Source organism: Phycisphaera sp., from assembly GCA_025916675.1.
Classification (GTDB): domain Bacteria; phylum Planctomycetota; class Phycisphaerae; order Phycisphaerales; family UBA1924; genus JAHCJI01.
This window is the reverse complement of record CP098402.1, coordinates 2,420,156-2,881,528: the sequence shown is the minus strand read 5'-3', so window position 1 is coordinate 2,881,528 and position 461,373 is coordinate 2,420,156. Positions and strand designations below refer to the sequence as shown.

The following is a 461,373-nucleotide window of genomic DNA, read 5'->3' as shown; positions in this document are numbered from 1 at the left end:
GCGTGGGGTGCAGGATGACCTCGGCGCCCATCGCCGCCAGCGTGCGCGTGGTCTCGGGGAACCACATGTCGTAGCAGATGCTCACGCCGAAGCGGCCGACCTCGGGCACGTCGAACACGCAGAACTCGGTGCCCCACTCCACACCTGTCTCGTAGGGCATGAAGGGGAACATCTTGCGATACCGCGCGATGACCTCGCCCGCGGGGTTGATCACCGGTGTGGTGTTGTAGATGCCCGTGTCGGTCTTCTCGTAGAGCGAACCCGGCAGCAGCCAGATGCCGTGGCGGGCGGCCAGCTTCTGGTAGTGCTGCTCGACGTCGCCTGGCAATGGCGTGGCGTGGCCCGTCCACCCGCCGAAGGTGGCCAGCTCGCTCACGATGACCATCTGCACCCACGGGTACAGGTGCATGACCATCTCGATGCGGTCGGAGATGTGGTCGAGGTTCGAGCGACGGCCCGAGACGTTCAATTGCAGGCCAGCGATGGCATAGGGGCGCATAAGTTCGTTCGCCTTTCGTACAAAGCACCATAGGGGCCGAAGTTACGAGGGTCAGGGATACGGGGAATCACGCGCGGCCGGGGCCTATTTCGATCCCGAGCCGTTCGCGTGCTGTTCGATGCTCTTGCACAAGATGTCGAGCCCGCGGTCCAGTTGCTCGTCGGTGATCACCAGCGGCGTCAGTACTCGGATGCAGTTGCCCGCCACGCCCGCGGCGATGACCAGCAGGCCCTTGCTCCGGCAGTCGTCGATGACCGCCTTGACCATCGCGGCGGAAGGCTTGGCGGAATCACCGTCCTCGCACAATTCGATGGCCTTCATGGCGCCAAGCCCACGGATCTCGGTGACGGCCTTGACCTTGCCGGCCAGTTCGCTGAATCGGCGGTGGATGGTGTCGCCGATGCGCGTGGCCCGTGCGTTCAGGTCGAGCTCTTCCATCCGCTTGATCGTCGCGAGCGCCGCGGCGCACGCCACGGGGTTGCCGCCGTAGGTGCCCCCCAGCGTGCCGGGGTTCACCTTGTCCATCACGCTGGCCTTGCCGATGACGCACGCGATGGGCAGCCCGCCGCCCATGGCCTTGGCCCAGGGCGAAAGATCGGGCTTCACGCCGCTGTGCTCGTACCCCGCCCACCTGCCCGTGCGGCAGAAGCCCGACTGGACCTCATCAAAGATGAGCACGATGCCGTGCTCGTCGCAGATTCGACGTAAGCCTTCTAAGTACGCCTTGGGCGCGACGTTGAAGCCGCCCTCGCCCTGGACGACCTCGATGATGATGGCCGCGACCTGCGTGGGCGACACGGTGTCGACGAAGGCACGCTCCAGGCGCACCAGCTCGCGCTCGACCACCGCTGCTTCGTGAATCGCCTCGCCCGGCAGCGCCTTGGGAAAGGGCAACCGGTAGACCTCGGGCGCGTACGGGCCGCAGCCTTCTTTCAGGCGCGTCTTGCTGGTCAGCGTGGCGGCCAGTAGCGTCCGGCCGTGGAAGGCACCCGCAAAACAGATCACGCCCGCGCGGCCGGTGGCCTGGCGGGCGATCTTGATGGCGTTCTCGACCGCCTCGGCCCCGGTGCTGATGAGCATGGCCTTCGTGCTATCGCTCGCGTCCTCGTGATGCGGGAAGAGGTCGACGAGCTTCTCGCACAGGGCCACGTAGGGCTCGTAGGTCGCCACGTGGATGCACGCGTGCTGGAGCGTGCCAACCTGCTGGCGGACGGCCTCGACCACTGCCGGGTCGGAATGGCCCACGCCCATCACGCCGATGCCGCTGGCAAAGTCGATGAACTCGTTGCCATCGGCGTCGGTGATGATGGCACCATCGGCGCTGGCGGCGGTCATGGGGCTAAGCATGCCCACGCCCGAGCAGACCACCTTCTGGCGGCGGGCGACGAGGGCGGCCGAGGCGGCCTGGGCGGTATCTGTCGAGGCGGTAGCTGGCACTGAGGAACTCCTGACACAGCGGGATTCGGGCTGGAAACAGAGTGTATGCGCGACCGGACGCGCCTAGTTTCTAAGAACGGACTCGGGAGAGCAGGGAGGATGCCCATGCGTGGTCTGCGGTTCGCGTTCTTCGTGCTGGCGATTGGCGTGCTGCCGGGGTGCGGCTTGTTTGGCGGCATGCCCGGCGACCGCGGCCCGAGCCCGAACTACTTCTCCGTCTCGTCGGAGGTCGAGCCGATCTGGCAGGGCTGGCGGGACGACTCCATCCCACACTTGCGGCTGCGGCTGTGGCTCATCGACGCCGCCGAGGAGGCGTCTGTTGGCAATACCTACGACCCGGCCGTCAAGATCTTGGTTCTCAAAGGCGATCTCCGCGACGGCTTGGTACCGGACCTCGAACAGGTCGATTCTGGCGGCTACCCCTCCCCGCAGGCCTGCGGCCTGCTGATCCAACGCGAGGACGATCAGAACAGGCCGGGCCTCCAGGTCGATTGCCTGCTGTTCGAGGGCGCCCACGACATCGTCCCGGCTGCACAGAACTACTACTGCATTTTCTACGGTGATCGCGGTACGCAACCCGTCCTCTGGAGCGAGGCCGACGGCTTCCGGCCCATCGGTCGCACCGATCTGAGGGGCTGGAATTCCATCGCGGTCATCCCCGGCCGGGCGATCGTGGTCCGCACGCGCGAAGGGCTGGTCGCCCTCGATTGGGACGGCAACCCGATGCCCGACCCCGGCTGGGCCCCGGGCCTGGATGTTGGCGCGGTGTACCCGGTGCTCGGTGATACGGCCGTGCTCTTCCCATATGACGGCAGCGACAACCCGCCCATGAAGGAGGGCGCGTACCTCTGGCGCCCCGGCCCATCGGGCGGCGATGGCCCCCACCGCGTGGTGCCCTTCCAGGACGGTTGGGTCGATGGTCCGGGCAACGCCTACTTCGGCTTCGAGAGCAACCGCGATCGCATCTACAGCCTCGAGTGGCCGGCGGACGAAGAGCCCACGGGCCGTCGCGTGCTGGACGTACCCGGCGTGTTCCGAACGGCGTCGGCCATGTCGCCGGATGGCCGCTTCGTCATATCGGGTGATCCGGGCTTCAAGGTGCCTCGCAACGACGCGCGCGTCCACGAGGTCCACGAAAACGGCAAACGCCTCTGGCGACGTGTCGGAGATCCGCGGCGCGGCCTGCAACCCGTGTGGCTGCACAAGCGTTTCGGTGCACCGGCTTCGGTCGAGATCGTTCGTCGGCCGTAGCGGGTTCCGGGCGTAGCCCGGTCGGTAGCCCGCTGAAAAACAGCCCCGCCCGAGGCCACAATGAAATCTGACTCACGACAAGCCCCCGCCCGATGACGCGGGGTACGGTCCGTGGCACGTCCGGAACCGTGCATCTCGTGACCGTACATCTCGTGGAGGATTCGTGATGACCACCAGCCGCACCCGCTCGTTCGCTCGCACCATCGCCGGCCGCCCCATCTACCGCCGCCGCCGCGCGACCACGGCCGCGTCGCTCCTGCTGGCCGCCATCGCCTTCCAGAGCGGCTGCGGCACGATCTTCTACCCCGAGCGCCGCGGCCAGGACGGCGGCGACCTGGACATCGGCGTAGTGCTGCTCAACGGCGTGGGCCTGCTGTTCTTCCTCATCCCCGGCATCATCGCCTACGCGGTCGACTTCAGCACCGGCGCGATCTACCTGCCGCCCGAGGAGGAGGGGCTGCTCGACACCGACGGCTCGTCGCGGGCCCCCGACCTGCAGATCCCAACCAGCGAACTGACCGCCGAGCGGCTGGCGACCGAGCTGAGCGAGAAGACCGGCAAGGACATCTCCGAAGCCGACGTGCTGGCGGCGCATCCGCAGCTTCGTTGAAGCTGAATTAAGCCAAGGCCATGATCGTGATTACGGCCAGAGCTGCCGCGAGCGCGAGCAGGAGCCCGAGGCCGAACACGGCGTACAACCGTTGCCGTTTGCGGCAACGTGCGCACAAGGTGGCCATCTCGAAGCGATCGAACAGTCCGGTCGTATGGACCTGGATCTGCCGCGTCACGTGGTCAACCGTGCGACCGCAAGCCGAGCATTCGAAGCGAGATGGCGTGTCGTTTTCCACCTACACCAACCCCCACGACACATACTTCAAGCTCGTGTACTCCTCCATCACATACTTCCCACCCTCGCGGCCGAAGCCCGAGTGCTTCACGCCGCCGAATGGGGCTTGCGCGGTCGAGGGTGCCGCGTCGTTGGCGCCGACGATGCCGTACTCCAGGGCCTCTGCGACCCGCATCAGCCGGGTGGCGTTGCTGGTGAAGAAGTAGCTCGCGAGCCCGAAGGGCGTGTTGTTGGCTGCGTCGATGGCCTCCTGGTCCTTTTCAAACTTTGCCACGGGGGCGACGGGGCCGAAGGTCTCCTCGCTGGCGCACTTCATGTCGGGCTTCATGCCGTCGATGACGGTGGGGGCGTAGAAGCGGTCGGCCAGGCCGTCGAGCTTCACCATCTCGCCGCCCACCTTGATCGTCGCGCCTTTGCTCTTGGCGTCTTCCACGTGCTCCTGGACTTTCTGGATGGCCTTGTCATTGATGAGCGGACCGAGGTCCACGCCCTCCTGCGTGCCGCGGCCCACCTTGAGCTTCTCGACGGCCTTGGCGAAGCGATCCATGAACGTCTCGTAGATGCCGCTCTCGACGTAAAAGCGATTGGCGCAGATGCACGTCTGCCCGGCGTTGCGGAACTTGCACGCGACCGCCGCGCTCACGGCGCGGTCGAGGTCGGCATCATCGAACACAATGAACGGCGCGTGCCCGCCGAGCTCCATCGAGAGCCTCAACAAGTTCTCGCTGGCCTGCTTCATCAGCACCTGGCCCACCGGCGTCGAGCCGGTAAAACTCAGCTTGCGCACGCGGCTGTTTTCGAACATGGGCCCGGCGACCGCCTTGCTATCGCCCGTGACGATGTTCACCGTGCCCGCGGGCAGCCCGGCCTCGATCGCCAGCTCGCCGATGGCGATCGCGCTGAGCGGGGTCAACTCGGCGGGCTTGACCACCACCGTGCATCCGGCCGCCAGGGCGGGCCCGATCTTCCGCGTGATCATCGCGGCGGGGAAGTTCCACGGTGTAATAATCGCGCACACGCCCACGGGCTGGCGCATCACGAGGATGCGCTTGTCGTTGCTGTTGGCGGGGATGGTCTCGCCATACATCCGCGGCGCCTCGCCGGCGGCCCACTCCAGGAACGACGCGGCGTAGTTGATCTCGCCCTTCGCCTCGCTCAGCGGCTTGCCCTGCTCGGCGGTCATGATCGCCGCCAGCCGGTCGGCGTCGCGCAGCATCAGCTCGCCCAGCTTGCGCACCAGCTTGCCGCGCTCGGCGGCGGGCCGCTTGGCCCACGGGCCGAACGCCTCGTGCGCCGCGTCGATGGCGCGCTTCGACTCAGCTTCACCCACACTGGGGATGGTGGCGACGATCTCATCGGTCGCCGGATCGGTAACATCGAGCGTGGTGCCGTCGTCGGCCTTGATCCACGAGCCGTTGATCAGGTTGTCGGTCTTGAGGTTGTCCTTGGAGTCCACAGTGATATCCCTTTGATTATGTCCTGAGATTCCCGAAGATGGAGCATCCTACGGACCGCCGCGCGTGGGTTTGGCGCTCGGTCAGTAAGAATGAGCCGAGATTCATGGGGCCTTCACCCTGCGGTCACCGCCGGGGTCGAAGATACTTTCATGACCACAACCAACAAGAAACTTGAAGGCAAGACCATTGCAATCCTCTCCACCGACGGGTTCGAGCAGAGCGAACTCGAACAACCCCTAACCGCCCTCCAGGAGGCCGGTGCGGAGGTCCACATTGTCACGCCCGATGGCAAGGACATCCGAGGCTGGAACGACGGAGACTGGGGCGACACCGTCAACGCCGATCGTTCGATCACCGACGCTCGGGCCGACAACTACGATGCCTTGGTCCTGCCCGGCGGCGTGATGAACCCAGACAAGCTGCGGACGCGGGAAGACGCGACGACGTTCGTGCGTGAGTTCTTCAAGGCCGGCAAGCCCGTGAGCGCCATCTGCCACGCGCCCTGGATCCTCATCGATTGTGGCGTTCTTGACGGCCGCGAGGTGACCAGTTGGCCGTCGCTGAAGAACGACCTGAAGAACGCCGGTGCCCGCTGGGTCGACAAGGAAGTCGTATGCGATCAGGCGCTAACGACAAGCCGCTCGCCCGCCGACCTGCCCGCGTTCATCGACAAGACCATCGAGGAGATCCGTGAGGGCAAGCACGCCGGCCAGAAGACCGCATGAGTCCCAATCTATCCACTTCCAACACCCACACAGGAGATCCACAATGAACCAAGACACCATGCAAGGTAACTGGAAGCAGCTTAAGGGCAAAGCCAAGGAGCGCTGGGGCAAGCTGACCGACGACGAGCTCGACCAGATCGAGGGCAAGCGCGACCAGCTCGCCGGCAAGATCCAGGAGAAGTACGGCAAGTCCCGAGAAGAGGCTGAGAACGAAGTCGACGAGTTCAAGAAGTCCTGCAACTGCTGATCGCGGGCTGATCGTCGGTTTCTGACCGACTCCGAGGGAGAAGGAGCGGGTTCACGAAGAGGTGTGCCCGCTTATTCTTTTGTCAGTTGTACGGTATTGCCCGGATTCGCCTATCTTTTCATCCATCCATGCGGATGAATGGATATACTCCCGCATGACCGCGAACGATCCCCTGTTTGCCAGCCCCTTCGCTCGGGCCATGGCCAGCCGCGTGCTGGTGCTCGACGGCGCCATGGGCACCAGCCTGTACAGCCGCGACCTGACGGTCGAGGGCGACTACTGCGGCTGCGAGAACTGCACCGACATCCTGGTCGACAGCCGACCCGACGTGGTCGAGGAGATCCACAAGGAGTTCCTCGAGGTTGGGGCCGACTGCGTCGAGACCAACAGCTTCGGTGCCAACACGCTGGTGCTGGGCGAGTTCGACCTGTCCGAGAAGGCGTTCGAGTTCAGCCGCAAGTCGGCCGAGATCGCCCGGTCTGCCGCCGATGCCTATTCGACCAAGGACAAGCCCCGCTTCGTCATGGGCTCGATGGGCCCGGGCACCAAGCTCATCACGCTGGGCAATACGACCTGGCAGGCGATGCTCGACAGCTACACCCAGCAGGCGCTGGGCCTGATCGAGGGCGGCGTCGACGCGTTCCTGATCGAGACCTGCCAGGACCTCTTGCAGGTCAAGTGCGCCGTCAACGCCTGCCTGCGCGCGCTCGAGCAGAAAGGCAAGTCGGTCTCCGACGTCCCCATCTGCGTCAGCGTCACCATCGAGCAGACCGGCACCATGCTCATGGGCACCAGCATCGAGGCCGCGGCCCACGCCCTGCGGCGCTACCCCATCCTCAGCCTGGGCCTCAACTGCGCCACCGGCCCGACGGAGATGGCCGAATACATCGGCTGGCTCGGTAAGTACTGGGACCGCCACGTCTCGGTAGCCCCCAACGCGGGCCTGCCCGTGCTGGTCGAGGGCCGCACCGAGTACCCGCTCAAGCCCGGCCCCTTCGCCGAGGCCCAGCAGCGATTCATTGAGCAGAGCGGCGTGGGCCTGGTGGGCGGCTGCTGTGGCACCACGCCCGAGCACATCAAGCAATTGGCTGAGATGGTGAATGGTCGCGAGGCCGAGCGCACCGAGCGGGCGACTATGCCCGCCAGTTGCACCAGCCTCTACCAGCCCGTCGAGTACCGCCAGGACAATTCGTTCCTCATCGTGGGCGAGCGGTGCAACGCCTCGGGCAGCCGCAAGTTCAAGCGCCTGCTCGAAGAGGAAGACTGGGACGGCATCGTCGCCCTGGCCAAGAACCAGGTGCGCGAGGGCAGCCACGTGCTGGACGTCAACGTCGACTACGCCGGCCGCGACAACGCCGCCGACATGCGCGAGGTGGTCCAGCGGCTCGTCCGCCAGGTCGACGCCCCGCTCATGATCGATAGCACCCAGGTGGCCACCATCGAGGCCGGCCTGCAGTGCGCGGGCGGCAAGTGCATCATCAACAGCGCCAACTTCGAGGACGGCGAGGAGAAGTTCGACGCCATCTGTGCCATGGCCAAGACCTACGGCGCCGCCCTGGTCATCGGCACCATCGACGAAGACCCCGAGGCCGCCATGGCCCGCACCGCCGACCGCAAGTTCGCCATCGCCGAGCGGTCCATCAAGCGAGCGACCGAGGTCCACGGGCTCGATGAGACCGACATCTTCATCGATCCGCTGGTGCTGCCGATCTCGACGGGCATGGACGACGATCGCCGCAGCGCGCTCGCCCTTATCGAGGGCACCAAGCGGATCGCCGAGGCGTTCCCCAACGTGCAGATCACCTGCGGCCTGAGCAACGTGAGCTTCGGGCTCAAGCCCGCCGCGCGGCAGGTGCTCAACAGCGTGTTCCTCGACGAGCTGGTCAAGGCCGGCATGACCAGCGCTATTGTGCATGCCAGCAAGATCCTGCCGCTGGCGAAGATCAACGACGACCAGAAGCGTGTGGCGATGCACCTGGTCTACGACAAGCGCGACACGAGCATCGGCGGCACCGGCCTGCCCGCCGAAGACGAGCAGAAGACCGAGGAGGTCGCCCTTGCCTGAGACCAAGCCCTACGACAAGAGCTACGACCCCCTCCAGGCCTTCATCGAACTCTTCAAGGACGTCGACAGCGTCGGTGCCACAGTTGAAGAGAAGAAGGACCTCACCCTTGAAGAGCGCCTGCGCGCCCACATCATCGACGGCGAGAAGGAAAATCTTCATGACACCCTCGAAGAGGCGATGCAGAAGTACAAGCCCCTCGAGATCGTCAACGACCACCTGCTCGACGGCATGAAGACCGTCGGCGAGCTCTTCGGCAGCGGCCAGATGCAACTCCCCTTCGTGCTGCAATCGGCCGAGGTCATGAAGATGGCCGTCGCGCATCTCGAGCCCCACATGGAGAAGATCGAGGGCGAGGGCAAGGGCTCCATCGTGCTGGCGACCGTGAAGGGCGACGTCCACGACATCGGCAAGAACCTCGTCGACATCATCCTCTCCAACAACGGCTACACCGTCCACAACATCGGCATCAAGCAGACCCTGCCGCAGATCCTGGAGGCATGGAAGGAAACCAAGGCCGACGCCATCGGCCTGAGCGGCCTGCTGGTCAAGTCCGTCACCGTGATGGAAGAGAACCTCAAGGAATTGAACGCCCAGGACATCGACGTGCCCATCATCCTCGGCGGTGCCGCCCTCACGCGGCACTACTGCGAGAGCCACCTGCGCGACCTCTACGCCGGCAAGGTCTTCTACGGCAAGGATGCGTTCGAGGGCCTGCGCACCATGGACATGCTCAAGGGCGGCAAGACCGACGTGCTCGACGGCGAGATTAGCGAACGTTTGACCAAGCGCTCCGACGCCCAGAAGGTCGTCGCTGAAGCGCGTGCCAAGAAAGCCGAGCGGCAGGATGACTTCGCCGCTTCAAAAGACAGCGGGGCTGCCACCGCCGAGCGTGTGCGCAGCGCCGTGGCCACCGACATCGACGTGCCCGAGGCCCCCTTCTGGGGCTCGCGCGTGGTCGAGACCATCAAGCTCGACGAGATCTACCCCTTCATCAACAAGACCGCCCTCTATCGCGGCCAGTGGCAGTTCAAGAAGGGCTCGATGAGCCCCGAGGAATACGAGCGATTCCTCGACGACAAGGTCCATCCGGTCTTCGATCGGCTTACCGCACAGCTCCGCGACGAGAACGTTCTGCACCCCCGCGTGGCCTACGGCTACTGGCCCGTGCAGAGCGACGGTGACGACCTCATCGTGTTCGACGCCGACGATCACGACAAGGAGATCGAGCGCTTCCGCTTCCCGCGCCAGGACGGCAAGAAGAACCTCTGCATCGCCGACTTCTTCAAGAGTGTCGACAGCGGTCACAAGGACGTGCTGGGGCTCACGTGCGTCACGATGGGTGAACAGGTCACCGAATTTGCTAACAAGCTCCGCGCCGACAACGACTACAAGGAGTACCTCTTCGTCCACGGCATGGGCGTTGAGAGCGCCGAGGCGCTCGCCGAACTCTGGCACAAGCGCATCCGGGCCGAGCTGGGCATCGGCGGCGAGGATTCTCCAAAGATCCCCGACCTCTTCCGCCAGAAGTATCGAGGCAGCCGATACAGCCCGGGCTACCCCGCCTGCCCCGACATGAGCGACCAGGGCATCATCTGGCGCTTGCTGCAGCCCGAACGCATCGGCTGCGAGCTCACCGAGAACTGGCAGATCGATCCCGAGCAGAGCACCAGCGCGTTCGTGGTCCACCATCCGCAGGCAAAGTACTTCAATGTCTGATTCAAGAGTCCCTCCGGGGCAGCTTCCCTAGAAACCCAAGAATCTCATCCCCTACGGGGAACCTCCCCCGTGGGCTGTCATAATAACTGGACAGAGATCGGCTCCGATCTCCGGCAGGCATCGCCATGGGGGCGTCATGACGCACGGGCCTGATAGCCAGGGGCGCACCAGCGGGAAGCAAGATCCCACGGTAATTGTCTCGCTCGATCCGTGGGAGCACGAGCCGGATACTCAAGCCGATAGCACGGATGACCTTACGGGTCTCAACGCGGGCTCGTACGAACTGCTCGAGTTCATCGGCGGCGGGGCGATGGGCCGCGTCTACCGCGCGCGGAAGCGAGGCCGCCAACGCCAGCGCGCCATCAAGGTCCTCCGCCCGACCGATGGCCAGGCCGAGGCGCTGATCCATGAGGCCATCGATCACCCCAACGTAGTCGCGGTGGAAGACTTCGGGACGCTCACTGACCGCCAGGGCCGGGAGCGGCCGTACATCGTGATGGAACTGCTGAGCCGTGGTGCCGCCCTCGACTACTGGATCGCCGAGCATAAGCCCGCCCTCGACGAGCGCCTGCGGCTTATCGAAGAGGCCGCCCGGGGCGTGGCCTATGCGCACTCGCTTGGCGTGCTCCACCACGACCTCAAGCCCGCGAATATCTTGGTTGATCGCTTCGGCACGGCCAAGGTTGCCGACTTCGGGCTGGCGCAGCTCCGCATCGAAGCGGGACATACTCCAAGCGGTGGCACTCGGGCGTATCAAAGCCCCGAGCAGTGCTCCCTATCGGCGACCGATCTCGATGCGCGCAGCGATGTGTACGCGCTCGGGGCCACGCTCTTCAGCTCGCTCACCGATGGTGCCGTTCCAGTACCGATGCCGGCAATCCCAACGCGTGAGGAAACCCGCCGCATCAAGCTTGAGAGCGATCCTATGCTCTCATTGCTGCCAGCGGATACTCCCTTGGCGCTGGTGTCCTTGCTCCGCAAGGCCCTGGCGGCCCAGCGGGAGGACCGGCACGAGAGCGCCCACGCCTTCGCGAACGCGATTGCGCAAGTGCGTGCCGAGGGGCGTACGCCGGTGGGTCGCGGCAAAGCCGTGCTCGCCGGCTGGTGCCGAACAAGGCCTAGATTGGTGGCGTGGGTACTGGGCATGGTCATCGGCCTGGTGCTCGCGTTCGCGTTCTCGTTCCCGCTGCGCATGTTCCGCCCGCTAGAGAACTGGTATCTCGCGCAGCTCCCAGCACTCGACGCCGAAACGGTCAACGACTTCGAGGAAGTCCGCATCGTGCGCATGCCGCCGCCCTTCGAGATGGTCGCTCTGGCAACCGAACTCGGTGTCAAGGGTGTCCAAGCGTCCCCGGCCCGAACATGGCGACCCATGCACGGCCAGTTCGTCGATGCGATGTCGCAAGCGGGCGCGCGTGTCGTGGCCTTCGATCTGTACTTCCCCCAGGCGTGGCCCGAACTCGATGCCCCCTTCGCCGCCGCGATCGAACGCAGCACCGAGCGTGGCACGCCGGTGGTCATCGGGGCCAATTCTTGGATCGTCGACGCCGCCGATCGCCCGGTCATGCCCGAGGCCTTTGGGCAGGCAGGAGCGCGCTGGGGCTCGCTGCTGCTCGATCTGGCGGGGCCGTTGCCGCTCATCCCGTTGGTCGCCCAGCCTCCGGAGGGCGAGGGGTTGCCGAGCTTCGTGCTGGCGACGAACGCCGCGGCCTTACAGCCACAGGCGCAGTTCTCGGCATGGACCACCGCTGACGGCGTGCGCATGCGGTTCTGGCAGCCGGTCGGCGATACCGGACAACGTCGCCGCATCGGCGTCGATGTACTGTGGCCAGCCGCAATTCAGCAATCGGTGAGCCGTGTGCCCAAGGCCGCCCGCCGGGGCCGGGGCGAAGACTGGAACATGGCATACACGCAGCGGGCGGTGTTCGGCATCGACGCTCTAGACAAAGCGACGCTCGACTACGCCCAGTTGCTGCGCGATCCTCCCCAGGAACGATCGCGAAAGGTCGGGCAACGAACGTTGGTCGTGCTCGATCCCACGCATGACAGCCGGATTGACGTCGGGCTCGAACGCGATGTGTTCGGTGGGGAAGTTCTGGCTGGCGCGGTCCAAGTGCTCATGGCCAATCGTACATTCCGGAAGATACCCAAACTGATGACCTTGTTGGTGTGCATCCCCATCGTGGCGCTTGGTGCGGGCGTTGGCGTGAGTGTGCGCACGACTGGCCATCGGCCCGGGATTCGGTGGGGGTTGCGCGCCGTGCGTTTGGCCCTGTTGTGCCTGGTCATCGCGGCCGTTGCTGCGGGCACCTTGTTGCTGTATACCTACTTCGGCCTGATGACACTCCCGGCACTCTGGCTGTTAGCCGTGGTAATCTCGTGTCTGACGGCCTCGTATCTGAGTGCTCGGTTTGCCGGTGGGCGACGGCTCAGCTTCCGAGAAGCCTCGGGGCGCGGCTGGCCGTATGCTGCCGGCAGTTCCCCTGGTACCACACCCTGACACGCGCGAAATGGACCGAGGTCTGCCCCGCGGCCCCTTGACGCGGACGACCCATCAACGGGCAATAATGCCACTTCGAGAGAAAGGTGGTCCCATGCGTTGTATGACCAAGCGATCCATCGGCAGACAGATCATGCCGGCAATGGCGGCGGCCTTAGTGGCCCTGACCTTCCTCCCCTCGCCGGCGACCCGAGCCGAGCCAGCGCAGGCACCAGCGCCAGTCTACGGCATGTCCGTGACGCCCCTCAAATGGACCGTACGGAACGCCGACGGTAGCGAGCGCACCGTCGAGGGCGTGGTCGCGCGCGGCGTGTCGATGCGTTCCAACGTGGACGGCTCGATCCGCCCGATTCGCATGGTGCTCATGCCCGTCAGCGACGAGGGCGGCCGAGGGCAAGGCAACGCCGGCGAGTTGAAGTACGGCTTGTTCACTAGTCGCACAAGGGCCGGTGAGTACGTCGGCCTCGAACTGCACGCCGGCGCCGCACTGGTCGACCTGGCCCCACAGGCCGGCGCAGACCATCCAATCGTGGCCGAAGCCGCCGAACTCGGCAGCGACTCGCGCTCGGGCCAGTCCGGCGAAGGCGATAGCCCCCGCGACATACGGCTCGGCTTTTTCCCGTTCTGGCCCATGATCATCACCCATGCCCTGGTGGCTGGTGCCGAGGGCACACGGTTGCTCGTCGTGAGTACCCCCAAGGAAGGCCAAACCAGTTCCACCACACTCGTGTCGCTGGTCGAGGGCAGGTCGGCCGTGATCGATTGGAAAGATAACCCGGATGACGGCGTGAACCTCGGTGCCCGCGAGCGCTTGTGCATTACCAACACCGGTGATCGCCACAAGAGCGCGCAAGCCAACAATGACCAAGTGCGCGTTATGGCCGACACGCTCGAAGCCCTCAAGGCTGGCTGGGCCGCCGCCTTCCCAGACGAACGCAAGTAAACGCCGCAGTGCCCGCCAGCCACCGCCCCTACCCGCCACCACGAACGCCGTGGATCATGGCCATGCACTGGTCGCGATTGATCTTCATGCACTGGTCGGTGCCGGTTGAATCGCTCCGCCCCCACGTCCCACCCATGCTCGACATCGACACGTCCGATGGCCACGCCTGGCTCGGCATTGTCCCCTTCACCATGACCGGCGTGCGCGCCCGGTTCACGCCCGCGCTGCCCGGGCCTGGGGCCTTCCACGAGCTCAACGTTCGCACGTACGTGACGCATGAAGACAAGCCGGGCGTGTGGTTCTTCAGCCTCGACGCCGCCAGCCGCCTGGCCGTCGAGGCGGCACGCTTCGGCTTCAACCTGGCCTACTTCAAGGCCCGCATGTCGCTCACCGAGCATGATGGCAGTGTGGAATACGCCAGCGAGCGCGTCGATGCTCGCGGCCAAGCCGCCTCGCTGCGATGCTCGTATCGGGGCGAGGGTGCGCCATCACGAACCACACCGGGCTCGCTCGAAGACTTCCTGACCAGCCGCTACCGCTTGTTCGCCAGCGAGCTGCCCCCACGCGAGCCAAGGCGTCTGTGGGTCGGTGAGATCGACCACGAACCCTGGCAGCTCGCGCCCGCGTCGTGCGATGTTCGGCACAACTCCATGGCGGCGCCGCTGGGCATCGACACGCCAGCCGACAAGGCCTTGCTGCACATGGCCGAACCGATCACGGTCCGGGCGTGGCGTCCCCGCCGAGTGCTCTGATCACGGTGCCCGTGGCAGCGCCGCCGGTGCGGGCCGCCCGCGCGAGAGGTCGAACACCGCATGGAACCGCCGGCTCGTGCCCTCGCGACGCAGCTTGTAGCTCATCACCGATCCGGGCCGCACCTCGATGGTCCACACGGTGTCGCCGGTTCCCTCGCCGAGGCGTTCGGTGAACGCATCGGCGTAGAAGTCCTGGGCCATTTCCGTTCCGGGCCCGCGTGTGCCGCCGCCGTAGCCGCTCGGCGGGCTCGTGCCATCGGCGTCCGGCTCGTGCGTGTGCTTGAGCCTCAGCGTGCCATCGACCCGCGAAACCGTGAGTGTCGCCCACGCTTGCCCATTGATCAGCAACGGCATCACGATCGCCTCTTCGGTGCAGTCGGCAACGTGCAACGACAGCGGCTTGTCGCGAAAGGTCGAGCTCTTCGTGCTGTCAACCACGACCCGGCCCGGGTAGGCCTTGCCACACATGGCGCTCAGGTTCTCCCAATAGGTGTCCTGGGGCATCACCTTGGGCTTGCCCGAACACCCAGCACCGAGCATCAGGATCATCCCGCCGATCACAAGAACGTTCAACCGAACCATGGCGCATCCCATGTCTCATTCCTCTCTACCACGGCGATATCAGTATCCGAGGGTTGCCGCGCCAAGCCGTCGCACCTGCTCGCGCCTTGGGTCGATGCCCGTCGGCTGGAAATCAAAACCGATCGCTGTGTCGCCCGTGATGTCGTTGTACGTCAGCCGCCCGGTCAAGATCAGGTGCGGCATCTCGCGACCGACGCGGAACGTCGCGCTCTGGAATTGTCCGGCCCTCTCGTTGTACACGCCCACCGCCCCCAACGAGTACCGATCGCCCAGTTGGTAGTCCAGGCCCGCGTTGACGTATGTGTCCTCGCTATAGCCCAAGCGCCGCAACTCGGTGAACAGCCGCATGTCGGGCCACTGCTCGATTTCGATGCCGAACACGCCCTCGGCGGCCCGATTGGCCTCGAGGTCATAGATGAACTGCCCGGTGATGCCCAACACGTCGGTTGGCCGCCACGCGGCTTCCAGGTCGAGCGAGTCGCCAAACTGGCTGCGCTCGGGGTACGCGTCGAAGAACCGTGGCGTGCGATCCTCATCGGGCCGGTCCTCGCCGGCAAACACCAGGTGGGTTCCAAGCTTCAGCACGTCGACCGATTCGTAACTACCGAGCGACCCGCGCATGGTCTGGAATGTCTGATCAACGCCGAATCGGATGGCCGGCCCCCGCGCAAAAGTCTCGACGTACTCGTCGTACACCGGGATCGCGCCCTGGGCCACGGTCGAATCGCCGTACCACAGCGTCGCGTTGGGCTCGATCACGTGCCGCACGCGGTACAGGTCCAGCACCGGCACGTCCACGTTGTCGTACACGCGGGTGAGCTGGGTCGAGAACCGCGTGCCCACGGCGCCGCTGGCCACCAGCGAGTCGGCATCCTCGCCGCTCACGGCGCTGAAGCCGTCAAAGTCGGTGTCGTACCCGGTCAATCGACCGGTCACGAACGGCTGCACGCGCACCACGCCGATCTCGAACTGGCTGCTGATCTCGTGTTGCGTGTCGAAGCGGAAGATCGACGACTCGGTGAGCCCTTGCGCCCGGAGCCGATCGCCGGGGCTCTGGCCCGGGTCGATACCCAACGCCGCCTGCGCGCGAGACGTCCTGACGAATCCGAGTTCGGCCGCGGTGGGCTCGGTAAAACTCAACCGGAGCTGCCCGACCCGGCTGTCGCTGCGGTAGGTCAGCAGCCCCGGGCTCGAATCGCTCAGCAGGTCGTCGCCCGGTCGCGCATAGCGAAGCTCTGGCAGGCGCTCGGTGATGTACCCGCGCGAGCGGAGCTGATAGTCGCTCACCAGGAAATCGTTGAGTTGCACGTTCGCGCCCAGCATCAGCATGCTGCTCTCGTCGATACGCTGCACGCTCGCCCCGGTCATCGGCTCGCGTTCGTTGAATGTCATCGCCGGGAAGAACGCGCCAACCACGTTCTCATCGCCGAACCAAGACGCCTCGGCCCGCAGCGTCCACCGATCGTCGAGCCTGCCCAGGTGCTCGAGCATCGCCAGGGTGCGGTTCTCGCCGTCGCGGTCGATGCGTGCCCCCGTGGGCAACAGGTCGCGGCCCGTGTCGTTGAACAGGTTGTAGACGAACAGGCTGCCATCGCCGCCCGCGCGATCCTGCCAGCTCAACTCGCCACCCAACCCTGCCCCGCGCTGGAAGTACGCGTCGATGAGTAAGTCCAGGTCCACGCCCGCCGGCTGATTGGCACCAGTCAGCGCGAACCCGTCCCAGGCCGTTCGAACCACCTCGCCGTGCCGATCGCTCGTCTCGAAGCCGATGTTGCGCAGCGGGATCTGCGACGGATCGCCCACGTAGATCGGCCAGTACAGGAACGGCACGCCCGCCGCACGCACGGTGATGTTGCGTGCGTCCGCGATCATCCGGGTCCCGCCGTCGGCGGCGTCCTCGGATCGCAGCGTGAGCGTGCTGGCACCGAGCGCCAGATGGGGGCGGAAGAAGCCGGTTGTGGTCAGCCGGGCATCCGTGGCGGTCACTTCCTTGAGCGAACGCTGGCGGATCTCCCCCGCCCGAACATAGATCGGCACCGGCGAGCCCGCCGGCTCGGCCCGGAATATCGCGTCGAGCAGCAGCGCCCGATCGCCCGCCAGGTCGTAGTACACTCGCGGTGAGCGCACCCGATAGCGGTCGATCCCGCCCCGCTGGCCCGCGCGGTCACGCTCGATATCGGCCACAACCTCGCCCTCGAGGTACACGCCCATCACGTCGCCCGCGTCCAGCCGCGGCGCGCCCACCAGGTCGGCCTTGTGGAACAGCACCGCATCTTGAGCCGTCAGCTGCGCCCGCCGCCCGCCAGCGATGTCGGTAAACATGATCGCCACGGGCCCGCGCAGCACCACGGCGTAGGGCGGGCTGCCATCGCTGCCATCGCTACCGTCGCCCAGCCGCACCTGTTCGATGCCAGCGGCCGAAAAACTCACCCGCCCGCGCACGGGCAGGATCGGCTCGCGCACGTCCAGCGCACCCAGCCGCTCGCGCGCCAATTGCAACACGCCACGCAGCGCCGCGTCCTCGGCGGCCAGCATCTCGCCGCTCACCTCGGGCAGCGCGATCCCCACGACCTGGCGTAACCGATCGGTGAACACGCCCTGGGCCATCGCCACCGCCCGCCCCGTCTCGCCCGAGCCGGCGGGGGGCGCTTGTTCGAGAACGATCGACGACAGGTCAACCTTGGCCCCCGGTGCCAGGGATCCCTCGATCGGGATGATCGGCCCGGCCACCCCGCTTCCGGGCGCTCCGGTGGGCATGTTCGCATCCTCTAAGAGGATATAAAACTGCTGCCCACCGTCGGGCAAACCCTGCACCCACGCGTGCAATCGCCGGGCCCGCAACTCGAGCGTGCCCAGGACCATCCGCACGTCGCCCTCGAGCACCAGCCGCCGCGTGGGGGCCACGCCGGTCGTCAGGGACGCCTCGTTCCACGCCCACGCCCGTTGCCCGGCCACCTCGATGGTGTCTAGCCCCTGCGCCGCTGGCAGCCGCACGGGCCCGAACCCCTCGCCGGTGATGGCCAGGGGGTCAATCCCAACAGGATCGTCCTGACCCAGCACGCCGTTCGCGAGCCCAGCAATCACCACGAGGGCGGCGAGAGTCCTGGTTCGGCGGCCGGTTCGGTGCATGGGCCGAGTCTAGGAGCAGGCCGCCCGAGAGAGTGCCAAGCCGCAGGGGGCGATCAGCACCCCGCCGAGAACGCGTTCTGGAACGCGAGAAAATCGAAGATGGTCAGCACGCCGTCGCCGTCGAAGTCGGCAACCAGGTTGTTCACATCGAAGGCGTTCTGGAATTCGAGCAGATCGAACAGGTCCAGCGAGCCATCGAGGTTCAGATCGGCCTCACACACCGCGGGCTCGACACGCACCGACACACCCCCGATGTTATCGCCACACGTGCTGTCCGCGATCCCCAGCAGGATAATTTCACCTCCGTAGATGCGGAAGATCATCCGTCTCGGGCGAAGCAGTGCCAGCGCAGGGTTCTCGGCGACCTCACCAATGATCGGGGTTCGGGCGATCGCCAATCTATCTGGTCGCGACACGGTGTGCGCGGTAGCCCATCCCGTCGAGCAGTCGTAACCACTGCCGTCGCATCCGCTCACCGATCCGCCCCACGCGTTCCAGGCATTGAACGCGCCGGCAACGGGCAGCGTCGTGTACAGGCCCGCGAGCAGATCGAGCGGCAATCCATCCACCGCCGGGGGCACCCAACACTGGGCTACAGCGTCGAGGTTGTACACGTCCTGCGCCCGCAGCGCCGATGGAGCCAGGCCGAGCAAGGCTGCGCAACACCACACTGCGAAAAATCGAACGTGCATAGGTCCGCCTCTCCGCTCCTGGGCGAGCACTCGCCAACGACTCGAATCATACTCGAACTGGCTCGCGGCCACAACCCGAGCAAAGAGCAATCATTAACACGCATGCCGAGGCGACCCAAATTCTCTGGACTGCCCATGCTGCACCTCATTCCCCCGCTAGCGGCACGTCCTCAACCACCATTTCGACCTCGTGCCGTTCCAACTCGTGCAGCACGATGACGTCGACGGTCAGCGGCCGCTTGACCTGCGGTGACAACCCCAAGTTGAGATCCCCGATCGACACGATGAACTCATCGCGCGTCTCGGTCTCCTGCACCCGCTGCACCATGTGGACGATCTGCCCGTTCGCATCACGAATGGCGATCGCCGGCACCAGCGGCGTGTCTTCGAACGCATCGGGATCATCAGCATCCTGTTCCAAATGATCACGCTCGATGAAGTACTCCAATGCCACCCGCGTATACGCACGCCCAGATGATTCAACGTCCTCCACCGAGCGCACCAGGAACCGCACGCCCGGCACGATCTCCTGGTGCTCGGCCATGGCCTCCAGCGGCAGGCTGACGATCTCCATCTTCGCCGCATGTACGACGTCCAGACTCACGACCATCCGATCGATCCGGGCCGGCTGCGTATCGACTTTTGCGTGCGCCGTAAACCCACCGGAGGTCATCTGCATGACCTGGATCTGCTGCGGCGAGAGGTGCGGCGGGGGTTGGAGCAGCGCGTGTGGGTTGTTCAGCAGCACCTGAGAGAATCGATGGCGACGCTGCGTCACGCTCCCAAGATGTCGTTGCCGCGTGCCCTCGAACGCAACCTCGCGATCATCTCCCACGAGCGACACGATCTCGGCCCAGAGCACGGCCGTCGTGCCAACGAAACCACCATCTTCCTCCGCCGGCGATTTGGAGCCCTCGATCCGCGCCAGCGGCGTCGCCGAGCCGTTCACCGTGATGGATCGTGTAGCTTGAGTCCCACCTTGCTCGGCGTTCTGCACGTTGATCGTCGCCGAGATCGTGCGAAACTCGACACGCACGCCCAGCACGTCCACCGGCGGCGGGAAGCCCCCACCCCCCGATTGCGAAGCAACCGCCGAAGACACTGCCAGAACCACTCCCGCGACCAACACCAATCCACGCATGGCAACCTCCAGAGAGCAGGGTGTGCGAACACCCCACCATACCATGAAAGTCGGTATTCTCCAAGCCTATTTTCCATCCGGAGCAGCGCTCGTGACACGAACGTGACTTGCCAACCGAGCCGCGGCAGGGCCCATACACTGACGTGCGCTACTGCCTGCCCAAGCCCCGCGAGACTTCCATGTTCAAGATCGACCTCCACACCCACATGCTCCCCCCAACAGTGCCCGATTTTGCCGCCAAGTTTGGCTACGGCGATTGGGTCAACCTCACGCCCATCCCCGCCGATGACCCCGGCGACTTCGCCGGCGGGGCGCGGATGTCGATCAACGGGAACTTCTTCCGCGACGTCAAGCCCAACTGCCTGCACGCCGACGCCCGGCTGCGCGACATGGAACTGCACAACGTCCAGGTGCAGGTCGTCTCGACGGTGCCGGTGATGTTCAATTACTGGGCCAAGGCGGAGCACGCCCTCGAGGCCGCCGTGCTGCTCAACGACGACCTGGCCGACCGCTGCCGCGCGCACCCCGACCGCTTCATCGCCCTGGGCACGCTGCCGATGCAGGATCCAAAGCTGGCGGTGAAGGAACTCGAACGCTGCATGAAGGACCTGGGCATGGCCGGCATCCAGATCGGCAGCCACATCGAGCGCCCGGGCGAGGCCGACTGGAACCTGTGGGAGCCCGCCCTCTTCGACGTCTTCGAGGCCTGCCAGGACCTGGGCGCGAGCATCCTCGTCCACCCGTGGGACATGATGGGCCGCGACCAGATGGGCAAGTACTGGCTGCCGTGGCTAGTGGGCATGCCCGCCGAGACGGCCCGGGCGGTGTGCGCGCTCATCTTCGGCGGCGTGTTCGAGCGGCTGCCGGATTTACGAGTGTGCTTCGCCCACGGCGGGGGGTCGTTCCCCTACACCATCGGCCGCATCGAGCACGGCTACAACAGCCGCCCGGACATCGTCGCCGTCGACAGCGAGCACAACCCCTGGAGTTATCTTGCCGACTACGGCCGCCCGGCCCGCTTCTGGGTCGATTCGGCGGTCTACAGCCGCAACGCCCTGCGCTACCTCATCGCCATGATGGACGAGCGCCGCGTCGCGCTGGGCAGCGACTACCCCTTCCCGCTCGGCGAGGCCAGGCCCGGCGCGATGATCGACTCGATGTACGACCTCACCGACAAGACCAAACGCCAGCTCATGAGCGGCTCGGCCCTCGAGTTCCTGGGGATGGAGGCCGACGCCTTCCCCGACCTCATCGAAGAACGCGAGGCCGCCCGCGAGCGGGCCGCGACCTTCCCCGCCGAGTCCGCCCAAACCGGAAGCGAGGCGGGCAAGTGAGGGACCTAGACGCGAACACCCTGTTCGAGGAAGCCGCGAAGCTCGACGCCGCCGACCCATTGAAAGGCGAGCGCGCCAGCTTCGCGATCCCGAAAGACCCCGCCGACAACGACCTGGCCTACTTCACCGGCAACTCCCTTGGCCTCATGCCCCTGAGCGCCCGGGCCGCCGTCGAGCAGGAACTCGACGACTGGGCCAAGCTCGCCGTCGACGGCCACCTGAACGCGAAGAACCCCTGGTTCGGCTATCACGAGCGCTTCCGCGAGAGCGGGGCCCGCCTCGTCGGCGCGAAACCCGGCGAGGTCGTGATGATGAACGGCCTGACCGCCAACCTGCACTTCATGCTGGCGAGCTTCTACCAGCCCAAGGGCGGCCGCACGAAGATCGTGGTGGAAGACGCCCTCTTCCCCAGCGACGACTACGCCGTCGAGAGCCACGTCCAGCATCGAGGGCTGGACGCCAGCGAGAACATAATCCGCCTGCGCCCACGCAACGGCGAGGAAACGCTCCGCACCGACGACATCATCGAGGCCATCAAGCAAGCCGGCGATACGCTCGCCCTGGTCATGCTCGCCGGCGTGCAATACCGCACCGGCCAGTGGTTCGACATGCCCGCCATTACCGAGGCTGGCCATCGCGCGGGCGCACTCGTCGGCTGGGATTGCGCCCACGCCGCCGGCAATGCGCCTCTGCAATTGCACGATTGCAACGCAGACTTCGCCGTCTGGTGCAGCTACAAATACCTCAACTCGGGCCCTGGCGCCATCGCCGGCTGCTTCGTCCACGAACGCCATGGCAACAACCCAAGCCTCCCCCGCCTGGCCGGCTGGTGGGGCAACGACCCGAACACACGATTCAAGATGGAATCCGGATTCGTCCCGAGAAAGGGCGCCGACGGCTGGCAGCTCTCCAACCCGCCCATCCTTGCGATGGCACCGCTTGCCGCCTCGCTTGAGATCTTCGACCGCGTGGGCATGCCCGCCCTTCGTGAGAAGAGCCTGAAGCTCACCGCCTTCCTCGAACGGGCCGTCCTGAGCGTCGCGCCCGCCGCACGCATCATCACGCCCACCGATCCCAACCAGCGCGGCTGCCAGCTCAGCATCTCGTTCGGTGATCGCGCCAAGGCAATCCGCGATACGCTCCAAGAGCACGGCGTGGTCGCCGACTTCCGCGAGCCCGACGTCGTCCGCCTCGCTCCCGTGCCGCTCTACAACACCTTCGCCGACGTCGCACGCGCGGCCACGACCATAGCCCAGTCCACCGCGCCCGCGAACGCCTGACTACTCTGAAACCAGATAGAACCGGCCGACATCAACGATCTGCCGCGACGTGGGCTGATCCCGCCCGTCGAGCAGCACGAGGCCGAACCGGCCCTCCATCGTGCCCCAGCTCGTGCGGATCGGGCTGTAGCTCGCGTACTCGAATTGCTCGCCCGGCCGCAGCGTGGGCTGCTGGCCGACGAGCCCTTCCCCCTGCGCGATTTGCTCGGTCCCGTGCGCATCGACGATGCGCCAATACCGGTCGACCAACTGCACCATCGGCGCACCGGTCTCGGCCTGGTAGTCGATCGTGATGTGATACGCGAACACGTGCATCGGCTGCCGCGGATCGCTGCGCGATGGCAGATACTCCGGGCGAACCCGCACGCGCACCGAAGCCTCGCCCGCGTCTGTCTTGACAGGCGTGATCGTGTCCGACCCGTGCTGGCCGGGATCGGCGCTGCTCGTGAGTCCTATGGCGTGTGGGTCCATGGCGTCGTTCCCCCGGGGCCGCGCCCCGATCGTGCTAACACCAATACCCTAGCGCCGTTTTACCGTCGCGGCGGGCGGCCCTCGGCGCGACTCCGCGCGCGCAGGCGCGCTTCGGCGCTCAGCCGCCTGTCCGAAGCGCCGCGCCGCGGCGCTTCGGCCTCGCTGCCCTTCGCGCGCACCGCCTTGGGCTTCTTCCCTCGGCCGTTCTTGCGTGGCCGTCCCTCACTCGGCTCTTCTGGCGCCACGATGTCTCCCTCCCCGGGCAATCCCTCAACATCCGGGATCGTCGGTGCCTCGACCTCTCGCGCCGCCGGCTCCGCCCCGGGCAACTCCAGCACGCCCGCGAAGCGCTCCAAGCTCCCGCGGACGCCCGCCATCTCTCGTGCCAGTTCGGCACCCGCTACGCGCAGCAGCGTCGACATGGGCTTGGGCAGACCGCCCTCGCTCTCACGCAGTTCCAGCAGTTCGACCCACGGCGCCAAGGCACTCGCAAGCGACGAGAGCTGCTCGACAGCCCGCTCGGCGGCCTCTCGCTGGCTCGCACACTCAAGCACCGCGGCCTCCGCGCGCTCCACAAGCGACCCAAGCGAACGCTCGGCCGACGCCACGCGCGTCTCGATCCGCTCGATTGGCACGCTGGCCAGCCGCTTGCACTCACGCTCCACACCAGCCAAGCGGTCCCGCAACCCCAGAGCGACCTCGTCTCGGTCGATCCCTTCGGCGATCTCGCTGCCGCCCCAGTCCTCGACGCGCTCTTCCATGTCCGCCAGCCGCTCTTCCAGGCTCGGCATGGCCGATACCAAGGCCGTCATTGCTTGCTCAACGCGGCCGAGCGCATCATCCATGGCAGGGTCGGGCTTCGGTTCGGTGTCTTCTGGCTCGGCCCCGGCTTCGTCTTCGCTGTCCTCGCCCGTGGCAATGAACCTCGCGAAGTTGCCAAGCAGCCCACGGGTCAGGATGTCGACCTCTTCGGGGTCGCCATCGATGGCCACCCCGACCTTGCCGTCCTCGGGCTCGGTGCAGTCGCACTCGCCGCACACGCCCTCGCACCCAATCCGTAATTCGTGTTCAGTGTCGATTCTGGTCATGGCTTGCTCCGGTCTACTCGGACCTCTCCCAAAGCCCATCGACCGTTCCCAAACCCCGATTCAGTCCAATATCCCCGCAGCCGGAAAAATCCGCGCAGACCTCCCAGCCCGCATTCCTATCATGTGAGAATGCCAGTAACCACCACAGAAACCGAACAAGATACCTCCGCTACCCCCTCCCAGCGCCTCAGGGCCGCTATGGACAAGGGCTGCGTCATGGCTCCGGGCGCCTTCAACGGCCTGACAGCCCGCGCCGTCGCCCGCCAGGGGTTTGAGGCCGCCTACGTCTCGGGCGCCGCCACCAGCGCAGCCGCGGGCGTGCCCGATGTTGGCCTGCTCACCCTCGACCGCTTCGCCGCCGTTGTCCGTGAGGTCGTCGACGGCTCGCGACTCGCCCCCGGCGGCCCGGCCCTGCCCGTCATCGCCGACGCCGACACCGGCTTCGGCGAGGAAGAAATGACCCGCCGCACCGTGATCGAGTACCAGCGCGCCGGCGCGGCCGGCTTGCATCTCGAAGACCAGGTCTTCCCCAAGCGTTGCGGCCACCTCGACGGCAAGACGCTCATCCCCACCGACCAAGCCGCCAGCAAGATCGAGTGGGCCGCCCGCGCCGCCAAAGACACAAGCGACCCCAATTTCATCATCTGCGCGCGTACCGACGCTCGCGGTGTCAATGACATCGACGATGCCATCGCCCGCGCCACCCAATACGCCAAGGCCGGCGCCAGCATGATCTTCCCAGAGGGCCTCAAGGATGAGAGTGAGTTCGAGCAATTCGCCAAAGCCATGCAGGGCGCCCAAGTCGGAGACACCGGCAAGCCCCCCTACATGCTCGCCAACATGACCGAGTTCGGCAAGACCCCCATCATCCCCCGCGACCGCTTCGCCGAGATCGGCTACCACATCGTGATCTTCCCGGTCTCGACCCTGCGCATCGCGATGAAAGCCGTCGACGACATGCTCGCCAACCTCGCCGCCAACGGCAGCGTCGAGCGTTCGCTGGGCAACATGCAGACCCGCGCCGAGCTCTACGACCTTCTGGGCTACACGCCAGGCGAGCCTTGGAGCTTCCGGTAAGAGTACCGACAACACCCCAACGAGCCCCTCGCTCACGCGAGGGGCTCGTCATCCACGATTCAACGACCGCCTAGTGCTCCGCCCACCACCGCTCGAGCAACGACTCCGCCGCCCCCGCATACACAACCCTCAACAAGTCTTCGGGTAACGCAAACCCCTTGAGCGCCGGCGAACTCATCGCGTCAAACTTCTCCGGCTCCACCATCATCAAGTCCGGGTCCGCGATCGGGCTCGGCCCAGCATACTCCCGCTCAAACATCGTCCGCAGCGCCCAATATCGGCTCGCGTACAAGTCGAACGCCTCGGCCTCACCACTCGCCTGATGCGCGCCAAACCGGTTGTTCGCGTCGTCGCTCGCCTCGAAATGGTCGTCCAGCGTCACGATGTCCGACCCAAACAAGATGCGCCCGCGCCACTTTTCAAGGAATGCCAGGAACGCGTCCCGCGGGTGCTTGCTCAGCTCGCGCACCATCCATTTCGTTGCCGATGTGTCGAGATGGATGTTGTCATGCCGTGTCAGCAACCCATCGAGAAATCCCAAGTCTTCGGGCCACCCGCCCATGTGCGCCACCAGCCACGGCACCGGGAAGTCATCGGCCATCCGCTCCAGCGGCTCGTAGTGCTCGGCCTTCGCACCATACTTGCTCGCGTCGGCGTACTTCGTGGCAAACCACGTGTCCGGGTCGGCGATGTGCGCCTGGAACATGTACCCAATCGACATCGCCTCGCTCGCCAGCTCCCGCCGCAGCGGGCTGTCGATTCGGATGATGTCCGCGTCCTGCACCGGATCAAGAAAATCCCGCAGCCGCGGTGCCGCCCAGAACTTCAGCATCCGCGAGCCGAACTCGCTATGGAACCGCCGCATGTTCTCGAAGAACCCCTCCCGCATCGCCCGCCGCCGATCGTCGGACATGTACTCGGGGATCGCCACGAACCGGATCCTGTCGCCCAAGATCTCCCGCATCGCCGCCGCCTGGGCGATCTGCGTCTGCGAGTACACCCGCGCCACGCTGAAAGCCTCCATCGCCTTGCGATACACCGGGGCCGCCTTCACGCCGTTGATGTGCGCGTGGCTGTCGATGATCGGCACCGCCGGCGGCCCGAACCGCCCGGCCTCGGCCAGATAGTCCAAGCCCAGCAAGTTTGCAGGAGTCCGGCGATGTACAGTCTGGGATGCCTCAGGCGGATTCATCCACCACTGTAAACCCCAGCACCCCCGCCGATGATGAAAGCCGCGCGAATCCTGGGGATCGCCCGCGCATCGTCCTGGCCCACGACTGGCTCGTCGGCCTCCGCGGCGGCGAGCGCGTGCTCCACCATATCGCCCGCGTCGCCCAGAGCCTCGGCCACGTCGAAGCCATCCTCACCATGTTTGACGATGGGCAGCCGCTCACGCCCGAGCTCGACGCCCTCCCCCGCCAGGTCTCAACTCTCGGCAACCTGCCCGGCTCGCTCAGGGCCCGTCGCTGGATGCTCCCGCTCTACCCCGCCGCCGTCGGCCAGCTCACCTACCGCCTGCTGGGCATGCACCAGCGCCGCCCGATCGACCTGCTCGTCTCCACCAGCTCGGCCGCCATCAAGGGCCTGTGCCCGCCCGCCGGCGTGCCGCACGTCTGCTATTGCCACAGCCCCGCGCGATACCTCTGGTCCCAGGCCGACCAATACGGCCCGCTCCAACGCCTCGGCCTCCGCGCCTTCGGCAGGCCCCTGCGCGCATGGGACCGCTCCACCGCCGCCCACGCCACAGCCTTCATCGCCAACTCCACACACGTCGCCAAACTCATTGAGCACGCCTACGGCCGTGACGCCACCGTCATCCATCCCCCCGCACGCACCGCGTTCTTTACCCCGGGCAGCGAACCCCGCGGCGACCACTGGCTGGCGGTGGGGGCCATCGAGCCCTACAAACGCTTCGATACCGCTATCGAAGCCGCCAAGCTCGCCGGAACACAACTCCGCATCGTTGGCGATGGCAGCGTACGTGCCGACCTCGAACGCAACGCCCCGAGCAACGTCACCTTCACCGGCCGCCTGACCGACGAGCAACTCCGCCACGAGATGCGCACCGCCGCCGTCCTGCTCTTTCCCCAGGTCGAAGACTTCGGCATCACCGCCGTCGAGGCCCAGGCCTGCGGCCTCCCCGTCGCCGCAAGGAACGAAGGTGGCGCACTCGACATCGTGCAAGACGGCATCACCGGCGCTCTGTGCGATGGCTCACCCAAGGCGCTCGCCGAAGCCGCCAATCGCGCGATCGCATGCGATTCAAGCGATTGTGTCGAGAACGCCCAACGCTTCAGCGAAGACCGCTTCGAGGCCGCTATAGGTGCCGTACTCCGCGGGCACCTCGAGCGTCCAGCAGCCGCGCCGGCACCCCAACCGCCCGCGTCCGAGGCGGCACCGCCCCGGTAACCACGGCCCCCGCGCCCACGATCGCGCCATCGCCAACCCCAACGCCCGGCAGCACCACCGCGCCCGCACCGATCAGGCACCCCACGCCAACATCCACGTTGCCGCACAACACGGCCCCGGGCGCGACATGGCTCCCACGCCCCACCCGCGCATCGTGCTCGACGACGGCCGCGCTGTTCACGATCGCGTGGTCTTCCACAACCGCGTCGGCGTTCACCACCGCTCCGGGGCCAACGAACGCCCCCAGCCCGATCTCCACGCGCTCGCTCAGGATCGCGGCGGGATGCAACACCATCGCCGCCTGGCCATGCAGCGAGCCAAGAACCCGCATCCGCGTGCCAACATCACCGATGCAAACAATCCAGGGCTCGCGCGCTCGATCGAGCCCGCCGAGCCACTCCAGTGCCGGCACCTTCGCCTCGGGATCGTCATCGACAAACCCCGCCACGTTGAAACCCGCCGCGCGGGCGGCATCAGCCACGACCTTCGCGTGCCCGCCGCCGCCAACAAGAACGAGTGAACCGCTCACGCCGAGACTATCGGCATTACTCGCACCCAACGTCAAACGCGTTCTGGAAGGCCAGGAAGTCGAAGAGCGTCAGTTCCCCATCGCCATCGAAGTCGGCGATGGGGTCGCCGGCGTCAAAGGCGTTGAAGAACAGTAGGAAATCGAAGATGGTCAGCACGCCGTCGCCGTCGAGGTCCGGGCGGCAATCGCCACACTGGTTGAACAGGATCGAAACGCCACGGACGCCGCTGTTGGCCACGGCAAGGTCGCGATCGCCGTCGCCATCGAAGTCCCCGATCGCAACGGATTGGGGACCGTTGGGCGTGTCGTAGCGCACCGCGGATGCGAATGTCCCGTCGCCGTTGCCAAACAGGATGGAAATGCTCTGGCCAGAAACATTCGCCACGGCGAGGTCGAGAACCCCGTCTTCATCCAGATCACCGATCGCAATCGACTGGGGAAGGTCGCCCACGTCGTAGCGGGCCCCCGATGGGAACCTCCCGTTGCCGTTGTTCAGCAGGATCGAGACATCGTCGCTGCTCGCGTTCGCCAGGGCCAGATCGGCATCGCCGTCGCCATCGAAGTCTCCGATCGCGATGGATTGGGCAAGATCGCCCGCGCTGAAGCGGGCCTCACGCGCGAACGTCCCGTCACCGTTGCCCAGCAGCACCGAGGCGCTGTCGCTGCCCGCGTTCGCCAAAGCCAGGTCGAGATTGCCGTCCCCATCCAGGTCCGAGATCGCAACGGACCAGGGGCTGACGCCCGTTCTGTAAGTAACCTGGGTTGCGAACGTTCCGTCGCCATTGCCGAGCAGGATCGAGACATCGGCAGTGCCCGCGTTCGCCACCGCAAGGTCATTGTCGCCGTCGCCATCAAAATCACCGATCGCCACGGACTGGGGCCGTGCCCCTACAACATAACGGACCTCGCGTGCGAACGCCCCGTCGCCGTTGCCCAGCAGAACGGAGGCGTCATCGCTGCCCGTATTGGCGAAGACCAGATCGCTATTGCCATCGCCATCGAGATCTCCCACGGCAACAGCGTGCGGAATGCCGCCCACGCCATACCGAACCTCGTGGGCGAACGTCCCCGGGCCAGTGCCGAGCAAGACCGAGGCATCGTCGCTATCCGCGTTCGCCACGACCAGGTCCACGATTCCATCGCCATCAAAATCGCCGACCGCAACCGAATAGGGGCGGTCGCCCGCGCCGTAGCGGCGATCGGTTGGGAAGGTGCCGTCGCCGTTGGCGAACAGGACGGAAACGCCGCTGCTGACACGATTCGCCACGACGAGGTCCGCATCGTCATCGCCGTCGAGGTCGCCGATCGCCACGAAGATGGGTGAATTGCCCGTCACGTATCGAACCTGATCGGCGAACGTCCCATCGCCGTTGCCAAGCAGGATCGAAACGTCATCGCTGCCCGCGTTTGCCGTGACCAGATCGGCAGCGCCATCATCATCGAGATCGCCGATCAGCACAGACGCGGGGGCATCTCCCGCGTGGTAGCGGTCCCCCACGACAAACGTCCCATCGCCATTGCCCAGCAGGATCGAAACGTCATCGCTTCCAGGATTCGCGACAGCCAGATCGGCATCGCCATCGCCGTCAAGGTCGCCGATCGAAACGGACTCGGGACGAGTGCCCGTGTCGTAGCGGACTTCGCGCTCGAACGTCCCATCGCCGTTGCCTAGCACAATCGAAACGAAGTCGTCGCGGTTGTACGCGACGGCGAGGTCGGCATCGCCATCGTTATCCAGGTCGCCGATCGAGATGGAAATGGGGTCGTTGCCGACCAGCAGCCTGAGCGGAGCGGCGAACGTCCCATCGCCATTGCCCAGCAGGATCAGAACGTTGTCGATGCTGGAGATCGTCAACGCGAGATCGTCGGTGCCGTTCCCATCGAGGTCCGCAATCGCGAGTGAACTCGGCCTGCCGATAGTGCCGTAGCGGAGCGCTGGTGCGAACGTCCCATCGCCGTTGCCCAGCAAGATCAAGACTTCGATGCTGAAGACGTTGGCAACGGCAAGGTCGCCATTGCCATCGTTATCGAAGTCGCCAATCGCAATCGCGGTGGGTCTCTCGCCCGCAGCGTACCGGACCTCCGGTGCGAACGTCCCGTCGCCGTTGCCCAGCAAGACCGATACGTCGTCGGTGCCCGAGTTCGCGACGGCCAAGTCGCGATCGCCATCACCATCAAGATCGCCGATCGCCACGGACCGGGGGGCACTCCCAACGGTCACGAGTACACGCTCGGGGAACTGGCCGCAGTCCGCCAGGGCGGTGCCGGGCAGCAGCAGACCCCCCAAGACCGCTGCCAGAAATCCTCTCTGCCTCCAGCACGCCCGTGCCGCGTAACCCATCTTTTGCCCCTTCCTTTCTCCGTGTGCGCGCCCTTCCCGCATCTTCAATGATACTGCAACAAGCCAGTTATTGGTTTAGGTGTTATCCCTGCGAAGGCCGTCATGACCGTGAACAGGGCGATGTCGCGAACACGACCCGACCCAATCAATGAACCTGATTGGCCTCTGTTCCACAACGGCGTGCTCAATCCCCGTCGTTACGCACACCCCGCCGCGAACGCGTTCTGGAACGCCAGGAAGTCGAACAACGTCAGCTCGCCGTCGCCGTCGAAGTCGGCGATCAGGTCGCCCATGTCGAATGCGTTCTGGAACGCGAGGAAGTCGAACAATGTCAGCTCGCCATCGCCATCCAGATCGGCCCGGCACACGTCCTCGATGCGCTCGATCAGCGCCGCGCCCTCGGTGAAGCGCAGCGAGCCCACCAGGAAGCTGGGCGAGAGGACGATGTCGGTGACGTTGAAGAACGCCACGTCATCGGCCCCGATGCCCGCGTCGAAGGTCGCCGAGAAGCGTACGGTGATGCCCACCAGCGTCTCCTCGCCCTCGATGGTCTCACCCAGCACCTGGAACGGGTGCGTGCCATCGGGGTTCTCGACCTCGCCGGTCAAAAAGTCCGACGAGCCGGGCGAGAGCGACTCGAGCGCGTCCGCCAGCGGCGTCGGGTCTGGGAACAGCGAGCCCAGCACGATGCCGCTGCCCTGGACCATCCCAGAGACCTCGTAGCGGTACCGGTTGGCCGGCGAGATCGTGTCGGGAGCGCTGTCGCGCGAGACGCTGCCCCCATCCTCCAACTCCACGCCGGCCAGGTCGATCGAGACCGACTCCTGGGCCATCGCCACGCAGCCCAGCCCAAGAACCGCCGTGATACCAATCCGTGCGTTCATCTCTTGCTCTCCCTTTGAGAAGTCGTACCCCTACAGCCTACCCCAAGCCGGCCCATTCGCCAACGCTACTTGCCCCAAACCGCCCCCATATCCTCGTCCAGTGCTCACCGCCCTCATCCTCGCTGTAGCCGCCTATTTCATTGGGGGAATCCCGTTTGGCTATCTCATCGCCCGGTCCAAGGGCGTGAACATCCTCAAGGAAGGCTCGGGCAACATCGGGGCCACCAACGTCAAGCGGGTCGTCGGGCGAGGCCCGGGCAACCTTTGCTTCGCTCTCGACGTCGCCAAGGGCCTGCTGCCGACGCTCACCGCGGGGCTCATCCTCGGCACTCTGGGCAACCTCGACGCCCCGCCCACCACCGTCTGGGTGTGGCTGCTGACCCCCGTGGCGACGGTCCTGGGCCACATGTTCAGCCCCTGGCTCGGCTTCAAGGGCGGAAAGGGCGTGGCCACGGGCCTCGGGGCGCTCCTGGGCGTGTTCTGGGTGCTCACCCTCGCGGTGGTCGGCGGGCTGCTGGTGTGGCTCGTTGTGCTGAAGCTCTCCCGCTACGTCGGCCTGGCCTCGGTCTGCGCCGCCGTCAGCGTGCCGCTCTGGGCGGCGTTGCTCCCGATAACGATCGAGGGTCACCTCTCGAATTCGGCCGTTCCCATGCTGGCCATGTCCGGGCTGCTGGCCTTGCTCGTGGTGGCCCGCCACGCGGGCAACCTCCGGCGCATCCTCGCGGGTACCGAGCCCAAGATCAGGTCGAAGGCCGAGAAGGCCGCCGCCAAGGCCCAGTAACGCCATCCGATATGCGAATCCGCGCGGGCCGTAGCGGCTAGGCCGGTGCATAACCCGTTTCGGGCGCGAACAGACGGCCAAGTGCGCAAAGCTAGAACATCGCTAAGTCGATGACATAGCAATGCTTACGATCACCGAAACCCAAACAACCAACGACCCTACCCCGACCGCAACGCCCGCGGAGGCGCCCCCGGTTCAGGCTGGGTCCCTCCGGCTCAATCTGGGTGGCTCCAGTGATGCCGCCGAGCAGGTGCAAAGCGCCCTGTTCCACGCCCAGCGCCGGCTCGACAACCTCCGCGACCTGATCGATCGCTTCGATCTCGACGACGACGACGGCCCCCGCGCCGCCTGATCGGTCGATCCAACCAGATTCCCAAGCCGGGCCCGGCGCATCTCTTGTTGCGCGCGGGCCCGTGATGTTTGGGTACTCCCCGAGTCTCAACCCCTCAAGGCACCCACGGCTTCTTTAGGCCCGCACGCTACACTATCGCGGGTGCTGGTGGCCCTGCTGCAATGTTGCGCCCATCGAGAGCCGAACACGCCCGCCGCGAGGTTGCGCCATGCAGAATAACTTCGGTCTGAAAGACATGATCATCATCGCCCTGATCCTGGGGCTGTTCGTCAGCGTGTGGATCTCGATCTACCAGGACGACCGCCGCTGGGGCAAGACCCAGGAGGCCAATGCCCGCCTTGGGGATCTCGAGCAGCAGATCGTCCGCCTCGAAGAGCAGATTCTCAGGCGGCCCGTGGTCGTGACCCAGCAGCCCGGCACCACGCCCTCGGGCGGTCCGGGCCAGCAGCCAGCCACCACCCGCGCCAGCACGGATTGGGCCCGCGAGGGCGTCGCGGTGACCACCAGCGAGCCGTGGGGATTCACGACCGACCCGGCCAACGATCCCGATGTCGTCACCGGCGGCGAGTTCCACGAGATCTACGAGGGGCAGCCGCCGAAGCTGACGCCCTTTACCTACGCCGACGTGTACGGCCGCCGCGTGTGCGACATGATCTGCGAGAGCCTGGGCTGGTACGACCCGGAGACCCTCGAGATGCGCGGCCGGCTCGCCGACGCGTGGCAGTACGACCCCAACGGCATGTGGCTGCGAGCCAGGATCCGCGATGAGGCCCGCTACAGCGACGGCCAGCCGGTGCTGGCCGAGGACGTCAGGTGGACGTACCACGACCTGCTGTTCAATATGCAGATCGAGGCCGAGCGCTTCCGCAGCGTGTATAACGCTATTGAGAAGGTCGAGGTCATCGGCGACCCCGCGACCAGCCGCGTGGTCGAGTTCACCTTCAAGAAGCCCCGCTTCGACAACCTCGATCAGGCCTTCGGATTCAAGGTGCTGCCCAAGCACGTCTACCAGCCGTGGGTCGAGACGCCCACGCGGTACAACCAGAGCACCAACCTGACGGTCGGCTCTGGCCCCTTCCGGTTCGTCACGGTCGACCCGGGGAACCAGTGGACGCCCGGCCAGGACATCGTGCTGGTCCGCAACGAGCAGTATTGGGGGCCACGCCCCAGGCTCGACAGCTACCGCATCTCGGTGATTAAGGACTACACGACGAAGCTGATCGCCTTCAACAATGGGCAGGGTGACATGATGCGACCGAACTCGAAGCAGTTCGTCGCCCAGCGTTCCGACTCGAGATTCCTCGAGCACAGCGAGGCCCGCAAGTGGTTCAACATGCGTGGCGGTTACTCGTTCATCGGCTGGCAGTGCGGCCCCCGCAACGGCGGTAAGCTCACGCCATTCCACGACAAGCGCGTGCGGCAGGCCATGACCCTGCTCATCGATCGCGACCGCATCCGTCGCGATATTTCCAAGAATGTCACCCGCGTGGCAACCGGGCCGTTCCTCAGTTCTACGCCGCAGGCCAACCCCGATATCGAAGCCTGGCCCGTTGATGCCGACCGAGCGGTCGCCTTGCTGGCCGAGGCGGGCTGGCAGGACCGCGACGGCGACGGCCTGCTCGAAGACGAGGACGGCAACCCGTTTACTTTCGAGTTCACCTTTGCAAAGGGGAACGAAAGCACTGAACAGATGGTCAACTTCATCAAGGACGAACTCGCGCGGGTTGGCATCAACCTGCAGGTGCGTCAGATCGACTGGTCCGTGCTGGCCGACATCCTCAACCGCCGCGACTTCGACGCCATCACCTTTGCGTGGTCGGCCTCGACACCCGAAAACGATCCCTACCAGATCTGGCACTCGGACAACGCCGATAACCAAGGCGACAACTTCATCCAATGGCGCAGCGAAGAGGCCGATCGCCTCATCGAGAAGGGCCGCACGACCCTCGACTTCGACGAGCGCATGAAGGTCTGGCACGAGCTGCACTCGGTGTACCACGAGGAGCAGCCCTACACCTTTATGAGCGAGATCCCGTGGGTGCGTCTTGTCAAGAAGCGTGCTGGCAATGTCCAGGAATACGCCTCGGGCTTGGAGTACGCGGAGTTCTGGGTCGGTCGAGAGAGCCAGCCCTCGCAGAACTGACCTCGACCTTCTCCGACCCCAACCCGACTCTTCGGCACCAGAGCGCCACCGCCCATGACTACGTACATCATCCGACGCCTGCTGCTCATGATTCCGACGCTGATCGGCATGACGCTGCTGATCTTCATGCTGGTGGCCATGAGCCCCGGTGGTGTCGGCGCGGCCCTGCAGAGCGGCGCCGGTGGCGGGCAGATGGATTCGGGCAGTGTCGCCCAGCAGCGCGCCTACCTCGAAGACCGCTACGGTCTCGACGCGCCGTACGTCGTGCAGTACGTCAAGTGGCTGGGCCGGGTGAGCCCCGTCAAGTTCGGCGCGCGCGAGCAGTTCACGCCCAGCGGCGAAAGGTTCAGCCCGCCACGAACCGTGACCGAGCCCCCCCTCTGGGAGTGGTTCGGCGACGAATTGCCAACCGCCGAGCCGGCGGCCGCCCTGGTCGTGCCGGGCGAGGTGGAACTCCAGACCCAGATGTACCGGCAGGCGAGCGCCGACTACGCCCAGGTCCGCGCCGCGTACCTTGGCGCTCGCACGAGATTCGAGATCGCCATCGGCGACATCGCGAAGGTGCTGGAGCGAGAAGACGCGGTGAAGGATCGAGGAGAGATCAAGCCCGGCCCCGCTCGCTCAATCGGCAAGGACGCGTTCGAGAACGCCGACGATCTTCTGTGGGCCACCGCTCAGACCCGCGCCGCCGAGATGATGCGCGACTACCAGCGGCTGCTGGACGCCACCACCAGGTCGCAGGCGATGTTCGACGCCAAGATGTTCCGCCAGGCCGGTGTGCCGATCATCCCGGGGGCGGTGTCGCTGGCCGCTCCCGATCTGGGCATGAGCTTCGCCAAGTCGCGCCCGGTGTCGCAGCTCATCGCCGAGGCGCTACCGGTCACGCTACTGCTGAACCTGATCGCGGTCCCGATCATCTACTTCGTGGCCATCCCCTCGGGTGTGCTGGCCGCCAGCCGGCAGGGCTCGCTCATCGACGTGGGGCTCGGCGCGTTCTACGTCGCGCTCTGGTCGATCCCCATCGTGTGGGCCGGCGTGCTGGCGGTCGGCTTCCTGGCCAGCAAGGACTACCTGGGTGCGTTCCCCGTCACCGGGCTGCACTCGTCCGAGGCCGAGTCGATGTCGATGCTGCCGCAGACGGTGGACGGCCGCTGGCAGCGCGGGTTCATCCTCGACACGCTCTGGCACCTGGTCTTGCCCGTGGCGTGCCTGGTGTACACGGGCTTCGCCGTATTGAGCAAGCAGACCCGCGCCGCGATGCTCGAGAACTTCAACGCCGACTACGTCCGCACGGCCAAGGCCAAGGGCGTGTCGCGCAAGGACGTGGTCTTCCGCCACGTGTTCCGCAACAGCCTGCTGCCGGTCATCACCATGTTCGTGTCGATCTTCCCGGCCATGCTGGGCGGGTCGGTCGTGATCGAGAGCATCTTCAGCGTGCAGGGCATGGGCCACCTGATCATCGAGGCCATCACGCTGCGTGACCGCGAACTGCTGCTGGCCAACGCGCTCATCGTGGGCCTGGTCAACATGCTCGCCTTGCTGCTGGCCGACATCCTGTACGCCATGGCCGACCCACGGATCTCATACGACTGATGAGCCAAGACACCGACAACAACCCGCAGACCGCCGATCAGCTCACCGCCGTGACGGGCGTGCAACTCATGCAGGGCATCGGCCATCGCCCGGCCGAGGGCTTCTGGCTCGAGGCCTGGCGCAGCGTGTTCAAGCGTCCGGGGGCGGTGCTTGGCATCATCTGGGTCAGCATCATCGCGTTCTTTGCCGTCTTCGCGCCGCTGGTGGCCAACGGCCATCCCATCCTGCTCGTCGAGCAGGGCGGCGTGAACCCATTGGGCAAGCTGCTGGGCGGGCTCGACGAGGCCGTCGGCACGTTCGACGGCGCGCGGCTGGTGATCTTCATGCTGCTCTGGTCGGTCGCGTGGATCATGGCACCGCAACGCCTGCATCCGGCGTTGAAGCTCGGGACCGGCGCGATCGTGGCGATCGTGTTCGGGCTCTTCGTGATCGCCCAGTTCCTTAGCGCCTCGACCGGGAACGAGACCAGCGGCCTGGCAGGCTTCCTGCTCGGCCCCCCCGAAGATGGCGTCGGCTCCAGCCGCACATTCCAGATCATCATCGACCTGGCCATCGCCGCCGGCCTGGTGTGGGCCGCTGGAACGTTCGAGTTGTCCCGCCGGGTTCGCATCGCCACCGTGCCGGTGATCGTGCTGTTTGGCCTGGGCTCGCTGCTCGGCGTTGCGGCTCGGGTCGACGCCGACACGCCGGTGCTCTCGCCCATGCTCGAGTACCTGACCGTGGTCGACCTCACCCTGCTCCTGGGCGCCGTTGTCGCGTTGGCGTTGCTGGTGCCCAAGTGGGCGGGCATGGCCGGCGGGCGCGGCGATCGGGCCAAGGTCCTGCTGACCGTGTCGCTCCAGGCCGGGCTGGCGATGCTGCTGCACACGATCGTCAGCGGCCAGGCCGCCAAGCGTGATGCCGGATGGCTGCGCGGCTTCGAGCAGCAGCCCTACTTCGAGGTCATCGCGGCTCTGGGCATCGCGGCGATCGTGGGGCTGATCTTCGTCCCGCTCCACCCGCTGACCAGGCTCACCAATCGGGCGGGCGTCTCGCTGCTGGTCACGCTGGTGATGTTCGGCATCATCGCCGCACGCTGGTCGACGCCGCTGCCCGACTTCCGCTACGTTGCCAACGTGGCCCAGGGTGAGACCAGCGCGATCTTCACCGTCGTCCCGTGGTCGCCCAACCAGAGCGGCACGGCCGTCGACATGCTCAAGCCGGCCAGCAACGTGTACTCCCAGGTCTTCAAGGGGCTCGAGGAGGTCGCGCTGAACGAACGAGCGCGCGACACCGGCATGCCCGTTGCCCAGATGCCCCTCGACGCCGAGGTGCTCGCCGCGATCGAGGCGCAGCTGGGGTTCGCGTCCGACTCGCTGCCCTCCAAGCCGGCCGAAGCCTTCGCCGCCGTGCAGGCGGCCGCCGACGCCGATCCCACGATGACCGTGGCCGACGCCGCGGCGGTGCTCGAAGCCCGCCCCGGCCCCGCGTATTCGCTGGGCACCGACTCCAAGGGCCGGGACATGCTCAGCCAGCTCCTGCACGCCAGCCGCCTGTCGATCTCCATCGGCCTGGTGAGCACGACCATCGCCGTGGTCATCGGCGTGACCGTCGGAGCGCTCATGGGCTACTTCGGCGGCTGGGTCGACATGCTGCTCTACCGCGTGGTCGAGATCTTCATGGCCATCCCGTTGCTGTTCCTGCTGATCGTCGCCGCGGCCGTCCTGCCGCGCAATACGTACGTCATGATGGCCATCATCGGTTGTGTGACGTGGACGGGCAGCGCCAGGTACATCCGCGCCGAGTTCTATAAGCTCCGGGGGCAAGACTTCGTGCAGTCGGCCCGGGCCGTGGGCCTGCCGCTGCGGAGCGTGCTGTTCAAGCACATGCTGCCCAACGGCGTCACGCCGGTGCTGGTCGACGCGTCGTTCGCCATCGCGGCGGCCATCCTGGCCGAGGCCGTGCTGAGCTACCTGGGGCTGGGCAAGCCGGGCCAGGCCAGCTGGGGCGGTTTGCTCAGCGACGCGACCAACGAGGTGGGCAAGTTCATGTGGTGGCTGGCGATCTTCCCGGGCTTTGCCATCTTCCTGACCGTGCTGAGCTACAACCTCATCGGCGAGGCCCTGCGCGACGCCATCGATCCCAAGCTGAAGAAGGCCCGGGTGTGACGCGCACCCCGCCCGAGCACCCCCCGCCCGCAGCGCCCACGACCGAGGGAGTCCCGATTTGACCGAAGCGACCACAACGAAGCGCACCAAAGACGGCGACGTTGATCCCAACGCCCAGCCGCTGGCGCAGGTGCGAGACCTGGCCGTCTCCTTCGACAACGGTACCGGCCCGCGCATCCAGGCCGTCGACGGCGTCCGCATGACCATCTACCCGCGTCAGACGCTGGCCGTCGTGGGCGAGAGCGGCTGCGGCAAGAGCGTGACGGCGATGAGCTCGATGCAGCTCGTGCCCCGCCCGCCAGGCCGTTTCGACCGCGGGCAGATCCTCTTCCGCACCGACGACGGCAACACCATCGATCTCTTGCGGCTAAGCGAGAAGGAGATGCGCGACATCCGCGGCAACGACATCGCCATGATCTTCCAGGAGCCCATGACGAGCCTCAACCCGGTCTACACCGTGGGCGACCAGATCATGGAGGCCATCCTGCTGCACCAGAGCGTGAGCGCGAGCAAGGCGCGCGACATCGCCCTCGAGGCCATGCGTTCGGTGGGCATCCCCGAGGTCGAGAAGCGCATCAAGGCGTACCCCCACCAGTTCTCGGGGGGCATGCGCCAGCGCGTGATGATCGCCATGGCGCTCGCCTGCCGCCCGCGTCTGCTGCTGGCCGACGAGCCCACCACCGCGCTCGACGTGACCATCCAGGCCCAGATCCTCGAACTGCTCGGCTCGCTCAAGGACGAGATGGACATGGCCGTCATGCTCATCACACACGATCTGGGCGTGGTCGCCGAGAACGCCGACGTGGTATGCGTCATGTACGCCGGCCGTGTGGTCGAGTACGGCACCGTCTTCAGCGTGTTCGACAAGCCCATGCACCCCTACACGCGCGGCTTGCTGGCCAGCATCCCCAAGATTGGCCACCGCCTCGACCGGCTCGTGACGATCAAGGAAGTCGTTGAGGACGAGGCGCAGTTCAAGAAGCTGCCCGGCGCCGACGAGGGCGTCCGCCCCTGGTGGCCCTGGCACAAGCCGCCGGCCGACCTGGCCGCCAAGGACGAGCCCGCGGGCGACTACTACCTGCAAGAGGTCGATACCGGCCACTGGGTGGGTGTGTGGCGCACCAAGGCCGTGAGCGACCATGAGAGCCGCCCACCCGACCTGAACTACCGCGCGAAGCGCGGGGAACCCGCGGCCGTCTAGCGCCACCGTCACCGCACAAGCGAGGCTCCATGCCCGCCATCATGATCCTGGCCGACGAAGACTTCGCCTCGCGCGAGCGCGACTTGCTCGCCAGGCTCGAGGTGGGGCTGGTGGCCGATGGCTTCCGCGTGCTGCACGCCGTGCCCGATTCGCTGCCCGAACTGCTCGACGGCCGCGTGTTCTCGCAGGCCATCGGCTACGTGCCGCACGGTCCATTGCCGCCGCTCTCGCGTCGCGCGAGGGATCTGGCCCGCAGCGCACTCGAAGCCGGGCCCAGCGAGGGCATCGCGCTCGTCCATGTGTTCGGCGACCAGGCCTGGCCGCTGGGCTTCGAGGTCGCGGGCATGCTGGGCGCCGGGCTCGTGCTCGAGGTCTTCAACGCCCACCTGGCCGACGCCCTGGGCGGGGCCCACCTCGACAGCGTCGACGACAAGGTGATCGCCAGCGTGCCCGGGGCCGCCCTCGAGCGGCGCTGCCTCCGCAAGCTCGACAGCCGCCACCTGCGCCTGGTGCGGTGGGGCGTCCACACCGAAGACGCCCGGCCGGCCGACAAGCCCATGGCCGGTGGCGATCGTCCGGCGGTCTTGCTCGCAGGCACCGGCCATGACCGCGCGAACTGGACGCACGCGCTCGAGGCCCTGTCCCGCGTTCGTCTCGACGGCGACGAGCCGCCGCTCATCTTCGCCGACGCCGACGCGGCCCACGACGCCCACCTGCGCTCGGTGGTCGAGCGGCTGGCGCTGGCCGAGCACGTCAGCTTCGTTGCCAGCGTCGAGGCCCACCGCGACCCAGTGCTGCGGGTCGACGCCCTGCTGCTGCCCGACGCCCTGCGCGAGCACCGCAGCCTCGTGCTCGACGCCCACGCCAACGGCATCCTCGTGATCGCCGTGACCGATCCGGTCATCGACGAACTGGGGACCGACTATGGGGTCACCCAACTCGACCCGGGCGACCCGGAGCGCTGGGCCGAGGAACTCCGCCGCGTGTTCGAGGACAAACGCCTGGCCGACGAACGCCGGTCTGCGGGGTTCGCCGCCGTCGAGCGTTTTCATGCGGGCAACGCCCACGTGGCCGCCGTCCAGACCCTGTATGAGGGGATGCTGGCGGGCAAGTCCGGATAATTCCGGCCCTGACGATCGCCCGGGCGGGTACTTGAGAGAAATTCTGCCGAATGCGCATAAAGGCTTGCAACAGGCTGGTTTATGCAGTTGAATAGACCAGTGCAGGGAGATCGACCTTGCCGCCCGGAGGGTGGCGAAGACGGAGGAGTCCGAAGATATGAAGAACACGATTGCTATCGCATCGATGGCCCTCGGCGCGGCGGCCCCCTCGGCCCTGGCCCAGGGGCTCCACCCCGTGAGCGACGTCCGCACGGTCGAGGCGATCACGGCGGCCACAGAGTCCGAGACCGTCACCAGCATCGTTGTCGAGGTGCCCACGCTCGACCGCCTGGATCCCTTCCAGCGGTTCGTGATCGACCCGAACGAGCGGCAGAACGACCCGGCCCGCTTCGAGATCCGCGTGGACGGCACCATCCGCAACTACCAGAACGTGACCAACGGCTTCGTCCGCGCCCAGCGGTACGTGGCCGACCGGCTCGAAGAGGCCCGCATCGCGTGGCTGCGTGAGAACGCCGCCGTGACCTCGCACGCCGGTGAAAGGGTCGGCAGCGAGCAGACCGCCATCACGCCGCGCGCCACGATCACGATGCCCGAGGGTGCCAGCGGTGGCGGCGGCTTCCGCGTGCAGGCCCCGCAGGCCGACCGTTCCAATCTGGTCGCCGCCTTGGAGCGGATGAATGCCCACCGGGCCACCGTCCGCGCCGCGGCCGCGCCGGCTGAAGAGACCGAAGAAGTGGCCGAGACCACCGTCGCGTCGGCCAACTGACCGAATCCGCACCGCACCCGGTCGCGTAGAGAGCCGAGAAACGTTCTCCTTCTTTGCCTGGGGGGTCCTGCTATGTGGCGGGGCCCCCTCTTTGTTTGGGTGCGATAATCCCCCGATGTCGCGTCCGCTGTTCGATCCAAGCAAGATGGCCGCCAAGCCGCGCGAGCCCGAGGCGTCAAAGCCGGCCAATACCGTCGAGGCGCCCATGCGTGTGCGCGAACTGGCGGCGCTGGTCGACGGTGCCATCCGCCGCGGCGTGGCCAGCCCCCTGCGTGTGGTGGGCGAGGTCAGCGGCTTGCGCGATCGCACCCACCTCTACTTCGATCTCAAGGACGGCGAGGCGGTCGTCGCCTGCGTGCTGTTCGCCAACGTCGTGCGCAAGCATCGCGTGGTCCTGCGCGACGGGCTCGAGGTGGTCGTCACCGGCTCGCTGGAGTTCTACGCCAAGGCGGGCAAGCTCTCGCTCATCGGCACCAACGCCCAGCCGGTGGGGGCGGGCGCGCTCGACCTGGCCTTCCGCCAGCTCTGCGAGGAATTGCGGGGGCTGGGCTGGTTCGATGACGTCCGCAAGCGGCCCTTGCCCACGTTCCCACGACGCGTGGCGGTGCTGACCAGCCGCAGTTCGGCGGCGTTGCAGGACGTGCTCGACACGATTCGCCGGCGATGCCCGGCGGTCGAGGTTGCCTTGGTCGACGCCCGCGTGCAGGGCGAGGCGGCCGCCGCCGAGTTGCGCGCCAAGCTGGGGGCACTCTCCCGCCAGCACAGGGCCCTGGGCATCGACGCGGTCATCATCACCCGCGGCGGCGGATCGGCCGAGGACTTGTGGGCCTTCAACGACCGGGCGCTGGCCGAGGCGATCCTCAAGTGCCCCGTACCGGTCGTGGCCGCCATCGGGCACGAAACCGATACGACCATCGCCGAGCTGGTGGCCGACGTGCGGGCCGCCACGCCAACCCAGGCGGCCATGCGATTGACGCCCGACAGCGACACCCTGCTCGAACAGGTCGACATCGCCGGCACCCGGTTGCGCGGCGCGCTCCTGAGGCGGACGGCCGACGGCGCACGCGCGATCGAGGCGTTGTCGCGCCGCCGGCCCATCGCCAACCCAATGACGATCACCGCCGATGCGCGCGGACGGCTGGATCGCGCCGCCGACCGCCTGGCCGACCGCGCTCGCGCGAAGCTGCACCACGCCACGCTGCGGCTCGAACGGTTGAGCGCCCGGCTCGAGGCCCACAAGCCAGCCGCTGAGTTGGCCCGCCGCGCGCAACGGCTCGACCACGCCGCCGAGAGACTCGCCCGCGCGATGGACCAACGCATGGAATCCGAGTCGCGACGGATCGAGTCGAACGAGCGTCAACTGAGGGCGGTGGGGCCGCAGGGCGTACTGGCTCGGGGGTATTCCTATACCACCCTGGCCGACGGCCGGCTCGTGCGTTCGGCCTCGGCGGTGTCGCCGGGCGACGAGTTGCACACCACGCTGGCCGACGGGCGGGTACGCTCGACCGTCGCCGGGCAGGCACCCAAGAAGAAATCTACGCCGCCCAAACCGGCCCCCAAGGACGACCCCGCGCCGCAGATGGACCTGTTCGGCGAGTCGACGCCCGGCTCGAAAGGTTGACGATCATGGCCGAGAAGAAGCCCAAGCAAGAACAAGCCGAGCCCACCTTCGAGGAGGCGCTAACCGAGGTCGAGGCCATCATCGAGCGCATCGAGACCGGCCAGAGCGGGCTGGAGCGATCCATCGGCGAGTACGAGAAGGGCGTGCGGCTACTGGCGCGCTGTCGGGGACTGCTGAAGGACGCCGAGCAGCGCATCGAGGACGTCACCGGCAAGCTCGAGGCCGAGGCGAAGACGCCGAAGACCGATTGACCCGGTGGCCCGATATCGCCGATAGCCCCCGGGAGCCCCAGAATCGTGCATGACTTCGTGATCATCTTGCCCAGGGTGGCCACCCTGCTGTTCGTGTTCGCCTTCGGGGCGTGCGTGGGGTCGCTCATCAACGTGCTGGCCTACCGCCTGCCGCGGGGCATCGGCGTGGTCACCCCGCCCTCGCGCTGCCCGGCCTGCTCGACGAGGCTCCGCTGGAAGGACAACATCCCGATCTTCGGGTGGCTGTTCGTGCGCGGCAAGTGCCGGTATTGCAAGGCGCCGATCTCACCCGAGTATCCGTTGGTTGAGTTGCTCGTGGCCAGCCTGTTCGCGGTGTTCTTCATCGCCTGGTACCTGATCCCCGCATACTCGGGCACGAGCGCGAGCTTCGAGGTGCTGGGGCTCGACCTGAGCACGATGCGGCACGACTGGGCCGAGGTCGACCGCCACAACGGCGTGCCCCGGCATTCGGCCCCCATGTTCGCGATCGTCTTGTTCTTGCTCGGCTCGCTCTTCGCGATGATGCTGACCGACCTGAAGACCACCATGATCCCGCTGGTGCTGCCGTGGTTCGCCACCCTCGCCGGCGTGCTCATCCACACCGGGTACGGTGTGTTCCTGAGCGTGAAGGGGTTGGAGTACCCCATGCCCAGCCGCGACATGTCCTGGAATTGGCCCATCCCTACGTACGGCTGGGCGAGCGTGGGCATTGGCATCGGCGGTGTGGCCGGCGTGGGCCTGTCGCTGCTGATGCTGAAGTTCAAGGTCATCGGTCGCAGCTTCGCCGACGCGTTGCAGTGGGAAGAGGAACACCGCAAGGCCAAGGGGCTGCCGCCCATCGAGGGCGAGGAGATCGACGACTCGGAGACAGGCCAGTGGCGGCCCAAGAAGGGATGGCTCCGCGGGCCGGCGGTTATCGCGATCACCGTTCTGGTGTGCGCGATCGCGGGCGGGTTCATCGCGCACCTGCTGGGCTACGCGTCGGGCATCGGTGTGATCATCGGTATGGCGGCGGGGCCAATCGTGGCCGGCATCCCGCTGCGGATGTTCCTTCCGGCCCCAAAGTCCACCAGCGACAAGCAAGACCCAAGCGACGCCGAGGTCTGGATCGCCTACCCCCACGCCCGGCGTGAGATGGTCAAGGAGATGGCCTTCCTGGCCGGCCCGGCGGTGCTGGCCTGGGGCGGGTTCATGCTCACCAGCACCTTCTCAGGCCCCTGCCCGCTGTGGCTCGACGCCCTGGGCGGCTCGCTGCTGGGCTACCTGGTCGGCGGCGGGGTGGTGTGGGCGGTCCGGCTGTTCGGCAGCCTGGGCTTCGGCAAGGAGGCCATGGGCCTGGGCGACGTCCACCTGATGGCCGCCGTGGGCGCGTGCCTGGGCTGGGTCGATTCGGTGCTGGCCTTCTTCGGGGCCGCCTTCGTTGGTATCTTGCTGACCCTCTACAGCATCTCGCTCAGCCGCGGGGTGGGCCGGGCCATGCCCTACGGCCCCTCGCTGGCAATCGCGACGGTGCTGGTGTTGCTGGCCAAGCCGGCGATCGAGCTGTGGCTCAGCCGGTTGACTGGGCAGGTTGTGAATCTGCCGTAGTCCCACGAATCGCTTGTTGTTTGCTGGCGTTAACCGGTTTTTGGCCGCAATCTCAGACTTTTGGGCCCGCACGCCGATAAGGTGGGTATCGCCGGTGGTGCCCACGGAGGGCTCGCCGCTGGTCGCTTCTGTTCATTCGCATCGGCGTTGGAGGATCCAAGGCATGCCCATGTGCGTTTCGCTTCCCAATTCGATTACTCGTGTCCTGCTCGTTGCCGTGCTGCTTGGCGTGGGCCTGACCACCATCGGCTGCGCGAGCAACGGGCCGCGTCCCGACGACCCGCTGGTGATGGAGAACCAGGAACTGCGGCGTCTGAACGAAAACCTCCAGATCGCCCTCGACGACGCCGAGGCCCGCTACCGGGCGCTCGACGAGCAGAACCGGCAGCTCGCCGGCCAGCTCGCGGCGCAGCCCGAGCCGCTGGGCGACACCGGCTTCGAGGGCCTGGGCGCGGGCGTCAGCCGCCGGGCGGGCGAGGTCGTGGTCGACATCGCCGGCGAGGTGCTGTTCGACTCGGGCTCGGTGACGGTCAAGCCCGCCGCTCGCGGCGTGCTCGACGGCGTAGTTCGGGTCATCAAGCAGCGGTATCCCGGTGCCGAGATCCGCGTTGCCGGGTACACCGACAACGACCCCATCAAGAAGAGCGACTGGAAGACCAACGAGCGGCTGAGCGCCGAGCGCGCTATGGCCGTCGAGAGCTACCTTGTGTCCAAGGGCATCAGCAACGATGTCGTCCACTCGGCCGCGTATGGCCCGGCCAAGGCCAAGAGCAGCAAGCGCGAGAGCCGCCGCGTCGAGATCATCATTCTCGAGTAGGTTTCGAGTCGATACTCGCGCATCGAAACAAGAAACCAGCCCCTCCGGCGTCATCGCCGGAGGGGCTGGTGTTGTTCTCGACGGGTATCGAATGATCAGGCGTTCGAGATCTTCTCGGCGTCGCAGTCCTTAAAGGCCTGCTTGGCGATGTCCTTGTGGTCGGAATCTTCGCACTGGACACCAACGAGCACGGAGCCCTTCTCGACGGCATCCTCGTAGAACTTGACTTCGTGCTCGGGGATGGCGGCACCAATCGCGCCGCCAATGACGCTGCCGGTAGCAGCACCCGCCCCCGCGCCGGCGAGAGCAGCAACCAGCGGCCCGGCGACGAGCAAGCCGGCACCACCTGTGGCGACCGCACCCACGGCGGTCAGGCCGGCCGCGAGCGCGACGACCGCACCACCGGCGCCAGCACCGATGGCCACGCCCTCGGGCAACTTCGAGTGGGAGTTAACCGCGAAGGCTTCCTTTTTGAAGTTCTCCCCGGCCATGATGCTGATTTCGTTCTCGGGGATGCCCCGGACTTCGAGCGTCTGGACGGCGGCGGCGGCTTCGGCGGGCGTGTTGAACAGGCCGGTGATGACGGTACTCATGGCAATTCTCCTTTGTTGCACCCATCGGGCGGTGCGGAAGCACGCCAATGGCAATGGGACATATCAAGGAGAATACAGCGTGATTTTGTAACTACGATGAACCGGGCATGAAAGCGTGCTTAGCCTGCTGCCGATGCGTCATCTTGCCATGTAGCGGCCGACAAGACCAGAGTTCGCATCTGCGACACTCCGGTGCTCAGGCGCATTTGGAGCCTTGGACGCACAATCGGACACGACCAGGCATCGGGCTCGATACGCGCGAGCTTGGTCCAGTCCTTCTCGGTGACGAGCAACGCGTCCATGCCATCGGCGGCGCGACGGAGGCGCTCGATGGTGGCGGGCGCGTAGGGGTCGTGATCGCGCAGCTCGATCGTGTGAGCGGGCGGGCCGAACGCGGCGGCGGCCTGGTCGATGAACGCCTGCGGCTTGCCGATAGCGCAGGCCAGCGCGTAGCGGCGGCCTCTGAGCCAATCCAACGGCTCGACGCGATCCATGACGAGCAATTCGCTCCACGCGTGCTCGGCGTGGGCAACGACCAGATGGGGGAACTGGCGCCGAAGCTCGGCCTCGATCCGCGAGAGGTCGGAGGGCGTGGCGCGGTCTGCATGGGTGAGCACCACCGCCTGGGCGCGCGCGAGGCTGGACACCGGTTCGCGCAGCCAGCCGGCGGGGAGCAGTCGCTGGGCGAAGGCGTCCTGCGTCGCGTCGATCAGGACGATGTCGAGCTGGCGCACCAAGCGCCGGTGCTGGAAGCCGTCGTCGAGCACAACCACATCAACGTTCTCGCCCTCGGGCGTGGCGAACAACTGCAAGAGCTGCTGCACGCGGTTCGGCCCAACGGCCAGCGGCACGTCGGGCAACGCCGTGCGGTGGAGTTCGGCCTCGTCGCTCAGGCCGTTGTTTGAGGCATAGCCGCGAAGCGCGATCGTGGGATGGTGGCCGGCTTCGATGAGCCAGTTGCACACCATCTGCACGGCCGGGGTCTTGCCCGTGCCGCCCACGCTCAGGTTGCCCACGCAGATGACCGGGCGATCGAGCGTCACGCTCAAGCCGCTGAAGGAGAACGGCTTGGCCCGCTTGCCCGCGTCGAAGCTGGCGTTGCGATCGCGCACGATGCGCGCGTAGACGCGCTCGGCCAGCGGCGCAAGGGGGCGCAGGGCGGCGGGCATCGGCCCGCGCTCACCGGGCATCGTGATCCTTTCGCTCGGCCAGCAACTGCTGGCGGAGCCGGGTGCCCATCGACCGGCTCAGACGCCGTCGCTGGAGGCGCGCGATGCGGAGGTTGTTGGCGATATCGATGAACGCCATCAGGATCACGAAGCCCACCAGCACCATGGCGACCGCCCAGATGAGCGCGAACTGGCGGGTATTCTGCGGCGAGACCACCGAGAACGCGACGACGAGCACCGGCGCGGTGATCAGGATGAGCCAGCCGTTGGCCGTGCGGATGCGCCGCCGGCTTTCGGGCATGTCGGCCCCGCGCATGGCCAGCAGGTGGGCGGCGACCGTGACCAGCGTGATCATCGCCAGAGGCGCCGAGACCCAGATGGGCACCAGGCCGTTCATGGGCGCGCCCCCCAAGCGGTGGTGAGGGCGAGCCAGCCTGGCAGGCGCTGCGTCGGCAGGCCGACGACGGTGTCGGGGTCCCCTTGAACGGTAATGGGCCAGCCGTCGGCCAAACGCTCGGTCAGGTTGTACCCGCCGGCCTTGCCCCGCCAGCCGCCGGTAATGAGGTAGCGGTCGATGGCGTCTTCGGAGACGTTGCCGAACGTCACGAGCGCCACGTCGGCCAGCAGCAGGCGGTTGGCGTGTGGATGGTGCGGGTCGATGAGTGCGACCCCGGTCACGACGCGTTGCGTCTGGCCGACCATCGACCTGAGCGTGGACCGAGCGTGCGCGTCGGTCGCTGGCTTTCCGATGATGCGGCCGTCGAGCTCGCACGCGGTGTCGGCACCCATGACCACGCCGGTCGCGCCCTCGGGCAGCACCTCGATGGCGGCGAAGGCCTTGAGGTACGCCATCGCGACGGTCCAGGTGAGGGCGGTCGCGCCATGGGGCGGGGTGAGCTGGCCGTCGTCGACGTTCGAGGGCACAACGGTGAAGTCGGCGCCCAGCTCGGTCAGGATCTCCCGCCGCCGAGGGCTTCCGCTGGCCAGAAGGAGGCGCACCGGGGGCCAAGCCGACGCCTGCGGGTCAGCCGCTATCCTGCCTCCATGCGAGCTCACCTGGTCCAACTGGACATCGTATGGGAGGACCGCGAGGCCAACTTCGCCAATGTTGGGCGGCTGCTGGATGGTGCGGACGTGCGCCAGGGCGACCTGGTGCTGCTGCCCGAGATGTTCGATAGCGGGTTTTCCCTTAATACCGACACCACCGCCGACGACGGCACCACCCAGGCTTGGCTGGCAAGGCTGGCCGACGATCTCGGGGCCGTGGTGATGGGCGGCCGGACGGTTGGAGGCTGTGCCAACGGCGGCTGCGGTAAGGCGACCAACCACGCCACGGTCTTTGCCCCCGGCGTTGGCGGCGGCGAGCCCCAACTGCTGTGCGATTACACCAAGATCCATCCCTTCACCTATGGCCGCGAGGGCGAGAAGTTCGTCGGCGGGCGGCATGTTGAGACCTTCCGCTGGGAGACCGGCGGCGAGTCGTTGACGGTGTGCCCGACCATCTGCTACGACGTCCGCTTCCCCGAGCTCTACCGGCTGGGCCTCCAGAAGGGCGCCGAGGCGTTCACCTGCATCGCCAACTTCCCCGCCGCCCGCCAGAGCCACTGGCGGACGCTGGCCATCGCCCGCGCCATCGAGAACCAGGCCTTCATGCTGGCCGTCAACCGCCGCGGCAACGACCCCTACCTGGCCTACGCCGGCGGCACCATCGCCGTGGACGCCAAGGGCGAGGTCATCGGCGAGCTTGGCGATGAGGAGGCCGTGCTGACGGTGGAACTCGACGTGCCGGCGTTCCGCAAATGGCGCACGGAGTTTCCGGCCTGGAAGGATGGGCGTTTAATGGACAGCGCTGGGGGCTAGCCCTTGGGTCTCACCGCATGCCGCGTATTCGCCGACCGCGTGATCAGCGCGATCTGGCTTGGCAGGTCGTGGGCGATGCGGGTCGTTACGTCGCCCTCGATCTTGCGGGCCAGCAGGGGGCGGCGGCTCTCGCCCATGATGAGGGTGTCGCAGCCGTAGGTGACGGTGTGGTCGAGGATCTCGTGCACCACGTCGTTGCTGGTGACGTAGATTGGGACGCAGGGCACGCCGTGCTCGCGGGCGAGCAGGATGGTGGTGCCCAGGGCTTCCTGGGCCTCGTGGTCGTCGTCGATGTTGGGCCGGCGCTGGGGGCCCATGTCGGCCACGCGGAACGTGCGCACGAAGATCACGAACAGCACCGCGCCGCGGCTGCGGGCCAGGTCGACGGCGAACTCGGACTGGTACCGGCCGCGGGCCGCCAGCATGATGCGCGGCTTGCTGGAGTCCAGCGCGATGGGGTCGCGGCGGACTTCGGCCAGCCATCCGGCGATGGGCGTTTCGAGCGGCTTGGGGTCGCGGCTGCGCTTGGCTTGCACGAGGGCGCGCATCGTGAGCACGATGGCCACCAGCCCGCCGCTGAAGGCCAGGCTCTCGGGCTGGGTGACGGCGATGGTGATGGTGACGGCCAGCAGGATGCCGCCGAAAACCCACATGAAGACGCGCACGACGCGGGGGATGTCGAGCTTGCGATTGACCGCTCCGCACAGCACGTTGGTGCTGATGGCCCCGCACACGCCCAGCACGTAGAGCTTGGCCAGCACCTGCACGTCCTGCTCGACCAGGATGACGCCCGTGGGGATGAGCACGGCCACGATGAGCCCGACCCAGGGCACGCCGGGGTAGTTGAGTTTGGTCAGCGCGCGGGGGAGCTCGCGGTCCTGGGCCATGGCGAACATCACGCTGACCATGGCCATCACGGCAGTATTCGCAGCGCTCAGCAGCAGCAGGCCGAAAGTGACACCCGCGATCTTTCCCAGGATGAAGGCGGCGGTGTCATTCCCCGTGATGCGCTGGCCGCTCTCGATGGCGATGCGCTTCATGGCCGTGTCGCGATACTCGATGACAGCCTCGAGCTGGTCGGCCTCTTCCTGCGTGAACTCACCAGCTTCGACCGCCTGCACCACTTGGTTGTGCGTCATCGAGAGCTTGTCGCCGTAGGTGATCTCATCGGGCGCGTGCGTGTGCAGCGTGGTGCTCATGCCCGCCAGGGCGATGCCGAAGAGCATGTTGAGCACCACGACCTCGAGGCTCACCGGCCAGATGGTGCGGCGGGCCGTCTTGCCGATGGGCTTCTTCATGATGCCCGTCATGTTGGCGACGGCCTCGAGGCCTGCCAGCGCGAGGCAGATCTTGGCGAAGCTGACCCAGGCGTCGAACGGGCCGACCTGGGTGAAGTACTCGAAGCTGATGGTCTTCAGCCCGTCGACGAACAGCGGGATTGCCAGGACGGCGAGGATCGCCGAGACCAGCATGGCAAGCATCGCGACGACGAGCGCGAACTGGCCCGAGCGTTTCGAGCCCAGCCAGTTGATCGCGCCGATGAACACCAGCGTGCCAACGGCGAGCGGCAGGGTGAGGTATCTGGGCACGCCGAAGTAGTGGAAGGCCTCGATGACGCTGATGGCCGCCGTCATGATGTACCCGCTCATGAGCAGCGTGGCGCCGATGACGCTCAGCACGGGTTTGACGTCGCGGGCGGCCGAATAAACACCGCCACCATCGGGATAGCAGCGGCAGATGTGGGTGTAGATCCAACTGACGGCCAGCATGAGCACGCCGATGGCGGCGAGGTAGACCACGCTGGCGTGGCCCGTATAGAGGAATGCCAGGCCCAGCACGTAGAGGCGGCTGGTGCCCCAGTCCCCGTAGAGCAACGGGCCGGCATGGATGGCCCCGAGGTCTCGAGGGCGGGATGTACCAATGACCATGGGTGGCCCTTACCAAGCCCCCGGGGTCGGTGGGCATCGGGCCCTACCGACGGGGTCGCAACAGTAGCGGCCTTATCGGCCTGGATTCGGGGTGGCCGGCGAGGGGAAATGCCGAACCGGGCGCGAACTTTTGGTGAAATGGTGCGAATCGGATGCCCGGTGGGATCCGATCTGCGTCCGCGTCGCCAAGCCGGCTGGGCCGGTGGGTGCCGGGCGTCGATAACGCTTGCGGAAGGCCGTGCGGGCCAGCCCCACGGCCTTTCGTGTGATTTGTCCGTGGGCGGTTGGGTCGCTATGTTCCCCTCCCGTTTCGGGGGCGACCGCGAGGCCGAGCGGGCCGTACCCGCGTGTCCCAAAGAACCGTCCTGATTGAGGCAGCCCTAGACGATGTCCGAACCAAGCCCGACACCCGCGAGAAACCCCTCCGAAGCCTCGGCTTCGGGCACGGGCGCGATGTCGGGGACCGGTGCGCTGTCGGGCAGCCGGACTGCCGCGATGCAGGCGATGGACCGCTCGGGCATCACGCCACTGAGCAACGTATCGACGCCCGCAGACCCCGACGCGGCGATGGCCGAGGTGGCCAAGGGCGGGTCGAACGTCGATACCGCGCTGGGGCGTCTGGTCGTCGACTATGGGCTCGCGACGCGCGAAGAAGTCGATCTCTGCAAGGACCGCATGCGCGAGGCCGGGGTGGCTGCCGGTGAAGAAGCCGGCCAGCGCTCGCTGGCGATCGAGCTGGTCGACCAGGATTTCGTCACCAAGCGGCAGATCGCACGGCTGAAGGCCATCCTCGACGCCGAGCGCAGCGGGCAGAAGATCCCCGGCTATCGGTTGCTGGGCAAGCTCGGCGCCGGCGCGATGGCCACGGTGTACAAGGGCCGCCAGCTCAACCTCGACCGGCTGGTGGCCATCAAGGTGCTGCCCCGCAAGTTCAGCCAGAACCCGCAATTCATCGAGCGTTTCTACGCCGAGGGCCGTGCGGCGGCGCAGCTGAACCACCCGCACATCGTGCAGGCGTACGACGTGGGCAAGGCCGGCGAGTACCACTACTTCGTGATGGAGTACGTCAACGGTCGCACCGTGTACGACGACATCGTCAAGCATAAGCGGTATGGAGAGGCCGAGGCGATCGAACTCGTCCGCCAGGTGGCCGCAGCGCTCGGGCACGCGCACGAGCGAGGCATCATCCACCGAGACGTGAAGCCCAAGAACATCATGATCACCAACGAGGGCGTGGTGAAGCTGGCCGACATGGGCCTGGCCCGCGCCGTCAGCGACAAGGAAGCCGCCGAGGCCGAGGCGGGTAAGGCCTTCGGCACGCCTTTCTACATCAGCCCCGAGCAGATCCGTGGCGAGACCAACGTCGGGCCCGAGGCCGACATCTACTCGCTGGGCGTAACGCTCTACCACATGGTCACCGGGGGCGTGCCCTTCGACGGCAAGAACCCCACCAGCGTGATGCACAAGCACCTGAAGGCCGACGCGGTGCCGCCCGATCAGGCCAATCCGAAGCTGAGCGGCGGCATCAGCGAGGTCATCGAGATGATGCTGGCCAAGCGTCGCGAGCAGCGGTATCGCTCGGTGAAGGACCTGCTGAACGACCTGGATGCTGTCACGGCCGGCAAGGCCCCGCCGCTGGCCCACCGGGGGCTGGACGAGGCCGATCTTGCCTCATTGAGCCACCTCGAGACGGCCAGCGTGGCCGCCCCGGCAGAGATGCAGCCCGAGGCACCGATCTCCCAGGGCGGCGATTTTCGCACACCGCTGCTGATCGCCGTGGGCGTGCTGCTGGCCATCAGCTTTGTCTTCAATCTGATCCAACTCGCGTGATTTTGCCGGCAGATTGGGCATTTGTACGCATCTTGGAACACCCGATCTCGCTCGGTGGTTTGCAATTTGTGGGGAGTACCCCCGACAAATTGGCTTGCTCGGCGGCTGGAGATCTGTTATTCTCTACGGCGTGGCAAGAAGCATGAGCCGCCCGAGTTGAGCGGCCATCACCATCAACCGATGTCTGGTTTGGGCTTTGTCCCGGCTGGTTGGCCCGGTCGCACGAAAGCCGTGGTGGGGTTGACGCCCCGTCGTGAGCGTTTGGTTGCCTCTCACCGCTGTGGTGGGGGCGGCAGAATCCAGATGATGTTGCCGGTGTGTACCGGCGTGACCAATCGGCCGGCCTGACGCTGGCACCCCCGAAGGAGAACACCCATCCGAGGACGAAGGTTTTACCGCGACGCCGGCCCCGTGCAACGCACCCGGGTCAACCACATGATCCGCATCAGCCCCATCCGGTTGATCGGGGCCGAGGGCGAGCAGGTTGGCGTGGTCGACACGCGCGAAGCGATGCAGATGGCCCAGGAGGCCGGGCTCGACCTTGTCGAGATCGTGCCCGACACGCGGCCACCGGTCTGCAAGATCATGGACTACGGCAAGTACAAGTACGAGCAGTCCAAGCGCAAGGACAACAAGACCACGGGCCAGCAGGAAATCAAGGAAGTGCGCCTCGGTCGGTCGGTGAAGATCGACCCCCACGACGTGCAGATCCGCGTGAACCAGGCGCGGCGATTCCTGATGCAGGGCCACAAGGTGCAGATCACCCAGCGCTTCCGCGGCCGCGAGATGGTCCACAAGGAACTGGGCATCGAGCGCCTGGCCGAGATCGTCGACCAGCTCGCCGACATCGCCAAGGTCGAGATGGCCCCGCGCTGGGTCATGCGTCAGGCCAGCATCGTGCTTGCGCCCGACAAGAACAAGGTCGAGGCCGCCAAGCGGCAGAAGGCCAAGGACGAGGCCGCCGAGGCGAAGTCCGACGCCGAGCTTGACGCCCAGATCGCCAAGCTCGACGCCGCCGACACGGGTGTCGATGACGACGACGACGTGGAGACGACCAGCGAGAGCGAGGACGACAAGAAGGCCAAGCCCACCCGCAAGGTGTCCAACCCCGTCGAGGACGAGATCAGCGCCCTTTTAGGCGAGTGATCGCGGGCCGAAACGGCCGCGCTCATACCACCGGCTGCTCTTCAACACGGTCTTTCCCAGCCCCAAGCGCTTGCGCGGGGCTTTTTTTGTGTGCGGTCGGAGAGATGCAAACTCGTGCTTGGGGCACGGCTTTGGGTATGGAAAGATCGGCCTTCAGGCGCGGCCTTCCATCGCTCTTACCAGCAGCGACCGCACCCGGGCGTGCCGGTACTCCTCGTCGGTAAAGATCGACGCGGCCGGCCGAGCGCGGGGGGCCGCGATGTCCCGGCGCGCTTCTTGTGGGTCGATCCGGGGCGATTGTCGCTGGGGTTGTTCCTGGGCGGGAGAGCCCTCGGTTGGCGGCACGGGCTCGGTGGCCGCTGGCACCGGGATCGACTGCGGATCGACGCGCTCCGGTGGGACGGGGCCGTCCTGGGCGAGCGAGAGACCGAACACGAGCAGCAGCCAGTTCATCAGAACATGATCCTCATACGCACGAGCAGCGGCGGGTCGCCCTCTTCGAGGGCGTCGATCTTCTCGCCCTGGGCCGTCCATTCATAGATCGCGTTGATCAGGGCCTGGTCGATGTCCGAGCGGCCCGAGCCCCGGCCGTCGGGGATGCGGGCCCGCGAGACACGGCCGGTGTGGTCGAAGAACATCTCGACGAGCGGGCTGGGCGGGCGCCCCATCGCGCGTTGCAGGTCGGTCAGGTGCAGTCGGGTGGTGTTGATCTTCAGGCCCTCGCCCGCGACGACCTTGCCCAGGTCGGTCCGGCGGACGTCGGTGGGCAAGCTCACGGCGTCGGCGGCGCGGGTGTCCTTCTGGCCCGGGCTGCCGTCCTGTTCGTCGTCCTCGGCGGGCTTGGGTTCCTGGGATGGCTCGGAGGCCGGCTGGGGCGGCGTCTGGGCGGCGGGTGCGGGCTCGGGCTCGGCCCGCTTCTCCGCCTCGGCCTGGGCGCGGACTAGTTCGGCGCGGAACGCCTCGAGCATCATCCTGGCGTCGGCCAGTGTCTGGGTTGTCGCGCTGGTCGCCCCGGGCCCGGGTCAACTCGCTCTGGTTCACCGTCGCGGGCGAGGCCACGTGGGGCTCGGGCGTCTCGAAGCCAAGCCAGTTGGGCGTGACGGCCTCGCTCTTTTCGATGCCCAGCTTGATGGGGATTTCCAGCGGGGTGGCCCGCTCGGCGGCGTCGGCGATCCGGGCCGGATCGGCCCCGCCCCGCAGCAGCGCCAGAGCCACCAGCAGGTGGACAACCACGCTCGCGGGCACGGCGACGGCCCAGCGGGCAACGGTGCTGATTCCAGTTGGGGTGGTGCCGGCCATGGCGGTGGATGCTACGAGCGTGCGGGGCTTAGGGGTCGGTGGACGGGACGGCTGCGGGGGCGGCCTCGGCAGGCTTCCCGACCAGCTCGACCGCTTCGTACCCCTGGGTGCGCAGGGCGTCCAGAACCCGCAGCAGGGCCCCCGAAACGCCCTTCTCGTCCACTTCCAGGCGGATCGTTGGCGTTGAGCCCGGGTCTTGCGGCTCGATGGCCCGGTCAATGGCCGCCAGCAGGGCCACACGCGTGGTTTCCGCCAGGGGCTGGCCGGCGACGGCTGCCTCGCCCACGGGCTGGCCATCGACGAAGACCATGCCCTGGCTATCGACGGCCACGATGATGGCCTGTGGGGCCTCGCCTTGGCCGCCCGAGCCCAGGGTGGGCAGGTCCAGGTCCATCACGCTCACGCGGGTGAGCAGCACGAGGGAGAACACGAAGAAGGTCAGCAGCAGGAACACCACGTCGATGAGCGGGGCCATCTCGACGCGGGGCTCGGGGCTGGTACGCCTGACCTTCAGCACGGGCGGATGGTAGAGGGAAGCCGCCGGCGCGTTGACGGCCGGGTGCGGTGGGCCTTCGATCCTGTGCCGGTTCGGCTCATAGGCACCAGAGAAAGGGGGCGGCGATGACGGTACGGATGGAATTGTCGCGCATCCTGATCCGCGAGTTGACCGATTACCAGGTTATCGAGCTGCGGGAGGTGGCCGACAACGGCACGCCCGAGGAAGACCTGCGGACCTTCCCCATCGTCATCGGGCTGCCCGAGGCCCAGGCCATCGAGCGGCGGTTGAGTGGCGTGCCCGTGAAGCGGCCGCAGACGCACGACCTGCTGGCCAACATCATGGACGGGCTGAGCGCCTCGCTCGAGTCGGTCGCGATCACGGATCTGGCCGAGTCGACGTTCTACGCGGTGCTGAGCATCCGCGATGGCGACGGCGAGGTCGTCGAGGTCGACGCCCGGCCCAGCGACGCGATCGCGCTCGGGATCGGGCTGAGCGTGCCGATCTACGTGGCCGAGCATGTGCTGGCACAAGCGACCAGCGACAACCCGCTGGAGAGCCAGTTCGAGGACGACGACGACGAGGACGAGGGCTATGACGAGGGAGAGGGGCCGCCCTTCTGATGCCGCCCGAACCGCCGCCAGTAGCGACCACCAATTCCATCCCCGAGCGAGCGTACCGCAGCGAGGGCGTGCCGGGCATCGGCGGTGTGCTCAAGCAGCGCGAGGACGATTTTCTCGTAGACGAGTTGCCGCTCTACCAACCCAGTGGCCAGGGCGAGCACCTGATGCTGTTCGTCGAGAAGCGGGGGCTGTCGTCGTCGTACATGGTCGGCCTGCTCGCTCGGCACTTCGGCGTGCGCGACGGCGACATCGGGTACGCGGGGCTCAAGGACAAGCTGGCCATCACGCGGCAGCACGTGACCGTGCACGTGCCGGGCAAGACGCCCGAGGACTTCCCGAGCTTGCAGGACGAGCGCGTGAGCATCCTGTGGGCCGACCTGCACGATCGCAAGATGCGGCGCGGGCACCTGGCGGGCAACGGGTTTTCCATCCGCGTGCGGCAGGTGAACCCTCAGGGGGTGCTGCAGGCGCACCGCGTGCTGGGCATCCTGGAAGCTAAGGGCATGGCCAACCGGGTTGGCGAGCAGCGTTTCGGGCAGTGGGGCACGAACCACCTGATCGGGCGGGCGTTGGTGCGGGGAGAGGCCCAAGAAGCCTGTGACCTGCTGCTGGGCCCGACGCCCCATGCCCACATCGACGATGCGCGGGTCGCGTACGCCGAGGGCGATTTTGCCGAGGCGCTGCATGCGACGCCGCTGTCGGCCCAGGGCGAGCGGCGCGTGCTCGACGCGCTGGTGCAGGGGCAGAGCCCGAAGCGGGCCATCCAGAGGCTCGGGCGCACCGAGACCGGCTTTATGGTGAGCGCACTCCAAAGCGCGATGTTCAATGCCGTGCTGCACGAGCGCATGCGGGCCGGCACGCTCGACACGCTGATGGAAGGTGACGTGGCGGTGGTACACGGCTCGACACGCACGACCTTCGTGGTGAGCGCCGAGGAGGCTGGGTCTCCTGAGATGGCCGAGCGGCTGGCCAAGATCGAGGTGAGCCCGACCGGGCCGATGTGGGGGCCGTCGATGCGATGGGCGAGGGGCGAAACGGCCGAGGCCGAGAAGGCCGTGCTCGAGCGTTTCGGCATCACGCTCGAAGACCTCGAACGCTTCGCCAAGAAGAACCGCGGCGCTATGGACGGCGACCGCCGGCCGCTGCGCGTGCCGCTGCGGTATCCGCAGGTCGAGGGCGGGGCCGATGCGCACGGCACCTACGTGCGGTGCGGGTTCGAGTTGCCCAAGGGCAGCTACGCCACCGAGGCGATGGCCGAGGTGATGAAGCCCGACCGGGTGCCGGCGACGTGAGCGGAATGCCGGGCATCGAGAAGCCCGAGGCGGTGCGCGTGGTGTGCCTCGATTGGGGTGGCGTGCTGCTGCGGATCTGCAACGGGTGGGAAGAGGCGTGCGTGGCGGCGGGGTTGCCGTTGCCCGAGGTGCCCGTGAGCGCCGAGATCCGAGCGCGGCGGCGAGCACTGGCCGAGGCGTACCAGCTTGGGAATCTGTCGTGCGAGGCGTACTACCCGGCGGTGGCGGAATTGTCGCCGGGGTACAGCGCCTTGGACATCGAGCGGTTGCACGATGCCTGGTTGTTGCATGAGTACGACGGGGCGGTGGCATTGGCCGAGGAATTGGCGGGGCACGCGCGCGTCACCAGCGCTCTGCTGAGCAACACCAATGTGAGGCACTGGACGCGGCGTGAGCAATTCACAGCGGCGGGCATGCTCGAACACCAGCTCGCCAGCCACGAGCATCGGCTGGCCAAGCCCGACACTGGGTTCTATCGGGCGCTCGAGGCGGCGGTGGGCGCGACCGGCGAGCAGATCGTGTTCTTCGATGACCTGGAAACGAACGTGCGTGCGGCGCGGTCGCTGGGGTGGCAGGCGGTGCGGGTTGATCCGGCGAGTGACACGGTGGCGCAGGTGCGTGGGGCGCTCGGGGATGTGTTGAAAAAGTACAAAAAAGGAACCCCGCGCTTGCGCTTGGGGCTCGGATGAGTCGCTCGTTATGTGTGGTCTTTACGGGAAGATGCCGCGGGTCTTGTAGACCTTGCCGATGTGGTCGAGGGCGGCCAGGTAGCTGGCGGTTCGCATGTCGCACTCGTAGCGCTGGCGGGCCAGCAGGGTGCGGCGGGCCGACATGCACATGACCTTGTTCAGCTCGCGGTCGACGGTCTCGACGTCCCAGATCTGGCAGGCCTTGTTCTGGACCCACTCGAAGTAGGACACCGTCACGCCGCCGGCGTTGCACAGGATGGCGGGCAGCACCTCGATGCCGCGGCGCTGCAGCACGCGGTCGGCCGCGGGGGTACACGGGGCGTTGGCACCCTCGGCCACCACGCGGCACTGGAGCATCTCGGCCTCGCGCGGGCCGATCATCTGCTCGAGGGCGGCGGGGATGAACGCGTCGACGGGGGTGCTGTAGAAGTCTTCCTTCGAGACGGCGTCGGCACCCTTGCCGCCCTTACCGCTGTCGGTGGCGGCCTTGGTCTTCTCGAAGCCGGCGATGCCGTAGTGCTCGTAGCTGTACTCGGTCAGGGCGTGGGCGTCGATGCCGGTCTCGCAGCGGAGGGCGCCCGAGTGGTCCATGACGGCGATGAGCGTGGCGCCCATGTCTTGCAGGATGCGGGCGGCCCACGAGCCCACGTTGCCGAAGCCCAGGATGCTGAAGCGCAGCCCCTCGATGGGGATCTTGATCTGGGGCAGGATCTCGGCCATCACGTCGGCCACGCCTTGGCCGGTGGCCTTCTCGCGGCCGACCGACCCACCCACCTCGACGGGCTTGCCGGTGACGACGCGCAGGCCGTCGTAGGCGGTCTTGCTGTTGGACATCTGGAACGTGTCGGCGATCCAGGCCATGTGCTGGGCCGTGGTGCCCACGTCCGGGGCGGGGATGTCGTAGTCGGGCCCGATGTCGTTCATGATGGCGCTGGTGAAGCGGCGGGTGATGCGCTCCATCTCGTCGGCGCTGTGCTTGCGGGGGTCGACCTTCACGCCGCCCTTGCCGCCGCCCAGGGGCAGGCGTGCCAGCGAGCATTTCATGGTCATGAGCAGGGCGAGCGCCTTCACGTCGTCCAGGTGGACGTCGGGGTGGAATCGCAGGCCGCCCTTGAAGGGGCCCAGGGCGTTGTTGTGCTGGACGCGGTAGCCCTTGAATAGGTGGTGGTGCCCATCGTCCAGGCGGACGGGGAAGTGCACCATGATCTCGTTCTTGGGCTGGGCCAGAATGATCTTGACGCGGTGCTGGAGGTCCAGCATGTCGGCGGCGTGCAGCATGCTGCCGACCGTTTGGGTGTAGAGGTTGTTGGGATCCTTGGGGAACCCAAGCTCATCGAAGACCGGGTTGCGGTTGTCTTCGTCGAGGGAGGGCCCCCCCGCCGAGCCTTGGGTCTGCGTCGCGATCGTTGTCATTGCTACGGCTGCCTCACAGTGAATGCGGCGGTTCCATCCGGTGCGGGGTCCGCCAACCCCGACCGGCCGCCGGAGTCCCTCCGGGCGGCCCGTCAACTATGTCTGGCCTACGAGTCCGAACCTACGAGCGAGCGGCCCATCCGTTCGCCTGCGTCCTCGTGCTTTCTGCCCTGGGTATCGGTCTTTTTGGGCCCGGATTGGGCCCGAAATTCCCAAGGCCCCAGCCACCGCTCGCCATCGGCCCAACGGTGTTCCCATCGGCCGGTTCTCCGCGTGCAGCGTTGAGCCCTAAGGCTAGCCGGAATGGAAGGAAAAAGCGCTCCGAGTGGTGGGCATTATCGGAGGCCTATTCACCGTCCGAGCCCGATTTTCTGGGCGGCTATCCTGCCGTGAGCCGAACGGGAGTGCGGGCCACCCCATATGGTGAGTGCCTAGTATCGAGTTCCCGTTCCGCCGGTCCGGATTCGTGCCTTAGGCGTTGTGGTGGCGCCCCGGAACCAAGAACGATTCTTCAGCCGCCTTCGGGCGGGTCGGCTTGTGAGGCGTGCCCGCGGGGCATGACAAGCCGGCACGGCGGCGTGTCGATTGGCATCGGGTGGCCCGGCGGCCCCGACTCCAGCGAGCACGACCGATCTGAGAGACACAACTTTATGGTGGATGAAACCCTGATCGCATCGCTCGGCCTCGAAGACACCGAGGCGGAAGCGATGGTTCGTGAAGCGCTGGGCGAGGCTGTGGCCCAAGGCGACATGAACGACCTGCTGGATACCCAGATTGCCGACCTCGAACCCGGCAAGATCATCAAGGGCAAGATTATCGGTTATGCCGGTGACGATGTCGTGGTGGAAGTCGGGCTCAAGAGCGAGGGCCTGGTGCCCAAGGACGAGTTCGACGAAGAGCCCAAAATCGGCGAGACCGTCGACGTGCTGCTGCGGAGCCTGGAGGGCTCCAGCGGCGTGGTTGAGGTGTCCAAGCGCCAGGCCGATCGCCAGATCGCCTGGAACCGCATCGTCGACAACACCAAGGAAGACGACATCGTCGAGGGCAAGGTCGTCAAGCAGATCAAGGGCGGCCTGCTGGTCGACATCGGCGTGCCGGTGTTCCTGCCGGCCAGCCAGGTCGACGTGCGACGCCCGCACGACGTGCGCGACTTCGTGGGCCGCTCGGTCCGCGCGATGGTGCTCAAGATCGACACCGAGCGCCGCAACATCGTCATTAGCCGTCGACGGTTGATCGAGAAGGAGCGCGACAGCGCCAAGAAGCGCCTGCTGGAGACCCTGGAAGAGGGCCAGATCGTCAAGGGCCAGGTCAAGAACCTGGCCGACTTCGGCGCGTTCATCGATCTGGGCGGCATCGACGGCCTGCTGCACATCACCGACATGAGCTGGAGCCGGGTGAACCACCCCAGCGAGATGCTCAAGGTCGACGACGAGGTCGAGGTCAAGGTCCTCTCCATCGACATGCAGAAGGAGAAGATCGCCCTGGGCCTCAAGCAGAAGGACCCCAGCCCGTGGGAGGCCATCGAGGCCAAGTACCCCGTGGGCAGCCGTATCCGCGGCGAGGTGGTCAACATCATGTCCTACGGCGCCTTTGTGCGTCTGGAAGATGGCATCGAGGGCCTGGTCCACATCTCCGAGATGAGCTGGACGCGTCGCGTGAACCACCCCAGCGAGGTGGTCAACGCGGGCGACGAGGTCGACGTTGTCGTTTTGGACATCGACAAGAACAAGCAGGAAATCAGCCTCGGCATGAAGCAGACCGAGGTGAACCCCTGGGAGCTGGTGGCCGAGAAGTATCCTCCCGGCACCATCATCGAGGGCTCGGTGCGGAACCTGGCCAACTACGGCGCGTTCATCGAGATCGAGCCGGGCATCGATGGTCTGCTGCACGTCAGCGACATGAGCTGGACCAAGAAGGTCACCCACCCCAACGAGATCGTCACCAAGGGCGACAACGTGAAGTGCGTGGTGCTCGACGTCGACCAGGAGAAGCAGCGCATCAGCCTGGGCGTCAAGCAGCTCACCGAGGATCCCTGGCTCAACGCCATCCCCGGTGCCTACCAGCCCGGCATGGTCGTGCGAGGCAAGGTCACCAAGATCACCAACTTCGGCGTGTTCGTCGAGCTCGAGGACGATCTCGAGGGCCTGCTGCATATCTCCGAGCTGGCCGACCACAAGGTCGAAGACCCCCAGGAGGTGGTCAAGGCCAACGACGAGGTCGACGTGAAGATCCTGCGTGTGGACATCAGCGATCGCAAGATCGGCCTGAGCCTGAAGCGTGCCCAGTGGGGCGATGCGGGCGACGGCTCCTACACCGCCGACCCGGGCCCAACCCGAGGCGGCATGGACGACCACGACGCGATGGGCACCAACAAGATCGAGCTCTGATCTTGTAGGTTCCAAATCAACGCAACGAGGCCCGGGCGCAAGCCCGGGCTTTTTGTTTGCGCATGAGATTGCGAGCCCCCGGAGCCCAGGCTTGCGCCAGGGCCTCGTTGGGCTCACATAAGGGCGATGAAGCTGAGCACCGTAAGGAGCATGATCCGCTTGCCGCTGTCGGAGACCTTCAAGACGTTCTTCATTTTCTACCCTCTCTGATGTTGTCGCCGGCCCGCACCCGGGACGGCTCGTTAGTACACCTTCAACCCCGGTGCCAAAGCCGAAAGTGGGTGATAACCACGAAATCCCTGGGTTCTGGGACCGTGTCGGAGCGTATCGGACGTGGGTGTGGTGGCCCTACGCAACGCTGTCGTGCATCATGTTGCCGAGAGGCGACGCCGCAACGAACGAGGCTCGTCCGGGAATATACTTGCATGTGCATCGATTGGTCTCTGTTGGAGTCCTCTATGCCAGCACCACCCACGCAAGACGATCAGCAACTCGCGGCCACCTTCACGGGCTGCCTGGCGTCGGCCATCCGCCAGGCCGATCGGCTCGTTGCGGGCGTGTTCGACGAGCGGCTGCGGGAGGTCGGCCTGCGGGGCACGCAGATAGCGTTGCTCGGCACCCTGGCCAAGCTGGGCCAGCCCAGCCAGCGAGAACTGGCCGAGGCAACGCACACCGACACGAGCACGCTGAGCCGGAACCTTGATCGATTGGTCGAGCGGGGCTTGGCCGAGTGCGCGGACTGCGAAGCCGATAAGCGAGTGCGTCGCTACACGCTCACCGCCGACGGCAGGCAGTTGCTTCAAGACGCCGTACCGCACTGGGAGGCAGCGCAGCGTGAGGTGTCCGAGCGGTTGGGCGCGGATGTGTGCGGGGTGCTGCAGAAGCTCGCCGACGCGCTGGCGAAGGACTGAGCCTTACGGGCAACCCATGTCGAAGGCGTTCTGGAACGCCAGGAAATCAAAAATCGTGAGCTCACCGTCGCCATCGAAGTCGGCGATGGGGTCGCCGGCGTCGAACAGGTTCTGGAACATGAGGAAATCGAAGATGGTCAGGGCGCCGTCCATGTCGAGGTCGGCGGCGCAGTCGAGGGCGACGGTGCCGTAGAGCTCGAAGGCCCACTCCTTGGGCGTGGGGTTGAAGACGGTCATCGGCACCCAGTCTTCGAGAGCGTCGCCGCTCTCGAAGACCGAGAAGTTCCACTGTGCCGTGGCGTCGCCGTTGGTCCATTCGGGGTGCAGCGGTGCGTTCACTGGCTTGCCGGCCCCGGGCGCGCAGTGGGTGCGGAAGCCCAGGAAGTAGCGGCCCGTATCGAGTTGCACGTTGACGGTCATCGAGTTGCGGTAGATGGTGCCGAAGCTGGCGCTGGTCAGCCCGCTCGGCTCGACCTCGATGGCGGCGTCGGCCTCGCCCACGATGAGCGCGCCCGGCGCTCCGGAGCGCTCGTCGTACTCGTAGATGTACCAGTCCCCGCCCAGGATTACAGGCGGGTCGATCCACACCGAGTAGAACACGATCTCGGTGATCGTGGTGGTGGTGGGCGCGCCGATGGCAAAGTCATCGGCGGCGATGCGCAGCGAGTCGGGCATGCGCACGGCGCTCGAGGCGAAGCCGGTGGCCTCCAGTGCGGCGTCGCCCTCGTGGTTGATCCAGATCTCATCCTGGGCAAGGGCGGCGGCGGGGATGCTCAGGGCGGCGGCGAGTGCGGCGGTCTTCATAGCAATGCATACATCCCGCTGCATGGCTTCGTTGCGGCGGTCAGTAGAACCCTACCGGCCGTGCTTTTTTGCGGGCTGTCCGGCCCCTGGACGTATACTTGAGGACGGATTCGGAGAGAGACTTTACTGGCCGCCCGGCCCGCATTCGGGCCTATGGAGACGACCATGACCACCGCGAACACCAGCATCACCGGCACTGGCCTGGATAGCAACGGGCAAACCACCGTCGACCCGGCCGCCGTCACGATCTCGGGCATCGTGCTCGACCAGATGTATGGGCCCGATAACCCCGCGACCTCGCTGCAGAACTACGACCGCGACATCAGCGAGCCGGGGCAGTATCCGTACACGCGCGGGCTGTACCCCCAGGGCTACCGCAGCCGGCTGTGGACGATGCGGCAGTTCGCGGGCTTCGGCAGTGCCGACGACACCAACCAGCGGTTCAAGTACCTGCTCAACGCGGGCGCGACGACCAAGACCAAGGCCAACACCGGGCTCTCGACCGCCTTCGACCTGCCGACGCTGATGGGCCGCGACAGCGATGACGCGCTGAGCGTCGGCGAGGTGGGCAAGTGCGGCGTGGCGATCGACACCATCGAGGACATGCACCGGCTGTACGCCGACATCCCCATCGATCAGGTGACCATCAGCCAGACCATCAACGGGCCGGCGGCGGTGATCTGGGCGATGTACCTGGCGATGGCCAAGCAGCGCGGGTTCGATATCGCGGATCTTGGCGGAACCTTGCAGAACGACATCCTCAAGGAGTTCCACGCCCAGAACGAGTTCATTTATCCGCCCGAGCCCTCGGTCAAACTCGTCGTCGACACCATCGAGTTCCAGGCCAAGCACATGCCCAAGTGGAACTCGGTGAGCATCAGCGGCTACCACATCCGCGAGGCGGGCAGCACGGGCCCTCAGGAACTGGCCTTCACCCTGCGTGACGGCATGGAATACGTCGAGGCGTGCTTGCTGCGAGGGCTCGACATCGACAGCTTCGGCCCGCGGCTCAGTTTCTTCTTCAACAGCCACAACGAGTTCTTCGAGGAGGTCTGCAAGCTGCGGGCGGCGCGGCGCATCTGGGCCCGCATGATGCGAGAGCGGTACGGCGCCAAGAGCGATCGTTCGTGGTACATGAAGACGCACGTGCAGACGGCCGGGTGCAGCCTCACCGAGCAGCAGCCGCTGAACAACATCGTGCGCGTGGCCTACCAGGCCATGGCCGGCGTGCTGGGCGGCTGCCAGAGCCTGCACACCGACAGCATGGACGAGACGCTGGGCCTGCCCACCGAGCAGGCCGTGACGGTCGCGCTCCGCACGCAGCAGATCCTGGCCCACGAGACCGGCGTGACGCGCACGGTCGACCCCTTGGGAGGCAGCTACTTCGTCGAGGCGCTGACCGACGAGGTCGAGGAGCAGGCGCTCAATTACATCGGCGAGATCGACGCCATGGGCGGCGGTGTGTGGAAGGGCTGTGAGGACGCCAAGCCCACCGGCGGCAAGCCAATTGGTGGGTACGGGGGCGTGGTCGAGGGCATCCACCAGGGCTACTTCCGCCGCAAGATCGCCGAGGCGAGTTATCGCTTCAGTGAAGAGTGCGAGGCGCACGACCGCATCATCGTGGGCGTGAACGAGTACAAGGACGACAGCGAGGGCCGGCCCATCGACATCCTGCAGATCGGCCCCGAGGTCGAGACCACCCAGCTCGACCGCCTAAGCGACTTCAAGAGCCGCCGCAACGCCGACGAGACGAAGAAGGCCCTCGACGCCATCCGCACGGCCTGCCAGCAGGGCGAGAACGTGATGCCGCACCTGATCGAGGGCGCGCTCGCGAACGCGACGCTCGGGGAGATGGTGCAGGCGATGGCGGATATTTATGGGAGGTATGCGGGGGGGCCGGAGTGGTAGGGCCTGCCTTTCGCGTAGCTTGAGTGCTGACGTTGAACCAGACGCCATTGCAAGAAGTTGAAGATCAACTCCAGCGGTGCGGCATTACTGATGCAGACTGTGTCCTCGTGTCTTATAGTCCTCAGTCATTTGGGGATTATGAAGTGAGATGCAGGATCGGATCTCGACTGCTGTTGGATGTAGTGCGAGATCGATCGATTCACTATTTCAAACTTGGAAGCCCCAAGACTCCAAGTCACATGTTCATAATCGAGGACTGGGTAGCATGGGCTGCACGGCGTCGGCTATCCGGGGTAGTTGATGAGCCGCTGACATTGTCAAAGGGGATCGAGTGGATCGCGCGGCATCGGAATGAATTGGAGGCCGCATTGAGCCGGTCCCGAGTGAAGGCTACGAACTCTGAAGTCACGCAGAACGAGTCCGAGCGGCAGAGAACTTGGCTGAAGCGGCTGACTGATGATGTATGAGTGATCCTTGTATGAGCTAGTTGCCCGGCGACTCATCCACCCCCAACCGCCGCTCCACCTCTTCCACTCCCGCCAACTCCCCCTCCGTCCCCGCCACCACCGTCGCCACCATCGCGTCGCCGGTGACGTTGCAGGTGGTGCGGCACATGTCCAGCAGGCGGTCGACGCCCAGGATGGCGGCGATGCCCTCGAGGGGGACGCCCACGCTCTGGAGCACGATGACCAGCATGATGACGCCCGCGCCCGGCACGCCCGCGGTGCCGATGGAGGCAAGCGTGGCGGTGCCGACGATGGCGAGCTGGTCGCCGATGCCGAGATTCATGCTGTAGAGCTGGGCGATGAAGACGGCGGCCACGCCCTGGTAGAGGGCGGTGCCGTCCATGTTGATGGTGGCGCCCAGGGGCAGCACGAAGCTGGAGACCTCGTCGTTGACGCCCAGCCGCTTCTCGACGCACTCCATCGTGACCGGCAGCGTCGCGCTGCTGCTGGCACTACTGAACGCCAGGAGCTGCGCGGGGGCGATGGCCTTGTAGAACCGGGCCGGGCCGACGCCGGTGAAGACCTTGAGGACGATCGGATAGACCACGAACACCATGAGCGCGAGCCCGCCCACCACGCACAGGCTGTAGACCGCGAGCGCACCGAGAACCTCGAGCCCGAGATCGGCGATCACCTTGACGATCAAGGCGAACACGGCGATGGGGGCGGTGAGCATCAAGAGCTCGACGAGCTTGATGACCGCCTTGGTCATGCCGTCGCAGAAGTCGACGACGGGCTTGGCCTCCGATGGCAGGATCAGGCTCAAACCAATGCCGATGAGCAGGGCGAGCATCACGATCTGCAGCATGTTCCCCTCGGCGATGGCGGCGAAGGGGTTGGCGGCGATGAGGTCGACGATGCGCTCCCACGCGCTCATGCCCTCGGCAGCCGCGGCGCGCGCGACCCCGCCCTGGGCCGCGTCCTGGTAGTCGCTGAGCAGGCGATCGCGGGTCTCTTGCGGCACAAATGAGCCCGGGCGGGCGAGGTTGGCGATCACCAGGCCCAGCGAGATCGCCACGGCCGTAGTGACGAGGTAGATCGCGATGGTCTTGCCGCCGATGCGGCTGAGCTTGGTCAGGTTGTTCAGCGTGCTGACGCCCACGATGAGGCTGAACAGCACGATGGGCACGGCGATGAAGCGCAGGCTGCGCATGAAGAGGTCGCCCACGAAGAGGTTGGCGTTGCGGATGAAGCGGGCGGTGTGGGCGAGGACGTTCGCATCCTCGTTGGCGGGCTTCATGTCCAGGCCGATGGCGTTGGCCTCGGCTTCGGTCAGGCTGAGGGGCTTGCGGTCGGCCAGGTCCGGGCGATCGGCGTTCTCGGCCAATGCGCGGATGGTGTCCTGGTTGGGGATGGCTTCGAGCGATTCGCTGCCCAGACCGGTGACGGGCACCATGGCCGACGCGTCCTTGTCGAGGAATGCGGGCACGTGGTCGACGCCCATCGACGTCCACGTGCCGCTGGTCCAGCCCAGGTTGATGATGAGGCCCACGACGATGCCGGCTACGAGGCCGATGATGATCTGCCAGTGGAGGGCCAGGCCCTTGCGGCGTGGTTTGGCTGGGGCGGCGTCGGCCATGGGAACCTCCTGCGAGTGCGTTCTTATCCGCGATGGACTTCCGCGTTGGGCTAGTGATTCCCGCAACACTATGCGGCCGCGTTCGCGAATCGTTACCCCCGCCCATACCATTGTGCGTGGCGAGGAACCAGCAGGTCAGCAGTCGTCGATTCAAGAACTATCTCGCCAAGGAGCGCGAGAAGCGGGCGGAGCCCAAGGAGGCCTCGGCCGACCCGCTGGCCAAGAAGGGCAAACGCACCCGCGGCTTCGGCACGCTGGCCCGCGAATTCTGGAAGCTGTGCCGCGGCCACCACGGCATGGTCGCGGCGGCGCTGGTCAGCCTGACCATCGCCACGGGCCTTGGTCTGCTGCTGCCGCTGTCGACCAAGATCGCGCTGGATTACATCCTGAGCACCGAACCCGGATTGATGGGGTTGGCCGAGTATCTGCCCGAGCTGCGACGTGAGCGGGCGATGGAGTCCTTGGGCTCTATGGGCGAGGCGGAGCTCAGGGGCCTGCGCTGGCGGGCGTTGCTGATCCTCAGCGGGGCGATGATGGTCGTCTCGGTGCTGGCCGTCGGCTTTGGCATCTGGGGCCGCTGGCAGATGACGCGCATGACCAAGCGCGTGCAGGCGATGCTGCGGCGGCGGGTGTTCGAGCACGCCGCGAGACTGCCCCTGCACCGCGTGCACGCCATGCGCAGCGGCGGAGTGTCGAGCATCCTGAGGGAAGACGCCGGCGCGGCGGCCGAATTGTTGTTTGGGATGATCTACAACCCCTGGCGCGCGGTGGTCACGCTGCTGGGCGCGCTCGTGGCGATGGCCGTCGTCGACTGGCGGATGCTTGCCGGGGCGTTGCTCATCCTGCCCGTGGTGTGGGTGACGCACCGCGCGTGGATCGCCCGCATCCGGCCGATCTATCGGCACGTGCGTAAGACCAGGAGCGACATCGACGCCCACGCGACCGAGGCGTTCGGCGGGGCGCGAGTCGTCCGTGGGTTCCATCGCGAGCAGCAGGAGGCGTCTCGGTTCACCGGCGGTGTCCACCTGATGGCCAGGCAGGAATTGCTGGCCTGGTGGTGGAGCCGGACGGTCGAGCTGGTGTGGGCGGTGATGATCCCCGCGGCGAGCGCGGGCGTGCTGCTCTACGGCGGGGCGGCCGTGCTGGGCGGCACGATGACCATCGGCGACGTGATGATGTTCTCGGTGTACCTGCTGTACTTGCTGGGTCCGATCGAAGCACTGGCGGCGAGCGCGACGCAGATCCAGAACGCGCTATCGGGCCTGGACCGCTCGCTCGACCTGCTCGAAGAGCCCCGCGAGTTCGCCGAGACCCGCGATCGCGCGGCCAGCATGCCCGCCCACGTCCACGGCCGCATCGCGCTCGAGAGCGTGTGGTTCGCGTACCCGGCCAGCAAGAAGGCCAAGGACGAGAACGCCGAGCCCGAGTACGTGCTCAAGGACATCAACCTGGACATCCCCGCCGGCTCGACGATCGCGCTCGTCGGGCGGAGTGGCTCTGGCAAGACGACGCTGTGCAACCTCGTGGCCCGGTTCTACGACCCAACCAAGGGCCGCGTGCTGCTCGATGGTGTCGATCTGCGCGACATCGACGTGGACCGCTACCGGGCGCTGCTGGGCGTGGTCGAGCAGGACGTGTTCCTCTTCGACGGCTCGATCATGGACAACATCGCGTATGCCCGTCGCTGGGCGACGGAAGACCAGGTGCGCGAGGCCGCGCGCATCGCGAGCGCCGACGAGTTCATCGACGAGCTGGCCGAAGGCTACGGCACCATCGTCGGCGAGCGGGGCGTGCGCCTCAGCGGCGGGCAGAAGCAACGCATCGCCATCGCCCGGGCGGTGCTGGCCGACCCCAAGGTTCTGATCTTGGACGAGGCGACCAGCAACCTGGACACCCACAGCGAGCGACTGATCCAGCGCGCTCTGGCCCAGCTCACCAGCGAGCGCACGACGTTCGTGATCGCCCACCGCCTGAGCACCATCCGCCACGCCGACGCCATCGTCGTGCTGCACAAGGGCCAGCTCACCGAGGTCGGCACGCACGAGGAGTTGCTGGCGCGGGGTGGGGCGTACGCGGGGCTGGTGCAGGCGCAGGTGGAGGACCTCGAAGAGGACGCCGTCGCGGGGTCATAGCACGCCGATGCCCCCGTCACCGGCTAGGCTGCCCGCATGGACCTGCTGGCCAGCGCCCTCGCCCTCGCCGCGATCGGGACCGGCGTCGCCGCCGTGGTCGTGTCGCGCGGGCTCTGGCGAGCGATGTCTTCGATCACGTTGCTCGTGAACGGGCTGATGATCTGGTCGATGGTCGCGATCCGTCTGGCCCACGCCTATCCCGGCGACCCCCGCCGTTTCGACGGATGGGAACGCGTCGCGGCGTGGTCGGCCCTCGGCAACCTCCTGGGCATGCTCTGGGCCTTCGCGATCGTGGTCGTGGCGGTGGGCTGCATGGTGCAATCGCGCAGCGACCCCGACGCGGTCATCGGCCCACCAACGCGCGGCGGCTGGATGCTCGAAGACGTGCTGCGGCTGGTCCTCGCGCACGCGCTGCTGGCCCTGGGGCAGGGCTTCTTCACGCTCGTGTGGGTTGTGCCGCGGCTGCCGTGGAGCTGAACGGGTTGATCGTCGAGCGGTCGCTACGCCGCGGCCCCGTGCACGCGCGCATCCTCGCGCACCGTCCCCAGCCGCACCTGGTGCATCGCCGGCTTGCCCTCGCGCGTCGAGGTCCGCGCCCGCACCAGGTAGTCGACCCGCCCCGCGCCGACGGGCACGGCGTCGTCGACGAAGCGTCGCTCGCCGGTGGTGGTGAGGTACTCGAAGGGGCCCCGCCCCCCCACCTGGCCTCCGACGCGCCGCTCGACGGTGTAGGTCACGTGCTCGACGCCCTTGGGGTGGGGGCAGCGGAAGGCGACCTCCAACCCGCCGTCGGGCAGGAGCCTCGTCGTGAATCGCGTGGCCGTGCCGGGGGCCGGGGCCGCCCCGCGCGTCGCCGGGCGGCAGATCTTCGCCGCCGCGTACACCGCCCCAGGCTCGCCGCTGGCCCGGGCGTAGCCGCGGATCTGGGCCACCTGGCCGCTGGCGTTGGCCCGCATGGCCCGGGCCAGCAACCGGTACCGCTGGCCCAGCGCCGCCAGCTCGGCCTCGGCCCGGCGGTACTCGGCCAGGGCGTCGGCGGCTTCGCCCGCGAGCCCCTCCAGCTCGGCCACGCCCTGGACCCGCAGCCCGATCTGCTCGGCCACGCCCGGCTGGGCCCACCCGGCGGCGTGGATCCGCACCCAGTCGATGGCCCGTGGCAGTTCCTTGGGGATGGTCGGCACGTGCGGGGTGGTGTCGGCAGAGGTCGGATCGGTCGGCATGGCTGGTGTCCTGTTCGCCCGCGAGCTGGCCCGGGTGCTGGCCCGCGCGGGCGTGCCCAACAGGAACATCGAGCCGGGGGCGGCTTCGCTTGAGACGAAGGCGGCCGGGCTCGCCGAGAACGTGGCCCAACAGCCCTGGCGGGCCGCAACGCCGGGCTGGAACCCGGGAAGTGGGGGCGGAGAAGCGGCTTCGCTGGGGGGAAAAGCGGAAAGTTCCCCCAGCAGCGCCGCGTTGCTCGCCAGGATTGCGCGGTGTCTGGCGGGATTCGGGGCGTCGCTGGCGGGTTCGTGGGGGTTTTCGGTCCGTCGTTGCGCCGCCGTGACCAGATCGGGGGCCGGTTTGCCGCGTCTGTCGGTATACTGGCGGGCACCGACCCGAGAGGACCCCCGAGAGGATCCCGCCATGCCCACGACCATCCGACTCGCCCCCGCCCTGCTCGCCCTCGCTGCCGCGCCCGCGTGGGCGATGGCCCAGCACTGCGATATCGCCGGCACCCTGGGCGTCGAGCGGCGCGTGGCCGCGGGCGATGGGCCCAACGCCGTGGTCGCCGCCGACTTCAATGGCGACGGGCTCCAAGACCTGGCCAGCTCGGACGCCATCGGCGACCGGATCAGCGTGCTGCTGGCCACCGCCCCGGCCCGCTTCGCGCTGCCGCTGGTGCTGGGGGCGGGCAACTTCCCCGCCGGCCTGATCGCGGCCGACCTCGACGGCGACGGCCACGCCGACCTGGCGGCGTGCAACATCTCCGGCCGCGACGTCACGGTGTACCTGGGCAACGGCGACGGCTCGTTCGGCCCCGAGCGGCGCTTCTCGGCCGGCCGCGGGCCGGTGGGTTTGGCCGCGGCCGACGTCGACGGCGACGGCGGGGTCGACCTGGTCATCGCCAACCGCGATCACGACAACGTTTCGGTGCTGATCGCCGACGGCGAGGGCGGGTACCGGCCGCAGGTGACGTTCCCCGTGGGCCAGCGGCCCGAGGGGATGGACTCGGGCGACCTCAACGGCGACGGGCGGGGCGACGTGGTGGTGGCCAACAGCCTCGACGGCGACGTGTCGGTGCTGCTGGGCACGGCCGAGGGCGAGCTTGCGAGCGCCGGCCGCGTGGCGGTGGGCGAGAGCCCCTTCCGCGTGCGCCTGGCGGATGTCGATGGCGACGGCCACCAGGACCTGCTCGCCCCCGTGCGCGGGCTGGACGCCATCGCGGTCGCCTTCGGGCGCGGCGACGGCACGTTCACCATTGCCCAGAACTTTGGCGGCGGCGGGCTTGGCCCGTGGAGCGCGTCGGCGGCCGACCTTGATGGCGACGGCCGCGTGGACCTCGTCGTGGCGAACACCGACAGCGACACCATCGGCCTGCTGCGGAACGTCGGCGACCGGCGGTTCTCCGAGCCGGTGGTGATGTCTACTGGCTCGACGCCCCGCTGGGCCCTGGCCGAGGACCTCACCGGCGACGGCCGGGCCGAGGTGATCACCGCCAACCGCGCCAGCGATGACCTGAGCGTCTTCATCAACCGCTGCACGCCCTGCGCCGCCGACCTGGACGGCGACGGCGAGTTGAGTATCTTCGACTTCCTGGCGTTCCAGAACCTCTTCGACCGCCACTCGCCCGTGGCCGATTTCGACAACGACGGCGCGCTGACCATCTTCGATTTCCTGGTGTTCCAGAACGCGTTCGACGCGGGCTGCTGAGGCGTGCCTACCCCGATGCTCTGGGTGGCCGCCATCGCGACTCTGGTCTCCTGCGGCGTGGGCGTCTCCGCCGGCTGGCGGTCGCGGTGGCGGGCCATGGCGGTGGCGGGGCTGGTGATGGCCGCCCTGGCGGGTGTGCCGGTGGCGACGTTGTGGGGCTGCATCGCCTCGGGCCAGTGGGGGCCGTGGTTCAGCCTGTTCCCGGTCTATGCGATCGGGCTCTTCGCGGCGATAGCCGTCGCGCTGGGCATGCTCGCGACCGCGATCGCGGCGCGCGGGCGCGAGCAAGCGGCGCCCCAACGGCCAGCTCGCGCGGCGATCGTGATGCAGATGCTCGTGCTGCTGGCACAACTGGGCGTGGTGCTCTGGATGTTGGGGGAGCACGTGCCGAACGTGTGAGCGGGACTACTCCGCCGCCTCCGCCGCCATGTCCTCATCGAGGTTGTGGTACACCTTCTGCACGTCCTCGTTGTCCTCAATGGCGTCGATGAGGTTCATGAGCTTGACGGCTTCTTCCTCGGTGGGCTTGGCGATGACGTTGGGGATCTTGTCGATGCCGCCCTCGCTCACCTCGATCTCGGCCCTCTCCAAGGCCTGCCGCACCGCGTGGTAGCCGGTGCGCTCGGTCGAGATGACCCAGAAGCCCTCTTCGTCTGGATTGCCGTCGCCGTCGGCCTCGGGCGCTTCGATGTCCTCGGCGCCCGCTTCCAGGGCGGCCTCCATCAGTTGCTCTTCGGTCGCCTTGCTCGCTTCAATGAAGATGCGGCCCTTGGTCTCGAACATGAACGCGACGCTGCCGGTGTTGCCCAGTGTGCCGCCGGCCTTGCTGAAGATGTAGCGCAGGTCGTTGACGGTGCGGGTGCGGTTGTCGGTCAGGGTGTCGACGATGATCGCCACGCCGCCGGGGCCGTAGCCCTCGTAGGTGATCTCGGCGAAGCCCTCGCCCTCGGCCGCGCCGCTGCCCTTGTCCACCGCCCGCTGGATGGTGTCCTTGGGCATGTTGGCGTAGCGGGCCTCGTCGATGGCGTAGCGCAGGGCCAGGTTGGTCTCGGGGTCGCCGCCGCCCGCGCGGGCGGCGGCCATGATGGCCTTGGAGCACTTGCTCCAGATCGTGCCGCGCTTCTTGTCCTGCCGCGCCTTGCGGTGCCTGATGTTCGCCCACTTGCTATGTCCGGCCACGTGCTGCTCCCTGGCTGCGCCAATGTCTCTCGTGGCCGTTGCGAATCGCGGCCGATCTCGTGGTGATTCTAGTGTCGCGTGGGGTCAGATTCGTGCCAGCCGGCACGCCGCCGCCTCCAGCCTCAGATAGAAGCCCTTGGCGTCGTCGGGCGGGCAGCAGCGGGTGATGAGGTCGGCCGCGTCGGTGGCGGGGGTCTCGGTCGAGATGATGCCCCGCTCGACCAGCACGCCCCGGAGCCGGTCGTCGATGGGCACGTGGGGTTCGCCGAACACCAGCAGCGACACCCGGTCGGCCACGAACGTGGGCAGCCCCTCGATGGCTTCGAGGTAGGGCCGGCCCTCGTGGGCGCCGGCCCGGGCGACGCGGTCGATGCTGACGGCGTCTTCGGTATCGAACACGTGGTAGAGCGTGTCGGTGATGGTCTGGGCCCGCTCGGTGGCGTACACGTCGGTCAGGCCGATGGTGTCCTCGATCTCGCTGACCAGGGCGACGCGCAGCTCGTTGATGTCGACGAACTGCTCGGCCAGCCGGCGCGCGGCGCTCACGGCCGCGGGCACGCCCGCTTCCCAGACAAGCATCGAAAAGACCAACTCGGCGGTGGGCATGTCGATGGCACCGGGCAGAAGCGCGGCCGGATCCGGCGCGGGTGCCACGGGGACGCTCTCCAGCCACGTCTCGAGCTTGCGCTGCGTGTCGGCGACGGGGTGGTTCATGGCTGGGTGCCCTCGCCGGGCTCATCCTCGGGCCTGGCATCGGCCTCGCCCGATTCCGCTTCCTTCGCGTCCATCTCCTCGCGCACCTTGGCCAGGGTCGCGAGCACCTCGGCCTGCTTCTTGAGCCCGTCGTCCTCGACGAAGCGGAACTCGGGCATGGTGCGCGTGCGGATGGTGTCGGCCACGTCCCGGCGGATGTGCCTGGCGGCGCTCTGCAAGCCGTGGACGGTCAGCTTCTGGTGCTCGGCGGGCAGCACACTGACGCCGATGGTCGCCAGCTTGCCGTCGTTGGTGACCTCAACCTTAGTGACGGTGATGAGCCCGCGGACGCGAGGGTCTTGCAGGCCTCGGGCCAGCCGCTGCTGCACGCCGCGGAGGAGCGAGGAGGACAGGCGGTCGTTCTGGATGCTCATGCTTGGCCGCCTTCTTCATGGTGTGAGAAGTGTTCGAGCATCTCGGTGGCAAGCGACTCGGCGTCTGGCTCGTGGGGCGGCACGTCCTCCTCACGCGAGGGCACGACGATCTCGCGGCGGACGCTGCCGATCTGCCCGTCGCGGAGCTCCTTGAGCCGGTTCCACAGCCTGTCGAGCCGCTCGTGGGCGCGGGGGCCATCGGTGGCGACCAGGGCGGCCCCCATCACGGCGACCTGGTGGTTGTCGTGGCCCCCGACTTCGGCCACGCTGATGCGCAGCTCGTGGCTGAGCTTGTCACGCACCGAGCGCACCACGGCCCGCTTGTCCTTGAGGGATTCGGCCCCGGGCACGAGCAGCTCGAATTGGAGGACGCCGATGACCATGATTTACGCCACCAACCCGGTCAAAGGGTGCGCTTCACCTCGACCTGCTTGTAGCACTCGAGGATGTCGCCTTCCTTGATGTCGTCGTAGCCGTCGATCTTCATGCCGCACTCCATGTTGGCGCGGACTTCCTTCGCGTCGTCCTTGAAGCGCTTGAGCTGGCTCAGCTTGCGATCGTTCTCGATGACGATGTCGCTGCGGGTGACGCGGATGAGCGCGTCGCGCTGAACCACGCCGTCGGTGACGTAGCAGCCCGCGATCGTGCCGACCTTCGAGACCTTGAACACCGCACGCACCTCGGCGTGGCCCAGGACCTCCTGGCGGAGCTCGGGGTCGAGCAGGCCCTCGGCGGCCTTGTGCATGTCCTCGGTGATGTGGTAGATCACGTCGTACGTGCGGATCTGCACGCCCTTGCTCTCGGCCACCTTGCGGGCCTTGCCCGAGGGGATGACGTTGAAGCCCACGATGACGGCCTTGGACGCCTCGGCCAGCAGCACGTCGCTCTCGGTGACGCCGCCGACGGCCGCGTGGATGACGCGGACCTTGATCTCCTCGGTCGACACGCCCTCGATCTCGGCCTTGAGCACATCCACCGAGCCCTGCACGTCGGCCTTGAGCACGACGACGATCTCCTTGAGCTCGGCTTCGGCCATCTGGCTGAACATCCGGTCGAGGGTCATCGCCGGCTGGGCCAGCTGCTCCTCGCGCTCGCGGGCGCGGCGCTGCTCGGCGGCGTTCTGGGCCTCCTTCAGGCTCGTGGCGATGAAGAACTTGTCGCCCGCGTCGGGCAGCACGTCGATGCCGGTGACCTGCAGCGGCATGGGCGGGTGCGCCTCCTTGAGGCGCTGGCCCTTGTCGTCGGTGATGTCGCGTACGCGGCCGAACGCCCGGCCGGCAACGATGAAGTCGCCCACCTTGAGGGCGCCGTCCTGCAGCAGCACGTTCATCACCGCACCGCGGCCGGGCTCCATCTGGGCCTCGACCACCGTGCCGCGGGCCGCCCCGCCGAAGTCGCTCTTGAGTTCGAGGATCTGGGCCTGCAGGTCCAAAGTCTCGAGCAGCGTGTCGATGCCCTCGCCGGTGTGGGCGCTGGTGCGCACGACCTCGACGTCGCCGCCCCAGTCGACGGGGTTCAGGTCGTTCTGGGCGAGCTGGCCCAGGATCTCCTGGATCTTGGCATCGGTCGCGGCCGGCCGATCGATCTTGTTGAGCGCCACCACGATGGGCACGCCCGACGCCTTGGCGTGGCTGATCGATTCGATGGTCTGGGGCATCACGCCGTCGTCCGCCGCCACCACCAGCACCACGATGTCCGTCACGTTGGCACCGCGCGAGCGCATGGCGGTGAATGCCTTGTGGCCCGGCGTATCGATGAACACGACCTGCTTGGCTTCCTGGTCGTCGCCCACGCGAACCGGCACGCGGAAGGCGCTGGTGGCCTGGGTGATGCCGCCGGCCTCGCCGGCCGCCACCTTGGCGTTGCGGATCTTGTCGAGCAGGCTGGTCTTGCCGTGGTCGACATGGCCCAGGATGGTGACCACCGGGCCGCGCGGGCGCTCGTCGACGTTCGTTCGTTCGTCGAACTGGGCGGCGACGGCCTCTTCGGCGCTCTTGGCGGCGGTGACTTCGAGCTCGATGTCGAAGTCCATCATGATCTCTTGGGCCTTCTCGACCTCGATGCCACCGTTGATCTGGGCCATGATGCCCTGCATGAACAGCTTCTTGACGATCTCGGCACCCTTGACGCCCGTGGCCGCCGACAGGTCCTTGATCGTGAACGGCGCGGTGATCTTCACCGTGCCGCCGGCCTCGGCCGCGCTTTGCGGGCGGTTCTGCTGACCCGCGCCGCGGGCCAGATCCTGGCGCCGCTTGCGCAGGTAGCCGCCGGCCTGTTGCAGCTTGGCCTCACGCTCGATGAGGTCCTGCTCGCGCCACATGCCGCTGCCGCCCTGCTGGGGCTCGTTGCGGCCGCGCCGCCGCGAGCTCGGGCCGCCGCGCCGACCGCCACCGTCGCTGGGGGGCATCGGACCGCCGGGGCCACCCGGACCGCCGAATCCGCCGCCACCGCCGGGGCCACCACCACCGCGTGGCCCGCCGCGCCCGCGTGGGCGCGTATCGACCTGCTCGGGCGCTTCGACGCGCACGATCTTCGGGCCGCTGAGCTTCACCGGCGTCTTCTCGTGCTGGTCGATCATCGGGCCAGCGGGCTTGACCACCGTCGGCCGGGTCGGCACGTTCTGCGGCGCGGGCGAGGCCGGCTTCTGGGCGGGCGCGCTCGCGGCGGCTTGCTGGCCACCGTCGCTGTCGGTGCCTTTTTGCACTGGAGCCGATCCGGTGTCCGCCTCCGGGCTTGCCACCGGTGCGACAGGCTCGGCGGCGGGTGCTGTTGGTCCGGCCTGGGGCTCGGTCGTTGCCTCTGGCTTGTCGAGCACCTCGGTCTTCGCGGCCGGCTGGGCGGGCTTGTCCTCGGGCGCGCCGTCCTTCGGTGGTTCGCTCGGGCTGGCCGCGTCGGACGCCGGACGTGCGGCGCGCTTGGGCGGCTCGGCTACGGCGGTGCCGGTCGAGGCCTCGGGCGCATCGGCCTTCTCGGCGCTGACCTTCTTGGCGGCCTTCTTGCGGGCGCGGGGCTTGGCGCGAACCTTCTCCAGGTCGACACGGTTGGACGTCTCTACAGCGGTGTGCGCGGGCGCTTCGCCCTCGCTAAACCACTCGCGCACCGTCGCCTCGAGCCCAACCGAGATGGTGGACATGTGGTTCTTGATGACACTCTCGGGGATGCCCTCGTCGCGGCACTTCTGTACCACGGCCTTGGAGGCAACCCCCAGCTCTTTCGCAACCTCGAACACACGCTTAGCCAAACGTCACTCCATGCGCCCGAGCCCCACACAATCCACCGGGGGCCCCCAAGGGGCACTCTTCTTTCTGTCACTCAGCCGCCGAGGATCTCCGCGGCACGGCTATCGCCGTTGCTGTCGTTCTCTTCGCCCTGGGGCTGCTCCGGAGTGCCCTTTTCTTCAGAGCTCTCGGGAGCCTCGGTCCCCTCGGACGAAGCCTCACCACCACTACCCATGCTGCCGCCATCACCGCCGGCCGACCCGTCACTATCGGGGGCCGAATCGGAGGCCGATGGCGTGTCGGCAGCGCTGCCGCCGCCGCCACCCAGGATGGCCGCCGCCGCGCTGTCTGCGTCGGGCGCGCCCTCGGGGCCCAGCAGGTCCTCGCCCGCGGCGATCCGGGCCTGCTCTTCGAGGCGGCGTTTCTCGGCCTCTTCCTTCTCCCGGGCCTGCTCCTCGGCCACCACCTTCGCGCGTTCGCTGGCCAGCTCGACGGCCTTGGCGGCCAATTCGGGGCTCAGCTCCAGCTCGGTGGCCAGCATCTCGGCGCCGATCTCCTCGACGTCGAACACGCTGATCATGCCCAGGGCCGCCAGGCGGTCGACCATCTTCTCGTCGATCTCGTCGATCTGCTGGAGCGTGGTCGACATGATCTCCAGGTTCTTGGTGAACTCCTCGGGAGTAAGGATGTCCACGTCCCAGCCGGTCAGCTTGGCGGCCAGCCGCACGTTCTGCCCGCGCTTGCCGATGGCCAGGCTCAGCTGGTCGTCACGCACCACCACGGTGGCGCGGCCGAGCTCGAAGCACAGGCTGATCTCGGCAACCTCGGCGGGCTTGAGCGCGTTCTGGATCAGGATCTGGCTGGACTCATTCCAGCGCACGATATCGATCTTCTCGCCGTTGAGCTCATCGACGATGTTCTTGATGCGGCTGCCCCGCACGCCCACGCAGGCGCCCACGGCGTCCACGCGGCTGTCGATGGAACTCACCGCGATCTTCGTGCGCTGGCCCGGCTCGCGCGCCATGGCCTTCACCTCGATGATGCGCTCCATCACCTCGGGCACCTCGACCTCGAACAGACGGCGGATGAAGTCCTGGTGGGCGCGGCTGACGATGACGCGCGTGGCCGAACCGTCGCGCTTCACGTCGAGGATCATCGCACGAACGCGATCGCCCGGGCTGAACTGCTCGCCGGGGATCTGCTCCTGCCGGGGCATCTCGCTCTCGCCCGCGTCGAGCGAGACCACCAGCCGCCCGCCGCGCTCGTAGCGCTGGGCGGTGCCGGTCACGATCTGGCCCACGCGGGTGTGGTAGCGGTCGTACAGGCTGGTCTGCTCGTCCTCGCGGAACTTCTGGATCATGACCTGCTTGAAGGTCTGGGCGGCGATGCGGCCCAGGTCCTGCGGGTTGAGCTCCACGGGCTCGCCGTGCCGCGTCAGGGCGATCTCGCCGCTGAGCTGGTCGACCGAGCAATCAAACTCTTCCAGGTCGAGCGAGCCGAAGTGCTTGCGCGCCGCGCTCACCATGGCTTGCTCGAGATCGGCAACCAGCACCGAACGCTCGACCTTGCGGTCGCGTGCGATCGAGTCGAGGATCCTGAGCATTTCTGGGCCGTTCAACGTCCGCTTCCTCCGACGCCCTGTGGGGCGTCCCATGTCCATATTGCCAGCTTGTCGAAACCGATGCGTGTCGAGACCAATCCAGCGGCGGAAATCCGCCAACAACAACCCGGGCCATAAGACGCCCAATGCGCTCATGACCCGGCCACAAACCGCTCGCCGCGGGTGCCGAAACACCCTCCGATGAACGTACAGGATGTGCCGAACACTCACATCATCGGCAGCAACCCTTCCATGCCCGGCTCAGCCCAGCACCCCCGCTCTCGCCGACAACGGGCGGTTGCGAGGGGCCGAAATGAGTCCTGGCGTGGCTCATAGCAAGGGCATCGTAGCGAACGGGGCCCATCCGAGTCAACTAAAACTGGGGAGATGGCCCCGGTCATGGGGCCCTACTCGCGGTCGGTCCGCGTCACCGGCCGGTCGATGCGCACGGCCCGTTTGTTGCGGTGCTGGCCGATGTGGGCCAGGAACTTGCGCTCGCCCTCGACGGACAGGACCATGGGCTTGGTGGCGGGGGTCTCGGTCATGATGAGGTCGCCCACGGCCATGGTCGCCAGATCGCGCAGACTGATAGTGGTGCGGGCCAGGATGCCCGAGACCGACACACCAGCCGCGGCCAGCGACTCGCTCAGGCGGCTCTCCAGACCAGCCGACCGGCTTCCTTGGCCCTGGGAGAACCACGTCTGGGCGCTCACGGCGTCCATCACGGGCTCGATCGCATTGTAAGGAATGCACAAGCTCATGGTGCCCGCGCGGTTGGACATCTTGAGCTCGAATCCCACGACGACCACCACCTCGTTGGGCGGCACGATCTGCACGAGCTGGGGGTTGCTCTCGGTGGCTTTGATATCGAAGGTCATCGGCGCCACGCCGGCCCAGGCCTCGCTCATGGCCTCGAGCCCGCGATTGGTGACGTTACTGATCAGCCGGCTCTCAATAAGAGTCATCGGACGCTGGGGGATGAACAGGTCCTGGCTGGTGCCGCCCAGCAGCCGGTCGATGATCGGGTAGATGATCAGCGGGCTGAGCTCCATGCAGATCTGGCCGGCCAGCGCCTCGCTCTCGATCAGGTTGAAGCTGGTGGGATTGGGCAGTGCGCTGATGAACTCGCCGTAGGTCATCTGCTCGCAGGTGGCGACCTTGACCTCGACGATGGTCCTGAGAAAGCCCGATAACGATGCCCCGAAATTCCGGGCGAACTGCTCGTGCAGGGTCTGCAGCGCCCGCATTTGGTCCTTGCTGACGCGTTCGGGCCGCTTGAAGTCGTAGTTGCGGACCTCGATCTCATCGAAGTCGCGGTGGTAGCGGCTGAAGATCTGGGCCTGGGGCGCCTCCTCCTCGACCTGGTCGGTGTTCACCGCCGCGAGGAGGGCATCGACCTCGTTTTGGTCCAGAACGTCCATGGAGGGTCTCGGAGCCGGGGCGTGGGGCGGGGCCACACCCGCGCAGCGGTTGCATCGGCCCCCCAGCGGGTGGGGCTTGAGGAACCCGCTCGCAAGAGGCGGGCCAAATCTAGAACGAGAATCGGGAACACGCTAAGCCCAGCGAGGATTACACTGGGCACTCCAGAGATGATGGAAACCGGCGGCCCGCGAGGCCGCGGAGGGCTCGCATGCGGAATCTCACGGTCGTTGGCGTTGTTGCGATACTGATCGGGCTCATGATCCCAAATGCTCTTGCCCAGCCCATGGGGTTCGGGGGGGATGACTCGGTCGCGATGTCGGCCAAGGCGTGGTGGGCCCCGAGGCAAGCCGACGAGGGCGCGCTGGTGGCGATGGTGGCCGTCACCATGGACCACCCCAGCGGGCTCCATAGCTGGCCCAGCGCTGATCAGGATGTGCTGCCCGAAGATGTTGCAGCGTTCGCCATCCGTACCGAGGTCTCGGTGACAACCGGCGGCGCGGTGCTGTCGATCGGTGAGATCCAATGGCCGTCGCCCAAGCCCTACCCCGTGCCCGACCCGACCGGCATGGGCGACCCGATCGAGGTGCCCGTGTATTCGGGCGCCGCGGTGGTGTTCGTGCCCGTGCTGATCGACCGCGAGGCCGCCTCCGAAGCCCGCACGCTCGAAATGGTTGTGAGCTATCAGGCGTGCAACGAGACCGTGTGCTTCCCGCCCGAAGATGCCGACGTGGTGGCCAGCCTGCCCGCGTTTGGCTCGGGCGAAGCGCCCGCCGAGGCCTCGGCGATCGAATCATCGACCATCGACAACGCCATCGCCCTGGCGGTGATGAGCGGTTCCGAAGTTGTCGACGGCGCCGAGGTCGAGCCCGAATCAACCGAGATGCCCGCCGGCGATGCCGAGGCCGCCTCGCCCCCTGGTTCGGCCGACACGCAGAACAAGTTCCTGGGCATCATCGCCGTGCCCAGTCCCGAATCGGCCGGCGGCATCGTGGGCATCATGCTGATGGGCATCCTGGGCGGCTTCGTGCTGAACCTGACGCCCTGCGTGCTGCCGGTGATCCCGATCAAGGTTATGACGCTCTCGCAGCACGCCGGCTCGCCCGGCAAGACGCTGATGCTGGGCGTCTGGATGGCGTTGGGTGTTGTTGCGTTCTGGGTCGGGCTGGGCGTGCCCGCGGCGTTCTTGAGCAAGGCCGTTGGCGCGATCTTTGGTATCTGGTGGTTCACGTTTGGCGTGGGCGTGATCATCGCCATCATGTCGATCGGGCTGATGGGCCTGTTCACCATGCAACTGCCTCAGTCGGTGTACAAGGTGAACCCGAAGGCCGACTCGCCTTGGGGTTCGTTCGTGTTTGGTGTGATGACCGGCGTGCTTGGGCTGCCGTGCTTCGGTCTGGTGGCTGGGGCATTGCTGGCAGCCGCGGCCGCGTTCCCATCGCACGTGACGATGCTGATCTTCGGCTCGCTCGGCGTGGGCATGGCGCTGCCCTACCTCATCCTGTCGCTGAATCCGAAGTGGGTTGCCGTCATCCCGCGGACCGGGCCCGCCAGCGAACTGGTCAAGCAGGTGATGGGGCTGCTGCTCCTCGGAGCGGCCGGGTACTTCATCGCGTCGGGCCTTCAAGCGCTCATCCTCGACATGCCGTGGATCGGCCGCCAACTCCACTGGTGGGCGGCGGCGGTGTTCGTCGCGATCGCATGCCTCTGGCTTGCTGTACGAACCATGCAGATTACCAAGAGCCTGCCAAAGCGAGGGGTGTTCGGCGTGCTCGGCCTCGTGGTGGCCGTTGGTGTTGTCCTGTTCGCGCTCGATGTGACCGGCAGCGCCAAGGAAGATTACATCGAGCGAGAGGCACGCATCGCCGAGGCCAGGGGCGAGGGCGGGGCGGATGCGATCCTGACGAGCACCTGGGTCGATTACTCGCCCGACCTGCTGGCCCGCGCTCGCGAAGAAGGATTCGTGGTGGTGGTCGACTTCACTGCCGACTGGTGCATCAATTGCAAAGCGCTCGAGAAGCAGGTCCTCGGCGTTGAGCCCGTCCATTCGAGGCTGCGCGACGACGACGTGGTGATGATGAAGGCCGACCTGACCAGCACGCGCCTGCCCGGGTGGGACCTGATGCGTGAGCTGAACCAGAAGGCTCCGCCGGTGCTGGCGATCTACGGCCCCGGCATCGACGGAACGACTCCCTGGATGAGTAACGCGTACGACACGGGCACGGTCATGAACGCCATCGCGCTGGGCAAGGGCGAGCAAGATGCTCAGGAAGTCGCCAAAGCAAACTGACCCCCCTCTTACCCCCCCACGAGTTTTACTCCAGAAGTGAGGCACAACGTAAAACGTCCCGCGCCGGCTGGCAGCCGGCGCGGGAGGAATTTGTGTATGGGCTGTTGGTGCGTTTAGGCGTCGCAGCCGATGGTGAATCGAGACTGGTAGAGCAGGTAGTCGAACACGGTCAACACGCCGTCACGATCGAAGTCGGCACTCAAATCACCCGAAGTAAACGCGTCTTGGTACGCGATAAAATCGAAGATGGTGAGCTTGCCGTCGCCGTCGAAGTCGGCATCGCAGATGGGAAGCGTGCTCCCACCGAAGATGACCAACGCGTAGTGCGCATCGATGCCGGGTGTGGCCAGGTTGGCGTCTTCGTTGATCTCGCGAGCGAGGACCTCGACCTTCCACGTACCGGGCGTCGCACCGGTCAGGAACACATTTTCGACGGTGTCGATCGAGTTGGGCCGGCCGCCTGGGAGCGAAACCAGGCCCGCATCGAGCCCGACGTTGCCGTGGTAGACCTCTCCGGTGGGAGACATGACACGCAGGTCGAGGTTGTTGATGCGGTGGACGCGGGCGGCCGGGTTGCCCGCGGGGTCGAGATAGGCCAGCGTCACGCGAAGCCGCCTGGCGTGTGATGGTATGTTCACGCTGTACTCGGCCCGATCGCCGGCGCGCAGCAGCGTGCGCGATTGGTCGACGATGAACAGGCTGTGTCGCGAATCGAGCAGGTTCGACACGTCGGGCGGGCCCCAGCCCTGCTCCGCCCGGGAGATCTCGTCGGAGATCGGCCAGGGGCGAGCGCTGTTGATTATCATCGCTTTGGCGGTCATGGCGCTGGGGCGATTCTCGAACACGTCACCAGTGGGATCGATGGCGTTGTTGAACACGCCCTCGGCCCAGAGCTGGTAGAGGATGCCGAAGTGACCGGCCACGATAGGCGTCGAGGCGCTCGTGCCGTTGAAGACTGTGTACTCGCTCGGTCCGGCGCTGCTGGTCGTCTCGATGCTGTCGTAGAAGTGTGACAGGTCGGGCTTCACGCGACCGTCGGCGGCTGGGCCCGTGCTTGCGGACCAATGGAAGTCGTCCGAGCGTGGCACGGTGCTCTCGTGGTTGATGCCGCCTACGGAGACGATGTTCTTGGCCCACGCCTGGGGGCGCGAGTCGCGCGTGCCCGAGTTCGATTGGCTCTGTGTAATGAGGATGTCGTTGAGGAAGGCGATGTCGTCCATCTGGGCCGAGATGGTGGTGTAGTCGGTCTCGCGTGGGTCGCCCCAGCTGTTGGTCTGGAAGACAGCGCGGTATGGGCCGTCCTCGTCGACCAGCTCGGCGGTGTGGTCGTAGCGTGTGGGGGATTCGCCCAAAAAGCCCAACTCGGGATAGCTGGCGAAGATGCCCTGGGCCTGGGGCAGCATGCCGGTGTACGTCGCGTCGGCGGCTCCGTCGCCGAACACGATGCCATATACCGAGGTGCCATGGGAGGTCACCGGGCTGTTGGCACCATGGATGATGGGGGGGCGCGCCTGGAAGTCGCGGTGTGTCAGGCGCAGGCCACCGTCGAGCACCTCGCCGCGCACGCCCTCGCCCGAGAAGCCCAGATCGTGAAGCCTGTCGCCGCCGCTGAACATGCGGACCAGGTCCATGTCGTCCTCGGGCGCGCCCTTGGCGTCGATGAACAGGACTTCGGGCCGATGGGCGATCGCCGCGAGCTGGGCCAGGTCCAGTGTGGCCTCGATGCGGTAGCCCTTTGGCTCAGAGCCATGCACGACGCCGCCCACTTGGGCGATCTTTTGCGCGACGGCGTTCTGGTTCGCGGGCCCACGTTCGAGCATCTGGATGGAATATCGCGTCGGGCTGTCGAAGCTCGCGCCCAGCACGATGGCCTGGAGCAGCGGCTCGTCGAGCTTGTACGCGGGGTGATAGGGGCCGACCCACCGCACCGCTGTCATCGCGCGCACGGTGGCGGCGGTGCGTTCGTCCATGCGCACGATGTAGGCGTTGTGGGGCAGGAAGCGGCCCAGACGCGCGCCGGTTCTGGTCATCGCGTCTCGTGAGGCATCGGTGGCGTGATCGGCAAGTTGGACGATGTACACGCCCGGTTGCGCGCCGGCCCGCAATTCCGCGGGGATGGCAGGAATCGTGTCGAGGGGGTCGAACGCGGCGTATCGCAGTTGCAGGGTTGTGTACGGGTCGGGAGAGAACGACAATTCGCTGGCTGCGGCGGGCAGGCCGGCCAGCGCGAGCACGGTGGCGAGGCAGGCCAACCGTGCCCGTTTGAGGGGTGAGGGAGAGACCATCTTGGGAGGGTTCCTCGTGCGGCGGTGGCCTTGGGTGTCCGATCCCATGGCCATGGCCGTCAGGGTTTGCGACGAGGGGGGGCGGCGTCGCGACGGGAATGGAGAGGTTAACGAGAATCGACCTCTCATGCAAGCCGAACTTTCGGAATTCTCAAGCAATCATGGGCACTTTTGGGTGCGCATGGGACAGAATTGGGTGAACTCCGCCGATGTTAAGGTAGGATATTTGGGGTATTTTAGTTGTGCTCATCCCGCGATGATCAGGATGACCCTGACTCGTCATCGAGCCGTGCCCGAGCCGCGGCGACTGCTTCATGAACCCTTGCTGGTGCCGTGCCAGCGATTGCCGAGCGTTTGCCGAGCGTGGCTTCGAGGGTGAGGGCCTCGTAGGCGTCGGCGTCGATCGCGGGGTGGACGGCCTTCAGGGTTTCGAGGGGCAGGTCTTCGAGCGGCTTGTTGGCATCGAGGCCGACGCGGACGGCCTTGCCAGCAACCTCGTGGGCTTCGCGGAAGGGAATGCCCTTGGCAACGAGGTAGTCGGCCAGTTCTGTGGCGTTGGCATAGCCGGCTGCGGCGCGCGCGCGGCAGCGGTCGAGGTCGAAGGTGGTGGTGTCGATCACCAGCGTCGCGACGCGCAGGCACATGCTCAGTTCGCTGGCGGCGTCGAAGAGGGCGGCCTTGTCTTCCTGGTTGTCCTTGTTGTACGCCAGGGGCTGGGCTTTCAGGAGGATGAGCAACTGGTTGTGCGCGCTCGCGATGCGGCCGGACTTGCCCCGGATCAGTTCGAGAGCGTCTGGGTTCTTCTTCTGCGGCATGAGCGACGAGCCGGTGGTGACCTTGTCGCTGAGCCTCACGAGCGCGAACTCGGCGCTGTTGTAGATGATCATGTCTTCGGCCAAGCGCGAGAGGTGGATGGCGCACGCACCGAAGACGGCAAGCGTTTCGAGCGCGAAGTCGCGGTCGCTGGCGGCGTCGAGGCTGTTGGTGCTGGGGCGCGCAAAGCCGAGGTTGCGCGCCAGGCGGTGGCGGTCGATGTCGTAGGCGGTTCCCGCGAGCGCCCCGCAGCCCAGCGGGCACTCGTTCACACGGTCGAGGGCGTCGGCGAGGCGCGCGCTGTCGCGGGCGAGCATGGCCTCGTAGGCCAGCGCCCAGTGGCCGATGGTGACGGGCTGGGCGGGCTGGAGGTGGGTGTAGGCGGGCATTGGGTCGGCCGAGTGCTTGGAAGCGATGTCGATGAGCGCGCGGCGGAGGTCGGCCAGTTCGGCGCGGCGAAGGTTGATGCACTCGCGCGTCCACAGACGGAAGTCGGTGGAGACCAGGTCGTTTCGGCTGCGGCCGGTGTGGAGCTTCTTGCCCAGGTCGCCCAGGCGTTGGACCAGTTCGTGTTCCACCCAGGTGTGGACGTCTTCCAAGCCGGACTCGACCGGTGCGCCCGGGAGGGAGGCGGCGTGCGCCGCTACCTCGCGCAAGCCGGCGGTGATGCGCTGGCACTCGTCCTCGCTCAGCACGCCGACGGCCTGGATCTCCTGGGCCCAGGCGATGGACGCGGTGATGTCGTGCTGGACCATCTGCCAGTCGATGGGCAGCGAGTCGTTGAAGCGCTTGAAGAGTTCGTCGGGCGGCTCGTCGAAGCGGCCGCCCCACATGGCCGCGGGCTTCTGTTCCGTCATGGGATGATCCGGGCGGGAGCCTCGGGCTCGTGGGCGTCGCGTTGGAGGCGCAGGGCCTCGACGCGCTGGGGCAGGGTCCATAGGCGGATGAACCCGCCGGCGTGCTTCTGGTCGTACAGCGGCGTGTCGCTGAAGGAGGCCAGGCCCGGGTCGTAGAGCGCGGCGTCGCACTTGCGCTGCTCGACGGTGGCGTGGCCCTTGAACAGTCGGACGGCGACCTCGCCGGTGAGGCGCGAGGCCATCGACTCGGCGGCGGCGCTCAGGGCCTGGCGCAGGGGGGTGAACCACTTGCCGGCGTAGACCAGCTCGCCGAAGGTGGTGGCCATGTGCTCGCGATAGCGTCGCACGTCGCGGTCGAAGGCGAGCTCTTCGAGGGAACGCAGGGCGTTGACGAGCACGGTGCCGGCGGGGGTTTCGTAGAGCCCGCGGCTCTTGATGCCCACGACGCGGTCTTCGATGATGTCGACGCGGCCCACGCCGTGGCGGCCGGCGATCTCGTTGAGCGTCTCGATGAGCGTGACGCCGTCGGTGGGCTTGCCGTCCAGCGCGATGGGGCGGCCGTCTTCGAAGGTGAGGCGGACGACCTCGGGCTGGTCGGGCGTGTCCTCGATGTTGCGGCTCATCATCCACACGTCGGTCGGCGGCGCGTTCCAGGGTTCTTCGATGGGCCCGCCCTCATGGGAGATGTGCCAGAGGTTGCGGTCTCGGCTGAAGATCTTTGTGGCGCTGGCGGTGCTCTTGATGTCGCGCTCGGCGAGATAGTCGAGCAGGTCTTCTCGGGAGTGCATGTCCCAGATGCGCCAGGGGGCGATGATCTCCATGTGCGGCGCGAGGGCGGCAAAGCCGGCCTCGAAGCGGATCTGGTCGTTGCCCTTGCCGGTGCAGCCGTGGCAGACCGCGTCTGCGCCGACTTCCAGGGCGTACTCGACCTGGGCCTTGGCGATGACCGGGCGGGCGATGGCGGTGCCCAGCAGGTAGGTGGTTTCGTATTGGCAGCCGGCGATGAGCGTGGGGAAGACGTAGTCCTCGACGAATTCCTGCTTGAGTTCGGCGACCTTGCAGCTTGCGGCACCGGTGTTGTGGGCCTTCTCGATGACGCCCTCGAGCTCTTCGGCGCCTTGCCCCACGTTGGCGACGATGCAGTGGACCTCGAAGCCGTAATTCTCGACTAGCCAGGGCACGATGGCCGAGGTATCGAGGCCGCCGGAATAGGCAAGGACGACCTTGCGCTGGGTCATGGGGTGGCTCCGTTCGTGTTCTTGCCGTTGCTCAGCAGCATGGTGAGCAACGCGTTCTGTGCGTGCATGCGATTCTCGGCCTGCTCGTAGACGAGCGAGCCGGGGCCGTCGATGACGGCGTCGTCGACCTCGACACCTCGGAAGGCGGGCAGGCAGTGCATGAAGGAGGGTTGCTTGCCGCCGACGGCCGCACGGAGCATGGACTCCTTGGTCACGCGGTATCGCTGGAACGCCTCGACGCGCTCGTCGCGCTCGCTCTCGCTGCCCATCGAGACCCAGGTGTCGGTGTAGACCACGTCGTGGCCGGCGATCGCGTCGGGATCGGTCGCGAGGTTGACGGCGCCGCCCGATCCTTCGGCGCGCTGCCGGGCACGGGCCAGGATCTCGTGGTCGGGCTCGTAGGCGCTTGGGGCGACGATGGTGACGATGGCACCCATTGCGGCCATGGTGAGCATGAGCGAATTGCAGACGTTGTTGCCGTCGCCGATGTAGGCAATCTTCACACCCTTGAGGCGGCCGTAGACGGTCCGGATGGTGAGCGCGTCGGCCAGCGCCTGGCATGGGTGTTCGAGGTCGCTCAGGGCGTTGACGATCGGGACTCTCGAGTGGCGGTCCATCTGTTCGAGCACGGTGTGGCGGCGCACGCGGGCGACGATGGCGTCGGCGTAGCGCTCGAGGGTCATCGTGAAGTCCTTGATTGACTCGCGGTCGCCGATTGGCGAGCCCGATTGGTCGAGGTAGGTCACGTTGGCGCCCAGGCGGCTGAGGCCGATGTCGAAGCTGATGCGGGTGCGCAGGGAGGGCTTCTCGAAAACCAGGGCGATGGCCTTGTTCTCGAGCGTGCGCGGGGGCGTGGGCCAGTCGTGGCGAATCCGGCGTGCGAGGTCGAGGACGACCTGGATTTCGGGCGCGTCGAGTTGGGCGGAGGAGAGGAGGCTGCGCGGCACCCCCGCCGAAGCGGGCTTGACGATGGTGTCAGGCATTCCCAGCTCCCAGCGAGGCCGGCTTGCCATCGCGGATGATGGTGCCGCCGGGGGCGTTGGGCTCGCGCCACCATGGCGCGTCGGCATCGGTCCACGAAGCGATGCGCACCGGTGCGTGCAGGCGGGCGGCCATGTCGACGGCGGCGCGGACCTTGACGATCATGCCCCCGGCGATGATGCCGCTGTCGATGAGGCGTTCGATCTCGGGGCGATCGAGTTCTTCGATGAGTCCACCGTTGGCGTCGAGCACGCCGGGCGTGTCGGTCAGCAGCACGAGTTGGCTGGCACCGAGCGCGCCGGCCACGCCCGCGGCGGCATCGTCGGCATTGACGTTGAGCGGGCGGCCGTCCTCGTCGGCACCAACGCACGACACGACCGGAAGCACGCCCGCGCTGAGCAGGGCGAGCAGCCCATCGACATCGTGGGCGTCCTCGTCGGGGTCGACCACGCCCACCCGGCCCAGGTCGACACCGTCAACGGGGCGATGCAGTTGGGCACGGACGCCCGCGCCGGCGAGGGTGAGTCCCGTGCAATGGATGTCGCGTGAGATCAGGGCACCGACGAGGGCGTGGTTGACGACGCCGCCGACCGTGGCGACGACCTCGTTCATGGTGGCTTCGTCGGTGATGCGCAAGCCCTGTACACGGCGGACCTCTATGCCTAGCCGTTCGAGCCGGGCGTCGATGGCCGCGCCGCCACCGTGGACGATCACGAGGCGTTCGTGGGCGGCTAGGCGGGCGAGCGCGTCGATGATGGGCTCGCGCGAGACGGCCGCGTCTACACCGCGGCCCCCGAGCTTGACGACGACGGCGTTCATGCGACCCCCTCGGCGGGCGTGCCCGCCACGCCGGGCATGAGGCCCGCGCGTTCATCGAGACCAAGACGGATGTTGACGGCCTGGAGTGCCTGGCCCGAAGCGCCCTTGAGCAGGTTGTCGAGGGTGCAACTCAGCATGGCGTGGTTCGCTTCTTCGTCGTATGTGAAGGCGATGTCGGCAAAGTTTGTGCGCTCGACGGCGGCAACGCTGGACCAGGTGCCCTTGGGCAGCAACCGCACGAAGGGGCTCAGGCCGTAGGCGGCCCCGAGTGCATCGCGGATGTCGTTCTCGGTGACGCCTGGCTTCAGATCGACGTGGACCAGCGCGAGCATGCCGCGGGCGAAGGGGGCCACGCTGGGCGTGAACAGCACGCGGGTGCGGGCGTGCTCGGCGATTTCCGGTTGGTGGCGGTGGGCGAACACGCCGTAGGGCCGGAGGCTGACCTCGCCGAAGATGTTGCGCGGCGAGGGCGTGCGGCCCGCGCCGGTGATGCCGCTGACGGCGTCGATGAACGGCGTGCGTCCCTCGGCGAGGAGTCCGGCCTCGACGAGCGGGCAGAGCGGCAGCAGGCTGGCGGTGGGGTAGCAACCGGGGCACGACAAGAGGTTGGCCGTGGTAATGGCATCTCGGTTGCGCTCGGGTAGCGCGTAGACGGCCTTGTCGAGCAAATCGGGTGTTGGGTGCTCGAAGCCGTAGTGCTTGGGGTAGAGATGGGCTGGCATTCGGAAGGCGCCCGAGAGGTCGGCCACGATGGCGCATGGGCCGAGCAGGGCCGGCGCGAGGGTGGCGCTGGCCTCGTGCGGCGTGCAGAGGAACGTGACCTGGGGCGAGCATGCGAGGATCGCCTCGGGGCTGCCTGGGGCGAAAGTCGCGTCGGTGCGCCCCCGCAGTTCTGGGAAGACCTCTTCGACCCGCTTGCCCACGTTGCTGCCGCCCGGCGAGGCGAAGACGCCGGCCAAGTCGAGCGTTGGGTGGGCGAGTACCAGGCGGATGAGTTCCCGCCCGGTATATCCCGTGGCACCAGCGATGGCGACGGAGGTACTCACGCTCGGCTGGCTCGGTTTTGGTGCGGGTTCGGCTGGGTGTTGGGCATTACCCTAAAGCGTATTGGGGCTGGGTGCCAACAGCAAATCGGGCTCGGCCGGATCGGCTAGGCTGAGCGGGCCCAGTGGAGGTATCGCCATGAGTCACTCGGAAAAATTCCTGGCCATCGTCAACGACGCGAAGAGCCGGATCAAGGAATGCACGGTCGACCAGGCGTGGCAGATGCGCGAGGCCGGGGAGGACGTCCAGTTCGTCGACGTGCGGGAGGAGAGCGAGTACGCGAACGGCCGGCTGCCGTATGCGATGCACCTAGGCAAGGGCGTGATCGAGCGCGACGCCGAGGCGAAGCTGCCCGACACCGACGCGACCATCATCCTCTATTGCGGGGGCGGGTACCGCTCGGCCCTGGCGGCGGACAACCTCAAGAAGATGGGCTACACCAACGTGATTTCGATGGACGGCGGGTATCGCGGGTGGAACGAGGCCGGCCTACCGACCGAGAAGCCCTGAGAGAGCTAGCGGCCATCCCGGGCGACGCGGGGTTCGTGCAAGGCCGATGGCGTGGCTTGCCACACGGTGGGGGCGTACGACCGGGCCTGCGGCGGGCCGTCGGCCCGATCGGGTGAGGAGCAGCCGCCCAGGGCGCAGGCGATCAGGGCCAGGCTGGCCCCGACGGCGATCGGTCTTGCGGGTCGTGCGGTCTGTCGCGGTTGGATAGCCATGTTCATAAAGCAGGAGCGAGATTCACTTGCGGCGCGCGCGAAGAAGCGTGGGCGGCACCTTGGGGTCGCACTTTCCTAACTTCCCTTCCTCGCGGCAGGCTGGCTCGTGCGAGGGCCGATCATCGGGCGAATGGGGATCGCGGCATCGGCGTAATCGGTAGTTTTTGCCCGTTTTGGTGGTTCGGGGCAGGCCGGGCGGGCGTTGACCGGCGTTGGGCCGGCCGTACCATCCGGGCCGGAGCGGTTTCGGTCGGCATCCAAGGGAATGTCCCTTGGGGACAAACCCGATGCTTTCCGCGCCCTCGGCGATAGGATCCACTCCATGATTCGCACATCATTCAGTACGGTTGCCTGCCCGAAGTGGTCTCTTGAGCGTGTGGCACGCACGGCAGCCGAGCTCGGCTTCGATGGTGTGGAACTCCGCACCTTCGGCTACGACTCGCGGAAGTTCGTGTGCGACCCGCTGATGACCAGCGCGAAGAAGGTCGCGGGCACGTTCGGCGACCTTGGCGTGGACGTGTGCGGCCTGGCGACGTCGATCTCGCTCGACCAGCCGGTGCGGCCGCACGTTGTGGGCCGGACGTTCCTTTTCGATCAGGAGCGCGTGACGCGGCAGGCGACTCGGCTTGTGGACTACGCCTCGATGGTGGGTGCCACGAGCGTGCGGGTGTTCGGGTTCGAGGTGCCCGAGGGCGAGAAGCGGATCACGAGCCTGAGGCTGATTGCCGGACGATTGGCTGCCATCGCGGATCATGCGCGGCATCGCGGCGTGACGATCGTGCTTGAGAATGGCGGCAGCTTCCGCACCGCCGAGGACCTGCGCGAGATCGTCGACATGGTCGACAGCCCGCTGCTGGCCGCGTGCTACAACAACGCCGTTGGGTTGGCGGCCGGCGATGACTACGCCAAGGCGATCCGCACGCTCGGGCGCCGGCTGAGGATCGCCCGGCTCAAGGACATGGGCGAGGGCGGCTGCGTGCCGCTGGGCACGGGCAACAGCCAGGCCAGGGCGTTCGTCGATGCGCTCGTGTCGTACGGGCACTTCGACGGCTGGCTGAACTACGAATGGGACGCGGCCTGGGACGAGTCGCTCGCCCCGGCCGAGACGGTGCTGCCCGAGGCGATTCGCACGATCTACGGCTGGCTTGGTGCGACGGGCAGCAAGAAGGCCGCCGCGCCGCAGGCGGCCGGGGCGGTCTGACGCCACGAACACGAGCGACCGCACGAGGCTGGTGCTGGAGCGTTGCCGGGAGCTTGGCTTTGCTCTGGCCGGTGTTGCTCCGGTTGGGCCCTTGCGCCACGAAGCCGAGATGCGGGAATGGCTCGCGAAGGGCAAGCACGGGTCGATGGAGTACCTGGCTCGGCACGCGGACCTGAAGGCCGATCCGTCCCACATGCTCGAGGGCGCGAGAGCCGCCATCATGGTGGCCGACCTGTACGCCACGCGGAACGGCGATGCCGATGACCCGCCGGATGGGCACGGCCGGGTCGCGCGGTATGCATACGGCGGTGATTATCACAAGGTGATGAAGAAGCGGCTGCACACGCTGTGCGACGAGATTGGTGAACTGTGGCCTGGAGCGCGCACGCGGGCGTTTGTCGACACCGCGCCCGTGCATGAGCGGGAACTTGCGCTCGCTGCGGGGCTCGGTTGGGTCGGCAAGCACACGCTGCTGATTCATCCGAAGATTGGGAGCTGGATGCTGCTGGGCGGCGTGCTGACGACGCTGGAACTCGAGCTGTGCAGCGGCGAAGAGGTCGATCATTGCGGCACCTGCACGCGGTGTATTGACGCGTGCCCGACCGATGCGATCACGCCCTACAGCGTGGACGCGAGCCGGTGTATCAGTTACTTGACGATCGAGCGGCGCGAACCGATCCCAGCCGAGCTTGAGCGAGGGATGGGTGAGTGGATCTTCGGTTGCGACGTGTGCCAGGAGGTGTGCCCGCACAACTCGCCAAGGTCGGGCGATGTGGGCGAAGCGAACACCGAGTACGCGGGGGAACGGGCGTCGTTCGATCTGGTCGATGTCATGCGGTGGGACGAGGACGCCCGGCGGGCGGCGTTCGCGAAGAGTGCCATGAAGCGTGCAAAGCTTGGCATGATGAAGCGCAACGCGGTGATCGCGGCGGGGAACGCGATCGAGCGGTTGGGGCGCACGCACGGGCAGTCCGTTCGGTTGCTGGTGGCGTTGAGAGCCTTGGCCGGCGATCATGGTGAGGAAGGGGAACTCCAGCGGTTGGCAGGCGAGGTCGTGGCGCGGCATCGTTCTACGATGGACGGATGAGCACGAGCAAGAGGCCGGTGGTCGTGATTGTGGGCGGAGGGTTCGCCGGGCTCGCGTGCGCGCGAGCGCTCGGGCGGGCCGAGGCCGACGTGGTGTTGGTCGATCGGCGGAATCACCACTTGTTCCAACCCCTGCTCTACCAGGTGGCGACGGCGGCGCTCTCACCGGCGAACATCGCGGCACCGATCCGGCGGATCATGCGCAAGCAGGGCAACTGCACGGTGGTGATGGGGGAGGCCGAGTCGGTCGACGCTAACGCGAAGTCGATCCGAATCGGCGGGCACGAGCTGCCGTTCGATTCCCTGGTGCTGGCGTGCGGCATGAGGCACAACTACTTCGGGCACGACGAGTGGTCGGGCGTTGCGCCCGGGCTGAAGTCGGTGGACGATGCGCTGGAGATCCGCCACCGAGTGCTGTTGGCCTTCGAGGCGGCCGAGGTCGAGTCCGATGATGACGCGCGTCGGGCGGAATTGACATTCGTGGTCATCGGGGCGGGACCCACGGGTGTGGAACTCGCGGGCGCGATCGCCGAGATCGCCACGCAATCGATCCCGCGGGACTTCCGGCGTGTGGACACGCGGACGGCCATGGTCGTGCTGGTCGAGGGGGCCGATCGCGTGCTGCCGACGTTCCACGAGGAATTGTCCGAGCGTGCGAAGCGGGACCTGGAGAAGCTGGGTGTTGAGGTGGTTCTGGGCGGGATGGCGTCGGTGGTCGATGAGGATGGCGTGACTATTGGAACGGGCGAAGACGCGCGGCGTATCGGCAGCCGTTGCGTGCTGTGGGCTGCGGGGCTGAAGGCCGAGTCGGTGGTTGGGACGCTTAACGTGCCCAAGGACAACATGGGGCGCGTGGAAGTTGAGCAAGACTTGTCGGTGCCCGGGTATCGAGACGTGTACGTCGTTGGTGACCTGATGGCGTACGCGGACCCGAAGACCGGTGAGATAGTGCCGGGGGTGGCGCAGACGGCGATGCAGGCCGGTCGGTTCGTGGGGCGCCTGATCGCGGCGGAACTCGCCGGCCATTCACGTGATGAGCTGGGCGCGTTCCATTATCGGGACAAGGGCTCGATGGCGACCATCGGCCGGGCGCGGGCCGTGGCGGAGATCGGCTCGTACCGCTTTGGTGGTTTTGCCGCGTGGGTGCTGTGGTCGGTGGTCCACGTTTCGTTCCTGATCGGCTTCCGGAGTAAGCTGTTCGCGATCCTGGAATGGTCGTGGCTGTACATCTTCTGGAGCCGCGGGGCGCGGCTGATCACCGGCCGGCGCGCGCAGCCCGACCCGGCGGACCGGGTGGATGCGGCGGGCTGACACGGGACTGGTAAGGAATCAGGGCCCCAGCGGCTTGGGCGTGGGCTCGCTGGTGGGTTCGAGGGTGAAGGTGCGCTCGATGTCCTTGGCCTTCTCGGCCTGGTAGCGCAGAGTGAAGGTGCTTCCTTTGTCGCCCCTGACGAGGTAGCGGAAGATGGTCTCGCCCATGCCGCCGATGCCCCCGTTGAGCTGGATGCGCTCGGGCTCGAAGCGGATCTCGTTCATCTGCTTGTCGTTGAAGTCGCGCACGCGGCCGGCGGTGACGATGTTGGCGCCTTCGCCCTCGAAGTGCAGCAGATCGTTGCGGCCGATGTTGTTGCGGCGGGCGACGCTGAGGCGCGTGGGGATGTGGCGCTCGTTGCGGATGGCCACGTCCACCTGCCAGAGGCCGGGCGAGCGTTCCTCGATATCAACGCGGCCGAAGCGCAGCAGCGGCATCTGGCGCGCGTGGTACATGGTGAAGGCGAAGTTGCGGTGGGCCTCTTCTTCGAGCAGGAACGTGGGCGTCTGGCGCGAGCCCCAGCGGTTGGTTCCGCCGACAAGGATGGGGCCGTACTCGGGGTGGTCGTACTCGGTGTAGTCGGTGAACTCGGTGCCGAAGACCATGTGATCTCGCCAGAGCCATTGCTGGTCTTCGCTCTCGCGGGCGGCCTCGCCCTGGTAGCGCTTGTTGTTGGTCCACAACTCGTTGGTGAAGCTGACGATGCCCAGGGTTTCGGCCAGCCAGTTCACCTGGCCGCCGTGGACGCCGTAGAGGTCTTCCCAGATGACCATGTCGCGGTAGTAGGGCAGCATCTGGGCGCCGGTTGCGGCGATGTGGTCGTACACGCGGCTGTCGGAGCGGTCGTAGAAGCTGCCGCGGCTCTGGTCGCCCGGCCCGCGCAGGATCATGCCGCCCGAGTTGTGGTAGCTCTGGCCGGCGGCGATGTTGGGGCGGGTGAGGATGAACTTGCCCACGCCGTGGGTCTCGGGCGCGCTGAAGGGGTGGGGGCCCGCGCCGAACTGGGCGTAGTTGGGCTGCCAGTCGCCCGGCCAGTTGCGGTTCATGTCGTCGGCGAAGGGGGTGTCTTCGTTGATTCGGCCGTCGCCGTCGTTGTCGATGCCTTCGGAGCCCAGGTACTCCCAGTCGCCGAGTTCGAAGGGGCCGACGCGCTCGAAGCGGCGCGGGTCGGTCTCGCTGCGCTTGAATGGCCCGCCCTCGCGCTTGCGCCACATCTGGGTGATGGAGCCGTCGCCGTCGAGGTCGTCGTAGCCGTCCTCGTCGGCCTGGCCGTCGCGGTCGTTGTCGACGGGGCGCTGGTTGTGGCGGCTGGAACTCGGGGTGTTCGCTTCGGCGAACCACCATGCGCGGCCGTCGGGGTTGGTGACGGGCACGAAGTAGAAGCTCGCGCCGTCGAGCAGTTCGGTCAGGTTCTCGTTCTTGCCGTGGCTCTCAACCAGCATCCACAGCGAGTAGAGCACGGTCTCGGCGGCCTGGATCTCGTTGCCGTGGATGTTGCCGTCGATGTACATGGCCGGCTTGGTCGTGTCCTTGCCGGTCTCGGGGTTGTTGGCGATGGCCAGCCAGACGTCGCGGCCTTGCAGGCTCTTGCCCAGGCTCTTGAGGGTGACCAGGTCGGGGTGGGCCGCCTCGATCTGCTTGAGCAGGTCGACGATCTGGTCGTAGTCGTAATAGCGGTTCCAGGCGATGTCGACCTTGAAGTCGGGGTTGTACCGCTGGCTGCCGTCCTGGGCGGCGGGCGTGTCTTGCGCGAGCGCGGGTGTTGCACAGAGGGCGGCGATGGTCAGGAGTGTCTTGAGGTTCTTATAGAGTTTCATTGGTTGCCTCCCTCGGCCAGTTCGATCTCGATGTCGGTCGTGCCGAACTCTTCGGTGCGGAGCTGGGCGTTCAGCGTGGATCCGTCGTCGGCCAGCACGAGCCACTCGGCCCGCATGGTCTCGCCCGGTGCGATGCTGTCGGTGCGGTTGATGGTCGAGCCGGCGATGAGGGTGTCCTGCGGAACGTCGAGGGCGAGGACGTACGGGGTGAGTCGGCGGGCCTTGGCGCCCAGAGCCGTGCGGGTGGGCAGCTCGCCGTCGTTGCGGACGGTCATGCTCACGCGCCACACGCCGCCCTCGACCTTCTCGACCACGGGATCCTCGATGACCACGCGGGGCAGCATCGCGAGCAACTGCTCGATGAACTCGCCCTGGGCCTCGATGATGCCCTCGTGGGCGTCTTGCGGGGCGTTCATCTTGAATCCCGGCACGAAGCCGCCGATCTCGACCGGCCCCAGTTGCGGGTGGTCGTAGGGCTGCCAGTCGACGTAGCCCTCGCCCACACGGTCGGCGTAGGCGAGCCACTTCGCGTCGTCGGAGGCCTTGCCGGTCTTGCGCGGTGCTCGCGTGGGTCGCTGCGGCTTCGATTCTTCTTGCTCGGCCATCGGGTCGGGCGCGCCCTGGGCGATGGTCATGACGCGTTGCTGCGTCTCGGCGGGTAGGGCCTGGAAGGCTTCCATGCGGGCTTCCTGCTCCTGCGGGCTCATGCTCTGGATCTCGGACATCGCGCCCTGGATGGCGTCCTGCGTGAGTACGAGCTTGAAGTCGCCGATCATGACAAAGGGCGGCTCGTCGGGTTTGGGCTCTTCGGCGGGCTGCTCTTCCTGCTCATCGGCACCCTCGTCTGTTTCGCCCTCTTCTTTCGGTGGCTCGGGGCGCTGCCAGGGGTTGGTGGCGATCGTCACCAGCCCGAGGTGGGCGTACGCCCAGCCGGCGAAGGAGCCGTCGAGGCTTTCCTTCTCCGCCTGCTTGAGCTTGGTGGATTCCTTGTACTGCTCGCTCAGGCGGTCCATCAGCTCCTTGTCGGCGCGCTCCAGGCCCTTGGGCACGCGGCCGGTGTGGTCGTAGCCGTTGGCGGCGGGCACGTTGATGATGGTGTCGTGCGGGCCGTAGACGATCGTGGCCATGATGTTGGGCTTGCCCAACAGCCAGGTGGCCAGCGCTTTGCTCTCGGGCTCGCTCAGCGGATACGCGCCGTTGCCGTTGGCGTACTCGGGCCAGCGATAGGGGAAGTTCTTGTTGAGGTCGACGCCGCCGGCGCCGTCCTCGCCCATTGCTCCGTCGCCGTCCTGGTCGCTGGCCTCGGGCAGCATGGCGTGGGTGGCGACCTCGCCCTTGCTCGCGTCGGCGCGACGCATCAGGCGCGGCTGGTCGGGGTCGACCACGTGGGTGAGCGTGATGCCGTACTTGGGCGAGGGCTCGGTGGTGCGCATCATGGTGATGTGCCCGTCCCCGTTGAGGTCCTGCGGGCCGTCCTCGTCGAGGCGGCCGTCGCGGTCGGCGTCTTCTTTGGTGAGCGTGCCGCCGGGGACGGCGTGGCCCGAGTCGTCGCGGTCTTGGGCGTCGCGGTTGACGCGGGGGATCACGTAGACGGTCGCGTGCTCCAGGTCGGCCTCGCGTTCGAGGTGGCCCACGAGCTCTCGGGCGATCGCCGGCCCGCTGGTGTGCCGCCCGTCGATGCCCGCGACAATGAGCAGCCCGGGCTTGGTGTCGGGGTCGCCCTGGCCCTGGCTGACGCGGTAGACGTAGATCGGCCGGTCGCTCGCGGTGCGGCCGATGCGGGAACGATCGACGATGAGCGCCCCCGAGCGGCCGCTCACGGCGACGAAGCTCGACGCCGTGGGGCTCTCGGTCAGGATCGTGCGCGGCGGCTGGCCGGCTTGGGGTGGGTGCTGGTTGCCGGCGGGGTTGCTCGTGCTGGCGCAGGCGGCGAGCCCGGCCAGCATCAGGAGCGAGGCTCCGCCGGCGAGAGAGAGACGCGGCATTGATGGGAACGGCTTCATGGGTGACCATACCCCCTTGGCCCGACCGGGGTTACGCGGTTATTGGGCGGTGGTGGGCCTTGGGGGGCTCTACACTGGGGCCATGTACGCCGCTTTGCTGGCCCGAAAGTACCTGACGACCAAGGCCATCCCGCTGCTGGCGGCGATGGCGGTGACCCTGAGCGTGGCGACCGAGCTCATCGTGTGGTCGGTCATGGGTGGGTTCCTCACGATGCTCGTCAACGAGGGCCGCAAGACCGACGGCGACCTGCGCATCACCTGGGAGCACGTGGGCTTTGGGCACTATGAGGACTTGGTCGGGCGGCTGGAGGCCGATCCGGCGGTCGAGCACGCCTCGCCTCTCATCGAAACGCTGGCGATCCTGGGCTTGCCCGACGATCGGCCTGTGAGCGTGCAGCTTCTGGGCGTGGAGCCGGCCAGCTACGCCCGGGCGACGGTGTACGAAGATAGCCTGTACTGGCGGCCAATCGAGCCGCACACGGGCCCCGTGCCGCTCAACGCTGACGGCCAGCCGGAGCTGCTCGACCCGAGGGGCGAGCCGGCGAACCGAGCCGATCTCGAACGCTGGCTGGCCGAAGGACGGACGCTGCGCACGCCCGACGGCGACGCGGCGATGGTGACGGGTATCGCCGCGACGAGTTGGAACTGGCGCGTGAACCCCGGAAACTTTTACGTACCTCGCTTCAGCAGTCAGCGGCTTGCTAATGGCGGGGTTCGTATCGATCGCTCGTTCCTTCCGGAGATGAGTGTCCGCCTCACCGTGCTGCCACTGGGCCAGGAGGGTGCCGGCGCGCTCGACCTACGCACGATCGAGTTCCCTATCGCCAACGAGTTGGCCACCGGCAACTACGCGTACGACTCACACTTCGCCTTGGTGCCCCTCGATGCGCTGCAAGACCTGCTGCAAATGGGCGCGGCGCGCAGGATCGACCCGACGAGCAATCCGTACGCGGTCGAGATCGGTCCCGATGGCGTCGAGCGCCCGGTGAAGCCGACCATCATCGGCGAGAGCCCGGCGCGGGTGACCGACATCCTGGTGCGCGCCGCGCCGGGCGTGAGCACCGAGGCACTCGAGGCCGCCGCCAACGCGGTGTACGCCGAGTTCGAGCAGGCCCACCGAGGCGAGGTCCCCACGCCGCGGACGATCGGCATCCAGACGTACGAGCAGAGCAACGCGATGTTCATCGGGGCGGTGCAGAAGGAGACAACCTTAGTTCTGTTCATCTTCGGTGTTGTCAGTCTGACCAGCGTGTTCCTGGTTCTGGCGATCTTCTGGGCGATGGTCAGCGAGAAGACGCGCGACATCGGCGTGCTCCGTGCGATCGGCGCCAGCGGCACCGGCGTGGCGGCGGTGTGGGTGGGCTACGGCCTGGCCATCGGCATCGTGGGCAGCGCGCTCGGCGCGGGGCTCGCGGCCCTGGTTGTCACGAACATCAACCCCATCCACGAGTGGCTGGGCAAGGCCCTGGGCGTGCAGGTGTGGGACCCCAACGTCTACTACTTCACGACGATCCCCACGGACCTGGACGCAAGGAAGTTCGTCATCATCGTCGCGGGGGGCATCATCGCGAGCGTCGTCGGTGCGCTGGTTCCCGCGGCCAGAGCTGCCTGGATGGACCCGGTGAAGGCGCTGCGGTTCGATTAGATCGGGGCGACCATGGCAACCCAATACGATTACGAGCCCATCGACGGCGTGTGCTTCTGGTGCGAGCCGATGCCGGCGGCCCGGTTGTCCGCGTTGCTGAAGGACGTGGTTGCCTTCTTGCATAATGTCGATCCGCACGCGGAGTTGACGCGATTCCACGATTGGCTGCAGCACGACGGCTTGCACTTTTTCGTCGGGTCGGTGGTTTTCGCGCGGCTATTCAGCGATGTTTCCTCGCCGCGAGACCTGCTGGTCGCGACGCCCGAGGACGATTTGGTGTACTGCGGCGTCGAGGATCGTTCTCGTCGGTGGTATCTGCGATTCCGAGTCGAGTGGGATGATGCGGGCTTCGAATTGTCTGGTGATTTCGCGCTGGTGCTCGTTGATGCCCTGGCCGAGGGGTTCGCCACGCGGTTCGCCGATCGCGGGCTGTATCGCGAGCCGGCGGCCGAGTACTTCCGACGCATCACGGTGTAGCCGCACGGGCCCGCCGCCGAGACGATAAAGAACAAAGGGTCGACCAACGCCGACCCTTGCCCTTCTCCCGACTCTTCGAACTACCATTCCTACAAAGCTCTACCCATCGCGCCGGGAGGGCTCCGCCCGACCAAGCGAGGCCATCACGCCGCCTCGGCCACCGCCTGGCCGTTGCCGCCGATGGTGAATCGCACGGTGATGGGCGCGGTGCCGGCGGTGATGGTCCCGCCCTTCTTGGCGCGCACGACGTAGCTGGCACGTTCGGTGCCCGCGGGGATGGTCGTGTCGACGAAGCGCTTCTCGTCGGCGAAGCCGAGGTCCTGGTAGGTGCCCTGGCTGCCGCCGGCGGGCGTGATGGCGCGCTGGACGATATATGTTGTGCCGGTCGAGACGCGGCCGTCCCAGGCCAGCTCGAGGGCGCCGTCGTTCAAGAGGTCGAAGCTCAGGTTGCTCGCCTCGACGGGCGGGATGGGCGCGGGATCCTTCGGCTCGGGGATCTGGGCGATGCCGTAGAGGCTGGGGTCGTTCTCCAGCTCGGCGGTGGTGCGGATGCTCTTGATGAGCTCGGCCCCGAGATTGTGCATCGCGGTGAGCGCCTGGTTCTGCGCGCTCGTGGCGGCCTTCGCTTGCGAGCGCAGGCTCTGGGCTTGGTCGTACGCCGCGCGCGCCGCGTTCGTGAGCGCCGTCAGCTCGGCGGTGCGTTCGATCGACAGGTTGAGCTGGGCGGCGTTGGCCTCCCAGATGGGGGCTCGCTGCTCAAAGAACGCGAGCTCTTCGGACTTCTTCACAGGGATCACCATTGGAAACTCCTTGCGCGAGTTCCGTCCCGCGCCTTGAAAGAATCTCGGGCGGCGACCGTGCCGCCCCACAGGAGCAATGTCGGGAAGTCAAGAACGCGACTTCACTCCGATTGGAGAAAAATTTTGCTTGTGGGGTGTGGTGGCACCGAGTGGGCGGATCATGCCGGGCAGGAGTGCCCTTCCGAGCGTGCGATGCCGGGTCAAAACCGGCAGGGCGGCACGCTCCCTATTGGAGAGCAAGAACGCTAAGGCCCGAAAACTGTGGTCACGGCCGTGGTCCGAACAAACGGCGGCCACTGGGCACTACGATGGCCCCGGGGCCACGAGCCTCGTGGGCAGGGGAACCATGGCGACACTCCGCGTACCAGTCAAGCCGGCGATGCTCCAGTGGGCGCTCGACCGCGCTCGCAAGGAGCCGGCCGACCTCGAGCACCGATTCGGTAAGCTCGCTGAGTGGCTGGCCGGCGACGCCCAGCCCACGCTCAAGCAGCTCGAGGGCTTCGCCCGGGCGACGCACGCGCCGCTGGGATACTTCTTCCTGGGCACACCGCCGGAAGAACCGGTGCCCATCCCCGACTTCCGCACGGTGGCGGGGAAAGGAGTGCGAAGGCCCTCGCCCGAGCTCTTGGACACGATCCACGATTGCCAGCGCCGCCAGGAGTGGTACCAGCGGTACGCGCGCAGCAGCGGGCTGGAGCCCGTCGCGTTCGCGGGCACGGCGGCCTTGACCGACGACCCGGCCGCCATCGCCGGCCGCATGCGTGACCTGCTGCGGTTCAGCGTCGCCGAGCGGGCCAGCTTCCCGACGTGGGAGATGGCCCTCAGGCAGTTCCGCCAGCAGGCCCAGGACGCGGGCGTGCTGGTCATGGCCAGCGGCATCGTCGCCAGCAACACCCAGCGGCCGCTGAACCCCGACGAGTTCCGCGGCTTCGCGCTGGCCGACGACCTCGCGCCGCTGGTCTTCGTGAACGGCAAGGACACCAAGAGCGCGCAGATGTTCACGCTGGCCCACGAGCTGGCCCACCTGTGGCTGGGCCAGAGCGCCCTGTCCGACGCGGGCCCACGCGCCATGCCGACCCAAAGGACCGAAGCATGGTGCAACGCCGTGGCCGCCGAGCTTCTGGTTCCCTTGAACGAGATCGCGGCGGCGTTCGACCCTTCGAACGATCTGGAACGCGAGACGCAACGGATGGCCAGGAAGTTCAAGGTCAGCACGCTGGTCATCCTTCGCCGGCTGCTCGACGCGGGCCTGCTGAACCGCGACGCGTTCGAGGGGGCGTACGACGCCGAGATCGGCCGATTGCGACGCGTTGGCTCGTCCAGCGGCGGGGACTTCTACCGCACCACGCTGGCCCGCGTGGGCGAGCGGTTCGCCCGGGCCGTGGCCGTGAGCACGCTGGAGGGGCGCTCGACGTTCACCGAGGCGTTCGGGCTTCTGGGCTTCAACAACATGAAGACCTTCCGCGAGCTGAGCGCCCAGGTCGGGGTCGAGTTCTGATGGCCTACCTGCTGGACGCCAACGTGTTCATCGAGGCCGCCAACCTCTACTACCAGCCCAGCTTCTGCCCCGCGTATTGGGATTGGCTCGTGGACGCCCATCGAGCGGGCCGCGTGCACAGCATCGAGCGCATCGCGAGCGAGATGGCCACCGGCGAGGATGATCTGAGCGTGTGGGCCGACGGGCTCGACGACGGCTTCTTTCTCAAGGACACCGCCGAGGTCCTGGCGGCCTACGCGACGGTCGCCGAGTGGACCGACGCCCACCCCGTCTACAGCCAGGCGGCCAAGAACACCTTCCTGGACACGGCCGACTCGTTCCTCGTGGCCCACGCCCTTGCCGGCAAGCACACGCTGGTGACCCGCGAACGCCCGGCCAACTCCAAGCATTCGGTCAAGATCCCCGACGCGTGCCAGGGTGTGGGCGCGGCGTGGCTGAGCCCCTTCCAGATGCTCCGGGCCGAGCGTCCGAGGTTCGTGCTGGGCTGAGTCCTCTGGCCGGGCCGGCGCGGCACCGCCCACGACGCAACGGCCTTCTATCCTGCGTGTCATGATCCGCAAGAAAACCGTCTTCATCCTCGGCGCCGGCGCGAGCTGCGAGTACGGCTTCCCGCTCGGCTCGCAGCTTCGCAGTGCGATCATCGCGCTTGCGTTGGATGAGCGATGTCCGGACGACGCGACGGAGGCGCTTCGCGATGTATGGAACGCGCTCTGGTCGGATCGAGACGACCTGCTCCAAGTCTACTACAGCGACAAGCGGCTGAAAGACTTCGGCAAGAGCTTCATGCGGAGCGGGACGTACTCGATAGATACCTTCCTGAAGCATCGCCCAGAGCAACGTCCGATCGGTGCGGCGTTGATTGGACTGATCATCAGCCATTGCGAGCGTCAGGACTTGCTGTTCCGTCAGCCGCGGCTCTACAACTGGCTGGCCGACCGGATGGGGCCAACCGCAGAGGATCCTACGGAAAGGAAGGTCACTTTTGTGACCTTCAATTATGACCGATCGCTTGAGTGTTTCATGATGCTCTCGACGCGTGAGCTTGCGAACGACCCTGCCAAGGCAAACGCGGAGCTTGACCCAGGCCAGATCATCCATATGCACGGCTCGGTCGGTGATATGCCACACATTGGACCCGGCTACAAGCCCGGCGATCCCGTTCAGGCGTACGAGCGGTGGAATGAGTTGGACTCTAACGTTAGATACGGCGAGCACGACATCGCCCGCTGGCAGAAGACCCTCCGGCTCGTGGGCGAGCGAGCTTCCGAGGAAGCAAATAAAATGCATCAGCAAGCTCGCCACGCGATTGCGCAGGCACAGGTGGTTTGCTTTTTAGGCTTCGGGTTTGATAAGGAGAACATGAAACTGCTGAGTTTTCCATACAGACCGGGATATCTGCACGATCCGCGTTTCATTTACCAGGGCAAGCAAGTCTCCGAAAACCCGGTTGCCATTGGCACGGCACTCGGGCTCACCGCGTCGCGACGGAAGGAGGTCGCTCGCATGCTCTTTGCGCGGTCTTTCTACGACAGTGCCGCCGAACTGCTTCGGTTTGACCTCCAACGCACCTGCGGCGAACTCCTCGACGACAACATCCAGACCCTCGACGCCGAGTGGGACCTGCCCAAGGCCTGACGCGGCCCGGCCATCCCGAGGGCTCGCGTCCGCGCCCTGCCCGGACCGGGAAACCGCCCGCGACCCGGCCCCGCCCACCCCAAAAGGCCCGGATAACGGGACCATTCTGCTCTCGACTACAGCCATTTTGTTCTCGACTGGCTCCACGCGACGCTCGACTGGTGCCAGATTGCTCTCGACTGGCACCACTCGGCTCTCGGCTGGTGCCAGGCTGCTCTCGACTGGGACTATGTTGTCCTCGACTGGTGCCACCGGGCTCTCGCATGGCCGCACCCGGCCCCCGCGTGGGGCCAGTTCGGGCCCGGCAGGGCACCGCGATAGACGAGGAGTCCCGCTCATGGCTTCGGAGGGCCGATTCTGTCGGTTCGGGCCGCTCGGGGCCCTCGCGGCGGGGGAGGGTGGCCCGCGTGCCGCCGGCATCCCGGCCGGGCGACCGCACGCCCCGTCTGGCGTCGTCGTCGCCGGCCCGAGCGGCCCGATCGTGGCCGGGCCCGCCCCGGGGGGGGCGGCGGTGCGGGCGATGGCCGCCGGGCTCGGGGCACGGCGTGCCCGCCCGGAGCGGGCCGGCGGCGTGCGGTCAGCGGCCGGCGGTGTCGCGCACGGCACGAGCGATCGTGGCGGTGGCTTGATCCGCATCGACCGGGCTGTCGAGCCACACCGTCCAGACGTGCGCACCGTCCGCGGCCCGGATGATCTCGACGAGCACGCGCCACGTGCCGTCCTGGTTGACGAACCTCGGATGCACGAGGTAGGCCGCGTCGAGTTCTCGCGCGACGGCCTCCAGGCCCGGCGCGCCGGCGTGCTGTTGGGTCGTCGATGGGCCGATGATCGCCAGTTCGGGGCTGGTGGTCAGCTCGGCGACGAGCAGCTCGGCGATGGGGCCGGCCTCTCGAGACAGCGACGGCGCGTCGGGATGGGCGAACGGCATGATGCCGACGGTGACGGTGTCCGGTGACGGCGTAGCGACCCTCGCGATGGACACAACCACGAGCGCGAGCAGCGCGGCGCTCGCGGCCAGGGCGAGGGTCATCTTCTTGCGATCGGGTCGGCTCGTGGGCGATGGCGCGGGTACTTCGCGAGGGGTCGTGGTCGGGGCATCACCACAGTTGGAGGGAGGGGTGACGTGTGCCAGCAGCCGGTAGCCGCGCTTGGGGAGCGTCTCGATGAACTCCGGCCTGCGGGCCGAGTCGCCGAGTGCCGAGCGGATGAGCCGCATGCAGTGGTGCACGCCCTGGTCGTACTCGACGAGCGCATCGGGCCACAGGCGGTCGCGGATGGTCTCGTGGGTGACCAGTGAGCCAGGATTCTCGGCCAGCAGCAACAGCAGCCCAGCCGGCTGGGGCGCGAGCGTTCGCGCAACCTTGCCGTTGTCGTGCGGGGCGAGCTCGCCGGTCCGCGGGTCGAACCAGAACTCGCCGATGCGGTAGGCGTGGGCGCGCGGGGCGTCGGGCATGGGGGAGATTATGCCGTCAGCCCGTCGCGCCGCGCGAGCGCAAGAGGGCGGCGATGCCGTCGTGGCCGCCCCGCTCGGCCAGGTGCAGCGGCGTCTGGCCCTCGGCCGAGAATTTGCGTCCAACACGATTCGGGTTCGCGCCGTGGTCGAGCATCAGTTCCGCAAGGTCGGCGTGGCCACGCTGGGCGGCCAGGTGCAGGGCGGTCGTGCCCAGGTAGTGCTGGCGCTCGACCAACGCGCCCGCGTCGAGCAGTAGTACGGCGATAGCCACCATCTTGGGCGATCCGCGGCCTATGGATGGGTACCACAGCAACGGATAGTCGTGGGCCCCGCGTTCGTTGACGGATTGCGGATCGGCTTTCAGTCTGGCGCGAACGGTGGCTTCGTCTCCGCGCATGACGGCGGTGGGGAGGTCGTAGGGTGCGCCAAGATCAAGCAGGTATTCCACAATCTCGACGTTGCCCATGTGTGCGCCCGCCTCGACGGCGGCCTCGTTGGTCGTCGCCACCGAATGCACGAAGCGCGGGTCCTCGGCCACGCGTTCCTTCAGCGCCGCCAGGTTGCCGTGCGCCGCGCCGACGAAGTCGCGTCGGATGGGGAGTGGTAGGTCCGCGAAGGCCGGCGGTGCGTAGGGCGCGCCGCTGGCGTCGAGGGCCCGCCGGCCGGCGGTGTGCTCGCGGGGGATCCGGGCGTGGTCGAGCAGCATCGCGGCGGCGGCCTCGTGGCCGAGCCGTTCGGCCAGGTCGATGGCGCGGTGGCCCTGCGGCGTGGTCGCGTCGATTGGGGCGTCCTTGCGCACCAGCATCTCGATGATCTCGGTGCTGCCGCGTGCGGCGGCGGCGTGCAGCGGTGTCCATCCATCGGGGCCGACCTGGCTCGCGTCGGCCCCGTTGCCCAGCAGCGTGGCGGCGGTCAGCTCCGCGGTGGCCAGGGCGGGGTGGTCGAGCGCGGCGCGCAGGGGAGAGACGCCGCCGTCGGCCCGCCGGTTGGGCAGGCCGCAGTAGCGATAGACGCGCCACATGTCCGATCCCGCCCCGCCCAAGGCCGCCGCGAACATGGCCGTGCCGCCGATGGGGTGCGTCTCGTTCACGCGGCTCTGGTCGGCCGCGGCGAGCTCGTCGACGCGATCCCAATCGAGCAGGGCCGCCGACTCGTGCAGGTCGGGCTCGTGGCCGTGCTGCCGCAGCACCTCGCACACGCGTGGATGCCGGCACACCAGGGCGAGCGTGAACAGGCCGCGGCCCTTGTCGTCGCGGGTCGAGATCAGCTGGGGCTGGAGTGTCAGTTCCCGATCGACCGTCGAGTGGTCGCCACGCGTGACGGCGTCGATGAGGCGTTGGGCCCGCGGGCCAACGCGGCGCGAAGAAGTGAGGGGAAGGCCCGCGCTGGCTGCGCCAGCGGTGCCTGCCAGTGCGAGTGATCCGGCGATGAAGCCGCGGCGGGTTGTGGTGGTGGTGGTGGTGGTGTTTGCTGCGGGCATTTGGACTTCCCTCCTGGGCTCGTGGTCCCAACATGGCTCGATGATGTTGTACCACATCCGCCCGCCAGAAGCCCTGGGAAGGGTCTGAGTCCGTTCTGAGATTTGTCTGGCGGTTGTTGGCACTCGCTCTGGGGTGTTCTGTGGGTCACTATGATCCCGAGCAGACATGCCGAGTCCTATGTGATGCCAACGGTGAGAAAGAATGCCATGACCCCTACGCATGCGATCCGTGTTGCAGCAACCACGGTACTGCCGATCGTACTGTCGATCGGATCGGCGACCGCTCTGGCCAACGGCGAGCGGCTGTACTTCGAGGTCAGCAACGATCTGAGCCCGAGCCAGCCGACGGCGGTGGTGACGCTGTGGACCGAGTTTGATCCGGCCGACTACTGCTTTGGTGCAACGCTGACCGAAGTGCGGGCCACCGATGGGCTCTGGATAGCCCCCGAACTCGATCCCTCGATGATCGCGCCGGGGACGCACCCGGGGGATGTATCGGCCGATGGCCTGCGCGTGGAGGGCATCATCGCCGGGCAGTACCATCTGCCCTACCACATCTACGGCGATCCGACGAACCCGATCGCCCTTTGGCGGGCCGAGATCACCATTGCCGACTTCACGTCGCGAGAGATCGGGCTGTCGACGCTGACCAGCCGCTACGACGTGTATCCGGATCGCATGTCCCGCACTGGCCGCTCGGCTCTCGCCGATCTCACCGAGGCGTCGACGACGATCGTCATCGTGCCTTCGCCGGGGGCGTTGATCGGGTTCGCGACGTTGTTGGTTGTTCCGCTCGGGCGCCGCCGTTAGCAGCCCGCGCTGAACTCGTTTTGGAATGCCAGGAAGTCGAAGAACGAGAGCACACCGCTGCCATCGAAGTCGGCGGCCAGATCGCCCGCATCGAACAGGTTTAGGAACTCGAGGAAGTCGAAGATCGTCAGGAGGCCATCGCCGTCCAGGTCGGCGCGGCAGGGGTTAGCCGTGGGTGGGCCGCCGAAGATCACATAGCCCGCGCCGGCGTTGATGGCCGAGCCTGGGTTGTGCTGGAGGGCGCCGATCAGGATGTCGGGCACACCGTCGGCGTTGAGGTCGCACCCGCCGCCCACTGCCAGGCCGGATCGATCTTGGTCGTCCTCGCCAAGGCACGCGAAGCCGTCGTCGGCACCGAAGTCCCGGAAGGCGACCTCGACGCGGGATCGGTCGGCCTGGCCCAGGCAGGCCCAACTCGTGCCCGCGTTGTACCCCGAGATGTCGGCACCCGCCCCGCCAACGATGGCGTCGGCCAATCCGTCGCCATTGATATCGCCCACGCCCGCGCACGCGGCGATGGCGTCGCCGGGTATGCCCGCAAACGCGAAGCCGTTGCTGCCGTCCAGATCAGCGGGCGTGAACCGTTCGGGCAGGGAAGGGCCGCCGAAGACGGTGTAGGCCTGCCCCGCGATCTGGGCGGTGAACAGGAAGTCCTCGTAGCCGTCGCCGTCGATGTCACCAATGCCGTCCATGCCCGAGCCAACGCCGATGAAGGAATCCTGGCCCTCGATGAGGGTCTGGTTTTCGTTGGTTTCGGTCAGGTCGTAGGCCCCTTCCCAAATGGCGTCCGTCTGGCCCTTGAGGATGGCGATGGCTCCCGCATAGCTGCGGCCCGGGAAGGCCGCGACGCTGCTCCCGACGGCGATCTCGTCGGCACCATCGCCGTTGATGTCGCCGAGCGAGGCGACGGTGCGGCCCATTTGCTGCCCCGCTCCACCGATGAGCGTGAAACCGTTGTCACCGTCCAGGTCGTCGCGGGTCATGCTCGCGGGGAAGGGCTCGCCCTCGGGACGACCAAAGAGCACGTAGCCCTCGCCCGATCCAGCCCGACCGAATCCACTTGCGCCAGCTGCGCCGACGAGCAGGTCGCCGAGCCCGTCACCATTAAAGTCGCCACCAGCAACCGAACCGCCGAATCGGTAGTCCGCGCCCGAGCCGTAGAACGCCGCGCCGTTGGAGCCGTCTAAGGACGAGAGTTCGACCACCGCCGGTGGCCCGCCCTCGGCGCCGAACACCATGTAGGCCGCGCCAGCGAACCTATAGGCACCCGGTGCGCCGATGGCCAAGTCGTCGTACCCGTCGCCATTGATGTCGCCCACGCTGGACAGGCTGGTGCCGGCGTAGTCACCGGCTTCCACACCGTTGATGACGAAGCCATTGGTGCCGTCAATGAGCGACAGGTCGATGGCGGCCTCGAACAGTTCTTCCTTGCCATAGATCACATAGACCGAGCCGGCCTCGACGCGCCCGCCCGGGGCGGCGCCGTTGGCGGCGATGGCCATATCGTCGATGCCGTCGCCGTTCATATCGCCCGCCGAGCAGATGGCCCGGCCGGCGAACTCACCCGGGCTGATGCCCAGGATCTTGAAGCCGTTGGTGCCGTCGAGCGAGCCGAGATCCAGCTCGGCGGGGAAGCCCTGGGCCAGGGCGGCCGTGCCGGGGGCCAGACCGGCGAGAACGATCAGTGCTTTGTTCGACTTCGAAGTGGTACGCATCGCGATGTTCCTCCCGGGGGCGGGGCCCAACGCTCGGAGGGCCAGCCACGGACCAGTGTACAGCACTCTGGGCAGATTCCCAAGGCCATTCGTCCCTCGGGGAGAGAAAGTGGCAAGGTTTGCGGACTTTCGATCAGCCCCGCCGGAACGCGGCTGGGGGCCTTACGCTGGCGTATGGACGACTCTCTCGCCACGGATGGCACCATGACCGACGAACTGCCCACCCAACCCATCCAGCCCCACGAAGACCAGCCGGACCCCCTCCTGGCCGACCTGACCGACGCCCAGCAGCGGGCCGTGCTGGCCACCGAGGGCCCGGTGCTGGTGCTGGCGGCCGCGGGCAGCGGGAAGACCCGGGTGATCACCCGGCGCATCGGGCACCTGGTGCGGCTGGGCGTGCCGCCGTGGTCGATCCTGGCGTTGACCTTTACCAACAAGGCCGCCGCCGAGATGCGCGAGCGGGTGGGCGTGCTGCTGGGGGGGCAGGACGGCTCCGACTCGCGTCGCACGCGGGGGCTGACCGTCGCCACGTTCCACAGCCTGTGTGCGCGATTGCTGCGGCGCTACGCCGACGACGAGGCGCTGCCGCACCTCAAGCCCGACTTCACCATCTACGACACGTCCGACCAGGTCGCCCTCATGAAGCGGACCATCAAGGACCTGGGGATGGACAGCAGCAACTGGGCGCCCAGGAGCGTGCTCAACGCCATCAGCGGGGCCAAGAACGAGCTGCAGGACGCCGACGCGTACGCGGCGAACGCGATGGATTTTTATACCAAGCAGGTGGCGCGGATCTATGGCGCGTACCAGCAGGCGATGCGTTCCGCCGGCGCGGTCGACTTCGATGACCTATTGCTGCTGACCGCGAAGTTGTTACGCAAGAGCGAGCAGGCCCGAGCGGAGCTCCGCGAGCGGTGGCAGTACCTGCTCATCGACGAGTACCAGGACACCAACCGCGCCCAATTCGAGATCGCCGCGTTGCTTGCTGGAGAGGCCGGGCAGGACGGCCGCGGCGACAAGGGGCCCAACTTCTGCGTCGTGGGCGATCCCGATCAGAGCATCTACGGCTGGCGCGGGGCGGACATCAGCAACATCCTCGAGTTCGAGCAGCAGTACCCCGCATGCGAGGTGATCCCCCTTGGCGAGAATTTTCGTTCCACCGCGCCGATCCTCAAGGCCGCCGACACGCTGATCACGAAAAACAAACGCCGCAAGCACAAGGACCTGTTCACCAGCACCGGGGGCGGCGAGCCAGTCGAGGCCGTGCTGTGCCAGGACGAGCGGCACGAGGCCGAGCTGGTCGCCGACTGGCTGAAGGCGCGGGCCGAGGACGGGCTGGAATGGCGCGACATGGCGGTGTTCTACCGCACGAACGCGCTCAGCCGCGTGATCGAGGACGCCATGCGTTCGCACGCGGTGCCGTACCGCATCGCGCGGGGGACGGCGTTCTATGACAGAGAAGAAATCAAGAACACGATCGCGTACCTGCGCGTCGTCGCGAACCCGGCGGACAACATCTCACTCCTGAGGATCGTCAACACGCCCACGCGCGGCATCGGCAAGACCAGCCTGAATAAGCTCGACGCCGCGGCGGGGATGGCGGGCGTGCCGCTGTTCGATCTCTTGCGCGAGCCCGAGAAGCACGCCGAGGTGACCTCAAGATCGGCCAACTCCTGCAAGGACTTCGTGAAGATGGTCGAGGGCTGGACCGGCCACGGCAGCTTCATGGGGGCCGAGGTCAGCACGACGCTGGCCGATCTGGTGGCCCGCGTCATCGACGACAGCGGCCTTCGCTCCATGTACCAGAGCCGAGCGAAATCGGGCGGTGAGGAGGACGAGAGCCGGCTGGACAACCTCGACCAGCTCATCACCGGCGCGGCCGAGTTCGAGCGAGAGTACGACCCGGCGGGTGACCCGTTCGCGTTCACCGACGCCGAGAGCGCGAGCGCCGGGAAGGACGCCGAGGAGCCGCCCTTGCTGGCGATGCTGCGCGCCTGGCTCGAGACCGTGGCGCTCGTGAGCGACCAGGACGCCGTCGACGCGGCGGGCGGGGCGGTCACGCTCATGACCCTGCACGCCAGCAAGGGCCTGGAATTCCCCGCCGTCGCGATGATCGGCCTCGAAGAGGGCACCCTGCCGCACAGCCGGGCCCGCGAGAGCGAGGCCGAGCTGGAAGAGGAACGCCGCCTCGCGTTCGTGGGCATCACCCGCGCCATGAAGCGGCTCATCATCACGAGCGCCCGCGTGCGCGCGGTGCGGGGCGTGCCCGAGCGGACGATCCCCAGCCGCTTCCTCAGCGAGATCGGCGATCAGGACGCCGAGCACGTGAGCTTCAGCGACCGCGCCGACGGGTTCAGTGATTACAGCAGCGGCGGGAGCGACGACTTCGACCCCTGGGGCGACGACGAGCAGCAAGCTGCCTCTTTGCGTGTCGGCTCGCGCGTGCGGCATCCGCAGTTTGGCGTGGGGAAGGTGCTGAGTTGCGGCGCGGGGCCTGGCGCCCGGGCGCGCGTGGAGTTTACGGGGATTGGGGTGAAGACACTGATTTTGGAGTATGCGCGGTTGACGCGCGTGGATTGATGGAAAACGACCGTGAATAGGTATGTCGAAGTTGCCCTGATCGCGGTAGTAATATTTCTGGTCGTGGCTGTACGAAGCTGGCTCGAAGATGATTTTCTGCACTTGCGAACGCTTCGCGAGTGGTTCAGCCGACGGCCTCGTTCACGCCGGGATGAATGACTCAGCACGAGATTCTTAAGCCTGCGGCGTACCTTACACCATCGCCCGCAGCGTGCTCGGACTCTCCGCCTGCCCCGTCCGCGCACTCAGCAACACGGCCGCCGCCATCGGCCCAAGATGCACCGTGTCCAGCGGCGCCGTCGCGCGGCCATCCAGTAAAGGCGACATGAACCCCACCAGCGCGTCGAGGGCGGCGCGGTCCTGGTCGGCGGCCTTCGATCGCGCACGCCGCTCGGTGCTGTCAATGGTCTTGCCCGCGGGATCGATCCAGCGGTGGCCGTCGTCACCAAGCTCGAGCCGGCCCTTCTCGCCCAGCAGCGTGGCGCGGCGTTGCCAGCCGCCCGCGCGGTCGCTGAGCATGATGGCGGCCGAGCTGCCGTTCTCGAAGCGGGCGTGGGCGGTCAGGTCTCCGGTGAGCGCGCCCAAGGATAGATTTGCCGAAGGCTTCGTCGGCCCGTTGAGCGAGGCCTCCACGCGCTCGGCCTCGCCCAGCATGCTCACCAGCAGGTCGAGCGCGTCGACCAGCAGCGCGCCAGTTGCGCCCTGGCCGGCCATGGTCGGGTCTCGGAAGCCCGCGAACATCGCGCTGCGGACCTCGCCGAAGGCGACCAGCGTTTCCTCGGCCTCTTGCGCCGCCGGGCTGTGGCGCAGCAGCGGCCCAAAGCGGACGGCATCGGTGGGCACGCGGCCCTGGTTGGGTGCGTGCCACGGCTCGGCGGCGTCGCTCGGCGGCATGGGCAGCGGCGAGAGCGTCGCAACACGCCGGCCCTCGGCAGCGGCGCGGGCAACGGCCTGGGGCAACGCGTCGCCGTAGCCCTCGCACGCGGTGGCCAGCAGCACGGCCTTCGCGTCGGTGTTCAAGAGGTCGAGCAGGTCGCCGGCGAAGGTCGCGTCAAGCGAGTCGGCCAGCGTCGTGCCGTGGGCCCGCACGGGCGAGGCCGCGGCCACGATGCTCGCGCCGAGTTCCTCGGCCAGCGCGCTCAGCAGCGGCGCTTGCTCGGGCGTGGCCCATATGGCGAGGGTGGGGTCCAAGGTCGGTCGCTCCGGCGGTGCGCGTATAGTAGGGGGTACGAGTAGTGCGGCCGGACGGTCGCGGGCGAGAAGAGCGATCTTCTTGTTCGAGGAAAGTCCGAGCACGGCAGGGCAACGGTGGTGGGTAACGCCCACCCGTCGGAACTCGTGAAGGTCGCGAGCCGGCGAGGGAAAGTGCCACAGAAAACACACCGCCGATGGCGTTCGTTCGCGAGCGCACAGGTAAGGTTGAAATGGTGCGGTAAGAGCGCACCGCCCGGTTGGCGACAATCGGGGCACGGCAAACCCCACCGCGTGCAAGGTCATACAGCCGCCGCGATGAGACTCACGAGAGTGGGGGCCATCGACGCCCGGCCCGGGCGGCAGGCGGCGGGTGGACCGCTCAGGCGCAAGCCTGGATCGCGTCGGCAACGGCGTGGCCAGAGAAATGGCCGTCATCTGCCTTGGAGGGCCGTTCGCGCCAAGGCAGAGACAGAACTCGGCTTACAGGCCGCACGCGACCACATGACGGCCCCGGGGGAAGCTCCGGGGCCGTCGCCTTTTGGCTGCGCCAGTTTCGGTTAGTTGGTGCGTCGAGTCTTGGACCGAATGACGTTGTCGCCTATTCCATCTTTGTCGACAAAGTTTTCAATGTATGTCCGGATAGCTGAACGACCCTTTGGTCCAAGTTCGATAGGTCCGAACTCGATGACACCTGCTACCACGATGAGCAAATCGTCATAGCTATCCAACTTTCGAATCTGCTGAGGTGTGATGGGGAAAAACGCAAAGGTGTTATAGATCACGCCGTATGACCGTGCATCTACATCGGCCAATGTAGAGGTGCCTGACAATGTGATGGTCTCTACACTTCCGTCCAGGCGAAGTGAATTGAGCGGCGTGGATGAGGATGAGAGAACTGACACATGGATCGAGTGCTCGGGCACATCTCCGTCAGCTTTCTCTCTTACGAGCTTCATGCCTCGAATGCCATGGGTGGTTGCTGCGCCGAGGATGATCGGGACTTCGTCCGTTTGAGTCTGTCGGTACTCGTCTACAAATGACGTGGATGTTCCAATACCAGAGGCGTACGGGTTGCATGCAGCCAAACAACACGTGAAAGCTAATGTAAGACCGCCACACAGCATGACCTTGGACAGTGTTGAGATGAACATTGAGGTCGGCCTTCCTGTTAGGCAAAGGTTGTGTTGGCGAGCATAGCCCAGTGCAGCCCTCGAACGCCGACCGATCGCCCACGCCCGCCCCCACGGGCCGCACGCCCACCCGAATCGGGCGAACGCCCGCCCCGACGGGCCGCTCGCCCCGCCCAACGGACCGCGTGCCCCGCTCCACGGGACGCGTGCCCCGTTCAACGGGGCACGCGGTCCGCACCGCGGGGCACGCGGCCAGCCGCCTTGGGCGTTCGCCCGGGCGGGGTTGGCGAGGGGAAACCAGCGCGGGGCATGCGGTTCATCCGCCTGGGCGATGGCGTGTGCGGGGCTTCCAGTCTCTCGGGGCGGGTGGATCGTGGCCAATCCCTACGATCGGCCGATGAACGCGACCCCGAATCCCGCCCCCATCCTGCTCATCGGCGCCGGCCTGGCCGGCTCGCTGCTGGCCGTCCTGCTCGCCAAACAGGGCTTCGAAGTCGTCGTGGCCGAGCGGCGGGGCGACCCCAGGGCCAAGGGGTACGTCGGCGGCCGGTCGATCAACCTGGCGCTGTCGGTCCGGGGCATCACGGCTCTCAAGGATGCGGGCATCGCCGACCAGGTGCTGGAGGGCGCGTTGCCCATGCCCGGCCGCATCATGCACCCCGAGAGCCTGACCAACGCGACGGGCGAGGGCACGGTCTTCCAGCCCTACAGCCAGGACCCCGCCGATGCGATCCTGAGCGTGTCGCGTGGTGGGTTGAATATTGCCTTATTGGATGCTGCCGAGCAGACGCCGGGCGTGACGCTGCTGTTCGACCACCGCTGCACGGGGCTCGACCTCGACAGCGCCAAGGCGACCTTCGACACAACGAGCGGCGAGGTCGAGTTGCAAGGCCGAATCATCATCGGCGCCGACGGCGCCTTCAGCGCCGTCCGGCACGCCATGCAGATGACCGACCGCTTCGACTACAGCCAGCACTACCTCGACGCGGGCTACAAGGAGTTGCACATCCCCGCGCCGGTCGATCTGCCCGACTTGCCCGGTGGCGTTGCCGAGAAGCACAACGGGTATGCGATGGACCCCAAGGGCCTGCACATCTGGGCCGGCCGTGGCGGGGGCGCATCGATGATGATCGCCCTGCCCAACCCCGATCGCTCGTTCACCTGCACGCTGTTCTGGCCGTTCGCCGACCCCACGGGCGGCGGGCACGGCTTCCGCGCGGTCGAGGCGCTCGACGACGCCGGCGTGCGCGCGTTCTTCAACGAGCATTACCCCGACACGCGCTGGCTCATGCCCACGCTCGAGGCCGACTTTCGCGACAACCCCACGAGCAGCCTCGTCACCGTGCGCTGCGAGCCCTGGCGGCGGGGCAAGAGCCTCATCCTGGGCGACGCCGCCCACGCCATCGTCCCCTTCTTCGGCCAGGGCATGAACGTGGCGTTCGAGGATTGCCGCATCCTCGCCGAGATGATCGAGGAAGCCGGCGGCAACATCGAGAGCGTCTTGGACCCATTCTGGAAAGCGCGCGTCGACAACGCCAACGCCATCGCCGACATGGCCATCGCCAACTTCACCGAGATGCGCGAGAAGGTCGCCGACGCGGCCTTTCTGTATCACAAGAAGGTCGAGCAGGCGATCCACGCCGCGCTCGGGCAAGACATGCCCGAGCGAGCCACGCCCCTGTACAACCTGGTGAGCTTTACGAACGTGCCCTACGCCGAAGCGCAGCAGCGCGGGCGTGCGTTGGATGTGGCTGTGTCGCAAGTCGTCGAACGTGTACCACCCGAGTCGCTGCGAGAGCTCAACAATGAACAATGGCGCGCGCGTGTCGCCGAGCAAGCCCGGCGAGTGCTCGGCGCTCAGCCAGCCTGATCGATGCTCCTCATCGACACATCCAACGTCCTCCACGTCACCGGCGTGCTGCCCGGCCACCTGGCCGGGCTCGACGTACCCGGGCTCGCGCGGCTGATCTCCACCAGCCGCTACAGCAGGCGGCGGGCGGTGCTGGTGTCCGATGGTGTCGGCCCAAGGGCGGCGGCGGGCGCGAGCGAAGACCAAGACGGCGGCGGAGCGCCGCAACCGGTGAACACCGCGCCCTCGGGCCGGGAGATCGCCGGGCTCGATGTCGTGTACTCGGGGGCCGACCGCGAGGCCGACGACGTGATCGAGCTGCTGATTGCCCGCGACAGCGCGCCGCGCCGGCTGCTGGTGGTTTCGACCGACCGCCGCCTCGTGCGCGCGGCCAGGCGGCGACGCGCGCGCAGCCTGACCAGCGAGGACTTCCTTCGCCAGATCGCCGGCGACAGCGAACGCAAGCCCAAGCCCGAGTTGCCAGGCTTCGCCGCCCAGGTGCCGCTCAATAGCTACGCCGTGGGGTATTGGATGTCGCTCTTTGGTTACGGCGACGAGCCTGGCGAGGAGCGCACGCCCGGCATCGGCCCCGTGGCCGACATCTCCGAGGCGGCCAGGCGCGGGCTTGATGACGATCGCGCCCGTAGGCGAGCCAAGAGCCCCCACGCCCACGAGGGGCTCAAGATCCCCAAGGACCTGCTGGGAGCCAACGGCTCGCCCCGCACGACCAGGGCTCCGAATGTTCCATCGCCCCCAAGGGAAACCGAGGTGCCCACTCCCGATCTGCCATCTGGCCCTCTGCCATCTGGCGATCTCCCCCAAGACGTCCTCGACCTCATCAAAGATTCCGGCCTGAACCTCGACCCGGCCGATCTGGACATGACTAAGTGGCTTCCAAAAGACGACAACTCGCCGCCCTCGCCCTGATCGTGACAATGCTGGCGGGCTGTCAGACCTCCGAACGCTACCAGGGCGAGAGCCGGACCGTGGCCACCTGGAGGGGGCGGACGCTGAGCGTCGAATTGCCCGACGCCGTCACCGTGCCTGGTGCCCACTACGCCGCCGTCGAGGCCCTGCTAGCCCGCGGCTACGCGATAGAGGCCGATGAGGCGACCCGCGACCGGGGCTATCTGGCCGCCAAGGGGCCCGATGGGACGGCCCTGGGCGGCTACAAGCGGGTGGTGGTTCGTACCGGCCTGACCCCTTCGGCCGTGGGGCTTGGCATCACCCTCGAACCCGCCGGCGACGAGGTGACGGCCCGGGCCATCCTGGACGACGTGCTGGTCCGCCTGGGGCTCTGAGGGGCCATCCGCTGCAAGTGTTTTGTTTTCAGGGCGTTAGGATGCGATGGAAGCCGGTGGTCCTCGGCCCCAAAGTTGACTTGGACAGGCCGGCAGACTTGGATTAGCCAAGAGGAACGCCATGCCAATGCCCGCCATCTCGACCCTTCCCCTGGCACTCATCGGGCCCCTCGGCCCGGTTGAGATCGGGGCCATCCTGATCGTGGCGGTGCTGCTCTTCGGCCGCCGCCTGCCCGACGTGGGCCGCAATGTGGGCCGGTCCATCATCGAGTTCAAGCGGGGTGTCAAGGGCATCACCGACGAGATCGAGGAGGAGTCGCGCAAGCCCGACGCCCGCGAGCGTGAAGGCGAACGCAGCGTGGCCGCCCCGGAACTCGAGGCCCCCAAGGGCACGGCCTACCGCGGCGACGCCTTCCACGACGTTCCCCCCGCCGGCGACGTCGGACGACCCGACGCCGTGCCCGCCCGCCCGGCCGACCCGCCCTCGGGCGAGGGCCAGCCCCGGACGACCTGAGCGGCCCGCACCGGCGGCCCAGCCCCGCTATCATCCCGACCCACCCCCGGGCCAGCCCGGCGGTCGGATCTCCAGGCGAGGTAGCTCAGCTGGTCTAGAGCGCTGGATTCATAACCCGGAGGTCGAGGGTTCGAGTCCCTCCCTCGCCATTGCCCGGCCGGTTGCGAAAGCAGCCGGCTTTGTGGTTTTCAGGGGACGCTGGTCAGAGACGCCAGCTGCTTCGGGCCGCTTGCCGCCGTCGGGCGCGTGTTGCGACATCCGAGCGGTCTCTCACCTGCTCCCACTTGATAACCCACGTCGGCCTCGATCCTCGATCGACAGCCAACCCTCGGCCCGAGTCTCTCGGCACGGGAAGGAGACCGCCGTCGTGGTTCACGCGTGGTTGTCTCTGCAACGCGCGCACAACCACTGAGTTTGTGGTCTCCACCCTGACGCAATAGCAGCCAAAACACAGACTCGCGGGTCATGTGTGCGCGCACCACACGGGTGGTTGGCATAGACACCAGAGGGAGGCCGACGCGGTCGCCCCTTCGCCGACAATTCCCAGGGTGCCCCATGGACAGGACGCGAAATCCAGAGAGCATGACCACAGACGAGCGCCGCGACGAGGTGGCCAGCATCCTCTCGCAGGGCTTGATTCGTTCGGTTCGCCTCGCACGATCGCGGACCACCAGTTCCTTCAATAACGGTTCAGAAGCAAGCGGTGCATGCCTTGACCTTGCGGAAGATTCCGGCCTCAGTGTGGCTCCGCGGCCCGGTGGTGAAGGGCCGAGTCTCTGAACGGCGCTGAAGGAGGAGCCCGCGATGGCAACCGCTTTGGATGAACAACTCGCGTCACTCGATGCGATGACAACGGGCGACCTACTCGATCGATTCGTGGAGTTGCACGGCTATCGGAGCCGCACGCGGCATCGGCACTATCTGATCCGAAAGATCGCCTGGCGCATGCAGGCCAAGGCTGAGGGCGACCTGTCCGAGCGTGCGAGGCGCCGGGCAGCCGAGTTGGCCGACGATGCCGAGGTACGAGTGATGGCTCCCAAGACCGTCATCCACCCGCCGCAGACAGGCTCGATCGTGACGCACGAGCGTGCCTTCCGGCCCGGCAGCGATCCCGACCCGAGGATACCGGAGCCAGGATCAGTCATCGTGCGCGAGTACAAGAGCCGCACGATCCGAGTGCTGGTGCTGCCCGAGGGTCAGGGATTCGAGTACGACGGCGACCGCTTCCGCACGCTAACCGCCGTGGCAAAGCACGTAACTGGAAGCCACATCAACGGCTTCCGATTCTTCCGCCTCGGAGGCAAGCCATGAGAACTTCTCGTCAGAAGAGCGACGCGGGGGCTGGCAAGCCAAGGCCAGGGGTGCGATGCGCCATCTACACCCGAAAGAGCAGCGAGGAGGGGTTAGACCAGGAATTCAACTCGCTCGACGCCCAGCGGGAGAGCGCCGAGGCGTTCGTTGCCAGCCAGAAGGCCGAGGGCTGGACGTGTCTGCCCGACCGCTACGACGATGGCGGATTCTCTGGTGGCAGCATGGAGCGGCCGGCGCTCGACCGGCTTCTCCGAGATGTGGAAGCGGGCAAGATCGATTGTGTCGTGGTGTACAAGGTCGATCGCCTAAGCCGATCTCTCATGGACTTCAGCCGGATCGTGGAAACGTTTGATCGCAATGGCGTCTCGTTCGTTTCGGTGACGCAGCAGTTCAACACCACCAGCTCGATGGGACGACTGACGCTGAACATCCTGCTGTCCTTCGCCCAGTTCGAGCGTGAGATCATCGGAGAGCGCATCCGCGACAAGATCGCGGCCCAGAAGCGCAGGGGTAAGTGGGCGGGTGGCGTGCCGGTTCTGGGCTACGACGTCGATCGGTCCGGTCCAAGCCCGCGGCTAGTGATCAACGCAAAGGAGGCGGCCAGAGTCCGCGAGATCTTCAAGTTGTACTTGGCCAAGGAGTCTTTGCTCACGGTGGCCAGCGAGCTCGCCCATCGCCAGTGGCCCAACAAGCGACGCATCACAAAGAAAGGCAAACACCTCGGCGGCCGACCCTTCGACAAGGCCACGTTGTATGTACTGCTGACCAACCCCGTGTTCGTTGGCAAGATTTGCCACAAGGGGGATGTGTACGACGGCGAGCACGAGCCCATCATCGACCGCGAGGTGTTCGATCGGGTTCAGGCCTTGCTGAAGCACAACGGCCGAACCGGAGGGGTCGAGGTGCGCAACAAGTATGGTGCGCTGCTCCGAGGCCTGCTTCGGTGCAAGTGCTGCGATCACTCGATGTCCCACACCTTTACCGGCGGCCGCAACGGAAAGTCGTACCGCTACTACCGCTGCGTTCGGGCCATGAAGCGTGGGGCGGGCTCATGTCCTTCCGGGACATTGCCGGCAGCAGAAATCGAGCGGGTCGTCATCGACGAGATCCGTGGGTTAGCCAACGACCGGGATCTGCTTGTGCGAGTGCTGGCCGATGCCCAAACCGCGGTGGGGGCTGACATTGAAGCGGCCAAAGCCGAACGTGATGGGCTGAGACGGGAGCTCTCCCAGCACGATCGCGAGCTTCGACGGCTGGCCTCCGACGGCGCCGCCACCACGGAGGTCTCCGCACGCATTGCAGAACTCCACGAGCGTCTGAGCGATGCCCAGAACCGATTGCCCGCGGTCGAAGAGCGGCTCGCCGAGCTCGGGCGAGAGAGCATCGGCCCGGAGGAGGCATCGGCGGCATTCGCCGACTTCGAACTACTTTGGCAGAATCTGATCCCTCGCGAGCAGGCCCGGCTGCTGCGACTGCTGATCAGCGTGGTGGAGTACGACGCCGAGGCCCAGAGCGTCTCGGTAACGTTCCGCCCAACGAGCATCCGTGCCCTCATCGACCGCATACTCGGAGACGCGGCATGACCACGGTGACCCGCCAGATCCACTTCGCCGTCAAGGGGCACCGCAAGCGGGCCGTCGTCGGCTCATCGCTTGAGCCAGATCATGATCCGGGGAGTACCCCTCTGGCCAGTGGCGGGGCCCCAGACGCCCCGGTTGGCCGAGTGCCGCGGGTGTCACGCCTCATGGCCCTTGCGATCCGCTATGACGGTCTTCTCCGCGACGGTGTAGTCGACAACCTGACCGAGCTGGCCCATCTCGCTCGAGTTACGCAACCGCGGATGACGCAGATCATGAATCTGCTGCACCTAGCGCCTGATATCCAGGAAGAGGTCCTGTTTCTGCCGGTCGTGGCGGAGGGACGGGATCCGGTCACCGAGCGACACACGAGGGCGATCACTCAGGTGACGGACTGGTCACGTCAGAGAGCGATGTGGAGAAAATGCCTAACTACGAGTTCGACGTAGCAGCGATCACTCGACGCCATGCTCCGTCGAGAGTTCTGCTTGTCTCAAGACCAGCCGCGTGGCGTCCTCGCTCAGGTCGGGCGGGTAGCCGTACTTGGCCAGCAGCCGACGCACGCTGCGGCGCAGGCCGGCGCGGACGCTCTCGCGCTGGGTCCAGTCGAGCTTGGGCATCTTCTTGACCATCTCGGAAAGCTCGCGGGCCATCAGGCGCAGGTCGTCGATCTTCATGACCTGCTTGGCGCTGCCGTTCTCGGCCAGGGCGTCGTAGAAGGCGATCTCTTCCTCGCTGTAGCTGGTCTTGCGGTCCTGCTCGCTCAGCTCGCGGATGGCCTGGGCCATGTCCAGCAGCCGCGCGATCATCTCGGCGGTGGTGATGGCCTTGTTGGTGTACTTGAGCATCGCGTCTTCGAGCGCCTCGCGGAACTTCTTGCTGCGGACGAGGTTGGTCCGCTCGGTGATGCGGATCTGGTCGTTCAATAGCTTGCGCAGGGTCTCGAGCGCCAGGTTCTTTTGCTCGAGCGCGGCCACGCGCTTGAGGAACTCGTCGCCCAGGATGTCCAGCCGGGCCGAGTCGAGCCCGGCGGCCTCGAACAGGTCGATGACCTCGCCCGCGTCGACCGTGCCGCCCAGGACCTGCCGCACGGCCGCGTCGATATCCCGCTGCGCGGCGCGGTTGTCGCCCGCGTCGTCAGACAATCGCTTGCGGATCATCGCAACGAGGCGCTGGAAGAACGCCAGGTGGTCGGCGATGGGCTTGGCCTCGGGCCTCGGCACGGCGAGCGCGAACGCCTTCGACAACTCTTTGACGAGCTGTCGGAAGCGTTTCCAGCCGCTCTGGCCTTCCACTTCTCGCTGGCCGAGGATGTAGTCGATCGCGTTGACGTACACCGTCAGCACGTTCTGTGGGTTCGCCTTGAGCGCTGCCGAATAGTCGAAGCCGTGCCAGAAGGCCTTGAGCTTCTCGTGAGCGCTGAGCATGGCGGGCACGGCCTCGTCCTGCACGCTGGCGACGGCCTCACCGGTGCCGCCGGCCTGGGTGTACGTCGCCAGGGCGTCGGCCAACTGGTCGGCCAGGCCGAGCATGTCGACGATCAGGCCGCCTGGCTTGTCGCCGTACACGCGGTTGACGCGGGCGATGGCCTGCATCAGGTTGTGCCCGGCCAGGGGCTTGTCGAGGTACATGGTGTGGGCGGGCGGGCAGTCGAAGCCGGTGAGCCACATGTCGCACACGATGGCCAGGCGGAAGTCGCTCTCGGGGTTCTTGAAGCGTTCGGCGAGTTCCTTGCGCTGCGGCTTGGTGCGCACGTGCCGCGCCATATGCTCGGGGTCGTCCGGCCCGCCGGTGATGACGACCTTCATGTGGCCCGCGTCGTCCTCGGCCTCGTCCCACTCGGGCTTGAGCTTCGCGATGGCCTCGTAGAGCCGGGCGGCGATGTCGCGGCTCATGGTGACGACCATGGCCTTGCCCTCCATCGCCTCGCGCCGCTTCTCCCAATGCTCGACGATGAAGGCGGCCAGGCGCTCGACACGGTCGGGCGCGCCGACCATGCGCTCCAGCGGGATGCGCACGCTCGTCTCGGCGTCGGCTCCCTCCCTGTCCGCCGCCGCGGCCGCGTCGATCTCCGCCTCGGCCCGCGCGGCCGCCTCGGCGTCGATGGTGAGCTTGACGATGCGCGACTCGTAGTAGAGCGGTTTTGTTGCCCCGTCCTCGACGGCCTGGCGGATGTCGTAGACGTCGGCGTACTCGCCAAAGACGTTCGTGGTGTTCTTGTCGTCCTTGGTCAGCGGCGTGCCGGTGAAGCCCACGAAGGTGGCGTTGGGCAGCGCCTCGCGCATCCACCGGGCCCCGCCCTCGACGAAGCCGTACTGGCTGCGGTGGGCCTCGTCGGCCATGACGACGAGGTTTGAGCGCTCGCTGATCTCGCCGTGCGCTTCGGCGAACTTCTGGATGGTGGTGAAGACCACGCCGCCCGCGGCCCGGTCGAGCAGGGCGGCGAGTTCGTCGCGGCTCTCGGCCTTGACCGGGTCTTGCCGCAGCAGCGCCCGGCCCATGGCGAAGGTGCCAAAGAGCTGGTCGTCCAGGTCGTTGCGGTCGGTGACCATGACGATGGTCGGGTTCTTGAGGGCCGGGTTGCGGACGAGGGCGCCGGCGAGCATGAGCATGGTGAGGCTCTTGCCGCTGCCCTGGGTGTGCCAGATGACGCCGCCCCTTCCGTCGCCTTCGGCTCCGGGGTCTTTCAACGCGTCGATGACGCTCTGGCGGACCTTGCGGACGGCCCGGAACTGGTGGTAGCCGGCGACCTTCTTGGCGATGTCGCCGCGCTGGTCTTCCTCGAACACGACGCACGAGCGCAGGTAGTCCAGGAACGCGGCGGGCTCGAAGAGCTCTTCGATGATCGCTTGCAGGGTTGGTTGCCCATCTCGCCCCGGGTTTGTTCCTCTCCAGGGCATGAACCGTTGCGGCCCGGCCGTGAGCGAGCCCGCCCGCGTGAGCAGCCCGTCGCTGGCCACCAGCAGCACGTTGGGCGTGAACAGGTCGGGGGCAACGGTGGCGTACCGCTTCATCTGCGCGATGGCCGAGTCGAGGGTGGCTTGTTCGTTCGCGGGGTCCTTGAGCTCGATGATGGCGACGGGCAGGCCGTTGAGGAACAGCACGAGGTCGGGGCGGATGTGGCGGCCATCCGGGCCTTGCACCGTGAGCTGGCGGACGACGAGCCAATCGTTGTTGGTTGGGTCGTCGAAGTCGACGAGCCGCGCCCGCCCGCCGCGCGTTTCCTTTGTCTTCGCGTCCTTGTACGCCACCTCAACGCCGTCGACGAGCAGGCCGTGCATCCAGCGGTTGTTCTGGATCGGTGTGGGGTGGGGCGGCCGCGTGAGCGCGCGGGCCACGGTGGCGATGGTGTCGGGGGGGAGGTGGGGGTTGAGCTTGGCGAGGGCGGCGGTGAGGCGCTGGGGGAGGATGCAGTCGGCGAGGGTGGGGCGTTCGTTGGCGTCGTCGAGCTCGGGGCCAGCGATCATTCGGATCTCTCGGATGCCGAAATGCACCGCAGCAATATCTTCGACCAATTTCTCGGTTGGGGTTGTTGCAGTCAAGGAGCATCCTCGGTGCTGTTGGTTGAGGACTGGCCTTTTTCGCCAGTTCCTTGCTTGTCCGCCAAGTAGTCGTTCACCGCAGTTTTGTATGCTTCAACGTCCATATGGAACAGAACCCTACTCGGCTGTAGTGTGACCGTTCCGATGTCGATGAGCTCATTCTCTTCATCTAGCCACGTGTTGAACTCCGAATGATCCTCATAGTAAACTCTTGCTCCAGGCGACCGCGAAGCGCTATCCCTGTGCATTCGATAAATAAAAGCAGCGATCGTATCGGCGGCTTGCGCCGCCAAAGTAGCTTGCCGCAAGTCGAGTCGCCTGCCGTGGCCGTCGCGGCCGTGCGAGGCCATACCAAAGTTGTTCCGAAGCTCGCAAAGCCCCTGGATGGTTTGTAGCAGGCCTCGTAGAGTCTTCTCAATCGACTCCCTGGGCTTTGCCGGGTTTGGATACTCGGCAGGGAGCAGTGAGAGTCGGTTGGTTGTCTCCTTGAGTAAGCGTGGGCAATCCCAATTAGGGTCGGCCGGCTGACCGATGTCAGCGAGAATTGTCTTGCACACAGACTCTACGAGTGTCTTTGACAAATCGAAGGCGAAGTCCGGCACGCTGACGATGGATTGCTCAATTGCAGCTAGCTGTTGTTCGATCGGCTCGACGAATGGACCATCGGCGAAAGCATGTCGTGCTCCATGCATCTGAAATGACTGTGCGGTTAATCGATCAGCCATGCGACTCTCCGACTCTCACTTGCCCAGTCAGAAGTCTGGGCAGCAAATAGTCTCGCATGTCCGCAAGCTTCGATGACTCAACTTCCAGAGCGTGTAAGAGCTCCAAGAGGGGCGTGACCACTTGGCCGAAGGACAATAGTACCGAGGGCTCCGGCGCCACGACATCGATACCCTCGAAAGTGGACCGAGTTACCGTCTCAAACACAGAGCCATGCGTGCGTTGTTGCAGGCGGTCTACAGCGGTTTGCAGCAACAAGTAGATGTAGCCGAAGCTTTTGCCGTCGGGTGGAAGCAGCCCATAGCACGATTGGTTGAATGCCATACTCCGCCCGGCCATCGCGAGACGGCCAACGGTTCCGCGGGCCGAGATGATTGTCGCGCCCTTCGGGACGATTCTCACGGTGCTATTTGCGACTCCGTCGTCCGTGATTGATTCGCCAGTATGGATGACCCACGGTTGACCTTCGGCTGGTGCATCCTTGACGGAATACCAAGGTACCTCGCCACCCCAGTACGATGCCACGGACCGCTTGGGCGTGCCGCCACTCACGATCTGGCACGCCTCGGCCAACGACTTCAACTCCCACCCCTCCGGCACCGGCCCGATGGCCGAATCGACCAGGCGGGTCGGCAGGGCGTCGAAGGCGGGCTGGGGCATGGAGGGGAATGAGGCGGCGCCGGCGGCCTTGGCTTTCACGGGCTCGAAGTCCACAAACCACGCCCGGAAGATCGCCCGCGCCAGCCGCTCGAGCGCCAGCGCCGTTCGCCGGTTCTGCTCGATCTTGTCGTCCAGTGCCTCAAGCACGCTAGCGATGGCGACCTGCTCGTCTAGCCGAGGGCACGCGAACTCAAACGCCTCGATGCGAGTTGGGGCTGTGTGGAGAATCTTTGAACCGGACGCAGTCGCACACAGTTCAGCATTAAAGGTGTAGGACTTGAAAACATGAAAGAGGAATCGTCTATCGATGAGCCCCGGCTCTTTGACCGCTACTTTGCCCAGACGCTGATTGTGCAGGTATATATTGCCGTCGTCAGGTATCGTCGCCGGTACTCCAAGGATCTCTCCGCCTTGTGTTTGACAGGTCATGATCAGGACAATGTCGCCGGCTTCGAGTCTGTACTCATCCGGATACGCTCCCCGGTACTCCTTTATCGCAGTCTCTCCAAATCTGAATCCGCCGTCGTATCTGAAATTGCCGACCGCAACAACGATCGGTCGTCCAGTGAGCTCGTCGGAAAAGTACTCGCTCTTGAACGGCCACCCGTGTTTGATTGAGACCAAGTCCCCGAGGCGCCGTATTGTCCACTCTCCCGTGGTCATTCCAACCCTCGTCTGACGAAGTATGCACATAACCTAGAGTACCGCGCGGCATGGGTCTCGTCGGCAAGTTGTTGAAAGCGGGCTAGTTCCTTTTGAGCAAAGGCGTGTGCGGACATGCGAAGAGTGTTCATCTCCAGCGGTTCGATCGGAAGACGTTTGAACACTTCAGACACATGAGGTCCAAGGTAGTCGATGATCCATTCTTCATCGTCATCCTGGGTGAGCAGGGCGCGGCAATCCTCCGCAGCCCGTCGACTTATTTCGTTCAGCAGTTCATCCTGACCAATGAAGTGGCTTGTGCCGTCGATAATGGCGTCCAGCATAGAAACAGCATTCTCGCAGACAACAATACGTGGATACCTCGCAATCTTGTTCTCAAGATAGTGGGCTGTCGCTAGACTCGGGCCATAAAAATTGGACTCGCTTAGCTCAATGCCAACACCTACGTCGATACCTCCTCGGACTGGGATGCCACTGGCTAAAGATTGCAGCATTGTCAGGCAACAGCCAAACAACACTCCAAATACGGGAAGCACAGTGCGTTCACGTTTAGAGGTTTGCAGCGGGGCGTATACAAGAAATGTATCCGAGAATTGCTGGGTGCGCAGCCTCGTGTCGCGGACGCGGTAATAGAAATCCTGCTGTTCTACCGGCAGTGTCGAGATTAGTTCTTTCGGAATCGTAGGCTTGTTGAACTCGTTCGCATAGTGAGTGAGCTGGTGCCGATAGTGCCAGATGATGTCTGCCGTTTTGTAGATAGCGTCCTTCATGGAGTCTGTGAGGACGTCATCCAAAGGCATAACGGACCAATCCGTGAGATGGTGTTTTTGACCTAATAGGTCGAGCAGGCAGACGATGTGATCACACACCTCGACTGTGTGCAATGGCGTCGCGGGAATGTTAGGTGTAGTGTTAGACTCCATTGGCTAGGTCTCTTTCGAGGCGCCGACGTGCGTAAGCCGTTCTCGGATCACCCCCGTCAACCGCTCCCCCTCCGCAAAGCACGCCTCAAGCTCCGCCACCAGCCGCGGGTACTTCACCTCGAACGGCTCGCTGTCCTCCTCCTGCTCTTCGGCCCCCACGTACCGCCCCGGCGTGAGCACGGAGCCGTGCTCGTCGATGTCGGGGATGGTGGCTTTCTTGCAGAAGCCGGGGATGTCGGCATACTTCCATTCGCCGTGCGTCTTGGCCTTCCACCACTTGGGCGCCGGCTCGCCGCGCCATTGGCGGAAGGTGTAGGCGATGCGGCCCAGGTCGCTGTCGTGGTTGGGGTCGCCCAGGCCGTCGGCCAGCATCGTCTCGCCCTCGTCGCCGCCGGTGAGGACTCGAAGGGTGCGCGTCTGCATCGCGCCCAGCTTGCGGGCGTCGATGAACAGCGTCTCGCCCGTGCGATCCCGCCCGCCATTCGGCAGGTTCTTGCCCGTCTTGTCCCGCGTCAGGAACCACAGGCACACCGGGATGCCCGTGGTGTAGAAGAGCTGCGCCGGCAGCGCCACGATGGCGTCGACCAGGTCGGCCTCGACGATGTTCCGCCGGATCTCGCCCTCGCCGCCGCTGTTGCTGGAGAGCGAGCCGTTGGCCATGACGAAGCCGGCCACGCCGCCGCCCTTGCCGTTGGGCGGGGCCATGTGGTGGATGAAGTGCTGGATCCACGCGTAGTTGGCGTTGCCCTTGGGCGGCGTGCCGTACTGCCAGCGGGCGTCGCCCTCTAGCAACTGGCCCGACCAATCGGAAACATTGAATGGCGGGTTGGCCAGGATGTAGTCGGCCTTGAGGTCCGGGTGGGCGTTGCGCAGGAACGTGTCGCTGGGTTGCTTGCCCAGGTTGGCCTCGATGCCGTGGATGGCCAGGTTCATGTGGGCCAGCCGCCACGTCGTGGGGTTGCTCTCCTGCCCGTAGATCGAGATGTCGTCGCGGTCGCCGTGGACCTCGACGAAGCGCTCGGACTGCACGAACATGCCGCCCGAGCCGCAGCACGGGTCGTACACCCGGCCGCTATACGGCTCGAGCATCTCGACCAGCAGCCGCACTACGCACCGCGGCGTGTAGAACTCGCCGCCCAGCTTGCCCTCGGCCTGGGCGAACTTGCCAAGGAAGTACTCGTAGACGCGGCCGAGCGTGTCGCGGGCCTTGGCCCGCTCGCCCTTGAAGCCGATGTCGGCGATCAGGTCGATCAGGGCCTTCATCTTCTCGGGCGCGATGCCGCGGCGGGCGTAGTCGCGGGGGAGCTTACTCTTCAATGCGGGGTTGTCGCGCTCGACGGCGAGGATGGCGTCGTCGATCAGCGTGGCGATGTCGGCCCGCGTGGCCTGGTTCTGGAGGTTGGGCCAGCGGGCCTCGGGCGGCACCCAGAACACCCGCTCGGCGGTGTACTCGTCGCGGCTTTCGAGCAGCCCTTCGAGTTGCTCCCCCTTGATGCCGTCCTTCTCAAGCTCGGCCCTGAGCTCGTCGCGGCGCGACTCGAACGAGTCGCTGATGTACTTCAGGAACAGCAGGCCGAGCACGACGTGCTTGTATTCCGCCGCGTCGACCTGGCCGCGCAGGGCGTCGGCGGCCTTCCAGAGGGTGTCGGCGTAGTCGAGGTCGGTGCTCGGGGATGGTTTGGTGCTCATGCGTTGGCATTGTTGCGGGGTGGCGGCCTTCGGGCAGGCCCCGCTTCCAGCAATTGGCGGCTTGTCGCTGGGTCAGAGGTCTTCTTACCCCGAGATCGGGTAGCGGATTGGACAGGGGCGACGCAAGCCTTGGGTCGCCGGTAATGGCCAGGTCCCCTTGCTCGCGGAGTCGTCATCCGATCTTGGCGGTGGTCTACAACCGACATGTTGCGAAGCGCAATGCCTCTTGGCTCACGGGGTATCATCGAATGCTGCGATGGATGGCAGTGGCGAAGGGGTGTGTTCTTGAGCGACGGGTGACATCACGGAGATCTCGATGGCGGCTGCCTTTGATCCTGAGCGAACCGTAAGCCAGTGCGACATCAACCTGCTGTGCTCCTTCCTCAAGCAGTGCAGCGAAGTGGATCTGAGCTCCGCCGATCTCCTGGGTGTGAGTACTCCAAAACATTTCTTCATAGTGGTCGAGCGGATGCCCGCCCGGCGCAGGGTCGAGGTCGAGGTCGTCCTCAGGCAGATCCATGACATCGCAGGCCGAAACAACCTCACCGCGGTCATCGAGGAAGTGCAGAGCCACCCGGTCGAAGAGCAAAAGCAATTCGATCGCTTGAAGTCCAGCCAGAGCAAGGCCCTGTGGCTGTACCTCAAGAGCCCGTCGCGGTTCCAAGAGGTCGCGATGTTTGTGCACGCCGACGCTCTCGCCCAGCAACAGTACTGGCACAAGGCCACGGGTCTGCCAACGTGTGCCGTCAAGATTGACGATGCCCTTAAAGAGAGCTTGGGCGAGAGATTGGCAGCACACTTCCGTAAGACACAACTCCGCGGTCGCTATTGTGTTGTCAATCACTTGCATCGTCAAGGCATCGAGTACTTCTTTGCGTATCTGGACGACTATGCAGAAACCCATCTGATCTATCCCGAGGATGCACGGCTGCCTGAACCGCTCCATGCGCGAATGGCGTTCCAGATCGTGTTCAGTCTGGAGCCCCAGAAGGGCGTGTTGGAGATATGGTCCCACGGCGGAGCACAACTCCTCACTGATTTGCATGGCATCTTCTGTGAGACGGTGTACCACAAGCAGATCCGGTATCGCGAGGTGGCGCGGCCGACCTACGCCCTCGATCATCTGCTCCAAGATTCCCAGCCTCTGAAGTTCAATCCTGCGCATGGCGTTCAGCGTGCTCGGATTCGACGAGTCCGGATTCGGACTCGTGGCCGCAGCGGATACATCGAGTTGTCTGCCGATTCGCGCGATCACGACCTGTCGATCATTCGAGCTTACCAGAAGCTGCAAGAGGTTGGGTTGTGTGGCGTGCGGTCGCGTGTGGCCCGCGTGACTTTCGAGCTGAAGTTTGCACCCGGTTTCAAGAGGCGGGCCCGAACGATGAGCTTCGACGTCAGCAGTCCCAACGGTTGCACGCTCAAGAGCAAGCCAGACGAAGACCGCGAGATCGGCGAGTGGTGCCTCAGGGAGTGGGGGGTTAGCCAATGACTTTCGACGAGCTATTCGCCGTGCTGTTATCGTCGATGGGTGAGCCGACGGCGTTCTTTGACTACCACGAGGTGGAGGACTGGCCAGAGGATGGCGCGGAAACTATGGCCTCGTTGGGCTTGCTCGTGGCAGGGACCACGGTGGAGGTCACCTGCCCCGAATGCGACGACTGGCACGTCGAGCCGGTCGAGGTCTTCGAGGACGAGGGTGGCCACCGACGGCTGTTCATCGCTTGCCCGCAATTCCTTCGCGTCGAGATCACCGAGAACATGACCAAGGGATGGCGACCAAACCCCGAGGGGCTGGCGCAAGCGGTCGCCCGAGCGCTCAATCCCAAGGGGCGGGCGAAGTCTGTGGTCGAACAGCGGTATTGGCGAGTGGGGACGTTGAAGGTCTCCGGCCAGAATCGCAACTTGGTCCTTGCTGTTGGGCTAGAGGCCGAGGACGGCCGAGCGATCGCCAACCACTTAGGACCGGGAGGACGGGCCATCGTGCTGGTTCCCGACACCGTGCCGGACGAGCGGATCTGGCCTGGCGCGATCCCGGCCGTCTTGACGCTCGCGGAAGTGGCCCGCGTCGAAGATGGCCAGATGGTGCTGGATGCGGAGGCGATCTTGGCAGCCGTGGACGAAGCCGACCAGGCGGCCGAGGCACGCAGTTTTGTTCCGACGGACCCCGCGATGCGTAAGCAGGTGATCGAGCAAGCGGTCCACTCGGTCGTGAAGAACGAGCTCACCGATGAGGTCTTCTTGCGGGCCTATCGCGAGACTGGCTCCTATCGCAAGGCGGGAACGTTGCTCACCGAGGCGCTGAAACGCCCGATCTCCAAGGACCGTGTCCGTCGGGCGGTTCTACGAAACGGCGGCCCAGACGAAGTCATGCGTTCGGAGGACTCCGCGTCCGTCTCCAGGCGTGTCGCGTCGAGTCCCCGCGACAGGGCCACAAAGTTTCATCAAGTCTCATAAATCTTTATAGGACAACGCATTAGTGAGTAAGACGACGGGCCCATCGGCCCGTCGTCTTGTCGTTGTCGCGGCGACACCGCGGGCCTCGTCCGAGGTCGGCCAGCTCGAAACCGGCCAGCTACGGACGCCCCTGCATCCCGCGGCATCGTGCCACGGCCAGATGCCCATGGCGTGGCGGCGTGGCTGGTTGGTGAGCCCGCGGTCGACCTCGGAGGAATCCGATGGTCGACCCCGACCTGCTGGTTGGCGATCCCCGCATCCGTGCTCTCATCAAGTCCAAGGCAAGGGTCATGTGCTGCCGTCACGCTCTCTGTAACGCCGACGAGGACGACCTCGTCCAGCTTGCCCTGATCCAGCTCTTCACGAACGCCCACCGGTACGACCCAGGCCGGGGCACGATCGAGGCGTTCGCCATCAAGATCTCTACCAACTGCTTCCGCATGGAACTCCGGTCCAGACGGGCGCTCAAACGCGGGGGCTGGCAGAAGCCGGCCTCGATCGATGAGGAACTCGACCGCCAGACCGGGTTCACGCTGGCTACAGGCTTGTCTGAGGCCGATGGCCGGCGCCGGCGGGAGCTGTGGAGCCGATCGGATCTGAAGTCATCGGATCTGGCCGAAGATCTTGGCCTGGCACTGGACCGGCTTACCGCCTCTGACCGCGAGCTGATCGAGCACGTCGCGGCGCACGGCTCGACTGCGACGGCCCGAGAGTGGTCGCGACGGACTGGGAAGTCGGTGGCTCGCCACGCGATCGACCGCGAACGCAAGCGGATCTCGAGGCAGTTGGAGGACCTCGACCTCGGGTAGCGCGCACCCTAGCAGCACATGGCATAGGTCAACGGTGGGGGAGCACCCCGCCGGAGGGCCCGTGCCATGGACAAGACGATCACCCGCTTCGAGTTTGGCCAGGGCACCGACCTGGCCGAGATCGAGAGCACGCTGCACCTCGCCGTGCTGGCCGTTGAGGGCTTGCACGGCGAGGCCCGCGTGCGGCTGGAGGTCCGCTATCGCATCGATACGCCGACCACATCGGTGCTGCTCGATTGCCAGACCGGCTCGGGTCGTGCGGTCGCCCGCGTCTTTGCTGCGTTCCTGACCCGGGAGCTTGGAGCCGAAGGCTACAGGGTCCGCCGACTGTCTTGCTCGCGGCCCGAAGGCGGTTGCGGCAAGCCGCGATGCGCCTCGTGCCCGCGGAGCGGTGGTGGGGGTGTGCGGTGACGCCCTGCTGCTGCCGTCCGGCAACCCTCAGCCTCTCCTTCCTGATCCGCGAGCCCGCGGCGGTGTACCACGCCAAGGCCCGCGAGCACCTCAGCTCGCACGCGCTGGGTGACTTTCGGCGGTGCCCGCTGCTGTACCGCCGCAAGCGGCAGGGGCTGGTCAACGAACCGGACCGGTCGGCGTATGTCGTCGGGCGTGCGGCGCACGTGCTGACGCTCGAGGGCCGTGAGCGGTACAGGACCGAGTACGCGATGGGTGGGCCGGTGAACCCGAAGACGGGCGAGCCGTTCGGGCGCACGACCAAGGCGTTCCAGAAGTGGGCGGCCGGCTGCGGCAAGGCGGTGCTGGGCGATTCCGACGCGGCCATCGTCGAGCGGATGGCCGGCGCGGTGAAGGACCACATCTTCGCCCGCGAGCTGCTGGCCGACGGGGTCGCCGAGGGTGTGGTGCGGGTCGAGTACGACGGGCACGCGTGCCAGGGGCGGCTGGATTGGATCAACCCGGTCGAGGGTCGCGGCATCGTTGACCTCAAGACCTGCCAGGACCTGGACGGCTTCGAGGCCCAGGTCCGCGACTTCGGCTACGCGCACCAACTGGCCTTCTACCGCGAGCTGGTGCGTCAGGCGTGCGGTCACGCATTACCCGTGCATCTGATCGCCGTTGAGAAGCGCGAGCCGTTCCGCTGTGGGGTGTGGCGGGTCGACGACGCGCTGCTGGACGCGGCGCGCAAGGACAACGAGCGGGCCATGGCCGAACTCAAGCGATGCCGCGGGCGAGACGCGTGGCCCACCGGGTACGAGTCGCTGCGGCTGCTGACCACCCCAACCAACTGAAATACACCAAGGAGACAGACCATGGGACTTCTGGAATCCATCGAAACCGGCCGCACGCGGATGCCGCGTCGCGTGCTGGTGTACGGCACGCACGGGATCGGCAAGAGCACGTTCGGGGCGATGGCCGAGGACCCGGTGTTCATCCAGACCGAGGACGGCCTGGCGGACATCGACGCGCCGCGCTTCCCGCTGGCCACCGACCTCGAACAGGTGATCGGCGCTCTCGGTGAGCTCTACACCGAAGAACACACCTACAAGACCATCGTCATCGACAGCCTCGACTGGCTCGAGCGGCTGATCCACGCGAAGGTCTGCCTCGACCGGCAGGTGCAGTCCATCGAGGACATCGGCTACGGCAAGGGTTACGTGTTCGCCCTCGAACCCTGGCGCGAGGTGCTCGCCGGGCTGGACGCCCTGCGGCGCGAGCGTGGCATGCAGGTCGTGCTCATCGCGCACGCGGCCATCGAGAAGTTCTCCAACCCCGAGACCGAGAGCTACGACCGCTACGGCCCGCGCCTGAACCGCCACGCGTCGGCGCTGATCCAGGAGTGGTGCGACGAGGTGCTGTTCGCCACGTACCGCGTCCACACAAAGACCACGAAGGAGGGCTTCGACCGCACGCGTGTGCAGGCCATCGGCCAGGGCGAACGGGTGCTCAAGACCACCGAGCGGCCGAGCCACCTGGCGAAGAACCGGCTGAACCTGCCCGACGAGATCCCGCTCGACGAGCGCATCTACCGGGCGTACGCGCGCGGCGAGACGCCCGACATCGATACCGACGAACAAAACGAGACCGAACCCAACGCCGACTGACACAAGCACTTGCGATCCGGTTGGCCGGTGCGCACCGATGCGTTCGGGCACGCACCGGCGTCCGACCGCACGCAATACAGAGGACACGACCATGGCAGACCTGAACGGATTCGACGCAACGCAAGTGGAGCCCGCCGGCGACTTCGCGCCCCTGCCCGCCGGGCAGTACCTGTGTGCCGCCAGCGACTCGCAGATGAAGCCGACCAAGAAGGGCGACGGGAAGTACCTCCAGGTCGAGCTGGAGGTGCTCGAGGGCGAGCACAAGGGGCGCAAGCTGTGGGACCGCTTCGTGCTCGAGCACCCCAACGACCGGACGGTGGCGATCGCGCGGTCGTCGCTGGCCAGCCTGTGTACTGCGGTCGGCGTGACGCGTCCCCGCGACTCGGCCGAGCTGCACAGTGTTCCGGTGCTCGTCAGGGTCGCGTGCACGAAGCGCAACGACACCGGCGAGATCACCAACACCATCAAGGGCTACGCCAAGCGCGTCGGCTCGCAGCCTACCAGCCCCACAAACTGCACCACCAACACTTCCACCGGGGGCGGCGTGCCGTGGCGCAAGTGAGTCGGACCAGTGAGGTGAGCCGGACCATCGAGCTAAGCCTGCCCTACCCGCCGAGCGTGAACCACTACTGGCGGCGGGCGGGTTCGCGCACGATCGTGAGCGCTCAGGGCCGGCGCTTCCGGTCGGCGGTGGCGCGGACACTGGCGGTGCGGCGCGTGCGGGCGTTCGATGGCCGCGTCGCGGTGCGCGTCGTGGTGCACCCGCCCGACCGTCGCCGGCGCGACCTGGACAACGTGCTCAAGGCGCTGCTCGACGCGCTGGCCCAGCCCGGTGGGGCGTACCGCGACGACGAGCAGATCGATGGGCTGGAGGTCCTGCGCGGCGAGGTTGTCAAGGGCGGGCTGGTCGTCGTCACCGTGGAGGCCATGGGCTGATGGAGCTGCGCCCCTACCAGCGCGAGGCGATCGACGCGGCGTACGCGTTCCTCACGGATCGCGATGGGAATCCGTGCGTCGTGATCCCCACGGGCGGCGGCAAAACGCCCGTGATCGCGACGATCTGCCGCGACGTGGCGGAGGGGTGGAGCGGCCGCGTGCTGATCCTGGCCCACCAGAAGGAGCTGCTCGGGCAGGCAGCGGACAAGCTGCACGAGGTCTCGCCGGGTTTGCCCATGGGCATCTACTCGGCGGGGCTCAAGCAACGCGAGCTCGGCGCGCCGGTGACCATCGCGGGCATCCAGAGCGTGCACGGCCGCGCGTGTGAGCTGGTCGCCGAGGGCGGGCCGATCGATCTCGTCCTGATCGACGAGGCGCACATGGTGCCGCACGCCGACGAGGGGATGTACCGTCGGTTCCTCAATGACCTGAAGACCAACTGCCCGCACGCGCGGGTGGTGGGCCTGACCGCGACGCCGTACCGCTTGAAGGGTGGGCCCTTGTGCGGCGACGGCCACGTGCTCAGCGACGTGTGCTACGAGATCGGAGTAGCCGAGCTGATCCGCGATGGGTACCTCTCGCCGCTGCGCACTCGCGCCGGCGCGACGCGGGCGGACGTTAGCTCGTTGCACGTCCGCGGCGGGGAGTTCATCGCGGGCGAGACCGAGGCGATGATGGATGAGGCCTCGCTGGTCGATGGGGCCTGCGCCGAGATCGCCGATCAGACGCGGGACCGGGCAGCGACGCTGATCTTCGCGAGTGGCGTGCGGCACGGGCGACACGTGGCCCGCGTGCTGGCCGAGCGGCACGGCATCGAGTGCGGCTTCGTGTGCTCGAAGACGCCGCCAGCAGAGCGTGACGAGTTGATCGGGCGGTTTCGATCGGGTGATCTGCGCTACCTCGCCAACGTGAACATGCTGACCACGGGTTTCGACGCCCCGCACGTCGATTGCGTCGCCTTGCTGCGGCCGACGATGAGCTGCGGGCTGTACTACCAGATGGTCGGGCGGGGGTTTCGCCTGTCGCCGGGCAAGGCCGACTGCCTGGTGCTCGACTTCGCGGGCAACGTGCTGCGGCACGGCCCGGTCGATGCGCTGTCGGCCAAGCGTCCCGGGCAGAGCGGTGGCCCGCCTCCGGCGAAAGAGTGCCCCGCGTGCAACGAGCTGGTCGCCACCGGATGCCGGGAGTGCCCCGAGTGCGGCCACGCCTTCCCGGAGCCCGAGCGGACACAGCATGGGATCGAGGCGAGCGACGCGGGCATTCTGACCGGGCAGGCGAGCGAGCACGAGCACGAGGTACAGTCGGTGAGCTATAGGGTACACCACAGCCGCCGCAAGCCCGATGCCCCGCCGACGATGCGGGTCGACTACCACGTGTCGCTTACGGAGACCGTCAGCGAGTGGATCGCCATCGGCCACGGCGGCTACGCACGATCGAAGGCGGTCGACTGGTGGCTTCTGCGCTCGCACGAGCCCGCGCCCGGCGACGCCGAAGGGGCCGTCGAGCTAGCCAACGCAGGTGCCCTGGCCGAGCCGAGCCGCATCACCGTGCGCCGCGTGGCTGGCGAGAAGTTCGACCGCATCGTCGCCAGCGAGCTTGGCCCCAAGCCCGCGCGGCTGGACGACCCGGACGTAGCGCCCGAACTCGTGCTCGCGATCCCTGACGATGAGATCCCGTTCTGATGGCCGCGACGCTCCCAACCCCGCTCGAAGCGGCCATCGCGTACACGCGTCGCGGCTGGCGCGTGGTGCCGATCTCCGCCAGCGCGAAGGCGCCAACGCTCAAGCGATGGCCGGCGCTTCGACTGGACGAGCACGAACTCGCGTCGAAGTTCCAAGGCGAGTGCAACATCGGCCTGATCCTCGGCGAGCCCAGCGGCTGGCTGGTGGACGTCGACCTGGACTGCGACGAGGCGGTCGAGCTGGCGGACCAGTACCTGCCTGCGACGAACGCGGTGACGGGGCGCGAGGGGCGGCCGGGCTCGCACCGGTGGTACGTCGCCGAGGGCGCGACCACCGCGAAGCACACCGATGCTGGTGGGGACATGATCATCGAGCTGCGGTCGGCCGGATGCCAGACGGTGGTCGGCCCCAGTGTGCATCCGAGCGGCGAGCGGTACGACGTGCTCGAGGGCGAGCCGGTCACGGTGCCCGCTGCGATGCTTGCCGCGTGCGTGGGTGCTCTGGCCAACGCGGTGCGCGAGCGGCGTAGCAACATCGAGACACCTCGGAGCGCTCCCACCACCACCACACCCCACGACGACGCCGAGCGTCGCGCGGCCGCGTACCTCGACGCCATGCCCCCCGCCATCGCCGGCAGCGGTGGCCACAACCAGACCTACGCGGCGGCCACCGCCCTCGTCCACGGCTTCGCGCTGGCACCCGATGTCGCACTGCACCTGCTCACCACACGGTACAACCCGCGGTGCGAGCCGTCGTGGACCGAGCGGGAGCTCCAACACAAGATCGATGACGCGACGAGCAAGCCGCACGAGCGCCCACGTGGGTGGCTGCTGGAGGCGAAGCGCGACGAGCTGCATACTGCGGTTGACTTGTCTGCGCTCACGGCAACGCCGCGTCATATCGTCCACGCCGATCCCGGACCGATCCCCGAGCACCTGCTCGATGTACCCGGCTTCGTCGGCGAGGTCGTGCGGTTCAACCTCGAGACCGCCAAGCGGCCCCAGCCGGTGCTGGCGCTTGCTGGGGCGCTGTGCCTGCAGGCCGTGCTGGCCGCACGCAAGGTGCGCGACGCCCTGGGCAACCGCACGAACCTCTACGCCGTGGGCGTGGCCGACTCGGGCGCGGGCAAGGACCACGCCCGCAAGGTGAACAAGGCGATCCTCTTCGAGGCGGGCGCCATCGACCTGGAGGGCAACGAGGACCTGGCCTCGGACGCGGGGCTGTTCAGCGCCGTCGAGGCCCAGCCCGCGGTGCTCTTCCAGATGGACGAGTTCGGCCGCTTTCTGCGGACCATCGGCGACCCCAAGCGGGCCCCGCACCTGTACAACGTGCTGACGGCGCTGATGAAGCTCTACTCGAGCGCCGACACGGTGTACCGCGGCAAGGCCTACGCCGACCCCAAGCGCAACAAGGTCATCGACCAGCCGTGCGTGATCGTCTACGGCACGACGGTCTTCGAGCACTTCTACCAGTCGCTGACCACCGAGAGCCTGGCCGACGGCTTCGCGGCCCGTCTGCTGGTCTTCGAGACCGACGAGCGGCCGGCGCGCCGCTGGGCCACGCAGCGCGACGCGCCCGCGTCGGTGGTCCAGGCGGCCCAGTGGTGGCACGAGCACATCCCCGGCGGGAACCTGGCCCGCGAGCACCCACAGCCGCGCCTGATCGAAACGACGAGGGAAGCCCGAGCGATCTTCGACGCGCTGGCCGCGACGGTCGACGCCCGCATGGAGGGCGCCCCGGGCAGCGTGTCGGCCGCGTGGGCCCGGGCCGAGGAGAAGGCCTGCCGGCTGGCCCTGTTGCACGCGTGCTCGGCCAACCGCGAGCACGCGGTGATCGACGCGCCGGCGGCTCGGTGGGCGTGCGGCCTGAGCGAGCACCTGACGCTGCGGCTTTTGCACGTCGCGGGGCAGTGGGTGTCCGAGGGCGTCTTCGACGCGAGGCAGAAGCGGGTGCTGCGCGTCGTGCGCGAGATGGGCGGAGAGCTCGGCCGCAGCGAGCTGTGCCGCCGCACGCAGGCCCTGACCCAGCGCGAGCGGCAGGAGGTCATCGACAACCTGCTGGAGACCGGGCAGCTTGTCGAGCGGGCCGAGCCCACCAAGGGCAGAAGGAAGGTGGTCTATGCCCTTCCATAAGCAGCGCCAGGGGCTTCCTTCACATCTTTCACTTCTTTCTCTGGGTGTTACAGAGAGAAGGGAAGCGGGGGGAGAAGGTGCGCAGAGGAACAGGGTTGAAGAAAGTGAAAGAAGTATCTCTCTCTTTCATATCTCTAGGGACTCTCCCCTCTTTCCCGCGTCCGCCCGTCGTGCCCGCGTGCGGGCGAGGGCGCCCCGAGGCGGCAACGCCCGCCCTCGGCCGAGCAACGCGACACAAGCCAACGTGGGGCCAACGGTGGGCAACGAAACGAACACACGGCGCAAGGCGCCAAGGAGTGTGGACAATGACGAATGTGGCAAGCGGATCGAAGGTGGGGCTGGCGATCGAGATGCGGAAGCTGGCGGACATCGTGCCCTATGAGAGGAACCCGCGCGTCAACGACCAGGCGGTTGCGGCGGTGGCCGAGAGCATCACGCGGTTCGGCTTCCGCCAGCCGATCGTGGTGGACGCTGAGGGCGTGATCGTGTGCGGGCACACGCGGTGGAAGGCGGCGCAGTCGCTGGGGCTCGAGGAGGCGCCGGTGCACGTCGCGGCGGATCTCGCGCCCGAGCAGGCGCGTGCCTACCGCATCGCCGACAACCGCACCGCGGAACTGAGCGAGTGGAACCTCGAACTGCTGCCCATCGAGCTGGCCGGCCTGCAGGACCTGGACCTGGATTGGAACCTGCTGGGCTTCGCCGGGCGTGAGCTCCAGAAGCTGCTCGAGCCCGAGGTGGCCGAGGGTGAGGGCGAAGCCGACAGCGTCCCCGAGCCGCCCGACGAGGCGATCACCCAGCCCGGCGACCTGTGGATCCTTGGCGAGCACCGGCTGCTGTGCGGCGACTCATCGAACGCCCAGCACGTGCAACGCCTGCTGGATGGTGAGCCCGTGCAACTGGTCAACACCGACCCGCCCTACAACGTCGCCGTCCAGCCGCGCAGCAAGAACGCGTTCGTCACTGGCCAGACCAACTTCGCACCCCAGAAGCAGGGCAAGACCAAGCGAGGCCGCGGCCTGGACGCCAAGGGCAAGGCCGGGCCCACCAGCGGCACGACAGCCAAGCTCCGCGCCAAGGACCGTCCGCTTGCCAACGACTTCGTGAGCGACGAAGAGTTCGATCGGCTGCTCATGGCATGGTTCCAGAACGCATCGGATGCGCTCGAGCCCGGTCGCGCGTTCTACATCTGGGGCGGCTATGCCAACATCGCGAACTATCCCAGCGCGCTCGAAGCCTCGGGGCTCAAGTTCGCCCAGCAGATCATCTGGCACAAGATGCACCCGGTGATCAGCCGCAAGGATTTCATGGGCGACCACGAGTGGTGCTTCTACGGCTGGCGCGAGGGCGCGGCCCACGTCTTCCTCGGGCCGAACAACGTCCCCGACGTGTGGCAGGTCAAGAAGGTCAACCCCCAGAGCATGGTGCACCTGACCGAGAAGCCCGCCGAGCTGGCCGTCCGCGCGATGCAGTACTCGTCCAGGCCTGGCGAGCGCGTGCTGGACCTCTTCGGCGGCTCGGGCTCGACGCTCATCGCCGCCGAGCAGACGCAGCGCCGGGCGCTGCTGATGGAGCTGGACCCGCTGTACTGCGACGTCATCGTGACGCGGTGGGAGCAGTTCACAGGTGGGAAGGCGCAACGAGAGAACGCCCCGGCGTTGGCCGAGGCGTGAGGGGGTGGGGAGTGATGCCGTTACGCTTTGGCTTTGAACCGTCCGCGCTCGACCTTCACGAACCGGGCGTCCTTGCCCTTGGTCTGGATCTCACGCGTCATCGCGGCGTACAGCGTCGCGTGCGGCGTCTTGCCGCTGGTCTGCCAGCCCGCGGCGATCACGTGCTCGGCGATCGTCTTGGCCGCCAGGGGCTCGCTCGCGCGCGCGAGCACCTTCGCCGCGAGGTCGAGGCCGCTGGGCTGCTTGCCCTTGCGGGGCTTGGGCTTGGCCGGCTTCTTGGTCGCGGCGGTGACGGCGTTGGGCGCGGGCTTCCTCGTGGCCGTCTTCTTGGCTGCCGGCTTGGGCGGCGTCTTCTTTGTCGTGGCCCTCTTGGCGGGGCGCTTGGTCGTGGTCTTCTTCGTGCTCTTCGTCGTGGTCATGGTCGTGTCCTCCGGCGTGGCCCCATGCCACGCGTTGGGACACATGACGCCCTCGCATCTCGCGCGAGGCAAGGCGAGCCGCCGATCAATCGCACGGCGCAGGGGGAAGCGATGACGCGCGGGCCGCCTACCCCCCCTGTTGGGTACTAGTCAGCCCCTATGAGAAACGAAGGTTGCCCGTGGTTCGCAATTCGTGTGCGAGTGGGCCGCGGAATCTTGATATCGCCTAGCCAGGAAGCCCCCGTGACATGCCCGACCTGCTCACCACCTCGCAGCTCGCCGATCGCCTGGGGCTGGCCGCGTCGACGGTGCGCAAGTACGCCCAGGACGGCATGCCGCCGGCCGGCCACATGCCAGATGGATCGCGGCTGTGGGATGAATACGCGTGCCGGGCGTGGTTGGCCGAGCACGTCCTGGACACCGGGCACGGCGGACGCCGCGAGGGCGCCGGCCGCAAGCCGGGAAGCTCAACCGCCAAGCCTTGGCACGCACGGCCAACGGGAGCCCCCAGCATGACCCAGCAGGAGTACAACAAGGCTCGGGCGATCAAGGAGACCGCCATCGCCAACATGAAGGTGATCGAGCTGCGGAAGATGCAGGGGGAGCTGCTGCCCGTCGACGAGGTGCGGTCGAACTGGAACGAGGCCCTCGGCGTCGTGTGCCAGGCCCTGGACGAGCTGCCGCGGGCCGTCGCGGAGCGTGTGGCGACGGAGCTAGGGCTGGACAAGAAGGGATGGGACGCCGTGAGAAAGGTGGTTGAGGAGCAGGTGGGCGCGGCGAGGGCCAGGATCAACCGGGAAGCCCAGCGATAAATCTGGCCGAGGCGGTCACAATACTGTTGTGAAGCTTGGCGTTATCAGGTATGTTGGACGCAATGCGGGTTGTTGTATTGATCGGCGAGGAGGTCCACGTCGTCGCCGACGAATCAATCGGCACGCTGCTGATCGAAGCAACCAAGCCTGTCCCGGCCTTTACCCCGGATCCTGATCGAACATGACGATGTGGCTCTCTGGCTGCGGGGCGTACCTTCGCCCACGCGGGGCATCAAGTAGTAACAACGGGCCGCCGGCTCTCCATGTCTCAATGCTCGGGCACCAGGCCCTCGTCCATCGTTCCGGCCGGCCGCACCTCGATGGTCGCGTGCTCGATGCCGAACCGCTCGGCGATAGCGGCCTGGACGTGTTCGCGTACGGCCTGGGCGTCCTGAAGGGACGCGTTGGTCCGCATCTCGACGCGAACCTCCAGCGAGACGTGCTGCTCGTCGATTGGCCAGACGTGCAGGTGGGCCACCCCCTGCACGCCGCGGACATCCGCGATCGTCCGTGCCATCTCCTCGATCGACAGACCTTCGGGCACGCTCTGCATCAGAATCCGGATGCACCGCTTCATCGGCGACCACGACATCCACACGATGTAGACCGAGATTCCGATGGTCGCGACGATATCGGTCCAGTACCAATCAAACAGGATGATCAGGGTGCCGGTGATGATGACCGCCACCGAGGCGAGCGCGTCGGCGACGTTGTGAAGAAACGCGGCCTTGATGTTTACGCTGCCCTTGGACATCGAGTAGGTGAGCACAGCGGTTGCGACATCGACGACCAACGCGATTCCCGCGACAATCACCACCATCCAGCCGTCGATCTCCGGTCGATCAAACGTGCGGGTGATCGCCTCGATGAGCAGGTAGCCCGCGATGACCATGATGGACGTGAGGTTGATCAGTCCGCCCACCACTTCGGCACGACCGTAGCCGAAGGTGCGCTGCGCATCAGCGGGACGCTTCGAGATCTTGCGCGCGACGAGCGCGAGCAGGAGGCCCGCCGCGTCGCTGAAATTGTGCAGGGCATCGGCGACCAGGGACAAGCTGCCCGACAGCACGCCCCCGACGACCTGGGCCGCCGTCAGCAAGAGGTTGATGGCGACGGCCCAGGCGAGCGGGCGGGTTCCGAGATCGGATCCGTGGTGGTGGTCGTGGTTGCTCACGAATGTTTACTGAAGCGGTACGGCGGCGGCCTGTCGCTCGCCGCTGGCGGTCTCGACCTCGATCCACAGGCTTGCCCCATCGATGTTCTCCGGGGCCTCGGTCTGCCCGTGGAAGTGGTCGTCGTGGGCGTCTGCCTTCGACTTCAGCGCGCCCGTCCCAGCCTCGTCCCCAACCCAGAACCGCACGGCGGCGGGAACCGGTCCGGACTCGACTTCGAGGTCGAGGTGCACCTCGGACGATGACGCGATGTCGCCGGACACCGAGACCACCAGCGTCGTACCGGCGATCGTCACGCTGCCGAGCGACCGCATCTCGCCGTGGTCGTGTGCCTCGTGGTCGCCCTCGTCGTGGTCGGGCCCCTCGTGGTCGTCGCCGTCATGATCGTGGCCGGCGTGGTCGTCGCCCTCGTGGTCGTCACCGTCGTGATCGTGACCGTCGTCCGCGGAGTGGTTCTCGGCGGACGGCTCCGAAGACTCCCCGCAGCCCGGCAACGAGAGCGACAGGGCGATGGCCACGCCCGCGGCGGAGAAGATCTTGATGAGGTCGTTCATGGTCAGGACTCCTTTTTGGTGATGGTCTTGGGGCGGCGGAAAACGCCGACAAGACGGGACAACACGGATGGGCGATTCGCGGAACGACGCTCGGGCTTGTGCCCGAAAACGAGCGAGTACCCCGCCGGGACAACGATGAGATTTAAGAACGTCGAGGTCAGCAGGCCCCCGAGGGTGACGATGGCGAGGGGCGCGAGCAGTTCGCTACCGGGTTCACCCGCAGCCAGCGCCAGCGGGACAAGCCCAAGCGCCGCCGAGATCGCGGTCATCAGGATCGGCACGAGCCGTTCCATCGACCCTTGGACGATGGCCTCGCCGAGTGAGACGCCCTCGGTCTCCATGAGATGATTGTAATGGTTGATGAGCAGGATGCCGTTGCGCACGGCGATCCCAAAGAGGGTGATGAAGCCGACCATGCTGGCGATCGAGATGACCGGTGGAATGTAGGCGCCGCCGATGCCAACGAGTGCGAGTGTGTTGGCGATCGGCCCGCCGCCCTCAGTGATGTAGATCGCTGCGATGCCGCCGATGAGCGCCAGGGGCATGTTGAGCATGACGAGCACCGCCGCCCGCATCGATCCGGTTGAGATATGGAGCAGCATGAGCATGATGAGTACGACCGCCACGCCCACGACAAGAATTGTGCGCGAGGCCGATTGCTGCGCCTCGAACTGCCCTCCGTAGGACACGGTCATTCCGGCCTGTTGGACGATAGGATCGACACGCTCCTGTACTTGGGCCACCAGGTCGCCCAGGTTAGAGCCCTCGGCCACGTTGAGAGACACCACCGCTTTCCGCTGCGCGTTCTCGCGGGTGATGAGGTTGCTCGATCGCTCGGGACCGATGTCGGCGACGTCGCTCAGGCGAACGGTCGCCCCGCCCCGGCCGCGGAGCAGCAGGTCGCGGACCTGCCGGATGGATTCACGCCCCTCGGGTGCGAGCCGGACGACGAGGTCGTACTGACGCACCCCCTGGTTCACGGTGTCCACGACCTCGCCGTAGAGGGCCTCGCGGACCTGCTCGGCGGCGTCGGCTGGGCTGAGGCCGACCGCCGCGAGCTCGGCGTGCCGGTAGCGGATGGGAAGTGAGGTGATCAGGACCTCGCGGTTGGCGTTGACATCGCGAGCGCCAGGAAGACCTTGGAGTTCGGCCTCGATAGCCTTGGCGACATCACGAAGCTCGGTCAGGTTTTCGCCAAAGACGTTGATGGCGATCGCCGCGGGCGTACCCGAAAGCACGTGGCTGAGCCGGTGCTCGATGGGCTGGCCGACCATCGTCGTGATGCCGGGGACGGCCCCGAGAATGCGATCGATCTGCTCGCGCACCTCGAGTCGGTCGCTCCCCGCATCGACGGTGACCTCGATCTCGGAGTTGCTCACCGGCTCGGCGTGCTCGTCACGCTCGGCCCGGCCAGTACGACGCGAGACCGAGCGCACGCCATCGATCTCAACGAGTTGCTTCTCTACCTCGGTGGCCAGCCGATCGCTCTCGACGATCGATGTGCCGGGAGGAGCAAGCAGGAAGACCGTAAACGTGCCCTCGTTGAATGATGGAAGGAACGAGCTGCCGAACGTGCTGGCCAGCAACATCGCCGCGACCGTGGCCAGCCCCGCGGTTCCCAGCACCCATAGGCGCAGACGGATCGCCGCCCGAAGCGCGGGCTCGTAGCCACGCTTGAGCAGCCGAACGAGGAAGCCGTCGCGGTCCTCGTGCTTCCCGCCCAATCGGCCCCTCAGCAGGAACCGGCACATCGCGGGAACCACGGTGAGGGCCACGACGAGCGAGGCAAGAATCGAGATCATGTAGGTGAGTGCCAGGGGCTGGAAGAACCGGCCTTCGAGCCCCTGCAGGAACAGCAGGGGCACGAACACCATCACGATGATGACCGTTGCAAAGACCATCGCGGGTCGGATCTCGTTGCTGGCGTCAAAGATGATTTCCGTGAACGGGCGCCGGCCCGCCTCTGGCAAGGCCCGGTTCTGTTTCAGGCGGCGGAAAACGTTCTCCACATCGATGATCGCGTCGTCGACGAGCACGCCGATCGCGACGGTGAGTCCGCCAAGCGTCATGACATTGAGCCCGAGGTTCAGCGCATCCATCATCAGCAGGCCAACGGCCAGCGAGATGGGGATCGCCGTGAGCGTGATGAGCGTGGTCCGCAGGTTCATCAGGAACAGGACCAACACGACGAGCACGATGACGATCGCCTCGAGCAGCACCTTGGTTACGTTGTGGACCGCCCGGTCGATGAAGTGCGACTGGCGGACGACATCGCGGTTGAGCACCACGCCCTCGGGCAGCGTGGGCTCGATCTGATCGAAGAGTGCATCGAGTTGGTCGGTCAGGGCGAGCGTGTTCGTGCCCGGCGACTTCTGGATGGACAGCACGACAGCGGGCTGGCCGCCTTCGGAAGCGGTACCCCGCTTGATCGCCGGCCCGAGGATGACCTCGGCGACCTGGCCGATCGTCACGGGCACGCCCTCGTGGTACTTGATGATCGTGTTGGCGATGTCCTCCGGGCGCGTCACCCGGCTCTGCTGGCGGATGGGGATCTCGAAGTTGTCGACGTGTACCAGGTAACCACCGCTGGCGGTGCTATGCGCGCCGCCCGCGGCCTCCACGACATCCGTGATGGTCAGGTCGTAGAGCCTCAGCCGTTCCTGATCGACATTGACTTGGTATTCGGGCAGTTCGCCGCCGATGGCGACGGCCTGCGCAACGCCTGGCACGGCGAGGATCTTGTTGCGCAGCTCGAACTCGCCGTAGGCGCGGAGCTGCATGGGGCTGACCGACCCATCGGGCGACGACAGGGAGATCAGCATGATCTCGCCGGCAATGGACGTGATGGGCGTGATGAACGGCTCGACCTCGTCGGGGAGGTTTTCCCGAGCGGTCACGAGCCGCTCAGAGACGAGCTGGCGAGCGTCGTAGAGATCAGTGCCCCACTCAAGATCCACCCAGACGATGCCCAGCCCGATGGCACTCGCGCTGCGGACTCGGCGGACACCCGTCATGCCATTGACGGCGGTCTCAATGGGGAAGGTGACGTACTGCTCGACCTCGTCGGCGGCGAGCCCGCCGGACTCGGCCATGATCGTGACGGTCGGCGCGTTGAGCTCGGGGAACACATCGACGCTCATCTTCGGCAGGCGATAGCCGGCATAGCCAACGATCATGACCGCCGCGATGAGCACGAGCGTGGAGTAACGGAGTGAGAACCGGATGACGGCCTTCAGCATGGCTCAGTGCTCCTCTTCGTGGAACGTGCCATCGGAGTGGAAGTGGCCACCCTTCTGGATCGATCCGCTCGTCGCGAGCATGAGTTGGAAAGCACCATCGAGCACGATCTCGTCGCCGTCACGCAGACCGCTGAGCAAGGCGACCCAGCGCCCGTCGTCAAGGCCGAGGTCGGCCTCCATGCGGATCGCCTCGTTCGGGTTGCTGGGATTGCGTCGGAAGATTACGGGGGAGAGCCCGTCTCGCTGCACCGCGGCGAGCGGGATGGCGAGTTCGGGCGAAGCCGTCGCGTCCGTCACGATTTCCAGTTGAGCCGAGATGCCGGGCCGGGCCCAGGGTCTGAGTTCGTCGGGGACGACGAACAGTTCGAGCGTGCGGTCGTTCGGGTCGCCGGCCAGCCCGAGCGAGATGGTGCCATCCATGGTCTCGGTCAGGGGTACGGCGCGTCCGGCGGCGGTTGGCGTTGGCGGCACAATCCGGGCGGTGAGCCCATCTCGCAGCACGCCCAGATCGCTCTGCAGCCCGGACGCCTGGAAACGGAGCCGGTCGGGCTGCACGACGGTGACGACGGGTGTCTTCTCGTCGGCCCACGAGCCGTTGGTCAGGCCCAACATTTCTACGACGCCGGCTTCGGATGCGATCACCTCGATCGCGGCGATCGCGGCCCACACCGGCTCGGTCCCGTGAGGCGTTTCGACGGTCTGGGCGAGTACGTCCCTGGAACGAGAGACGACCGAGGAGGCCGCATCAAGCAGATAATCCAGGCGTGACCGAGCCGCGCGGAGGTCGGCAATCGTTTGCTGCCGATCCGCTCCGAGTTCCGCCTTCTTCTCCATCACGCTGGCCAGGTCGGCGCGGGTGCTGGCCAGCGACGCACGGGCCTGGGCGAGTTCGTCGACGCGGCCGCCGCCGGCCTCGCGCACCGATTGCAACTGATCGACCCGCTCGTTCCAGACCGCGACGCTCTCGTGGAGGCTGTCCTCGTGCTGCTGATGCGCCGCGAGCAGCGGCTCGAAGTTTGCAAGCCGGGCGTCGAGCCGCTCGATCTGTGCCTCGGCATCGGCGAGTTGCTGCTGCATCTCCCGCCAAGACGGCGAATCGAGCCGGTAGAGCGGTTGGCCCGCTTCGACCCGCTCGAACTGCTCGACGAGCAGCTCAACCCGCCCGGGCACTGCCGTGCGATACTCTCGCCGTGCCGTGGGCAGATACTCGAACCGACCCGGCACGCGGAGCGTCTGCTCGACCCGCCGGCGCTCGACCTTGACGAAGCTGATGCCCAGGTTCGACCGCACCGCGGCGGGGATAGCGACGCGGTCGGACCCGGTCGCCACGGCCTCGGCTTCTGATAAGTGGTCGAGTCCGTTGCTCTTGTCGTGCTCGGCCTCGCCGGTAGATTGGGATCCGCCATCGCAGGCGGCCAGTGTCAGCGGCACAAGTGCCGCGATCGCGATCGCGATCGCCCGTTCCATAGTGTTCATCGGGATGCCTCCTCGGCGGGAGTGTTGCCTCTCGCCGCGGTGTGTGGTGTGTTCGTTGTGGTGGTGTCATCGTCGGTCGCGGGCTCGATAGGGGCCGGCGATTCCGGCTCGTCCGGACCGAGCAGTCGAGTGATCTCGATTGTCGCGTTGGACTCGGCCAGACGAACATCGAGCAGCCGGCTCTTGGCCTCGAACTGCCGCGTGACGGTCTCAAGCAAGAGCAGCGTGTTGACCTCGCCAAGGTCGATCAGTTGCTCGACTTCGGCTGCCTGCTCGTCGAGCATCGGCACGAGATCACGCTCGAACGCGTCTCGCTGCGTGCGCGCGACGTCGTACGCAGCACGGGCCAGCGTGAGTTCGCGAGCCAGACGTTCGAAGGTTGTCTCGGCCGCGGCCCGAGCCAAATCGCGGCGAGCCCTGGCGTCGGCGATGCCCCCCCGGTTGGCGTTGAGGATCGGTATGGGGATCGACACGCCAAGCAGCAGGCGATCGTCGTTATCCTCGCTCCCGTAGCCCGCGCCAATCGAAATGTCCGGATATTGCTTGCGGACTTCCAGGCGGAGCGTCTCTTCAGCGATTTGATACTCGGCCCGGCGCACCGCGAGTGTCGTGTTCGCCGAGATGAGCCGTTCAATTGCATCACCCATCTCGGCAGTCGATGCAGGCGGACTCGCCGGCAGCAACTCCACCGAAGCATCCGGCGATAGCCCCATCAAACCGAGAAGTTCGACCCGGTCCCGGGCCTCTGCGAACACCGCCTCCGCGACATCCGCCCGGGTCTCGACCAACTCGGCGCGCAGGAGCCGAGCCTCGACCCGCGAGAGTTCTCCCGCTGTCTCCAGACCGTCGGTGATAGCCGAGATCCGCTCAATTTGACCGATCACCTCGCGCAGCAAGCGGAGCCGCTCGGACGCCGCGGACCACGACGCCCAAGCCGAGCGAACCGCGGCCCGCGTGCTCCACTCGGCATCCACGATGCGTCGGAGCTCGGCCTCGTACGCCGCTCCGGCCCGGTCCTTCTCGACGCCGAGCCGCCCCGAGATCGGGATCGTCAGGCTCAGCGTGAGCCCGTACTCGAACGGCCCGGCGGGCGAGAGGATCTCCGCACCATCGAAGCCAAACTGGGGATCCTCCCACAACCCTGCCGTTTCAAAGTTCGCCAGCGCGACACCGGCATCGAGGCGAGCGAGCCGGAGGTCGGGGTTGTAGAACAGCGCGAGCACCTCGCCCTCTTCAGGGGAGAGCCCATCGTTCGGGTCGAACTTGTCCGGCACCTGGTTGCCGGCCTCGGCGAGCCGCTCAACGAAGTCCGAGATGGGTTCAGTGGCAACGAGCCGTGCATCGAGCGCGGCCCTGTGGTCGGCCAACTCCAGCGGCACCCGCTCGTACGACTGGCAGCCCGCAAGAGCTGTCAGGGCCACCGCCGAGCCGAGGCCCGGCAGCATGGCCCGCGTTCGACGCGGGCGTTTCAGATTGTCCATGGTTTGCGATCCCTGTCTGGGTCCAAAGCGATACCCGCCGCAACGGACCAAGCCGCTGCGGCACGCGCGAAGGAACAGACAGGAATCAGATGGTCAGGCGAACGCTCGCCACGATGGCGAGCCTGTGGACCCCGCCGGGGTCGAACCAAGGCGGCGGCATCGGCGGGCCGCGGCGACCAAGACCGGCCTCCGCAATGACGACGCCCCACGAAGGAGACGAGACAATCGCGGGCGGCACATCGCTCCCACCGTCGCTGCGGGGGAGTGTCAGGAGTTCCGCGGTCGTGATCTCGACATCGGTACAGCCACAGTCGTGCTCATGCTCTCCCACGGGCACCGGGAGCGGCCATGACACGTCGTGGCTGCACGAGGATTCGCAGTGATCGGACTCTGCCGGTGCGTGCTGATGACCGCCACCGAGGCAAAGCACCGCAACACCGCCGGCACCGCCAAAGGAGGTGTGGAACGCGATGATCGCGGTGAGCAGGATGGCGAGTGGGCGAATGCTCATCTATTTCAAGTATACCTCGGCAGCCGACGGCGGGTTCATGAATCTTTGCAATCACAGGCCTGAAGCATTCACCGATGCTCGCAACGAGCTTCATGAGACTCGCTTCGCGGAGGATTCAACCGTGAGCTTCCTGAGACTGACATGCAACTCTCAGGATCTGGACGCCACCCCGAACAACGACTACAGCAACGATGGAACCGACGAGCAGATCGGGGACGCTGCTACGCGAAGCCATCACGAGAAGCCCGGCCACGATGACACCAGTATTCGCGATTACGTCGTTCTTCGAGAAGATCCAGGACGCTCGCATGTGCGCACCGCCCTCTCGATGTTTCGCGATAAGCCGGAGACAGATCAGATTCGCAACAAGCGCGACGGCCCCAGCCCCGATCATCAGGTGACTCGTCGGCTCGCTGCCGAAGGCCACCCGTCGAACGACCTCGACCAGAACCCCAAGACCCAATGCGATCTGGAGAACGCCGCTGAATCGTGCCGCGGTCCGCTGCGTGTGGTCAGCCCGGCTGGTTGCATACAGTGCGATTCCATAAACTGCTGCATCCGCCAGCATATCAAGCGAATCGGCCAGAAGCGCGGTAGATTCCGCAATCCAACCAACGATGATCTCGACGACAAACATCACACCGTTGATCGTGAGCAGCGTGACAAGAGTCCTCTGCTCGAGTCCAATTGCTTCATCTGCGCAGTCGCACCTACTCACTCAACACCCTCCGAGTCGACATGCCCCGGACCCCGTTGCATAAAGACCGATGCAATTGCTGGCAGCACGAACAACGTGAGGAGTGTTGAGGTGACCATCCCGCCGATCACCACCGTCGCCAGCGGTCGCTGGATTTCACTTCCCACGCCTGTTGCAATTGCCATCGGAATGAACCCCGCGATATCGGTGATCGCCGTTGCGAGCACTGGTTGAAGGCGGGTCTTTGAGGCCGCAATGATCGCGTCCTTCTTCGGTCCCCTTGTTTCCAGAGCATCCCGAATAGCGGTAATCAGGATCTGCCCATTGAGTACAGCAATACCTGTGAGGGCGATAAAGCCGACAACTGCACTGACACTGAACGGGATGTCTCGCCACCACAATGCGAGTATCGCGCCGACCGCTGCGAAAGGAATGCAGGTGTAGATGATGACGACATCCCGCAAATTCTTCAGACTGAAGTACAGCAGGAAGAACACCATGAGCAGGACGGCAGGTACAACGACGAGCAGCCGAGTCCTGGCGCGTTCAAGATTCTCAAACTGCCCTCCCCACTCAAGCACGTAACCCTCGGGCAATGCGACCTGCGATTCGATTGCCGCTCGAGCTTCTTGGACGAAAGACGCCGGATCTCTTCCGCTCACGTTGCACTGCACGCGAATGAGCCTCCTGCTCCATTCTCGGTTGATCGTGGCCGAACCCTCCGTCAGATCGACGGATGCCATCGACGACAGCGGTACGGCGACTCCGCCTTCGGTCGGAATGCGAACCGACGATACCGCGGCCACGTCTTCCCTGAACTGCTGCGGCAGTCTGACGACCAACGGGAAGACACGCTGTCCCTCGAATACCTCGCCGACTCGGATGCCCCCAATTGCCTCGACGAAGTCCAAGACCTCGCTGGCGGCAACGCCGTAGCGGGCAACGCGAGACTGATCGACAGAGACAGACAATGATGGTTGTCCCGTGATCTGATCCACCGAGATGTCTGAAGCGCCCGGGATATCCAAAAGCACGCGTTGAACGTCATCGGCGATCCGGAGCAGCTCATCGAAGTCGTCGCCGAAAATCTTGATTCCGATGTCCGACCGGATCCCCGAGGCCATCTCGTTCATGCGCATCTCGATCGGCTGCGTGAACACCATGTTGACGCCGGGGAATTGTGAAATAGTCTTCTCCATCTCGATTACGAGATCCGACTGCGTGTCAGCTATCGTCCAATCCGCACGCGGCGTGAGCGTCAGGAAGATATCTGTCAGCTCGATCCCCATCGGATCGGTCGCCACCTCCGCCGTCCCGATGCGGCTCCATATGTGCTCGATTTCGTCCGGAAACTCATCGAGCAGCACTTCCTCGATCCGCGTGTTGTAGCGCACTGACTCATCGATGGAGACACCGGCGAGACGGATCGTGTTCACGACCATCGACCCCTCACTGAGCCGTGGGATGAACTCGCCGCCCATCCGCGTGCTTTGGTAGCCCGCGACACTTAGCAACGCCACGGCCAGCAGCATGACTACCCACCGGAGCCTGATCGCCCCGCCAACCGCCCAGCCGTATGCCCCAGCCAAGCCGCGAATCAAGACAGCGTCCTTGGGTTTCACGCGACGCGGGAGGAAGTAGTACGACAGAACCGGCGACAGGAAGACCGCAACCAGAAGGGCTCCGAGGAGTGCGAAGATGAACGTCCACGCCATCGGCCTGAACATCTTCCCTTCGATGCCTTCCAGCGTCAACACGGGCGCAAAGACGAGCGTAATGATCCCCATCCCGAATACGATCGGTCGGACAACTCGCGCGCTGGACGTCGCGATTGACTCTCGCCGTTCGGACGGCGAGAGTTTCCGGCCAAGCGTCCGCTGGCGCTCTTTCAGAGAACGGAGGTTCGCTTCGGTCATAACCACCGAGCCATCGACGAGGATGCCGAAATCGATTGCGCCAAGGCTGAGCAAGCTCGCTGCGATCGCGAACTCATACATGCCCTGCACGGCGAACAGCATGGAGATCGGAATGGCGACGGCTACGAGCAGGCCGGCCCGGATATTTCCTAGGATAATGAGCAAAACGATGATTACTAGCACGGCACCGATCACGAGATTGTGTTCGACCGTCTTAATGACCTGCTCGACGAGCAGCGTCCGGTCATACACCACATCCACGACAACGTCAGGCGGCAGCGATGGCGAGAGCGACTCGAGCCGTTCACGCAGCTCTTCGGTCACAACACGGCTGTTCTCGCCCATCAGCATGAAGGCGAGGCCGAGAACGACCTCGCCTTCGCCGTATGCCGAGACCGCACCGCGGCGGATCTCGCTGCCGATCTCCACCTCCGCGACATCCTGAATCTGCACCGGCGTGCCATCGCTAGAGTCGACCACGATGGCTTCGATCTCTTCGATAGTCGCCACGCGCGCCAACCCTCGGACCACCCTCGCCTCACCGGAGGTGACGATTTGCCCGCCGCCTACGTTGGCGTTGTTACGCCGTAGAGCATCCTGCACATCCTCAAGCGTAAAACCAAACTTGATCAACGCTTCCGGCTTGACGACGACGTGATACTGGCGCTCCAGGCCGCCCCACGAATTGACTTCGGCGACACCAGGGACCTTCCGAAGCTCAGGCTTGATCACCCAATCGTGGATGGTCCGGAGTTCTTCGGTGGAGTGTTCACCGGTCTCCGACCGGATGACATAGTGAAAGACCTCGCCGAGACCAGTCGCGATTGGTCCGAGTTCCGGACTTCCGACGCCGTCTGGCAGTTCGACCGCCGAAAGCCGCTCCGTGATGTACTGCCGGGCGTCGATGATGCGAATGTCATCATCGAACGTGGCTACGACCTGCGAGAACCCGAACTTTGAGACCGACCGCACGTTCTGGAGACCGGGAAGCCCGCCGATTGAGAGTTCGACAGGGAGCGTGATCTGTTGCTCGATCTCTTCGGGGCTGAGCGCGGGGGCCACCGTGTTGATCTGCACCTGGATCGGTGTCGTGTCGGGAAACGCGTCGATCGGGAGCTGGATCATCCGATAGACGCCTGCGGCGCATGCAATCGCGAACAGCAGAATGACGAGCACCCTGTTCCGGAGCGAGATCTCGATAAGACGGGTCAGCATAGGGGCTCCGGATCAGTCGTCGACGCATCCCGCGCCGAGTCGGGACTTGAGAAACTCAGTCTTCATGGTGAAACTGCCACCGGTTACAACGGCATCGTTCTCGGTGAGGCCCGCCAGAATCGCAACGGTACCTGAGGCTGTGCGCACGCCTACATCGACACGCCGAACCGCGAACAGATCCGGTTCCTGCTGCACAAACACGAAAGATGTGCCATCGATCTCGTGCACCGCTTCACCGGGGACAAGCAGCGAGTTCGTAGTACCGCCGATCATCGCGGCAACCTCTGTGAACATGCCGTGCCGAAGGACGCTGCGGTCGTTCAGGACCGTCGCACGAGCCCGAACCATGCGTGTGCGTTCATCGATACGCGGGCTGATCCAGGTAATCTGTCCGGGGATCTCCAGTCCGGGCAAAGCCCGGACTCTCGCGACGATGTCCCCGCCACGCTCGATCTGAAACGCTTGCTCTTCAGGGACCGCAAGCTCGATCCACATGGTCGTCAGGTCGGCGATCTCGAAGAGTGACCCCTCCGAATCCGCTGCCTCGCCCAGAACGGCTGTCCGTTCTACGACAGTGCCGTTAAAAGGTGCCCTAACGTACAGGTCCGATGACGACGACTGCTCGGCTGCGATGCCGGAGACTTCCGACTCGATAAAGCCGAGGTTGATGAGTTGCTGGTGTGTGCGACGCATCTCAAGCTCAGCGAGCTTCAGAGCCGCCTGGGCATCCTGGAAGTCCCGGCGAGCCGCGATGTTCTCGTTGACGAGCTTCTGCTCACGATCGAACACGGTGGTTCTCGCTTCGAGCTCTGCGATCTTGGACAGGTACGCGGACTTCGCCTGTGCCACCGCCATGGAATTGATAACCGCGAGAATCTTCCCTTCTTCAACCTGGTCGCCAACATCAACACGGATGTCTGTGATGACACCGGGGGCTAACGGCGTGAGCTTCGCCAACCTGTTCCCGTTGTAGCGGACCTCGCCTAGGAGGCTGATCGAGGGCGATGCGGCCCCGCGGTCTGGTCGCTCAAGCGTCAGCCCGGCAAGTTCGGCCGATCTCGCTGAGGGCATGCGGACGAGCAACGACTCGCCAGGAGCGAGCGTCGTGGCGAGCTGTGGCTGGCAGATCCCGCATTCAATCTCGTCCACGCCGTGCTCATGACAGAACATCGCCGGAGCATCATCGCGAGATGGTGTAGCCGAGGCGCCACCCTGCGATGGGTTGCAAAGGTGGCACTCATCTTCGTAGAGGAAGTGCTGCTCGCAGTACGCTCGAGAGCTGTCCTTCAACTGGGGCTGGCAGATCCAGCAACGGTCCTCGTACCGAGTATGTTCGGTGCACCACAAGCGGCCCGCGTCACGTTTCTCTGGGTCACACATGAAGCAGGTCTCGTCAGCACCGTGCCCATGTAGGCCACCTCTGGATTCCGCCGCTGCTCCCTCGGAAGTAGCGAGTACCGGATTGCAGAGGTGGCACTCGTCCTGGTACAAATAGTGCTCTTCGCAGTACGGCCGAGATGGCTCCTCAAGCTGCGGCTGGCAGATCCAGCAACGGTTCTCGTACCGGGCGTGCTCGGTACACCACAGGCGACCCGCGTCTCGCTTCGCAGCGTCGCAGACAAAGCAGCTTCCGCCGTCCTCGTGCGAATGTGCGACCTGCGTTACATCCAGCGACTGGGTTGAACTGGGCGACGAGCGGTTCTCGTCGTCGCACCCGCCGAGTAGCAACGCTGTTGCGAACAGACAGGTAAGTGGCACGACGCAGTGTGACAGTCTCACGGTGTTTCTCCTTGATGGTGGTGATCAGAGTCTTCGCGGAGCAATTCGGAGTCCAGCGGTTCCGAGACAAGTCCTTCGACCTGTACTTTTGCAGCGTGGTATTCCGCGAGGGCTTCGAGCCGTTGTGTTTCGGTCTCAAACAGTGTGCGCTGTGCATCGAGGACATCGAGGTACGGAAGCTTGCCCTCGTCGTAGGCCCGGCGCGTTGCCTCGTAAGCGTCCTGTGCGGCGGGAAGCAGAGCGGTGTCGATCGCCTTCGCCTCGTGATACGCAGCAGTCAACCGTGCGTGCGCCCGAACAAGTCGGGTCGCTAGATCGCGGCGGGATGCCCGGCCTTCGGCGATCGCTTGCGCTGCCCGCAGACGAGCAGCCAGGATACCCCCCTGATTGCGATCGAAGATGGTCAGTGGTACGGACGCCGACACCACGAGCCCAACATCATCGCTCTCTTCGGAACGCCGAATGCCAAACCCGGCCGTCACATCCGGGACCGCTCTAGCTCGTTCGAGAGCGACTACCGACGATCGTCGCTCGGCCTCTGCGACCCAACGCTGTACTTCAGGGTGCTGCTCCACGAGATTGGTGAGCGCGTCGAGCAACGGAACCGGCATGAGATCATCAAGCGATCCGACGGCAACATCGAAGCCGGGCTCGGTCGCATCCCACATGGCACTAAGTTCGCGTCTCGCCGCATCGAGTTCGCGGCCCAGCCGATCTGCGGCAATGCGAGCGGATTCGCTTTCGAGTCGGGCCTTGATCTCGTCGATGGGCGAAACATCCCCGGCCTGCACCCGCCGATCGATGACGCGCCGATTCTCCTCCGCGAGTGCATGTGCACGACCGGCGAACGCGACGCGCTGCTGGAGTTCCAAGACACGCACGAAACGAGACGCGGTTTCGGTCAGGACGGTCAGCCGCTGCGCCTCGAGATCGAGAACGGCGACAGTCCATTGGTCTTCCGTGATCCGTACGCGGCTGTCTCGTTTCCCACCAAGCTCAAGAAGCTGGCTAAACGCAATGGTTGTCTCGGCAGAGTCAGCGCGACTCAAGTCTCCTGTGCCCGCAAAGTCCTCGACTTCGACACCGACGCTTGGGTTGGGCAAGAGGCCGGCCTGCAGGCGTTGCGCCTCGGCGATCCTGGGCTCCCACGCAAGCGATCGCAGCCGCGGGTTGCGCACGAGCGCAGCCGCGAGAGCCTGACGGAGGGGCAGTTCCGCCCCGATGACGACCACATCAGTTCCTCCTACAGCTCGGTCAGGATTCTCCGGTGCTTCGTAGCGAGGCAAGTCACGCAAGAGAGGCCGTGCGGCGGGCGGCTCGAAGTCGAAAGGCGAACGCACGCAACCATTCAGCAGAACGACGGCGCTCAAGCAGCACAACAGGTGGGGTTCAGTCAATCGCATGTGTTCCACTCGGATAGATACGTTGCCCGGCACGCGCCGAGCCCCTGGGAGTATCGAGCGAGGTACAGGTACCGCGCAGAATCCCAGGTCGTCCTAAACGAGGAGAACTACCGTACGGAGATGGCGATGAAAGGGCCTAGCCCTCTCCATCATCAGAGATCGGAATGGTGGTTGTGTTATCGCTGGCTGCTTCGCGAGGAGTTCGCGGAGTGCGATGACCTGACCATCCGACCCGTCTAACGACCTGCCATAATCCGCGTCTCTTTCGAATCGGTCGGCAGCGACAATTGATTCTGACTCCACCTCGGTGGACTGGCATCCGCCGTCCGGGCAGGCAACACAGCGATTCAAGGAATCGCCGTGCTCTGGGTTGGGGGGGCATGGGCTCTTGCTTGGCTCGTCACAGCAGTATTGCTCGCCGAACTGGGTGGTCGTTGTTCCATCAGGACAGATGCAGAGGAACCGCGGACCGAGGCCGGCTCCCAGGACGAACCAGAGAGCGAGCAGGATCGAGATGGCCGGTTGGTGTTTCACGGGTGTGGAGTCGATTAGATCGGAATGTCTTGACTATTACACACTATCGTGTAATAGTCAAGCGAGAATTTCGCTGTTCAAGAATCCGGAAGGGTCTCACATGGAGTCTTGCCGCCCAAAACTGCCCCTGGCCGCCCGTCCGCTGATCGGTGCGCTCGATGCTGAGCGGGTTGGATCTCTCTTCAAGAGTTTGGCCCATCCAACCCGGCTCCGCCTGCTCCACTCCCTAATCCGGGTGGACGAACTCAGCGTGGGAGAACTCGCGGATGAGACCGGCATGACGGTCCAGGCGGTGTCGAATCAGTTGCAACGTCTGGCAGAGGTGGGAGTGGTCGGCAAGCGGCGCGATGGGCTCCAGGTCATGTATCGCGTGATCGATCCCTGCGTGCCCGTGCTGCTCGAACGCGGCTGGTGCCACATCGACGAGTATGCCCTCGACCTTTCCCCGGTAAACAGTCCAAAGTCTGTGTGAATATTCCGCTGGCGATACGCCGCTGCTGACCCGCCCTCCGCTTTGAGCCGCCCAGCAGAGATTGTCTCGGGTGCCGGAGGCCGGTAGCCCAGAGACGCCTGCGGCCGCTCGGCATTGCAGTGCTCACGCCACCACTCGATCATCACTCGGGCCTCGGGCACCGTCTCGAGTACTTTCCGGCCATATCCCCGGATTTGAAAAGCAGCAGCCACATCGATCAGAACGACCGACTGTTCTTCGTGAAGAGGTTGGAGTCGTACCAGGACAACTGAACCTGAGCCAGAGCAACGGGTGGAGCCGCGAAGGCCCCAACGGCGCATCATGCGGAGCAAGTACTAGACACTCCCCGTGAGCCCAACCGGCCGACGACTTCGGATCTCCCCGTTTGAAATCGGCCCGAGCCGGGATGTGGATGGCAGTGATCAGAACGTTATCGCAGCGGAATCTGCTACCTGCGAAAGATGACACTCCATGTGCGCCTCCCATTGATCTGCAGTGTGCTTCGACTACCGTTGCGCCGCCACCATTGCCCGGCCGGTTGCGAAAGTAGCCGGCTTTGTGGTTTTCAGGGGACGCTCGTCAGAGACGCCAGCTGTTTCGGGCCGCTTGCCGCCGTCGGGCGCGTGTTGCGACATCCGAGCGGTCTCTCACCTGCTCCCACTTGATAACCCATGTCGGCTTCGATCCTCGATCGACGGCCAACCCTCGGCCCGAGTCTCTCGGCCCGGGAAGGAGACCGCCGTCGTGGTTCACGCGTGGTTGTCTCTGCAACGCGCGCACAACCACTGTGATTGTGCTCTCCATCATGACGCAATAGCAGCCAAAACACAGACTCGCGGGTCATGCGTGCGCGCACCACGCGGGTGGTTGGCATAGTCACCAGAGGGAGGCCGACGCGGTCGCCCCTTCGCCGACAATTCCCAGGGTGCCCCATGGACAGGACGCGAAATCCAGAGAGCATGACCACAGACGAGCGCCGCGACGAGGTGGCCAGCATCCTCTCGCAGGGCTTGATTCGTTCGGTTCGCCTCGCACGATCGCGGACCACCAGTTCCTTCAATAACGGTTCAGAAGCAAGCGGTGCATGCCTTGACCTTGCGGAAGATTCCGGCCTCAGTGTGGCTCCGCGGCCCGGTGGTGAAGGGCCGAGTCTCTGAACGGCGCTGAAGGAGGAGCCCGCGATGGCAACCGCTTTGGATGAACAACTCGCGTCACTCGATGCGATGACAACGGGCGACCTACTCGATCGATTCGTGGAGTTGCACGGCTATCGGAGCCGCACGCGGCATCGGCACTATCTGATCCGAAAGATCGCCTGGCGCATGCAGGCCAAGGCTGAGGGCGACCTGTCCGAGCGTGCGAGGCGCCGGGCAGCCGAGTTGGCCGACGATGCCGAGGTACGAGTGATGGCTCCCAAGACCGTCATCCACCCGCCGCAGACAGGCTCGATCGTGACGCACGAGCGTGCCTTCCGGCCCGGCAGCGATCCCGACCCGAGGATACCGGAGCCAGGATCAGTCATCGTGCGCGAGTACAAGAGCCGCACGATCCGAGTGCTGGTGCTGCCCGAGGGTCAGGGATTCGAGTACGACGGCGACCGCTTCCGCACGCTAACCGCCGTGGCAAAGCACGTAACTGGAAGCCACATCAACGGCTTCCGATTCTTCCGCCTCGGAGGCAAGCCATGAGAACTTCTCGTCAGAAGAGCGACGCGGGGGCTGGCAAGCCAAGGCCAGGGGTGCGATGCGCCATCTACACCCGAAAGAGCAGCGAGGAGGGGTTAGACCAGGAATTCAACTCGCTCGACGCCCAGCGGGAGAGCGCCGAGGCGTTCGTTGCCAGCCAGAAGGCCGAGGGCTGGACGTGTCTGCCCGACCGCTACGACGATGGCGGATTCTCTGGTGGCAGCATGGAGCGGCCGGCGCTCGACCGGCTTCTCCGAGATGTGGAAGCGGGCAAGATCGATTGTGTCGTGGTGTACAAGGTCGATCGCCTAAGCCGATCTCTCATGGACTTCAGCCGGATCGTGGAAACGTTTGATCGCAATGGCGTCTCGTTCGTTTCGGTGACGCAGCAGTTCAACACCACCAGCTCGATGGGACGACTGACGCTGAACATCCTGCTGTCCTTCGCCCAGTTCGAGCGTGAGATCATCGGAGAGCGCATCCGCGACAAGATCGCGGCCCAGAAGCGCAGGGGTAAGTGGGCGGGTGGCGTGCCGGTTCTGGGCTACGACGTCGATCGGTCCGGTCCAAGCCCGCGGCTAGTGATCAACGCAAAGGAGGCGGCCAGAGTCCGCGAGATCTTCAAGTTGTACTTGGCCAAGGAGTCTTTGCTCACGGTGGCCAGCGAGCTCGCCCATCGCCAGTGGCCCAACAAGCGACGCATCACAAAGAAAGGCAAACACCTCGGCGGCCGACCCTTCGACAAGGCCACGTTGTATGTACTGCTGACCAACCCCGTGTTCGTTGGCAAGATTTGCCACAAGGGGGATGTGTACGACGGCGAGCACGAGCCCATCATCGACCGCGAGGTGTTCGATCGGGTTCAGGCCTTGCTGAAGCACAACGGCCGAACCGGAGGGGTCGAGGTGCGCAACAAGTATGGTGCGCTGCTCCGAGGCCTGCTTCGGTGCAAGTGCTGCGATCACTCGATGTCCCACACCTTTACCGGCGGCCGCAACGGAAAGTCGTACCGCTACTACCGCTGCGTTCGGGCCATGAAGCGTGGGGCGGGCTCATGTCCTTCCGGGACATTGCCGGCAGCAGAAATCGAGCGGGTCGTCATCGACGAGATCCGTGGGTTAGCCAACGACCGGGATCTGCTTGTGCGAGTGCTGGCCGATGCCCAAACCGCGGTGGGGGCTGACATTGAAGCGGCCAAAGCCGAACGTGATGGGCTGAGACGGGAGCTCTCCCAGCACGATCGCGAGCTTCGACGGCTGGCCTCCGACGGCGCCGCCACCACGGAGGTCTCCGCACGCATTGCAGAACTCCACGAGCGTCTGAGCGATGCCCAGAACCGATTGCCCGCGGTCGAAGAGCGGCTCGCCGAGCTCGGGCGAGAGAGCATCGGCCCGGAGGAGGCATCGGCGGCATTCGCCGACTTCGAACTACTTTGGCAGAATCTGATCCCTCGCGAGCAGGCCCGGCTGCTGCAACTGCTGATCAGCGTGGTTGAGTACGACGCCGAGGCCCAGAGCGTCTCGGTAACGTTCCGCCCAACGAGCATCCGAGCCCTCATCGACCGCAAACTCGGAGACGCGGCATGACCACCGTAACCCGCCAGATCCACTTCGCCGTCAAGGGCCACCGCAAGCGGGCCGTCATCGGCTCACCACTTGAGCCAGGCCAAGATCTGGCGAGTACCCCTCTGGCCAGTGGCGGGGCCCCAGACGCTCCGGTTGGCCGTGTGCCGCGGGTGTCGCGCCTGATGGCCCTTGCGATCCGCTATGACGGTCTTCTCCGCGACGGCGTAGTCGACAACCTGACCGAGCTGGCCCATCTCGCTCGAGTTACCCAGCCGCGCATGACCCAGATCATGAACCTGCTGCACCTAGCCCCTGATATCCAGGAAGAGGTTCTCTTTCTGTCGGCCGTCGCGGAGGGCCGGGATCCGGTCACCGAGCGACACATGAGGGCAATTACTCGGACGACGAGTTGGTCGCGTCAGAGAACGCTGTGGCGGAAGCGGCTCGATTCGGCTTCGATGTAAAAGAGTGATCATTCGCTCCCATGCTCCGTCGAGAGCTCCGCCTGTCTCAAGACTAACTGCGTCGCGCCCTCGCTTAGGTCGGGCGGGTAGCCGTACTTGGCCAGCAACCGGCGGACACTGCGGCGCAGACCGGCGCGGACGCTCTCGCGCTGGGTCCAGTCGAGCTTGGGCATCTCGGACAGCTCGCGGGCCATGACGCTCATCTCGGCGAGCGAATGCCGGACCTGCGGGACTGGGCTTCGTCAACCCGTCGCAGATTCCGCATTCGGGTCCAACTTGTAGTGCGTGCACAGCTTCTCGTATAGCTGCCTTGTCAGTCCCAGCGTGTCGGTGAATCGCACCTGCTGCCAATCCTGAAGATTGAAGCCAACGTCCTTCCGGACCTGTTCCGGATCAGTGCCATCGACGATCAAGATGAAGTTGTCCTGCGGGCGACGCCGTCCGCGATTGAGTCCCATCATGTACCCAATCTCGTGGTACACGTTCGGGTTCCCCTGTGTCAGGTCTGCGATCAACAGGCCAGCGTCATCGATCATCTCCAGGATCTTGTCATTGATTCGAAAGGAGTGGCCCTGGTCATACTTATCGATGCGTAGTTGTTCCAGTTCGATGCCCGGATGATGGCGACTGTTGACCTCGCCCACGGCGGCCTTTATTGCCTCATACGCGCTGTCCGTGCTCTTGTTGAAGGGCATGGATACGAAGACCGTTCGGCTCCGGGCTTCGTAGACACGGTTGAAGATTGCGACTAATGAGGCCGCATCGGCCTCGGCCATCTCTGCGATGTGATTCCGGACAACCCAGCGCTTGAACGAGTTGAAGCGTCCATCAGCATCGTTTGTCGCTGCGTAATAGGCAAGCGCGAGCACGAGGCCGAAGCACTTCTTCTCAGCGATGGTCGGGTAGTCCAAGTAGAAGCTATTGACGCGGGCCAAAGCTGACTGCAGGTCAACCGTCCCAACAGCGTGCCCATGCTGGATGAGCAACTCGTAAAGCTTGTGGAACAGGGTTCGGCGCTTCCCGTCGACTGCTGTCGACATCGCTGGCGCTGCGGACAGATCCACGTTCGCCGTGGCGTGGCGGCCGAGCACGTAGCTCTCGCCGAAACTGCGACTGCTCTTAAGCATCTCGTCGGGGAAAAGGCTCACGTCGTCGAATACGACCTTGAGGTGCTGCTCAGCGGTGAGCGGGATCGATTTAAAATTGACGTTATGAAAGATTGTCTTGCTCTTCCGTCGGTCCTCGTCCGACGAGTCGAACAGGATCACGCAAAACGGGCATCGTAGCTTTGCAAAGCTGGGCTGAAGATCGTGCGCGCTTATGCGGTGGTTGCCGTCGATCCGGGACAGGGGGCCGCTTCCGGCGTCGATCAAATCATCTGGGATGTCGAGCGTGGCGACACGAACCGTGTCATACGCACGAACGTCGGCTGGGCTCTGGAACTTCTTGGCGGTGCTCGTGATTTCGATCTGGTTGACGTTTGACTTGAAGCGGTCGCCATTGCGCACAGACGCGAGAATCTGAATGCCGGACTTGGCACGCGGTCGGTCAGGGTCGTATTGGAGGCGGCAGGCAAGGGTGACCTCGGGGAAAAACAGATTCTCGCCGTCAGCAAGAAACTCGCGGATGCGTTCCTGATGCGTTGTAATCAGGTCGCGCTGGTAGCTGTCGTCGGCGACCGAGCAGCGGGCCAACTCGCCGAGGGGAGCGTAGCCGCGGATGCACAGAAAGCCGCCGAGAGATGAGTCTAGTAAGCCGCGGAGTTTCACGGGTCAGTCTCCCTGGCCGAGAATGAGAGCTTCGATACCTCGCTTCGATCTGTCAAGCTCGATGCGAGCTTGTTTGACCAGTTGCCTTGCTTGTCGTTGAGCCTCGCTCGCGGCTTTGGCAATCTTGCCTTGCACAGATGCCGGCGGCAATGGAATGTCAAGCTCGTGAAAAAACCCGGCATCAACACGTTGTTGACCGGCGGAGCCAGTGAAGAACAGTCGCGCATGATCCCGGACAGATTGCAGTCGAAGCAGGTGGTGCAAATAATCGTGGCGGAGATCCGCGTCCTTGACACGGAACACGTGAAACTCGGTAGAGCCATACCCCACACCCTTGGTTAGCTGTGACAGCAGCGCTGCCTTCCCGTTCTGCATACAGGGGGTGATTTTAGCCCAAATGATGTCACCGTCCTGAAACTTTGTATAAGCGCTGCGGCCTTCAACGGGTCGAGTCAAAGTGTTCTCAACATCACCAAACACTTCTGAGACCGCGTCCATTGGAACGAAAGACACGTCCGCATGTCGCTCAACATGTGCGAAACTGGTTGGCGGATTTATATCAACTACGTCACGGAATCTTCGAAGTTGATACTTGCCCCCGGCAAAGCTCAGGGACTTCCAGTTCGCATTTGGATCGATGCGCTTTCCGCTAACCATTGAGAACGCGCGTAAGAACATCCGGCGCTCAAGCGTATTCGGTGATTTAGACGTCAGAGGGACACCGAGCTCACCCAGCAGGACATCGTCGATCCCCGCCAGCACCCGCTTCGCCTCTTCCAGCGTCTGGTCTCTCTGCCTAACGGCGTCTTGCCAGCGGCGAACGATCTCCTCCTGAATTGTCCGTCCAGGATTGGGGATCAGGAGATCGCGTATCTCCTCAGCGTTGACGTTCGTCATCCCGGCGATCTGCCGGCTCACCCCCTCGATCTGAAGCCGGCCGATCCCGGAGGAGAGAAAGGCCGTGACATAGTGCGGAACAAACGTGCTTGGCTTGAGTCGGACTCGGATCAGATAGGACGCGAATACGTACTCGCCGTCCAGTTCGAACACGCCACACTTGCCGACGAGCTCCTTGGAATTCGTTCTGTTAAACAGGATATCGCCATGCCTGAGCAGGTACCGCTTCTCGTCGTCCTCCGACATCTCGATGTACTTGAGATCGGAGATGTCCCATGTGTCGTCCTGAAGGTTGAGCATTCGCAGCATTGGCAGGCCTTCGGGCACCTCCGATGCCCGGTCCGAGCTGCCATACTGAACCAGATCGAGCGATTTGCGAAGCCTCTGAATCGGGTACGGGCATGACTCCATACGCCGATGAAACTCTCGCATGCAGCGGTAGAAATTGGGATCCCAGCGGGACTCCAGCTCTGAGTGATCCATCAGGAACACGTTCGGAGGGTTCACCGCATCGTTAAGAGCGAAGCTCACAACGCTTCCCCTGCGATGGACTCTACAAAGCGAGCGAGTTCGGTGGCGATGGTCTCGAGTTCGTTAGTGGCGGTCGGCCGTCCGGTGGCGTCGTAACCGATATCCTCAGCGATGGCCATGAAGATTGGATAGTCAGGCAATTCAGAGCGGCGGGCTTCGGTGAACCGCTCGTTCAGCGCAAAACGTAGTTCCTCTGATTCGGTGGCGAAGGTGTCGGCAAGTTCCTTTCTTGCGGCCTGATATTCCTCGTTGTTCTTGAGTTCGTTTTTGGTTCGCTCAGCAAAGTCTGGGCGATCGGCCAGATCGCGAAGCATTGTTTTCCGCCGGCTATCGATGTCTCGGAGCTTTCGGACGAGCTTGCCCTCGGCGGCAATCTCGTCTTTGAGCGTCTGCTTGGCCACTCTCATGCGATCGGTCACGCCCTTTGGGTGCTTCCGTAGGAACAGTACCGAGCTCTTGACGACGGCACCGGTCGCCGCAAAGGCGGTTTGGGGCAGAGAGACGACGGCGACGATCCGGTATAAATCCTCGATCTCGTCACGGACGTACTGCAGTGACGAGTTCGTCAAGATGCCATCCGGGATGACAACGGCCAGATACCCGCCCTCGGCGAGGTACATGTGGCACTGCTCGATAAAGAGAATCTCGGTGCTCTGTCCTGGGCGCTCACCGGCCTTGCTCTTGGGGTTGAGCCAGTCCACGTCCCGATTCGCCAATCGATAGTGCTGGAGGTAGGCCTTTTCCGTCTGCTTGATCGTGGAGCCGAATGGGGGATTGGTGATGATGAAGTCGAATCGGTCAGGCTTGAAGCCTTGATTCTTGGTGCGGTCGCGAAGATCGCGCGGAGGGATCAGGCCGTCGGCGGCAACCACGTTTGTGTGGCCGTCGTCGTGGATGATCATGTTCATCTTGGCCGTCCGGGCGATTTGTTCGTTGATCTCGATGCCGTAGAGATTCCTTTCGGCGAAGCGATGCCAATGTTCGTAGTGCTTGACGGTTCCCGATTTGTAGTACTCGCCCGCCTGGCGACGAACCTTGTCAAGAGCGTGCAGCAGGAAGCCGCCAGAGCCGCAAGATGTATCGAGCACCAACGAGTCGTGCTCGATTGGTAGCACATCAACGACAAACTGTACAATAACACGCGGTGTGAAGTATTGCCCGAAATCGCCACGGAAGAAGGAGCCCATGAAGGTTTCGAAGGCGCGGCCCTTGCTGTCTAGGTCGGTGTCCTGAAGATTGACTCCTTCCAGATAGGAGACAACCGTCCTTGCCTTTGTAGGGGTGAGGCGGATGCCGTCTTTAAAGACCTCAGGATCCTTCTTACGGCCGTCCTCGTAGAGCGTCTTTAACCGCTCAAACAAGTTGAGGCTGGTCGCCTCGTTGGCGGCTTTCTTTGCCTCTTCTGAGCCGCTGTCAGGTGGAACGGTGATGACCTGGAAGTCGTAAGGCTCACCCGCTTTTCGAGGCTTTCGCTCGTCCCACAGCTTGCAAAAAATGAGCTTGTCGAGCTCGTCAAATGCTTCCGATGGGTTGAGTTCCCCGCCGCCCCACAGCGCTTGATGAGCCTGTTTGAAACGGCGTGTGAGTTCATCTTCGCCGACCTTCTCAAGGGGGAAGAGCCGCTGGCCGTCCTTTGTCTTACCGCCATCCTTGGCATACTTGAAGCGGGCGAGCTCCTTGACGCCATGCTGCGGCACATCGGGGATCGTGATCCGATCTTTCGGCTTCTTCGCCGGGATCTCGAAGTACTCGTTCTTGATCTTGCTGGTGACCCAAACGTATCGGGCACCCTCGGCAATCGCGTATCCGACTGCTTGGTCCGCAGCGCGGGCAAACTCTTGCTCGCTCACGGTCTCCCGCTTGCATTCCACCACGATGTGCGGCGACTTGTGGGCGGAGTCGTTGTAGACGATGATGTCGGCTTCCTTCGTCGACACGCCCATCTGGACCGGGACGAAGAGCCGGATGTGCTCCACGGGGTATTCGTATGTCAAGACCAGTTGAAGAAACGCGTCGGCTTGAACGATCTCTTCTGGATTGTTGTAGTTTCGCCGCTGCTTCTGATGCAGGTAGACGATGTGTTTGCGGTCATCATCGCTGAATCGGATTAGCTTGCGCTTCAGGCCTTGTTGTATCAGGTCTGTCATGTGAACACTCTGCGATGGGATTGTGTGGAGCGGAATGAGGCAGGCCTACGTGTTGGTCATGGTTGAGAAGCGAGGGAGCGAATCCGGCGGGCGAGATTACCCTGCGTATAGAACCGGCTCTGCTACATCGTCCACCGGCTCCGGAACATCTCGCTCGACGACGAGGGTGGCGTCGTCGATCAGCGTGGCGATGTCGGCCCGAGTCGCCTGGTTCTGGAGGTTGGGCCAGCGGGCCTCGGGCGGCACGCAGAACACCCGCTCGGCCGTGTACTGGTCGCGGCTCTCGAGCAGTCCGTCGAGCTGCTTCCCCTTGATGCCGTCGGCCTCGAGTTCGGCCTCGAGTTCGGCCTTGAGCTCGTCGCGACGAGACTCGAACGAGTCGCTAATGTACTTGAGGAAGAGCAGGCGCAGGACGACATGCTTGTACTTGGCCGCGTCGACCTGGCCACGCAGGGCGGCGGCGGCCTTCCAAAGGGTGTCGGCGTAGTCGAGGTCGGTGCTCGGGGCTGGTTTGGTGCTCATGCGTTGGCATTGTTGCTGGCTGACGGCTCTGGGGTAGGCCCCGCTATCAGCAATCGGTGGCTTTTCACTGAGTCTGCTGCCTGCTTGCCCTGAGATCTGGCGGTGGTTTGGCCAAAAGCGACGCAAGCCGAAGGTCACCGTTCATAACTGGGCCACCATGCTCGTGGCGTACTCATCCGATCTGGGGGGAGATCTTCAAGCAAAAATGGTGTAGTGTGCTATTCCACTTGACTCGCGGGTGCCATCGACGACTGCGGTGGATAGCAGTGTCGAAAAGGTGTGTTCTTGAGCGACGGGTGACATCACGGCTTGCCGCTCTGCCTGCTGGTGTTCACTGACGTGCATCCCTCGGGTTCTGCCTGATCCACTGGTCGATCGTGACCTTGTGAAACCGCCTGTGCCGCCCCACCTGTTGGCGGGTGATCCGCCACTATTGGGCGAGCACGTAGGCGACGTCTTCGAGAATTGGAGGTAACCCGCGATGTCGTTGATTGTCGTCACCTCAGGAGATATGGGGTCTCTGGGGCGTCTTGGGACCGGGGGTGGGGGGCACTGCGGCCACTATAGGGGTTATCATCCGTCGCTGCGCGCCAATGGACCGGAGGCAGCCCAGCGTCCCGTCCCGGACGGGCGTTTTGCAGGAAGGACCAGCGAATGGCTTCCGGATACGAACCGTCAGAGCACATTCAGCCACTGGCCACCGCACCTCGCGACGAGAGCGTGCTCGATCAGCGCGAGGTCACAGTTCAATCGTACCAGTCGACCGTTCCATTCAATCTGGAGGTGTTGGAGGCCGGGCTCGAGAGTGCCTGGCTCTCGCCAACGAACCGGTTAGGCATCTTCTCTCGACTGTCCGTTCGGAGTGACACCTCGGCAACCGTTGTCCTCGGACTTCAAGATGAATTGTCCGTGCGCACGTATGACTATGACAAGCGGCGACCGCTTTGGTACTCGTGGCAGAACGTTATCGTCGATACGGTAAGTATGCGATATTGCCGCGACGACCACGGACTTCTGCGATTCACAGCGACTGGGGGGGGGCGACGAATCACGGATGATCTCCTCCACGATTTTAACACCAACTTCCTCGGAATTCCCAAGGCATCAGTAACCAAGCAGCATTTTGATCTCGCCAAACTCCGGTCACTGTGCTTCACACAGTTCGTCGACCGGCTCTACATGTTGCGCTTTGCCGATCCATCAGGCGAAGAGTACCGGAGCATCGATCACGCGCTCTTCCAGAGCAGACAGTACATCGATCCCGAGGCCGAGCGTCTGAAGGAGATCCAGGCCGATCCGAAGGTGATCATCGAGTCGTTCGACTCGGATGTCGAAGTGCAGTCATCCAATCTCGCCGCCAAGCTCCGCGTCCGATTCTTTCTCCGCGGCCTAAGTGGCTCGCTACGACTCCGCTTCCCGAAGATCCGCTACAAGAAAGAGCCGCGAACGCCGGACGAACATGCCCAGGTGTTCTATCGGCTTGTCGATACGGCCGTCACCGCCATCATTGACGCAGACTACTACACCCATCAACCGCGAACGCTCGATGAGCTTGACCTTGATCACGGCATGTTCATCGACATGGTCGACCTCGCTCCGTTCCGCGAGGTCATGGCCAATCCGGATTCTCGGACAGAGTTTCTCCAGACCGCGGACTTCGGGGACGGATGGCAGCACTGGCAGCCGCACCTTCGGTCGCTGGATGAGCTGGTCGAGGCTGACCCGGTGTCATACCACTGCTCCGAGCTCTTCCGTCAGCTTGCTGCCGCCGCGCCCGCGAGGGTGGCGGACGTGCTTCGAGCGTGTCGGGAGGATACCAAACTCAAGCGGCTCGGGGGCGTGCTGGCGGCCGCGTGCCGCGACGCGCTTCAGAGCGTACCGGCAGCACATCGCGCCGCGGTGGAGTCTGAACTCGCAGCGTGGGCGCTAGCGCAACCAGACGATGTTTGGCACGTGGATGTCGAAGCCGGAGCCATCAAGATCGGACGTCTTTGTGTGCGGCTTGACGATCTCTGCCTCGACACGATTGTCGCGGTCCTCGGAAGGCTGCTCACGGCTCTACACGCTGGACTCATGGGCGCAGACGGGGATATTCGGTCGCACCTCGAGCAGATGCGATGGTGCGTAGAAGCGGCGTCGGCGCTGCCGGCCAATCACCATCGACTATCGCCTGCGCTCCGTCTGATCGCGTCGGGGCTGGTCCCGCGGCTGCCTAACGAGAGCGCTCGAGTCCTTCGAGATCCAGCGGAATCATTCGAGGACCTCGATCATGCACTGCTCGATCAGTTCGGGTTGCCTGCCTGGCCTTCGCTCCGCGCGAGCACTTCCGACAATGGTGTCGTTGTGTCGAACGATGGCGTCGGAGCGGCGCCAGGCCTCGCGGTGCGCCAGTGTGGTTCTCTGTTCGAGGAGGGCGATGCCGACCTCAGCGACGTTGCTGCTGGCAGCACAGTAACCGTAGCCTTCAACGGGCAGCCGCGCGAGGCAGAGATCCAATTCAAGAAATTTGGTTCGGAACGTCGTCTATCACTCCGCCTTGATCATTACGGCATTGCTCCTTCGTCCCCGATCGCGGCCACTAGCCCTGTACTCCCGATCAACCGCAAACGCATTGAAGCGCAACGGAATCACCGCCAACAGATCGACCCGAGCGGGCTGGTGATTGGGTCCAGCCGGTCACTCTTGCGGGTGTTTGAAGAGATCCATCACTCCAACATGATGGATGATGCCGCCGCCGTTCTGATTCTCGGTGAGCCCGGGGTCGGCAAGACGCACATCGCCAAGTTAATCCACGGGTCCAGCGAGCGATCATCTGCGGCGTTACTGGAAGTCAACGCCGGTGGTGCCGGAGGTGACCTCAACATCCAGCGTGGGGAGTGGATCGGATACGGGCGAGGGCACGGTATCTCCGGCGTCGATCCGAAGGGGCGGCCCGGATACCTTATTCGTGCTGATGGGGGCACGCTATTCGTCGACGAGTTTGCTGCTCTGTCACCAGACCTTCAAGTCATCTTCCTCTCGGTGCTCGAGCAGCGTTCGATCGAGCTGATCGGTGGCGACTCGATCACGCCGAATGTGCGCTGCGTCTTCGCAACGAATGCGAACGTCGATGAAGCGGTAACAACTGGTGCCCTACGGCGGGATTTGCTGGATCGAATCAGCACCACGATCCAGATCCCGCCCCTGCGTGATCGCCGCGGTGACATCCTCCTACTAGCACGACACTTCGCTGGCGCCACCGCCATTGATGAACGTTGTCAGGTCGCTCTGATTCGCCACGACTGGCCCGGCAACATCCGCGAGCTCCAGAAGATTCTCAGCCTAGCCGTTGTACGTGCCCAGAGCGACGATTCGGGCCGACTCTCCGTCGAGCACTGCGACCTGCCGAACTCCGTCGTCAAGGAGGTAGCAGGGCTCGCCGACGATGAGTGTCGGCGCGAACTCTGGCACCTCGCCGACTCGATTGCAAGAGTTGAGGGCTACGAGCCGGGCACCGGCCTTCAGCGGCGGGCAGCGGAGATCATGGGCGTGAAGGAAGCTCAGGCGTCCAAGATGTACTGCGCTCTGGGGCTGAAGGAGTCGATCAGCGCTTGAGTCTCATCGGGTGGCTGCCGACTTTCCTGAGGCCCCGGCCGACTTTCCTCGCCCGCTCCACGGCTTTCCTGGCACCCGATCATGAGCTTCCCATCGCCATTCCTGAGCCAGGAACGACGGTGCTCGATTCGGCACGGTGGTTGTTTATGACCTGGGCATGACCGCCACGCATTGGAAGCACCACCTGTCCTCGGACCGTCGGAACCTGGTTGAGACGCTCCAGAAAATCAACTTCGGGCGGATCGAAGGGCTGGTGATACGGGGCGGTGAGCCCGTGCTCGACCCGATGCCCCGGATCATGCACGAGTTCAAGTTCCAGGCAGACAACAGCCCTCGACCCGAATCAGTCAAGAGCGATTTTCTGCTGAAGCGGCAGGTTGTCGAGCTGTTCGCGCTCATCGACCAGCTTGGCGACGGCGTCATCCAGTCGCTTGAGGTTCGGCATGGCCTTCCCTTCCGGATGACCGTGGAGGAGGTGCCTGCCTAGGTGAAGAGGGTCGTCTCCTCAACATGACATGACAGTGTAGAAGTACCTGACAACCAACCGGCCACAGAGTGGAGGCGTTGTGGGTGCCGCAGTAGCGGCATACCTGCAACGCCCTCCGTTTTCTCTTATGCAGCTGTCGCTGTCGGCACCCACAGCGTCTCCCAGCCAACGGGAGATTCTGTTGGACAACTCACGACAGACCAGTAGAACCGTGATCTGCTCTCACCCTTTCATCGGCGAGCTGATCCGCCAGAAAGCTAAGAAACTAGCTTGCAAACCGGGCTTCTCCCGCTCCGACGAGGACGACCTTGTCCAACTCGCGATGATGCAGCTCTTCAGGAACGCCCACCGGTACGACCCGGGCCAGGGCACGATCGAGGCGTTCGCCATCAAGCTCGCCACCAACTGCTTCCGCATGGAGCTCCGGGCCAGGCGGGCGCTCAAGCGGGGCGGGTGGCAGAGGCCGGCCTCGATCGATGAGGATATCGATAGCCAGACCGGGTTCACGCTGGCTGCAGGTTTGTCTGAGGCCGATGGCCGACGCCGCCAGGAGCTGTGGAGCCGATCGGATCTGGAGTCATCGGACCTGGCCGAGGATCTTCGCCTGGCCCTGGACCGGCTTACCGCCTCTGACCGCGAGCTGATCGAGCATGTCGCGGCCCACGGCTCTACGGCGACGGCCCGAGAGTGGTCGCGACGGACTGGGAAGTCGGTGGCTCGCCACGCGATCGACCGCGAACGCAAGCGGATCTCGAGGCAGTTGGAGGACCTCGACCTCGGTTAGCGCGCACCCCGGCAACACATGGCATAGGTCAACGGTGGGGGAGCACCCCGCCGGAGGGCCTGTGCCATGGACAAGACGATCACCCGCTTCGAGTTTGGCCAGGGCGCCGACCTGGCCGAGATCGAGAGCACGCTGCACCTCGCCGTGCTGGCCGTCGAAGGCTTGCACGGCGAGGCCCGCGTGCGGCTGGAGGTCCGCTATCGCATCGATACGCCGACCACATCGGTGCTACTCGATTGCCAGACCGGCTCGGGTCGGGCCGTCGCTCGGGTCTTCGCTGCGTTCCTGACGCGGGAGCTTGGGGCCGACGGCTTCAGGATCCGCCGTGTGACCTGTACCCGATCCGACGGCACTTGCGGCAAGCCTCGATGCACTTCGTGCCCACGGAACGAGGGTGGGGGTGTGCGATGAGTTCGCGCTGCTGCCGCCGGCACGAGCCCGGGCGTCCTCCCTGCCCGCGTTGCCCCGAGGGGCACCGCTCGTCGGGCGATCCGGCCTCGCTCTGTCTGTCCTTCCTCATCCGCGAGCCCGCAGCGGTGTACCACGCTAAGGCTCGCGACCACCTCAGCTCGCACGCGCTGGGGGACTTCCGGCGCAGCCCGCTGCTGTACCGGCGTAAGCGGCAGGGGCTGATCCGAGAGCCGGACCGCTCGGCGTACATCGTCGGGCGTGCCGCGCACGTGCTGACGCTCGAGGGCCGTGAGCGGTACAGGGACGAGTACGCGGTGGGCGGGCCGGTGAATCCCAGGAGGGGCGAGCCGTTCGGGCCGACGACCAAGGCGTTCCAAAAGTGGGCGGCCCGCTGCGGCAAAGCCGTGCTGGGCGATACCGACGCGGCCATCGTCGAGCGGATGGCCGGCGCGGTGAAGGACCACATCTTCGCCCGCGAGCTGCTGGCCGACGGGGTCGCCGAGGGTGTGGTGCGGGTCGAGTACGACGGGCACGCGTGCCAGGGGCGGCTGGATTGGATCAGTCCGGTCGAGGGTCGGGGCATCGTCGACCTCAAGACCTGCCAGGACCTGGACGGCTTCGAGGCCCAGGTCAGCGAGTTCGGGTACGCGCACCAACTGGCGTTCTACCGCGAGCTCGTGCGTCGGGCCTGCGGGCACGCGTTGCCGGCGCATCTGATCGCCGTCGAGAAGCGCGAGCCCTTCCGCTGCGGCGTGTGGAAGCTCGACGAGGCGCTGCTGGAGACGGCGCGGATCGAAAACGAACAAGCCATGGCCGAGCTCAGGCGCTGCCGCGAGCGGGACGCGTGGCCCACTGGGTACGAGTCGCTCCGGCTGCTGACCGCGCAGACCCCCACACCCACCAACTGACCAACACACCAAGGAGATTCACCATGGGACTTCTGGAATCCATCGAAACGGGCCGCACGCGGATGCCGCGGCGCGTGCTTGTGTACGGCACGCACGGCATCGGCAAGAGCACGTTCGGGGCGATGGCCGAGGACCCGGTGTTCGTCCAGACCGAGGACGGCCTGGCGGACATCGACGCGCCGCGCTTCCCGCTGGCCACCGACCTCGAACAGGTGATCGGCGCTCTCGGTGAGCTCTACACCGAAGAACACACCTACAAGACCATCGTCATCGACAGCCTCGACTGGCTCGAGCGGCTGATCCACACCAAGGTCTGCCGCGATCGGCAGGTGCAATCGATCGAGGACATCGGCTATGGCAAGGGCTACGTGTTCGCCCTCGAGCCATGGCGCGAGGTACTGGCCGGGCTCGACGCGTTGCGCCGCGAGCGCGGCATGCAGGTCGTGCTGATCGCCCACGCGGCCATCGAGAAGTTCAGCAACCCCGAGACCGAGAGCTACGACCGCTACGGCCCGCGGCTCAATCGCCACGCGTCGGCACTCGTGCAGGAGTGGTGCGACGAGGTGCTGTTCGCCACGTACCGCGTGCACACGAAGACCACCAAGGAGGGCTTCGACCGCACGCGCGTTCAGGCCATCGGTCAGGGGGAGCGGGTGCTCAAGACCACCGAGCGGCCCAGCCACCTGGCGAAGAACCGGCTGAACCTGCCCGACGAGATCCCGCTCGACGAGCGCGTCTACCGGGCGTACGCGCGCGGCGAGGCGCCCGACATCGACACCAACGAACAAAACGAGACCGGACCCAACACCGACTGACGCAAGCACTTGCGAACCGGTTGGCCGGTGCGCACCGACGCATTCGGGCGCGCACCGGCGTCCGACCGCACGCAATACAGAGGACACGACCATGGCAGACCTGAACGGATTCGACGCGACGCAAGTGGAGCCCGCCGGCAACTTCGCGCCCCTGCCCGCGGGGCAGTACCTGTGTGCCGCGGTGGACTCGCAGATGAAGCCGACCAAAAAGGGCGACGGGAAGTACCTGCAGGTCGAGCTGGAGGTGCTCGAGGGCGAGCACAAGGGCCGCAAGCTGTGGGACCGCTTCGTGCTCGAGCATCCGAACGAGCGCACGGTGGCGATCGCAAAGTCGTCGCTGGCCAGCCTGTGTACGGCCGTGGGCGTGACGCGGCCGCGCGACTCGGCCGAGCTGCACAACGTCCCGGTGCTGGTGAGGGTCGCGTGCACGAAGCGCAACGACACCGGCGAGATCACCAACACGGTGAAGGGCTACGCCAAGCGTGGCGGCTCGCACACCGCACCGGCCAACACGGCCTCGAGCACCGGGGGCGGCGTGCCGTGGCGCAAGTGAGTCGGACCAGTGAGCCGAGCCGGTCCATCGAGCTGAGGCTTCCCTACCCGCCGAGTGTGAACCACTACTGGCGGCGGGCGGGCTCACGCACGATCGTGAGCGCCCGGGGCCGGCGGTTCCGCACGCAGGTCGCCGCCGAGCTGGCGTTCGCGCACGTCCGCCGGTTCGACGGCCGCGTGGCGGTGCGCATCGTGGTCCACCCGCCGGACCGCCGTCGCCGCGACCTGGACAACGTCCTCAAGGCCCTGCTCGACGCGCTGGCCCAGCCGGGCGGGGCGTACCGCGACGATGCGCAGATAGACGAACTCGAAGCTTTGCGCGGCGAGGTGGTCAAGGGCGGCCTCGTGCTCGTGACCGTGGAGGGAATCGGCTGATGGAGCTGCGCCCCTACCAGCGCGAGGCGATCGACGCGGCGTACGCGTTCCTTGAAAAGCGCGATGGGAACCCGTGCGTGGTCATCCCCACCGGCGGTGGCAAGACCCCCGTCATCGCGACGATCTGCCGCGACGTGGCGGAGGAGTGGAACGGCCGCGTGCTGATCCTGGCACACGTCAAGGAGCTGCTCGAGCAAGCGGCGGGCAAGATGCACGAGGTCGCGCCCGGGCTGGCCATGGGCATCTACTCAGCGGGGCTGAAGCGCAAGGACTTGAGCGCGCCAATCACCGTCGCAGGCATCCAGAGCGTGTGGGGCCGCGCGTGCGAGCTGGTGACCGAGGGCGGGCCGATCGACCTGGTGCTCATCGACGAGGCCCACATGGTTCCCCACGCCGACGAGGGGATGTACCGGCGGTTCCTGAGCGACCTCAAAGCCAACTGCCCGCACGCCCGTGTCGTCGGACTGACCGCCACGCCGTATCGCTTGAAGGGTGGGCCCTTGTGCGGGGACGGCCACGTGCTCAGCGACGTGTGCTACGAGGTCGGGGTCGCGGAGCTGATCCGCGATGGCTTCCTCTCGCCGCTCCGCACGCGCGCCGGCACGACGCGGGCGGACCTTGGCTCGTTGCACATGCGCGGCGGGGAGTTCATCGCGGGCGAGACGGAGGCGATGATGGACGAGGCGTCGCTCGTCCAAGGCGCGTGCGCCGAGATCGCCGAGTGCACGAAGGACCGCCACGCGACGCTCATCTTCGCCAGCGGCGTGCGGCACGGGCGCCACGTCGCCCGAAAACTGGCCGAACGCCACGGCATCGAGTGCGGCTTCGTGTGCTCGAAGACGCCCCCGGCCGAGCGCGACGGGCTGATCGGGCGGTTTCGATCGGGTGATTTGCGCTACCTCGCCAACGTGAACATGCTGACCACGGGTTTCGACGCCCCGCACGTCGATTGCGTCGCCCTGCTGCGGCCGACGATGAGCTGCGGGCTGTACTACCAGATGGTCGGGCGGGGGTTTCGCCTATCGCCGGGCAAGGCCGACTGCCTGGTGCTCGACTTCGCGGGCAACGTGCTGCGGCACGGCCCGGTCGATGCGCTCTCAGCGAAGCGGCCCGGGCAGAACGGTGGCCTGCCTCCGGCGAAAGAGTGCCCCGCGTGCAACGAGTTGGTCGCGACCGGCTGCAGGGACTGCCCCGAGTGCGGGTACGCCTTCCCTGAGCCCGAGCGCACACAACATGGCGTGGTCGCGAGCGACGCGGGCATCCTCACGGGCCAGATCAGCGAGGCCGAGCACGAGGTGCAGTCGGTGAGCTACCGCGTGCACCACAGCCGCCGCAAGCCCGACGCGCCACCGACCATGCGTGTCGACTACCACATCGCGCTGGCCGAGGTCGTCAGCGAGTGGATCGCGATCGGCCATGACGGCTACGCGCGATCGAAGTCGGTCGATTGGTGGCGGCTCCGCTCGCGCGAGCCCGCGCCGGGCGATGCCGAAGAGGCGGTGGAGCTGGCCAACGCTGGTGCCCTGGCCGAGCCGAGTCGCATCACGGTGCGCCGCGTGGCCGGCGAGAAGTTCGACCGCATCATCGCATGCGAGCTCGGTCCCAAGCCCGAGCGGCTGGACAACCCCGACGCCGTGCCCGAGATGGCGCTCGCCATCCCCGACGACGAGATCCCGTTCTGATGGCTGCCACGCTTCCCAGCTCGTTGGAGGCCGCCGTCACGTACACGCGTCGCAGCTGGCGGGTCTTGCCGATCGCCGCGGGCGCGAAGGCCCCGACGCTCAAGGGCTGGCCCGCGCTGCGACTGGACGAACACGAACTCGCGTCGCACTTCCAGGGCGAGTGCAACATCGGCCTGATCCTCGGCGAGCCCAGCGGCTGGCTGGTGGACGTCGACCTGGACTGCGACGAGGCGGTCGAGCTGGCGGACCAGTACCTGCCTGCGACAAACGCGGTGACGGGGCGCGAGGGCCGGCCTGGCTCGCATCGCTGGTATGTCTCCGAGGGCGCGGCGACGACCAAGCACACGGACGCCGATGGCACCATGATCGTCGAGCTGCGATCAACCGGGTGTCAGACCGTCGTCGGCCCCAGCGTCCACCCCAGCGGCGGGTGGTACGACGTGCTCGAGGGCGAGCCGGCGGTCGTGCCCGCGGCGATGCTGGCCGCGTGCGTGCGGGCGCTGGCGGACGCGGTGCGTGAGAGGCGCAGCACCATCGAGCCGGCACGCAGCGCGCCCTGCATCATCACGTCGCGCGACGAGATCGAGCGTCGCGCGGCCGCGTACCTCGACGCCATGCCCCCCGCCATCGCCGGTAGCGGCGGACACAACCAGACCTACGCGGCGGCCACCGCGCTCGTCCATGGTTTCGCGCTCTCGCCCGATGTGGCGCTACAACTGCTGGCCACTCGGTACAACCCGAGGTGCGAGCCGCCGTGGAGCGAGCGCGAGCTACGCCACAAGGTCGACGACGCAGCGAGCAAGCCGCACGAGCGCCCACGTGGGTGGCTGCTGGAGGCGAAGCGCGACGAGCTGCATACTGCGGTTGACTTGTCTGCGCTCACGGCAACGCCGCGTCATATCGTCCACGCCGACCCCGGCCCGATCCCCGAGCACCTGCTCGATGTGCCCGGCTTCGTGGGCGACGTCGTGCGATTCAACCTCGAGACCGCCAAGCGGCCCCAGCCGGTGCTGGCCCTGGCCGGGGCGCTGTGCCTGCAAGCCGTACTGACCGCGCGCAAGGTGCGCGACGCCCTGGGCAACCGCACGAACCTCTACGCCGTGGGCGTGGCCGACTCGGGCGCGGGCAAGGACCACGCCCGCAAGGTCAACAAGGCGATCCTCTTTGAGGCCGGCGCGATCGAGCTGGAAGGCAACGAGGACCTGGCCTCGGACGCCGGTTTGTTCAGTGCCGTCGAGGCCCAGCCGGCGGTGCTCTTCCAGATGGACGAGTTCGGCCGCTTCCTGCGAACCATCGGCGACCCCAAGCGGGCCCCGCACCTGTACAACGTGCTGACGGCGCTCATGAAGCTGTACTCGAGCGCCGACACGGTGTACCGCGGCAAGGCCTACGCCGACCCCAAGCGCAATAAGGTCATCGACCAGCCGTGCGTGGTGGTCTACGGCACGACGGTCTTCGAGCACTTCTACCAGTCGCTGACCACCGAGAGCCTGGCCGACGGCTTCGCGGCGCGTCTGCTGGTCTTCGAGACCGACGAGCGGCCGGCGCGCCGCTGGGCCACGCAGCGCGACGCGCCCGCGACGGTGGTCGAGGCGGCCCGGTGGTGGCACGAGCACATCCCCGGCGGGAACCTGGCCCGCGAGCACCCACAGCCACGCCTGGTCGAGACGACCAAGGAGGCCCGCGCGGTCTTCGACGCGCTGGCCAAGACCGTCGACGCCCGCATGGAGGGCGCCCCGGGCAGCGTGTCAGCGGCGTGGGCGCGGGCCGAGGAGAAGGCCTGCCGGCTGGCCCTGCTGCACGCGTGCTCGGCCGACCGCGAGAACGCGGTGATCGACGCGCCCGCCGCGCGGTGGGCGTGCGGCCTGAGCGAGCACCTGACGCTGCGGCTGCTGCATGTTGCGGGGCAGTGGGTGTCCGAGGGCGTCTTCGACGCGAGGCAGAAGCGGGTGCTGCGCGTCGTGCGCGAGATGGGCGGAGAGCTCGGCCGCAGCGAGCTGTGCCGCCGCACGCAGGCCCTGACCCAGCGCGAGCGGCAGGAGGTCATCGACAACCTGCTGGAGACCGGGCAGCTTGTCGAGCGGGCCGAGCCCACCAAGGGCAGAAGGAAGGTGGTCTATGCCCTTCCATAAGCAGCGCCAGGGGCTTCCTTCACATCTTTCACTTCTTTCTCTGGGTGTTACAGAGAGAAGGGAAGCGGGGGGAGAAGGTGCGCAGAGGAACAAGGTTGAAGAAAGTGAAAGAAGTATCTCTCTCTTTCATATCTCTAGGGATTCTCCCCTCTTTCAGACTTCCGCCCGTCGTGCCCGCGTGCGGCCGAGGGCGCCTAGAGGCGGCGACACCCCAACCTCGGCCACCCAACGCGACACGGGCCCACGACGGGCCAACGGGCGGGCAAGCGGGCAACGGACCGAACACACGGCGCGAGGCGCCAAGGAGCGTGGACAATGACGAAGGTGGCGAGTGGATCGAAGGCGGGGCTGGCGATCGAGATGCGGAGGCTGGCGGACATCGTTCCGTACGAGCGCAACCCGCGCGTGAACGACCAGGCCGTCGCGGCGGTGGCCGAGAGCATCACGCGCTTCGGCTTTCGCCAGCCGATCGTGGTAGACGGCGATGGCGTGATCGTCTGCGGGCACACGCGGTGGAAGGCGGCCCAGTCGCTCGGGCTGGCCGAGGCGCCCGTGCACGTCGCGGCGGACCTGACGCCCGAGCAGGCCAAGGCCTACCGCATCGCCGACAACCGCACCGCCGAGCTGAGCGAGTGGGACCTGGAGCTGTTGCCGCTCGAGCTCTCTGGCCTGCAAGAGATCGGCTTGGACTGGAACCTGCTGGGCTTCGCCGAGCGCGAGCTGCACAAGCTGCTCGAGCCCGAGGTGGCCGAGGGTGAGGGCGAGGCCGACAGCGTGCCCGAGCCGCCCGACGAGGCGATCACTCAGCCCGGCGACCTGTGGATCCTCGGCGAGCACCGGCTGCTATGCGGCGACTCGTCGAACGCAGACGACGTCCAACGCTTGCTCGATGGCGAGCCCGTGCAGTTGGTCAACACCGACCCGCCCTACAACGTGGCGGTCCAGCCGCGCAGCAAGAACGCGTTCGTCACCGGGCAGACCAACTTCGCGCCCCAGAAGCAGGGCAAGACCAAGCGCGGGCGCGGCCTGGATGCGAAGGGCAAGGCCGGGCCTACGAGCGGCACGACGGCCAAGCTGCGGGCCAAGGACCGGCCGCTGGCCAACGACTTCGTGAGCGGGGAGGAGTTCGATCGGCTGCTCATGGCGTGGTTCCACAACGCAGCCGACGCGCTCGAGCCCGGCCGCGCGTTCTACATCTGGGGCGGCTACGCGAACATCGCCAACTACCCCAGCGCGTTGGACGCTGCGGGCCTGAAGTTCGCCCAGCAGATCATCTGGCACAAGATGCACCCGGTGATCAGCCGCAAGGACTTCATGGGCGACCACGAGTGGTGCTTCTACGGCTGGCGCGAGGGCGCAGCCCACGTGTTCCTCGGGCCGAACAACGTGCCCGACGTGTGGCAGGTCAAGAAGGTCAACCCCCAGAGCATGGTGCACCTGACCGAGAAGCCCGCCGAGCTGGCGGTCCGCGCGATGCAGTGCTCGTCGCGCCCCGGCGAGCGCGTCCTCGATCTGTTTGGTGGCAGCGGCTCGACGCTCATCGCCGCCGAGCAGACCCAGCGGCGGGCGCTGCTGATGGAGCTGGACCCGTTGTATTGCGACGTGATCGTGACGCGGTGGGAGCAGTTCACCGGTGGCAAGGCGGAACGCGAGAACGCCACGGCGAAGGCCGGAGCGTGAGGGGGTAGGGAGTGATGCCGTTACGCCTTTGCTTTGAACCGGCCGCGCTCGACCTTGACGAAGCGAGCGTCCTTGCCCTTGGTCTGGATCTCGCGCGTCATCGTGGCGTACAGCGTCGCGTGCGGCGTCTTGCCGCTGGTCTGCCAGCCCGCGGCGATCACGCGCTCGGCGATCGTCTTGGCCGCCAGCGGCTCTTTGGCGTCGGCCAGCACCTTGGCCGCGAGGTCGAGGCCGCTGGGCTGCTTGCCCTTGCGGGGCGTGGGCTTGGCGGGCTTCTTGGTCGCCGCGGTGACGGCGTTGGGCGCGGGCTTGGCCTTCGGTTTCGCGTTGGGCTTGGCGGGCGCCTTTGTTTTCGCCGTTGGCTTCTTCGCCGCGGGCTTGGTGCTTGTCTTCGTGGCCGTCTTCTTCGTGGCGGTCTTCGTCGTCGTCGTCATGGTCGTGTCCTCCGGCGTGGCCCCATGCCACGCGTTGGCACACATGACGCCCTCGCATCTCGCGCGAGGCAAGGCGAGCCGCCGATCAATCGCACACCGCAGGGGAAAGCGATGACGCGCGGGCCGCCTAGCCCCCCTGTTGGGTACTAGTCAGGCCCTATGAGAAACGAAGGTTGGCGTGGGTTCGCGTTTCGTGTGCGAATGGCCCACAGAATCTTGATATCGCCAGTGGACCAGGATGAGCCCGTGACATGCCGCCCGACCCGCTCACAACCTCGCAGCTCGCCGACCGCCTGGGTCTGGCCGCGTCGACGGTGCGCAAGTACGCCCAGGACGGCATGCCGCCCGCCGGCCACACGCCCGATGGAGGCCGGCTGTGGGACGAGGCCACATGCCGCGCGTGGCTCGAAGATCATGTCCTCGACACCGGCCACGGCGGGCGCCGCGAGGGCGCCGGCCGCAAGCCGGGCAGTTCACCGGCCAAGCCCTGGCACGCGCGAACGACCGGAGCCCCCAGCATGACCCAGCAGGAGTACAACAAGGCCCGAGCGATCAAAGAGACCGCCATCGCCAACATGAAGGTGATCGAGCTGCGGAAGATGCAGGGGGAGCTGCTGCCGGTGGACGAGGTGCGGGCGAGCTGGAACGAAGCCCTCGGCATCGTCTGCCAGGCCCTCGACGAGCTGCCGCGCGCGGTGGCGCAAAATGCGGCGGAGCAGCTGGGCCTGGACAAAAAGGGCTGGGACGCGGTCCGACGGGTTGCCGAGGACCAAGTCAAGGCGGCGCGGGAGCGGATCCGCCGGGAAGCGGCAGGCTAAGGCGAGCATGGGTCAGTGTTGCCAAGCCCAATTAGCTATGCTTAGCCAGCTTGGACGCGAGTCCTCCAGTTCTACACAGTCCGTCATGGCAGCTGAGCGAGAATTGTCTACATGCCCACCCTCCGCGATTACAAAGTGTTTATCAGTCATGCATGGGCCTACAGCGAGAGCTATAACCGAATCGTCAGCTTCCTCGAGTCGGCTCCAAACTTCTACTGGACCAACCTCAGCGTGCCGAGGCACGACCCGCTGGAGACCAGCGAGCAGTTGACATCCCGCCTGAACGACCAAATGCGCCCTGCCAACGTCTTCCTGATCCTGGGTGGGATGTATGTGTCGCACAGTGATTGGATCCAGTACGAGATCAATTTCGCGCGGCGCATCGGAAGACCGATTATTGGAATCCGTCCATGGGCGTCTGAGCGCACTCCGGATGCGGTGGCTCGTGCGGCAAAGGACATCGTGGGCTGGAACACAGAGTCCATCGTCCGCGCGATCCGCAATTACGCGCTCTCGGATGGCCGATGAACGGTATCGATTATCCTGCTTTGTACAAGTGCAGTGACGCGGCATCAAATTCATGCCAGCGTTGGTACATGCTCGCGGTGAAGACCCACCTTGGGCTCCTTGCGATAACCGGACTGCTCGCATGCTGGAGTCCGACATCCGATCGCTGGGAGCAGGCTGTCTCGATCGCGATTGCACTCGCTATGTTTCTGGCGTTGCTCATCGGGCTCGTACTCAAGATGGGCGGGCTCGACGACGCATGGTTTCGGGCCCGAGCCTTCGCCGAGAACACGAAACACGCCGCATGGCGATTCATGATGACTCCGCGGCCCGCCGACGAGGCGGACACTAAAAGCCAAGAGCGTGCGTTTCTAGACCAGTTGCAGCAAATCCGGGCTCGCTTTCCGGAGGTCGAGAAATACCTCTCACAGCATCAAGTTGATGGCCCGGAAATCGTGCCAGCAATGCGAGAGATTCGATCGCTACAGCTTGCCGAGAGGCTCACATTGTACAAGTCGCTTAGGCTTCGAGATCAACTCGACTGGTACACAAAAAAAGCGAAGTCCAATGCTCGCTTGGAACAGCGGTGGTTTTATGCAATTCTGGTTGCCGATGGCTTGGCCGTCGTGCTTGCGGTGGTGCGGCTGCTCGTTGACGTGCAGTACAACCCGACTGGTGGGATCGCCGCACTCGCCGCCTGCCTGCTCGCTTGGACCCAGACAAAGCGATTCTCAGATCTTGCCAACTCCTACGGGGTGGCAAGCCGGGACCTCAATGGACTTGCAACACGCGCCGATCATGTGCGCACGGAGGAAGAATTCGGCGATTTCATTGAGGAAGTCGAGGGAGCGATCTCGCGCGAACACCGTTTGTGGATCGAGCGGGTCAAGATTCCCGGACGCTGATAATCCTGTCCCAGACTAGTCCAGTACACCCAAGAGCGCCAGCATCAGTCGGGCTCGGTCGGCTCGAGTCTTCGGTTCGCAGTAGACCTGACATCCCTGCCAATCCAAGGGCGGAGCAGCGACACGCTTGGCGTCTGCAATGATGATCACTCGGCTACCTGGCAAGCGTCGCTTGGACATATCGAGTTCGCGCTGGAGATTCGGGCTCCAGGTAGGGCCGACTACAAATACCGCTGCATCGGCACAGGACAGTTCGTTAGCGACTGTGGCGGGCCAGGTAGCCTCGTCAGTCGTCACCAGTGTATTCGGATACACGATCGCACGCCAAGGGTGAATGCGTTGGTCGAGCAGCGACTCGTCTTCAACGGTTACAACTCGTCCCAAAGACGCCAGAACAGGGATAAGTCTCTTGAGCACCGTCTCCGAGAGAGTCATGTCGCCAAAACCACGAAGAAGTAGAATGCGAGGCCCGCGATCTATCGCGGCTTTGCATGCCGCAAGGCAAGCCACTGCTGGAATGAAGCAGAGAAATTGGAGATGAAGCATGCCCCACTGAGAGGCCCGGAACTCCTCCTGGCCGAGCAGATCCCGCAGACCCTGTGTGCTCGCAATCAGCCAATACAACTGAAGCGCAATCAACGCGACTGGCCCAATCCACAGGAACCAGCTGAAAGCCGGGATGGCCACCGAACGCAACGGTCGCCCGCGAGCGGCGTCGGCTGCTGCATCTGTCTTCTCCCCTTCACCAGCGGACGCCACATGAGACCGTGATCCGACTGCTGACCCTGTACCGATCGGCGCTCGCAAGAGTGATAGGAGCAACACGACCACAACAATGCCCAATAGCAACGCCATATATCCGGAGCCTTCACGATACATCAGAACAGCACTGACAGCGCTTACGGTTATGAGGGCGTTCTTCAGCGTCGGAAGGAGTTTATTGTCCAAAAAGACCGTGGCGAGCACTACCCATACGAGGGTCAGGCCTGTCCACTGGCCGAATAAGTCGCCTTCGCGAAAGGACGAGTATGTTGTCCATGCGGGCAGTACGACTAAAGCTAACACCACAAGATTCATCTTTGGCCTCAGCACTTCTGTTCTGCTCTCGTCCGGGCTAGGTCCCACTCGTTACGCATGAGCTGGTCTTGTCCTCCACCAGATAGGCTAGCGACGAGTGCGACCGCAGACATCCCCACTGCCAGCGGCTCCACGACGGTGGCTGGAACAGCAGCGCGATACTTAGCATTTTGGGGAATTAGCCTCAGACAGCCTGGTGCATTTTCTAGATGCGGCAAGGTGCCTTGATATTCGAGCGGTTGACTATCGTTATTGTCACCGTCAGGATGTACAAGCAAGGGAGATCACCTATGACAGCGCGGCACAAGGTCTTCGTCAGCTACCACCATGACGCAGATGAACGCTACAAATTGCTATTTGAACGTCTTGGCGTCCACTTTGACACACTGGTTCGAGGGTCCGTTGACCGTGGAGACTTTGAAGGCCCGCTCCCCACGGAGACCGTCATGCAGCGTATCCGAGACGAGTATCTTCGAGATAGTTCAGTCACTGTAGTGCTCATTGGTGCCAATACGTGGCAACGAAAATTCGTTGACTGGGAACTCTCGGCCAGCATTCGCGATACTCGAGCCAGCCCGCGGTCTGGCCTGCTGGGACTCTTCCTGCCTACCCACCCTGCGTGTGGCCGTAAGGAGTACGACCAACACACCATCCCTCCGCGACTGCACGACAACGTGGAGTGCGGCTACGCAAAGTTGTTCGATTGGACAGAAGACCCTGAGCGGATGTCCACGTTGATCCACGAGGCATATGTACGAAAGAACTCGATACTACCTACCAATAGCAGGCGACTCTTCGCAAACAATCGCAGCGGCTCTCGGTGGTCTGATTGATCGGATGAGACCACCGCATCCAAGGCAATTGCGGGGTACTTCGGAATAGTCTTGCTTGCCGAAGCCGCACATGGCTTGTAGCTGGCACGACAACGTGTTGCGGTCCTGAACCTACAATGCCATCGCTTCGCAAGCAGGGGACTTAAGATCATGAGACGACTGTCGTCCTCGCGATTGAGTGCCTCAGGGATAAGGTCAGGAGCGAGGGAAGACGTGAAGGCGAAGCCGAAGCGCGTTGAGGATGACCGAGACGCTGCTGAAGCTCATGGCCGCAGCGGCGAGCATGGGGCTGAGCAGGACGCCGAAGAAGGGGTAGAGGATGCCCGCGGCAATGGGCACGCCGGCGGTGTTGTAAGCAAATGCGAAGAAGAGGTTCTGGCGGATGTTGCGCATGGTGGCGCGGCTGAGTTCGCGGGCACGGACGAGTCCGTTGAGGTCCCCGCCAACGAGGGTGATGGCGGCGCTCTCGATGGCCACGCCCGCGCCGGTACCCATCGCGACGCCGATGTCGGCCTGTGCCAGTGCGGGCGCGTCGTTGACGCCGTCGCCTGCCATAGCGACCTTGTGACCATCGGCCTGGAGTTTGCGGATAGTCGCGGCCTTCTGCTCGGGTAGCACCTCGGCTTCGAAACGGTCGATGCCGAGTTGGTCGGCGATGGCTCGAGCGGTGGTCTGGTTGTCGCCCGTCAGCATGACGATGGTGAGGCCCTGCTTGTGCAGGGCGTCGATGGCGACGCGGGTGGTCTTCTTGATCGGGTCGGCGACGGCCAGTAGTGTCGTGAGCCGACCATCGACGCTGGCGAACATGGCAGTGGCGCCTTCCTTGCGGTGCTGGTCTGCCTGATCGGTGAGCGCGGTGATGTCCACGTCCTGGTCTTGCATGAGGGCGGGCGAGCCGATAGCAATCTTGGAGCCCTCCACGGTGGCGATGATGCCCTTGCCAGTGATGCTTTCGAAGTCGGTGGCTTCCAATCGCTCGTGGGCGTGTTCTTCGAGGCCTTCGATGATGGCTTGAGCGAGAGGATGCTCGCTACCGCGTTCGGCGGCGGCCAGGAGGGCGAAGATGCGTGGCTCGTCCTGGCGGCCTTGCATGTCGGCGCCCACGAGCTTGGGCTTGCCTTCGGTGAGCGTGCCGGTCTTGTCGACGACGATGGTGTCGATGGACTCGAACGCTTCGAGCGCGGCGGCATTCTTGACGAGCACACCCTGCTTGGCACCCAGGCCGGCGGCGACCATGATGGACATGGGCGTCGCCAGCCCGAGGGCACAGGGGCATGCGATGATGAGCACCGAAACGGCGGCGACCAGGGCGTAGCTGAACGAGGGCGACGGGCCTACTAGCAGCCACGTGATGAAGGCGATGATTGCGATGGCGACGACGATCGGCACGAACCACGCGGCGACGGCGTCGGCCAGGCGTTGGATGGGCGCTCTGGAGCGCTGGGCATCGGCGACCATCTGTACGATCTGGGCGAGGGTCGTGTCCGAGCCGGTTCGACTCACGGTCATAACGAAGGACCCGGTCTTGTTCACGGTGCCGCCGGTGACGTCGTCGCCCGAGGACTTTTCAACGGGCACGGGCTCACCGGTGAGCATGGACTCGTCAACGGTGCTCTTGCCCTCCTTGACGCTGCCGTCGATGGGGATCTTGTCTCCGGGGCGGACACGGACGCGGTCGCCGGTAGCGAGTTGATCCACGGGCACCTCCTCGTCGGAGCCGATGTCACGGATCAGTCGCGCCGTGGGTGGCGCAAGCTCGAGGAGTTCGCGGATCGCGCCGCCGGTCTGACGGCGAGCACGCAGCTCCATGACTTGGCCCAAGAGCACGAGGGTAACGATGACGGCGGCAGCCTCGAAGTACACCCCCACCTGGCCCGACTCGCCGCGCAGGGACTCGGGGAAGAGGCCAGGGGCGATAGTGGCCACGACGCTGAAGACATAGGCGATCGAGACACCGATGGAGATGAGCGTCCACATGTTCGGGCTGAGGGCCCTGATGGAGCGAACGCCGCGAACGAAGAATGGCCAGGCGCACCAGATCACGACCGGGGTTGCCAGAGCGAGTTCGGCCCACTGGCTGACTGCAGGGCTGATCCAGCGATCGAAAGGATGACCCAGTAGCATGTTGCCCATGACGTAGACCAGCAGCGGCGCGGTGAGGGTGGCGGCTATCCAGAAGCGACGAGTGGTGTCGCGCAGCTCGGTGTCATCCTGCTCGGCGGTGGCGTCGACGGGTTCGAGGGCCATGCCGCACTTGGGGCAGTCACCCGGGCCGACTTGCCTGACTTCTGGGTGCATGGGGCAGGTGTAGATAGCATCCTCGGCGCCTTCGCACTTGAGAGCTTGCCCACCGAGGTACTTGTCTGGGTCGGCGCGGAACTTGTCAGCGCACCCCGTGCTGCAGAACAGGTGCTCCTGGCCGTTGTGCTCGACACGAGCGGCGGCATTGTCAGGCGTAACTTCCATCCCGCAGACGGGGTCGCGTGGCATTGATTGGTTCCTCTTGGGCGTTCCCATCGATCGAATGGGTATCGGGTACTGACTACATCGCTTCGTTGTTGTGAGTCGACTCTGCGGTATTGGACCGCCTGATGAACCACCACTCGGCACCGAAGATGATGGCCATACCGACCACCGAGACCACGAGCACCAATGGGTCAGAGGTAGCCTTCAGGTACAGGAACGCGCCCAGTACGATCGCGTCGAGCACGAATGCGGTCAGGACGATGGGGGCCTTTGCGCCGACATCTTTCCGGAGGTGGCGGTAGACCCCCCAGTGGATGGCCATATCCATGACGATGTAGAAGATGGCCCCGAGCGACGCGATCCGGCTGAGGTCGAAGAAGGTGGCCAGCACCATCGCGATGACGGCTGTGTACACAAGCGTGTGCTTCTGGATGCGCCCGGGCATGCCGAAGTGGCTGTGCGGGACAAGCTTCATGTCGGTAAGCATCGCAAACATGCGCGAGGCGGCGAACATGCTGGCGATGAGCCCGGAGATCGTAGCGACGATGGCCAGAGCGACGGTAAGCCACTCGCCCCACTGGCCCACGGCAGGGCGCGCGGCTTCGGCCAGAGACGAGTCCTTGGCAGCGATGATCTCGTTGACGCTCAAGTTTGCCGCGACGGCCAGGGTAACGATGATGTACAGAACGGTGCAGATGATGAGCGAGAAGATGATGGATCGCCCGACGTTCTTCTTCGGGTTCTTGATCTCATCACCGCTGTTGGTAATGGTGGTGAAGCCCTTGTAGGCCAGGATCGAGAGCGCCACCGCGGCAAGGAAGCCTGTGACCCCGCCGCTGGCCTGGTCGGCACCGCCTGAGGTGAGGGTGTCAAACGAGAGGCCCGACACCCACAAACCGATGCCGGCGAACACGGCGATGCCCAGGATCTTGACAACGGCGGTGACCTTGCTGAACCCTCCGATGAGCGTGTTGCCAAGTAGGTTGACCACGAACGCGACGGCGATGAGGCCGACGGCCAGGACGGGCACGAGCCACGAGTCGGAGCCCTTGCCGAAGATGCGTAGCGTGTAGGTGCCAAAGGTGCGTGCGACCAGGCTCTCGTTGATGACCATCGAGAAGTACATCAGTAGTGAGCAGCCGACGGTGACGACCCCGGGCCCGTAGGCCTTCTTGAGGATCATGGCGATGCCGCCCGCCGAGGGATACTGGCTGCAGACCTTGACGTACGAGTACGCGCTGAAGGCGACGACGACGGCGGCCGCGATGAATGCAAGCGGGAACAGCCCCCCCGCAAGTTCGGCGACCTGGCCGGTGAGGGCAAAGATGCCGGCACCGATCATGACGCCCGTGCCCATCGCGATCGAACCGGTGAGGGTCAGGCTTCCAGATTCGTACTGGTCGTCGTGCGCATGAGCCGTCTCGGAGTCAGCGGACCGTCGAATGGCGAATGAGGATCGATGCATCTCAGGGCTCTCTAGTCAGTTGCCGAACACGACACTGTGTGTTGATGCTCGGTCAATATGCGCCACCGCAGGAATACGAGCCAAATGGCTTCTGCGGCACCCGCTGGCTTTACCACGCATAGTGATTGATCCCGTACACAAGGGCCCCACCAAAGAAGCCGGTGGCACCGACCAGGCCCGCCGTCAAGAACAACAGACCGCGATACCAGAGCACGGCCCGGCTCGAAGCGGACTGGCGGTTTGCACGTGCGAACACGATCAGCGCGAGCACCGACAGGGTTGTCGTCGAAGCTCCCAACCAGCGATGGGTCGCCAGCAGCCAATCGTCTTCCCAGAACGTGATCCCGGCGTTGAACCAGCCCAGCCCAGCCGCGACGAGGGCGGAAGCGGCAGCCAGTGCGAGACAGAATCCCGCAGCATGGCGGAAGTAGGAACGGCCCGTGGCGATCATGCATGCCTCGGCGATAGCAGCACCGATGAGCAAGCCGATGGGTAGGTGCGTGGCCGGGGGGTGGAACTTGCCGATCCAAACCGCGATCTTGGATCGCTTGGCGGTGTCGTGATCGGTCGCGTGGTCGTGACCGTCCTCGGACGCGTCACCCGTGTCCGACTCTTCGTCGGTATGTGTGTGACCATCATCCGTGGGCCGTTCTGTCGGTTCGTGCGCGTCAGCGTCATGCTCTTGTTCAGCTGCGGCTGGAACAAATGAGGCTGGCAGATTGGCGACGTACGCCGCCGGGTCATCCTCGAACTTCGTTCTGCACCGGCGGCAGCACAGGCCCACCGTCACGCCCTCGTACTCCACGGTGAATCGTGGGTCGATGGGCTCGTCCGTCGTCACCGGACACATCGTGTTGATCGGGCCGCCGCCCCCTCCGGTCGTACCCGAAGAGGGCGTCTGGGCCCGAACCGTTGAAACAAGGACGGCCAGCATGACGCACACGCTGATCCATCCGGCTTGAGCGAATCGAGATCTTGAAGTGTTCATGCTGGTGTCCTTGTGTTTGATACGTGTTGGTGTTAGCCGCCGTGGTTGTGATCGCCGTGATCACCGGCGTGCTCGCCCTCCTTGGCCTTGGGCATGAACTTGCCCTCGGCCTGCCATGCCTTGTCGATCATCATGACGTATTTGGCGGGATCGGCTTCAATCTTGGGCTTGCAGCCACCGCAGCAGAGGCGGATCAGACGGCCGGCCACCACCATCTCGACGGGCTCACCCATCGAGCCGAGCTTGCCACCGGCCACGGCGCAGGTGTCCATGGCGTAGTCCTTGCGCTGGGCGTCGGCGGCGGCCTCGTCCAGCTTGGCGATGTACTTGGTCGGGTCGGCCTTGAACTCCTTCTCGCACATCTTGCAGCACAGGCGTACCAGGCGGTTGCCATAGATGACGTTGTTGGCGATGTCCTCGCCGTCCTCGACCAGGGGCTCACCCGACACGAGGCAGACCTCGGTGGGGTAGTACGGCATCTGGGCGGCGATCATCTGCTCGTCGATCTTCTGCCAGTAGCCCGCCTTGTCGGCCTCGAACTTGCCGATGCACCCGGCACAGCAAAAGCGGACCTCGCGCCCGTCGTAGGTCTTGACGATGGGATCGCCCATCGAGCCGAGCTTGCCGCCCGAAACCGGGCAGGTGTCCAGCGCGTAGGGGCCGGTCCAAGGCTTCTCGTCGGCGGCCTTGTCCTGGTTGCCGTGCTGGTCCATCTTGCTCTGATCCATGCCGGGCTCTCGGTGGGCGACCGCAAGAGCGACGAACTCGTCCTTGCGCTGCTCGTCCCACTTCAGGAACGCCTCGCCGCAGCCCGGGCAGCAGGTGCCGATGGCGTGGCCCTTGTACTCGACGGTGCCCGCGGAGGCCACGATGGGCTCCTTGCCGATAGGGCACATGGCGTTGGCGGTTTTCTGCTCGGCCTTGGCGTGCGAGCCGCCTTCGTTGTGCTGGGCTAGCGCCGGTGCGGCGGCCAGGGTGCAGCAGGCGATCGATGCGCAAGTCAGGAACGATTTCATGGTGACACTCCTTTGGAATGCGAATGGGTTGCAAGACGCGAACGCTGCGCGATGCGGAACTTCAGCTCCGCCGCCCAGCAATACAGGATTGGAACAACAAACCAGGTGATGGACGCCACGACCATGCCGCCGAACGACGGGATCGCCATGGGGACCATGATGTCCGAGCCGCGGCCGGTGCTGGTAAGCACGGGCAGCAGCGCGAGGGTGGTGGTGGCGCTGGTCATGACGGCGGCGCGGATGCGAAGCTGGCCACCGTTGACGACCGCCGCGCGGATTGCCTCGATCGAGTCGGGCTTATCCTCGGCCATCGATTGCTCGATGCGGGTGGCCATGATGACGCCGTCGTCGGTGGCAATGCCGAACAGCGCGAGGAAGCCCACCCAGACCGCGACGCTGAGGTTGAACGGACGGACCTGGAAGAGCTCGCGTAGGTTCGTGCCCAGCAGGCCGGCATCAAGGAACCACGGCTGGGCGTAGAACCACAGCATCATGAAGCCGCCACCCCACGCGACGAACACGCCGCTGAAAACCATGAGCGTGACGCCCACCTTGCGGAACTGGAAGTAGAGCAGCAGGAAGATGACCACCAACGACAACGGCAGCACGATGCTCAGCCGCTTCGCCGCGCGCACCTGGTTCTTGTACGAGCCCGAGAACTCGTAGCTCACGCCCGCGGGCACGGCGAGGTCGCCCGAATCGATGGCCGCCTGGATGGAGGCCTGGGCGTCGCGCACCACCGAGACCTCGGCGTTGCCGGGCATCTTGTCGAACAGCACGTAGGCCACCAGGAAGGTGTCCTCGCTCTTGACCATCTGCGGGCCGCGGCGGTAGTTGAGGGTGGAGAGCTCCCGCAACGGCACCTGGGCACCCATAGGCGTGGGCACGAGGATGTCGCCCAGCGTCTCGGGCTGGTCGCGCAGCTCACGGAGGTATCGCACTCGCACGGGATACCGCTCGCGGCCCTCGACGGTCATGGTCAGGGGCTTACCGCCGATGGCGACCTCGATGACCTCCTGCACGTCGGCGATGCGCAAGCCGTAGCGGGCGATCTTCTCGCGATCGATCTCGATCTCGAGGTAAGGCTTGCCCACCACTCGGTCGGCGAAGACGGCGGCGGGCTGGACGCTCGGGACGTTTTTGAGCAATCGCTCGAGCTCCAGGCCGAACGACTCGATGGTCTCCAGGTCGGGCCCGTAGACCTTGATGCCCATCGGTGCCCGGAAACCCGACTGCAGCATGACGATGCGCGTCTCGATGGGCTGCAGCTTGGGGGCGCTCGTCACGCCCGGCATGCCGGCGGCCTCGACGATCGCGTCCCAGATGTCCTGGTTCGACTCGATCTCGTCTCGCCACTGGCGATAGGGGCGCCCGTCCTCGTCCTCGATCAGTTGGCCCTGCTCGTCAAGCAAGAACGTGTCTGCTTCGCGGTCATAGCGGAAGTTCAGCCGCCGCCCCTGTTCGTCGGTGCGATACTCGCTCTTGTACTCGATGATCGTCTCGACCATCGAGATCGGCGCGGGGTCGAGCGGGCTCTCGACGCGGCCGATCTTGCCCACGGCCATCTCGACCTCGGGCACGCTCATGATGCGTCGATCGAGTTCCTTCAAGATCTCGGTGGCCTCGCCGATGGACGCGTGGGGCATCGTTGTCGGCATGTAGAGGAAAGCCCCCTCATCGAGCGACGGCATGAACTCGCTGCCCAACCCGGGGAAGGCGTGGGCGATCTCGACCATCGACTCGCGCTGGCGCAGCGATTCGGGGAGCCATCCCCAGACACGATCAAACCCAAGCCACACCGTTGCACCGAAGAGCACGACCAGCATCGCGGGCGAGAGCCCGATGATCTTGTGACGCAGCGTCCAGGCCAAGACGTGCGGGAACGCAAGGCGCACGCCCCAGAACGCCAGCAGCAGCCCGCCGACGATGACGCCGATGAAGAGCGAATTGCCGAGCACGCCGGGCTCGGGGCCCAGCGGCTCCCACGCACCGGCGAGCACGATCAGCACCACGAGCACGGCAACGATGTTGGCCGACCACCGCAGACCCCGGGCGACTCGCTTCGGCAGCCAGGGCTGGGCCAGATAGAACGCCCCGAACGCAGCGATGATGAGCCCGCCGACCACGTGCAGCCAGATCGCGATCGCGATGCCTGTGACGCACAACGCCGCCGCGCCAAGCAGCCGGACCACCCGCATGCGTGGACGCCACCCCATCATGACGTGGGCGGCCGCCGGCAGGATGGTCAGCGCGATGATGATCGAAGCCACCAGCGCGAACGTCTTGGTATACGCCAGTGGCTTGAAGAGCTTGCCCTCGGCCGCCTCCATCGTAAAGACTGGCAGGAAGCCCACGACCGTGGTTGCCACGGCGGTCAGCACCGCCCCGCCTACCTCGCTGGTGGCCCGAAAGATCACGTCGATCGCCGGCTCGGCGCTCTGCTTGGCCTCGGCCTCATCCAAGCGCCTCAGTATGTTCTCGCTCAGCACGATGCCCATGTCGACGATGGTGCCGATGGCGATCGCGATGCCCGAGAGCGCCACGACGTTGGCGTCCACCCCGAACACCCTCATACCGATGAAGGTCATCAGCACCGTGATCGGCAGCATCGCCCCGATCAGCAGGCTGCTGCGCAGGTGCATCACCATGAGCACCACCACGATGATGGTCACCAGCACCTGCTGAGAGATGGCCGAGTTGAGCGTCTGGAGTGTTTCCCTGATCAACCCCGAGCGGTCGTAGAACGGCACGATCGTAACGCGGCTTTCGGTGCCGTCGGCCAGCACCTTGCTGGGCAGGCCCGAGGCGATGTCGTCGATCGTGGCCTTCACCCGCTGGATCGTGGCCATCGGGTTCTCGCCGTACCGCACCACCACCACGCCGCCCACGGCTTCCTCGCCCGCCTTGGTTAGCACCCCTCGCCGCAGGGCCGGTCCGAGCGAGACCTTCGCGATGTCGCCAACAAGGATGGGCTGACCGTTGCGTGCGGTGATGGCGGCTTGCTCAAGGTCCTCGACGCTCTCGATGAACCCCAGCCCACGCACGATGTACTCGGCCCGGTTCACCTCGATCGTCCGGGCTCCCACGTCCAGATTGCTTTGCCGGACAGCACCGATGACCTGCTGGAGCGAGATGCCCGCGGCGCGCATGGCGTCGGGGTCGACGTCGACCTGGTACTCCTGCACATAGCCGCCGATTGAGGCAACCTCGGCCACGCCCTGCACGCCGGCGAGCTTATACTTGACGACGAAGTCCTGGATGGATCGCAGCTCGTGCGGATCCCACCCGCCGGTCGGGTTGCCGTCGGGGTCGCGGCCCTCGAGCGTGTACCAGAAGACCTGCCCCAGCGCCGTTGCGTCCGGGCCCAGCGAGGGCGTCACGCCAGGCGGCAGCGTCCCGGCGGGGAGGGCGTTGAGCTTCTCCAGCACGCGCGACCGCGACCAGTAGAAGTCCACGCCGTCCTCGAACACGACGTAGATGGTCGAGAAGCCGAACACCGAGTAGCTGCGGATGTCCTTCACGCCGGGAAGCCCCAGCAGCGCGACCGTCATGGGGTAACTGATCTGGTCGTCGATGTCCTGCGGGCTGCGGCCGGGCCACTCGGTGAAGACGATCTGCTGATTCTCGCCGATGTCTGGGATCGCGTCGACCGGAACGGGGCTGCGCGCCAGCCCGTCCAGGTCCCAGTCGAACGGCGCGACGAGCACGCCCCAGAACAGGGTGCCCAGCAGCACGATCGCAACGACAAGCTTCTGGCGCAGGCAAAACCAGATCAGGCTATCGAGCGGCCCGCGCCGCGTGGGTTGGAGGAGCGTGGGCTGGTCAGCCATCGGAGTGCCCCTCCATGTCGTTGTTCAGGGGCTCGAATGACTCGCGGACGTCCCCGCAGCGGAGCATCGACGCCCCGAAGTACGGATTGTTAATGGTCTCGCCGCGCTGCAGCCAGTCGGCTCCCTTGTTGTCGAAGGCCATAGGACAGTGCGCAAGGTTCCACGCCTCGCTGCCATGGTGCCCGAAGCGCCGCTGGAGCGCGATCACGCCCTCGCTCATCGCCTCGAAGCGATCCCGTGCCGCGTCGATCGTGGTGATGGCCTCCTCCACTCGCAAGCGCAAGGCTGCACGACGCCACGCGCCCAGGGGCTCTCCTACAAGCCCCGCTTCGTCGACCAGGTCCAATGCCGTGCGCAGGTCGCCCGCCCCTTGCACGAAACCGCCCAGGTCGTCTGCCGCCAACGCTTCCTGCGCATCGAGATACGCCGCGTACACGGGTTTCAAACCATGGATGAATGCGTCGGGTACGGTCGCGCGCACGGGCGTCGCGCCCATCCCGCCGGCCATGCCGCCATGGCCGGCGTGCGGGTCTCCACCGCCGCCACCGCCGGGGGTCATCATGCTGGGCTTGGCGGCGATTTGCATCGCGCTATCGATGCGGAACGCGCCTTTCACGACAACCTCGTCGCCGCGGTTGAGCCCCTCGCGCACGATGTAGAACTCGCCCGCACGCGGCCCGAGCACTACGGCCCGCCCCTCGTACGTCGGCTTCTCAGCACTATTGACCTTCACATAGACGACCGACCGTGCGCCGGTGAACAACACGGCCGATCGCGGGATTACCAGCGGCTCTTCCGCGCTGGAAGCGTCGCCGACCACGCCCAACGACTCTGCCGGCACCAAGTCCATGCCACACACGTCGCACTGCCCGGGCCCGTCCTTCACGATGGTCGGGTGCATGGGGCTCACCCACCGGCCGGCGAGTTCGTCACCCACGACGGCCCCGCTCGCACCCACGCGCGTTCGCACGATCGCCGAGGCGAACATGCCCGGCTTCAGCCTCTTGTCGTCGTTGTCTACCGCGACACGGACCGCGGCGGTCCGTGTGCGCTCGTCCACCATGGGTTCGATGAACGAGATGCGACCCTCGAAGGTATCCCCGGGGTGGGCCTCAACGGTGAAGCGGACACGCTGGCCCCAGCGCAGCAGCGGCAACTGCGATTCGTACGCCTCCATATCGAGCCACAGCCGCGAGAGGTCGGCAATGGTGGCCAGTGGCGCGCCTGTCTGGACGTAGTCGCCCTCGCGCACAGCAAGGTCGGTCACCACGCCGCCGATCGGCGCATAGATGGTCAGGCTGTCCGAATCGAACGAGCCGTCCCCGATCGAGGCGATCTGCTCGCGTGTCAGGCCGAACAGCCGCAACTTCTCACGCGCGGCTTCGAGCGTGCCCCGCGTGGCCGATCGGACAAGCTCGCTCGTGCTAGTGGAGCCGGCGTCGGCGCTCCCGGCTTGGCGGAGTTCCTCGAACGTCGCGAGCAACTCGGGGCTGTAGAGCTCGGCCATGTGGTCGCCCTTTGACACAGGCACACCCATGTAGTTGACAAACAGCCGCTCGATGCGACCGGGGAAGTACGCCGTCAGCCGGGCGACGGACGTCTCGTCATATGTCACCTTGCCATACAGGCGTACCTCTGAAGTTGGGAAGAAGCGACCAACCTGCGCGGTCTCGATCCGGCTCATGGCCGCGGCCGACTCGCTCATGGTCACGCGCAGTTCGCTGCCCTCGCCCCCGTCGTCCTGCACGGGGATCAGGTCCATGAAGCAAATGGGGCACTTGGCGTTGGGGTCGGTCAATCGCACCGTCGGGTGCATCGAGCACGTGTACTCCTGCGGCTCGCCGCCATGATCGTGGGTGTCGGCGACGATCTCGGAGTTTCCCTCGGGCTCGGGCGGGCTACCCAACATGTAGCCGATGGCCAGAGCCGCGACGATCAGGATGACGGCGACGGCGGCCGAAGCGTGCTTCCACAGCCAGAGCAGCCAAGTTTGTGCGTGGGAGAGCATCTGGGTCATGGCTGAACCTCGGTGGATTCGGGGTCTGGGCTCGGGGTCTGGGCGTCTGTTGCCACGGGCTCGCCCACGAGCGTGTTCAGCCGCGCGAGCGCCTTGCCGCGATCGGCCCGCGCTCGTTCGACCGCGACTGCGAACTCCAGCAGCGTGCGTTCTGTGTCCAGCAGGTCGAGAAAGCTCGTCTCACCGCCCCGGAAACCGGCAAGCGAGGCGCGGAGCGATTCCTCGGCCTTGGGGATCAACGTTTGTTCGTAGAGCCGCACGCGCCGATCGGCGTCAGTGTGCTCGAACCATGCGCGATGGATGGCGGCGCCAATCCGATTCGCCTGGTCGGCCCGCTCGCTGGCGACCGAGAGCCTGCGGGCGAGCGACTCGCGCACGGCCGCGTCGTACTTGTCGCGCCAGATCGGCAGGTTAATGCCGACGCTGAGCATGATCGGGTCGTCTCCACTGCCGGGGGTGGTGGGCGTGAGCGCCTGGCCCGTGAAGATGTAGTCCACACCGACCGTCAGATCGGGCAGCCCGTCCTTGCGGGCGGCTTGTGCCATGTACTGCTGCTCGGCGACCTGTTCGTCCAATCCGAGCAATACCGGATTCGATCGCCGGGCGATCTCGACGAGCCCCTCGGCACCGGCTTGCGCCACGCGCCCGGGAAGCTGATCCATCGCCGGGACCTCGGTCGATGCCGGGCGGTCGAGCACGGCGTTCAGCTCGGCGACCAGGGCCGGTCGCATCGCCTTGAGTTGCAAGACGCGGTCCTCGAGTTCGCCGAGTTCGACCTGGGCGCGGATCAATTCGGGGTGCGACCCGGCACCGACGCGGTACTGCGCCCTCAAGACCTCCTCGAACGTCTGGGTCAGTTCGAGCGTGCCTTGGGTCGCCAGGATCGTGCTATCGAGGTAAGCCAGTTCGTGAAGCGTGACGATCACACGCTCGGCAACCATCAGACGGGCGGCCTCGAAGCGCCGCCAAGCCGCCGCGGCCGCCTTCGATGCGGCGTCTTCTCGATCATCCAACCGTCCGGGCCAGGGGATCGTCTGCTGCAAACCTATGCGTGCGTTTTGCGGGCCCGTGCGTGTCTGGACCTCTTCCACGAAGTACCCGAACGTCAGCCGCGGATCGGGCAGCGACCCGACCTGGGGCAGCCGCTCCGACGCGACGCGCCACTGCTGGTATGCCGACTCGACCGCCGGGCTGTGGTACAGCGCGTAGCGGATGTAGTCATCGGGCGACGAGGCTTCCGAGAGCGTCCACTGGTCGCTCTGGCTGGACGCGCCGTCTCGCCGGTACGCCGATAGCGACGCCGATGAAACCCCGCGCGGCAGCGTGCGGTCGAGCAAAAGAGGATTTTCTTGCGGCTGGTGCAAGGGGGATGAACACCCCGCGAGCACGCCCGCCGTAGCGGCGCTCAGAGCGCACGCGACATATCGCGATGCCATGGATGGCTCCTGGGAACGTGGAGAACGGATCGAGGCCAAACCAACGGAAGCCGCACCGCCACGATGGGCGCGCGGAATCTCCGTAGGAACGGCGCTCTACGTTCGCCAGGTGCCCAGGAAGGCCTGGATGTCGTTGTGGGTCATCCCCGCCAGCAGGCTGAGCCGAGCGGCTATGACGCGAGGGTGCGTCGCCGGGGCGGACAGGATCGGGACTGGTCGCACGGCGGCTTGTGCTGCCGTGACGATCTGGTCGCGCTGAGAGCCGGGGAGCGGCGCGTCAGGCCAGGGTTGCGGATCCGTCAGGGGTGCCACCCCGCACTGGCACGCACCACCGCTGGCGGGGCAGAATGCCGGCTCGATCTGCTCTGAGCAGCAGGACGCCTCGACTACCACCATGTGGCAGTCGGATTCCTGGCACTGGTGGTCCTGCTCGGACGGCAGCGCCCCGAGCATACCTACACCCAAGCCGGGGAGGCCGGCGAGGGCGAAAACCAAAATGGCCAGGAGACGGATCACGGCTGTACTTTACCCCGAAGGTCAACGGGTGGGAATGTGCGCGACAGGCGAGATATTCCAGAGACAGTGCCGTGCGGGCAAACTCAGAATGGCGAGGTTATCCGGTCAAATACCAAACGGGGTATTGTCACATGCCGGGTTGATCTGAGACATCCCGCGGCAAGTGATGCTGCCAGGCCACGCCCACGCCGCTCTGATGGTCCTGAAACTGTTCGCACCTCGCCAGCCGAGTGCAGCCAAACTCCTGGGCTGATTGAACGGTGCAAGCAATCTGGCGGGAATCTAGTCGCTGACCAATTCTGGAGCCCCTTCGACCACCGTTGCGCGACCACCACTTTCCGCACCCGACTTACCAATGCCTCCCGCGAGAGCGAAGGTATTCGAGCAGCCTTTGCGGCTCGTCGGTCTGGATGACGCTCACGCCGTGGTCGACCATCCACCCCCACACCGCGTGCGGGTCGTCGATGGCTTGGGCGTCCGAGCGGCCACCGGAGATCGAATCCCAGAGTGAGTTCATCCACAGCCTGGCGCGGCCGTCGAGTTGCTCTGCGACCGGATCGATTAGGCGATCGCCCGCTTGGACACCATCGAAACACACCTCGATCGTCGGCGCGTCCAGCACTCGGAGTGCCGATAGATGGTGTGACACGTCGTCCACGCTTGTATCGCCCGCGTACGCGACGATGGGCATGAAGCTCAGCGTGTCTTCGGATTGTCCGCCCGCGAGGCTGGCAAGGCCGTGAGAAGCCAGGTAGCCGCGGGCGTCCTCCGGCCGTACGCTCGCCTTGAGCACAACGTGGCTACGCATGCCCAATCGTGTCGCCGTCGAGAGGCATTCGGCGAGATATCCGCTCGCCTTGTCCAGATTGACCATGATCCGCCCGCGACACGCGAGCAGCGCTTCGCGGAGCGTCGGTACGCGCAAGTCCGTCGGCGAACCGTCATCGTCGAGCAGGCGAAGCTCGCGTACTTGCTCCATCGTCATGGCATCGACACGGCCTGTGCCGTTCGTCGTGCGATCGACGGTTTTGTCGTGCATGAGCACGAGGTGCCCGTCGGCCGTCCGACGCACGTCCACTTCGACCATGTCGCAGCCCATCGCAACAGCCGCCTCAATGCTTGGCAGCGAGTTTTCCGGCCCGCCAGCGCCCGGCCCGCGATGGGCCGCACGGTGCGCGACGACGAGAACGGTCGCGTCGCCCACATCGTGCCATGCTTCAAGGATGCGATCGACACGATGAACACTGATAACGGCGAGAGATTCGGATCGCGATGTGTCCTGCGAATGAGCGCCAGATGTGAGAAGTGTGAAGATTACAACAAGGGCAAGCCGAGCGATGCGCATGGGACGGGCCTCCGTGTGTAAGCACCCCACTCATGTTACCCGCTCACCACAACACGCGCACCCGCACAGTCTCGGGAATCGCCGCCAACTCCTCGACGACCGGCCGCGAATCACCCGGGTCGACGTCGAGCACGACGTAGCCCAGGTCCTGATTCGTCCGCAGCACCTCGCCGCTAACATTCGCGCCGTGGGCGCTTAGCACCTGGTGCAGCTTGCCCAGCACGCCGGGCACGTTCTTGTGCATGTGCAGGATGCGATGGGGGCGGGCTCGGTCGCCACCGGGCTGCTCGGGCAGCTCGACCTCGGGCACGTTGACGGCCCCGGTGGTCGAGCCGATATTGATGAATCGCACGAGCTTGCCGGCCACGTCGCGGGCGATAGCCTCTTGTGCTTCGCCCGTCGAACCACCGACGTGCGGGGTCAGGATCACGTTGTCGAGCCCGCGCAACGGGCTCTCGAAGCCATCGGTGTTGGCCGCCGGCTCTTCGGGGAAGACATCGACCGCGGCCCCGGCCAGATGGCCCGACCCGAGTGCGCTGGCGAGCGCGTCGACATCGACCACGCTGCCGCGAGAATTATTGAGCAGTACCGCCCCCTCACGCATCAAGCCCAGCTCGCGTTTGCCAATGAGCTTCTTGGTCGTTGCGGTCGCCGGCACGTGCAGCGTGACGGCATCGCTCTCACGCAGCAGTTGGTCCAGCGAGCCCGCCAGCCTCGCGTTGCCCATGGCCAGCGTGGGTACCGTGTCGTGGTAGATCACACGCATGCCCAGCGCCTCGGCCAGCACGCTCACCTGCGAGCCGATGCGCCCGTAGCCCACGATGCCCAGCGTCCGCCCGCGCACCTCGTGGCTGCCCGCGCTGCTCTTACGCCACACGCCCGCGTGCATCTGGGCCGAGCGATCGGCCAGCCGGCGGTGCAGCGCGATGACCTCGGCGACCACGAGTTCGGCCACGCTGCGGGTGTTGCTGAACGGGCTGTTGAACACTGGCACGCCCATCGCCGCGGTGCGGCCCAGGTCGACCTGGTTCGTCCCGATGCAGAAGCAGCCAACGGCGAGCAAATTTTTGGCGTGCCCGAGCACATCCGCGTCGATCTGCGACTTGCTGCGGATGCCGATCGCGTGAGCACCGGCGATCGCCTTGGCCAGGGCTGTTCCGGTGAGCGCACCGCCAGCGTTCTCGACCGCGAAACCAGCGGTTTCCAAGCTCTCGCGGGCGCTGCGGTGGATGCCCTCGAGCAGCACGATGCGGATCTTTTCCTTCGGGAAGCTCGTGGAGCGGTCGTCGGGAACGGTGGCGTGTTGCGGCGTACTCACGCGGCATGGTATCGGGGATCAGCCGCCCCGCGCTCCAAGCAGCTCCAACGGCTTGCGCCGCGCGAGCGTGATCACCGCCGGCGCGGCGGCCAGCAGCGTGAGCACCAGCGTCACCGCCCAACTGAACGCCACGGGCCCGATCGGCGGGCGGATCGAGAGCGAGAGCCCCACCAGCAGCGCGTACATCCGCTGCCCCGCCCAGGCCGCTTGGAACCCGAGTGCCGTGCCGAGCACGATGGCCGCGATCGCGATCAGAATGGCCTCGGCCAGGATCAGCCGTGCAACCATGCCCCGCGACGCGCCGATCGCGCGCAGCACGCCCAGTTCGTACCGCCGGGCGTGGATGCCCGCGACGATGAGGTTGGCGACACCAAAGCAGGCCACCATCATCGCCATGATTGCGACGGCCGAGAACACCGCCAGCGTCGTGCCGGCGACCGACTCGATCTCGCGTTTGATCTGCCGCCCGCTGCCCGCGTCGAGCACGCCGCCGCCAAAGAGCGAATCGCGGATCTCGGCGACGGCAACCTCGTCGTCGATGGCCTCATTCAGATCGATCTGGATGAGGTGGATCGCGCTCACGCCAAACTTGTCGACCAGATCCCGCCGCGTGCCGAGCACGGCATGGACGGCCTGCCGCGCCAGGTCCTCGCCCACGTTGAAGTACTGCCCGACGATCTCGAGCCCCGGGCTTGCCACCACGCCCACGACCTCGAACTCGTATTCCACGTCCTGCACGCGACAGGTGAACGTATCACCCACGCCGATGCCCTGGGCGACGTAGAACTCGCGTGCCACCAGCACGGCCCCGCCCTCGTTCAGCCGCCGGATTGCGGCCTCCTTCTCGCCCTGCACCCACACGAGGTTGTTCATCTCGAAGAACGGGTCGGGCTCGAACGCGACAAATGTGGTCTGGTACGTCTGCAAGGCACGGATGCCGAACGCGTCGGTCTCCACCGGAAACAGCGTGATCGCGCACGTGCGCTCGACAAACGGCAGCTTGTCGAGCGTGCCCTGGCTGTCTTCGGTCAGGCGCAGCCCGCTTACGAACGCGTCGGAGAACTCCATCTGTCCCAGCCAGTCACGCAACATCGCCCCGCCGGTGATCCAGTTGGAGATCATCAGTGCCAGCCCGGTCATGAGTGCGCCAGCCGTAAAGCCCATCCGGTAGGGCATGGAGCGAACGCTTCGTCGCACGATCTGGGCTGGCAATCCGAGCAGCTTGGAGAGCGGCCCGGCGCACAGCGAAGCGAGCACGTATACCACTGGTGGCCCGAGCAAGAAGTATCCAACAAACACGGCCGGCAGGCCAAGCGTTGCGTAGCCCCAGAACACCACCTGGCCATCATCGGGGAGGCCAACCACAAGGGCCTGCACCAGCAGCAACACGAACCCAATGACGGCCAGGGTGACCATCCCGCGCGGGCGTGGCGCGTTCGCTCGGCTGGCTAGCGCGCCCATCGGGCTCGTGCGGCTCGCACGCAGCGCGGGCCAGACCGCGCCCAGCAAGCCGGCTGCGATCGAACCAAAAAACGCGAGTGCGAGCATCCCCGGCGGCGTGGCCAGGCCGCCGGGCAGCACCTCCCGGTAGTACCACGCCCCGGCTGCCGCGACACCCACGCCCAGCGGCACGCCAACGCACGCCCCGACAACGCCAATGAGCAACCCCTCGACCAATTGTGCCTGGGCGATCTGCCCGCGTGACGCGCCGATGCATCGCAGCATGCCGAGCTCGCGCTGCCGCTCGACCACGCCCGCGCCAAGGCCCGTCACGATGATGAACGCCGCCGAGAGCAGGGCGAGCATGATCGCGAGGACCAGCCCGAACTGGCTGCTGCGCATGTTGCGATCGAGCCCGCTGGTGATGCGCTCGGTCGTCTGCAGCAGCGCGCCCTCGGGCGCCTCGTCCTGCCGCCTCTCGACCATGGCCGCTGGGTCGGTACCGGGCGAGAGCGTCATGTCGACCTGCGTCAGCTCGTCGGCGCTCTCCCGGCCAATCGCCCCGCGCAACGCGTCGATCGTCAGGAACGCCTGCGGCCGCCCGCCCAGTGGCGGGGGCTCGCTCATGCCAACGACGGTCAGTTTCTCGGTGCCCAGCAGCCGTCGCACGGTCACCGTGTCGCCTATCCGAACGCCCTGGAGGTCATTGAACGCCTCGGCTTCTTCTTCGTTCGTGGGCGCCTCGGTTGGCGCGCCGGGCAGGGCCTTCTTCCCAGATTCGGCGATCAATGGTTCGGCCCGATTGAAGACACCGATCTTGCGGACCTGTTCGAGGCTCCCCTGCCAGGTCAGCCGCCCCGCGAGCGTGCCGTCGACGACGACCTCACCCGGCCCCTGTGGCGCACGGCCCGCGATGATGCGGATCGGCCGCATCGCCGCCTCGGCTTCGGGGTCGATGCCGATGCCCATGGCGTTCACGCGGAAGTTGGCGATCCGCTTGTAATAGCGGCCCTCGGGATCATCCTCGCGCGGCGTGTACACCACGCGGGAGATCTCCAGTGCCAGGTCCTTCGACAGCCGTGGGGCGGCCAGCTCGACCTCGGGCCAGGCGCGCACGGTGTCCAGGGCGCTCTGCGGCATCATCCCGCCGCGGCCGGTGGGCTCCAGGCGCACCTCGGCGGTGCCGAAGGTCGCGTCCATGCGTGAGGTGACGGCGTTGTTGGCCGACGACAACGCGCACGCCACGGCGGCGATGAGCGCCGCCGACAACGCGACGGCCGCGGTCAGCAGGGCGGTCCTAGCCCGCCTGCGCCACGCGCTGGTGATAGCGAGCCGCCACGCCGGCCGCATCGAGCCCCTCCGTTTCGATGTGCCCGTCCATGACCCCATCGCGCAGCACGTACACACGCTGGCAATGCGCCGCCGCCGCGGGCTCGTGGGTCACCATCAGTACGGTGGCCCCTTGCTCGCGAGCCACTTCACGAAGCAGGTTCCAGAGCTTCTGGCCGGTCTCCGAGTCCAGTGCCCCCGTCGGCTCATCGGCCAATATCACCTTGGGTGAGAAGAGCAGCGCCCGCGCGATCGCCACCCGTTGCTGCTCGCCGCCGCTCAGGGCGTCGGGCCGGTGGTCGGCCCGATCGCCGACGCCCAAACGGTCGAGCAACGCCGACGACCGCTCGCGTAGCTGATACGCCGGCTCGCCCGCGAGCGAGCCGGGCAGCTCCACGTTCTCCTGTGCCGTGAGTGTTGGGATCAGGTTGAACTGCTGGAAGATGATGCCGATGGCTTGCCGGCGGTAGGCGTTGGCCTCCCGTTCGCTGAGCTGGTCCACACGCACGCCCGCGACCTCGATCTCGCCTTCATCGGGCGTGTCCATCGCGGCCAGCAGGTGCAGCAGCGTGCTCTTGCCACTGCCGCTCTGCCCCATGATGGCAAAGAAGCCCGGCTCGTCAAGGGTCAAGTCGAGCCCGCGCAGCGCACACACCGTGCGCTCGCCGAGGCTGTACCGCTTGTGCAATCCGGTGCAGCGGATCATGCCACTTGTTTGGCCTGGAGCACCAAGACTTTCAGGCCCCGCCGCTATTGGCGTACGCACCCGCGTCCATCATGGCGTCGAGCTGGCCCACGTCGCTGGCCTTCACCTTCACCAGCCAGCCCTTGCCGTAGCAGTCCTCGTTGATCAGCCCCGGGTTGTCCCCCAACGATTCGTTGATCTCGGTGATCTCGCCGTCGATGTGGCTGTAGATGTCGCTGGTGGTCTTGACCGATTCGACCTCGCCCACGGCGTCGCCCTTGCTCAGGCTCGTGCCGGCGGGCTTCATCTCGACGAACGTCACGTCGGTGAGCTGATCGACGGCGAACTGGGTGATGCCGACCACCACCGTGTCGCCCTCGAGCTTGTGCCATTCGTGGGAGTCGCTGTAGCGGCGGTCGTCTGGAGCGGGCATGGTCGGGTTGTCCTCGGGCCAAGTGGTCGGCGGTGCCCGGCTCCGGCGGCCGGGGGCAGTCGGGCCAATGCTATGGACCAAGGCCATGAAAGCCACCCCGGGGGGGAAACGCCCGGGGATGCCCGGCGACAGGGCGACTACAGTGCCTTGATGCTGCTCGCCCTTGCCGCCCGTTCCTTGCGCTCCATGCTCGTGGGCAAGGACGCCAGCCTGTCACTCACCGACCTGCCGCGCTACGCGCACGAGCAGCTGGGCCTGCATGGGCTCATGCTCTCGGCCGACCTCCTCGCCGGCCGCACCCGCGACGACCTGGCCCGCTTGCGAGACTCGGCCGACCGCGCCCGCTGCTCGTGCTTGGTGCTGCTCGAAGAGGATCCCCAGAAGCTGGCCGCCGCCGACGCGAGCGCCGCCGACGAGCGCATCCGCAGGGTCATGGCCGCCGCTAGCCTGCTGGGCTGCAACGCCGCCGGTGTCTCCCTCGATGCGCCCGATACGCCCGACGCTCTCGACCAGGTATCCGAGCGGCTCAAACGCCTTATGAGCGAGGCCGAGCAGCGGGAGATCAACCTGCTGATCATGCCCGGCCCGATCGGCAAGAGCCAGAGCCTCACGTCCTCGCCCGAGCGGCTGACCGAGCTGCTCAAGAAGATTGGCGGCTTCCGCGTCGGCACCATGCCCGACTTCGCCGACGCCGCCAAGGCCGAGGATATGCCCGCCTATCTGCGCAAGGTCACGCCCTACGCCTCGGCCGTCCTGGGCTCGACGCTGGGCTTCAAGGCCCTGGAAGGCGAGCTGGACGACGAGCGCGCCATCGTCGAGCACGACGGCTTCGACCTGGCCGCCGCCGTCGAGGCCATCGCGGCGGTGGGATACGACGGGGCCGTGGGCCTCGACTATCGCGGGCCGGGAGACCTCAGCATGGGCCTGCGTCGCAGCCGTGAGGGCTTCTCGCTGGCGATGGAAGGCAAGGGCGGCCCGTTCAGCCTCATCCAGGATGAGGAAGAGTTCGACGACGAGATGGACGCCGCCGCCGCCGCCCTGCTCGACGCGATCTTCAACGACGAGGGCGAAGAAGAAGAAGACGGCGAGGACGAAGAGGATCCCAAGGGCAAGGCCGACGACGAAGACGACGCGGACACGGACACGGACGGGGACACAGACGGTGAATCCTCGAAGCCCGCGACCACCACAAAGAAGAAGATGACCAAGAAGGCCTCGACCAAGGCCGACAGCGGCGAGCCCGAAGCCGAACCCCAGAAGAAAACGTCCAAGAAGACCTCCAAGAAAACCTCGAAGAAGACCGCCGCCAAGGCCGATCCTGAGCCAGCGGCCGACGACCCGGCCGATGGAGACAAGGCATGACTCCCACGCGGGATACCCTCCGGACGGCGGCCGTGGTTGTTCCAGCCGCCCGCGATCGAAGGCCAGCGGCAAGCCAGCCCGGAAGGCGACCCAGCGTGATCCCCCTCGACGTGGACATCATCGTCACCATCGACGGGCCGGCCGGCACCGGCAAGAGCACCGTCGCCCAGGCCTTGGCCGAGCGGCTCGGCCTCGACCTGCTGGACACCGGCGCCATGTATCGCGCCGCCGCCGCCATCGCCATCGACGAGGGGCTCATCGACTCGATACGCGCCGGTGAAGACGCCGCCATCGATCGATTCGTCGAGATCATCGCCGAGGCCGACCTGCACTTCGACTGGGAAACCGACCCGCCCGCCATCATGGCCTGGCTCAAGGCCCACGAGCGCTTCGAGCCCATGAACGACCGCATCCGCACGCCCGACGTCACCAAGGCCGTCTCGGTCGTCGCTGGCATCACGCCCCTGCGGCGCCACATGGTCCGCAAGCAGCGCATCATCGGCCAGCAGCACCCAAGGCTCGTCACCGAGGGCCGCGACCAGGGCTCGGTCGTGTTCCCGGACGCGATGGTGAAGTTCTTCCTCGACGCCGACCTGCGCGTTCGTGCCGAACGCCGGGCCGACCAGCTGCGTGCCGCGGGCTACCCCGTCGAGGCCGACGAACTCATGGCCGACCTCGCCCGCCGCGATGACGCCGACCGCAATCGTGACGAGGGCCCGCTGGTGTGCCCGAAGGACGCCATCACCGTCGACACCAGCGACCTCAGCTTCGATGGCGTGGTCGATCGCCTGGAGCGCGACGTCCTCGATCGCGTCGGCGTCGCGTGAGCGGGCCGTTTTTTGACGAACAACAAAGCTACGTCTCGCCAACAGCGGGCTTCGCCTATCGCGTCGGCCAGCCCATCACCCGAGCCTACTTCCGCACGTTCCATAACGTCCAGTGGCTCCATCCTGAACGCGTGCCAACACGGGGCCCGGTGCTGGTCGTTGCCAACCACCAGAGCTACTACGACCCGCCCCTCATCGGCGGGGGCATCACCAGCCGGCCGCTCGACTACCTCGCCCGCGCGGGCCTGTTCAACAACCCATTCTTCAGCAGCTTCATCAGCGCATTCAACGCGTTCCCGATCAAGGAAGACAGCGGCGACCGGGCCGCACTCGAGGCTGTGATCGGTCGCCTGAAGGCCGGTGGGGCCGTGCTGCTGTTTCCCGAGGGCCGGCGCACCCGCGACGGCCACGTCATGCCCCTGAAGCGCGGTATGGCCCTGATCTTACGAAAGGCCCGCTGCCCGGTGCTGCCCGTCGCCATCGATGGCGTCTACGACGTGTTCCCCCCAGGCCAGAGCAAGCCCACGCTGTTCAAGGGGCCCATCGGCGTGCAATACGGCCACCCGATCATGCCCGACGACCTGCCCCGCGACGCCACCGAGATGCTCACCCTGCTGCACGACCGCATCGAGGCCCAGCGCCTCAAGCTGCGGCTTGAACTGCTCAAGAAGAGCGAGGGCCGCTTCCCCAAGCCGCTGCTCCCGAAGACGCCACCCGCGGTCGAGTGATGCTCCATCAGATCCGCGTACATCAATCGTGCCGCAGCGCCACGATCGGATCCTGCCGCGCCGCCTTGCGCGCCGGGTAGAGCCCAAAGATCAGCCCCGTCAGCACCGCCACCGTCATCGCCACGATGACCGACCACCACGCCAGTTGCGTCGGCAGGCTCGCATCGGCGGGGATGAACCGCCCCAGCACCGGCATGCTGGGTAGCAGCGGCACGGCCCAGCCCAGCAGCAGGCTCAGCCCCACGCCGATGGCTACACCGATGAGCCCGCCGATGAGGCTCAGCACGCTTGTTTCCACCAGGAACTGCCAGACGATGTGCCGGCGCGTCGCGCCCAGCGCCCGGCGGATGCCGATCTCGCGCGTGCGCTCGGTCACGGTGGCCAGCATGATGTTCATGATGCCGATGCCGCCGACGAGCAAGCTGATACCCGCGATGGCCATCAGCATCAGCGTGCCGCGCAGGGCCGCCCGCTCGGCGTTCTCCAGCAACTCGAACGGCACGACCATCGTGACATCGGTCATGCCATCGCGTCGTGATTCGAGGACACGTTCAAGCCGCTTCGCGACACCGACCACCGCATCACGTGACGGCACGGTCAGGTACAACTCCGACACGTGCACCTCGGCGGCATTGAACGAGCCCGAGGTGCGGCGGAAGACCGAATCGCCGAATACGTACCGCACCGTCTCGATGGGTATGTGGATGTCCAGGTTGAGGTCTCGCCCGACGAGCGCCGAGCCCGCGCCGCCGGCGAGGCCCACCGGTTCGAGCACGCCCACGATGCGCAGGGCCTTGTCGTCGATGCGGATGGTGCTGCCCAGCGGGTCCTCAATCGGGAAGAACTGCCGCGCCACCTCCGCGCCGATCACGCACACCATCGCCCGCTCGGCGTTGTCGCCGTCGGTGAGGTACCGCCCACGATTGACACGCAGGTTGGCCACCTCGGCGAGCTGGGGGTCGACGCCGTAGGCCTGGCTGGTCTGCTTGATGGGCCCGCGGATGATCTCCGAGCCGATCTCCTTGAGGGCCACGATCCTGGCATCGTCCGAGAAGTTGTCTTCGATGATCCTCAGATCGGTCCACGTCAGCCCGTATTTCACCACGAACGACCGCTCCTGCCCCTGCTGGGGAGATTCTGGCGGCCGCTGGCTGCGGACGATGATGTTCCGGGCACCGAGCTGCTCGATCTGCCGCAAGGCCTCCTGCTTGCTCCCCTCGCCGATGGACACCATACAGATCACGGCCGCGACGCCCAGGATGATGCCCAGGGCGGTCAGAAAGCTCCGCAGCTTGTGCAGCCGGAGGTTGGCAATACCAAGTCGGATGGTTTCGAGCAGAAATGCCAAGGGGAATCACCCGATAGAAGGCCAATGGAGCCGAACGGCTCGGGATACGAATAGACCCCGGGCCACGACCAAGGATGGTAGAGGCCCCCCGGCCCGTCACGAAGGCGGCTCGGGAAACAGCGAATCGTGAAAAGGGATACCGACCACAGTGCCACAGGCCGCGGGAACCATCGAAGTCGGCATCGAAACGGCTACCAGCCGCGGCTGGCTGTACGAGGTCACCGTGACCAGCCGGGGCACCTCCACCAACCACGACATCAGCCTGAGCTGGCACGACCACGACTATTGGTGTGGCGGCGCCCTCGCCCCCAGCCGCCTGGTTGAGCGCCTGCTGGCCCTGCTCACCCGCCAACTCGGCAAGGGTGCGATGCCCGAGAGCCTGCCCCAGCACTTCGACTGCTCGACCGCCCGCCGCTGGCTGCCCGACCTGGACGACCTGCTCCGCCACGGTTCGGCCGGGGGTGGGCCGGAGAGCGGGATGGTGCTGCCGGGGTAGTGAAGAGCTCAAACGAGGCTCTGACGCCAGCCTGCGCTTTTGTGCAACTTACCCCTCGAGCATCCCCTTCAGATACCGCCCCGTGTGGCTGCCCTTCACCCTCGCCACGTCCTCGGGCGAGCCCTCGGCCACGATCGTGCCGCCGCCGTCGCCGCCCTCGGGGCCAAGGTCGATGATCCAGTCCGCACGCTTGATCACATCAAGGTTGTGCTCGATCACCACCAGCGTGTTGCCCGCGTCGGCCAGGCGGTCGAATACGCCCACCAGCCGGTTAATGTCCTCGAAGTGCAGGCCCGTCGTGGGCTCATCGAGGATGTAGAGCGTGTGCTCGGTGCTGGGCGTGCCGTCGATGCGGGTGCCCTTGCCCAGCTCGGTGGCCAGCTTCACGCGTTGGGCCTCGCCGCCCGAGAGCGTGGTGCTGGGTTGGCCCAGCGTCAGGTAGTCGAGCCCGACATCATGAAGGCACTGCACGAACCGCAGGATCTTGCCCTGGGCCTCGAAGAACGAGCACGCGTCCTCGACGGTCATCGCCAGCACGTCGGCGATGTTCTTGCCCTTGTAGAGCACCTCGAGCGTCTCGCGGTTGTACCGCTTGCCCTTGCACACCTCGCACTGCACGAACACGTCGGGCAAAAAGTGCATCTCGATCTTCTTCACGCCCTGGCCCGCGCAGGCCTCGCACCGCCCGCCCGCGCCGGCCTTGCCCGCGCGGTCGCTGGGCACATTGAAGCTAAATCGCCCGGGCATGTACCCCCGCATCTTCGATTCTCGCGTGCTCGCAAACACCTTGCGGATGTCGTCGAATACCCCCGTGTACGTCGCCGGGTTGCTCCGAGGCGTGCGACCAATCGGCGACTGGTCCACCTCGATCACGCGATCGACCTTCGACAGCCCGTTCACCCGGGTGTGGGCCCCGGGCTTCACGCGCGTGCCGGTGATCTCCTTCTTCAGGCTCTTGAGCAGGATGTCGTTCACCAGCGTGCTCTTGCCGCTGCCCGAGACGCCTGTGACGCACACGATGCCGCCGAGCGGGAAGGCCGCGTCGATGCCCTTGAGGTTGTTCTCCTTGGCACCCTTCACCACGATGGCCTGCTTCGTCCTGAGCGCCCGCCGCTCCTCTGGCACATCGATCTTCCTGCGCCCCGCCAGGTAATCGCCCGTGATCGAGCCCTGGGTCATGCAGATCTGCTCGACCGTGCCCTGCGCCACGATGCGCCCGCCATGCACGCCCGGCCCAGGCCCGATGTCCAGCACGTGGTCGGCCGAGCGGATCATGTCCTCGTCGTGCTCGACCACCAGCACGGTGTTGCCGATGTCGGTCAGGTGCCGCAGCGTGCGGATCAGCCGATCGTTGTCGCGCTGGTGCAGGCCGATGGTGGGTTCGTCCAGAACATAACACGCGCCGACCAGCCCGCTGCCAACCTGCGTGGCCAAGCGGATGCGCTGGGCCTCGCCGCCCGACAGCGTCGCGGTTCGGCGATCGAGCGAGAGGTAATCCAGTCCCACGCTCTGCAGGAACCGCAGCCGATTCCCCACCTCGCGCATGATGGGCTCGGCGATCGCCATCCCTTCTTCGCTGAGTTCCAGCCCCTCCACGAACGCCATCGCGTCGTCGATGTTCAAGCGGCTGAGCTCGCTGATGTTCAGCAGTGTGCCGTCGTTCTTGGGCCGGCCGATGACCGTCGGCGAGCCCGCGCGCGCCGTATCGGCCTTGTGCGTGCTCTTGACGCACACGTGCAGCGCCTCGATGCGCAGCCGATCGCCGCAGCACGTCGGGCAGATCCGCTCGCTCTGGAAGTTGTGCAGGTGGTCCTTTACCCAGCTCGATTCGGTCTTGTTGAACCAGTCCTGGAGCATCGTGAGCACGCCCGCCCAGTGCGCGTTGTACACCTCTTCCTGGTCGGGGCTCGTCCCGTGCATGAGGATGTCGTACACCTCATCGTCCAGGTCGTTCAGCGAAGTACTCTGGGCCACGCCGAACTTCCGACAGAACCACCGCAGCCGCTTGGGGTACACCATGCCCCCCGGCCCGCTCTTCTTCCACGGCGCGATGCCGCCCTGCAGGATGCCCTTCTCGCCATCGGGCGCGACGAGCTCCTCATCGAACTCCAGGATGTGCCCTAAGCCCAGGCACGATGCGCACGCACCAAACGGCGAGTTGAAGCTGAATACTCGGGGCTCGAGCTCGTCGAGCGCATACGCCGGGTCGTCCGGGTCGGCCAGCTTCGCGCTAAAGCTGTGGTCGGTCCACGCGCCATCTTCCTCGACGCTGATGACCACCGAGCCCATGCCCACCTGCAACGCCGCCTCGATCGACTCGGCCAGCCGCTGCCGCACGTCTTCGCGGATCACGACGCGGTCGACTACCGCGTCGATATCGTGCTTGGCGTACCGCTCCAGGTCCAGCGGGTTGTCGCTTGGCTCCTTCAGCACGTCACGTAGGTCGACGACGTTGCCGTCCACGCGCGCCCGCTGCCAGCCCATGCCCTGCAAGCGTTCGAGCACGTCGCGGTGGAAGCCCTTCTTGCCGCGCAAGACCGGCGCCATCACCATCAGCCGGGTGTCGTCACCAAAGCGCAGCACCGCGTCGACGATCTGCGTCGCGCTGGTGGCGCTGATCTTCTTGCCACTGCGACTCGTGACCGTGCCGTCACGCTTCGTCTTGGTCGGCCGCCACGAGTACGGCGTGCCGCAGCGCGCGAACAGCAACCGCAGGTAGTCATAGATCTCCGTCGTCGTGGCGACCGTCGAGCGCGGGTTGTGGGCGGCGCTCCGCTGCTCGATCGCGATGGTGGGGGGGATGCCCTCGATCTCGTCGATGTCGGGCTTCTTGAGCTGGTCCAGAAACTGCCGGGCGTACGCCGACAGGCTCTCCATGTACTTGCGCTGCCCCTCGGCGAAGATCGTGTCGAACGCGAGCGAACTCTTGCCGCTGCCGCTCAGGCCGGTGATGACCACCAGCTTGTCACGCGGGATGGTCACGTCGATCGATTTCAGGTTGTGCTCGCGGGCACCCTTCACGCGGATGGCCGGCCCGGTGTCCAGGCGGATAGGCTCGGCCGCGGGCTTCTTGGTGCGTCGGGTGCTCTTGCCGCCGCGGGGCGGTTTGGGCTCGATCTCGCCGGTCTTGACGGCTTTCGAAGGGGGTGCCATGCCTGCTGCTTCCGTGCGTTTCTGGGCGTTCGGGGTGGTGATCGCGGGTATCCAAAGGCTGAGCCGGGACGATAGCGCGCCCAAACACCGAACGAACACCGGGAAGCCCCCACGCGACGGATCACCCCTACGGCGGTACATTCTGGTCATGCCAAAGCGAGCACCCACGCCCACCCAAGCCCTGTTTGCTGTCCTTGTCGCCTTGCAACTCACGGCGTGTACGACGCCGACGAACACCGCCGAGACCCCGGCACAGTCCGAGCAAGGCCAAGCCGCATCCGCCCAACCCTTCTTCACCAGCGAACCCCGCTGGCGGCCAATCTTCCAGGGCATCGAGCACGCCGAACTGGCCACCGACACGCCCCGGGCCTTGGTGGTTCAGATGCTGCGGATCGACACCAGCGCCGATGGCCTCGAGCTCTTCGCCACTCCCGGCAACGGCGACAAGCCCCTCGAGACCGACGGCCAGACCACCCGCGCCTTCCTCGAAGAGAATGAGCTCAGCGTCGCGATCAACACCCACTTCTTCGACCCGTGTTGCAACCGGCTCCCGGGCGAGGCCAAGGACCTGATTGGGCTGTCGATCGCCCAAGAACGCCTGGTCAGCCCCAATGCTGATCAGAGCCAGCGTGATGTGATGGTCTTCGGTTCCGACTTCGTTGGGGACGAACACAGCCTGAATGCGCGTTTGCACCTGGACGCTCCTGATGTGAACACCGATAGCATCGACTGGCTCCTGGGCGTCTCACACGCGATCGCTGGCCACGCGATCCTCATCGGCGGAGAAACGCACGCTGGCAGCGATGCGTTTGCGACGAATCACCACCCGCGCACGCTCGTGGGCGTGAGCGGCGACCAGAACACGCTCTACCTCGTCACCATCGACGGCCGCCAGCCCGCCTTCAGCATGGGCGCGAGCCTGGCCGAGGCCGCCGCCATCATGCACCATGTTGGCGCGTCGGACGCCCTCAACGTCGACGGCGGCGGCTCCACCACCATGGTCCTGCGTGATCCCGACGGCGCGAGCCAACTCCTCAATAGCCCCAGCGGCGGCTTTGAGCGCGTCGTCGGCTCGAATCTGGGCTTCCGCGCGTTGCCCCTGCAACCCGAGGCCACCCGGGCACCATAAAGACATGAGACCCACACTCGTGGAGGCACACGCCATGATCCTCACCCGGCTCGCCCTCGTCCTCTCGGCCTTCCTGTTCGTGCCGACCTCCGTTCTCGCCCAGGACGACTCGCCGCCGCCCGCGCCCGAGATGGCGGCCATGATCCAGGCCCGCCACCTCGCCATGGCCGTCATCGTCTATACCGACGCCAACAGCACCATGCCCGCCAGCATCCAGGCGTTGGCCGATGGCAAGTACCTGCCCGCCACCGGCGCACCGGGCGACGACGGCACCACCTGGCTCCACGACGGCGTCCCCTATGGCTACCTCGGTGTCGAGGGCATCTCCGCCGGCGAGGTGCCCGACTGGGGCGACATCGCCATCGCCCACCGCTCGCTCGACCACGCCTTTGCCGTCCAGCCACACCCCGAGAACCCCGATGGCGCGGTGGTGCCGGTCGCCTTCCTCGACGGCCACGTCGAGATGGTCTCGCTCATGGAAGCGCAGTGGCTGATCGACGACGCGAAGCAGACGTTCGCCGCTTTGCGCGATGGCGGGCCCATGCCCATGTACCGCCAGCTCGAGCAGGACGCCGGCCTCCTTGCCCAAGCCATGATCGCCCATGCCGCGCAACACGACGGTATCGCTCCGAAAGACTGGGCCGCGACATTCGAGTTCCTGCCCGACAACCCGCGTCGCGAAGGCAAGGCCGACAAGGACCGCCTGCGCGTGTACCTCTCGCCCAAGGCACGCGGCAACACCTTCCTCCCTGAGTTCGAGGACACTCCAGAAGGCCGAGCCGAACGCGACCAGTGGATTAACGCCCGCAGCATGTGGCGCAGCGACGCGCTTGGTACCAACCTCTGGCGGGTGCCGAACCCCATCTTCACGGTGATGCTCCATGCCAGGGCCGATGCTTGGGTGGAAGCGCCCGATCGCCGCAAGCGACAGCACGTTCGCCGTCTGGCGTTCGCGACGGCGGATGGCCGAGCGGACACGGCCGAGAGCGAACTACTCGAGGTGCGAGTGCATGAGGCCCGCGACCTGTTCGAGACCATTCGCGATGGGGATCCGCTGCCACCGCTTAACGACGCGATGCACGACCTGCGCATTCTGAGCAAGGCCATCGCCGCCTACGCGCGCGCCAACCAGGGGTTCCTGCCGCCGGACCTGGGCGAGGTCATGCCATACATCGATGGCCTCTGGGGCATCCACGAGCGCGAGCCCGCGCGTGTGTTCCTTATCCGGGCCGATGAGAACGAGGCCAGCGTCACACAGATCCCTGACGCCCAGTGGATCCGCGATCACTGCTCCTACGTCTACCTCGGCAACCCCAAGACCCGCCTGCGAGATCTCCGCGGCAGCAACGCCACCATGCTGCTCCATGCCCCGACGGACAAGCCCTTCGAGTTCAGGGCGTTCGGCGGCGTTCGGCGGCGCGTTCCGATGATCGGACCGCCGCTTGGACTTCCCAGAAATCCGGGCGACCACTTTGCTAATTCTCCCTTCGCGTTCCCTCCAGAAGACATCGTCGAGCAGGCCGAGGCTTCGCGAAAGGCCATCAACGACGCCGCCGGCGGTTGAGCACCGCGGGGTCCTCACACTTGATATCCCGTTCTCGGGCCTGATCGGCGATGAATGCCGGAAACAGCCGCCCGTGTTCCGCGTATACACCCCCATTCCGATGCCCGGGCCTGTCCGCCCCGGCTGGTTGAAGCGGACTGGGGAGGTCCACCATGCCGAGCCGTTGTGCTTTCGCCGGCGCTGCCTGCGTCGCTGCTGTTTTCTCGTCCACGTCTCTTGCTCAGGAAGCCCAGCCCGCTGACCCCGTGGCTTTCGGGCAGTACTTCCAGCAGGAGCACACCCGCTGCCTGACGCCCGATCCGTGGCTGTTGCCCGGTATCGACGTGCCGAGCGATTGTTCGTTCACGCGGACCAACCCCGACGAGGCCTACGACCCCAGCCAGGGTGTGTACCGCATCCCTGTGGTCGTCCACGTCATCCAGCGCACCGACGGCACCGGATTCATACCCGATGCCCGCGTCCGCTCGCAGATCGACATCCTCAACGAGGACTTCCGCGCCATCGCCGGCACGCTCGGCGCGCCGGGCACCGACACGGGCATCGAGTTCTACCTGGCCACCGAAGATCCCGACGGCAACCCCACCGACGGCATCACCAACAGCACCAACAACACCTGGTACAACGACAGCGGCCGCTATTGGCAGACGCTCGCCTGGGACACCAACCGATACCTCAATATCTACACCAACAGCGCCTCGGGCGCGCTGGGCTATGTGCCCGACCTGCCGCAGGGTGGCATCGTGGGCGACGATGCCGACCGCGTGGTCGTGCTGCACTCGGCTTTTGGCAGGAGCTCGCCACTCCGCCCATTCGACCTGGGGCGCACCGCGACGCACGAAGTTGGGCATTATTTAGGCCTCTTGCACACGTTCAGCGGTGGCTGCGGATCGACCAGCAGTTGCAACACCACGGGCGACCTGATCTGCGATACAAATGGCGAGAGCAGCCCCACGTTTGGGTGTCCGGGCTCACGTTCGAGCTGCGGTCTGCCCGCACCGTTCGACAACTACATGGACTACTCCGACGACCGGTGCATGAACAAGTTCACGCCCATCCAGGCCCGACGCATGCGGTGCACGATCGAGAACTACCGCCCAGACGTGTACAGCACCGGATCTGCCGGCTGCTCACCCGCCGATCTGGCCGAGCCCTTTGGAGTGCTGAACGTCTTCGATTTCCTCGAGTTCCAGAACCTGTTCAGCACGGGCGATGCCGCGGCCGATCTCGACGGTGACGGATCGCTCACGATTTTCGACTTCCTCGAGTTCCAGGGCTTCTTCGCCAGCGGATGCTAAGGCCCAGGCTCACCAACGCTCTCAGAACCGGCCGCGTCCGTCTGATCCCCCTCGGATCGCACGGGCGCGGTTTTCTCAATGATCTGGTCGAGCCGGGCGGCGATCAGCGCCGCCAGCGGCGCGTCGAGCGGCGCGGTGAGTGCCAGGTCAACGCGCGCCGTGCCGATCGGGTCGAGCACGCCACCACTGGCGCGCGTCATGCGAACGGTGCCGCGGTCGAGCGTGCCCGCCAGGGTGTCGGCACCGGGCCGGTCGCTCGGGCGCAGCAGCCCCGAGCCGCTGTAGACCACCAGCACCCCGTCGTTGATGACCGCGTGCTGGATCACGGTATTGGCCGCTGCGCTCGACAGCGACGACTTGCCGGCGATGGGTACGGCAAACAGCCGCACGCGCGTGATCTGCCCGCTGAGCCCATCGAAGCCGAGGGCCGGGTCGAGTGCTTCGATGGGCAGGTCGGTCGCCAATATCTCCGCGTGCGATCGCCCCTCGCTGCGGTAGGCCACGATGGTGGGGCGGTGCGAGAGCCGCCCGCCGGTCTGGTCGCCCGTAGGCCTGATGCTCTCGATCGAGACCCGGTCGGGCCCGACGCCGCAGGCGGCCAGCAGCAGGCAGGCTCCGAGAACTGACATCAGAACGATCCGGTGCGTGTACGGTGCCATCGTTCTGCGTTCCTCACGATCCTGATACGCTCTCAGGAAGGAAAACCCCCACGCGGGAGTTCACACTTCCAGCCGGTTTCGATGCAGCCGAAGGCTAGGTCGGCCGGTACGGGACTCTGACCGATCCGTTTCGCACCCGGCTCCCTCGAAGGAAGGCCAACCCAATGCGTGCCGTCACAACCACACTCGCCGTCCTCCTCGTCGCCGGCGCCGCCTCCCAATCCCTGGCCCAGCAGGGTGTGCGGGCTAAGAGCCCCCGCCGCGACGCGGGCCAGAACGCCCTGCGCATGATCGCCGAGAGCCAGGCCAACCGAAACGTCCGCCAAGACACGCCCGACTTCGCCGGCCCCTCGAACATCGCCCCGCGCGGCTTCCACCGCTCGCACGGCCGCATCTTCCACCATGGCGGGGGCATCTCCATCGGGGGCAGCGTTGGTGACGTGTACGGCCGCCTCCACCTCGGCGGCGTATTTCACGATGACCACCACTTCGGCCGCCGAAACATCGTGTTTGTCAATCGCTCGCCCTACTTCATCCACAATGGCAGCTACTACCGCTACCGCGGCTACGACCCGTACGACGCGCCCACGCGCCGGCAGGTCGTCCAGAGCCCCACGGTCATCGTCATCGATCGCACCGGCGTCAGCACCAACGAGGTGGATCCACAGGAGCCCGTCGAACTCAACGAAGCCGACCGCGTGAGCGCGCGAGAGTTGGGTGCGAGGGCCCTCAGCGCGGGCAACGCCGACCAGGCCATCGAGTTCCTGACCGAGCACGTGCTGGTCAACGAGGGTGATCGCCAGGCCGAGCGTTTGCTGGGTGTCGCGATGCTGCTCGACGGCCGGACCGAACTCGGCATCGCGCTCATTTCTCGTGCGTACACGGGCGACCCGGAGATGGCCTTCGAGCCCATCGGCCGCGACACCATCGATTCGCTGGCGTCCTGGCGCAAGGTCCAGCGCGAGGTGCAGCGATACGCCGGCATCCAGCGCACCGCCTCGTCGTGGCTCGCCGCCATCGTCCTCACGCAGGAAGAACTGCCCAATCGCACCCACGAGCAGCGCCTCGAAGAGGCCCGCCGTGCTGGGCTCGATGTCGACATCGCCGACGCGTTCCAGCGGTATCTTGAGGGTGGAGAGCCCATCGAATCGCCCGAGCCCGAGCCCGGAGCGGATGAGCAAGAGCCAGGTACCGAACCGAACACCGAGCCGGCATCCGATCCGCAGTGACGCCTACCGCTTGCGACCGATGATCGCCTCGTACATCAGCTTGCCGCCATCGGGCGCAAGGCGGTGGACGTAGCGGTCACGCGCCGCCAATTCGATCTTCCCGCTCTCGATCATCTCGCGAATCATCCGAGCAAATCCGCTCGAGTCGGCGTTGTCCAGGAAGTCGCTCTTGATGTTAAACGCGACCCAGCCGCCCGTGCTCACGCGGTCGAACGCCGCCATGAACACCTCGGTGGGGATGTCGCCGAAGCCGAGCGCCGCGACGCACACCAGCGCGTTGAAATCGTGCGCGTCGAGCACCGCCTTCGCTTCCACTGGCGGGTCGGTGATGTCGCCCACCGCGTAGTCGCGATACAGCCCCGGACGGTCACGCTCGGTCGCCTCGGCGGCCTGGGGGCAGATGTCGGCACCCACGAGATGATCCACGCCGATCTTCGCAAGTTCTTCACCCACGTAACCGTTGCCCGCGCCAAGATCCAGCACCCTCAGGTCGGTAGGGTCTTCGCCGGCTTCTTCCATCGCACGGCTCAGTAGGTCTACGACCTTGCTCGGCGACGCGCACTTGAGGGCGTGGTATACCCACTTCTCGTACAGGCCTGGAACCACGAAGACCTCGTCGTAATCGTGCAGGCGCACGCGGCGCCACTCCTTGTCGACACGCACGACCGCCCATTCTTCGTCCTGGGTCATCGCGTCCTCGGCCACGGGCAGGGCAAATTCGAGTGTGCTGATCGCTTCGTCGAGATCGGACACGCTGATTACGCCCGATCGAGTGGTAGATGCTGTCATGTGTTCCTCCTTCGATCCGCACCCAGCGGTGCGGGCGCAGTGACGAAACGATCACACGATGGTGTGCAACTCTCTCCAGGCCGTTGAAACGGCGCACAATAACCGAGTGCAAGAGACACTACGGCAAGTGCTCGCGGCGATCAACCGCAGGCCGAAAGGCCGTAAGATGAAGAAGTTGTCATGTTTCGCCGTGTTCGCGAACTCAGCGAGTGTCCATGGCCGCAATGAACGCATCAAACAAGTAATCACTCTCGTGCGGCCCAGGGCTCGCCTCGGGGTGGTGCTGCACGGCGAACACCGGTCGATCCTTCAATCGGAAGCCCGCGACCGTGCTGTCGTTCAGGTGCGTGTGCGTCACCTCGCCGCCGACCGCCGCCAGCGATTCGGCATCCACCGCGAAGCCGTGGTTCTGGCTGGTGATCTCCACGTGGCCCGTTGCCGAGTGGAACACGGGCTGGTTGGCACCCCGATGCCCGAACTTGAGCTTGTACGTCTTTGCGCCGACCGCGAGCGCCAGCAACTGGTTGCCCAGGCAGATGCCGAAGGTCGGCAGCGCCGCACGCTGCTTGAGTATCGCGCGCAGCGTTTCGATCGTCGCCCTGACGGCCGCCGGATCGCCCGGCCCGTTGCTGATGAACAACCCGTCGGCATTCTCGTCATCGAGGATTTCCAGCAACGCGGCGGCCGGCGTGTCGAAGGGCACGGCTACGACCTCGCACCCCCGCTCCAACAACTGGTCGTAGATCGCACGCTTCGCGCCACAGTCGAGCGCGACGACCTTGTACGTCTTGCCACTCGTCTCGGCCGGAGCAAGACGCCACAGCCGATGCCCCGGCTCGACGCGCGTCGTGGCACGCGGGCTTACATCGGCGGCCAGGTTCTGCCCGGCCATCGAGCCGACACCCCGCGCCATCTTGACGAGTTCGGCGTCGCCGATCGTGTCGTCGGCCGTCATCGCCGCGCCCATCGCACCGCCCGAGCGGATGCGCCGCGTCAGGGCCCGCGTGTCGATGCCCGCGATGCCGAGGACGCCGTGCTCGTCGAGGAACTCGCTCAGCGTCTTGGTCGCGCGGTAGTTGCTGTGGAGCCGAGCCAACTCACGGATCACCAGCCCCGCCGCCTGGATGCGCGGGCTCTCCATGTCGTAGCCGTTGGCCCCGGTGTTGCCGATGAGCGGGAAGGTCTGCACCAATATCTGCCCGCGATAGCTCGGGTCGGTCAGCGACTCCTGGTACCCCGCCATGGCCGTGTTGAACACGATCTCCCCGGTGGTGACGCTCGCGCCCGTGTCGCCGAAGCCGCCGCCGACGAAGAGCGCCCCGTCGGCCAGGGCCAGGCGGGCCCGGGGCATAGGGGTGTCGTTCGGCTTGGGGTCAGGAGCGGTCTGGGTCGGGGTCGTGGGCATGGGGCGGGTGCCCTCCCTGGGTTCGGCGTGCTGCCGATAGGGTAGAGCGCCAGGCTCAGCCGCAGCCCGCACTGAAGCGGTTCTGGAACACCAAAAAATCAAAAATCGTGAGCTGCCCGTCCTCGTCCAGGTCCGCCCGCGGGTCGCCCGCGTCGAACAGGTTCTGGAAGGCCAGGAAGTCGAAGATGGTCAGCTCCCCGTCGCCGTCGCGGTCGGCGGCGCAGATGACGACGATGACCGAGTCGCCGGTGTAGACCACGTGGGCCGGGCCGATGGAGCCAACCGGCTCGATGTTGGTGCTGGCGAACGTGCCATCGACGGCCGCCGCGCGGACGATCTCGAACCGGTCGCGCCCGTCGGGCGCGTAGTCGTGGACGAAGCCGACCTGGAGGCTGCCGTCCAGCGTGATCACGGCGGTGACCGGGTCCCCGGGAAAACCAACACCCTCGAAGCGGTCGAACTGGTCGTCGGCCGTGCCCGCCACGTCGATCACAGTGCGCGAGCTCGGGGTCATGTTTAGGACCGGCCCGCCGAACTCCAGGAGGCCAACGGGGCTGGTCGCGTCGCCCATGGAAATCGTCCCTTCGCTGGTCCACGGCCCGGTCAGCTTGCCGCTCGAGCCCGTGAGGACAACGTCGGGCCCCAGCGTGTGCTGGCTGCCGAGGCCGAAGAGCTCGCCCTCGCTGCCCGCCAGCCGGATCGGGGTGTTGAGCGTCACGCGGTTCTCCACGTAGAGCTGCGTCTGGGCGGCAACCCCGGGCGCGTTGATGGTCAGGTCGCCCTGGAGCACCACGCCGCGGCCGAACGTGAGGCGGCCCCCGCTCAGGATCGTGTAGTCGCCCACGATGGTGGAGTTCGAGATGTTGGTGGTCACGGTGGTTCGAAAGATGCTGCCCGGCCCGGCCTCGATGGTCGCATTGGTGATCGTCGCGCCGGCGATGTCCAGCCGCCCGCCGCCGCTGCTGCGCAGCGTGCCGCCCACGACGTTCAGGCCCGAGAGCGTGAAACCCCCCGGCCCGTCGTTAAGGATCGTCGCCTCGCTGGTCCACGGCCCGACGATGGCCCCGGTCGTGCCCGTGATGACCGCGTCGGGCCCGAGGAAGTGCACATCGCCGAGCCCGATGAGCTGGCCGCCCCGCGAGCCCTCCAGCCGGATCGGTTCATTAAGCGTCACTCCCTCCTGGACGAAGAGCCGGGCAACGCCGGCTGCGTCGGGCTCGTTGATGAAGAGGCCCTCCTGCACCACCACGCCGTCGCCGAAGGTGATGTCTTGCCCGCTGCGGATGGTGAAGTCGCCCACGATGGTGGAATCCGAGACGATCGTGTCCTGGTTCGTCAACAACCGGTAGTCCGGCCCGACCTCGATTGTTGCGTCGGTCACCTTGGCGTTGAAGAGGACCAGTTGCCCGCCGCCGCTGCTGCGCAGCGTGCCGCCGATGACGTTCAAACCGCTGAGGTTGAAGGTTCCCGGCCCGTCCTTGATGATCGTCGCCTCGCTGGTCCATGGCCCGGTGATGGAGCCGCTGGACCCGTCAGGGGCCGTGATCACCGCATTCGGGCCGAGTGTGTGCGACGTGCCAAGCCCGACGATCCGGGCTCGGTCCGACCTCGTCCCGTCCAAGCGGATGTCAGCGTCGATGGTCGCGCGGTCCTCGACCAGAAGCTCCGCGGCGCTGGTGCTCGTGCCGTCGCTGATGAGCAACGCCCCGGTGCCCGTGAGCCCCCCAACGGTCAGCGCCGCGCCGGGCCGGACGAGCAGCGACGCCTCGGGGTTCGACAGCAGGACCGTGTCAACGAGCGTCGGTGCCCCCAAGGTTACCAGATACGGCCCGGCACCGCCTAGCACCGCAGTATCCACCGCCCCGGGCACCATCATGGGCAGCCAGTTGCCCGCCACGCCAAATTCGCCATCCACGGGCATGGCCCACTCAATAGTCGCCTGGGCGTGGGCGGCCGAGAAGGCCAGGCAGATCCCGGCACCGGCCAGCAAGGCCAGGGGCGTGCGGGGGCGGGGTGTGATGGTGTGGGTGCTTGTGCAGGTCATGGGTCTCTCCTTCGCAGGGGCGAACCAGCCGATTGCCGGCGGCCCTTGTTGGCCAGTGTACCGGAATTTCTCGGGTGGCACAAGGTTTTCTCCGCACGTTGGGCCGCCTTGGCGGCGACCGCCGGGGACTCTCGCCAGCGTGGTGCGTCCCCAAGCGGGCCCGCGATGGGCCGCGCGCGGTCGCACGCGATCCATGCGAGGCCGCGCGCAACCCACGCGCGGCCTCGCATGGTCCATCGGACGCCACGAACGATCCATGCGACGCCGCGCATGGCCCGCGCGCGGCCTTCGATGCTCCATCCGCGGCGGTACATGGACCATGTACCGCGTGCGAAAAATTCTGCCGGCGAATCGATTCGGATGCTGCCCGGTGCCTGACGGCTCGTGGGGGACGATCGAACGCCGCAACGTCCAAATACAGGACGTGAAACGTCCGCATAAAGACGTGGAACGTCCGCGTACACTGGAATCCCGAGAATCGATGCCGAGAGGGCCGATTGTTCGGATCGCGCTAGCCTCTGGGCATGCTCGAAACCCTCTTCGGCACCGCCATGCAATCCCCCGATGAGTGGTACCACGGCCCGCTCCGCCTCGTCCTGGCCGTCGTCTTCGGCGGCGTCGCCGGCTTCGAGCGGGAGAGCAAGGGCCACTTCGCCGGCCTGCGCACCTACGCGATGGTCTCGCTGGGGGCCGCCGGCTTCGCGCTCATGAGCACCGAGCTGTTCGAGTACATGCTCATCCACGCCGAGTCGAGCGCGGGCCACGCGACGCGCATCATCTCGGCCATCGTCGGCGGCGTGGGTTTTCTCGGGGCGGGGGCCATCATCCAGTCCAAAGGCCAGGTCAAGGGGCTGACCACCGCTGCTGGCCTGTGGGCCATCGCCGCCGCGGGGGCGGCCGCCGGGCTCGGGCTCGTGTCCGTCGCGCTCACCATCGCCGTGCTCGTCCTGATCGTGCTGCTGGCCAACCGGCTGGACAAGACCGCCCAGCGGGTGGGCGACGACGACCCAGACAACTGAATCTCGCCGGATGGGACCAAAATCGGTGCCACCGTTGGCGGGTCTTGTGGTATATTGATGGCCAGGGGCCGCGCTGGCCCGGTAGGGGAGGTTCCAGATGGTGCATCGGCTGGCGGCCGCGATCGCGGCGTGCGTGTGCGTTCTGGTGCTGGTCGGGCACGCCCGGGCACAGGACGGTCGGTGGTCGCCGGCAACACCCGGTGTGGTGCTCACCCTAGACCGTGACGCCCTGGCCGGCGAGTCGGCGATCCTCGAGCGATTCCCCCTGCCCGATGGAACCCAGGTCGACCTCGTCCTTGAGCCCTTCGGCGTGTTCGCGCCCGATGCCCGGGTGGTGGTCGCCGACGGGGCCGGCGAGCGGCCGGCCGATTTCGATCCATCGTCCATCGCGTTCTGGCGGGGCACGGTCTCGGGCTATCCGGGCTCGCATGTGTTCCTGTCGGTTGCGGAGGGCTCGACGGTCGGTCGGGTCGAGTTGGGTGCGAGCCGGCCGACGTACGCCATCAGTTCGAGCGGGGGCGATCCGGCGGAGATTGTGGTATACCGGCAAAAAGTCGGTATGGCCGCCGATCTCGCGCCGTCTCCCTGCGGCGTCGGCATCGTGCCCGTCGGGCCCGCGAACCTCGACCCCCCGCCCGGGGGCGATGGGCCGGGCTCGGTGCTCGGCCCGACCTACGGCCCCATGGTGCGCGGTCTGCGGATGGCCAAACTGGCGGTCGATGCCGACTACGCGATGTACCAGTTGTTCGAGCACGAGCGCGCGGCCCTGACCTTCCTCGCCCAGATGTACGCCGCCGCGAGCGACGTCTTCATCCGCGACACCGGCGTCCGGCTCGACCTCGTGTTTCTTCGTGTATGGACGACTCGCGATCATCCCTATGAGCGGGGTGTGGGCTACCCGCAGATCCCACCGGGCGTGGTGTACGACGTGTCCCAGCTCATGTCCGGGCGCAAGGATGCGCCGTACGGTGGGCAGGCCGCGGGCATCTGCGCGACTGCCTCGTGGGTGGGGTATGGCATCGGCCGACTCTCCGACACCTCGATCCCTACCGTCTTCAACCACGACATCGGCGTCGTGCTGCACGAGCTCGGCCACAGCCTGGGCACCGGGCACACCCACCAGTACGGCATCGACGAGTGCGCAACCGCGTCGTCCCAGCCCCGACGCGGCACGATCATGAGCTACTGCAGTACGACCTTCAGCGGCGGCGCCGCGCTGCGGGATATGCACTTCCACGCAGGCCTGCGGGATCGCATCCGCGACTGTGTTTCGCGTCGACTCCACTTCGACTGCAACCAGAACCACATCGCCGACGCCCTTGACATCGCCAGCGGCCGCAGCACGGACACCAACGGAAACGGCATCCCCGACGAGTGCGAAGATTGCAACGGCAACGGCGTGCTCGACGACGCCGACATCGCCAGCGGCACGAGCCTCGATCTCAATGAGAACGGCATCCCCGACGAGTGCGAGCCCGACTGCAACGCCAACGGCGTGCCCGACGACCAGGACATCGCCGACGGCGTCAGCCAGGACGCCAACGGCGACGCCATCCCCGACGAGTGCCAGGCCGACTGCGACGGCAACGGCGTCTTCGATTGGGTCGACATCGTCAACGACATGTCGCTCGACCTCGACCGCGACGCAATCCTCGACGCCTGCCAGGACTGCGACGGCGACGGCGTGTCCGACGTCATCGCGATGGACCACGCCCACAACACCTGGACCGCCGATCTGGACCGCAACACCGTCAACGGCCACCACTTCCAGACCGGCGTGCTCCGCTCGACCTCCGCCGACGGCCTGCTCAGCGAGCCGATGGACGTGCTGGTCACGCCCGATCGCCGCGTGCTCGTCGCCAGCGGTGCCGACGCGCGGATCGTTGAGTTTGACCTCGACGGTGCCTTCGTGCGCGATCTTGTCACGACCGGCACCGGCGGGCTCATCTATCCCACTGCCATGGCGATTGGGATAGATGGCGAGTTGCTCGTCGCCGATCGCGACGCCAATGCGGTGCGCCGCTACGACCTCGCGACCGGATCTTCGTTGGGTGATCTCGTTGGATCTGGAGCGGGCGGTCTGATCGAGCCGTACTCATTGATCTTCGGCCCCAGCGGCAACCTATTCGTCGGAACCGACAATAGCGGCGTGGTCGAGTATGACGGCGTGACCGGCGCGCACGTCCGCCAGTTCGTGCAGCCTGGCGATGGCGGCATCGCCCAGAGCCGCGGCATCCTGTTCGTCCCCGGCCTCGAAGCGGGCACCTGGCGATTCCTCGTCGCCGACATGGAAACCGACGCCATCATGGAGTTCGACGCCGACACCGGCGCATATGTTGGCCAGTTCAGCGTCGGTACGTGGCGGGGTCGGCTGGCCGACCCCTGGGCCCTGCGCCTGGGCCCCGACGGCGTGGTCTACGCCAGCATCCACCGCGCCTCGGCGGGTTCCTCTCCGCTGCTCTTCCCGCCGGCCATCCTCGGCTTCGACGCCACGTCGGGCTCGATCTTCCTGGCCCTGGTCGCCGGAGTCGACGCCGCCACGACCACGCCCACCGGCTTCGACTTCGTCCCCGGCGACGCCCACGACTGCAACCTCAACCGCATCCCAGACGCCTGCGACATCGCCGACGGCCGCAGCGATGACCGCAACCGCAACGGCGTGCCCGACGAATGCGAGTCGCTGTGCACCGCAGACTGCGATGGCGACGGCGAGCTGGGCATCTTCGACTTCTTGTGCTTCCAGACCTCCTTCGATGCCCGCGAGCCCATCGCCGACTGCACGGGCGACGGCTCGTTCGACGTGTTCGATTTCCTGTGCTTCCAGGCCGCGTTCATGGATGGATGCCCGTAAATGCCAGCCGCCACCCCAGCGAGAGTGAATACCATGAAGCTCCATACCTCCCTCTGCGCCGCCGTCGCGTCGTTCATGTTCGCCAGTACCGGCGTGGCGGCCGACCAAACAACGGTCGAATTCGCCCGCCAGTCGACGCAGGCTTCGGGCGTGGCCGTCACCAGCATCGATGCGGCGCCGCTTGCCAGGCGAGAAGCGGTGCGCTTCGCACGCTTCCCACTGCCCGACGGAGCCACGGCCGACCTCAACCTCGAGCCCTTCCGCGTGTTTGCCCCCGGCGCTCGCATCGTCGTCGTCGATGAGGCCGGCCAGCGCCCGGCCGACTTTGATCCCGCTTCCATCACCTTCTGGCGCGGATCTGTCGAGGGCCGCCCCGGTTCGCACGTCTTCCTGAGCGTTGCGGACGGCTCGACCATCGGCCGAATCGAAATGGGAGCGAGCCAACCCACGTACGTGGTCTCATCCAACGGCGGGGACCCGCGTAATGGCGGCGTCGCGCTGGGCGAAGGCCAGATCGTCGTGTTCGAGGCGGCGGGCACCTTCGGCCCGCAGATCGCCCCGACCCTGTGTGGCACCGCCACCGGTACGCACGACAGCATCGCGCCCGTCGGCCCCTACACGCCCGCACCGGCCGGCGGCCTGCGCATGGCGCGGCTGGCGGTCGACAGCGACTTCGCGTTCTACGAGCTCTTCAACGACGAGCGCGCCGCACTCACCTATCTCGCCCAGCTCTACGCCACCACCAGCGATCTCACGATACGAGACGTGAACGTGCGACTCGACCTCATCTTCCTGCGCCTATTCATCACGCGCGCGAGCGATCCGTACGAGCCCACCGGTGCGACATTCCCCGGTGCTATCCCCCGCGAGATCGATCGAGATGTCGCCCAACTGATGAGTGGACGGAAAGATGCGAGCGCAGGCGGACGAGCACGAATCTGTGGTTCGGATTCCTGGGTTGCGTACGCCACGGGCCAGATGTCAAGCCCAACCAGCCCCGGTATCTTCAACCAGGACATCCGCATCGCCGCTCACGAAATCGGCCACAACCTCGGCGCACCACACACCCACGACCGCGGAGTCGATCGGTGCGATATCGCCGATTCGCGACCCCAGCGGGGCACCATCCAGAGCTACTGCGCCCAGACGTTCAGCGGGCGTGCCGCCCTCACCGACCTGCACTACCACACGCGCATGCGTCAAGAGATCAACGACTGCAGCCCGCGCCGACTCGTATTCGATTGCAACCAGAACTACCTCGACGACACCCTCGACATCATGATGGGCACAAGCCAGGACGCCAACGCCAACGGCATTCCAGACGAATGCGAAGACTGCAATGCGAATGGCATCCTCGACACCGAAGACATCGCCGCCGGAAGCAGCAGCGACCTCAACCTCAACGGCATCCCTGATGAGTGCGAGCCCGATTGCAATGCCAACGGCATCCCCGACGACCTGGACATCGCCAATGGCAACGACGAGAACGGCGACGGCATCCCCGACGAGTGCCAGGCCGACCGCGACGGCAACGGCGTGCCCGACTGGACCGACATCTTCCGCGACATGAGCCTCGACATCGACCGCGACGGCGTGCTCGACGCCACCCAGGATTGCGACGGCGACGGCATCATGGACATCGACGCCCTCGACCATGCCCACAGCCTCTGGGCCGTGTCCTCGGGCGATGGCATGGTCAAGGAGTACCACTACCGCAGCGGCGTGCTCCGCGCCGAGGCGGGCGAGAACGTCCTGGTCGATCCCACCGACGTGCTCATCACCACCGACCGCCGCGTGCTCGTAGCCGACGCGGGCAACGCCAGCGTGGTCGAGCTCGACCGCGAGGGCGTGTACGTCCGCCACCTCGTGCGACCCGGTTCGGGCGGCCTCGTCGCGCCCTCGGCCATGGCGTTCGCCCCCGATGGCTCGCTGCTGGTGGCCGACCAGGGCGGTGATGCCGTGCTGAGGTACGACCTTGACACCGGGGCGTTCCGAGGCGTGTTCATCGAGGCGGGTGCGGGCGGCTTGGTCGGCCCCCGGGCCATGGCGTTCAAGCCCGAAGGCAACCTCTTTGTCACAACCGACGATGCCCGCGTGCTCGAGTTCGATCGCGACTCGGGCGCGTTCGTTCGCGTGTTCATCACGATCGAGCCCGATCCGGACCCGCGCACGATCCGCGAGCCGCGGGGCATCCTGTTCCTGCCGCGACCGGCGGGCCAGGGCGTGCGCTGTCTGGTGGCATGTGAATACTGGATCCACGGGGGCATCTACGAGTTCCACGCCGACACTGGTACCCTGATCGGCCAGTGGAACGAAGGGGATCTCAACTTCAAGCTGCGCCACCCCTGGGGCCTGCGCCTCGGCCCCGACGGCAACGTCTACGTCAGCAGCGCCAACCTGCACGCCCGCACGGCACCCCCGCCCGCCGGCGAACTCGGCCCGCACACCGCCGGCCTGCACCTGACCCGCCCCCACATCTTCCAATACGACGGCGTCAGCGGCAAGCTCACCTTCGCCTACGTCCAGGGCGGAGACTCGAAGCTCGACCACCCCAAGGGCTTCGACTTCATGCCCGGCCCGCTCGACCGCAACGCCAACGCCATCCCCGACGCCTGCGAGTCGGTGTGCATCGCCGACTGCGACCGCTCGGGCACCCTCGACATCCTCGACTTCCTCTGCTTCCAGAGCGCCTTCATGGCCGGCGAACCCGCCGCCGACTGCACCGGCGACGGTTCGATCGATATCTTCGACTTCCTGTGCTTCCAGGGGGCGTTCGAGGATGGGTGCCGGTGAGCCTCGCTCCGGCTGTGCATTGCCCGATGTGAGCAAAGAACTGTTTAGCGAAGAATCACCCCCGGGCCCTTTCCTCGCCGTCGCCCTCGAGCGCTCCATCGATGACAAGACCCTGACCGAGTTCGCTCCGATCGTGACCGATTTGTCTGCACAAGATCAATGCAGAGTGTCGAAATTCGCGGACGAAGAGAGCCGGTGAAGCAAGCCGCGCTCCAGAAGGGCATAGCATGCGAAGAGCAACCACCCAACGCGTGGGCGCGATTGTGATGACTTCAGGTTTGGCCGGCTTCGCGGTCGCCCAGGGGCCATTGTCCGAACCCTTTCCATCTGTTCTCGAACTCGGCGCGCTCGACGGCGCGCTCGGCTTCCGGTTGGACGGCGTCGATGAGCTCCGCCTAAGCGGCTCTTCGGTCGCCTCGGCGGGCGACCTCAACGGTGACGGGTTCGATGACTTCGTGATCGGTGCCTACGGGGGCTGGTCGAGCTATCTCCCCGGATCGGCCTTCGTGGTGTTCGGTCGTGACGGCACGGCTGGCGCTCCATTCCCCGCGCGTCTCCCACTCGAATCGCTGGACGGCGTCGACGGCTTCCGCCTCGATGGCGTGTCCGAGACCGCGTGGACGGGTCGCTCGGTCGCGTCGGCGGGCGACGTGAACGGCGATGGCATCGACGACCTGATCATCGGCGCCCCGCGAGAGGATCTCCGTGCCGTCTTTGATTCTGGCTCGAGCTATGTCGTCTTTGGCAGGGAATTCGCGACCGGGGCCGCGTTCCCCGCACGGCTCGATCTGGCATCGCTGGACGGCACCGATGGCTTTCGCATGGACGGAGAAAGCCCTACAGACTCGGTCGGCCGAAGCGTCGCCGCGGCGGGCGACGTGAACGGCGACGGCATCGATGACATGGTCATTGGCGCGCCATTCACGAACATCGGCGGCTTTACCGACGCGGGGTCGGCCTACATCGTCTTTGGCCGCGATACCAAGACCGCCGGCGCGTTCCCCGCGGCCTTCGGCCTGGAGTCGCTGGACGGCTCCAACGGGTTCCGCATCAACGGCGTGTCCGAGCTGTCTTTCACCGGCTTCGCCGTTTCGTCGGCTGGCGACCTCAACGCCGATGGTGTCGGCGACGTCATCATCGGTGCATCCAACAGCAGGTCAACGTTCGTGGTCTTTGGCCAGGATGCGAGCCATGCATTCACGAGCGTGCTCAGCGTGGCCGACCTCGATGGCATCAACGGCTTCCGCCTCAACGACGCCGACTACCGCACGAGCAGCGGGTATTCCGTTGCCGGGGCTGGCGATGTCAATGCCGACGGCATCGACGACGTGATCATCGGCGCGTATAGCACCGATGCCGGAGGCCTGGCCACGGCGGGCGCGAGCTTCGTGGTCTTCGGCCGCGACAGCAGAGCAGGCCACGCGTTCCCGCTCGACCTCGAACTCGCGTCCCTCGATGGCTTGGACGGATTCCGCATCGACGGCGCCGACGCGTTCGATCGCAGCGGCACCTCGGTCGCCTTGGCGGGCGACCTCAACGGCGACGGCATCGATGACCTGGCCATCGGCGCGCCCGGCCCGTGGGAGGGAGACCCGAGACCCCCCGGTGCCGGCTTCGTGCTGTTCGGACGCAACGGACCCGCCGGAGACGTATTCCCCGCAACGATCGGGCTCGCGAGCCTCGATGGCCGGATCGGCTTGCGGCTCGATGGCGAGTCGGAGCGCGATGAGGCCGGCACGTCCATCGCGTCGGCGGGCGACATCAACGGAGATGGCATGGCCGACCTGATCGTCGGAGCACCGTGGGCGAGCCCGCGCGGGAGCTCCTGGGCAGGCTCGACCTACGTGGTGTACGGGCGGAGTGTGCGAGGCTGCCCGGCCGACCTCGATGGGGACGGCGTGCTGACGGTCTTCGATTTTTTGGCCTTCTTCAACCTCTTCCAGGACGGCGACCCCCAGGCCGACTTCGATGGCGACGGCGAGCTGACGCTGTTCGATTTCCTGGCGTTCCAGGACGCGTTCGACGCGGGGTGCGAGTCCTAGGGGGACGGCCCATACCCTCTCGGGTGACCGCACCCGGCCTCTTCAAGGACGACCGCCCAACCCCCGCCGGCCCCTTCCTCGCCGTCGCCCTCGAGCGTTCCATCGACGGCAAGACCCTGACCTACGCCCCGCCCGCCGAGAGCGAGGAAGCCGCCAACGCGCTCGTCGGCCGCGCGTGCATGGCTCCCTTAGGCAGAGGCGGCAAGGGTGGCACGCCCACCCGCGGCGTCATCGTCGGCGTGGGCGGGGCCGAACTGCTCGATGGCTTCGACCCCAGCAAGGTTCGCCGCCTGCTCGCGGTGAGCGACGCGAGGCTGCCCGAGGGCGTGCTCGAACTGGGACGATGGATCGCCGAGTACTACGCCTGCCCCCTGGGCATGACCCTGGCCGCCATGCTGCCCGCGGCCGTCAAGAAGGCGGTGGGGCGGAAAGAGCGTGTGGCGCTGCGGCCATCCGAGCCCACCCCCAACGAGCCCCTCGCGCAAGCGAGGGGACACCAACGTCCGAAGGACGAGGGGGGAGATCCGACGGCCATTCCCCCCGCTCGCGCCGGGGGCTCATTGAAGCTCCCACCCACGACCAAGAAGGCGTTCGTAGGCTTGGGCGAGATCCCCGCCGACGCCTGGCCCCTCGAAGAACGCGACCTCGTTCACCGCCTCGGACTCAAGAACGCCAGCCCCATCCGCCGCCTCGTGACCCTGGGCCTGCTCGAAGAAATCACCCTCACCGACGTCGTCGCGCGCACGCAAGACGCCACGCCCCTGGCCCTCGATACCACCCCCGCGCCCACACCAACACAAGAACAAGAAGCCGTGATCGACGGGGTGCCATTGGAAGGGTTCTCCACCCACCTCCTCTTCGGCGTCACCGGCTCCGGCAAGACCGAGGTCTACCTGCAACTGCTCGACCGCGTGCTGGCGTCGGGTAAATCCGGCATCGTCCTCGTCCCCGAGATCGCGCTCACACCCCAGCTCTCGTCGCGCTTCATCGCACGGTTCGCGCCGCAACTCGGCGAGCGCGGCGTGGCGGTCTTGCACTCGGGCCTCAGCGCCGGCCAGCGCCACCGCGCCTGGGACGCCGTCTCGCGTGGCCTCGCCCGCGTTGTCGTCGGCCCACGATCCGCCCTCTTCGCACCGCTCACCAATGTTGGTCTCATTGTCGTCGACGAAGAACACGCCAGCGACTACAAGCAGGACCAGGCCCCGCGATACCACGGCCGCGACGCCGCCATCAAGCGGGCCCAGATCGAGGGCTGCCCCGTGCTCCTCGGTTCGGCAACCCCGAGCTTGGAGAGCTGGCGCAACGCGCAGCTCAACCGCTCGACACTCTGGCGCATGCCAACACGCGCCCCCGGCTCGGCCGGCCTGCCCATGGTCGAGGTCGTCGATCTCGCCGAGGAGCGTAAAGCGAGCAGGCAGCGTGGCCACCGTATGGAGTTGCTGGGCCCAACTTTAGAAATCGCGCTCAGGCAGACTCTCGACGATGGCGGCCAGGCCGTCATGCTCCTCAACCGCCGCGGCTTCGCCCGCGTCGTCGCTTGCCCCGACGCCATGTGCGGCTGGACGCTCAACTGCGACTCCTGCTCGGCCGCCATGGTCTTCCACCGCAAGGGCGTCATGAGCCGCCGCGGGCTCGTCCGCTGCCACCACTGCCTGGCCGAGCAGATGATGCCCAAGAGTTGCCCGGTGTGCGCCAAGAAGACCATCCTCCTCGGCCGCGGCACGCAGCGCCTCGAAGACGAATTGGTTGACATGATCGGCCTGCGCGAGTCCGAGATCGCCCGCATGGACGGCGACACCATGAACCGCGCCGCCGACTACCAGGGCGTGCTCACCCGCATCGCCGACGGGTCGATCAAGGTTTTATTGGGCACCCAGATGATCGCCAAGGGCCTCGACTTCCCAAACATTAGATTGGTCGGCGTCGTCGACGCCGATACTGCTCTGGGCATCGCCGACTGGCGCTGCCAGGAGCGCACCTTCCAGCTCGTCAGCCAGGTCGCCGGCCGCGCGGGCCGGGGCACCAAGCCCGGCCGCGTCATCGTGCAGACCCTCAGCCCCGACCTGCCCAGCATCCAGGCCGCCGCAGCCCACGACTACGAACGCTTCGCCAAGGACGAACTCGAGGTCAGGCAGCACGCCCACCTGCCCCCCTTCACCCGCGCCGCCTGGATCGTGGCGAGAGACCGCCACTACGACAAGGCCGAGGCCCGCGCCCACGCCATCGCCCAGCGCCTGCACGACGCCTTCGGCGACAAGGCCAGGGTCGAAGGCCCCGCCCCCGCCCCCCTCGAACGCGCCCACGATGAGTACCGCGTCGGCCTCGAGGTCTACGCCGCCAGCGCCGGCATCCTGCGCGACGGCCTGCTCAAGATCCGCGCCGAGCACGGCCTGGTCAGCGATGCCCACGTGGCCGTCGACGTCGACCCGGTCAGCATCTGGTAGCGCCGGGCAATCCCCCTGACGTTCTCTGATTCGCCTTTCCCCGAAACGTCGATACTCTCTCCCGTGATCGTCTACCTCAACGGCAAGTTCCTCCCCGCCCACGAAGCCCACATCGGCGTCTTCGACCGCGGCTTCCTTTTCGGCGACGGCGTCTACGAGGGCGTCCGCGTCTTCGACAGCACCGTCATCTGCCCCGACCGCCACGTCAGCCGCATGGCCGGCGGCCTGGCCGAGGGCCGGGTGCACTGGGACGCCCGCCACCTCCCCGAGATTTGCCTCGACCTCTGCCGCCGCAACGACATCACCGACGCCTTCATGTACGTCCAGGTCACCCGCGGCTGCCCGCCGCCCGGCGAGCCCGTGCGAGCCCGAACGATGGCCAAGCAGGGCGAGCCCACCGTCTTCGCCTTCGCCACGCCCCAGCCCGAGATGTCGCACTACCGCCACCCGCCCACGACCACCCTCGCGCTGGTCCAAGACCGCCGCTGGGACCGCGGCCACCTCAAGAGCATCAGCCTGCTGGGCAACGTGCTGGCCGCCTACGACGCCCAGGCCCAGGGCGCCCAGGAGGTCGCCATGCACAAGGACGGCCTGCTGACCGAGGCCTGCGCCAGCAATATCATCATCTCGGTCGACGGCAAACTCGCCACCCCCTCGCTCGACAGCGCCTCCATCCTCGAGGGCGCCACCCGGGCCCGCTGCCTCGCCCTCGATCCCGGCATCATCGAACGCCCCGTGGGCGTCGACGAGCTGCTGCGGGCCGACGAGGTCATGCTCGTGGGCACCACCAGCATCGTCACCAGCGCCCTGAGCGTCGACGGCAAGCCCGTGGGCACCGGCACGCCCGGCCCCCACGCCCAGCGCCTGCTCGACCTGGTGATGGGCGACTGCCGAGCGCAAGTTGAAACCGCCAAAGAAGCCGTCGCGGTCGGCTAAGTGCGAGACCTCACCGGCCAGCGCATTACCGTCATGGGCCTTGGCCGTTTTGGCGGTGGGCTAGGCGTGGCGAAGTGGTTGCACACCCAAGGCGCGAAAGTTTTTGTAACCGACCTGGCCGATGCTGACACGCTCGCCGGCCCGTTAGCCGAACTCCCCGAAGGCATCGAGACCCGCGTGGGCGAGCACGTCGAGGCCGACTTCACCAGCCCCGACCTCGTCGTCGCCAGCCCCGCGGTCGCGAAGCCCTGGACCAACGCCTACCTCAACGCAGCCCAGAACGCCGGCGTGCCTATCACCACCGAGATCGGCTTGGCCATCGAACGCCTCCCCGATCGCACCCGCATCATCGGCGTCACCGGCACCGCCGGCAAGAGCACGACCAGCGCCATGCTCGCTCGCGCCCACGAAGCCGCCGACCAGCGTGTGCACCTGGGAGGTAACATCGGCGGCTCGCTCCTCGAAGCCGACATCCAGCCGAACGACTTCATCGTCCTCGAACTCTCCAGCTTCATGCTCCACTGGCTCGGCCAAGCGAACTGGTCCCCGGGCACCGCCGTCGTCACCAACCTCGCCCCCAACCACCTCGACTGGCACGAGACCATCGAGCATTACGAGCAGAGCAAACGCCACATCGCCGCCCACCAGCAACCGGGCGACCTGCTCCTGACCGACCTCTGGCCCGACCTCACCACCGCCACCCGCGTGCGCCCGACCGATGACCTGCCCCGCCTCGCGCTGCCCGGCTCGCACAACCAAGCCAACGCCGCCACGGCCCTTGCTGCCGCCACCGCCACACTCGAACGCCTCGGCATCCCGCACGACCGCGAAGCGATGATTCGCGCTATCACAAACTTCCCCGGCCTCCCGCACCGCCTCCAACTCGTCGCTACTCATGCTGGCGTCTCGTTCTACAACGACAGCAAGTGCACCACGCCCCAGGCCGTGGCGCTCGCTGTCGATGCCCTGGCCGATCGCATCCCAAAAACCAACATCCACCTCATCGCCGGCGGGGCCGACAAGGGCGTCGACCTCTCGCCCATCTCCGCCATATCGCGCACCATCGGCTCGCTCCATACCATCGGAGCGACCGGCCCAGGCATCTGCAAACTCACGGCCGGCGGGAAGGTCGCGCGCCATGGTACACTTGATGAAGCGTTCCGAGCAGCAGTGGGGGAGGCCAGCGAGAACCACGCCGTCCTGCTCAGCCCCGGCTGCGCCTCGTGGGACCAGTTCACAAATTACGAAGAGCGCGGCGACAAGTTTGCTGACCTGGTGCATCGCTGGATCGCTGCTAACCCTGGGCGCGTGCAGCCCACCCAAGCCGATTGACCCCGCCCCGCCAGAGCCCGGCCCCGTGGCGCGCGATACCGAACGACCGCCAGCGCCCGAACCATCGCAAACCGTCACCCTCGCCCAAGGCCTCCGCCTCAACCGCACCGAACGCTGGATCGAACTCGACGGCTTTGTCCCCATCGACGTGCGCGAGCAAGACCGCACCGGCTACACCCTCATCCGCTACCTTGAGTGCATCGCCGTCACGCCCGCCAGCGGCAAGGACCACGAGGCCCTCATGGTCACCAGCGTGCGTCCCAGCACCATCCACGCCGCGTTGCTCACCATCGGCCTGGAACCCGGAGCCCCCGCCGGGATCATCTGGGACGGCCAATCCGCCATCGCGACGCCGGCAACGGGTGATCCGGTCCGCATCACCTACCGCATCGCGGAACAGCCCGCCCCCGGCAACCCGATCGCCCACTACATCACCCACGCCGACACGGGCGAGGCGTTCGATGAACAATCTCTCGGCGAAACACCCCAGTGGGTCTTCGCGGGCTCGTTGATCGAAAACGGAAGCGACTACGCCGCCGATAGCGAAGGCCTCACCATCGGCCTGCACACCTTCGGCACCGAACTCGTAGCGCTCCGGATGGCCATCAGCCCCGACTCGTTCATCCAGCCGCCCGAATGGATCGCCCACCCCGAGCTCACGCCACCCTTCGGCACAGACGTTACCATCCGGATCGCCGCGAAGAACTAGCGACGCCGATGGATCGTGATCTCGCGCGTATCCTCGTCGCCCCGGGGCTGCACAAGAAACGTCGTGGTCCGGCCGAGCGAGACGCGTGAACGACCGATGGCATTCAGGAAGTCCTCGTAGCTGTCGACGGTCACACCGCCGACGGCCATGATCTGCTGCCCCGGCTGGAGCCCCGCCCGCTTGGCCAGCGAGTCGTCCTTCGTCCGCTGGACGTAGACACGCCCGCCGTTGTCGACCATGATGTCCAGGCCGAGGTAATCATCCAATATCTGCTCGGTCGGCCCGCCGATCGCATTGAGGGCGTCGAGCTCGTCGAGCACGACGGTGGTCTCGATGGGCTCGCCGCGCCGCCACACTCGCACGTCCAGTGCCTTGCCCGGCCGCATCGTGTTCACCACGGCCCGCAAGATCTGGGAGTTCGGCACGGCCTGCCCGCCGATGCTCTCGATGATGTCATTGGCCAGGATGCCCGCGCGCTCGGCCGGGCCACCGTCGGTCACCTGGCCTACCAGCACGCCCATACCCACAAAGTCGTCACCATCCACGATGGCCCGCGAACGACCGAACCCACCGAACGCGATGCCAAGCCGCCCGCGTGCCACGTGACCGGTCTCGATGAGCTGGTCGGCCACCGACTCGATCGTCGGCAGTGGGATCGCAAAGCTGATGCCCGCGCTCTGCCCCTCGCTCGGGTTGGCCAGCGAGTCGCCCGACCTGCCCGTGGCGATCGCCACGTTCATGCCGATCACGCGCCCCCGCACGTCGATGAGCGGCCCGCCCGAGTTGCCCGGGTTCACCGCCGCGTCGGTCTGGATGAAGTTCGTGAACGCACTGCCCGCCGCCCCGGTGTTGGGATCGCGCCCCAGCCCGCTCACGATGCCCTCGCTCATCGAAAACTTGAAGTTGAACGGCGACCCGAACGCGAACACCCGGTCGCCCTGCTGGGGCATCTCGTCGGTCGCGCGCGGCAGGGCGATCATGCCCGTCGCGTCTTCGGCCTTCAAGACCGCGATATCGGTGAACACGTCAACGCCCACCACGTCGGCGGTCATCACGCGCCCGGTGTAGAGCTGCACGCTCACGCGGTCCGCCCCGCCAACCACGTGCGCGTTCGTCAGGATGTGCCCGTCATCGTCGTACACCCAGCCCGAGCCGGCTGCGCCCGCCCGGTACCGGCTGGCCGCCATCAGGTGGACCACCCCCGGCTCGACCGACCGCGCGATCGCGCGATTCGCGCGATTGATCCGCAGCAGGATGTCGTCCTGGACAAGCTCCTGCCGCGCGAGCTGGACTTGTGCGATGGCCTGCTCGGCCTCGGTCCGCCGGACGATCTCGGGTGCCGCCAGCAGCGCCGCCAGCGCCGTCAGCAGCACCACCGCGGCCGGTCCAAGGGTGATGAATCGTCTCATGAATCGCCTCCGAGTCGTCCGAGCAATCCCGGTCCGGAAACACCAAGCCTCGAAAATCGGGGCTTGTTCCCCTCCAGATGCCCCAAGGGCCGGTGTCCGGCGGGGCCTATTCGCTCCGCATCGTGAACGTCTTGCCGCCAAAGTCTCTTTCGGCCACCCGACGCACCCATTGCATAGCCGCTTCGCGGATCTCCGGCCCAAGGTTCGCCACGGGGTCGGCTAATCCCGGGGTCTTCTCCAGGAGACCCATAACGTCGTGAAGCACCACCACCTGCCCGTGGCAGCTCGTACCCGCACCGATGCCGATCACCGGCACCCGGGCCTTGGCCACCAGCTCGTCGGCCACCTCGCTCGGCACCGCCTCGACCAGCAGCATCACAGCCCCGGCCTCTTCCAAGGCCCGGGCGTCGTTCAAGATCCGATCCGCATCGTCGCGCGTCCGCCCCTGGGCCTTGTACCCGCTGGTCATCGCCACGTGCTGGGGCTTGCTCCCCACGTGCGCGCACACGGGGATGCCCGCTGAGGCCATCCGCCTCACCAACGGCGCAAAGCTCGCGTCGGCCTCCAGCTTGATGATGTCGGCCTTGCCCTCAACCAGAAAACGCCCCGCGTTCTCGAGCGCCGTATCCGCGTTCGCTTGATAGCTCATAAAGGGCATATCGCCCATCACCACCGTGTTGGGCGCGCCGCGCTTCACGGCCGCCGTCAGCGCGAGCAAGATCTCGAAGGGCATGTCGATCGTGCGAGGCAGTCCGAGAACCACCTCGGCCGCCGTATCGCCCACGAGCAGCAGATGCACGCCCGCCTGCTCGAGCAGCCTGGCCGTCGACGCGTCGTAGCACGTCAGGCACGCGAACGCCTCGCCCCGCGATGCCATGCCCCCCAGAGTCGCCAGGGTAACCGGCTTGCGAGACGCGCCCTCGATGATCGAACCAACCGTGCTCACGCCATCATCCTAGGGGCCTTACCCGATCCAACCCTGGGCGATGGGCATCCGCCGCCCGGGCCCGAACGCCACGGGCGTGACCTTCAACGCCACCACATACTGCCACCGCTTGTGCTCGTTGATCGCGATCAGCCGGCACATCCGGGCTACGACCTGCTCGTCGCACCCCGTCTCGGCCGCGATCCGCTCAACACCAAGCCGCCGGACCCCCCGCAATTCCACGATCCGATCCAGCACCTCATACGCCGGCAGCGTGTCATCATCACGCTGATCCGGCGCTAGCTCCGCGCTCGGCGGCTTCTCGATCGTATTCTCAGGAATTGGTGGTCTCTCGAACCCGAACGCCTGAGGCTTCGCGTTCATCGCCCGCGCCAGCTCGTACACCCGCAGCTTCGGAAGGTCAGCCAGCGGCGCGAGTGCCCCATTCATGTCGCCGTACAGCGTGCAATAGCCCACCGCAAGCTCGGTCTTGTTGCCCGTCGTCAGCACGAGCGCCCCAAGCCGGTTGCTCAGCGCCATGATCGCCGTCCCGCGCAGCCGGCTCTGCAAGTTCTCTTCGGTGATGTCCGGCCGCTTCTCGCCCAGCTTCGACGCGCCAATCTCGGAGAACGCTCCATCGAGCGTGCCACGGAACCCCGCCATCGGCTCGGCAATCGGAAGCGTCACCAGTTGCACACCCATGTTCTCGGCGAGCGCCCGCGCATCATCGAACGCATGGTCCGACGAGTACGGCCCGGGCATCGCCACGCCCAGCACGTTCTCGGCCCCGATCGCCATCGCCGCAATCGAGCACGTCACGGCAGAATCGATCCCGCCGCTCAGCCCGATGATCACGCGCCCGAACCCGGTCTTGCGCAGATAGTCGCGCACGCCCAGCGCCAACGCCTCACCCAACGCCACGTCCGCGCCCGCATCGAGCATGGGATCATGCGCACTCGCACCGGCTTCCGAGAGATCCACAAACGTTGGCCCGTTCCCAAACCTCGGCCCCGCCGCCCGCAACGCGCCCTTCGGATCGAACGCGATCGCGTGCCCGTCAAATATCAGGTCGTCATTGGCCCCCGCTTGATTCACGCCCAGCACCCACACCCCATGCCGCTCCGCGTGCCCGCCCACGAGCGCCAGGTGCCGCTCGTGCTTGCCCTCGACAAACGGGCTCGCCGACGGCGCGACGATGATGTCTGCCCCCGCCCCAACAAGCGCCTCGACCGGGTCGCCCTTGCCCACGTACCGCCAGTGCTCGCCCGCGTCCTGGCCCATCCACAGGTCTTCGCAGATCGCCAACCCCACACGCCGGCCAGCGACATCGATCACGCACGCTTCCTCGCCCGCAACGAAGTACCGATCCTCATCAAACACGTCGTACGTCGGCAGCAACCGCTTGAAGTATGTCTCTGTCAACTCGCCATCGCGAAACACCAGCAACGCGTTGCGCACCCCCGGCCCATCCTGCACCGGGCAGCCCACCACGATCGCCGGCCCGCCCGCGCTCAGCCTCGCCAGCGAATTCGCGTGGTCCCGGCACGCCGCCACGAATCCCGGTTCGTGCAACAAGTCCCGAGGCGGATACCCGCACACCGCAAGCTCGGGCAGCACCACCAGATCAACCGCACCGGCCTCGCGCACGGCCGCCCCGATGAGCTTCACGTTTCCCGCGAGGTCTCCAATAGTCGGGTTGATGGGTGCCAGGGCGATCCGCATGTGCCGAGGCTACGCCCCCGGCTGGCCTTGTGTGCGGCCGAAGCGGGAGGTCAGCACCCGATCGAGCCGGAGCCACGCGATCGCCAGCCCAGCCGCCGCGATCACGACCACGAGCTCCGCGCCGGCGGTCAGCAGCGCGATGGGCGCGAACACGCCGCCGTCCAGCCCCAAGAGCTCGGCCATGCCCATCGCCGCCCCCTCGCGAAAACCCAGCATGCCCACCGGCGAGAGCGCCCCGGCCACGTAGTGCCCGCCCGAGATCAGCAGCCCATCGGTGAACGACACGTCGGTGCCCACCAGCTCGCCCGCCACGACCCACCGCCACGCCTGCGCGCCGAAGTCCACACACCGGAAGGCCACGACCGCCGCCACCCACCGCCCGCTGGCCAGCATGTCCAGCCCCATATGCAGCTCACGGATCACCTGCGACCGCGCCAGCCGCAGTGCCCGCCTGCCGCCAAACCGACCGATGAGCCGGCTCAGCCGCCTATGCCCGCGCTCGCCGCTCAATCGCTTGGCGATCACGACCATCACGGCCGACAGCACCACCATCAGCACGATCGCCACCGGCACCGTCCACCGGCCGAGAACATCTCGCAGCACGCCGGCCACCAGCAGCGACGCACTGGTCAGCACCAATGTCGCCGTCACCGCGCCAAACCAGCCGAAGATCATCGCCATCGGCACCTTGTCACGCCGGTTGTGGATGGCGATGCGCGCCAGCAGCCCGATCTTGAACGGCAGGTTGGCCAGGAAGGTCGCGAGCGAATTCGTCGCGACGACGTCCAGCGGCTTGATCCGCCGTACCGGCCGCAGCGCCGCCCAGAAGATCAGCCCGTTGGCCGTCACACCCACCACGCTGAGCCCAATCAGCGCCGCCAACGAACCCGGCGGCGCGTCGGCCAGCTTCCCCAGCGCCTCGCGGTTGTCCTCGCTGAGCGCCAGCCGGACGCACCATCCAAGCAACCCCAGCCCAATGAGAAAGCCAACGGCCTGCACCGCGATGCGCACCCCCGACCGCGACGCGGGCGGTGACGCTTCGGGATCGGTTTGTGGCGGTGCTGGTTCCATGCGTTAGAGCGGGCCGAGATCGATGAGGATACGCCCAAGCGCCCCAGGTCCCGGCCAATATCCCAGCGGCGCCCCTTGTGCCGCAAGCTCACCGACCGCTTGCGGCGTGAGAGACTCGTGCAACCAACCCGACTCACGCAACCGGCTCAGCTCCATCTCGTCGATCACCAGCCAACGCACGCCTCGCGCCTTGAGCGCCACCGCCTGGGCCGCCGCGTCATCGGGATTCGCCTCGACGACCTCCACCAGCAAACCGGCGTCCCACGTGGTGGCGTACATCGGTCCACGCACAACGTACAACGGCGCACTATCGCCAACCAGCAGCACCCGCCCCGGTCCGTGCGGCAGCCCGAAATTCACCATGCCCTGCGGCGAGCCCTTCGGGTCGAGCTCGCCCGTAGACACGACCACTCCCGGCGCGATCATCAGCCCGGGCTTGCCTAGGCCTTCCTTCGAGTACGCCCACACCCCCCAGCCGCCCTGCACGACAGCAAGGACCACCGCTACCCACACACCCTTGCCACCAAGCCTCGCCAGCACGACAGCAATCAACGGCGCACCCGCCAGCACTACCGGCACCAAGAACCGGCTCTGCACGTGCGTGAGCGCAAGCCAAGCGACGATCTGCAACCCCAGGCCCATCGCCAACGCCACGACCACCGCATTCCGGCGCACGAACGGCGCCACAACCGCGGCCCCGAGACACACGACGCCCATCAATCCCCAGTGCGGGTGCAACAACCCACGCATCGACGTCCCACCCAGGTGAGGCCCACTCGGATCGGGCAGCAGCAGCAGTCTCACGCGATCGACCACCGACCCGCCAAACACGTGCCCGCTCGCCCACCGCGCGTGCTGCTCGCTCGTCCAGTGCCCCTCACCAAACACCGAAGCCAGCTGTGGGAACACCGGGTTCCCCGCCGCCACCTCGTTGCGCACCAGCCACGGCAGCAGCGTCACCAGACCGACCACGACCCCCAAGCCAATGCACCCCGCCCACGCACGCGCCGGCGTGGTCGCCACCAGCATTGCGCCCACAACCGGCCCCACCATGAATAACGCCGTCGGCTTCGCCCCGCACGCCGAGCCAACAAGGAACGCCGCCAGCACCCACCGCACCGTGTGCGATGTGGTGCTCGACAGCACCGCCAGCATCGCCCCCGCTCCCAGCGCCAGCACCGCCGGCTCGTTGTACGCCAGGCTGCCGGTCACGAGCATCCAGGGCGTGGCCAGCACCAGCGCCGCCACGGCCGTTGCCACGCCACCGGCTTTTTCTTGCAACTCACGAGGGATCGCCACCCAGCACACCCGCCCGATCAGCACCACCGCCAGCACCATCACCACCGCGCTCAGGCACTGGAACGCCAGCAACACAACGCCCGTACCGGCCGCCGGATGCGTGCCCACGATCGCCGCCAGGTGGTAAAACGCCGCCTCTATGTATCCCGGCAAGTACGAATACACGTTGTGCTCAAGAGGCCACAGCCGCCCCTCCGCCAGCCACTCGGCCGGTAGCTGCGCGTGATAGCTCCTGGTGTCGTACCCCAGCCCCTCGCTGGCCCACAACCACCCCGGCGGGCTCGCCGCCGCGACGATCAAGAGCGCCAGCCCCGGCACCGCTGCTAGCGTGACCGGATGCACGCTGGCCCCCTCGCCCGCCCGCCGCTTCATCAGGTCCATCGCCAGCAGCACGAGCCCCGCGCCGATCGGCAGCCCCGCGACGACCCGCCGCCCGCCAGTCCCAAACCACTCGAACGCGCCAAGCACGCCCAATCCATGGCTCAAAGCCAGCATGATCCCAAGTCCCACCGCCGGCGCTAGCCAAGCCGCACTCGCCCGATCCTCCATCCACCGCAGCGCTGCGACACCCAAGCCCCAGGCCCCGGCCACATACGCCCCCGCCAGCGCCCCCGAAGCCAACCACACCGACGCCACACCAATGACCGTGGCCAGCCAAACTCCGCCAACACCAATCGCACTCACGCCCAGCACGCCAACGACCAACGCGCCCACCAACAGCCCGGCCAATTGCTTGGAAGTTAGATTCACACCCCCGCTCGCGCTCACCGCGGCGTCTCGGCAACGACGAACCCCGCACGCTCGGCTGCCGCCCGCGCCCCGCCATCGGCCAGCAGCCATTGCGCCAAGTCCGCCCCCGCCTCGCTGAACCACGCCACGTGATGGATCGTCGCGTCACCCCGCGGCTGGTCGAGATACCCCACGATCCGCACCCGGCTCGCGTCGGCATCACTCCCGAATACGATGCCGAAAGACTCCTCGGGCGTCGGCCGCTTCGCGAAATACGACACCCGCTCGACGATCGCCTCGCCGCCGTCAAAGTTCCCCGACGCCAGCGACACCTCGCCCCACAGCCCGCTCTCGCGCAGCGACGCCCGCGTCCAACGACCCAGCGCCGTCCGCTCCAGCGCGACGTGCACCGGTGCCCGCCGCAGCGCCAGCTCCCGCCGGTCGAGCTGCGATCCCTTCGGCACGACCACCGCCAGCGTGTTGCCCAGCCACGCAGCGCGCCCCTCGGGCGCCCGGGTCAGTTCATCGAGCCCGTGCCCGCTCTCGCTCAGGTACGCGTCGGCCTCGGCCCCACGCTCCAGCCGCATCGAGAGCCACTCGGCCTGGTCCATCCGCCCGGTCCGTGCGCCTTCATAGACGACCAAGTCCACCCCAGGTCGTGCCCCCTCGTACAGCGGCTCGAGCGTCCGCAGCAGGGGTGCCAGCACCGGATCGACCGCCACCCGCACCGCCACCACGTCCTGCCCCGGCACCGCCTCGGTCCGGCCCGAGGCATCGGGCCACCGGCTCACGGTCTCGGGCCCCATCGCGCAGCCGCCGCCGACGAACAGCACGAGCACCAGGCAGACCCACAACCAGCCAGCAATCACGCCTCGCACGGGGCATTCTTCGGGTTCTCGGGCCCGCGGGCTTTGGGATGGCCCACGATCGACCACATTTCCCGCTGAAACCCCGCCGCCCGGCCGCCCAACAATGGGGTGTCCCCGGCCCGGTTCTGGGGCCCGCGAGCCTTCAGCCCCCGAGGAGTGGCCATGCACGCCGCCGCCTTCGCCATGAACATCGGTCCCGACTCCAAGAACCAGCCCCCAGCGGACGGCTCCACCATGGACGGCAAGCACTACGTCTACCAGGACGCAACCGACGAAGATTGCCAGTGGGGCCTGTGGACCCACCTCGGTCCCCTGCTGGCCACCGTCATCACCAGCGGCACGCTCGCACCGCTCGGCATCGTCTGGGGCCTGTATGTCATGCACGTTCCGGGCAAGGAACGTCCGTTCGTGGCCGACCACGGCCGCGAGATGTTCAACTACGCCCTGACCTACGTCCTCTACTCGGTCGTGGGCACCGCGTTGGTCGCCATCTTTACCCTGGGCATCGGCCTGATCTTCTTCGCGCCCTTCCTGCTCATCTACGGCCTGCTGTTTCCCATCCTGGCCAGCGTGGCCGCCGCTAAGGGCCGCTACTACCGCTACCCCATGTGCCTGCGATTCCTCAAGGCCCCTCAGCCCAAGACAGCCGAGCAGCAGTTCGCCTGAGCCCGCCGGGCAGTACACTTGGGCCAATGGGCCCAAAGCTGCTCATCATCGGGGCCATGAAGGCCGGCACATCGTCCCTGTACGAGGATCTGCGGGCCATGCGCGGCTTCGCGTTCCCCGCCGGCAAGGAACCCGACAACCTGCTGACCGATGACGTACTCACCCAAGCCGGTCGCGACGCGTACGCGAACGCGTACGCGGGCCTGCCCCCGGATGTCGCCGGCGTCGACGCGAGCGCGCAATACACGCTGCGGCCGCACTTCGGCGAGGTCGCCTCCCGAGCCAAAGAAGTACTCGGGCCAGACCTGCGGCTGGTCTACATCATGCGCCATCCCATCGCCCGGGCCATCAGCCACCACCACTTCGACGCCGCGATGGGGTGGGGCTCGCTCGACTTCGATGCCGAACTGGAACGCAACCCCTACTTCATCGACGGCAGCCGCTACGCCTACCAGCTCGAGCCCTGGCTCGAAACCTTTGGCCTCGATCGCCTCCTGCCCGTCAAGTTCGAGCACTACATCAAGAACCGAACCGAGGTCGCCCGCCAGGTCGCCCACTTCGTCGGTGCCGACCCAACGCCCGAGCAAGCCCCGCCACAAGCCCCCGCCCACCAGACCAGCGGCATCCGCCGGCAGCGCCCGCTGGCCCAGCGGCTGGCCCGGCTGCCCGCGTACCGCCGGCTCGTTCGACCGCTCGTGCCCCAGGGCCTCAGGCGTGCGGCCCACCGGGCCACCAGCGACGCCCCTCCGCCACGCCCGAGCCACCCCAGCCCATCGTCCATCGATCGCATGGTGCAGGTCTTCGAGCCAGACCAGCGGAGGCTGGCAGAATTGCTGGGCCAGGGAGCCCCATCCTGGGATCTCGGCTCGCTTTCCTGACCTCCCGCGTCTCCATAGACTCCTGCACGTGCCCCTGCTCGAAGCGACCAACCTGCACAAGAGCTTCAACGGGCGCGAGGTCGTGCGCGGCGTCAGCTTCGCCGTCGACCAGGCCGAGATCGTCGGCCTCCTGGGCCGCAACGGCGCCGGCAAGACCACCAGCTTCCGCATGACCATCGGCATGCTCGCCGCCGACGAGGGCAGCGTCCACTTCGATGGGCAGGACGTCGCCCCCCTGCCCATGTACAAGCGGGCCCGCCTGGGCATGGGCTACCTCAGCCAGGAGCCCAGCGTCTTCCAACGCCTCACCTGCGAGCAGAACCTGCTGGCCATCCTCGAGACCCTGCCCATCTCTCGGAAGGAGCGCAAGCAGCGGGCCGGCGAGCTGCTCGACCGTTTCGGTCTGGTCAAGAAGACCAAGGAAAAGGCCCGCACCTGCTCGGGCGGCGAGCGTCGCAAGCTCGAGATCGCCCGCGCCCTGGTCACCAACCCTCGCATCATCATGCTCGACGAGCCCTTCAGCGGCGTCGACCCCATCGCCGTCGAGGACCTCCAGCACGAGATCCACACCCTCCGCGACGCCGGCATCGCCTGCCTCATCACCGACCATAACGTCCACCAGACCCTCAAGGTCTGCGACCGGGCCTACATCATCAACGACGGCAAGGTCTTCGCCGAGGGCGCCCCCGGCCCGCTCATCAAGAACGAGCTCGTCCGCCAGACCTACTTAGGCGGCTTGTTCCGCGGCGACGAGTTCGACGCCGTGGCCGACGCCCCGCCCTCGAACCGGCGTCGCCGCCGCCGCGAGGGCGGCAACGGCACCGCCACGGAGCCCAGGCCGTGATCGCTCGCCCTTCTCCTTCCGAGCCCCAAGCGCAAGCGCGGGGTTCTTCACTCTTCCTCCCTCTCCTCGTCTGCGGGGAGAGGGCTGGGGTGAGGGGTCTTCTCTTCCTCACACTCGCGATCTTTCTGGCCGGCTGCACCTCGCGCACCATCGTGGTCACCAGCGAGCCCCCCGGTGCCCTGGTCACCCTCAACGGCGTCGAGGTCGGCGCAACCCCCCTCGAGGTCGGCTTCCGCTACTACGGGCAGTACGACCTGCGCCTCCGCAAGGACGGCTACCAGCCCCTGGCCGCCGCCCCCTGGGCCAACGCCCCGTGGTACGAGTACCCACCCATCGACTTCATCATCCTGCCGCTGCCCATCGAGACCAGGATCCGCTGGCACTACGACCTCGAAGCCGTTTCGGTCGAGCAAGACGCCGCCGAAGCCCTGATCGAGCGCGGCGAAGAGATGCGCCAAGCCGTCGAACCCGGTTGAGGACTCAGTCCGTGTGCAACTGCCCGATCTCCGACGCCCGCGCGGGCGGCGGAGCATCGCCATTGATGCGCGCGGCCACCACACGACCGATATAAAGCTCGTGATCGGCGTCCATGTCGATGTGCCGGACAACCTCACAGTCGAACGCAAGCGTGCTCGACCGGAGCACCGGCGCGCCCGTCTCCAATCGCATCACCGGGACGGCGTCGAATGGATCGTGGTATTCCTCGGCCGATGGATGCTCCTCGAACCGGCGGCGCAATGCCCGGTCGGCCACTGGCACGCTGCACACCGCAAACGAGCGCGAATCGCGGATCAGCGGCTCGATGCGATGCCCCCGCCTCACCGGCACGCACAGCAAGATGGGGTCGAAGGCGCACAGGTGGACACCGATGGCCAGCGTGCCAGCCCGGGCGTGGTCGTGCAGGGCCGAAAGCAGGAACAACCCGGTATGGAGCCGGTCGCAGGCCTCGACGATCAGCCCGGGCTGTGTGAATTCCGTATTCGTCTTTTGCACATGCATTCCCGGACTTGGGTTGAGCCCTTGTGTACGGATCGCGCCTGGAATGGATCCCGGGGGTGATAATTCTGAACATCTCCCAATCAAAATGTGGATAAAAAGAGATCGGCTCAACAAAAAATTGAAGAAATGCCGAAATCGGGGGCAGAAAGTGTTGCATTGTGGGTCAAAGTGGGTCATAATCCCATCCGATGGCCCTCGTGAGTGCCCAACCCGATGCTCTTCACCGGACATGCCGAGCACGCGATCGACGCGAAACAGCGTCTGTCCCTGCCCAAGAAGCACCGGGCCCAATGGGATCCGGAAACCCAGGGCGACCAGTGGTACTGCGTCCCCTGGCCCAACGGCATCCTCAGGCTCTACCCGGCCAAGACCTTCCACCGGCTGGCCGAGCAGAGCGCCGAGAGCCTGACGCCCAACGAGGACCAGAGCGAACTCGAAGCCACGCTGTATGGCCTGGCCGAGATGCTCACGGTCGACGCACAAGGCCGGATCATGCTGCCCAAGGAGCACCTGGAGATGACCGGGCTCGGGCGTGCGGTGGTGGTCGTCGGCGTGCGCAACCGGCTGGAGATCCACGACCAGGACGGCTGGCAAGCGGATCGAGCAAGGCGCTTCGCCGACTTGCCCAACCTGGTCCGAAAGGTCGACTCGAAATGAACGCCCAAGTGAGCACCACGGACGCTCACCGCCCCAAACCGGGCCGGGACGCGGCAGGACGCCGCACCCCGGCCACAACAGACTCCGGCGTTCGGTTCGCCGACGCCAGCGGCTGTCGGAGAGAGAGGGGGGTCAGCCCCGGCTGACACCTATCGGGCGCGGGTCGTTCTAACAGGCGATCCAGCGCATTTCGAGGCCCGCAAGGCTGCGGGCGACCCACGCGGTTGTGCGAGGGGCTCACGGACGAGCCCCGGCGTGGTCTCGAAATGGTCTCGAAAGGCATCTCTCTCCTCCCTCTCTCGTGGGGGCTCTCGGGCACGCCCCGGGGCCCCGACATCAAGACACCACCGGCTCCGCGGCAGTTCCCACCACCACTTTGCTGCGAGCCACCCGATCCGCCCCGGCACCACCCGGGGCGGATCTCTTTTTTTGGGCCCTCCGCGTTACCGCTGTCTAGCCTCGCTCCCCGATATGACCAACACCCCCGAATTGCCCTACAAGCTTGCCTGCCTCTGCGACCTGCGCGACGCCGCCGGCCGCCTCCTGCTCATCGAGCGCAAAAAATCGCCCAACTTGGGCCTGTGCTCACCCATCGGCGGCAAGCTCGATACCGCCCTTGGGGAATCTCCGCACCAGTGCGCCCGGCGTGAGATTCAGGAAGAGGCCGGCATCGACGTGCCCATCGAGCGCTTGCACCTCATGGGCCTGATCAGCGAGCGGGCCTTCGAAGGCAAGGGCCACTGGCTCATGTTCTACTTCCGCGTGCTGGGGCCCGTCGAGGTGCCCGAGGTTGACATCGCCGAGGGCCGCCTGCGGTGGTTCGAGCCGGGCGCGGTGGCCGCCCTACCCCTGCCCGAGAGCGACCGGAAGGTCATCTGGCCCATGGTCGACGGCCACGATCACGAGCATCTGGCCCGTCCTGATGCCGACCGCACCGGCCTGCCGGGGCTGTTCTGCGTGCATATCGACTGCCGCGAAGACCGGATGGCGTGGTCGGTGGAACAAACCGGACGGGATACCAATACGTAAAGAGCCGAACGTATGGGTATCACACGGGCACGCGCGACAAGGGCAATATACTGCATACCGACATGAAGCCCATGGCAGACTCCAACACGACCGGCCGCTGGCGGGCCATCCGCATGGTGGCCACCGCGATGGCGATGCTGTGCCTCGCGGCCACCCAAGTGGGGCTGGCCCAGGATTCCGACTCTGATGGTCAGGCCGCCCCGATAACCTCCGTGCCCGCCACACGGCAGGCCGACAAGGTGGTGCTCCTGCCCATCCGCACCGCCATCGACCGCTTCACCATGAAGGGCCTCGAGCAGCGGCTCGAGCGTGCCCAAGGCGAGGGCGCCCAGGCGGTCGTGATCGAACTCGACACCCCAGGCGGCGAAGTCGGGGCGGTGCTGGAGATCAGCGACCTGCTCAAGACCAGCCAGGTGCCCACCGTCGTGGCCTGGGTGAACACCACGGCGTACAGCGGCGGGGCCATCATCGCCATGGCCTGCGACGACATCGTCACCAACGACCCCGGCACGCTGGGCGACGCCATCCCTATCCAGGTCTCGATGATCCTGGGCTTGCAGCAACTCTCCGAAGAGGAACGCCAGAAGATCCTCGCGCCGCTGCTGGTCGACCTCGTCGATTCGGCCCGCCGCAACGGCTACGACGAGAAGCTCGTGCAGGGCTTCGTCTCGCTGGGCGTCGAGCTCTGGATGATTGAGCGCACCCGCGTCGGGCCCGAGGGCCAGCCCATCGGCGAGCGCATGTTCATCGATCTCGCAGAATACCGTCTGTTGTTCGGCGAGCCCCAGGAGGCCCGCACGCCGCAGATCCCCTCGGCGGGCACCGGACAAACGTCCGCCGAGACACCCGAGCCCGCAGCAGGCGCACCGGTCGATCCGAGCGACCCCACCGCCTTCCGCCCCGCGGGCCCCCGGCTCGAAGGCCTCGACGCCGACCAGACGCTCAGCCGCGGGCTGGCCGTGCCGACAGAGCGCGTGACGCTGAGCGAGGGCGACCGCGGCCGCTGGAAGGTGGTGGCCTACGTCACCGACGGCAAGGCCCCGGTCACCATGACCAGCGAGCAACTCGTGCGGTATGGTGTGGCCACCGACGTGGTCCGAAACGACGAGCAGCTCAAGGCCTACTTCGGCGCGTCATCCCTCGTGCGATACGAGGAGAGCGTGTGGATGATCATCGCCAGGTTCATGTCCAACCCGGTGGTCAAAGGCATCCTGATCGTCGCCGTGTTGGTGGGCTTCTTCATCGAGATGGCCAGCCCGGGCCTGGGTGTGCCCGGCGCGATCGGCCTGCTCGCGCTCATCGGCCTGCTCGCGCCCGCTGCGATGGTGGGCATGGCCGGGTGGTGGGAGTTCGCCGCTCTGGGCCTGGGCGTGCTGCTCGTGCTCGTCGAGATCTTCGTCGTGCCCGGGCTGGGCGTGCCGGGGGTCATCGGCGCGGTGCTCGTGTTCGTGGGCCTGCTCGGCACGTTCACGGGCGGTGGGGGCTTCCAGACCTCGGGCGACCTGCTCACCGGCGTGGTCGTGCTGCTGCTCTCGCTTTCGAGCGCCGGCGTGATCATCTTCCTCTTCGCCAAGAACCTCGGGCGCATCCCGGGGCTCAACCGGCTCATCCTGCGCTCCGTGCCCATCGAGGGCGACGACGACAACCCCTCGTTCTTCGAGGCCATGGCCATCTCGGCGCCAAAGACCGAGCTGGCCGTCGGCGCGGTGGGTGAGGCCATCGGCACACTGCGGCCCTCGGGTCGGGCCCGCTTCGGCGAAGAACTGGTCGACGTGGTATCCGTCGGCCCAATCATCGAGCAGGGCCAGCGCGTCCGCGTGGTCGAGTCAACAGCCTTCAGCGTGGTGGTCGAGCCGACCGATGAGGCCCCGGGGCTAGAAACAACACCCGCACCCCGATCGGAGGAGGCCTGATGGACCCGATGCTCGTCTGGGGATTGCTGCTGCTGGGCGTGGCCGCTCTGCTTGGCGTGATGGAATTCTTCATCCCCAGCGCGGGCATCATCGGCATCGTCGCGCTCGTCGTGGCCATCGCCGGCGTCGTCTGCCTGTGGACCTACGAGACCGCCTGGGGGGTCTCGGGCATGCTCGCCGTGATCGTCATCGCACCGGCGGCGACGTACTTCGGCTTCAAAGTGCTGCCCTACACGCCCATCGGCAAGGGCCTGATCCTGAGCAACCCCGACCCGCACGGCCCCGAGGCCGCCCAGGCCAACGCCTCCCTCGCCCAGCGCGTGGCGCTCGTCGGCCAGGAGGGCAACGCCCAGACCGACCTGCGTCCCATCGGCGTGGTCAAGATCGAGGGCCAGCGCCACGACGCCGTCGCCGAGAGCGGATACATCGCCAAGGACGCCCGGGTGAAGGTCGTCTCGGCCGACGGCATCCAGCTCAAGGTCCGCCAGATCGACGCCTGACCGCTCACCGATCCGATCCGGAGCAACCCATACCGAGCAGGAACCTCCCCTTGCCCGAGCCCGAGGGCTTGCAGGCAGGTGGACGGGGCTTATAGTGCGCTTCGGGCCAGGATTTCGGCCCGACCCTGGAGGTGTCTGGTATGGGCGGAATTCCGAACGGTGTCTGGATTGCGATCGGCGTGGTCCTCCTGATCGTGGCGATCGCCATCGTCGCGATCCTCGGACGCTTCATCAAGCTGTGGATCCAGGCCTACGTGTCCGAGGCCAAGGTCAGCTTCGGCGCCCTGATCGGCATGTGGCTGCGAAAAGTCGACATGAACGTTATCGTCTTCAGCCGCATCCGGGCGGCCAAGGCGAGGCTCAATATCTCGACCGACCAGCTCGAGACCCACTACCTGGCTGGCGGCCGCGTGCCCAACGTCGTGAGCGCCATGATCGCCGCCAGCAACGCCCGCATCGAGCTGCCGTGGGACGTCGCCGCCGCCATCGACCTGGCCGGCCGCGACATCCTCGACGCCGTGAACACCAGCGTGAACCCTAAGGTCATCGACTGTCCCGGTGCCAACCAGCCACGCACGACCATCGACGCCGTGGCCCAGGACGGCATCCAGCTCAAGGCCAAGGCCCGCGTGACGGTGCGAACCAACCTGGCCCGCCTGGTCGGTGGTGCGACCGAAGAGACCATCATCGCCCGCGTGGGCGAGGGCATCGTCACCACCATCGGCTCGGCCCAGAACCACAAGGCCGTGCTTGAGAATCCCGACAACATCTCGAAGGTGGTGATGGACAAGGGCCTCGACGCCGGCACCGCGTTCGAGATCCTATCGATCGACATCGCCGACATCGACGTGGGCGAGAACATTGGCGCCAAACTCCAGACCGACCAGGCCGAGGCCGACAAGAAGCGCGCCCAGGCCGAGGCCGAGAAGCGCCGCGCCATGGCCGTCGCCGCCGAGCAGGAGTTCCGGGCCGAAGAGCAGAAGAACCGCGCGACCGTCGTGCTGGCCGAGGCCGAGGTGCCCAAGGCCATGGCCGACGCCTTCCGCGGCGGCAACATGGGCGTCATGGACTATTACCGCATGCAGAACATCCAGGCCGACACCTCGATGCGCGGCTCCATCGCCGGCGACGAATCCAAAGACCGCAAGCAGCGCGAATAGTGAATTCGCGACAATGGAAATGAACAACGCCCACGCGGTTCGCGTGGGCGTTTTCGTTGGTCAGTCTCTCTCGTGCTTACGACCGCTGCTTGCGGGGATCAACCGCCGGCTTGCCGTCGGCGTATTCCCACACCACCACGTCGAGGTTCTTGACGCCCCACTCGAGGGCCGCCTTGTGGCTGGGGAAGAGAAGGTCGAGGCGATTGCCCTTGATCGCGCCGCCGCGATCGAGCACGGGCACGACCTTGCCTCCGTTGTAGCCCTCGATGCTCAGCATCGTGCCGAAGGGCAGCAGGTCGGTGTCGGCTGCAACCAAAAACCCGCCGTTGGCCTCCACCGAGTGCAGCGTCGCGGTCTGGCCGTCGGCGAAGGGGTAGCACGACGCCGCGTCGGCCGAGTACGCCGTCACCTTCATGGTGATCGTGCGGGCCGGACGCACGGGCCGGCCATTAAACCAACGTGTGCTGGTGCCCGGCTCGATGTCGCTGGCCAGCGTCGTAAACGCGAAGGCGGGTGTCGCCAGAGCGGCAGTCTGGGCGTCCGATTTGATCGAAGCGGCCTCGTCGGCGACCTGAACGGTTTTGGCCGGCTCGATGGCCGCCATCGGGCTCACCGGGCCGAGCTGCTTGGCCGTGATGGCCGTCGCGACGGTCAGCACCGCGCCAACGAGCCAGAGCACGCCGCCGCTGGGCTTCCACCCGCGGCGGGCGGTCGTGCCGGCCAGGCCCACCATGTCTTGCATGGGGGCGGCCTGGATGGGCTTGGCCTCGGGAAGGTCGTGAGCGGGCTCGACGAACCCGACGGGGCGCGACTGGGCCACGGGGGCGTCAACGCCCACCACGCGCCGCTGGCGCACGATCATGTCTTCGGTTTTCTGTACCACCACCGGTCTCCGCTTGCCGGCCGACCGAGTGAATGGGGCCACCACGCCCCAAGGCTCCACCCGATCTTCAGTTCCGGTCCCTGGGGCACCACCCCCTGGGGACCGACCGGCTCACGTTCTTGCCCCACCGTAGGGGCGTTTGGCGATCCGGTCTGCCAACGGGCAGTTCCCGTTCTCGGACGACGTCGGCAATCCGCGTCCGTGGCTGAAGGCAAAGTGCCCCGACCCCAGCCAAAAGCGAGAAACTCGCTTCGAGAGACACCCAGTTTCCCTACCGTTGGCCCGCATGACCCCTACAGAAATCATCATCTGCCTGGTTATTGGCGCCTTCGCCGGCGTGTTAGGCGGATTGGCGGGCATCGGCGGATCCATGATCATGCTGCCCGCCCTGGCCGTCTTCGTCTACGACCCCGACCCCAACAGCGCCCACCACATGTTCATGGCCGCCGCCATGGTGGTCAACGTCGTCGTGTCCTTCCCCGCCGCCCTGCGGCACCGCAAGGCCAAGGCGATCAATTACGGGGCCCTGCGGGTCATCCTGCCGGCCATGGCGATCTCCATCGTCGCCGGCGTGCTGATCTCCAACGAGATCCAGGGGCTCACGCTGCGCGCCATCCTGGCCGCCTTCATCGCCGCCTACGCCCTCATGACCATCGGCCGCTACTTCCGCAAGACGCCCGAGCCCGAGCAGGAAGGCCAGCAGATCCACGTCGTGCGCCTCGGCGTCATCGGCCTGGCGACGGGCATGGTCGCGGGCCTGCTCGGCATCGGCGGCGGTGTGCTCATGGTGCCCATGCTGCAGGTGTTCTGCAAGATGCCGATCCGCAACGCCATCGCCACCAGTTCGGCGGTCATGGTGCTGACCGCCGTCGTCGGCGCGTCGCTCAAGCTGGCAACCCTCGGCCCCGAGCACGGCCGCAGCGTGATCGACGCGCTCATCATCGCCGCCGCCCTCTCGCCCACCGCGTTCTTTGGCGCGCGATTGGGGGCGGCCCTCACGCACCGCCTGCCGTTGCAGGCCGTGCGGCTGGTCGTGTCGATCGCGTTGCTCATCGTGGCTGCCAGAATGGCGGCCGACGCGTTCAGCAAGCGCCAGGCCGACAAGCCCATCGAGGCCCCAGGGGCGGTCGAGCCCGCTCCGTAAGAACATTCGCGTTGGTCCGGCGTATGCCAGAACAGTTCGTGCGCCCGAGAGGTTTGCTTGGGTGAAGGAGTGTTCATCATGTCCGTTGCTTTCGTGAACAACACCAAGACCGTGCTGCTGCTCGGCGCGTTGATGGCCCTCGTGGTCGGCGTCGGTTTCGCCCTCGGTGGCCCGAACGCCATCGTGCCCGCCCTGGTCTTCGCCATCATCATGAACTTCGCCGCGTTCTTCTTCTCGGGCAGCATCGCCATCAAGTCCATGCGCGGTCGCGAGGTCACCAGCGGCCAGTTGTTCGAACTCGTCGACGACCTGCGCCAGCGAGCCGGCCTGCCCATGCCCCGCGTGTACGTGTGCCCGCATCAGGCACCCAACGCCTTCGCGACCGGCCGCAGCCCCAAGCACGCCGCCGTTGCCGTCACCGAGGGCGCGTTGCAACTGCTCTCACGCGACGAGCTCGCCGGCGTCATGGCCCACGAGCTGGCGCACGTCAAGAACCGAGACACGCTCACCAGCACCGTCGCCGCCACGGTGGGCGGGCTCATGGGCATGCTGGCCTACGGCATGATGTTCTTCGGCGGCGGCAACCGCGAGGGCGGCAATCCGCTGTTCGCCATCGGTGCCATCCTGCTGGGCGCGGTCGGCGCGGCGGTCATCAAGGCCATGCTCAGCCGCTCGCGCGAGTTCGTGGCCGATGCTCACGGTGCCGCCATCGCCGGCTCGCCCGACGGGCTCATCGGCGCGTTGCGCAAGCTCGAGATGTACTCCAAGCGCATCCCGATGCAGAACCCCAACCCCGCGCAGAACAACCTGTTCATCATCGAGCCGCTCACCGGCGGCAAGACCCTGAGCAACCTGTTCGCGTCGCACCCGCCCACCGAGAAGCGCGTTGCGGCCCTCATGCAGGCCCGCTAGTCGACGCCCAGCTCACCCTCACCCTCGCGGTCGATCGCCACGTCGAGCTCGACCGTGCGCACCGGCAGGCACCGCGCGTCATCGCACGCCTGGTAGCTCACCACGAGAATGGGCCGCCCCGACCACTCGCCCTCGAGCTCGAGCGCGACGGGGAACTCGACCTCGCCCTCATGCACCAGCACACTCTCGTCGTGCGCCCAAGGCGTGCCCTTCGGATAGTCGGCGTACACACGCACGCCCGCGCCGCCATGCACGCTCACTCGCAGCGGCGGCAGCTCGGCTTGGCCCGGTTCGGCGGCGTAGACGTGCCACCCTTCCTTGATCCGAACCACCAGATGGAACTCGGCGGGCAAATCGGGCCCAAGCGCCACGCGATCACCGCTCGCGTAGATCTCAACCGGCGTGAAGCCCTCGTCCACCGGCTCGGGCAGCGAACGCACACGTTCTAACTCGGCGTCGATGACCTCTTCGGCCAGTGACTGATCCTGCCGCATGAATCGCAGCAACGCCGCCGTCGACCCCGCCGTGCCCAACGGAGATTCGGCAATCGCCGGCGACATCGCCCGCAGCACGGCCCTCGCGTGGTCCAGCACGCCCGATTCCGGCGCAAGCTCGTGCAGCGCCGCCATCGCGTGCTGCAACACCGAGTGCGCACAAGGCGTCGCCCCGTCGTAGGTGCTACGCCCGCGCACGAACAACTCAGCGTTCCGCGTGTCGTACAGCACGCCCGGCTGATCGGGCTCACAAAACGTTCGGAGCGCCGCGTCCAGCATCGACGTGGCCGCATCGATCGCGTCTTTCGGGTCGCCCGCCTCCAAGACGATCCGCGCCCGCGCCAGTTCGGCCAGCCCCCGCACACACCATGCCGCGTCCTCAAGGAACCCCGGAATCGTGCTCTTGCCGCCGCGCCAGCTCCGCACGGGCAGGCCGTCCTCGCCCAGCATGCACTCCTGCAAGAACACCGCCGTCCGCTCGGCCTTCGCGAGCAAATCCGCATCATCCAGGTTGATCGCTGCCGACGCCAAGCCATGCAGCATCATCGCGTTCCACGCCGCCAGGCACTTGTCGTCGCGCAACGGCGCTTTCCGCTCGTCACGCACGGCCAGCAGTGCCGCGTTGATCGAGTCGAGCCGATCGCGGATGTTGGCGTCGTCGTGCTGCTCAAGCCGCTCATCCAGCCGCAGCACGTTCGACGGCGGCGATTCGGGGTGGTGGGGGTCCTGGAAGTTCGGCCCGCGATCGAGGCCATACAACGAGACCGCGAGGTCCGCATCCTCACCATCGAGCACCGCACGAACCTCGTCGGCGGTCCAGAGATAATTCAGCCCCTCACGTCCATCCACTTCAGCGTCCAGCGCGCTCGCATAGCCGTCCGCGTCCAGCAGCATCTCCCGCTCGGCCCACGCCACGATGCCGCGGGCCACGTGCGCATACCCGGCATCCCCGAATACCCGCGACGCCCGCGCATACGCCGCCAGCAGTTGTCCGTTGTCGTACAGCATCTTCTCGAAGTGTGGCACCGTCCACGTCGCATCCACGGCGTACCGATGGAACCCACCGCCGACGTGGTCGTAAATGCCACCCACCATCATGCGATCAAGGGTCTGCTTCAGCACGACGTCGCTGGCCTGCTTCGTGGCATCATCCGCCGAGTCTCGCGCCGCCAGCAGCAACTCAAGGTACACCGGCTGAGGAAACTTCGGTGCCCCACCAAAACCGCCGTTGGTGCGATCGACCATCGTCAGCAGCGTCCGCAACGCCTCAGCGATCGCCTGTGGCCCCACATCGATGCGATCACCCACACGCGCGTTCAGCCCATCGCCCACGGCCTCCGCCAAACGCTCGGCCTGCTCCATCACCTCATCGCGTTGGTTGTTCCACGCCGACGAGACGCCTTCGAGCACCTCCACGAAGCTCGGCCGCCCATGCATCGGCTCGGGCGGAAAGTACGTGCCCGCCCAGAACGGCCGGCCCTTGGCGGGCTCGAGGAACACGCTCATGGGCCACCCGCCGCTGCCGGTCATGATCTGCGTGGCGGCCATGTACGCCTCGTCGATGTCGGGCCGCTCCTCGCGGTCGACCTTCACGCACACGAAGCGGTCGGCCATCGCATTCGCGACGGCGTGGCTCTCAAAGCTCTCCCGCTCCATCACGTGGCACCAGTAGCACGTCGCGTAGCCGATGCTCAAGAAGATCGGCACGTCCCGCCGTCGCGCCTCGGCGAAGGCTGCCTCACCCCACGGCATCCACGGCACCGGGTTGTGCGCATGCTGGAGGAGATACGGGCTGCTCTCGTCGATCAGCGCGTTGGGAGTTTGGGTCTCAGGCGGCGGCATCTTTGCTCATCACGCGGACCACCATCGACGACACGCTCGCGCTGGCGAGCTCGTCGGGGGGCGCCAGCTCGTTAGGGGATACCGTTCGTGCGGCCCGCGAACCCATCTTCTGGGTAGCCAGCGTGCTGGCGTGCAACACCACGTCAACGGGCAGCGTGCTCAGCGTCACGCTCACCAGCCCGCGCATGAGCGCCGGCGCATCATCGTCCTGGCACGCGGCGATCTCGGGCAGATGAGCATCGAACGCGTCGGTGTACCGCTCGGCCGCCTCACGGGCCCGGGCGCACCACGCGTCACGCTCGGGACCCGGCCCAGGCGAACGCACGGGCGCCAGATTCAACGCATCCACCGCCGCGTCCATCGCCGAACGCAACGCTTCAAGCTCCGGCTCCAGCATGTCCCGCGCGATCACGATGCTGTCCGAGTCGGCCTGCAACAACACCGGCACCACCAACGCAAAACGATCACGCCGGATGCTCAGCCGTTGCTCGGCCTTCTGCACCACACTGCTCGGCTCGGGCCGCACCACCGTCAACGCGTGCCGCGCCGCGTAGCGGTCGAGCCCAAGCATCACCGGCACGCTCACGCCCGGGTCGGGTCCCGCCCGCAGCACGTCCTGAGCCACGGCTTGCAGGTAATCGTCTTCGGTGCCAAATAAATCGAGCCGCATCAACGGCCCAAGCGCCGCGCACGCCGGGTCGGTCGTCAGCCGTTTCCACGCGCTGGCCATCTCGGCGGCGGGATTCGTCAGCTCATCGACCGAGGGCAGCACCACGCCCGCCTCCCACAGCGGCTGGCTCCAACGCCAGCTGCGGATCATGTCGAGGTATTCGGGCACCCGATCCGCCGCCGATCGCGCGGCGGTGGCCCCCAGGCCATTGGGCGAGGGCAGAAGCGTGAACACACGATCGGCCAGCAGCACGGCGGCCATGACCGGCGCCTCGCGCGTCGTGAAGTGGTATGGGCTGACAAGGGCGTCCATATTCAGGACATCTTAGGGCGCTCCTTGCGCCTCTTGCCCCGGCGGCAGCCCCAATTCCCCGCCATCAATCCACTCGTTCACCTGCCCGATCATCTCGCTCAGCGACAAGAACAGCATCACGTGATTCGTGGGATACGTACGCCGCACGGGGGTGATCCCGCCCGCCTCGAATCGCTCGACCATCAGCCCGCTCGACGCGAACGGCACCGCCTTATCGAATGATCCATCGACCACCAGCACCCGCGTGTCGTCATCGAACCGTGCGGCCGCGTGGTACGCATCGAGCGTCGCGCGCTCCAGGTACGCCTCCTCGAACGCCGCCCGGTCGGCTGCCTCGTCCTCGCCCTTGAACGTGAAGAACACCGACTTGATGAATTGCTTCATGAACGTGCTGTCGATGCTGATGCCCGCCGCGTTGGCCCCGCCGGCAACAAGCACGACCGTCTCGTACGCTGCGGGGTTGCGCGCCACCACCGCCGGCGCCAGGATCGCCCCGCCGCTGAAGCCCAATATCGCACGCGGCTTGCCCTCCAACCGCCCGTCCAGTTGCGTCATGTGCCTGATGCCCGCCTCCACCGCGTACGCACACTCGGCGGTCCGATCGTCGGCGTGCTCGGCAAACGCCGTCCCTTCCTTGGCTCCCTCACGAGCCTCGACATCAATCAAGATCTGCTCGGTAAACCGCGACGGCTGGCTCAGCAACCGCAGCACGCTCCAGCCCCGACCGCGAAGATCGTCGGACCACTTCTCGTACAACTCGGGCGGATACCCGAACGTGCCCGGCACGATCACCGTGACGCCGCGCACGTCCTCGGTCCTCGCCGGCTCGCACGCCATCCACGTGCGTTCGATGTCGTGGGAGCCCTCACGTAGCGAGACAAACAGCAGCGTGCGCACCCCACCCTCGGCCTGCACCTGTGCAAGGGCGGGAGCGACCTCGAACACCAGGGCGTTGTACTCCTCTTGCGGCACGTCCTCGGGCAGCACGCCGGCAGACGCATCGCCGACCGAGTCGAGCAGCATCCTCGCGTGCTGGGCCGCGCCGGGCGCCCCGGGCCGGTCCATGAAGAAGCCGACCTGCAACGACTGGTACCGCTTCGGATCCCCGCCCAGTTCGAGCACCACACCCTTCGCGCCAAGCTCGGCCTCGAACGCCCGAGGGGGCCAGGCCGGCGCGAGAAAATCAATGTCCGGATCGCCAAGCGCGACGAACGCGCAGGCGAACACCATCACGATGGTCAGCAGCCGTGTCATGCCGTATATCCTTCGGGATTCGCCTTCATCCATTTCCAGGCCGACTCGATGATCGCGTCGAGCTCGGTGATCTCGGCGGTCCAGCCCAACTCCTCCTGCACCTTCCCCGGATCGGCGAACAGCGCCGGCGGATCGCCCGGCCGCCGCGGCCCGGTTTCGGCGGGGATGGCGTGCCCGGTCACGCGCCGGCAGCTCTCGATGATGTCCTTCACCGAGTACCCCTTGCCGATGCCAAGGTTGTACCGCCGGCTCTCGCCGTCCTCTAAAGCTTCGAGCACACGCAGGTGCGCGTCGACCAGATCCTCGACGTGGATGTAATCGCGGATGCACGTGCCGTCGGGCGTGTCGTAGTCCTCGCCAAAGATCGTGATCTTGTCGCGCTTGCCCAGCGCGACCTCGAGAACGATCGGGATGACGTGGCTGTGCGGCTCGTGGTCCTCGCCCAGCACGCCCGTGCGGTCGCACCCGGCCACGTTGAAGTACCGCAGCGCCGCGAACGCAAAGGGGGAACTCTGGTGCTTGCGAGCTTCCAGGAAGTCGTCGAGCACATTCTCGCCGTGCAGCTTGCTCGTGCCATACGGGCTCAGCGGCGCAAAGGGCGCGTCCTCGGTCACCGGCGTACTCGGCGGCTGCCCGTACACCGCGCACGTCGACGAGAACACCAGCCGCTTCACCCGCGCGTCGCGGATGGCCTCCAGCAGTGGCACCAGGCTGTTGTTGCGGTGGTACTCCAACGGACGCAGCACGCTCTCGCCCACCAGGCTCAGCGCCGCAAAGTGCAGTACCGCATCGACATGGTGCTCCACCATCAACCGCTCCAGGCGGCTCCGGTCGGTCGTGTCGGCCCGCTCAAAGCGGAACTTTTCCCCGCCGAGTTCCCTGAGAGCGTCCACGGCCCCGGCATTGCCCCGCCCCATGTTGTCCAGCCCGACCACCGTGTGCCCGCCCACCAGCAGCCGCTGGACCGCGTGCGACCCGATATACCCCGCCGCCCCCGTCACCAGAATCGCCATCTCGTCTCCTATCGTCGCCATTCGATCCGGGCCGATGGTAGAGCCCGCCACATGGGAGCCCCACCCATCAAACAGAAGCCCACCGACAACCCGCCCATCGAAACCGAGCCCACCCGCCTGCCCGCGGTCAGGCTGCTGGTGGGCGGCGCCCTCATGGGCCTGGCCAACCTCGTCCCGGGCATCAGCGGCGGCACCATGCTGGTGGCCGCGGGGGTCTACCGCCGCTTCGTCGACGCCGTCAGCGACGCCACGCGCCTCAAGCTCAGCGTCAAGACCATCCTCACCCTGGGCCTCATCGTCGTCGCGGCCGGGGCGGCCATCGCCCTGGGGGCCCGGCCCGTGTCCTACGGCCTCGAGCACCACCGCTGGGCCATGTACGCCTTGTTCATCGGCCTGACCATCGGCGGCGTGCCGGCCCTCTGGGCCCTCGTGCGGCCGATATGCGCCCGCACCATCGCGTTCGCGCTGGTGGGCCTGGTCGGGATGCTGGCCATCGTGTTCGTCCAGGAGACCGGCACCAGCGCGGCCAGCAGCGGCGGCAACTCCAACTGGCCCATGCTCGCCATCGCCGGCGCGGCCGGCGCGGCGGCCATGGTCCTCCCCGGCGTCAGCGGGGCCTACCTCCTCTTGCTGCTCGGCCAGTACGAGGCGGTCGTCACCGCCATCAAGGACCTCGCCCGCGGCGACCTGGACGCCCTGGTCGTCGTCATCCCCATCGGCTTCGGCGTCGTCGTGGGCATCGCCGGCGTCAGCAACCTCCTCCGCTGGCTGCTGCACCGCTACGAGAAGGCCACCCTCGCCGTCCTCCTCGGCCTGCTCCTCGGCGCGCCGGCGGGGCTGTACCCATTCCGCGAGGCCATCGCACCCCAGCCCGGGGACACGTTTGAGGGCACGGTGCTCACCGAAGAGACCGCCGCACAGGTCGAGCCCAAGGACTGGCCAACCCGGGCCTTCGCACCCGATGGCCTCCAGATCGCCGCCTCACTCGGCCTTGTCGCCCTCGGCTGCGCCGCGACCATCGGCGTCTCGCTGCTTGGCCGGCCCGCTGACGCTGGGGGCCGACGCAAAGACGGGACTGAGCCACCCGCCGAACCGCGGCACTGACTCGCCCGCCGCCCGCTTCCTGCGCGCCCGCACGATGACGTACACCAGCAGCCCCACGCCCCCAGCCACTAAGGCAACACTCAGCCACTGCCCCCGGCTCAGCCCCATCGGCCGCGCGTTCGCAAAGTCGGCATCGGGCAGCCGGTAGAACTCGGTGAAGATCCGCCCCACGCCGTAGAGCATCATGAACCACGCCGTCACCACGCCAGCCACGCGTGGCTTCATCCACACGATGAACAGCGCCAGCAGCAGCAGCGGCCCCTCGACGGCCGCCTGGTAGAGCTGGCTCGGGTGCCGCGCGTTCAGGAAGCCGTGCATGAAGTTCGCCGCGCCGGCCGCGTCGGGCCCGCCACCGCGCAGCGTCTCCATGAGCTGGGTATACGCGACAACGAATCGCTCCTGGCCGGCCTCGACCATCATCTCCAGCGAGCTCATCCCCACCGCCTCGGCCGCCGCGTGGATCTGGGCGTCGCTGATCTCCCCGGTCTGCCCGCGCGACAGGATCTCTTGCGGGAAGCGCACAGCCCACCCCGGTGCCGGCTCGCCCGGTCCCGCCACGACCCTGCCCAGCAGCTCCCCATTCACGAAGTTCGCCAGCCGCCCGCACATCAATCCGATCGGCACCACCGCCACCGCCAAGTCAACCAGGTGCAGGCTTGGCACCCTCGCCAGCTCGGGCAGGCCCTCCTTCTCCGCCCGCTTCCTCAGCACGCGCCCCAGCAGCAGCAACCCCAGCAGCACGCCCACCATGCCCCCGTGGCTGGCCATGCCCCCCCGCGCAATGTTGAGCGCCTGCCAGAACGGGAACGAGTTCGTGAACTCTCCCAAGAGCGCCGGGTTGTAGATCAAGAGGTACCCAACGCGCCCGCCGATGACCCCGCCGATGCCCCCGAACAGCACCACGTCGCCGATCGCGGCCCCGGGGACGGGCGTCATCCCCCGCCACGCCGCCACCCGCAGCAGCACCCACGCCAGGGCGAAGCCCACGACGTACGAGACGCCGTACCAATAGATGGTCGCCGGCCCTAGGCGGAGGGCGACGGGGTCCAGATCGTGCAGCCAGGCGGCGAGCGTGGGGGCGAGTGTGGGGGCCAAGGTTGGCGTCATGGCCAGAGTTTAGCGGACGTGGGCCCCGCCCCGCCGCCGGTGTTGCCCCTCGAGATTTGATCGGTGTTTGTTGGAGGGATCGCCCTGTGTGCGTCCGAAAACGCGATTCAGGAACCCTTCCGACCGCGATCGGAAGGCTCCCGAACGCGGTGGGAGCCATTCCTGACGCGATGGACGCCCCACCCAACGCGGCGGCCGCCCTCGCGAACGTGGTGGCCGCCCTCCCAAACGCGGTGGAGACGCTTCCTGACGCGACGGGAGCGATGCCGCACGCGATGGGCAGACCGCCCGCCGCGATCCATGGCCGCCTCAGCACCCAAGATCGAACCGGTTCTGGAACGCCAGAAAATCGAACACCGTCAGCTCGCCGTCGAAGTCGAAGTCGGCCAGCGGGTCGCCGGCGTCGAAGGCGTTGAAGAATGCCAGGAAGTCGAAGATGTCGGCCACACCGTCGCCATTGAAGTCGGCGCGGCAGGGGACGATGGTGATGGTGGCCGAGCCCTCGATCAGCTCGTCGATCTTGTCCTCGTTCCAGTACTCGTACATCTCCAGGAAGACGTGGTAGCGAGCTGTGATTGTCGAGAGTTGCAATTCACCGGTTTCATCCGCCGTAAACACGCCACGCCAGAGCGGAGCGGGGTCCGCGGGGTCGGCCAGAATTGCGGCGGTCGGCGACTGGATCTGACCCGCGATGATTTCCGTCACGGTTTCTCCGTCGAAAACGCCCTCGCGTGTTCCCGGTCCCCGCAGCGGCTGGAGAATCTCCAGGTTGCTCACCATGCCAGCGTGCTGAAAGCCTGTTAAACTGGTGTAGACGCCGTTGATTGCCCAGAACGCATCGGAGTCGAACCCACACCGCAACTCGATCGTCGCGCTCTCCCCCGGCTCAAGCACCGGCCGATCGACCTCGATGTGGATGACGTACCTCGGATCGGGATCCTGCGCGTGGGCGAGTGTCGGCAGGAGCGTACAAAGGGCGATCATGATCCAGCGCATGGCAGACTCCTCCTTGGGCCTCTGCCCAGCATACCACAACGGGTCGGTTTCTCCAAACTAATTTGAGCCCATCGCCGCCCGCAACCCCGCCGCCTGCGTAATCAACGCCGCCGCCGTCTCAATAGGCAACTGCGTCGCCCCATCGCTCCAAGCCTTGCCCGGCTCCGGGTGGCTCTCGATGAACAACGCCTGCACACCCGCCACCACCGCCGCCGCCGCGAGCATGGGGCTCCGCTCGGGCCGCCCGCCGGTCTGCTCGCCGTTGCCCGGCAGCTGCGTGCTGTGCGTGGCGTCGAAGCACACCGGTGCGGGGCCAAGGTCGCAGAACTTCGAGCGATCCAATTCCATCATGTCGCCCACGCCGATGAAGTCGGTCACCAGCCGGTGATACCCAAAGAACGTCCCCCGCTCGGTGAGCATCGCGTTGTCGCACCCGGCCTCGTGCAGCTTCTTGATCGGCCCGAGCATCTCGCGCGGGCTCAGGAACTGGCCCTTCTTCACATTCACGACCGCGCTCTTGGGAACGGCGGCCTCCGCGGCGGCCGTCAGCAGGTCGCTCTGCCGGCACAAGAACGCCGGGATCTGGATGATGCTGGCCACTTCGGCAACGCGAACGGCCTGCTCGGGCAGGTGGATGTCCGTCGTCACCGGGCACGCCAGTTCCTGTCCGATCTTCGCGAGCCACTCCAGCCCCCGCTCCAGCCCGGGCCCCCGTGGCGACGCAGCGCTCGACCGATTGGCCTTATCAAAACTCGCTTTGAACACATACGGCAGCCCCGCCGCCTCGCACACCTTCTTGAGCGCCCGCCCAACTTCAAGCCCCATCTCCAGCGATTCCAGCGTGCAAGGCCCGGCAATCACAAGTAATGGATACCCAACACCCACGGGGATCGGTGGGCCGTACGGATTGGGAATGACGCAAGGGGCCTGTGCTGCTGCCATGCCCGATGGTACCGGCGCGGCCGTACACTGGCCGGTCACCAAACCGGAGTCCCAGCACCCATGAGCCAAGCCCACGGCGAGTTCCTCGCCCACAACCTGATGAACTCCCAGGCCCTCTTCGAACGCTTCCTCGCCGGCTTCGACGACTCGAACCGAACGAGCCAGGCCCCGGCCCTGCCCAACCACGCCGCCTGGACACTGGGCCACCTCGCCCTCACCGCCCACCGCTGCACCCAGCGCGTCAATGGCAGCGACGAGCCGGGCGAACTGTCACCGGGCGCCTTCGTCATGGGCGATCGCGGCGACGCGCAACGCTTCGCCACCGAGAGCGTCGCCTTCGGCTCATCGCCTACCGACGATCCCGATCGCTACCCAGGCCTCGAACGCGCCATCGAGATCATGCACGACGCCCACCGCGACCTGACCGGCGCTCTACACGGCGCGAGCGACGACGCCCTCGCCCGCCAGACCCCCTGGGGCGCGGGAACGACCACCGTCAGCGACCTCGCCCTCCGCATGGGCTTCCACATCGCTACCCACGCCGGGCAGATCGTCGACCTCCGGCGTGCGTTGGGCCTGGGGCCCGTGCTGAAGCCCAGCAAGTAGCCCGCCGACCGACACCGCGTCGGTGCCATAGAGTGCCACTGCAATAGAAAGGTGGCACGCATGAAGATCTACCACGTCGACGCCTTCACCCCCCACGTCTTCGGTGGCAACCCGGCCGCGGTCGTCCCGGTCGAGCAATGGCCGAGCGATACGGTCATGCAGCAGGTGGCCGCCGAGCAGAATCTGAGCGAGACCGTCTTTGTCGGCCCATCCAGTAATGGCAACGCCGACCGCCGCCTCCGCTGGTTTACGCCCACCGTCGAGGTGCCCCTGTGCGGCCACGCCACGCTCGCCGCCGCCCACGTGCTGTGGAACCACGAAGCCGAGGTCGTCGAGCGCCTCACGTTCGAGAGCCTCGGCGGCCCGCTCACCGTCTGGCACGAGAAGCAGCACGACGACGACCTCATCGTCATGGACTTCCCGGCGCGCGCAACAGCGCCCTGCGATATCGACGCCGCCATCGTCGAAGCCCTCAGCGTCAGCCCGGCTGAGTTGCACAAAACCACCGAGAACATCGGCGTGGGAGACGACGCCCACCCCGCCTACATCGCCGTCTTCGATTCCAAACGCGACATCCACGACCTCGCGCCGGACATGAAGAAGCTTGGCAAGATCGAAGCCCACGGCATCATCGCCACCGCCCCGGGCGCGAGCCACGACTTCGTCTCGCGTTTCTTCGCCCCGCGCGCGGGCGTCGACGAAGACCCCGTCACCGGCAGCGCCCACTGCGCCCTCGCGCCCTACTGGGCCAACCGCCTGGGCAAGACCCGCCTCGCCGCGCGCCAGGTCTCCAAGCGCGGCGGCGAGCTGCGATGCGACGTCGTCACCAGCGACGCCGGCGACCGCGTCCTGCTGGCCGGCAAGGCCGTGACGTACAGCGTGGGCGAGGTCATCGCCGAACTCGTTTCGAACGAGGCGCAGGCCGCCGTCGCACCGGCGTGACACAGCACGTCCGATAGCGGGCAAAACCAACCCACAGCCATGAATGCGCGCCGTTGTTTGGCGGTCGTCAGGCTAGCCGTTCGATCCCGATCGGTTATGCTGTAGCATCTTCACACCCAAGAGAGGAGACCTCCCCATGAACCGCATCACCACTGTCGCCGTGCTCACGCTTGCCGCCGGCGCCACCGCGTACGGCCAGGCCACCGAACCCACCGTGTTCGTCGGCAACAACGGCAACCTGCTCGGGGCCATCACCAGCCTGCAGCCCGACGCGACCGGCGCGCTGGCGCAGGTTGATTACCTCATCATCGACGAGCGGCCCGCGGGCACCGGCTCGTTGCCGGGCACGAACGTCGAGGGCATCGCGCTATCGCCCGGCGGCAGCTTCCTGGCCACCGGGCACGCGACGGCGCTCGATCCCGAGCAGCTCACGATCATCGAGATCGCCCCGGATGGCACGATGGAGGTCATCGATACCTTCAGCGTGCCCAACGCGCCGCTGGGCATGGCGTGGATCGACGACGAGTACATCGCCGTGGCTGAGTCGGCCCTGGGCGATTCGTTCGCGCGCGTGTACCGCTACACGCCCGGCGCCTCGCCCATGACCGGCTCGCTCGTGCAGCGCGACATCACCGCCGAGGGGACGTTCATCACCAACATCGAGGCCGACCACGATCGCCGGCTGATCTTCGTGCAGGACTCGGACTTCGGCGGCGGCTCGGCGAACGTGACGGCCTACGACGTTGACGCCGATGGCATGCTCTCTGAGACGGGGTTCGTGTTTACGTCGCCGAATTTTGCGCTGGACATGTGGCTTGCGCCCAATGGCGAGTGGTTGTACGCTGGCGGCGGCATCAGCGGCACGGGCAATGATGTGCTCGGATTCCGCGTGGGCCCGACCGGCACGCTCGAGACCATGCCGGGCTCGCCCTTCATCAGCCCGGGCGATTCGCCCGCGTGGGTGACAGTGAGCCCCGACAACCGCTACGTGTACGCCGGGCATGGGCGGGACGCGACGGTGCAGGGATTCTCGACCGACAACGAGACGGGCGCGCTGACGGCGCTTGGTGTTTCGTTCGATGTTGGCAGCCAGGGCAACCTGGGCACGGTGGGCACGCTCGAGCTGCCGGCCGGCCAGTTCCTGTTTGTCACCGACAATTCCACGTCGTTCGACGGCATGAGCGGCATCTACAGCTTCCGCATCGAGGACGACGGCGACATCACCCAGATCGGCGACATCGTGATGACCCCCGGCAGCCAGCCGGACAACTTCGTCGTGTGGCGGCCCGGCGACGACGCCTGCCGCGCCGACCTGGACGGCGACGGCAGCCTGACGCTGTTCGACTTCCTGGCTTTCCAGAACCTGTTCGACTCGGGCGACCTGGCGGCCGACTTCGACGGCGACGGCAGCCTGACGCTGTTCGACTTCCTGGCGTTCCAGAACGAGTTCGACGCTGGGTGCGGGTGATTCTCGATTGGTTCCAGTTGCGTGGAGTCTCACATGATGGCAAGGTCTTCGTGTTTTGCAGTGTGGGCAGCGATGCTCCTCTTTACGTCCAACTGTCGCTCTCAAACGCTCGTAGGTGGAGTGCTCGATGAGGACACCACCTGGACCCAGGCGGAGAGTCCATATCACGTGACATCAACAATCTTCGTCCGAGATTCTGCCACTCTGACGATCGAGCCCGGTGTGCAGGTGTTATTCGTCGATGGTACTGGCATCGAGGTCGGCGAGCCCCTGGTAGGTGCAAGTCCAGCCGCATTGATCGCCGATGGCACCGCCGACGAACCGATTACGTTCGCCGCGCTGATTCCGGGGCCAGATGTGTGGCTCGGCATCGGGATAAAGGACTCGGCTCTCGACGCGGTCGCAACAACCGATGGACGGTATGTGCGTGGCTGCCTCCTGCGTCACGTTCACATCACCGATGCGGCATCACCTATCGATGCGAACGAATCCACGCCGTTCATCGAGCATGCGACCATCACGGGCGGGGGCCCCGCGATCTCGATCCGCAATCCGAGCGATGATCGAACGGCTTGGCTGCTCGATGTAGATATCCAGGATGCGTTCGGCGGCATCGAGGCCAACAGCACCAATGACGTGCGAGTGATTGGCGGCCGAATTGTCAACAGCCGCCTTGCGATCAGTTCTTCCGCGCATCGGGACGACGACTCAAGAATCGAGATCAGTGACGTTGAGATTCGTGACTCCCAAGTCGCCATGGATATCAACACTACCGATGTCACGATCATCACGGATTGTGTATTCGAGGGCATGCTCAACGGTGCGGTTGACGTGCGCGGTGGTGGCGGTGGGTTGCTCGAGCGATGTGTCTTTCGGAACAACAACCTGGGAGGGACCACGACCAACGGTGGCGGTGCTGGCATCTGGCAGGCCTCAGGATGGCGGATTCAGGACTGCGTATTTGAGAACAACCACGTGCCTGGCTCGGCAGCTGGCCGTGGGGGTGGACTCTTTTTTGGTGGTAGAGATATTGAGATCCGACGATGCCATTTTATAAATAATTCCAGTGAGCGTAGCGGGGGTGGTGCCGAGCTCCGCCTGGCGAACGATGCACATACCTGCCTTGTCGAACAATGCACGTTCACTGGCAACTCGGCCGCGAGCAGTTCCGGAGGTGGACTCATCGCCGTGGCTGCAACGAGTGCGCTCGAGACGATCATCATCCGCGGTTGCGTGTTCGAGGGCAACACCGGGGTTCTCAGCGGCGGCCTTACGGTGGGCAGTCGCAACGCTCAGGTCATTGATAATGTGTTCCGGGACAACTCGGCAACCGAGAGCGCGGGTGCCCTGCGCATCCTGGAGCGGCCCGATACTGTTCTCGTCGCGGGCAATCAATTCCTTGAGAACAGTACAACAGCCGCGGGTGGGGCCATCGATCTGGTCGCCGTGACGTTCGGGCTCGGCCTGCGCATCGAGAGCAACACGTTCCGTGGGAACCAGGCCGACATCGGCGGAGCGATCGGAAATATCAGGGACGGTGATGTGCGGCTGGTCGGCAATAGCTTCCAGGACAACTCGGCCCGATTGGGCGGTGCCATTCATGTTCGATCGGGCGGTGAGTTCTCGATGGCCGCCGAGGCCGGCGTGTTCAATCGCTTGTTGGGCAATAGTGCCGACTTGGGTTCGGCCATCTACAACGGCTCGGCAAGCGACATCGACGCGACCGGCGTGTGCTGGGGCACGGATGACCTCGTCGAGATCGCTGGCATGATCTACGACAACGGCGATGATCCAACGAAGGGCATAGTGTCGTTCAATCCGATTGCGATGGATTGTGCCGTGCCGTGCCGCGTCGATCTGGACGGCGATGGTGAACTCACCATCTTCGACTTCTTGCAGTTCTTCAATCTTTTCGACGACGCCGACCCCATCGCCGACTTCGATGGGGATGGCATGTTCACGATCTTTGATTTCCTGGCGTTCCAGAACGAGTTCGATGCGGGGTGTGCGTAAGAGCAGAGGGCAATTGGCATTGGGCAGTTGGCAATTGGGAAGAGGGAGAGGGAAAGGGAGAAAGAAGGTGGGGTGCTTCCGCATCCGGTTCGGTTGGGAGGGTGGTGTGGCGCCGGGGGGCTTAGTTGTCGGCGGGGGTTTGTGTCTCGACCAATCCCAACCAGACCTGTCCGGGTTCTTCGCCGTTGGTTTCGCCCCGCCACGCGCGGACGCGGACGTTGCGGATGAGTTCGAGGATGGCCAGGAACATGCCGATGGCTTCGCCTCTGGTTCGGCCGGTGAAGAGGGCGCTCAGGGGCAGGGCGGGGTTGCCGGTTTCGGTGCGGGCGCGTTCGAGGCGGTCGATGGCGTCGGCCTGGTGGAGCTCGATGGGGGTGTCGTCGTCGGTGACGGTGTGCTCGCCCAGGCGGTCGAACTGGATGGTGCTGGCGATGCGGTCGAAGGCCTCGACTAAATCGGTCAAGGACAAATCGTCCATGTCGAGGGCGAGGTCTTCCTCGGCGTCGTCTCGAGAGGGTCGCAGGGCGGGGGCGACGCGGGCGCGGCTTTGCCAGGTGGCCAGGCGTTCTTCGAGGGCGTCGGCGCGGTCGCGGAGGCGTTTGTATTCGAGGAGCTGGCGGACGAGCTCGGCCCGCGGGTCCTCGGGCTGCTTATCTTCCTTGGTGTGCTCGCGCTGGGCCCGTTCGGCGTCTTCGGGGCTCAGGTTCTCGGCGGCGACGACGCGGCTCTTGATCTCGGCCAGGGTGGCGGCCATGACCAGGAACTCGCCGGCGGTGTCGATGTCGATGCGGGTGAGGTCTCGAATAGCCTCCATGTACCGCTCGGCGATGAGGGCGACGGGGATGTCGTGGATGTCGACCTCGTGGACGCGAACCAGGTGCAGGAGCAGGTCCATGGGCCCCTCGAAGGCGTCGACGGCGATGGCGGGGCCGGTGGCGTCCATGGTCCAGTCTAGGACGGTTTTCGCGTGATACCCTCACCAATGACGACCGCGACGAATACCTCCGAGCATCTCGAACTGGCCAGCCAACTCCTCAGGGAAGAGGCCGCGGCGGTGGGGGCGCTCGCCGATCTTCCGGAGGGCTTTGCCAAGGCGGTCGAGATGATCGATACGTGCGCCCAGAGCGGGGGCACGGTGCTGGTGACGGGCCTGGGCAAGAGCGGGCACGTGGGGGCGAAGATCAGCGCGACGATGGCATCGCTGGGGATCCCGAGCCACCTGGTGCACCCGACCGAGGCGGCCCATGGGGACCTTGGGCGGTTCCGGCCGAGCGATCTGGTGCTGGCGCTCTCGTTCAGTGGGAAGACGGCCGAGGTGGTGGCGCTGTGCGGGTTGCTCCGGCAGGACAAGCTGCCGATCGTGACGATCACGGGGAAGAAGCCGGCGGATGGTGAGCAGGCCGACCCGCTGAGCCGGCTGGCGACGGTGCCGTTGTATCTCGGGCTCGATCACGAGGCGTTGCACCCGCGGTTCAGTGCGCCTACGGCATCGACGACGGCGACGCTGGCGCTGGGCGATGCGCTGGCGATCTCGGCGGCGGCGCGGCGGGGGTTTACCGATGCGGATTTTGCGCGGCGGCATCCCGGTGGTGCGCTCGGTGGCGCGCTCAGGCCGGTGATGGACATTGCCCGATGCACGATCCACGACCATCTGCCCGTCGCGCCCGAGAGCGTGAGCGTGATCGAGGCGCAGCACGCGGTGCAGACGGCCAGTGGTCGCCGGCCGGGGGCGATCCTGCTCGTGGATGCCGAGGGGAAGCTGGCGGGGATCTTTACCGATGGCGACTTGCGGCGGCTCGTTCTGCGCGATCGGACCGAGCTGGATCGGCCCATCGGCGAGGTGATGACGAGGAACCCACGGACGATCTCGAGCGAGGCGCTGGCGCGCGACGCGGTGGCGTTGGTGCTCGAGTATCGGCAGGACGAGGTGCCGATCGTGGATGGCGATGGCAAGCCGGTGGGGTTGCTGGACGTGCAGGATCTGGTGGCGTTGAAGCTGGTGGAGGGGTAGGAGGGGCAATAGGTAATTGGTCGGAGGGGGGCCGGCGGCCTCTCTCCAATTGCCAACTCCCAATTGCCAATTGCCACGTTCTTACTTGCTCATCGGCTTCCACAACCCGACGACGTTGCCCTCGGGGTCGGCGAACCAGGCGAACCAGCCCATCTCGGGAACCTCCTGCTTGGGGACGACGGTCTTGCCGCCGAGTTCTTCGGCCTTCTTCAGTGTTGCTTCGATGTCGTCGACCTGGGCGTAGACGGTGACGTACTGGTGCGGCTCGTGGCCCAGGCTGCTGAAGTGCCCGCCGATGCCCTCTGTTTTGGGCTCGGCGTACGAACCTAAATTGCTGAGCATGGCCATGTTGGGGCCGCCCTCCTGGCTCTGCCAGCCGAGCAGGTCGCCATAGAACTCGCGGGTCTTGGCGAGGTCCTTGCTGCCGATCTCGAAGTGGACGACGGGTGCGGGGGTGGCCATGGGGAGGGCTCCTTTGGGTTGGGTTGCGGGCCCCGGGGCGGGGCCGGTCGGGCATTCTTAGGCCGCAAGATCGGCCGGGCTCGGACACACGAAACAGGCCCCACGACGTACGCGCCGCGGGGCCCAATACAAGAAAGGAACCGATCCGTCTGGCGATGCCAGTCTGGCCGTGCCAGTCAGGCCGCCTTCGAGTCCAGGGGCTGGCCCCCGTCCTGCTGGCCCGGCTCGCTGTCGTTGTTGCCCGCACCAAACTGCACGAAGAACGGCTCGCCCGGCACGCTCTTGTCGGTGTGCACCGCGACGATCTGGTAGTCCACGCGCGTGGTGCCCTGCGGCACGGTCTCGTCAGTAAAATTCTTGTCGCTGGTGTCGCCAAGGAACGCGAACGCGCTCTCGCTCGGCAGGCGCCGCCGCACGTGGTAACGCGTGCCCGTCGGGCCCTTGCCCTTCCAGGTCATGGCCACAAACCCCTCGTTGGTCAGGCTCGTGCGCATGTCGCTGGGCACGGCCGGGGGCGGGGCCTCGCCGGGAGGGTCCTTGGGGTTGATCTGCGCGAGCGTGTACACCTGCTCGCCGCCATCCCCGCGGGCGTAGGCCTTGATGTCGATGATCAGGTCGCTCGAGAGCTGCTTCATCTGGTCGGCCGCGGCGTACCACTCTTGGGTGGCGTTCTTCGCGGCCTGGCGCGCCGCACCCGCGGCGGTCAATTTTTCGCGGGCGGTGGTTGCAAGTTGCGTAATCGCCGCGACCTGGGCGACACTCAAGTCGATCGCCGCCTGGTTGTCCGTCCACGGCTCGATGTGCTGCTCGACCCAATCTAACGCTGCGCCCCGTTCCTGGGGCATGTTGGTGGCCATGGTGGCGCTCCGTTTCTTCGGCGTGGGAGGTCGTGTCTCGCCGGGCCGCCCCACGCGCGTGGCCCCGGCGGGTGGGCGCCCCCGGCCACGCGGCCGATCGTCGCCCCTGCTGTCGATCCGTCCGAGTCGGCCCGCCCGGCTCGCCGGGTGTTTTCGGGCCAGACATACCTTCGACGGCATGGAGGGGCGGCTCTACTGGTAACGCGTGAACTGGCGAAAGTTTTTTGCCGGCGCCGCCGGCGGGCGCGGGCGTAGAGGCGAAAAACGCTGGTCCCTGCGAGGAAATCCGGTTGTGCGACCGGGCAGAGAAATCGTGCGATCCGTGCGCCGCTCCCCCTCGATCGGGGTGGCTCGCACGGCCGGACGCGTCCGAAAACACCGGCGTGGGCGCTCCAATCCCAAAATTAGGAAGAGCCACCAGTTTGCTGGCGGCCCTTCCTGATCGACTGGTGGCTCCTGCCAACCAACCAGGGACGCCCCCCGATCCGCTGGGGCGCATCGCCGGTCGGCCGGGCCGCCCCGCGAGCCGACTGGTGGGGGCCCCTGGTCGGGTGCCGCTGCCCGCGGATCGGCCCTGAGCCCCGAGCCACGAACTAGCATCGGGCCGGTATGGCCGACGAACCCCCCACGAGCCCCCCAACACCACCCCCAACCAGCCCGGACGAGACGCCCGCCTTCGTCGCGGGCCTGCCCGAGGGCCCGCCTTGGCGGCCGATGTGCTACGACGGGCCGCTGGTGTGCCCGTTCTACGGGCCCGACCATCCGGCGCGGCGGGATGAGGAGAGCACCGAAGCGTTCAACGAGGACGTGGCGCGGAGGGCGTTTGGGGACGAGACGTTCGACCGGTTGGCCAGGAATCAGTTACATCAGCCAATCATGAACTGGGGACTGCCGTTCCGTGGTGATTGGTGGCTGCTCGTGCTGCTACACTACGAGATTGAACGTGCAAACGCACTGGATCCGAGTGGGAGCAACCAAGATCGATACGCATCCTTGACGGCACTCTTTAGAGTACAAAGAGGCTCGGGCATCCAGTCCCATCTCGAGTTCGCGAACCTCAGCGAAGCCCATCTCCAGTTCGTGAACCTTAGCCACGTACATCTTCAACACTCAAACCTCTACTCGACTGACCTCGAACATGCGTACCTCGGAGACGCTCGTCTCGAGTACGCAAACTTCAGCCAGGCCCTTCTCCAACACGCAAGTCTCTACTCGACCCATCTCGAACATGCGTACCTCGGCGGCGCATCGCTCGATCACGGGCACTACCACTCGGCATACTTCGAACACGCGTACCTCGGTTATGCGAGCCTCGAACACGCAGATCTCACCTCGACACATTTTGAACACGCGAATCTATGTTGGGCCTCTCTCGATCACGCAGATGTTCGCCACGCTTCCGGATTGCTCGTTTATGCAAACCTCGCCGATCGCCTTCACATTGAGGGGGCGGCTCCGGACCCGTGGTCGGTCCTCCGGCGGACCTACACGGGTCCGCGTTACGCCCTGCACCTGCTCCTCACCCTCGCCTTCCTCCTGCCGTTCGTCGTGAGCGTGTCCAACCTCGGTGCCATCGACCGGGCCTACACGGCGATCGCCGAGGCCACGCCCCGGCCCGCCTTCGAGCCGCGCCTGGGCGATCTGCCGGGGGCCGGGACGCACGGCGTGGCCGAGCCGCGCGTCGAGAACCTGTCGCACGGGGAACTGCGGAGGCTCGTCGAACGCTTCGATCGCCACCACGCGCCCACGCCAGCGTGGTGGGTGCTGGTGGGCGGGCTCGAAGCGTGGTACTTCGCCATCCTGACGGCCATCGTCGCGGCGTACAACGTGGTCCGCCTGGTCGTCATGCTCGGCGCGTGGCGATGGCTGGTCTTCGGGGCGGGAGACGTCAACACTGCGGGGGTCACCGCCCTGCGTGAGGCCGAGGAACGTTCGCGCGTTACGCCATCGCTCGAGGACTACTACGGCCCGCTGCACCCGCTCAGCGCGACGTACAAGCGGCGCGTGCTGGGATTTACCGGGGAGGATGATAACGAACTCCAACCATCCGAGCACGAGCCGGCTCGCGCGGCGCGTCTGTGGCGCGAGTGGTTGTGGATGGCGTCGTGCTGGCTGCGGTACGACAAGAACTTCCCGCTCATGGCCATCGGCCTCTACCGCCTGCACTGCATCGCACGCGTCCTCTTCTGGCTGGCCGTGGCGGCCTTCGTCTTCCGGGCCGCGCACTGGGTGCTCACGGCCACCGTGCCCGCGCCCATCGACGCGCTGCTCTGAGGGTGGTGCTCCGGGAGCGTCTTGGTTCTTCGCCGCTGCGGCGGGGCCGAAGACGGCCGCGCCTCCGCTCGATCAAGTTAGTTGTTCTTGAGCGCTCGCGTTGCTCGCTTGCGGGCTACCGCCCGGGCCGCTGAAGCGGCCGCGCCTCCCGCATGCGCTTTCGCTCGAAGACTCGCTCGGCGGATGCTTCGGCGTCAGGAGCCCAACGCGTGCGGCCACACAAGGCACTCGGCGACGGGGCATCCGCGGTCTTCCGCGCATGTCCCCGGCGCCTGGGCCCGCCGCCGAGGCGACACAACAACGCCGGGGCATCCGCACCAGCCGTCTTCGGCGCAGGGCGCATGCCCCGGCGCGGCCCGCAAGGGCCCGGCCGCTCATGCGGCCGCAAGCGAGCAACGCGAGCGCTCAAAACAAACCAACCGACCGCAGCTCTGGCGCAGCCGTCTTCCGCTCCGCCAGAGCGTCGACCGTGCAAGACCCCCCCAAGAGCACAACACGAACCCCAAGAAGCACCCGAGCGCGGCCGGCTTATTCCTGCCAGAGCCCGTGCTCGATGCCGCCCAGAATGTAGATGGCGATGGTGCCGCGGCCGGGGATCTCCATCGCCGGGATCGCGATCTCGGCGCCGGCGGCGCGGGCGGCCTCGACGGCGGCGGCGAGGTCGTCGACCAGGATGTACGGGCGGACGACGGGGGCCTCGGTCGCGCGCATGGGGGCCCGCACGCTGATGCTGCCGCCGCCGTCGAGTGGGGCCATGCGGGCGTTGCCGAGCTCGGGGATGGGCTCGCCAAAAGTTGTGCCGTGGGCGCTCGCCAGGGCGTCGCAGGTGGTGTCGACGTCGGGGGTGACGATCTCGAGGTAGTGGATGTGCATGGCGGGTTCTGCTTCTGGGGCATGGGTTTCGGCGTGCTTCGTTTGGGCGGCGCAGCCGGCGAGCGGGGCGAGGCAGAGAAGAAACAGCGCGAGCGGGTTGGTTCTCATGTTTGGGTCTCCGTGTGAGAGGTTAATGTTCCGCCGCATTCGGGGCAGGTGGTGAGATCGGTGGCGTCGTAGTTGCAAGTGGGGCAGGGGGTGCGGCCGAGCTCATTGAGTTTGCGGTGGGCGCGATGGCGGAGGAAGTGATGGGTTGTCAGGGCTAAGAGAGTGGGCACAAGCAAGATGGCCCAGGGTGGGAACTTGACGCCCCAGTAGTGTACTGTCTGATAGGCCATGACCTGGGAGAGCTCGAAGGCAATCCAATCCGATGCGCTCGGGTGCCAGGTTAAGTATGGGTCGAAGACGGCGCTGATTACGCTGCGCCAGCTCCCCGACCGCACGTCGATGGCGCCGCCCCCGATCACGACATCGACCGTGTCGAATCCGGATCGATTACCGATTACAGTGAGGTCGGCATCCACCAGAAACGGCCCCATCGACGCCATCAGCGCGAACGCGAGCCACGCGATGAGCGCGAGGCGGGCGGGGGTGGATCGGCGTTTCGCGGGGCGGGGCATGGGCGGGCCTCCGGGGGATCATTGGCGATCGGGCGCTGGTCCGCGTGCTCACGCCCGCGGCTCGGAATGAACCCCCGGGGTCCGTGCCGCCGCTATCCTGTGCCCGTGTCTAAGACCCTGACGACCATCCCGAGCAACATCGCCCACATCGGCCGCACCATCCGCAACATCAAGCGAGCCAAGGAGATCCTGAGCGTCCTGGCCAGCTTCGGGTTCGGCAAGGCCATCGCCGACCTGGACCTCGACCGGCTGGTGCTGCGCGGGCGGCGGATGGTGGGGCTGAGCAAGAAGGACGCGACGGTGGACCGCACGCCCACGGCGGTGCGGCTGCGCGAGGCGATGGAGGAGCTCGGGCCCACGTTCGTGAAGCTGGCCCAGGTACTGAGCACGCGGCCCGACCTGATCCCGCCCGAGTGGGCCGAGGAGTTCGCCAAGCTGCAGAGCACGGTGAAGCCGGTGCCCGCGGACGAGATCCGGCCGTACATCGATGGGTTGGTCGAGCACATGCCCGGCGGGGAGCACTTCGCGTCGATCGAGTATGAGGCGATGGCGGCCGGCTCGATCGCCCAGGCGCACCGGGCGACGCTTGCCAACGGCACGGACGTTGTGCTGAAGGTCTTGCGGCCGGAGATCGAGGAGGTCATCGAGGCCGACCTTGAGATCATGGCGACGCTGGCGGAGTTTGTCGAGGATCGGTTCAGCGATCTTGGGTACAGCCCGGTGGACGTGGTCGAGCAGTTCCGCAGACAAGTTCGGCGCGAGATCGACCTGGAGCTCGAACGCCGGAGCATGGCGCGGATGGCATCGGCGTTCGAAGAGGACCCGCGGGTCGTGTTCCCCAAGGTGTACCCCAAGCACTCGACGCCGCAGATCTTGTGCATGGAGCGCATCGACGGCGTGCTGCTGAGCGACTTTAAGAAGAGCGAGTTCAGCGATGCGCAGCGGCGCGAGATCGTGGCGATCGGCAGCGACGTGGTGTTCCGCCAATGCTTCGAGGTGGGCTTCTTCCATGCCGACCCGCACCCGGGGAATCTGTTTGTGCTCGTGGGGCTGCCGGTGGAGGGCGATGGCGCGGTCGATGCCGAGGACGCGAGCGAGCTGATGCGGCGCGAGGCGGCGGACATCCGGCTGTGTTTTATCGACTACGGCATGACGGGCAACATTGATCCGCGCACCGCCGAGGTGCTGGCCGACCTGGTGCAGGGGACGATCGCCGGCGATCTCGATCGTGTGCTGGACGTGGTGATCGAGCTGACGGGCGTGAGTCCGATGCGGGCGCACGATCGGGCGTTCCGGGCCGACGCGTGGGAGTTCATCAGCCGGTTCCAGAGCGCGAGCATCGCCGACCTGCGGATGGGCGCGCTGCTCAGCGAGTTCTTCGCGAAGCTGAGGAAGCACAAGCTGCGCGTGCCGGCCGACATCGTGTACCTCATCAAGGCGATCACGACGATCGAGGGCGTGGGCGAGATGGTGTGCCCCAGCTTCGACCTGGTCGAGCACGTTCGTCCGCACATCGAGGGGCTGCTGCGGCGGCGCTACGGCTTTGGGGCCGCCAAGCGGCGCGTGCAGGGTGCGGTGCTGGGCTATGCGGAGTTGGTGGAGCGGGCCCCGCGCGAGGTCGCGAGCATCCTGCACATGATGCGCAACGAGGAGCTTGGCGTGCAGCTCAAGCACCACGGGTTGAGCGAGGTGACCGACGAGATCGAGCGGGCCAGCCGGAATATTAGTTATTCGCTGGTTGTCGCGGCGCTGGTGGTTGGTGGGTCGATCATGCTGCTGGCCGACCGGGCGGCGGCGAGCCGGGGCGCGACCGATGCGCCCGAGGGGCTGCTGTTCTGGATTGGGCTGGCGGCGTTCGTGTTCGCGGGGATCCTGGGCGTGGTACGGTTGCTCTTCGGCAAGCGCTTGGGCTCATGACCGGCCTTTGGTGCCGCACTCGGGACAGGCCATGTCGAGATTGTCCAGACCACCCAGGTCATACCCACACCCAAAGCACAAGCCTCGCCGCCGGCGCCGCGTCGCTCTGGTACGCGCCCACCCCACCAGCGGGATCGTCGCCAGCCCACCAAAGAGAACAATGCTCGCTGTTGCATAGATCCAGATCGGCCAGAGCGGAACGACAACGCCGTTCACGCGCCAAATTCCAATCTCGTATGCCGGGTTGGCCGCGTTGGATGGAACGACCCGGGCACCTCGGACAACACGAAGGGGCCATCCCGCGTCGTATGTGATGACCGAGTTGGCGTGGTTGTGGAACGCGTTGCGCACGTACGTGGGCCGGTAGTCCTTGCCGGTCGAGACGCGGTCGTCGGCGACCGGGGCCGTTCGGTAGGACAGGTAGTAGTCCATGCCCACGCCCCGGCTGCGCTCGGTGAAGTATGTGTGCTCGCCCTCGCGGACATAGCGTCCATCAAGATTGTGCGCCCCGAACGCCCCCGGTGCCCGCTGGGTCCAAAGCACGCTCAACGCCGTGGTCACCACGCTGGCCAAGAGCCCCAGCATCGCCGCGATCACGATCAAACGCCACGAGAGAAGGGCGGTTCGAGGCACGGAAGGCTCAGTTCGCGTCCTTCTTTTTCCCGCTGATCGCATCGCCCGCGCCGCTGAGCAGTCCGCCGGCGGTGTCGAAGAGGGCACCGATGCCGAGCCGTGCTGCGCTCACGCCCGTGGCCGCCGCGTCGGCGGCGGTGTCGACCGGGTGTCGCATGGCCTCGCGCAGCGCGCCCTCGACGGCGGGGCGGATGCCCTCGAACACGCGGCCGGCGTGGTGTGTCAGGTCGCTGGCGGCGCCCTTGGCGTTGTTGCCGGCGGCCTTGGCCAGGCGCGTTCCCGAGTCGCGGAGCAAATCTTCGATCACGCGGAGGTCTTCGATGGCGGCCTTGACGTCGTCCTTGGCGAAGCTCTCGCCGCGGGCGCGGGCTTCTTCGAGGGCGAGTTGCGTGGCGTGGGCGGCCTTGCCGAGGCCTTCGCCCAAGCCCTCGAGCGTCTCGGCCATGACCGAGTCCTTGCGCTCGTCGCTGAGCTGGTGCGCGCCCTTGCTGGCACCCTCGAGCACCTCGCGGGTCACGCGCTGGACGGCGCTCGCGCCGCCCTCGATGGCCCGGCCGGGCGTGGCGGCGGCGCTGGCGACCAGGTCGCTGATGCGTCGGCGGACGTCGCCCGCGGCCGCGGTCGCGTCGCTGGCGATGGCTTCGGCGGTGGACTGGGTATCGGGATGCTGATCAGCGGTCATGATGGCCTCCGAAGATTCGTGGAGTCGTTCCGTGCATTGTATGGGCGTCGGTGCGATCATGCAAAAATGATGAAGTGTTGTTCATTCTTCGCCTTGCAAGCCGGGTAGCTCGGCGACGGTGGGGCTGCCATACCAGCCGTGCATGGTCCATTCGGCGTCGGGGAGCAGGTCTCGGGCGAGTTGGGCGTTTGGCGCGTCGAGCCAGAGGAAGACGCGCTGGTCGCGTTTGTCCTTGATCAGCTTGGCGGTGATCAGTACGCCGTCGGCCCCGTGCACGCGCTCGTGGAGCTCTTTGCTGTAGGGCGCGCTGGCCATGATGTACATGCGGCCGACCCACTCGTCGGGCACGTCTTCATCGTTCAGCCGCCGCTGCTCGTACTCATTTTCGAGGCGTGTCAGCTCGGTCAGCGGCGCATCCGTCTTGAGCAGGTAGGTGTCCATCTCGAAGACGCCCATCTGGGCGGCGGGATCGGTGGCGGCCAGAGCCTCGCCCTTGTCAACGGTGGCGGCGTCGAAGACGAAGATGCCGCGATGGGCCGGGTCGCTCTTGGGTTCGGCCAGCGGGCCGGCGATGAGCAGGGTGCCCTCGGCGGCGAGTCTCCTCATGTTGGCCATGTGGCCGGCCATGGCTTGGGCCGATTGCTCGGGAGTGGGATTGCTCAACGGGCCGGTCTTGATGAAGGTCATCGTGTAGCTTCGCGTGCCTGAAGAGCATCCGGCGATGGCCAACAATCCGGCGAGGGCGGCAATTCCTGCGATTCTTGCGATGGTCATTCGTGTCTCCGCATTGTTTCTACAAAGAAGGGCGGCGGGCACACGGTACCCACCGCCGGATTTCCTTGATGCGCTGGGAACGCATGCTTGGCACCGACATGATGCCGCGGGCGTGGGTTAGCCCTTGGGTGTGTCGGGCCGGTGCCTCTCGTCGACCGGGTCGTGCTTGGGCTCGGCGACATGGCCCAAGGCGCCGGGCAGCTCGATGCCGGCCTGCTTGGCCAGCTCGTGGACAGGCGGGAGCGAGCCGATGAGGCCCGACAGGAAGTCGCTGGTGGCGCCGCCCGCGCCGGGCTTGCCTTCGACGGTGCTGCCGCGTCCGTTGTCCCACACGGTGATCTTGTCGATCTTGAGGTTGCTGATGGCCTTGACCTGCTGGGCGACGAGCTCGGGCAACTGCTCGATGAGCAGCAGCGTGGGGGCCACTTGCGGGTTGTCGGCGGCGGCTTCCATGAGCTGGCGGTAGCCCTCGGCCTTGGCCTCGAGCACCTCTCGCACGCCCTCGGCTTCGGCCTTGTAGCGGGCCAGGGTGGCGTCGGCCTCACCGCGCGCCTCGCGGCGGAGCTTCTCGGCCTCGGCCTCGGCGGCGATCTCGATGCGTTGCTTTTCGATCTCCTGGGGGGCCAGCTCTTCCTTGCCCAGGCGGGCGATCTCTTGCTCGCGTTCGGCCTTCAGGATGGCCTCGCTGGCCTGGGCGGCGGCGACGTCGGAGCGGCGTAGGCTCTCGGCCCGCACCTCGGCCAGCTTGGCGTTGTACTCGGCGATCTGGGCGCGGCTGGTGTTCTCGCCCTCGACCGAGCGGGCCTCGGCCTCGGCCACCTGCACGCGCTGGGTCTGCTCGGCCCGCTTGCTGGCGGCGGCGGTCTCGGCGGCGCGCTCGGCCACGGCGATGTCCTGGTCGCGTTTGCTCTCTGCCTCGCCGGTGATGGCCTGGGCCTCGAACTCGGCCACCGCCACGCGCTGCTTGCGCTCGGCTTCCTTCTGGCCCTCGGTGGCGGCGGCGGTTTCCTTGGCGACGCTGACCGTGCGCTCGCGGTTGGCGACGGCCTCACCGGTCGCACCGTCGCGGTCGGCCTGGGCCACCTCGACCTTGGCCTGGTTGATGGCCTCGGCGGCGGCGCGCTGGCCGATGGCGCGGATGTAGCCGCTCTCGTCGGTGATGTCGCGGATGTTCACGTTGATGAGCTCGAGGCCCACCTTGTTGATCTCGTTGGTGACGTTCTCGCGGATCAGGCTCTCGAACTTCTCGCGGTCCTTGTTGATCTCTTCGATCGAGAGCGTCGCAATGACCAGACGCAACTGGCCGAGGATGATGTCTTGGGCCAGCTCGCGGATGCCCTGGGGCGGCTTGCCCAGCAGGTTCTCGGCAGCGGCCGCCATGAGCACGGGGTCGGGGGCGATGCGCACCGTGAAGTTCGAGGGCACGTTCACGCGGATGTTGTTAAGCGACAGGGCCCCTTCGAGGGGGATGTCGATCACCAGCGGCTCCATGCTCATGTAGCCGTGCTGCTGGATGACCGGGAACACGACCTTGATGCCGCCGTTGTAGCAACGTCGGCCCGTTTTGCCGGCGCTACCCCACACCACCAGCACGCGGTTGGGCGGGCAGCGTTGGACGCGGGCGGCCAGGAACCACACCACGATGATGAAGACGAAGAACGCGACGCCGAGCCCGATCATCGCGAAGATGCCGATGTTGTCGCCCGAGGCATCACCTTGGGCTAGGAGCTGGGCGAGCGGCGTTGTAAGAATCGAGTCGGGTATGGATTGAATCATGGACAGAGTCCCCCCTTTGCCGCCCCTCTCAAGGCGGGAAAACGTGAATCAGGATAGGCCGAGGCCGGGTGAATCAGAAACGTTGGATTACGCCCGCTCGACCATCAAGGTGTTGTTTTGGGCATCGGTCGAGACGATCTTCACGCTGGTGCGTGGGGGGATCGGCTCGTCGCCGGCCTGGACCGCGTCGTACTCGCGGCGAGTGCCGTTGATGACCACCGACACGGCGCCGCGCCCGGCGTTTGCCGGCGGCACGGTGACGGCCACGTCGCCGCTCAGGCCGGCGGCGCTGCTGATGGAGATGTTGCCCGAGCGTTGGAGCTTGAACACCTGGCGGGTGAGGTAGGTCATGAACCAGGCCACGCCCACGCCGCTGACCACGGCGACGGCGACCGAGCCGATCATGCCCAGGTCGAGCACGCGGTAGGCGGCCAGGCCCATCCAGCCGCTACCGAGGCAGAATGCGGCGATGGTCTGGATGCTCAGGGCGTGGAAGTCTCCCGCGCCGCTGGTATCCATGTCGATGTCGGCGTCGATGTCGAAATCGCCGCCCAGCTCTCCCATGAGGAGCTGGATCAGGAACAGGCCGGTGCCAAAGAGCGCTGGGATAGCGAACCAGATGGCCCCATCGGCAAAGAACCAGTCGAGCATGTCGAGTCCCCCCTTCGACTTATGTTCTTGGGGAATCGTGCGTTGGGATTACTCCACGTCCTTGCCCGAGACGACGTCCTCGATCGGGGCGGGCGTGTGGGCACCGCTTTCGAGCTCGCCCCGCTTGAGGCGTCCGACGTACTCGTGGTAGGCCTTCATGGCCTGGCTGCCGAAGATGATCATGATCGGGATGTTGGCCACGAGCATGACGCCCAGACCAAGCGTGGTCCACATGTCGAGCTGGGTGTCCGTGCCGATCAGTGCCCGCTTGTTGCCTGCGGCACCGGTGATCAGCGGCATCGCGGCGATGGTGGTCAGCAGGATGAGAGCACAATACACCAGCTTGTAGACCAGCACGATGGTGCGCTGGGCGCCGCTGGACAGGCCGCCGAACAGGTAGTAGATGCCCTGCTCGCCGTAGTAGCTCCATGAGATCATGGTCGAGACGGCAAAGAGCCAGGCGGCGACCGTCACCAGCCACTTGCCCAGGCCCGGGGTGACGCGATCGAACGCGTGGGCGGTGAGGCTGGCTCCGGCGTAGTCGGAGTACACGCCGACCATCGTGCCGGTCGGGGCGGCGGTCATCTCTCCCTCGGGCAGCGTGGTCTCGGGCACCATCTCGGTGAGCAGCACGGGCTGCTTCTCGGATTCGAGCGTGCCCCAGTTGACGATCCACTGGTCGCTTTCGTTCTTGCTGACGCTGCCGGTCACGCGGCGCAGGTCGCGGCCGGTATCGTCGTCGACGTCGGCCTGGACGACGACGAACACGCCCTCGTCGTTACGCCAGCCGCTCTCGCCCTCTGGGGTGTTGAGCGTGGTCTTGGCTGCGGGGGTCTTGGCCGGCAGGGCGCCCGAGCTGAGCGTCCAGGTGTCGGCGATGGTATTGCCGTCGGCATCGGTGGCGGGCACGACGCTCACGACCTGCGTGGTGTCGTAGAAGGCCTCGGGCGGGCGGTTGTACGCGCCGCTGGAGAGGATCACCAGCGCGGTAAGCGTGCAGACGACGATGGTGTCGATGAACGGCTCAAGGCCGGCGACGATGCCCTCGCGCACGGGCTCGTCGGTCTTGGCGGCCGAGTGGGCGATGGGGCTGGAGCCCTGGCCGGCCTCGGAGCTGAACAGGGCGCGCTTGACGCCCCACATGGCGGCGTAGGCGAACGTGCCGCCCAGGAAGGCACCCGTGGCGTCGGGTGTACTGCCGCCCAGGAAGCCGGGCAGGCCGCTCTTGATGATGAGCATGAACATTGCGGGGATATCGCCGATGTTCATCGTGAGGACGTACAACGCGGCGGCGACGTAGAGCACGCACATGAGCGGCACGATGCGGCCGGCGACCGAGCCGATGCGTTTGATGCCGCCGATGATGACCAGCCCGACCACAATGGCCAGGACGAGGCCCGTGGCGAACTGGGGCACGTCGAAGTAGGTCTTGGTCAGGTCGGCGACGTTCCAGGCCTGGAACATGTTGCCGCCGGTGAGGGCACTGATGAGCAGCGTGATGACGAAGATGCCGCCGATGACGGTGCCGATGGGGCCCAGGCCCCACTTCTTGAAGCCGCGCGCGACGACGAACATCGGGCCGCCGTGGGGGTTGTCGGGGTCGTCGGTGCTGCGGTAGAGCATCGATTGGGTGACCTCGGTCATCTTGAGGGCCATGCCCAGGATGCCGATGATCCACATCCAGAAGACCGCGCCGGGGCCGCCGAGGGCGACCGCCAGCGCGACACCGCCGATGTTGCCCAGGCCCACCGTGGCCGAGAGTGCGGCCGAGAGCGCCTGGAAGTGGTTGATGGCGCCCGGATCGTTCTTGTCGTCGTACTTGCCGCGGATGACCGCAACGCCGTGGGTGAGTGCCCGGTATTGCCCGAAGCCGCTCCAGATCGTGAAGACCAGCCCGATGATGATGAGGGTGAAGACGATGACCTCGTGGAATAGCAGGCCGTTGATCGTGTTGATGAAGTTCTCGATGCCGGACATGGAGGGGCGGTCCTTTCTTCGAGTCTGATCGGTCGGACGGGGGCGCCCGCTGGGGGGCCTTGCCGATGGAGTTTCCCCACGGTTTGGGATCCGCGTGGACGCATCATCCCCCAAACAGGCTCCCGATTCAACCCAAAATCGGCGATTTGGGGTCCAGAGGCGGCAGATTGCGCCCGGCTATGGCCTTTCGGGGGCCCGGGTTACACGCGGAGCTCTGGGGATACCAGTCTGTCGTTTATTGTCGAAAATCCGCCAGATACCAGCACGAAGGCCGGGCTCAGGCCGGGCTGATACCACGATAGAGCTGCTGCACCCGCTCGCTCTGCTGCTTGCGGACGCCCTCGAGGACCAACCTGGGTACCCGCCAGGCCTGCTGCTGGGCGGTGACGTTCGAGCAGTGCTCGCTCAGGCACTGGTAGAGGAACTTGAAGGCATCGCGCGGCTGGTGCATCTGATCGAGGGCGTCGACCAGGTCGCGCTCGGTGACGTCCTCGGCGAAGAGGTCGACCAGGGTGATGGGCTTGGCACCGGGCTCGAGGCATGCCTTGAGGCGGGCGTCGCACAGGTCGTAGAGCATGGCGCCGGTCCAGCTCAGGCGGTCGACCAGGTTCTGCTTGTCCAGTCGAGCCTCCTGGAAGAAGGCGCTCGACTCTCTATATAAGGCATGGCGCAGCTCGATGGGCAGCAGCATCTTGACGCCCACGCCGTCCATCTGGAGGAACTTATTGCTGAGCAGAGGCCAGATGAGGGCGCGCATGGCCTCGGGGTTGCCGCTGATGAGGCTCGGCTCGTCGACGCGGTCGATGACGATGAGCAGGCCGCGGTAGCCCAAGGGGGCGAGCACTCTCCGCAGGCGGTCGAGCATCGCGTAGCGGGTGTCGTCGGAATCGGTGGTAGGCAGGTTGCTATACGAAGCAAGCCCGCGTTCGAGTTGGGCGAGGCTCTGGGCGTAGGAGGTATCGCTGCGAGAGCTCACGCGTACCTGCTTGCGGACCTTCTTGCCCAGGCGGTGCATGGCCATACGGTCGAGGACCAGTCGCTTGACGCCCGCGGCGGCCCACGCCACCGCGCCGGCGGCGACGAGCACCCACCAGACTACGTCGGGAAGCCCACCCAGTTGCCACCAGCCGATGAGGGCGGCCAGCGGCAGGATCCAGCCGGCGAACAACGCCGTACTCCACGCGAGCCGGCCGCCACCCAGCGGTAGCTTGAGGGCCTTGCGCAGCCGGCCGGTGCGCATCTCGGCGCTGTCGGGTCGGTCGTAGACCGATTGGAGCAGCAGGAGGTCTCGCTTCGCGCCGCCGTCGAGCTTGCGCATGGCCTTCTTCTGGCTCTCGCCCAGTTCGATCGCGCCGGCGGGTGCGGGATCTTCGAGTAGGGCGTCGACCAGCCGAGGCGTGGCCCAGAGCAGCATCGAGTCGATGTGATCAACCAGGCGGAAGTGCTTGAGGCTCTCGAGCGCGGTGTCCTGGTTGCTTCTCTCGTGGAAGCGGTCGAGTACGGCGTTGAGGTCATCGTGGGCGATCATCAGCACGCGAGCGGTGGGGTGCGCGGCGTTGTGCGTGCGGGCCCTGGCCCCGATCTGCAGGCGCAGGGCGGTCTTGCCGCTGCCTTTTTCGCCGAAAACGATCGAGGTGCTGGGGCGGGCCAGGTCGCCGACGATCTTCTCGAAGTCGCTGTGGCGGGCGTCGCCCATGGGCTTGCCGCCGCCCGGCACTTCGGCTTCGGCACGCACGGCGGCGGCGGGGTTCGCGGGCTCGGGCTCGCGCGAGAGCCGAGCAAAGACCGCGTCGTCGCGTGCCTCTTCGCCCCTAAAGGGATTCTCGGCGATGCTCCAATGCTCGAAGAACTGGCCGAGGTTCATGGTCTTACTGGCTCCCGCCGGGGGTCAACGTGCGCTCGGGAGAGGTTAGTGGGTGGGCGTGGGGGGGTCCAGTTTGGGTGTTTGGGTGCGAGCGGAGAGATTTCCCCTTGCATCAGGGGGCCCGTTCTGTCACAATACCAGTATGCGCACCATGCTCGCCATCGCCACCCTCGCGTCCTGCCCCGCGCTGGCCCACGCCGACGATCCCTGCCCCATCCAGCGGCTGGTTGGGGAGCCGGGGTATTCGAATTCGTTTGGGGGCATCACGCGGATCGATGCCGACCGTCTGATCGTGCAAGATGGAAGCGCTCGGACGGCATGCGCGCCGGGTGGCGATCCCATAATGTGCGGTGCCGGCGCGGTGTACTCATATCGCCTTGAGGCTGGGCGCTGGGTCGACCCACAGTTTATCTACCCGCCAGACATCGGCGTAAACGACCGATTTGGGATCTTTGATCTCGATGGCGATCGCCTCGCGGTGGCCACCCAGCGCCGCGAGGGACTCCCGTGGTTTGGAGGCCTTCATATCTACGAGATTGACCCCGCGACGGACCGGTGGGTGGAGGTCGAACGGATCCCTGCCCCGAGCGTCGACCCGAGCCCACCCTCAGGGTTTGGAAGCTGGGTGGCCCTGCACCGCGATTCGGTGCTGACCGCGTGGGACAGCATCGTGTTTCTGTTTCAACTTGGCGACGAGGGCTGGGAACTGACCCAGACTATCAATCGGTTCGATCCGACGGATCCGACCTCTGATAGCTTCGGGAGGGCCATGGTCATGAACGATGACTGGGCCATCATCAATGCCGACACCGACGACACGCTCGGGTACCCGCACGGGCTGCTGTATGTGTACAAGCGTGACGACGAAGGGTTGCTCAACCTGCATGACACGCTCTTGCCACCCATCGACGGCGGTGCCTTTGGACGACCGCTGGCTTTGGACGGCTCTACGCTGGCGGTTCAAGGCGGAGGCTCCCACTTCGCCGGTTCGATCTTCGTCTACGAACTGACGGATTCGGGGCTTGAGTTCCGCCAGGACGTTACCCTGGGAGATGATCTGGTCGACCGGGCCGTCGGAATCGGGATGGGGCTTTCGCTAGCCGGCGACACGATGCTGTTCGGCTCGTGGCGCGGCGGGCCCGGACCCAACGAGCGCGTCGGCTACGTGTTCACGCGCGGCAGTGATGGGCTCTGGCGATTCGCCGACGTGCTCGACCCGCAGCCCGCGGCGCCCTTCACGCTGGACCGGACCATCGGCCACTGGGCCGCCACCGACGGGCGCATGGCGGTCCTGGGCTCGCCCAACGAGGGCATTACCGTTCCTCCCGGCCTGAGCGTCGGCGCGGCCTATAGCTTCGACCTCGACTGCGAGATCTGCACCCCCGACCTCGACGCCGACGGCGAACTGACCATCTTCGACTTCCTGACTTTCTTCAATCTCTTTGAAGATGGTGAAGCCGCGGCCGACTTCGACGGCGACGGCGAGCTGACCATCTTCGACTTCCTGGCCTTCCAGACGGCGTTCGATGCGGGGTGTGCGTGAAGAAGATCGCCAGATGGCAAATGGCCAGATGGCAGATTCGGAGGGGGGTGCTCCGAATCTGCCATCTGGCCATTTGCTACTTGGGATTCTCGGATCGCCGGCCCGTCAATGCTCCACGCGTTTGCCGAGCATGGGCCCCACGCGGTCGACCAGCCGGTTCAGCGTCTGGCGGTCCTTGGCCTCGGCGTTGAGGCGCAGCAGCGGCTCGGTGTTGCTCATGCGGACGTTGATCCACCAGCCCTCCTTCTTGAAGCAATCGATCGTGATGCCGTCGAGGTTGTCGACGATGGCGTCGTCGCCGGCGATCTCTTCCTCGAGCTTGTTGATCGCTTCCTGGGGCTCCTCGTTGGTGTAGTTCAGCTCGCCGCTCTGGGTGTAGCGGGCGATGGGCTTGATGAGCGCCGAGAGCTTCTTCTTGTTGCGTGCGAGCAGGCCGAGCACGGTCGACATCGCGATGGCGCCCGAGTCGGCATTGAAATTGTCCTGGAAGTAGAAGTGGCCGCTGAGCTCGCCGCCGAAGATGGCCCCATGCTCGGCCATGGCGGCCTTCATGAACACGTGGCCGACGCGGCCGCGCACGGGCTTGCCGCCGGCCTTCTTGACGTCTTCCTCGACGGCCTTGCTCGAGCGCAGGTCGTAGACGATGGCGGCGCCGGGGTGGCGGGTGAGGGCGTCGGTGGCCAGGAGCGCGGTCAGGTGGTCGCAGCCGATGATCTGGGCCTCGTCGTCGACGACCATGCAGCGGTCGGCGTCGCCGTCATAGCAGAAGCCGACGTCGGCGTCGTGCTCGATGACGGCCTCCTGGGTCATGCGCATATTACTTTTTACGAGCGGGTTGGGCGCGTGGGCGTACTCACCGCTGGTGTTGTCCATGTTGAGCGTGATGAGCTCGAGACCAGGCAGGTAATTGTCTGCGAGCTCGCCCTTCTTGCCGAAGACGTTGGGGATCATGGTGCCGGCCATGGCGTTGGAGGCGTCGACGACGACCTTGAGCGGCTTGGTGCGCGTTGGCGCGCCACCCTCGCGGATGAAGTGGCGCACGTGCTTGGCGTAGGGTTTCCACAGGTCGCGCTGCTCGACGCGGCCGCTGGGCTCGTCGATGGTGCGCATGTCGGCCATGGCGGCGTGCTTGCGGATGTCGGCCAGCCCGGTGGCCTCGCCGATGGGCCGCGCCTTGGGGCCGGCGATCTTGAAGCCGTTCCAGTTGGGCGGATTATGACTGGCGGTGACCATGACGCCGCCCGCGCAGCCGAGATGGTTGATGGCGAAGTAGATCATGGGCGTGTCGACCAGGCCCAGATCGATGACGCTGACGCCGGTGCGGATGAGCCCGTCGATGAGCTGGTCGGTGAGGGTTGGCCCGCTCTCGCGCATGTCTCGCCCGACGACGACGGTGCGCATCATGGGCGTGTTCTCGCCGGTGGCCTTGGCGACCTCGAGCACGAATCGGCCCGTGCCCACGCCCACCTGCCAGGCCATGCGATCGGTCAGCAGGTCGGGGTAGGTTCCGCGGATGTCGTACGCCTTAAAAACACGTCCCAGCATGGTCGCTCCGTTGGGGGTTTCGCTTGTGAGGGCCCGGGCCGAGAAGCGGCGAAATGGGCCAAGCAGAGACGATAGCCGGAAAAACCGAGAGGGTCACGGTTGTTTGGGTTGTGGAAGGAGAGATTGCCGATGATCCCGGGCTGGCGAGTCGGGAGGTTACCGGCTATCATCTCGACCCGGATCTTCCGGGCCCCGGCCTCGGGGTGTCCCGCAGGCCGACAACGCAACGCCGAATGGACCACCGCGTCCGCGTGAGTGCCGATTGGCCGGCCCACGCATTCGGGATCGCCCCTTGTCTTTGTTGGGGGGGCGAATCCGGGCCGGTGGGAGGTGGAGAAACGATGGCCAAAAAAGAAGTTACGCACGTCTTCAAGATCATGGCCCCCGGTGGGTCAGCGACGCCCGCGCCGCCGCTGGGCCCGGTGCTGGGTGCCAAGGGTGTGAACCCCGGTCAGTTCATCCAGCAGTTCAACGCCGCCACGGCGAGCCTGAACGGCAAGATCGTGGGCTGCATCGTGACGGCCTACAGCGATCGCTCGTTCGAGTTCGAGGTCAAGAGTTCGCCGGCGTCGGTCCTTATTAAGGAAGCGGCGGGCATCAGCAAGGGTGCCGGCACGCCGCAGACGCCCATCGGCAAGATCACCCGCGAGCAGTGCCGCAAGATCGCCGAAGAGAAGATGGCCGATCTGAACGCCCTCACGCTCGAGGCCGGCGCCGAGATCATCGCAGGAACGGCACGCTCGATGGGCGTCACCGTGGTGGAGGGTTAAGGCCATGGGACGAATCAGCAAGCGAACAACGGCCAATCTGAAGTCGGCGACCCAGGACGCGTTGCCCGTCGACAAGGCCATCAGCACCGTCAAGAAGTTCAAGGGCCCGCGCTTCGATCAAACGGTCGAGGTGTGCATGCACCTGAACCTGGACACCAAGCAGGCCGATCAGGCTCTGCGTGGCTCGGTCGCGCTGCCCAAGGGCATCGGCCAGAGCAAGAAGGTCGTGGCGTTCTGCAGCGAGGACAAGGTCAAGACCTGCCTCGAAGCGGGCGCGATCAAGGCCGGCGGCGAGGACCTGGTGGCCGAGATCGAGAAGGGCTGGATGGACTTCGACGTCGCGGTCGCCAGCCCCGACATGATGCGGGTCATCAGCAAGCTGGGCCGCGTGCTGGGGCCGAAGGGCCTGATGCCCAGCCCCAAGGCGGGCACGGTGACCACCGACGTGCCCCAGGCCGTGCAGGAGTACGCCGCGGGCAAGCTGGAGTACCGGGCCGATTCGGGCGGGAACATCCACGCGGTGATCGGGAAGATGAGCTTCCCCGAGGCCGACCTGAAAGAGAATTACGAGTACTTCGTGCAGGCGATCGAGAAGATCCGGCCCAACGCGGTCAAGGGCGAGTACATCAAGAAGATCACCATCAGCGGCACGATGACCCCCGGCGTCCGCGTGTTCCACGAGGCCGCCGTCGTCGCTTGACGCGCGGGAAAGGAAAGCACCATGTCCAAGCCCGTCAAAGAAATGATGATGGCCGACTATGTGGCCAAGCTGGGCGAGAACGGCGATGCCCTGCTGGTCAACATCCGCGGCGTTGATGCCAACGCCACCAACAGCATGCGCAAGGATCTGGCCAAGAGCGAGATCTCGCTCACCGTGCTGCGCAACAACGTGGCCCGCAAGGCCTTCGAGGGCACCGGCCTCGAGCCCCTCGGCAACCTGCTCACTGGGCCCAACGCCCTGGTGTACGGTGCCGAGACGGTCGTCGAGGTGGCGCGCAAGATCGTCGACATCGCCAAGGACATGCCCGACATCGAGCTCCGCGGCGCGGTGCTCGACGGCGAGCTGTTCGAGGGCGACGAGGGCGTCAAGCGGCTGAGCAAGTTCCCCACGCGGGACGAGGCCCTGGCCCAGGCCGTCACCATCGTGCTCACCCCCGGTGGCAAGCTGGTGGGTGCGGTCAAGAGCCCTGCGAGCAACATCGCCGGCATCCTCAAGACGCTCGAAGAGAAACTCGAGAGCGGCGAAGCGATCGCCAAGATCGCGTAAGAGAATCGATACTCGTCCCGGTCGTGGAAACGCGATCGGGACGCTTTTGCAGTCAGCCGTCGACGACGGCGACCACCAACTGGCCCCGGCATGGTCCGCGTGCGGATCGGGGTTAAAGCGCCGAACGGTTCGGCCCCTCTTGGCGGCGTCCAGACTCGACTTTGAATCCGGAAAGAAGCACAACCATGAGCGACGAAGCCAAGACCTTTGATGCCAAGATCACCAAGATGGGCGACGAGATCGTTGGGCTGTCCCTGAAGGAGGCCGTCGACCTGGCCGACTACCTGAAGGACACCTACGGCATCGAGCCCGCCGCCGGCGGCGCGGTGATGATGGCCGGCCCCGCCGACGGTGGTGGTGGTGCGGCCGCGGCCGAGCAGACCGAGTTCGACGTCATCGTCAAGGGCGACGGCGGCCAGAAGATCAAGGTCATCAAGGTCGTTCGCGAGGCCACGGGCCTGGGCCTGAAGGAGGCCAAGGACATGGTCGACAACCTGCCGGCCAAGATCAAGGAAGGCCTGGGCAAGGACGAGGCCGACGCCCTGGCCGAGAAGCTCAAGGAAGCTGGTGCCGAGGTCGAGGTCGCCTGACCCTCGCCCGTGCCAAACCTCGATATTTCTATGTCGGGGTTTTCCAATATAAACGACCGACAAGGTCGCGTGCATCCCCGCACGCGATCCTGTCGGTTAGTGTTGATAATGGCTTGATAGCCCGTAGAGGGCGATTTTGGCTAATTTTGAGAAGACATTGTCATTGTGCTAGCGAAACGTGTAGGCCTTGTCAAGAGTATTTTTGAGCGCTACGCTCATAATTGCGTCATGATACAACAGGACGGGGCTGGCGGCGATCCGAACAGCACGATGTAGATCAAGAAGGACCCTTCACAGGTAGGGCTGTGGTTGAGGGTCCGCTTCCCATCGCGAGGTGACCGATGGCGGCGATGAACGTGCGCAGTTATGCGAAGCGCGGCGACACACTCCCGGTGGGCGACCTGACGGTCGTTCAACGGTTGGCGTACGAGCGTTTTCTTCAACTCGATAAGGCACCCGACGAGCGAGACCCGCAGATCGGGCTCGAGTCGTTGCTCCGGGAGGTCTTCCCGATCGAGAGCTACGACGGGACGATGCGGCTGCGTTACAGCCAGTATGAGTTGGACGAGGCGCGGTACACCCGCGACGAGTGCAAGGAACTTCGGCTGACCTACGGGCTGCCGTTCAAGATCCGCGTACGCCTCGAGCGAGAGGGCCGGCCGGACATGCCCGAGGAGGACATCTACCTCGGCGAGTTCCCGATCATGATCGGCGGCGGCGAGTTCATCGTGAACGGCGCCGAGCGTGTGATCGTGAGCCAGTTGCACCGCTCGCCGGGCGTGGACTTCTCCAAGAGCGAGGAGGAGACCGATCGGCCGCTGCACAGCGCGCGCATCGTGCCCGAGCGTGGGTCGTGGATCGAGATCTCGGTCAACAAGAAGGACCAGCTCGAGATGCGGATCGATCAGTCGCCCAAGATGGCGGCGACGACGTTCCTGCGTTGCCTCGACAAGACCGTGTCGGCCACCGAGTCGCTGCTGAGCCTGTTCTACGAGATCAACGAGGTAAAGGCTGCCAAGCTCCACGAGGAGGACTGGGCCGCCGCCCCGATCGTGGACACCGAGAGCGGCGAGATCCTCGTCGACACGGGCTTCCAGATTGGCGAGGAGAACCTCGAGAAGATCCAGGCGTCGAGCCTGAAGACCGCCCGGGTGATCCAGAACCCCAGCGACGCGTTGATCCTCAACACGGTGGCCGCCGAGAACCTGCGCCGCTTCGCCGAGGAGTTCAGCGTCGAGGATCCGCATGAGCAGGCCCTGCTCAAGCTGTACACCAAGCTGCGTCCGGGCAATCCGCCTCAGGTGGAGAAGGCCAAGCAGCTCTTCATCGAGAAGTTCTTCGATGACAGCCGCTACCGCATCGGCCGGGTCGGCCGCTTCCGCGTGAACCGTAAGTTCGGCTTCGACGACTCGGTCGATAGCAACTTCATCCGCGCCCAGGATTTGCTGCGCATTATTCAGTACCTACTGGACCTGCGCAGCAACCGGCTGGACCACGAGACAGGCCAGCCCGTGGCCAACGAGGACGACATCGACCATCTGGGCAACCGCCGGTTGCGCACGATGGACGAGCTGGCGGTCGACGAGGTGCGCAAGGGCTTCTTGAAGCTCAAGCGGACGGTCCAGGAGCGCATGAGCGTGAAGGACCCCGACGAGCTGGCGAAGATCGCCGACCTGGTGAATTCCAAGAGCATCAGCAGCGCGATCGACTTCTTCTTCGGTCGCAGCGAGCTAAGCCAGGTGGTGGACCAGACCAACCCGCTGAGCACGCTTGTGCATGAGCGGTGCCTCAGCGCCCTCGGCCCGGGCGGTCTGAACCGCAAGCGGGCCGGCTTCGAGGTGCGCGATGTGCATATCAGCCACTACGGCCGCATCTGCCCGATCGAGACGCCCGAGGGCACGAACATCGGCCTGATCGCGCGCATGTCGATCTATTCGTCGATCGACGACTACGGCTTCCTGCGTACGCCCTACCGGCAGATCAAGAACGGCAAGGCCACGGGCGAGGTCGTCCATCTGCGCGCCGACGAGGAGATGCGCGGCATTCTCGCGCCGGCCGATTCGCTGGATGCCAAGGGCAACTTCCAGAGCGGAACGGTGTTGGCCCGCGTGTCGGGCGAGCTTGCCGAAGTGCCGGCCGAGAACGTGGCGTTCGTGGATATCTCTCCCAAGCAGGTTGTTGGTATCTCGGCGGCGCTCATCCCGTTCCTGGAGCACGACGACGCGAACCGCGCGCTGATGGGCTCGAACATGCAGCGGCAGGCCGTGCCGCTCATCAAGGTCGACCCGCCCTGCGTGGCGACCGGCATGGAGCAGTCGGTGGGCCGCAACTCGGGCATGGTTATCAAGGCCAAGACCGGTGGCATCGTGACGTTCGTAGATGCCGAGCGGATCATCATCGATAACAGCGACGAGTACGTGCTGCGGAAGTTCCGTGGGCTCAACGAGCGCACGTGTTTGAACCAGAAGCCGATCGTCCGCCCGGGCGATCTGGTGGAAGCCGGGCAGGTGATCGCCGATGGCCCTTCAATCCAGAACGGCGAGCTCGCGATCGGCAAGAATGTTCTGGTCGCATTCAACACGTTCGACGGGTACAACTTCGAGGACGCCATCGTCATCAGCGAGCGCATCGTGAAGGACGATGTGTTCACGTCGATCCACATCGATAGCTTCGATGTCGAGATTCGCGATACCAAGCTGGGGCGTGAGGAGTTCACCCGTGACATCCCCAACGTGTCGGAGAAGGCGCTGCGCAACCTTGACGACGACGGCGTCATCCGCGTGGGTGCGCGTGTCGGCCCGAGCGACATCCTGGTCGGCAAGGTCAGCCCCAAGAGCAAGACCGAGCTGACGCCCGAAGAGAAGCTGCTGCACGCCATCTTCGGTCGTGCGGGCGAGGACGTGAAGAACGACTCGCTCGAGGTGCCCAGCGGCATTGACGGCATCGTGATCGGCGCGAAGAAGTTCAGCCGCCGCCTGCACATGAACGAGGAGCAGAAGCGTCAACTGAAGCTCCAGATCGCCGAGTTCGAGGCGGAGATGGACGCCAAGGCCATCGAGATCTTCCGCGAGCTCGTCGAGGCGATCAACGACGCGGCCGGCAGCGATCTGGTCGACCCCAACACCCGCCAGAAGGTCGCCGCCAGCGACATCCCCGAGGTCGTGATCGAGCAGATCAAGACGTTCGAGCTCGGCTGGGTGAAGGGCAGCAAGGACGCCCGCGAAGAGGCCGAGATCAGCTACAAGCAGTACTGGCCGCGCATCGAGGCCATCGAGAAGGAGAAGCAGCGCCGCGTGGCTCATATGAAGCGCGGCGACGAGCTGCCCGCGGGTGTGCTCGAGATGGTGAAGGTCTACATCGCCAGCAAGCGCCCCTTGAGCGTGGGCGACAAGATGGCCGGCCGCCACGGCAACAAGGGTGTGATCGCTCGCCTGGTGCCCATCGAAGAGATGCCGTTCATGGAAGACGGCACGCCGGTGGACATCATGCTGAACCCGCTGGGCGTGCCCAGCCGCATGAACGTGGGCCAGATCCTCGAGCTCCACCTTGGGTGGGCGGCGCAGGTGCTGGGCTTCCAGGCCGTGACGCCGGTGTTCGACGGTGCGACCGAGGACGAGATCCACGCGGCCATCGAGGAAGCCAACACGTACGTCAAGGAGCGCAACGAGGGCGTCGAGAAGACCGGCGAGCACCCGCACCATCGCGAGCTGCTGGCCCACATGCCCCGCGGTGGCAAGATCCAGCTCTACGACGGCCGGACGGGTGAGGCGTTCCAGCAGCGCACGTCGGTCGGCTTCATGTACATGCTGAAGCTGCACCACCTGGTGGACGACAAGATCCACGCTCGTGCGACGGGCCCGTACTCGCTCATTACACAGCAGCCGCTGGGCGGCAAGAGCCGCACGGGTGGCCAGCGCTTCGGCGAGATGGAGGTGTGGGCCTTGGAGGCGTACGGCGCCAGCTACATCCTGCAGGAGTTGCTGACCGTCAAGAGCGACGACGTCGAGGGCCGGACCAAGATCTACGAGAGCATGGTCAAGGGCACGCACAAGCTGGAGGCCGGCATGCCGATCGCCTTTGACGTGCTGTGCAACGAGCTCAAGGGCCTTGGCATGAACATCACGCTGGAGAAGCGGCAGACGGAACTGGGGAGTCTGTTGTGAAGTCTGTAATCAGCCTCATTGGATCTGGCATCCACATGGCGGCAGTATTCGCTGGCTGTAGCGGTGTGCTTGCCATTGTCTTTGGGTGGCCAGTGGAAGAGGGCGTGATCCGTGGTTTGATCCTTGGTGCTGGAACGGGTCTGATTATGCGCGCCGAGGAGTTAGATTGGATCAAGCCGGTTTCTTGGAAGCACCGTCAGTCACGCAGCGAGACTAAGGAAGCTCAAGAAGAGTTGGCCCGTCAACGCGAAGAGATCCTTCAAGAATCACGTTTGAAGATCACGCGCCGCGAGGCGTAATCAAAACACGACAGATTCAGTGTCACCGCGAGGCAAACTCGCGTGTCGTCAAATGAACTTTTACCGGTAATTGCCACCGGAGGCACACATGGCCGAAACCGTGTACGACCGTATCAACGACTTCTCCGCCGTCAAGGTGACGCTGGCCTCGCCCAACGACATCCGGGCGTGGTCTTATGGCGAGGTGAAGAAGCCCGAGACGATCAACTATCGCACGTACCGCCCCGAGAAGGACGGGCTGTTCTGCGAGCGGATCTTTGGCCCCGAGCGTGACTACGAGTGCGCGTGCGGCAAGTACCGCGGGGTGAAGTACAAGGGCATCATCTGCGACCGCTGCGGAGTGAAGGTGACCCACAGCCGCGTGCGCCGCAAGCGCATGGGGCACATCAACCTCGCGTCGCCGATCGTGCACATCTGGTTCTTCAAGAGCATGCCCAGCCGCCTGGGCACGCTGCTCGGGCTCAAGACGACCGAGCTCGAGCGGGTGATCTACTACCAGGACTACGTGATCATCGAGGCCGAGCCCGGGCTGGCGCTCGAGGACGGCACGAAGATCGAGGGCCAGACGATCATCACCGAGGACAAGTACCGCGCAGCGGTGCAGGCCTTCGGCAACGCCTTCCGGGCGATGATGGGGGCCGAGGCCATCCGCGAGCTGATCGACCGGCTCGATCTGGATGAGTTGGCGGCCCAGCTCCGCCAGGAGCTGAAAGAGACCCGCAGCAAGCAGAAGATCAAGGATCTGGCCAAGCGGCTGAAGCTGGTCGAGAACATCCGCAAGAGCGAGAACGATCCTTCGTGGCTGGTGATGGACGTGATCCCCGTGATCCCGCCCGACCTGCGCCCGCTGGTGCTGCTCGAGAGCGGCAACTTCGCGACGAGCGATCTGAACGACCTGTACCGCCGCATCATCAACCGCAACAACCGGTTGAAGAAGCTGATGGACCTGAACGCGCCCGAGGTCATCATCCGCAACGAGAAGCGGATGCTGCAGCAGGCTGTTGACAACCTGTTCGACAACGCCCGCTGCCGCCGCCCGGTGGTCGGTTCGAGCAACCGCACGCTGAAGTCGTTGACCGACATGATCAAGGGCAAGCAGGGCCGCTTCCGCGAGAACCTGCTTGGTAAGCGTGTCGATTACTCGGCCCGCTCGGTGATCGTCGTCGGTCCGGAGCTCAAGCTCTGGCAGTGCGGCCTTCCCAAGAAGATCGCGCTGGAGTTGTACCAGCCGTTCATCATCCGGAAGCTGCGCGAGCATGGCCTGGCCGACACGATCAAGAGCGCCAAGCGGATGCTCGAGCGTCGCGACCCGGAGGTGTGGGACATCCTCGAGGAAGTCATTGACCAGCACCCCGTGCTGCTCAACCGCGCCCCGACGTTGCACCGGATGGGCATCCAGGCCTTCGAGCCGGTGCTCGTGGAAGGCAACGCCATCAAGGTGCACCCACTGGTGTGTACTGGCTTCAACGCCGACTTTGATGGTGACCAGATGGCGGTGCATCTGCCGTTGAGCGTCGAGGCCCAGGCCGAAGCGCACGTGCTGATGCTGAGCACGCACAACGTGTTCAGCCCGGCCAACGGCCAGCCGATCATCTCGCCCAGCCAGGACATCGTGCTGGGCGTGTATTACCTGACGCTGATGGCACCCGACGCGGGCAAGGCCATGAAGGACCTGCCCACGTACAAGGATCGCTCCGAGGCGATCCTGGCGTTCGAGCAGGGCAAGATCAAGATGCACGACCGCGTGGTCGTGCGTCTCGAACTGTTCAATGAAGTGGTGCAAAGCCAGGGCGGTCCGGTCGAGCCGCTGGCCGAGAACCGGCGCATCGTGACGACCGCCGGGCGCTGCCTATTCAGCGAGATCCTCGAGCCGGGCATGGCGTTCTATAACTGCGCCTTGGGCAAGAAGGGCTGCGCCCGCGTGATCGATGACGTGTTCGGCGTCTCGGGCAAGCCCGCGACGATCGACCTGCTCGACCGCCTCAAGGAGATCGGCTTCAAGCGTTCGACGGTGGCCGGGCTGAGCTTCGGCGTGACCGACATGCGCGTTCCGGCCGACAAGCAGGAGTTGCTTGCCGAGGCCCAGAAGAAGGTCGACCGTGTCGAGAAGAACTACGACCGCGGCATCATCACCGAGCGCGAGCGGTACAACCAGTTGCTGGACATCTGGGCGGGCTGCCGCGAGAAGGTGACCAAGAGCCTGATCGAGACGCTCAAGAACGATCGCCGCCTGCCGGACGGGCAGGAGGCCCCGATCGACGACATGAGCGCGGCGGCGTACCTGAACCCGGTGTACCTCATGAGCGACTCGGGTGCCCGCGGTAACGTGAGCCAGATGATGCAGCTCGCCGGCATGCGTGGATTGATGGCTAAGCCCAGCGGCGAGATCATCGAGACGCCGATTCGGGCCAACTTCCGCGAGGGCCTGAGCGTGCTGGAGTACTTCAGCTCGACGCACGGTGCTCGCAAGGGCCTGGCCGATACCGCGCTCAAGACGGCCGACTCGGGCTACCTCACGCGCAAGCTCTGCGACGTGGCCCAGTCGGTGATCATCGGCGAGACCGATTGCGGCAGCCGCCGCGGCATCCCCAAGCGCGCCGTGTACAAGGGTGAGCAGGTCGACGTCCCGCTCAGCGAGCAGGTCTTCGGCCGCGTGAGCCTGCACTCGATCGTGGACCCGGTGACCGACGAGCAGATCGTCGCCGCGAACGACATGATCTCCGAAGAGGCCGCCGCCCGCATCGACGAGATCGGCATCGGCGAGGTCTTCGTCCGCAGCCCCCTGACCAGCGAGAGCCGCACGGGCTGCTCGGTGCTGGACTACGGCATGGATATGTCCATCGGCAAGATCGTCGAAGAGGGCATGGCCGTGGGCATCATCGCCGCCCAGTCGATTGGTGAGCCGGGCACGCAGCTGACGATGCGCACGTTCCACACCGGTGGTATCGGTACGCGTGACGTGGCCGAGAGCGAGTTCCGCGCGACGTTCGGCGGCACCATCGAGCTTCGTGATTGTGCCGAGGTGGAAGGCGTGGACGAGGACGGCCACAAGATCCTCATCTCGCTGAAGCGGAACGGCGAGGTTGCCATCCTCGACGACAAGGGTCGCGAACTCGACAAGAGCAAAATGCCCTACGGTGCGGTGATCTACGTGAAGCCGGGCGAGACCGTCAAGAAGGGTACGTCGCTGGTGAAGTGGGACCCCCACCGCACGCCAATTCTGGCCGAGAAGGGCGGGCTCATTCAGTTCGTGGACATCGAGATCGGCCAGACCGTGCGTGAGGACGACGCGGGCCAGGGCAAGAAGGCCTTCGTGGTCATCGAGCACAAGGGCACGCGTTCGCCGCAGATCAACGTGGTCGACGAGAGCGGCCAGATTTTGGACTTCCACTACCTGCCGGCCAAGGCGCGTATCGAGGTGCAGGATGGTCAGGCTATTAAGGCCGGCGAGATGATCGCCCGCCAGCCCCGCCAGGCCGAGCGCAGCCAGGACATCGTCGGTGGTCTGCCCCGCGTGACCGAGATCTTCGAGGCCCGCAAGCCCAAGGACCCGGCCGTGATGGCCGAGATCTCGGGCAGCATCGAGATCTACAGCGACAAGCGCAAGGGCAAGATCACCATCCGCGTGGTGTCCGACTCGGGCATCGAGAAGGACCACCACGTGCCGCGCGACAAGCAGCTTCGCGTGCATACGGGCGACTTCGTGAACGCGGGCGATCAGCTCACCGAAGGCCCGCTGGACCCCAAGGACATCCTGCGAATCAAGGGCGAAGAGGCCGTGTGGCTGTACATGCTCGAAGAGGTGCAGAACGTGTATCGGGCCCAGGGCGTGAAGATCAACGACAAGCACATCGAGCTGATCCTCAGCCAGATGATGCGCAAGGTGCAGGTGCAGAACGCCGGCGACACCGACCTGCTGCCGCAGGAGGTCGTCGATCGCTACCACTTCAGCCTGAAGAACCGCGAGATCCTCAGCATGGGCCGCGTCGTCGAGACGGGCGACACCGACCTCCGCGTCGGGCAGATGTACACCCGCGACGAGATCAAGGAGGCCAACGCGCGAGCCGAAGCCGAGGGCAAGGAGCCCTGCAAGGCCAAGAAGCCCAAGCCGGCCGTCGGCCGCACGCTGCTTCTCGGCATCACCAAGGCCAGCCTGCAGAGCGAGAGCTTCCTGTCGGGTGCGTCGTTCCAGGAGACCACCAAGGTGCTGACCGAGGCCGCCCTCAAGGGCGCGTCGGACCACCTCATCGGCCTCAAGGAGAACGTGCTGCTGGGCCACCTGATCCCCGCCGGCACCGGCTTCCGGGACTACCAGGACATCCGCGTCAAGCCGCTGGTGCAGTTGGCACCGATGTCGGCCGACGGCCTCGACGACGAGGACGGCGTGGAGCAACCGATGCTCGAGGACGGCGACGCCGTGGGCGTGATGCCCCAGGTCGAGGTCAAGGACTTCGTGATGGGTGAGAGCGCCGAGAACGCGCAGTGATGTGATCGCCAAGCCCTGGTGAACCCCCAGGGATGGATTGAGAGTGACCGGCCGGGTGGGAAGTTTCCTGCCCGGCTGTTTTATTGTAAGGTTAGAAGAAAGCCCGGGCTTGCGCCCGGGCCTCGTGTTGTGTTGGTTGTTGGATTCGGGTTAGAACGGCAGTTGCACGCCCAGTTGCACCTTGTGGGCCTCGTAGTCGTCGCCGAAGTCGCCCTCGTAGGCAAGGCGGACGTTGAAGCCGCCGCCGGTGCGGAAGCCCAGGCCGGCGGTGGGGCTGTAGTAATTATCGACGGCGGCGTCGTCGAGGAAGTCGGAGTAGCTGGCACCGAGGAAGACGTAGGCGTTGTCGCCGATGTGGTAAGACGCCTTGCCGCCCACGCGGACGAAGTCCTGGGTCAGGTCGGGGTCGAACTCGAACTCGCTGATCTCCAGCGAGATCGAATCGAAGTGCGTGTAGGTGGCCGCGGCGCTGAAGAGCCAGTCGTCGATCTCGTAGCTGGCCAGTGCGGTGCCGCCCACGCCCCAGAACAGGCCGCCCGAGACCATCTCGTAGCTGCCCGAGCCGGCGATGAGCGCGCCGGGAGAAACCTGGAGGGTGAAGCCCTTGCCGTCGTCCTGCTGGATGAGGCGGATGGGAATGTCCAGGTGGGCACCGAGCGTGACGACGTCGGCACCCTCGACGTCGTAGTAGCTGATGGGCACCGAGAGCGCGACGCCCCAGAATCGGTTGACCCGATACTCGGCGCTGCCCGAGAGGTTCACGAACGTGCTGCTCAGCCCGTCGGCATCCGAGATGCCGGCCTGGGCATCGAAGCGGAGGCGAAGGCCGCTGTCCGAGCCCGGCTTGAACCACTGCACGTGGGCGGCGCCGACGGGCGGCCCCTCGCCGAGTGAATCGTCCTGGCCCTGGGTTTGGCCCTGGTCCTGGTTGAAGCCGGTGGTATCGCCCACGGCCTGCATGCCGCCGTCCTGCTCCTGGCCCAGGATGCGGAAGGCGCCGGGCCTCGGGCTGGCGGTCTCGACGATCTCGCCCCGCATGATGCGGCGTTCGATGCGGGTCAGGTCCTGGTGCTTGCCGAAGCGGTTGTACTTGTACGCGCCCATGGTGGCGGTGGTGGACTGGGGGTTGCCGTCGGTGACGGCGACCAGTGACCTCTGGTTGATTTCCTTAAGGAAGTCGGCGACCGTTGCGGATCCCTCCTTCTCGAGGAAATCGACGATCTGGTCCTCGACGTCGCCGGTGGCGTCGGTGGTGAAGACCAGCGGTGCGCCATCGCGTCCCAGGAACTGGAGCGTGGCCCGGTCTCCGTCGTCGCTCAGCGTGAAACTGATGGCATCGTCGACGCCGGCGTAGCGGAGCGAGGCGGCGAAGTCTTCGCCATTGAAGCGATCGAACGCGCCCTGGGTGTCCAGCAGGTCCTCGACCAGGTCGGGCACGGACGATCCGCCCACGATGAGGCTGCCGACCATCGGGTCGTCTGGGTTCACCACCACGCGGAACAGATCGTCGCCGTGGGCGGCGGGGGTCAGGCAGCCCATGCCGGCGGTGGCAATCAGGCCAGCGGTCATGATTCGACGCATGGTGGAGTCTCCTCTGGGAGCGCCCAGGGGCGCTGTCGTTTACGAGCGGCCGGTGTGGGTTTGGCCGCGCTGGCTTTGGGGGTTATCGACCACCGCAGCGCGAGGCGTGAGCCAGAGTTGTCGATGGGCGGCTTTTTCAAAGGAAGCGCAAGGGCTGCGGACATACCATGCCTCCCGGGGCGCGAATCCCGCGTCCCCGCCGGCTTACGGCGAGCGCAGATGGGTCAGGAAGACCTCTGGAGAAGCCCTCGGGATGCCCAAACGAGAAGATATTCGCACTATCCTGGTGCTCGGGTCCGGCCCCATCGTCATCGGGCAGGGCTGCGAGTTCGACTATTCCGGTGCCCAAGCCTGCAAGACGCTGCGGGCCGAGGGCTGCCGCGTGGTGCTGGTGAACTCCAACCCGGCGACGATCATGACCGATCCGAGCCTGTCGGATCGCACGTATATCGAGCCGATTACGCCCGAGAGCGTTCGGAAGGTGATCCAGAAGGAATGCGATACGGCCAGCGGTGGCCTGGGCATCGATGCCATCCTGCCGACCTTGGGCGGGCAGACGGCCCTGAACTGCGCCTGCGCCCTGCACGATGACGGCACGCTCGAAGAGTTCGACATCGAGATGATCGGGGCCGACCGCAAGGTGATCCACAGCGCCGAGGACCGTGAGGCGTTCCGGAAGGTGTGTGAGAGCAAGGACCTGCCGCTCGCGCCATCGCGAACGGTGACGACGCTGGACGAGGCGATGGAAGCGCTCGAGGAACTTGGGCTTCCTTCCATCGTCCGGCCTGCTTTCACGCTGGGCGGCTGGGGCGGCGGCGTGGCGTACAACACCGAGGAATTCCGCCAGCAGGTGACACGCGGGCTGAGCGCCAGCATGATCGGCCAGGTGCAGATCGACAAGAGCCTGCTGGGTTGGAAGGAGTACGAGCTCGAGGTCGTCCGGGACAAGAACGATAACTGTGTCATCGTCTGCGGCATCGAGAACATCGACGCCATGGGCGTGCATACTGGCGATTCGATCACGGTGGCTCCGATCCTGACGCTCACCGACAAGGAGTACCAGGTGCTCCGCGACGCGGCCTTCGCGGTCGTGCGGGCGGTGGGGGTGGAGACCGGCGGCAGCAACGTGCAGTTCGCCGTCAACCCGAACCCCACGCCCAACGTGTCCGATGGTGGGGACGGCACCGAATCGTTCGAGTTCGTGGTGGTCGAGATGAACCCGCGCGTGTCGCGCTCCAGCGCGCTGGCCAGCAAGGCCACGGGCTTCCCGATCGCGAAGATCGCCGCCCGGCTGGCGCTCGGCTACACGCTCGACGAGCTGCGCAACGACATTACCGCGACCACCAGCGCGTGCTTCGAGCCGAGCATCGATTATGTCGTGACCAAGATGCCGCGGTGGACGTTCGAGAAGTTTCCCGAGGCCGACGAGACGCTGACCACGCAGATGAAGAGCGTGGGCGAGGCGATGGCCATCGGCCGGACGTTCAAGGAGAGCCTGCAAAAAGCGATCCGCTCGATGGAGGTCAAGCGGTTCGGGCTCGGGCTGGATCGCAACGATAAGTGGCTGACGGCCACGCGGGCCATCGAGCGCGAGCAGCTGGTGCTCGACTTCGCCGCGCCGGGCGAGAGCGACCACATCGCCAGCGCCACGGGCCTTCGGACGGCCGACGGGCAGCCCATCGAGTGGCCCATCGACGACACGAAGCTGACGCGGAAGCTTGCCGTACCCAGCCAGGGGCGGCTGTATTACGTCCGCTACGCGCTCAAGATGGGATGGTCTATCGATCGGATCTACCAGCACACGAAGATCGATCCATTCTTCCTGGGACAGATCGCCGAATTGGTGGCTTTCGAGGACACGCTGCTGGGCTACGAGCAGCTTGGTGATGTGCCCGAGCATGTGCTGCGTGCGGCGAAACGGCTGGGGTATAGCGACGCGCAACTCGCCAACGTGTACCTCGACGCGATCCGCAGCGAGACGATCCTGAGCGTGCGCGAGCATCGCAAGAATCTCGGCATCACGCCGGCGTTCAAGCTGGTGGACACGTGCGCCGCGGAGTTCGAAGCGGCCACGCCGTACTATTACTCGACGTACGAAAACCCGGTCACGGTGTACGACGAGCACGGTGCCGCTTCTCAGGTGTACGACAGCGAGGTACGCGTCACCGATGCGCCCAAGGTCGTGATCCTCGGCGGCGGGCCCAATCGCATCGGCCAGGGCATCGAGTTCGATTACTGCTGCTGCCACGCCGCGTTCGCCGCGCGAGAGCTCGGCATCGAGAGCGTGATGATCAACTCGAATCCCGAGACGGTCAGCACCGATTACGACACGAGCGACCTGCTGTTCTTCGAGCCGCTGACGCTCGAGGACGTGCTGAACGTGACCGAAGCGCTCAATATCGATGGCAACCTGACGGGCACGATCGTGCAGTACGGCGGGCAGACCCCGCTGAACCTGGCCCACGGCCTGGCGCTCGCGGGCACGCCCATCATCGGCACCAGCCTCGACTCGATCGACCTGGCCGAGGATCGCGACCAGTTCGACCATTTGTTGGAGGACGTCGGCCTGGCCCGGCCGGCCAGCGGCATCGCGCGGTCGCGCGAGCAGGCCGAGGCGATCGCCGCGGAGATCGGCTACCCGGTGCTCGTCCGGCCGAGCTACGTGCTGGGCGGGCGTGGCATGGAAATCTGCCAGAACAAGTCGGCGCTGCGGCGGTTTGTCGATAATGCGGTGCAGAGTGCCGGGCTCGACGGCGGCTTGCAGGATGCGCCGATCCTGATCGACAAGTTCCTCGACGGCGCGACCGAGGTCGACGTGGACGTGATCGCCGATTTCGATCCAACCGGAAAGACGGACGATGGCCGGGCGATCATCTGCGGCATCATGGAGCACATCGAGCACGCGGGCGTGCACAGCGGTGATAGCACGTGCTTCCTGCCGCCCAACGAGCTGCCGCCGCGCACGATCGAGAAGGTGCGTGATGCCGCTCAGAAATTAGCCGCGGCGCTTAGGGTCCGCGGGCTGATGAACGTGCAGCTTGCGATCAAGGACGACGTGGTGTATGTGCTGGAGGTCAACCCTCGCGCGAGCCGGACCGCCCCGTACGTGAGCAAGGCCACGCACGTGCCCTGGCCCAACCTCGCGGCTCGCGTGATGATGGGCAAGTCGCTCGACGAGTTGGATGTGCAGGAAGTGACCGATACCGGCGCGTATGCCGTGAAGGCCCCGGTTTTTCCGCACCAGAAATTCCCACGGGTCGACTTCGTGCTGGGCCCGGAGATGCGAAGCACGGGCGAGGTGATGGGCATCGACGCCTCACCACCACTCGCGCTGGCCAAGGCGGCGATGGCGGCGGGCAACACGCTGCCGACGGCCGGGGCGGTGTTCGTCTCGGTGCGCGATGCCGACAAGGCCGGCATCCTGCCGGTCGTGCGCGGCTTGGCGGCCATGGGCTTCGTGATCTACAGCACGGGCGGCACGGCCGACTTCCTTGCCAAGTACAGCGTGCGCACGAACCTGGTGCAGAAGATCGCCACGGGGGCGCGGCCCAACGTCATCGACATGATGACCAGCGGCGATATTCATCTGGTCATCAACACGCCCACGGCCAGCGGCAGCGAGACCGACGAGGGCCGCATCCGTTCGACCGCGGTTCGGCTTTCGATCCCGATGATCACGACCGCGACGGCTGCGCGGGCCGCGGTGGACGCCATCGCCGCCCTGCGCGCCGGTGACTGGTCGGTGCGGCCGTTGCAGGAGTACGCGGCCATGGCCGGCAAGGCCGAGCCGGTGACGGCCGGCTAACCATCGGCGCAGATGTCGAACGCGTTCTGGAAGGCCAAGAAGTCGAAGATCGTCAGGTCGCCGTCCCCATCGAAATCGGCGATCGGGTCGCCGGCGTCGAAGGCGTTCTGGAACGCGAGAAAGTCGAAGATGGTCGCCTGGCCGTCTCCGTCGAGGTCGGCGTCGCAGTTGCCCGCGATGGCGTACACGGTGTCGCCAACCGCGGCCGAAATCGCGAGATCGGCGAGCCCATCGCCGGTGACGTCGCCGATACCGACGCTATCAAAGCCGAGTTGCCCAGCGGGTGAGGTGGCGCTGATCGAGCGGAGCGTTGAGCCGTCGGCCCCCGAAAACACGGTGGCTTGGCCCGCGAGATACGAGCCGGCGACGATATCGTCGTGCCCGTCGCCGTTCACGTCGCCGGCGGAGCGCCCGCAGCCGAGCCCGCGCCCGATGCCATCCACGCCACCACCACGCTGCCACAGGGGTGATCCGTTGGCACCGCTGTAGACGTGGACGCGGCCGCGATTGCCATCTGCGGCATAGTCGCCGACGTAGATATCGGGGATGCCATCGGCGTTGGCGTCGCCCGCCGGTCCGACGAAAAAGTCGCCGAACGCACCCGCGGTGGTGTCGGGCAGCAGCGGTACCAGCAAAGGCTCGCCGGTGGCCCCGGAGAACACCTCGGCGCGCTGCGCGTTGGTCGCCGAGGCGGCGAAGTCGGTTGCGCCGTCTCCGTCGATGTCTCCGATGCGGCCGATGCCCCGGCCGAGCTGCGCACCCGCTACCGGCCCGGGGATGTCGTGCAGCACGCTCGCGTCCATGACACTCACGACATACACGCGTCCGTCGTTGAGCACGCCCGCGCCCGAGTCGCTCTGCGGTGCGCCGATGGCAACCTCACCCGTGCCATCACCATCCACGTCGCCCAGGCCAGCGAGCGCGTAGCCAAAGCTCTCACCGGCTCGTTGGCCGTCAACACGCTGCAATAGGGCCCCGCGCGAGTCCGGGTGACCCGAGAAGACGTAGACGGCACCGCGCTGCGCGTCGCGCCGGGGTGCGCCCACGAGCACGTCGCTGACGCCGTCGCCGTTGGCATCGCCCGCGTCGGCGACCGACCACCCGAAGTTCTCGCCCGGCCCATCCGCCGAGAGGTCCATCAGCACATCGCCGTTGGCACCGGAGTACACCACGCATCGGCCGTCGCCCGCACCGACCACGCCGTTGACGAAGGGTGCCCCGACGATCAGTTCCATCGCACCGTCGCCGTCGATGTCGGCCAGTTCCGATATGGCCCAGCCAAACCGGCCGTCGCCGGAGACCTCGAAGTGGACGCGCACGTCGGGTTCGACGAATTGGCCGCGGGCACTCTCGATGGGCACGAGGCAGGCGGCCAGGATGGACAGCAGGCCACTGAGGCGGCGATTGGGGACGGGTTGCATTGGGGGCTCCTTGGGTCTGTGCAATTGGTAGACGGGGCTGTTTGGGGCAACCCCAGCCCTCTCAGCATGACCGATGAGGGGCCTGGATCACTTTCATAATCTTGCTTGTAGAGCGCGAAGTTGCATCGGATCCCGACAGCCGCAACCTCCGATGCGCGGCACAGTACAAAAGGGCTGCGGCTCCGATCCCAACACCATAGGGGGTGCTCTGGGGGGCGAGCCGCCGAAGGATCGACGGCCCCGCAGGGCCCGCTCGTAGCCACCTCGCCGAGGTCGCCGAGCCCTTCGAATTGTAAGAAGCTTGCCAATGAGCGACGGCTACCGGACGGACCGGCCGGGGTAAGGACTCTCTGTGATGAGGATGAGTGAACGGGACGCGTCGCGCTTCCACCGCCTGCGAGGCAGGCCCGGTGTCAGCCCCAACGAGTTGGTGGTCGCCGACCGTGACTGGTTGCACGGCCGCTTTCGCTTGCCGGTCGATTGGCCGGGCTTTGCCGACACGGGGCCAATCTTCTGGCCCACGGTGGTGTTCGCGCGCGACCCGGTGATCATCATCCAGGACGACGCCGAGCCCGTCGTTGCCGACCCGAACACGACCATGGTGTACAACGCGCTGCGTCCGTATAAGCGCCGCGCGCTCACCGATCGCGGCGATCGGTGCGAGTGGTTCAGCGTCGTTCCCCACGTCGCTATCGAGATCGCGCGGAGCCTTGGGCTGAAAGCTGAGAGCCCCGAGTCGCTCGCGCCGTTCACGCACACCACGTGCCCGCCCGAGTTGTATCGGGACCAGCGGCGCCTGAGCACGCAACTGGCCGACCCCTCGTCCGATCCGCTCGGCCTGGGCGAGGCGGTGCTTGACGTCTTCCGTCGTGCGCTCGAGCCGGGCGTGAGCGCGAAGCAGCGTCGCTCGGCCGCCGTGACCGAGCCCACACGCCGGGCGCACCGGGACTTGGCCGAGAACGCCAAGGCCGTGCTGGCCCAGCGGTATGCCGATCGCCTTACGCTGGACGACCTCTCCGATGAGCTGGACGTTTCACCCTTCCATCTCGCGCGCACGTTCCGGCACTGGACGGGGCAGACTGTGCATAAGTATCTGACGGCGCTACGCATTGCCGCGGCCCTTGACTACATCGCGCAGGGCATGGCCCTGACCGATGTTGCGCACGCGACGGGCTTCTCGAGCCACAGCCACTTCACGCAGACGTTCGGGTGCCTGCTTGGCGAGAGCCCGTCGGCTTGGCGTCGCAAGATCATGCGACCGGACGAGATCAAGCCGGTCGAGAGCGGGCCCGCACCGGCCCCGGGTGTTACGGCGAGGGATACGTACATCGCGTGCGATCCGTCTCCCACACCGTGACCTCACGCAACCGAGCTCCAGAGTTCGTCGCTTCGATCGCCTCGGCTAGCCGCTCGTAGCACACGCGTGCGATGTGCTCAACGCTCGGGTTGACGCCTGCCTGGCTGAAGTCGGGCGGGTCGATGTTCAGGTTTGTGTGGTCGAAGGGCGCGATGATCGTCTCATCGACCAGCCGCTCGAGGTCTTGCATCGTGAAGGGCATCGTGCCGGTTTCTGGCAATGAAGCTTCGACCGCCGGCTCGACCTGGTAGTTGTGCCCGTGGCCGCTGGGGTTGTTGCACTTGCCGAAGAGCTTCTGGTTCTCTTCGTCGCTGAGGCTGTCGACGTGCAGCCGGTGGGCGGCGGCGAAATCGAAGCGTTGGCGCAGGACGACGGTGGTCGCTGATGTGGCGTTCATGGTGATGCTCGAATAGGGGGTCAGGTTCCAGCGCAGGGCGGCCAGCGTGACGGGCAGCGCGGCTTCGAGGTCGGCCATCAGCTCGGGCAGCAGCATCGCCGGTTCGCACGCCGGGTCGTCGTGGCAGGCCAGGGTGATGAGTGGCACCACGGCGTCGCGCACGGCCTGGTCGATGGCCTTGATGTCGATCAGGTAACCCGTCACCGGGTCGGGCTCGCCGCGGGCTGTGACGTCGACGCTGTAGTACCGCCCCAGCCCGCGCATCGAGGGCCTGCCGGCGTAGCCGTTGGGGTCGGCCTCGATGTGGCCCGCGGGATCCCCGAACGAGGGATCGTTCACGCAGAATCGCGTGGTCCGGACGAGTTCGATGGCCTTCGTTTGGGTCGTGGATCCGCTCACACGTGAGGGTAGTACGATTGGGCCCCTGGGCTCATCCAGGGGAGACGCAACGGAGGGATTCCACATGCTCATGAAGACCGCACTCACGGCCTCGCTGGCCTCGTCATTGCTCGTGCTGACCGCCTGCTCGGGCGACGGCGACACGGACACGACCTATCGCACGCCTGAGGAGGGCATCACCATGGATGGCACGACGACCGACACCCAGAATGGCCCGTCTGTCCGCGGCGTCGGGTTCGAGATGGCCGATGGCTCGACGACTTCCATGGACGCCTACCAAGGGCAGGTCGTGCTGGTGGTCAACACCGCCAGCCGGTGTGGGCTGACGCCCCAGGTGGGCCAGCTCGAAACACTCCAGCAGGCCAACGCGGGCAAGTCGTTTACCGTGCTCGCCTTCCCGAGCGCGAGCTTCAACCAGGAGCCGCTCGGGACGGCCGAGGCGGCCGAGTTTTGCGCCGACATGGGCGCGACGTATCCCATCGCGGCCAAGGCCGAGGTGAAGGGCGACAACGCGCACCCGCTGTTCGCCACGCTCAGCAAGCAGGGCGGCGAGCCAACGTGGAACTTCACCAAGTACCTGGTGGGCAAGGACGGCACCGTCATCGCGCGATTCGACCCCAGGACGAGTCCCGACGACCCGGCGATCCAGGCGGCGATCGACGAGGCGCTGGAGGGCTGATCCGGGTCCTGCATCGAACCAATGCGGTCGCGTCCACGCATCCTGTCCATCCGGCTGATCGCGGTAGCGCTCGTGCTGGGCGTGGTGCTTGCGGTGGCGAGCGTTCCGGTGGCGGCGGTGGCGGCCCGCCTGCCCAGAGCGATCGGAATCAACGGTGCGTGGGACAAGGGTGCCCGGTTCTACGACGAGACCAGCGGCGTGCGATACCAGCGACAAGACGGGCCATTGGCGACCATCTGGGAAGCCAAGCGCCGGGCACCGTTCGGCAACTACCAACTCCGGGCGTATGCCAGCCGGCCGGCAATGCAGCAAGTAACCGCGGATCCGCGGCCTCGCTACGCGCAACTCGAGCTGGTCGGTGGCGAGGGCGAGGCGGCGGTCTATGCCGTCGGCTGGCCGATGCGTACGGCGTATGCGACGACCACCGACGGCTCGCACCCCGCCAACCGCGGCACGCCACTCTGGGAGCCTCGCGCGTTCGGTGAAACCTGGCCGGTGCCCTACGGGGTGTGGTGGCCTGGGTTGGTGATGAACAGTGCCTTCTACGCGGCACTTACGCTGGGGATGATGGTGCTGCTGCGATGGATGCGCCTGTGCTGGCGCATGATGCGCGGGCGGTGCGTGGCGTGTGGGTACGAGCTGGGAGCAGGCATCCACACATGCCCCGAGTGCGGGCTGGCGGCCGAACGCGTATCCTGACCCGTGCCAACCTTCCGCTACCAGGCAGTCGACGCCAACGGGCAGGCCGTCGCCGGCAAGCTCGCCGGGGCGAGCGAGGCGGCGATCCTGGGTGAACTCGCCGACCGGAGCCTCGTGCCCGTGCAGGTGGAGGCCGAGAAGCCGCGGGCGTCTTTGAGGCCCAAGGGGTTGGGCCCCCGCCAACTGGCCACGGCCTACCAGCAGGTGGCCGACCTGCTGCGGGCGGGCGTGCCGCTGATGCGGGCGATTACCCTTCTGGCTCGGGGCAAGAGCAAGCCGCGGCGGGCCGAGATCTTCCGGGGATTGGCCGAGGGCGTGTCGCGGGGCGAGGAGCTGGCCGACGCGATGGCCGCCCAAGAAGGGGTCTTCCCCCAGACCCACATCGCGATGGTGCGTGCGGGCGAGAAGGGGGGCAGCCTCGAGCCCGTGCTGGTTCGGCTGGCGGGCATGGTGAAGGCCCAGGCCGAGATGCGGGCCAAGCTATTCGGGGCGCTGGCCTACCCGGCGGTGCTGGTGTTCGTGGGCGTCAGCGTGCTGGGCATCATCTTCGGGCTGTTCTTGCCGATGTTTGGCGACATCCTCGAGCAGGTCGACCCGATGCCGCCCATCACCGTGGTGCTGTTCGCGATCAGCGACGCGGTGACGACCAAGGGGCCGATCACGGCGATCGTGCTGGCCATCCTCGTGGTTCTCGCGTGGCGGCTGAGCAAGCGGCCCGACGTCTCCAGGGCGATCGAGACCGCCAAGACCAGGGCCCCAGTGATCGGTCCGCTGGTGCGGAGCATCGCGGTGGCTCGGTTCTGCCGGACCTTCGGCACGATGCTGGCCAACGGCGTGCCGGTCTTGGCCGCGATGCGCATCGCCGAGGATGCGGCCGGCAACATCCTGCTGAAGGAGGCGGTGGCCGAGGCGGCCGACGCGGTCCGATCGGGCGAACCCCTGGCCGGCCCGCTGGGGGTAAGCGGCCTGTTCGATGAGGACGTGATCGAGATGATCTCGGTGGGCGAGAGCGCCAACAACCTGGCCGACGTGCTCGAGACGATCGCCGAGACCATCGAGACGCGGGTCGAGCGGCTGCTCTCGACGGCGGTTGCGCTGGTGGGCCCGATCATGCTCATGGTGCTGGCCCTGGTGGTGGCGTTTGTGGCTATCGGACTCATTATGCCGATGCTTGAGCTCAGCGACGTGGGCTGATGGGCTGGCTGGCCACGCCCGGATGTCGCGCGGGCGGATTTTTATGGCCGACGGGTGTTACGCACGCCGGTAAGTAAGCGTAAACTAATCGCAGGGCCATTCGGCCCGGTGACCACGTGGATTGGGTTGTCGAACAACGAGGCACAGGGGGCGGGCCGGCCGGGCCCGGAAGGTGACGGAACGATGCAAGAGACCAAGCATGGGGCGATGGAGCGCCGCAACCGAGTTCGTAAGGCCATGACTCGTAAGGCTTTCTCGCTGATCGAGATCATGATCGTGCTGGCCATCATCGTGATGATCAGCGGGCTGGTGGGCTTCGCGCTGCTGGCCCGCCGCGACGAGGCGAAGATCGACGAGGCCGAGATCAAGCTCAACACCCTCAAGGGTGCCCTGCTCGACTTCAACCGGCGGTACAACCGCTACCCGACCGAGGACGAGGGCCTGGCGGTCCTCTGGAGCAGCGAGACCGTCGATCCTGAGATCGAGGAGTCGTGGTCGGAGTCGGTGAGCGAGTCGATGCCCAACGACCCGTGGGGGAACCCCTGGGAGTACAACCCCGAGGGCCTCCGGCGTGAAGGGTACTACGACCTCTCGAGCAACGGCCCGGATGGCGAGCCCGAGACCGAAGACGACATTTATCTATGGGAAGACGACGAGGGCGGCATGGACTCGGGCAGCGGTCTGGCACCGCCACCGTCCGGCGGCTGAGTTGCGATGGCGATGGGCATCGAACGGCGGTAGCCATCGCTCACGGAGGGGAGCGTTAGCCATGCGGAGTCGGCGAGGCTTCACGCTGATAGAGGTGCTGGTGGCCCTCGGGCTGCTGGTGGTGGTTGCCTCTTTGGCGTTGCCGGTAGCGCTGACCAACACCTCGTCGGCGCGCGCGAAGACGGCCGAGCGGATCTTGAAGCTCTCGCCCAACACGGCGCGCGGCGAGGCCCAGCACCGGGGCCTGCCCGTGGCGCTCGTGCTGCTGCCGAGCCAGGACGGCCAGGAACTGCGACTCGGGTTGGTCCGCCAGCCCGACCTGGACAGCGACAGCGCCGCCGATCAGGCGGCCGACCCCGACGACGTCTCGACCTGGCCGACCGTTGATGAGCCGACGCTGTTGCCACCGGGCACGAGGCTGTGGGATGGCCAGGTGGAAGAGCTCGAGGCCTTCGAGGCGGCCGCTGAAGAGGAATCCGAGCGGGGCAACGGCTCCTTGCTCGATCGGTCGTTCGTCGAGGACGACGCCGAAGCCGCCCCCGAAAACGCTTTCGGCGAGCCTGCCGACGCCGTGGTGCTGGCGTGGTTCCTGAGCGACGGATCGGCGATGGCGGGCCGGGCGACCGTGGTGCGGCTGGCCGATGGGCAGGTCGTGCGTGTCCGTGTCGAGGCGCTCACCGGGCGGCTCGAGTTCACCCCCGCACCGGAACTCGAGGGGAAGGACGAAGATGAGCCCGCCGAGGAAGAAGAATCGTCGGACCTGCCCGATGAGCCTGTCGTGGACGAGGAGTCGCCCGAAGGAGGCGGGCTTGATGCTCTCGGGTTCGACGAGCTCGAATTCGAGCAGATCGAGTTCGAGGACCTGAGCAGCCGGTTTGGCGGTGGCTCGGACGAACCGGTCGAGCCCGGCAACAGCGGGGCCGATCAGCCCTCCCAACCCGATACGAGCGGCTCGCCCGATCGCACCAACCCCCAGCCACCGCAACCGAGATAGCGCATGCCAGCCAGCACGCGGCGGAGCCGCAGGCCAACCCAGCAGCACGGAGGGCGACAGGGCCGTCGAGGCACGGGCTTCGTGCTACTCGACCTCGTGCTTGCGCTGGCGATGTTCGTGGTGGGCGGGCTGGCCGTGCTCACACAGCTCGACTTCGGCGCGCGGCGGATCATCGACGCGGAGCACCGGATGGGGGCCGCGGGCGTCGCCCGCACGGCGATGGGTTTGCTCGAGAGTGGGGCCATGGGCGACCGCGAGCTGACCGGGCCGGCGAGCATGTGGGCGACGCCGGTGAGCGAGACCGCAGGTCTTGATCCGCAGGCCGAGTGGGTGTGCGAGGTCGAACTCGAGCCCAGCGAGTGGACCGATTTGTCGCTGGCTACGGTGCGCGTGCGGCGCGTGCCGGCGGGGGCGGAAATCGGCGAATCGCCCGTTCTGGCGACTCTGCGACAACTGGTGCAATTCGATGCGGCGGGTGGGGGTGGGCCATGAGCCGCACTCGCTCGCGTCAACGCGGCTTCACGATGCTGGAGGTGATGGTCTCGATTGCCATCCTTTCGGTCTTGAGCGCGGCGCTAATTACGTTCGGCTTCGGGCTGGCGGGCCGGCGGGATCGGCTGGTGCGTGAGGGCGAGCGCGGCGCCGTGCTGGCTCGTGTGCTCGACCGCCTGGAGCGAACCACCGCGAGCGCCGAAGAGCACGCGCGGCATGGCGAGGACTGGCTCGAGCTCTCGGGTCGCGGCGTGTGGCCCGCGACCGATCGCGCCGGGGTGCCGGCGGGGCCCGTGGGGTACAGCGCGCGGTTGTCATACTCGAAGTACACGGGCGAACTGGCGTGGCGCGAGTCGACCGACTCGGGCGAGACGGTCGAACTGGTCGTGGGCGACATCGAGGCAGTGCTGGTCGATCACTTCGATGACCTGGTGACGACATCGGGCAGCCAGCCGCCGCTGCGGGTGTGCGTGTGGCTGGCGCCAACGGGGTGGGAGCCTGCGACGCCGGATGATCTGGGACCGGATAGTGAGGGCGGCGAGTTGGTCGCTCCAGAACCCGAATTCGCCGACCTTCACGAGGAGGAACTGCCCACACGGCCGGCGGACATCGTGTTCGTGGTCGCCGCCCCCGCGGGAGCGAGCGTGCCGCGAAGCGAGGCCGGTTCTGGATCTGGCTTCGAGCCGGGCGGCGATCGCACGGGGGTCATGCCATGAGGCGTGCAGCGAGCGAACGCGGGATCGCGGTGCTGGTCGTGCTGGTGGTGCTGGCCATCGGCGCCCTGGCGGGCACGGTGGCGCTGCTGGCCGCACGGAGCGCGGGCGAGGCGGCGATGTTGTCGGCCGGGCGGTTGCAGTCTCGGCTGACCATGCGGTCGGGCGTGCTTGCGCTCGGGCAGATGGCTCGGGATCAGCGTGGCGACGTGCTGGGCGGGGCTGAGTTCGTGGTCGATGATCCCGTGGAGCTGTTCACCGAGGGCAACCGGACGGCCGTGTTCCGACTCGACGGTCGGATGACCGAGACCCCGGTGTCGCTCGACGCGCTGCTGGACGTGAACACGGCCGATGCCGAGATGCTGGCCAAGTTGCCGGGCATGGATGAGACGCTGGCCGATGCGATGGCGGGGGCCCTGCCGGTGCGGTCGCTGCGGGAGTTGCTTGAGGTCGAGGGCGTGACGGTCGAACTGTTGTATGGCGAGTACGACGAATTCGGGCGGCTGATCTCGCAGGATGCTCCCCTGGCGAGCTTGCTGACGGTGGGGTCGGGCGAGCCGGCGATATCGATCGGCGTTGGTGGCGCGACGCCCACGGCCGAGCGTGTGGATGTGTCCAAGAGCTTGACCGAGGAGGCCGCCGAGCGGCTTGGCGAGTTGCTCGACCCACAAGAAGGCTCGAATCAGCTCGTGGCTGCGCTGCGTCAGATGGATTCGCCTCCTGCGTCTCTGGGTGGGGTCGCTCGGGCCCTGCGGGCCTCGGGGCAGACTCTGGCAACGGCCGGGCAGGCCCTGGACACGGTGTGCATCGGCGCCGGGCCCGCTCGCGGGCGGGTGGACATCAACCGGGCGCCGTTCGAGGTGCTGGCCGTCTTGCCTGGGTTGGACGAGGAGTCGGCCCAGGGGATCGTCGATGCCCGCCGGAGCCTATCAGCCGAGCAGTTAACCGACCCGCTTTGGCCTCTGCGTGAGGGGCTGGTCGATGAGGAGGGAATGCTGGAGGCAGTGGATCGGATCACGACCAGGAGCGTGCGGTGGGTGTTGCGCGCCGAGGCGGGCATGGTCACGGTGCGCGAACGGTCGGTGGGGATCGATTCGCTCGAAGACGCGCAGCGGGCCCGGGCCGGCATGGCCGGCGACGACCAGGAGAAGCTGGCCGATCGGGTGGCGATGGACTACCTGGTGGACTTCTCGGGTGATCGCCCCGTGGTGGTGCCGCTGGGCGAGGTGAGCATCGCCGGCGAGCTGGCGGCGGTGGCACGGGTGCTGGCCGATGCCCGCGAGGCCGAGGGTGATTTTGGTCTGGCTCCCGAGCCCGCACCGGAGACCGGGGGCCGGCCATGAGCGGCACGCGTCTGGCTATGGAGTGGCACGCCGGCTGGTTGACGGCCGTGATGGTGGGCAGCGAGAAGGGCCGGCCCAGGCTGGGGCCCGGGCTGTGTACGAAGTTGCCCGATGGAATGGCGGCCAGCGACTCCCACGCTGTGGGTGAGTGGGTGGGTGAGCAGATCCGGCAGGCGGGGCTCGGCGGCAAGCCGGTGACCTGGGTGGCCGGGCGCGGCGACCTGCTGCTCAAGCGGTTGAGCCTGCCCAAGCCGCCCCAGGACAACCAACTGCCCGGGATGGTGCGGCTGCAGATGAGCCGGGCGATGCCGGTGCAGGGCACCGACGCGGCCACGGACTTCGTGGTGCTGCGTGACGATGGCGGGACGCTCGACCTGCTCGGTGCATCGGTGCCGGCCGAGCGGCTGGTGTGGATGCGGTCGATGCTGGGCGCGGCCAAGCTGAAGCTGGGCTCGGTGGTGCTGCGTGCCCAGTGCTCGGGGTGCATCGCCGGGCTGCCCGATGCCGGGCACGCGCGGATCGTGGTGTCGCCCGGGGCGTCGTCGGTCGAGGTGGTGGTGGTCGAGCCGGGCGGCGTGGTCACCAGCCGGGGGATCGACGCGACGTGGCCCAGCGGTGAGCAAGAGGGCTTCGTCCGCCGGATCGCCGTCGAGGTGAAGCGGACGTGGATGGGCTACCGGGCGGCGCAGCACTCGCTGCCGGTGGAGAGCGCGGTTGTCATCGGTGGTAGCGGGCTGTGCTCGGCCATCGCCGAAGCGGTTGCCGAGGTGATCGAGGCCGAGGCGACGGCGATGCCCGCCGATTCGTTCGCGATCGTCGATGCCGCGAATACCGCCGACCCGACGCGATGGCTCCCGCTGTCGGGCGTGGGCGTGGCGGCGTGCGATCGAATCGATCTGCTGAACCCGACCAAGGCCAAGGCCGAGCGGTCCCAGATGCGCGAGCGTGTGCTGCTCGGCGCGATGGCGGCCATCGCGGTCTTCGGTGGCGTGGGCTTGTTCGGGTTCATCAGCCTGGGCGATCTGAAGGCCGACGCCGAGCGGTTGCGGACGCAGAACAAGCGCCTGCAAGGCGACTACAGCGAGATGGTGCTGAAGAGCACGCGGCTCGAGCACCTCCGGGCGCTGCGTGCGAGCCGGCCCGAGTGGTCGGGGCACCTCGATCGCGTGCTAGAACACGCGGCGGCCTCGGGGGTGCGCATCGAGCACCTGAGCGGGTCGTCGAACGGGGGTGTATGGTTCGGCGATCCGGACGGGTCGCGGAGCTACTCGTTCGCCGATGGCGAGTACCGGCCGGCGGTTCGCGGCGAATTGTCGGTGCAGGGTATCGGCGAGCATCGGGAACTCGCAGGCATGGTGCGCGGCAGGCTGGTGAACGATCCGTTGTACACGGTGCACACGCAGGGGCCCGACGCCGGGCCGAGCTTCAAGCTGGAGGTTGACACGTCGGTGCGTTCGGTGCCGGTGGAGGGTGAGCAAGCGGCCGAGCCGGTCGAGGGAATGGAAGCCGGCACTGAGCCCGAACTCGGGGGTGAGCCGTGAACCCCAGGGTGATCCGGTTGGGTTTGGTTGCGGGCGGGGTGGTCGGCGCCGCGGCCGTCGCGTGGTGGGGATACGAGGCGTATTACGCGGCGCCCGCGGCGAGCCTGCGCGAGCAGATCGAGGATTTGCAGGAGACCAAGGATCGGTTCGAGGATTCCCTGCTCACCGAGAACAGGATCAATCGCGAGCTCGATGCGATCGTGGCCAGCTCGGTGCATGGCGATCGTGAATCTCTCGAACACCGCGTGCGCACCGCGTGCACGACGCTGGCGTTCGCGGCCGGGCTGACCCGGCTGGAGGTCAACTCGCAGCCACCCAGGACGCTTGGCAACCCCGCGGCAACGGTCCGGGGCATCACCACCAGGGAACGGCCATTCCAGCGAACGCTGAGGGACCGTGTCGATGCGACCGAGGTGCGCGTGACCATCGGCGGCGAGGGTTCCTTCGAGGCGGTGCTCACGGCGATAGCGTTGGCCGAAGCGCAGCGCTGGACGTTGGGCGTGGACAAGTGGGACATCAAGCCCGTTCGCGTGGCCGAGGGCCAGCCGGCGGTGTTCTCGCTGAGCATGACGATGACGGCGCTGGTCGTTGACGACGAGGGTGCGCTGGTGGGCGAGCTTCCCATCGACGCGATCGAAGACCGGGTGCTGGCGCAGGTGGGTTCGGTGGTGCGGGCCGATCCGTTCCGTACGGCTCCGCCGCCGGTCGTTGCCGTGGCGCCACCGCCCCCTCCGCCGCCGGTTGCCGCGTCGCCTCCACCCCCTCCGCCGCCCGCCGGCGAGGGCTGGCGGTTGGCGGGCTTGTGGCAGGGCGAGAGCGGTCGGTATGCGGTTGTGGTGCATCAGAGCGGGAGCCGGCGCACGCTGGCGCTCGGTGAAGAAGTCGGCGGGCTCCGGCTCGCCTCGGTGGTGGGTGATGTGGCCACGTTCGAGGCCGACGAAGAACGATTCGAGGTGCGCAACGGTGAGCTCCTGGCCACCGGGCGCGGAAGGGAACGGCGATGACCGTGGACACGCGACAGCACACCGGTTCGGATGGGCAAGCCGCGGAGCGGCGATCGGGTTCGCAGGCGAAGGGAGAGGCTCGGATGAGCGCAGTGGATAAGGGTCGGATCGCCGCGACGATGGTGCTGTCGTGTGGCATGGCCGTAAGCGTGCAAGCGGCGCAGGAATCGGCACCCGGAGCGGTGCTGGCCGAGGCACCCCGAACCGACCCTGCTCCTGGTCTGGAGGCTGAGTCGCTCACGCCCATCCGCTTCAGCTTCGAGAACGCCCCGTACTCCGAGGTGCTGGGCTTCTTCTCGCGCGAGGCCAAGGTCCCCATCATCTATCAGGCGGACGTGCCCGCGCAAGGCATGACGTTTGTCAGCGGCCAGTCGTACTCGTTCGAGACGGCGCTCGATATTCTCAACCGATTCTTGCTGCCGCACAACGTACGCCTATCGCAGGAAAACGAATATCTCTACTTGCGCTCGATTGCCGATGCGGCGCGTCAGCCCGGTTCGATCTTTCAGGGCGAGCTGCCCGGCGGGGTGCGTGACGGGGACATCGTGACGCTGGCCGTGCCGCTGACGAACATCGACGCGGCGGCGGTGGCCGAGCAGATCAAGGGCATGGTTGCTTCGTACGGCTCGCTGGTGCCGGTGCCCTCGCAGAACCTGCTGATCTTGACCGAGACCGGCGAGCAGATCCGGCGTATACGCGAGGTGCTGCGGCTTGTTGATAGCCAGCCGCCGAGCGATTCGGACTATCGGGTGTACCACCTTGCCGGCGCGCAGGTGGGTGACGTGATCGGCCCGCTGCGGTCGCTCGTGCCCGAGTACGAGAAGACCATCGTCAAGAACGGCAACCGCAACGAGGTGGTCGACGACGTCACACAGCCGCCGGTGCGCTTCGAGCCCAACGAGCGATCGAACTCGATCATCGCGATCGGGCCGACGCGGCGGCTGGAGACCGCGGCCAAGATCATCGATATGCTCGACCAGTCGGATGGCGGGGCTGTCGATAGTCGACGCATGGCGAGCTTCGTGCTCGAGGCGGTCAGCGCGCAGGAGGCGGCCAAGCAGCTCGATCGGCTGTTCTCGAGCGTGCCCAGCGATCGCAAGCCCACCGTTATCCCGATGGAGAGCCAGGGCAAGATCACCGTCGTGGGCAGCGCTTCGCTGGTGATGCAGGCCGAGGCGTTGCTGGGCGAGCTCGACCCCGGGCTGAACGACCGCGAGCACAGCGGCCAGCGGACGACGGTCATCACGCTGGAGCGCGTCGATGCGGCGTCGGTCGAGCGCACGGTCGGGCGGCTGCTCTCGCCGCGCCAGCAGCAGGTGCTGAGGTTCGCGTCGCTCGGGCAGGGTCGCTCGCTCATGGTCACCGGGCCGGCGGCCGATGTGGAGGCGTTCGAGGAACTGGCTCGCGCGTTCGATAGCCAGCAGACGTTCTCGCGTGACGTGCGGACGCTGACGGTGGGGCGTGGCGATCCCCAGGCCGTGGTCGATCGCGCGCTTGAGCTGTACGAGCTGAGCGGCATGGACGAGCGCGAACCATTGCGGATCGACGTCGACGTACCTCGCCGCCTGATCACGGTGGTTGGCCAGCGCGAGGGACTCGATCGCTTTGTCGGGTTCATGCGACAGAGCGAGGCGAGCGTTGTGGTTGATCGGGAGTCTCGCACATTCTCGCTTACTTCGGCCCTGCCGAGCCAGGTGGCCCAGCGCGCCGCGCGCGTGACCGACGCGATGCTGAAGCCTGCCGATGGTTCGGCGTATGACGCGCCGCAGTTCGAGGCGATCGACGAGATCAACCAGCTCATCGTTCGTGCGAGCGAGGGGCAGTACTCGGTGGTCGAGGCGATCATCGCGCAGCTCGACAAGCCCACGGGCGGCTCGCGGTTCATGACCGTGCCGGTGAAGAACACGACGCCGCAGGAATTGGTGGCCCGGGTCAGGCCCGTGTATGACGCCGAGGCTGCGCGTCGGGAAGATCCGTCGCTGAGCGATCTCAGCCTGACACCCGATGCGGCGGCCGGGGCGATCGTGGCGCGTGGTTCGTCGTCGGCGGTGGCGTTGTTCCAGGAGGTTCTCGGCCAGGTGCAGCGGCTGGTGCCGCCGGCCCGCACGACGCGGATGCTCGATTTTGAGTTTGCCAGCGCGGATCAGGTGCTTCCAACGCTCGAGAAGCTGATCGCCGATCGGGAGCCCGTCGACCCGGCGCGGGAAGCTCCGGCTCCCGTGATTTCGGTATTGGAACGCACGAATACGCTGGTGGTGAAGGCCGAGCCGGCGCAGCACGCGATGGTGACCGACCTCGTTCGGCGGCTGGACACGCCCGAGCCGATGGATCTGCCACCTCTGAAGCTGCTGCAACTGCGCACGGCCAACGCCGGGAACATCGCGCGGATGCTGAGCGACCAGTATCGCCAGCGTCCGCAGGCCGACAAGGTTGCTCGGCCCGTGGACGTGCGCGCCGACGAGGCGACCAACACGCTCATCGTCTCGGCCCACGAAGAGCTGCTCGCCGATATCAAGTCGTTTGTCGACGAGATCAACGAAGAGAGCACGCAAGGCCCCGAGCGGGCACCGCTGCTGTTCCGCCTGTCGGTGGCTAAGGCGACCGACGTGGCCGAGGCGATGAACCGGTTGTATCCCGAGCCGGCGATCCCACGCGATCGGCGTGGCCAGCCCATGCCGTGGTTGCAGCAGCCGCGCGAGGTCGTGGTGTCGGCCGACCAATCGAGCAACTCGTTGATTATCGATGCGCCGGTCGAGATGCACGAATCGCTGCGCGAGCTGGCGTCGCAGCTCGACCAGGTGGAGGTGCCGCCGAGCGCCGAGCTCCGGACATATCGGGTGGTGAACGCCGACGTGGCGACGATCAAGCGGGTCCTTGAAGGGATGGATCGGCAGGGCAACCTGAGCGCGCCGGCCCAGCCCGGACGGCAGAGCGTGCGCGTGACCATAGAGGCCGAGCCCCAGAGCGGCACGCTGATCGTCGCGGGCGATTCGGTGACGTTCGAGCGCGTGGAGGCGATGCTCGAGGACCTGTCGGCGGTGCCGACGGTGCGCGAGACCGCCATCGTCCCGATCGCCAACGCCGACGCGAAGGAGGTCGGCGATCGGGCGCTCTCGATCTATCAGGCCCAGGTGGCCGGGGTGCCCGGTGCGGGCGAGGTCGAACTCTCGATCAACGAGACGACCAACGCGCTCGAGATCGTGGCCGATGCGCGAGCAATGGAACGGTTCCTTGGCGTCATCGACCTGTTGCAAGACCAGGCCGGTCCGCCACGTGAGGCGCGGCTGATCCAGCTCCAGCAGGCGCGTGCGGCCGACGTGATCGAGTTCCTGCGAGACCTTGTCGGTTCCAGCAACTCGCTCCGCCAGCAGGGCGGGCCCGAGCCGGTGTTCGAGGCCATCGAGAGCACGAACGCGATCCTCGCGGCGGCGGTTCCGTCGCAGTTTGGGATCATCGAGCAGTTGGTGCGTGACCTGGATCGGCAGGAGTCGGCCGGCCGCCAGCCGCTGCGCATCTTGCGATTGCGTGCGACCGAGGCGGGCAGCATCGCGTCGATGCTGCAAGAGAGCTACCAGCGTCGCACGCCCGAGGAGCGGGCCCGCCAGCCGGTGGACATCCAGGCCGACGCGGCGACCAACACGCTGCTGATCTCGGCCCACCCCGACGTGATGCCCGAGATCGAGGCGGTGGTGTCGCAGCTCAATGACTCACGGACGATCGACGACGAAGACCGCGAGATCCGCATCTTCCCGCTCCAGCACGCTCGGGCGGAGGAGCTTGCTCAGACCATCGACGAGATGTATCCCGAGCCGCCGATGCCGCGGGATTCGCGTGGTCGGCCGCGACCGGACCTGCAGCAGCCCAAGGAAGTGGTCGTTCGCGCCAACCGCGGTACGAACGCATTGATCGTCGATGCGCCCAGCCGCCGTTTGGCCGGGTTCGAGCAGATCGTGCAGTCGCTCGATCGGTCGGAACTTGCCGGCGATGTCACCGTGCGGACCTATCGACCGCTTCGCGCCGAGCCGCAATCGGTGGCGACGGCGATCCGCGACCTGGCCAATAGCGGGGCGTTGGGCGGCAGCCCGCGCACGCCGCTGAGCGTGTCGGTCGAGCCGGCCACGCGTTCGATTATCGTGAGCGGGCCGGCCGAGGCGTTCACGCAGGTCGAGGCCTTGCTGTCCGATCTGGACGGCGCGCCGGCGCGGGCCGAGTCGTCGGTGAAGCTCTATAAGCTGAAGTTCGCTCGGGCCGATCGCCTGGAGCCGTTGCTGCGGGACCTGCTAACCACGCGGCTGCGCGAGCAGCAGCAGGTCGAGGGCGGGCTGGGCGTGGCCGACGTGGCCTCGCTGCTGACCGTGAGCGCCGAGCCGGCGACGAACACGCTGATCATCTCCGCGCCCCCTGTGGCCCACGAGCTGGCCGAGAGCCTGGTTGAGGCGCTCGACACCGACGAGGTGGGCGCGAGTGCGCCGGTCGTGCGTGTGGTACCCCTGAGTTATGGCCGCGCCGATCAGATCGGTCCGCAGCTCCAGCGTGCCGTGTCCGATCTGGTGTTACCTAGCGGCGGCGGTGTGCGTGTGAGCGCGGTCGGGGGCGCCAACGCGCTCATCCTGACCGGCGCGCAGAGCGACCTGGAACTGGTCGGCACGCTGGTTGACGACCTCGACACACCGCCGTTCGACCCCGAGGCGGTGGGTGTGGAGACCTTCGAGCTTGCGCACGCCGACGCCGAACGAATCGGCCCGGTCATCGAGCGCCTGCTCGAGCAGCAGCGCGAGACCAACCAGTTCATTCTGCGGGAGTTGCTCCGGCGCGATCCGTCGGCCACACAGGTCACGCCCGTGCGCGTCGAGATCGATAGCGCGACCAACGCGTTGCTCGTCTCTGGTCCGTCGAAGATGGTGGAACTCGCGCGCGAGCTGATCGAGCGACTGGACCGCCCCTCGGCCGAGAGCAACCGAACGCTGCTGACCTATACGCCGGTGCGTGCCGATCCGCAGGCGTTGGCCGACGCGGTGTCGGGCATCGCCGATCAGACGATCGCGATGGACCGACAGGGCCTGGAGATTAGCGCCGAGCCGAACACGGGTACCGTGCTGATCGTGGGCGGTGAGGCTGCGGCGATGCAGGCCGTTGAGTTGCTCCAACGCTTCGACGACCAGTCGCCGGCGATGCCCGTAGCCGATGTCACAGTCGTGTCGCTCCGCAACGCCTCGGCGACGAGCGTGGCGCAGACGATCGAGCCGCTGCTGAACGATCGCGGGCGCTGGCCGGCCGAACTCGTGCGGGCCGAGCGTGCGGGCATGTCGATCCCGCGGCCCACGGTGCGCGCCGATGCGCAGGCCAATCGGCTGGTGCTGAGCGTGCCCAGCGCGATGATGTCGATGGCCAGCAAGTTGATCGAGGCGATGGACGCGGCCCCCGATGGCCAGGGTGAGCTCGGCGTTCGGTTGGTTCGCTTGACCCAGGGTGACGCCGACTCTGTGGCGGCCGCCGTGCAGGACGCGCTGCGTGCGGGTCTGCGGCCCGGCCAGCCCCAGCCCACCGTGCGCGCCGAGACGCGCAGCAACAGCATCGTCATCTCCGCCTCGCAGTCGCAGATCGACGAGGCCGTGCAACTCATCGGCGAGATGGACGTACAGGTCGAGCCCGAAGCGATCGGCGTGCTGACGCTGCGCCTAAGGCACACGCGGGCCGAGACGCTGGCGCCGATCCTCGAGACCATATTGCAGCAGGAGTCGGTCGTGGATCTGCTGCCGTGGTGGGCGGTCAGCGGATTCGCCGCGTCGAACCCCGATCAGGCGGTCAAGCCCACGATCCGCGTGATCCCCGAGCCGGGCAGCAACACGGTCGTGGTCGCCGCGCCGCGGCCGATGCTCGAACTCGCCGAGCAGGTGGCCGCAGAACTCGACGTTCCCGAGAGCTCGACCGGAGTGGGCCAGCGGATGGTGCGTCTGATCCCGCTCCGCAACGCCGACGCGGCGCAGGTGTCCCAGAACCTGGCCGGCGTCCTGACCACCAGCGAGGGCGGCGTCGAGCCGCCGGTGATCAAGGTCGACCAAGGCAGTAACACGCTCATCGTGCGCGGCACGGCGGCGCAGATGCAGGAGATCGAGAGTCTCGCCCAGCAGATCGACTCGGCAACGCTGGCGGGGAGCCGGCAGATGCGGCTGATTCCCATCGACCGTTCTCGTGGTGACGCGGCGGCGGTGGCGCAGACGCTGCAACAGTTGTTGGAGAGCCAGGGTGGTGTGAAGGTCGAGGTCATCGGCGTCGACGAGCTTCTCAAGGACAGCGACAAGCCCATCGGCCCCGGTAGTGCGTTGCCGCAGCGGCGTGACCCGCTGGCCGAGGCCGTGATGTCGGCGGTGCTGGCCGGCGTGCAGGAATCGCAGCCGGAGGAGTCGGAGGAGCCGAGCGCGACCGATGACGAGCCCGCCGAAGAGCCCGAGCCAACCGTGATTATCGCTGTCGACCCGGCCACGAACACGCTGGTTGTGGTGGGTTCGCCGCGTGTCACCGATCGGCTGGCGGCGCTGGCCGATCAGATCCAGCAGCAGATGCCGCGCCAGGCGACACGCACGCGCGTGATCCGCCTTCCGAGTTCGGCCGACGCGAACGCGATCGCGCAGGTCGTGCGTCAGACGGTGCAGCGCGTCGGTCGCGCGAGCACGGAGAACCCGTCGGGTTTTACCGGGAATCCTAATGTCGTTCCGGATCCCATAGGCTCGTCGCTCATCGTGTGGTCGAACGATACCGACTTCGAGGTGCTGGGCGAGCTGATTGCGGCGGTGTCCCGGCTTGAGGCGAGCGAAGAGCTCACGCTCAAGGTGTACCCGCTGGTCAACATCGACGCCGAGGATGCGGCGCAGTCGATCAACGACCTGGTGAGTGCGCAGCCGACCGGGCAGCAAGCGCGTCGATTTCGCGGCCGCCAGACCGGTCCGTCGCGCGCGAGCGACCTGACATTGCTCGGGCCCGATGGCCAGCTCGTGCAGGCCTCGATCGATCCGGACGCCGTGCGTGTGCTGGCCGATCCGAGTGGTACGCGGCTGGTCGTCACCGCGCCCAACGACGTGCTCCCGCTCATCGATTCGTTCGTGAGCCTGATCGATCAGAGCCCGTTGGCCGATCGCTTGTCGATCCGCCGTTATGCGCTCGACAATGCCGAAGCGCAGCAGTTGTCTCGGGCCTTTCGCGATCTCTTTCGCGCCCAGCGGCGTGGCCCGGGTGGCGGGTCACTGCCCGAGCCGAGCTTCGTGGCCGATGATCGCACGAACGCGTTGCTGGTGACGGCTTCCAGCGAGCAGCACATCGAGATCGAGCGATTGCTGATCGACGCCGACGCGCCCGCGCGGGACGAGGGCCTGGAACTGGCTATTCTTCCGTTGCAGAACGCCTTGCCACGCACGGTGGCGCAGGTGATCAATCAGGTGCTCATCGGCAACGATCCCGGTCGCAAGGGCAAGCTCAACGTGTCGGCCGACGACGACGCGGGCATGCTGGTGGTGCGAGCCGATCCCGAGTTGCTGGCCGAGGTGCGGGCGCTGGCCGATCAGCTCGATTCGGCAAGCGTCGAGGGCGCGCCAATCCGAACGATCAAGCTCGAGACGGCCGACGCGCCAACGGTGGCGCAGGCGATCCAGCGGTTCATGAGCGACCGTGCCGAGTCGTCCGGACGTGGCCGTCGCGGCCAGACCCGAGTGAACGTCGTGGGTGAGCGCCGTAGCGGCACGCTGATCGTTGCTGCGTCGGATGAGGACTTCGCGCAGATCGAAGAACTGGTCGGTGCGCTCGATATGCCCTCGGCGGATCGCGACCTGCGGATGGAAATCGTGCGCATCAAGCACGGGAGTGCCGAGGATCTTGATGAGACGGTGAGCGATCTCGCGATCCAGCTCTACGACGAGCGGGTGTGGGGCGGGTGGAACCGCGGGCAGGACGCCCCGCCCGAAGACAAGCTCTACACCACGGTTCACGAGCCGAGCAACAGCATCATCGTGATTGGTCAGGGCGAGACGATGGATCTGGTGCTGGGGCTGATCGGGAGCCTCGATCAGGAGAACAGCGACGTCACACGCAAGATCGTGCGCACCGTGCCGATCAAGGATGGCGACCTCAACGCGATCGCCCAGATCATCCGCCAGGCGTTCGAGGAGAACGACAGCGGGCGTTGGTGGATCAGCTTCGGTCAGGAGACCGTGAGCGTTTCGGTTGATCGCCAACGCCGGTTGCTCATTTTGGTGGGTGAGAAGGCCAAAGTCGATCAGGCCGTGGGGTACGCCGAGACGCTCGCGGCCACGCCGGGCATCGAGGGGCGCGAGATTAAGGTCATCCCGCTGCGCCACGCCAACGCGCAGCGGGTGCAGAACACGCTCCAGCAGTTCTTTGCCCAGCGGGCCCGGGCCGAGGGGCGCGGCAACAGCGAGGTCACGGTCATCGGCTCGGCCGATGGGAACATCCTCATCACGACCGCGGGCGAGGACGACATGGCCCTGCTGCGCGACATGGTGGCGCAGATCGACCAGCCCGACCTGCCGGTCGGCCGCAGCATCGAGGTGTTCTCGCTCCGCACCGTGGACCCGCGCGAGGCCGGCGACGTGATCCGGAGCATGATTCCGAGCACCGGTCGTGACGATGCCATCCGCGTGACGCCGCAGCCCAGCCGCAACGCGATCATCGTGTCGGCCCAGGACGAGCAGTTTCCCCACATCAGGGAGATTCTCGCCAAGATCGACACGGACACGGCCTTTCCCTTCGTGAGCGTGCAACTTGCCGAGGCCCGCGCCCCCCAGGTTGCCCAGGACCTGCGCAGCGCCATCCCGGATGGGATGAACGTCGAACTGACCGCCGTCGAGCGGACGAACACGATCATCATCTCGGGCGGCAACGAGGAATCGGTGGCGTGGGTGCGCGAGCAGATCGCGTTGTTCGATGTCGCCAGTGCGCCGCCGGCCACCGAGTTTCGCCGTGTCCAGATCAACCACGCCCAGGCGGTCGACATCTGGCTCGCCCTGCGGGAGACCGTTCGTGCCCAGCGCCGCGAGCCCGGCGAGCCCCTGCCCGGCGTGGAGTACAGCGTCGGCGAGAACGTCGTGACGCTGACGGCCGAGCCCGACGAGATGGACCAGCTCGTGAAGATCATCGCCGAGCTCGACATCGAGACGGGCGGAGAGCGCACGACGCAGTTCATCAAGCTGCGCTTTGCGGAGGCGAACCTCGTGTCCGAAGCGCTCCGCTTGTTCTACGGCCCACGCGCCATCGAGGCCAAGAGCCAGGCCGATCGGGACGTGAGCATCCTGAGCGACGCGGTGACCAACACGCTGATCATCGCCGCGGGTGAGGAGCAGTGGGAGGGCATCCGCAACCTGCTCGATCAGTTCGATACCGAGGCGTACTCAACCGGCCGGCAATTGCAGGTGATCCCGCTGCGCAACGCCGACGCGCGGAGCGTGGCCAACGCGCTCAACGAGGGCTTCCGCGCCCCGCTCGAGCAGCAGATCCAGCGTGAGCAAGCCCGCCGCCAGGGCGAGCAGGGCGGCGACCGCCGCCAGGTCTCGCCGGACCTGCCGACCGTGCTGATCGATCCGGGTGAGACGCCCGTGGTGTCGGCCGAGGTCGAGACGAACTCGCTCATCGTGTTTGCCACCGTGCAGGATTTGGAACGCATCGAGACCATTGCCAAGGCCCTCGACGGTGAGGGCGCGGGCCGGCTCCCCGAGGCGCGGGTCATCGCGTTGTCGTCGGGCCGCGCGTCGCGCATCGCCCAGGCCGTGCAGCGGATCTTCATCGATCCGCTTGGCCGCAGTGGCCCGCGTACGCCCGTCGTGTTCGGCGACGATGCGAGCAACATGATCGTGTTCCGTGGGTCCGACGCCGACTTCACCCAGGTCCGGGCCCTCGTGCAGACGCTCGAGACCGAAAGCTCGTCGGCCGACGTGCGCGTGCGCACGCTCGTGGTCAAGGGCATCCCCGCGACGCGGATGCGCGACACGCTGCTGAATTCGTTCCGGGTTCGTGCCCAGCAGTTGGGCGAGGGCGTGGGCATCGAGGTCGATCGCGATAGCAACGCCCTGGTCATTGCCGCCAGCGAGCGGTTGTTCGAGGAGATGAAAGAGGTTGTTGAAACCCTGCAGGGCGAGCTCGCGGGAATCGAGGGCCAGGTCGACGGGCTCGATCCCGCCGGCCCGATGGGCTTGGGGCAGGCGATCCGCATCATCACGCTGGCCTCGCACGCGCCCGATCAGATGGTGACGCTCGCCAACCGGCTTGGGCTCACTCGCCCCACGCAAGCCGATCGGCCCGGTGTGGTTGCCGAGCCGATCACGATCGTGGCCCTGCCCTCGCGCAACGCCGTGGCGGTGGTCGCCAGCGCGGCCGACGCCGACCGGGTCGAGCAGCTCGTGCGGGCCATCGACGACGGCGGGGTGACCGACGCCCAGTCGGTGTCGCTCGTGCCTCTCAAGACCGCAAGCGCCGAAGACGTGGCGCGCGTGGTGAGAGACATGCTCACGCCACGTGCCGAAGATGGCCAATCCGCGATGGCCCAGGCGCTCGCCGAACAGGTGCGGCGCCGCAAGATGGGAACGGGTGAGGGCGGGCCCGAGTTCGACCTCACCGTTCCGGTGCAGTTGGGCGTCGATTCGGGCTCGAACTCGCTGCTGATCGCGTCATCGCCGGCCAACGTGCGGGCCGTCGAGCAACTGGTGGCCACGCTCGACCGGCTTCCGGTGGGCGAGGCCGTGGTCGCTCGCATCTTCCCGCTGGGCAACGCCGACGCGGGCCGCATCCAATCGATCATCGAGGGCCTGTTCCGCGAGGGCGAGGCTATCCGACGCGTGCCGGGTACGCAGCGCGAGGGCGTGCCGACCACGGCTACGGGCCAGGCGCTCGCTGGCGAGGTAGCCATCGAGGTCGATGCGCGGACGAACTCGCTAATTGTCGTCGGTCGAGAAGAGGGTGTGGCCTTCGTCGAGGTACTGCTGGCCGATCTCGATAGCGAGGAATCGGTCGGTTGGATCGAACCCACCATCATCACACTCGAACACGCCGACGCAACGGACCTGGCCGAGTTGATCCGCGGCACGCTCATCGACGGTGTGGCCGACGCGCCCCAGGCGGCGGGCCTGCGTGAGCAGGTCGGCCGCCTGCGACTGGTGCAGCAGGGCAAGGACCCCTTGGAAGCGGGTGCCCGGCTCGACAGCGACCTGTTCGGCACGCTCAGCGGGCTGACGATCCTGCCCGAACCCAACGGCAATCGTCTGATCGTGGTGGCCAGCCCGGCCAACCTGCGCATCGTCAGCGAGCTCGTCAAGATGCTCGACGTCGAGGCCGCGGCCGCGAGCAATCAGGTGCGTTTCTTCGCGCTCGAGCGGGCTTCCGCGGATCGCGTAGCGAGCCTGCTCGAAGACATCTTCGATGACCGTCGCCGCGCCGGCATCGACCGGGAGGCAGACACCGTCATCATCCGCCCCGACCTGCGCACGAACACGCTTGTCGTGTCGACCAGCCAGCGGAGCTTCGCGGTGCTCGACCAATTGGTGGAGCGTCTCGATCGCGACGAGCCCGACCAGACGGTGGGCCTGCACACGATCGACGTGGTCGGGGCCGATGTCGAGCAACTCGCACCGCGGATCGAGCGCCTCATGCGCGATCGCATCGAGGCGAGCACACGCGGCGGCCAGGTCGAGTCCGCGACCGACGTGTTCTCGATCGAACCCAGCCGATCGACCAATCAGCTGATTGTCGTCTCCAGCGAGGAGAATCTTGAGGTTGTCAAGGGCTTGGTCGAGAGCCTCTCGCGCGAGGTGATCAGGCAATCGGACACCGCCGAGATTGCCCTGATCGGCCTGGAACGCGGCCGGGCTTCGCAGATCGTCGAGTCGATTCGTACGCTGTACGTCGACCCGGAAAACGACAAGCGTGGTAGCAACGCCGTGAGCGTCGTGGCCGAGGATCGCAGCAACTCCATCGTCGTCAGTGGCACGGCCAACGACATTGCGAGAGTGCGCGAGCTCACCCAGCGGCTGGACGTGGCCGAGGTCCGCCTCCGGCAGCTCCTCCAGCGTGTTGAATTGGAGAGTGCCGACGCCCGGGAGGTCGTGCAACTGCTCGAAAACCTCCTGTCGGGCCGCAGCGTGGGTGGGCAACCCGGCGAGTCGGCTTCGATTATCGAGTTCCGCCGGCAGATCCGCGACGAGATGGGCAACGGGAATGGTGAGTACGCGATTACCAGCGCGGCCATCGACGATTCGGTGCGCAGCCAGATCTCCATCGAGGCCGATGAACGCACGAACGCGGTGACCATCATCAGCCCGCCAGAGGTAATGGACCTGATCCTGGGCTTCATCGACGAGGTCGATCGCAGCGAAGTGGACGATCGCATCCTGAAGTATTTCCAGCTCAGCAACGCCGATGCCGAGCAGATGGCCGTTGTGCTCCAAGAGCTCTTCAGCCTCCAGCGGCAGGGCGACCAGCTCATTCTCGTGCCCTCACGCCGTCGCAACGAAGACCCCACCGTGCCCTACGAGGCCCAGCTGACGCCGGTCTCGACCGAGCGCGAGCGGCTGGCGATCACCATCGACTACCGCACCAACACGCTCATCGTGTCGGCTACGAAGGAGTACGTCGAGCTGGTCACCGACGTGATCGAGCGGCTCGACGGGATCGAGGCGACCGAGCGTGAGGAGGTGGTCTACTCACTCCAGAACGCGCAGGCCGATGAGGTCGAGCGTGTGCTCGCGTTCTACTTCGAGACCCAGGCCGATCGCATCCGCGAGCTTATCAGCGGGGACAGCGGCGAATCGCTCAGCCGCGTGCTCGACCGCGAAGTAATCGTGGTTGGCGATCCCACGAGCAACAAGGTCATCGTGTCGGCTTCGCCGAGGTATATCGGTACGGTGAACGACATCATCTCCGAGCTCGACGCGGCGCCGCCACAGGTGCTGGTGCAGGCGCTGATTGCCGAGGTCACGCTGGATGAGAGCGCGAGCTGGGGCCTGGACTTCGATCTGTTTGACTTTGGCGGCGACATGTACGACTTCGGCATGAGCGCCGCGGGCGCGGGCGTGGCCACGTCGGTGGGCCTGCCCAACCTCTCGCTCACGTCGGCCGACTTCGGTTTGGCAGTCCGCGCTCTCGAGGGCCAGGGCCGCCTTGAGGTTCTCTCGAGGCCTTCCATCCAGATCAACAACAACGAGGAGGGCAACATCCTCGTCGGTGACGACATCGCCATCATTGAGAGTGTCAATACGTTCGAGAATGGCCGGACGCAGGCGAACGTGACGAGACGCAACGTCGGTATCGAGATGCTCGTCCGGCCGTCGATCAGTTCCGACGGCTTCGTCCGCATGGAGATCGCCCCGCAGATCTCCTCGCTTTCCAGCCAGGTGACCCAGATCAGCGAAGACTTCGCCGCCCCGATCATCAACACGCGCGAGGTGCAGACGACCGTCACCGTGCGCAACGGCGAGACCGTGGTCATCGGCGGGCTCATCCAGACCTTCAACGACAATCGCAATACCAGCGTGCCGCTCTTCGGAGACCTGCCGGGCGTGGGTTGGCTCTTCCGGACGCGGGAGAAGAACAACCGCCGCACCGAATTGCTCGTGGTGCTCACGCCGCGCATCATCCCGGGAGGCCGCGGCGGCGTGGCCGAGGCCCGCCGCGTGACCGGCAAGGAGATGTTTACGCACACCGGAGCGGCGAGTAAGATGATCGAACGCTCTGACGTCTCGGGCCTCTCGATTGAGCAATTCGATCCGCGGTACTTCCCAGAAGAGATCCTCATGGATGAGAACCAGATGGGACCGCAAATCGGCCCGTATCTACAACCAAAGCTTCGTGAATCTCAAGAGGAGAACAAGTGATCGAACGTGCTCGATGCCTGATACCGCTGGTTCTCGTGGCTGCCCTCATGGCCACCGTCCTGACGAGCGGGTGCGCGCACGGTGAAGGGCGGATCAAGAAGTTCCCGCCGCCTGCGGCCGACGTCATGCCGCGCCGTGTGATGGTCGTCAAGCACAGCGAGATCGATTCGAGTTCGAATGGGTACATCGACGGCGTGCTCGTCACGGTGTACTTCTTCAACTACGACCGCCCCGGCCCCGGTGAGGAACAGCCGTTCCACAGGGATGGGGTGCTGCGTTTCAACCTCTTTGGCCAGGGCGCAGAGGTCTTGTGCGAGGGCGAGTTCGACGTCCAGACGATGGCGCGCTCGGCGGTTGTGCGAGACATCGGGCCCGGGTACGCGCTCCTCATCGACTTCGGCCCACGCGGGTACGACGACGTCCGGGAGCGTCTGGGTGCTCGCATGGACTTCGAGTTCGTGCCATCGGCCGACCCAGAGACACGGTCGTTCGGCTCGACCCAGATCAGGTTAGGACCATTGTTCTGATTTTGTGCGGATAATCGACACACCCTCATCGCGAATCTGCCGCCGTTAGCGCAATCTTAACCCCATCTTTGGGTGCTGTGAACGCCCCCGGGATGGGGCCGTGCTTCCATTGTTCCGGAGACACGAAACCGCCCCGAACCGCCGCGGGCTTTAGGAGATTCCGGTATGTCAACGACGTTTCGCAAATGGGCTGTTGGTCTTTCCACCGCCGTGGTCGGCGCCTCGGCGCTGATGGCCGCCGGCCCGGAGATCGATAGCAAGCTGCCCACCTACCGCCCCGTCTCGGGTGTCTCGGGCAACATCAAGAGCATCGGCTCGGACACCATGAACAACCTCATGACCCTCTGGGGCGAGGAATTCAAGGCGTTCTATCCGGCCGTGCAGATCGAGGTCGAGGGCAAGGGCTCGTCGACGGCACCGCCCGCCCTGATGCAGAACCAGGCCAACTTTGGCCCCATGAGCCGGGCCATGAAGTCTTCGGAGGTCGACGAGTTTGAGAAGCGCTTCGGCTACAAGCCCGTCGCGCTCCGCACCGCCATCGACGCGCTGGCCGTGTTCGTCCACAAGGACTGCCCGCTCGACGAGATCTCGATCGATCAGCTTACCGACGTGTTCTCGGTGGCCGGCGGCAACATGATGACCTGGGGCGACCTTGGTGTGACGGACCGCCGTTGGGCCAGCCGCCCCGTGAGCCTGTATGGCCGCAACTCGGCCTCGGGCACCTACGGCTACTTCAAGAAGGTCGCTCTGCAGGGCAACGACTACCGCAACTCGGTCAAGGAGCAGCCGGGCTCGTCGGCCGTCGTCCAGGGCGTGGCCAACGATCGGTACGGCATGGGCTACTCGGGTGTGGGCTACGCCACTGCCGACGTGAAGATGCTCCAGGTCTCGCTCGATGGCGGCGACTCATTCGCCCCCAGCGCCGAGTACGCCAACTCGGGCGAGTACCCCCTCGCCCGCTTCCTCTACCTGTACGCCAACGTCGATCCGGTGCGGGGCATCAACGACCCCAAGATGGCCGAGTTCATCAAGCTGGTGTTCAGCAAGCAGGGCCAAGAGGTCGTCCTCAAGGATGGCTACTTCCCCGTGTCGGCCTCGGTGGCCCGCGAGGACCTGAAGGCCTGCAAGCTCGACCCCAAGTTCTAACCTGTCGCTTGTTGTATCCCGGTTGATTTGAGACCGCGTCGCCCCAAGCCTTGACGGGCTTGCGAGGCGTCTTTCCTTTTCGGTGATCAGGCCCGATCTCCCCCGGTGCGATCCGTCGAGCAGCGCATGGCAGCAGACCAACCCCCGAAAGCCAAGGCCGGGCGACACGTGGGCAACCGCCCCGTGCGCCGCCGCGTCGTGCTGATGGACCAGCTCTCGGGCTACGTCATCCAGACTGGCGGGGCGTTGGTGCTCGTGGCCGTGCTGGGCATCTGCTTCTACCTCGCGTATGTCGTCGTGCCCCTGTTCTCGCGGGGCGAAGTGGGTGAGCGGCTCAGCAGCGAGACCCCCATGCGCTCGGGCCTGCCCGTGCTCGATCCGTATGGCCGAGGTGTTGCGTTTGCCGCTCCAGACGGCACGATCCAGCCCTTCGCGCTCGCCACCGGCCAGCCCCTTGCCGAGCCGCTGCCGCTCTCCGAAGATCAAACCCCGTCGGCCTTCTCGGTCGTGCGCAACGGCGAGCTGGTCGCGGCCGGCTACGACGACGGCACCGTCCGCCTGGGCAGCATCAGCTTCGACGAGAGCCTCCTGGAAACCGAGCCACCCAGCCCGGATCAGACCTTCTGGGCCGCCGATGGCGCGCTCTACGAGATGGTTACGCCCAATCGGGCCCGCCGCTCGCAGATCGAGATCGAACTGGGTGACGCCGTCGAACTGAGCGAGGGCGAGGGCGGCGTGGTCCGGCTGGATTACAACGTCGATCCCACAGGCCGCACCGTGCTGCTGGCCGTCCGGGCCGATGGCACCGTCCTGGTCAACACCGTGCGCACCATCCGCCCGCTCGGTGGCGGCCCGCCCCGCACCCGATTGCGGTCCACGTCGTTTGCGATCGATCCGTCGACCATCGAGCCCTGGCTGTTCGTGACCTCCGATAGCGATCATGTGCTGGCGATGGGCGAGGACGGGCGCGTCCGCCGCTTCAGCCGCTCCGAAGACGGCTTCGAACTCGCCGAGACCACCGAAGGTGTAAACGAGGGGCAGAGCGTGACCGCTGCCACGATGATCCTTGGCGGCCGGACCCTGCTCATCGGCGACGATGCCGGCACGGTGTACGCGTGGCACGTTGCCACCGGCGAGGTCGATGGTGAGGGCGGCGTGCAGACCCTGGTCAAGGGCCACGAATTCAGCGGGTCCGACTCGGCCATCGTCGACATCGCCCCCAGCCAGCGCGATCGCTCGATCGTGATTCTGGGCGAGAGCGGCAAGGTCCGTGTCCGCCACGTCACGAGCGAGAAGATCGTCGCCGAGTTCGATACCGGGCTCGACAACGCCGTCCGTGCGCGGCTGGCGCCCAAGAACGATGGCGTGTTCGTGCTCGACGCCGACGGCACCGGCGTCATGCGGGCCCTCGAACCCGGCTATCCCGAGTTTTCCTTCAAAGCTTTGTTTGGTAGGGTGCACTACGAAGGGCAGATGGAGCCCGAGTTCGTCTACCAGTCGTCCTCGGGCGACGACGCCGCCGAGATCAAGCTCAGCGTCGTTCCGCTGATCTTCGGCTCGCTGAAGGCCACCATCTTCGCGATGCTGTTCGCCGTCCCGATGGGTGTGCTGGCGGCGGTGTACACCAGCGAGTTCCTGAGCCCCAACGTCCGCAAGGTGGTCAAGCCCGGCGTCGAGATGATGGCCTCGCTGCCCTCGGTGGTTCTGGGCTTCGTGGCCGCGATCGTCGTGGCGCCTTATGTTCGCGAGTGGCTGCCAAGCGTGCTCGTGAGCCTGGCCACCGTCCCCGTCGCCGTGCTGCTGGTGGCCCACCTGTGGCAGATGCTCCCGTCGCATGTTCGCAAGCGTGCGAGTGCCTGGCAGCACATGGGCTTGGTGCTGCTGGCCTGCACGCTTGGAGCGTTCGTCGCGTGGGCGATCGGCCCGACGTTTGAGCGCGTGCTGTTCTCCCCGCCCGAGGGCGTGGCTCAGGGCGTTCCGGTCGACCTCCGGCGCTGGCTTTCGAGCGAGTACGGGCAGGCGTGGCCCGGCTGGTTCGTGGTGCTCATTGGTCCGGTGGCGGTGGTGCTGGCGGTGCTGCAATCGATGTTCCTGGGCCGCCGCCTCGATCGTGCCGTGGCGGGCCAGAGCGACATGTCGATCGCGGGCGTCATGCTGGTCCGTTTTGTCGTGATGCTGGCCCTCGTGCTGGCGCTCTCTTTCGGATTCGCCCACCTGCTGCAGGCCCTGGGCTTCGATCCGCGCAACAGCATCTTCGGCCCGTTCTCGCCGCGCAACACGCTCGTGGTCTCGATGATCATGGGCTTCGCGGTGATCCCCATCATCTACACGATTTCCGAAGACTCGCTCCGTGCCGTTCCAGACTCGCTCCGCACGGCCTCGCTGGGCGCCGGCGCGACGCCATGGCAGACGGCCATGCGCATAGTCATCCCCGTCGCCGGCTCGGGCATCTTCTCGGCGTGCATGATCGGCTTCGGCCGGGCCGCGGGTGAGACGATGATCGTGCTCATGGCCACGGGCAACACGCCCGAGATGAGCTGGAACGTCTTCGGCGGGTTCCGCACGTTGTCGGCCAACATCGCCGTCGAGTTGCCCGAGGCGCCCATGGGCGGCACGCACTACCGCGTGCTGTTCTTGTGCGGGCTGGTGCTGTTCCTGATGACCTTCGCCGTCAATACCGCGGCCGAGGTCGTTCGCCAGGTGGTGCGGGCAAGGACGGCCGGGCTATGAGCGACGAGAAGGGTGTGCAAGACTTCGGCGGCGTTCCGGCCAAGCCCCTGCCCGGCGGTGGGGCGGTCCCGTCGAACAAGCCCGGGCCTGCCACGCGCCGGGCCACGCCGCCCAGCGCACTGGGCGAGCCCATGATCTGGCTCACCGGCGGCGCGCTCGTGGTGTCGCTTGTCATGATCATCGGCCTGGTGGGCATGATCGTCACCCAGGGCATGACCACGTTCTGGCCGCGCCCGATCGAGCGTGTCACGCTCAACGACGGCAGCGTCTTTCTGGGCGTACCCACCAACACCCAGGCTGATCCGCCGCAAACCCTCTACCGCACCGGCAACCGCGACATCGGCAGCGAGCCCTTCCGCTGGGTCGATCAGAGCGACATCGCCAGCATCGATCGGCCGGAGCAGGCCGTCATGCTCGAACGCGAGGCGTGGAGTGTGTGGCTGGGCGTGCCGGAGCGCGCGATCCTGGTCGACGACGCGGGCGAGCCGCAGGTCGTGGCCGAGGGGCCCGATGCCGTTCTGGCGTTCATCGAAGAGAACCACGGGCAGGCCCGTGCCCGCAGCCACAAGATCGAAGACCTCAAGAAGCATGGGCTCGGGCATATCAATAAGCGGATCGAGGCGCTGCGGCTGCGTGTCCGAGAGGCCGAGATCGCCGCCGCCCGAGAGGAGCGGCCGACCGAGTCGTGGGGGTTCGCGCTGTTCGCTGGCGTCGCCGCGCTGGGTATTGGGGCGATGGCCGGCGCGTGGTGGCTTGGCAGGGATCGCAGCAGCGACGACGCGCCACAACTGGGCGGGCCGAGCAAGCCCATCCGCGTGGCGCGCGCTTCGGCCATCGTCCTCGGGCTGGCCCTGCTGCTGGCGGCGTGGTTGCACGCGCCGTGGCAGAATCGTGTCATCAGCGACGAGCGGCTCGACGAGATCCGGGCGGCCGCGGCCGAGCGCGAGGCCGGCCTCCAAGAACGCTACGACGATGCGCTCGCCCGCATCGCGGTGCTCGAAGCCGAGGACGAGCGCTTACGGCTCGAGGTCGTCGACCCGCTCAGCGGTCGATTCGCGCCGGCCCGGCAGATCGAGCCGGACAACCCCATGCGGCTCTCGCAGGTCGTGCGCCTCGTCGACTCGAACGATATGGGCGTGGGCGAGAAGCTGGGCGTGTTCTTTTCGAGGTGGTGGGAGTTCCTGGCCCACCCGCCGCGCGAGGCTAACACCGAGGGCGGCGTGTTCCCTGTCATCGTGGGCACGGTCATGCTCACGCTGCTGCTGACCATCACCGTCACGCCCCTGGGCGTCATCGCAGCTTTGTATTTACGTGAATACGCGCCTCAAGGCATCGTCACCAGCACCATCCGCATCGCGGTCAACAATCTGGCCGGCGTGCCCAGCATCGTGTACGGCGTGTTCGGCTTGGGCTTCTTCTGCTACACCGTGGGGCAGTACGTCGACGTGGGTAGCGATCCCTCGGTCCGTCTGCCCGCGCCGTGGTGGTGGGCCGTGCTCGGCGGCACGATGGTCGCGCTGGTCGCCGCCTACGCGTCCGCTGTGTGGAGCAAGCCCATCCCGGGCAAAGAGCCCTCGACGCGCAACAAGGCGCTCAAGTGGGTGTCGCGGGCTCTTTGGCTTTCGGTGTTCATCGCCGCCGCCGTGCTGGTCGTGCGGACGCCCTACTTCACGGGCTTCTTCGAGGCCCGCGCCGCCGACGGCTCGCCGACGTTCGGCGCTCGCGGCATGCTGTGGGCTGCCCTCACGCTGGCGCTGCTGACTTTGCCCGTGGTCATCGTCTCGACCGAGGAGGCCATCGCCTCGGTGCCCAATTCGATGCGCGAGGGCAGCTATGGATGCGGGGCAAGCAAGTGGCAGACCATGCGCCGCATCGTGCTCCCCGGAGCCATGCCGGGCATCCTGACCGGTGCGATCTTGGCCATGGCGCGCGGTGCGGGCGAGGTCGCCCCCCTCATGCTCGTGGGCGCAGTCAAGCTGAACGAGGACCTGCCCATCAGCACCAACGCGCCCTTCCTGCACCTCGACCGCAGCTTCATGCACCTGGGCTTCCACATTTACGACCTGGGCTTCCAGAGCCCCGATTCCCAGGCCGCCCGTCCTTTGGTTTGGACCACAACGCTGCTGCTTCTTGTGATCGTCGTCAGCCTGAACCTCGTCGCCATCATTATCCGGGCCCGCCTTCGGGCCCGCCTGAGCGGATCAACGGTGTAACCCATGTCCTACGCTTCATCCCAAGCCACCACGAACCAGTCCGGCACCGTTCCCGAGCCACGCCCGGTGAGACCCGATCGAATGCCCTCCATGGCCGACCACCCTGTCAAAGACGAGGCCGCCCAAGGCGTGTACAGCGTCATCGAGGCGATCCGCCGCGGTGAGTCGGTCGAGCCCGCCCTGCATCCCGAGATGGAGGGGCTCGAGGGCGTCATCGACATCGACACCTTCAACCTCTATTACAGCCAGACCCGCGCCATCTTCGACGTTTCGATGGCTATCCCCAAGGGCAAGGTGACCGCTCTTATCGGCCCCTCGGGCTGCGGCAAGAGCACGCTGCTGCGGTCGATCAACCGCATGAACGACCTCATCGCCGGCGTCCGCGTCGAGGGCAACATGAGCCTCAGCGGCTCGCCCATCTACGCCCCGCACGTCGACGTCATCGGCCTGCGCAAGCGGTTGGGCATGGTCTTCCAGAAGCCCAACCCCTTCCCCATGTCCATCTACGAGAACGTCGTCTACCCGCTCCGTATCGATGGCGAGAACCGCAAGAGCGTGCTCGACGAGGCCTGCGAGCGAGCCCTCCGCTCGGCCGCCATCTGGGACGAGGCCAAGGACCGCCTCAAGCAGAGCGCCCTGGGCATGTCCGGCGGCCAGCAGCAGCGTCTGTGCATCGCGCGTGCTGTCGTGGCCGATCCGGAGGTCCTGCTGCTCGACGAGCCCTGCAGCGCCCTCGACCCCATCGCCACCCTGCGCATCGAGGAGCTGATCCAACAGATCGCGAAGCGTTACACCGTGCTCATCGTGACCCACAACATGCAGCAGGCCATGCGCGTCAGCGACTACACCGCCTTCATGTACCTGGGCCGCCTGGTCGAGTACGGCCCCACCCACAGCATCTTCCGCCGCCCGATCCTGACCGAGACCGAGGAATACGTCACCGGCCGCTTCGGCTAAGGTCGATCCGATATCTGAGCTCAACGAGGCCCGGGCGCCAGCCCGGGCTTTTTTGTGTGCAACGCGAAGGGCGCGAAGGGCTCGAAGAGGCAGGTCGGCCCCCTCGCTCGGGCCGCCAGCCCTCGCGCTCCGGCTGGCAGCAGGCGCGCGTCCGCTGGCTCCCCGATCGCGCCCGCTGGCAATCCCATCGCGCTGGCTTGCTCCCCCGTCGCGCGGCCTGGCAATCCCATCGCGCGGATTGCCAATCCCGTCGCGCCGGCTGGCAATCCCGTCGCGCGGATTGGCGATCCCATCGCGCGGATTGCTAGTCCGAGGCGCACGTCCTGCGCACCGGGCCTCCTGGCGCGGGCGCCAGGGGGTCTAACCCAAACATTGACCAGAAAAAAAGTCTCGGCTTTGTTCGGATCGGGCTCTGGTCGGTTTGTGCTCGCCCGTTGGCCGGGTAGTCGTGGCTCTCGGACGGTGAGCCGGGCTTTTCGGACCGGGGCACTTCCTCTTGACAGGCCGGGGCGTTTGGGTCATACTGAACGATCAGGCGGGTGTGTTCCGGTGTCCCCGCCCCGGCAGGCGTGGCGCGGCATGAACGAAGGAAGCACCCGATGCGGGCACACAACCGGTACCTTGGGATCGTCTCCGCCCTGGCCTCGGCATTCGGCTTGCTGGGGGGGTATTGCCCTCGGTAGCCCACGCCCAGAAGGCGTCGGCGCTGGCTGAGGCCGACCTGATCCGCGACACCTGGCCCGGCGTCATCGTCCACTTCCCGTTCGAGGAGCCCTGGGGCGGGGCCGAACTGGTGTGCGGCGAACCCATGACCACCCGGGCCACGGCCCGCGAGGCCCTGGAAGATTGGCTGTTCGAGCACGGCTCGGTGTTCGGCCCCGGCACGCTCGGCTTCGAGGTGACCCACGTTACCGAATGGCAAGAGACGCGCACGTTCATGCGCTTCACGCAGAACATCGAGGGCATAGAAGCGCCCGAGAGCTACGGCCGCGCCTTGGCCCACAAGACCGCCAGCGGCGACTGGGCCCTGAGCTACGTGCGCTGCGCCGCGCTCAACGTGCCACAGGGCGGGCTGCCCGAGCGCCTGGTGGACGCCCTGCAAGCCAAGGCGATCGCCGCCACGCAATCGGACGCGGCGATGGAGGGGTTGATTACGGATTGGACCGAGCCGGAGTTGGTTCTGGTGCCCGGGAGCGCCGTACTCGAGCCGGCCGACCCGCGCGAGGCACGGCAGGTGTGGGAGTTGGTTGGGCATGACTTGCGAGGGCGCACTTCCTCAGTAGCGGTTCGTATCGACGCCGTTACTGCGGATATCATGGCCGAATGGCAACTGATAGTGCCTTTTGCGGATGATGTATCTGGTTCCGTGGAAGGCTTGGTGTTGGCAGGTGAAATTCCCTACGAAACAAATATGCCGTGCGTTGCCTTTAGCATACAAGCCGATACCACAACGGTAGGCATCCCTCGAATGCGTGTGGAACTCGCCGACACACCATCGGGCGCGCCTGTGTCCTCGACCTACACGGACGTCAACGGCGATTATGCGTTTACTGGCGTGACGATTCTCCAAAACTCTGTCGTGCGCTTCATCCCCGAGCATGAGTTCTTCCAACTCGGCTACGTTGATACCAATGATAATCTACAGCTCATTGATCCCAAGGAAGTGAGCGTGCCATCGGATGGACTTGTACCTTTGTATACTTACGCGGATAATCGCCCGAACCCACCTATGACCGATGAGTATCGCATCGCGGACATGACAGCTTGGACTGTCGTGGACTCAGTCCGAACATTCTACAAGATTGACAACCAGTACATACCCGGAATCGATGATGATGACTTGTGGGTGATCCCGAATGAAACTTTGCTTGACCCATTCCCAGTAACCGGAGCGTTTTACAAACCGCCTTCTGGCCTACTTGGTGTTCCTGCAATTGTGTTTAGCCCAGAGCAACTCACGCCTTCGCCATTGCCCAATTGGGCAATGGCAACAATCATTTCGCACGAGTATGGTCATTTCGCTTTAGACCAAGCATTTGGTATTCCGGCGGAATCCGACAAGACGGCGATCCACGAAGGCTACTCCGACGTATTGGCAATCTTACATGACGAGACCGATCTATTGGGATACGCTACGTCCGGCTGCACGATAATGGGAGAACCTCGACATGGCCGAGACTACAGCACGCCCCTTTGGGCATGGGAACCCGATGACAAGTGTCTTGGCGGGAAGCACCAAAGGTCCAACCGGCTAGTCCATGCTTGGCGTGGGATTCGTACCCCGCTTGGGTATCCGATTGCTTCTGATTTGTTCGTCAAGTGGTCCTTTTTGGCCACGCCCGAACCCGCGCCGCGATACTGCTTCACGCAAGGGCTCGCTGGCGAAAATGATGACCTGTCAGCACGGGACGCAACTTTCTATGAAGTTCTGGTTGCCGACGACGATGACGGCGCGCTCAACAACGGCACACCCAACGATGCAGTCATTTGTGCCGCGTTCGAGTTCGTTCAACTACCAGAATTTTCACCATATGGGCCTTGCCCGGACTCAGCTGGCAGCGGTCGCTGCCCAATGGATTTTGATGGTGATGGCGCATTTACTGCCTACGATTTAATAGTGTTGCAAGCATGGGCTGAAAGGGATGATGACCGTGCAGACATTAATCGCGACGGGCGCATCGATTTGTTCGACCATCTCAAGGCAATCGAGATCGGGATGAGTTGTGAGTGAATTTCGACTTTAGTACAATAATAGTTCCCGCAATGAGGTTCGATCATGATGAAGAAGCTGGTGCATACTTTTCTGGTAGTCTTTGGCTTGACTACCGCGAGCACCGCTCAAATCCGCCTATCTCATAGCCTTGAGGAGCACCTGGTCCTCGCCGGATCGGGCGTCGCCTGCTCGTCGGGCACGGGTGCCACACTGACGACCACCGACAACCAGTGGTCACGCTCGTTCACCCTGGCCGACTTCGGCATCGATGAGGGCTTCACGGTCCACACCGTCGAGTTCGGCGTCGAAGCCATGCGCCTACCGACGCTGCCCGAGGGTGAGATCACCATCAACCTCTACCAGATACCCGCGGGCAGCCCGCCGATTGTGGGCGGCGAACTGGTGGGCACGAGCACCGTGATCTTCACGCCCGACGACCTGCCCATGCTTGAGGTCGTCACGGTCGACGTCGATGGATCGATCGACGCTGGCACCGCACTCATGGTCGAGATCGCCGCTCCGGACTTTCGTGCACTGGCCGGAGGTGTTTTCGGTGACTCCTTCTTCATCGGCGGCAATTCCCTTGGCCAAACGGCCTTCGGCTATGTGGCCTCGATAGCATGCGGCGTCCTCGAACCGGAACCATTTCGAGACTGCGGGTTTGGCGGCAATTGCCACTGGGTCATCATCGCCGAGGGTCAAATCAACGGCGGCTGCCCCGCCGACTTCGACGGCGACGGCTCGCTCTCCATCTTCGACTTCCTCGCCTTCCAGAACGCCTTCGCCGCCGGCGACCTCGCGGCCGACCTCGACGGCGACGGCGTGCTCACGCTGTTCGACTTCCTGGCCTTCCAGAACGAGTTCGACGCGGGGTGCGAGTAGGAGGAGAGGCACCGGGCACCGGGAGGGGGGCGAACCAGCCCGCCTCTTTTCTTGCCCCGATGCCTGATGCCCAGTGCCCGATGCCTCTTCCTTACTCCCCCTGAATACCCACGTTCGCCTTCCGGTTGGTCCCCTCAGAACGTCCAAAGAACGCGCCCGCTTGGGCCGATTGGATAGACTTGGACGTATGAGTCCGGGGCTCGGCCTCGCGGTGTTTAGCGCGGGGTGGCGGCCCCAGTATGATGGGACTTTGAGGGATACCCCTATGCCCGCCGGACCCCGTGCAGTGCCCCCCGCCGTCAATGGTTGGAATGCCGCCTTCCTCGATGAGGCGTACGCGCGCTACCAAGAGAATCCCGAGTCGGTCGCCGCCGATGTGCGGGCGTTCTTCCAGGGCTTCGAGCTCGGCGGCGGCGCGAGCGCGCCCACCGGCTCGGGCGCAGCCTCCGATGACACCGATTTCAACTCGAAGGTCGACGACCTGGTGTTCGCCTATCGCGACATGGGCCACCTCGCGGCCAAACTCGATCCCTTCGGCCGCGAGCACGAGCCGGTGGCCTGCCTGGAATTGGCCGAGCACGGGCTGATCGAGGCCGACCTGGAACGCCCGATCAACGCCACCCGCCTCGGCCTCGAAGGGCCGATGACGCTGGGCGAGGCCATCGAGCGCCTCAAGAAAACATACTGCTCGAGCATCGGTGCCGAGATCATGCACGTGCCCAACCGCGAGGAGCGCGCCTGGCTCGTGGAGCGGTGCGAGCGTCACGGCGGGGCTATCCCATTCGAGAATGGCCGTCGCGTCCACATCCTGAGGCAGTTGCTCCAGTCCGAGATGTTCGAGAAATTCCTGGGCCGCCGCTATCCGGGCGACAAACGCTTCAGCCTCGAGGGCAGTGAAACACTCATCCCGCTGGTCAACGGCATCCTCGAGCATTACAGCGAGCACGCGGTCGAAGAGGTCGTCATCGGCATGGCCCACCGCGGCCGCCTAAACGTACTCAACAACGTGCTGGGCAAGAGCTACGAGCAGATCTTCACCGAGTTCGAGGACACCTGGCAAGACGAGAACTCCCAGGGCGGCGGCGACGTGAAGTACCACCGCGGCTACTCCAGCGAGCGACGCTTCCCCAACGGCCGCGCCCTGCACGTGGCGCTCAGCAGCAACCCCAGCCATCTCGAGGCCGTCGCGCCCGTTGTCCAGGGCCGCACGCGCGCCAAGCAGCGCCATCGTGGCGACAAGAAACGAGAGCGCGTGGCACCGGTCGTGCTCCACGGCGACGCGGCCATCATCGGCCAGGGCGTCGTTGCCGAGACGTTCAACTTCTCCCAGCTTGAGGGCTACGCCACGGGCGGCACCATCCATGTGGTGGTCAACAACCTCATCGGCTTTACGACCTCGCCAAGCGACGGTCGCTCGAGCCGCTACTGCACCGACGTCGGCAAGATCGTCGGTGCCCCCGTGCTGCACGTGAACGGCGAGGATCCCGAGGCGTGCGTCATGGCCGCCCTGATCGCCGTCGAGTACCGCCAGACGTTCAAGAAAGACATCCTGATCGACATGCTGTGCTACCGGCGTTTCGGCCACAACGAGCAGGACGAGGCCAGCTTCACCCAGCCCGTGCTGTACGGCCTCATCAAGAAGAAGGCCAGCGTGCTCAACGGGTACGCCGAACGGCTTCGCGAAGAGGGTGTGATCACCGACTCGGACATGGAGCAGATCCGCCAGCAGCTCGACGCCGCGCTCGAGCAGGCCCAGGATGCCGCCAAGCAATCGCCCTACGACCCGACCATTGATCCGGGGAGTGCCCGCTGGGTCGGCACGACGCACCAGTACACCTTCGAGGACAAGTCCACCGCCGTGGCGTTGGACACGCTCAAGGAGGTGTGCAACGCGATGGGCACCGTGCCCGACGACTTCCACGTGCATCGCAAGCTCAAGAAGCTGCTCAAGGATCGCAAGGAATTGCCCGAGACCGGCGACATCAGCTACGCCGACGCCGAGAGCCTGGCGTATGGCACGCTGCTGCTGGAAGGTGTCCCCGTCCGCTTGAGCGGCCAGGACAGCCAGCGCGGCACGTTCAGCCACCGCCACGCCGTGCTGGTCGATAGCGAATCGGCCGAGAACTACACCCCCTTGAACCACATGCGCGCCGTGGGCGAGTCGGGCACGAGCCTCGAGCCCCTGCAGCCGGGCCCCGACGGCCGCCAGGCGCAGGCCAAATTCTGCGTCTACGACAGCCCGCTGTCGGAATTCGGCATCATGGGCTTCGAGTACGGCTACGCCCTGAGCGATCCCAACATGCTCGTCGTCTGGGAGGCCCAGTTCGGCGACTTCGTCAACGGTGCCCAGGTCATCATCGATCAGTTCCTGACGAGCGCGGAATTGAAGTGGGACCGCTGGAGCGGCCTGGTGCTGCTGCTCCCCCACGGCTACGAGGGCCAGGGCCCCGAGCACTCTTCGGCCCGGCTCGAGCGTTTCCTCGAGGCGTGCGCCGACGACAACATCGAGGTGTGCTACCCGTCCACCGCCGCGCAGACGTTCCACATGTTCCGCCGCCAGGTGCGCCGGCCGTTCCGCAAGCCGCTGGTGGTGATGACGCCCAAGAGCCTCATCCGCACGAACACGAGCAAGATCGAGGAGCTCACCCGCGGCCGGTTCATGGAGATCATCGACGATCCCAACTTCGCCAGCGAACCGGCCAGCGACAACGGCAAGAAGGGCGCCAAGCCCGATCCCAACGCCGTCCGCGAGGTCGTGCTGTGCAGCGGCAAGGTCTATTGGGATCTGGCCAATCGTCGCGACGAGATCGGGCGCCAGGACGTCGCGATCATGCGCGTCGAGCAACTCTACCCGCTGCACAAGGATCTGATGCGGAAGGTGCTCGAGCAGTACCCCAAGGCCGAGCGCGTGACCTGGGCCCAGGAAGAGCCCCGCAACATGGGCGCGTACCTATTCATCGCCGACAAGATGCGCACCGAGCTGCGCGACCTGCTGCCCGACGGCGAGCTGCACTACGTGGGTCGCAAGGCCAGCGCCAGCCCGGCCACCGGCAGCAAGCGCCGCCACAAGGCCGAGCAGGAAAAACTGATCTGCGAGGCCATCGGCCCGCTCAACAAGGACGACGACAAGAAGGCCGAGCCCACGGGTCCGAAGCTCGTTCGTGCGTCGGCATAAACTGACTCATACCTCTGGCACGGAATCGCAGAGCAAGACAGGTCGCAGGAGCGCCACAGATGGCAACCAAGATCGTGATCCCCGAAGTGGGCGAGTCCATCACCAGCGGCGTTGTTGCCGCGTGGAGCGTGGCCGACGGCGACTACGTCGAGCGCGACCAGACCGTGCTCGAACTGGAGACCGACAAGATTACCATGGAGGTGCCCGCGCCCGCGGCCGGCGTCATCAAGCACGGCGCGGCCGAGGGCGACGAGGTCGAAGTTGGTTCCAGCGTCGGCGAGATCGACGAGTCGGCCGAGAAGCCTAGCGGCGGCTCTGCTGACAAGGCCGAAGAGTCCAAGCAGCCCGAGGCAACGGCCGAAACCAAGTCTGAGAGTGGCAAGGGCGAGAAGCGGCAGGAGTCGTCTGGCGAATCCAAGAAGAGCGAGTCGACGACCGCGGTCAAGGACAAGCCCGCCGGCGCCGAGCGTGCGCCGCAACCACGCGTTGGTCGCGAAACGCCCGCCCACGCTACGCCCGTTGCCGAGAAGATGGCCGGCGAGCACCACATCGACCTGAACGATGTCGTCGGCACCGGCGCGGGCGGACGCATCCGCGAGCAGGACGTGCTGGCCTATCTCCAGTCGGGCACGCACAGCAACGGTGCCACGAGCAACGGCGCTTCCCACGCTCCGGCGGCCAATTCACGCGAGATCCATCGCGAGAAGATGACCACCCTGCGCCAGCGCGTCGCAAGCCGCTTGGTCGACGCCCAGCAGACCGCCGCGATGCTCACGACCTTCAACGAGGTCGATATGACCGCCGTCATGGGCCTGCGCAAGCAATACAAGGAAGACTTCGAGAAGAAGCACGGCGTGGGCCTGGGGTTCATGTCCTTCTTCGTCAAGGCCGCCGTGCAGGGGCTCAAGGCCTTCCCGCTGGTCAACGGGTTCATCGCCGAGGACGACTCGGGCAAGCCCGTCATCCAGACGCACGACTACTGCGACGTGGCGATCGCCGTCGCCGGCCCCAAGGGCCTGGTCGTGCCCGTGCTGCGCAACGCCGAGGAGATGTCCTTTGCCGGTGTCGAGAGCGGCATCAAGGAACTCGCCGGCAAAGCGCGTGACGGCAAGCTGACCATCGAGGAGATGACCGGCGGCACGTTCACCATCACGAACGGCGGCGTCTTCGGCAGCCTGATGAGCACGCCCATCCTCAACCCACCGCAGTCGGCCATCCTGGGCATGCACACTATCAAGAAGCGCGCCGTCGAGGATCCCGACAACCCGGGCAGCGTTGTGCTGCGGCCCATGATGTACCTGGCCGTCAGCTACGACCACCGCATCGTGGATGGTGCCGAGGCCGTGCAATTCCTGGTGACCATCAAGAACTGCATCGAGAACCCCGAGCGGATGCTCATCGACCTCTGAGCATCAACCCATAGAACAACGAGGCCCGGGTGCAAGCCCGGGCTATTCGTATGGGATCGCTGGAGTTGGGTCGCTAAAACGCGAACGAAAGTACGAACGTGATCCACAGAAGCAGGGCCGCCTGAACACCCGCCGCCAGATCGTCGAGTACCACGCCCCACCCGCCGGGCTTGGCTTGCAGCGAGAACGCCGGCCAGGGCTTTACGATGTCCATTAGGCGGAAGAAGACGAACGCCATGACGAGCGTGCCGACGCGCCCCCACCCCGGGTCGACCACGGGCATCAGCATGAAGCACAGCGCCATGCCCGCCGTCTCGTCGGCCACGACCTGGCTCGGGTCCTTGCGGCCGAACCGCGCCTCGGCCTTGTCGCCCAGCGTTACGCACGCCAGCGTGAAGCCGATGAACACCAGCAGCATCACGAAGCGGAGTGCCAGCGGGTACGCCCCATCGGGCAGCACCAGCAACAGCAGCAACGCGAGCACAAGCGGCGGCAGCGACCCCCACGTTCCGGGGAAGGGCCGCATGTGCCCCAGGCCAAAGGTGGTGACCCATCGAAGGTTGCCGTCGGGTTTGGTGATCACGGGGAGTCCTGTGCCTGGTCGGGCCCGCCCGCTCGGAGGGCCCGGGTGATGTAGGGAGCGGCCGATGCCGCGGTCACGAGGGTAGTGCCCCAAGCCGCCAGCGTGACGGCCCAGCTCGCCCATTCGGGCCGCTGGCTCCCATAGAGCCCGGCCACCAGCAGGCAGCCGGGGATAGCGATGGACTGGATGATCATCTTGGCCTTGCCCGAAAATGAGGCCGAGAAGTCAATACCCCTGGCCTCGAATACCCCCCGGATCGACGTCACCAGCAGTTCTCGTCCCAGAATGACCACGGCCATCCAGCCCGTAAACCCTGCCGCCATCACGAGTTGGCCGCTCTCAGAGATCTCGAACGTCGGCGTGGCAAGCATCACCACCGTGCCCAGCACCAGCAACTTGTCGGCGAAGGGATCCATGATCCGGCCGAACACGCTGACGACCTGCCACTTCCGGGCCAGGTATCCGTCGAGTGCGTCGGTGACGGCCGCCAGCACGAAAAGCCAGACCGCGGCCAGCAAAATCGGCTGCGCATCGGCCGTTCCATAGAGCGGTGGGGCCATGGCCAGTAACGCCACCAGGGCCGCCGCCATCACAACCCGGCCCATGGTCAGGGCGTTGGGGACCTGTCGTTTCCAGGGGTGGCCAGCCACGGGGCCAGCATAGGGCAATGAGGGGCGTCCACTTTCGTGCGCAAGGTGCCGGTGGTGGTCCCGCTTCTGGTGGAAGGTGGATGGCCGTCGATCTACTGTGCGTCCTTCTTTGCTGGCCGGTCTTCGGACCGGCTGGCGGCCCGGGCGCGTTGGCGTGCTGGGTTTCTGGTCGTCTGCCCGGCGTCGCTTATGGACATGATCGTAAACCCCGTGCTGCTGTTCTTGGCTCTGGCCATCGGCGGTGTGGGTGTGGCGTTGTCGGTCCCCCGCCGGAAGTTCCAGGCGAGCCTCATCGGCGGCATCATCGCGGCCACGGGCGTGGGCCTGCTGATCGTCGCCCTGGGCGGCGCGTCGCTGGCAGCCAACGAGGGCCTGCCGAGCCCGGCGTTCCACATCCTGGCGATCATCGCCCTGGGCTCGTGCCTGCAAGTCATCACGCACCGCCGCCCGGTGTACGCGGCGTTGTACTTCATCCTGAGCATCCTCTCGACGGCGGGCATGTACATCCTGTTAGCTGCCGAGTTCATGGCCTTCGCGCTGGTCATCATCTACGCGGGTGCCATCCTGATCACCTACCTCTTTGTCATCATGCTGGCCAGCCAGAGCCGCGTGGAGGGCGAGGAAGAGGGCATGGCCGACTACGACGCCATCGGCCGTGGCCCGATCACGGCCACCCTCGCCAGCTTCGTGCTGCTGGCCACCCTCACCGTCATGCTGTTCTCGGGGATCAACCAGATTCCCGAGCCTTCGCTCGATCGGGTCGCCCAGGCCGAGGTCAGGGTGCTCGAGCGTCTGCCGGGCAAGGTCGAGAAGGTGCTGTACCGCGAGGACCTGATCTCGCTCAACGAGACGGTGGTGCGGCTCGACGAGCAAGGGCTGACCGCCATCGTCGAGAGCCCCGACGGCGGGCAGCGCCAGGTGGTCCTGCCGCCCGACCTGACCTCGACCAACACCGAGGGGCTGGCGTTCAACCTGCTGGGCGACTACCCCGGCACGATCGAGATCGCCGGCGTGATCCTCTTGATGGCCATGCTGGGTGCCGTCGTGCTGGCGCGGAAGTTCGCGCAGATCGACGAGGAAGCCAAGTCGGCCGCCGCGGCCGCCCTGCACGAGAACAGGCCCAAACTCTCGGGCAATGGGGGGGGGCAAGCCAATGGTTGACCTCCTGCTCGCGCAATCGGCCTTCCCCGAAGCCATGGGCCAGGGCGTGCTGGCGCACTACCTGTTCGTGTCGGCCGCGATGTTCACCCTTGGACTCGTTGGCTTCCTGACGCGTCGCAACCTGATCATCATGTTCCTGTGTACCGAGATGATGTTCCAAGCCGCCGGCCTGGCCCTTGTGGCTTTCAGCCGCTACCACCTGAATTATGATGGGCAGACCTTCGTGATCTTCGTGCTCACCGTGGCCGCGGCCGAGGCCGCCCTCGCGTTGGCCCTGGTCGTGTTCCTCTTCCGCAAGCGCGACTCGCTGAGTGCCGAGGCGTGGTCGGAGCTCAAGGGATGAGCATGATGCCCGCTCTGACAACGCTCCTGGCCGCGGCCGATGGCCCATTCATCGCCGAAGGCACCGCTCCGCAGTGGGTCGGCCTGATGGCCGGGCTGCCGTTGCTCGGCGCGGTCCTGTGCGTGCTGTTCGCCTGCTTGAACGTTAAGAGCAAGCTTCCGGGCTACGTGACCGTTGGCCTGCTGGCCGGTGGGTTCGTGACCGCCTTGGCCGCCTTCTTCGGCGGCACCGAGGGCTACGGCGTCGCGACCATCTTCCGCTGGATCCATGCGAGTATTGGTGCCGGCAGCGAGGCGAGCATCGTTGCCAACGTGGCGTACTACATGGACGGCCTGTCCATGCTTTGGATGCTGTTCGTGACCGGGCTGGCGACCGTCATCGGCCTGTATGCCACCGAGTACGTCGAGCACGACAAGGGCCTGGGCTACTGCCGGTTCTTCTTCGCGTTCAACCTGTTCGTGTTCAGCATGGCCAGCCTGGTGATGGCCGACAACCTGCTGCTCCTGTTCCTGGGCTGGGAGGGCGTGGGCCTGTGCAGCTACCTGCTCATCGGGTACTTCTACAAGAAGCCCGAGGCGGTGGCTGCGGCCAAGAAGGCCTTCATCATGAACCGCATCGGCGACCTCGGGTTGCTGATGGCCATCGGCGCGACCTTCGTTGTGTTCGGCACCCTCGAGTTCCGGCCGCTTTTCGAGATGATCTCGACCGGCCTTGACGCGAATGACCAGCCCATCGGTCACACCTGGGTCGTCGTGGTCATCCCGTTGCTGTTCACCGTGGGCGCGTTCGGTAAGAGTGCCCAGATCTTCCTGTACACCTGGTTGCCCGACGCCATGGAGGGCCCGACCCCCGTCTCGGCCCTCATCCACGCGGCGACGATGGTGACCGCGGGCGTGTACCTGGTCGCCCGCATGTACCCGCTGTACGCGGCCGACGACTCGCACATCGCCCTGAGCGTCATCGCCTGGTCGGGCGCCATCACGGCGTTCTGGGCCGCGGCGATCGCCTTCGCCCAGTACGACATCAAGCGGATCATGGGCTACAGCACGATCAGCCAGCTCGGCTACATGTTCGCCGGCCTGGGCGTCATGACGACCACCGGCGCGGTGTTCCACGTGCTCACCCACGCGTTCTTCAAGGCCACGCTCTTCCTGTGCTGCGGTGCGGTGATGCACGGCTTCGCGGGCCAGCTCGACATGCGCAAGCTCAGCGGCGTGGGCTCGATCCCCGGCTTCAAGCTGGTCGCCATCGCCATGCTCATCGGCTGCCTGAACCTGGCCGGCCTGGCGGGCACGGCGGGCTACTTCAGCAAGGACATGATCCTGGCCGAGGCGTTCGTAACCTCGGGCGACCTTATCTTCCTGCCCTGGGCGGTCGGCCTGCTCATGCTGCTGACGGCCCTGATGACGGCGTACTACACGTTCCGCGTGTTCTTCCGCGTATTCGTCGGGCCCGTGAAGTACGAAGCCGGCGATGATCATCATGGTGATGACCACGACGCCGCGGGCGATGGGCACGGCGACGACCACGGCTTCCACCCGCACCCGCCACGCTTCGCCATGAACGCGGCCATCGCGCTGCTGGCCATCGGCAGCATCGCGGCCATCCCGCTGTACTTCGTGAACGCCGAGGACCACGGCTGGACGGGCTCGATGGTGCATGACTCCTCGGCGGCCTTTGCGGCTCCCCAAGTGCATCACGACGACGGTGAGCCGCACGCGATGCTGACGCCCGAGGTCGTGCCCGTGTCGATAGGGGCCGCGCCCGAGGGCGAGGACGCCCACCACGGCGACAACCTGGGTCTGGGCCTCGACCCGCACAAGGCGATGTACGTCGTCTCGGGCATCATCGGCGTGCTGGGCATCGGCCTGGCCGCGTTCTTCCACGGGCCCAAGGGCATCGGCGGGCTCTTCCTGGGCAACCGCACCGACACGAGCAGCCCGCGCATGGACGCTGTGGCGCGTCGGTTCGGGCCGCTGCCTCGGTTCGCCGAGCGGAAGTACATGGTCGATGAGCTGTACGACAGGGCGATTGTGAAGCCCTTGCTGGTGTTCAGCCACGTCTTCCACGCGTTCGACAAGCTGGTGATCGACGGGCTGGTCGACCTGTTCGGCTCGCTGCCCCGCTGGCTTGGCTCGCTGCTGCGGCCGTCGCAGGATGGCATGCTGCACGGTTATGCCACCGGCATGGTGGCAGGGTCAGCGGTGCTCTTGTTGCTGGTTGTTTTGGTGGCGTTGTTGTGATCGAGGGGATGGACTGAATTGAGCCTGCTGCACCTGCTCATCCTGATGCCCCTGCTGTTCGCCGGTGCCATCGCATTTGCGCCGTCGAAGCACGCGCGCACGATCGCGACCATCGGCTCGCTGGTGCCCCTTGGCCCGATGCTCGTCGCGCTCATCCGCTTCGATTGGGCCAACGGCGGGGCGATGCAGTTCGCGGCGAGTTACGACTGGATCCCCGACATGGGCCTGCGGCTGGGCGTGGGTGTCGATAGCGTGGCATTGCTGCTCATCACGCTCACCGTGCTGCTCGGGCCGATCTGCGTCATCGGCAGCTACACGGCGATCAAGGACAACCCAAAAGTCTTCTACGGCTGGCTCACGGGCCTGCAGGCCGCGATGATCGGCGTGTTCGCGGCCACCGACCTGGTCGTGTTCTACATCTGCTTCGAGTTCACGCTGCTGCCGTTGTACGTGCTGATTAATCTGTACGGATCGAGCAACCGCAAGCGGGCGGCGACCAAGTTCTTCCTGTACACGTTCACGGGCTCGATCATCGCGCTGGCGGGTTTGGTGTACGTGGTGTTCCACCACCGCGGTATCGAGGGTGTGTGGACGTTCGACATCCCAACACTGGCAACCACCGCGATGGGCATGCCCGTGCAGGCCCAGGCGTTGGTGCTGCTGGCGCTCATGCTGGGCTTCGCGGTGAAGGTGCCGCTGTTCCCGGTGCATACCTGGCTGCCCCTGGCGCACACCGAGGCACCCACGGCGGGCTCGGTCATCCTGGCCGGCGTGCTGCTGAAGCTGGGCACCTACGGCATCTACCGCTTCGTGCTGGGCTTCGTGCCCGAGGCCGTCATTGCGTACGCACCCTTCATCGCGGTGCTGAGCATCATCGGCATCATCTACGCAGGCCTGATCTGCTGGGTGCAGAAGGACGTCAAGAAGCTGGTGGCCTACTCGTCGGTGAGCCACCTGGGCTTCTGCGTGCTGGGGCTCGTCGCGCTCAACAACATCGGGCTCACCGGCTCGGTCTTGTACATGATCAACCACGGCCTGTCGACCGGGGCGCTGTTCCTATGCATCGGCATGGTCTACGAGCGCTTCCACACCCGCTCGATGGACGAGCTGGGCGGGCTGGCGAGCACGATGCCCATCTGGTCGTCGTTCATGGTGTTCTTCGTGATGGCGTCGGTTGGGCTGCCAGGGCTCAACGGCTTCGTCAGCGAGTTCATGTGCATCATCGGCACGTTCCAGAGTTCGCCCGCCTGGGTGCTCGAGGGGCGAGCCGGTGCCGCTGGTGGTTCGCTCGGCCCGTGGTTCGCCTTCGCGGCGGGTTTCGGTGTCATCGTCGCGGCGATGTACCTGCTCTACATGACCGGGCGCATCGTGTGGGGCACCCCAAAGCAGCCCGCCGGGCATGACGACGAGCACTCCGAGCTTCCCACCGACCTGAACACGCGAGAGATCGGCTTGCTGACCGTGCTGGCCGTCGCTTGCCTGGGCCTTGGTGTTTATCCCACGCCGGTGATCGAGGCCATCGAGCCCTCGGTCGAACGGACCTTGGCTCCCTATCAGGACTTGCTGAAGGCGCACGCCGCCGAGGTGGGCGTGCGGCACGAGCCGGCGCCAGAGCCCGCGCACGCCGGAACCGACGAAGGGGGGCACTGATCGCCATGGCCGACAAGATCGCCCTCATCTGGCCCGAGATCGCGTTGTTCGTCACGACGTGCATCGTGATGATCCTGGGATTGTCGCCGAACAAGCAGTGGCGCACGCTGTGCCTGCCCGCGTCGATGGCCGGGTTAGCAGTGGCGGGTATTTTGGCGGTGCTTGGCATGACCAGCGGCTCGCCGCAGGGCGACACGATGCTGCCCAACCTGCCGGGCTTCGTCAAGGTCACCGTCGCGGGCGTGGGGCTGCTGCTCCTGATGCTCCAGGGCGGCTTGATCGACCGGCGTGAAGAGGCGCTGGTGGCTTCGGGCCGTGAGTTCAGCCCGCTGCGGACGAACCGGGCCGAGTACTTCTCGCTCGTGTTGTTCTCGCTGACGGGCCTCATGCTGTGCGTGTCGGCGAGCGACCTGATCTGGTTGTTCCTGGCGCTCGAGCTGACCAGCCTGCCGACGTATGTCATGGTCGCGATGAGCAGCTCGCGCGGCCGGGCACAAGAAGCGGGCGTGAAGTACTTCTATCTTGGAGCGCTCGGCGCGGCCACGTTCCTGTACGGTTTCGTGATGCTCTACGGCGGCACGGGCACGCTCAAGCTCGGACCCATGGCCGGGGTTATCGCGGCCGAGGGTATCAATAACATCACCATGATCGGCCTGCTGCTATCGATCGCCGGGCTGGCGTTTAAGATCGCCGCCGTGCCGATGCACTTCTACACGGCCGACGTGTACCAGGGGGCGGCGTCTCCGGTCACGGCGTTCCTGGCCTTCGTGCCCAAGACGGCGGGTTTCGTTGGGCTGCTGCTGATTTGCTCGGTGGTCGGATGGTCCTATGGCGAGAGTGGCACGGCGCTGCCCGAAGCAATGCGCATCATGCTCTGGGTGATGGCCGCCGTCACCATGACCGTGGGCAACGTGCTGGCCCTCATGCAGAGCTCGGTGAAGCGGATGCTGGCCTACTCGTCGATCGCGCACTCGGGCTACATAATCGTGGGCCTCTTGGCCGGGCCGGGCGACGGCACGTTTGGCGGCAGCGGCGTTTCGGCGGTGCTGTTCTACCTGGCTGCGTATGGCGTGACGAATACGGGCGCCTTCGCGGTGATCGCCTGCCTCGAGAAGCGGGCGGCCGACCGCGGCGAGCCGATGGAGGTCGAGGACTTCGACGACCTGCGCGGCCTGTGGCGGCGCGAGCCGGCGTTGGGCGTGGTGCTGGCCATCGTGTCGCTCAGCTTGCTCGGCTTCCCGCCGTTGCTCGGTTTTATGGCCAAGCTGCCGCTGTTCACTTCGGGCATCGCCGCGGGCGAGATTGCCCTCGTGGTCATCCTGGGCCTGAACTCGGCCATCGCGGCCTTTTATTACCTGCGGATCTTCAAGGCCGCCATGATCGACGACGCCAAGGGCATGGCCGATTCGCCCGATCGCCCCATGCACCATCCGGCGTATGGGCTTCGGTTGATGACCGGCGGGATCTCCGCGGTGGGCGTGATCGCTCTGGCGCTGCTGACCGGCCAACTCGCCGGCGGCGCGACCAACGCGGGCATCTACGCCGACCCTGGAAGTGATGTCGTTGATGGCCCGATCACCGTGCAGACCGAGCCGGTTGAGCCGGAAGCCGAAGCCCCGAGCGCCTAGCTCTCGGCGACCTTGCGGACAACCAGCCGCTGGATTCCTAAACCAACCACACCGAGCACGAGCCAGGCGAGCAGCCAGGCCTGGGTCGGTGTTTCTTCGATCGGCAGCGGCGTGCCAGCGGCGGCCTGGATCTGGATCGCGCCCAGCGGCCAGATCGCGGCACCCATGAAGGCGGTGGTAGCGCTGGCGACTCGGGCGGGCCAGATGGCCCCGAGCATCGCACCCATCAAACCGGCGGCGATGATGGCCAGCGCGGCTTGGCCTTGGAACTCCTCAGGCACGCGGTCCCAGGCGGCCTCGGCCTGGTCAGCAATGGCCTGGGTGCTCAGAGGGGATGCGGTGTCCGATGCGGGCGTGTCGACGGCTTGCGATTCGGCGACATCGACGGGTTGGTCAAAGCCAGTTTGTGAGAACGCCACCGGTTGCAAAGATGCGGTCGGTGTCGGCGTTGGTTGGGGCGTTGGGGTTTGTGGCGGCAGGTGCGGTGTGACAAGAACCGCGATGCCCGCGGCGGCGGCGGCGGCCGTGACACCCGCGGCGGCGGACACGACCAATCGCATGGCGACCAGGGCGATCACGACACCGAGCGCGGCACCACCAGCGCCGGCGATGAGCGGGCCGGGGATGCCGGCGGCGTCGGGAACGCTGACGTTATTGGCCAGGGTGAAGCCGGCGAAGAGGCCGGCCGTGCCGCCTGCGGCGGCGAAGGCGAGGCTGACCGCACGCGCTCCGGCGGCCCAGAGCATGATGCCCACCACGATGGCGATGCCGGCTAAGAGCGTGGCATCGGCGGACCCGCCCGCCATCAGCAGGCGTTCGACAAGCCCATCGGATTGTCCGACTCCGGAGAGCAACGGGTGCCTCCCTCTCTCCCGGCACGTCCTATAAGGATCGTGTGCGGGTCCCCATACGATACGCGTCTTCCTGTCGGTTAGATCGGTCGGCTCGGGAAATGGCCTAGCCGGTTTGCCAGCCGGCTGGCCGGAGTTGTCTGGCTGGCGCGATTCGCTCGGTTGTTCGCGGAATCTTGCGGACTATCGGTCGGCTGCAACCATCTGGATTGCCCGGCGTACAAGAGTGCATGGCTTGGGTCGGCCCCCCGTCGACCCCGCCCGAGGGCCCGCCGACCCCCGCTTGTCGGCAGCGTGGCCCGAAGGTGAGCACCCCAATGACCAGGTTTTTAGAATTGATGGTTGGTCTTGGATTGCTTGGGCCCGAAGTTTGTACGGATAAAGGCCGGTCGGGGTGGACGCCTCACCGGTGTGTTCCCGATCCGGGAGGCTCGCAGATGATCGGCTTGACGGAAGACGCCCAGTGGTGGTCCGATCGATTCCTTGAATTGATGGCCGAACGCCCGGCATCGGGGCTAGCCTCGCGGGGAATGGTCTGATATGCTTGTTGGCTCTGGTCCGCGGGTGGATGTGCCGCGGCCGAGCTTGGGATGGACCCCAACGCATCCGAGTGGTAGACGGCTGGCGCGGTGCCCCGTTCTGCCCGGCCCTCCCGGCCCTGGGAGCGGCCCGCGACGACGCCCACGGGCGTGCGTCGCAGTCGAGTGATCCACCCCGGATGACTCGATCACGCCGGCCACCAGCCCACCCCGGCCGGTTTGGAAGCCCCGAAGAAACCACCGCGTGTTGCGGTGTTGCAACAGCCAGCGAGGAGCGGTCATGAAGCCCAACCGCCGTGCAAAGACCCGCCCGTATGTTCGCCGTCGTTCGCTCGTGCAGGATGCCGCCCACGGGGCCGCGTCTCGCCTTGCCGGCCTTGCCGGCCGGGCCAGCCGCCCGGACGTCGAACCGCTCGAACCGCGTCAGTTGCTCTTCGCGCTGACGATCGATCCGTCGAGTGTCGACCCGACGACTGGGATTGGCTTTGCGCAGGCGTACTTCGGCTACACGATCCCGTACCTGCTCTCTCCCGATGCTCCCGACATGCTCGAAGATGACGAGGTTGTCGAAGAGAACTTCGATGACGCCGGTGCCGCGGGCACACCGATCATCTCTCAAACGGTGCTTCCCGATTCCTTGCTCTTCGTTCGTCACAACATCGCGCCGACTGCCGATTTCCGGTACGTGCTCCCCGCTGGTGTGGTCGACCCCCAGGACGACGCTCGCGAGGTCGAAGTGCTGCTGCAAGAGGGTGAGCAGTTCACCTTCTCGTTCCTGAACTCCGAGGACGATCGGCAGTTGTTCCGAGGCATCCGGAGCTTCTCGATCGACTTCCTCCCGTCGCTCATGAGTACGCAGGGATTGGATCTCGAGAACACGCGGGTCTCGCTGCTGTTCCGCGGTGAGGTCGTCGATTCGTTCGAGGGCCGGGACGAGCTGGCGAACTTCCGAACCGGCGGAGGCGGGCCGAGCGATGGCATCGGCACGTTCGTGTTCTCGCTGCCTCCGGAAGTGTCCGGCGAAGCCACACCCGCGTTCGACGCGATCCGCTTCGAGTCCATCGGCGGGCCGAGCGATCGCTTCCGGTTCGACAACGTGTCGGCCGCTCTGCCTCCTGGCAATTTTGTCGATCTGATCGAGACCCGTATCTTCGGGGCGGTGGTCAGCATCGCCGGCACGGCGGGGACGACGGCCAATTTCTTCGACCTGTACGGCCGACCGATTTCGGCGACGATCGCGCTGGGTGTGCCCGAGAACGGCACGCTGACCATCGTGGACCCCAACGACGACGGTCGCCCCGAGTTCAACGATGGCATCGGTCGCATCGTCTTCACGAACGCGGACGAGGCTACGACGCTGACGATGTTCGGTGCGAACATCGAGGCCGGTGAGCCCGACCCCGACGCCGACTTCTCTCAGTTCGGGTTCACGCTCAACGTGATCGATGACCTGACCCAATTGGCCGACGACTTCGAGTCCGCCGGTTTTGGCTTCCGACTGGTTCCTGGTGGTGACCGCGAGGTCGATGGCCTCACCCCCACGGCTGGATCGGTGATCATCGGTTCGCCGTACGTGCGGGACATCTCGACCACTTCGGCGTACGACCCGTTCGGGGCGGCAGTCCAGGGTTCGTTCGTTAATCCCGATCAGGGGATTTTCGCGCTCGGAACACAGAACGTCGGCACGATCAACGTGCACGGGTTGCTGTTCGGCTCGTCGGTGTTCAATGGGGCCGCGAACCAGCTCGGATTCGGTTCGCTCCTGGGCTCGATTACGGTCAAGGGTGACCTTGGCTCGCTGACGTCGAGTTCTGACGCCGGCCTGTGGTCGGGCGATGACAGCAACGTGATCACCAAGACCGGGGCGCAGCTCCTTGTGGAGCGCACGCTCGGGCAGGTCCACATCGCCGGGCGTTCGCTGATGGACACGACCGTGGTCGGTGAGTTGGCCTCTTCGGTGCTAAGGCAGCCGCGAGATGTCGTGCGGTACGTCGAGTTGGAATCCCCGCTGGGCATCGATACTGCCGACGACAACAATACCCAGACCACGATCCGGGCCCAGTTGTTGGGCGGCACGATCGAGACGTCTTCGGCCGCCATTTCGGACTCGGTCGGCTTCACGTTCTTTACGGACGTCACGCCGGTCTTTGGAGCGCAGTACTTCCGCAACGACTCGATCGGCAGCGCCGAATTCATCGGGAACGTCGGCAGCCAGGTGCAGATCGTGGGCGACCTGAGCTTTGGTGATCCGGTCAACACCGGCGAGGACAACGTCGACGTGTTCGCGATCCCGTTGGATGGCAGCCGGCCTGTGGTGGTCGAGGGCGTGCCCGACGATCCCAGCTTCGAGTTCCGCCTGGTCGATGCGCGTGGACGCCAGGTGTCGGGGGTCAGCGCCGACGAACAGTTTACCAATACTGGCCGGTATTTCATGGAGTACCAGCCTGAGTACGCCGGGGTGTATTACCTGGTCGTGTCGACCATTGCCACGGGGAGTGTGACCACCGGCGGCTTCTACGCCTTGAACGTCTCGGGCATGGCCCCGGTGACGCTTGGCGCGTACCGGACGGCCTCGGGCATGGGCTTCCCGGCTGACACGCTGGGCCCGGGCGTGTCGGGCGTCAGTACGAGCCTTTCGCTCAACGTGCTCTCGGGCTCGGTGGGCTCGATCCGGGCGGGCACCCACCTGCTCGACGGGGCCGGTGGCGATACCAGCGCCGACGACAACATCAATTTCAGCGACGATGACACCGGCGCTGGCCAACCCGATGACCAACGCGCGAACCTTGCGGGCGGCAGCTATACCATCGCCGGCAGCCTGCTTGAGCTCTATGCCGGTTCGGATATCGAAACGGACTCTGTCTCGCTGATCTTCCAGGTCGGCGGCGATCTTGGCTACGTCGTGACGGGCCAATCGGAGGTCATCGGCACTGGCCCCACCGAGGGCGACCTCTACTCGGGTGCCGGTTCGATTCTCTTTAACATCTCGGGCAGCATCGGCTACATGGATATCTCGGGGGCGATTGGCCTCGATTACGATTTCGATCAGCAGGCCCTGCCCCAGGCGAGCCCGGCCGACTCGATCGTGATCCGCTCGGGCTCGGGCGGTGGCCGTGGTGACATCGGGTTTATCCGGGTCGGATCGCACGTGGCCAGCGACTCGTTGAGCATCATCACGAGCGCGGGCTCGACGGTCGGTGGCTTCGCGGTTTCCCAGGATGTGGACTTCTCCGACGAAGACGTCATCGTGGGTATCGACTCGGATGTTCGCACGTCGAGCCAGGGCGTGAACTTCGACCTTGGCCCGGGCAGCGACATCCGGTTCGTGGACACGCCGAACATCACCAACACCTTCGGCGTCGATGCCGGCATCGATCTGATCATCGGCGAGTCGGTGGAACTCGTCGACGACGCCGGCGGCCGATTCACCGTAAGCATCGACGGGGCCGGTCCCGCCGGCTCGATCGTCGGATTCCTGCGGTTCATTGGCATCGATTCGGCCGAGGGCGTGGCTCTGGCGACCATCGAGGCCGATCTGAGCGGAAACCGAACCCTCAACATCAACACGCTCCAGGGCTCGCCCGATGACGTGATCAGCATCGGCCGGATCGACATCACGGGAGCGGCGGCGCAGTCGTCTATCGAGATTTCTGGTGAGGTCCAGGTTGATATCTGGCAGATCCTGCAATCGGGTGGTGCCGCGTTTGATTCCATCCGGAACAACACACCGCTTGGTGACATCGTGGCGATCGATGTGGTGGGCATCAACGAGGTGCAGATCATCGGCGACCTTGGTCGCACGCAGCTCCCGTCGGTTGGCCCGCGCCGGATCTCGCCCTTCGTGGGCATCGGTGACAACCAGATCCAGGGCATCGGCCGCGACGACACGTTTGACCTGCCCGGGGCCGTGATCGACCCCGATTGGGGTGGTTCGGTGTACCGGCCCGTGGGCGACAACGCGTATCCCGGGGGCGGTGCGTACCTGACCGATGTGGGCTCGCCTTTCGATCCGTACCTCGATGGCCTGTTCGTCCGCACGGGCAACCTGACGCAGCTGCGCGTGGGTGGTGGTGTGGGCGACGTGATCCTGAGCCCCACGGGTGTGATCCAGGACCTGGTGGTCAATGCCCAGATCGGCACACCCGCCGGGCAGACGCCGGGTGCTTTCGATGGCATCTTCGGCACGATCTACGCTGGCGACATCATCGACATCGATGTTGGTATGGGCTTAGCGCAACGCACCCAGAACAGCCTGTCGACGACCGGTATCTTCGCGGTCGACGACATCGACAACCTGGAGGCTCGTAACGCGACCTTGTCCAGCAGCATCGTTGCTGCGAACAACGTGTTCGAGGGTGGCGCGAATCCCTTGAGCGGCATCGACGACATCACACTGATTAATAGCAATATCACCGACGCTTACATCGGTGCGACCAACCTGGACGAATTCTGGGTCAGCGTGAACTACGCGGACGCCTTCCTCCGCACCGGCGAGATCCGGGTCATCAGCAGCGATATCGATTCGTCGATCTTCCGCACGAGCATCGCGGCATTGAGCGCCGAAGACTTCCAGTTCAACGGGAATATCGACGCCGTCCAGATGTCATTCAACAATTCGGTCGAGACCATCCAGGCCGGCAACATCGTGAACAGCACCGGCGGCGGCACGCCCCGAGAAGTCTACCGGTCCTTCATCAGCATCGGTGGTGATCTGGATTCGCTGATCGTCGGCCAGGGCGGCGGGGCTACCTCTGAGAATGGCGTGTTCGCTGACACGTTCCTCGAAGTGAACGGCGAGGTCCGTGAGTCGATCAACGGCCGGCTGTTCCAACGGTCGGACATCCGCGTGGCTGGCACGATCCGCGCGTTCGATGCCACGAACATTCGGTCGACCCAGATCATTACCGGTCAGCTGACGATGATGACCGTAGCCGAGGCCATCCGCGCTTCGGAGATCAACGTCTCGGGCCCGCTGGTGAGTCTCATGGCCGAGCAGATCACGGCGACCAACATCAACGTCACCGGTCCCGATGGCCGCCTCGACCTGCTGCAGGTGGCCAGCCTCTTCGACGGCGAGATCCTGGCCACCGGCCCGGTGACCCGCATCGAGGCCACCGCCGGCGACCTGCGCGGCTCGCTCGAGACACGCACGCCTCGCGGCACGGTCGCCAACCTGGTGGCTTCGCGCGACATGCTCATGAGCACCGACATCAGCGGTACGCTGAGCAACCTGACCGTGGGCCGCAACCTGGGCGACATCAACGATCCTGGCGTGCTGCTCATCCGCGGCGACCTGGCGGGCATCGAAGTCGCCAATGGTGGGTTGTACTCGGATATCCGTGTGGCTAATGCCATCACGGGATCGATCCTCATCGGGGCCCGACCCGGCCTGCCCGGCAATAACCTCGTCCCCTCTGGTTCGATCGAGGCCTACGGCCGCATCGAGTCGGTCGTGGCCAACGGCGATTATGCCGGCGACATCATGAGCTTCTCGGGCGGCATCGGCAGCGTCACCATTAATAACGGCTCGCTGTTGCCTGGCGGTTCGGTGTCGGCCTTCAACGGCGATATCGGCAGCCTGGTCATCAACGCCGGTCACCTGCTTGGCGACGTCCATGCCGACCGGAACATCTTCAGCATCACCGTCAACGCCTCCGAGGATGGCGTGTTCGGTGATATCGGCATCAATCCCGCGCTCTCGAGCTTCGTGGCTGCCGAAGCCCTTCGCAACCAGCTCCCGCCGAATGTGGGCATCAGCGCGGGCTTCGACGGCCCGAGCATCACCGCCGGTCGCGACATCGGCGTGGTCACCGTGACCAACGGCTCGGTGTTCGAGGCCGTCTTCCATGCGAAGAATGCCATCGGACAGATCAACGTCAACGGCGAGGGCAACATCGCCAACGACCCCAACACCACCGGCTTCGGCACGCAGATCGTGGCCGGCAACTCGGTGGGCATGGTCACAGTTTCCGGTTCGGCCGCGAACCTGCTGGTGGCCGGCGGCATCTACGACCTGGGTACCGACGGTCGCGCGGGCGGAGTCGGCCTGGCCGAGGACGTGACCAAGGCCGGTCGCGTCCGGCAGGTGACCATCGCCGGCGACGCCACCGACGTTGCTGTGTCCGCGGGCATCGTGGCCGGGGCCGATGGCATCTACAACACCGCCGACGACCTGCACACGCTGGGCGTTTCGGTCATCGACGGCGTCACCGTGAACGGTACCGTGACGAACGTGAGCGCCCACGCCGATACCGGTTTGCCCAATCGCAGCGCCGGCATCACCACGGGCGGCCAGGCCACCCCGGTGGTGGGCGATAGCCTTGCCACTCTGTCCTTCGTTGCCGACCAGAGTTCCTTCGACTTTTCGACCCTGGGCGAGGTCATCGCCTCTGGCACGTCGATCAGCTTCACCCGCGGCGCGGCGTCTGGCACGATCAGCTTCAGCGGCCCGGGCACGGCCGTGTGGGATGCCGCTGGCGGCCACCTCCTGCTCATCAGCACGGGCATCAACAGCAACGTCACCATCACCAGCGACACAGGCGCCCTGGAAGACTTCAGCATCCTAAGCAACGACGACGCGTCGATGGGACGCATCGAGGTTCAGGCGGTGATGTTCGGCAACTCGAACATCGTCGTCGACGGCTACGCCCGCGAGATCGTATTGGATGGCTTCCAGGGCTCGGGCAACATCCTCGTCGGTAACGACGTCCAATTGCTCGAGACCGGCTCGCTGCTGACCAGCGGCACGATCAGTGCCACGCTGCTCCGCCAGCTCACCGTCAACGGCGATCTCGGTGGATCGACCCCGCAGCTCCCCGGCGAGTTCGTGACGCCCACGCTGCAACTCTTTGGCACCGAAGGCATCACCGTGCAGGGCTCGATGCGGGCCAACATCAGCGTCGACAATGGCATCCGTGGCGCCCTCTTCGTCAACGGCTCGATCAACAACAGCTCCATCCGCTCGGGCAACGGCATCACCAGCGTGACCGCGTTCGACATGTCGGGCACGACCATCTCGGCGGCCAACAACATCGGCAGTGTGGACATCACCGCCAACGTGCTGGCCAGCCTGATCATGTCTGGCACCGACCTTGGCCGAGATGCGGCCTTTGGCGGCGAGGGTGCGAATGCCGACTCGACCAACGGCGGCAACATCGGTTCGGTGACCGTTGGCGGTAACTTCCTGCAGAGTTCGATCAGCGCGGGCGTGCTCCGAGGGGTTGATGGCTTCCTGGGCACTACCGATGACATCGTCTCGGGCGGACGCTCGGACATCGGCTCGGTCACGATCGGCGGCACGCAGGTCGGCTCGAACCGTGGTTCGGAGACCTTCGGCGTGTTCGCCACCGGAACCATCGGCGGCGTCACGGTGAACGGTGAGGCCACGACCCAGCAGCGCAACTTCACCGTGTCAACGCTGGCGACACTGCCCCAAGTCGTGCAGGTGAACGACATCGAGGTTGTTTTTGATGGCGGCATCTACATCGCCCGTGTCTTCTTTAACCAGGAGATGAACGCCCAAACCCTGCGTGACGGGCTGATCATCAGCGAAGTCCGCGACGGCGGCATCGTGAAGATCCGCCTCGATGAGGGCCAGGATTACCTGTTCGAGTACGACTCGGCCGAAAACGCCGCGGTCATCACGTTCTCCGATATCGTGACCCGTCGCGACCTGCCGCAGCTCCCGGGCGTGGCCGGCCCGGGCCTGTATCGCTTCGAACTCGATCCCGACGTGGTGCGTGGACAGAACGCCGCCGCTCGGTTGGATGCCGACGGCGACGGGTTTGCCGATCCCGATCGGTTCTTCGCGGGCGACGCGTTCGTTGGCGACGTGGGCGACAAGATCACGCCAAACGTGGTCACCATCGACCGCGGATTCCTTGGCCCGGGCCGGGTCGACTTCTACGGCCCCGGCAACCTGGATACGGCCCTGGACAGCAAGTTCCAGCCCGACGCCCTTCCCGACACCAACACGGTCTACACGCTTCGTGGCTTCATCGGCGACCACCCCGATACCGATGCCCAGGCCTTCTCGCTGGCCAGCGACGTGGACCTGTACTCCATCACACTCCAGGCCGGGCAGATCCTGCAGGTTGGTGCGAACACGGGTTCGGCGTTCAACGCGTTCATCGACTTCTTCTCGCCCGGGCAGAACCCCCAGCTTGGCATCGACACCGCCAGCGTGACGCTGCCTGCCGAAACCAGCCAACTCCGCGAGGGCGTGGTGACGTTCGGCAACAACTACCTGATCACCCAGACGGGTACGTTCTTTATCGCGGTGTCCAACACGACCGATTCGAACACGCCGTTCGATCCAGCCGTGGTGGAAAACATTGCTCCTGCGGCTGGCATCGTCGGAAGCTACTCGATTACGCTCAACGTCTTTGACGATGGCGATTCGGGCTTCAGCGCCAGCACCAACGCCGGCAATGGCCGCGACCTTGTGGAAGCGCCCTTCGCCCAATCGTTCTCGGGTGTGGATGGCGTTCTGGGCTCCGACGACGATCGGGCGTCCGTGACGATTGGCGCGTACACCTTCACACGCAATGCCGAGACCGGTGTGATCACCGGCACCGACGGAGACGGCGTCGTGTCCTCGCGATTGCCAAGCGGTGTGAGCCTGATCGAGGTGACTTCGGCCATCGGCGAGACGGGTGCCAGCGGCGTGCCCGGCCTGATCGCTCCCGATGTGGACGTCTTCCACCTCAACAACCGCCAGGCCATCCAGGCGGGCGACGAGTTCCGCCTGACGGTCAAGCTCTCGGAGACCGGTGCCGACCTCGGCGGCCGGCAGGCCGTGGGCACCCTGGACACCATCCTCCAGGACTTCTCCGGCGCGGTGCAGTTCGGCCTGTTCAACACGACCAATTCCACGGGCGTGGGCGACGGTGAAATCGTCTTCTCGCCCAGCGAGTTCGCGACGATCTCGGGCACGGGTTCGGAGGTCTTCGCTCAAGACGACCTGCTGACCTACGGCACGGACGAGAACGGCGACTTCTTCATCGTCGCCCAGGCACCAGAGACGGGTACCTACGCCTTCTATATCCAGGGCGTGTTCAACGCCGATTATGTTGTCGAGATCGAGCGCACGCGTCGCGGCCCAAGTGTTGCGGCCTTCGCTGGCCCCGATGGCACGTTCGGCACCTTCGACGATCCCCAGCGCATCGTCGAGGGCCGATTCCGATACACGCTCAACGTGGGTGCCGATGGCATCCGCGGCACCGGCGACGACTCGGTGTCGGGCGAGATCCAGACGCAGAGCCAGAACGTACTGCTCGAGTTCAACGGCGGTAGTGTCGATTGGCTGGAGGTTGGCGGCGTTGAAACCGACCTGCTGCCCTTCTCCAGTCGTGCTCTGGGCTTCAGCGGCACGATCGATGGCCTGCCTGTCGACACGTTCGTCCAGCGCGAGCTGGTCGATAACCTCAACGACATCTTCCAGGGTGCCGGCTACGACATCACGTTCTCGGGCAACGCGAGCGCCTTCCAGGGCCAAGACTTCTCGACGGTCTTCGTGACCGACTCGAATGATCCGATCAACTTCACCTTCTCGGCCGATCCGCTCAGCTTCTTCTTCAACCCGTTCGACTTCGGTGTCGGTGGCTTCGGCCTTGGCTTCGAGGAGATCTACGGCTATGCCGAGCGGTCCGATCCGTTCAATGCCGACCGCAACGACGAAGCCGCGGTCTTCGTGCCACAGCTCACCGCCCTTGGCTTCAACCCCTCGGACGCCGAGGTGCGCGATCTGACCGACGCGCTGTCGGCCGCCGTTGGCCGCCGTGTTGGAGAGTTGCTCGGCTTGCGGGCAACGTTCCAGACCGGACTGGGTGCGAACGTCGACGTGTTCGCGGCCAATAGCCCGGGCAACCTGCCCACAGGCGACTACATCATCCCGGCGTTTGCCCGTCCGTTGTCGAGCCGCTTCGATCAGTTGGAAGACACCCAGTTCTTCCTGGGCCAGCAGAACTCGCAGTCGCTGCTCGATTCGATCCTGTCTCGCCTCTGAGCCCTCGCGGCTGATTGACAAGCCCATCCCGCCCCGCCGAGCGTTGCCCTCTGGGCCGCTCGGCGGTTTTTTTTTGCACGCGGTGGATCGGGAACGCTAGCGGTTCTCGCCAAAGCGAACCACGAGATCGCCCGGGGGGATATCTCGGAGCACGGTGGTCGTGCCCGCCCGGTCGGGCCATGTGATCTCGATCGACTCCGCGCCGGCCTCACCCACGTGCAGGTGCAGCGCGAGCGTGCCCTGCTTGCCCTGGTGGCCGCCCGCACCAACGACCTGGGCCACGCGAGTCGTGCGCTCGCCATCAAGGACCGACACGACCCGGACCACGGCACCGAGGGCGTCACGGTTGACGCCGTTCTCCGGATCACCCTCGAGCCGGAGAACGATCGAGGTCCGCCCGAGCGTCTCAACGGCCCGGTTCTCGAACATACGGAGCCTTGGCGTGCGGCCGGCTCGCTGGGATGCGGGCAGGCGGTTGAAGCCCTGGCCCACGGCGATGTCCAGGTCGCCGTCCCCGTCGAAGTCCAGCAGCGCGGGCTGCCCCGCTCCGACGTGGTCGATGCCCGCCCAACTGGTGATGTCGATGAGCGAGCCGTCGACCTGCTGCCGCCAGATGCGCAGCCGCTGGTTGTCCGGGTAGTCGCTCGAGCACACGAGCACGTCCATGAGGCCGTCGAGGTCGAAGTCGGCGAGCGCGCCGTAGATGTCGCCCTGATTCCAGCTCTGGATCGTCTGGTCGGTGGGGGCCCGGTCGAGCGAGAGCGAGTCTTGCTCTACGAACAATGGCCCGGCAATACCATCGCGCCGTACGAGCACGCGCGTGCGATCGCTGCTCTCGCCCGCCCAGCCGTGGGTGATCTCGGTGAGCAGGACATCGAATGCGCCATCGCCGTCCACGTCGCCGATGGCGGCATCGAACGTGTTTCCGTTCGAACGAAACGGTTGCTCGTCGTCACGGTCGAACCTCGGATCGGTCCTGGCCCGTTCTTTGAGCCAGTCGGGGTGGCGGCCATGACGGATCGCGTCGCCGTCGAGCTTCACGTCGGGTCCAAGGTCGGACCACGAGCCATCGTCGCCGCGCACCCATAGGCGATTCCAGCGCCGGCCGTAGTTGAGTTCGAGGATCTGCGGCCAGTTCCCAGGCGCTCCGCCGCCCAGCACGTGGGCCACCAGCACTCCATACGTCGGCCGCCCGCCGGCGTCGAGCTGCGGGTCGGCATCCTCATCGAACTGGACACCATCGATCGGTAGCGGCATCCGCTCGAAGCGGCCATCCTCGTCTTGCAGCAGCACGTCGTTGGCGAATCCATCGTATCCGGCACCATACAGCGTGTACCACTGGCCGAGCACGATGTCGAGCCGCCCGTTGAGGTCCACGTCGCCCACCGCGACCGATGCCGTCGTCCCCGCTGTGGCGGCTCCGATCTCGATGAAGGTGCCCAGCGGGCGGCCAAACGTGCCGTCGCCGTTGCCCGCGAGCCAGGCCAGCGTCCGTGGTGTGCCCTCGGCCGGCGGCTTGTAGCTCTCGGCATTCACGTCGAGCGATCTTGCGATGATCGCGTCGGCACTGCCGTCGCCGTCCACGTCGGCCAATACGACGATGTCGCCCTTGCGATGCGTAGGCAGCCCGGTGCCTTCGACTTCGACGAACACCCGAGTGCCCTCGTCGTCGGTGCGATTCATGAACACGCGCGTACGCGCGATGATCAGATCATCGAACCCATCGCCGTCAAGGTCGGCGGCGCAAACATGGCTCGCGTTGATGGGTGCGTCGGCGTCTTCGAGCCCCAGCCGTGCCGTGGCATCAACAAATCGGAGCTGCCCGTGGGCCGAAACCGAGACCAACGCCGAGGCGGCCAGCCCCGCCAGCGCCCGCGTGCGTACAACGTCGTTGCGTGTCATCATGCGGCATGATACCGCGGCGGTGGGCGCGTCGATGGCGGTGTCAATTGCTCGGCGAGTTGATCCAGCCGTACTTCTGCCCGCGATCGGTGATCTTCCACCAGTTGGCATTGCCGTTGTTGACCCGGGCGTAGATGCAGTTGGCCGTGAAGTCCTCGCGTTCTTCGGCTCGCTCGCCCCGTGGCCCCTTGTCGAACTTGGTCCGTTCGACCACGGTGTCGGCGTACAGCACGTGCCCGCCCTTGTCGTGGCGGTCGGTGATCTGGTCGAGGTTGCCCCAGTAGCCCTCGGTGAACTGCTGGTTGTAGAGCCACGTGCTCTCTTCGATGTACACCGGCACCGACCGCATGGCCGTGAGCCGGGTGTCCCCAGCGGTCGACGTCATGCGGATTGGCTTGCTCGTGGTCACGTCGGTCAGGCGGGCGACCTGCACCTCGCGGCCCAGTCGATACCCCTGGATCTCGTCGAACATGGTGTAGTCAAAGTTCAGGTCGGTGTACGCGCCGTAGAGGGTGCCGGCGGTGCGGCCATCGCCCGACCGACGCTTGTTCTTGGGGCAGCCGCAGATCTCGTGGGCGTCCTCCACATAATCGAAGATGACGCCCGGCTTGGAGCGGTCGATCTGGCCACGCTCATCGCGACCGAACGCCCAGTCCTCGGCCGGCCAGAGCTGCTCGTCGTAGTCGGTGGCGTACACGGTCATCGCCACGCCCATCTGCCGAAGATTCTGCGAACAGATGGTCGTCTGGGCGGCGTCGCGGGCCGCACCAAGGCTCGGCAGCAAGATGCCGATGAGCAGCGCGATGATGGCGATGACCACCAGGAGCTCGATGAGTGTAAAGGCGCGGGTACTGCGGGAGGAGTGTGGCATCATGGGTCTCCAGGGCCAGTATACAGCGAGCCCTCCCATACGCCAAACCAATTCTTGTCCGTGGGCAGAATCCGTGCACCTACGTCGTAGGCTGGACAGCAAGCATTTCCTATCAAAATCCAATCAAGAATATGGACTTCGAAGCGGCATGGCTGGTTTGTAACACCAAGCCTGTGAATGCGGGTATCTCTTTTGGGTACAAGTCCACAACCAACACTCGTGGGAGATATGCACATGCGTCACGTCCAAACCACCGTTGGCCTGCTCACGCTGGTCGCCCTGTCCGCAGCCCCTGTCCAAGCCCAGATCCTTGTCTACGACCAGAACAGTAACAACAGCTATGCGCTCGCGGCGGCCGAATTCGTCATGCCCGGCGAGGTCGTCCACGCCGTCGCGAGCGACTTCGGCTCCCTGCTCGACAGCCAGGAGTGGGATCTTGTCGTGCTGGACTTCCCAAGCACGCGTCCTGATTCCGGCCAAGGTGTGATCGTCGACTACGTGAACGACGGCGGCCGGGTCATCCTGTCGACCTGGTTCTCGATTTACTCTGAGACACCCGGGCTTTTTGAGGCATTTGGTGCTTCGGGAGGCACCAGCATCTCGCTGGGCACGAATTCGGTCGATACCACAGGCACAGCTGCCGCCGACGCGGTGTTCGACGGCGTGACGATGCCATGGTTCGATTGGTTGAGTGCATGGGGTAGCGATGGAGTTGCCTTCGACATTCTGCCGGATACCGAGGGGCTGGCAACTGTGAGTGATGCGAGCGGGCATGTGAAGATTTTGGCGAACGAGGGCCGCACCATCGCGACGTTCCTTATGGACGTGTGGGACGGCAGTACCGAAGCCGAGCGTGTTTGGGAGAACATGATGAATCTTGTGCTCGACGGGGCACCCTCCTGTCGTGTCGACATGGACATGGACGGCAGCCTGACCATCTTCGACTTCCTGGCGTTCCAGAACGCCTTCGACGCTGGCGACCTGATCGCTGATTTCGACGGTGATGGCAGCCTGACGATCTTCGATTTCCTGGCCTTCCAGAACGAGTTCGACCTCGGCTGCGAGTAATCGGAACCCACGGAATCTCCGATAACCAAAGCACGAGTACCCATACTGCCCTACCGGCGCAGTTGGCCTCGTTCGCTTGCGCTCGTGTGGACGCGTCCCGGCATCGAATCGATGATGAAGCCGGAGGGTCGCGCGCCGGGGGGCGTGCGTGTTTCCGGGAGCGCATCCATGGCCAGGCAACACATCCGGCGCGGCTTCACGCTCGTAGAGATCCTGATCGTCGTGGTCATCTTGGGCATCCTGGCGGCCATCGTCATGCCGCAGGCCGCGAATGCGATGGGTGATGTCAGGCAGACCGCCTTTGCGCGCGAGATCCAGCTCTTTACCGATGCCGCCGTCATGCACCGCTCGCAGACCGGGTTCTGGATCGGTGACGGTGGGTCGGGCACCATCCCCGCGGGACTCGAGGACTACGTCGATCCGGACGACTGGGAGAACGGCACGCCCATTGATGGCTCGTGGGACAGCGAGACGCGCCCCGACTACGACATCACGCTCGGCATCGGCGTGCACTTCCAGGACCCCGCCACACGGAAGGACGCGGCGTACATGACCGGCGTCGACGCGATGTTTGACGACGGCGATCTGGCCACCGGCGGCTTCCAGCAGTTCGCCGCCGACCGCTTCTACTTCATCGTCGAGTTCTAATCCGACTTCGTTCGAACGGCGCATACGGGAGCGACCGAACGATGCGAACATCGATCGGCCGTCCCGCTCTCCCTCGGATCCGAGAAGCGGCCTCTCCCAAAGCCCTCCTAGAGCCGGACGACAGCAGCCCCGATCGCCCATGGGTATGGATGGGCATAACGGGGGCTGCCTCTCCCTCCCGGTGGCACAGCGCAGGGTGGTCGCGTCGCTCACGCGACAAACGTGGTTTTTCTCAGAAAATTGCGACAACGGCTACCAGACCGTCACGGAGGCCTTCTGGAAGGGGTAGATCGACCCCAGGCCCAGGATGCCTGTTAGCTCGTCCAGGGCCCAGCGGCACTCTTCCAGCAACTTGGGGTCGGCCAGGTCTGCTGGCACCAGTTGCTCGCGGTAGTGCCGCTCGATCCAGCTCTCGAGCTGCTGCCCCAGTTTGTCGGTCAGGATGACCCCAGGCACCACTGCCTTGAGGTCATCGGGCCCCAGCACCACCCGCAGCCGCAGACAGGCGGGCCCGCCGCCGTTCTGCATGCTCTGGCGGACGTCGACGTAGTGGGCGGTAGAGATGGGGTTGGACGCGTCGGCCACGATCCGGTCGACCGCCTCCACGATTGCCGGCTCGTCCTTGCAGTCGGTGGGAGCGATCAGGGCCATCCCGCCGCCGGGCAGGGTCACGAGCTGGCTGTTGAAGAGGTACCGCTTGACGGCCAGTTCGAGCGGCACGTCGGCGGTTGCGACCTCGACGTGGATGAGCTCGAAGCCCCGAGCCTCGCAGGCCTTACGCAGCGTGCCGAGCGTGTCGACTGGGTCGGCGAAGGCAAGCCCGTGGGCAAGCAGCACCGGGCCGTTGCCCACCGCGATCACGTCGTTGTGGAACACGCCCGCGTCGATGGCGTCGGGGTGCTGCTGAGCAAAAACGATGCCCTTGGCGTCGAGACCGTGGAGCCTGGCGATGGCCCGGCTGGCTTCGAGCGTCTGCCGGGCCGGGAAGCGGCGGGGGATCGTTACCGAGCCCTCGCCGGGCCCGAGCCGGCCGTAGACGAAGAGCTCGACGCCCGCATCGCCATGCTCGCGAGCGAAGCGGGTGTGATTGGCGGCACCCTCGTCGGAGAAGTCGGGCGTGGCGGGCAGGGCGTCGTGGACGGCGAACCGGTTCTCATCGGCGAAGATGGCCCGGAGCGTGCGCGTGGTCTGGGGCGCCTCGATCGCCCGGTGTGCGTTGGTCACGAGATTGGCCGCGGTCAGGTGGACGCGGCCGTCGGCGGTATCGGCCGCGGGTGAAACCGTGGCGGCGTTGGCGGCCCACATGCTGCTGGCGCTGGCGGCCGAGGCAAGCAGTCTCGGAGCCTCACGCGCGGCTCTGGCGATGACGGCCGCCTCGTCCGAACCGGTCATGCCTACCGATCGCAGGAATCCAACGTCGGGCCTGACCTGTGGTGGCAGCACGCCCTGGATGAGCCCGAGTGATCGCAATCGCCGCATCTTCTCGAGACCCTGGAGGGCGGCCTTCCTGGGGTATGCCACCAACCCGGCGTGCTCGGTGCTCAGCAGGTTGCCGTGGGCCAGGCCCGCGTAGTTGTGGGTGGGGCCCACGAGGCTGTCGAAGTTGGCCTCGATCGTGGTGGCGCGGGCGTTGGCATTCTGGTCCATAGGGCATTCTTGGGCGGGGCGTGCCTAGCCGCTTGGCCGCCGGGCCTTTTTGACCTATCCTCCCGCTCCCTACGGCGGCCCCATCGTCTAGTGGTTTAGGACACCGCCCTTTCACGGCGGCGACCCGGGTTCGAATCCCGGTGGGGTCATTGCTTACGCGAATCGTGCCAAAGCCGCCCCGTTCGGGCGGCTTTTTGCGTGTGGTCATCACAATGAACCGCGATTCACCGCCGCATCACGGTCGATTCAGCGGCCGGTGGGAAGCTCTCTATGTATGTCGCCGGAAGCGCCAGGCCTGTGTGGGGCCCGCCACCGGCGAACCAAGGAGAGCCACACCATGACCATGATGAAGACTCAAACCACCCTGTTCGCGCTTGTTGCTGCGGCAGGCCTGGCGATTTCCGCCCCGGCCATCGCCGCCACGCAGAGCCAGGACTCGGGCAACCGTACTCAAGAGCGTTCGCAGAGCCAGCAGCGCGCGTACGTTTTTGATTCGGCGGATAATGTGCTGGATACCACCCTCAAGAACCGCCAGGGCGACGAACTCGGCACCATAGATGATCTGGTCGTCGACCGCGGCACCGGCCGCATCGAGGCGGTCGTGATCAGCGAGGGCGGCTTCCTGGGCTTCGGTGGCACGCAAGTGGCCATCCCGTTCGATGCGTTCTTCTTGAACTCGAACACCAAGGCCCTCAACCTGAATGCCTCCGAAGCCATGTTCGAGGATGAGGATCGCACCCTGCCCGATGGCTGGCAACGCCTCGAGGATGGTTGGGAGAAGGACCTGAGCACGCTCGCATCGTCCGATTGGGCGTCCCGCCAGCGGATCCCCGCGACTGACAAGGACACCGAAACCAAGTCGATGAGCGGCACCATCACCGCCGTCGACCGCGTGGACTTCGAGGGCGGCCACCACTGGATGGCGATCCGCATCGGTGAGGCCGGAGAAGGCGACCGAGAGAACGATGGGGGCGAAGGCCGTTATGCCAACGGTGAGTTTGCGAAGGACGGCAATTGGGTTGTCCTGGGGCCCGCGTGGTATGCCACCGGAGCCATGGCCGCTCCGGTTCGTGGGCAGCGGGTCGAGGTCGAAGCCTTCGATGGCCACGAGGGCATGACGTACGCCAAGAGGGCGACCTTTGACGGCGAGGAGGTCCGCTACCGCGACGAACGGTTCGAGCCCATGTGGACCAATCGCATGATGCGGTCCGACAGCCAGCGTAACCCGGGACCGATGGTGCTGCTGACGGACGTACTAGACGAGAACGTGATCTGGGGCCGCTCGGATGACGAGGTCGGTGAGGTAACCGACGCCGTACTTGAACTCACCACCGGCCACGTCTCCGTGCTCGCGATCGACCCGGACGGTGACTGGTGGGGTCAGGATGTCGGACCAAGGGGTGTGCCGTTCGACATCGCGCGCATCGGCCGGGATGCCATCACCCTCGACGCGACCCGCTCGATGCTGGGTGGCGCCGAGGTGCTGCCCGAGGACCTGCGGTCGATGACCATGCCGCGGACCCGTGAGGCGGTGTTCGTGGTCTTTGAGGTGTCGCCGCCGGTGTACAACCGCTAAGGCCCGATCACAGGCAACCGGCCCTGTCGTTTGTGGGGCCCGGGCCCGAGAATATGGGCTCCGGGCCCCTTTACGTGCGCTTTGGGGAGAGAAGACCGGCCGGCCGACGATACAATGGAGAAGCGGGCGGGGTGGATTGCGAACGCCCGCGGAGGTTACCAGGGCGACCATGAGCGACTGGATCGATGCCGAGGCCCATGTTGAACGGGCACACGATCTGTATGAAGCCGGCCGATGGGCCGAAGCCGCCGCCGCTCTGCGCGAAGCGATCGCTCTGAATCCGTACCAGCCCGACTGGCTCTTCAACCTCGGTGTCGCGCTTGAGGCCGATGGCCGGTATGAGGAAGCAGCGTCGGCGTTCGGCGAGAGCTACCAGCTCCGCTCGGGAGACTTCAACGCGGCCATGGCAGCCGGTGTGAACCTGGTGCGCGCCGGCAAGGTTCGTCCGGCGTTGGCGTGGTTCGATAAGGCCGAGGCCGCCGAGCCGGGCGAGGTGTACCCGGCGATCGCGCGCATCGAGGCCCACGCCCAGCTTGGCGAGCACGACGAGGCCGAGCTGGCCTTCTATATGCTCCAGCAGCGCAAGCCCGAGTGTGCGGAGGCCTACTCAGCGATCGCGGCCAGCCTGCTGTCCCGCGGGCTGCACGACCGGGCCGTCTGGTGCCTGCGTGAGGCCGCGCGCCTCGAGCCCGACCTGCCCGGCGTGCAAGCGAAGCTGGCCGAGGCGTACTGGCAGACCGGCCGCCACGAGCGGGCCCGCCAGTTGTTCCTCATCGAGCTGCGTGAGGATCCCGGTGACGTGGGCGTGCTCATGAACCTGGGGCGATTGCTTGTCGAGATGCGCCGCCTGGACGAGGCGCGCGAGAAGTTCGGACGCGTGCTGGAACTCGAACCCGATCATGCCGAGGCGCACGCCGAGCTTGGCTTCCTGCACGAGAAGCGTGGCGAGCCCGGGCGGGCCATCGTGCATCTCGACGTGGCGCGCCGGCTCGAACCCGACAACGGCGAGGTCACGCGTCGGCTGGCCCGGTTGCTGCTGGCTTCGCCCAAGGCCGAGGACCGCCAGCGGACCATCGAACTCCTCGAAGCCGAGGTCGAGCGTTTGCACCGCGTAGCCGAGCGTGAGGGGCAGGAAGAACTCTCCACCGATGGCGCGGCGCTGGCCGAACTCGGCGAGTTGCTAATCGACGCGGGTGCGCAGAAGCAAGCCATCCGCGTGCTCAGCCGCGCGACACGCATGCGGCCGCACGACGCGCGGCTGTGGCACTGGCTCGGCCTGGCGCACTTCCACGCGAGCGATCGGTCTTCGGGTATCGACGCCACCCGCGAGGCCGTGCGGCTCGATCCGCGGTTCGTGCCGGCGATGCACAACATCGCGCTGGCGTTGCTGCGTGAGGGCCAGTGGTCGCGGGCGCGGTACTGGCTCAAGCAGGGCCTGTCGGTCGAGCCCGAAGACGCCTCCTTGCGTCGCCTCGACGTGCAGCTCAAGTTGCACCGGCTCGGCTGGAGCCTGCGGTGGGTGGCCTCGGTGTGGCTGCTGCGGCGTCGGCCGGCTCTGAAGGCCTGAACCAACAAGCCCTGAACCAACAAGGCCTGATCCGACTCAATTCGATGCCGAAACGGGCGTGACCTCGGCGATTCCCGCGAGGGCGCGTTCGACATCGGCCGCCGTGGTGAAGGGCCCGAAGCTCAGCCGCACGGTGCCGCCGAGCGCGGAGGTTTCCATCGATTCGTGGGCACCGGGCGCGCAATGCAGGCCCGCTCGGGTGAGCAGGCCGTGGTCGTGCTCGAGCGCTCCGGCCGCCTCATTGGGATCGATGCCGTCGAAGACCAGGCCGAACACGGCAACACGATGATCGGGATTGCGCGGGCCGACCAGATGCACGCCGGGGGTTTCGTCCAATCCGGCAATGAACCGCTCGATGAGCGAGACCTCGTGGTTGCGCAGGTCTTCGATGCCTCGGTCGAGGATGAACCGCACGCCCTCGATCAGGCCGGCGATGCCGACTGTGTTGTGCGAGCCGGGTTCGTACTTGTCGGGCAGGTCGGTCGGCTGGGTGTCGTGCTCGCTCAGCGATCCGGTGCCGCCCTCGCGCAATGGGTCCATGCGTTCTTCCGTGCCCGGGCCGATCCAAAGGCCGCCGGTGCCCAGCGGGCTCAGCAGGCCCTTGTGGCCCGGGAAAGCGAGCAGGTCGATGGCGTCTCGCGCGACGTCGATGGGCAGGTGGCCGATGCTCTGGGCGGCGTCGACGAGCAATGGCACGCTCCGAGTTCTACAAAGACGCCCGATGTCGGCGATCGGCTGGATCACGCCGGTCGCGTTGCTGGCGTGGACGACGGCGACCAGGGCCGTGTCGGGCGTGATGGCCGCCTCGATGTCGGCCGGGTCGGCCACGCCGTCCTCGTCCACGGGCACGCGCGTCCACCTGAACATGCCCGGCAGCATGGCGGCCAGGGCGTTGAGCGGGCGGAGCACCGAGTTGTGGTCCATGGCCGTGGTGACCACGTGGATGCGTTCGTCCGGGTCGGTGCGCAAGCGGTGGAAGACCACGCCCTTGATGGCCAGGTTCAGCGCGTCGCTGGTGTTGAGCGTGAACACGACGTGGTCGGGGTCCGGTGCGTTGATGAGCCGTGCGATGAGGCGGCGGCACTCGCCCAGTACGGCCGCGCCCTGGCGGGCTTCGCGATAGCTGCCGCGGCCCGGCGAGGCGCCGATATTCTGGCCGTAGCGGAGCATGGCCTCGTACACGCCGGGGGCCTTGGGGAAGCTGGTGGCGGCGTTGTCGAGGTAGAGGCGGTCGAGATTCGGATGTTGCGGGGTGGTTTCGGCCATCGGGGCAGTGTATTGCTTGGGCCCGGCTGGTGCCGGGCGTTCGGGCATCCCGCATAGCATCCGGCCGCCAGAAACACGGGGATTTGTGTCTCGTGGCGGTTGAGAGGGGCGGGGTTGACCACCAAGCGTGCCGGCCGTGATCGTGCCATCCAGCATCTGCCGTTTGTCGCATGGGCGTTCTGGTTCTTGTGCGCGTGGGCCTTCGCGGTGGTGTACCTGGGGCTTGGGCCGACGGTGGCCCGAGAGTGGCCGATCGCGGTGGCGATGGCCGCGGGGTCGTATGTCGCGGGCAGCACACCCATGGGCGGGGGCACGGTGGGCTTTCCCATCCTCGTGCTGCTGTTCGATGAGCCGGTCAGCCTGGGGCGGAACTTCAGCTTCCTGATCCAGAGCGTGGGCATGACCTCGGCCACGATCTTCATCTTGTGCGGCCGGCTGCCCCTGGCGGTGCGGCCGATGCTCTGGAGCATGGCGGCCGCGGTCGTGGTGGTGCCGGTGGCCTCGGCCCTCGTCGTGCCGATGCTGGGCGACGGGTTCATCAAGCTGGTGTTCGCGGTCATCTGGGCGGGCTTTGGCATCATGACGCTGGTGAAGCTGCGGCAACTCCTCACGCCCCACCCGATGATCGCGAGGTCGGCCCGTTTCGATGCCGTGGTGGGCATGATCGTGGGTGCCGTGGGTGGTCTGGCGGCTTCGGCCACCGGTGTGGGCATCGACATGGTGCTCTACTGCGTGCTGGTGCTGGTGTACCGGGCCGACCTGCGGACGGCGGTGGCGTCGAGCGTCATCGTGATGGCCTTCACGTCGGTGATCGGGGCCCTCAACGCCGCGTCGCTCGGGCAGATCGACCCGCCCGTGCTGGCCAAGTGGCTGGCGGCTGCACCCATCGTGCTGCTGGGGGCACCCCTGGGCGTGCTCATGATGCGGCTGATCCCTCGGAGTGTCACGCTGGTGGTTGTCTCGTTGTTGTGCCTTGGGCAGTTCTTCTGGGCACTTGGCGATGTCGGGCTCTCGTTGTATACGGTCGGGGGTAGCGTGCTGGCGGTGCTGGCCCTCAACGCGTGCTTCCACGTGATGTACAGCATGAGCGGGCCAGCGGATTCGGCTGAAACCCCGGCCCCCAACAGCGCATAAACTCCCCCGATGACCAGAGATACCCGCCAACGCAGGGCCATCCGCTCGGTATTCGTCGATGCCGACGGGCCCCTCGGCCCCCAGGAAGTGCTCGACCGCGCCCAGCAGGACGTCCCGGGCATCGGCCTGGCCACGGTCTACCGCACCATCAAGCTGATGATCGAAGACCAGGAACTTAGCCCGGTCGAGCTTCCCGGCGAGCCGGCCCGGTACGAGCCGGCCGAGCGGAGCCACAGCCACCACCACTTCTTTAAGTGCGACGAGTGTGGGCGGGTATACGAGATGCAAGGGTGCGTGAGCAATCCGTCGAGCCTGGCCCCCGAAGGGTTCAGGGTCTCCCGCCATGAGATCGTGCTCTACGGAACGTGCGTGAGTTGTGCGTAAGCTACCGTCCTCGTGAGCCCCAATCGTGACAACACGATGCGTACCTCTCTGCTGGCCTTACTGGTCGCGCTCTGTCCCATGCTGGCCGGTTGCACGCTCGGGTTGGCACCCATCGCCTCGGTGGCCAACTTCGGTTACGCCGCGTGGACGGGCTCTCGGCTGAAGTTCGTCGAGGACGCCGGCTTCGAGAACGTGTCGATGGCGGCCGAGCGGGCTTTGGTAGGGCTCGACCTCAGGGTTGAACTCACGACCGAACTGAAGAGCGAGGGCGTCGTCCGGACCCGGGTCTACCAGATCCGCAGCGAGCGGGGAGACCTGGCCATCCTGCGGTTGGTCCGCCTGTCGTCCACTATGACCAACGTGTCCCTCGACATGGGTATTCTGGGCAACCGGCCCGCGGGCGAGCTCATCGCCGATCACATCCGCTGGTACACCGATGGCGACACGATCCGGGCCTCCCGCCGGGCGGCGATGGAGAGCCTCCCCCATGGGCAGGTGCCAGACGGGGATGCCCAGCCGGGGGACCAATCGTCTCCCGATTCGGGGCCCGATTTCGGCCAAGGGCTCCTTTAGACCCCTCCGGGGGTTGCCATTCCTCACAGCCCGGCAGATACTCTGCTGTGCCAATCGAGGCGAAGGGTTCCACCGCGGGATCCGGCGTTTCGTTTGGCTCGACAAGAGACCCTCGGCTCCCGCCCCCCAGGGCGGTCCGGCGCTCCTCAGGGGTGACAGCAGCGGCCTTTGGCGACCTTCCGCCCGGCCCTTCTCGTCCCACGGTCGCGGCGACCGCCGCCGGCCTTGGGGACGCGTCGGGGCCAGTGAAAGGAATCGCCATGTCCTTCGAAGCCGCCGTCCACGCCCAAGCCATCGACCTCTGCAAGATGTCCCTCGAGATGACCGAGACCGCCGGCAGTGGGCACCCCACCACCGCGATGAGCCTCTCGCACATCACGACGGTGCTGCTCTTCCACACCATGCGGTGGAGCCCCGAGTACCCCGATTACCCCACCAGCGATCGCCTCGTGCTCTCGGCCGGCCACGCCGTGCCGGTGGTGTACGCCGCGGCGTGCAAGCTGGGCGTGATGGTGGGCAAGGACCCCGACAACCGCCGCGCGCTGACACTCGAAGACGCGACGACGCTCCGCCAGCAGGGGAGCCCGCTCGACGGCCACCCCAACCCGATGGAGGGCTTCCCGTTCTTCGACGCGGCCACCGGCTCGCTGGGCCAGGGGCTGAGCGTGGCGTGCGGGCTGGCCGAGGCCGACCGCCTCGATAGCCGCGACCGCGTGATCTACTGCATCATCGGCGACGGCGAGAGCCGCGAAGGCCAGATCGCCGAGGCCCTCGACTACATGGCCGATCGCAAGCTGCGCAAGGTCGTGCCGATCTTCAACTGCAACGGCTACGGCCAGGCCGCCCGCGTGAGCGAGCAGCAGAGCGCCGAGCGGCTGGCCGAGAAGCTGAACGCGTACGGCCTCGAGTCGATCATTATCGACGGGCACGATCCGGCACAGATCCGCAACGCCTTCGAGCGCGCGCATGGTGTTGCCGACGACGGCGACCTGAATTCGGCCACCAAGCCGGTGGCGATCGTCGCCAAAACGATCAAGGGCTGGGGGGCCCCGTCGGTGCAGGGCAACGGCTGGCACGGCAAGTCGGCGGCGAACCAGGTTCTGGAGCGTGCGAAGGCCGAACTCGACGAGCGCCGCGGCGAGCTGACCAGCGCGCTCAGCAGCGCCGACAGCTTCGCCATCCAGCCGCCGCCCGAGCCCACGCCCGCCGCCGAGGGCACGGGCGAGGTGCCCAGCATGGACCAGGCCATGAAGCAACTGGACATGGACAGCCTGCGCCAGACGGCCAGCCTCGCGACGCGCAAGGCGTACGGCGTGGCGCTGCGGGCGATGGGCCAGCCGATGCCCGAGGTCGTGGTGCTCGACGCCGACGTGAGCAACTCGACGTTCGCCGAGATGTTCGCCAAGGACAGTTCGCTCGCGTCACGCTTCTTCGAGTGCAAGATCGCCGAGCAGCACATGGTCTCGATGGGTGTTGGGCTGAGCGCGGCGGGCAAGATCCCCTTCGCCAGCAGCTTCGCCAAGTTCCTGACCCGCGCGTACGACCAGGTCGAGATGGCCATCAACAGCGGGGCCAACCTCAAGCTTGTCGGCAGCCACAGCGGCGTGACGCTCGCCGCCGACGGCCCGAGCCAGATGGGCCTACCCGACGTGTCCTGGTTCCGCAGCTTCACCACTATGAAGGACCACCGCGGCAACCCGGGGTGCTACGTGTTGCAGCCAAGCGACGCGTACAGCGCCTACGCCCTGACGCAGGTGATGGCCGAGTACGAGGGCGTGTGCTACATGCGCACGCAACGGCCCGACGTCGAGTTCCTGTACAGCGCCGACGACGTGTTCAACCTGGGCGGGTTCGAGGTGCTCAACGAGGGCCGCGACATCGTGATCTGCGCATCGGGCTCCATGGTGCACGAGGCCAACAAGGCCGTCGAGCTGCTCGACAAGGCCGCCATCCAGGCCACGCTGGTGGACATGTACAGCCTGCCCTTTGACGAGGACAAGCTGCTGGACATCATCGGCGCCAACGGCGGGTTCGTGATCTCGATGGAGGACAACTACGGCGGGGCCCTGGGCAGCGCCATCGCCGAGGCCATCGCCACCAGCGGCGACGGCTTCACCCTCAAGCAGATGCACGTCACCCACATCCCCAGCAGCGCCCGCACCGCCGACGAACTGCTCAAGCAGTGCAGCCTGACGGCGGACGACCTGGTGGCGGCGGTGAAGGACGTGCTGCAGGTGGTGTGATTCGTTGTATAGTTTGTAGCAAGCAACTGGGGGTACACGATGGATCAAGCGAACGAGCCGGTGCCGCACCCGCCGATGGAGCCCGCCGGGTCCATCCCGACCGAGCTGACCGTAGGCGGCGTGTTCGGCGCCGCGCACGACGTGCTCAAGAACAACTACGGGACCATCCTGGGGGCCGTGGCGATCCTCATCATTTGCGCTGTCGTCGTATCGCTGGTAAGCACGGTGATCGACGAAGTGCTTGTGGACGAGGACGACATCATCCAGCCCGCCTCGATGCTAACGGGCTTGTTCGTGCTCACCCCCCTATATGTCGGGCCGGCCCTCTTGGCCGCGATGCGGTACCGTGCCGGCCGAGGCTCTGGCGTCGCCTCTGGTTCGACCGGGACCGTGTTCGCCGGCTTCACCCGCTATCCCACGGTGCTGGGCATCGCGGCGATCATCAACGGTGTCCAGTGGGCGCTCATGATCACGATCGGCCTGATCGTCTGGGGCGCATCGGCGAGCATGGGGATGGCGGCGGCCGCGATCATCGGGCTCGTCCTGGGCCTGCCCATGTACGTCGTGATGATCTGGCTGAGCATCCGTATCGGATTCGCGATGCTGCTGAGCGTTGATCCGATGGGCACCAAGCCGGGAGCCATCGAGGCCATCGGCCAATCCTGGCGGCTCACCGCCGGGCACGCCTGGATGCTCTTTGCCATCGGCATCGTGCTGGGGCTGGTGGTCTTCTTGAGTATGCTGCTGCTGGTCCTGCCGGCGATCTTCTACGGCATCCCGCTGGCCCTGTGCGGGTGGGGCGTGATGTATATGCTGGTCGCCGGTACGCACTTGCGGCAGGATGAAGCCAGGGGCAACGAAACCGACAGCGTGGCGATGGATGCTCCCCCGGCGGTACCCCCGGCCACGTAGTTTGCGTCGCGGGCTTCGCGTGCATCGCGGCCCTATCCAAACCCGCTGCCGCCTTCGCTCGGCGTGGGCACCACGCCACCGAAGCCGCCGGCCGAGCTGCGGCGGAGGTTGGCGATGGCCAGCGCACGGTGCAGGGCCCAGCGGAAGCGGTTCGGCTTGCGCACCGTGAAGGCTTCGGGGTCGGGCGAGCCCACGATCGAGAGCCGCTCCATCGCGATGCCCGCCCGCTGCCAGCGCAGCAGCACATGGCGGAGGTCCTCGGCGGGCTGGCGGTCGCGTTCTTGCACCACGACCGCCCGGCTTATGCCGTGCTCGGCGAGGTACCGGGCCGATGGGAAGTCCTGCGGGAAGGCCATCCAGCGGTTGTCGTATTTGCCCGGGCCCGGCGGCGCGGGACGCATGCGGCGGTTGTCGAGCAGGAACACCGGCGGCGCGTCGGCGGCGATCGTGCCGGCGTTGGCGCGTGCCAGGTCGTCGGCCAGGTTGGCCAGCAGGTGTTCCATCTTGCGGGTGTCGATGGCCCCGCGTGTACCGCGGGGCGCGGGCGAGCCGTTGAACAGCGGCACGGGCCGGTAGCCCCTGGCGGCCAGGAGCGCCCCGGTGAGCGCCGAGAGGTCGCCCTCGAGGTCGACCACCCAGGCGGTGCTGGGCATGGGCGGCGGGCCGGAAGGCAGCCACGACCATCGCGGTGGCGAATCGAGGCTCACGCGTTCCATTTCCTGACGCTCGGGGAAGTCCATCGCGGCGAACACCACGGGCTTGGCCCACGCCGACCATGGGGAATCGGCCGGGATCCAGGCGTCGAACATCATCTGCTGGGTCATCGCCATGGCGTGCCTCCCTCGGGCTCCAAGAGCACGGGCGTGTCGATGGCGGCCTGGTCGACAATCTCGCCGGTTGCCACGCGCCCGTACACGCCCGCGGCGGTGCCATCGATCACGTACACGCCCAGACAGACCGCGCGTTCGATCCCATTCGCGTCGGTGATGCCCGCAGGTGTGAAGCGATCCTGGGCCAGCCAGCGGCCGGGCAAGCCGGCGGTGCGGTGTGCGCGATCGGCGCGCAGGGCGCGGCGCGACCGGCGAGCCTCGCGATCGTGCGCGGGCGGCCGGTCGTTCGCTGCCAAGATCACGCCCTCGCCCACGCGCCCGAGCGCGGGCTTGTACACTCGGCCCTTGTGCAACGGTTCGGTGAGCGGCTCGACCTCGTGCGCTGGCGGGCACAGGGCGCGCCATGCCGGCAGTGGCGTGCGGAGGCGGTCCCACAGCAGCGTCCACCGCTTGCTCTGGGACACCAGGGCCGTGGCGGGGTTGGTCTGGGGCAGCGCGTCGTCGATGAAGTGCCGCTGCCAGCCCGACTTGCGCCCCAGGGCCGGCAGCCACTCGGCGGGGAAGAACCGCAGTGCGTGCGCGCACGGCGATGGCAGTGTCGCCGGCCCGCACACGACCGCGTGGGTCCCACGATCGGCGAACGCGCGAGCGAGCAGGTGCATTACCTGCGCATCATCGCTGTACGCCGTGGCGTGGACGAGGGCGACCGGGCCGTGCGGTCCCATGCCTCGCGCAACGGTATCGACCAGCGCGGCAGCCGGATCGCCGGTGGGTTCGAGGCCGAAGCGATCGGCGACGAGCCGCGTGTAGGCCGACGCCTCGACGTACCCGCCGGGCACGTCGCTGTTGGCCTCGCTCACGCGCCACCCGTCCTGGGTGTGGTGGAAGTCGTATCTCGTGACACGCGGGCCGCGCGGGTGCGCCGTGGCTCGTTGGAGCAGCCTGGTGATCGGTCGCGGCAGGCCCAGCGTGCCCAGCAGTTCGGGCCGGTGCAGGATTTCCGCCTCGGCCGCGAGCAATTCGGTATCCAAGGCCTCGGCCAATTGCTCCAACTCACGCCATGCGCGGCGCGCCAGGATGATCGGCCGATCGCCTAGCACCGTGGTGTCGCCGACCTGCGGATCCCACTTGAAGTGCGAGAGCGCCATCTCGCGACGGAGGGACGCGACTTCGTGCACCGGCAGGGGCTCGCCGACGCGCCACGGCGTGGTGTCCGACAATGGCGCGGCTTCGGTGACAACCGGCATCACCACCACCCCGCCAGCAGCACCGCGCCGATGGCCAGGCCAACATACGCCGTGCCCGGCAGCGCGCCGCGGAAGAACAGCGGCAACGGAATCGGCGGCAGGTTCGGTCGCGGGCGCATCGCCAACCCGACGAAGACCTCCGCGCCGGCCAGCGCGAGGGCCGGCCAGCCGAAGCGCAGGAAGTCGACCAGCGTGAGCGGCACGTCGATCCAATCGCCCGCGGCGGCTCGCCCCATCACGATGCCGAGTGCCGCCAGCAGCAGGCCACACCGCACGGCCGTCGGGGTGTCATGCTCGATGGTGATGGCCTCGACCGCGTTGGTGCACAGGCCCACCAGCCCCCAGAGCGCGAGCACGGTGCCCATGCTGATGGCGGCGCAGAACGCCACGACCCACCAGCCCGGCCCGTCGCCGAAGTTGCTGCCCGCGAACGCGCAGCTCATGCCCACGACCGCGCCGAGCAGCAGGATGGCGGCCGCGCTGTTGCGCCGCTCGCCCACGTCGCCCTGCGGGTGCACGCCCATCAGGCCGACGAGCCAGCAGAACACGCCGATCCACGCGGCCCCCATGACGGCGTAGAAGGCCATGTAGATCGTGTTGACGACGTCGGACGCGGCGAACGCCCCCAGCAGGCCGATGAGCACGCCCATCGCCACGCCCGGCGCCAGGCACAACGCGAACCTGCCCGGCCCGGGCCGGCCCAGGGTCTTGGGCCCCAGTACACCGCGCAGCCACTTCCACCAGGCGGCGATGGCCACCACGGCGTGGACGAGCAATACGACGATTTCGCCTTCGGCCATTGCCCATCAGGATACCGCCGAACCGGCACCAACGCTGTCCAGGATCGATTTCAGCAGATGCCGGGGCGCTGAGCGCCGATTTGTGGTATATTGAGCGGTATGGTCGATTGGATCTTCGTCGTATTGGCGTGGTCGCTGCTGGCCTTGGGGCTCGCGCTCCTGGCGTGGGCACTGCTGTGGGATCGCTCGCGCGAACGGCGGCGGTGCCCCAAGTGCTGGTATGGCATGGAGGGCGTGCCAGAGGCCGAGGGCGGTGGGTGGACGTGCCCGGAGTGCGGGCGAGCGATCGAAAAGGAGCGACGGCTGCGCAAGACGCGGCGGCGGTGGCGGTTCGCCGTGCTGGCAGTGGTGCTAGTTGTCGGGTCGTATGCGAGCCATACCGGGCCTGCCGTGCGCAGCCGTGGTTGGTGGGCCGCGGCACCTGATCTCGTGCTGATCGCCCTGCTGCCTCATGTAGACGCATTCGATCGTCCGGGTGCCACCGGCGGGGTAGACAATGCCGTCCGGGATGAAGTGGGCGTCCGAAGCCGTGCCACCCCATATGGTCCCAAGGGGTCGAGCACCAATCCCACATGGGTCGACGGCAAGTTGTGGCCCTGGGAGCGGTGGCTGCTCCGACGCCAGGGACTGAAGATGCTGGCCAACGCCGAAGATGAATTCGATGAGGAAGCAGCGGTGTGGTTCTGCGTTCTTGCCAGTGACCGGCTGGATGGGGGGCTGCCGAGCGAGCACGTGGCGGCCGCTATCGTCGCTCGGTCGCTGCTGGCCTACGAGCGGTGTGAGCGGTATATGGACTACGGGATCCACGTGAACCTGCCTGGCGTCGGCCCGCACCCGTACGACCTGTTCGTGACTGGGATGCAAGAGCCGGGGTTGTTCCGCTATGAACAACGCGATCGCCATCCCCATGCGCACTCCGACTGGATGCGGAAGGTTGCCTGGCGTGGCCCCGACGGCATACTCAAGGATTGGTGGTCGGTCACCGAAGATCGCGGCATCGAACTGCCGGGCCGGCTTGGCCTCGCGTTGGCCAGCGTACACCATGATGTCGCTGGCGCACTGTTTCCGACTGAGCACTGGGGCTCGCCGCTCACAAGGTCCGATGTTTCCGAGTTCGTTGGCGAGGTTGAGTTTCTTGGCCACAGGACGTACCAACTGCAAGGCCAGAATCGCTATGGTGGCACGGACACGTTGTGGATCGATGCCGACACGTTCCTGGTGCGTCGTGCGAAGAACATCTTTGGTGATACATGGTTTGTGCCCAGCATCGATGACTCGGCCGCTGCGTGGCTCGGTGCGTCCTGGTGGTCCTTCGACCCCACCCAGCAGGACGACACCCCGCTGGAACGGTTTGATGCCAAGTTGCAAACGCTGCTGGGGCAGATCGACATGCCGACCCGGGAAGATCAACTCGATGCGAGGCGGCTTATGCAGGAACGTCGCATGCGACATGGCGGCACGCCATAGGCCGGGCCCCGTCTACACTGGCCCCCATGCCAGAGCCCACCGCTCCACCCTGGCTCCCCGCCCTCCGCGGCACGTTCCTCGTCTTCGAGGGCCCCGACGGCTCGGGCAAGAGCACCCAGCTCCGCCGGCTCGAGGCGCTGCTCAAGGGTGCGGCCATCGAGGTCATCACCGTGCGCGAGCCCGGGGGCACGGCCGCGGGCGAGGCGATCCGCGACGTGCTGCTCGACCATCGGCAGGCGGCCATGGACGTGCGGTGCGAGATGCTGCTCTACATGGCCAGCCGGGCCCAGCTCGTGGCCGAGCGCATCGCGCCGGCGCTGGCCAAGGGCAAGGTGGTGCTGGCCGACCGGTTCGTGGCGTCGACGCTGGCCTACCAAGGGGCGGCGGGGGGGCTGAGCGAGGCCGACATCCTGGCGGTGGCCAAGGTCGTCACGCATGGGGCCGAGCCGCACGCCGAGCCCGACCTGAACATCGTCTTCGACGCCGACGAGGCCACCGCCGCCGCCCGGCTGGGGCTGCTGCTCGACCGGATGGAGGCCAAGGGGGCCGCCTTCCACGCTAAGGTGCGGGCCGGATACCTCGCCCAGGTGGACGCCCAGCCCGACCGCTACGCCCGCCTGGACGGGTCGCGGCCCGAGGACGAGGTGTTCGAGGCTCTGCTGGCCTTGCTGCAAACCCGCTTTTCGTAAGGGCTTAGGGCGGGTGTTTCGAGCAATCGACGCGAAGATGGGCAAATTACCCTTGCAGGATTCCCGGATCCGCGTTACACTATGGGTACCCGGGTCCACGACCGGCGTCGGAGGCCTTCCATGGCCGAACGTCCGTCCAATACCCCACCGCCGGGTTCTTCTGGGCAGCATGGCCCGAGTGATCCCGGCTCAGGTGGCGTGCCTTGGCAGACCGCCAGGCCCGCCGCCCGCCCGCTGGACCGTCCGGCCGCGTCGTCCGTGCAGACCGAGCCCAAGCCGTCGTCGAATCCGCTGGACCGGCACCCCATCGCGGCCCTGATCGGCTTGCTCGAGCACGAGCCCGCGCTCGGCTTGGCCATCGTCGACGGGCAAGGCCGCACGCTCAAGAGCAACCACCGGTTTACCGCGCTGACCGTGCCGCCGGGTTCGGCAGAGGGCGCGACGGCCAGCGACCGGCCGAGTTCGGGTTCCCACAAGGCCACGTCGACCGCGCGCAAGGGCGTGTGGGCGCGCGTTGGTGCCGAGGCGGTGCGCACCGCGGCGGCGGAGCGCCACCCGACGGTGCTGCACTTCATCCACGAGGGCCGGCAGGTGCAGTGCGACGTGTGGCCGCTGCCGATCGATGCCGGTCTTGAGCCACGGTTCCTGGTGCTCGCGGTCGAGGGCCGCTTCGATCCAACAGGAACCCGATCGGAGACGACCCGATCGGAAGAACGGCCCGGGGCGAGCACCGTCACGGCCGCGCAGCGTTTCACCACGTTCGCACCCATGCTGGCCGAACTGGGCGCGCTCTCGGCCCTGACGGCGCGCGAGCTCGAGGTGCTCGCCCTCATCGGCCAGGGCATGGCCACCCGCGAGATCGCCGAGTCCCTCGGCCGCAGCCCACGCACGGTCGAGCGGCACTGCGACGCGATCCACAAGAAGCTGAACACGAGCAACCGCGTGCAGATGGCACGGTACGCGATGCGAGCGGGGCTGACGGCCGAGGCGGGGAAGTTGAAGCGGGTGTAGGGCGCTGTTCTTCGAGCCGTGCTATCGATTGTTCTTGATTGTTCGACGCTCTGGCGGAGCCGAAGACGGCTGCGCCAGAGCTGCACCAAGTTTGTTTGTTTTGAGCGCTCGCGTTGCTCGCTTGCGGCCGCATGAGCGGCCGGGCCCTTGCGGGCCGCGCCGGGGACATGCGCCCTGCGCCCGAAGACGGGCTGGTGCGGATGTCCCGTCGCAAACGTCCAAGACCCAATCGTGCGCCAAGGGCTCTTGACGCCGAAGCATCCGCCGAGCGAGTCTTCGAGCGAGAGCGCATGCGAGAGGCGCGGCCGCTTCTGCGGCCCGGGCGGTAGCCCGTAAGCGAGCAACGCGAGCGCTCAAAACAATCCCGTTGGGCGAGCGCTGGCGCAGCCGTCTTCGGCTCCGCCGAGCGGCGAAGAACCAAAGCCCTACTGACCACCAGCACGAGCAACCGCGATGGTCCCCGTGTGGAAGTTCGTGCGGCTCGGGTGGCCGCGTCTCTATGGGCAGCCCGACCCGAACAGCGTCTGGAACGCCAGGAAGTCGAAGATGGTCAGTTCGCCGTCGCCATCGATATCGCCCGGGCACGGGTTGGGACGCACGGCAAGCACCGCGGATTCGCTGGTCACGCTCCCACGCGGTGTTGTCACCACGACGTCGTACTCACCGACGTTCTCCGCCGTGGCTCTCGTGACATCAACGTCGACCCGGAGTGTCTCGGACCGTGTTCCCGATACGCCGCTCCCATCGTCTAAGGGGATTCCGCCTCGGTGCCACTGGTACTCGGCGCTGCCGGCCACGACAACCGTGAACCGCACTCCGGAACGCCCCGGATACTCCAGCAACTGGGAGGCCGGGTGCTCGAGGATCGTCCCCACGGCATCGCACCGGCTCAGGAGCACGCTCACCGTGCCATCGATCTCGTTGGCGACAACAAGATCGAGGCGATCACCCCCGGACAGATTGCCGGCCGCCATCGAAAACGCGCCCGCGCCCGCGTCAAAGCTCACGACGGCACCGAGCGTTGGTGACAGATCATTTTCTACCAGGTGGACCCTGCCCTGGGTGCTGTCCACGACTCCGACGTCCGGGAGGCCATCACCGGTGAAGTCGCCAGCCCGGATTCCGTACAGCGTGGTCCCCACATTTCGGACGAGCTGCTGATCGAAGGTCCCATCACCGTTGTTGTACAAGAACCGTATCGAACCATCGTCCAGCGTCGACGAGACGATGTCCAGATCGCCGTCGAGGTCGAAGTCGGCCGCATCGAGGTAGAACACCCGATTGCCGACGTCCCACACGCTCTGGCTGAACCCGCCCACGCCGTCGTTCTCGAACACGCGGATCTGACCCGCGCCCGTGTTGGCGACGGCGATGTCGGGCAGGCCGTCGCCGGTGAAGTCCGCGGCGATCATCGCGCGGGGATCCTCACCAGCATCGTACACCGGCCCTGGCGTGAAGCTCCCAGCGCCGTCGTTGAGCAGCACCCCGATCGTTCGGTCGTTCAGGTTCGCGGTCCAGATGTCCAGATCGCCATCGGTGTCGATGTCGGCGAGCATGACCTCGAACGGCCGGACGCCGACGCCGCGGCGGACCTGCAGCCCGAAGCCCCCGCTGCGGTCGTTGAAGAGGATCGAGACGTCCTGGCTTTCGCTGTTGGACGCGACGAGATCTGGCCAGCCGTCGCCGTCGAGGTCGCCCGCCGCGAGCCCGCTGGGCCGCGTGCCAACCCCATACGCCTGCGGGAGCCTGAAGTCGCACCGGTCCGCCGCGAGCATGACGCTTACCGCATCAGCACTGGGTGCGTACAGGGTGGTCGCGATGTCGTTCAGGCCGTCGCGATCGAAGTCGGCGATGACCGGAGTCCGCGGGCTGGCGTCCTGCCTGTAGTCGCGTGCAATGTTGAAGGTCTCTTCGAGCGGGCAGCCGGTCTGGGCGTGCGCCGCGGGAAGGCCAGCGCTTGCGATGAACGCGGCGACGACCCACGGGCCGATGGGCCGGTGGGACGGCGAGCGAGCGGATGCGGGGCCGTTGGTTGCGATTGCCATGGTATGTTCTCCTTGGTCTGGCACGCACCGCCCCCGCACGCGCGGGCGCACGATGCGAACTGGAGCCTGACTTCTGCGCTTCGCGTGAGCGCCCCGAGCGGGGCGATCGTGACGCCCTTCGTTACGGGTTCGTGCTCGCCGGGGTTGCGGCTCGGGCGATCGGTTGCCCCGCGCGAATCGTGAAAACCGAGCAGCATCCACGGTTTTCACGCTGACAAAAAGGTGCGACGTTCCTCCCGCTAGCCGCGGCGGATCGGCTGCGCCGCGCTGCGATCCACCCGATTCGTGGGGTCCCCCGCGTGCGGCGCACCCCCCAGCGCCCGCGGCCCGGGATGGCGCACCGGCGGGGCCCCGAGCCACACCCGCATCGCGGGGCGGCGCAGCAACGGGGTGGCACCCGGCACGTGCATCGCGATACCCAGCACGTGAGGCCTGACATCCGACCCGTGTGGCGCGTCGCGCCGCACGGTGTTATCCGGGCGTTTCGGGGCGGGCCTCACGCCCAAACCTCCGGCCTCGCGGGGCGGTCGGTGGGGCTCGGGAGGGTCTCGTTTCGGCTCTGGGGGCTGGTGGGGGCGGTTCTGGTGGTGCGGGCGGGGCTAAGGGGGTCCCGGGTGGGGGCTGCGGGCGGGCAAGTTGGCTGGGCCGGTTGTTCGGTGTCTGGCCAGATCGTGCGGCGCGGGGCGCCGCACATCGTTATGCGGACCAGCACGGGGTCGGCAACCGCCCGGGTCGGCTCACGGCGTTCCGGTCTTGACCGGGCCTTGCAGCCCGCGGTCGTGGATGGATCCGAGGTACGACGTGTACGTGCCGGTGTAGCCAACCAGCGAGAGGAAGATGCGCCGGAAGAGTTCCTGGGCGGCGGCGAGGTGGTCGGCCAGGCGCAGATCGTCGCCCGGCGTACCGGCCATGCCGCGATGGACGATGTCGTTGCGGATCGAGATCAACTGATCGACCTCGGTCCCCAAGCCGTCCAACGGAACCCCGTACGTGTCGAGCATGGTCCGAAGGTTGGACCGCAGCGTGCGGCGATTGATGTTTCCGAGATTTGCCAGCATTGACTCTGCAATCCCCGCTTTCGCCTGTTCGTCGAGTTCGAGCGTCGCCAACGCGTCCAAGAGTGCACGCTCCAAGGCCGGGCGCACCGTGTTCCTGAAGTCACGCTTCTCCAGATAAGTGGTCGCGGGCTTGTGCTGCTTGCGGAATGCCTCGATCAGATGCTCGATGGCGGTCATCTGCGAGAGATACCGGATCTCGTTGTACGTGCTGTGCATCAGATGCCATTGCAGGGCGATGCCCAGGCCGGTGCGGTCGATGAGCGATTGGCCGTATGTCCGGGCGATCGGGGGCACCGTCGCGCGGAGATTCATCGGATGCAGAGGATCCTACTCGAAGGTGATGCTGCCTGTGAGTTCATCCTCGGTGTTCTGATCCATCGTGCCCGCGATCCAGACGCGACCGACTGGTAACTCAAGATCAAAACTGCCAAAGCTTCGGAGCCCCGCAAGGCGATAGCGAGCCCGCCAGCGAGATGGTTCGAAATTGGTCGCCGCTGGTGACACGATCGTGAGTGGGTCGGCGGTCGCGGCAAAACTCAAACCGGCACCTTCGGGACCACTGCCCGCCTGGTAGCCACCGACGTACACGCGGTCGCTGTGAACGAGCCGACCATCCTCAGTCCAACCCCGCAGTTCGAGCAACGGCACGCTTGTTGAGTTAGAGGTGGCAACCCGGATGATCCAAGAGTTATCCTTCGTGAGCGGACACTGCGAGAAGACCAGTGACACCGCTCCATCGCTGGCGATTCGAACGTCAACGTTGAAGTCGTGCCGGTGCTTCGATTCGCCTTCGACCCAGGCGAGCGTTCCCTCACAGCCAAGGGTCTCGAAAAGGGGCTGGTCCCTAGAACTGGTGATGTCATCGCTCGGGGTGTGCATCATCACGGTCAGGATAGACACGAAATTGTTCCGTAGCCTAAGTCAAGCCGAATCAGATGCTTACATCTCGTCTCGACGTATCGTGTGCAGATTCTGGTCCAGAAACGATAGATTGGTATAAAGCGGCTCCAGAATCGCCCCGATCTTCGTTTCCGGACGGGCGGCGATGGGCCGCCCGCATCGGACACCGGCCCTCGCCGCGCCCTCGTTGTTCGCGGGCGCGCCCCGGCCGATTGCATTGGGAGCTGTCGCATGCCGACCAGCAGAACGATCCCCGACACCAAGCCGGGGCAGTTGGACTTCTTCGAGACCCGAATCAACGCCTGGGTGGACAACGCGGCGGCCATCGGCCTCACGTTGACCCAGACCTCGGACCTGGCTGGTCTTCTTTCGACCAGCCGCGCGAGTTACGATTCCGCCCAGTCGGCCAAACAGGCCCTGAAGGGCCTCATCGAGGTGCAGGACCAGGATCTGGCCGCGCTGGTGGCCTACGGCAGCCAGCTCGTGCAGACCATCCGGGCCTACGCCCAGCAGACCGGCGACGCCCAGGTCTACGCCACCGCACAGATCGACCCGCGCAAGACGCCCGAGGCCATCCCGCCCTTCCCCGCGAGCAACCTGACGTACGCGCTCAAGACCAGCGGCGCGCTGGAGCTCTCGTGGGACGGGCGGCTGTCGACGGGGACCAGCTACATCCTCGAACGCTCCATCTTCTCGGCCGAGGGCCAGCCGTCGGCCTTCGAGCCCATCGCCTACGTGGGCGCGCTGTCGTACGTCGACACCGGCGTGCCGGCGGGCACGGCCCAGGCGCTCTACCAGGTCAAGGCTCTCAAGGGCAGCGAGACCACCGACCCCAGCGCTCCGATCCTTGTGCGGTTCGCCCCGGGCAACAACGGCGAGGCGCTCGCCGTCGCGGCGTAAGCCACGACGCACGACAACTCGCGCGACACCGAGCCCCGTGTCGGAGACGGATCCGACTCGGGGCTGTTCTTCGGAATCGTGCTACGAGCTTGCCTCGATCCCTAGCCGCGAGAGCGGCACACCCCCCCCGGGGCTCGCGGTGGCTGTCGTGTGTTCGCGCAGGTGCGCGATGAGCGCCAGCATGTCGTCCCTCGGCGGTGCCGTCAGCACCATCGGCTTGCCAGTGATGGGGTGGTCGAAGGCGAGCAGCGCGGCGTGGAGCATCTGGCGGTCGATGGTCTGGCCCTCGAGTTCGAACGCCCGCCCGCCGTACATGTCGTCGCCGACGATGGGCCAGCCCCGGTGCGCGCAGTGTACGCGGATCTGGTGGGTGCGGCCGGTGCGCAGCTCGAGTTCTAACAAGGCAAAGTGCTGGCCGCCCACGGGCTGGTCGTGCAGGCGGTAGCGTTCGCGTACTCTTGCAATAGTCAGGCTTGGCTTGCCCAATTGGTCGTGGCGGACGACCTGCTTCTCGCGGTAGCCCTTCTCCTTGCTGGGGTGCGGGCCCAGGGGCTCGTCGATGGCCTCGGTATCTGGTTCGAGCGCGCCCTTGGGGTCGCCGCTGACGATCGCCAGGTACCGCTTGTCGGTGGTGCGATCCTCGAACTGGCGGGCCAGCTTCCAGTGGGCCTCCTCGCTCTTGGCGAAGATGATGACGCCGGTGGTGTCGCGGTCCAATCGGTGCACCACGCCCGGCCTTGCAACATCGGCCCCGACAGGCGAGAGCTCACCACCAGACGAGTGCAGGAAGTGCCACGCGAGCGCGCCCAGCATCGTGCCCGTGTTGTGGCTGCGCGCGGGGTGGACGATGATGTCGGGCCGCTTGTTGAGGGCGATGAGGTGCTCGTCCTCGAACAGCACGTCGATGGGGATGTCCTCGGGCTCGATCTCGCCGCTGGGCGGCGGCGGTAGCACGAGGGAGATCTCGTCGTCCAACCGGAGCTTGGTCGAGGCCCGCGCGGGCTTGCCGTTGACGGTCGCCGCGCCGTCGTCGATCATCCGCTGGATCTGGCTGCGGCTCATGAACGGGATGCGGCTGGTGAGGTACTTGTCGAGGCGATCGTTGATGTCGCGCTGCAAGCTTAGATTCACCCGCCGCGCATCGGCATCGTCGGGGCCGGCGAGTTCAACGGCCTTGCGCAGGGCGTCCTGGTCGATCTTGCCGCCGGCGTCGAGCAGCGGGGGAGATTCGGCTCGCTCGCTCACCGGCCAGGGTCTTGGCCGGGGTCGGGCGTTGGCTCGGGATCGCCCGCCGGTTCGGCGGCGGGATCCGTCGTGGGCTCCGAAGCGGGATCGTCGCCAGCGGGTTCGCCAGCGCCCGGCCCTTCGGCGGGCGGTGCGTCGAACAGGCCGCTGCTCAGGTCGCCAAGATCGAGGCTGCCAAGGCCGAAGGGATCGTCCTCGTCGCGTTCGTCGGGCGTAGTGGGCGCGATGGGCTCGGGCTGGGGGAGCGACGCGCTGGCGGGCAGCACGACCTTCTGGTCGAGCGCGTCGAGGCTGGCCAGGCGGGCCTCGGCGATCTGGGCCATCGCGCCGTACCCGGCATCGCGATCGATCGTCGCGGCACGCTGGTAGTGCGTGCGGGCGGTGTCGAGCTCGCCCATCGCCTCGGCGACCGCGGCCAGGCCCATGTGGGCGCGGACGGTGTGGACCTCGGCCGCACCAGACGCCTGGGCGATCTGGTCGAACGCCTGGCGGGCCTGCTGGAGGTACGAACCCCGCAGCTCGTCGTCGAGCAGTTCTTCCGCGGGATACGCGCCGGTCGGGTCGGGCGAGGCACCGATGACCACGCCGCGCCGGACCGCGCTGAGGTAGGCCTCCGCAGCCGTCAGGCGGGCGACGTGCGCGACGGCGCCGATGTCGTCGTACTGCTGGGCCAGGCTCAGCAGCGTGTCGGGGCTCGTGCTCTCGGTGCTGGTGGCCAGGGCGAGCTGCACGAACGCCTCGTCGGTCCGTTCGTCGGCCTTCTGGGTCAGGTAGCGCCGGCCGCTGAAGGCGAGCGCGACCAGGGCAACCACGATGAGCAGCCTGGGGCCCCACTTGACCAGGAAGTCCCGGAATTCCTCGTTGATCCGCGACTCGTCGAGCCCGGCTCGGTCTTTCAGTTGTCCCTGGCGTTCGTCCATAGGACAAGTCTAGGGCGTCGGCGTCCAGAAGCCCCACGCCCCGGGGTGAGTGAGGGCCTCATCGCTCACGAGCCGTTGGCGGACGAGGCGGGCGAGGTCGGGCAAGCCTCGGCAGGCGACGGTGGAGACGGCGGCGTCGGCCCAGGTGGGTGGGGGGCCTGGGTGCAGATCGGCCCGCGTGGCGACGGTGATTCGATTCCCTCCCCCGCTCCCAGCGGGGGAGGTGGCCGCGTCTTCGCGGTCGGAGGGGGTCTTTTCGCTCGCGTCCTGGCACCAGATCACCAGGTCCGCCGCCGCGATGGCGTGCTCGGCCAGCGCCTGGGCCTCGGCCAGCACGTCGTCGCCGGCCAGATCAACTCCCGGCGCATCCAGCCACCGCACCACCAGCCCATCCAGTTCCAGATCCACCGCGACAGCATCCCGGGTCACGCCCGGCCGATCGGCCACACGGGCGACGGTGCGGCCGGCCAGGGCGTTGGCCAGGCTCGACTTGCCGACGTTGGCCGGGCCGGTGGCGACGACCAGGGGCGGGTGGAGGAGGCGAGAAAGCTCACGCGCGACGTCGGCGGGGACTTCGTCGAGCTTCGACGCCCATCGCGCGGGCTGGGCGAGCAGGTGGGCGACGGCCCGCTCGCCGCGCACGGTCGCAAGCGCCGTGAGCATCCGCGCCTCGATGTCGCTGGAGGCCTCGGGCCAGGCGGGGTCTTCGTCGGTGCGCGAGAGTCCCGCGTCGAGCATTGCCTTCGACAACGCCCGGCACACCTGCACACCGCCGTGGGGCGTCAGCAGCAGCACAGTCTCGCTGGGGCGGATGGCCAGCAGCGTGTCGACGTTGGGCACGGTGCGAAGAGCGGCGCGGCCGGTCGTTGGGGCGGTGAAGCCGATGGCCTTGCTGGCGGACTCGATATCGCCAACGACCTCAAACACCGCAACCGCAGACGCGATGCCGGGGGTGGAGCGTTGGGCGAAGGAGGCGGAGAACGTCACGGTGCAGCGTATGGCCTACAAGCCAACCAACCGCCCCAGCACGATCATCGCCACCACGCCGCCCACGAACGCGACGCTCACCGCCGTGCTGCTGGCCTTCTCGAGCGCTTCGGGGATCAGGTCGTCGACCACCAGGAACACCATCGCCCCGGCCGCCAGGCCCATGCCGAAGGGCAGCAGGGGCTCGAAGATCCAGATGAACCACGCGGCGAAGGGGGCGGCCAGCGGCTGGGGGAGGCTCGTAAAGAGCGCCCAGAAGAGGCATGACTTCACGCTCAGGCCCGCGGCCATCAAAGCTAAGGTGATGGCGATGGCCTCGGGGATGTTGTGGACCGCCAAGGCGCTGGCGATGCTCACGCCCAGCGTGGGCAGGGTCCCATCGGCCCGGAAGTCGGCGCCGAAGGCCACGCCGATGGCGACGCCCTCGGGCAGGCTGTGGATGGTCATGGCGGCGACGATGAGCAGGGCCCGCGTGCCGCCGGTCTCGCGGAGTTTGGCGATGTCGAAGTCGCCGTTGCCGCTGATCCATTTGACGGCCATCCAATAGAACGCCGCCCCCGCCGCCAGCCCGGCGGCCACCTCCCAGCCCTGCCAGCCCGGGGCCTGGTCCATCCCCTCGCCGACCAACTGGACCAGGCTGGCCGCGGCCATCATGCCCCCGGCCGCCGCCGAGAACATGCCGGTGAGGCGGTCGGACATGTCCTTGATGAAGAAGAACGGGACCACGCCGAAGACCATGCTGACGTCGGCGACGACCGCGGCGGCGAAGGTGATGAGCAGGAGGTGGAGGAGGTCTTGGTCCATGGGCGTCCTATGGGTAGGACGAGGTTAGGGCCGCCCGCTGGTCGTGGGTTCGCGTGTGGGGGTCAATCGCTTGAGCAGTACCTGGGCGTCCCAACCGGGCGGGGGATGGTCGTAGACCACGCACGGGCCCCTGCCGTCCTCGACGAGCCGCGATATGCGCATGGTGTCGAGGGAGACGACGTAGATGCCGTGCGATCGACCGCCAATGTCCGACCCGACCTGGAAGACCAAGACGCTGCCGGGCAGGCGGCTGGCATAGACGGTGCCCATACCCCACATGAACGGCGTTGAGAGGACGTAGCGGCGGGGCCGTGGTTCGCTTCCGAGTTGCAGGCCCATGAACGGATCGGCACGAGTCTGCATGGTGGAGGGAGTCGATGCATCGAGCGAGGCGATGATCCAGGGCGAGGGCTCTGGGAACACGCTGGCCGCCGCGCCCACCTCACGGATCAGGATGAGATGGTTGTCGTATACGCCCCGGTAGGCCGTGTGCGACCAGTCCTGGGCGTGGCCCAACTCCTTGAACTCGTGTGCCCGCACCAGCAGATCCACGCCGCCGTCATGCCGCAGCCCGCCGTGCAGCCAGCCGCGGTCGATGGCCTCGGGCAGCTCGGTCACGCGTGCATCGTCGCTGCCATCGAGGCGAATCCGCCGCACCGTCTGGCTATCGCTGTCGATGTAATACACCCACGGCAACGCGCCGCCCTGGCCGTCGTCGGTCTTCGCCTCACGCGCGGGGTCCAGGCCGACCATCGCCGGCTCCCTCACCGAATCGAACCGGCTGGCCAGAGACACGTCGCTCGCGATGCCGTACCAGCAGATCAATCCCAGCGCCGTTACCGCGTTGGCCAGGGCGACGGCGGCCAGCACGCGTTTGGGCTTGTGGGGTTTGTCGAACGCGAGCCAGAGGATTGGGAGCTCGATCGCGAAGCCCACCAGCGTGAACGTGGCGAACACCAGCCAGTGGGCGGGGATGAGCTTGCTCAGGTAATCGCCCGGCAGCCAGGCCATCGCGAGCCCGAACGCCGCCCCGGCCAGGAACGCACCGGCCGTCGCCGAGATGTAGTTGGCCGCGATGGCCAGCCCGATCGCCCGCCGATTGGCCCCCAGCTTCCGCAGGATGCCACCCTCGGCTAGGCCAATGAAGAGGTTGCCCAGGAACAGATGCCCGATGCCCGCCCAGATCGCCGCGCTGCCCATGTTGGCCATCGCGGGGCTGGCGGCCAGCAGCAAGATGATCACGGCGAACAGGATGAAGCGGGTGCGGTTGGTGCGGGGGTCGGGCATGGGGGGCTCCCGCGTGGGCTCTACGGGGTCCGGGGTGGGGCGGTTGCCCGGCCACACCGCGGTTGTCGGCCGGGCAAACGCCATCGGCGGAATCGTTTCTCTCCGGGAGTATCTCGGCCACCCCCGGTGTCCGCCATGCGTGGGCCACCTTAGGTCCATGCGGTTGGCCGGCCCTTAGCCGCCAGGCATGAAGGCGGGGGGCGGTGGAGGGGGGCGGCGGGCGAGGCTCGGGGTCTGGAGGCGGTGCTCGTTTGGCGTGCCGCACTCGGGGCATCGCTCCATGTCGCCGTCGAGCGTGTAGCCGCACGCCAAACACTCGCCGCGGGCCCGGCGTTTGGCCAGGCGGCGGCCGCGGAAGATCCACCAGGCCAGCAGCAGCGTGCCGCCGAAGAGCAGCGTGTTGCCCAGCAGGCCGGTCCAGATGGGGAGCACCGGCAGCACGAAGCCCTTGCCGAGAACGGTGAAGCGGAGCAGCCCGTGCTCGCGGCGGGCGGTGCCGGGGTGGGCCTCGATGTGTGCAAGCGAGTGGGCGGCGTGCATGGGCCAGCCGGCCGAGTAGGCCTCGATGATGTCAAAGCCGGGGGCGGGGGTGCGGCGCAGCGCGGGCAGGCGTGGGTCGTAGGAGCTGATCAATGGGTTCGTTATCATCCGGCCCCCGCCCGGCAGGTGGTACACCCCCGGCTGGGCGACGGCCTGGCTCTGCTGCTGCCGCATGAGCACGGGTTGGAATGCCTGGGAGTTCTGGTTGGACCAATGCCGCTCCAGGACTGCGTATGCGGTGCCATCGTCCGCCCGGTAGTACCGCTGGTGCATCTGCGATTGGCTTCCGAACGCCTTGCCGAGTTGGGCCGCCACCGCCGCCACCGGCACGCTCACAATCGACAGCGCCAGCCCGATGAGCAGGCACGCGGCCGCCACGCGCCAGGGGAGCCTGGATGTGCCGCCTTGGGCGGGCCGGGCCATTGCCATCGCCCATGCTACCGGCCCCAACCGGGCGGCCGTGTCTGTGCCCGTCCACGCCAACCGGCCGCCCGTCCCGCCCCGCGACCCGCCAGTCCTCGGTCACGGGCCGCCAGTCCCCCGGCACGGGACTCTGGTTCCCACGGGCGGGAACCGCGGCCCGCTGGGCTCGCCGCCGGGCTCGCTCGGCCGGACGCGTGGGAATCTGCGGCGGACCGGCGGAATGGGCTCAAGGACGGGCACGGTCGTGACGATTGGGGGAGCGGCGGCCGGCGTCGGTCGCGTTCTTGGGCCCAGCCCGCGGGGCTCGATGGCAGGAGATCCAGCGATGCGCATCATCCCCAAGCCGCTGGCCGAGATGCTCGACTTCTTCAGGAACCGCGTGGACGCGTGGGGCCAGGACCCCGCCGCCATCGGCCTGACCGAACCCACCGCCCTGGCCGTGGCCCTGGCGGTGGCCGATATGGCCGACGCCCGCCGCGAGGCCGAGCTGGCCCGCGACCGGGCCGAGGCGGCGAGCCAGACCTACCGCCTGGCGGCCGCACGCCTGCGCCGCGTGGGCGCGGGGGCGGCCCAGCAGATCAGGGGCTTTGCCCAGAGCCGGCCGACCCCGGGAGAGCGGTCGGCGGTGTACAAGCTCGCCCTGCTGCCCGAGCCCAGGCAGGCCGGGCCCGGCCCCGAGCCGGGCACGCCCACGAGGTTCAAGCCCGGGCTGCTCCAGGACGGGTCGATCACCCTGGAGTGGGACTGCGACAACGGCGGCGGCACGCACGTGGCCTACGAGGTGCGGCGGGCGGTGGAAGAGCAGATCGAGGCCGACCGCTTCGAGCACCTGGCGACGGTGGGCCAGAGGCGGATCGTCGACGGCACGCTCGCGGCCGGGACGGCCCGGGTGGCGTACCAGGTGCGGGCGATCCGCAAGGGGCGGGGCCGGCGTGTCGATCTGGTGCGGGGGGATGCCGCGAGGTTTGGCGTGCTGCTGGGCGTGCTGCGCGAGGAACGCGAGCGGGTCGAGACGGCCAAGGCCGACGCCAAGGCCGACGCCGCCTGAGCGAAACCGTGGCCCATACGAGCCGGCCCCTACCCTTGTCAGCAGCGGCGCAGCCGCCCTCCAGGAGACCACATGACCCCCACGACCCAGACGCAGACCGCCAACGACACGACGACCCGGACCCCCCTGGCCGAGGGCCTCGCCGGCCACGCGCTGGCGACCGATCCGGCGATCGCGGGCGCGATCGACACGCTGGTGGAGCGTGTGGCCGCCCACAGCGCCGCCATCACCGATGTGAGACCCCCCCGGGACGGGGCGGCGGCGAGCTTCGATGAGCTGGTCGCGAAGGCCGAGGGCATGAAGGGCCGGCCGTTGCTGTATAAGTACATCGGCAGCGGCGTCGGCAACGGGGCCCTGGTCGAGCTGGCCGATGGCAGCGTGAAGTGGGACATGATCATCGGCATCGGCGTCCACATGTTCGGGCACAGCCACCCCGAGCTGATCCGGGCCGCGGCCCGGGCGTCGGTCGAGGACGTCGCCAAGAGCGGCAACCTCATGACCAACCCCAAGGCCTACCAGTTCGGCGACAAGCTCGTCGAGCTGGCCAAGCGTAACAGCCGGCTGAGCGAGGCGTTCATCACGACGTCGGGCGCCGTTGCCAACGAGAGCGCGCTCAAGATCTGCTACCAGAAGCACGCTCCGGCGAGCCGGGTTCTTGCGTTCAAGCACTGCTTCATGGGCCGGACGGTCACCATGGCCCAGATCGGCGACTCGGCGGGCGGCCGGCAGGGCATCCCGCTGACGACGCAGGTCGATTACATGCCCTTCTGGAACGAGCAGGCGGCCGAGGAGGTGGGCGGCACCACGCGCTTCATCGACCACTGCGTGTGGCGCTTGCAGCAGTTCATCGATCGGTACCCCAAGCAGTACGCGTGCTTCATCTTCGAGCTGGTCCAGGGCGAGGGCGGGTTCAACACCGCCCCGCGGGAGTTCTTCACCGCCCTGATGGACGTGTGCAAGGCCAACGACATCGCCGTGTGGGACGACGAGATCCAGAGCTTCGGCCGCACCCGCCAGATGTTCGCCTACGAGACCTACGACCTTGGGGACTACGTGGACGTGTTCTGCGTGGGCAAGATGACCCAGGCCTGCGCCACGCTGTGGACCGAGGACTACAAGCCCAAGCCGGGCCTGCTCAGCGGCACCTTCACCGGCAGCGCGACCGACTTCGCCGTGGGCACGCGGATGCTCGAGATGCTCGACGCCGGGCGGGGCGGCACGCCCTACTACGGCGACGACGGCCTGATCGTGAAGCACCACGCCGCCTTCCGCGAGCAGGTCGAGGCCCTAATCGCCAAGCACCCAAGTTGGTTCCCGCCCGCGCTCTTCTGCAAGGAGCTCGTCGGCGGCGAGGGCGGCATGATGCGCTTCACCCCCTTCGGCGGCGACCAGAAGAAGGTCATCGCCGCGTGCAAGGCCTGCTTCGAGGAGGGCGTCGTCCTCTTCTGGTGCGGCCACGGGCCCTACCACGTCCGCATGCTGCCGCCGCTGGGCGTGATGAAGCTCGAGGACTGGCCGCGGGTGTTCGAGGTAGTAGAGCGGGCCTTGGCGAAAGTTGCGGGCTAACGCATGCACACCATCCGCCGCGCCAAAATCGAGGACGCCGACACTTTGCTGAAGCTGGCCAAGATGGTCCACTTCATCAATCTGCCGCCCGATCGCGACATCATCGTCGAGAAGATCCTCCGCAGCCGCGACTGCTTCAAGCACGTCGCGCGTGGCGAGCCGTTGCAGGACGTGCCGAAGTCTCGCGGGAACAACAACTCGTCAGGTGGGGGCGGGGCGGGCTTGAAGAAGACCCTCAGCGAGAGCGAGCTGTTCGTGTTCGTGCTCGAGGACTCCGAGACCGGGTCGCTGCTCGGCTCGAGCCAACTCGTCAGTTCCATGGGCGGCCCCGGCAACCCGAACGTCGGCTTCAAGGTCTCCGAGCGGCGGTTCTTCAGCGAGAGCCTGCACATGGGCATGACCCACACCGTCGCCACGCTGCACCTGGACGAGAGCAGCCCGACCGAGATCGGCGGGCTGATCCTCCAGCCGGCGTACCGCGCGCACAAGGACAGGCTCGGCCGCCTGCTCAGCTTCGTGCGGTTCCACTTCATGGGCGTGTACCGCCAGAACTTCGCCGACCACGTGCTGGCCGAGATGATGGCCCCCATCAGCGACGCGGGCGACAACACGTTCTGGGACGCCTTCGGCCGCCGGTTCATCAACCTGAGCTACGACGAGGCCGACCGCTTCTGCCAGTACAGCCGCGAGTTCATGTTCAGCCTGCTGCCGCGCGACGACATCTACCTGAGCCTGCTGCCGCCCAAGGCGAGGCAGGGCGTGGGCCAGGTGGGCAAGGACACCGTGCCCGCCCGCAAGATGCTCGAGAAGCTGGGCTTCACCTACCAGGGCGTCATCGATCCCTTCGACGGCGGGCCGCACCTGCAGGCAATCACCGACGACATCCCGCTGGTGCGATCGACCGAGCAGATCAAGCTCGGCAAGGCGGCTCCGGCCTCGGCGTGCAAGGGCATGGCGATCGTGAGCACGCTGGACAACGAGGGGGAATACGTGGCGTTGCAATCGCCCTTCGTGCGCAAGGGGAACACGCTGTGCCTGCCCAAGGACGCCATGGCCGCCCTGCACGCCGGCGAGGGCGACGAGGTGGCGTGCACGGTGATCAACCCCATGCCCACGCTCGACGCCCCGGCCCAAGCGCCCAAGACTCGCAGCACCCACAAGAAGAAGACCGGCACAAAGAAGAAGACCAAGAAATAGGACGGCCTTGGCCGCACGGAGGAAGAAGACCGGATGACCGCTCCCGCCGCTATCGCAGCCCTATCCAACCCGCCCAGCGACCTCATCGGCGGCGTGTACCACGCCATCGAGGGTGATTCACTCGTCTCGCACGACCCCGCCCAACGCGGCCGCGTCGTGTGGTCGGGCGCGCCCTCGGTCGAGCACGTCGACCGGGCCATTGCCGCCGCACGCGATGCGCTGCGCACGTGGAGCCGGTGGGACATCGAGAAGCGCGCGGAAGTGCTGCTGCGCTACAAAGCGCTCGTGCAGGAGCGGGCTGGCGACATCGCCGACCTCATCGCCCAGGAGACCGGCAAGGCCATGTGGGACTGCAAGGGCGAGGCCTCGGCGCTCGCGGGCAAGGTCGACATCACCCTCGAGCAGGGCGCCCACGCCGGCCGCCAGCGCGTCGCGGGCTTCTCGCTCGACCTTGGCGGCAAGAAGGAGGGCCGCTGCTGGTTCCGCCCCCACGGCGTCATGGCGGTGGTGGGGCCGTTCAACTTCCCCGCGCACCTGCCCAACGGCCACATCGTGCCGGCTCTCTTGATGGGTAACACGGTGGTGCTCAAGCCCAGCGACAAGGTGCCGGCCGTGGGCCAGCTCATCATCGAGCTCATGCAGCAGGCCCTCGATGAGTGCGACGCGCCCAAGGGCGTGGTGAACCTGGTGCAGGGCAAGGCCGACGTCGCCCAGAAGCTCGTCAACCACGACGGCGTCGACGGCATCCTCTTCACCGGCTCGTGGCCGGTGGGTCGGAAGATCCTGGAGAGCAACCTCGACCGCCCGGGCCGCATCGTCGCGCTCGAGATGGGCGGCAACAACGGCGTGCTGGTGATGCCCGACGCCGACCTGAAGCAGGCCGCGATCGAGATCGCCCGCGGCGCGTTCGTCACCACGGGCCAGCGCTGCACCTGCGGCCGGCGGTTGATCGTGCACGAGAAGGTGGCCGACAAGCTCATCCCCGCGATCCTCAAGGCCGCCGGCGCGATGGTCATCGGCCCGCCCAGGAGCGAGGCACCCGTGTTCATGGGCCCGATCATCGACGACAACGCCCGCGACGCCGTGCTCGACTTCCAGGTGCGTGCAGCCAAGAACGGCGGCGAGATCCTGATGCAGGCCACCAAGCCCGCTTCGCTCGAAGACGGCTCGTACGTCAGCCCGGGGGTCATCCGCGTCGACAAGTTCACGGCCGGCGACGGCGACGACGCCGGTTGTGATGTCGAGGTCTTCGGCCCGATGCTCCGCATCACGACCGTGAGTTCGTACGAGGAGGGCATCGAGCAGGTCAACGCCACACGCTACGGCCTGGCCGCCAGCATCTTCACGCACGACAACGACACCATCGCCGATTTTCTGGCCGACGCCCGCGCGGGCTGCGTGAACCTCAACTGCGCCACGGCCGGTGCCAGCAGCAAGCTGCCCTTCGGCGGCCTGGGCACCAGCGGCAACCACCGCCCCGCCGGCGCGTTCGCGCTGGACTACTGCGCGTATCCCGTGGCCGGCATGCTCGAACGCGGCGACGCGGCCGTCGTCGCCCCGGGCATGGCCTTCGACGATTCCTGGCTGGCCTGATCAGCAGCCCGCGTCGAACAGGTTCTGGAAAGCGAGGAAATCGAACAGGGTCAACTCGCCGTTACCATCGAAATCGGCGGCGAGTTCGCCCGCGTCGAACAGATTCTGGAAGCTCAGGAAATCGAACACCGTGAGCGCGCCGTCGCCGTCGAGGTCGGCCGGGCACGTGACGATCTCGCCGATGACACGCACGGCCCTTACGGGCTCGTCGGGCGCGTTGCTCTCGATGCGGACCGTCGCCTCGAACGGGCCAACGGTTGACGTGTCGATCGTGACGAGATGGTCGTTGCCGTCTCCACCCGCTTCGTCGGTGTACTCACCAGATGGCACGCCAATCGGTCCATCGCCAACCAAGGTGTACCGCAGGAGCTGGATACCGCCCGGCGGCGCGGCGATCGTGTCATCGCGCTGCCAGAGGTCGACGTTGCCGGCATTCGACACGGTCAGCTCAATTTCCATCTCCGCACCAACAGTCACCCGCCCGAAGTTCAACCGCGGCTGGCTGATGACCCGCGCCGGCAGCAGGAAGTCGCAGAACACCGGGATGTGCCCGCTCTCGCCGCCGGTTGAGTCGTAGAGCGCATTGGCGATAGCCTCCCCCACCATGCGGTTACCACGACGCCGCAGTCGCATGTTGAAGCTCGTGCCATCGTTGCCCCAACTGCGATAGCTGTGGTTCGGGTCCTCGAAGGTCGTGGTGCTGAAGGGCGTCGTCCAATCGCCAAGATAGTCGAGGCCCGCGCCGTTGATCAGGTCGTCGCACACCAGGATCTGGTCGAGCCGGTCGTCCATCTGTGTGAATGGATCCTGGCTGTGTACGTACACAAACGCTGGGTTGTTGACCCACTCGCCCGGTGTCGCGATGGGATCGAACACTCGGCCGTGGTTGTTCGTGCGGTCCTCGGTCAGCTCGATGTACAGCGGCTCGGTCGACCGTTTGACGTTCAGGTCGCCGCCGATGAGAAAGTGCGTACCCTCGGGCAGCGTCTGCGCGTCAGCCCGGAACGCGACGGCCTCATCGAGCCGCCGCACCTCGTCGGCCGGGGTGCTACCCGCCTGCATGTGCGAGTTGTACACGACCAACTGCGTCGCGGCGACGTGGTAGCCAGTAAGCTCAAGCGTGTACCGCGTCAGGTGCCGCGGGTGTGCGGGCGGAGTACTGCCAGAGCCCGGCGAAACCAGTACGCCGGTCGCGCGGCTCACTTTACTCGTCCGATAGTACACGGCAGTATCGGTCCGCCATGGTCCATCGAAGAACTGCGCCCGGGCCCAATCTTGTCCGCCACGCGGGTCGCTGTTGAGTACGTCCAGAAAGTGTACTGTCGAACCAACGGCGTTGATCTCCTGGATCAGCAGCACGTCTGGCCGGAAGCTGCGGTCATCGAACTCATCGAACAACACCGTGCGGAAGAGCTGATCGAGTTCGGGCTCGCCGTCGTAGTGGGTAATGTTCCAGGTGCCAACACGGAGCTGGGCGTTGGCTACCGGCGAGATGGCAAGAACGGCGCAGAGCGTGACGAGTCGCAGCATTGCCCAGCGTACCAGGCCTGGACTCATGCCGCGAGCCCTTCGCGAACTCTTAAAAATCCCGCCGCTTGAAGATCAGCATCGCCAGCCCCAGCACGAATGCCTCGAAGGCGAAGCTGGTGCCGAGGATCCACCACAACGGGCGATTTCCCAGGGCATCGGATGTGGCTTGCTGCCCCTCTTCCATGGCACGCTCGTCGTCGTCTTCTGATGGTGGCCCACCGAGTTGCTGCAACGCTTCACGGTCGACGGTCCAACGTTCGAGCAGGTTGATGGTCTCCTGGGTCTTAGGAAGCAGTGTCTTGGTGGCGTAGATTCCGCCGCGCCACCGGCTTGCCAGTTGCTCGCCCGATTCCAACTCCGCGAGGTCAGCCTTATTCGAGGCCAGCCTGACATCGCGGCTCTCCAGGTCTTCGTCGGTGGGTGGCGGGTCGAGTGCCTCGACGGGCTCGAGCCCCTCGGCCGCTCGCTCGTCGTTGTACTCGTCGAGCAGCACCTGCCCCGCGTTGCGTTCCATGCGCTCGATCCGGGCCTCCTGCACGCGTTGCTGGGCCTTGATGTTCTCGTGGATGCTGACCGCAATGCCGTCGCCCATGTTGACGATGAAGATGACCATCCAGATCAGCATGGTCAGCAGCAGCGCGGCGATCGTCGATCTTGTGACCAACCCAAGCAGCACGCAGATCGCGAACAGGTAGCTGAACATCGCGACGACGATGGGCACGGCCAGGAAGATCTCCCAGGCCCACGATCCGCCACGTACGCCGATAACCAGGAAGGCCAAGGCACTGAACACGCCCACCTGCAGCGTCATGAAGAGTAGCCCGCCGATGAATTTGGTCAGCAGCAGCCGTACCCGGCCGATCGGTCGGCTCAGCACCGCCTCGATCGTGCCGCTCTGGATCAGGTCGGGGATCATTCCGGCCGTTGAGATCAGCCCCAGGATCACCGCGACCCAGCTCAGCCAGAACGGCACGGCCAGGCTGGAGAACATCGTGCGATAGAGCAGCCCCGGCGGGAGTGTCTCGCTCGTGATCGTGGCCCCACCGAAATCGGCGGGCAACTGCCAGACGAGGAACTTCATCCCTTTCTCGTTGATGCCCACCATCGCAAAGATGAGCACGACCAGCACGCTCAGGACCATCGTGATCCAGAACAGCTTTTTCGCACAGAGCTCGCGGTATGCGTCGACCAGCAACGCCATCGTCTGCGTTATCATGGCCGGGCCCCTTCCTTGCCGCGAGCCGCGCCCGGGCTGTCGTCGTCGGCCACGGCCTGCATGAACAGGTCCTCGAGCGAGGGCCGGTGCGTGCGTACTTCCTTGATGACCCCGCCCTTGGCGCGGATGGCGTCGAGCACGGGCTGGATGGTGCCCGCGTCGGTGGTCCCGATCCACAGGCGGTTGCCGTGGACCTCCACGCTCTCGCCGGTCGAGAGCTCGCCCACCATGCCGATACGCTTGGCCAGCCCGGTTTCGGTCGGTGGTGCGAGGCCCTGGGTCGGCGGCGGCAGCGAGCTCTGGCCCTTGCCCAGCGCCTCGGGCAACGCACGACCAAACATCGTGCCGGCGGCTTCGAGCTCGCCCTCGATTTCGATCTCGTACCGCAGCATGCCCTCGGTCAGGCTCTCGATCGTGCCCATCGACACCACCTGGCCCTTGTGCATGATGCCAACCGTGTCGCACACCATTTCGAGCTCGCCCAGCAGGTGGCTGTTGATAAACACGGTCCGGCCCTCGTCGCGCATCTGCTGCAGGACCAACCGGATGTCGCGCCGGCCCACCGGGTCGACGCCGTCGGTCGGCTCGTCGAGGATCACCAGGTCGGGGTCCGACACCAGCGCCTGGGCAATGCCGATGCGCTGGCGCATGCCCTTCGAGTACCCGCCCACCTTCTTGTTGTGCCACTCGCGCATGCGGACGAGGTCGAGCAGCTCGTCGGCCCGCTTCTTACGGTCGGCCCGGCCCATCTTGCCCATCGCGCCGAAGAACTCGATGACCTGCCGCCCGGTCAGGTGCTTGGGCAGATTGTGGTGCTCGGGCAGGTAGCCCACCCTGGCGAGCGCGTCCTTCTTGCCGATGGGCTGGCCCAGCAGCGTGCCGCTGCCGCCGCTTCGCTTGACGGCGGTGATGAGGATCTTCACCAGCGTGCTCTTGCCCGCGCCGTTGGGGCCCAGAAGCCCGAAGATCGACCCCCGAGGCACGTCCATCGACACGCCTCGCAGGGCGTGGACCTTCTTTCCAAACCCGCCGTACTTTTTTTGGATATCCCGTATTGAAACGACCGCATCGGTCATTGGCTACTCCTCGATGGGCTGATTCGGGAACGTCCGCGACCGTTTTCAAGCCTGGCCGGCGTCTGAAGCCAGACGAATGAGGGTAGGGCCGCGCGCAAGACGGGCTCCCGGCGTACGACCATGAATGGAAAGGGGCCTTGCCATGGGCGGATTTGACGCAAACACGGGCGGAACATCGCTGGACGACGCCTCGGCCCTGCTTCGGTACGCCCGCAGCGGCGATGCGGCGGCCTTTGAGTTGCTCATCCATCGATATGGGACCATGGTGCTGGCCACATGCAGGCGACGATTGTCCAGCGATGCCGATGCGGAGGATGCGGCCCAGGAGACCTTCCTGCGTCTCGCTCGCGATGCCTCAAGAGTTCGCAGCAACCTGGCCGGGTGGCTGCACGCCTGCGCGGTGGGGACATCCGTCGACCTCGTCCGGCGGGGTGGTGCTCGAGTTCGTGCAGAGTCGCGAGTGGTGACCCCAGAACGCGTCGACACTGCTGAAGATTCCGCGATGTTCTGGCGAGACATCGAGCCGATCATCGACGAAGCACTCGCCGATCTCGACATGCATGATCGTGAACTGCTCGTGGCTCGATTCCTGGCGCAGCGGCCGCAGTTCGAGTTGGCCCGCCAATGGGGCGTGAGCGAAGGCACGATCTCGCGGCGCATCTCTCGCGCGCTCGACAGGCTTCGTGCCCGGCTTGCCGCCAGGGGTTTGGCGATCGCGAGCGCCGGCTCTCTCGGAGTTGTGCTGGGTCATGCCGCCGCCCAAGCGGCACCTCTTGGGGTGCCCGCCGGTCTTGGCAAGATCGCGATGACCGGCATCGGTGCGAGACCGGCGAAGGCATTCGGTGTGATCGGTTGGAGTTCGGCCGCGATGCTGGCTGGCGCCTCGGTCACTATTGGGTTGTTGCTACTCGCCCCGGGCGGGGGTGGCGTCGTGCCCGGAGCGTCAACTGCAACTTCCTTGTCCGTGGATTCGAAGCGCAGCACCGAACTTGGCCCGGCACGCCCCCGCCGGTCGCTTGGGCCGTTCCAGATCATCTCCGCGTACGACGAAGACTTCAATTCCAGCGGTACATTCGTGACGCGAGATGGCATCGCCATCCGTCGGGGCAACGAGCCCGAATCCGGTGCGCCTCGGAGGATCCGACTGGACATCGTGGAGACGAGACCGCAAGATGACGACCCGAGCACCAAGCAACTACGAGAGGTGGCCGAGATCGACGTGCTGACCGCTCGCGTGCTACCCAAGGATGACGAGTGGGCCAGATTCCGTCGCGGCGAAAACCTCACGCTGCTGATCGCCTTCGACCAGTTCGATCGCATCGTGATCCGGGAGAAGGACGGAAAGGTCCAGATCGGCAAGAACGAACCGACGTGGTATGGTGTTCGACCCCCGCCGGGATGGGATCAACGCGATGAGATCCCAGAAGACCCGGGGCCGCTGGGCATCCTCGGTCCCTGGACCGAATCTGAGCGCATCGGGGTCACGATCAGTGGTGAGGAGATCCGATTCGGACCCGAGAACTGGAACGCGGGGAGATACCGCGTGATCGAGTGGGAGCAACGGGAAGGCTACTCCCGCGTGCTCAGCGCGCAGGCAGGCGGACGAGACCCACGCCTCATTGGCACCCGCTTCAAGCTGCTCATTCGAGAGCAAGACGACGGCTATGAGATCGCGTACTTTCCTCCCTCCACCGGCCGGAGCAATCGCTGGCCGTCCTCCTTCGAGCACACACGCGACAACCCCGTTCGTCTCGTGAAGCTCGGGAGGGATGGCTGATGCCCCGGCGGGGTGCCCATGGGCGTGCGGGCTTCACGATCACCGAGATGGTCGTGACCCTGGCGGTCATCCTTGTACTGTTTGCGATTGGAGCGCCCATCATCCTCCAGGCTCGCAACACCGCTCGCGAGTCGCGTTGCTTGAGCAACGTGCGTCAGCTCCTCATCGGGATGAGCGCGTTCTCGGCTTCGAACGGTTCGCGGCTGCCCGAGAACCGCGTGCTCGAGTCAACCTCGGAATATATCACCTGGCGGCAGATGCTGATGGATGAAGGGTACATCGATGATCCGGGAATCTGGACCTGCCCGCTTCACCCAAAACCCGGTCCGCGCAGTGAGTTCGGGTACATAACTGGTGGTTCGCGCTGCGTCGGAGACCCCGTCTCGAGTTACTCGCTCAATGGCCACTTGTTGTGGAGGGGCCAGCAACTCGACGACCGGGCTCGCATCATCGACACCGTGATCGATCGACCGAGTCACACCATCCTCGTTGCCGAGACCAACCGTGCCTTCTGCCACCTGCGCGTCAGCCCGCCCCTGGTCGCCAACTACTTTGGCGACAACCCCGGCCCCTATAGCTACTGGCACGCGGGCAAGGGCGTCTACGGATTCCAAGACGGCCACGTCGAGGTGATCGCCTTCCTCGATACCGGCAACCCCGATTGCCGCTGGCACAATCGAACCGATCTGACGCCCGATCCGTTCGTGCCGCAAACCCAAGCGGAAACGAAGCCTCACGCGCATCCCGATTGGGAGGTTCTGGTGCCCGATGTCTACCGTCGCTGAATCTCCGGCTCGGCACAGCCTTGCGCTCCATCCGGGCAACGCCTAGCAACGATGTGGAACGTGTGCCAGTGCTTGGCATTGCCCAGCGTGTCGATGCCATCGCGTTCGTCTTCCTGGAAGTGCTCGAGCTGGTACCGGCCGCGGAACATCTCGCCCACCTTCTTCCGGGTCTGGTGGCTGCGATCGGGCAGCGCAGCCCAGGTGTCCCGGTCGCCAAAGAGCTGGCCCGCGAACACCCCCCCGGGGCGGATCGACGCGTGGATGCGATCCCAGAGCTCATCGAACTTCTCGGGCCGGCAGAAGGGCAGGCTGAAGCTCGCGTTGAGCAGGTCGCACGGCGGAAGCTCCACCGCCTCCATCTCCGCCAGCTTCACCTCCAGCCGATCGGTCGCGTCCTTGGGCAATCGGGGATGGTGCAGCGTCAGATCGGTCGCCATGCCGTGCCCGTCGATGGCCAGCACCCGCCAGCCCCGGGCCAGCAGCTCGACGGTGTCCCGACCCTCGCCGCAGCCCAGGTCGATGGCAAATCCGGGCTCGTCGATGATCTCGAGCGCCCTCACCAGCGTCTCGCGGGCCTCCTTGCCCGCCACGGCCTTGAAATACCCAGGCCAGTCCCGCGTCGTGGCGCAGGCGAAGGCCGACGGCGGCTGGGCAACCCGCTCAAGATTGCCCCACGGGTCGTCCTCGCGGGGCTCCCCGCTGGCATCGGTGGTGGGGGGCTGGTCGGCCATAGGGTTCAGGGTATGGACCGCGACCTGCGCAGTTTTGTCGAAACCCTCCGTCAAGCCGGAGAACTCCTCGAGATCACCGAACCGGTCTCGCCGGTGCACGACATCGCCGAACTCGCCCATCAGGCCAGCAAGACCAAGGCCCCGAAGCCGTGCTCCACCGCCACGCAACAGAATGACCCGAGATTCCATGATCGCGGCGGTCCCGCCCTGCTCTTCCGGAAGCCCGAGGGCAGCGACTTCCCCGTCCTCATCAACGCATTTGGCAGCTACCGGCGGATGGAGATGGCGCTCGGCGACAAGGGGCTGGAAACGATCGCGAACACGATCGCCGAGCTCACCAAGCCCCAGCCCCCGCGCTCCTTCGGCGAGGTTCTCCAGAAGGCCAAGCAATTCGCCCCCCTGCTGAAGATCGGCCCCAAACGCCTCAAGAGCGCCGGCCCGTGCCAGCAGGTCGTGCGCACGGGCGAAGCAATCGACCTCACCCGCCTGCCCATGCTCCGCTGCTGGCCGCTCGATGGCGACTTCGAGGCCGTGGGCTACCCGGCGGGCATCAACGATGGGATCGAGGGATTAGGCCACCCCGACATCTCCGAAGAAGAATGGAACGCCAGGTACCGCGGCCGTTACATCACGCTGGCGGGCATCCACACCATCCACGCCGACGACCGCAACGAGAAGCGGCCCGCGAGCCACAACATCGGCATGTACCGCGTGCAACTGCTGGGCAAGGACCGCGTGGCCATGCACTGGCACCTGCACCACGACGGCGCGAGCCACTGGCGGAGCTGGAAGAGGCTGGGCGAGCCCATGCCCGTGGCCATCGCGCTGGGTGGCCCGAGCGTGCTGCCCTACGCCGCCACCGCGCCGCTGCCGCCGGGGATTAGTGAGCTTTTGATGGCCGGGTTCCTCAACGGCAAGGGCATCCGAATGTGCCGGGCCAAGACGGTGCCGCTGTGGGTGCCCGCCGACGCCGAGATGAGCATCGAGGGGCTTGTTAGCACCGAGGCCGGCTCGCCCGGTTGGGACCCTCGCGAAACCGACGAGCCCCTGGGACCGGGTGCCGTCTTTGAGGGCCCCTTCGGCGACCACACGGGCTTCTACTCCATGCCCGATCGTTACCCCATCGTGAAGGTCACCGCGTTTACGCATCGCGAGAACGCGATCTACCCCACGACTGTCGTCGGCCTGCCTCCGCAAGAGGACTACTTCCTGGGCAAGGCCACCGAGCGGCTGTTCCTGCCGCTGCTCAAGACCATCGTCCACGACATCGAGGACTACGACCTTCCGCTCTTTGGCGCTTTCCACAACTGCGCGATGGTGCAGATCAACAAGGCCTACGCCATGCAGGGTCGCCGTGTGATGGCCAGCATCTGGGGCGCGGGGCAGATGGCCTGGACCAAGTGCCTGTTCATCGTCGACCAGGGCGTCAACGTCCACGACACCGAAGCGGTCTTGCGATTCGCAGCCGAACGCTGCGATCCGCTCGCCGACGTCGTGCTCACGCAGGGCCCGCTCGACATCCTCGACCACGCCGCCCCGGACCTGGGCGCGGGCACCAAGATCGGCTTCGACTGCACCACCAAGATGCCCGGCGATCGCCTGACAGACGATCCGCCCATTCGCTCATTGCCCGACCCGCAGCGCATCGTCTCGGGCGTGGATGGCGCCGCCATGCCCGTGCCCGGCTGGCTGTTCATCGCGACCGAAGCGCGAGGCAAGGAGTTGGAATCGATCTGGCAACGCGTGCAGCAAGCGCTGGGCGACGCCGTGCCGTTCGTGGTGTTCCTGGGTCAAGGCGTCAACGTCCACAACGTCGACGAGGCCATGTTCCATTTCCTCGCAAACAGTGATCCGGGCCGCGACGCTCTATCCACCGACGCCGGCCTGCGCGTTCGAGCCTGGGATGCCACACCAAAGACCACCGGCACGCTGCGAGGCCAGGGCGTCCGGGCCTGGCCGCCGGTGATCCGCAGTGATCCCGACGCGGTCGAGCAGACCCGATCGATCGCCTCAAAGTTCGAGGACACGCGTGAGGTCGTCGGCCCGGGCTGATTGCACGAGCCCACAACAACGAGCCCCTCGCGCGAGCGAGGGGAATGATTGTTCGAGCGCCCATTCCCCTCGCTCGCGCGAGGGGCTCGTCAAGTTTGCACTATGGCGTCCCAGGTTCCACGACCATCGCCCCCGACCCCATCTTGACCGACTCCACGTCGATCAGACGAACCAACTCGTTCCGCAACTCCCGGCTGCGCAAGCTGTCGCTCGACTTGAACCCGTTCATCATGATCGAGAACGCCACCACCGGCTCGCTGCCACCCTTGGGCACGATGTAGCCCGAGATAGTCCGGACATGGTTGAGGTAGCCCGTCTTGGCGACTACGTCGTGCTTCAGCTCGCGTGGCGACAGGAAGTTCCGACGAAGCGTGCCCTCGCCCGAGCGCGCGAGCGAGTCCTGGAACATCACCCGCACGCCGTCGTCGCGCAGGGCGTTCATGTGGGAGAGCAGGGCCGTGAGCGTCGCGGGCGTGACCTTGTTCTGCCGGCTCATGCCGCTGCCATCGGACACGCGCAGCCCATCGAGCGCCGACGGGCCCATCGCGTCGATCAGCACCGACCGCATCGCCGCCGCGCCCAGTGGCCAGCTCCCGCTCTGGCTCGTTAACGAGTGCCCGAGCCGCTTGAAGAGCGCTTCGGCGTGCATGTTGTAGCTGTCCGAGTTGCACCGCCGGAGCACCTCTTCGATCGGCGTCTTGACCACTAGGATGGTGTTGCCCTCGTAGGTCTCGTCCTCGTCGACACGCCGGACGGCATGGGCCGGCAGTGCGTGGGCCTCGCCGATCTCGACCCCGCGTTGTTCCAGCCGTTCGGCCAGTATCTCGCCAAAGATGATCGCCGTGTCTCGCAGTGCCGTGGGTGCGCCCACCGAGCGAGACACGCTGCCCGAGATGCGCCACTGGTTCCCCTCTGGATCGCGATGGACGGCGATGCTGCTCGAATGCGGGCGGCCCGCGGCCGTCCGCTGGCCAACCGTCCGGGTCGTGTTCTCGATGTCCACACCGCTGGCCCTCGGCTCGATCACGATCCGCGCCGGTTGGTTGAGCGTCGTGGGCCTCGCGAACACGTTGGCGATGTTGAGGTGGAAGTTCAGCCCGCCCACCTCGGCGCAGTAGTAGTACTGCAACTGGCCGCTCGGCCAATCATCGTGCACCGTGTGCCGATCGAACACCCGGTCGTCGATCACGACCTCGCGGATTTTCGTTGGTCCAGCCTTCACGATCGCGTCGGCGATGTAGTCAAGCATCGCTTCCACGTCCATCGGCTCGGCCAGATCACTCAGAAGCGCCGGGTCACCAAAACCCGGATCGCCAGAACCCACCACGATCAGCGTTTCACCGTCCAGAATGAACCGCGTGTCGAACATGAACCCCTCGCCCAGCGCGAGCAGGGCCGACGCGCTGGTCAGTAGCTTCATGTTCGAGGCAGGGATCAGCGGCTCGAAGGCCTCGATGTCGACCACACGCCGGCCCGTGCGCAGCTCCACCACGCTGATGCCCACGTCCATCTCGTCCAGCCCGGCCTGGGCGATCGCCCGCTCCAAGCCCCGCTGCAGGTCCGCGAACGCCGGCAGCGTCGCCACCAGCACCAGCAGCCCTGCCAGCACGCCCGCGAACCGATTCCCAGCTATTCCCTGCCGACCAAACGCCAATGCCATCCGCGCCTCCGTGCCGCTGTGGTGTACCGTTCCTGCTCACCATCGGCTTGCCGGCCGGCCCGGTGTGAGCGGTGGGCATCCAGGTCAGGTTAGACCCTGCCTTCCCAGCCCGTGCTATCGTCAGCATTCGGAGGTTCCCATGACCACCACGCCCGATCCCCAAGCCCAGCCGGGCGACACCGCGCAGCTTACCGGCACCGTGCTGGTCGTCGACGATAACGCCCAGAACGCCGAACTGCTCGAGGCCTACCTCGACGACCTGGGCATCTCTGTGGTCGTGGCCCACGACGGGCAGGCCGCCCTCGACGCCGTGGCCAGCGACCCGCCCGATCTGATCCTCATGGACATCATGATGCCCCGTATGAGCGGCTACCAGGCCACCGAGCGGCTCAAGGGCGACCCCAAGACCAAGGACATCCCCATCATCATGGTCACCGCCCTGGGTGAGGTCGGCGACGTCGAGCGGGCGGTCGATTGCGGGGCCGACGACTTCCTGACCAAACCGGTCAACAAGATCGAGCTGCTCACCCGCGTCCGCTCGCTGCTCCGCGTCCGCCAGCTCCAGAGCGACCTGGACAAGGCCCAGAATCAGCTCCGCAAGTTCCTGAGAGAAGATTGATCCCAAACGAGGCCCTGGCGCAAGCCTGGGCTCTTCTTCACTAGCTCACACGCGAGCACAAAAAAGGCCCGGGCTTGTGCCAGGGCCTCGTGTTCAAATTCAACATCCAGCTCACGCCGCGGCGGGCTTGAACTCCCCGGGGTTGCCGGCGGTCGTGTTCTTGAGGGCCGTCTCGACCAGCGTGTCGAACAGCTTGGGGTCCTCGATGGCGATCTGGCTGAGCATCTTGCGGTTCAGCGTGATGCCCGACAGCTTCAGCCCGTTGATGACCACGCTGTAGCGCGTGCCGCGCATCTTGCAGGCCGCGGTGATGCGGGTGATCCAGAGCTTGCGCATGTCGCGCTTACGCAGGCGGCGGTGGGCGTAGGCGAACGCGCCGCCGCGGATGATGGCGTCCTTGGCCAGGTAGCGGTGGTTCTTGCGGGCCCCGTAGTAGCCACGGGCACCGCGGAGGATGCGCTTGCGGGAGCGATTACGAGCGGAGCCAATGCGAACGCGGGGCATATCAGAATCTCCTGCCTCGGTGCGGGGCGGCGGGGTCATCCCGCCGGCTTATGGCCCGCAACGCGGCCAATGCAAGGTTGTCAAAACAGTCCGAATCAAACCGGCCGGGGCCGGATGGTCAGGATTCAGCTCTCGGCGGCCTCGCGCTCGGCGCGACGCTGCTCGGGGCTCGGGCTGCGCTTGATGGTGCTCTTGGGCTGGTTGCGACCGCGCAGGCGACGGAACAGCAGCTTCTCCAGACGCTTGGCGTCCGGGTTGGCCATGATCGGATCCTTGCGCAGGTGGCGCAGACGCTTGCCCGACTTATGCGAACTCAAGTGCTTGTGGTTCGCCGAGCGGTGGCGCACCTTGCCCGACTTGGAGATCCGGATCCGCTTGAGCGTGCCCTTATGGGGCTTGGTCTTCGGCATGGCAATCAACCCTTTCCAGAACCCCCAAGGGGTGGGCCCTGGGGAGCGAGGATGCTAGGCGCGACGACCCACACGGAAAAGGAGATCTATACAGTCGTTCGGTCTCTGATCAGGGAACCAAAAACGCATCTGCCGGCCCATCGGCCGTCTCGCGCCCCCGCAGGGTCGCCCGGCCGTCGCGTTCCAGATCGCGTTCGACGCTGGCGGGCAGCCAGATGTTGTCGCCACTATCCAGAATCGGGCTGTTGAGCCACGCCACCGAGCCGTCGCCGAAGAGCACGTGCTGGCCCCGGCCGCCGAAGTTGCGAGAGTTGGCGTCGGCCCGGGCCGCCTCGCCCCGGCGAGAGGGCGGCACGATCGGCGAGCGATCGGCCAGCAGGGCGCTGGTGGGCGTGATGTCGAAGGCCCGGTTCTGCCCGCCGAACATGTTGCGATAGCTGTACGACACCTCGTCGAGCGAGCGCCAGTCGTCGGCCGCCTCGCCCTTCACGCTCGTGGGCGCTTGCGGGTTGGTCGGGCTGGCGAGCTGGGCGATCTCCACGAAGCCGGCGCTGGCCAGCGTGAACAGGTTGGCCGAATTCGAGTGCTCGGGGTTCTCGCCGACTTCCCACCATGGGTTGCCCGCCAGCGAGGCGCTGGCCTGAGGCAGCGAGCCGTAGTTCGAGGCGTACGCCGCCATGCCGTTGCCCGCGGCGGCCATGCGTGCCGAACTGATGGTCTTGTAATGGGCCTCGCGCATCGAGGTCAGCATGGGCCAGATCACCGACACGCCCACCACCAGTACCGCGGCGATCGACATCAGGTCGGCCATGCGGATGCGGCCGGCGATCTCGGGCTGCGGCTCGGTCTCGCTCCGCTTGGTCGGGGTCTCGGCCACCTTGGTCATGAGCCGGTCGACCATGTCGCCCGACACCTCGGGCTCGGGGCCCTGGCTCACCAGCGTGGCCAGGCCGTGCAGCTTCTGAGCCCGCTCGCGCAGGGCTGCCGGCACGCGCTCGACGCGGCCGCCGGCCAGCATCCAGGCGTCGAGCGCCTCGGCGTCCATGGGTGTGAGCTCGGGCGTCTCGTCGGGAACCTCAGTAATCGCCTGCGAGCCCGTCGCCCGCATGATCCGCAGCATCGTCAGGTCAGTCAGCGTCGCATCGGCCGAGATCGCGCTCTCGGCGTTCAGCAGTCCCAAGAGCTCGGCGAGCCGCTGGTCACGGGCATCGCCGGGCGCTTCGCCGGCCATCCAGCGATCGACGGCTTGCGCGTCGGCATCGCCCAGCCGGGCCTCGGTCCAATTCGTTGGTGTGTCGTCCTGATTCGGGTTCACGATGCGCTCCCCTTCGAATCTCAGTCGGTCTCTCGATCGCTCTGGGCCTGCCCCGTCTCGCTCAGATTCCGCTCGTGCATCACGGCCTTCCAGTGCTTGCCGAACGATGCCACGGCGGCGTGCAGGCGGCTCTTGACGGTGCCCAGCGGGATCTCCAGATCGTCGGCGATCTGGGCATAGCTCAGCCGCTGGAAGTACGCCAGCAGGAGGATCTCCCGTAGCGTGGGCGAGAGCCGTTGCACCGCGTCCTGCACAAGCCCCTCCAGTTCCTGGCGTTCCAGCCCCGCCTCGGGCGGGGGCAACTCGACCGTCAGCAGGTCGATGAACGTCGTCCCCTCGCCGTCGCTGGCGATCGGCGCGTTCAGTTCGCTCGCCGGCCGCCTGCCCTTCTTACGCAGGTAGTCGCGCCCCTTGTTCGCCGCGATCGTGAATAACCACGGCTTGAACCTCCGAGAAGTGTCAAAACTGGCCGCCGACGTATGCACCTGCAGGAACGTGTCCTGAAAAACGTCCTCGGCGGCGTGTGCCGAGCCGGTGAGGCGGTAGAGGAACCGGACCAGATCGTTCCGATAACGATCGACCAATTGTCGGAACGCCTCCAGGTCTCCTGCGCGATACTGCTCGAATAGCCGCTCGTCGGGTTCTGGCAAGTGGGGCTCCGGCGGTGGGGCGGGCTCGGGCGTGGGTGCAAAGGCATCGTGCCCTTGGTGGTAAACGCCTACGCATCGACCGACGCAGCCGTTCGCCGCGAGTTTGGGATGCGGTGCAGGTTCTGGCGATGCTAGGGATGGTCTGGATTGGCGACCAAAACCTGTCCCTCAACGTGCCAAGGCTCTCTTTCGCCACCCACAAAACAACAGCGTACCTACAGCCACCGCAATCGGAATGAGCACACAAGCACCCAATCCAAGGTGGACGTAGGCCGCAGGTATGCCGGAGATCGGCATCGATCGTGGGCTGGCACCGGCGACATGGGTCTGGAGGTAGGCATCAATTTGCGGCCGAGAAACCCCAACCTGGTCCTCCGCATACACCTGAGATGCAGTGTCGATTCGATGCAAATTGACGACCGAGGGCGTCATCTGATTCCGTTCGGCGATGATGAACTGCGTGCCATCGGTTGCCCACCATTGGCACAAGTCATAGTCCAAGATTGCGATCGTGGAAAATTTGTAATGGATGATGACGTAGCCATCTCGTTCAACAATCAGGTAGTCGCCACCGATTCTGCGATGAGTTTCCACAACGTTGGTCCATACGCTCATGAGTTGCGTAGGTGCGGTGCCGCTTGCGGGCCTATAGGACCACGCCCGCCTCCACCACCACCTCACCCACCGTCCTCACCATCCTCAACGGCCCATCCACCGGGAACAACTCCCGCCCCTCGGCCCGCAGCGGCACCGCCGGCCCGTTCTCGTAGGCGGCGAAGGCCTCGGCCGACTCGAACAGGTAGCGGCAGTCGACGACGATGGGCTCGCCGGGGGCCTTGGGGTCGATCCGTACAATCTGGGCGCTCAGGCCGCCCGAGTTGACCACGTCGGCGGCGTGGCCGGCCGTGCCCTTGGCGGGGTCGGGCGAGAGCCAGTCGATGAACCGCTGGGCCTCGGCGGGGTCGGTGGTGGTGGCGGTCACGGTGAAGGCGAGCATGGTGCTCAGGCTAGCCGTCGGCCGATGCAATCGGTGCTCGGGTGTGGCGTTTGCTCCCCGGGGCAGGAAATCGAGCGGGAATGCCCAGCCAGGACCGAGAAGGCCAACCCGATCCATCGCCGGACGACACCCACGTCCGCGAACTGGTCGTGCGCGCTGGCGAGGGCGACGAGGACGCCTGGCGGGAACTGGTCAACGCCTACGCCCGCCGCGTCTACGGCCTGCTCCGCAGCCGCTCGTGCGACCCGGCCCGGGCCGAGGAGATCACCCAGAGCGTGTTCGTGACCGTGGCCCGGGTGCTGGGCAAGGGGCAGTACACCGAGCAGGGCCGCTTCGACGCCTGGCTCTTCCGCGTAGCGATGAATCGCCTGCGTGACGACGCCCGGGCCCGCAAGCGGCGGGCGACCCACGCCCTGGGCGACGCCGCGGCGGGCCTGGAGGCCAGCGAGCCCGCCGGCCCCCCGCCCGAGACCGGCGAGCTGCACGCCGCCCTAGAGGGCCTGGCCCCGGCCGACCGCGAGGTCATCGAGCTGCGGCATCGGGCCGACATGAGCTTCAAGCAGATCGCCGAGGTGCTCGGGCAGCCCCTGGGCACCGTGCTGGCCCGCCACCACCGGGCCCTGCGGAAGCTGCGAACGGTGATGGAGGCGGCCAATACGACGGGATCGACGGCTTAGGGTTGTCTCAAAGCGGTTTTGGGACGCCAGAGCGTGCATTATTTCCGAGGTTCGAGCGTTTAACAGGTAGGTAGATTCGGAGGGGTTTCATGGCATCGAGGCACGAGGACATCCCAAGCGAACTGCACGACGTGGCCGACCAGGTCCGCGCGCTGCCCAGCGACGCGGCCGACGGGCTCGAGGCCCGCACGTTCGAGGCTTCCGTTGCCGCGCTCCGCGAGGAACCCGAGGGCGGCGGTGTGGTCGGTCGCATCGGCTTCGCCCGCTGGATGGCGCCCGTCGCCGCCGCCGCGGTGGTCGGGCTGCTGGCCTGGGCCGGTGCGGCGTGGCTGGTGCCACCCACCACGACCTCCGTTGATCCCAACCCCGTTTCAACCGTTGCGCTCGACGACCACGTGAGCGACATTCTGGAGTACGCCGACCTGTTCACCGACTCGTCGTGGAGCGAGACGCTCGCCGAGGATGTCGAAGAACTGGACGACGCGTGGGAGCCCACGATCGAATCGTGGTCGATCGACGGCGAACTGGGGGCCGGCTGATGGCACGGGCACACCGCAAGATGTTGGCGACCGCGATCCTTGCCGTCTTCGCGGCTCATCCGCTCGCGATGGCGCAGGGCGAACGCCCCCAGCGACCCGTCGCGCAAGAACGCGGGGAGAGCGACCCGGCCCGGCTGGTCGCGCTGGTTGATCGCCGGATCGAACAGACCGAACGCCAGCGGGACCGGCTGCGAGAGATCAAGCGACGCCTGGCCGATGGCGAGTCCGCCGCGACCATCCTGGCCGAGATGCGTGAGCGTGGCGAGCTGACCCTGCTCGGAGAGTGGGGCAGGGGTGGCGACCGCGACGGCCAGCGCGGTCCACGTGATAGCGGCGAGCAACGCCGGCTGGAAGACGTCACCGACGAGGAACTCACCCGTTGGCGCGACACGGTCGTGGTATTCTTCGAGGAGCACGCGCCCGAGATGGCCGAACGGCTCCGCAAGGAGGGCGACTCCGAAGACGCCAGGCGCGCCGTCCTCCGCCTCCACCGCGAGGTCGACCGGCTGATCGAGCTGCGCGACAAGGACTCCGACGAGTTCCGGCCCGCTCTCGACCGCCTTCGCAACGGCATGCGCATCGCCGATGTATTGGGCAAAGTCCGCGACGCCGCCCATGGAGGCACCCTGACCGCCGACCTGCTGCGCACGCTGCGACGCGACCTGACCGACATCGTGACCAAGCAGTACGACACGCAGCTCGAACAGCGTGCCAAGTGGCTCGCCCGCATGGGCCAGCGGCTCGATGGCGCTGAGGAGAAGCTCGAGCGCGAGCGTGCCGAACGGTCGCAACGCATTGAGGCCCAGGTGCAGGCGATGATCGATCGGGCGATGAAGCCCAAGGACGAGCGTCAGCCATCGGCCAAAGGGCGTCAAGACGACACGGCCCGTCGCCGGCCGCGCTGAATCAGACTTAGCTCACGATCGAACCCGGCGGCAGGTCGGCCATGGGGCTCAGCAGCACCACGGTGCGCTCTTCCTGGCCCTTGGCCGCATCGCTGCCGGCCAGCAGCATGCCGCGGCTTTCCTCGCCTCGCAACTGCCTCGGTGCGAGGTTGGCGACGATCACGATGCTCCTGCCAACCAGTTCTTCGGGCGCGTAGTGGCCCTTGATGCCCGCGCAGATCTGCCTCGGGGTGCCGCTGCCGTCGTCGAGCTTGAGCATCAGCAGCCGGTCGGCCTTGGGGTGGTCGCCGGCTTCCAGGATCTTCGCCACGCGCAGGTCGACGCGTGCGAAGTCCTCGAACACGATCTGGGGCTTGAAGGGCGACTCGGTCTCGGTCGCGGCGGTCTCGGGCGCGTCGGTCATGGGTCTTAGCTCCTTGGTGGGAGCCAGTCTACGGCCCGGGCGTTGGCTCTTCTGCCGGCGGGTCTTGGGTTGGGGCCGGTGAGGCCGGCGGCTCGAACCACACGCCGCCGCGCCACAGCCGCTTGGCAGTATCGGTGCCGTAGCGGGCGATCAGCAGCTCGGGCACGCGATCCGGGTCCGGGTCGAGCAGCGGCGCACCGCCATCGGCCGCGATCTGGGCGCCCCAGCTCTGGTGGATGCCCCGCAGCAAGCGGCTCTCGAAGCGCAGCTGGTTGAGGAACTCCTGCTCGCTCATGGGCGGGCCGGGATTGCCCCGGCAGCTCGGGCACAGGTGGGTCTCGATGCCATCCTCGCCGCGCCGCGTGATGACCCGCGAGCCGCCGCATTCCAGGTCGGGCCAGTCTCTTAGGGCGCGCTCGAAGCGGTTCAGCCCGCTCAGCCCGCCAGTGCCGCCAAGCAGCCGGCCGTAGCGATCGAATACCTGGTGGACGGCCGGATCCTCGTAGATGCGTCCGGCCCGGCGTCCCTCGCCCGAGCGAGCCAGGCCCAGCGCGTTCGCGGCGGCCACGGCAACGTCCGGGGCGATGGCCAGCGTCGTGACACCCGCGCCCTCGCCGCGTGTGGCGCGTGGGTCGACAAGACCAGCAACCGCGTAGAGCCAGGCCGACCCCTCGTCCGAGACCTCGAGCGAGGCCAGGCCGAGGCACGCGCCCGCGATCACCTCGGGCCGCGCGCGTGTCTCGCGTTCGAGGTCGTAGGCCACGGCGTACAGGTGGCGCGCCAGATCGCGGTCTTCGGGCGAGCCGGTTTCCGAAGCCACCTCCTCGCCCAGCTCGATGTATGCCATCGCGTCGCTCGCGTCGAGGTCGGCGAGCCGCTCGCGCAGGTCGGCGATGCGGTCCATCGCGGTGCGCATCGGGGTCGGCTCCGGCTCGGCCTGCTCGGACGGCTCTTCGGGTTGCGGCTCTTCGGCTTGCGGGTCTTCGACCGGCGGGGCGAAGTCCTGGGCCAGGGCCGCCCCGGGTAACAGGATCGCGATCAGGACGCACAGCGTAAGCCTCTTTGCGAGGTTCATGGTGGGTCTCATTGCGGGCCTCCGGTTGCCGCCTCGGACAATCTGAGCCGCCAGGACTCAAGCCGGGCGCGCTCGACGATGGAGACCTGCGCGAGCACGCCGCGCGCCTCACGCCTGGCATCCTGCATCTTCGTGAGCTCGTCGGCCAGTCGCATCGCCAGCGACGGGCGCTCGGCTGCGGTGTTGTACAGCGTGATCTCGACGAGCGCGAACTGGTACGCGGCGAACCATTGCACGCGGCCCTGGGCCAGCCTCGTGCGGCCGGCCAGGCGGCGGTCGACCTCGCCGGGGCTCCAAGGCCAGATGGCCGGTGGCACGAGGCGGTCGGCCCTCTGGCGGGCACGGTTCCACAGCAACTCAGCCGAGAGCTCGGGCGGGTTGTCGCTCTGCGCCGCCGAGCCGGTTGCCAGGCTCCGGGTGTAGGCCTGGGCGATGGCCTCGGCGGCGCGGTCGATGCGGGCCAGGCCGCCCTCCGAGGCCATGAGCTGCAAGAGCCGTTCGACGAGCGTCCGCCGCGCGACGAGCTCCCAAGCGTCGTCCGACGGGAGGCGCACGCCGGTGACCATCTCGACCATCTCGCGGCGCCGCATGTCGGCCCCGGGCAGCGGGAAGGTCTCGAGCACGGCGGCGATGACCACCGGCTTGCTCGCGTACCCGCCGAGCAGGTTGCCCGCACGCTCGCGTACGTCGATGGTCTTGCCGCGAAGGAACGCCTCGGCGATGAGTTCGGCCTCGACCGCGTGCGTGGGCCCCCGCCTGGCGAGTTCGTCCAGCAGGTCGGCCTTCAACTCGGGGCGCCGCTGCGACAGATACCGCAGCGCCCAGGGGCTCGGGTCGCTGTGGCTGGCCAAATAGATCGATCGCGTGCCGGCGGTCGTCTGGGCGGGGCCGCCGCCGAGCCCATCGCGGAGGTTCATCAGGATCGTGTCGGCCTCGTTGGCCTGGCCCTGCCAGAGGAGCGTGGCGGCCGCACTCAGGCGCGCCGAGACGGCGGCGTCGACGGCGAGCGTCGCTGGGGTGTTCTCGGGCTGGGCCTCAAGGTGGCGCCGGGCCTCGCCCAGCCAGCGGTTGGCGACCTCGCCGTGTGCCATGGCCGACTGCACGTTCCACGCGGCGGCGAAGCGGTCCCGCACTTGCGAGCGTTGCGCCGGGCTGGCCAAGACCGGCAGCACCATGGTTGGGTCGACACCCGGAGCGCCCGAGGCGGTGGCCAGCACGTTGGTCAGGGCGTGCAGGTCGGCGATGGTGATCGCCGGGTCGTCAAACCAGGCCAGCAGCCGCCCCCGTGACTCGTCCTGGGGACGCCACTGCAGCGACACCACCAGCCGGCGCACGATCTGGAACACACGCTCGTCGGTCGGGTCGGGCCCGCTTAGCAGCACGGCCTCGAGCCCGGCCAGCAACAGGCGATGGCCCAACGCCGGCTCGGATGCCGCCAGCCCCTGGACGCACGCGAGCCAAGCCTCCCACGCCTTCGGATCGGCGTTGAAGCTGCCCGCTTCGGACAAGGTTGCAAGCTCTGCCCGCAGCGCCACCGTCACGCCCGCAGCAAAGTCGCCCACCGCGCGTGCTTCGAGCGGGGCCTCGGCCAGGATGAAGCTCCGCAGCCCCTCGACGGCCGGTGCCGGCAGGTTCTGCTCCTTCGACAGCCGCACGATGGCGCCCACCTGCCACGTGCGAGCGGCCAGGGTGGGCTCGCCGTCGCCCTCGGCTATTGGGGCCACGAGGAATCCAACAACCCGTTGCGTGGTCGCGGGATCCTCGCGGACCAGGTACAAGTGATCGATGACCTGCCCGAGTGCTGCTTGTTGCTGGTCGGGGCGCACGCGCGGCCAGTTGTTGGCGAGTGTTCTGACCGCACGCTCGAACACGGCCTGGGCCGAGGGGTTGCCCTTCTTGCGGCGTTCGGCGGCCAGGCGGAGGTCGGTCACGATGGTGTCGATCTTTGTGTCGGGGGTCGTGCTCTGCTGGCGTTGGGGTTCGGCCGGTCGCTGGGCTTCGGCGATCGCCGCGTCTCGCTCTGCGGGCGTCGGGCCGGAGGGGGTGGCGATCGGCGCGGGCTGCTCGGCCGCAGCGGCCTGCTGGGCCGCTTGCCCGGAGTTTCGCATCACCGGGATGGCGATGAGCACCGCCGCCGCAGCGACGAGCGTGAGCACGACGGCCACCGCCATCGCGCCGAGCAACGCGAGGTCGTTGTTGCCCGAGTGAACGAGCGCGTGCTCCGCGGGCGAATACTGGCCGGGATCGGAAACGCCGTCATCCACCGCACCCGATCCGTTGCCCGACGGCGCGACGGCCGGCCCGCTCTGGCGGGCGAGGCGCGTGAGGGCCACGGCCAGGTCGTCGCCCGTGAGCCCGCGCGCGTGGGCCAGCATCGACAAGTGCCGCATGGTCGTCGCGTTCCACCCGCCGTGCGCGCCGAGCGCGAGCACGGCGTCCTGCTGCAGGGCCAGGTGCGCGGGCGGCAATGCATGCGGGCGAGACCATCGCGCGGGAAGATCGGTTGGCTGGTCGGGCTCGACGCCGAAGCTGGTCGACCGCCGCCGGCTTCCGAGCAGCTGCGCGGCGGCGGCGTGCAGCGCGAGCCGGGCTTCGTCGCCCAAGGGCGTGCCGCCGTACCGGTGGGCGTTGACCTTCGCAAGACGCTCGTTGAGGGCGGCGACGATTTCGCCGTCGTCGGTCCGGTCGGGATCGACGCCGATCAGGCCGGCGGCGTCGACATCGGGCGCAAGGCCCAGGATTCCCGCGATCGCGGCCTCGCGCGGGGTGGGCCGCGGCCCTGCGGGCGGTGGTGGTGGGGTTCCGCTCACGGGGCGTCCTCCAACGCCGGTGGCGGCAGGTCGTGGCCGCGTTCGAGGCTCGTGAGCAGTTCGGCCAGGCGGGTGGCCCACGGTTCGGGTGCGCCCGGGTACAGCAGCAGGTGCTGGCGCAGCGCGTCGATGGCTCGCGGCGCGTCCTCTTTGCCCAGCAATCGCGCCGACTCGTAGCGGGCCCGCAACCCCATCGCCGACTCTTCGGGCGCCCCCGCCAGCAAGCGCCGCCAGGCGTCGAGCGCGTCGCCCGGCCGGCCGGCCATCTCGCTGGCGTAGGCGAACCGCGAGAGCGAGAACGCATCGGCCACGTCGGCGGCGACCAGCCGCCCATCGATCGCGACGACCAGATCGAGCATCTCGCGTTGTGCTTGTTCGAGGCCTTCGCCGCGAGCCAGCACCCAGGCCGCCCGCGCCACGGTCGTGTGGACGCCAAAGGCTTGCGGGGTGGCGAGCGTGGCGTCGTCGCTGCCCATCTCGGCGATGACCGGCCGGCCGAATTCCACCACCTGCTCGGCGTAGCGGACGTCGGATGGCGTGTCGCGGAATCGTTCGGCGGCCCACGCGTACATCGCGCGCTGCGAGAGGATCTTGAACGCGCCGTCCGCGTCATCGAACGTGCGGGCCAGCCGGCGAGCCTCTTCGACCTCGTCTCGCGCGAGCGCGACCTGCAGGCGGCGATACGCGATCTCGGATTCGATGGTCTCGGGGGGTGAGCCGACGCGCAGGCGGAGTTCCTGCACCGTGTCCAGGAGTGCTTCGGCCCGATCGAGGTCGGGCACGGGCGAGCCCAGGATGACCTGGAGCATCGCGCGGGCCAGGGCCAGCGCGCGATTGGCGGCCTGCGTGGCCGACTCGACGTCGCCCGTGGCGGCGCGGCGGCGATCAATCGAGAGCAGTTCATCGGCAACCGTGAGGTAGCGCAGCGAGGCGGCCGAGCGAGCATCGCCCGTCAGCCGGCGAAGCCTCGCGTAGAGCAAGCGTTCGGCCCGTCGCCGCGCCGCTTCGTACAAGGGCGAATCGGCCTCGACGTTCAGCAGGATCTCGACGGCCTGGGAATCGTCGGCCGAGGCCGCGCCGGCCTGGGCGACCAGCAGGCGCGCCGCACGCTCGGTGCCGGGGAAGCTCTGGAGGTAGAGGGCCACCAACCGATCGCGGCGGGCCTCGATACCGCCCGCGCCCTCGCGGATGGCCGCGTCGAGCGCGACGATCGCGTGCCAGAGCGCGCGTTCGGCCTGTTCGGTGTCATCGGCCGCCTCGTGGGCTTGCTCGAATCGGTCGGTCGCGTCGAGGAAGGCGCCGCCCATGTACGCGGCCATGGCCGCCAGTTGCATGGCCTGCGCACGCTCGCCGGGGAATCGCGCCGCGTCGTCGGCGTCGAGCGCCGCGTCGAGGGCGCGAACGGCGGCGGCGTAGAGGTTCGCGATGGCATCGGTATCGGCGATCTGGCCGTCGGTGTAGCCCGCGGCTTCGTACGCCTCGGTGGCCCGCTCGTAGGCGTTCTGCCCGCGCACGAATGCGAATATGAAGCCCTCGCCTTCGAGCGACGACGTGCCGAACTGCTCGACGAGCGAACGCAGCACGGTCACCTGGTTCTGGCGAACGAGGTCCTGGATGGCGGCGTGGGCGATCTCTTCGAGCACGGAACGATCGCGTGGGCTCAGCCGCCGGCTCGACAACGCCTCCCACGAGATGTGCGCAAGCAGCTGCGATTCGAGCGGTTCGAGCCCGGGCTCACCATCGGCCCGGCGCGAGCGACGCTTGATGTCGCTGTGGTACGACAGGTCTCGCCAGCGTCCGGCCTCGCCCAGCACCAGCAGGCGGCAGACGAACAGCCGCTCGCGGATGCCCTCCGAGAGTGTGCCGGCCGAATCCACCTTCTCGATCCACCGAAGGGCCGTGTCGGCATTGCCAAGCAGGGATTCGCAGAACGCCGCGGCGATGGCCGCATCCGCGACATGGTCGAAGCGCATCAGCCGCTCGTCGGCCCGCTCGATGCTGGCGGGCTTGTTCGTGTCGGCTCCCAGCAGCACGCCAAGGTCCTTGAGCGCATCGCTCGCGTATCGCGTTCCTTCGGTCATGACGGCCAGGTAGTAGCGTGTCCATCCGAGGAGGTAGTGCGCGGTCGAGCGCACGCGCGTGGCGACCTCGTAGACCTCTTGTTGGGCCTCATCCAGGCCGACTGCGGTGCGGCGGCGATCGAGTCGGTAGGCCGAGTCATTGGCCGTCTGGGCGATCGAAGAGAGCTCGGGTACCAGCGCTCGCAGCGTCCGCTCGGCCTCGTCCAGGTCATCCTTAGGCACCTCGTTCAGGCGGGCGCGCTCGGCGACCTCCTTGGCCCACTGGTACCGCGCGCGCACGAGGGCCAGACGCAGATCCCCCGCGACCTCATCGGGAAGCTGCCGAGTCAGCCGTTGGCCGAGTTGCTCGATGTGCTGGCGATCTTCCGGGTTCGCGGCCAAGCCGAGCAACTCGACATAGAGCGCCGCCAGTCGTTTTGCGATGGGCTGGCGTTCGTCGACGGGCGCGTTCTCGAAGCGATACCGCAAGTCGGCCGCCTCGACCTCGCGCAGCTCGTACCGATCGAGGTAGGCCTCGAAACGCTCCTCGTCGCCCTGCGCGTGCGCGGCCCCGGCAACGCACGTCAGCACGAGAGCGAGAGCCGGGATGGTCCTAGTCCGCCGGTACATAGGTCCTCTTCACAAAGCCCGCGTCCAGCGCGTCCTGCATCACGCCCGCCACCGCGGACCACGGGGCCCGATCGGTCACACGCACGAACAAACCGCCCTCCTTGGGTAGTTGTTCGAGCGCGGCGGCCAGTGATTCCCGATCGGCGAACACCCGCGAACCCAGGCGATAGGTCACGGTGCTCCCGGTCAGGTCGATCGTCACGATCTGCGGCTTCAGGTCGCGGGCCTGCCCCGAGCCGCGTTCGCCTTGCAGCGTCGATGCCACGCGGCTCTCGGGCGGCGTGATGGTCGCCGTCACCATGAAGTAGATCAGTAGCAAGAACACCACGTCGATCATCGGCGTCAGCGGCAGCTCGCCCAGCTCACCGCGAGTGCTGGCGGGTCTCACGCGCATCGGTTAGCCCCGCCCCGATCGATCGACGGTCGCGTGGCTCCACTGCCGCACGCCCATGCGTGTCAACTGGCGGGCGAGCTCGTTCACCGGGCCGGCCGCGGTGCCACGATCGGCACGCAGCAGCACGCGCAGGTTCTCGGGGCCGCCTGCCCGGTCGGCCTGTTCCTCCACGATCTCGATCACGCGTTCCAGCGAGCGATCGCGGCCGTTGACCAGGAACGCCCCGTCGCTACGCACGTCGATCAGCAACGCGTCGGGATCGCTCGCGGCGTCTTCGGTGCCGGGCTCGTCGGGCAGGTCCACGCTCGTTCGGCTGACCTCGGCGAACCGTGCCGTGTACAGGAAGAAGATGATGATCAGCAGCACCACGTCGATCATCGGCGTCATGTTCACCGTGAAGCGGACCCGGGCTGGTTTAGCGCCAAAGAGCATCGGTTCCTTCCGTCAGCGCGCGCCGGCCGTGGTCGGCGCGGGCGCACGCCCCGCGGGCGTGGGCGACTGCCCGCCAGCGGGCTTGGAGCTCTGGATGCGGGCCGCCAACTCTTCGGTCAGCTCGGCCACGTTCTGGGCGAGCGCGTCCACGCGGTTGCGAAAGAAGCTGTGCAACGCCGTGGCGGGGATGGCGACGATCAGACCCAGCACCGTGGTGATGAGCGCCACCGAGATGCTCGACGCCAACGCCTCGGGCCGCACGCCCTCGCTCACGCTGAGCGTCTCGAAGGCACCGACCAGACCAACGACCGTGCCCAGCAGACCGAGCATCGGTGCGACCGCGGCGATGAGGCCCATCGGGTCGGTCTTGCGTTGCAATCGCGCGAATCGCTCCTGGCCCGCCTCTTCCAAGGCCGACCGCAATTCAAGCAACCCGAAGGGCGAACGCAGGCACCGCGTGAGCGCTGCCGCGAACATGCCCGTAAGCAGGCACCGGTTCTCCTCGGCCTGGCAGAACGCCAGCGCGCCGCGCACGTCGTTGGCCGCCAGCAGCCGGTCGAGCCCCTCGACCACGCGCGGCGGCGCGAGCCTGGGCAGGCGGATCTCCGCCACCAGCCACACCGCCATCAGCACCGCCGTGAACGACAGCAAGATGATGACGATGCCGATCGGCCCACCCGAGAGGATGTGTTGCAGCAGCGTCTTGCCCTCGTTGGGCGGCGTTGCCGCGGTGGTCTGCGCCAGCAGCGTCCATGCGGGCGCGGAAAACTGGGCGAGTGCGCCCGATACAAAGCTCATGGAGTGTCTCCGGCGGTGGGTTCTTCTGGAGCGGGCGGGGTCGATGGTGGTGCGGTGTCGAGCAGACCCGCGATCCCGGGCCACGATAGCACCGGAGACTGCGGGCCGAGCCGTACCAACTCGCGTGCGAGCAAGCCGGCGGCGTCGGTCTGGCCGAGAACGGCCAGCGTGGCGGAGGCTTCGGCCAGCGCGATGTCGGCCAGCGCGGGCGAGTCGTCGCGATGGAGTACGTGCACGCGCAGCAACTGGGCCACGCCGCGCAGCCTGGATTCTTCATCTTCTTCGAGCACCAGCGAGCGGCCGATGGCGGCGCGGATCCACGCGGCCAACCAGGGCGAGGCCGCGCTCGGCAGGGCCGCCTCGAGACGCGCCCGGGCCGATGCACGCTCCGCGTCATCAAGCACGCGCGCCGCCACGATGTCGCGAACCAACTCGCTGGCAGCCTCGCGGGGCACGTCCGGCAGGTCGGTGACCGTTTCGCCAAGCTCGTGCCGTGCGGCGGCCTGATACAAGGCACGCATCGCCGCGGCCTTGTCGCGCTCGCCCTCGGCCGGTTGAAGCTGGATCACCAGCCGGAGCGAGGGCGTGGCTAGCCACATCGGCGGCAGTAGCGGGCACAGCTCGGTGGTCCCGTCGATCACCGGCGGGAGTCCCGCTTCTTGCGCCCAATCACGGTGCGCGAAGGTCGTGCGCGGCTGACGCACGATCGACGCGTCGATCCACGCCAGCCAGGGCTCGAGCGCCGCCGCGTTCGCCCCGCGTGCCAGCCGGCAACGCAGCAGGCCCTCGGCCACCACCAGCCCCGTTGGCCCGCGCAATGGCACGCCTTGGGCATCCGCTCGCTCGATGATGCCCTGCAACAACGGTTCGGCAAGCACCAGATCGCCCCGCTCGATTCGGGTCCGGGCACGCCAGGCATCCACCGCCAGCCAATCGAACGGCTCGGCTGCCCCGGCCAACGCCGCCGGTAGCCTTAGCACGCGGTCCCACCCGACGATCACGACGTCGCCCTGGCCCGTGCGCACCTGGACGCCCTGGAGGCCCACGCCCATCGCCTGCCCCGGGGGGGGGCGCTCGAAGGCACGCAGCACGAGCGTTTCGCCTTGTGCCAGCACGGGGGAAGCGATCGCCATCATGATCGCGGCAACACCAAGTCGTCGCGCAGGCCTCAAGGCCGGCCCTCGATGTGCGTGTACGTGCCGCGCGTGGCGGCGGCGATCCGACGCATGACCGCTTCGCCCTCTCGGCTGCGGAACGTGATGCAGTGGATCGGGATGTTGCGCCGGCCGAAGGTCCCGAGGATCTGCTCGGCCTCGTCGTCGGAGAACTCGCCGTCGGTCATGAAGTAGATCGCATCGGGCAGCGGCTCGAGCTGGGCAACCAACTGGAAGCCGGACGCCGGCCGCGTCGCACCTTCGGCCCGGGTCGCCAGGATGTGCCCCCGCGCCTTGTTCTTGCCGCTATCGGTCGCCTTGACCCACGCGATGCCGCGGTCGCCCGGGGCGTACGCGCCGGAGTTGAAGAAGACGATGAAGAAGTCCGACGAGCTGAAGAGCCCGGTAACCGACCGGATGAGCTCCTGCTGCATCGCTTGCAGCCGGCCGTCGTTGACCATCGAGCCCGAGGTATCGACCACGAACGCGAACCGGTTGCCCCGCGCCTCGACCCCGAAGAAGCTCGCCCCCGAGCCCGCGCTGTCACCGACACCAAGCCCCGCGCCGTCCAGGTCCCCGCCGCCGATCTGGAGCGTCACGTCGCCCATCGACTCGGCCAGGTCCGACATGTCGACCTCGAGCGCACCAAGGTCGAGCTCGGCTTGCAGTTCGAGGGGTGAACTGGAAGAATCGGTGTCGGGTGCCTCCAGAGCCAACTCCTCGGCGGCGATTTCGGACAGCTCCGCATCGGTCATGACCGCGAAGTCGACCTCGGACGCCGCCGAGCCGAGTTGGGCCACCGGCTGGTTCATTTGGATGAGTGCGGCGATGACCAGCACGATCACGTGGACGAGCAGCGACACCGCCGCGCTGCTGGCCAGCAGCGGCACCTTGTGGCGGTTGACCCACGCCAGCACGCCGGCATGCTCGCCCTCGTTGGTGTCGAGGCCGTCTCCGGGCTGCGGTTGGTTCTCGGATTCGCGTGGGTCCATGGTCAATGGTTGCACCGGGCTGGGGCGGGGGGTGGCCGCCCGTTCATCGGCTTGGCGACAGGGATTGCCCGAAACCCCGGGCTGCCTCGCCCCCGGCCACGAGATCGCGCCAGCGTGGCCCAACCCGCCCGGGTGCCTACCCTGAATCCGCTACCAGGGGCGAGGGCCTCTGGTTGCATCCGATGGGTTGAGACGATGGTTTTCCCCATCTCCTGGCAGCCGCTGGGCATGTTCCCAGGCACACACACGCGGGGTCCATCGAGCCACATGCACACCGTCGACGAGCCCAACGCCAAGCCCAAACCCACGGCTCCCGACGCCGACCGGGAGCCCAACCGACTGCTCCTGAAGCTCAGCGGCGAGGCCTTCGGCCGCTCGGGTGCCGGCGTCGACCCCGCCCTGCTGGCCGACATCTCCAACGAGATCGCCCAGGCGACCACCCAGGGGGCCCAACTCGCCATCGTCGTGGGCGGCGGCAACATCATCCGCGGCGCCCAACTGGCCGCCGCGGGGCTCATCCAGCGGGCCACGGCCGACCACATGGGCATGCTGGGCACGGTCATCAACGCCCTGGCCCTCCGCGAGGCCCTGACCTCGGTGGGCATCGACAGCCGGGTCATGAGCGCCATCGAGATCCGGGCCGTCGCGGAGACGTTCATCCGCAGCCGGGCCATCCGCCACCTCGAGAAGGGCCGCGTCGTGATCTTGGCCGGCGGCACCGGCAACCCTTATTTCTCGACCGACACCTGCGCCTCGCTCCGGGCCATGGAGTTGGGCTGCCAGAGCCTGCTCAAGGCCACCAAGGTCGACGGCGTGTACACCGCCGACCCCAAGACCGACCCCACCGCAACCAAGTACGACCACCTCACCTTCGCCCAGGCCATCGACAAGGGCCTGGGCGTGATGGACATGACCGCCCTGGCCATGTGCCAGGAGCAGGACATGCCCGTGGTCGTGTTCGATTTCCAGAAGCCCGGCAACATCGCGGCGGTCATCCGCGGCGAAACGATCGGGACTCGACTATCCGTGCGATAAGCACCCAGCCCGGCGAACGCACGCCGGCGGCTTGTGAGGACGTTCCCATGTCAACCGATCCCGACACCATCATTCTCGAAGCCGAAGACGCCATGGAAAAGGGCGTCGAGTACCTCAAGCAGGAACTCCGCGGCGTGCGCAGCGGCCGCGCCAGCACCGCGCTCATCGAGTTCCTCAAGGTCGACTACTACGGCGCGAGCACCGAGCTCAAGGCGCTCGCCGCCATCAGCGTGCCCGAGCCCACGCAGTTGCTCATCAAGCCCTTCGACCAGGGTGCCGTGGGCGACATCCGCCGGGCCATCGAGGCGGCCAACCTGGGCCTGAGCCCCGTGGTCGAGGACAAGTCGATCCGCATCAACGTGCCCGCCCTGACGTCCGACCGCCGCCAGCAGCTGGTGGCCCGTTGCAAGAAGGTGGGCGAAGAAACCAAGGTCGTCCTGCGGAACGCCCGCCGCGACGCCAACAAGCACGCCGACGCACTAGCCAAGGACTCCAGCGCCCACATCTCCGAGGACCAGGTCGCCGACCTGAAGGACCAGATCCAGGAGATGCTCAAGAAGCACGAGGCCGAGATCGACCGCCGCGTGGCCGACAAGAGCAAAGAAGTGCTTGAGGTCTAAGCCCGGGCCGATCCGTCGGCCGCGTCATCGAAGTACCGCCCGGGCGTTTCGCCCAATTCTCGCTTGAACATCGCGATGAACGCGCTGGGTTGCTCGTAGCCCACCTCGGTGGCGACCAACTGCACCGGCACGCCCTCGGCCAACCGCGTGAGGGCGTGCGCGAGCCGCGCCTGCGTGCGCCATTGCCCGAAAGACATCCCGGTCTGCTCGGCAAACAGGCGTGCCAGCGTCCGCGCACTCGCCCCGCTTCCTTCTGCGACTCCTTCGAGCGTGCGAGCGTCCCCGGGATTCGCCATGATCCTATCGGCAATCCGAATCGCCCGTTCGTCACTGGGCATGGGCAACCGCAACGGCGCTTCCCTCGTCGTCGCGATCTGGTCGAGCACCACCGAAGCCAGCCGCCGCTGCCGGGCGTCGTCGCGACGCAGTCCACCGAGTTCCAACACATGCAGCACGAGTTGGGTGAGGAGCGGTGACACGCCCACGACCCGAGGCCGGTCTTCCCAGTGCCCGCACATCACGGGGTGGAAGTACAGCGTCCGCACCGCCGTCGCTCCCGAGCATGCCACCGAATGCTCAACGCCGGCGGGCACGCACACCGCCCGCCGGCTGGGCACCACCCATATCCCCGAGCCGGTGCCGACCGTCAGCACCCCCGACGACGCATACACCAGCTGCGGCCATGCGTGGGCATGCTCGTCGATGCGAAACCCCGCCGGCAGGTTGAGGGCCAGGCATCGGACAAGAAACTGGTCGACGACGTGGCTGATAGGCGACATTAATTGTCATTATACCGTGATTGAGCCATATCGATTTCGTGGTACGCTTCTGGCATCGGAAGAACCCCGGAGCCGCCCATGCCAGCCGAACCCAACCAACTCGCCCACTTCGCCATCCACGTCGACGACGTCGAACGGGCGAGGACCTTCTACGAGGCCGTCTTCGGCTGGATCTTCGAGGCCTGGGGCCCGCCCGAGTTCTACCTCATCCACACCCGGGCCGGCGGCCCGCACGGTGCCCTCCAGAAACGCCGAACCCCGGTGAGCGGCCAGGGCATGATCGGCTACGAATGCACCATAGCCGTGGCCGACGTGCGCGCGTCGGTCGCGGCCATCGAAGAGGCCGGCGGCACCATCACCTCGCCGCCCTTCGAGATCCCAACCGTGGGCACGCTCGCCATGTTCAAGGACACCGAGGGCAACGTCGCGGGTGTCATGCAGTACGCCAGCAGCGTCAACACCACACAGGAGTGATCGCAATGGGAAGCAGAAAGAAGTTTGCCGGATCGTGCGCGCTGGTCATCGGCATGACCTCGCTTGTCGTCGTTGCCGACGGGGTCCGTTCGGCCGCGACAGATCCCACGCCCGAGTTCGATGCCGCAAGAGTTACCGAGGAACTCGATGGCTTCCTGCCTGGATACATCCGAACCCTTGAGAGCGATAACAACCAGGCGATCGCCGGCCTGTACGTGGCCGACGACCGCTTCACGTGGTTCACCGATGGCCGGGCCCTGTACTCATCAGCACAAGACGTGCTCAAGAGCCTCGACGGCCTCGAAGCGTCTGGCATGGAGTTGCATACGGCGCTCACAAACGTCAGCGTCGTGCCGTTGGCCCAGAGTCTGGCAACCCTGAGCGCCGAATTCAGCACGCGCGCCACCACGGAAGGCCAGGAGGCCTTCGCGTATGCGGGCGTGATGACGATGGTGGTCGAGCGGCAGGCCGATGGCCAGTGGAAGGTCGTGCGGGGGCACTCCTCGACCCCCGCCGGACCGCCGCGGTAGGGCTCAGCGGAACGTCACCACACTCGGCGCCGTCAGCACGACCGGCTCCTCGCGCAGCAGGCTGAACGAGTTGAGCGAGTGGACGATCTGGGTCCACGTCTGCTCGCCAACCGCGGCGCGCACGGCCCGCACAATCGGCAGGTTCGAGGCATCGCTCGCGGTCGGAGCGTTCGCGCCCATGAAGCCACCCATGGCCTCCTCGATGATCTCGGTGAGCGCCTTGGGGCCGGGGAAGTGCCGAACGTCGTAGTTCGTCAGGCCGACGTGCTGTGCAAGATCCGTCACGGCGTCGTCGAGCGAGCCGACCTCGTCGGACATCTTCAGGCCCACGGCGTCCTTGCCCAGGAACAGCCGGCCCTCGGCGGTCTTGGACAGGTCGATGCCCGGGCGGCCCTGCGTGACGCGGCCGGTGAACTGCTCATAGGTCTCGGCCATCTTGTTGCGGACGATGCTCACCTGCTGGTCGTTCCACGGCTCAGCCGAGGCGAACATGTCGGCGCGCGGGCCACGGGCTCGGCCGACAACGTTGATCTTGAGCGTGTCGTACAACTCGGTCATGCTGATCTTGCCGCCAACGACGCCGATGGAACCCACGATGCTCGACGGATTAGTGTAGATCTTCTCGCCCGCAACGGCGATGTAGTACCCCCCCGAGGCGGCCAGGTTGCCGATGCTCACCCACACGGGCTTGCTCTTGCGCAGGTCTTGCACGCCCTGCCAGATGATCTCGCTGGCCGTGGCCGACCCGCCCGGCGAATCGATGCGGAGCACGACCGCCTGCACGAGGTCATTGTCGGCCAACTGCTTGAGTTCGTTACGCACGCTGCGGCTGCCGATGGTCTTGCTGCCCCCGAAGAGCCCCGCCTCGCCCGAGTCGCCGGTCATGATGGTGCCGCTCAGGTGCAGCACGGCGATGGTCGGGCCGGTGAGCTGGACGTCGGGCTCCTCGGCCAGCATCTGGATCATCGCGAAGGGGTTGGCCATGTCGAGGGCCGTTCCCTCGTGGCCCGCGTTGAGCGTGATCCAGCGCGGGTTCGCGCCCTCGCCGGCCAGCGCCTCGCCCAGGTCGGGCAGGTCGATGGCCTGATCGACCATGCCGGTTTCAACCGCGTCCTCGGCGTTGGCCATCCACAACGTCTTCATGGCGTTCTCGACGCCCTTGGCGTCGGTGCCGCGGCCGTCGGCCAGCGTGCCGACCATGTGGCCGTACAGGCTGTCGAGCAGGCTGTTGATATTCTGGTTCCAGGCCTCGCTGGGCTCGGCGCGGGTCATCTGCTCGTTGGCGCCCTTGTACGCGCCAACCTGGATGAGCTGGGCCTTGAGACCCACCCAATCCAGCGTGTTGGCCAGGAACATCTCTTCCATGTACAGGCCGGGCAGCGAGACATCGCCGGCCTTCTGGATCATCGAGGTGTCGGCGTAGCTGGCCAGCATCAGGTCGGTCGGGCCCATCTGCTCGGCGTACACGGTGACGGGGATGTCCACGTGCTCGATGGCCTGGCCCAACTCGTCGACGATGGACCAGCTCAGGGCGGCGTCCTTCAGGCGCAGCACGAGGTGGTCGAGGTTGTGCTCGGCCTGGGCGTTCTCGATGGCGTCCACCAACTCGCTCAGCGTGGGCTCGGCCTCGCCGAACAGCCAGGCCAGCGGGCTGGGCGCGTCGGTGGGTGTGCCGGTGATCTCCAGCAGGCCGATGCGGTCGCGGGCCTGGGCCAGGGCGTGGGTGGCACCGGCCGAAAGGACCATGAGCCCGGCGGTGAGGTACGAAAGAGTGCGGGTCGGGCGCATGGAGGCCTCCTTGGTAAGTCGCGCGTGGAATCTCTTGGTGGATGCTAGATCCGCCCCTCGGACATTTCGGCCTTCAAGTGGACCAGTCAGGCGTAACCCAGCTCGCCCAGGTCCTCTTCCTCGAGCCCGAAGTGATGGCCGATCTCGTGCAACAGTGTTATGCGGATCTGCTCGGCCAGCGTTTCGTCATCGGCGTTCCACCCGCCGGCCATGAGGGCGATCCCTCGTCTAAACAGGTGGATCTCGTCGGGCAACACGGCGTCGAGCTCGATGGGCCGCTCGGTGAGCATAAAGCCGGTGTGCAGGCCGCAGAGTTCCTCGACCGCGTCGTCCATATCGGCCGGCTCGACGCCCAGATCCTTCAGGATCAGCCGGTCGGGCTCGTCCATCACGTGCAGGGGCACCTCGTCGAGCACGGCCCGGACGCGATCTGGCAACGCCACGAGCAAGCGTTCGAGCAGCGCATCGAAGCGTTCTTGGAACTCGGTCGGTACGGCCTCGCTCACGGTGCCGCGTCCGCCCGCCTCTCGGCTCTTGCCACGTCAACCATCGAGACCAAGCTCGCGATCCGGCGGCCAGAACGCAGCAAAGCGCGCGCGATACGCACGCAGTCGATCGTTGCACCAGCCATGCCCATGGTGAGCAAGGCCGAGGCGATGACCACCAGCGTGACGCCGCCGATGCTCAGCAATTGCCCCATGGCGCCATCGGTGCTGGCGGCCGCCAGCCGTACTAGATCGCCCAGCACGCCAAGGCCGGCCGTGACGGCGACCGCGTACATGGTCTGCCGATCGACGCGGCCCGTGCGCAGGATGGCCGATCGGGCTGCCAGCGTGCGGGCATTGGTACGCAACGTCAGCACGATGGCGGCGATCAACGAGAGCTCGACGGCGCGAATAATGACACGCTCGGCATCGGGGAAGCGTCCGAAGTAGGGGCTTGCCATCGAGGCATCGAGCTGGCCATGCAAGACCCAGAACGCCGCGGCGAGCGGCACGTACAGCGCCACACCGATGAGTGCCAGCCGCGATCCGATCGGCGGCATCCGCTTGGCCGGCTTGACCAGCGCGACGGCACCGATGCCCGAAATCACGATGCAGACCACGCCGATCATGGCCAGTGTCCGAGCGCCACCCTCGCTGATAAGGTGCGGGTTGTTGCCAAGCGCGGGCAGCTCCGCGGCGCGCAACGTCCACGCGCACGTAGCGGCCAGCAATCCGCCGATCGACCAGGTGAGCAAGCCGAACGCGACCAGCCTTGGTTTGCGGATGGGTTCGAACTCTTGCGCGCGAGGGTCGATCACCGCGAGGATGCTCGTGGCGATACGCATGCCGCACTCAGGGCAGCGTTCGAGCACGCTCAGCCCGCGCAGGTCGTAGCCGCACGCGGCGCACGTCAGGCGCTCGGTGAGCGTGGCGGCGACCAGCGGCTCGTCGGTTCCGGGTTGCCTCCCGTCGGTCAATTCTTTGGCCCCCGATTCAGCCGCATGCCCGTGCGCACGAACGCGACAAACCCACCAACGACGCCCACGCACAGGAAGATGATCAGGAACAGCGGCCCGGTGCCGGCGAAGTAGTCGATGCCCAGGCCGACGAGCAGGCTCACGACCGCGACGGCGGCGAAGTCGATGCCCGCCGACCACCCGCCCATGCGCCGGCGCCAGGCGGCCATTGCCGCTTCGTTCTTCTCGCTTCGTTTCGGATCGGGCACGGGAGAGTTTTAGGCCATCGACGCGAGGGCCATTTCTTGGGCCTTGTCGGCGGCGGCCTTGATGTTGGCCCCCTCTGGCCCGCCGCCCTGGGCCTGCGTGGGCTTGCCACCGCCCTTGCCACCAACGACTTGCGCGACACCGCGCACCCAGTCGCCCGCCTTCAGCCCGCGCGTGATGGCGGTCTGGGGGACGTCGGCGAGCAGGGCAACTTTGTTCTCAGGATCGAGGCTTAGCAGCATGATCGGCGAGTCGGGCAGCGTCTTGCGCACCTCGCCCAGCGCCGACTGCATCGCGCCGCGGTCGCCCATCGCGTCGATGATGGCTACCAGCGGGTTGCCGTCGCCGGTGCTCTGCGCAAGCGTCTTGGCCTGCTCGACGGCCTTCTTGCTGGCCTGCTGGGCCTGGGCCTTGCGCGCCTGCTTGGCGCGGTCTTGCAGCGTGCCGAGCGCCATGCGCAGCTCGTCCTTGCGCGACACGGGCACGATGGCCTCGTCGATCATCCGGCCCAATCGCGCGATCTCGGGTTCCAGGTCCTCGTCGCTCAATTTGGTAGCTTCTTGCAGCACGACCGCCAGCGCGTTGGCCTGGGCGATCGCCTTGCGGGCCTCTTGCCGTGTCACCGCCACGATGCGGCGGATGCCCTTGGCGACACCCTCCTCGTGGACGATCGCGAAGCTCTCGGCCTGGGCCGTGGTGGCCAGGTGCGTGCCGCCGCAGAACTCGACCGAGAAGCCCATCCATTTCTCGTTCTTGGGGTCGGCCACCATCTCGTCGATGGGCGCGCCGATCGATACCACGCGCACCGGGTTGGGGTACTTCTCGCCGAACACCGCGCGCAGGGTGTTGATCTCCATCGCCTTGCCCAGCGGCACCAGGTCGGCGTGGACGGGGTGGTCCTGCTCGAGCACCTGCCGCACGATGGTCTCCATGCGGCCCAGGTCGGCCGGAGAGATCGGCCCGCTGGCGTCGAAGTCGAACCGTAGGCGATCGGGCGCGACCAGCGAGCCGCGCTGCTCGGGGGGCGTGTCCCCGCCCACGACCTCGCGCAGGGCGTAGTTGAACAGGTGCGTGGTGGTGTGGTTGGCCGCCAGGTTCAGCCGGCGGTCGCCCTCGAGGTTCAGCGTCACCTCGTCGCCCACGCGCAGCTCGCCGCGCACCATGCGGCCGGTGTGCAGCACGTACCCGCCGTAGGCCTTCACGCCCTCGACCCTGAACTCGCCGCCGTGGTGGCTGTCGCTGACGCTGGTGCGGGCCTCCTTGCTCACGAACATCCGCCCGTGGTCGGCCTGCTGCCCGCCCATCTCGGCATAAAAGTTCGTGTCGTCGAGCACCACGCCGATGGGGTCGGCCCGGCCGCTGGCCTGGGCGTGCTCGTCGAAGTCGCGGCCGTTCCAGATGGCCTTGACGCGGGCGCGGATCTCCCGGCCGTGGAACTTGTCCACGTCGTCGGTGGGCTTGACCTTCAGGCTCTGCAGTTTGGCGATCGACTCGCCGTCGAGCGCGAGCCCGGCCTCGGCCGAGTCTTTGGCCCCAGCGCGAGACTGCTCGCGCTGCTCGGCCATGGCCGCGTGGAAGCCCTCGACATCGACGGTCAGCCCGCGCTCCTCGGCCATGATCTGGGTGAGGTCGAGGGGGAAGCCGAAGGTGTCGTAGAGCTGGAAGGCGTCGGCGCCGGAGATCGTGCTGCCCTTCTCGCCGGCAATCTCCTCGAACAGCTTTACGCCCCGCTCCATCGTACGTCCAAAGCTCTCTTCTTCCTCCCGAATGATGCCAGCCACGCGATCGGGGTTCTTCTTTAACTCGGGGAAGGCTTCGCCGTAGTGCTCGACGATCACCGGCACCAGCTCGCTCAGGAAGCCCGGATTGGCCCCCAGCTTCTGCCAGCCCATGCGCACGGCCCGGCGCAGGATGCGGCGCAGCACGTAGCCGCGGCCTTCGTTGCCCGGCACCGCCCCATCGGTCAGCGCGAACGTCAACGCCCGCGCATGGTCGGCCACCACGCGGTAGGCGAAGTCGATCTGGCCCTCGTCCTCGTGCCCCAGCTTGCCGGAATAGGGTCGCGTGCCGGTCATCTTCGAGATCGCCTCGAAGATCGGCGTGAACAGGTCGGTGTCGTAGTTGCTGGGCTTGTCTTGCAGCACGCTCAGCACACGCTCCAGGCCCATGCCGGTGTCGACGTGCTTGGCGGGCAGTTCCTTGAGCGTGCCGTCAGCCTGGCGGTCGTACTGGATGAACACCAGGTTCCAGATCTCGATCACGCTCGGGTCATCGGCGTTGACCAGTTTACTGGCATTACGCCCGCCCACACGATCAAAGTGGACCTCGCTGCACGGCCCGCACGGCCCGGTGTCGCCCATCTCCCAGAAGTTGTCCTTGGCGCCATAGGGCAGCACGCGCTCGGGTGGCAAGAAGCGCAGCCAGAGCTCCTTGGCCTCGTCGTCGGCGGGCAGGCCCTGCTTCTCGTCGCCGCCGAAGTAGCTGGCGTACAGCCGGTCCTTGGGCAAGCCCCACACCTCGGTCAGCAGCGTCCAGGCCCACTCGATGGCCTCGGCCTTGAAATAGTCGCCGAAGGACCAGTTGCCCAGCATCTCGAAGAAGGTGTGGTGGTAGGTGTCCTTACCCACGTCTTCGAGGTCGTTGTGCTTGCCACCCGCGCGGATGCACTTCTGGCTGTTCACCGCGCACTTGAGCTTGCCCAGGTCGCTGCCCGGATCGGCCTGCCCAAGGAACAGCGGCTTGTACTGGTTCATCCCCGCGTTGGCGAACAGGAGCGTCGGGTCATCGTGGGGCACCACCGGGCTCGACGGCACGATCGGGTGCGGGGCGGCCTGGAGCTTCTGGAAGAACTCGATGAACGACGCGCGGACCGAGGCGCCGGTCCAGTTCGAGCTCTGGGTTTTGCTTTGGCTGGTAGTGGGGGGCAAGGCGGGCTCGTTTCGATATACGGAGTCGGTACGGGTATCCGGGACGCGGTGTCGGGTAGAGATTGTTAGCCGGCCGAGTGCGGGGGTTTCTCGTCGCCCGGCATGTCGGGCTCGGCCTGGATCAGGTGGCCCAGCCGATCCTCCATGCCCGCGATCCGCCGCTCCAGGGCCAGGATGCGGCGAAGGGCCTCCTCGGCGGCCTCGCGGGCATCTCCGGCGGCCTGCTCGTGGAACATGGCGGCCTCTTCGAGGCCGGTCAGGCGGCGGTCGGTGTTCGGATCGGACGGGCCGGGCTGTTGGTCGGGCTGTTTGTCGGTCATGGTGGTATCCTTGCTCCCATGCGCAAGGACGCGACGGATATCTTCTGCCTGATGTTGGGCCTGCTGGCGGCACCCGCGATCGCCCAGGACACGGCCACGCCCGACCCCGGTGAGCGGCTGCGGTTCGTGCAGACGCCCTGGGGCCAGCAGAGCGACCAGGAGATCGATCCGCCGCCCGGCTATTGCGCCGAGGGCTGCGCGACCTGGGTCGTCTCCTACTCGGGGGCCTACGAGGGCGATGGCTTCGACCAGGGCATCACACTCAGCTACAACCGCTTCCTCGTCGACGACATCGAGTGGTTCGTCGAGGGCGGGCTGTGGTCGTTCTACGACCGCGGTGGCGAGGCCGCCTACGGCCTGAGCGCCAGCATCGGCTTCCGCTGGCACTTCCTCACGCGCGAGCGGTGGACGATGTTCGCCGACGTGGGCATCGGCGTGCTGGGCACGACCGACGCCGTTCCGCCCGAGGGAACGGAGTTCAACTTCATGCCACGGGCGGGCATCGGTTTCACACGCGAGATCGCCGAGAACGTCCGGTTCATCGGCGGGCTGCGCTGGCACCACATCTCGAACGCGCGCACACGCGGCGATTCGCGGAACCCGTCACGCGACGCGCCGCAGCTCTACGCCGGCCTGGTCTTCCCGTTTTAGCGTGTTGGCTTAGCTGGCCGCGGCGAGCTTGGGCTTGCCCTTGGTCAGCGGCGAGACGATCACGCGGTTGCGGCCGCTCTCTTTGGCCTTGTAGAGCGCGGCGTCGGCGTGGGCGACCCACTGATCGGGCGAGAACCCGCACGAACCTTCGGCACCGGCCACACCAATGGACACGGTGATCTTGCGATCGGGGTGGGCCGGCCAGTCCCGCTCGGCGATGGCCTCGCGGATGCGGTTGCACAGCGTCTGGGCCTGATCGGGCGTGGTCTCGGGCATGATGACGGCGAACTCTTCGCCACCGTACCGGCACGCGATGTCCGAGCCGCGGGCACTCTGCGCGATGATGTCGGCGGCGCCCTGCAGGGCCGCGTCGCCGGCCGGGTGGCCGTAGTTGTCGTTGATGCTCTTGAAGTGGTCCAGGTCGAGTAGTGCCAGCGAGAGGGGGCGGTTGCTCCGCTCGGCGGTCGTCACCAGCTGGGCCAGCCGCTCGTCCAGGTGGCTGCGATTCCACAGGGCGGTCAACCCATCGAGTTGGGCGCGCTCGCTAAGCATGCGCACCAGCCGGTGCATCCGAAGGGACGACCGCATCCGCGCGCGAAGCTCGGCCAGGTCGAACGGCTTGGTGATGTAGTCCATCGCGCCAAGCGCGAAGGCCATCACCTTGTCCTGCGAGTCTTGCTGGCCCGAGAGCACGATGACCGGGATGTGCGTGGCGTCTTCCTTCGCGCCCAGAGCGCGGAGCACCTCGAAGCCATCCATGTCGGGCATGCTCAGGTCGAGCAGCACGGTGGCCACGTCGGCGGTGCAGATGAGCTCCATCGCTTCTTTGCCCGAGTTGGCGTGACGCAGCTCGATCGCCTCGTCGCGCAGGCGGGCCTTGAGCAGCCGGTGGACCAGGGGCGAGTCGTCCACCACGAGCACGATGGGTCGTGCGGCTGGTGTGACGGGTTGGTCGGCGGACTCGCTCAAGGGCAGCTCCTGGCGGTTTCGGAATTCAACATCAAGCGGCGGACTCGGACGACGACAGACGGATCCGCCCGCACGCCTCGAGCAAGGGCGTGGTGGCGGCGCGAATGGCGGCAACTTCTGAGTTGCTTGCGTCGAGAAGGTCAAGCAATGCGCGTTCCGTGGTCGCCGCCACGGTCCCGAGCGCTGCGAATCCATAACCACCGGCGGCGCCCTTCAGTTGGTGGGCGATACGGATGGCCTTGCTCAGGTCGCCGGCTTCGACGGCCTTGTGCAAATCGTCTCGCCGCTCGGGCATCTCGGCAACGAACAACGCGACGATCTCACCCAGGTCGGGGTCGTTCTCGTACACGCTGAGCATGGGCTCAAGATTGTGACCTGCCATCTCTCCGCCTCCTCGGCCTGGCTTGCACGGAGGTCATCGGCGGATTCCAGACCCGAATCGAGTGAACCTGTCATGGCTCTGACAAATCTGGTTGTTGCCGAGTCAGGCGTCCTCCCAGAGCAGTCGGTGTTCGGTCTGGCCACGGATGGCCTGCAGCCCGATAAACAACGCCGTGTTGGCCGACCAGAGCCGGATCGCGTCGCGATTGCCGGCAAATCGGAAACCCTTCGCGCGTGCCGGCTGGCCCCTATGGGCACACCCGACCCAGACCGTGCCAACGGGCTTCTCGGACGTGCCGCCATCCGGGCCGGCGATGCCGGTAATCGAGAGCGCAAGATCGACACCGGCGCGATCCGCGGCCCCAACGGCCATCGCCCGCGCGACCTCAGCGCTCACCGCCCCGCAGGTGTCGAGATCGGCCTGCGGCACGCCAAGTTCGCGCAGCTTCATCTCGTTGCTGTAGGTGATCCAGCCCCCGGCATAGGCACGAGAGCTCCCCGGTTCGGCCGTCAAGATCTGCCCTACGAGCCCGCCGGTACACGATTCGGCGGTCGCAATCGAGATGCCATGGGTTGCCGCCTCATCCAGCAGCGTGCTGCCGAGCGTCCTGTTCTCGCGGCTCACGACGTATCCCGCAGCCAAACGCTCGATGGTGGCCAGTGCTTCTTCCACGGCCAGCAGGGGCTCGGTTGCCCGATACGGTCCGCGCACCGGCCGCGACGGCTCGGCCCGGACGCGGCACGTCACCATGCCCGATGAGGCGGTGGTGCCGACGGCGGGGTTGTTGTCGCGGTGCATCAGGTCCGCGATGCGGGTCGCCAGTTCGCTCTCGCCCAGGCCGAAGACTTGTGCGACACGCAACTCGGCGTGGGCAACGCCCGGCAATCGGCGGAACTCTGGCGCGAGAGCCCTTTCGAACATGGGCCGCATCTCGCGCGGTGGTCCGGGCAGGCACGCGATGAGTCGCGGACGGCCCAGCACGTGTACCCGAGCCAGCATGCCCGGGGCGGTGCCATGCTCGTTGGGCAGTCCCTCCGCGCTCGCGGGCCGAAGGGCCTGCACGAGGTTGGCTTCCGGCATCGTTCGGCCGCTACGCTCGAATCGCCCGCGGATCGCTTCGACGGCCCGCGGATCTTCGACGAGCGGCTGGGGTTTGCCTGAAAGCAGTTCCAGAGCCCGGCCGAGCGCCTGGCGCGTGAGGTCATCTGCAGTGGGGCCCAGGCCCCCGCCAACGATGACAACATCAGCCACGCCGACCAGATGCACGATGGCGTTGGCGATCGTCTCGAGATGGTCGGGGACGGTGCGATGTTCGGCCACGAGCACACCGGCGGCACCAAGCCGATCGGCGAGCCACTTCGAGTTGGTGTCGAGCTTCTCGCCCAGCACCAGTTCGTCACCGATAGAGAGCAGCGCTGCGAGGGGGCGTTCGGAGGGGTCAGTCATTGCGAACGAGCCTAGCGATCATCCGGCACCATGGGCGCAGAAAAAACGCGCGCCAGCGTATAGCTGGCACGCGAATATCAGACAAGATGGATAAGCTCCGCCCTGGGAGGGGGTGGGTCAGAGCACGCGGCGACGGCGGACGGCGGCAACGCCGAACAAGCCGGCAAGTGCCAGAGCGCCAGCACTCGGCAGCGGGATAGCCACCATGTACAGGATGCTCTGGCGATCCGCACCACTCACGATGCTCGTGAGGTTCAGGGCGCGGACGCGACCAACCGAGGCGGTCGTGCCCCACACCGAATCGACCAGGGTCTGGGCGCTCGCACTCAGGTTCGCGAAGTTCGCGCTCGAGGCATCAGCGGTCGCGGCGGTGAAATCGACGGCGCCGAGCTCTTCCTCGAGGTACCAGAACGCGTCCTGGACGGCGTTGTTAAACGCGGTGTTCGACTGGCCCATGGCCGGCCCGATCGCCCCAGACACAAACTGGCGGTACAACTCGGCCGTCTCGGCGCTGAGCGGGTCGGGCGACCCGCCGCCAACACCACCCGACCGCACGACGGTGTCGATCGAGAAGTTGTACGTGCTCTCGGCGATGGTCTCGTCATACTCCAAGCAGAACGAGCTGAAGCTGCCGAGATCGCCGGTCATGAGGAACTCGCCGCCGCGATTACGCTCGACGGTGCCGGGAGCACCGGGAAGCGGGTCATGCCGGGTGCTGTCGCCGAAAGTCACGGTCACGGTGCTAGCGGTGGCCGCCGTAGTGGCCAGGGCGACCAAGAGGCCGCCATAGATCGTCTTCTTCATTTTAGAACTCCCTCCGGACGGATATCCGATAATCTCTCTTTCTTTCGCGCGATGGTCAACACCACCGAACACCCGAACAATACCACAGGTTTGGGTATCAATGCAAGCGTAAGTGCGTGTATTTAATCACGCTTACCGTCAAACGTGACAAGAATTCATGTAATGTTCGGTTTTTGATAAAGTATCACGGCCCGAGAGCCTCTCGAAGCGTCTCATATCGCGTTTGTTGGGCCGTTGTCCATGTGTCATTCGGCCGCAACCGCCCGAACGACTCGGTCGCCTCGGTCCGCCGATTCACGGCCAATAGGGCCTCGATGCGCCCGAGCCGGAGCGAGGGCGTGTCGGCGATCGCCAGCCCGTCGTCAAAGGTGCTCAATGCCATCGCTGGATCACCCGAGGCAAGCAATGCCGCCCCGAGTGTGTGGTGGAAGACCGCGCGATCCGAACGGGGAAAGCTCGGGTCATCAGAGAACGATACGGCTTCGCGGGCGAGGGCTACCGCTCGGTCGTGTTCGCCGAGTTCGGACGTAAGCAGCCACGCCGCGTTGTTGAGCAACGCGGGAACCTTGGCTCCTGACAGGGCCAGGGCCCGCTCGTACGCCGCCACGGCAGGAGAGAAATCTCCTTTGGCCTCGAGCGCGGTAGCCAGGATCGCGACCAGTTGCCACGAGCCGGCCCCGGAGCGTTCGGCGTCCTCCGCTAGAGCGACCACTCGGTCGGCAACACTTGTGTCTTCGGTGCGGTCATAGAGCACCATCCACGACGACGCCAGATTGAAGGTGCCCTCGATGTCTCCCGCAAGCAGTGGCGTCAGCATCACGAGCCAGTTCGAGGCTCGGTCGGTGTTGGCTTGTGTGTCGGGTGCCACGACAGCCACTGATGCCATGAACGCGGCCCAGGCGGTGTTCTCTTGGGCAAGGGGCAGGAGGATGCCCTCTGCCTCGTCCATCCGATCGGCGGCGGTGAGCGCTTCGGCGAGCGAGCGTGCAGCGTGCTCGTGATTGTCGATGTCTGACAGCATGCGATCGAGTTGCGGATCGAGCAGCCCGATCGCGCGGTCGACGTTGCCCCGGCGATACTCGGCGATACCCAATGCCATGTCGGCTTGGGCCCGAGACGCTTCGTCGTCGGCCAGCGAGCGCCATTCGCCCGCCGTGCCGAGTGCTTCCTCGAACCGTTCGAGTTCGAGCAAGAGTTGCGTGGCGTCACGGGCTGGGCGCGGGTCGCCGGGCAGCGATGCCATCGCGTCGCGCGCCCGGCGGGCGGCCTCGTCGGGCAGGCCGAGGTGCTGGTACGCGGCGATGAGCAGCGGCCACAAGGGATAGAAGGTGGCGCGGCGCTTGGCTAACGAATCAAGCGCTTGAGCGGCTCGGGCCGTGTCGATCTCACCGGCGACGTATCGCCGAGTAATGGCGCCCAGTTCCCTCATACTCTCGTTGGCATCCTCGCGGCCGGCTGCCGAGGTTGCGAATCGAGCCATGCGATCGAACGGGGTCGCTTCGGTATCGGAATCGATAGAGGCCCGGAATGCGGCGATGTCGGTATTGCCCGGAAGCGCGGCCACCGCACGGTCGAGCAGCGCGACGGCCTCGTCAATCCGCATCTGGCCGACCAGCATGCGCGCGGCTTCCATCCAGGCATCGGGGCTGTTGGAGGTCTCCGCATGCCTCGTGAGATAGTCAAGGGCCCGCTCAACCTTGCCCTCGCCGTTGAGGTACTGCGCAATGATAATGGCGCGCGATCCGGCTTCGGAACTGGCGGGCAGCGCTTCGAGGCGGGCGAGGCCCTCATCGAAGCGGCCGACACGTGCCAGCAATTGCGCCGCGTAGATCTCGCCCTGGGGCGCAAGCTCGGCATCCAACGACTTGATCTCGAGTTCGGTCAGTGGCTGGCTCGATCCGCGCGAGCGCGACGCGACCCCGGCGAGCAAGACGTACTCCGGGTAGCCTTCTGTTGCGAGAGATTCGACATCGCGTGCCGCCAGATCGTGCATCCCTTGACGCTGGAGCAATTGCAGCCGCACCGCACGAGACTCTGGGGGAACGTTGCCACACTCGACAAATTGCCGCAAGCGTGTGGCGGCTAGCTCGCTCCGACCGAGGCTCTGGAGTCGGTCGATCAGGCGTGGGAGCGCAGCAAGCGGATCGTTGCCATCGGCGGCCGAGGCCAACGCCTGGAGCTCCGACTCGATCGTTCCGTTGCGCTCGAAGGCATCGGCCGCGATGAGCATGGCGCGTGTGTCCCGCTTGCCGCGAACGCTGGTGAGCACGGGCTCGAGCAGGACGACAGCAGCGTTTGCGGCCTCGATCGAGCCATCATTTTCCAGCAGCCGGCTGGCCTCAAACACGCGCCAGTCGAGGCCGGCCTCGCCCTGGGCTTCACGCAAGCGGGCGATAATCTGGCCCGCGCGATCGGCGTCTGCCCAGATGGCCGTCGCACTGAGGATCTCGATCTGGACACGCGGATCGCCCGCGTTGCTCGCAGAAATCCGTTCGAGGGTGTCCAGGCTCTGCGCGTCGGCGATGGCGTTGGCGAGCTTGATCCGGGCAAGGGTCCACTCGTGCGTGGAGCCCGACTCGACGCTGCCGGCCCTCCGGTCGAGCAGCTGCCGGGCCTCATCCACCTGCCCGATTTCGGCCATGCCGATCGCGGCGGCGGCGATGTGACGCGGCGACGTGGCCGTCACCGCGACACGATCGATAATGGCCTCGGCGAGCTCGGCATCAACAGCTTGCAAGCTGCCCGCGAAACGAACCGCCGCTACGGCGGCTTGAGCGGCCTCCGAGCCCGCCAACCGTTGGGCCACCTCGCGTGCCCGGTCGGTTTCGCCACGAACCAGGGCACCACGGCCGACCGCGGCGAGGAGCACCGGGTTGTCAGGGCTGGCCACGAGATACTCGTCGAGGGTAGTTGCGTTCTCGTCGCTCAGGGTGCCACTGGCCTCGATCATGCTGGCTAGGGCATCGCCAAAGAGTTCCGTGCCGCCGGCAGACAGGCGGAGGCCCTCGTCGCTGTTGAGCACCGAGAGTGCATCGGCAGCCCGTCCCTCGCTGAGCAGGATGCCCGCCAGGGCGAACCTCGCCCGCCGCCAGCTTGGTTGCTGGCCGAGCCCGGCCAATCGCTCGATCGCTGCGCGTGTGCTGTACCGGCTCGCATCGTCGATCGCGTCGTAATACTCGCCTGCGGCATCGGGGCCGAGCGTGTTGATCCCGCCCGTCCCATCTGGCACGAGGGGTTGCTCCGAAGCGATTTCGCCTCGTGCCGCACGTGCCGCCGCATCGACGACCTGCCGCCAGCGATCGGCGCGGTTGGCGTGTTCTTCGTCGACCTGTTCCTCGAACGCCTGTCGAAGGCGATTCGCGGTCTCCTGGCCTTCCATGCCGAGTTCCATGGCACCAAGCAGGCCCCAGCCGAAGACCGATTCGTTCACGGAGTCGAGGCCTATGGCGCGCGTGGCCATGTCGACGGCGCGGCTGGGTTGGCCCGATCGCCACGCGCGGCCGGCGGCGACTTCGAGCAGGTGCGGCGCGAGTTCTTCTCGTTCGAGCCACTCCACCAACCACACCTCGGATTGATCGAATAGCGCCGTGTTCCGGGTTCTGGCGGCGATCAGCTCGAGCGAATCGAGCAGCATCCGAGCACCGGGGCCGTCGGTCGCGCCCGCTTCGCCGGCTTGCAACAGGATTTCGGACGCTCGTTGCGGCTGGTTCGCGTCGTATTCGACGGTTGCGCGGAGCACGGCCATCGAGGTCGTGCCCGAGTGCTTGGGGGCCACCTCGTTCTCGAGATACTCACGCTGCACGCGCGCGCTGCGACCGGATTGCTGGAGCACCCGGAGCATCTCCAGGTGGGCCTCGATGGCTCCGTCCTGCGAAACCACGAACTCCCGAGCCGCAGCGATCGCCTCGTCCTCGTTGCCGCGGCGAAGGTTCGCCCGGATACGAAGGAGTGCGGCCTTGTCGTTTTCTGGATCGAGTTCGAGCAAGTCGCTGGCAACTTCGGCCATCTCCTGCCAGTTGCCGAGCATCTCGTGGATGTCGAGCAGAATCTCCCTGGCTCGGATGTTCTGCGGATCGAGCAGCACGGCCTGGTCCAGGAAATTCCGGGCGTTGGTCAGGTGCTTGGCGTTGGGTTCTTCGAGGTACCGCTGCGCATCGCCCAGGGCGGTCCAGACCTCGGGCTCGTCGCGGTGGTATCGCACGTACAGGCCCAGGCTGCGGCGGGCAGTGGCGTAGTCCTTGGCTTCGTAGGCGGCCATGCCTTCGGTCCGAGCGGTCTCGGCCATCTGCGCACGCCGCATCTTGCGGACCGCGGTACCGCCAACGCCGGCAAGCACGATCACGCCGCCCACAGCCGCCAGAACGATCAAGCGTCGCTTGGTTCGCCGGTTCATTGCACGAGTCTCCCTTTCGCGAATCCCTGCGCCGGGGTCAACGGTCGAGCGTCAGCGCGGCTCATACGCTGGCCGACATGGATCTGGCCTGCTCGGCATCTGGCCTCGAGGCCGCGCGCGAACGCACGCTGATGGATGCGGCACTGGTGCTGCGTTCAATATCGCCGCGGGCCGCACGGTTGAACACCATGCCGATGCGTCCGGCATGGAACCGGTGCAATCGGTCGATGGCGACCTTGACCAGACGCGTGTTCTGGCCACGAGAAACGACGAGCACGATTTGATCGGCGTGGGGTACCACGGCATTGGCTTCGAGGCTGCCCAGGATGGGACCCGTGTCGATCACGATCGCGTCGTATCGTGGTCGTAGCGATGCCAGAAGTTCTTCCATCGCCTGGCTCGACAGTTGCTCGGCATCGAATCCCTCGGCCACGCCAGCGGGCATGAGATCGAGATTCGAACGGCCCTCGACCTCGTGGATCTGCCCGTTGTCATGAGCGCTGGCCACGCGATCGGAGAGGCCCGAGAGTCGGCGAGCCGAGAGGCGGCTGGTCACACCCCGGCCGATTAGGTCGGCGTCGATGAGCAGGGTCTTTCGCCCAGCGCGTGACATCGAGGCAGCAAGGGCGGCGGCCAGCGTGCTCTTGCCCTCGGCGGCTGTGGCGCTGGTAACCACGATCACGCGTGCGTTGCCAACGTGCGGCACCGACTCAAGCAGGCTGCGAATCTGGTGGACGCCGGCCTGCGCCGCCTCGTCGGCTTCGATGCGACCGTCGGCGACCTGCGGCACGAGCCCGAGCACGGGCGGTGCCGCAGCCTCTTCCTCCAGGTCGGCAACGTAGCGGTAGCGGGGGTGCAGCAGGCCATACACGGCGAACGCGGCGACCGAGAAGCCCATGCCCCCGAGCGCTCCCATCGCGGCCAAAGGCCTGCGCCGGTCCTCGCTCGGTTGGTAGGGAACCTCGGCCTGCTGGGCGATGCTGATGCGGCCTTCGGTGGAGTTCTGCCGTTCGGTCCGCAGGCTCTCCAATCGGCTATTGGCCAGATCGAGCCGATCCTGCGCCGCCTGGGCCTCGGCTTCGAACGCTTGGATATCCAAGGCGATCTCGCTCAATTCCTTTGCCTCGTTGGCCAGAG

Annotated in this window: 360 protein-coding genes, 2 tRNA genes, 1 other RNA gene and 4 pseudogenes (2 of these 367 only partly in view); 191 read left to right on the top strand and 176 right to left on the bottom strand. The window is 66.5% G+C overall.

Going from position 1 to position 461,373, the window contains the following annotated elements; translation table 11 throughout:
• Both NCW75_12220 and NCW75_12215 read right to left on the bottom strand, forming a co-directional pair.
• On the bottom strand, positions 1-499 hold the 5' portion of the coding sequence (locus tag NCW75_12220) for a carbon-nitrogen hydrolase family protein (GenBank protein UYV12057.1). Its footprint begins 488 nt before the window's first position; 499 of the gene's 987 nt are visible here — the first part of the coding sequence; its start codon is at positions 497-499; its stop codon lies off the left edge, out of view.
• Between the two features lie 84 nt (positions 500-583).
• On the bottom strand, positions 584-1,936 hold the full coding sequence (locus NCW75_12215; GenBank protein ID UYV12056.1) for an aspartate aminotransferase family protein: 1,353 nt from the start codon (positions 1,934-1,936) through the stop codon (positions 584-586).
• Positions 1,937-2,035: 99 nt separating this feature from the next.
• On the opposite strand from NCW75_12215, the gene NCW75_12210 reads away from it, so the two are divergent.
• Together NCW75_12210 and NCW75_12205 are read left to right on the top strand one after the other, a co-directional pair.
• Entirely contained in the window at positions 2,036-3,187 is a 1,152-nt protein-coding gene (locus NCW75_12210; protein ID UYV12055.1) for a hypothetical protein, read from the top strand.
• 166 nt (positions 3,188-3,353) lie between these two features.
• Entirely contained in the window at positions 3,354-3,797 is a 444-nt protein-coding gene (locus tag NCW75_12205; GenBank protein ID UYV12054.1) for a hypothetical protein, read from the top strand.
• Between the two features lie 7 nt (positions 3,798-3,804).
• Here the strand turns inward: NCW75_12205 and NCW75_12200 are convergent, their stop codons facing one another.
• Positions 3,805-4,035 (bottom strand): hypothetical protein, encoded by a 231-nt coding sequence (locus NCW75_12200; protein UYV12053.1) that lies wholly within the window; start codon positions 4,033-4,035, stop codon positions 3,805-3,807.
• Positions 4,036-5,490: an NAD-dependent succinate-semialdehyde dehydrogenase gene (locus tag NCW75_12195; protein ID UYV12052.1), complete on the bottom strand. Its 1,455-nt coding sequence runs from the start codon at positions 5,488-5,490 to the stop codon at positions 4,036-4,038. It abuts the gene before it with no gap.
• Between the two features lie 150 nt (positions 5,491-5,640).
• On the opposite strand from NCW75_12195, the gene NCW75_12190 reads away from it, so the two are divergent.
• The 7 genes from NCW75_12190 (at position 5,641) to NCW75_12160 (ending at position 14,440) form a co-directional block, all read left to right on the top strand.
• The gene (locus tag NCW75_12190) at positions 5,641-6,216 is read left to right on the top strand and encodes a type 1 glutamine amidotransferase (protein UYV12051.1); all 576 of its coding nucleotides are present in this window, start codon (positions 5,641-5,643) and stop codon (positions 6,214-6,216) included.
• A 43-nt stretch (positions 6,217-6,259) separates the two neighbouring features.
• On the top strand, positions 6,260-6,463 hold the full coding sequence (locus tag NCW75_12185) for a CsbD family protein (GenBank protein UYV12050.1): 204 nt from the start codon (positions 6,260-6,262) through the stop codon (positions 6,461-6,463).
• Positions 6,464-6,617: 154 nt separating this feature from the next.
• The gene (locus NCW75_12180) at positions 6,618-8,528 is read left to right on the top strand and encodes a homocysteine S-methyltransferase family protein (protein ID UYV12049.1); all 1,911 of its coding nucleotides are present in this window, start codon (positions 6,618-6,620) and stop codon (positions 8,526-8,528) included.
• Complete coding sequence (locus NCW75_12175; GenBank protein ID UYV12048.1) at positions 8,521-10,245, top strand: B12-binding domain-containing protein; 1,725 nt, start codon at positions 8,521-8,523, stop codon at positions 10,243-10,245. The genes NCW75_12180 and NCW75_12175 overlap by 8 nt, the downstream gene beginning before the upstream one ends.
• Before the next feature lie 136 nt (positions 10,246-10,381).
• Positions 10,382-12,745 carry a protein kinase gene (locus tag NCW75_12170; GenBank protein UYV12047.1) on the top strand — a complete coding sequence of 788 codons (2,364 nt, stop codon included), beginning with the start codon at positions 10,382-10,384 and terminating at the stop codon, positions 12,743-12,745.
• Positions 12,746-12,848: 103 nt separating this feature from the next.
• Entirely contained in the window at positions 12,849-13,688 is an 840-nt protein-coding gene (locus tag NCW75_12165; protein UYV12046.1) for a hypothetical protein, read from the top strand.
• 8 nt (positions 13,689-13,696) lie between these two features.
• The gene (locus NCW75_12160; GenBank protein UYV12045.1) at positions 13,697-14,440 is read left to right on the top strand and encodes a DUF2071 domain-containing protein; all 744 of its coding nucleotides are present in this window, start codon (positions 13,697-13,699) and stop codon (positions 14,438-14,440) included.
• Here the strand turns inward: NCW75_12160 and NCW75_12155 are convergent, their stop codons facing one another.
• The 4 genes from NCW75_12155 to NCW75_12140 form a co-directional block, all read right to left on the bottom strand.
• Positions 14,441-15,022, bottom strand: coding sequence for a hypothetical protein (locus NCW75_12155; GenBank protein ID UYV12044.1), 582 nt, complete (start codon positions 15,020-15,022; stop codon positions 14,441-14,443).
• 39 nt (positions 15,023-15,061) lie between these two features.
• The gene (locus NCW75_12150; protein ID UYV12043.1) at positions 15,062-18,151 is read right to left on the bottom strand and encodes a hypothetical protein; all 3,090 of its coding nucleotides are present in this window, start codon (positions 18,149-18,151) and stop codon (positions 15,062-15,064) included.
• A 53-nt stretch (positions 18,152-18,204) separates the two neighbouring features.
• Positions 18,205-18,843 (bottom strand): hypothetical protein, encoded by a 639-nt coding sequence (locus NCW75_12145; protein ID UYV12042.1) that lies wholly within the window; start codon positions 18,841-18,843, stop codon positions 18,205-18,207.
• A 145-nt stretch (positions 18,844-18,988) separates the two neighbouring features.
• Positions 18,989-19,984, bottom strand: coding sequence for a hypothetical protein (locus tag NCW75_12140; GenBank protein ID UYV12041.1), 996 nt, complete (start codon positions 19,982-19,984; stop codon positions 18,989-18,991).
• A 143-nt stretch (positions 19,985-20,127) separates the two neighbouring features.
• On the opposite strand from NCW75_12140, the gene NCW75_12135 reads away from it, so the two are divergent.
• Both NCW75_12135 and kynU read left to right on the top strand, forming a co-directional pair.
• Positions 20,128-21,318 carry an amidohydrolase gene (locus NCW75_12135; protein UYV12040.1) on the top strand — a complete coding sequence of 397 codons (1,191 nt, stop codon included), beginning with the start codon at positions 20,128-20,130 and terminating at the stop codon, positions 21,316-21,318.
• A complete protein-coding gene (gene kynU, locus NCW75_12130; protein UYV12039.1) occupies positions 21,315-22,598 on the top strand; it encodes a kynureninase in 1,284 nt (427 codons plus the stop codon). The genes NCW75_12135 and kynU overlap by 4 nt, the downstream gene beginning before the upstream one ends.
• Here the strand turns inward: kynU and apaG are convergent, their stop codons facing one another.
• Together apaG and NCW75_12120 are read right to left on the bottom strand one after the other, a co-directional pair.
• Entirely contained in the window at positions 22,599-23,069 is a 471-nt protein-coding gene (apaG, locus tag NCW75_12125) for a Co2+/Mg2+ efflux protein ApaG (GenBank protein UYV12038.1), read from the bottom strand.
• A 59-nt stretch (positions 23,070-23,128) separates the two neighbouring features.
• Positions 23,129-24,157, bottom strand: coding sequence for a hypothetical protein (locus NCW75_12120; GenBank protein UYV12037.1), 1,029 nt, complete (start codon positions 24,155-24,157; stop codon positions 23,129-23,131).
• 129 nt (positions 24,158-24,286) lie between these two features.
• Here NCW75_12120 and NCW75_12115 point away from each other — a divergent pair, with 129 nt between their 5' ends.
• Positions 24,287-25,234, top strand: coding sequence for an isocitrate lyase/phosphoenolpyruvate mutase family protein (locus NCW75_12115; protein UYV12036.1), 948 nt, complete (start codon positions 24,287-24,289; stop codon positions 25,232-25,234).
• 70 nt (positions 25,235-25,304) lie between these two features.
• Here the strand turns inward: NCW75_12115 and NCW75_12110 are convergent, their stop codons facing one another.
• Positions 25,305-26,426, bottom strand: a complete 1,122-nt coding sequence (locus NCW75_12110; protein ID UYV12035.1) for an amidohydrolase — start codon at positions 26,424-26,426, stop codon at positions 25,305-25,307.
• Between NCW75_12110 and NCW75_12105 the strand changes: the two genes are divergently transcribed.
• Complete coding sequence (locus NCW75_12105; GenBank protein UYV12034.1) at positions 26,408-27,643, top strand: glycosyltransferase; 1,236 nt, start codon at positions 26,408-26,410, stop codon at positions 27,641-27,643. The genes NCW75_12110 and NCW75_12105 overlap by 19 nt on opposite strands.
• Here the strand turns inward: NCW75_12105 and NCW75_12100 are convergent.
• The 3 genes from NCW75_12100 to NCW75_12090 all read right to left on the bottom strand — a co-directional run bounded on the left by NCW75_12100 (position 27,552) and on the right by NCW75_12090 (position 31,397).
• Entirely contained in the window at positions 27,552-28,172 is a 621-nt protein-coding gene (locus tag NCW75_12100; protein UYV12033.1) for a NeuD/PglB/VioB family sugar acetyltransferase, read from the bottom strand. The two genes, NCW75_12105 and NCW75_12100, sit on opposite strands and share 92 nt — an antisense overlap.
• A gap of 16 nt (positions 28,173-28,188) precedes the next feature.
• A complete protein-coding gene (locus tag NCW75_12095; GenBank protein UYV12032.1) occupies positions 28,189-30,459 on the bottom strand; it encodes a VCBS repeat-containing protein in 2,271 nt (756 codons plus the stop codon).
• A gap of 251 nt (positions 30,460-30,710) precedes the next feature.
• Positions 30,711-31,397, bottom strand: a complete 687-nt coding sequence (locus NCW75_12090; GenBank protein ID UYV12031.1) for a hypothetical protein — start codon at positions 31,395-31,397, stop codon at positions 30,711-30,713.
• 100 nt (positions 31,398-31,497) lie between these two features.
• Here NCW75_12090 and plsY point away from each other — a divergent pair, with 100 nt between their 5' ends.
• From plsY to NCW75_12025, 13 genes and pseudogenes are all read left to right on the top strand, one after another.
• The gene (gene plsY / locus NCW75_12085) at positions 31,498-32,178 is read left to right on the top strand and encodes a glycerol-3-phosphate 1-O-acyltransferase PlsY (protein UYV12030.1); all 681 of its coding nucleotides are present in this window, start codon (positions 31,498-31,500) and stop codon (positions 32,176-32,178) included.
• Between the two features lie 121 nt (positions 32,179-32,299).
• A complete protein-coding gene (locus NCW75_12080) occupies positions 32,300-32,530 on the top strand; it encodes a hypothetical protein (protein ID UYV12029.1) in 231 nt (76 codons plus the stop codon).
• A 208-nt stretch (positions 32,531-32,738) separates the two neighbouring features.
• Positions 32,739-34,673: an ABC transporter substrate-binding protein gene (locus tag NCW75_12075; protein ID UYV12028.1), complete on the top strand. Its 1,935-nt coding sequence runs from the start codon at positions 32,739-32,741 to the stop codon at positions 34,671-34,673.
• A gap of 54 nt (positions 34,674-34,727) precedes the next feature.
• Positions 34,728-36,266: an ABC transporter permease gene (locus tag NCW75_12070; GenBank protein UYV12027.1), complete on the top strand. Its 1,539-nt coding sequence runs from the start codon at positions 34,728-34,730 to the stop codon at positions 36,264-36,266.
• Positions 36,266-38,413 carry an ABC transporter permease gene (locus tag NCW75_12065; protein ID UYV12026.1) on the top strand — a complete coding sequence of 716 codons (2,148 nt, stop codon included), beginning with the start codon at positions 36,266-36,268 and terminating at the stop codon, positions 38,411-38,413. Before NCW75_12070 ends, NCW75_12065 begins: the two co-directional genes overlap by 1 nt.
• A gap of 58 nt (positions 38,414-38,471) precedes the next feature.
• Positions 38,472-39,614, top strand: a complete 1,143-nt coding sequence (locus NCW75_12060; protein UYV12025.1) for an ABC transporter ATP-binding protein — start codon at positions 38,472-38,474, stop codon at positions 39,612-39,614.
• Between the two features lie 29 nt (positions 39,615-39,643).
• Positions 39,644-40,735 carry a glycosyltransferase gene (locus NCW75_12055; GenBank protein ID UYV12024.1) on the top strand — a complete coding sequence of 364 codons (1,092 nt, stop codon included), beginning with the start codon at positions 39,644-39,646 and terminating at the stop codon, positions 40,733-40,735.
• 157 nt (positions 40,736-40,892) lie between these two features.
• The gene (locus NCW75_12050; GenBank protein UYV12023.1) at positions 40,893-41,501 is read left to right on the top strand and encodes a hypothetical protein; all 609 of its coding nucleotides are present in this window, start codon (positions 40,893-40,895) and stop codon (positions 41,499-41,501) included.
• A 115-nt stretch (positions 41,502-41,616) separates the two neighbouring features.
• Positions 41,617-43,122, top strand: a complete 1,506-nt coding sequence (gene xseA, locus NCW75_12045; GenBank protein UYV12022.1) for an exodeoxyribonuclease VII large subunit — start codon at positions 41,617-41,619, stop codon at positions 43,120-43,122.
• A gap of 5 nt (positions 43,123-43,127) precedes the next feature.
• Positions 43,128-43,373, top strand: coding sequence for an exodeoxyribonuclease VII small subunit (xseB, locus tag NCW75_12040; GenBank protein UYV12021.1), 246 nt, complete (start codon positions 43,128-43,130; stop codon positions 43,371-43,373).
• 147 nt (positions 43,374-43,520) lie between these two features.
• A pseudogene (locus NCW75_12035) lies at positions 43,521-43,694 on the top strand (prepilin peptidase).
• Between the two features lie 870 nt (positions 43,695-44,564).
• The gene (locus NCW75_12030; GenBank protein ID UYV14195.1) at positions 44,565-44,960 is read left to right on the top strand and encodes an A24 family peptidase; all 396 of its coding nucleotides are present in this window, start codon (positions 44,565-44,567) and stop codon (positions 44,958-44,960) included.
• Positions 44,961-45,123: 163 nt separating this feature from the next.
• Positions 45,124-45,777 carry an OmpA family protein gene (locus NCW75_12025; protein UYV12020.1) on the top strand — a complete coding sequence of 218 codons (654 nt, stop codon included), beginning with the start codon at positions 45,124-45,126 and terminating at the stop codon, positions 45,775-45,777.
• Positions 45,778-45,872: 95 nt separating this feature from the next.
• Here NCW75_12025 and NCW75_12020 read toward each other — a convergent pair whose 3' ends face one another.
• The 4 genes from NCW75_12020 to NCW75_12005 form a co-directional block, all read right to left on the bottom strand.
• Positions 45,873-46,370: a hypothetical protein gene (locus tag NCW75_12020; protein ID UYV12019.1), complete on the bottom strand. Its 498-nt coding sequence runs from the start codon at positions 46,368-46,370 to the stop codon at positions 45,873-45,875.
• Positions 46,371-46,489: 119 nt separating this feature from the next.
• Positions 46,490-47,560, bottom strand: a complete 1,071-nt coding sequence (gene lpxK, locus NCW75_12015; protein ID UYV12018.1) for a tetraacyldisaccharide 4'-kinase — start codon at positions 47,558-47,560, stop codon at positions 46,490-46,492.
• Positions 47,550-47,936 carry a hypothetical protein gene (locus NCW75_12010; protein ID UYV12017.1) on the bottom strand — a complete coding sequence of 129 codons (387 nt, stop codon included), beginning with the start codon at positions 47,934-47,936 and terminating at the stop codon, positions 47,550-47,552. The genes lpxK and NCW75_12010 overlap by 11 nt, the downstream gene beginning before the upstream one ends.
• Positions 47,933-48,538 carry a Maf family protein gene (locus tag NCW75_12005; protein ID UYV12016.1) on the bottom strand — a complete coding sequence of 202 codons (606 nt, stop codon included), beginning with the start codon at positions 48,536-48,538 and terminating at the stop codon, positions 47,933-47,935. Before NCW75_12005 ends, NCW75_12010 begins: the two co-directional genes overlap by 4 nt.
• A gap of 45 nt (positions 48,539-48,583) precedes the next feature.
• Between NCW75_12005 and NCW75_12000 the strand changes: the two genes are divergently transcribed.
• Positions 48,584-49,399: a hypothetical protein gene (locus tag NCW75_12000; GenBank protein ID UYV12015.1), complete on the top strand. Its 816-nt coding sequence runs from the start codon at positions 48,584-48,586 to the stop codon at positions 49,397-49,399.
• Here the strand turns inward: NCW75_12000 and NCW75_11995 are convergent.
• Positions 49,396-51,327, bottom strand: a complete 1,932-nt coding sequence (locus NCW75_11995; protein UYV12014.1) for a universal stress protein — start codon at positions 51,325-51,327, stop codon at positions 49,396-49,398. The two genes, NCW75_12000 and NCW75_11995, sit on opposite strands and share 4 nt — an antisense overlap.
• 387 nt (positions 51,328-51,714) lie before the next feature.
• On the opposite strand from NCW75_11995, the gene NCW75_11990 reads away from it, so the two are divergent.
• Complete coding sequence (locus NCW75_11990) at positions 51,715-53,157, top strand: serine/threonine protein kinase (protein UYV12013.1); 1,443 nt, start codon at positions 51,715-51,717, stop codon at positions 53,155-53,157.
• Between the two features lie 411 nt (positions 53,158-53,568).
• Positions 53,569-54,303 carry a translation initiation factor IF-3 gene (gene infC, locus NCW75_11985; GenBank protein UYV12012.1) on the top strand — a complete coding sequence of 245 codons (735 nt, stop codon included), beginning with the start codon at positions 53,569-53,571 and terminating at the stop codon, positions 54,301-54,303.
• A 153-nt stretch (positions 54,304-54,456) separates the two neighbouring features.
• Here the strand turns inward: infC and NCW75_11980 are convergent, their stop codons facing one another.
• From NCW75_11980 to NCW75_11970, 3 genes are all read right to left on the bottom strand, one after another.
• Positions 54,457-54,756 carry a hypothetical protein gene (locus NCW75_11980; GenBank protein ID UYV12011.1) on the bottom strand — a complete coding sequence of 100 codons (300 nt, stop codon included), beginning with the start codon at positions 54,754-54,756 and terminating at the stop codon, positions 54,457-54,459.
• On the bottom strand, positions 54,756-55,271 hold the full coding sequence (locus NCW75_11975) for a hypothetical protein (GenBank protein ID UYV12010.1): 516 nt from the start codon (positions 55,269-55,271) through the stop codon (positions 54,756-54,758). Before NCW75_11975 ends, NCW75_11980 begins: the two co-directional genes overlap by 1 nt.
• Positions 55,272-55,630: 359 nt before the next feature.
• Positions 55,631-56,119, bottom strand: coding sequence for a biopolymer transporter ExbD (locus NCW75_11970; protein UYV12009.1), 489 nt, complete (start codon positions 56,117-56,119; stop codon positions 55,631-55,633).
• 104 nt (positions 56,120-56,223) lie between these two features.
• Here NCW75_11970 and NCW75_11965 point away from each other — a divergent pair, with 104 nt between their 5' ends.
• From NCW75_11965 to NCW75_11955, 3 genes are read left to right on the top strand one after another with little or no spacing between them, the layout of a single operon-like run.
• The gene (locus NCW75_11965; protein UYV12008.1) at positions 56,224-56,721 is read left to right on the top strand and encodes a bifunctional nuclease family protein; all 498 of its coding nucleotides are present in this window, start codon (positions 56,224-56,226) and stop codon (positions 56,719-56,721) included.
• On the top strand, positions 56,721-58,013 hold the full coding sequence (gene truD, locus NCW75_11960) for a tRNA pseudouridine(13) synthase TruD (GenBank protein ID UYV12007.1): 1,293 nt from the start codon (positions 56,721-56,723) through the stop codon (positions 58,011-58,013). The genes NCW75_11965 and truD overlap by 1 nt, the downstream gene beginning before the upstream one ends.
• Before the next feature lie 5 nt (positions 58,014-58,018).
• Positions 58,019-58,702: an HAD-IA family hydrolase gene (locus NCW75_11955; GenBank protein ID UYV14194.1), complete on the top strand. Its 684-nt coding sequence runs from the start codon at positions 58,019-58,021 to the stop codon at positions 58,700-58,702.
• A 21-nt stretch (positions 58,703-58,723) separates the two neighbouring features.
• Here the strand turns inward: NCW75_11955 and NCW75_11950 are convergent, their stop codons facing one another.
• A complete protein-coding gene (locus tag NCW75_11950) occupies positions 58,724-60,115 on the bottom strand; it encodes a Glu/Leu/Phe/Val dehydrogenase (GenBank protein UYV12006.1) in 1,392 nt (463 codons plus the stop codon).
• A gap of 650 nt (positions 60,116-60,765) precedes the next feature.
• On the opposite strand from NCW75_11950, the gene NCW75_11945 reads away from it, so the two are divergent.
• Both NCW75_11945 and NCW75_11940 read left to right on the top strand, forming a co-directional pair.
• Positions 60,766-62,502: a 30S ribosomal protein S1 gene (locus NCW75_11945; protein UYV12005.1), complete on the top strand. Its 1,737-nt coding sequence runs from the start codon at positions 60,766-60,768 to the stop codon at positions 62,500-62,502.
• A gap of 458 nt (positions 62,503-62,960) precedes the next feature.
• Entirely contained in the window at positions 62,961-63,413 is a 453-nt protein-coding gene (locus NCW75_11940; GenBank protein UYV12004.1) for a MarR family winged helix-turn-helix transcriptional regulator, read from the top strand.
• 3 nt (positions 63,414-63,416) lie between these two features.
• Here NCW75_11940 and NCW75_11935 read toward each other — a convergent pair whose 3' ends face one another.
• Complete coding sequence (locus NCW75_11935; GenBank protein ID UYV12003.1) at positions 63,417-64,217, bottom strand: hypothetical protein; 801 nt, start codon at positions 64,215-64,217, stop codon at positions 63,417-63,419.
• Positions 64,218-64,382: 165 nt separating this feature from the next.
• Here NCW75_11935 and NCW75_11930 point away from each other — a divergent pair, with 165 nt between their 5' ends.
• Complete coding sequence (locus tag NCW75_11930) at positions 64,383-66,125, top strand: methylmalonyl-CoA mutase family protein (protein UYV12002.1); 1,743 nt, start codon at positions 64,383-64,385, stop codon at positions 66,123-66,125.
• Positions 66,126-66,608: 483 nt separating this feature from the next.
• Here the strand turns inward: NCW75_11930 and NCW75_11925 are convergent, their stop codons facing one another.
• Positions 66,609-68,210 carry a dicarboxylate/amino acid:cation symporter gene (locus NCW75_11925; GenBank protein ID UYV12001.1) on the bottom strand — a complete coding sequence of 534 codons (1,602 nt, stop codon included), beginning with the start codon at positions 68,208-68,210 and terminating at the stop codon, positions 66,609-66,611.
• A 116-nt stretch (positions 68,211-68,326) separates the two neighbouring features.
• On the opposite strand from NCW75_11925, the gene NCW75_11920 reads away from it, so the two are divergent.
• On the top strand, positions 68,327-70,342 hold the full coding sequence (locus NCW75_11920) for an ABC transporter ATP-binding protein/permease (protein ID UYV12000.1): 2,016 nt from the start codon (positions 68,327-68,329) through the stop codon (positions 70,340-70,342).
• Between the two features lie 36 nt (positions 70,343-70,378).
• Complete coding sequence (locus tag NCW75_11915) at positions 70,379-70,819, top strand: hypothetical protein (GenBank protein UYV11999.1); 441 nt, start codon at positions 70,379-70,381, stop codon at positions 70,817-70,819.
• 23 nt (positions 70,820-70,842) lie between these two features.
• On the opposite strand, the gene NCW75_11910 is transcribed toward NCW75_11915, so the two are convergent.
• A complete protein-coding gene (locus NCW75_11910) occupies positions 70,843-71,562 on the bottom strand; it encodes a hypothetical protein (protein UYV11998.1) in 720 nt (239 codons plus the stop codon).
• A 403-nt stretch (positions 71,563-71,965) separates the two neighbouring features.
• Here NCW75_11910 and NCW75_11905 point away from each other — a divergent pair, with 403 nt between their 5' ends.
• Both NCW75_11905 and NCW75_11900 read left to right on the top strand, forming a co-directional pair.
• Entirely contained in the window at positions 71,966-73,252 is a 1,287-nt protein-coding gene (locus NCW75_11905) for a VCBS repeat-containing protein (GenBank protein ID UYV11997.1), read from the top strand.
• 3 nt (positions 73,253-73,255) lie between these two features.
• The gene (locus NCW75_11900) at positions 73,256-73,651 is read left to right on the top strand and encodes a hypothetical protein (GenBank protein ID UYV11996.1); all 396 of its coding nucleotides are present in this window, start codon (positions 73,256-73,258) and stop codon (positions 73,649-73,651) included.
• A gap of 6 nt (positions 73,652-73,657) precedes the next feature.
• Here the strand turns inward: NCW75_11900 and NCW75_11895 are convergent, their stop codons facing one another.
• From NCW75_11895 to fliM, 7 genes are all read right to left on the bottom strand, one after another.
• The gene (locus tag NCW75_11895; GenBank protein UYV11995.1) at positions 73,658-74,431 is read right to left on the bottom strand and encodes a YebC/PmpR family DNA-binding transcriptional regulator; all 774 of its coding nucleotides are present in this window, start codon (positions 74,429-74,431) and stop codon (positions 73,658-73,660) included.
• 84 nt (positions 74,432-74,515) lie between these two features.
• Positions 74,516-75,145, bottom strand: a complete 630-nt coding sequence (locus NCW75_11890) for a hypothetical protein (GenBank protein ID UYV11994.1) — start codon at positions 75,143-75,145, stop codon at positions 74,516-74,518.
• On the bottom strand, positions 75,142-75,558 hold the full coding sequence (gene rbfA / locus NCW75_11885; protein ID UYV11993.1) for a 30S ribosome-binding factor RbfA: 417 nt from the start codon (positions 75,556-75,558) through the stop codon (positions 75,142-75,144). The genes NCW75_11890 and rbfA overlap by 4 nt, the downstream gene beginning before the upstream one ends.
• Positions 75,555-75,941, bottom strand: coding sequence for a DUF503 domain-containing protein (locus NCW75_11880; protein ID UYV11992.1), 387 nt, complete (start codon positions 75,939-75,941; stop codon positions 75,555-75,557). The genes rbfA and NCW75_11880 overlap by 4 nt, the downstream gene beginning before the upstream one ends.
• Positions 75,942-75,961: 20 nt before the next feature.
• The gene (gene infB, locus NCW75_11875) at positions 75,962-78,799 is read right to left on the bottom strand and encodes a translation initiation factor IF-2 (GenBank protein UYV11991.1); all 2,838 of its coding nucleotides are present in this window, start codon (positions 78,797-78,799) and stop codon (positions 75,962-75,964) included.
• Positions 78,800-78,870: 71 nt separating this feature from the next.
• A complete protein-coding gene (gene nusA, locus NCW75_11870; GenBank protein UYV11990.1) occupies positions 78,871-80,394 on the bottom strand; it encodes a transcription termination factor NusA in 1,524 nt (507 codons plus the stop codon).
• A gap of 389 nt (positions 80,395-80,783) precedes the next feature.
• A complete protein-coding gene (gene fliM, locus NCW75_11865; GenBank protein ID UYV11989.1) occupies positions 80,784-81,797 on the bottom strand; it encodes a flagellar motor switch protein FliM in 1,014 nt (337 codons plus the stop codon).
• Positions 81,798-82,006: 209 nt separating this feature from the next.
• Between fliM and NCW75_11860 the strand changes: the two genes are divergently transcribed.
• Entirely contained in the window at positions 82,007-84,085 is a 2,079-nt protein-coding gene (locus NCW75_11860; GenBank protein UYV11988.1) for a thioredoxin family protein, read from the top strand.
• Between the two features lie 113 nt (positions 84,086-84,198).
• Here NCW75_11860 and NCW75_11855 read toward each other — a convergent pair whose 3' ends face one another.
• The 6 genes from NCW75_11855 to argC all read right to left on the bottom strand — a co-directional run bounded on the left by NCW75_11855 (position 84,199) and on the right by argC (position 92,124).
• Entirely contained in the window at positions 84,199-86,424 is a 2,226-nt protein-coding gene (locus tag NCW75_11855) for a S8 family serine peptidase (protein UYV11987.1), read from the bottom strand.
• Between the two features lie 206 nt (positions 86,425-86,630).
• Positions 86,631-88,040 carry an argininosuccinate lyase gene (gene argH / locus NCW75_11850; GenBank protein UYV11986.1) on the bottom strand — a complete coding sequence of 470 codons (1,410 nt, stop codon included), beginning with the start codon at positions 88,038-88,040 and terminating at the stop codon, positions 86,631-86,633.
• Positions 88,037-89,278 carry an argininosuccinate synthase gene (locus NCW75_11845; GenBank protein ID UYV11985.1) on the bottom strand — a complete coding sequence of 414 codons (1,242 nt, stop codon included), beginning with the start codon at positions 89,276-89,278 and terminating at the stop codon, positions 88,037-88,039. Before NCW75_11845 ends, argH begins: the two co-directional genes overlap by 4 nt.
• Positions 89,275-90,261 (bottom strand): ornithine carbamoyltransferase, encoded by a 987-nt coding sequence (argF, locus tag NCW75_11840; GenBank protein UYV11984.1) that lies wholly within the window; start codon positions 90,259-90,261, stop codon positions 89,275-89,277. Before argF ends, NCW75_11845 begins: the two co-directional genes overlap by 4 nt.
• Positions 90,254-91,078: an acetylglutamate kinase gene (argB, locus tag NCW75_11835; GenBank protein ID UYV11983.1), complete on the bottom strand. Its 825-nt coding sequence runs from the start codon at positions 91,076-91,078 to the stop codon at positions 90,254-90,256. The genes argF and argB overlap by 8 nt, the downstream gene beginning before the upstream one ends.
• The gene (argC, locus tag NCW75_11830; GenBank protein UYV11982.1) at positions 91,075-92,124 is read right to left on the bottom strand and encodes an N-acetyl-gamma-glutamyl-phosphate reductase; all 1,050 of its coding nucleotides are present in this window, start codon (positions 92,122-92,124) and stop codon (positions 91,075-91,077) included. Before argC ends, argB begins: the two co-directional genes overlap by 4 nt.
• Before the next feature lie 136 nt (positions 92,125-92,260).
• Between argC and NCW75_11825 the strand changes: the two genes are divergently transcribed.
• Positions 92,261-92,632 carry a rhodanese-like domain-containing protein gene (locus NCW75_11825; protein ID UYV11981.1) on the top strand — a complete coding sequence of 124 codons (372 nt, stop codon included), beginning with the start codon at positions 92,261-92,263 and terminating at the stop codon, positions 92,630-92,632.
• A gap of 5 nt (positions 92,633-92,637) precedes the next feature.
• Here NCW75_11825 and NCW75_11820 read toward each other — a convergent pair whose 3' ends face one another.
• Positions 92,638-92,844, bottom strand: a complete 207-nt coding sequence (locus NCW75_11820; protein ID UYV11980.1) for a hypothetical protein — start codon at positions 92,842-92,844, stop codon at positions 92,638-92,640.
• A gap of 322 nt (positions 92,845-93,166) precedes the next feature.
• Here NCW75_11820 and NCW75_11815 point away from each other — a divergent pair, with 322 nt between their 5' ends.
• The 3 genes from NCW75_11815 to NCW75_11805 are packed head-to-tail and all read left to right on the top strand — an operon-like array spanning position 93,167 to position 96,442.
• The gene (locus NCW75_11815) at positions 93,167-94,045 is read left to right on the top strand and encodes a sugar phosphate isomerase/epimerase (GenBank protein UYV11979.1); all 879 of its coding nucleotides are present in this window, start codon (positions 93,167-93,169) and stop codon (positions 94,043-94,045) included.
• Between the two features lie 31 nt (positions 94,046-94,076).
• Positions 94,077-95,132, top strand: a complete 1,056-nt coding sequence (gene queG, locus NCW75_11810; GenBank protein ID UYV11978.1) for a tRNA epoxyqueuosine(34) reductase QueG — start codon at positions 94,077-94,079, stop codon at positions 95,130-95,132.
• On the top strand, positions 95,129-96,442 hold the full coding sequence (locus tag NCW75_11805; GenBank protein UYV11977.1) for an NAD(P)/FAD-dependent oxidoreductase: 1,314 nt from the start codon (positions 95,129-95,131) through the stop codon (positions 96,440-96,442). Before queG ends, NCW75_11805 begins: the two co-directional genes overlap by 4 nt.
• 18 nt (positions 96,443-96,460) lie before the next feature.
• Here NCW75_11805 and NCW75_11800 read toward each other — a convergent pair whose 3' ends face one another.
• The gene (locus tag NCW75_11800; GenBank protein UYV11976.1) at positions 96,461-98,260 is read right to left on the bottom strand and encodes a M14 family metallopeptidase; all 1,800 of its coding nucleotides are present in this window, start codon (positions 98,258-98,260) and stop codon (positions 96,461-96,463) included.
• A complete protein-coding gene (locus tag NCW75_11795; protein ID UYV11975.1) occupies positions 98,257-100,263 on the bottom strand; it encodes a hypothetical protein in 2,007 nt (668 codons plus the stop codon). The genes NCW75_11800 and NCW75_11795 overlap by 4 nt, the downstream gene beginning before the upstream one ends.
• 82 nt (positions 100,264-100,345) lie before the next feature.
• Between NCW75_11795 and NCW75_11790 the strand changes: the two genes are divergently transcribed.
• On the top strand, positions 100,346-101,908 hold the full coding sequence (locus tag NCW75_11790) for an FtsX-like permease family protein (GenBank protein UYV11974.1): 1,563 nt from the start codon (positions 100,346-100,348) through the stop codon (positions 101,906-101,908).
• Positions 101,909-101,920: 12 nt separating this feature from the next.
• Positions 101,921-102,385: a hypothetical protein gene (locus NCW75_11785; GenBank protein ID UYV11973.1), complete on the top strand. Its 465-nt coding sequence runs from the start codon at positions 101,921-101,923 to the stop codon at positions 102,383-102,385.
• Positions 102,386-102,528: 143 nt separating this feature from the next.
• Here the strand turns inward: NCW75_11785 and NCW75_11780 are convergent, their stop codons facing one another.
• Entirely contained in the window at positions 102,529-103,185 is a 657-nt protein-coding gene (locus tag NCW75_11780) for a hypothetical protein (protein UYV11972.1), read from the bottom strand.
• 346 nt (positions 103,186-103,531) lie between these two features.
• On the opposite strand from NCW75_11780, the gene NCW75_11775 reads away from it, so the two are divergent.
• The 3 genes from NCW75_11775 (at position 103,532) to NCW75_11765 (ending at position 106,318) form a co-directional block, all read left to right on the top strand.
• On the top strand, positions 103,532-104,683 hold the full coding sequence (locus NCW75_11775; protein UYV11971.1) for an ImmA/IrrE family metallo-endopeptidase: 1,152 nt from the start codon (positions 103,532-103,534) through the stop codon (positions 104,681-104,683).
• Complete coding sequence (locus NCW75_11770) at positions 104,683-105,171, top strand: DUF4411 family protein (GenBank protein ID UYV11970.1); 489 nt, start codon at positions 104,683-104,685, stop codon at positions 105,169-105,171. Before NCW75_11775 ends, NCW75_11770 begins: the two co-directional genes overlap by 1 nt.
• Before the next feature lie 61 nt (positions 105,172-105,232).
• Positions 105,233-106,318 (top strand): hypothetical protein, encoded by a 1,086-nt coding sequence (locus NCW75_11765; GenBank protein UYV11969.1) that lies wholly within the window; start codon positions 105,233-105,235, stop codon positions 106,316-106,318.
• Positions 106,319-106,895: 577 nt separating this feature from the next.
• Here the strand turns inward: NCW75_11765 and NCW75_11760 are convergent.
• Positions 106,896-107,771: a winged helix-turn-helix domain-containing protein gene (locus NCW75_11760; GenBank protein ID UYV11968.1), complete on the bottom strand. Its 876-nt coding sequence runs from the start codon at positions 107,769-107,771 to the stop codon at positions 106,896-106,898.
• Positions 107,772-107,787: 16 nt separating this feature from the next.
• Positions 107,788-109,251, bottom strand: coding sequence for an ankyrin repeat domain-containing protein (locus tag NCW75_11755; protein UYV11967.1), 1,464 nt, complete (start codon positions 109,249-109,251; stop codon positions 107,788-107,790).
• 207 nt (positions 109,252-109,458) lie between these two features.
• Between NCW75_11755 and NCW75_11750 the strand changes: the two genes are divergently transcribed.
• The gene (locus NCW75_11750) at positions 109,459-110,061 is read left to right on the top strand and encodes a hypothetical protein (GenBank protein UYV11966.1); all 603 of its coding nucleotides are present in this window, start codon (positions 109,459-109,461) and stop codon (positions 110,059-110,061) included.
• On the opposite strand, the gene NCW75_11745 is transcribed toward NCW75_11750, so the two are convergent.
• The gene (locus NCW75_11745) at positions 110,058-111,776 is read right to left on the bottom strand and encodes a hypothetical protein (GenBank protein ID UYV11965.1); all 1,719 of its coding nucleotides are present in this window, start codon (positions 111,774-111,776) and stop codon (positions 110,058-110,060) included. The two genes, NCW75_11750 and NCW75_11745, sit on opposite strands and share 4 nt — an antisense overlap.
• A 174-nt stretch (positions 111,777-111,950) precedes the next feature.
• On the opposite strand from NCW75_11745, the gene NCW75_11740 reads away from it, so the two are divergent.
• On the top strand, positions 111,951-114,356 hold the full coding sequence (locus tag NCW75_11740; GenBank protein UYV11964.1) for a UvrD-helicase domain-containing protein: 2,406 nt from the start codon (positions 111,951-111,953) through the stop codon (positions 114,354-114,356).
• A gap of 192 nt (positions 114,357-114,548) precedes the next feature.
• Here the strand turns inward: NCW75_11740 and NCW75_11735 are convergent, their stop codons facing one another.
• Entirely contained in the window at positions 114,549-115,547 is a 999-nt protein-coding gene (locus NCW75_11735; GenBank protein ID UYV11963.1) for a hypothetical protein, read from the bottom strand.
• A 42-nt stretch (positions 115,548-115,589) separates the two neighbouring features.
• Between NCW75_11735 and rnpB the strand changes: the two genes are divergently transcribed.
• Positions 115,590-116,049: RNase P RNA component class A (gene rnpB, locus NCW75_11730), an RNA gene on the top strand.
• A 58-nt stretch (positions 116,050-116,107) separates the two neighbouring features.
• On the opposite strand, the gene NCW75_11725 is transcribed toward rnpB, so the two are convergent.
• A complete protein-coding gene (locus NCW75_11725) occupies positions 116,108-116,701 on the bottom strand; it encodes a hypothetical protein (protein ID UYV11962.1) in 594 nt (197 codons plus the stop codon).
• Between the two features lie 376 nt (positions 116,702-117,077).
• On the opposite strand from NCW75_11725, the gene NCW75_11720 reads away from it, so the two are divergent.
• The 8 genes from NCW75_11720 to NCW75_11685 all read left to right on the top strand — a co-directional run bounded on the left by NCW75_11720 (position 117,078) and on the right by NCW75_11685 (position 123,681).
• On the top strand, positions 117,078-118,550 hold the full coding sequence (locus NCW75_11720; GenBank protein UYV11961.1) for an FAD-dependent monooxygenase: 1,473 nt from the start codon (positions 117,078-117,080) through the stop codon (positions 118,548-118,550).
• A 3-nt stretch (positions 118,551-118,553) separates the two neighbouring features.
• Positions 118,554-119,456 carry an NYN domain-containing protein gene (locus NCW75_11715; protein ID UYV11960.1) on the top strand — a complete coding sequence of 301 codons (903 nt, stop codon included), beginning with the start codon at positions 118,554-118,556 and terminating at the stop codon, positions 119,454-119,456.
• Positions 119,417-119,830 (top strand): hypothetical protein, encoded by a 414-nt coding sequence (locus tag NCW75_11710; protein UYV11959.1) that lies wholly within the window; start codon positions 119,417-119,419, stop codon positions 119,828-119,830. Before NCW75_11715 ends, NCW75_11710 begins: the two co-directional genes overlap by 40 nt.
• Positions 119,831-119,951: 121 nt before the next feature.
• Positions 119,952-120,344 (top strand): twin-arginine translocase TatA/TatE family subunit, encoded by a 393-nt coding sequence (locus NCW75_11705; GenBank protein UYV11958.1) that lies wholly within the window; start codon positions 119,952-119,954, stop codon positions 120,342-120,344.
• Between the two features lie 74 nt (positions 120,345-120,418).
• Positions 120,419-120,493: transfer RNA gene (locus NCW75_11700), tRNA-Met, on the top strand.
• Positions 120,494-121,148: 655 nt separating this feature from the next.
• Positions 121,149-121,655 (top strand): DUF2924 domain-containing protein, encoded by a 507-nt coding sequence (locus tag NCW75_11695; protein UYV11957.1) that lies wholly within the window; start codon positions 121,149-121,151, stop codon positions 121,653-121,655.
• On the top strand, positions 121,652-123,238 hold the full coding sequence (locus tag NCW75_11690) for a recombinase family protein (protein ID UYV11956.1): 1,587 nt from the start codon (positions 121,652-121,654) through the stop codon (positions 123,236-123,238). Before NCW75_11695 ends, NCW75_11690 begins: the two co-directional genes overlap by 4 nt.
• The gene (locus NCW75_11685) at positions 123,235-123,681 is read left to right on the top strand and encodes a hypothetical protein (GenBank protein UYV11955.1); all 447 of its coding nucleotides are present in this window, start codon (positions 123,235-123,237) and stop codon (positions 123,679-123,681) included. The genes NCW75_11690 and NCW75_11685 overlap by 4 nt, the downstream gene beginning before the upstream one ends.
• Before the next feature lie 6 nt (positions 123,682-123,687).
• Here NCW75_11685 and NCW75_11680 read toward each other — a convergent pair whose 3' ends face one another.
• The 5 genes from NCW75_11680 to NCW75_11660 are packed head-to-tail and all read right to left on the bottom strand — an operon-like array spanning position 123,688 to position 131,432.
• Positions 123,688-126,774, bottom strand: a complete 3,087-nt coding sequence (locus NCW75_11680; GenBank protein UYV11954.1) for a type I restriction endonuclease subunit R — start codon at positions 126,772-126,774, stop codon at positions 123,688-123,690.
• Complete coding sequence (locus tag NCW75_11675) at positions 126,771-127,499, bottom strand: abortive infection family protein (protein ID UYV11953.1); 729 nt, start codon at positions 127,497-127,499, stop codon at positions 126,771-126,773. The genes NCW75_11680 and NCW75_11675 overlap by 4 nt, the downstream gene beginning before the upstream one ends.
• Entirely contained in the window at positions 127,492-128,820 is a 1,329-nt protein-coding gene (locus NCW75_11670; GenBank protein UYV11952.1) for a restriction endonuclease subunit S, read from the bottom strand. The genes NCW75_11675 and NCW75_11670 overlap by 8 nt, the downstream gene beginning before the upstream one ends.
• Positions 128,817-129,689, bottom strand: coding sequence for a hypothetical protein (locus tag NCW75_11665; protein ID UYV11951.1), 873 nt, complete (start codon positions 129,687-129,689; stop codon positions 128,817-128,819). Before NCW75_11665 ends, NCW75_11670 begins: the two co-directional genes overlap by 4 nt.
• 57 nt (positions 129,690-129,746) lie before the next feature.
• Positions 129,747-131,432 (bottom strand): type I restriction-modification system subunit M, encoded by a 1,686-nt coding sequence (locus tag NCW75_11660; GenBank protein ID UYV11950.1) that lies wholly within the window; start codon positions 131,430-131,432, stop codon positions 129,747-129,749.
• A 316-nt stretch (positions 131,433-131,748) separates the two neighbouring features.
• Between NCW75_11660 and NCW75_11655 the strand changes: the two genes are divergently transcribed.
• The 11 genes from NCW75_11655 to NCW75_11605 all read left to right on the top strand — a co-directional run bounded on the left by NCW75_11655 (position 131,749) and on the right by NCW75_11605 (position 143,172).
• Positions 131,749-132,921 carry a hypothetical protein gene (locus tag NCW75_11655; GenBank protein UYV11949.1) on the top strand — a complete coding sequence of 391 codons (1,173 nt, stop codon included), beginning with the start codon at positions 131,749-131,751 and terminating at the stop codon, positions 132,919-132,921.
• Entirely contained in the window at positions 132,918-133,886 is a 969-nt protein-coding gene (locus NCW75_11650; protein UYV11948.1) for a hypothetical protein, read from the top strand. Before NCW75_11655 ends, NCW75_11650 begins: the two co-directional genes overlap by 4 nt.
• A gap of 221 nt (positions 133,887-134,107) precedes the next feature.
• Positions 134,108-134,695: a hypothetical protein gene (locus tag NCW75_11645; GenBank protein UYV11947.1), complete on the top strand. Its 588-nt coding sequence runs from the start codon at positions 134,108-134,110 to the stop codon at positions 134,693-134,695.
• A gap of 66 nt (positions 134,696-134,761) precedes the next feature.
• Positions 134,762-135,106 carry a hypothetical protein gene (locus NCW75_11640; GenBank protein ID UYV11946.1) on the top strand — a complete coding sequence of 115 codons (345 nt, stop codon included), beginning with the start codon at positions 134,762-134,764 and terminating at the stop codon, positions 135,104-135,106.
• Positions 135,064-135,939 (top strand): PD-(D/E)XK nuclease-like domain-containing protein, encoded by an 876-nt coding sequence (locus tag NCW75_11635; protein ID UYV11945.1) that lies wholly within the window; start codon positions 135,064-135,066, stop codon positions 135,937-135,939. The genes NCW75_11640 and NCW75_11635 overlap by 43 nt, the downstream gene beginning before the upstream one ends.
• Positions 135,940-135,960: 21 nt before the next feature.
• Positions 135,961-136,752 carry an ATP-binding protein gene (locus tag NCW75_11630; GenBank protein UYV11944.1) on the top strand — a complete coding sequence of 264 codons (792 nt, stop codon included), beginning with the start codon at positions 135,961-135,963 and terminating at the stop codon, positions 136,750-136,752.
• 91 nt (positions 136,753-136,843) lie between these two features.
• Positions 136,844-137,314, top strand: a complete 471-nt coding sequence (locus NCW75_11625; protein UYV11943.1) for a DUF669 domain-containing protein — start codon at positions 136,844-136,846, stop codon at positions 137,312-137,314.
• Between the two features lie 14 nt (positions 137,315-137,328).
• Positions 137,329-137,688 (top strand): RusA family crossover junction endodeoxyribonuclease, encoded by a 360-nt coding sequence (locus tag NCW75_11620; protein UYV11942.1) that lies wholly within the window; start codon positions 137,329-137,331, stop codon positions 137,686-137,688.
• The gene (locus tag NCW75_11615) at positions 137,688-139,370 is read left to right on the top strand and encodes a DEAD/DEAH box helicase (protein ID UYV11941.1); all 1,683 of its coding nucleotides are present in this window, start codon (positions 137,688-137,690) and stop codon (positions 139,368-139,370) included. The genes NCW75_11620 and NCW75_11615 overlap by 1 nt, the downstream gene beginning before the upstream one ends.
• Positions 139,370-141,502 carry a bifunctional DNA primase/polymerase gene (locus tag NCW75_11610; protein UYV11940.1) on the top strand — a complete coding sequence of 711 codons (2,133 nt, stop codon included), beginning with the start codon at positions 139,370-139,372 and terminating at the stop codon, positions 141,500-141,502. The genes NCW75_11615 and NCW75_11610 overlap by 1 nt, the downstream gene beginning before the upstream one ends.
• 305 nt (positions 141,503-141,807) lie before the next feature.
• Entirely contained in the window at positions 141,808-143,172 is a 1,365-nt protein-coding gene (locus NCW75_11605; GenBank protein ID UYV11939.1) for a DNA modification methylase, read from the top strand.
• A gap of 20 nt (positions 143,173-143,192) precedes the next feature.
• On the opposite strand, the gene NCW75_11600 is transcribed toward NCW75_11605, so the two are convergent.
• Positions 143,193-143,591: a winged helix-turn-helix domain-containing protein gene (locus NCW75_11600; GenBank protein ID UYV11938.1), complete on the bottom strand. Its 399-nt coding sequence runs from the start codon at positions 143,589-143,591 to the stop codon at positions 143,193-143,195.
• Positions 143,592-143,839: 248 nt separating this feature from the next.
• Here NCW75_11600 and NCW75_11595 point away from each other — a divergent pair, with 248 nt between their 5' ends.
• Complete coding sequence (locus NCW75_11595; protein UYV11937.1) at positions 143,840-144,403, top strand: hypothetical protein; 564 nt, start codon at positions 143,840-143,842, stop codon at positions 144,401-144,403.
• A gap of 268 nt (positions 144,404-144,671) precedes the next feature.
• Here NCW75_11595 and NCW75_11590 read toward each other — a convergent pair whose 3' ends face one another.
• From NCW75_11590 to NCW75_11545, 10 genes are all read right to left on the bottom strand, one after another.
• Complete coding sequence (locus tag NCW75_11590) at positions 144,672-145,577, bottom strand: cation diffusion facilitator family transporter (protein ID UYV11936.1); 906 nt, start codon at positions 145,575-145,577, stop codon at positions 144,672-144,674.
• Between the two features lie 6 nt (positions 145,578-145,583).
• A complete protein-coding gene (locus NCW75_11585; protein ID UYV11935.1) occupies positions 145,584-146,129 on the bottom strand; it encodes a hypothetical protein in 546 nt (181 codons plus the stop codon).
• A gap of 2 nt (positions 146,130-146,131) precedes the next feature.
• The gene (locus NCW75_11580; GenBank protein UYV11934.1) at positions 146,132-149,368 is read right to left on the bottom strand and encodes an efflux RND transporter permease subunit; all 3,237 of its coding nucleotides are present in this window, start codon (positions 149,366-149,368) and stop codon (positions 146,132-146,134) included.
• Between the two features lie 3 nt (positions 149,369-149,371).
• Positions 149,372-150,844, bottom strand: coding sequence for an efflux RND transporter periplasmic adaptor subunit (locus NCW75_11575; GenBank protein ID UYV11933.1), 1,473 nt, complete (start codon positions 150,842-150,844; stop codon positions 149,372-149,374).
• Positions 150,841-152,325: a TolC family protein gene (locus NCW75_11570; protein UYV11932.1), complete on the bottom strand. Its 1,485-nt coding sequence runs from the start codon at positions 152,323-152,325 to the stop codon at positions 150,841-150,843. The genes NCW75_11575 and NCW75_11570 overlap by 4 nt, the downstream gene beginning before the upstream one ends.
• 85 nt (positions 152,326-152,410) lie before the next feature.
• A complete protein-coding gene (locus tag NCW75_11565; GenBank protein UYV11931.1) occupies positions 152,411-152,836 on the bottom strand; it encodes a hypothetical protein in 426 nt (141 codons plus the stop codon).
• 115 nt (positions 152,837-152,951) lie between these two features.
• Positions 152,952-153,554, bottom strand: a complete 603-nt coding sequence (locus NCW75_11560; GenBank protein ID UYV11930.1) for a cation transporter — start codon at positions 153,552-153,554, stop codon at positions 152,952-152,954.
• Positions 153,551-156,664: a CusA/CzcA family heavy metal efflux RND transporter gene (locus tag NCW75_11555; protein UYV11929.1), complete on the bottom strand. Its 3,114-nt coding sequence runs from the start codon at positions 156,662-156,664 to the stop codon at positions 153,551-153,553. Before NCW75_11555 ends, NCW75_11560 begins: the two co-directional genes overlap by 4 nt.
• 12 nt (positions 156,665-156,676) lie before the next feature.
• Positions 156,677-157,813: an efflux RND transporter periplasmic adaptor subunit gene (locus NCW75_11550; protein UYV11928.1), complete on the bottom strand. Its 1,137-nt coding sequence runs from the start codon at positions 157,811-157,813 to the stop codon at positions 156,677-156,679.
• Positions 157,814-158,439: 626 nt separating this feature from the next.
• On the bottom strand, positions 158,440-159,675 hold the full coding sequence (locus NCW75_11545) for a TolC family protein (protein UYV11927.1): 1,236 nt from the start codon (positions 159,673-159,675) through the stop codon (positions 158,440-158,442).
• A gap of 805 nt (positions 159,676-160,480) precedes the next feature.
• Between NCW75_11545 and NCW75_11540 the strand changes: the two genes are divergently transcribed.
• A complete protein-coding gene (locus tag NCW75_11540; protein UYV14193.1) occupies positions 160,481-160,852 on the top strand; it encodes a metalloregulator ArsR/SmtB family transcription factor in 372 nt (123 codons plus the stop codon).
• A gap of 62 nt (positions 160,853-160,914) precedes the next feature.
• Here NCW75_11540 and NCW75_11535 read toward each other — a convergent pair.
• A pseudogene (locus NCW75_11535) lies at positions 160,915-161,007 on the bottom strand (transposase).
• Between the two features lie 1,026 nt (positions 161,008-162,033).
• On the opposite strand from NCW75_11535, the gene NCW75_11530 reads away from it, so the two are divergent.
• The 3 genes from NCW75_11530 to NCW75_11520 are packed head-to-tail and all read left to right on the top strand — an operon-like array spanning position 162,034 to position 164,566.
• A complete protein-coding gene (locus NCW75_11530; protein UYV11926.1) occupies positions 162,034-162,540 on the top strand; it encodes a DUF2924 domain-containing protein in 507 nt (168 codons plus the stop codon).
• The gene (locus NCW75_11525; protein UYV11925.1) at positions 162,537-164,123 is read left to right on the top strand and encodes a recombinase family protein; all 1,587 of its coding nucleotides are present in this window, start codon (positions 162,537-162,539) and stop codon (positions 164,121-164,123) included. Before NCW75_11530 ends, NCW75_11525 begins: the two co-directional genes overlap by 4 nt.
• The gene (locus NCW75_11520; GenBank protein UYV11924.1) at positions 164,120-164,566 is read left to right on the top strand and encodes a hypothetical protein; all 447 of its coding nucleotides are present in this window, start codon (positions 164,120-164,122) and stop codon (positions 164,564-164,566) included. The genes NCW75_11525 and NCW75_11520 overlap by 4 nt, the downstream gene beginning before the upstream one ends.
• Before the next feature lie 8 nt (positions 164,567-164,574).
• On the opposite strand, the gene NCW75_11515 is transcribed toward NCW75_11520, so the two are convergent.
• The 5 genes from NCW75_11515 to NCW75_11495 all read right to left on the bottom strand — a co-directional run bounded on the left by NCW75_11515 (position 164,575) and on the right by NCW75_11495 (position 170,432).
• On the bottom strand, positions 164,575-164,769 hold the full coding sequence (locus tag NCW75_11515) for a DUF3387 domain-containing protein (GenBank protein UYV11923.1): 195 nt from the start codon (positions 164,767-164,769) through the stop codon (positions 164,575-164,577).
• A 39-nt stretch (positions 164,770-164,808) separates the two neighbouring features.
• On the bottom strand, positions 164,809-166,335 hold the full coding sequence (locus tag NCW75_11510; protein ID UYV11922.1) for a C2 domain-containing protein: 1,527 nt from the start codon (positions 166,333-166,335) through the stop codon (positions 164,809-164,811).
• 3 nt (positions 166,336-166,338) lie between these two features.
• Positions 166,339-167,715, bottom strand: coding sequence for a restriction endonuclease subunit S (locus NCW75_11505; protein ID UYV14192.1), 1,377 nt, complete (start codon positions 167,713-167,715; stop codon positions 166,339-166,341).
• A gap of 44 nt (positions 167,716-167,759) precedes the next feature.
• Positions 167,760-169,910 carry an N-6 DNA methylase gene (locus NCW75_11500; protein ID UYV11921.1) on the bottom strand — a complete coding sequence of 717 codons (2,151 nt, stop codon included), beginning with the start codon at positions 169,908-169,910 and terminating at the stop codon, positions 167,760-167,762.
• A gap of 96 nt (positions 169,911-170,006) precedes the next feature.
• On the bottom strand, positions 170,007-170,432 hold the full coding sequence (locus tag NCW75_11495) for a type I restriction-modification system subunit M N-terminal domain-containing protein (GenBank protein ID UYV11920.1): 426 nt from the start codon (positions 170,430-170,432) through the stop codon (positions 170,007-170,009).
• A 654-nt stretch (positions 170,433-171,086) separates the two neighbouring features.
• Between NCW75_11495 and NCW75_11490 the strand changes: the two genes are divergently transcribed.
• The 11 genes from NCW75_11490 (at position 171,087) to NCW75_11440 (ending at position 183,852) form a co-directional block, all read left to right on the top strand.
• On the top strand, positions 171,087-174,026 hold the full coding sequence (locus tag NCW75_11490) for a sigma 54-interacting transcriptional regulator (GenBank protein UYV11919.1): 2,940 nt from the start codon (positions 171,087-171,089) through the stop codon (positions 174,024-174,026).
• A 157-nt stretch (positions 174,027-174,183) separates the two neighbouring features.
• Complete coding sequence (locus tag NCW75_11485) at positions 174,184-174,513, top strand: hypothetical protein (GenBank protein ID UYV11918.1); 330 nt, start codon at positions 174,184-174,186, stop codon at positions 174,511-174,513.
• 322 nt (positions 174,514-174,835) lie between these two features.
• Positions 174,836-175,297 (top strand): hypothetical protein, encoded by a 462-nt coding sequence (locus NCW75_11480; protein UYV11917.1) that lies wholly within the window; start codon positions 174,836-174,838, stop codon positions 175,295-175,297.
• Between the two features lie 66 nt (positions 175,298-175,363).
• Positions 175,364-175,708, top strand: coding sequence for a hypothetical protein (locus NCW75_11475; GenBank protein ID UYV11916.1), 345 nt, complete (start codon positions 175,364-175,366; stop codon positions 175,706-175,708).
• Positions 175,705-176,616 carry a PD-(D/E)XK nuclease-like domain-containing protein gene (locus NCW75_11470; GenBank protein UYV11915.1) on the top strand — a complete coding sequence of 304 codons (912 nt, stop codon included), beginning with the start codon at positions 175,705-175,707 and terminating at the stop codon, positions 176,614-176,616. Before NCW75_11475 ends, NCW75_11470 begins: the two co-directional genes overlap by 4 nt.
• Before the next feature lie 23 nt (positions 176,617-176,639).
• On the top strand, positions 176,640-177,431 hold the full coding sequence (locus NCW75_11465) for an ATP-binding protein (GenBank protein UYV11914.1): 792 nt from the start codon (positions 176,640-176,642) through the stop codon (positions 177,429-177,431).
• A 91-nt stretch (positions 177,432-177,522) separates the two neighbouring features.
• Positions 177,523-177,984 (top strand): DUF669 domain-containing protein, encoded by a 462-nt coding sequence (locus NCW75_11460; GenBank protein ID UYV11913.1) that lies wholly within the window; start codon positions 177,523-177,525, stop codon positions 177,982-177,984.
• Positions 177,985-178,040: 56 nt separating this feature from the next.
• On the top strand, positions 178,041-178,358 hold the full coding sequence (locus NCW75_11455) for a RusA family crossover junction endodeoxyribonuclease (GenBank protein UYV11912.1): 318 nt from the start codon (positions 178,041-178,043) through the stop codon (positions 178,356-178,358).
• Entirely contained in the window at positions 178,358-180,040 is a 1,683-nt protein-coding gene (locus tag NCW75_11450; GenBank protein ID UYV11911.1) for a DEAD/DEAH box helicase, read from the top strand. The genes NCW75_11455 and NCW75_11450 overlap by 1 nt, the downstream gene beginning before the upstream one ends.
• A complete protein-coding gene (locus tag NCW75_11445; GenBank protein UYV11910.1) occupies positions 180,040-182,172 on the top strand; it encodes a bifunctional DNA primase/polymerase in 2,133 nt (710 codons plus the stop codon). Before NCW75_11450 ends, NCW75_11445 begins: the two co-directional genes overlap by 1 nt.
• A 315-nt stretch (positions 182,173-182,487) precedes the next feature.
• Entirely contained in the window at positions 182,488-183,852 is a 1,365-nt protein-coding gene (locus NCW75_11440) for a DNA modification methylase (GenBank protein UYV11909.1), read from the top strand.
• A gap of 20 nt (positions 183,853-183,872) precedes the next feature.
• On the opposite strand, the gene NCW75_11435 is transcribed toward NCW75_11440, so the two are convergent.
• A complete protein-coding gene (locus NCW75_11435; GenBank protein ID UYV11908.1) occupies positions 183,873-184,286 on the bottom strand; it encodes an HTH domain-containing protein in 414 nt (137 codons plus the stop codon).
• Positions 184,287-184,537: 251 nt separating this feature from the next.
• Here NCW75_11435 and NCW75_11430 point away from each other — a divergent pair, with 251 nt between their 5' ends.
• The 3 genes from NCW75_11430 to NCW75_11420 all read left to right on the top strand — a co-directional run bounded on the left by NCW75_11430 (position 184,538) and on the right by NCW75_11420 (position 186,516).
• Positions 184,538-185,104, top strand: coding sequence for a hypothetical protein (locus NCW75_11430; protein UYV11907.1), 567 nt, complete (start codon positions 184,538-184,540; stop codon positions 185,102-185,104).
• Between the two features lie 111 nt (positions 185,105-185,215).
• Positions 185,216-185,632, top strand: coding sequence for a TIR domain-containing protein (locus tag NCW75_11425; protein ID UYV11906.1), 417 nt, complete (start codon positions 185,216-185,218; stop codon positions 185,630-185,632).
• Positions 185,629-186,516 (top strand): SLATT domain-containing protein, encoded by an 888-nt coding sequence (locus NCW75_11420; GenBank protein UYV11905.1) that lies wholly within the window; start codon positions 185,629-185,631, stop codon positions 186,514-186,516. The genes NCW75_11425 and NCW75_11420 overlap by 4 nt, the downstream gene beginning before the upstream one ends.
• A 15-nt stretch (positions 186,517-186,531) precedes the next feature.
• On the opposite strand, the gene NCW75_11415 is transcribed toward NCW75_11420, so the two are convergent.
• From NCW75_11415 to gcvH, 14 genes are all read right to left on the bottom strand, one after another.
• Positions 186,532-187,593, bottom strand: a complete 1,062-nt coding sequence (locus NCW75_11415; protein ID UYV11904.1) for a hypothetical protein — start codon at positions 187,591-187,593, stop codon at positions 186,532-186,534.
• Positions 187,594-188,621: 1,028 nt separating this feature from the next.
• Positions 188,622-190,916, bottom strand: coding sequence for a heavy metal translocating P-type ATPase (locus NCW75_11410; protein UYV11903.1), 2,295 nt, complete (start codon positions 190,914-190,916; stop codon positions 188,622-188,624).
• A gap of 52 nt (positions 190,917-190,968) precedes the next feature.
• The gene (locus NCW75_11405) at positions 190,969-192,357 is read right to left on the bottom strand and encodes an APC family permease (GenBank protein ID UYV11902.1); all 1,389 of its coding nucleotides are present in this window, start codon (positions 192,355-192,357) and stop codon (positions 190,969-190,971) included.
• 109 nt (positions 192,358-192,466) lie between these two features.
• Positions 192,467-193,345 (bottom strand): hypothetical protein, encoded by an 879-nt coding sequence (locus NCW75_11400; GenBank protein ID UYV11901.1) that lies wholly within the window; start codon positions 193,343-193,345, stop codon positions 192,467-192,469.
• Between the two features lie 32 nt (positions 193,346-193,377).
• Positions 193,378-194,361 carry a hypothetical protein gene (locus NCW75_11395; GenBank protein UYV11900.1) on the bottom strand — a complete coding sequence of 328 codons (984 nt, stop codon included), beginning with the start codon at positions 194,359-194,361 and terminating at the stop codon, positions 193,378-193,380.
• Positions 194,358-198,191 (bottom strand): efflux RND transporter permease subunit, encoded by a 3,834-nt coding sequence (locus tag NCW75_11390; GenBank protein ID UYV11899.1) that lies wholly within the window; start codon positions 198,189-198,191, stop codon positions 194,358-194,360. The genes NCW75_11395 and NCW75_11390 overlap by 4 nt, the downstream gene beginning before the upstream one ends.
• Complete coding sequence (locus NCW75_11385; protein ID UYV11898.1) at positions 198,184-200,208, bottom strand: efflux RND transporter periplasmic adaptor subunit; 2,025 nt, start codon at positions 200,206-200,208, stop codon at positions 198,184-198,186. Before NCW75_11385 ends, NCW75_11390 begins: the two co-directional genes overlap by 8 nt.
• Positions 200,205-201,644 (bottom strand): TolC family protein, encoded by a 1,440-nt coding sequence (locus tag NCW75_11380; GenBank protein UYV11897.1) that lies wholly within the window; start codon positions 201,642-201,644, stop codon positions 200,205-200,207. Before NCW75_11380 ends, NCW75_11385 begins: the two co-directional genes overlap by 4 nt.
• 96 nt (positions 201,645-201,740) lie before the next feature.
• Positions 201,741-202,160: a hypothetical protein gene (locus tag NCW75_11375; protein UYV11896.1), complete on the bottom strand. Its 420-nt coding sequence runs from the start codon at positions 202,158-202,160 to the stop codon at positions 201,741-201,743.
• Positions 202,161-202,509: 349 nt separating this feature from the next.
• A complete protein-coding gene (locus NCW75_11370; GenBank protein UYV11895.1) occupies positions 202,510-203,364 on the bottom strand; it encodes a glycerophosphodiester phosphodiesterase family protein in 855 nt (284 codons plus the stop codon).
• A 184-nt stretch (positions 203,365-203,548) separates the two neighbouring features.
• A complete protein-coding gene (gene serA / locus NCW75_11365; GenBank protein UYV11894.1) occupies positions 203,549-204,823 on the bottom strand; it encodes a phosphoglycerate dehydrogenase in 1,275 nt (424 codons plus the stop codon).
• A gap of 18 nt (positions 204,824-204,841) precedes the next feature.
• Positions 204,842-207,613, bottom strand: a complete 2,772-nt coding sequence (locus NCW75_11360) for an FtsX-like permease family protein (GenBank protein UYV11893.1) — start codon at positions 207,611-207,613, stop codon at positions 204,842-204,844.
• Positions 207,561-208,298, bottom strand: a complete 738-nt coding sequence (locus NCW75_11355; protein UYV11892.1) for an ABC transporter ATP-binding protein — start codon at positions 208,296-208,298, stop codon at positions 207,561-207,563. The genes NCW75_11360 and NCW75_11355 overlap by 53 nt, the downstream gene beginning before the upstream one ends.
• Before the next feature lie 31 nt (positions 208,299-208,329).
• The gene (gcvH, locus tag NCW75_11350; protein ID UYV11891.1) at positions 208,330-208,710 is read right to left on the bottom strand and encodes a glycine cleavage system protein GcvH; all 381 of its coding nucleotides are present in this window, start codon (positions 208,708-208,710) and stop codon (positions 208,330-208,332) included.
• Between the two features lie 150 nt (positions 208,711-208,860).
• Between gcvH and NCW75_11345 the strand changes: the two genes are divergently transcribed.
• The 3 genes from NCW75_11345 (at position 208,861) to NCW75_11335 (ending at position 211,627) form a co-directional block, all read left to right on the top strand.
• Positions 208,861-210,072 carry a sugar phosphate isomerase/epimerase gene (locus NCW75_11345; GenBank protein ID UYV11890.1) on the top strand — a complete coding sequence of 404 codons (1,212 nt, stop codon included), beginning with the start codon at positions 208,861-208,863 and terminating at the stop codon, positions 210,070-210,072.
• A 95-nt stretch (positions 210,073-210,167) separates the two neighbouring features.
• Positions 210,168-210,899: a (d)CMP kinase gene (cmk, locus tag NCW75_11340; GenBank protein ID UYV11889.1), complete on the top strand. Its 732-nt coding sequence runs from the start codon at positions 210,168-210,170 to the stop codon at positions 210,897-210,899.
• Positions 210,896-211,627: a 1-acyl-sn-glycerol-3-phosphate acyltransferase gene (locus tag NCW75_11335; protein UYV11888.1), complete on the top strand. Its 732-nt coding sequence runs from the start codon at positions 210,896-210,898 to the stop codon at positions 211,625-211,627. Before cmk ends, NCW75_11335 begins: the two co-directional genes overlap by 4 nt.
• A 22-nt stretch (positions 211,628-211,649) precedes the next feature.
• Here NCW75_11335 and NCW75_11330 read toward each other — a convergent pair whose 3' ends face one another.
• Positions 211,650-212,975: an ABC transporter permease gene (locus NCW75_11330; protein UYV11887.1), complete on the bottom strand. Its 1,326-nt coding sequence runs from the start codon at positions 212,973-212,975 to the stop codon at positions 211,650-211,652.
• A 148-nt stretch (positions 212,976-213,123) separates the two neighbouring features.
• On the opposite strand from NCW75_11330, the gene NCW75_11325 reads away from it, so the two are divergent.
• Positions 213,124-213,471: a hypothetical protein gene (locus NCW75_11325; protein UYV11886.1), complete on the top strand. Its 348-nt coding sequence runs from the start codon at positions 213,124-213,126 to the stop codon at positions 213,469-213,471.
• Between the two features lie 48 nt (positions 213,472-213,519).
• Here NCW75_11325 and uvrA read toward each other — a convergent pair whose 3' ends face one another.
• Positions 213,520-216,624: an excinuclease ABC subunit UvrA gene (gene uvrA, locus NCW75_11320; protein UYV11885.1), complete on the bottom strand. Its 3,105-nt coding sequence runs from the start codon at positions 216,622-216,624 to the stop codon at positions 213,520-213,522.
• 148 nt (positions 216,625-216,772) lie between these two features.
• Here uvrA and NCW75_11315 point away from each other — a divergent pair, with 148 nt between their 5' ends.
• The 3 genes from NCW75_11315 to NCW75_11305 all read left to right on the top strand — a co-directional run bounded on the left by NCW75_11315 (position 216,773) and on the right by NCW75_11305 (position 220,612).
• On the top strand, positions 216,773-217,753 hold the full coding sequence (locus NCW75_11315) for a phosphodiester glycosidase family protein (protein UYV11884.1): 981 nt from the start codon (positions 216,773-216,775) through the stop codon (positions 217,751-217,753).
• A gap of 4 nt (positions 217,754-217,757) precedes the next feature.
• Positions 217,758-219,317, top strand: coding sequence for a hypothetical protein (locus tag NCW75_11310; GenBank protein ID UYV11883.1), 1,560 nt, complete (start codon positions 217,758-217,760; stop codon positions 219,315-219,317).
• A gap of 152 nt (positions 219,318-219,469) precedes the next feature.
• On the top strand, positions 219,470-220,612 hold the full coding sequence (locus NCW75_11305) for a zinc metalloprotease (GenBank protein ID UYV11882.1): 1,143 nt from the start codon (positions 219,470-219,472) through the stop codon (positions 220,610-220,612).
• On the opposite strand, the gene NCW75_11300 is transcribed toward NCW75_11305, so the two are convergent.
• The gene (locus tag NCW75_11300; protein ID UYV11881.1) at positions 220,609-221,241 is read right to left on the bottom strand and encodes a hypothetical protein; all 633 of its coding nucleotides are present in this window, start codon (positions 221,239-221,241) and stop codon (positions 220,609-220,611) included. The genes NCW75_11305 and NCW75_11300 overlap by 4 nt on opposite strands.
• A 194-nt stretch (positions 221,242-221,435) precedes the next feature.
• Between NCW75_11300 and NCW75_11295 the strand changes: the two genes are divergently transcribed.
• Entirely contained in the window at positions 221,436-222,500 is a 1,065-nt protein-coding gene (locus NCW75_11295; protein ID UYV11880.1) for a hypothetical protein, read from the top strand.
• Between the two features lie 3 nt (positions 222,501-222,503).
• Here the strand turns inward: NCW75_11295 and NCW75_11290 are convergent, their stop codons facing one another.
• The 3 genes from NCW75_11290 to NCW75_11280 all read right to left on the bottom strand — a co-directional run bounded on the left by NCW75_11290 (position 222,504) and on the right by NCW75_11280 (position 226,738).
• Positions 222,504-223,289, bottom strand: coding sequence for a class I SAM-dependent methyltransferase (locus tag NCW75_11290; protein UYV11879.1), 786 nt, complete (start codon positions 223,287-223,289; stop codon positions 222,504-222,506).
• A 202-nt stretch (positions 223,290-223,491) separates the two neighbouring features.
• Complete coding sequence (gene carA, locus NCW75_11285) at positions 223,492-224,694, bottom strand: glutamine-hydrolyzing carbamoyl-phosphate synthase small subunit (protein UYV11878.1); 1,203 nt, start codon at positions 224,692-224,694, stop codon at positions 223,492-223,494.
• Between the two features lie 55 nt (positions 224,695-224,749).
• Complete coding sequence (locus tag NCW75_11280) at positions 224,750-226,738, bottom strand: hypothetical protein (GenBank protein ID UYV11877.1); 1,989 nt, start codon at positions 226,736-226,738, stop codon at positions 224,750-224,752.
• Positions 226,739-227,262: 524 nt separating this feature from the next.
• On the opposite strand from NCW75_11280, the gene NCW75_11275 reads away from it, so the two are divergent.
• The 8 genes from NCW75_11275 (at position 227,263) to NCW75_11240 (ending at position 240,864) form a co-directional block, all read left to right on the top strand.
• Positions 227,263-227,757 carry an MgtC/SapB family protein gene (locus tag NCW75_11275; GenBank protein UYV11876.1) on the top strand — a complete coding sequence of 165 codons (495 nt, stop codon included), beginning with the start codon at positions 227,263-227,265 and terminating at the stop codon, positions 227,755-227,757.
• A gap of 97 nt (positions 227,758-227,854) precedes the next feature.
• A complete protein-coding gene (locus NCW75_11270) occupies positions 227,855-230,608 on the top strand; it encodes a M12 family metallo-peptidase (GenBank protein UYV11875.1) in 2,754 nt (917 codons plus the stop codon).
• 33 nt (positions 230,609-230,641) lie between these two features.
• Entirely contained in the window at positions 230,642-233,401 is a 2,760-nt protein-coding gene (locus NCW75_11265) for a M12 family metallo-peptidase (protein UYV11874.1), read from the top strand.
• 227 nt (positions 233,402-233,628) lie between these two features.
• Positions 233,629-235,443 (top strand): integrin alpha, encoded by a 1,815-nt coding sequence (locus NCW75_11260; GenBank protein UYV11873.1) that lies wholly within the window; start codon positions 233,629-233,631, stop codon positions 235,441-235,443.
• Between the two features lie 23 nt (positions 235,444-235,466).
• A complete protein-coding gene (gene priA, locus NCW75_11255; GenBank protein ID UYV11872.1) occupies positions 235,467-237,887 on the top strand; it encodes a primosomal protein N' in 2,421 nt (806 codons plus the stop codon).
• 63 nt (positions 237,888-237,950) lie between these two features.
• Positions 237,951-238,823 carry an aminotransferase class IV gene (locus NCW75_11250; protein ID UYV11871.1) on the top strand — a complete coding sequence of 291 codons (873 nt, stop codon included), beginning with the start codon at positions 237,951-237,953 and terminating at the stop codon, positions 238,821-238,823.
• Positions 238,824-240,155 (top strand): UDP-N-acetylmuramoyl-L-alanine--D-glutamate ligase, encoded by a 1,332-nt coding sequence (locus NCW75_11245; GenBank protein ID UYV11870.1) that lies wholly within the window; start codon positions 238,824-238,826, stop codon positions 240,153-240,155.
• A 25-nt stretch (positions 240,156-240,180) separates the two neighbouring features.
• A complete protein-coding gene (locus NCW75_11240; GenBank protein UYV11869.1) occupies positions 240,181-240,864 on the top strand; it encodes a YdjY domain-containing protein in 684 nt (227 codons plus the stop codon).
• Here the strand turns inward: NCW75_11240 and NCW75_11235 are convergent.
• From NCW75_11235 to NCW75_11210, 6 genes are all read right to left on the bottom strand, one after another.
• Positions 240,861-242,273 (bottom strand): trypsin-like peptidase domain-containing protein, encoded by a 1,413-nt coding sequence (locus NCW75_11235; GenBank protein UYV11868.1) that lies wholly within the window; start codon positions 242,271-242,273, stop codon positions 240,861-240,863. The genes NCW75_11240 and NCW75_11235 overlap by 4 nt on opposite strands.
• 106 nt (positions 242,274-242,379) lie before the next feature.
• Positions 242,380-243,219 carry a 3-methyl-2-oxobutanoate hydroxymethyltransferase gene (gene panB, locus NCW75_11230; GenBank protein ID UYV11867.1) on the bottom strand — a complete coding sequence of 280 codons (840 nt, stop codon included), beginning with the start codon at positions 243,217-243,219 and terminating at the stop codon, positions 242,380-242,382.
• 18 nt (positions 243,220-243,237) lie between these two features.
• Positions 243,238-244,920, bottom strand: a complete 1,683-nt coding sequence (locus tag NCW75_11225; protein ID UYV11866.1) for an NAD+ synthase — start codon at positions 244,918-244,920, stop codon at positions 243,238-243,240.
• 9 nt (positions 244,921-244,929) lie between these two features.
• A complete protein-coding gene (locus NCW75_11220; GenBank protein ID UYV11865.1) occupies positions 244,930-245,991 on the bottom strand; it encodes a flippase-like domain-containing protein in 1,062 nt (353 codons plus the stop codon).
• A 3-nt stretch (positions 245,992-245,994) separates the two neighbouring features.
• On the bottom strand, positions 245,995-248,040 hold the full coding sequence (locus tag NCW75_11215) for a hypothetical protein (protein UYV14231.1): 2,046 nt from the start codon (positions 248,038-248,040) through the stop codon (positions 245,995-245,997).
• A 14-nt stretch (positions 248,041-248,054) separates the two neighbouring features.
• Entirely contained in the window at positions 248,055-248,897 is an 843-nt protein-coding gene (locus tag NCW75_11210; protein UYV11864.1) for a hypothetical protein, read from the bottom strand.
• A 153-nt stretch (positions 248,898-249,050) separates the two neighbouring features.
• Here NCW75_11210 and NCW75_11205 point away from each other — a divergent pair, with 153 nt between their 5' ends.
• From NCW75_11205 to NCW75_11190, 4 genes are all read left to right on the top strand, one after another.
• Positions 249,051-249,554 carry a DUF4870 domain-containing protein gene (locus NCW75_11205; GenBank protein UYV11863.1) on the top strand — a complete coding sequence of 168 codons (504 nt, stop codon included), beginning with the start codon at positions 249,051-249,053 and terminating at the stop codon, positions 249,552-249,554.
• Positions 249,555-249,580: 26 nt separating this feature from the next.
• Positions 249,581-250,432 carry a sulfotransferase domain-containing protein gene (locus NCW75_11200; protein ID UYV11862.1) on the top strand — a complete coding sequence of 284 codons (852 nt, stop codon included), beginning with the start codon at positions 249,581-249,583 and terminating at the stop codon, positions 250,430-250,432.
• Positions 250,433-250,460: 28 nt separating this feature from the next.
• Positions 250,461-251,276, top strand: coding sequence for an LPS export ABC transporter ATP-binding protein (gene lptB / locus NCW75_11195; protein UYV11861.1), 816 nt, complete (start codon positions 250,461-250,463; stop codon positions 251,274-251,276).
• Between the two features lie 89 nt (positions 251,277-251,365).
• Positions 251,366-251,752, top strand: coding sequence for a PEGA domain-containing protein (locus NCW75_11190; protein ID UYV11860.1), 387 nt, complete (start codon positions 251,366-251,368; stop codon positions 251,750-251,752).
• Positions 251,753-251,756: 4 nt separating this feature from the next.
• Here the strand turns inward: NCW75_11190 and NCW75_11185 are convergent, their stop codons facing one another.
• Complete coding sequence (locus NCW75_11185) at positions 251,757-252,269, bottom strand: flavin reductase family protein (protein UYV11859.1); 513 nt, start codon at positions 252,267-252,269, stop codon at positions 251,757-251,759.
• A 207-nt stretch (positions 252,270-252,476) separates the two neighbouring features.
• Between NCW75_11185 and NCW75_11180 the strand changes: the two genes are divergently transcribed.
• The 5 genes from NCW75_11180 (at position 252,477) to floA (ending at position 257,534) form a co-directional block, all read left to right on the top strand.
• Positions 252,477-252,932, top strand: coding sequence for a hypothetical protein (locus NCW75_11180; GenBank protein ID UYV11858.1), 456 nt, complete (start codon positions 252,477-252,479; stop codon positions 252,930-252,932).
• Positions 252,933-253,403: 471 nt separating this feature from the next.
• Entirely contained in the window at positions 253,404-253,961 is a 558-nt protein-coding gene (locus NCW75_11175) for an NUDIX domain-containing protein (GenBank protein ID UYV11857.1), read from the top strand.
• Between the two features lie 62 nt (positions 253,962-254,023).
• Entirely contained in the window at positions 254,024-255,874 is a 1,851-nt protein-coding gene (locus tag NCW75_11170) for an ATP-dependent Clp protease proteolytic subunit (GenBank protein UYV11856.1), read from the top strand.
• Positions 255,874-256,374: a hypothetical protein gene (locus NCW75_11165; protein ID UYV11855.1), complete on the top strand. Its 501-nt coding sequence runs from the start codon at positions 255,874-255,876 to the stop codon at positions 256,372-256,374. Before NCW75_11170 ends, NCW75_11165 begins: the two co-directional genes overlap by 1 nt.
• Before the next feature lie 140 nt (positions 256,375-256,514).
• Positions 256,515-257,534 carry a flotillin-like protein FloA gene (gene floA / locus NCW75_11160; GenBank protein UYV11854.1) on the top strand — a complete coding sequence of 340 codons (1,020 nt, stop codon included), beginning with the start codon at positions 256,515-256,517 and terminating at the stop codon, positions 257,532-257,534.
• A gap of 76 nt (positions 257,535-257,610) precedes the next feature.
• Here floA and NCW75_11155 read toward each other — a convergent pair whose 3' ends face one another.
• Entirely contained in the window at positions 257,611-258,417 is an 807-nt protein-coding gene (locus NCW75_11155; GenBank protein UYV11853.1) for a 3D domain-containing protein, read from the bottom strand.
• A 286-nt stretch (positions 258,418-258,703) separates the two neighbouring features.
• Between NCW75_11155 and NCW75_11150 the strand changes: the two genes are divergently transcribed.
• Both NCW75_11150 and NCW75_11145 read left to right on the top strand, forming a co-directional pair.
• On the top strand, positions 258,704-259,561 hold the full coding sequence (locus NCW75_11150; protein ID UYV11852.1) for a sulfite exporter TauE/SafE family protein: 858 nt from the start codon (positions 258,704-258,706) through the stop codon (positions 259,559-259,561).
• Between the two features lie 78 nt (positions 259,562-259,639).
• Entirely contained in the window at positions 259,640-260,473 is an 834-nt protein-coding gene (locus NCW75_11145) for a M48 family metalloprotease (GenBank protein UYV11851.1), read from the top strand.
• Here NCW75_11145 and NCW75_11140 read toward each other — a convergent pair.
• The 4 genes from NCW75_11140 to galE are packed head-to-tail and all read right to left on the bottom strand — an operon-like array spanning position 260,470 to position 266,079.
• Positions 260,470-262,809 (bottom strand): DUF255 domain-containing protein, encoded by a 2,340-nt coding sequence (locus tag NCW75_11140; protein UYV11850.1) that lies wholly within the window; start codon positions 262,807-262,809, stop codon positions 260,470-260,472. The genes NCW75_11145 and NCW75_11140 overlap by 4 nt on opposite strands.
• Positions 262,796-263,791 carry a hypothetical protein gene (locus NCW75_11135; protein ID UYV11849.1) on the bottom strand — a complete coding sequence of 332 codons (996 nt, stop codon included), beginning with the start codon at positions 263,789-263,791 and terminating at the stop codon, positions 262,796-262,798. The genes NCW75_11140 and NCW75_11135 overlap by 14 nt, the downstream gene beginning before the upstream one ends.
• A gap of 12 nt (positions 263,792-263,803) precedes the next feature.
• Positions 263,804-265,045: a prolyl oligopeptidase family serine peptidase gene (locus NCW75_11130; protein ID UYV11848.1), complete on the bottom strand. Its 1,242-nt coding sequence runs from the start codon at positions 265,043-265,045 to the stop codon at positions 263,804-263,806.
• Complete coding sequence (gene galE / locus NCW75_11125; protein ID UYV11847.1) at positions 265,042-266,079, bottom strand: UDP-glucose 4-epimerase GalE; 1,038 nt, start codon at positions 266,077-266,079, stop codon at positions 265,042-265,044. Before galE ends, NCW75_11130 begins: the two co-directional genes overlap by 4 nt.
• A gap of 30 nt (positions 266,080-266,109) precedes the next feature.
• Between galE and NCW75_11120 the strand changes: the two genes are divergently transcribed.
• Positions 266,110-267,162 (top strand): DUF368 domain-containing protein, encoded by a 1,053-nt coding sequence (locus tag NCW75_11120; GenBank protein ID UYV11846.1) that lies wholly within the window; start codon positions 266,110-266,112, stop codon positions 267,160-267,162.
• An 84-nt stretch (positions 267,163-267,246) separates the two neighbouring features.
• Here the strand turns inward: NCW75_11120 and lgt are convergent.
• The 3 genes and pseudogenes from lgt to kdsA form a co-directional block, all read right to left on the bottom strand.
• Positions 267,247-268,269, bottom strand: a pseudogene (gene lgt / locus NCW75_11115) (prolipoprotein diacylglyceryl transferase).
• A gap of 309 nt (positions 268,270-268,578) precedes the next feature.
• Positions 268,579-269,265: a hypothetical protein gene (locus tag NCW75_11110; protein ID UYV11845.1), complete on the bottom strand. Its 687-nt coding sequence runs from the start codon at positions 269,263-269,265 to the stop codon at positions 268,579-268,581.
• Positions 269,266-269,322: 57 nt separating this feature from the next.
• Positions 269,323-270,207, bottom strand: coding sequence for a 3-deoxy-8-phosphooctulonate synthase (gene kdsA / locus NCW75_11105; protein ID UYV11844.1), 885 nt, complete (start codon positions 270,205-270,207; stop codon positions 269,323-269,325).
• Between the two features lie 60 nt (positions 270,208-270,267).
• Between kdsA and NCW75_11100 the strand changes: the two genes are divergently transcribed.
• The 4 genes from NCW75_11100 to NCW75_11085 all read left to right on the top strand — a co-directional run bounded on the left by NCW75_11100 (position 270,268) and on the right by NCW75_11085 (position 275,236).
• Positions 270,268-270,813, top strand: coding sequence for a DinB family protein (locus tag NCW75_11100; GenBank protein ID UYV11843.1), 546 nt, complete (start codon positions 270,268-270,270; stop codon positions 270,811-270,813).
• A gap of 60 nt (positions 270,814-270,873) precedes the next feature.
• A complete protein-coding gene (locus tag NCW75_11095; protein UYV11842.1) occupies positions 270,874-271,755 on the top strand; it encodes a PhzF family phenazine biosynthesis protein in 882 nt (293 codons plus the stop codon).
• 136 nt (positions 271,756-271,891) lie between these two features.
• The gene (locus tag NCW75_11090) at positions 271,892-273,223 is read left to right on the top strand and encodes a beta-propeller fold lactonase family protein (protein ID UYV11841.1); all 1,332 of its coding nucleotides are present in this window, start codon (positions 271,892-271,894) and stop codon (positions 273,221-273,223) included.
• A gap of 168 nt (positions 273,224-273,391) precedes the next feature.
• Entirely contained in the window at positions 273,392-275,236 is a 1,845-nt protein-coding gene (locus NCW75_11085; protein UYV11840.1) for a right-handed parallel beta-helix repeat-containing protein, read from the top strand.
• A gap of 121 nt (positions 275,237-275,357) precedes the next feature.
• On the opposite strand, the gene NCW75_11080 is transcribed toward NCW75_11085, so the two are convergent.
• On the bottom strand, positions 275,358-276,179 hold the full coding sequence (locus tag NCW75_11080) for a segregation/condensation protein A (GenBank protein UYV11839.1): 822 nt from the start codon (positions 276,177-276,179) through the stop codon (positions 275,358-275,360).
• A gap of 39 nt (positions 276,180-276,218) precedes the next feature.
• Between NCW75_11080 and NCW75_11075 the strand changes: the two genes are divergently transcribed.
• Positions 276,219-277,247 (top strand): KpsF/GutQ family sugar-phosphate isomerase, encoded by a 1,029-nt coding sequence (locus NCW75_11075; GenBank protein ID UYV11838.1) that lies wholly within the window; start codon positions 276,219-276,221, stop codon positions 277,245-277,247.
• 81 nt (positions 277,248-277,328) lie between these two features.
• Here NCW75_11075 and NCW75_11070 read toward each other — a convergent pair whose 3' ends face one another.
• The gene (locus tag NCW75_11070) at positions 277,329-277,709 is read right to left on the bottom strand and encodes a VOC family protein (protein ID UYV11837.1); all 381 of its coding nucleotides are present in this window, start codon (positions 277,707-277,709) and stop codon (positions 277,329-277,331) included.
• Between the two features lie 176 nt (positions 277,710-277,885).
• A complete protein-coding gene (locus NCW75_11065; protein UYV11836.1) occupies positions 277,886-278,566 on the bottom strand; it encodes a hypothetical protein in 681 nt (226 codons plus the stop codon).
• Between the two features lie 609 nt (positions 278,567-279,175).
• Between NCW75_11065 and NCW75_11060 the strand changes: the two genes are divergently transcribed.
• Complete coding sequence (locus tag NCW75_11060) at positions 279,176-280,840, top strand: pentapeptide repeat-containing protein (GenBank protein ID UYV11835.1); 1,665 nt, start codon at positions 279,176-279,178, stop codon at positions 280,838-280,840.
• Between the two features lie 528 nt (positions 280,841-281,368).
• Here the strand turns inward: NCW75_11060 and NCW75_11055 are convergent.
• Positions 281,369-281,821, bottom strand: a complete 453-nt coding sequence (locus tag NCW75_11055; protein ID UYV11834.1) for a hypothetical protein — start codon at positions 281,819-281,821, stop codon at positions 281,369-281,371.
• Positions 281,818-282,333 (bottom strand): hypothetical protein, encoded by a 516-nt coding sequence (locus NCW75_11050; GenBank protein UYV11833.1) that lies wholly within the window; start codon positions 282,331-282,333, stop codon positions 281,818-281,820. Before NCW75_11050 ends, NCW75_11055 begins: the two co-directional genes overlap by 4 nt.
• 105 nt (positions 282,334-282,438) lie before the next feature.
• On the opposite strand from NCW75_11050, the gene NCW75_11045 reads away from it, so the two are divergent.
• Positions 282,439-284,250: an AarF/UbiB family protein gene (locus NCW75_11045; protein UYV11832.1), complete on the top strand. Its 1,812-nt coding sequence runs from the start codon at positions 282,439-282,441 to the stop codon at positions 284,248-284,250.
• Here NCW75_11045 and NCW75_11040 read toward each other — a convergent pair.
• The 7 genes from NCW75_11040 to NCW75_11010 all read right to left on the bottom strand — a co-directional run bounded on the left by NCW75_11040 (position 284,245) and on the right by NCW75_11010 (position 292,607).
• Complete coding sequence (locus NCW75_11040; GenBank protein ID UYV11831.1) at positions 284,245-284,883, bottom strand: hypothetical protein; 639 nt, start codon at positions 284,881-284,883, stop codon at positions 284,245-284,247. The two genes, NCW75_11045 and NCW75_11040, sit on opposite strands and share 6 nt — an antisense overlap.
• Positions 284,884-284,890: 7 nt before the next feature.
• A complete protein-coding gene (locus NCW75_11035; GenBank protein UYV11830.1) occupies positions 284,891-285,565 on the bottom strand; it encodes a hypothetical protein in 675 nt (224 codons plus the stop codon).
• 81 nt (positions 285,566-285,646) lie between these two features.
• A complete protein-coding gene (locus tag NCW75_11030) occupies positions 285,647-286,339 on the bottom strand; it encodes a YciI family protein (protein ID UYV11829.1) in 693 nt (230 codons plus the stop codon).
• A 117-nt stretch (positions 286,340-286,456) separates the two neighbouring features.
• A complete protein-coding gene (locus NCW75_11025; protein ID UYV11828.1) occupies positions 286,457-288,115 on the bottom strand; it encodes an SPFH domain-containing protein in 1,659 nt (552 codons plus the stop codon).
• 87 nt (positions 288,116-288,202) lie between these two features.
• Positions 288,203-288,766, bottom strand: coding sequence for a hypothetical protein (locus tag NCW75_11020; GenBank protein UYV11827.1), 564 nt, complete (start codon positions 288,764-288,766; stop codon positions 288,203-288,205).
• Positions 288,767-288,814: 48 nt separating this feature from the next.
• Positions 288,815-290,743 (bottom strand): amino acid carrier protein, encoded by a 1,929-nt coding sequence (locus tag NCW75_11015; GenBank protein ID UYV11826.1) that lies wholly within the window; start codon positions 290,741-290,743, stop codon positions 288,815-288,817.
• Between the two features lie 277 nt (positions 290,744-291,020).
• Positions 291,021-292,607 (bottom strand): hypothetical protein, encoded by a 1,587-nt coding sequence (locus tag NCW75_11010; GenBank protein ID UYV11825.1) that lies wholly within the window; start codon positions 292,605-292,607, stop codon positions 291,021-291,023.
• A 142-nt stretch (positions 292,608-292,749) separates the two neighbouring features.
• On the opposite strand from NCW75_11010, the gene NCW75_11005 reads away from it, so the two are divergent.
• On the top strand, positions 292,750-294,150 hold the full coding sequence (locus NCW75_11005; protein ID UYV11824.1) for a hypothetical protein: 1,401 nt from the start codon (positions 292,750-292,752) through the stop codon (positions 294,148-294,150).
• A 105-nt stretch (positions 294,151-294,255) separates the two neighbouring features.
• On the opposite strand, the gene NCW75_11000 is transcribed toward NCW75_11005, so the two are convergent.
• Positions 294,256-295,695 (bottom strand): phosphomannomutase/phosphoglucomutase, encoded by a 1,440-nt coding sequence (locus NCW75_11000; protein ID UYV11823.1) that lies wholly within the window; start codon positions 295,693-295,695, stop codon positions 294,256-294,258.
• Positions 295,696-296,036: 341 nt separating this feature from the next.
• On the opposite strand from NCW75_11000, the gene rplK reads away from it, so the two are divergent.
• From rplK to rpoC, 7 genes are all read left to right on the top strand, one after another.
• Positions 296,037-296,465 (top strand): 50S ribosomal protein L11, encoded by a 429-nt coding sequence (rplK, locus tag NCW75_10995; GenBank protein UYV11822.1) that lies wholly within the window; start codon positions 296,037-296,039, stop codon positions 296,463-296,465.
• Positions 296,466-296,469: 4 nt separating this feature from the next.
• Positions 296,470-297,165, top strand: a complete 696-nt coding sequence (gene rplA / locus NCW75_10990) for a 50S ribosomal protein L1 (protein ID UYV11821.1) — start codon at positions 296,470-296,472, stop codon at positions 297,163-297,165.
• A 21-nt stretch (positions 297,166-297,186) separates the two neighbouring features.
• A complete protein-coding gene (rplJ, locus tag NCW75_10985; protein ID UYV11820.1) occupies positions 297,187-297,732 on the top strand; it encodes a 50S ribosomal protein L10 in 546 nt (181 codons plus the stop codon).
• A gap of 227 nt (positions 297,733-297,959) precedes the next feature.
• A complete protein-coding gene (gene rplL / locus NCW75_10980; GenBank protein UYV14191.1) occupies positions 297,960-298,322 on the top strand; it encodes a 50S ribosomal protein L7/L12 in 363 nt (120 codons plus the stop codon).
• 341 nt (positions 298,323-298,663) lie between these two features.
• Positions 298,664-302,485 (top strand): DNA-directed RNA polymerase subunit beta, encoded by a 3,822-nt coding sequence (gene rpoB / locus NCW75_10975; GenBank protein ID UYV11819.1) that lies wholly within the window; start codon positions 298,664-298,666, stop codon positions 302,483-302,485.
• The gene (locus tag NCW75_10970; GenBank protein UYV11818.1) at positions 302,482-302,784 is read left to right on the top strand and encodes a hypothetical protein; all 303 of its coding nucleotides are present in this window, start codon (positions 302,482-302,484) and stop codon (positions 302,782-302,784) included. The genes rpoB and NCW75_10970 overlap by 4 nt, the downstream gene beginning before the upstream one ends.
• A gap of 88 nt (positions 302,785-302,872) precedes the next feature.
• Positions 302,873-307,270, top strand: a complete 4,398-nt coding sequence (gene rpoC, locus NCW75_10965; protein ID UYV11817.1) for a DNA-directed RNA polymerase subunit beta' — start codon at positions 302,873-302,875, stop codon at positions 307,268-307,270.
• Between the two features lie 150 nt (positions 307,271-307,420).
• On the opposite strand, the gene NCW75_10960 is transcribed toward rpoC, so the two are convergent.
• Positions 307,421-308,851: a hypothetical protein gene (locus NCW75_10960; GenBank protein UYV11816.1), complete on the bottom strand. Its 1,431-nt coding sequence runs from the start codon at positions 308,849-308,851 to the stop codon at positions 307,421-307,423.
• A 253-nt stretch (positions 308,852-309,104) separates the two neighbouring features.
• Between NCW75_10960 and carB the strand changes: the two genes are divergently transcribed.
• Positions 309,105-312,656 carry a carbamoyl-phosphate synthase large subunit gene (gene carB / locus NCW75_10955; GenBank protein UYV11815.1) on the top strand — a complete coding sequence of 1,184 codons (3,552 nt, stop codon included), beginning with the start codon at positions 309,105-309,107 and terminating at the stop codon, positions 312,654-312,656.
• Here the strand turns inward: carB and NCW75_10950 are convergent.
• Entirely contained in the window at positions 312,653-314,077 is a 1,425-nt protein-coding gene (locus NCW75_10950; GenBank protein UYV11814.1) for an FG-GAP-like repeat-containing protein, read from the bottom strand. The genes carB and NCW75_10950 overlap by 4 nt on opposite strands.
• A gap of 355 nt (positions 314,078-314,432) precedes the next feature.
• Here NCW75_10950 and NCW75_10945 point away from each other — a divergent pair, with 355 nt between their 5' ends.
• Positions 314,433-315,434, top strand: a complete 1,002-nt coding sequence (locus NCW75_10945) for an AraC family transcriptional regulator (protein ID UYV11813.1) — start codon at positions 314,433-314,435, stop codon at positions 315,432-315,434.
• Here NCW75_10945 and NCW75_10940 read toward each other — a convergent pair.
• Complete coding sequence (locus tag NCW75_10940) at positions 315,385-316,230, bottom strand: 6-carboxytetrahydropterin synthase (protein ID UYV11812.1); 846 nt, start codon at positions 316,228-316,230, stop codon at positions 315,385-315,387. The genes NCW75_10945 and NCW75_10940 overlap by 50 nt on opposite strands.
• A gap of 64 nt (positions 316,231-316,294) precedes the next feature.
• Between NCW75_10940 and NCW75_10935 the strand changes: the two genes are divergently transcribed.
• The 20 genes from NCW75_10935 to odhB all read left to right on the top strand — a co-directional run bounded on the left by NCW75_10935 (position 316,295) and on the right by odhB (position 355,217).
• Entirely contained in the window at positions 316,295-316,909 is a 615-nt protein-coding gene (locus NCW75_10935; GenBank protein ID UYV11811.1) for a glutathione peroxidase, read from the top strand.
• Positions 316,910-316,930: 21 nt separating this feature from the next.
• Positions 316,931-317,608, top strand: a complete 678-nt coding sequence (locus NCW75_10930; protein ID UYV11810.1) for a hypothetical protein — start codon at positions 316,931-316,933, stop codon at positions 317,606-317,608.
• Positions 317,609-317,611: 3 nt separating this feature from the next.
• On the top strand, positions 317,612-318,802 hold the full coding sequence (locus NCW75_10925) for a type II secretion system F family protein (protein UYV11809.1): 1,191 nt from the start codon (positions 317,612-317,614) through the stop codon (positions 318,800-318,802).
• Between the two features lie 183 nt (positions 318,803-318,985).
• Positions 318,986-319,510: a type II secretion system major pseudopilin GspG gene (gspG, locus tag NCW75_10920; GenBank protein ID UYV11808.1), complete on the top strand. Its 525-nt coding sequence runs from the start codon at positions 318,986-318,988 to the stop codon at positions 319,508-319,510.
• Positions 319,511-319,571: 61 nt separating this feature from the next.
• Positions 319,572-320,504 carry a prepilin-type N-terminal cleavage/methylation domain-containing protein gene (locus tag NCW75_10915; protein UYV11807.1) on the top strand — a complete coding sequence of 311 codons (933 nt, stop codon included), beginning with the start codon at positions 319,572-319,574 and terminating at the stop codon, positions 320,502-320,504.
• 3 nt (positions 320,505-320,507) lie between these two features.
• Positions 320,508-320,996 carry a hypothetical protein gene (locus NCW75_10910; protein ID UYV11806.1) on the top strand — a complete coding sequence of 163 codons (489 nt, stop codon included), beginning with the start codon at positions 320,508-320,510 and terminating at the stop codon, positions 320,994-320,996.
• On the top strand, positions 320,993-321,712 hold the full coding sequence (locus tag NCW75_10905; protein UYV11805.1) for a prepilin-type N-terminal cleavage/methylation domain-containing protein: 720 nt from the start codon (positions 320,993-320,995) through the stop codon (positions 321,710-321,712). Before NCW75_10910 ends, NCW75_10905 begins: the two co-directional genes overlap by 4 nt.
• Positions 321,709-323,052 carry a helix-hairpin-helix domain-containing protein gene (locus NCW75_10900; GenBank protein UYV11804.1) on the top strand — a complete coding sequence of 448 codons (1,344 nt, stop codon included), beginning with the start codon at positions 321,709-321,711 and terminating at the stop codon, positions 323,050-323,052. Before NCW75_10905 ends, NCW75_10900 begins: the two co-directional genes overlap by 4 nt.
• Complete coding sequence (locus NCW75_10895; protein UYV11803.1) at positions 323,049-324,593, top strand: hypothetical protein; 1,545 nt, start codon at positions 323,049-323,051, stop codon at positions 324,591-324,593. The genes NCW75_10900 and NCW75_10895 overlap by 4 nt, the downstream gene beginning before the upstream one ends.
• On the top strand, positions 324,590-325,597 hold the full coding sequence (locus NCW75_10890; protein ID UYV11802.1) for a hypothetical protein: 1,008 nt from the start codon (positions 324,590-324,592) through the stop codon (positions 325,595-325,597). Before NCW75_10895 ends, NCW75_10890 begins: the two co-directional genes overlap by 4 nt.
• An 83-nt stretch (positions 325,598-325,680) precedes the next feature.
• Positions 325,681-339,465: a hypothetical protein gene (locus NCW75_10885; GenBank protein UYV11801.1), complete on the top strand. Its 13,785-nt coding sequence runs from the start codon at positions 325,681-325,683 to the stop codon at positions 339,463-339,465.
• A 35-nt stretch (positions 339,466-339,500) separates the two neighbouring features.
• Positions 339,501-339,992: a hypothetical protein gene (locus tag NCW75_10880; GenBank protein ID UYV11800.1), complete on the top strand. Its 492-nt coding sequence runs from the start codon at positions 339,501-339,503 to the stop codon at positions 339,990-339,992.
• Positions 339,993-340,157: 165 nt separating this feature from the next.
• Entirely contained in the window at positions 340,158-341,138 is a 981-nt protein-coding gene (locus NCW75_10875) for a PstS family phosphate ABC transporter substrate-binding protein (GenBank protein UYV11799.1), read from the top strand.
• 126 nt (positions 341,139-341,264) lie between these two features.
• Positions 341,265-343,868 (top strand): ABC transporter permease subunit, encoded by a 2,604-nt coding sequence (locus NCW75_10870; protein UYV11798.1) that lies wholly within the window; start codon positions 341,265-341,267, stop codon positions 343,866-343,868.
• The gene (locus NCW75_10865) at positions 343,865-346,081 is read left to right on the top strand and encodes an ABC transporter permease subunit (protein ID UYV11797.1); all 2,217 of its coding nucleotides are present in this window, start codon (positions 343,865-343,867) and stop codon (positions 346,079-346,081) included. Before NCW75_10870 ends, NCW75_10865 begins: the two co-directional genes overlap by 4 nt.
• Before the next feature lie 90 nt (positions 346,082-346,171).
• Positions 346,172-347,038, top strand: a complete 867-nt coding sequence (gene pstB / locus NCW75_10860; protein UYV11796.1) for a phosphate ABC transporter ATP-binding protein PstB — start codon at positions 346,172-346,174, stop codon at positions 347,036-347,038.
• Between the two features lie 670 nt (positions 347,039-347,708).
• Positions 347,709-349,769: a hypothetical protein gene (locus NCW75_10855; protein ID UYV11795.1), complete on the top strand. Its 2,061-nt coding sequence runs from the start codon at positions 347,709-347,711 to the stop codon at positions 349,767-349,769.
• Positions 349,770-349,814: 45 nt separating this feature from the next.
• The gene (locus tag NCW75_10850; protein ID UYV11794.1) at positions 349,815-350,633 is read left to right on the top strand and encodes a hypothetical protein; all 819 of its coding nucleotides are present in this window, start codon (positions 349,815-349,817) and stop codon (positions 350,631-350,633) included.
• A gap of 265 nt (positions 350,634-350,898) precedes the next feature.
• Entirely contained in the window at positions 350,899-353,808 is a 2,910-nt protein-coding gene (locus NCW75_10845; GenBank protein UYV11793.1) for a 2-oxoglutarate dehydrogenase E1 component, read from the top strand.
• 59 nt (positions 353,809-353,867) lie between these two features.
• Complete coding sequence (odhB, locus tag NCW75_10840) at positions 353,868-355,217, top strand: 2-oxoglutarate dehydrogenase complex dihydrolipoyllysine-residue succinyltransferase (protein UYV11792.1); 1,350 nt, start codon at positions 353,868-353,870, stop codon at positions 355,215-355,217.
• A gap of 73 nt (positions 355,218-355,290) precedes the next feature.
• On the opposite strand, the gene NCW75_10835 is transcribed toward odhB, so the two are convergent.
• Together NCW75_10835 and NCW75_10830 are read right to left on the bottom strand one after the other, a co-directional pair.
• The gene (locus NCW75_10835; protein ID UYV11791.1) at positions 355,291-355,800 is read right to left on the bottom strand and encodes a phosphatidylglycerophosphatase A; all 510 of its coding nucleotides are present in this window, start codon (positions 355,798-355,800) and stop codon (positions 355,291-355,293) included.
• Positions 355,797-356,450, bottom strand: coding sequence for a CDP-alcohol phosphatidyltransferase family protein (locus NCW75_10830; GenBank protein ID UYV11790.1), 654 nt, complete (start codon positions 356,448-356,450; stop codon positions 355,797-355,799). Before NCW75_10830 ends, NCW75_10835 begins: the two co-directional genes overlap by 4 nt.
• 195 nt (positions 356,451-356,645) lie before the next feature.
• On the opposite strand from NCW75_10830, the gene NCW75_10825 reads away from it, so the two are divergent.
• Genes NCW75_10825 through NCW75_10805 form a run of 5 tightly spaced genes read left to right on the top strand, consistent with a single transcriptional unit; the run spans position 356,646 to position 363,475 of the window.
• Positions 356,646-357,611 (top strand): NADH-quinone oxidoreductase subunit J, encoded by a 966-nt coding sequence (locus tag NCW75_10825; protein ID UYV11789.1) that lies wholly within the window; start codon positions 356,646-356,648, stop codon positions 357,609-357,611.
• The gene (nuoK, locus tag NCW75_10820) at positions 357,604-357,954 is read left to right on the top strand and encodes an NADH-quinone oxidoreductase subunit NuoK (GenBank protein UYV11788.1); all 351 of its coding nucleotides are present in this window, start codon (positions 357,604-357,606) and stop codon (positions 357,952-357,954) included. Before NCW75_10825 ends, nuoK begins: the two co-directional genes overlap by 8 nt.
• The gene (locus NCW75_10815; protein UYV11787.1) at positions 357,951-360,197 is read left to right on the top strand and encodes an NADH-quinone oxidoreductase subunit L; all 2,247 of its coding nucleotides are present in this window, start codon (positions 357,951-357,953) and stop codon (positions 360,195-360,197) included. Before nuoK ends, NCW75_10815 begins: the two co-directional genes overlap by 4 nt.
• Before the next feature lie 18 nt (positions 360,198-360,215).
• Complete coding sequence (locus tag NCW75_10810; protein ID UYV11786.1) at positions 360,216-361,847, top strand: NADH-quinone oxidoreductase subunit M; 1,632 nt, start codon at positions 360,216-360,218, stop codon at positions 361,845-361,847.
• A gap of 5 nt (positions 361,848-361,852) precedes the next feature.
• A complete protein-coding gene (locus NCW75_10805) occupies positions 361,853-363,475 on the top strand; it encodes an NADH-quinone oxidoreductase subunit N (GenBank protein UYV11785.1) in 1,623 nt (540 codons plus the stop codon).
• Here the strand turns inward: NCW75_10805 and NCW75_10800 are convergent.
• Complete coding sequence (locus NCW75_10800; GenBank protein UYV11784.1) at positions 363,472-364,329, bottom strand: hypothetical protein; 858 nt, start codon at positions 364,327-364,329, stop codon at positions 363,472-363,474. The genes NCW75_10805 and NCW75_10800 overlap by 4 nt on opposite strands.
• Before the next feature lie 816 nt (positions 364,330-365,145).
• On the opposite strand from NCW75_10800, the gene NCW75_10795 reads away from it, so the two are divergent.
• Positions 365,146-374,871 carry a hypothetical protein gene (locus NCW75_10795; GenBank protein ID UYV11783.1) on the top strand — a complete coding sequence of 3,242 codons (9,726 nt, stop codon included), beginning with the start codon at positions 365,146-365,148 and terminating at the stop codon, positions 374,869-374,871.
• Positions 374,872-374,967: 96 nt separating this feature from the next.
• Here NCW75_10795 and NCW75_10790 read toward each other — a convergent pair whose 3' ends face one another.
• Positions 374,968-376,776 carry a VCBS repeat-containing protein gene (locus NCW75_10790; GenBank protein UYV11782.1) on the bottom strand — a complete coding sequence of 603 codons (1,809 nt, stop codon included), beginning with the start codon at positions 376,774-376,776 and terminating at the stop codon, positions 374,968-374,970.
• Positions 376,777-376,816: 40 nt separating this feature from the next.
• Entirely contained in the window at positions 376,817-377,644 is an 828-nt protein-coding gene (locus tag NCW75_10785) for a prepilin-type N-terminal cleavage/methylation domain-containing protein (GenBank protein UYV11781.1), read from the bottom strand.
• 234 nt (positions 377,645-377,878) lie between these two features.
• Here NCW75_10785 and NCW75_10780 point away from each other — a divergent pair, with 234 nt between their 5' ends.
• Both NCW75_10780 and NCW75_10775 read left to right on the top strand, forming a co-directional pair.
• The gene (locus tag NCW75_10780) at positions 377,879-378,712 is read left to right on the top strand and encodes a hypothetical protein (GenBank protein UYV11780.1); all 834 of its coding nucleotides are present in this window, start codon (positions 377,879-377,881) and stop codon (positions 378,710-378,712) included.
• A gap of 168 nt (positions 378,713-378,880) precedes the next feature.
• The gene (locus NCW75_10775; GenBank protein ID UYV11779.1) at positions 378,881-379,360 is read left to right on the top strand and encodes a type II secretion system GspH family protein; all 480 of its coding nucleotides are present in this window, start codon (positions 378,881-378,883) and stop codon (positions 379,358-379,360) included.
• Between the two features lie 252 nt (positions 379,361-379,612).
• Here the strand turns inward: NCW75_10775 and astB are convergent, their stop codons facing one another.
• The gene (gene astB, locus NCW75_10770; protein UYV11778.1) at positions 379,613-381,007 is read right to left on the bottom strand and encodes an N-succinylarginine dihydrolase; all 1,395 of its coding nucleotides are present in this window, start codon (positions 381,005-381,007) and stop codon (positions 379,613-379,615) included.
• A 76-nt stretch (positions 381,008-381,083) separates the two neighbouring features.
• On the opposite strand from astB, the gene NCW75_10765 reads away from it, so the two are divergent.
• From NCW75_10765 to NCW75_10755, 3 genes are all read left to right on the top strand, one after another.
• Positions 381,084-381,156: transfer RNA gene (locus NCW75_10765), tRNA-Glu, on the top strand.
• A 188-nt stretch (positions 381,157-381,344) separates the two neighbouring features.
• Complete coding sequence (locus tag NCW75_10760; protein ID UYV11777.1) at positions 381,345-382,583, top strand: PRC-barrel domain-containing protein; 1,239 nt, start codon at positions 381,345-381,347, stop codon at positions 382,581-382,583.
• 169 nt (positions 382,584-382,752) lie between these two features.
• Positions 382,753-384,150 (top strand): tetratricopeptide repeat protein, encoded by a 1,398-nt coding sequence (locus tag NCW75_10755; protein ID UYV11776.1) that lies wholly within the window; start codon positions 382,753-382,755, stop codon positions 384,148-384,150.
• Positions 384,151-384,186: 36 nt separating this feature from the next.
• Here NCW75_10755 and NCW75_10750 read toward each other — a convergent pair whose 3' ends face one another.
• On the bottom strand, positions 384,187-385,416 hold the full coding sequence (locus NCW75_10750; protein UYV11775.1) for an aminotransferase class V-fold PLP-dependent enzyme: 1,230 nt from the start codon (positions 385,414-385,416) through the stop codon (positions 384,187-384,189).
• Positions 385,417-385,530: 114 nt separating this feature from the next.
• Between NCW75_10750 and NCW75_10745 the strand changes: the two genes are divergently transcribed.
• The 5 genes from NCW75_10745 (at position 385,531) to NCW75_10725 (ending at position 390,662) form a co-directional block, all read left to right on the top strand.
• Complete coding sequence (locus NCW75_10745; protein ID UYV11774.1) at positions 385,531-386,550, top strand: sulfite exporter TauE/SafE family protein; 1,020 nt, start codon at positions 385,531-385,533, stop codon at positions 386,548-386,550.
• 9 nt (positions 386,551-386,559) lie between these two features.
• Positions 386,560-386,934 carry a transcriptional repressor gene (locus NCW75_10740; GenBank protein UYV11773.1) on the top strand — a complete coding sequence of 125 codons (375 nt, stop codon included), beginning with the start codon at positions 386,560-386,562 and terminating at the stop codon, positions 386,932-386,934.
• Between the two features lie 12 nt (positions 386,935-386,946).
• Positions 386,947-387,507, top strand: a complete 561-nt coding sequence (locus NCW75_10735; protein UYV11772.1) for a DUF3568 domain-containing protein — start codon at positions 386,947-386,949, stop codon at positions 387,505-387,507.
• Positions 387,508-387,767: 260 nt separating this feature from the next.
• A complete protein-coding gene (locus tag NCW75_10730) occupies positions 387,768-389,750 on the top strand; it encodes a transketolase (GenBank protein ID UYV11771.1) in 1,983 nt (660 codons plus the stop codon).
• A 39-nt stretch (positions 389,751-389,789) separates the two neighbouring features.
• Positions 389,790-390,662, top strand: a complete 873-nt coding sequence (locus tag NCW75_10725) for a hypothetical protein (GenBank protein UYV11770.1) — start codon at positions 389,790-389,792, stop codon at positions 390,660-390,662.
• 32 nt (positions 390,663-390,694) lie between these two features.
• On the opposite strand, the gene NCW75_10720 is transcribed toward NCW75_10725, so the two are convergent.
• From NCW75_10720 to NCW75_10710, 3 genes are read right to left on the bottom strand one after another with little or no spacing between them, the layout of a single operon-like run.
• Positions 390,695-391,492 carry a hypothetical protein gene (locus tag NCW75_10720; protein ID UYV11769.1) on the bottom strand — a complete coding sequence of 266 codons (798 nt, stop codon included), beginning with the start codon at positions 391,490-391,492 and terminating at the stop codon, positions 390,695-390,697.
• On the bottom strand, positions 391,483-392,739 hold the full coding sequence (locus NCW75_10715) for a hypothetical protein (protein UYV11768.1): 1,257 nt from the start codon (positions 392,737-392,739) through the stop codon (positions 391,483-391,485). The genes NCW75_10720 and NCW75_10715 overlap by 10 nt, the downstream gene beginning before the upstream one ends.
• Complete coding sequence (locus NCW75_10710; protein UYV11767.1) at positions 392,739-393,539, bottom strand: hypothetical protein; 801 nt, start codon at positions 393,537-393,539, stop codon at positions 392,739-392,741. The genes NCW75_10715 and NCW75_10710 overlap by 1 nt, the downstream gene beginning before the upstream one ends.
• Positions 393,540-393,638: 99 nt before the next feature.
• Between NCW75_10710 and NCW75_10705 the strand changes: the two genes are divergently transcribed.
• The 3 genes from NCW75_10705 (at position 393,639) to NCW75_10695 (ending at position 396,706) form a co-directional block, all read left to right on the top strand.
• The gene (locus NCW75_10705; GenBank protein UYV11766.1) at positions 393,639-395,006 is read left to right on the top strand and encodes a hypothetical protein; all 1,368 of its coding nucleotides are present in this window, start codon (positions 393,639-393,641) and stop codon (positions 395,004-395,006) included.
• Between the two features lie 26 nt (positions 395,007-395,032).
• Positions 395,033-395,695: a dTMP kinase gene (gene tmk, locus NCW75_10700; protein ID UYV11765.1), complete on the top strand. Its 663-nt coding sequence runs from the start codon at positions 395,033-395,035 to the stop codon at positions 395,693-395,695.
• A gap of 120 nt (positions 395,696-395,815) precedes the next feature.
• A complete protein-coding gene (locus tag NCW75_10695; protein UYV11764.1) occupies positions 395,816-396,706 on the top strand; it encodes a LuxR C-terminal-related transcriptional regulator in 891 nt (296 codons plus the stop codon).
• Between the two features lie 497 nt (positions 396,707-397,203).
• Here NCW75_10695 and NCW75_10690 read toward each other — a convergent pair whose 3' ends face one another.
• From NCW75_10690 to NCW75_10670, 5 genes and pseudogenes are all read right to left on the bottom strand, one after another.
• Positions 397,204-398,751, bottom strand: a complete 1,548-nt coding sequence (locus NCW75_10690; protein ID UYV11763.1) for an FG-GAP-like repeat-containing protein — start codon at positions 398,749-398,751, stop codon at positions 397,204-397,206.
• Positions 398,752-398,990: 239 nt separating this feature from the next.
• A complete protein-coding gene (locus tag NCW75_10685) occupies positions 398,991-399,251 on the bottom strand; it encodes a hypothetical protein (GenBank protein ID UYV11762.1) in 261 nt (86 codons plus the stop codon).
• Between the two features lie 19 nt (positions 399,252-399,270).
• A pseudogene (locus NCW75_10680) lies at positions 399,271-399,384 on the bottom strand (polymer-forming cytoskeletal protein).
• A 104-nt stretch (positions 399,385-399,488) separates the two neighbouring features.
• The gene (locus NCW75_10675) at positions 399,489-400,121 is read right to left on the bottom strand and encodes a hypothetical protein (protein ID UYV11761.1); all 633 of its coding nucleotides are present in this window, start codon (positions 400,119-400,121) and stop codon (positions 399,489-399,491) included.
• 15 nt (positions 400,122-400,136) lie between these two features.
• The gene (locus tag NCW75_10670; GenBank protein UYV11760.1) at positions 400,137-400,691 is read right to left on the bottom strand and encodes a hypothetical protein; all 555 of its coding nucleotides are present in this window, start codon (positions 400,689-400,691) and stop codon (positions 400,137-400,139) included.
• Positions 400,692-400,940: 249 nt separating this feature from the next.
• On the opposite strand from NCW75_10670, the gene NCW75_10665 reads away from it, so the two are divergent.
• Positions 400,941-401,609, top strand: coding sequence for a hypothetical protein (locus NCW75_10665; protein ID UYV11759.1), 669 nt, complete (start codon positions 400,941-400,943; stop codon positions 401,607-401,609).
• Between the two features lie 81 nt (positions 401,610-401,690).
• Here the strand turns inward: NCW75_10665 and NCW75_10660 are convergent, their stop codons facing one another.
• The 6 genes from NCW75_10660 to NCW75_10635 form a co-directional block, all read right to left on the bottom strand.
• Positions 401,691-402,854 (bottom strand): RluA family pseudouridine synthase, encoded by a 1,164-nt coding sequence (locus tag NCW75_10660; GenBank protein UYV11758.1) that lies wholly within the window; start codon positions 402,852-402,854, stop codon positions 401,691-401,693.
• On the bottom strand, positions 402,851-403,774 hold the full coding sequence (locus NCW75_10655) for a hypothetical protein (protein ID UYV11757.1): 924 nt from the start codon (positions 403,772-403,774) through the stop codon (positions 402,851-402,853). Before NCW75_10655 ends, NCW75_10660 begins: the two co-directional genes overlap by 4 nt.
• A gap of 9 nt (positions 403,775-403,783) precedes the next feature.
• Positions 403,784-404,761 (bottom strand): 50S ribosome-binding GTPase, encoded by a 978-nt coding sequence (locus NCW75_10650; protein UYV11756.1) that lies wholly within the window; start codon positions 404,759-404,761, stop codon positions 403,784-403,786.
• Positions 404,762-404,776: 15 nt separating this feature from the next.
• Positions 404,777-405,565 carry a ZIP family metal transporter gene (locus NCW75_10645; protein ID UYV11755.1) on the bottom strand — a complete coding sequence of 263 codons (789 nt, stop codon included), beginning with the start codon at positions 405,563-405,565 and terminating at the stop codon, positions 404,777-404,779.
• 24 nt (positions 405,566-405,589) lie between these two features.
• Positions 405,590-406,852: a hypothetical protein gene (locus NCW75_10640; GenBank protein ID UYV11754.1), complete on the bottom strand. Its 1,263-nt coding sequence runs from the start codon at positions 406,850-406,852 to the stop codon at positions 405,590-405,592.
• 174 nt (positions 406,853-407,026) lie between these two features.
• On the bottom strand, positions 407,027-407,821 hold the full coding sequence (locus NCW75_10635; GenBank protein ID UYV11753.1) for a hypothetical protein: 795 nt from the start codon (positions 407,819-407,821) through the stop codon (positions 407,027-407,029).
• A 319-nt stretch (positions 407,822-408,140) separates the two neighbouring features.
• Here NCW75_10635 and NCW75_10630 point away from each other — a divergent pair, with 319 nt between their 5' ends.
• From NCW75_10630 to NCW75_10615, 4 genes are all read left to right on the top strand, one after another.
• Entirely contained in the window at positions 408,141-408,863 is a 723-nt protein-coding gene (locus NCW75_10630) for a hypothetical protein (protein ID UYV11752.1), read from the top strand.
• Between the two features lie 72 nt (positions 408,864-408,935).
• Positions 408,936-410,429 carry an aminotransferase class III-fold pyridoxal phosphate-dependent enzyme gene (locus tag NCW75_10625; protein UYV11751.1) on the top strand — a complete coding sequence of 498 codons (1,494 nt, stop codon included), beginning with the start codon at positions 408,936-408,938 and terminating at the stop codon, positions 410,427-410,429.
• A 3-nt stretch (positions 410,430-410,432) separates the two neighbouring features.
• Positions 410,433-411,626 (top strand): arginine N-succinyltransferase, encoded by a 1,194-nt coding sequence (locus NCW75_10620; protein ID UYV11750.1) that lies wholly within the window; start codon positions 410,433-410,435, stop codon positions 411,624-411,626.
• Between the two features lie 33 nt (positions 411,627-411,659).
• A complete protein-coding gene (locus NCW75_10615; GenBank protein ID UYV11749.1) occupies positions 411,660-413,219 on the top strand; it encodes an aldehyde dehydrogenase family protein in 1,560 nt (519 codons plus the stop codon).
• Here the strand turns inward: NCW75_10615 and NCW75_10610 are convergent, their stop codons facing one another.
• From NCW75_10610 to NCW75_10600, 3 genes are read right to left on the bottom strand one after another with little or no spacing between them, the layout of a single operon-like run.
• Positions 413,220-414,749 (bottom strand): hypothetical protein, encoded by a 1,530-nt coding sequence (locus NCW75_10610; GenBank protein ID UYV11748.1) that lies wholly within the window; start codon positions 414,747-414,749, stop codon positions 413,220-413,222. It lies immediately after the preceding gene.
• Positions 414,750-414,798: 49 nt separating this feature from the next.
• Positions 414,799-415,965, bottom strand: a complete 1,167-nt coding sequence (locus NCW75_10605; GenBank protein ID UYV11747.1) for an ABC transporter permease — start codon at positions 415,963-415,965, stop codon at positions 414,799-414,801.
• Entirely contained in the window at positions 415,962-417,041 is a 1,080-nt protein-coding gene (locus NCW75_10600; protein UYV11746.1) for an ATP-binding cassette domain-containing protein, read from the bottom strand. The genes NCW75_10605 and NCW75_10600 overlap by 4 nt, the downstream gene beginning before the upstream one ends.
• A 142-nt stretch (positions 417,042-417,183) precedes the next feature.
• Here NCW75_10600 and NCW75_10595 point away from each other — a divergent pair, with 142 nt between their 5' ends.
• Together NCW75_10595 and NCW75_10590 are read left to right on the top strand one after the other, a co-directional pair.
• The gene (locus tag NCW75_10595; GenBank protein ID UYV11745.1) at positions 417,184-418,818 is read left to right on the top strand and encodes a sigma-70 family RNA polymerase sigma factor; all 1,635 of its coding nucleotides are present in this window, start codon (positions 417,184-417,186) and stop codon (positions 418,816-418,818) included.
• On the top strand, positions 418,818-419,603 hold the full coding sequence (locus tag NCW75_10590) for a prepilin-type N-terminal cleavage/methylation domain-containing protein (protein ID UYV11744.1): 786 nt from the start codon (positions 418,818-418,820) through the stop codon (positions 419,601-419,603). The genes NCW75_10595 and NCW75_10590 overlap by 1 nt, the downstream gene beginning before the upstream one ends.
• Here the strand turns inward: NCW75_10590 and NCW75_10585 are convergent.
• A complete protein-coding gene (locus NCW75_10585) occupies positions 419,591-420,334 on the bottom strand; it encodes a methyltransferase domain-containing protein (GenBank protein UYV11743.1) in 744 nt (247 codons plus the stop codon). The two genes, NCW75_10590 and NCW75_10585, sit on opposite strands and share 13 nt — an antisense overlap.
• Before the next feature lie 12 nt (positions 420,335-420,346).
• On the opposite strand from NCW75_10585, the gene NCW75_10580 reads away from it, so the two are divergent.
• Positions 420,347-422,386, top strand: coding sequence for a UbiD family decarboxylase (locus tag NCW75_10580; protein ID UYV11742.1), 2,040 nt, complete (start codon positions 420,347-420,349; stop codon positions 422,384-422,386).
• Between the two features lie 100 nt (positions 422,387-422,486).
• Here NCW75_10580 and dacB read toward each other — a convergent pair whose 3' ends face one another.
• The gene (dacB, locus tag NCW75_10575) at positions 422,487-424,046 is read right to left on the bottom strand and encodes a D-alanyl-D-alanine carboxypeptidase/D-alanyl-D-alanine-endopeptidase (protein ID UYV11741.1); all 1,560 of its coding nucleotides are present in this window, start codon (positions 424,044-424,046) and stop codon (positions 422,487-422,489) included.
• Positions 424,047-424,185: 139 nt separating this feature from the next.
• Here dacB and NCW75_10570 point away from each other — a divergent pair, with 139 nt between their 5' ends.
• Positions 424,186-424,665 (top strand): response regulator, encoded by a 480-nt coding sequence (locus NCW75_10570; GenBank protein UYV11740.1) that lies wholly within the window; start codon positions 424,186-424,188, stop codon positions 424,663-424,665.
• Positions 424,666-424,776: 111 nt separating this feature from the next.
• On the opposite strand, the gene rplT is transcribed toward NCW75_10570, so the two are convergent.
• From rplT to NCW75_10540, 6 genes are all read right to left on the bottom strand, one after another.
• The gene (gene rplT, locus NCW75_10565) at positions 424,777-425,169 is read right to left on the bottom strand and encodes a 50S ribosomal protein L20 (GenBank protein UYV11739.1); all 393 of its coding nucleotides are present in this window, start codon (positions 425,167-425,169) and stop codon (positions 424,777-424,779) included.
• Positions 425,170-425,294: 125 nt separating this feature from the next.
• On the bottom strand, positions 425,295-425,579 hold the full coding sequence (rpmI, locus tag NCW75_10560; protein UYV11738.1) for a 50S ribosomal protein L35: 285 nt from the start codon (positions 425,577-425,579) through the stop codon (positions 425,295-425,297).
• Between the two features lie 109 nt (positions 425,580-425,688).
• Entirely contained in the window at positions 425,689-426,894 is a 1,206-nt protein-coding gene (locus tag NCW75_10555) for a hypothetical protein (protein UYV11737.1), read from the bottom strand.
• 20 nt (positions 426,895-426,914) lie between these two features.
• The gene (locus NCW75_10550; GenBank protein ID UYV11736.1) at positions 426,915-427,544 is read right to left on the bottom strand and encodes a sigma-70 family RNA polymerase sigma factor; all 630 of its coding nucleotides are present in this window, start codon (positions 427,542-427,544) and stop codon (positions 426,915-426,917) included.
• Positions 427,545-427,712: 168 nt separating this feature from the next.
• Complete coding sequence (locus tag NCW75_10545; protein UYV11735.1) at positions 427,713-428,159, bottom strand: hypothetical protein; 447 nt, start codon at positions 428,157-428,159, stop codon at positions 427,713-427,715.
• Between the two features lie 31 nt (positions 428,160-428,190).
• Positions 428,191-428,541 (bottom strand): hypothetical protein, encoded by a 351-nt coding sequence (locus NCW75_10540; GenBank protein ID UYV11734.1) that lies wholly within the window; start codon positions 428,539-428,541, stop codon positions 428,191-428,193.
• Positions 428,542-428,621: 80 nt separating this feature from the next.
• Here NCW75_10540 and NCW75_10535 point away from each other — a divergent pair, with 80 nt between their 5' ends.
• From NCW75_10535 to NCW75_10525, 3 genes are all read left to right on the top strand, one after another.
• Positions 428,622-429,218, top strand: a complete 597-nt coding sequence (locus tag NCW75_10535) for a sigma-70 family RNA polymerase sigma factor (GenBank protein UYV11733.1) — start codon at positions 428,622-428,624, stop codon at positions 429,216-429,218.
• Between the two features lie 89 nt (positions 429,219-429,307).
• Positions 429,308-429,757 (top strand): hypothetical protein, encoded by a 450-nt coding sequence (locus NCW75_10530; GenBank protein UYV11732.1) that lies wholly within the window; start codon positions 429,308-429,310, stop codon positions 429,755-429,757.
• Positions 429,757-430,662, top strand: a complete 906-nt coding sequence (locus NCW75_10525) for a hypothetical protein (GenBank protein UYV11731.1) — start codon at positions 429,757-429,759, stop codon at positions 430,660-430,662. The genes NCW75_10530 and NCW75_10525 overlap by 1 nt, the downstream gene beginning before the upstream one ends.
• Positions 430,663-430,669: 7 nt before the next feature.
• Here NCW75_10525 and metG read toward each other — a convergent pair whose 3' ends face one another.
• Genes metG through NCW75_10480 form a run of 9 tightly spaced genes read right to left on the bottom strand, consistent with a single transcriptional unit; the run spans position 430,670 to position 441,410 of the window.
• Positions 430,670-431,065 (bottom strand): methionine--tRNA ligase subunit beta, encoded by a 396-nt coding sequence (metG, locus tag NCW75_10520; GenBank protein ID UYV11730.1) that lies wholly within the window; start codon positions 431,063-431,065, stop codon positions 430,670-430,672.
• A 28-nt stretch (positions 431,066-431,093) separates the two neighbouring features.
• Entirely contained in the window at positions 431,094-432,140 is a 1,047-nt protein-coding gene (locus tag NCW75_10515) for a hypothetical protein (GenBank protein ID UYV11729.1), read from the bottom strand.
• An 8-nt stretch (positions 432,141-432,148) separates the two neighbouring features.
• Positions 432,149-434,950, bottom strand: coding sequence for a hypothetical protein (locus NCW75_10510; protein ID UYV11728.1), 2,802 nt, complete (start codon positions 434,948-434,950; stop codon positions 432,149-432,151).
• Positions 434,947-437,640, bottom strand: a complete 2,694-nt coding sequence (locus tag NCW75_10505) for a hypothetical protein (protein ID UYV11727.1) — start codon at positions 437,638-437,640, stop codon at positions 434,947-434,949. Before NCW75_10505 ends, NCW75_10510 begins: the two co-directional genes overlap by 4 nt.
• Positions 437,624-438,034, bottom strand: coding sequence for a biopolymer transporter ExbD (locus tag NCW75_10500; protein ID UYV11726.1), 411 nt, complete (start codon positions 438,032-438,034; stop codon positions 437,624-437,626). The genes NCW75_10505 and NCW75_10500 overlap by 17 nt, the downstream gene beginning before the upstream one ends.
• A gap of 3 nt (positions 438,035-438,037) precedes the next feature.
• On the bottom strand, positions 438,038-438,421 hold the full coding sequence (locus tag NCW75_10495) for a biopolymer transporter ExbD (GenBank protein ID UYV14190.1): 384 nt from the start codon (positions 438,419-438,421) through the stop codon (positions 438,038-438,040).
• A 57-nt stretch (positions 438,422-438,478) separates the two neighbouring features.
• Positions 438,479-439,264 carry a MotA/TolQ/ExbB proton channel family protein gene (locus NCW75_10490; GenBank protein ID UYV11725.1) on the bottom strand — a complete coding sequence of 262 codons (786 nt, stop codon included), beginning with the start codon at positions 439,262-439,264 and terminating at the stop codon, positions 438,479-438,481.
• Positions 439,261-440,379: a hypothetical protein gene (locus NCW75_10485; protein ID UYV11724.1), complete on the bottom strand. Its 1,119-nt coding sequence runs from the start codon at positions 440,377-440,379 to the stop codon at positions 439,261-439,263. The genes NCW75_10490 and NCW75_10485 overlap by 4 nt, the downstream gene beginning before the upstream one ends.
• A 53-nt stretch (positions 440,380-440,432) precedes the next feature.
• Positions 440,433-441,410 (bottom strand): VWA domain-containing protein, encoded by a 978-nt coding sequence (locus NCW75_10480; GenBank protein UYV11723.1) that lies wholly within the window; start codon positions 441,408-441,410, stop codon positions 440,433-440,435.
• Positions 441,411-441,677: 267 nt separating this feature from the next.
• On the opposite strand from NCW75_10480, the gene pyrH reads away from it, so the two are divergent.
• Positions 441,678-442,445: a UMP kinase gene (pyrH, locus tag NCW75_10475; GenBank protein ID UYV11722.1), complete on the top strand. Its 768-nt coding sequence runs from the start codon at positions 441,678-441,680 to the stop codon at positions 442,443-442,445.
• Between the two features lie 47 nt (positions 442,446-442,492).
• Positions 442,493-443,065, top strand: coding sequence for a ribosome recycling factor (frr, locus tag NCW75_10470; GenBank protein UYV11721.1), 573 nt, complete (start codon positions 442,493-442,495; stop codon positions 443,063-443,065).
• On the opposite strand, the gene NCW75_10465 is transcribed toward frr, so the two are convergent.
• A complete protein-coding gene (locus tag NCW75_10465) occupies positions 443,062-443,844 on the bottom strand; it encodes a helix-turn-helix transcriptional regulator (GenBank protein ID UYV11720.1) in 783 nt (260 codons plus the stop codon). The two genes, frr and NCW75_10465, sit on opposite strands and share 4 nt — an antisense overlap.
• Before the next feature lie 78 nt (positions 443,845-443,922).
• On the opposite strand from NCW75_10465, the gene NCW75_10460 reads away from it, so the two are divergent.
• Both NCW75_10460 and NCW75_10455 read left to right on the top strand, forming a co-directional pair.
• Positions 443,923-444,318 (top strand): VOC family protein, encoded by a 396-nt coding sequence (locus NCW75_10460; GenBank protein ID UYV11719.1) that lies wholly within the window; start codon positions 443,923-443,925, stop codon positions 444,316-444,318.
• A gap of 5 nt (positions 444,319-444,323) precedes the next feature.
• The gene (locus NCW75_10455) at positions 444,324-444,848 is read left to right on the top strand and encodes a nuclear transport factor 2 family protein (protein UYV11718.1); all 525 of its coding nucleotides are present in this window, start codon (positions 444,324-444,326) and stop codon (positions 444,846-444,848) included.
• A 3-nt stretch (positions 444,849-444,851) separates the two neighbouring features.
• On the opposite strand, the gene sppA is transcribed toward NCW75_10455, so the two are convergent.
• From sppA to NCW75_10425, 6 genes are all read right to left on the bottom strand, one after another.
• A complete protein-coding gene (sppA, locus tag NCW75_10450; GenBank protein UYV11717.1) occupies positions 444,852-446,636 on the bottom strand; it encodes a signal peptide peptidase SppA in 1,785 nt (594 codons plus the stop codon).
• 86 nt (positions 446,637-446,722) lie between these two features.
• Positions 446,723-447,142, bottom strand: a complete 420-nt coding sequence (locus NCW75_10445) for a metallopeptidase family protein (protein ID UYV11716.1) — start codon at positions 447,140-447,142, stop codon at positions 446,723-446,725.
• Positions 447,139-448,098, bottom strand: a complete 960-nt coding sequence (locus NCW75_10440; GenBank protein UYV11715.1) for a hypothetical protein — start codon at positions 448,096-448,098, stop codon at positions 447,139-447,141. The genes NCW75_10445 and NCW75_10440 overlap by 4 nt, the downstream gene beginning before the upstream one ends.
• Positions 448,095-448,346, bottom strand: a complete 252-nt coding sequence (locus NCW75_10435; protein UYV11714.1) for an AtpZ/AtpI family protein — start codon at positions 448,344-448,346, stop codon at positions 448,095-448,097. The genes NCW75_10440 and NCW75_10435 overlap by 4 nt, the downstream gene beginning before the upstream one ends.
• A gap of 9 nt (positions 448,347-448,355) precedes the next feature.
• Positions 448,356-451,271, bottom strand: a complete 2,916-nt coding sequence (gene alaS / locus NCW75_10430) for an alanine--tRNA ligase (GenBank protein UYV11713.1) — start codon at positions 451,269-451,271, stop codon at positions 448,356-448,358.
• A gap of 65 nt (positions 451,272-451,336) precedes the next feature.
• Positions 451,337-451,591 (bottom strand): hypothetical protein, encoded by a 255-nt coding sequence (locus NCW75_10425; protein ID UYV11712.1) that lies wholly within the window; start codon positions 451,589-451,591, stop codon positions 451,337-451,339.
• Positions 451,592-451,609: 18 nt separating this feature from the next.
• On the opposite strand from NCW75_10425, the gene NCW75_10420 reads away from it, so the two are divergent.
• A complete protein-coding gene (locus NCW75_10420) occupies positions 451,610-452,242 on the top strand; it encodes an acyloxyacyl hydrolase (protein UYV11711.1) in 633 nt (210 codons plus the stop codon).
• A gap of 9 nt (positions 452,243-452,251) precedes the next feature.
• On the opposite strand, the gene NCW75_10415 is transcribed toward NCW75_10420, so the two are convergent.
• The 6 genes from NCW75_10415 to NCW75_10390 all read right to left on the bottom strand — a co-directional run.
• Positions 452,252-453,211, bottom strand: coding sequence for a diguanylate cyclase (locus NCW75_10415; protein UYV11710.1), 960 nt, complete (start codon positions 453,209-453,211; stop codon positions 452,252-452,254).
• A 31-nt stretch (positions 453,212-453,242) separates the two neighbouring features.
• Positions 453,243-453,593 (bottom strand): Hpt domain-containing protein, encoded by a 351-nt coding sequence (locus NCW75_10410; protein UYV11709.1) that lies wholly within the window; start codon positions 453,591-453,593, stop codon positions 453,243-453,245.
• A gap of 102 nt (positions 453,594-453,695) precedes the next feature.
• The gene (locus tag NCW75_10405) at positions 453,696-455,039 is read right to left on the bottom strand and encodes a CinA family nicotinamide mononucleotide deamidase-related protein (protein ID UYV11708.1); all 1,344 of its coding nucleotides are present in this window, start codon (positions 455,037-455,039) and stop codon (positions 453,696-453,698) included.
• A gap of 117 nt (positions 455,040-455,156) precedes the next feature.
• Positions 455,157-455,843 (bottom strand): VPLPA-CTERM sorting domain-containing protein, encoded by a 687-nt coding sequence (locus NCW75_10400; GenBank protein ID UYV11707.1) that lies wholly within the window; start codon positions 455,841-455,843, stop codon positions 455,157-455,159.
• A 184-nt stretch (positions 455,844-456,027) separates the two neighbouring features.
• The gene (locus NCW75_10395; GenBank protein ID UYV11706.1) at positions 456,028-460,236 is read right to left on the bottom strand and encodes a tetratricopeptide repeat protein; all 4,209 of its coding nucleotides are present in this window, start codon (positions 460,234-460,236) and stop codon (positions 456,028-456,030) included.
• Positions 460,237-460,297: 61 nt separating this feature from the next.
• On the bottom strand, positions 460,298-461,373 hold the 3' portion of the coding sequence (locus NCW75_10390; protein ID UYV11705.1) for an AAA family ATPase. Its footprint extends 1,063 nt past the window's final position; only the last 1,076 of its 2,139 coding nucleotides appear in the window; its start codon lies beyond the right edge, outside the window; it ends in the stop codon at positions 460,298-460,300.

What these genes read in the sequence shown, in the direction of transcription:
- NCW75_10915 (UYV11807.1), top strand. Translation starts at nt 319,572, where the DNA reads ATGCGGAGTCGGCGAGGCTTCACGCTGATAGAGGTGCTGGTGGCCCTC.
- NCW75_11385 (UYV11898.1), bottom strand. Translation starts at nt 200,208, where the DNA reads ATGACCCAGATGCTCTCCCACGCACAAACTTGGCTGCTCTGGCTGTGG.
- NCW75_12140 (UYV12041.1), bottom strand. Translation starts at nt 19,984, where the DNA reads ATGCGTGGATTGGTGTTGGTCGCGGGAGTGGTTCTGGCAGTGTCTTCG.
- NCW75_11905 (UYV11997.1), top strand. Translation starts at nt 71,966, where the DNA reads ATGCCCACGACCATCCGACTCGCCCCCGCCCTGCTCGCCCTCGCTGCC.
- NCW75_10615 (UYV11749.1), top strand. Translation starts at nt 411,660, where the DNA reads ATGACCGCTCCCGCCGCTATCGCAGCCCTATCCAACCCGCCCAGCGAC.
- NCW75_12030 (UYV14195.1), top strand. Translation starts at nt 44,565, where the DNA reads ATGCTCACCAGCACCTTCTCAGGCCCCTGCCCGCTGTGGCTCGACGCC.
- NCW75_12110 (UYV12035.1), bottom strand. Translation starts at nt 26,426, where the DNA reads ATGAATCCGCCTGAGGCATCCCAGACTGTACATCGCCGGACTCCTGCA.
- NCW75_12065 (UYV12026.1), top strand. Translation starts at nt 36,266, where the DNA reads ATGAGCCAAGACACCGACAACAACCCGCAGACCGCCGATCAGCTCACC.
- NCW75_11165 (UYV11855.1), top strand. Translation starts at nt 255,874, where the DNA reads ATGGACCCGATGCTCGTCTGGGGATTGCTGCTGCTGGGCGTGGCCGCT.
- NCW75_12155 (UYV12044.1), bottom strand. Translation starts at nt 15,022, where the DNA reads ATGGTTCGGTTGAACGTTCTTGTGATCGGCGGGATGATCCTGATGCTC.
- NCW75_11570 (UYV11932.1), bottom strand. Translation starts at nt 152,325, where the DNA reads ATGGACAATCTGAAACGCCCGCGTCGAACGCGGGCCATGCTGCCGGGC.
- NCW75_10405 (UYV11708.1), bottom strand. Translation starts at nt 455,039, where the DNA reads ATGACTGACCCCTCCGAACGCCCCCTCGCAGCGCTGCTCTCTATCGGT.
- NCW75_11010 (UYV11825.1), bottom strand. Translation starts at nt 292,607, where the DNA reads ATGAACCTCGGCCAGTTCTTCGAGCATTGGAGCATCGCCGAGAATCCC.
- NCW75_11725 (UYV11962.1), bottom strand. Translation starts at nt 116,701, where the DNA reads ATGTTCATCTCAACACTGTCCAAGGTCATGCTGTGTGGCGGTCTTACA.
- NCW75_11205 (UYV11863.1), top strand. Translation starts at nt 249,051, where the DNA reads ATGCACGCCGCCGCCTTCGCCATGAACATCGGTCCCGACTCCAAGAAC.
- NCW75_11410 (UYV11903.1), bottom strand. Translation starts at nt 190,916, where the DNA reads ATGCCACGCGACCCCGTCTGCGGGATGGAAGTTACGCCTGACAATGCC.
- NCW75_11150 (UYV11852.1), top strand. Translation starts at nt 258,704, where the DNA reads ATGACCCCTACAGAAATCATCATCTGCCTGGTTATTGGCGCCTTCGCC.
- NCW75_11450 (UYV11911.1), top strand. Translation starts at nt 178,358, where the DNA reads ATGGAGCTGCGCCCCTACCAGCGCGAGGCGATCGACGCGGCGTACGCG.
- NCW75_11235 (UYV11868.1), bottom strand. Translation starts at nt 242,273, where the DNA reads ATGAGACGATTCATCACCCTTGGACCGGCCGCGGTGGTGCTGCTGACG.
- NCW75_11430 (UYV11907.1), top strand. Translation starts at nt 184,538, where the DNA reads ATGCCGCCCGACCCGCTCACAACCTCGCAGCTCGCCGACCGCCTGGGT.
- NCW75_11605 (UYV11939.1), top strand. Translation starts at nt 141,808, where the DNA reads ATGACGAATGTGGCAAGCGGATCGAAGGTGGGGCTGGCGATCGAGATG.
- floA (UYV11854.1), top strand. Translation starts at nt 256,515, where the DNA reads ATGGGCGGAATTCCGAACGGTGTCTGGATTGCGATCGGCGTGGTCCTC.
- xseA (UYV12022.1), top strand. Translation starts at nt 41,617, where the DNA reads ATGTCGCGTCCGCTGTTCGATCCAAGCAAGATGGCCGCCAAGCCGCGC.
- NCW75_10595 (UYV11745.1), top strand. Translation starts at nt 417,184, where the DNA reads ATGGGCGGATTTGACGCAAACACGGGCGGAACATCGCTGGACGACGCC.
- NCW75_10910 (UYV11806.1), top strand. Translation starts at nt 320,508, where the DNA reads ATGCCAGCCAGCACGCGGCGGAGCCGCAGGCCAACCCAGCAGCACGGA.
- NCW75_11580 (UYV11934.1), bottom strand. Translation starts at nt 149,368, where the DNA reads ATGCTGAAGGCCGTCATCCGGTTCTCACTCCGTTACTCCACGCTCGTG.
- NCW75_10530 (UYV11732.1), top strand. Translation starts at nt 429,308, where the DNA reads ATGGCATCGAGGCACGAGGACATCCCAAGCGAACTGCACGACGTGGCC.
- NCW75_10865 (UYV11797.1), top strand. Translation starts at nt 343,865, where the DNA reads ATGAGCGACGAGAAGGGTGTGCAAGACTTCGGCGGCGTTCCGGCCAAG.
- NCW75_12115 (UYV12036.1), top strand. Translation starts at nt 24,287, where the DNA reads ATGCCAGTAACCACCACAGAAACCGAACAAGATACCTCCGCTACCCCC.
- NCW75_11500 (UYV11921.1), bottom strand. Translation starts at nt 169,910, where the DNA reads ATGACAGACCTGATACAACAAGGCCTGAAGCGCAAGCTAATCCGATTC.
- NCW75_11805 (UYV11977.1), top strand. Translation starts at nt 95,129, where the DNA reads ATGAGCACGAGCAAGAGGCCGGTGGTCGTGATTGTGGGCGGAGGGTTC.
- NCW75_10490 (UYV11725.1), bottom strand. Translation starts at nt 439,264, where the DNA reads ATGAGCTTTGTATCGGGCGCACTCGCCCAGTTTTCCGCGCCCGCATGG.
- NCW75_11070 (UYV11837.1), bottom strand. Translation starts at nt 277,709, where the DNA reads ATGGCCACCCCCGCACCCGTCGTCCACTTCGAGATCGGCAGCAAGGAC.
- NCW75_11525 (UYV11925.1), top strand. Translation starts at nt 162,537, where the DNA reads ATGAGAACTTCTCGTCAGAAGAGCGACGCGGGGGCTGGCAAGCCAAGG.
- NCW75_11775 (UYV11971.1), top strand. Translation starts at nt 103,532, where the DNA reads ATGGCGACACTCCGCGTACCAGTCAAGCCGGCGATGCTCCAGTGGGCG.
- NCW75_11795 (UYV11975.1), bottom strand. Translation starts at nt 100,263, where the DNA reads ATGAAGCCGTTCCCATCAATGCCGCGTCTCTCTCTCGCCGGCGGAGCC.
- NCW75_11555 (UYV11929.1), bottom strand. Translation starts at nt 156,664, where the DNA reads ATGCTGACCCGTCTTATCGAGATCTCGCTCCGGAACAGGGTGCTCGTC.
- NCW75_11855 (UYV11987.1), bottom strand. Translation starts at nt 86,424, where the DNA reads ATGGCCATGGGATCGGACACCCAAGGCCACCGCCGCACGAGGAACCCT.
- NCW75_11715 (UYV11960.1), top strand. Translation starts at nt 118,554, where the DNA reads ATGCTCCTCATCGACACATCCAACGTCCTCCACGTCACCGGCGTGCTG.
- NCW75_10905 (UYV11805.1), top strand. Translation starts at nt 320,993, where the DNA reads ATGAGCCGCACTCGCTCGCGTCAACGCGGCTTCACGATGCTGGAGGTG.
- sppA (UYV11717.1), bottom strand. Translation starts at nt 446,636, where the DNA reads ATGCGCCCGACCCGCACTCTTTCGTACCTCACCGCCGGGCTCATGGTC.
- NCW75_11890 (UYV11994.1), bottom strand. Translation starts at nt 75,145, where the DNA reads ATGAACCACCCCGTCGCCGACACGCAGCGCAAGCTCGAGACGTGGCTG.
- NCW75_12150 (UYV12043.1), bottom strand. Translation starts at nt 18,151, where the DNA reads ATGCACCGAACCGGCCGCCGAACCAGGACTCTCGCCGCCCTCGTGGTG.
- NCW75_10845 (UYV11793.1), top strand. Translation starts at nt 350,899, where the DNA reads ATGCCCGCCGGACCCCGTGCAGTGCCCCCCGCCGTCAATGGTTGGAAT.
- NCW75_10930 (UYV11810.1), top strand. Translation starts at nt 316,931, where the DNA reads ATGCGGTCGCGTCCACGCATCCTGTCCATCCGGCTGATCGCGGTAGCG.
- NCW75_11355 (UYV11892.1), bottom strand. Translation starts at nt 208,298, where the DNA reads ATGATCCGCTGCACCGGATTGCACAAGCGGTACAGCCTCGGCGAGCGC.
- NCW75_10900 (UYV11804.1), top strand. Translation starts at nt 321,709, where the DNA reads ATGAGGCGTGCAGCGAGCGAACGCGGGATCGCGGTGCTGGTCGTGCTG.
- NCW75_10580 (UYV11742.1), top strand. Translation starts at nt 420,347, where the DNA reads ATGGACCGCGACCTGCGCAGTTTTGTCGAAACCCTCCGTCAAGCCGGA.
- NCW75_10750 (UYV11775.1), bottom strand. Translation starts at nt 385,416, where the DNA reads ATGGCCGAAACCACCCCGCAACATCCGAATCTCGACCGCCTCTACCTC.
- NCW75_10515 (UYV11729.1), bottom strand. Translation starts at nt 432,140, where the DNA reads ATGAACCTCGCAAAGAGGCTTACGCTGTGCGTCCTGATCGCGATCCTG.
- NCW75_11695 (UYV11957.1), top strand. Translation starts at nt 121,149, where the DNA reads ATGGCAACCGCTTTGGATGAACAACTCGCGTCACTCGATGCGATGACA.
- NCW75_11140 (UYV11850.1), bottom strand. Translation starts at nt 262,809, where the DNA reads ATGCCGCCGCCTGAGACCCAAACTCCCAACGCGCTGATCGACGAGAGC.
- rpmI (UYV11738.1), bottom strand. Translation starts at nt 425,579, where the DNA reads ATGCCGAAGACCAAGCCCCATAAGGGCACGCTCAAGCGGATCCGGATC.
- NCW75_11925 (UYV12001.1), bottom strand. Translation starts at nt 68,210, where the DNA reads ATGGCCGACGCCGCCCCAGCCAAACCACGCCGCAAGGGCCTGGCCCTC.
- argH (UYV11986.1), bottom strand. Translation starts at nt 88,040, where the DNA reads ATGACGGAACAGAAGCCCGCGGCCATGTGGGGCGGCCGCTTCGACGAG.
- truD (UYV12007.1), top strand. Translation starts at nt 56,721, where the DNA reads ATGCCGCCCGAACCGCCGCCAGTAGCGACCACCAATTCCATCCCCGAG.
- carB (UYV11815.1), top strand. Translation starts at nt 309,105, where the DNA reads ATGCCCAAACGAGAAGATATTCGCACTATCCTGGTGCTCGGGTCCGGC.
- NCW75_10545 (UYV11735.1), bottom strand. Translation starts at nt 428,159, where the DNA reads ATGAGCGTATGGACCAACGTTGTGGAAACTCATCGCAGAATCGGTGGC.
- NCW75_10945 (UYV11813.1), top strand. Translation starts at nt 314,433, where the DNA reads ATGAGGATGAGTGAACGGGACGCGTCGCGCTTCCACCGCCTGCGAGGC.
- NCW75_11650 (UYV11948.1), top strand. Translation starts at nt 132,918, where the DNA reads ATGACTTTCGACGAGCTATTCGCCGTGCTGTTATCGTCGATGGGTGAG.
- NCW75_10775 (UYV11779.1), top strand. Translation starts at nt 378,881, where the DNA reads ATGGCCAGGCAACACATCCGGCGCGGCTTCACGCTCGTAGAGATCCTG.
- NCW75_11930 (UYV12002.1), top strand. Translation starts at nt 64,383, where the DNA reads ATGACCACCGCGAACACCAGCATCACCGGCACTGGCCTGGATAGCAAC.
- NCW75_12050 (UYV12023.1), top strand. Translation starts at nt 40,893, where the DNA reads ATGAAGAACACGATTGCTATCGCATCGATGGCCCTCGGCGCGGCGGCC.
- lpxK (UYV12018.1), bottom strand. Translation starts at nt 47,560, where the DNA reads ATGCCCGGTGAGCGCGGGCCGATGCCCGCCGCCCTGCGCCCCCTTGCG.
- NCW75_10605 (UYV11747.1), bottom strand. Translation starts at nt 415,965, where the DNA reads ATGATAACGCAGACGATGGCGTTGCTGGTCGACGCATACCGCGAGCTC.
- NCW75_11465 (UYV11914.1), top strand. Translation starts at nt 176,640, where the DNA reads ATGGGACTTCTGGAATCCATCGAAACGGGCCGCACGCGGATGCCGCGG.
- NCW75_10460 (UYV11719.1), top strand. Translation starts at nt 443,923, where the DNA reads ATGCCAGCCGAACCCAACCAACTCGCCCACTTCGCCATCCACGTCGAC.
- NCW75_11505 (UYV14192.1), bottom strand. Translation starts at nt 167,715, where the DNA reads ATGGATCACTCAGAGCTGGAGTCCCGCTGGGATCCCAATTTCTACCGC.
- NCW75_11145 (UYV11851.1), top strand. Translation starts at nt 259,640, where the DNA reads ATGTCCGTTGCTTTCGTGAACAACACCAAGACCGTGCTGCTGCTCGGC.
- NCW75_11860 (UYV11988.1), top strand. Translation starts at nt 82,007, where the DNA reads ATGCGGAATCTCACGGTCGTTGGCGTTGTTGCGATACTGATCGGGCTC.
- NCW75_10725 (UYV11770.1), top strand. Translation starts at nt 389,790, where the DNA reads ATGGATCAAGCGAACGAGCCGGTGCCGCACCCGCCGATGGAGCCCGCC.
- NCW75_11625 (UYV11943.1), top strand. Translation starts at nt 136,844, where the DNA reads ATGGCAGACCTGAACGGATTCGACGCAACGCAAGTGGAGCCCGCCGGC.
- NCW75_10630 (UYV11752.1), top strand. Translation starts at nt 408,141, where the DNA reads ATGCGCATCATCCCCAAGCCGCTGGCCGAGATGCTCGACTTCTTCAGG.
- argB (UYV11983.1), bottom strand. Translation starts at nt 91,078, where the DNA reads ATGAACGCCGTCGTCGTCAAGCTCGGGGGCCGCGGTGTAGACGCGGCC.
- NCW75_11055 (UYV11834.1), bottom strand. Translation starts at nt 281,821, where the DNA reads ATGAGAACCAACCCGCTCGCGCTGTTTCTTCTCTGCCTCGCCCCGCTC.
- NCW75_10465 (UYV11720.1), bottom strand. Translation starts at nt 443,844, where the DNA reads ATGTCGCCTATCAGCCACGTCGTCGACCAGTTTCTTGTCCGATGCCTG.
- NCW75_10640 (UYV11754.1), bottom strand. Translation starts at nt 406,852, where the DNA reads ATGCCCGACCCCCGCACCAACCGCACCCGCTTCATCCTGTTCGCCGTG.
- NCW75_11740 (UYV11964.1), top strand. Translation starts at nt 111,951, where the DNA reads ATGGACGACTCTCTCGCCACGGATGGCACCATGACCGACGAACTGCCC.
- NCW75_10870 (UYV11798.1), top strand. Translation starts at nt 341,265, where the DNA reads ATGGCAGCAGACCAACCCCCGAAAGCCAAGGCCGGGCGACACGTGGGC.
- NCW75_10425 (UYV11712.1), bottom strand. Translation starts at nt 451,591, where the DNA reads ATGACCGACAAACAGCCCGACCAACAGCCCGGCCCGTCCGATCCGAAC.
- NCW75_12090 (UYV12031.1), bottom strand. Translation starts at nt 31,397, where the DNA reads ATGAACGCACGGATTGGTATCACGGCGGTTCTTGGGCTGGGCTGCGTG.
- NCW75_11565 (UYV11931.1), bottom strand. Translation starts at nt 152,836, where the DNA reads ATGAGCATTCGCCCACTCGCCATCCTGCTCACCGCGATCATCGCGTTC.
- NCW75_11345 (UYV11890.1), top strand. Translation starts at nt 208,861, where the DNA reads ATGCTGCTCGCCCTTGCCGCCCGTTCCTTGCGCTCCATGCTCGTGGGC.
- gspG (UYV11808.1), top strand. Translation starts at nt 318,986, where the DNA reads ATGCAAGAGACCAAGCATGGGGCGATGGAGCGCCGCAACCGAGTTCGT.
- NCW75_11175 (UYV11857.1), top strand. Translation starts at nt 253,404, where the DNA reads ATGACCAACACCCCCGAATTGCCCTACAAGCTTGCCTGCCTCTGCGAC.
- NCW75_11360 (UYV11893.1), bottom strand. Translation starts at nt 207,613, where the DNA reads ATGCGGCCGGCGTGGCGGCTCGCTATCACCAGCGCGTGGCGCAGGCGG.
- NCW75_11750 (UYV11966.1), top strand. Translation starts at nt 109,459, where the DNA reads ATGACCCCTACGCATGCGATCCGTGTTGCAGCAACCACGGTACTGCCG.
- NCW75_10665 (UYV11759.1), top strand. Translation starts at nt 400,941, where the DNA reads ATGCCGACCAGCAGAACGATCCCCGACACCAAGCCGGGGCAGTTGGAC.
- NCW75_10525 (UYV11731.1), top strand. Translation starts at nt 429,757, where the DNA reads ATGGCACGGGCACACCGCAAGATGTTGGCGACCGCGATCCTTGCCGTC.
- NCW75_10705 (UYV11766.1), top strand. Translation starts at nt 393,639, where the DNA reads ATGGTCGATTGGATCTTCGTCGTATTGGCGTGGTCGCTGCTGGCCTTG.
- odhB (UYV11792.1), top strand. Translation starts at nt 353,868, where the DNA reads ATGGCAACCAAGATCGTGATCCCCGAAGTGGGCGAGTCCATCACCAGC.
- NCW75_11980 (UYV12011.1), bottom strand. Translation starts at nt 54,756, where the DNA reads ATGAACTGGCTGCTGCTCGTGTTCGGTCTCTCGCTCGCCCAGGACGGC.
- NCW75_10535 (UYV11733.1), top strand. Translation starts at nt 428,622, where the DNA reads ATGCCCAGCCAGGACCGAGAAGGCCAACCCGATCCATCGCCGGACGAC.
- NCW75_10710 (UYV11767.1), bottom strand. Translation starts at nt 393,539, where the DNA reads ATGGCCGAAGGCGAAATCGTCGTATTGCTCGTCCACGCCGTGGTGGCC.
- NCW75_11270 (UYV11875.1), top strand. Translation starts at nt 227,855, where the DNA reads ATGGTGCATCGGCTGGCGGCCGCGATCGCGGCGTGCGTGTGCGTTCTG.
- NCW75_10655 (UYV11757.1), bottom strand. Translation starts at nt 403,774, where the DNA reads ATGGACGAACGCCAGGGACAACTGAAAGACCGAGCCGGGCTCGACGAG.
- NCW75_12210 (UYV12055.1), top strand. Translation starts at nt 2,036, where the DNA reads ATGCCCATGCGTGGTCTGCGGTTCGCGTTCTTCGTGCTGGCGATTGGC.
- NCW75_10755 (UYV11776.1), top strand. Translation starts at nt 382,753, where the DNA reads ATGAGCGACTGGATCGATGCCGAGGCCCATGTTGAACGGGCACACGAT.
- NCW75_10895 (UYV11803.1), top strand. Translation starts at nt 323,049, where the DNA reads ATGAGCGGCACGCGTCTGGCTATGGAGTGGCACGCCGGCTGGTTGACG.
- NCW75_11790 (UYV11974.1), top strand. Translation starts at nt 100,346, where the DNA reads ATGTACGCCGCTTTGCTGGCCCGAAAGTACCTGACGACCAAGGCCATC.
- NCW75_11615 (UYV11941.1), top strand. Translation starts at nt 137,688, where the DNA reads ATGGAGCTGCGCCCCTACCAGCGCGAGGCGATCGACGCGGCGTACGCG.
- kdsA (UYV11844.1), bottom strand. Translation starts at nt 270,207, where the DNA reads ATGGCAGCAGCACAGGCCCCTTGCGTCATTCCCAATCCGTACGGCCCA.
- NCW75_10850 (UYV11794.1), top strand. Translation starts at nt 349,815, where the DNA reads ATGATGAAGAAGCTGGTGCATACTTTTCTGGTAGTCTTTGGCTTGACT.
- NCW75_11265 (UYV11874.1), top strand. Translation starts at nt 230,642, where the DNA reads ATGAAGCTCCATACCTCCCTCTGCGCCGCCGTCGCGTCGTTCATGTTC.
- NCW75_10950 (UYV11814.1), bottom strand. Translation starts at nt 314,077, where the DNA reads ATGCAACCCGTCCCCAATCGCCGCCTCAGTGGCCTGCTGTCCATCCTG.
- NCW75_11660 (UYV11950.1), bottom strand. Translation starts at nt 131,432, where the DNA reads ATGAGCACCAAACCATCCCCGAGCACCGACCTCGACTACGCCGACACC.
- NCW75_11135 (UYV11849.1), bottom strand. Translation starts at nt 263,791, where the DNA reads ATGGACGCCCTTGTCAGCCCATACCACTTCACGACGCGCGAGGCGCCG.
- NCW75_11315 (UYV11884.1), top strand. Translation starts at nt 216,773, where the DNA reads ATGCCAAAGCGAGCACCCACGCCCACCCAAGCCCTGTTTGCTGTCCTT.
- NCW75_11845 (UYV11985.1), bottom strand. Translation starts at nt 89,278, where the DNA reads ATGACCCAGCGCAAGGTCGTCCTTGCCTATTCCGGCGGCCTCGATACC.
- NCW75_10670 (UYV11760.1), bottom strand. Translation starts at nt 400,691, where the DNA reads ATGATGCACACCCCGAGCGATGACATCACCAGTTCTAGGGACCAGCCC.
- NCW75_11610 (UYV11940.1), top strand. Translation starts at nt 139,370, where the DNA reads ATGGCCGCGACGCTCCCAACCCCGCTCGAAGCGGCCATCGCGTACACG.
- NCW75_12170 (UYV12047.1), top strand. Translation starts at nt 10,382, where the DNA reads ATGACGCACGGGCCTGATAGCCAGGGGCGCACCAGCGGGAAGCAAGAT.
- rplL (UYV14191.1), top strand. Translation starts at nt 297,960, where the DNA reads ATGGGCGACGAGATCGTTGGGCTGTCCCTGAAGGAGGCCGTCGACCTG.
- NCW75_11310 (UYV11883.1), top strand. Translation starts at nt 217,758, where the DNA reads ATGAGACCCACACTCGTGGAGGCACACGCCATGATCCTCACCCGGCTC.
- NCW75_11260 (UYV11873.1), top strand. Translation starts at nt 233,629, where the DNA reads ATGCGAAGAGCAACCACCCAACGCGTGGGCGCGATTGTGATGACTTCA.
- NCW75_11015 (UYV11826.1), bottom strand. Translation starts at nt 290,743, where the DNA reads ATGTCCGGCATCGAGAACTTCATCAACACGATCAACGGCCTGCTATTC.
- carA (UYV11878.1), bottom strand. Translation starts at nt 224,694, where the DNA reads ATGCCCACGACCCCGACCCAGACCGCTCCTGACCCCAAGCCGAACGAC.
- NCW75_11670 (UYV11952.1), bottom strand. Translation starts at nt 128,820, where the DNA reads ATGACCACGGGAGAGTGGACAATACGGCGCCTCGGGGACTTGGTCTCA.
- NCW75_11490 (UYV11919.1), top strand. Translation starts at nt 171,087, where the DNA reads ATGGCTTCCGGATACGAACCGTCAGAGCACATTCAGCCACTGGCCACC.
- NCW75_11595 (UYV11937.1), top strand. Translation starts at nt 143,840, where the DNA reads ATGCCCGACCTGCTCACCACCTCGCAGCTCGCCGATCGCCTGGGGCTG.
- NCW75_11100 (UYV11843.1), top strand. Translation starts at nt 270,268, where the DNA reads ATGAGCCAAGCCCACGGCGAGTTCCTCGCCCACAACCTGATGAACTCC.
- NCW75_10540 (UYV11734.1), bottom strand. Translation starts at nt 428,541, where the DNA reads ATGCTCGCCTTCACCGTGACCGCCACCACCACCGACCCCGCCGAGGCC.
- NCW75_11935 (UYV12003.1), bottom strand. Translation starts at nt 64,217, where the DNA reads ATGAAGACCGCCGCACTCGCCGCCGCCCTGAGCATCCCCGCCGCCGCC.
- NCW75_10780 (UYV11780.1), top strand. Translation starts at nt 377,879, where the DNA reads ATGCGTCACGTCCAAACCACCGTTGGCCTGCTCACGCTGGTCGCCCTG.
- NCW75_10790 (UYV11782.1), bottom strand. Translation starts at nt 376,776, where the DNA reads ATGATGACACGCAACGACGTTGTACGCACGCGGGCGCTGGCGGGGCTG.
- NCW75_10740 (UYV11773.1), top strand. Translation starts at nt 386,560, where the DNA reads ATGACCAGAGATACCCGCCAACGCAGGGCCATCCGCTCGGTATTCGTC.
- NCW75_11520 (UYV11924.1), top strand. Translation starts at nt 164,120, where the DNA reads ATGACCACCGTAACCCGCCAGATCCACTTCGCCGTCAAGGGCCACCGC.
- NCW75_11780 (UYV11972.1), bottom strand. Translation starts at nt 103,185, where the DNA reads ATGGTGATCCCTGTGAAGAAGTCCGAAGAGCTCGCGTTCTTTGAGCAG.
- NCW75_12025 (UYV12020.1), top strand. Translation starts at nt 45,124, where the DNA reads ATGCCCATGTGCGTTTCGCTTCCCAATTCGATTACTCGTGTCCTGCTC.
- NCW75_11770 (UYV11970.1), top strand. Translation starts at nt 104,683, where the DNA reads ATGGCCTACCTGCTGGACGCCAACGTGTTCATCGAGGCCGCCAACCTC.
- NCW75_12055 (UYV12024.1), top strand. Translation starts at nt 39,644, where the DNA reads ATGCCCGCCATCATGATCCTGGCCGACGAAGACTTCGCCTCGCGCGAG.
- NCW75_11290 (UYV11879.1), bottom strand. Translation starts at nt 223,289, where the DNA reads ATGACAGCATCTACCACTCGATCGGGCGTAATCAGCGTGTCCGATCTC.
- NCW75_11655 (UYV11949.1), top strand. Translation starts at nt 131,749, where the DNA reads ATGGCGGCTGCCTTTGATCCTGAGCGAACCGTAAGCCAGTGCGACATC.
- xseB (UYV12021.1), top strand. Translation starts at nt 43,128, where the DNA reads ATGGCCGAGAAGAAGCCCAAGCAAGAACAAGCCGAGCCCACCTTCGAG.
- NCW75_11425 (UYV11906.1), top strand. Translation starts at nt 185,216, where the DNA reads ATGCCCACCCTCCGCGATTACAAAGTGTTTATCAGTCATGCATGGGCC.
- NCW75_11745 (UYV11965.1), bottom strand. Translation starts at nt 111,776, where the DNA reads ATGCGTACCACTTCGAAGTCGAACAAAGCACTGATCGTTCTCGCCGGT.
- NCW75_11075 (UYV11838.1), top strand. Translation starts at nt 276,219, where the DNA reads ATGACGACCGCGACGAATACCTCCGAGCATCTCGAACTGGCCAGCCAA.
- pyrH (UYV11722.1), top strand. Translation starts at nt 441,678, where the DNA reads ATGCACACCGTCGACGAGCCCAACGCCAAGCCCAAACCCACGGCTCCC.
- NCW75_11080 (UYV11839.1), bottom strand. Translation starts at nt 276,179, where the DNA reads ATGGACGCCACCGGCCCCGCCATCGCCGTCGACGCCTTCGAGGGGCCC.
- NCW75_10960 (UYV11816.1), bottom strand. Translation starts at nt 308,851, where the DNA reads ATGCGTCGAATCATGACCGCTGGCCTGATTGCCACCGCCGGCATGGGC.
- NCW75_11720 (UYV11961.1), top strand. Translation starts at nt 117,078, where the DNA reads ATGAACGCGACCCCGAATCCCGCCCCCATCCTGCTCATCGGCGCCGGC.
- NCW75_11110 (UYV11845.1), bottom strand. Translation starts at nt 269,265, where the DNA reads ATGCGCTGGATCATGATCGCCCTTTGTACGCTCCTGCCGACACTCGCC.
- NCW75_11405 (UYV11902.1), bottom strand. Translation starts at nt 192,357, where the DNA reads ATGCATCGATCCTCATTCGCCATTCGACGGTCCGCTGACTCCGAGACG.
- NCW75_10420 (UYV11711.1), top strand. Translation starts at nt 451,610, where the DNA reads ATGCGCAAGGACGCGACGGATATCTTCTGCCTGATGTTGGGCCTGCTG.
- NCW75_11945 (UYV12005.1), top strand. Translation starts at nt 60,766, where the DNA reads ATGGTGGATGAAACCCTGATCGCATCGCTCGGCCTCGAAGACACCGAG.
- NCW75_12185 (UYV12050.1), top strand. Translation starts at nt 6,260, where the DNA reads ATGAACCAAGACACCATGCAAGGTAACTGGAAGCAGCTTAAGGGCAAA.
- NCW75_11380 (UYV11897.1), bottom strand. Translation starts at nt 201,644, where the DNA reads ATGGCATCGCGATATGTCGCGTGCGCTCTGAGCGCCGCTACGGCGGGC.
- NCW75_10395 (UYV11706.1), bottom strand. Translation starts at nt 460,236, where the DNA reads ATGAACCGGCGAACCAAGCGACGCTTGATCGTTCTGGCGGCTGTGGGC.
- NCW75_10495 (UYV14190.1), bottom strand. Translation starts at nt 438,421, where the DNA reads ATGACGCCGATGATCGACGTGGTGCTGCTGATCATCATCTTCTTCCTG.
- NCW75_10805 (UYV11785.1), top strand. Translation starts at nt 361,853, where the DNA reads ATGGCCGACAAGATCGCCCTCATCTGGCCCGAGATCGCGTTGTTCGTC.
- NCW75_11275 (UYV11876.1), top strand. Translation starts at nt 227,263, where the DNA reads ATGCTCGAAACCCTCTTCGGCACCGCCATGCAATCCCCCGATGAGTGG.
- NCW75_11295 (UYV11880.1), top strand. Translation starts at nt 221,436, where the DNA reads ATGCGTGCCGTCACAACCACACTCGCCGTCCTCCTCGTCGCCGGCGCC.
- NCW75_12020 (UYV12019.1), bottom strand. Translation starts at nt 46,370, where the DNA reads ATGAGTACCGTCATCACCGGCCTGTTCAACACGCCCGCCGAAGCCGCC.
- NCW75_10505 (UYV11727.1), bottom strand. Translation starts at nt 437,640, where the DNA reads ATGTACCGGCGGACTAGGACCATCCCGGCTCTCGCTCTCGTGCTGACG.
- rplK (UYV11822.1), top strand. Translation starts at nt 296,037, where the DNA reads ATGGCCAAAAAAGAAGTTACGCACGTCTTCAAGATCATGGCCCCCGGT.
- rplT (UYV11739.1), bottom strand. Translation starts at nt 425,169, where the DNA reads ATGCCCCGCGTTCGCATTGGCTCCGCTCGTAATCGCTCCCGCAAGCGC.
- fliM (UYV11989.1), bottom strand. Translation starts at nt 81,797, where the DNA reads ATGGACGTTCTGGACCAAAACGAGGTCGATGCCCTCCTCGCGGCGGTG.
- NCW75_10875 (UYV11799.1), top strand. Translation starts at nt 340,158, where the DNA reads ATGTCAACGACGTTTCGCAAATGGGCTGTTGGTCTTTCCACCGCCGTG.
- apaG (UYV12038.1), bottom strand. Translation starts at nt 23,069, where the DNA reads ATGGACCCACACGCCATAGGACTCACGAGCAGCGCCGATCCCGGCCAG.
- NCW75_11675 (UYV11953.1), bottom strand. Translation starts at nt 127,499, where the DNA reads ATGGCTGATCGATTAACCGCACAGTCATTTCAGATGCATGGAGCACGA.
- pstB (UYV11796.1), top strand. Translation starts at nt 346,172, where the DNA reads ATGGCCGACCACCCTGTCAAAGACGAGGCCGCCCAAGGCGTGTACAGC.
- NCW75_11170 (UYV11856.1), top strand. Translation starts at nt 254,024, where the DNA reads ATGAAGCCCATGGCAGACTCCAACACGACCGGCCGCTGGCGGGCCATC.
- NCW75_11575 (UYV11933.1), bottom strand. Translation starts at nt 150,844, where the DNA reads ATGAACACTATGGAACGGGCGATCGCGATCGCGATCGCGGCACTTGTG.
- galE (UYV11847.1), bottom strand. Translation starts at nt 266,079, where the DNA reads ATGGCGACGATAGGAGACGAGATGGCGATTCTGGTGACGGGGGCGGCG.
- NCW75_10760 (UYV11777.1), top strand. Translation starts at nt 381,345, where the DNA reads ATGACCATGATGAAGACTCAAACCACCCTGTTCGCGCTTGTTGCTGCG.
- NCW75_10500 (UYV11726.1), bottom strand. Translation starts at nt 438,034, where the DNA reads ATGCGCGTGAGACCCGCCAGCACTCGCGGTGAGCTGGGCGAGCTGCCG.
- NCW75_11880 (UYV11992.1), bottom strand. Translation starts at nt 75,941, where the DNA reads ATGGTCATCGGCGTCCTCCAATTCGAGCTGCTCGTGCCCGGGGCCGAA.
- NCW75_11480 (UYV11917.1), top strand. Translation starts at nt 174,836, where the DNA reads ATGATGCAGCTCTTCAGGAACGCCCACCGGTACGACCCGGGCCAGGGC.
- NCW75_11600 (UYV11938.1), bottom strand. Translation starts at nt 143,591, where the DNA reads ATGACCACGACGAAGAGCACGAAGAAGACCACGACCAAGCGCCCCGCC.
- NCW75_11030 (UYV11829.1), bottom strand. Translation starts at nt 286,339, where the DNA reads ATGACCATCGCAAGAATCGCAGGAATTGCCGCCCTCGCCGGATTGTTG.
- NCW75_12080 (UYV12029.1), top strand. Translation starts at nt 32,300, where the DNA reads ATGCTTACGATCACCGAAACCCAAACAACCAACGACCCTACCCCGACC.
- NCW75_11645 (UYV11947.1), top strand. Translation starts at nt 134,108, where the DNA reads ATGGTCGACCCCGACCTGCTGGTTGGCGATCCCCGCATCCGTGCTCTC.
- NCW75_12190 (UYV12051.1), top strand. Translation starts at nt 5,641, where the DNA reads ATGACCACAACCAACAAGAAACTTGAAGGCAAGACCATTGCAATCCTC.
- NCW75_11635 (UYV11945.1), top strand. Translation starts at nt 135,064, where the DNA reads ATGCGCCTCGTGCCCGCGGAGCGGTGGTGGGGGTGTGCGGTGACGCCC.
- NCW75_11280 (UYV11877.1), bottom strand. Translation starts at nt 226,738, where the DNA reads ATGACCTGCACAAGCACCCACACCATCACACCCCGCCCCCGCACGCCC.
- NCW75_11820 (UYV11980.1), bottom strand. Translation starts at nt 92,844, where the DNA reads ATGGCTATCCAACCGCGACAGACCGCACGACCCGCAAGACCGATCGCC.
- NCW75_10400 (UYV11707.1), bottom strand. Translation starts at nt 455,843, where the DNA reads ATGAAGAAGACGATCTATGGCGGCCTCTTGGTCGCCCTGGCCACTACG.
- NCW75_11225 (UYV11866.1), bottom strand. Translation starts at nt 244,920, where the DNA reads ATGCGGATCGCCCTGGCACCCATCAACCCGACTATTGGAGACCTCGCG.
- argF (UYV11984.1), bottom strand. Translation starts at nt 90,261, where the DNA reads ATGCCTGACACCATCGTCAAGCCCGCTTCGGCGGGGGTGCCGCGCAGC.
- NCW75_10480 (UYV11723.1), bottom strand. Translation starts at nt 441,410, where the DNA reads ATGGACCCACGCGAATCCGAGAACCAACCGCAGCCCGGAGACGGCCTC.
- NCW75_10610 (UYV11748.1), bottom strand. Translation starts at nt 414,749, where the DNA reads ATGCTGCGACTCGTCACGCTCTGCGCCGTTCTTGCCATCTCGCCGGTA.
- NCW75_10410 (UYV11709.1), bottom strand. Translation starts at nt 453,593, where the DNA reads ATGGCAGGTCACAATCTTGAGCCCATGCTCAGCGTGTACGAGAACGAC.
- NCW75_11760 (UYV11968.1), bottom strand. Translation starts at nt 107,771, where the DNA reads ATGCCCGACGCCCCGCGCGCCCACGCCTACCGCATCGGCGAGTTCTGG.
- rplJ (UYV11820.1), top strand. Translation starts at nt 297,187, where the DNA reads ATGTCCAAGCCCGTCAAAGAAATGATGATGGCCGACTATGTGGCCAAG.
- NCW75_11445 (UYV11910.1), top strand. Translation starts at nt 180,040, where the DNA reads ATGGCTGCCACGCTTCCCAGCTCGTTGGAGGCCGCCGTCACGTACACG.
- NCW75_11585 (UYV11935.1), bottom strand. Translation starts at nt 146,129, where the DNA reads ATGAACGACCTCATCAAGATCTTCTCCGCCGCGGGCGTGGCCATCGCC.
- NCW75_11495 (UYV11920.1), bottom strand. Translation starts at nt 170,432, where the DNA reads ATGAGCACCAAACCAGCCCCGAGCACCGACCTCGACTACGCCGACACC.
- NCW75_11035 (UYV11830.1), bottom strand. Translation starts at nt 285,565, where the DNA reads ATGACCGCTGATCAGCATCCCGATACCCAGTCCACCGCCGAAGCCATC.
- NCW75_11955 (UYV14194.1), top strand. Translation starts at nt 58,019, where the DNA reads ATGCCGGGCATCGAGAAGCCCGAGGCGGTGCGCGTGGTGTGCCTCGAT.
- NCW75_10730 (UYV11771.1), top strand. Translation starts at nt 387,768, where the DNA reads ATGTCCTTCGAAGCCGCCGTCCACGCCCAAGCCATCGACCTCTGCAAG.
- NCW75_11420 (UYV11905.1), top strand. Translation starts at nt 185,629, where the DNA reads ATGAACGGTATCGATTATCCTGCTTTGTACAAGTGCAGTGACGCGGCA.
- NCW75_11475 (UYV11916.1), top strand. Translation starts at nt 175,364, where the DNA reads ATGGACAAGACGATCACCCGCTTCGAGTTTGGCCAGGGCGCCGACCTG.
- NCW75_12010 (UYV12017.1), bottom strand. Translation starts at nt 47,936, where the DNA reads ATGAACGGCCTGGTGCCCATCTGGGTCTCGGCGCCTCTGGCGATGATC.
- NCW75_11485 (UYV11918.1), top strand. Translation starts at nt 174,184, where the DNA reads ATGACCGCCACGCATTGGAAGCACCACCTGTCCTCGGACCGTCGGAAC.
- NCW75_10935 (UYV11811.1), top strand. Translation starts at nt 316,295, where the DNA reads ATGCTCATGAAGACCGCACTCACGGCCTCGCTGGCCTCGTCATTGCTC.
- rbfA (UYV11993.1), bottom strand. Translation starts at nt 75,558, where the DNA reads ATGAGCATCCAGAACGACCGCCTGTCCTCCTCGCTCCTCCGCGGCGTG.
- NCW75_12075 (UYV12028.1), top strand. Translation starts at nt 32,739, where the DNA reads ATGCAGAATAACTTCGGTCTGAAAGACATGATCATCATCGCCCTGATC.
- NCW75_10645 (UYV11755.1), bottom strand. Translation starts at nt 405,565, where the DNA reads ATGGACCAAGACCTCCTCCACCTCCTGCTCATCACCTTCGCCGCCGCG.
- NCW75_11915 (UYV11999.1), top strand. Translation starts at nt 70,379, where the DNA reads ATGGACCTGCTGGCCAGCGCCCTCGCCCTCGCCGCGATCGGGACCGGC.
- NCW75_11440 (UYV11909.1), top strand. Translation starts at nt 182,488, where the DNA reads ATGACGAAGGTGGCGAGTGGATCGAAGGCGGGGCTGGCGATCGAGATG.
- NCW75_11050 (UYV11833.1), bottom strand. Translation starts at nt 282,333, where the DNA reads ATGCCCCGCCCCGCGAAACGCCGATCCACCCCCGCCCGCCTCGCGCTC.
- NCW75_10455 (UYV11718.1), top strand. Translation starts at nt 444,324, where the DNA reads ATGGGAAGCAGAAAGAAGTTTGCCGGATCGTGCGCGCTGGTCATCGGC.
- NCW75_12105 (UYV12034.1), top strand. Translation starts at nt 26,408, where the DNA reads ATGCCTCAGGCGGATTCATCCACCACTGTAAACCCCAGCACCCCCGCC.
- NCW75_10620 (UYV11750.1), top strand. Translation starts at nt 410,433, where the DNA reads ATGCACACCATCCGCCGCGCCAAAATCGAGGACGCCGACACTTTGCTG.
- NCW75_11990 (UYV12013.1), top strand. Translation starts at nt 51,715, where the DNA reads ATGTCCGAACCAAGCCCGACACCCGCGAGAAACCCCTCCGAAGCCTCG.
- rplA (UYV11821.1), top strand. Translation starts at nt 296,470, where the DNA reads ATGGGACGAATCAGCAAGCGAACAACGGCCAATCTGAAGTCGGCGACC.
- NCW75_12165 (UYV12046.1), top strand. Translation starts at nt 12,849, where the DNA reads ATGACCAAGCGATCCATCGGCAGACAGATCATGCCGGCAATGGCGGCG.
- gcvH (UYV11891.1), bottom strand. Translation starts at nt 208,710, where the DNA reads ATGCCCGCTCCAGACGACCGCCGCTACAGCGACTCCCACGAATGGCAC.
- NCW75_11755 (UYV11967.1), bottom strand. Translation starts at nt 109,251, where the DNA reads ATGCCCGCAGCAAACACCACCACCACCACCACCACAACCCGCCGCGGC.
- NCW75_11690 (UYV11956.1), top strand. Translation starts at nt 121,652, where the DNA reads ATGAGAACTTCTCGTCAGAAGAGCGACGCGGGGGCTGGCAAGCCAAGG.
- NCW75_11300 (UYV11881.1), bottom strand. Translation starts at nt 221,241, where the DNA reads ATGTCAGTTCTCGGAGCCTGCCTGCTGCTGGCCGCCTGCGGCGTCGGG.
- NCW75_11020 (UYV11827.1), bottom strand. Translation starts at nt 288,766, where the DNA reads ATGCTCGACTGGTTCTTTGCCGATGGGGCCATCTGGTTCGCTATCCCA.
- NCW75_10815 (UYV11787.1), top strand. Translation starts at nt 357,951, where the DNA reads ATGAGCATGATGCCCGCTCTGACAACGCTCCTGGCCGCGGCCGATGGC.
- uvrA (UYV11885.1), bottom strand. Translation starts at nt 216,624, where the DNA reads ATGGCACCCCCTTCGAAAGCCGTCAAGACCGGCGAGATCGAGCCCAAA.
- NCW75_11390 (UYV11899.1), bottom strand. Translation starts at nt 198,191, where the DNA reads ATGGCTGACCAGCCCACGCTCCTCCAACCCACGCGGCGCGGGCCGCTC.
- NCW75_11065 (UYV11836.1), bottom strand. Translation starts at nt 278,566, where the DNA reads ATGGCCACCAACATGCCCCAGGAACGGGGCGCAGCGTTAGATTGGGTC.
- NCW75_11460 (UYV11913.1), top strand. Translation starts at nt 177,523, where the DNA reads ATGGCAGACCTGAACGGATTCGACGCGACGCAAGTGGAGCCCGCCGGC.
- NCW75_11220 (UYV11865.1), bottom strand. Translation starts at nt 245,991, where the DNA reads ATGGAACCAGCACCGCCACAAACCGATCCCGAAGCGTCACCGCCCGCG.
- NCW75_10635 (UYV11753.1), bottom strand. Translation starts at nt 407,821, where the DNA reads ATGGCAATGGCCCGGCCCGCCCAAGGCGGCACATCCAGGCTCCCCTGG.
- NCW75_10825 (UYV11789.1), top strand. Translation starts at nt 356,646, where the DNA reads ATGATCGTAAACCCCGTGCTGCTGTTCTTGGCTCTGGCCATCGGCGGT.
- nuoK (UYV11788.1), top strand. Translation starts at nt 357,604, where the DNA reads ATGGTTGACCTCCTGCTCGCGCAATCGGCCTTCCCCGAAGCCATGGGC.
- NCW75_11395 (UYV11900.1), bottom strand. Translation starts at nt 194,361, where the DNA reads ATGAAATCGTTCCTGACTTGCGCATCGATCGCCTGCTGCACCCTGGCC.
- NCW75_10690 (UYV11763.1), bottom strand. Translation starts at nt 398,751, where the DNA reads ATGGCAATCGCAACCAACGGCCCCGCATCCGCTCGCTCGCCGTCCCAC.
- NCW75_11540 (UYV14193.1), top strand. Translation starts at nt 160,481, where the DNA reads ATGGAGTCTTGCCGCCCAAAACTGCCCCTGGCCGCCCGTCCGCTGATC.
- NCW75_10625 (UYV11751.1), top strand. Translation starts at nt 408,936, where the DNA reads ATGACCCCCACGACCCAGACGCAGACCGCCAACGACACGACGACCCGG.
- NCW75_12205 (UYV12054.1), top strand. Translation starts at nt 3,354, where the DNA reads ATGACCACCAGCCGCACCCGCTCGTTCGCTCGCACCATCGCCGGCCGC.
- NCW75_11120 (UYV11846.1), top strand. Translation starts at nt 266,110, where the DNA reads ATGGGAGCCCCACCCATCAAACAGAAGCCCACCGACAACCCGCCCATC.
- NCW75_12000 (UYV12015.1), top strand. Translation starts at nt 48,584, where the DNA reads ATGCGAGCTCACCTGGTCCAACTGGACATCGTATGGGAGGACCGCGAG.
- NCW75_11705 (UYV11958.1), top strand. Translation starts at nt 119,952, where the DNA reads ATGCCAATGCCCGCCATCTCGACCCTTCCCCTGGCACTCATCGGGCCC.
- NCW75_11095 (UYV11842.1), top strand. Translation starts at nt 270,874, where the DNA reads ATGAAGATCTACCACGTCGACGCCTTCACCCCCCACGTCTTCGGTGGC.
- NCW75_10585 (UYV11743.1), bottom strand. Translation starts at nt 420,334, where the DNA reads ATGGCCGACCAGCCCCCCACCACCGATGCCAGCGGGGAGCCCCGCGAG.
- NCW75_11640 (UYV11946.1), top strand. Translation starts at nt 134,762, where the DNA reads ATGGACAAGACGATCACCCGCTTCGAGTTTGGCCAGGGCACCGACCTG.
- NCW75_12180 (UYV12049.1), top strand. Translation starts at nt 6,618, where the DNA reads ATGACCGCGAACGATCCCCTGTTTGCCAGCCCCTTCGCTCGGGCCATG.
- NCW75_12145 (UYV12042.1), bottom strand. Translation starts at nt 18,843, where the DNA reads ATGCACGTTCGATTTTTCGCAGTGTGGTGTTGCGCAGCCTTGCTCGGC.
- NCW75_11060 (UYV11835.1), top strand. Translation starts at nt 279,176, where the DNA reads ATGGCCGACGAACCCCCCACGAGCCCCCCAACACCACCCCCAACCAGC.
- NCW75_11815 (UYV11979.1), top strand. Translation starts at nt 93,167, where the DNA reads ATGATTCGCACATCATTCAGTACGGTTGCCTGCCCGAAGTGGTCTCTT.
- NCW75_11090 (UYV11841.1), top strand. Translation starts at nt 271,892, where the DNA reads ATGAACCGCATCACCACTGTCGCCGTGCTCACGCTTGCCGCCGGCGCC.
- NCW75_11435 (UYV11908.1), bottom strand. Translation starts at nt 184,286, where the DNA reads ATGACGACGACGACGAAGACCGCCACGAAGAAGACGGCCACGAAGACA.
- NCW75_11630 (UYV11944.1), top strand. Translation starts at nt 135,961, where the DNA reads ATGGGACTTCTGGAATCCATCGAAACCGGCCGCACGCGGATGCCGCGT.
- NCW75_11000 (UYV11823.1), bottom strand. Translation starts at nt 295,695, where the DNA reads ATGCTGGGACGTGTTTTTAAGGCGTACGACATCCGCGGAACCTACCCC.
- NCW75_11530 (UYV11926.1), top strand. Translation starts at nt 162,034, where the DNA reads ATGGCAACCGCTTTGGATGAACAACTCGCGTCACTCGATGCGATGACA.
- rpoB (UYV11819.1), top strand. Translation starts at nt 298,664, where the DNA reads ATGGCGGCGATGAACGTGCGCAGTTATGCGAAGCGCGGCGACACACTC.
- NCW75_11400 (UYV11901.1), bottom strand. Translation starts at nt 193,345, where the DNA reads ATGAACACTTCAAGATCTCGATTCGCTCAAGCCGGATGGATCAGCGTG.
- NCW75_12070 (UYV12027.1), top strand. Translation starts at nt 34,728, where the DNA reads ATGACTACGTACATCATCCGACGCCTGCTGCTCATGATTCCGACGCTG.
- NCW75_11825 (UYV11981.1), top strand. Translation starts at nt 92,261, where the DNA reads ATGAGTCACTCGGAAAAATTCCTGGCCATCGTCAACGACGCGAAGAGC.
- NCW75_10675 (UYV11761.1), bottom strand. Translation starts at nt 400,121, where the DNA reads ATGAATCTCCGCGCGACGGTGCCCCCGATCGCCCGGACATACGGCCAA.
- NCW75_11415 (UYV11904.1), bottom strand. Translation starts at nt 187,593, where the DNA reads ATGAATCTTGTGGTGTTAGCTTTAGTCGTACTGCCCGCATGGACAACA.
- NCW75_11975 (UYV12010.1), bottom strand. Translation starts at nt 55,271, where the DNA reads ATGCTCGAGGCGTTCCGCGCCGAACTAGTCCGCGCCCAGGCCGAGGCG.
- NCW75_10570 (UYV11740.1), top strand. Translation starts at nt 424,186, where the DNA reads ATGACCACCACGCCCGATCCCCAAGCCCAGCCGGGCGACACCGCGCAG.
- NCW75_12120 (UYV12037.1), bottom strand. Translation starts at nt 24,157, where the DNA reads ATGACCAGAATCGACACTGAACACGAATTACGGATTGGGTGCGAGGGC.
- NCW75_10600 (UYV11746.1), bottom strand. Translation starts at nt 417,041, where the DNA reads ATGACCGATGCGGTCGTTTCAATACGGGATATCCAAAAAAAGTACGGC.
- NCW75_10720 (UYV11769.1), bottom strand. Translation starts at nt 391,492, where the DNA reads ATGGCGATGACCCAGCAGATGATGTTCGACGCCTGGATCCCGGCCGAT.
- NCW75_10695 (UYV11764.1), top strand. Translation starts at nt 395,816, where the DNA reads ATGGCCGAACGTCCGTCCAATACCCCACCGCCGGGTTCTTCTGGGCAG.
- NCW75_10885 (UYV11801.1), top strand. Translation starts at nt 325,681, where the DNA reads ATGAGCGCAGTGGATAAGGGTCGGATCGCCGCGACGATGGTGCTGTCG.
- astB (UYV11778.1), bottom strand. Translation starts at nt 381,007, where the DNA reads ATGGACCAGAATGCCAACGCCCGCGCCACCACGATCGAGGCCAACTTC.
- NCW75_11965 (UYV12008.1), top strand. Translation starts at nt 56,224, where the DNA reads ATGACGGTACGGATGGAATTGTCGCGCATCCTGATCCGCGAGTTGACC.
- NCW75_10795 (UYV11783.1), top strand. Translation starts at nt 365,146, where the DNA reads ATGAAGCCCAACCGCCGTGCAAAGACCCGCCCGTATGTTCGCCGTCGT.
- NCW75_11765 (UYV11969.1), top strand. Translation starts at nt 105,233, where the DNA reads ATGATCCGCAAGAAAACCGTCTTCATCCTCGGCGCCGGCGCGAGCTGC.
- NCW75_11800 (UYV11976.1), bottom strand. Translation starts at nt 98,260, where the DNA reads ATGAAACTCTATAAGAACCTCAAGACACTCCTGACCATCGCCGCCCTC.
- NCW75_10785 (UYV11781.1), bottom strand. Translation starts at nt 377,644, where the DNA reads ATGCCACACTCCTCCCGCAGTACCCGCGCCTTTACACTCATCGAGCTC.
- NCW75_11785 (UYV11973.1), top strand. Translation starts at nt 101,921, where the DNA reads ATGGCAACCCAATACGATTACGAGCCCATCGACGGCGTGTGCTTCTGG.
- tmk (UYV11765.1), top strand. Translation starts at nt 395,033, where the DNA reads ATGCCAGAGCCCACCGCTCCACCCTGGCTCCCCGCCCTCCGCGGCACG.
- NCW75_11005 (UYV11824.1), top strand. Translation starts at nt 292,750, where the DNA reads ATGCGCACCATGCTCGCCATCGCCACCCTCGCGTCCTGCCCCGCGCTG.
- NCW75_11995 (UYV12014.1), bottom strand. Translation starts at nt 51,327, where the DNA reads ATGGTCATTGGTACATCCCGCCCTCGAGACCTCGGGGCCATCCATGCC.
- NCW75_11305 (UYV11882.1), top strand. Translation starts at nt 219,470, where the DNA reads ATGCCGAGCCGTTGTGCTTTCGCCGGCGCTGCCTGCGTCGCTGCTGTT.
- NCW75_11470 (UYV11915.1), top strand. Translation starts at nt 175,705, where the DNA reads ATGAGTTCGCGCTGCTGCCGCCGGCACGAGCCCGGGCGTCCTCCCTGC.
- NCW75_11685 (UYV11955.1), top strand. Translation starts at nt 123,235, where the DNA reads ATGACCACGGTGACCCGCCAGATCCACTTCGCCGTCAAGGGGCACCGC.
- NCW75_10590 (UYV11744.1), top strand. Translation starts at nt 418,818, where the DNA reads ATGCCCCGGCGGGGTGCCCATGGGCGTGCGGGCTTCACGATCACCGAG.
- NCW75_11515 (UYV11923.1), bottom strand. Translation starts at nt 164,769, where the DNA reads ATGAGCGTCATGGCCCGCGAGCTGTCCGAGATGCCCAAGCTCGACTGG.
- NCW75_11025 (UYV11828.1), bottom strand. Translation starts at nt 288,115, where the DNA reads ATGATTCAATCCATACCCGACTCGATTCTTACAACGCCGCTCGCCCAG.
- NCW75_11130 (UYV11848.1), bottom strand. Translation starts at nt 265,045, where the DNA reads ATGACACGGCTGCTGACCATCGTGATGGTGTTCGCCTGCGCGTTCGTC.
- dacB (UYV11741.1), bottom strand. Translation starts at nt 424,046, where the DNA reads ATGGCATTGGCGTTTGGTCGGCAGGGAATAGCTGGGAATCGGTTCGCG.
- NCW75_11940 (UYV12004.1), top strand. Translation starts at nt 62,961, where the DNA reads ATGCCAGCACCACCCACGCAAGACGATCAGCAACTCGCGGCCACCTTC.
- frr (UYV11721.1), top strand. Translation starts at nt 442,493, where the DNA reads ATGTCAACCGATCCCGACACCATCATTCTCGAAGCCGAAGACGCCATG.
- NCW75_11200 (UYV11862.1), top strand. Translation starts at nt 249,581, where the DNA reads ATGGGCCCAAAGCTGCTCATCATCGGGGCCATGAAGGCCGGCACATCG.
- NCW75_10715 (UYV11768.1), bottom strand. Translation starts at nt 392,739, where the DNA reads ATGCCGGTTGTCACCGAAGCCGCGCCATTGTCGGACACCACGCCGTGG.
- NCW75_11910 (UYV11998.1), bottom strand. Translation starts at nt 71,562, where the DNA reads ATGCCGACCGATCCGACCTCTGCCGACACCACCCCGCACGTGCCGACC.
- rpoC (UYV11817.1), top strand. Translation starts at nt 302,873, where the DNA reads ATGGCCGAAACCGTGTACGACCGTATCAACGACTTCTCCGCCGTCAAG.
- NCW75_11950 (UYV12006.1), bottom strand. Translation starts at nt 60,115, where the DNA reads ATGACAACGATCGCGACGCAGACCCAAGGCTCGGCGGGGGGGCCCTCC.
- metG (UYV11730.1), bottom strand. Translation starts at nt 431,065, where the DNA reads ATGACCGACGCGCCCGAGACCGCCGCGACCGAGACCGAGTCGCCCTTC.